The sequence below is a fragment of the Alteromonas sp. 4NS20-0143 genome, assembly GCF_057542855.1.
This window is the reverse complement of the sequence record NZ_BAAJLR010000004.1, coordinates 1-327,603: the sequence shown is the minus strand read 5'-3', so window position 1 is coordinate 327,603 and position 327,603 is coordinate 1. Positions and strand designations below refer to the sequence as shown.

The 327,603-nt window shown below is 44.9% G+C and carries 274 protein-coding genes, 2 tRNA genes and 1 pseudogene; 118 read left to right on the top strand and 159 right to left on the bottom strand.

The annotated features are described in order from the left end of the window. Positions 1 to 29: 29 nt before the first annotated feature. The 3 genes from AC27HD_RS11640 to mutY form a co-directional block, all read right to left on the bottom strand. Positions 30 to 105, bottom strand: a tRNA-Phe gene (locus tag AC27HD_RS11640). 150 nt (positions 106 to 255) lie between these two features. After that, entirely contained in the window at positions 256 to 528 is a 273-nt protein-coding gene (locus tag AC27HD_RS11635) for an oxidative damage protection protein (RefSeq protein WP_032094830.1), read from the bottom strand. Positions 529 to 582: 54 nt separating this feature from the next. Continuing rightward, entirely contained in the window at positions 583 to 1,638 is a 1,056-nt protein-coding gene (mutY, locus tag AC27HD_RS11630) for an A/G-specific adenine glycosylase (protein ID WP_032094829.1), read from the bottom strand. A 140-nt stretch (positions 1,639 to 1,778) separates the two neighbouring features. Here mutY and AC27HD_RS11625 point away from each other — a divergent pair, with 140 nt between their 5' ends. From AC27HD_RS11625 to arcA, 6 genes are all read left to right on the top strand, one after another. Continuing rightward, positions 1,779 to 2,489 (top strand): alpha/beta fold hydrolase, encoded by a 711-nt coding sequence (locus tag AC27HD_RS11625; protein ID WP_032094828.1) that lies wholly within the window; start codon positions 1,779 to 1,781, stop codon positions 2,487 to 2,489. An 85-nt stretch (positions 2,490 to 2,574) separates the two neighbouring features. Next, positions 2,575 to 3,294: a tRNA (guanosine(46)-N7)-methyltransferase TrmB gene (gene trmB, locus AC27HD_RS11620; RefSeq protein ID WP_032094827.1), complete on the top strand. Its 720-nt coding sequence runs from the start codon at positions 2,575 to 2,577 to the stop codon at positions 3,292 to 3,294. Next, positions 3,294 to 4,376: a methyltransferase gene (locus AC27HD_RS11615; protein WP_487105978.1), complete on the top strand. Its 1,083-nt coding sequence runs from the start codon at positions 3,294 to 3,296 to the stop codon at positions 4,374 to 4,376. Before trmB ends, AC27HD_RS11615 begins: the two co-directional genes overlap by 1 nt. Before the next feature lie 158 nt (positions 4,377 to 4,534). Continuing rightward, complete coding sequence (gene glgA / locus AC27HD_RS11610) at positions 4,535 to 5,959, top strand: glycogen synthase GlgA (RefSeq protein WP_487105976.1); 1,425 nt, start codon at positions 4,535 to 4,537, stop codon at positions 5,957 to 5,959. A 106-nt stretch (positions 5,960 to 6,065) separates the two neighbouring features. Next, on the top strand, positions 6,066 to 7,721 hold the full coding sequence (locus AC27HD_RS11605) for a sensor histidine kinase (protein WP_487105974.1): 1,656 nt from the start codon (positions 6,066 to 6,068) through the stop codon (positions 7,719 to 7,721). Positions 7,722 to 7,878: 157 nt separating this feature from the next. Further along, entirely contained in the window at positions 7,879 to 8,586 is a 708-nt protein-coding gene (gene arcA, locus AC27HD_RS11600; protein ID WP_032094823.1) for a two-component system response regulator ArcA, read from the top strand. A gap of 192 nt (positions 8,587 to 8,778) precedes the next feature. Here the strand turns inward: arcA and AC27HD_RS11595 are convergent, their stop codons facing one another. Beyond that, the gene (locus AC27HD_RS11595; protein WP_487105972.1) at positions 8,779 to 11,961 is read right to left on the bottom strand and encodes a beta-galactosidase; all 3,183 of its coding nucleotides are present in this window, start codon (positions 11,959 to 11,961) and stop codon (positions 8,779 to 8,781) included. Between the two features lie 133 nt (positions 11,962 to 12,094). Between AC27HD_RS11595 and AC27HD_RS11590 the strand changes: the two genes are divergently transcribed. Beyond that, complete coding sequence (locus tag AC27HD_RS11590; protein WP_032094821.1) at positions 12,095 to 12,958, top strand: helix-turn-helix transcriptional regulator; 864 nt, start codon at positions 12,095 to 12,097, stop codon at positions 12,956 to 12,958. Between the two features lie 48 nt (positions 12,959 to 13,006). On the opposite strand, the gene pmbA is transcribed toward AC27HD_RS11590, so the two are convergent. Beyond that, on the bottom strand, positions 13,007 to 14,338 hold the full coding sequence (pmbA, locus tag AC27HD_RS11585; RefSeq protein WP_487105970.1) for a metalloprotease PmbA: 1,332 nt from the start codon (positions 14,336 to 14,338) through the stop codon (positions 13,007 to 13,009). 72 nt (positions 14,339 to 14,410) lie between these two features. On the opposite strand from pmbA, the gene yjgA reads away from it, so the two are divergent. Next, on the top strand, positions 14,411 to 14,968 hold the full coding sequence (gene yjgA, locus AC27HD_RS11580; protein ID WP_032094819.1) for a ribosome biogenesis factor YjgA: 558 nt from the start codon (positions 14,411 to 14,413) through the stop codon (positions 14,966 to 14,968). A 165-nt stretch (positions 14,969 to 15,133) separates the two neighbouring features. Here yjgA and tldD read toward each other — a convergent pair whose 3' ends face one another. The 28 genes from tldD to AC27HD_RS11440 all read right to left on the bottom strand — a co-directional run bounded on the left by tldD (position 15,134) and on the right by AC27HD_RS11440 (position 46,557). Beyond that, positions 15,134 to 16,576, bottom strand: a complete 1,443-nt coding sequence (gene tldD / locus AC27HD_RS11575; protein ID WP_032094818.1) for a metalloprotease TldD — start codon at positions 16,574 to 16,576, stop codon at positions 15,134 to 15,136. Next, entirely contained in the window at positions 16,569 to 17,387 is an 819-nt protein-coding gene (locus AC27HD_RS11570; protein ID WP_487105968.1) for a carbon-nitrogen hydrolase family protein, read from the bottom strand. Before AC27HD_RS11570 ends, tldD begins: the two co-directional genes overlap by 8 nt. Continuing rightward, positions 17,380 to 21,378 (bottom strand): YhdP family protein, encoded by a 3,999-nt coding sequence (locus AC27HD_RS11565; protein WP_487105966.1) that lies wholly within the window; start codon positions 21,376 to 21,378, stop codon positions 17,380 to 17,382. The genes AC27HD_RS11570 and AC27HD_RS11565 overlap by 8 nt, the downstream gene beginning before the upstream one ends. A gap of 26 nt (positions 21,379 to 21,404) precedes the next feature. Then, on the bottom strand, positions 21,405 to 22,871 hold the full coding sequence (gene rng / locus AC27HD_RS11560) for a ribonuclease G (RefSeq protein WP_032094815.1): 1,467 nt from the start codon (positions 22,869 to 22,871) through the stop codon (positions 21,405 to 21,407). Further along, a complete protein-coding gene (locus tag AC27HD_RS11555; protein ID WP_487105964.1) occupies positions 22,868 to 23,458 on the bottom strand; it encodes a Maf family protein in 591 nt (196 codons plus the stop codon). Before AC27HD_RS11555 ends, rng begins: the two co-directional genes overlap by 4 nt. Before the next feature lie 66 nt (positions 23,459 to 23,524). After that, positions 23,525 to 24,001 carry a rod shape-determining protein MreD gene (gene mreD / locus AC27HD_RS11550; RefSeq protein WP_163106644.1) on the bottom strand — a complete coding sequence of 159 codons (477 nt, stop codon included), beginning with the start codon at positions 23,999 to 24,001 and terminating at the stop codon, positions 23,525 to 23,527. After that, positions 23,994 to 24,902, bottom strand: coding sequence for a rod shape-determining protein MreC (gene mreC / locus AC27HD_RS11545; protein ID WP_032094812.1), 909 nt, complete (start codon positions 24,900 to 24,902; stop codon positions 23,994 to 23,996). Before mreC ends, mreD begins: the two co-directional genes overlap by 8 nt. 37 nt (positions 24,903 to 24,939) lie before the next feature. Next, positions 24,940 to 25,983, bottom strand: a complete 1,044-nt coding sequence (locus AC27HD_RS11540; protein ID WP_032094811.1) for a rod shape-determining protein — start codon at positions 25,981 to 25,983, stop codon at positions 24,940 to 24,942. A gap of 342 nt (positions 25,984 to 26,325) precedes the next feature. Continuing rightward, the gene (locus AC27HD_RS11535; protein ID WP_487105961.1) at positions 26,326 to 30,072 is read right to left on the bottom strand and encodes a DUF6701 domain-containing protein; all 3,747 of its coding nucleotides are present in this window, start codon (positions 30,070 to 30,072) and stop codon (positions 26,326 to 26,328) included. Then, complete coding sequence (locus AC27HD_RS11530) at positions 30,069 to 30,506, bottom strand: agglutinin biogenesis protein MshP (RefSeq protein WP_487105959.1); 438 nt, start codon at positions 30,504 to 30,506, stop codon at positions 30,069 to 30,071. The genes AC27HD_RS11535 and AC27HD_RS11530 overlap by 4 nt, the downstream gene beginning before the upstream one ends. Before the next feature lie 10 nt (positions 30,507 to 30,516). Beyond that, a complete protein-coding gene (locus AC27HD_RS11525; protein ID WP_032094809.1) occupies positions 30,517 to 31,254 on the bottom strand; it encodes a type II secretion system protein in 738 nt (245 codons plus the stop codon). Next, complete coding sequence (locus AC27HD_RS11520) at positions 31,254 to 31,760, bottom strand: type IV pilus modification PilV family protein (protein WP_487105957.1); 507 nt, start codon at positions 31,758 to 31,760, stop codon at positions 31,254 to 31,256. Before AC27HD_RS11520 ends, AC27HD_RS11525 begins: the two co-directional genes overlap by 1 nt. Further along, on the bottom strand, positions 31,750 to 32,208 hold the full coding sequence (locus AC27HD_RS11515; RefSeq protein ID WP_487105955.1) for a type II secretion system protein: 459 nt from the start codon (positions 32,206 to 32,208) through the stop codon (positions 31,750 to 31,752). The genes AC27HD_RS11520 and AC27HD_RS11515 overlap by 11 nt, the downstream gene beginning before the upstream one ends. A gap of 1 nt (position 32,209) precedes the next feature. After that, positions 32,210 to 32,713 carry a type II secretion system protein gene (locus tag AC27HD_RS11510; protein WP_487105953.1) on the bottom strand — a complete coding sequence of 168 codons (504 nt, stop codon included), beginning with the start codon at positions 32,711 to 32,713 and terminating at the stop codon, positions 32,210 to 32,212. Positions 32,714 to 32,735: 22 nt separating this feature from the next. Then, complete coding sequence (locus AC27HD_RS11505) at positions 32,736 to 33,323, bottom strand: prepilin-type N-terminal cleavage/methylation domain-containing protein (protein WP_032094833.1); 588 nt, start codon at positions 33,321 to 33,323, stop codon at positions 32,736 to 32,738. Positions 33,324 to 33,353: 30 nt separating this feature from the next. Beyond that, the gene (locus AC27HD_RS11500; protein WP_487105951.1) at positions 33,354 to 33,842 is read right to left on the bottom strand and encodes a hypothetical protein; all 489 of its coding nucleotides are present in this window, start codon (positions 33,840 to 33,842) and stop codon (positions 33,354 to 33,356) included. Positions 33,843 to 33,873: 31 nt separating this feature from the next. Beyond that, positions 33,874 to 35,106 carry a type II secretion system F family protein gene (locus AC27HD_RS11495; RefSeq protein ID WP_487105949.1) on the bottom strand — a complete coding sequence of 411 codons (1,233 nt, stop codon included), beginning with the start codon at positions 35,104 to 35,106 and terminating at the stop codon, positions 33,874 to 33,876. Beyond that, on the bottom strand, positions 35,106 to 36,818 hold the full coding sequence (locus AC27HD_RS11490; RefSeq protein WP_487105947.1) for a GspE/PulE family protein: 1,713 nt from the start codon (positions 36,816 to 36,818) through the stop codon (positions 35,106 to 35,108). The genes AC27HD_RS11495 and AC27HD_RS11490 overlap by 1 nt, the downstream gene beginning before the upstream one ends. Then, a complete protein-coding gene (locus AC27HD_RS11485) occupies positions 36,818 to 38,089 on the bottom strand; it encodes a tetratricopeptide repeat protein (RefSeq protein WP_487105945.1) in 1,272 nt (423 codons plus the stop codon). Before AC27HD_RS11485 ends, AC27HD_RS11490 begins: the two co-directional genes overlap by 1 nt. Then, on the bottom strand, positions 38,086 to 38,985 hold the full coding sequence (locus tag AC27HD_RS11480) for an ExeA family protein (RefSeq protein ID WP_487105943.1): 900 nt from the start codon (positions 38,983 to 38,985) through the stop codon (positions 38,086 to 38,088). The genes AC27HD_RS11485 and AC27HD_RS11480 overlap by 4 nt, the downstream gene beginning before the upstream one ends. A gap of 2 nt (positions 38,986 to 38,987) precedes the next feature. Next, positions 38,988 to 40,763, bottom strand: a complete 1,776-nt coding sequence (mshL, locus tag AC27HD_RS11475) for a pilus (MSHA type) biogenesis protein MshL (protein ID WP_487105941.1) — start codon at positions 40,761 to 40,763, stop codon at positions 38,988 to 38,990. Beyond that, entirely contained in the window at positions 40,747 to 41,079 is a 333-nt protein-coding gene (locus AC27HD_RS11470) for an agglutinin biogenesis protein MshK (protein WP_487105939.1), read from the bottom strand. Before AC27HD_RS11470 ends, mshL begins: the two co-directional genes overlap by 17 nt. After that, positions 41,057 to 41,704 carry a type II secretion system protein GspM gene (gspM, locus tag AC27HD_RS11465; protein WP_032094798.1) on the bottom strand — a complete coding sequence of 216 codons (648 nt, stop codon included), beginning with the start codon at positions 41,702 to 41,704 and terminating at the stop codon, positions 41,057 to 41,059. The genes AC27HD_RS11470 and gspM overlap by 23 nt, the downstream gene beginning before the upstream one ends. After that, positions 41,679 to 42,305: a PilN domain-containing protein gene (locus AC27HD_RS11460; RefSeq protein ID WP_032094797.1), complete on the bottom strand. Its 627-nt coding sequence runs from the start codon at positions 42,303 to 42,305 to the stop codon at positions 41,679 to 41,681. Before AC27HD_RS11460 ends, gspM begins: the two co-directional genes overlap by 26 nt. Further along, positions 42,302 to 43,216, bottom strand: a complete 915-nt coding sequence (locus AC27HD_RS11455) for an agglutinin biogenesis protein MshI (protein ID WP_487105936.1) — start codon at positions 43,214 to 43,216, stop codon at positions 42,302 to 42,304. Before AC27HD_RS11455 ends, AC27HD_RS11460 begins: the two co-directional genes overlap by 4 nt. 135 nt (positions 43,217 to 43,351) lie before the next feature. After that, positions 43,352 to 43,867, bottom strand: coding sequence for a hypothetical protein (locus AC27HD_RS11450; protein WP_032094795.1), 516 nt, complete (start codon positions 43,865 to 43,867; stop codon positions 43,352 to 43,354). 222 nt (positions 43,868 to 44,089) lie between these two features. After that, the gene (gene glpD / locus AC27HD_RS11445; RefSeq protein WP_487105934.1) at positions 44,090 to 45,625 is read right to left on the bottom strand and encodes a glycerol-3-phosphate dehydrogenase; all 1,536 of its coding nucleotides are present in this window, start codon (positions 45,623 to 45,625) and stop codon (positions 44,090 to 44,092) included. A gap of 173 nt (positions 45,626 to 45,798) precedes the next feature. After that, entirely contained in the window at positions 45,799 to 46,557 is a 759-nt protein-coding gene (locus tag AC27HD_RS11440) for a DeoR/GlpR family transcriptional regulator (RefSeq protein ID WP_163106623.1), read from the bottom strand. Positions 46,558 to 46,739: 182 nt separating this feature from the next. Between AC27HD_RS11440 and glpK the strand changes: the two genes are divergently transcribed. From glpK to AC27HD_RS11410, 6 genes are all read left to right on the top strand, one after another. Next, entirely contained in the window at positions 46,740 to 48,224 is a 1,485-nt protein-coding gene (glpK, locus tag AC27HD_RS11435) for a glycerol kinase GlpK (protein WP_487105931.1), read from the top strand. 340 nt (positions 48,225 to 48,564) lie between these two features. Continuing rightward, entirely contained in the window at positions 48,565 to 51,342 is a 2,778-nt protein-coding gene (locus tag AC27HD_RS11430) for a TonB-dependent receptor (RefSeq protein ID WP_487105999.1), read from the top strand. Positions 51,343 to 51,450: 108 nt separating this feature from the next. Further along, positions 51,451 to 52,983 carry a tryptophan halogenase family protein gene (locus tag AC27HD_RS11425; RefSeq protein ID WP_487105929.1) on the top strand — a complete coding sequence of 511 codons (1,533 nt, stop codon included), beginning with the start codon at positions 51,451 to 51,453 and terminating at the stop codon, positions 52,981 to 52,983. 12 nt (positions 52,984 to 52,995) lie between these two features. After that, the gene (locus AC27HD_RS11420) at positions 52,996 to 53,760 is read left to right on the top strand and encodes a SapC family protein (RefSeq protein WP_487105927.1); all 765 of its coding nucleotides are present in this window, start codon (positions 52,996 to 52,998) and stop codon (positions 53,758 to 53,760) included. A gap of 19 nt (positions 53,761 to 53,779) precedes the next feature. Next, positions 53,780 to 55,288, top strand: a complete 1,509-nt coding sequence (locus AC27HD_RS11415) for an SLC5 family protein (RefSeq protein ID WP_487105925.1) — start codon at positions 53,780 to 53,782, stop codon at positions 55,286 to 55,288. A 205-nt stretch (positions 55,289 to 55,493) separates the two neighbouring features. Then, positions 55,494 to 57,623 (top strand): alpha-galactosidase, encoded by a 2,130-nt coding sequence (locus AC27HD_RS11410; protein ID WP_487105923.1) that lies wholly within the window; start codon positions 55,494 to 55,496, stop codon positions 57,621 to 57,623. Positions 57,624 to 57,688: 65 nt separating this feature from the next. On the opposite strand, the gene AC27HD_RS11405 is transcribed toward AC27HD_RS11410, so the two are convergent. The 7 genes from AC27HD_RS11405 to AC27HD_RS11375 all read right to left on the bottom strand — a co-directional run bounded on the left by AC27HD_RS11405 (position 57,689) and on the right by AC27HD_RS11375 (position 67,227). Next, positions 57,689 to 58,789 carry a tetratricopeptide repeat protein gene (locus tag AC27HD_RS11405; RefSeq protein ID WP_487105921.1) on the bottom strand — a complete coding sequence of 367 codons (1,101 nt, stop codon included), beginning with the start codon at positions 58,787 to 58,789 and terminating at the stop codon, positions 57,689 to 57,691. Positions 58,790 to 59,143: 354 nt separating this feature from the next. Next, entirely contained in the window at positions 59,144 to 60,451 is a 1,308-nt protein-coding gene (locus AC27HD_RS11400; RefSeq protein ID WP_487105919.1) for an alpha/beta hydrolase family protein, read from the bottom strand. Positions 60,452 to 60,996: 545 nt separating this feature from the next. Further along, on the bottom strand, positions 60,997 to 61,593 hold the full coding sequence (locus AC27HD_RS11395; protein ID WP_032097084.1) for a single-stranded DNA-binding protein: 597 nt from the start codon (positions 61,591 to 61,593) through the stop codon (positions 60,997 to 60,999). Between the two features lie 303 nt (positions 61,594 to 61,896). Then, positions 61,897 to 63,459, bottom strand: a complete 1,563-nt coding sequence (locus tag AC27HD_RS11390) for a sodium/sugar symporter (protein ID WP_487105917.1) — start codon at positions 63,457 to 63,459, stop codon at positions 61,897 to 61,899. 311 nt (positions 63,460 to 63,770) lie between these two features. Continuing rightward, positions 63,771 to 64,910 (bottom strand): galactokinase, encoded by a 1,140-nt coding sequence (gene galK, locus AC27HD_RS11385; RefSeq protein ID WP_487105915.1) that lies wholly within the window; start codon positions 64,908 to 64,910, stop codon positions 63,771 to 63,773. Continuing rightward, complete coding sequence (locus AC27HD_RS11380; protein ID WP_487105913.1) at positions 64,903 to 65,958, bottom strand: UDP-glucose--hexose-1-phosphate uridylyltransferase; 1,056 nt, start codon at positions 65,956 to 65,958, stop codon at positions 64,903 to 64,905. Before AC27HD_RS11380 ends, galK begins: the two co-directional genes overlap by 8 nt. A gap of 219 nt (positions 65,959 to 66,177) precedes the next feature. Next, a complete protein-coding gene (locus AC27HD_RS11375; RefSeq protein ID WP_487105911.1) occupies positions 66,178 to 67,227 on the bottom strand; it encodes an aldose epimerase family protein in 1,050 nt (349 codons plus the stop codon). Between the two features lie 351 nt (positions 67,228 to 67,578). On the opposite strand from AC27HD_RS11375, the gene AC27HD_RS11370 reads away from it, so the two are divergent. After that, positions 67,579 to 68,580, top strand: a complete 1,002-nt coding sequence (locus AC27HD_RS11370; RefSeq protein WP_032097078.1) for a LacI family DNA-binding transcriptional regulator — start codon at positions 67,579 to 67,581, stop codon at positions 68,578 to 68,580. A gap of 320 nt (positions 68,581 to 68,900) precedes the next feature. Here the strand turns inward: AC27HD_RS11370 and AC27HD_RS11365 are convergent, their stop codons facing one another. Next, positions 68,901 to 69,788 carry an alpha/beta hydrolase gene (locus tag AC27HD_RS11365; RefSeq protein WP_487105909.1) on the bottom strand — a complete coding sequence of 296 codons (888 nt, stop codon included), beginning with the start codon at positions 69,786 to 69,788 and terminating at the stop codon, positions 68,901 to 68,903. Positions 69,789 to 69,982: 194 nt separating this feature from the next. Next, positions 69,983 to 71,353, bottom strand: coding sequence for an MFS transporter (locus tag AC27HD_RS11360; protein ID WP_487105907.1), 1,371 nt, complete (start codon positions 71,351 to 71,353; stop codon positions 69,983 to 69,985). A 295-nt stretch (positions 71,354 to 71,648) separates the two neighbouring features. Between AC27HD_RS11360 and uvrA the strand changes: the two genes are divergently transcribed. Continuing rightward, a complete protein-coding gene (uvrA, locus tag AC27HD_RS11355) occupies positions 71,649 to 74,474 on the top strand; it encodes an excinuclease ABC subunit UvrA (RefSeq protein ID WP_032097075.1) in 2,826 nt (941 codons plus the stop codon). Between the two features lie 153 nt (positions 74,475 to 74,627). Next, positions 74,628 to 74,795, top strand: a complete 168-nt coding sequence (locus AC27HD_RS11350; protein WP_032097086.1) for a hypothetical protein — start codon at positions 74,628 to 74,630, stop codon at positions 74,793 to 74,795. A gap of 61 nt (positions 74,796 to 74,856) precedes the next feature. Here the strand turns inward: AC27HD_RS11350 and AC27HD_RS11345 are convergent, their stop codons facing one another. From AC27HD_RS11345 to AC27HD_RS11305, 9 genes are all read right to left on the bottom strand, one after another. Continuing rightward, positions 74,857 to 76,356, bottom strand: coding sequence for an Hsp70 family protein (locus tag AC27HD_RS11345; protein WP_487105905.1), 1,500 nt, complete (start codon positions 76,354 to 76,356; stop codon positions 74,857 to 74,859). Between the two features lie 98 nt (positions 76,357 to 76,454). Continuing rightward, a complete protein-coding gene (locus tag AC27HD_RS11340) occupies positions 76,455 to 76,958 on the bottom strand; it encodes a hypothetical protein (protein ID WP_487105903.1) in 504 nt (167 codons plus the stop codon). Between the two features lie 197 nt (positions 76,959 to 77,155). Continuing rightward, positions 77,156 to 77,659: a hypothetical protein gene (locus AC27HD_RS11335; protein ID WP_487105901.1), complete on the bottom strand. Its 504-nt coding sequence runs from the start codon at positions 77,657 to 77,659 to the stop codon at positions 77,156 to 77,158. A gap of 9 nt (positions 77,660 to 77,668) precedes the next feature. After that, a complete protein-coding gene (locus AC27HD_RS11330; RefSeq protein WP_487105900.1) occupies positions 77,669 to 80,038 on the bottom strand; it encodes an ABC transporter permease in 2,370 nt (789 codons plus the stop codon). After that, on the bottom strand, positions 80,031 to 80,723 hold the full coding sequence (locus AC27HD_RS11325) for an ABC transporter ATP-binding protein (RefSeq protein ID WP_487105898.1): 693 nt from the start codon (positions 80,721 to 80,723) through the stop codon (positions 80,031 to 80,033). The genes AC27HD_RS11330 and AC27HD_RS11325 overlap by 8 nt, the downstream gene beginning before the upstream one ends. A 28-nt stretch (positions 80,724 to 80,751) precedes the next feature. After that, positions 80,752 to 81,963, bottom strand: coding sequence for an HlyD family secretion protein (locus AC27HD_RS11320; RefSeq protein ID WP_487105897.1), 1,212 nt, complete (start codon positions 81,961 to 81,963; stop codon positions 80,752 to 80,754). A gap of 71 nt (positions 81,964 to 82,034) precedes the next feature. Next, a complete protein-coding gene (locus AC27HD_RS11315; protein WP_487105895.1) occupies positions 82,035 to 82,169 on the bottom strand; it encodes a hypothetical protein in 135 nt (44 codons plus the stop codon). 352 nt (positions 82,170 to 82,521) lie between these two features. Beyond that, entirely contained in the window at positions 82,522 to 83,508 is a 987-nt protein-coding gene (locus tag AC27HD_RS11310) for a nucleotidyl transferase AbiEii/AbiGii toxin family protein (protein ID WP_487105893.1), read from the bottom strand. Beyond that, on the bottom strand, positions 83,492 to 83,893 hold the full coding sequence (locus AC27HD_RS11305; protein WP_487105891.1) for a DUF6088 family protein: 402 nt from the start codon (positions 83,891 to 83,893) through the stop codon (positions 83,492 to 83,494). Before AC27HD_RS11305 ends, AC27HD_RS11310 begins: the two co-directional genes overlap by 17 nt. Before the next feature lie 167 nt (positions 83,894 to 84,060). On the opposite strand from AC27HD_RS11305, the gene AC27HD_RS11300 reads away from it, so the two are divergent. Together AC27HD_RS11300 and AC27HD_RS11295 are read left to right on the top strand one after the other, a co-directional pair. Next, complete coding sequence (locus AC27HD_RS11300) at positions 84,061 to 84,480, top strand: acyl-CoA thioesterase (protein ID WP_487105889.1); 420 nt, start codon at positions 84,061 to 84,063, stop codon at positions 84,478 to 84,480. Between the two features lie 22 nt (positions 84,481 to 84,502). Further along, positions 84,503 to 85,201 (top strand): 2OG-Fe(II) oxygenase family protein, encoded by a 699-nt coding sequence (locus AC27HD_RS11295; RefSeq protein ID WP_032097067.1) that lies wholly within the window; start codon positions 84,503 to 84,505, stop codon positions 85,199 to 85,201. A gap of 94 nt (positions 85,202 to 85,295) precedes the next feature. Here AC27HD_RS11295 and AC27HD_RS11290 read toward each other — a convergent pair whose 3' ends face one another. From AC27HD_RS11290 to AC27HD_RS11280, 3 genes are all read right to left on the bottom strand, one after another. Beyond that, on the bottom strand, positions 85,296 to 85,781 hold the full coding sequence (locus AC27HD_RS11290; RefSeq protein ID WP_032097066.1) for a DUF3299 domain-containing protein: 486 nt from the start codon (positions 85,779 to 85,781) through the stop codon (positions 85,296 to 85,298). A 72-nt stretch (positions 85,782 to 85,853) separates the two neighbouring features. Then, entirely contained in the window at positions 85,854 to 86,384 is a 531-nt protein-coding gene (gene ppa, locus AC27HD_RS11285) for an inorganic diphosphatase (RefSeq protein ID WP_032097065.1), read from the bottom strand. A gap of 138 nt (positions 86,385 to 86,522) precedes the next feature. Beyond that, complete coding sequence (locus tag AC27HD_RS11280) at positions 86,523 to 87,497, bottom strand: class 1 fructose-bisphosphatase (RefSeq protein ID WP_487105886.1); 975 nt, start codon at positions 87,495 to 87,497, stop codon at positions 86,523 to 86,525. A gap of 395 nt (positions 87,498 to 87,892) precedes the next feature. On the opposite strand from AC27HD_RS11280, the gene mpl reads away from it, so the two are divergent. Genes mpl through AC27HD_RS11265 form a run of 3 tightly spaced genes read left to right on the top strand, consistent with a single transcriptional unit; the run spans position 87,893 to position 90,702 of the window. Next, positions 87,893 to 89,245 (top strand): UDP-N-acetylmuramate:L-alanyl-gamma-D-glutamyl-meso-diaminopimelate ligase, encoded by a 1,353-nt coding sequence (gene mpl, locus AC27HD_RS11275; RefSeq protein ID WP_487105884.1) that lies wholly within the window; start codon positions 87,893 to 87,895, stop codon positions 89,243 to 89,245. A 12-nt stretch (positions 89,246 to 89,257) separates the two neighbouring features. Then, the gene (locus AC27HD_RS11270) at positions 89,258 to 89,890 is read left to right on the top strand and encodes a flavin prenyltransferase UbiX (protein WP_032097062.1); all 633 of its coding nucleotides are present in this window, start codon (positions 89,258 to 89,260) and stop codon (positions 89,888 to 89,890) included. Between the two features lie 2 nt (positions 89,891 to 89,892). Beyond that, the gene (locus AC27HD_RS11265) at positions 89,893 to 90,702 is read left to right on the top strand and encodes a S1/P1 nuclease (RefSeq protein WP_487105882.1); all 810 of its coding nucleotides are present in this window, start codon (positions 89,893 to 89,895) and stop codon (positions 90,700 to 90,702) included. Between the two features lie 140 nt (positions 90,703 to 90,842). Here AC27HD_RS11265 and rraA read toward each other — a convergent pair whose 3' ends face one another. Further along, positions 90,843 to 91,328 carry a ribonuclease E activity regulator RraA gene (rraA, locus tag AC27HD_RS11260; protein WP_032094636.1) on the bottom strand — a complete coding sequence of 162 codons (486 nt, stop codon included), beginning with the start codon at positions 91,326 to 91,328 and terminating at the stop codon, positions 90,843 to 90,845. A 418-nt stretch (positions 91,329 to 91,746) separates the two neighbouring features. Between rraA and AC27HD_RS11255 the strand changes: the two genes are divergently transcribed. The 8 genes from AC27HD_RS11255 to AC27HD_RS11220 are packed head-to-tail and all read left to right on the top strand — an operon-like array spanning position 91,747 to position 98,240. After that, positions 91,747 to 92,259 (top strand): phosphatase PAP2 family protein, encoded by a 513-nt coding sequence (locus AC27HD_RS11255; RefSeq protein ID WP_032094637.1) that lies wholly within the window; start codon positions 91,747 to 91,749, stop codon positions 92,257 to 92,259. A 1-nt stretch (position 92,260) separates the two neighbouring features. After that, on the top strand, positions 92,261 to 93,328 hold the full coding sequence (locus tag AC27HD_RS11250) for an MJ1255/VC2487 family glycosyltransferase (protein ID WP_487105879.1): 1,068 nt from the start codon (positions 92,261 to 92,263) through the stop codon (positions 93,326 to 93,328). A gap of 52 nt (positions 93,329 to 93,380) precedes the next feature. Further along, on the top strand, positions 93,381 to 93,683 hold the full coding sequence (gene lptM / locus AC27HD_RS11245; protein WP_487105877.1) for an LPS translocon maturation chaperone LptM: 303 nt from the start codon (positions 93,381 to 93,383) through the stop codon (positions 93,681 to 93,683). Continuing rightward, positions 93,683 to 94,933, top strand: a complete 1,251-nt coding sequence (gene lysA / locus AC27HD_RS11240; RefSeq protein ID WP_032094639.1) for a diaminopimelate decarboxylase — start codon at positions 93,683 to 93,685, stop codon at positions 94,931 to 94,933. Before lptM ends, lysA begins: the two co-directional genes overlap by 1 nt. Before the next feature lie 35 nt (positions 94,934 to 94,968). Further along, positions 94,969 to 95,799 (top strand): diaminopimelate epimerase, encoded by an 831-nt coding sequence (gene dapF, locus AC27HD_RS11235; RefSeq protein WP_032094640.1) that lies wholly within the window; start codon positions 94,969 to 94,971, stop codon positions 95,797 to 95,799. Then, on the top strand, positions 95,796 to 96,491 hold the full coding sequence (locus AC27HD_RS11230) for a DUF484 family protein (protein WP_032094641.1): 696 nt from the start codon (positions 95,796 to 95,798) through the stop codon (positions 96,489 to 96,491). Before dapF ends, AC27HD_RS11230 begins: the two co-directional genes overlap by 4 nt. A 5-nt stretch (positions 96,492 to 96,496) precedes the next feature. Then, a complete protein-coding gene (gene xerC, locus AC27HD_RS11225) occupies positions 96,497 to 97,456 on the top strand; it encodes a tyrosine recombinase XerC (RefSeq protein WP_052010029.1) in 960 nt (319 codons plus the stop codon). Between the two features lie 40 nt (positions 97,457 to 97,496). After that, the gene (locus tag AC27HD_RS11220) at positions 97,497 to 98,240 is read left to right on the top strand and encodes an HAD-IA family hydrolase (RefSeq protein WP_032094642.1); all 744 of its coding nucleotides are present in this window, start codon (positions 97,497 to 97,499) and stop codon (positions 98,238 to 98,240) included. 214 nt (positions 98,241 to 98,454) lie between these two features. On the opposite strand, the gene cysE is transcribed toward AC27HD_RS11220, so the two are convergent. Beyond that, positions 98,455 to 99,255, bottom strand: coding sequence for a serine O-acetyltransferase (cysE, locus tag AC27HD_RS11215; protein WP_032094643.1), 801 nt, complete (start codon positions 99,253 to 99,255; stop codon positions 98,455 to 98,457). Between the two features lie 282 nt (positions 99,256 to 99,537). On the opposite strand from cysE, the gene uvrD reads away from it, so the two are divergent. Both uvrD and AC27HD_RS11205 read left to right on the top strand, forming a co-directional pair. Then, complete coding sequence (gene uvrD / locus AC27HD_RS11210; RefSeq protein ID WP_487105873.1) at positions 99,538 to 101,709, top strand: DNA helicase II; 2,172 nt, start codon at positions 99,538 to 99,540, stop codon at positions 101,707 to 101,709. Positions 101,710 to 101,749: 40 nt separating this feature from the next. Beyond that, positions 101,750 to 103,012, top strand: coding sequence for a GGDEF domain-containing response regulator (locus tag AC27HD_RS11205; RefSeq protein ID WP_487105871.1), 1,263 nt, complete (start codon positions 101,750 to 101,752; stop codon positions 103,010 to 103,012). 70 nt (positions 103,013 to 103,082) lie between these two features. On the opposite strand, the gene rarD is transcribed toward AC27HD_RS11205, so the two are convergent. Beyond that, a complete protein-coding gene (gene rarD, locus AC27HD_RS11200) occupies positions 103,083 to 104,033 on the bottom strand; it encodes an EamA family transporter RarD (protein ID WP_032094646.1) in 951 nt (316 codons plus the stop codon). A gap of 148 nt (positions 104,034 to 104,181) precedes the next feature. Further along, a complete protein-coding gene (locus AC27HD_RS11195; protein ID WP_487105868.1) occupies positions 104,182 to 105,519 on the bottom strand; it encodes a magnesium transporter in 1,338 nt (445 codons plus the stop codon). 241 nt (positions 105,520 to 105,760) lie between these two features. On the opposite strand from AC27HD_RS11195, the gene recQ reads away from it, so the two are divergent. Next, positions 105,761 to 107,599, top strand: coding sequence for a DNA helicase RecQ (gene recQ / locus AC27HD_RS11190; RefSeq protein ID WP_487105866.1), 1,839 nt, complete (start codon positions 105,761 to 105,763; stop codon positions 107,597 to 107,599). Positions 107,600 to 107,630: 31 nt separating this feature from the next. On the opposite strand, the gene AC27HD_RS11185 is transcribed toward recQ, so the two are convergent. Further along, the gene (locus tag AC27HD_RS11185; RefSeq protein WP_032094649.1) at positions 107,631 to 108,299 is read right to left on the bottom strand and encodes a glutathione S-transferase; all 669 of its coding nucleotides are present in this window, start codon (positions 108,297 to 108,299) and stop codon (positions 107,631 to 107,633) included. A 471-nt stretch (positions 108,300 to 108,770) separates the two neighbouring features. Here AC27HD_RS11185 and AC27HD_RS11180 point away from each other — a divergent pair, with 471 nt between their 5' ends. The 4 genes from AC27HD_RS11180 (at position 108,771) to AC27HD_RS11165 (ending at position 114,823) form a co-directional block, all read left to right on the top strand. Then, on the top strand, positions 108,771 to 109,103 hold the full coding sequence (locus AC27HD_RS11180) for a hypothetical protein (RefSeq protein WP_487105864.1): 333 nt from the start codon (positions 108,771 to 108,773) through the stop codon (positions 109,101 to 109,103). A gap of 65 nt (positions 109,104 to 109,168) precedes the next feature. After that, a complete protein-coding gene (locus AC27HD_RS11175; protein ID WP_487105862.1) occupies positions 109,169 to 112,180 on the top strand; it encodes an EAL domain-containing protein in 3,012 nt (1,003 codons plus the stop codon). Positions 112,181 to 112,495: 315 nt separating this feature from the next. Continuing rightward, a complete protein-coding gene (gene ribA, locus AC27HD_RS11170) occupies positions 112,496 to 113,110 on the top strand; it encodes a GTP cyclohydrolase II (RefSeq protein WP_032094651.1) in 615 nt (204 codons plus the stop codon). Between the two features lie 177 nt (positions 113,111 to 113,287). Beyond that, positions 113,288 to 114,823: a DUF3300 domain-containing protein gene (locus AC27HD_RS11165; protein ID WP_487105860.1), complete on the top strand. Its 1,536-nt coding sequence runs from the start codon at positions 113,288 to 113,290 to the stop codon at positions 114,821 to 114,823. Between the two features lie 62 nt (positions 114,824 to 114,885). Here AC27HD_RS11165 and AC27HD_RS11160 read toward each other — a convergent pair whose 3' ends face one another. Then, complete coding sequence (locus tag AC27HD_RS11160; RefSeq protein ID WP_487105858.1) at positions 114,886 to 115,752, bottom strand: ATP-grasp domain-containing protein; 867 nt, start codon at positions 115,750 to 115,752, stop codon at positions 114,886 to 114,888. 193 nt (positions 115,753 to 115,945) lie between these two features. On the opposite strand from AC27HD_RS11160, the gene AC27HD_RS11155 reads away from it, so the two are divergent. Then, positions 115,946 to 117,430: a methyl-accepting chemotaxis protein gene (locus AC27HD_RS11155; protein WP_487105856.1), complete on the top strand. Its 1,485-nt coding sequence runs from the start codon at positions 115,946 to 115,948 to the stop codon at positions 117,428 to 117,430. Beyond that, positions 117,427 to 117,948 (top strand): DUF6436 domain-containing protein, encoded by a 522-nt coding sequence (locus tag AC27HD_RS11150; protein ID WP_487105854.1) that lies wholly within the window; start codon positions 117,427 to 117,429, stop codon positions 117,946 to 117,948. The genes AC27HD_RS11155 and AC27HD_RS11150 overlap by 4 nt, the downstream gene beginning before the upstream one ends. Before the next feature lie 66 nt (positions 117,949 to 118,014). Here AC27HD_RS11150 and AC27HD_RS11145 read toward each other — a convergent pair whose 3' ends face one another. The 6 genes from AC27HD_RS11145 to AC27HD_RS11120 all read right to left on the bottom strand — a co-directional run bounded on the left by AC27HD_RS11145 (position 118,015) and on the right by AC27HD_RS11120 (position 127,004). Further along, complete coding sequence (locus tag AC27HD_RS11145; RefSeq protein ID WP_487105852.1) at positions 118,015 to 118,980, bottom strand: histone deacetylase family protein; 966 nt, start codon at positions 118,978 to 118,980, stop codon at positions 118,015 to 118,017. After that, a complete protein-coding gene (locus AC27HD_RS11140) occupies positions 118,977 to 120,818 on the bottom strand; it encodes a bifunctional acetyl-CoA hydrolase/transferase family protein/GNAT family N-acetyltransferase (RefSeq protein WP_032094657.1) in 1,842 nt (613 codons plus the stop codon). Before AC27HD_RS11140 ends, AC27HD_RS11145 begins: the two co-directional genes overlap by 4 nt. Before the next feature lie 214 nt (positions 120,819 to 121,032). Further along, complete coding sequence (locus tag AC27HD_RS11135) at positions 121,033 to 121,533, bottom strand: YqiA/YcfP family alpha/beta fold hydrolase (protein ID WP_487105850.1); 501 nt, start codon at positions 121,531 to 121,533, stop codon at positions 121,033 to 121,035. A gap of 97 nt (positions 121,534 to 121,630) precedes the next feature. Then, a complete protein-coding gene (locus tag AC27HD_RS11130) occupies positions 121,631 to 124,732 on the bottom strand; it encodes an efflux RND transporter permease subunit (protein ID WP_269518538.1) in 3,102 nt (1,033 codons plus the stop codon). 21 nt (positions 124,733 to 124,753) lie between these two features. Beyond that, positions 124,754 to 125,896 (bottom strand): efflux RND transporter periplasmic adaptor subunit, encoded by a 1,143-nt coding sequence (locus tag AC27HD_RS11125; RefSeq protein WP_032094660.1) that lies wholly within the window; start codon positions 125,894 to 125,896, stop codon positions 124,754 to 124,756. Between the two features lie 352 nt (positions 125,897 to 126,248). Further along, complete coding sequence (locus tag AC27HD_RS11120) at positions 126,249 to 127,004, bottom strand: DNA-J related domain-containing protein (RefSeq protein WP_235207715.1); 756 nt, start codon at positions 127,002 to 127,004, stop codon at positions 126,249 to 126,251. A 419-nt stretch (positions 127,005 to 127,423) separates the two neighbouring features. On the opposite strand from AC27HD_RS11120, the gene AC27HD_RS11115 reads away from it, so the two are divergent. From AC27HD_RS11115 to AC27HD_RS11095, 5 genes are all read left to right on the top strand, one after another. Continuing rightward, positions 127,424 to 128,134: a DUF1499 domain-containing protein gene (locus AC27HD_RS11115; protein ID WP_487105847.1), complete on the top strand. Its 711-nt coding sequence runs from the start codon at positions 127,424 to 127,426 to the stop codon at positions 128,132 to 128,134. A 238-nt stretch (positions 128,135 to 128,372) separates the two neighbouring features. Further along, entirely contained in the window at positions 128,373 to 130,439 is a 2,067-nt protein-coding gene (locus AC27HD_RS11110; protein WP_487105845.1) for a TonB-dependent receptor, read from the top strand. A 240-nt stretch (positions 130,440 to 130,679) separates the two neighbouring features. After that, entirely contained in the window at positions 130,680 to 131,327 is a 648-nt protein-coding gene (locus tag AC27HD_RS11105; protein ID WP_487105843.1) for a chalcone isomerase family protein, read from the top strand. Between the two features lie 18 nt (positions 131,328 to 131,345). Then, on the top strand, positions 131,346 to 132,167 hold the full coding sequence (locus AC27HD_RS11100; RefSeq protein WP_487105841.1) for an alpha/beta fold hydrolase: 822 nt from the start codon (positions 131,346 to 131,348) through the stop codon (positions 132,165 to 132,167). A 306-nt stretch (positions 132,168 to 132,473) separates the two neighbouring features. Further along, a complete protein-coding gene (locus AC27HD_RS11095) occupies positions 132,474 to 135,353 on the top strand; it encodes a M14 family metallopeptidase (RefSeq protein WP_487105839.1) in 2,880 nt (959 codons plus the stop codon). Positions 135,354 to 135,438: 85 nt separating this feature from the next. Here AC27HD_RS11095 and AC27HD_RS11090 read toward each other — a convergent pair whose 3' ends face one another. Then, on the bottom strand, positions 135,439 to 136,650 hold the full coding sequence (locus tag AC27HD_RS11090) for a diguanylate phosphodiesterase (RefSeq protein ID WP_487105837.1): 1,212 nt from the start codon (positions 136,648 to 136,650) through the stop codon (positions 135,439 to 135,441). Positions 136,651 to 137,192: 542 nt separating this feature from the next. Between AC27HD_RS11090 and AC27HD_RS11085 the strand changes: the two genes are divergently transcribed. Next, positions 137,193 to 137,669 carry a hypothetical protein gene (locus AC27HD_RS11085; RefSeq protein WP_487105835.1) on the top strand — a complete coding sequence of 159 codons (477 nt, stop codon included), beginning with the start codon at positions 137,193 to 137,195 and terminating at the stop codon, positions 137,667 to 137,669. 24 nt (positions 137,670 to 137,693) lie between these two features. Here the strand turns inward: AC27HD_RS11085 and AC27HD_RS11080 are convergent, their stop codons facing one another. The 5 genes from AC27HD_RS11080 to AC27HD_RS11060 all read right to left on the bottom strand — a co-directional run bounded on the left by AC27HD_RS11080 (position 137,694) and on the right by AC27HD_RS11060 (position 144,475). Next, positions 137,694 to 138,740 (bottom strand): succinylglutamate desuccinylase/aspartoacylase family protein, encoded by a 1,047-nt coding sequence (locus AC27HD_RS11080; protein WP_487105833.1) that lies wholly within the window; start codon positions 138,738 to 138,740, stop codon positions 137,694 to 137,696. Between the two features lie 78 nt (positions 138,741 to 138,818). Next, positions 138,819 to 141,014, bottom strand: a complete 2,196-nt coding sequence (locus tag AC27HD_RS11075) for a TonB-dependent siderophore receptor (protein WP_487105831.1) — start codon at positions 141,012 to 141,014, stop codon at positions 138,819 to 138,821. Then, positions 141,004 to 142,317, bottom strand: coding sequence for a DUF3526 domain-containing protein (locus tag AC27HD_RS11070; protein ID WP_487105830.1), 1,314 nt, complete (start codon positions 142,315 to 142,317; stop codon positions 141,004 to 141,006). Before AC27HD_RS11070 ends, AC27HD_RS11075 begins: the two co-directional genes overlap by 11 nt. Further along, positions 142,314 to 143,756, bottom strand: coding sequence for an ABC transporter permease (locus tag AC27HD_RS11065; RefSeq protein ID WP_487105828.1), 1,443 nt, complete (start codon positions 143,754 to 143,756; stop codon positions 142,314 to 142,316). Before AC27HD_RS11065 ends, AC27HD_RS11070 begins: the two co-directional genes overlap by 4 nt. After that, the gene (locus AC27HD_RS11060; protein ID WP_487105826.1) at positions 143,753 to 144,475 is read right to left on the bottom strand and encodes an ABC transporter ATP-binding protein; all 723 of its coding nucleotides are present in this window, start codon (positions 144,473 to 144,475) and stop codon (positions 143,753 to 143,755) included. The genes AC27HD_RS11065 and AC27HD_RS11060 overlap by 4 nt, the downstream gene beginning before the upstream one ends. Positions 144,476 to 144,953: 478 nt before the next feature. Between AC27HD_RS11060 and AC27HD_RS11055 the strand changes: the two genes are divergently transcribed. Further along, positions 144,954 to 147,338: a putative bifunctional diguanylate cyclase/phosphodiesterase gene (locus tag AC27HD_RS11055; protein WP_487105824.1), complete on the top strand. Its 2,385-nt coding sequence runs from the start codon at positions 144,954 to 144,956 to the stop codon at positions 147,336 to 147,338. A gap of 94 nt (positions 147,339 to 147,432) precedes the next feature. Here AC27HD_RS11055 and AC27HD_RS11050 read toward each other — a convergent pair whose 3' ends face one another. The 3 genes from AC27HD_RS11050 to AC27HD_RS11040 are packed head-to-tail and all read right to left on the bottom strand — an operon-like array spanning position 147,433 to position 152,755. Continuing rightward, positions 147,433 to 149,007: a phytase gene (locus AC27HD_RS11050; protein WP_487105822.1), complete on the bottom strand. Its 1,575-nt coding sequence runs from the start codon at positions 149,005 to 149,007 to the stop codon at positions 147,433 to 147,435. Between the two features lie 41 nt (positions 149,008 to 149,048). Continuing rightward, a complete protein-coding gene (locus tag AC27HD_RS11045) occupies positions 149,049 to 150,035 on the bottom strand; it encodes a metallophosphoesterase (RefSeq protein WP_487105820.1) in 987 nt (328 codons plus the stop codon). 17 nt (positions 150,036 to 150,052) lie between these two features. Next, positions 150,053 to 152,755, bottom strand: a complete 2,703-nt coding sequence (locus tag AC27HD_RS11040; RefSeq protein WP_487105818.1) for a TonB-dependent receptor — start codon at positions 152,753 to 152,755, stop codon at positions 150,053 to 150,055. 306 nt (positions 152,756 to 153,061) lie between these two features. Between AC27HD_RS11040 and AC27HD_RS11035 the strand changes: the two genes are divergently transcribed. The 5 genes from AC27HD_RS11035 to AC27HD_RS11015 all read left to right on the top strand — a co-directional run bounded on the left by AC27HD_RS11035 (position 153,062) and on the right by AC27HD_RS11015 (position 160,339). Next, entirely contained in the window at positions 153,062 to 153,961 is a 900-nt protein-coding gene (locus tag AC27HD_RS11035) for a diguanylate cyclase domain-containing protein (RefSeq protein WP_032094673.1), read from the top strand. Then, entirely contained in the window at positions 153,945 to 154,979 is a 1,035-nt protein-coding gene (locus AC27HD_RS11030; protein WP_487105816.1) for an AraC family transcriptional regulator ligand-binding domain-containing protein, read from the top strand. Before AC27HD_RS11035 ends, AC27HD_RS11030 begins: the two co-directional genes overlap by 17 nt. A 126-nt stretch (positions 154,980 to 155,105) precedes the next feature. Next, complete coding sequence (locus AC27HD_RS11025; RefSeq protein WP_032094675.1) at positions 155,106 to 155,300, top strand: hypothetical protein; 195 nt, start codon at positions 155,106 to 155,108, stop codon at positions 155,298 to 155,300. Between the two features lie 377 nt (positions 155,301 to 155,677). Continuing rightward, positions 155,678 to 159,718, top strand: a complete 4,041-nt coding sequence (locus AC27HD_RS11020; RefSeq protein WP_487105814.1) for an ExeM/NucH family extracellular endonuclease — start codon at positions 155,678 to 155,680, stop codon at positions 159,716 to 159,718. Between the two features lie 18 nt (positions 159,719 to 159,736). Beyond that, positions 159,737 to 160,339, top strand: a complete 603-nt coding sequence (locus tag AC27HD_RS11015; protein WP_487105812.1) for a PEP-CTERM sorting domain-containing protein — start codon at positions 159,737 to 159,739, stop codon at positions 160,337 to 160,339. 122 nt (positions 160,340 to 160,461) lie between these two features. On the opposite strand, the gene AC27HD_RS11010 is transcribed toward AC27HD_RS11015, so the two are convergent. Together AC27HD_RS11010 and AC27HD_RS11005 are read right to left on the bottom strand one after the other, a co-directional pair. Then, entirely contained in the window at positions 160,462 to 161,718 is a 1,257-nt protein-coding gene (locus tag AC27HD_RS11010; protein ID WP_487105810.1) for a GNAT family N-acetyltransferase/peptidase C39 family protein, read from the bottom strand. Further along, the gene (locus tag AC27HD_RS11005) at positions 161,708 to 163,174 is read right to left on the bottom strand and encodes a RimK family protein (protein ID WP_487105808.1); all 1,467 of its coding nucleotides are present in this window, start codon (positions 163,172 to 163,174) and stop codon (positions 161,708 to 161,710) included. The genes AC27HD_RS11010 and AC27HD_RS11005 overlap by 11 nt, the downstream gene beginning before the upstream one ends. A 209-nt stretch (positions 163,175 to 163,383) precedes the next feature. Here AC27HD_RS11005 and AC27HD_RS11000 point away from each other — a divergent pair, with 209 nt between their 5' ends. Beyond that, positions 163,384 to 163,611, top strand: coding sequence for a hypothetical protein (locus AC27HD_RS11000; RefSeq protein ID WP_032094677.1), 228 nt, complete (start codon positions 163,384 to 163,386; stop codon positions 163,609 to 163,611). Positions 163,612 to 163,835: 224 nt separating this feature from the next. Then, positions 163,836 to 164,468, top strand: a complete 633-nt coding sequence (locus AC27HD_RS10995; protein WP_487105806.1) for an MCP four helix bundle domain-containing protein — start codon at positions 163,836 to 163,838, stop codon at positions 164,466 to 164,468. A gap of 95 nt (positions 164,469 to 164,563) precedes the next feature. On the opposite strand, the gene AC27HD_RS10990 is transcribed toward AC27HD_RS10995, so the two are convergent. The 14 genes from AC27HD_RS10990 to gmk form a co-directional block, all read right to left on the bottom strand. Further along, positions 164,564 to 166,477, bottom strand: coding sequence for a tetratricopeptide repeat protein (locus AC27HD_RS10990; protein WP_487105804.1), 1,914 nt, complete (start codon positions 166,475 to 166,477; stop codon positions 164,564 to 164,566). A 423-nt stretch (positions 166,478 to 166,900) separates the two neighbouring features. Continuing rightward, positions 166,901 to 168,082, bottom strand: coding sequence for a BaiN/RdsA family NAD(P)/FAD-dependent oxidoreductase (locus tag AC27HD_RS10985; protein WP_487105802.1), 1,182 nt, complete (start codon positions 168,080 to 168,082; stop codon positions 166,901 to 166,903). A gap of 3 nt (positions 168,083 to 168,085) precedes the next feature. After that, entirely contained in the window at positions 168,086 to 169,120 is a 1,035-nt protein-coding gene (locus AC27HD_RS10980) for an ABC transporter ATP-binding protein (RefSeq protein ID WP_487105800.1), read from the bottom strand. Beyond that, positions 169,120 to 170,640, bottom strand: coding sequence for an ABC transporter permease (locus tag AC27HD_RS10975; RefSeq protein ID WP_487105798.1), 1,521 nt, complete (start codon positions 170,638 to 170,640; stop codon positions 169,120 to 169,122). The genes AC27HD_RS10980 and AC27HD_RS10975 overlap by 1 nt, the downstream gene beginning before the upstream one ends. After that, complete coding sequence (locus tag AC27HD_RS10970; protein ID WP_487105796.1) at positions 170,637 to 171,671, bottom strand: extracellular solute-binding protein; 1,035 nt, start codon at positions 171,669 to 171,671, stop codon at positions 170,637 to 170,639. Before AC27HD_RS10970 ends, AC27HD_RS10975 begins: the two co-directional genes overlap by 4 nt. Before the next feature lie 9 nt (positions 171,672 to 171,680). Further along, positions 171,681 to 172,490, bottom strand: coding sequence for a hypothetical protein (locus tag AC27HD_RS10965; RefSeq protein WP_487105794.1), 810 nt, complete (start codon positions 172,488 to 172,490; stop codon positions 171,681 to 171,683). Positions 172,491 to 172,906: 416 nt separating this feature from the next. Beyond that, the gene (locus AC27HD_RS10960) at positions 172,907 to 173,380 is read right to left on the bottom strand and encodes a peroxiredoxin (protein WP_349377669.1); all 474 of its coding nucleotides are present in this window, start codon (positions 173,378 to 173,380) and stop codon (positions 172,907 to 172,909) included. Positions 173,381 to 173,389: 9 nt separating this feature from the next. Beyond that, complete coding sequence (locus AC27HD_RS10955) at positions 173,390 to 174,226, bottom strand: class I SAM-dependent methyltransferase (RefSeq protein WP_487105792.1); 837 nt, start codon at positions 174,224 to 174,226, stop codon at positions 173,390 to 173,392. Continuing rightward, on the bottom strand, positions 174,219 to 176,291 hold the full coding sequence (gene recG / locus AC27HD_RS10950; protein ID WP_487105790.1) for an ATP-dependent DNA helicase RecG: 2,073 nt from the start codon (positions 176,289 to 176,291) through the stop codon (positions 174,219 to 174,221). Before recG ends, AC27HD_RS10955 begins: the two co-directional genes overlap by 8 nt. Before the next feature lie 132 nt (positions 176,292 to 176,423). Beyond that, entirely contained in the window at positions 176,424 to 177,131 is a 708-nt protein-coding gene (gene trmH, locus AC27HD_RS10945) for a tRNA (guanosine(18)-2'-O)-methyltransferase TrmH (RefSeq protein WP_487105788.1), read from the bottom strand. Between the two features lie 3 nt (positions 177,132 to 177,134). Continuing rightward, positions 177,135 to 177,521 carry a RidA family protein gene (locus tag AC27HD_RS10940; RefSeq protein WP_032094693.1) on the bottom strand — a complete coding sequence of 129 codons (387 nt, stop codon included), beginning with the start codon at positions 177,519 to 177,521 and terminating at the stop codon, positions 177,135 to 177,137. A 24-nt stretch (positions 177,522 to 177,545) separates the two neighbouring features. After that, positions 177,546 to 179,657, bottom strand: coding sequence for a bifunctional GTP diphosphokinase/guanosine-3',5'-bis pyrophosphate 3'-pyrophosphohydrolase (gene spoT / locus AC27HD_RS10935; protein ID WP_349377673.1), 2,112 nt, complete (start codon positions 179,655 to 179,657; stop codon positions 177,546 to 177,548). A 166-nt stretch (positions 179,658 to 179,823) separates the two neighbouring features. Further along, positions 179,824 to 180,096 (bottom strand): DNA-directed RNA polymerase subunit omega, encoded by a 273-nt coding sequence (gene rpoZ / locus AC27HD_RS10930; protein WP_487105786.1) that lies wholly within the window; start codon positions 180,094 to 180,096, stop codon positions 179,824 to 179,826. Positions 180,097 to 180,273: 177 nt separating this feature from the next. Beyond that, complete coding sequence (gene gmk / locus AC27HD_RS10925) at positions 180,274 to 180,915, bottom strand: guanylate kinase (RefSeq protein ID WP_487105784.1); 642 nt, start codon at positions 180,913 to 180,915, stop codon at positions 180,274 to 180,276. A gap of 156 nt (positions 180,916 to 181,071) precedes the next feature. Between gmk and AC27HD_RS10920 the strand changes: the two genes are divergently transcribed. After that, entirely contained in the window at positions 181,072 to 181,743 is a 672-nt protein-coding gene (locus tag AC27HD_RS10920; RefSeq protein WP_487105997.1) for an alpha/beta hydrolase, read from the top strand. A gap of 132 nt (positions 181,744 to 181,875) precedes the next feature. On the opposite strand, the gene AC27HD_RS10915 is transcribed toward AC27HD_RS10920, so the two are convergent. Beyond that, a complete protein-coding gene (locus AC27HD_RS10915) occupies positions 181,876 to 182,934 on the bottom strand; it encodes a GGDEF domain-containing protein (RefSeq protein WP_487105782.1) in 1,059 nt (352 codons plus the stop codon). 268 nt (positions 182,935 to 183,202) lie between these two features. Here AC27HD_RS10915 and hemC point away from each other — a divergent pair, with 268 nt between their 5' ends. From hemC to AC27HD_RS10890, 5 genes are all read left to right on the top strand, one after another. Continuing rightward, positions 183,203 to 184,141, top strand: coding sequence for a hydroxymethylbilane synthase (hemC, locus tag AC27HD_RS10910; RefSeq protein WP_487105780.1), 939 nt, complete (start codon positions 183,203 to 183,205; stop codon positions 184,139 to 184,141). A 10-nt stretch (positions 184,142 to 184,151) separates the two neighbouring features. Then, entirely contained in the window at positions 184,152 to 184,913 is a 762-nt protein-coding gene (locus tag AC27HD_RS10905; protein ID WP_487105778.1) for a uroporphyrinogen-III synthase, read from the top strand. Next, entirely contained in the window at positions 184,914 to 186,098 is a 1,185-nt protein-coding gene (locus AC27HD_RS10900) for a uroporphyrinogen-III C-methyltransferase (protein WP_487105776.1), read from the top strand. Then, positions 186,095 to 187,270 (top strand): heme biosynthesis HemY N-terminal domain-containing protein, encoded by a 1,176-nt coding sequence (locus AC27HD_RS10895; RefSeq protein ID WP_487105774.1) that lies wholly within the window; start codon positions 186,095 to 186,097, stop codon positions 187,268 to 187,270. The genes AC27HD_RS10900 and AC27HD_RS10895 overlap by 4 nt, the downstream gene beginning before the upstream one ends. Before the next feature lie 336 nt (positions 187,271 to 187,606). Continuing rightward, positions 187,607 to 188,833, top strand: coding sequence for a threonine/serine exporter family protein (locus AC27HD_RS10890; protein WP_487105772.1), 1,227 nt, complete (start codon positions 187,607 to 187,609; stop codon positions 188,831 to 188,833). Between the two features lie 98 nt (positions 188,834 to 188,931). Here the strand turns inward: AC27HD_RS10890 and AC27HD_RS10885 are convergent, their stop codons facing one another. The 5 genes from AC27HD_RS10885 to AC27HD_RS10865 form a co-directional block, all read right to left on the bottom strand. Continuing rightward, positions 188,932 to 189,942: a GSU2403 family nucleotidyltransferase fold protein gene (locus AC27HD_RS10885; protein ID WP_487105770.1), complete on the bottom strand. Its 1,011-nt coding sequence runs from the start codon at positions 189,940 to 189,942 to the stop codon at positions 188,932 to 188,934. Positions 189,943 to 190,150: 208 nt separating this feature from the next. After that, on the bottom strand, positions 190,151 to 191,221 hold the full coding sequence (locus AC27HD_RS10880) for a DUF697 domain-containing protein (RefSeq protein WP_487105768.1): 1,071 nt from the start codon (positions 191,219 to 191,221) through the stop codon (positions 190,151 to 190,153). Beyond that, positions 191,221 to 192,609: a YcjX family protein gene (locus tag AC27HD_RS10875; RefSeq protein WP_487105766.1), complete on the bottom strand. Its 1,389-nt coding sequence runs from the start codon at positions 192,607 to 192,609 to the stop codon at positions 191,221 to 191,223. The genes AC27HD_RS10880 and AC27HD_RS10875 overlap by 1 nt, the downstream gene beginning before the upstream one ends. A 267-nt stretch (positions 192,610 to 192,876) precedes the next feature. Beyond that, complete coding sequence (locus AC27HD_RS10870; RefSeq protein ID WP_487105764.1) at positions 192,877 to 193,638, bottom strand: MBL fold metallo-hydrolase; 762 nt, start codon at positions 193,636 to 193,638, stop codon at positions 192,877 to 192,879. Positions 193,639 to 193,678: 40 nt separating this feature from the next. Continuing rightward, the gene (locus AC27HD_RS10865) at positions 193,679 to 194,602 is read right to left on the bottom strand and encodes a LysR family transcriptional regulator (RefSeq protein WP_487105995.1); all 924 of its coding nucleotides are present in this window, start codon (positions 194,600 to 194,602) and stop codon (positions 193,679 to 193,681) included. Positions 194,603 to 194,890: 288 nt separating this feature from the next. Here AC27HD_RS10865 and AC27HD_RS10860 point away from each other — a divergent pair, with 288 nt between their 5' ends. Beyond that, positions 194,891 to 196,111, top strand: a complete 1,221-nt coding sequence (locus AC27HD_RS10860; protein ID WP_163106537.1) for an acyl-CoA dehydrogenase family protein — start codon at positions 194,891 to 194,893, stop codon at positions 196,109 to 196,111. Positions 196,112 to 196,271: 160 nt separating this feature from the next. Here AC27HD_RS10860 and AC27HD_RS10855 read toward each other — a convergent pair whose 3' ends face one another. Continuing rightward, the gene (locus AC27HD_RS10855) at positions 196,272 to 198,998 is read right to left on the bottom strand and encodes a TonB-dependent receptor plug domain-containing protein (RefSeq protein WP_487105762.1); all 2,727 of its coding nucleotides are present in this window, start codon (positions 198,996 to 198,998) and stop codon (positions 196,272 to 196,274) included. 516 nt (positions 198,999 to 199,514) lie between these two features. Between AC27HD_RS10855 and AC27HD_RS10850 the strand changes: the two genes are divergently transcribed. After that, a complete protein-coding gene (locus AC27HD_RS10850) occupies positions 199,515 to 200,087 on the top strand; it encodes an outer membrane beta-barrel protein (protein WP_487105760.1) in 573 nt (190 codons plus the stop codon). Positions 200,088 to 200,327: 240 nt separating this feature from the next. Here the strand turns inward: AC27HD_RS10850 and AC27HD_RS10845 are convergent, their stop codons facing one another. Then, positions 200,328 to 200,645 (bottom strand): CcdB family protein, encoded by a 318-nt coding sequence (locus AC27HD_RS10845; protein ID WP_487105758.1) that lies wholly within the window; start codon positions 200,643 to 200,645, stop codon positions 200,328 to 200,330. Continuing rightward, positions 200,645 to 200,890, bottom strand: coding sequence for a type II toxin-antitoxin system CcdA family antitoxin (locus tag AC27HD_RS10840; protein WP_487105757.1), 246 nt, complete (start codon positions 200,888 to 200,890; stop codon positions 200,645 to 200,647). Before AC27HD_RS10840 ends, AC27HD_RS10845 begins: the two co-directional genes overlap by 1 nt. 174 nt (positions 200,891 to 201,064) lie before the next feature. Between AC27HD_RS10840 and AC27HD_RS10835 the strand changes: the two genes are divergently transcribed. After that, positions 201,065 to 202,261, top strand: a complete 1,197-nt coding sequence (locus AC27HD_RS10835; RefSeq protein WP_487105755.1) for an alanine racemase — start codon at positions 201,065 to 201,067, stop codon at positions 202,259 to 202,261. A 12-nt stretch (positions 202,262 to 202,273) separates the two neighbouring features. Here the strand turns inward: AC27HD_RS10835 and AC27HD_RS10830 are convergent, their stop codons facing one another. The 4 genes from AC27HD_RS10830 to AC27HD_RS10815 all read right to left on the bottom strand — a co-directional run bounded on the left by AC27HD_RS10830 (position 202,274) and on the right by AC27HD_RS10815 (position 210,372). Beyond that, a complete protein-coding gene (locus AC27HD_RS10830) occupies positions 202,274 to 203,647 on the bottom strand; it encodes an alpha/beta hydrolase family protein (protein WP_487105753.1) in 1,374 nt (457 codons plus the stop codon). Between the two features lie 195 nt (positions 203,648 to 203,842). Continuing rightward, positions 203,843 to 206,224, bottom strand: a complete 2,382-nt coding sequence (locus tag AC27HD_RS10825) for a TonB-dependent receptor (protein WP_487105752.1) — start codon at positions 206,222 to 206,224, stop codon at positions 203,843 to 203,845. 321 nt (positions 206,225 to 206,545) lie between these two features. Next, positions 206,546 to 208,270, bottom strand: a complete 1,725-nt coding sequence (locus AC27HD_RS10820; protein ID WP_487105750.1) for a solute:sodium symporter family transporter — start codon at positions 208,268 to 208,270, stop codon at positions 206,546 to 206,548. Positions 208,271 to 208,287: 17 nt separating this feature from the next. Next, the gene (locus tag AC27HD_RS10815; protein ID WP_487105748.1) at positions 208,288 to 210,372 is read right to left on the bottom strand and encodes a glycoside hydrolase family 31 protein; all 2,085 of its coding nucleotides are present in this window, start codon (positions 210,370 to 210,372) and stop codon (positions 208,288 to 208,290) included. Between the two features lie 242 nt (positions 210,373 to 210,614). Between AC27HD_RS10815 and AC27HD_RS10810 the strand changes: the two genes are divergently transcribed. From AC27HD_RS10810 to AC27HD_RS10785, 6 genes are all read left to right on the top strand, one after another. After that, positions 210,615 to 211,364, top strand: a complete 750-nt coding sequence (locus AC27HD_RS10810; protein ID WP_487105746.1) for a GntR family transcriptional regulator — start codon at positions 210,615 to 210,617, stop codon at positions 211,362 to 211,364. 276 nt (positions 211,365 to 211,640) lie between these two features. Continuing rightward, the gene (locus AC27HD_RS10805; protein WP_487105744.1) at positions 211,641 to 212,594 is read left to right on the top strand and encodes an aldo/keto reductase; all 954 of its coding nucleotides are present in this window, start codon (positions 211,641 to 211,643) and stop codon (positions 212,592 to 212,594) included. Positions 212,595 to 212,604: 10 nt separating this feature from the next. Then, positions 212,605 to 213,612: a TauD/TfdA family dioxygenase gene (locus AC27HD_RS10800; protein ID WP_487105742.1), complete on the top strand. Its 1,008-nt coding sequence runs from the start codon at positions 212,605 to 212,607 to the stop codon at positions 213,610 to 213,612. 5 nt (positions 213,613 to 213,617) lie between these two features. Further along, on the top strand, positions 213,618 to 214,622 hold the full coding sequence (locus tag AC27HD_RS10795; RefSeq protein ID WP_487105740.1) for a YeiH family protein: 1,005 nt from the start codon (positions 213,618 to 213,620) through the stop codon (positions 214,620 to 214,622). Positions 214,623 to 214,768: 146 nt separating this feature from the next. Continuing rightward, positions 214,769 to 215,986 (top strand): sulfite oxidase, encoded by a 1,218-nt coding sequence (locus AC27HD_RS10790; RefSeq protein ID WP_487105993.1) that lies wholly within the window; start codon positions 214,769 to 214,771, stop codon positions 215,984 to 215,986. A gap of 107 nt (positions 215,987 to 216,093) precedes the next feature. Further along, positions 216,094 to 216,399, top strand: a complete 306-nt coding sequence (locus tag AC27HD_RS10785; RefSeq protein WP_487105991.1) for a hypothetical protein — start codon at positions 216,094 to 216,096, stop codon at positions 216,397 to 216,399. Between the two features lie 40 nt (positions 216,400 to 216,439). Here AC27HD_RS10785 and AC27HD_RS10780 read toward each other — a convergent pair whose 3' ends face one another. The 4 genes from AC27HD_RS10780 to AC27HD_RS10765 form a co-directional block, all read right to left on the bottom strand. Beyond that, positions 216,440 to 216,724 carry a type II toxin-antitoxin system RelE/ParE family toxin gene (locus AC27HD_RS10780; protein ID WP_487105989.1) on the bottom strand — a complete coding sequence of 95 codons (285 nt, stop codon included), beginning with the start codon at positions 216,722 to 216,724 and terminating at the stop codon, positions 216,440 to 216,442. A gap of 6 nt (positions 216,725 to 216,730) precedes the next feature. Continuing rightward, on the bottom strand, positions 216,731 to 216,979 hold the full coding sequence (locus AC27HD_RS10775; RefSeq protein WP_487105738.1) for a type II toxin-antitoxin system Phd/YefM family antitoxin: 249 nt from the start codon (positions 216,977 to 216,979) through the stop codon (positions 216,731 to 216,733). A gap of 87 nt (positions 216,980 to 217,066) precedes the next feature. Beyond that, positions 217,067 to 217,726, bottom strand: coding sequence for a response regulator (locus AC27HD_RS10770; protein ID WP_487105987.1), 660 nt, complete (start codon positions 217,724 to 217,726; stop codon positions 217,067 to 217,069). Positions 217,727 to 217,746: 20 nt separating this feature from the next. Further along, the gene (locus tag AC27HD_RS10765; RefSeq protein WP_487105736.1) at positions 217,747 to 218,904 is read right to left on the bottom strand and encodes a sensor histidine kinase; all 1,158 of its coding nucleotides are present in this window, start codon (positions 218,902 to 218,904) and stop codon (positions 217,747 to 217,749) included. A 136-nt stretch (positions 218,905 to 219,040) separates the two neighbouring features. Here AC27HD_RS10765 and AC27HD_RS10760 point away from each other — a divergent pair, with 136 nt between their 5' ends. Continuing rightward, positions 219,041 to 219,766, top strand: a complete 726-nt coding sequence (locus AC27HD_RS10760; protein ID WP_487105734.1) for a hypothetical protein — start codon at positions 219,041 to 219,043, stop codon at positions 219,764 to 219,766. A 16-nt stretch (positions 219,767 to 219,782) separates the two neighbouring features. On the opposite strand, the gene AC27HD_RS10755 is transcribed toward AC27HD_RS10760, so the two are convergent. Then, complete coding sequence (locus AC27HD_RS10755; protein ID WP_487105732.1) at positions 219,783 to 220,103, bottom strand: GGDEF domain-containing protein; 321 nt, start codon at positions 220,101 to 220,103, stop codon at positions 219,783 to 219,785. Beyond that, a complete protein-coding gene (locus AC27HD_RS10750; protein ID WP_487105730.1) occupies positions 220,081 to 221,844 on the bottom strand; it encodes a diguanylate cyclase in 1,764 nt (587 codons plus the stop codon). Before AC27HD_RS10750 ends, AC27HD_RS10755 begins: the two co-directional genes overlap by 23 nt. 220 nt (positions 221,845 to 222,064) lie before the next feature. Here AC27HD_RS10750 and AC27HD_RS10745 point away from each other — a divergent pair, with 220 nt between their 5' ends. The 3 genes from AC27HD_RS10745 to AC27HD_RS10735 are packed head-to-tail and all read left to right on the top strand — an operon-like array spanning position 222,065 to position 226,853. Then, on the top strand, positions 222,065 to 222,688 hold the full coding sequence (locus AC27HD_RS10745; RefSeq protein ID WP_487105728.1) for a class I SAM-dependent methyltransferase: 624 nt from the start codon (positions 222,065 to 222,067) through the stop codon (positions 222,686 to 222,688). Then, a complete protein-coding gene (locus AC27HD_RS10740) occupies positions 222,685 to 225,981 on the top strand; it encodes a DUF3427 domain-containing protein (protein WP_487105726.1) in 3,297 nt (1,098 codons plus the stop codon). The genes AC27HD_RS10745 and AC27HD_RS10740 overlap by 4 nt, the downstream gene beginning before the upstream one ends. A 50-nt stretch (positions 225,982 to 226,031) precedes the next feature. After that, positions 226,032 to 226,853, top strand: a complete 822-nt coding sequence (locus AC27HD_RS10735; RefSeq protein WP_487105724.1) for a restriction endonuclease — start codon at positions 226,032 to 226,034, stop codon at positions 226,851 to 226,853. Between the two features lie 180 nt (positions 226,854 to 227,033). On the opposite strand, the gene AC27HD_RS10730 is transcribed toward AC27HD_RS10735, so the two are convergent. Continuing rightward, positions 227,034 to 228,722, bottom strand: coding sequence for an MBL fold metallo-hydrolase (locus AC27HD_RS10730; protein ID WP_487105722.1), 1,689 nt, complete (start codon positions 228,720 to 228,722; stop codon positions 227,034 to 227,036). A 103-nt stretch (positions 228,723 to 228,825) separates the two neighbouring features. Next, positions 228,826 to 229,038 (bottom strand): hypothetical protein, encoded by a 213-nt coding sequence (locus AC27HD_RS10725; protein ID WP_487105720.1) that lies wholly within the window; start codon positions 229,036 to 229,038, stop codon positions 228,826 to 228,828. A 305-nt stretch (positions 229,039 to 229,343) separates the two neighbouring features. On the opposite strand from AC27HD_RS10725, the gene AC27HD_RS10720 reads away from it, so the two are divergent. The 4 genes from AC27HD_RS10720 to AC27HD_RS10705 all read left to right on the top strand — a co-directional run bounded on the left by AC27HD_RS10720 (position 229,344) and on the right by AC27HD_RS10705 (position 232,750). Continuing rightward, positions 229,344 to 230,009, top strand: coding sequence for a hypothetical protein (locus tag AC27HD_RS10720; protein ID WP_487105718.1), 666 nt, complete (start codon positions 229,344 to 229,346; stop codon positions 230,007 to 230,009). 85 nt (positions 230,010 to 230,094) lie between these two features. Continuing rightward, on the top strand, positions 230,095 to 230,904 hold the full coding sequence (locus AC27HD_RS10715; RefSeq protein ID WP_487105716.1) for a substrate-binding periplasmic protein: 810 nt from the start codon (positions 230,095 to 230,097) through the stop codon (positions 230,902 to 230,904). 297 nt (positions 230,905 to 231,201) lie between these two features. Further along, the gene (locus AC27HD_RS10710; RefSeq protein WP_487105714.1) at positions 231,202 to 231,465 is read left to right on the top strand and encodes a helix-turn-helix domain-containing protein; all 264 of its coding nucleotides are present in this window, start codon (positions 231,202 to 231,204) and stop codon (positions 231,463 to 231,465) included. A 1-nt stretch (position 231,466) separates the two neighbouring features. Beyond that, entirely contained in the window at positions 231,467 to 232,750 is a 1,284-nt protein-coding gene (locus tag AC27HD_RS10705; protein WP_487105712.1) for a type II toxin-antitoxin system HipA family toxin, read from the top strand. A gap of 63 nt (positions 232,751 to 232,813) precedes the next feature. On the opposite strand, the gene AC27HD_RS10700 is transcribed toward AC27HD_RS10705, so the two are convergent. Both AC27HD_RS10700 and AC27HD_RS10695 read right to left on the bottom strand, forming a co-directional pair. Then, the gene (locus tag AC27HD_RS10700; RefSeq protein WP_487105710.1) at positions 232,814 to 233,206 is read right to left on the bottom strand and encodes an OsmC family protein; all 393 of its coding nucleotides are present in this window, start codon (positions 233,204 to 233,206) and stop codon (positions 232,814 to 232,816) included. A 189-nt stretch (positions 233,207 to 233,395) separates the two neighbouring features. Then, entirely contained in the window at positions 233,396 to 234,280 is an 885-nt protein-coding gene (locus tag AC27HD_RS10695; protein WP_487105708.1) for a LytTR family DNA-binding domain-containing protein, read from the bottom strand. Positions 234,281 to 234,647: 367 nt separating this feature from the next. Here AC27HD_RS10695 and AC27HD_RS10690 point away from each other — a divergent pair, with 367 nt between their 5' ends. The 3 genes from AC27HD_RS10690 (at position 234,648) to AC27HD_RS10680 (ending at position 237,303) form a co-directional block, all read left to right on the top strand. Then, positions 234,648 to 235,469, top strand: a complete 822-nt coding sequence (locus AC27HD_RS10690; RefSeq protein WP_487105706.1) for a MipA/OmpV family protein — start codon at positions 234,648 to 234,650, stop codon at positions 235,467 to 235,469. A gap of 164 nt (positions 235,470 to 235,633) precedes the next feature. After that, the gene (locus AC27HD_RS10685; protein WP_487105704.1) at positions 235,634 to 235,939 is read left to right on the top strand and encodes a helix-turn-helix domain-containing protein; all 306 of its coding nucleotides are present in this window, start codon (positions 235,634 to 235,636) and stop codon (positions 235,937 to 235,939) included. Positions 235,940 to 235,944: 5 nt separating this feature from the next. Further along, positions 235,945 to 237,303 (top strand): HipA domain-containing protein, encoded by a 1,359-nt coding sequence (locus tag AC27HD_RS10680; RefSeq protein ID WP_487105703.1) that lies wholly within the window; start codon positions 235,945 to 235,947, stop codon positions 237,301 to 237,303. A 150-nt stretch (positions 237,304 to 237,453) separates the two neighbouring features. Here AC27HD_RS10680 and AC27HD_RS10675 read toward each other — a convergent pair whose 3' ends face one another. From AC27HD_RS10675 to AC27HD_RS10655, 5 genes are all read right to left on the bottom strand, one after another. Further along, the gene (locus AC27HD_RS10675) at positions 237,454 to 238,182 is read right to left on the bottom strand and encodes a HugZ family pyridoxamine 5'-phosphate oxidase (RefSeq protein ID WP_487105702.1); all 729 of its coding nucleotides are present in this window, start codon (positions 238,180 to 238,182) and stop codon (positions 237,454 to 237,456) included. Beyond that, on the bottom strand, positions 238,160 to 238,978 hold the full coding sequence (locus tag AC27HD_RS10670) for a heme ABC transporter ATP-binding protein (RefSeq protein ID WP_487105700.1): 819 nt from the start codon (positions 238,976 to 238,978) through the stop codon (positions 238,160 to 238,162). Before AC27HD_RS10670 ends, AC27HD_RS10675 begins: the two co-directional genes overlap by 23 nt. Positions 238,979 to 238,993: 15 nt before the next feature. Next, positions 238,994 to 240,088, bottom strand: a complete 1,095-nt coding sequence (locus tag AC27HD_RS10665; RefSeq protein ID WP_487105698.1) for a FecCD family ABC transporter permease — start codon at positions 240,086 to 240,088, stop codon at positions 238,994 to 238,996. Beyond that, the gene (locus tag AC27HD_RS10660; protein ID WP_487105696.1) at positions 240,081 to 241,013 is read right to left on the bottom strand and encodes a heme/hemin ABC transporter substrate-binding protein; all 933 of its coding nucleotides are present in this window, start codon (positions 241,011 to 241,013) and stop codon (positions 240,081 to 240,083) included. The genes AC27HD_RS10665 and AC27HD_RS10660 overlap by 8 nt, the downstream gene beginning before the upstream one ends. Positions 241,014 to 241,088: 75 nt before the next feature. After that, positions 241,089 to 243,326, bottom strand: a complete 2,238-nt coding sequence (locus AC27HD_RS10655) for a TonB-dependent hemoglobin/transferrin/lactoferrin family receptor (RefSeq protein ID WP_487105694.1) — start codon at positions 243,324 to 243,326, stop codon at positions 241,089 to 241,091. A 321-nt stretch (positions 243,327 to 243,647) separates the two neighbouring features. On the opposite strand from AC27HD_RS10655, the gene AC27HD_RS10650 reads away from it, so the two are divergent. Then, a complete protein-coding gene (locus AC27HD_RS10650) occupies positions 243,648 to 243,869 on the top strand; it encodes a PIN domain-containing protein (protein ID WP_487105692.1) in 222 nt (73 codons plus the stop codon). Here AC27HD_RS10650 and AC27HD_RS10645 read toward each other — a convergent pair. After that, entirely contained in the window at positions 243,866 to 244,657 is a 792-nt protein-coding gene (locus tag AC27HD_RS10645) for a hypothetical protein (RefSeq protein ID WP_487105690.1), read from the bottom strand. The genes AC27HD_RS10650 and AC27HD_RS10645 overlap by 4 nt on opposite strands. A gap of 294 nt (positions 244,658 to 244,951) precedes the next feature. Between AC27HD_RS10645 and AC27HD_RS10640 the strand changes: the two genes are divergently transcribed. The 4 genes from AC27HD_RS10640 to AC27HD_RS10625 all read left to right on the top strand — a co-directional run bounded on the left by AC27HD_RS10640 (position 244,952) and on the right by AC27HD_RS10625 (position 248,106). Continuing rightward, a complete protein-coding gene (locus AC27HD_RS10640; RefSeq protein ID WP_487105688.1) occupies positions 244,952 to 245,380 on the top strand; it encodes a YeeE/YedE family protein in 429 nt (142 codons plus the stop codon). A gap of 20 nt (positions 245,381 to 245,400) precedes the next feature. Further along, a complete protein-coding gene (locus AC27HD_RS10635) occupies positions 245,401 to 245,817 on the top strand; it encodes a DUF6691 family protein (RefSeq protein ID WP_487105686.1) in 417 nt (138 codons plus the stop codon). 148 nt (positions 245,818 to 245,965) lie between these two features. After that, entirely contained in the window at positions 245,966 to 246,439 is a 474-nt protein-coding gene (locus AC27HD_RS10630; protein ID WP_487105684.1) for a DsrE family protein, read from the top strand. A 119-nt stretch (positions 246,440 to 246,558) separates the two neighbouring features. Next, complete coding sequence (locus AC27HD_RS10625) at positions 246,559 to 248,106, top strand: phosphatase PAP2 family protein (protein WP_487105682.1); 1,548 nt, start codon at positions 246,559 to 246,561, stop codon at positions 248,104 to 248,106. Positions 248,107 to 248,121: 15 nt separating this feature from the next. Here the strand turns inward: AC27HD_RS10625 and AC27HD_RS10620 are convergent, their stop codons facing one another. From AC27HD_RS10620 to AC27HD_RS10610, 3 genes are all read right to left on the bottom strand, one after another. Then, positions 248,122 to 250,017, bottom strand: coding sequence for a hybrid sensor histidine kinase/response regulator (locus AC27HD_RS10620; RefSeq protein WP_487105680.1), 1,896 nt, complete (start codon positions 250,015 to 250,017; stop codon positions 248,122 to 248,124). Between the two features lie 278 nt (positions 250,018 to 250,295). Further along, positions 250,296 to 250,829, bottom strand: a complete 534-nt coding sequence (locus AC27HD_RS10615; protein ID WP_487105678.1) for a cytochrome b — start codon at positions 250,827 to 250,829, stop codon at positions 250,296 to 250,298. Then, complete coding sequence (locus AC27HD_RS10610; protein WP_487105676.1) at positions 250,829 to 251,836, bottom strand: catalase family peroxidase; 1,008 nt, start codon at positions 251,834 to 251,836, stop codon at positions 250,829 to 250,831. The genes AC27HD_RS10615 and AC27HD_RS10610 overlap by 1 nt, the downstream gene beginning before the upstream one ends. Before the next feature lie 243 nt (positions 251,837 to 252,079). On the opposite strand from AC27HD_RS10610, the gene AC27HD_RS10605 reads away from it, so the two are divergent. From AC27HD_RS10605 to AC27HD_RS10585, 5 genes are all read left to right on the top strand, one after another. After that, entirely contained in the window at positions 252,080 to 252,568 is a 489-nt protein-coding gene (locus AC27HD_RS10605) for a helix-turn-helix transcriptional regulator (protein WP_487105674.1), read from the top strand. 152 nt (positions 252,569 to 252,720) lie between these two features. After that, positions 252,721 to 253,902 (top strand): TolC family protein, encoded by a 1,182-nt coding sequence (locus AC27HD_RS10600; protein WP_487105672.1) that lies wholly within the window; start codon positions 252,721 to 252,723, stop codon positions 253,900 to 253,902. Beyond that, entirely contained in the window at positions 253,899 to 254,933 is a 1,035-nt protein-coding gene (locus AC27HD_RS10595; RefSeq protein ID WP_487105670.1) for an efflux RND transporter periplasmic adaptor subunit, read from the top strand. The genes AC27HD_RS10600 and AC27HD_RS10595 overlap by 4 nt, the downstream gene beginning before the upstream one ends. Then, positions 254,930 to 257,998 carry an efflux RND transporter permease subunit gene (locus AC27HD_RS10590; RefSeq protein ID WP_487105668.1) on the top strand — a complete coding sequence of 1,023 codons (3,069 nt, stop codon included), beginning with the start codon at positions 254,930 to 254,932 and terminating at the stop codon, positions 257,996 to 257,998. The genes AC27HD_RS10595 and AC27HD_RS10590 overlap by 4 nt, the downstream gene beginning before the upstream one ends. After that, complete coding sequence (locus AC27HD_RS10585; protein ID WP_487105666.1) at positions 257,991 to 258,293, top strand: DUF3240 family protein; 303 nt, start codon at positions 257,991 to 257,993, stop codon at positions 258,291 to 258,293. Before AC27HD_RS10590 ends, AC27HD_RS10585 begins: the two co-directional genes overlap by 8 nt. A gap of 51 nt (positions 258,294 to 258,344) precedes the next feature. On the opposite strand, the gene AC27HD_RS10580 is transcribed toward AC27HD_RS10585, so the two are convergent. Continuing rightward, a complete protein-coding gene (locus tag AC27HD_RS10580; protein ID WP_487105664.1) occupies positions 258,345 to 259,868 on the bottom strand; it encodes a mannitol dehydrogenase family protein in 1,524 nt (507 codons plus the stop codon). Next, positions 259,843 to 261,597: a purine-cytosine permease family protein gene (locus tag AC27HD_RS10575; protein WP_487105662.1), complete on the bottom strand. Its 1,755-nt coding sequence runs from the start codon at positions 261,595 to 261,597 to the stop codon at positions 259,843 to 259,845. The genes AC27HD_RS10580 and AC27HD_RS10575 overlap by 26 nt, the downstream gene beginning before the upstream one ends. Positions 261,598 to 262,072: 475 nt before the next feature. Between AC27HD_RS10575 and AC27HD_RS10570 the strand changes: the two genes are divergently transcribed. Next, a complete protein-coding gene (locus tag AC27HD_RS10570; protein ID WP_487105660.1) occupies positions 262,073 to 262,726 on the top strand; it encodes an HAD family hydrolase in 654 nt (217 codons plus the stop codon). 16 nt (positions 262,727 to 262,742) lie between these two features. Continuing rightward, complete coding sequence (locus AC27HD_RS10565; protein WP_487105658.1) at positions 262,743 to 263,699, top strand: sugar-binding transcriptional regulator; 957 nt, start codon at positions 262,743 to 262,745, stop codon at positions 263,697 to 263,699. A gap of 183 nt (positions 263,700 to 263,882) precedes the next feature. Here AC27HD_RS10565 and AC27HD_RS10560 read toward each other — a convergent pair whose 3' ends face one another. The 5 genes from AC27HD_RS10560 to AC27HD_RS10540 all read right to left on the bottom strand — a co-directional run bounded on the left by AC27HD_RS10560 (position 263,883) and on the right by AC27HD_RS10540 (position 269,360). Next, a complete protein-coding gene (locus AC27HD_RS10560; protein ID WP_487105656.1) occupies positions 263,883 to 264,920 on the bottom strand; it encodes an ABC transporter ATP-binding protein in 1,038 nt (345 codons plus the stop codon). Positions 264,921 to 264,931: 11 nt separating this feature from the next. Continuing rightward, complete coding sequence (locus tag AC27HD_RS10555) at positions 264,932 to 265,762, bottom strand: carbohydrate ABC transporter permease (RefSeq protein WP_487105654.1); 831 nt, start codon at positions 265,760 to 265,762, stop codon at positions 264,932 to 264,934. Between the two features lie 4 nt (positions 265,763 to 265,766). Next, complete coding sequence (locus tag AC27HD_RS10550) at positions 265,767 to 266,639, bottom strand: carbohydrate ABC transporter permease (protein ID WP_487105652.1); 873 nt, start codon at positions 266,637 to 266,639, stop codon at positions 265,767 to 265,769. A 68-nt stretch (positions 266,640 to 266,707) separates the two neighbouring features. Continuing rightward, a complete protein-coding gene (locus AC27HD_RS10545) occupies positions 266,708 to 268,015 on the bottom strand; it encodes an ABC transporter substrate-binding protein (RefSeq protein ID WP_487105650.1) in 1,308 nt (435 codons plus the stop codon). Positions 268,016 to 268,085: 70 nt separating this feature from the next. Continuing rightward, a complete protein-coding gene (locus AC27HD_RS10540; protein WP_487105985.1) occupies positions 268,086 to 269,360 on the bottom strand; it encodes a hypothetical protein in 1,275 nt (424 codons plus the stop codon). A 781-nt stretch (positions 269,361 to 270,141) separates the two neighbouring features. Between AC27HD_RS10540 and AC27HD_RS10535 the strand changes: the two genes are divergently transcribed. Further along, a complete protein-coding gene (locus AC27HD_RS10535) occupies positions 270,142 to 271,023 on the top strand; it encodes an acyl-CoA thioesterase (protein ID WP_487105648.1) in 882 nt (293 codons plus the stop codon). 19 nt (positions 271,024 to 271,042) lie between these two features. Next, positions 271,043 to 271,804: an SDR family oxidoreductase gene (locus AC27HD_RS10530; RefSeq protein WP_269518662.1), complete on the top strand. Its 762-nt coding sequence runs from the start codon at positions 271,043 to 271,045 to the stop codon at positions 271,802 to 271,804. A 12-nt stretch (positions 271,805 to 271,816) separates the two neighbouring features. Here AC27HD_RS10530 and AC27HD_RS10525 read toward each other — a convergent pair whose 3' ends face one another. Continuing rightward, positions 271,817 to 273,559, bottom strand: a complete 1,743-nt coding sequence (locus AC27HD_RS10525; protein ID WP_487105646.1) for an amidohydrolase — start codon at positions 273,557 to 273,559, stop codon at positions 271,817 to 271,819. A 47-nt stretch (positions 273,560 to 273,606) separates the two neighbouring features. On the opposite strand from AC27HD_RS10525, the gene AC27HD_RS10520 reads away from it, so the two are divergent. The 3 genes from AC27HD_RS10520 to AC27HD_RS10510 all read left to right on the top strand — a co-directional run bounded on the left by AC27HD_RS10520 (position 273,607) and on the right by AC27HD_RS10510 (position 275,729). Then, positions 273,607 to 273,750 carry a hypothetical protein gene (locus AC27HD_RS10520; protein WP_487105644.1) on the top strand — a complete coding sequence of 48 codons (144 nt, stop codon included), beginning with the start codon at positions 273,607 to 273,609 and terminating at the stop codon, positions 273,748 to 273,750. Positions 273,751 to 273,927: 177 nt separating this feature from the next. Next, positions 273,928 to 274,473: a heme NO-binding domain-containing protein gene (locus tag AC27HD_RS10515; RefSeq protein ID WP_487105642.1), complete on the top strand. Its 546-nt coding sequence runs from the start codon at positions 273,928 to 273,930 to the stop codon at positions 274,471 to 274,473. Between the two features lie 8 nt (positions 274,474 to 274,481). Beyond that, entirely contained in the window at positions 274,482 to 275,729 is a 1,248-nt protein-coding gene (locus AC27HD_RS10510; RefSeq protein WP_487105640.1) for a sensor histidine kinase, read from the top strand. 141 nt (positions 275,730 to 275,870) lie between these two features. Here AC27HD_RS10510 and AC27HD_RS10505 read toward each other — a convergent pair whose 3' ends face one another. Further along, positions 275,871 to 276,494 (bottom strand): HD domain-containing protein, encoded by a 624-nt coding sequence (locus AC27HD_RS10505; RefSeq protein WP_032094730.1) that lies wholly within the window; start codon positions 276,492 to 276,494, stop codon positions 275,871 to 275,873. 10 nt (positions 276,495 to 276,504) lie between these two features. Continuing rightward, positions 276,505 to 277,629, bottom strand: a complete 1,125-nt coding sequence (locus AC27HD_RS10500) for a TauD/TfdA family dioxygenase (protein ID WP_487105638.1) — start codon at positions 277,627 to 277,629, stop codon at positions 276,505 to 276,507. A gap of 98 nt (positions 277,630 to 277,727) precedes the next feature. Here AC27HD_RS10500 and AC27HD_RS10495 point away from each other — a divergent pair, with 98 nt between their 5' ends. Next, positions 277,728 to 278,630: a LysR substrate-binding domain-containing protein gene (locus tag AC27HD_RS10495; RefSeq protein ID WP_032094731.1), complete on the top strand. Its 903-nt coding sequence runs from the start codon at positions 277,728 to 277,730 to the stop codon at positions 278,628 to 278,630. Between the two features lie 92 nt (positions 278,631 to 278,722). On the opposite strand, the gene AC27HD_RS10490 is transcribed toward AC27HD_RS10495, so the two are convergent. The 5 genes and pseudogenes from AC27HD_RS10490 to AC27HD_RS10470 all read right to left on the bottom strand — a co-directional run bounded on the left by AC27HD_RS10490 (position 278,723) and on the right by AC27HD_RS10470 (position 283,336). Further along, positions 278,723 to 279,619 (bottom strand): sulfite exporter TauE/SafE family protein, encoded by an 897-nt coding sequence (locus AC27HD_RS10490; RefSeq protein WP_487105636.1) that lies wholly within the window; start codon positions 279,617 to 279,619, stop codon positions 278,723 to 278,725. Beyond that, complete coding sequence (locus AC27HD_RS10485) at positions 279,619 to 280,860, bottom strand: NHL repeat-containing protein (RefSeq protein ID WP_032094732.1); 1,242 nt, start codon at positions 280,858 to 280,860, stop codon at positions 279,619 to 279,621. Before AC27HD_RS10485 ends, AC27HD_RS10490 begins: the two co-directional genes overlap by 1 nt. A 357-nt stretch (positions 280,861 to 281,217) precedes the next feature. Next, positions 281,218 to 281,859 (bottom strand): annotated as a pseudogene (locus tag AC27HD_RS10480) (DUF1826 domain-containing protein). Position 281,860: 1 nt separating this feature from the next. Further along, positions 281,861 to 283,057: a zinc metallochaperone GTPase ZigA gene (gene zigA / locus AC27HD_RS10475; protein ID WP_487105983.1), complete on the bottom strand. Its 1,197-nt coding sequence runs from the start codon at positions 283,055 to 283,057 to the stop codon at positions 281,861 to 281,863. A 202-nt stretch (positions 283,058 to 283,259) separates the two neighbouring features. Continuing rightward, a tRNA-Arg gene (locus AC27HD_RS10470) sits at positions 283,260 to 283,336 on the bottom strand. Between the two features lie 246 nt (positions 283,337 to 283,582). Here AC27HD_RS10470 and AC27HD_RS10465 point away from each other — a divergent pair. Both AC27HD_RS10465 and AC27HD_RS10460 read left to right on the top strand, forming a co-directional pair. Continuing rightward, the gene (locus tag AC27HD_RS10465) at positions 283,583 to 283,990 is read left to right on the top strand and encodes a c-type cytochrome (RefSeq protein WP_032094734.1); all 408 of its coding nucleotides are present in this window, start codon (positions 283,583 to 283,585) and stop codon (positions 283,988 to 283,990) included. 104 nt (positions 283,991 to 284,094) lie between these two features. Then, on the top strand, positions 284,095 to 286,695 hold the full coding sequence (locus tag AC27HD_RS10460; protein ID WP_487105633.1) for a sensor domain-containing phosphodiesterase: 2,601 nt from the start codon (positions 284,095 to 284,097) through the stop codon (positions 286,693 to 286,695). A gap of 32 nt (positions 286,696 to 286,727) precedes the next feature. On the opposite strand, the gene rep is transcribed toward AC27HD_RS10460, so the two are convergent. Further along, positions 286,728 to 288,743, bottom strand: coding sequence for a DNA helicase Rep (rep, locus tag AC27HD_RS10455; RefSeq protein WP_487105631.1), 2,016 nt, complete (start codon positions 288,741 to 288,743; stop codon positions 286,728 to 286,730). A gap of 120 nt (positions 288,744 to 288,863) precedes the next feature. Between rep and ubiK the strand changes: the two genes are divergently transcribed. Beyond that, positions 288,864 to 289,112: a ubiquinone biosynthesis accessory factor UbiK gene (gene ubiK / locus AC27HD_RS10450; RefSeq protein ID WP_032094737.1), complete on the top strand. Its 249-nt coding sequence runs from the start codon at positions 288,864 to 288,866 to the stop codon at positions 289,110 to 289,112. Positions 289,113 to 289,187: 75 nt separating this feature from the next. On the opposite strand, the gene ubiA is transcribed toward ubiK, so the two are convergent. Together ubiA and AC27HD_RS10440 are read right to left on the bottom strand one after the other, a co-directional pair. After that, positions 289,188 to 290,048, bottom strand: a complete 861-nt coding sequence (gene ubiA, locus AC27HD_RS10445) for a 4-hydroxybenzoate octaprenyltransferase (protein ID WP_487105629.1) — start codon at positions 290,046 to 290,048, stop codon at positions 289,188 to 289,190. Between the two features lie 2 nt (positions 290,049 to 290,050). Then, on the bottom strand, positions 290,051 to 290,692 hold the full coding sequence (locus AC27HD_RS10440) for a chorismate--pyruvate lyase family protein (protein ID WP_487105627.1): 642 nt from the start codon (positions 290,690 to 290,692) through the stop codon (positions 290,051 to 290,053). 484 nt (positions 290,693 to 291,176) lie between these two features. Here AC27HD_RS10440 and AC27HD_RS10435 point away from each other — a divergent pair, with 484 nt between their 5' ends. Further along, positions 291,177 to 291,593: a flagellar basal body-associated protein FliL gene (locus tag AC27HD_RS10435; protein ID WP_032094740.1), complete on the top strand. Its 417-nt coding sequence runs from the start codon at positions 291,177 to 291,179 to the stop codon at positions 291,591 to 291,593. A 31-nt stretch (positions 291,594 to 291,624) separates the two neighbouring features. On the opposite strand, the gene glpG is transcribed toward AC27HD_RS10435, so the two are convergent. The 8 genes from glpG to AC27HD_RS10395 form a co-directional block, all read right to left on the bottom strand. Continuing rightward, on the bottom strand, positions 291,625 to 292,512 hold the full coding sequence (gene glpG, locus AC27HD_RS10430; RefSeq protein ID WP_487105625.1) for a rhomboid family intramembrane serine protease GlpG: 888 nt from the start codon (positions 292,510 to 292,512) through the stop codon (positions 291,625 to 291,627). 231 nt (positions 292,513 to 292,743) lie between these two features. Next, positions 292,744 to 293,055: a thiosulfate sulfurtransferase GlpE gene (gene glpE, locus AC27HD_RS10425; protein ID WP_032094742.1), complete on the bottom strand. Its 312-nt coding sequence runs from the start codon at positions 293,053 to 293,055 to the stop codon at positions 292,744 to 292,746. Continuing rightward, a complete protein-coding gene (tdh, locus tag AC27HD_RS10420; RefSeq protein WP_032094743.1) occupies positions 293,055 to 294,080 on the bottom strand; it encodes an L-threonine 3-dehydrogenase in 1,026 nt (341 codons plus the stop codon). Before tdh ends, glpE begins: the two co-directional genes overlap by 1 nt. Beyond that, positions 294,077 to 295,273 (bottom strand): glycine C-acetyltransferase, encoded by a 1,197-nt coding sequence (locus tag AC27HD_RS10415; protein WP_487105623.1) that lies wholly within the window; start codon positions 295,271 to 295,273, stop codon positions 294,077 to 294,079. Before AC27HD_RS10415 ends, tdh begins: the two co-directional genes overlap by 4 nt. Positions 295,274 to 295,414: 141 nt before the next feature. Beyond that, on the bottom strand, positions 295,415 to 297,907 hold the full coding sequence (locus AC27HD_RS10410) for a putative bifunctional diguanylate cyclase/phosphodiesterase (RefSeq protein ID WP_487105621.1): 2,493 nt from the start codon (positions 297,905 to 297,907) through the stop codon (positions 295,415 to 295,417). An 8-nt stretch (positions 297,908 to 297,915) separates the two neighbouring features. After that, the gene (locus tag AC27HD_RS10405; RefSeq protein ID WP_487105619.1) at positions 297,916 to 299,091 is read right to left on the bottom strand and encodes a hypothetical protein; all 1,176 of its coding nucleotides are present in this window, start codon (positions 299,089 to 299,091) and stop codon (positions 297,916 to 297,918) included. Further along, complete coding sequence (locus AC27HD_RS10400; protein ID WP_487105617.1) at positions 299,088 to 299,558, bottom strand: hypothetical protein; 471 nt, start codon at positions 299,556 to 299,558, stop codon at positions 299,088 to 299,090. Before AC27HD_RS10400 ends, AC27HD_RS10405 begins: the two co-directional genes overlap by 4 nt. 102 nt (positions 299,559 to 299,660) lie before the next feature. Continuing rightward, complete coding sequence (locus AC27HD_RS10395) at positions 299,661 to 300,665, bottom strand: glycosyltransferase family 9 protein (protein WP_487105615.1); 1,005 nt, start codon at positions 300,663 to 300,665, stop codon at positions 299,661 to 299,663. Positions 300,666 to 300,773: 108 nt separating this feature from the next. Between AC27HD_RS10395 and AC27HD_RS10390 the strand changes: the two genes are divergently transcribed. Both AC27HD_RS10390 and coaD read left to right on the top strand, forming a co-directional pair. Further along, positions 300,774 to 301,502, top strand: coding sequence for a 3-deoxy-D-manno-octulosonic acid kinase (locus AC27HD_RS10390; protein ID WP_487105613.1), 729 nt, complete (start codon positions 300,774 to 300,776; stop codon positions 301,500 to 301,502). A gap of 157 nt (positions 301,503 to 301,659) precedes the next feature. Beyond that, entirely contained in the window at positions 301,660 to 302,148 is a 489-nt protein-coding gene (gene coaD, locus AC27HD_RS10385; RefSeq protein ID WP_032094750.1) for a pantetheine-phosphate adenylyltransferase, read from the top strand. A 62-nt stretch (positions 302,149 to 302,210) separates the two neighbouring features. Here the strand turns inward: coaD and mutM are convergent, their stop codons facing one another. From mutM to rpmB, 4 genes are all read right to left on the bottom strand, one after another. After that, positions 302,211 to 303,020 (bottom strand): bifunctional DNA-formamidopyrimidine glycosylase/DNA-(apurinic or apyrimidinic site) lyase, encoded by an 810-nt coding sequence (mutM, locus tag AC27HD_RS10380; protein ID WP_487105611.1) that lies wholly within the window; start codon positions 303,018 to 303,020, stop codon positions 302,211 to 302,213. A gap of 3 nt (positions 303,021 to 303,023) precedes the next feature. Then, positions 303,024 to 303,485, bottom strand: a complete 462-nt coding sequence (locus AC27HD_RS10375) for a hypothetical protein (RefSeq protein ID WP_487105609.1) — start codon at positions 303,483 to 303,485, stop codon at positions 303,024 to 303,026. 333 nt (positions 303,486 to 303,818) lie between these two features. Further along, positions 303,819 to 303,974 (bottom strand): 50S ribosomal protein L33, encoded by a 156-nt coding sequence (gene rpmG / locus AC27HD_RS10370; protein ID WP_013786148.1) that lies wholly within the window; start codon positions 303,972 to 303,974, stop codon positions 303,819 to 303,821. Between the two features lie 11 nt (positions 303,975 to 303,985). Beyond that, positions 303,986 to 304,222, bottom strand: coding sequence for a 50S ribosomal protein L28 (gene rpmB / locus AC27HD_RS10365; RefSeq protein WP_032094753.1), 237 nt, complete (start codon positions 304,220 to 304,222; stop codon positions 303,986 to 303,988). Between the two features lie 368 nt (positions 304,223 to 304,590). Between rpmB and AC27HD_RS10360 the strand changes: the two genes are divergently transcribed. From AC27HD_RS10360 to AC27HD_RS10350, 3 genes are read left to right on the top strand one after another with little or no spacing between them, the layout of a single operon-like run. Beyond that, on the top strand, positions 304,591 to 305,664 hold the full coding sequence (locus AC27HD_RS10360; RefSeq protein WP_487105606.1) for a CDP-glycerol glycerophosphotransferase family protein: 1,074 nt from the start codon (positions 304,591 to 304,593) through the stop codon (positions 305,662 to 305,664). Positions 305,665 to 305,676: 12 nt separating this feature from the next. Beyond that, positions 305,677 to 306,075, top strand: coding sequence for an FAD synthase family protein (locus AC27HD_RS10355; RefSeq protein WP_032094755.1), 399 nt, complete (start codon positions 305,677 to 305,679; stop codon positions 306,073 to 306,075). Beyond that, on the top strand, positions 306,072 to 307,094 hold the full coding sequence (locus AC27HD_RS10350; protein ID WP_487105604.1) for a CDP-glycerol glycerophosphotransferase family protein: 1,023 nt from the start codon (positions 306,072 to 306,074) through the stop codon (positions 307,092 to 307,094). The genes AC27HD_RS10355 and AC27HD_RS10350 overlap by 4 nt, the downstream gene beginning before the upstream one ends. Positions 307,095 to 307,162: 68 nt before the next feature. Here AC27HD_RS10350 and AC27HD_RS10345 read toward each other — a convergent pair whose 3' ends face one another. The 5 genes from AC27HD_RS10345 to radC all read right to left on the bottom strand — a co-directional run bounded on the left by AC27HD_RS10345 (position 307,163) and on the right by radC (position 311,959). After that, entirely contained in the window at positions 307,163 to 309,265 is a 2,103-nt protein-coding gene (locus tag AC27HD_RS10345) for a YjbH domain-containing protein (RefSeq protein ID WP_487105602.1), read from the bottom strand. Then, positions 309,262 to 310,026, bottom strand: coding sequence for a capsule biosynthesis GfcC family protein (locus tag AC27HD_RS10340; RefSeq protein ID WP_487105600.1), 765 nt, complete (start codon positions 310,024 to 310,026; stop codon positions 309,262 to 309,264). The genes AC27HD_RS10345 and AC27HD_RS10340 overlap by 4 nt, the downstream gene beginning before the upstream one ends. After that, positions 310,023 to 310,715 carry a YjbF family lipoprotein gene (locus AC27HD_RS10335; RefSeq protein ID WP_487105598.1) on the bottom strand — a complete coding sequence of 231 codons (693 nt, stop codon included), beginning with the start codon at positions 310,713 to 310,715 and terminating at the stop codon, positions 310,023 to 310,025. The genes AC27HD_RS10340 and AC27HD_RS10335 overlap by 4 nt, the downstream gene beginning before the upstream one ends. Positions 310,716 to 310,827: 112 nt before the next feature. Then, positions 310,828 to 311,187, bottom strand: coding sequence for a hypothetical protein (locus AC27HD_RS10330; protein ID WP_487105596.1), 360 nt, complete (start codon positions 311,185 to 311,187; stop codon positions 310,828 to 310,830). 94 nt (positions 311,188 to 311,281) lie between these two features. Continuing rightward, complete coding sequence (radC, locus tag AC27HD_RS10325) at positions 311,282 to 311,959, bottom strand: RadC family protein (RefSeq protein ID WP_269518734.1); 678 nt, start codon at positions 311,957 to 311,959, stop codon at positions 311,282 to 311,284. A gap of 187 nt (positions 311,960 to 312,146) precedes the next feature. Here radC and coaBC point away from each other — a divergent pair, with 187 nt between their 5' ends. After that, positions 312,147 to 313,361 carry a bifunctional phosphopantothenoylcysteine decarboxylase/phosphopantothenate--cysteine ligase CoaBC gene (gene coaBC, locus AC27HD_RS10320; protein ID WP_487105981.1) on the top strand — a complete coding sequence of 405 codons (1,215 nt, stop codon included), beginning with the start codon at positions 312,147 to 312,149 and terminating at the stop codon, positions 313,359 to 313,361. 192 nt (positions 313,362 to 313,553) lie between these two features. Continuing rightward, positions 313,554 to 314,144, top strand: a complete 591-nt coding sequence (gene slmA / locus AC27HD_RS10315; RefSeq protein WP_032097279.1) for a nucleoid occlusion factor SlmA — start codon at positions 313,554 to 313,556, stop codon at positions 314,142 to 314,144. 136 nt (positions 314,145 to 314,280) lie between these two features. Here slmA and AC27HD_RS10310 read toward each other — a convergent pair whose 3' ends face one another. Next, positions 314,281 to 315,948: a M28 family metallopeptidase gene (locus tag AC27HD_RS10310; protein ID WP_487105593.1), complete on the bottom strand. Its 1,668-nt coding sequence runs from the start codon at positions 315,946 to 315,948 to the stop codon at positions 314,281 to 314,283. 190 nt (positions 315,949 to 316,138) lie between these two features. On the opposite strand from AC27HD_RS10310, the gene AC27HD_RS10305 reads away from it, so the two are divergent. The 10 genes from AC27HD_RS10305 (at position 316,139) to AC27HD_RS10260 (ending at position 327,186) form a co-directional block, all read left to right on the top strand. Beyond that, positions 316,139 to 316,474, top strand: coding sequence for a DUF1820 family protein (locus tag AC27HD_RS10305; protein ID WP_032097277.1), 336 nt, complete (start codon positions 316,139 to 316,141; stop codon positions 316,472 to 316,474). Between the two features lie 39 nt (positions 316,475 to 316,513). Then, positions 316,514 to 318,271, top strand: coding sequence for a DUF885 domain-containing protein (locus AC27HD_RS10300; protein WP_487105591.1), 1,758 nt, complete (start codon positions 316,514 to 316,516; stop codon positions 318,269 to 318,271). Continuing rightward, a complete protein-coding gene (locus tag AC27HD_RS10295) occupies positions 318,268 to 318,780 on the top strand; it encodes a hypothetical protein (protein ID WP_487105589.1) in 513 nt (170 codons plus the stop codon). The genes AC27HD_RS10300 and AC27HD_RS10295 overlap by 4 nt, the downstream gene beginning before the upstream one ends. 387 nt (positions 318,781 to 319,167) lie before the next feature. Then, complete coding sequence (gene imuA / locus AC27HD_RS10290) at positions 319,168 to 319,872, top strand: translesion DNA synthesis-associated protein ImuA (protein WP_487105587.1); 705 nt, start codon at positions 319,168 to 319,170, stop codon at positions 319,870 to 319,872. After that, entirely contained in the window at positions 319,872 to 321,368 is a 1,497-nt protein-coding gene (locus tag AC27HD_RS10285; RefSeq protein ID WP_487105585.1) for a Y-family DNA polymerase, read from the top strand. The genes imuA and AC27HD_RS10285 overlap by 1 nt, the downstream gene beginning before the upstream one ends. 7 nt (positions 321,369 to 321,375) lie before the next feature. Further along, positions 321,376 to 324,525, top strand: a complete 3,150-nt coding sequence (locus AC27HD_RS10280) for an error-prone DNA polymerase (protein WP_487105583.1) — start codon at positions 321,376 to 321,378, stop codon at positions 324,523 to 324,525. A 65-nt stretch (positions 324,526 to 324,590) separates the two neighbouring features. Next, complete coding sequence (locus AC27HD_RS10275) at positions 324,591 to 325,415, top strand: type 2 periplasmic-binding domain-containing protein (RefSeq protein WP_487105581.1); 825 nt, start codon at positions 324,591 to 324,593, stop codon at positions 325,413 to 325,415. 170 nt (positions 325,416 to 325,585) lie between these two features. Next, entirely contained in the window at positions 325,586 to 326,125 is a 540-nt protein-coding gene (locus AC27HD_RS10270) for an acyloxyacyl hydrolase (protein ID WP_487105579.1), read from the top strand. 135 nt (positions 326,126 to 326,260) lie between these two features. Further along, complete coding sequence (locus AC27HD_RS10265; RefSeq protein WP_487105577.1) at positions 326,261 to 326,413, top strand: hypothetical protein; 153 nt, start codon at positions 326,261 to 326,263, stop codon at positions 326,411 to 326,413. A gap of 212 nt (positions 326,414 to 326,625) precedes the next feature. Further along, on the top strand, positions 326,626 to 327,186 hold the full coding sequence (locus AC27HD_RS10260) for an EF-hand domain-containing protein (RefSeq protein WP_487105575.1): 561 nt from the start codon (positions 326,626 to 326,628) through the stop codon (positions 327,184 to 327,186). Positions 327,187 to 327,603 lie beyond the last annotated feature (417 nt).

Sequence of the window (327,603 nt, the reverse complement as noted above, 5' to 3'; positions counted from 1 at the left end):
CGTACTTTCGTACAGGGCTTCTTGAATAATGGTGCCTCGACCCGGGATCGAACCAGGGACACGCGGATTTTCAATCCGCTGCTCTACCAACTGAGCTATCGAGGCGAAACTCGTTTGCGTTACAAGCGTTTTCGGCCTGTGCTGCTATGGGTGCGTATTAAACGGATTTCGGCCTAACAAGTCAACCGTTTTACCCGCTTTTTTTTCACTTTTGTGACCGTTTGCACATTGTTTACACAAAATGTGGCATTTTGGTTATTTTTCCGGCGGAACATAGCCTTCAATTGTCGGTTCAACGCCGTCAAACAAGTATGCCGACATTCTTTCTTCTAAAAACGCTCTGGCTTCTGGCTCCATCATATTCAGCTTATGTTCGTTAATTAACATAGTCTGCTTTTTCTGCCAATTGCCCCAGGCTTCTTTCGATATGTTATCGAATATCCGCTTACCTAGCTCTCCTGGATAAAGTTGAAAATCTAAACCGTCGGCGTCTTTTTGCAAATTATGACAAAAAACCGTTCTACCCATCATGCACCTCTATTGTCTTATCTTATAAACACCAATCGCGACAGTGTGCGCGACTTATTTTGCCAGTGTTTTGATTATCTTTGTTGTTGGGGCAGCTAAACCCACTTCAATAGGCTCATCAAGCAAGAACCATCTCGACTCATTTTCTGCCACCCGCTTTTGTGGCGTTGAGTTTACCACGGCGATAAGCGGGGTTATATCTAAATGAAAATGGCTAAATGTGTGTCTGAATTCATCTAGTTGCTGTATTTCCTCTACTTCAATGCCCCTTTGAGCAAGTAACGATATACCCTCTTCAGCAGATTGCGCTTCTAAAAACCCGTATAAGCCTCCCCAGATACCACTTTGAGGACGCTGCTCTAGAAACACTTGCTGCCCAAACATAGGGATGAGCATGTAGGTTTGTCTAACCGGCGTTACTTTTTTAGGTTTCTTACCCGGATAGTCAGTTTGCTTACCTTGTGCAAAAGCCACGCAATCACGTTGTAAAGGGCACTCATCACACTTTGGCTTGCTGCGGGTGCAGACCATGGCACCTAAATCCATCATCACCTGAGTGTAGTTCGCACAGCGATTTTGTGGCGTATTTTTCTCAGCCACTTCCCACAGGGCATTCTCTACGGCTTTTTGCCCGGGCCATCCTTCAATAGCATAATAACGCGCTAACACACGCTTTACGTTGCCATCTAAAATGGGATAACGCTCGTCTCTTGATAGCGAAAGTATGGCCCCCGCGGTAGAGCGGCCTATACCGGGAAGCGACACCACTTCGTCAAGTGTGGGAGGAAAAACGCCTTCGTAATCATCAACCAGTGTTTTAGCCGCTTTATGCAGGTTTCGAGCACGAGCGTAATAGCCAAGCCCCGTCCAATGATGCAACACGTCATCTTGCGATGCATTGGCTAGCTCGAATACGCTTGGGTATGACGCCATAAATCGATTGAAGTATGGGATAACGGTGGCAACCTGCGTTTGCTGCAGCATGATTTCAGATACCCACACCTTATAGGGCGTCACATCTTGCTGCCACGGTAAATGCTTTCTACCATGCTCATCGAACCACGCTAAAACCCGTTGTGCAAAACTGTTATTGTGCATTGTTTTTGTCATATTATTCTGAAACTTACGTCTATACCTTGTGTATTATTCACTTGCTAAAACACCTTCATTTACCAGTTTGAATAAACATTCTATTCACTGTGCGCTATGGTAGCATGTACGCTCTTCTTCGTTTTTATTTAAGGTATCGCGTGTCTGCACAAGCCCCCGTATTATTTTTCCCCGGAACTCTTTGTGACGAACGCATCTTTATGCCCCTCTGGCGGCAGCTTTCTATAGCCCAACGTCGCTTTGTTCCTCTGCAGTGGGCAACCTCGAAAGACGACATGCTTGCACTAAGCGAAGACCGAATACTTGCTGATGAAAAAGTGCACCTTGTTGGCTATTCCATGGGTGGCTACATCGCTTCGCTTATCGCCGCTCGAAATAAGGCGAATATCGCTTCTATCACGCTAATTGCATACGATCCTGCTGGTTTGTCGGCAAATGAAATAAGCCAGCGTGAAACCATGGTCAAAAGCCTTAAAAAAGGGCAATTTAAACCTGACAACCACAACTATCTTGCTCGCTTTATCCACCCTTCCCGCTTAGCAGACACAAACGTGACTGAAGTCGTTACGTCCATGGCTAAAGATTTAGGAAAAAGCACGTTGTTAGCGCACACACTTGCCACGACACCAAGAGAGAATACACTTAAATTACTAGAAAAGATTAATGCGCCAGTAACACTTGTAGGCGCAATTGATGACAATATTGCACACATAGATTCGCTTAGGTACGCAGCGAAGTCGCTACCTAATGCATCACTGTATGAATTTGAAAACACGGGGCACATGATCCCACTTGAACAAACCAGCCAGTTAGCGACTATTGTTGGCAAGTGCATTGGCGTACAAAAATAACACAGAATTTGTATTCTAGCGTTGCATATAAGGTGGGTAAGTGGATAATGCGCCAGCATAAAATTGGGTATGAAAGGCATTGCAAATGAGGCAATTCAAAAGTCAGGCAGAAGCAGAAGCTGCCGGTGTATATATCAGTAAAGTAAAAAGCTACGTTAAGCGCGAAGGTCGGCTTACAAAAGGACAAGAAAAAGCGCTAGAGGAACACTGGCCAACCATGGGAATAGACTATTGTGATACGCCTATTTCTTTGTCTGAGCTGTTTGGCCGCGAGGCACCTGTAGTCGTTGAGATAGGTTTCGGCATGGGTAAGTCGCTGGTTGAGATGGCTGCAGCTTCACCAGAGAAAGACTTTATCGGTATAGAGGTTCACCGACCTGGCGTAGGCGCATGCTTAGGAGATGCAGGTGAACTAGGACTAACCAATCTTCGCGTAATGGAACACGATGCGGTTGAAGTTCTCAAAAATATGCTACCCCAGGAGAGCTTGTCGCGCCTGCAACTATTTTTCCCCGACCCTTGGCATAAAAAGCGCCACCACAAACGTCGAATTGTACAAGCTGAGTTTGTAGAATTAATACGAACCAAGCTAGCGATAGGCGGACACCTGCATATGGCAACAGATTGGGAACCGTATGCGCAGCATATGGCTGAAGTTGCCAATGCCAACGAAGGCTATACCAATACAGCACCTGAAGGCGATTACGTGCCTCGCCCTGACTACCGCCCCATCACTAAATTTGAAACCCGCGGACAAAAGTTAGGTCACGGCGTTTGGGATCTTATTTATGAGCGAACCTCTTAATGATTTTATCTCCTCAAAGCCAACTTCTTGAGCGAAACATCTCATTATTTGAAGAAGGAAAATGGGCGTTTGTTAATCCTTCAGATGCCTACTTTCTGGATGGTTTGAAGTCATCCGAAATTACGGTTATTCATCAGTATTTTGATATTTTTGCAGAAAGTGTAAGGGTAATACCTTCTGTAACTCTAGACAGCCGAGATATCGACAAGTCGGGTTTTGAAGTAACGCAAAAGGTTGGTAACCACACGCATACTTTTGCACCTTTTGTTACCACCGAAAATGCATTTACCGATGTCATGTTGTTTTTGCCAAAGGCGAAAACCCACTTCCAATTGCTACTGCGCATGGCTGCAGGTATGGTGGGAGAGCACGGGCGAATTCATGTTGTTGGTGAAAATAAAGGTGGAATAAAGAGCGCCGCGAAGCTCATGCAGCAGTATGGCTCTCCTCAAAAAATTGACTCTGCTCGACACTGCAGTTTAGTTACCGTGGTACTTGAACAAACCCATGGCGCTTTTGAGCCTGATGCTTGGGTAGACGTTAATCTTTATGAAGTAGACGAAACCTCGTGGAATGTAACGTCAATGCCTGGCGTGTTTAGCCATAAAGAGCTCGATGCCGGCACGTTGTTGCTGCTTCAAAAGCACTCTACGTCTATGCGGGGCAACGTACTAGACTTTGCCTGCGGTGCAGGTGTTATAGCTAGCTACCTTATGCTCAGATATCCTCACTTAACATTTTTCTTATCTGACGTTAGCGCACTAGCCCTCTACTGCAGCGCACTAACTCTTGCGGAAAATGAACTAAGCGCTACGATTTTTGCGGCCGACGGCTTACATGGTGTATCTCAAAAGGTGCAGCATATTATAACAAACCCGCCATTCCACACCGGGATAAAAACCGATTACACCATTACAAAGCGTTTTATTTCTGATGCAAAAAAACAGCTTACCTCTAAAGGGACATTGCAAATGGTTGCCAACCGTTTTCTGCCCTATCCGGGTTTGTTGGCAGAGGAGTTTGCAACGGTTTACACCAAAGCGCAAACATCGCAGTTCTCAATTTATGATGCATCGCTATAAGGACTAAGCTGGGGGGAGTAAAATAAAAAACGGATAAGCTTTGCATCCTAGTTAAACAATTTATATCGTACTGGTAGCTTGTTAGTTAAACGAAGCAATGTATATTTGCTCATACGTAACCGTTGACACTTTAGCAGTGATTATAGAAGGGATAACCCGTGGACATTGTATTTGCTATCTCGGAAGTAGAGGAACTCGTAAAAACGGGTGGTCTCGCTGACGTAGGTAAAGCACTCCCCTTGGCATTACAGGCGCTCGATGAAAACATCTGTATTGTTATGCCGTACTACAAGACGCTGAAAGAACAGTTAGACTTACCTGAAGACGAGGAGGTACACACCCTTTTCACCGAAGGTAAAGTGTATCATTTCAAGCTAAAGCACCTTCAGTGGCACGGCATACCGATTTACTTCATCGACGCCCCAGACTTTTTCATGCGCGACGGCCTTTATTCCGACGCATACGATGCCTTCAGCGACAATGGCGAGCGGTTTAGTTTTTTCAGTGGCGCGGTGCTGCATGCACTAAAAGCACTTTCTCTTAAGCCCCAAGTCATTCATTGCCATGATTGGCACACGGCGATGCTTCCGTTTTTATTGTCGAATGAAAAAACTGACTATTTCGATAATACCAAAACCGTTTTTACTATTCACAATGCCGCATTTCAGGGCGTACATAAACTAGATGCTATTCCGTTTTTGCGTCATCATCCCGATATTGGTAGTCAGGTTCATGGCGGCTATATCAATATGCTACAAAGCGGCATTGAATTTGCCACCAAGGTCACTACCGTAAGTCCCAACTATGCTACTGAGCTTCTCACTGACCTAGGCAGTCACGGGCTCCACGAGCGATTGGTAAATCGCAAAAATGATTTAAGCGGTATATTAAACGGATGTGACTATACCCAGTGGAACCCCGAAACAGATTCATTTCTGCCTGAAAACTACACGGTAGATAATTTACACGCCAAGCAAACCTGTAAAAAAGTGCTGCAACAAAAATCTGATTTACCAGAGAACGTTAACGTGCCTCTTATCGGCATGGTGTGTCGACTCACTGAGCAAAAGGGATTCAGTTATATACTCCCTATTCTCGACGACCTGATTGCGCACAATATTCAAATGGTTATTGTAGGCACGGGCGATCCAAAGGTGTGTATGGACTTGGGCGAATTTGCTCAGCAGCACCCTAATCAGTTTGCGTTCATCAATGGTTTTAGTTCAGAGCATGCTCATTTGGTTGAAGCAGGCGCAGACTTCTTTTTAATGCCATCTCAATTTGAGCCTTGCGGCTTAAATCAGATGTACAGCCTTGCATATGGCACTATACCCATAGTGCGCTCTGTAGGTGGATTGAAAGACACCGTTGTCGATACCGGCAACAACAGCCTGCGCACTGGCTTCGTGTTTGATGAACCATCACCTGCCGCGTTGCTTAGCTGCATTCGCAGAGCATTGCTTGCCTTTTATGAAGATAGGGACGCTTTTAGGGCAATGCAAATTCGTGGAATGAAAACACGCTTTACATGGCACACTGCGGCGCAGAATTACCAAAAACTGTACCGCAGCATGTGGAATTAATGCGCTGAGTAACACATAAATTATTGTGTTTACTTACCTTTCTTTTTGCCAAGATATGCGCCAATATTAAAATGGCATAGCAAAGTGGATTGAAAATAAAACGGACATGACAGACAAAGCAAGCAAGCTTTCTATACGCAACGTATTTTTGTGGACTGTGATGTCTGTGGTCACTGTGTCGCTTGCGATACTGTCTTGTTTGTCTTTGTACATGCAAATAGATAATTATCGCAACGAACTCAATAACACAGCCTTTGTGCTGTCTGACCTTGTCGCCCGAACCTCTTCCCAATATATTTTCAATAATAAAGACGAAGGCATAGCAAAAGAGTTGGGCCATCTCGTTGCGGCCCCTTATGTACTCAATGCCCATGTATACCGTAAAAAGAATCGGCAGCAGGCTAATGTGGAAGTGCCGCAAATATTTGCGTCATATAACAAAGTAGGTCAGCTCATGACCGGCGGTAAAGAAGCACAATTAGAGTCACTGCTGCTAAACCCTACCATTTCGGATACCGGGGATTATTTAGAAGTAAGTACGAAGTCGTTTGATGCAGAAACCGGCATACACTTGGGTTGGGTATACCTGAGACTCTCTACAAGGGAGTTTAATAGCATTACACAAAGAGCCATATTTACCCATCTTGCCGCGGTTGTCATACTGCTGTTCATTGCCTTTTACACCGCATTTAAAATGCAATTAGGCATTTCGAGTCCAATTCAGTCATTAACTCACTTTCTTCAGCAAACTTCACGGCACCGAGATTACTCATCCCGTGCGAGAGGGTCAAAAATACAAGAGTTAGACACGTTAGCTGATGCGATAAACGTTATGCTTTATCGAATGCAAGAGTATATGGAGATGCAGCAGCAGGCTGAAGAGCGTCATCGCAAGCTTAATTCAAGTTTAGAAGAGATGGTTAATGAGCGAACCACTGCGCTTAAAGACGCGAATCGCGAACTTATACAAACCTTAGAAAAGCTGCATCAATTCCAAAGACAAATTGTACAGAATGAAAAGATGGCGTCACTTGGCGATATGGTAGCTGGAGTGGCACACGAAGTGAATACGCCAATTGGGTTAGGGGTTACTGCCTCAACCATGATGTTAGACCGATTAGCAGTTATTCAGAAAGGTTTCGAAGACAAAACGTTGAAAGCAAGCGCAATGAAACGCTTTATTGATGAAAGCAACGAGAACTTAAACATCATATATCGCAATTTAAACCGCGCTGCTGAGCTTATATCGAGCTTTAAACAGGTCGCGGTAGACCAATCTTCAGAAAATAGTCGAAGTTTTTGCGTTGAACAGCTAGTTAATGAGATACTACTCTCGTTACAGCCTCGGCTCAAAAAATTAAAACACAACATCAACGTGAAATGCGACCCTACCTTAAGCGTTGAAACCAAGGCTGGCCCAATTAATCAAATATTGATTAATCTAATAATGAATTCCGTTATCCATGGATTTGAATTCATGGAAACAGGCACGATAAATATTCGTGCTGAATTAGTTAGTGACGACAAATTAAAATTAGTTTATTCCGATGATGGTAAAGGCATACCGCCTGAGATCCGCAAGCGTATCTTCGATCCCTTCGTAACAACGAAGCGTGGACAAGGTGGCTCCGGTCTAGGTATGCATCTCGTATACAACTTAGTGACACAAGCACTTCTTGGCTCTATTACCTTAACGAGCGAAGAAGGCAACGGAGTGGAATTTGTAATTATATTCCCCGTTTCTGATGCGAAAAATGTGTAGTCACTGTATAAAGTATGAACTTTTGTTGAAATTTGTTGGCTAACCCCAAAATCCTAACAGTAGCGATATTCATAAGTTACTTGCAAATAAGTGTATGAATATTAAACTTTAACCAGTTAGTTGCTTAAACCGTATTTTTGAAAGAGTGTAGAACACCATGCAAACGCCAAATGTGTTAATTGTTGAAGATGAAGTGGTAACCCGTACCACGCTAAAAAGTTTATTTGAAGCGGAAGGGTACAATGTATTTGAAGCTGAAAACGGCAACCAAATGCACGATTTCTTCGAGAATCACGCAATCAATTTGGTCATTATGGATATCAACCTACCGGGTAAAAATGGCCTTATATTAGCGCGAGAAGTGCGCGACCGTAAAAATGTTGGATTAATTTTCCTAACGGGTCGCGACAACGACGTAGATCGCATTCTAGGTTTGGAAATTGGTGCAGATGATTATCTTACTAAGCCATTTAACCCAAGAGAGCTAACCATAAGAGCCCGTAATTTGTTGTCTAGAACAACAAACTCTTCTGAAGATGATGATTTACCAAGCCGCGTTAATTTCAACGGCTGGATACTAGACGGCGACAGCCGCTCGCTTATCTCGCCCACCGGCAAAGAGTTCCGTTTACCTCGCAGTGAGTTCCGTGCGTTGCATTTATTTTTAAGCAACCCTGGAAAAATACTTACTCGCGAGCAGCTTATTATGGAAATGACCGGTCGCGAATTGCGCCCTAATGACCGTACCGTAGATGTCACCATTAGACGTATCCGCAAGCACTTTGAATCACATCCTTCTGAAGAAGAACTGATTGTGACTATCCACGGTGAAGGATATCGCTTTTGCGGGCAGGTAGATGGCTAATCGCCACTGAACTGATAGAACAATTAGAAAGGTACGTTGTTACCAATCTGATTAACGAGAAAGCCGCTACTATGTAGCGGCTTTTTTATTTTGCAGACTCTTCTTGGCGTTCGAAGGACTCAGTAACTTTTATCCTCCTTAGCCTTTTATCTTCCTTAGACTCTTGCCTCCCTCAGTCACTTATTGCCTTTGTTAATTGGCAGTAAGCGTGAGTGAATATGAATACCGCTTCTTCTCAAGCAGAAACTCTTTATGCGTACTTGGGCTCCAAGAATCATCTCCGCCTACCCCCATATGTGCATGGTCAATATATACAAAAATACAGTCACGTGGGCTAAGGTCGCAAGTATGCTTTGCAGCATCTAACTGCGGTTGGCCGTATTCACTTACTGAGAAATAGAAATCTCCAGTAACCGTTGTATTGCCAATGTTTAACATTGAACACTGGCTTCGCAAGCCATTGTCGGTGGGGAAAATATAGTCGGTGTGCATGTCTTTAATCGTGAGTTGATGCAGAGCAAACCTCGCTGCGGCTTGCCTGTCTGGATAGTTCTCAAATGGTCCAAGACCTTTCCATGTCACCTTCTCAAACTGTTCGAATTCGCTTTCGCAAGTACTGCTTTCACCTTGGCTATCGTTATTATCCTCAACAAAAGACTGTCTTGGTACGGCAAACTGCACACCAATACGAGGAAGAGGTGGCAGGTTATCAGCTAAAACAACTTCAATATCAATAGATAACGCGGCGTCAGAATTCAAAGTGTAAATCCATTTTGTTGCAGCCGTGATTACGCCATCAACACTGTATTCAAAGAGCGATATAACCCGCACATCGTGGGTGCCCTGCAGCACTTCTACCCCAGTACACTTTCGTATCCACTTCCCTATGCCAGCCCGTCGCCATCGCGATTCCCAAGCATCAGGATCAGGGTTATCCACTTCGCTAACACCAATATCATTATCAAGAGGCGCTCGGAAAAAGTTATCTTCTAGTGGTGCGCTCACTGTTTCGCTACCGTTAACTAACCAAGAGGTCAGCAGACCGCTTTCACTATTAAAGCAAATATCATGACTTCCAATGGTAATGGTTAACAAACTATCGTTTGTTGTTAGCTCCATTCCTGAGGCTGCGTTGCGACTTTCTTGCATGGACGTCAATGTAAACGGTGTGATACCCGCCGTGTTTTTGATGGATAGCTGTTCGGTATCGAGCACGTGACCGGCCTTTGCCCATTGGCAATCTTCTGCGGTAACAACGTCTACATTTAAGTGGTATTTAGCACCGGGCTTGTGCGTGACGTTCGTCGTAATCTCAAGGGTATCGGTTTGCTGAGGATTTATAGATAGACGCTGCTCACCTTGCGCAATACATTCTCCGTCTTCTAATACGCTCCATTGCAATAATTCATTGTCCGTTGTTCTAAATACATAATCGCTAGAAATAGAAAGCGCATACACCTTCCCTTCGCTACCGGCTTTGTCTGATAATTCAAAACTAAGGTGTTGCTGACAGTATTTTGCTTCAAACAACGCTGGGTGAGGCGTTCTATCAGGAAATAATAGGCCATTAATACAAAACTGCCTGTCGTTGTAGGTATCGCCAAAGTCGCCGCCATAAGCCCAATAAGGAACGCCACTGTCGGTATGCTTCTTCAGGCCTTGGTCAACCCAATCCCAAATAAAGCCACCTTGTAAACGAGGATAGGCTTTAAATGCTTTCCAATACTCGTCAAAGCTTCCCAAGCTATTTCCCATTGCATGGGCGTACTCACACAATATCACCGGCCTTGTCTCGTTTGGCATAGACAGCCATTTTTTAATCGCCCACTTTGGCACTGCATCGTCAAGAACATCGGTATCTACTCGAGAATACATTGGCGCTACAATATCGGTCGCCGTGGTATCGGCCCCTCCGCCTTCGTATTGCACAGGCCTTGATGGGTCAAAGGATTTTGCCCAGCCGTACATGGCATCATGAGTTGGACCGTGACCACACTCGTTCCCCAGCGACCAAATAATGATAGAAGGATGGTTTTTATCGCGCTCTACCATTTGAGTGAAGCGGGCCATGTACGCCCCTGTCCACAATGGATCTCTTGATAGGCGACCCATGGGAAACATGCCGTGGGTTTCAATGTTTGCTTCATCAACAACGTACAGACCATATTCGTCACACAGCTCATACCATCGTGGATGATTAGGATAATGTGCCGTACGAACGGCATTAAAGTTATTTTGCTTAAGTAGCAAAATATCTTCAATCATATCGCTTTCGCTTATGGCATGACCTTTTGTTTCATGATGCTCATGCCGGTTTACCCCTCGGATAAGTAAAGGTTTCCCATTCACACAAAGCTGTCCGGCCTTCATTTGTACAGTGCGAAAGCCAACCTGATAGGCCTCTGTGTCTACCACCTGCCCAGCTTCATCAATTAACGACACTACAATTCGGTATAAGTAAGGCGTTTCCGCGGTCCAGTGCTTAGGCTCTTTTACCTCTAAGCTCTGGAACACCACATCATCCCACCCCCCTTTTTCATCGACGCGCTTATTGTTAGTCCCTGCAACGGCACGTTCGGTAACGGCGTGTGCTTTATCAAATAGCTGAATGCCAACCTGATAGTTTGCTGGGGCATTAATTGCCGTGCGAACAGACAGTGCACCATCGCGGTAACATGCATCTAGCGTGGGCGTGACAAACACATCTTGAATATGATGCTGAGGTTTTGAAACTAAGTTTACATCTCGAAAAATACCACTTAGCCACCACATATCCTGATCTTCTAAATAGCTACCGTCTGACCATCTGATCACCATCACGGATAAACGGTTTTCGCCTACTACAAGCAATGCAGATAAATCAAACTCAGCAGGTAAGCGACTGTCTTGTGAGTAGCCTACATAACTGCCGTTACACCATAAATGGAATGCACTATTTACGCCCTCAAAAACAATGTGATTGCGTTTTAAAAGACTGCTTTCAGTTAGGGTAAATGTTGTGCGATAACATCCTGTGGGGTTATCTGCTGGCACTACAGGGGGATTCACATCAAAGGGGTATTTCACATTGCAGTAAATGGGTTTATCGAAGCCTTCCATTTGCCAATTTGAAGGCACAGTAATGGGCTGCCACTGTTTGGCCTCATTTTCTGTTAGCGCTTGCGCGATTAACTCATCGCTGACAGCCTCCGGTGACGGGTATAGCCTAAACATCCATTTACCGTTTAGGCTAACCTTACTGGCATTTCGATTTTGAACTGCATCGTCTTCACTAACAAAGCCATTGTGTGGCGCGTGGGCATTGATTCGATTACGTTGATATACGAGGGGATTTTGCCAATCTTTCTGTGAAACAACTTGTTCGATGTCAGCCATGCATGGCTCCTGTGTGAAAACGCATTTGATACATCACAATATAGCTAAAATGCATTGATTACTTTATGCTTAAACCTCTCGTACTTTTATCCAAAACTATCAACACGCCCTTACCAAAAGCAGAACAACATAAATGCAGTCACCTTTTTCGGATATTATTAATATAGGCCAACAATGCTTCGAGCGCTTTATTGATAGTAGTACGTCGCCAGAAATAATGGCGTTAGATATTGAGCTAGCGGGATGTTCAAACTTATCAGGTGAATACGTTGTTGGCAGAGTGATGCCGCCAAACCATACGCTGTTTTACTCGCTATCAGGGGAAGGATGCTTTCGCACACCACATGGCTCGTTTAGCTTAACGGGTGGTCAGCTTATCACGCTACCCGCCTATCAAAGCTTCGAGGTGAGTATTGCTAGTGATAAGTGGGATATTATTTGGCTAAACCTATCAGATACAGAGCAATGGAAGGGACTTTCGAAACAACATCCAAGGGTTATCAGCAATATTAATTTAGCGGCCTTACATCACGCTATGGAGTTATTGTATTTAGAGCAAGATAATAGAAACCGTGAAGCTGCCATACAAATTATAGGGCGTCATCTGCGGCAAGTGATAAGCCAAAACGACCAAGAAAATAGTGAAGATGAGAGTAATGATAGACATGCCGTTAGGCTTCAGTCTTTATTTGCCGCGGTTGAGAATCAACTACAGTTTCAGTGGAGCGTTGAGAGCTTAAGTAATAAAGCCCATTATTCTGCCCCTCATTTGCATCGCTTATGCCTTAAGTACTTTGGGAGAAGTCCCATGCAGCAGGTCATTTATTTGCGCATGCAGCGGGCGCGAAACCTGCTGTTAAAAACACAGTGGCCTATTTCATATATTGCCCATTACGTGGGTTATGCAAATGTGTTTACATTTTCTAAGCGGTTTAAAAAGTCGGTAGGAAAACCGCCTCGCGAATTTCGCGAGGCTAGCATTTCAGACAAACAGTAGGGTGTGTTGATCTTTGCTGTACATTTTTGCAGCGGTGATCAACACGCCCTAGTTGCCAGCAATCTTCATTTGATTAACCAGCACTGAACCAGTTTGAACATTACCGCGCACATCTTTGTCTTTACCAATGGCGACGATATTTTTGAACATGTCACGTAAATCGCCTGCAATGGTAATTTCGTGAACTGGGTATTGAATAATGCCATTTTCTACCCAAAAACCTGCTGCACCGCGTGAATAATCGCCGGTAACAATGTTTACGCCTTGCCCCATAAGCTCAGTGACAAATAGTCCTGTGCCCATTTCTTTTAGCAAGTCGGCATCACTGTGTCCCGTATCACCAACAATCCAGTTGTGTATGCCACCAGCATGACCATTAGACACGGTATTGAGTTTGCGCGCCGAGTAGGTTGTATAAAGATAAGTGGCTAAGCGACCGCCATCAACAATGGTCATATCAGAGCACGATACCCCTTCGTTATCAAAGCTCGAGCTGGCAAGCCCTGACTTTATAAGGGGCTTCTCTTCAATATTCATCCACTCAGGAAATACCTGCTTATCTAAACTGTCGAGCAAAAATGACGAGCGCCTGTACAAACTCCCCCCACTGATGGCACCAACATAATGACCAAACAAGCTTGAAGCGAGGTCTTTATGAAACAGTACAGGCACGTTAGCGGTATTGATTTTGCGAGCACCTAAACGGTCTACCGTGGCCTTGGCAGCCTCTTGGCCTACAAACGCAGCAGATTTAAGCAACGGCGCCTGGCGGTCAACGGTATAGGCATAATCACGCTGCATATCGTTATCTTGAGAGCCAATGACCATACAGCTTAAGCTGTAACGACTGCTGGGATAGCCGGTATTTATGCCATGAGTATTACCGTACACACGCATACCTAAATTAGCGTTATACGACGCGCCATCTGAATTTGTAATGCGAGGGTCGTAATTCATCGCCGCCGCTTCAGTTTCGATGGTGGTCTTGATGGCTTTCTCTGTATCAAGCTCTTGTGGGTGATATAAGTCTAAATCTGGGAATTCAGTAGCGATAAGCTCTGCATCGGCAAGACCGGTGCAAGGATCTTCACTGGTATAGCGCGCAATATCCACCGCTTTTTCAACGGCTAATGTAAGCGCCGCTTTACTTAAGTCGGCAGTGGATGCACTGCCTTTGCGCTTACCTACGTAAACGCTAATGCCTAGTCCGCCGTCGTTGGTAAACTCAACGTTTTCAACTTCTTGCATGCGTGAGGATACCGCAATACCCTGTACCTTAGACATGCTTGCTTCGGCTTGTGTTGCGCCTTTTGATAAGGCCATTTTCAGTACATCATCAACGACATTCTGAATTTCTGATAGCTGTTGCTCAATTTGCATAGTAAGTTTCGCTGTCTATATTCGACTGTGATAGTTACAATTTGGCTAAAGTGTAACACTAATGAGTTTGAAATGAGTGATCAGAAACAGAATTCTCCACAAGATCCTTACTTTGAAGGCGCCAAAGCAACCACGTCTGAAGACGAAGATTTCGTTAGTAAAACGGAATTAAAGCGTCAGGCAAAGGAGCATCAGAAGCTTGGCGAAACCATTGTAGGGTTAACCGATGCCCATGTGGCAACTATCCCAATGGATGAAGAATTAGCCGATGCAGTCGCGATAGCGCGTATTGTGAATAAGAAAAAAGATGGCTATCGCAGACAATTGCAGTTTATTGGTAAATTGCTTCGTCAGCGCGATACCCACGATATTGAAGAGGCGCTGTCAAAAATAGCCCATCAGCATCAAGCAAGTAATGCGGCTTTTCATCAGCTTGAAAAAGCGAGAGAGTCGGTTATTGAAGAAGGCGATCCAGCTATTCAACGCTTAATTGAAGACTACCCCGCGTTCGATAGACAAAAGCTGCGTCAATTCAGCCGCCAAGTAAAAAAAGAAAGAGAGAAGAATGCGCCGCCAAAAGCCTTTAGAGAGCTTTTTCAATATATAAAGGACACTGTCCAAGACAGCTGATATGTCTAACGCAGTTAGACGGTAGCAGTGATAAAAAAGGCTGATAACTTTCGTTACCAGCCTTTTTTGCTATGTGCTTTTTTGTGTAGGTTGTCACTTATGCTATTTCTGGCCTAAGTATGTGTCTTGTTCTAACGTGTCTTGCTTAAATATTTCACAGCAAAACTATGCCGTACCACCTACCGTAAGTTCATCAATTTTAAGCGTAGGTTGCCCAACGCCCACTGGCACGCTTTGTCCGTCTTTACCACACACACCAATGCCTTTATCTAGGGCGACATCGTTACCTATCATTGAGATTTTTTGCATAACCTCTGGGCCATTGCCGATAAGGGTTGCCCCTTTCACAGGCGCGGTAATCTTGCCATTTTCAATGAGGTAAGCTTCGGCACTTGAGAATACAAATTTACCCGACGTAATGTCTACCTGACCACCGGCAAAATTAGGAGCGTAAATACCTCTTTCGATAGATGCAATTATCTCCTGTGGATCGTGCTGGCCTTCTAGCATGTAAGTGTTTGTCATTCGCGGCATGGGCAAGTGTGCATAAGACTCTCTGCGGCCATTGCCTGTAGGCGCTACACCCATTAACTTAGCATTGTGCTTGTCTTGCATGTAGCCTTTTAAAATGCCGTCTTCAATAAGTACGTTGTGCTGTGTTGCTGTGCCTTCATCGTCTACCGACAGTGAGCCTCGGCGATCGCTTAAAGTGCCATCATCAACAACTGTTACGCCTTTTGCTGCCACACGCTCGCCAATGCGACCGCTAAATGTTGACGCACCTTTGCGGTTAAAGTCACCCTCTAAACCGTGCCCCACAGCTTCGTGAAGCAGTACACCTGGCCAGCCATTTCCGAGTACTACCGGCATAGCACCTGCTGGCGCTGCCACAGCCTGCATATTAACGCGGGCCATATGAAGTGCTTCATCAGCTAAGTTTTCGTAAAGCGGCTTGCCATTTTCATCTGATTGGAAAAAAGCATAGGCGTAACGACCACCCGCACCAGAAGAGCCACGCTCACGACGATCGCCATTTTCAAGCAATACAGAGCAGTTAAGACGGACTAACGGACGGATATCGGTAGCCAGTGTGCCGTCACTTCCGGCCACTAATATTTCTTCATATACACCACTGATACTGACCACCACCTGATTAACCGATGGCTCTTGTTGGCGAATGTAGGCATCGACCGACCTAAGTAACGATATTTTCTCAGCATCTTGCATAGCAAGAATTGGGTTATTCTCGCTGTATCGGGCGGTAAGAGGCTTTTCACCTAATGCTGATACTTGCTGAGTACCGCCGCTAGGTGCAATACCACGTGCCGCTTTGCACGCTTTCATTAGCGCGTCTTCACTGATTTCGTCAGAATACGCGAATCCCGTTTTTTCACCACTGATTGCACGCACACCTACACCGCGCTCAATATTGTAACTACCTTCCTTGATAATACCGTCTTCTAACACCCAGCTTTCATGCTGGCTAGACTGGAAATACAAATCGGCGTAGTCAGTGTCATGGCGATGTATTGTCGCTAATGCACTCTCAAGCTTGGTAATATCAAGCCCTGAGTCTGATAATAAATGACGCTCTACAGATTTAGACAAAGTGACTCCTGAATCGGTTATGTTCGGCAACCGGCATATTTTGTTTAATGGTTTCTCGTTCTGCAATATCTACACTGGCTTTTAATACGCCCTTGCCTGCAGCACGCTCTGCTACTGTTTCTCCCCACGGAGATAACACTATGCTGTGGCCATAGGTTTCACGCCCATTGGCGTGGACTCCCACCTGGCCTGCGGCAACGACAAAGCACTGTTTTTCAATTGCTCGCGCTTTTAATAAGGCGTGCCAGTGAGCTTCACCGGTTTTTTGCGTAAATGCCGCTGGCAATACCAATATGTCGATATCCGCCATTGCAGTAAATAAACCTGGAAAACGAATATCATAACATACCGCAAGGCCGATGTTGCCAATTGGTGTGTTTACCGTCACTACCTCGCTCCCCGCTTCTGTAAAGCGCGATTCTTTGTAGCTGCCTGTGGCATCGTTTACCGATACATCAAACATATGTATTTTGCGATAATCAGCGAGCAGCGCTCCGTCAGGTCCAAACAACATACATGCAGCAGAGAACTGATCTGGATTGGCTGTTTTGACCGGGAAAGTGCCAGACACAATGTAGCATTGATAGCGTATTGCTAGCGCTGACAGATGCGCCTGTATTGGCCCCTGCCCTTTTGCTTCTGCTACAGACAACTGTCCTTTGTCTTTACCGCCAAAACACGCAAAGCATTCTGGCAGCACTACAAGGCTGTTCGGTGCAATGTCCGACTCTGACATGGCTTTAGACACCGCAGCCAGGTTTTCATCCACATCTGGCGTAGATGTCATTTGCAGTGCAACTAGGTTAACCATCAATCACCTCCATTTTGATTCGCCGTACATCATCTTGCGTTAGCGGTCTGTCTAACGGGTCTTTTTCGATAGGCACATTTTGCGCAGGCAAACTTATATCTTTGCTGTTGCGGTCTACCTCGTCAAACTTTGGCTCGCTAATAGTGCCTGTTACGCGGTAATTCACATTTGAAATGACTTTTGCTGACGTAAGCACCTGATCGATAGCAATCGCAGCCAAGGCGGTAGGCGGCGTTGCCAAAAAATAAACTAAGAAAGGCAGGTTACCGGTGACGTTTGGCGCAAATGACACATTGTAGTTGAGCCCGCCGGTACCAAGGTCAGTTAGGCCGGTAATTTCAATTTCCCCTGCACCACCGTCAATTAACGTGTCATCGGTATAAGCTCTGCCATCAACAATGTTCAGCGTACCGCCCATATCATCGTAAAAGAAGCCTTTCGCAAATACGTCTCTGAAATCTAAACTCAATTTTCTAACCAATGAATTTAAACTAAAGAGCGTGAATATACGGGAGCCTTGGTCGCTTAATTCAGTTAAATAGCCGTCAGATAATGACCATTCTACATCGCCCTGCAGTTTTCCAAGTTGAAAGTCCATGGGCGAATTTTGCCAGCTGAAATTGAATGCCACGTCGGCTTCAGAGTCTTTTATCCCCGACTCTATTTCGAACTCTTTCAACATTTGCCCCACATCAGGCGATGTGAGACTTCCTTCAATACTCGTCTCAACAGCACCGTTCACGTAATGCCAAAACCCCGTTGCGGTAACGTGAGTTTCTGGAGAACGTATCATCAGCTGGCGTGCATGCAGTCCGTTATTCGTTTTTGCTATATCAACCGTGACTTTACCTAAATCAATACCGTGATATACACAGCTTTCACAGTAGAAGTACATTGGCGGAAGCGAGCGTGGATCGAGTTCAAAAGGGTCACTCTTTGTTTCCTGCACACTATCGTCGGGCTTAGGTAAATTGAGGTAATCAGCGTTTATCTCAATACCTTGCTGCGCTAAATCTCCATTCACTCGAACGGTGCCTCGTGCAGCGGCAGAACCAATATCGAGCAACCAATCTTCATTTCGTTCTTGTGCATTCATCTGCACATTTTTAATGGAATGACCGGCGAAGGTCAGCTCTGCAGTCTTTGCAAATATTCTTGAGGGAGTGCCGAAAATACCGCCTTTAGTGGTACCGCTTTCGCTATCTTTGTCTGCAGTGGCGTCATTTCTATTTTTCTGTCCCCCTGATGTCAGCATAGAAACCGTGGTAAACCACTCTGCAACGTTAGCACTTTCCAGGTTCGCCGCAATACTAAACCCAGTCCCTATATTCGCAATATCACTTTCGCCCAGCGCTAAGTGAGCACGGGAAAACTGCATCTCTTGATGAGGTAATGTGCCAGTGAATCGAATATCGTTACCGAGTGTTGCTACTACATTTGAAGCTTGGCGATCTCCTGAGCTTTTAATATACAAAGGCAAACTTGTACCCGCCGGAGTTTCAAAAGGCGCAGGCAATATACTTTGTGTCGCGGTTAAGTCAGCGGTTAATTCAGCGGCGTAAGAAAAGCTATCTTTGGCCAAGGTTAAATCTACCGATGTTTGCCACTGAGTTTCACCGTCAATGTAGTCAGTAAGTTCAGTGTTCACATAATTGGCAAGAGGGTGAACATGCCACAGGCCCGCTAATTGAACATTTAATGAGTAGTCTTTCTCTTGAACGCCACTAAGGTCGATGGACACTGCTTGACTCAAAAACTGGGCCGACAAACCTGTCGCGCTAATATTGCCATTATCAAAAGCAATGTCCCCGCTGGCCTTTTTAAAGCGCATTTTCGTTGTAGGGATATATACGGTGTTCTCAACTAAAGCCGCGGTACCTGTGGCTCTTACTTGCTCACCATTAAGCGGAATATGCAAATGAATATCGGCAGATAGAGGCCCTGAAACCTGCACATCTTGGTTCAATACATTGCCCAACGAATCTTGAATAGACGACGCCATCATAAGTTGGGTGAGCCCCTCACCTGTGCCCTCGCCCGTGGCATCGATTGTTAGAATTGAGCCGGGTTTGAACTTTGGAATACTGGCCGTCATATCGCCAATTCGCACATCGGCAAGCTTGGCAGAAGAGGTCGACATATAGAGACCGTCATTCACAAAGCGCAGCGAAAGGTCGAGTTCGTTTAACGCGGGCCATTTCGATGAAAACAAGAAGTCACTGTCTTTAATATCCACGTAAGCTTGGAATACGCCTTGTCCTTCGGTGAAAGGAAAATCTTTCGTTTTTCCAAACCACAAAATGCGCGCTTTATCGATACTGCCTTTACCAGTAAACGCTCGTGTTAAATAGTTATCTAAATTGTCGCTCATTACCGGAGATGGGAATAGCTCGCTCACGGTACCTAAAGACAGGGGGTCGATATCTGCGAACAACGACATGTGGCTAGTAGATGTATTGAGGCTAAATGCCGACGTAAGCGCTACGCTGTCGGTATCTACAATAATATTCTCACCTTTGAGCACCCACTGACGGGCCGATGCCGTGCGTTTCTTCGCTGCGGCGGGTTTCTTCGCTGTGGCAACGGTTGCACGTTCGTCAGCTGCCCCCTCTATAACAGCATCGTCAGAAGACTCTTCATAGAGGGGATATATGTAGATGTCTGCGGCGATTTTATTGACGTTTATATCTTTTTTGATAATGCCCTGGCTAGAGAGCTTACTGTCACTTGATTCTAAAAATACTGCCCCATTGTGCTTGTACCAAAAAAAGTCAGCATCCAGTGACGAGAGCCCTGGGATAGAGGCTGTCTTTGTCCATGTTAGATCTAACACTTTAGCCGCTAACGCAGGAGCACCATTTTGCCATTGCACTTGTAGCGTGGCTAATTCACCTTTGGGATCGAGTGCCCGTATTTCTTCTTCATTGGTGTCATCAAGAAACAGCGGTAGCAGCAATAAAAAAGGGTTTATTTCTACGGGCTTAACGGTGTTAAAAACTGCGTTACCATTATTGGATACATGGCCAATAACGTCCGTTGTTAACGTAGCGCTACTTGAGTTAAGTTTTAACTGGTCCACGCGAACATTCCAGCCATCCCTTGAAGGCATCGCTTGTAAGCTCCCTCCCGTGATACCTGTTACGGTTTTAACCCTTTCATTTCCCCATTGGAACAAACTGTTATTCAGTTCGGCTTGAACCGAGCCTATCGCGGTTTCAGAAAAGTTTGCCCATACCTCTAAGTTCGCTCTGCTTTGCGCCAAAGGACGTTTAGTTTTAATTAAATCACTTACCCATGGCGAGATATCTAGGTCTTCTGCTTTAGCGTAAAACACGCCATCAAACTCATCTTTGTAGCCATTAATATCAATAACAAAAGACGCAGAGTTTGCAGATACCCCGTCAACTTTCATGCGCCCTAACCCTTGGTGACGCTCTTCACGGTTATTCCAAGACAGACTGTCGATATTAAAGCTATTGGTATCGCCATTTCGGGTTAGTGATATTTTCCCCTCTTCTAAAGAGAAGCTTTGCAGTTGCTCTAAAAAGAGACGCTCTAACGCATTGATGACTGGAAACTTATTTTTGCTACTGCCTGAAACGCGGTCGGCATCGATATCCAGATGCAACCCGCGCAATTCAAATCGAGGGGAAGAGATAAGCCGTTGACGAAGGGACTGCCAGAAATCTAGCTCTACGTAAATTTGTCGAATATTGAGTTCGACAGGAGATGCATCGTCTTTTGCTAACGACACTGAATTAAGCACAATACTCGGCCCGCTGCGCTCCCAGACCGCATGGATCGTATCAATAGATAAATTTACGCCGTACTGCTCGTTGATATAATCTTCTAGCAAATGCTTGTTGTGCTCGATGTGAGGCAAGGCATACCTTGCAGCACTTAATACCAGAGCAAAAAGAACAAGTAATACGGCGAGCAGCAACCAAAACTTCTTCAATAAGTACGAAGCTGCCGACGAAAATTTTGTCACACTATGCCTTTCTTAACGTTAAAGCGTTACATCATAACGACGTCGTACTTATCCTGGTTGTACAATGTTTCGGTTTGCACTTTAATTTGTTTCGTTACAAACACTTCTAACTCAGCCAACATATGAGACTCTTCTCCCATCAGCGCTTCAGCAACTTTGGGGGACGCATAAACAACAAATTTGTCAGCATCATAGGCTCTGTTTACGCGCACAATTTCACGCATAATTTCAAAGCAAATTGTCTCTATTGTTTTCACGGTGCCGCGCCCTTTACACACTGGGCACTCACCACACAAAATATGCTCAATACTTTCACGGGTTCGCTTGCGGGTCATTTCTATCAACCCCAGCGCGGTAAAACCGTGAATATTGATTTTGGCTCTATCCTTGTTTGTCGCTACCTCTAATGAATGTAAGACCCGTCGTTTGTGATCAGGTTCAATCATATCGATGAAGTCGATAAGGATCATGCCACCTAGATTGCGTAAACGCAGTTGACGAGCGATAGCCTGAGTAGCTTCAGTATTGGTGTTAAAGATGGTTTCTTCTAGATTGCGGTGACCAACAAAGGCCCCCGTATTGATGTCGATAGTGGTCATTGCTTCGGTTTGATCAATGATTAAGTAGCCACCGGATTTTAGGTCTACACGGCGCTCTAGCGCACGCTGCGCCTCATTTTCAACATCATACAAATCAAAAATTGGTCTATCGCCGGTGTAATACTCCAGCTTCCCATTCATTTCAGGTACGTATTCTTTAGTAAACTGAAACAGCTCTTGAAACGACAACTTGGAATCGATACGAATTCTATCTAGCTCGGTGCCGACAAAGTCTCGAAGTACCCTTCGCGCTAGCGGCAAATCTTCATACAGCACGTTAGACTTGCGTTTTTTCATCCGAGATTGAATTTTATCCCACAGTCGACGCAAAAAGGCGGCGTCTTGCTGCAGTTCACTTTTACCCACGCCTTCAGCAGCCGTACGAAGAATGAAGCCGCCGTTTTCATCACAGAATTCTTGTACCAGGGTTTTTAAGCGCTCTCGCTCTACTTCTTCCTCAATGCGCTGCGACACGCCCACATGAGTCACAGAGGGCATAAACACAAGGTACCGACTAGGAATGGTGATATCTGTGGTTAAACGAGCGCCTTTAGTGCCAATAGGGTCTTTAACCACCTGCACAACGATGTCTTGTCCATCGCGTACCAACTCTCGAATATCTTGTTTTTGAATGTGACTTGCTGATACTTCCTCGGCAATCTCGTTATGAATAACGATATCGGAAGCATGAAGAAATGCCGCTTTTTCTAACCCTATATCCACGAATGCGGCCTGCATACCCGGTAATACACGGCTTACCTTTCCGCGGTAGATATTCCCCACCAGCCCTTTTTTAGTGTGCCGCTCAACGTGTATTTCTTGCAAAATACCGTTTTCAATAAGGGCAACTCGAGACTCTGACGGTGTAACGTTAATTAATAGCTCAGCACTCACTTCACAACTCCAAATTCGTTGAGCAATTGACGCGTTTCATACAAGGGTAATCCTACTACAGAACTTGAACTGCCGTTAATAGAAACGACGAATTCACCACCTATGCCCTGTATAGCATAACTGCCTGCTTTATCGGCTGGCTCGCCAGTTTCCCAGTAATCGATGATTTGCTGTTTAGTTAGTGAGGCGAAAGTAACCGCTGTCACTACTGTACGGGTTACGTGTTTTAACTGGCTAAGGGCACTAATTGAGGTTAGCACCTGATGCGTTTGCCCCGACAACATGGTGAGTATGCGAAAAGCGTCAGCTTTATCCTCTGGCTTGCCTAGGCTTTCGCCATTAAAGGCAATCAGTGTATCGCTTGCCAGCACCACGGTGTTGTCTTGCAAAGCCTGTTGCTTTTCGAGCTTTTTCATCACGGCTTGTGCTTTTTCGCTAGCAAGGCGCGCAACTAAATCATCTGGCTTTTCACCTAGTTTGGGTGTTTCATCGATATCGGCAGGACAAATGGTGTGAGCCACATTCATTTGAGTTAACAGTGCAGTGCGCCGAGGCGATGCAGAGGCAAGTATGAGGTGAGAATGCATTGGCAAAACCTTATTATGTAGATATACACGGCATAACATGACGTCTGCCGCGCACAACCGGCATTGTTACATGATGGAAAACTGTCTTCGCGTTTTGCGCAGTAACCAAAACACCCAGGGCCACAGCACCATAGATGCCGCAACGGGCCACAGGTAATCAACTTGGAAATAGATATCGGTAAGAAGGTGTTGAACCCAAAAAGTCAGCAAATGATAAAGCGAAGACAGTAGCCCGATAATAATCGCTTGTTGCCACACTGAATAGTTTCTCAAGCGTTGATAGTTAGCCGCCAAAATGTATATCGACACACTGAGGCCAAGACTATGAATGCCTAGCGTCGTGCCCACCAGAATATCCATTGCAACACCGGTGATAAACGCAACACCCACATTTACCCGATTAGGCAATGCCATACTCCAGTACGCCAAAACCACTAACACCCAATCAGGGCGATAAACATCGGCTTGGATGGGCAGTGGCACAATTTGCAACACCAAGGCTATAATAATGCTGCCCCAAATAATAACGTTGCGTTTACGCATCTTCTGACTCTTCTACCACGTTGTCTTCGGGCTCTATTTCACTTTCACCGTCAATTTCATCACCTGTTCCACCGTCGTCATCGTCTTCATGCCACAGCAACAGTAGATGACGCAGTCGGTCAAGACTTGCCGTAGGTGTAACAATAACCCGAGCAAAAGGACGGCTTTCATCTCTCACCACTTGTGTCACCCGGGCAACTGGGTAGCCTTCAGGAAAAATGCTTCCTAAACCAGACGATATTAAAAGGTCGCCCTCTTGAATATCAACACTATGAGGAACATGTTCAACGTATAGCTCATTGAGAGAGCCGCTGCCTGTAGCGATAAAACGAATATCGTTGCGCAATGAACGCACCGGAATGGCATGGGTTACATCCGCGACAAGTAAAACACGGCTGTTGGTCGACCCAACCTCCATCACTTGTCCCACAATACCCGAGTCGTCTATGACAGGTTGAGACAAATACACCCCGTCAATGGCGCCTTTGTTAATGACCACCTGCTGGCTGTAGGGATTTTTATCTACCGCCATAAGCTCTGCCACCATTTTGCGGGACTCTTGTCGCATGGGAGCTTGCAACAGGGATCTAAGCTGTTCGTTTTCTTTAACCACCACATCAAACTGCTGAAGCTTCTCGCTCATCAACAGCAATTGGTTAGACATAGTTTGGTTTTCTGCAAGAAGCTGCTCTTTTGACGTCAGTCTTTGAGCACTCTCACTTAAAATGAGGCCAGGAAGATTGGCTAAATACTGAATGGGACTCATAAGAGAGTTTAAGTATACGCGGGTAGACTTAAACCCTTCTAATTTATGGTCGACGAATATCAACAGCACCGACAGCACAAGTGCCAGTGTCAGTCTGTTGTTTAATGAGGGACCGCGAGTAAATATAGTATCCATGATACAAAGAAGGCAACCTTAAGGTTGCCTTACCTGTTTACTCGTAACTAAACAAGTCGCCACCATGGAGGTCAATCATATCGAATGCCTTACCACCGCCGCGCGCTACACAAGTAAGTGGATCGTCAGCAATAACCACCGGAATACCGGTCTCTTCCATCAACAATCGATCTAAATCTTTTAACAGTGCACCACCGCCGGTTAACACCATACCGCGCTCAGAAATATCTGATGCAAGCTCTGGTGGAGATTGCTCTAATGCAACCATGACCGCAGAAACGATACCCGTTAGCGGCTCTTGAAGTGCCTCTAATATTTCATTTGAGTTAAGTGTAAAACCACGAGGCACACCTTCAGCCAAGTTGCGTCCACGTACTTCAATTTCACGTACTTCTTCACCAGGGTAAGCCGCGCCAATTTCGTGCTTAATACGCTCTGCTGTTGCCTCACCGATAAGTGAGCCAAAATTACGACGAACGTAGTTGATGATTGCTTCATCAAATTTGTCACCGCCAATGCGCACTGAAGACGAGTACACCACGCCATTAAGTGAGATAATCGCAACCTCGGTAGTACCACCACCGATATCAACCACCATTGAGCCTTGGGCTTCTGACACTGGTAGGCCTGCACCGATAGCCGCTGCCATCGGTTCATCAATGAGATACACTTCGCGCGCTCCGGCACCTAGGGCCGATTCTTTAATTGCGCGACGTTCAACTTGAGTTGAACCACAAGGTACACAAACGAGAACTCGCGGGCTTGGTCGCATGAAGTTATTGTCGTGAACCTGCTTAATGAAATGCTGAAGCATTTTTTCAGTCACGTAGAAATCGGCGATAACACCGTCTTTCATAGGGCGAATTGCACGGATATTACCCGGCGTACGACCTAGCATACGCTTTGCTTCTGCACCTACTGCAGCCACACTTTTAGGGCCTGCTGCACGTTCTTGTCGAATAGCAACTACTGAGGGTTCGTTGAGAACAATACCTTGGTCTTTAACGTAAATCAGCGTATTAGCTGTTCCGAGGTCGATGGACAGATCGTTAGAGAACATGCCTCGAAGCTTTTTAAACATGAAGAGTGTATTCCTGTTTTTATGTTAACGCGTATTTGCAAGGATGAGATGGCGACGCTTTAACGTGAAGTCGAATGTAATTTCGCACACTTTAACAATGGGGGCAATTTTCGGCAAGCAATGCCGATGGTTACCGTTAAAATATCTTCATTTTTTATCAAATCAATGCGAAACCAATATGTTTGCCATATGTCACGCAGCATTGTTACAGCGCAGCGCTATCACGACAATAACACATAACCGTAGTAGGAAACTCACTACTGTATAAAGATAATCAACCTAATACCTTGTCAAAAGTTGAAATTGTCTAAGCGTGTATAAGGGCGTGAGTGAACACGCGCACTAGTTGCCTATTTTCTCGCGCTTATAAATAATGTTGTCATTACCTCGGTATACACCAAAGGTTAACGTGGCCGAGGGAGGTTCATCTGCCACGTCGTTGTTACTCCAATCCCACAGTAACCACGGCGGGGTATCAAAGGTAACAAAGAATTCACCTTCGCCGTTAGGCGAAGTAATTCGAATACCTTCACCAGACACATAACTCCCCTGCGATAATGTGCCTGAATTTTCAGTGGCTAAGTCGTTTGATGCATCGTTAACCCCAGTGTGATCATACGCTGTGCAGCTGTCATTCGCGTTTATACGCCAGTCTTGACCATCAAAGAATTGGGTAGAAAATGGCAGTAGTAATGGTTCGTTAGCACTACCGTAATTATTCACTAGCGTGGCTCTTCCGTAGGCAAAGTCGAGGCCTGCATCAACAGTTGCCAAACAGACTCCTGAGCATGAGCTGCCGTTAACCAAGGCATTTTCTAATTGCCCGCGTTCAATATTCAATACCAGCGAGGTGTTCGTATACGCCCCGTCCAACTGAGCACTGCCAAGGCGCGTAAAGATGATGTCAGTGTCGGTAAAGTTAATTTGCCCAGTAGTACCTGATTGCGGCCAACTTATCACGTCTACATTAGCTAAACGGTCAAGTAGCACGCCATCAGACTCAATAACCATCTCTAGCCCGAATAGCTTATCAAAGCCCCCACGATAATTACTGGTGCGCTGTCCGTTGTGATTAAGTGCTGAAAGTGTGTAAGACACATTTGAAATGGGTTGATCAAAATAAGTGAATCTCTGGCCAACTTCACAGGCAGCATCCACATTCCCCGTAAGTGCGAAGTTTGCTGGAGCGAAACGACCCACATTCGCTATTTGCCCCTGAACTAAAGTACTGGTTAAGTACGGCGCCCTTGCATTAATCACAACAGTGCCAACTTCATCGTAGTTAAGCCCTACGTTTACAACAGACTCATCGTTAAATACTGCTTGAGCAGTACCTCCTGTACTTGATGCTGATAACCCTAAGTTGCCAGTAACGCCAGCTGCGGGCAGAATTGCGGTGGGTGCTAAAGATACAGTGCCAGAAAAATGCTCAGCCGATATATTGTTATCAAGAGCACTAAAATCGTCTGGTATGCCATCTTCATTGGTATCTTCACCCTCTACCCATTGGGTGGCTCGCAGCTCCAAAATAAATTCTTCACCGGTTAACGCGAGCAACGAGTCATTAGCAGAAAACGCATATGCATTCGCATTTGGGCCTGTTCCAGCATTATTTAAAACACGAGTAGCGAAGCCAAATGGCCTTACCGTAAATAAATTTGATGAGCCTGCCACACCTGAGCGCCCAGTTATACTTGCTGACAGCGATACCTCACCAGCATCGGGGTATTGCACGGTGATGATGGCTTGTGAGTCGCTATTAAATAAAAGCGGCACGGCAGTTGGTGAGAGTCCTAGTGTGAAGTCTTTGTTATTGTTACTAATGAGCATTTGATTTGAACAATTGCCGCTGCTTGAGCAGTTGTAGTTCATGTCTATTTCAATTTCCTTATCTCGCAGCAAGTCAGAAGTTTCGCAGGCTTCAACTGCATACGTCTTCTTATTAAACCCAACATCTGATGGCTTACCGGAAATTTGAGAAACAATAACGTCGTTACCATCGGTGATATTTTTAAAGACCATCCCGTCTTTTTCAAAGTTTATTTTGCAGCTTCCCAGTGCCACCTCTTTACCGCCAATAAAACAGCGCAGCTGTGAAGATGGTGTTTCGCCAGAGGTCGCTAAAACCGGGTCGTTACCTTTTAAGCTTTCGATATTAAGGCTTGTCTGCCCAGTAAATGAAACGTTATCAGCGGGAGACCACGTATAGTTGTTACCCGACGCTGGCAATAAGCCGACTGTAGAGGGTTGGGAATAAAGAAGATTGCAGTCGACGTCAGCACATGCTTTAAGCGTCACGCTTTTTGCTGCACAACTGCTTCCCTTGTTATCGGCCATTTCAAAACGGTAATGGTTAAGCACCTCAATGACTTCTCGCCCGCAAATTCCGGGAATAGACGCAGGAACATTATTCGCAGTAAGCAGCAGCGTGTCGTCGGTCGTAATCCCTGCACCTGCGGTAAATCGGCCGACAAGGTTACCGCTTAGCACATTAGTAAACCTGATTTGTCCTTTAGCCAAAATGAGTGCATTGGGGTTTGCCCCATCAATGACAACGTCACCGTCTACATAAATCGCCAAATACGCGCCATCTTCCACATTAATCGAAGCAGCGGCGATAGTGAGAAGCGTTGGCATAACGCCACCAGCATCGGCAATATAAATTCTCGTAGGTGCAACAACATCATAATTTCCTGGCCCAATTACCACTGCTTGGCGCTTGAAAAAATAATCGCCGGCTAGCGTAGTGCCCAACTCGGGTCCAGTGTCCTGAATATCAAGGGTTGGAATAGCTCTGGATTGTGATTCGGTTAATGCATCGGTGTTGGTAGTAGTGCATTTTTGGCCATTAACACCACAGTCAGGAAAACTATCATCGCTTCTATCAACATCGCTTCTTAAGTCAAATGTGGTTAACACACCATTGTTTTCATCGATAACTCGTGATGAAGCAGAAAGAAAGATATCGCTACCACCAAAGGTAGCCAGTGCACCGGGGAATGCAACATCGCAGCTTGGAAGATTTCCACTAAACACAAATTCTGAGGTCATCGCCAGAATACTCGCCTCTTCCGGGGAATGATTTCGCTCACTATCTTCGCTTCTGTCTTCATCAACCCTTAGACCTAGACGATTCTTGTTTACGGTGCAACTTCTCAACCATCCGCCATCAGCCCCATTTCGACTTATTTTGCTTGCCGCTACTAACGGCGTTAATGAATAATTATTTTTAAAGTCATTTTGGAAGCAACCATCGGCCCAACCAGAAATAAGCGTGTCAGCAAAGTCAGCTTCCCACTCCACTTCTTTGCCACTATCATCAAAAAAGCTGCGTCCAAAACCTTCTGTCGTTGCCATGTAGGCAACGGTTTCATCCCTAGATACAGGCCCGAATTCAGTTTCAGACGCCTCCAGCGCGATAAAGTACGCCATGTCGAGCAGCGGTATCGCAGGTGTTAAATTACTCCCAACCGCATCGTATTTGGCGGCAATGGTTAAATAGGGCAACAAGTGCTCATTGGGCGGTTTTTTTCCATTAACGTCTATTTGATTGTTAAGTGTTTGGATGGAGTGAAAGAATACCGGCTGTTCGCCAAAATCAGTCTCTAATTGCACCTGGGCATAACGGGACTCATCTGACCCTGTCAGCCCCCCTACACCGTACCAGGGAGAGTTTGGGGCCGCCTGAATCGTGTCGGGCCCTAGCTGTATCTTACCCACTTCTACAATATCGCCGTCTGGAAATTCATGAACACCATAGGCTATGGCGAGATAGTGCGCCCCCATTGTGACATGCGGGCCATCTTCGCCTGACGGCTCAAGGGGCAAAGCCTCAAACCCAGTTCGAGTCACGTTACGAATTTTAACAATTGCAGGGTTTGCCCCTTGGCTTGTAGAGAGCATAAATACTGCTGGCGGCTCGTCGTAAACTTGAGAAAAACTGATCGTTGTCCACTCTGCTTTATTGTAGGTATTTTGCAATTCAATAAAACGCCCCTCAATTTGAGGCACCGAAAAAGCGTTAAAGCAAAATAAAACTGTCAGCGTGGCTGCCAAACGCAAAGCCAATTGAAATTTGGTGTACATCATTCTTCTTGCCTTATTTCTACTAACAGCTCACGGGACGTATTGAGTTGACCACTATTGCAAGCAGCAAGAGCCCCGAGTGAATAAACCCTTATTGCGCCACCGCTCACTTCTGGCTCATCCACATTAATCTCAACCTCGCAAGAGAGGCTGACCGAACAGTTTTGCATATTCGTGGTACTAAATGTTACGGGTGTAGTGACCACACTGCACTGTGGATTGCCGCCGCTGACAACCCGGAATATAGCCACCTCCAACGCGCTTTGCGCCGTTAAGTAAGCTCTTGCACCGTAATATTCGATAGACTGCTGGCGAACGGTAGATGAAATCTGATTGGAAAGTGCAATACCTAACCCTAAAAGCACGATGCTTATAATAAGCGCCACCACAATTGTAGAGCCACGCTGCTTTTTGGGTAATGTTTGACGCTGCGCCAATACGCTTCGGCTAGGGAACATTGGGAAAGTGAATCTCGTGCAATATTGAAAGGGGCTCGTCGCCGCGTGCTTGAAGGGTTAACTGTAACTCTATTAAGCCATTTTGCTGTAACCCTGCAGTACTAATATTTGCGCTCCATTGGGACACATTGGTGGCAATAAGGCCACTGGTTCCGTTTTGGGTTCTTACTAACGCTTCTCCGGCGGTGCTGGTCGCTTTGCACACAGAAACTTGAGCTTCAGGTACAAAAAAACGCTTACCCGGTGACGTTTGATTTACTGGTGTGTTCAGGGTTAGATCGTATTGGTTTACGCTTGTAGGGGCATCGGCGGCACTGTTGATAGCATCTATCGTACGGCCATTATCGGTAACACTTTGTGGGTTAGTTGGATATACCACCAGCGTATCGTTTACAGCAAGAGTGCTGTTAAACACCACCACGTGCATGGGGTTGTCGAACGCATCATCCACGTAAGTGCCACTTTGCTTTATTGGGTAATAGGTTAAACAGCCAAGAGTCGGGTCGTAGGAAACCGAGTTAGGCACTATATTTCGCAGCTCTTTTTCGAGGCGAAGGATGATAAACCTCGCCTCAGAGACTAATCTTGTACGCTCAGCACCGGTAACATATATTTGCGCACTTAGTGAAATAACCTGAGCGATAGATACACTAATCACGCCTAAAATAGTTATCACTAGGATTAGCTCGATAAGGGTGAAACCTTTTTGAGAAGAAGGCCCGCTCATTAATAGCTGCCCCTGTATGCGCTAAAGCCATAGGTTTGACCATCGGGCGCGGTTACTGCAACGTCCACGCGCTTAAACGTATCACCGTCATTTACAGTGCTGTCGCTCAAATCGCTGTCATATTCAACCACTACACTCACACTGTAATTCGCATAAATGCCTCCAACGTCAGCAAGTGCAAACCCGTTGTAATCATCTACATCGTCATAGTCGTTCTCATTGGCTTCTTCAGGGCCTAAAGTAGTAGAACAGTTTCCTTTTTCGTTACAGGTTTCAAATGGCGGGCTTCTGTCACTGTTTTCGTCAAAGGAGCGACTTAAAATATCATTTAACAATGACTGACCTAGCTTTGCTGCTTTGACTTGCCGCAAAGGCTCAGCCGTTTGTGCTGCTTGTGGAGCAATAAGGGAAAGTACAACGGTAAGACTAATTGAAAAAACAACAATACCGATTATCAGCTCAAGAAGGGTAAATCCGCGACTTGCCACAAAAGAGTTAACACGCATATATCGCGCCCTCTTGCTGTAGGCACACCGCCACATTCTTTACTCGAATTTCACACGGGTTATTACACGCAATATTGCTTGGCTTTCCCATATTATCGAATTGAATTTGCGTAAACGCAGCGTCATTCTCATCAATAGTCTGAAACGAAAAACCGGAAGGGGCATTAACAACTTGGTCGCTATCAAATGCAGTAGAAACAGCATTGCTACAGTCATGTCCTGCGGGCGGCGCTAGGATAGATGGGGTAATTTTAACACAGCTAGTGTCGTTGACATTTTGCATGGCACGCAGCTGAATGTTGCGCACTACTTGCAGTGTTCTATCTCGAAGGGCGGTAGCCTCTTCGCTGTCGTTGCCTAAAAAACGGGGCGCGACAGTAGCTGCCAGCACCCCAATAACCAATATGGTTATGATAAGTTCTACAAGTGTAAAACCTAACTTTTTCACATTACTGAACGCACGTGTTAACGGTGATCACTGGACGTACGCCTGCGCCAGTTGAATCTGAGTACACAACCGAACATGCCGATGTTGTAGCATCTGGAGCCGTAGTACTGTATTCCCCGAAGCCCGTTGAATAAACCAGTACGTCAGTGCCAGAAGCTAACGCAACAACACCAAACTCAGCTGCATCAAAATCAATAAGCGCATTGACGTTCGCTGCTATCGCCTGCGGATAACCATTTACAGCAGTAACAGTGACACTGTTACCTACGTTTACAGTTGCAGGGGTAGCTGCTGTGCCTGATACATTTTGGATTAATGCTTTGCCATTAACGACCGAGGCAGCAGTTTCAAGTGAACCTCTTATGCCCTCTAATGTTGCATCTCTGGCATCATCTTGTAGGTTTAAAAACTTTGGCGCCGCGGTAACCGCAAGGATGCCAAGTAATACAATAACTATGATAAGTTCGATAAGGGTAAAACCCTGTTGCTTTGATACTTTTTGCATAATTTAACGTCCTATGCGTTATTTAAAAAACAGTTACCTGGCCAGTGGCCGGGTTGTAAGTAAATCCATCGTTAGTTGTACCATCTGGTACACCGTCAGCTGGCGCAGAGTTATTGGGTAACCCCATAGACTGCACCAAATAATAGTTACATATCGTATTTGCGCCTGAGCCATTAATACGCACTGCATACCTAAAATCTGCAATAACAGCATCATTAGTTGATGTAGTATTGGTAGGTGCAGACTGAAGTATTAAGTCGAACACGTTTTTACACTGGTTTACGTCTACCGACGTTATCAGCGTATTGCCCGCGGCACTGCCCGTTGGGTAACCCACAGTGCCATCCACACCCACTGGGGTTTGGTCATAAGTGATCGCTGTTCCGTTGGCACTACCGTTATTGCCATTTGGTCTACCTTCCACTTCCCACTGCGCGCGCACTAGCCCTACAGCGGCAGCAAAGCCACCAGCAACGCCTTCAACACTGGCTTCTCGCGCTTCATCGGTTACATCAATAAAACGAGGTAATGCCGTAGCCGCCAGTAGCCCTAAAATAATGACCACAATGATCAACTCAATGAGTGTAAAACCTTGTTGTTTCACTGCCACGCCCTCTTTTTTTGCGGTAACCCGCCAACGTTAATATGAATAGTGATTTCTCATTGCGCCATTCTCAGCGCTATAGGTAAACCACGGTTGCTCATCGATAAAATATTCACACACTAAGAATCCATTTTGCTTACGCATCTTACTGTGCATCTCACTGCCAACTTCATCCCCGGCTAGCGAAAGTAAATAGTCACATGGGTTAGTGCTGCCTTTCGCTGAACCCACTGGCCAACCCTTTGTGTTTATTGCCACACTCGTTCCAGCGTGTTTATTTTGTGACAGCGTGCCGCTGGGGTCCACCTGGGTTTCATAAATAGAAACGGGTGAGCTTTTTGTTCTTATCCACTGCGCTCTAGCTTGCATAACAATGCGCTGAAAATTACCTAATAACGCTTCTTTTTTTACCGTTTCAGCTTCTTCTAAAACAGGCATCATGTGGTTGACATAAGCCATCGTCACTAGCGCTAATAAAATACCAATGGTAATAAAGTTGAGAAGCCCGCTTCGCGCCACTTTCACTTAACGTTTGACCACATGAGTATTCATCACGTTAGCCGCCTTTTACCGCTGACATCATGTCCCACATTGGGGTAAAAATACCTAGTGCTAGAACTAACACCATCACCGCAACGAACCCTATAAGTATAGGTTCAATTTTTGCGGTGAGGCTTTTTAAATCAAAATCTACCTCACGCTCGTAATAGTCTGCGCTTTCGTCAAGGAGCGGCTCTAGACGACCGGTTTCTTCACCTACTGCAACCATCTGCAGAACTAAATTTGAAAACAGCTCACTCGATTTAGAAACCCGCAGTAAACTCTCGCCTTTCTCGATGCCTTTTCGCATTTCAATAATACGAGTACGCATATAAGCATTATCAACAGCATCTGCGGTTAACGATAAACCGGAGGTTAGTGGTACACCTGCACGCAGAATCATCGAAAAACTTCTGCTGTACCGTGACAACAATGATCGCTCAATAATGCCACCAACAATAGGCAACTTTAGTTTAAATTTGTCCCATTTCAACCGTCCATTAGTCGAATTAAGGTACTGTTTCACCGCAATTATTCCACCAACAAGGGCCGCCAGCATCACCCACCAGTAGTTAACAAACAAATCAGAAGTACCGATTAGTATTCGCGTCATCAACGGCAGCTCAGTATTAAACCGTGCGAACATTTGCGTAAAAACGGGAACCACAAACAGGTTAAGTATAAACATGGCGATAACCAACGCGATAATCACAAAGGTGGGATACCGCAGAGCTGATTTTATACGCTTACGTGTTTCCTGCTCTCTTTCAAAGTAAAGGGCCAACTGCAAAAACACATCGTCTAACTTACCGGTGTTCTCCCCTACTACCACAACGGAAATAGACAGCCTAGAAAAAATGTTTTCATATTTGGACATGGCCGACGACAGGCTTCTTCCTTGTTCAAGCTGTTCCGCAATGTCTTTTAATACTGCTTGAAAACGCTTGTGCGATGCGTTTTCAGACAACCCTCTTATGGCTCGAATGATAGGGATACCCGCTTTTAACAAAGAGTACATTTGACGAGAGAAAATAATCATCTCATCAAGGCCAACCTTTGATTCAAACCACGCACTTACATCAACATTAAGCCCAGAGTTAGATGACTGTTTTTTCGATTCTTGTATGGTCAACGGCACAATTTTTTTCGCCAGCAATGCCTGCGCCGCCCCTTGTTGAGAGGCAGCTTCGATAAAACCTTTCATAGGTTTACCTTGTGCAGATTTACCAGCATATTCAAACTGTGGCATTAGTGATTAATTACCTCTGGCACGAACTCCGCCACTTTAAACACTTCATCAAGAGACGTTTTACCCTCTGCGGCATAATCGAGCGCCATATGAGAAAGCGGTGTGAAATCTTTATTCGCTTTTGTGGCATCAACAAAGCCCTGGGTGTTATTTCCCCGCAGCGACTCCATCATATCTTCATTCATTTCCAGCATTTCAAACACACCAATACGGCCTTTGTACCCCGTATGATTACAGGTGTTACATCCGGTTCCTTTGTAAAAGGTGGCGTTTTCAAGTTCGGGCATTAAGAAGCGAACCCATGCTTGCTCTTGAACACTCGGGGCGCTGGTGGTTTTGCAGTTTTCGCATATGCGCCTTACTAATCGCTGTGCCACAATGCCTCTTAGCGAGGTAGCCACAAGATATGGCGCCGCCCCCATATCGATAAGACGAATAGCGCTGGTTACTGCATCATTGGTGTGCAGCGTACTTAACACTAAGTGGCCAGTTAGTGCGCCCCGCAAGCCTATCTCCACGGTTTCTTGGTCGCGCATTTCTCCTACCATGATAACGTCTGGGTCTTGACGTAACGTAGTCCGTAAAATAGAGGCAAAATCCAACCCTATTTTGGCGTTAGTCTGTACCTGGTTTATTCGAGGCAGCCTGTATTCAATGGGGTCTTCAACAGTAATAATCTTTAAATCTGGTTTGTTCAGTTCGCTCAAGGCGCCGTACAACGTAGTTGTTTTACCGGACCCTGTTGGACCTGTGACCAAAATCATCCCGTGAGGGCGATGTATGGCAGCGCGAAATTTGCGCACCATTGCGTCGGGCATGCCGGTTTGATCAAGGGTAAGTAACCCTGCAGATTGATCTAATAAACGCATTACTACTGATTCGCCGTTACTCACCGGCATAGTTGAGAGTCTCACATCTATGGTGTGACCCTTTACCTTAATATTAAAACGGCCGTCCTGAGGTATACGCTTCTCTGAAATATCTAAACCTGACATCAGCTTTAAACGCAGAACGAGCGCCGACGCAATCTTCACCTGATCTAAGGTGTTCTCTTGCAGCACACCATCTACGCGCTGGCGAATGCGCAATATATTTTCATCCGGCTCTATGTGAATATCTGACGCCCGCACCTGTACTGCATCTTCAAAAATAGAATGCAGTAATTTAACTACCGTAGCGTCTGACGTATTGTCATCTAACGCAGATAGCTCAAATTCAACATCGTCCTCGTATTCTTCATGAAGCTTTTCTGCAAATGAAGCTATATCCTGCGTACGACGGTAAACCGAGTCGAATGCCTCAACAATTTGATTGTCTTGTACAATGGCCAGCTCTACAGTGCGTGGCTCAAATAGTGGCATTAACTGATCAAGCCCGCCTAAATCAGTGGGATCGCTCATACCGAGCAATACGGTCTTATCGTCTACTTCAAGTACCAGCGCGCGATACCGCCGAGCGTAGGTTTCCGGTAAAAGCTGAGCATGTTCCGGCGTAATTTGGCGGTGGGAAATATCTAAAAACGGTACATTTAGCTGCTGCGCTAAAAAGCGTAATAACTGTGGCTCGCCAATAAAATTGAGATCGATTAATGTGTCGCCCAGTTTACGCCCTGTACTTCGCTGTGCTGACAGTGCTTGGTTAAGCTGCTCGCTTGTGATGATATTTTCATGAACAAGTAAGTCACCTAATCGCATTTTTAACCGTGGTTGCATTAACGTACCTCCTTTAATGCATTCAACCTTTCGATGACATACTGCTTAGATGCAGGAGAAACGCCCCCTTGGGCGAGTGCGGCTTCAAACGCCTTAATGGCCTCACCGTCTTGCCCTAGCTGGTCATAATTAGCCCCTAAGGCCAACCACCACTTTCCATTTTGTGGCTGTAAAGCCGTCATGGCAGAGAATGCTGATATAGCAACCTCTGGCTTATTGATTGCTTGAGCGGCAGTACCCATAATAATGAGATAGTCGCTGTGCTGCTCTTTTACCGCCTGTTGGTTAAATGCTTCAGGCATAACGCTTAACGCTTCTTCGAAGCGACTTTTTGCGATAAGAATTTTACCCATTAGCTCTCGCCACATTAGGTTTTGAGGCTCAATGCTCACCCCCTTTGATAAAATAGACAGCGCCATTGGAATATTATTTTGTCCGAAGTATAAAGCGGCAAGTTGCTTGCGGGCCTCATGGTTTTTAGGCTCAACCTGAAGTGCCAGTAGAAAATTCTGTTCGGCATCTTCAAACATACCAAATTGATAAGCGTTTAAACCGGCGTCTAAGTGAACCGCACTCTGCTGTTTCTGAGTTTTAGGTGTTATTGAGGGTGTGCTGTTTACTATCGTGCTGTTTGTTGTCGTTCTCTTTCTATCAGCAATATTATTATCAACAGCGTCTCTATCATCCGCATTGTTGTCAGCAGTGGCAGTTTTGATACCTGTTACACTCGCCGTAGCTTGGGTAGCGGCCTCTTTTAGCCTTTCTTCTTGAATCGCCGCCTCTCTGGCTTTTCTATATTCAGCCTCATCATCAAAGGCTGACTGCCCTGCTTGGCTTTCTTCTAAAGCGCCTTGTTCTAACTGATCAGGCACTTGTTCAAACACTTGCTCAGACTCTTGCTCAAACACTTGCTCAACGACGGGCGTAGATTGGGCTAGTAATGCTCTGTCCTTATCAGATAAAGGCACGCTCTGCATGCCTTCACTCGGCGACGAGTCGGACGTGTCATAAGCCGTTTGGGGAAGAGCTTCAGATGCGGTTTTAGAAGCGTTTGCAGAAGGCTCTTTGGAAGCCGTTGAGTTTTGCGAGCTCTCTGGCTTATCACCTATAAAGTAAAGTGCCGACCACACCACCAAAACTAGCACGGCGATTAGCGCGAATACTTTGCGTATAGAAAAAGACTTGCGAAGCTGTACAGTGGGCGGTAAACCAAAATCCCTTTCTTGGTTTCTATCATCAAGCGACTTCAACGTGTTGTTTAAAATACTCATAAGCCACCTAGCGTCATTTGCCAAGTGCCCAGCGCTGCAACGAGCGCAAGAGAAAGAAAAAACAAACGCTTTTGAGGCAGCACCCGTCGCCTGCAGTCTTCAGTATCCAAAATAGCGCTGACCAAATGTTTACATGTTGCCGCCTTCTTTCCTTCTCCATACACAGAGAGAAGGAGTTTATGACATACAATATTCACTAATCTCGGGGTACCTGAGCTTGTAAAAGCAATGAAAGGACGCAAATAACGAGGGATCAGCCCTTCATCACCGCCGGCTGTCACTAATCGGTGTCCAATGTAATAGTCTACTTCAGCGCGGGTCATTTTTCGCAGCGAGTAAGAAAAGGTAATTCTTTGGCGAATCTGCCTCACTCTTTGGTTGTCAAGATTGTCATTTAATTCTGGCTGGCCAAAGAGTACGATTTGAAGCAGCTTACTTTTCTCAGTTTCTAAATTACTAAACAGTCGAAGTATTTCCAGCGAATCCCAACTTAACGCCTGTGCTTCATCAATAATAAGAATTGCCTGACGTCCTTCGGCCTTGAGGCTCAACAGCTTTTCTTCAATATTGTTGTGCAGGTTAACCCGCTCTTTCGTCTTGCCCGTTTTAATTCCCAACTCTTTAGCAAAAGCGATGCGTAATTCGTCAGGAGACAAGTACGGATTTGGCAAATAACACGCTACAAATCGGTCTGATAAATGATTGATAAGTTTGCGGCAAAGCAACGTTTTTCCCGTCCCTACCTCGCCAGTCACTTTTATAAAACCTTCGGACATGCTTAGCGCGGTAAGGATAACTTTTAACGCTTCATTGTGCGGTGCTAACGCACAGAAAAAATCGGTATTCGGCGTAAGCGAAAACGGCATTTCGTTGAAGTGAAAAAAGTCCTTATACATAGCTAGTTTTGATACCACTTATCTAATAAAGACTGAGTGCGCATTCGCTGCTTCTCCCATGAGTCAGGCTGCACAACGGAAGGGCGAAGAAGAATAACGAGCTCTCGCTTAGTCTGCGTTTTAGCAATATTTTTAAACATATTGCCCAACACGGGAATATCTCCTAAAAATGGCGTTTTAGACTCTTTCTCGTTGGTTACTGTTTCCATAAGACCGCCAATAACCACAATCTCGCCGTCGCGGGCTCGGATCACTGTGTCTGACTCTCTAATATTACTTTGTGCCAGGGGCAGCTGAATTTGCTGGTCGCCTACTTGAATAACTTTCGTTTGTTCTGCCGTCTCTGTTACCGAGGGGTGAACATGTAAAATAACCGAACCGCTTTTATCTATTTGCGGTGTAACGTCTAACGCAATACCTGAAAAGAACGGGGTAAGTTCGATATCGTTTTCATTTTGCGTCCCGGTAGCGTTTAAGTCTTCACTGGTAGATACATCGGTAACAAAATACTCATCTTGTCCTACCTTAATGACGGCCTTTTGATTGTTGGTTACCGTCACCCTGGGGTTACTGAGCATTTGCACGTCACCCTGGGTTTGCAGCATATTAATCACGCCGTCGAAGTCGCCGCGAGCAATACGCAGGGTAGATACACCGCCGATGTCAGTAGAAATACTATTGCCAATACCATTTACTGCATTAATGGCTGGGTTAATACCCGCCGCGGTATTTGCAGCAAAATTTGTGGCAACGCTGCCGCCACTAAGACCAAAATTAAGACTTCCCGTTAGGCCGCTCGCTATACGATCCCATCGCACGCCCTGCTGATAACCATCGTTTAGGGTAACTTCAATTATTCTTGCCTCTAGCACAACCTGTCGCTGCAGACTTTCCTGGCTTTGCATGAGGAAATCTTTCACCACCGCAATCTCGCTAGGCAGCGCTTTGATAGTGACCAAGCCAGCTTGAGGAGACACCACAACGTGACGCCCGTCTGTCGGCGTTACCAGCACTTTAAGGGCCTCTTTTAAGTCTTTCCAGAAGTCGTTTTCACTGGTGGTCTGAATATTCGAGCCATTGAGCTGCTGAATATTATTTCCAGCCATCCCATTTTGTCCCATCATTCCGGCTTGACCATTACCGCCAATATTATTGTTGCCGTTAATGCCGTTTAAACCGCCATTATTCTGGTTGCCGTTATTTTGATCTTGCTCGCTTACACCACCGGCGATAACGCTCACATTTGATACGCCAAAGCGTTTAATCATTAGGAAATTAACGGGAATTGATTCGGTTTTAAGTTGCGCAGGCATAACCTGTATAACTTTTCCTTCTAAAAACACATCCAGTGGGTACATTCTTGAAACAATTTTCAAGACTTCGCTTAGCGCAACCTCTTTTAGCGTAAGACTTATTTGACCCGACACGTCAGGGTGAACCGCCACGCTGTAGGGCGTGTTAGTCACTAAGGCATCAAAAAACGGACGGACTTCAATAGCATTTGCCGAAACATCGAATGTATTTTGCTGCGATACAGCAGGTAATAGTTGAAATTGCTCTACGCCAGCGAGTAACTCATTGTTAAGCTGCGAGGGAGACATTCGCCTAGTTGAAGCGCTTTTTGTGGCATCAGGTTGAGCACTCTTATTTGAAGCGCTTAGCTCGTCGCGAATGTGCGGCTTAACTTCATCGCCCACTCCGTAGGTTTGGCAGCCAGCGATAACAAGAGCAAGTAAAAGTAATGTTGCTGTTGAAGCTAAGTTATTTTTTAATTTCATAGGAATACATTTTCAACGTCATTATCTGTCGTCCGTCATCAAGAACCACATCTTTGGGATTAATTTTAACGATGCGATGGTCGCCCACTGAATCACCTTCACGATAAGACCGACCGGAAATCACGGCGGTAAAACTGTCTTGTCGCTTTAAAATTGACTGAAGCCTAAGCGCTCCATCTTGCTCATCATTTGTTGCTCTTTGTGACACCCCAGAAATGGCAGGTTTAGTAGGGTCAACTTGGCTAGCAGCTGGCATTGAAAATACGGCAGCTAACACCATCAGCAGCCAGCTTTTACAAAGAAATGAAGGTTTCATTATTACTTACCGTTGCCAAATGTAATGTGAGGATAGCGTTAGGGTATTCCTCTACAGTGTAGCGGAATTTAGTGACAACCACTTTTTCATCAGATGCCTGAATTCTCGCCAAATAGTCTCGCAAGTTAAAAAAGCTACCCTCTATTTTCAGCGTCATGTTATGCCTAAATAACGCCGCGCTTTGTAATTCCCCATCACCAAACTGCACGGTTTGCCTCGGCGCCACATTAAATTCCACCATTCTCACGTTGCCTTGCTCATTGAGTAAGGTGATGAGCAACTCAGGCATTTTATCCGCAGCAACAAAGCCATCGTTTAACGCGGATAATTGGGTATCTAATTCGAGAAGCTTCTTGTTTTCAATATCTATTTCACGCTTTGTTCTTGCCGCGTAATCCATAGAAAGCGCTTGATTTAGAGCATCCTTTTGAATAACCCGCGCACTAAGCTGACTCTCTTTGCGCACAAGGTCTTTGTCTAAACGGGCAAGTTTGTCTAATTGAGGGGAAATGCCAAACCAAAAAAATAAATACACAATAAGGGCTAAGCCAACCCAAAAAATGAGCTGCTTCTCTCTTAACTGAAGTTGAGCGTAAGCGCTAGAGAGCTTTTGCCACTGTGTCATCAGCCTCTCCATCAAAGTCAGTTGAAAGGGTAAATGTTTTTACGTCGCTATCGTCACTCTCATTCTCAAATTTTACCGTGGAGAACGTTTTGCCCTTAAAGAAAGTTGAACCCTGCAGTTTCTGTAACCACTGGGGAATAGCTGACGGCTTTATCGTATTACCCGTTAAACGAAGCTCATCACGTGTGATGGTGATCGACGTGAGCCAGAGATTCGGATTATGAAAATTTGCCAAGTCATCCATTACATTTTGATATTGCGTTGTGCGCAAAGACAACTCTCCGGTTTGCATATAGTCAAGCAGCTGCTCGCGGTTTTTAACTTTCACGCGCAGTGCATCTAGGTCTTTTTGCAAAGATTGAGTATCTCGCTTGGCCGCTAACTTATCTGTTAGCGTATTGATATCCTTATCAATGGCTTTGACTGACGCAGCAACGTCATCTGATTTTCGTTGCTTAAGCGCTATAAACTGGCCCATACCAACAGTGAGTACTGAGAGTAACAATAACGCAATGCCGTTCACCCACAGTACGGTGCTAAGCGGCAAGCGCTCTTTGCTTGGCAGCAGCGAGGGGTGATAAAGGTTAACGCTCTGTTTCATTGACGTTCACCCAACAAGTCTAATGCACTGGCCAAAGCGAAATGATTATCTGAATGCACCACATCGGAAAATAACAAATCGGTTTTAAATGGCGCCATTGCGGCTGGCTGGAAAGGTTTTAATTGCTCAATAACTGGCGCACAATCGAATTGGGTTTTAAACAGCACCTCTTTTAGCGGGGGCTGCTTAAGTTGTGATTCATAAAAATCCATTGAGCGCTGAATTTCCAACCCTAACGCATCGCTAAATTGCGTCATGTCTGTCTGCCCCTGCATTTTATCTACAAAACCTCGAAGTCGCCTTGCAAGCCAAATGACTTGGGAGCGAACAATCAGCAAAAAGGGTTCACTGTCGGGCTCTTGTATTATTAACAAACGGGCATATTCATCATCGGGCATCATAGATGTAGCGAGTACTTCTTTCACATGAATATGAGTAAGCACTTTCGCCTTTAGCTTAGTTAATGTGGATACAATATCAGCCATAGGCGCTCTTTCTGCTACAAAGACATTTACCTTTTTCTTCCCGCCTCTTGAGGCAGCAGGGTAGTCTATGTAATCAAGCACCATATTCGATGCATCAAAGGGTACCATCTCACTGATAGTCCATGGCAATGCAGTGCGTATGTCTTCATCTGGCACATCGGGTTTATCGGTCTGTACTAACTGATAAGTATCTTGCTCTATCGCGATGGCCACGTGGCAATGAAGCTTGTCAAAGGAGGTAAGGTACTTACTGAGCTGCTCACCTATTGCCATTCCCTTTTCGAGCGGGTGTGATGTAGAGGAATGCAGTGAAGGCGTATCTCCCGATATATCAATGGCAACAACATGAAGCGCAGATGCACTAATAGACATACCCACTAAATGAGTATGGCTTTTTGTTGCTGAAGAGAAGAATCGAGTTAGCATATACCTTCTTATACGTAAATGGTCCCACAAGCATTTTGCCACCATAGCGCACGACAATGACAAGGTATACAGGCACTTAAAGAAAGTAGACTAATTATGTATGAATAACAAATAGATGCGCTATTTATTATTATCCTAAAGTTGAGGTTGTGTTACTTTGCCCAACCCTGGAAAGTAATCGAATTCACCACCTTTACTTATACTATAACGGCACCAATACTCGTTATCATTTCTTCTAACTGCTTCATCATTTGAAGCCGTGGAGTAAAAGCGCGCCTTTACATTAAAGCCATCCACCCTGAGTGGACTTCCCACCAACGATGTCCACACAGTTGCGCATCCCTCGTCGCTGTCCTGTGCTGATGGCCACCCTTTATGATTCATTCTGACAGGCTTTCTGTCTATTTCACTGCCAGTGTCATCAAAGTGTATAAGCATTATCATGGAGGTAGGTTGGCGAACTCGCCATTGATAGTGAGAAGAGATGGTGTGGCGCTCAAACTTTTGCGCTTGCTTTGAAAATGCCGTTAGCGTGGTATCGGGCTCACCGGTATACAGGTTGTTTATAAAAAAAACCAATACACCAATAAATACCACTACCGTTAATAGTTTGAATGCGGTTGAACGCGAATTATCTTGTCGCTTTTTCATTTTTCTAGCCCAATAACCATCTTATGCCCGCAAATTACAATTTGCTTATTTAAACGATTATCGGCCGCTTAAGCCAAAAGATAAAGTGATTGAGAGCGAGGTTCTGTCTGAGCGAGGTAGAAACTTTATCGATACGGGGCCTGAGCTTAGTCTGCTTTGGACCTAAGCTCGGCCTAGACTGCATCAAATCTGAACCTGATTTGAACCTTATTTAAAACTAAATCACGCGATTTCTCGCATTTCACTGCGCTGCTGCAGTGATGTTACTTTCCCCTCGATGTAGTGAGACAATACCTGCTTTTGTGCATCACTAAGACGCAAACCGTGCTTTGTACGACGCCACAACACGTCTTCCACGGTTTGCGCCCATTCGAAACTTATCAAATAATCTACTTCAGCTTGATATAGCTGTGCACCAAAATCTTGACCCAAGCAATCGACATTCGAAACGCCTGTCAGGAACTTGTGACAAAGCAGTCCGTATTGACGGACATAACGCTCGATTACCGAAGCTGACAACCAAGGATAGCTAGATTGCAGCTCGCTCTTCAGCGAGACTTTATCAGAAAATGCGCCGCCAGGAAGAGGTACTTCTTTTGTCCACGCTTTTTTCGCTCGCGGAAAACAAGACACCAGCTTATCTACCGCGTGTTCAGCTAATTTTCTATACGTGGTTATCTTGCCACCGAATATGTTGAGTAAAACAGGTTCGCCTGCTTCACCTTTAAGCTCAACTTTATAATCTCGGGTAAGCTCTTGCGCCGATGCATTTTTTTCCTCTAACAACGGACGAACGCCACTGTAGCTGTGAACAATATTGTCGGTAGTAATTTTTGTTTTAAAGTAGGTGTTCACTACATCCACTAGGTAGTCGGTTTCTTCCTGTGAAATCGCCGCATCTAATGGGTTTCCTTGAAAATCTTCATCCGTAGTGCCTACTAATGAGAAGTCTTCTTCGTAAGGAATAACAAAAACAATGCGACCGTCTTTGTTTTGGAGAATATAGGCCTCATCGGTGTCGTATAGTTTAGGCACAACAAAATGACTGCCTTTGACCATGCGCATTGCGTTAGGGTTTTTAATATCCACCAATCTGTCGAGGAACGATACCGCCCAAGGCCCTGCTGCATTAACAATCGACCTCGCTTTCACGGTAAACGTTTTACCTTGATCGTTGCGTAAAACAACGCTCCACAGTGCCCCTTCTTTCTGAGCACTTACACACTCAGTGCGCGTTTGTATGGTAGCGCCTTGATCTTGCGCTGCTATAGCGTTTAACACCACTAAGCGCGCATCGTCCACCCAACCGTCTGAGTATTCAAAGCACGTAGAAATATCTTTGACTAACGGCCCTTCGCTTGACGTTTTAAGCTTTTTAGAGCGGGCAAGTAAGTTACGTTTGGCAAGAGAGTCGTAAAGGAAAAGGCCGATTCTTATCATCCACGCTGGGCGTAAATGCTTTTGATGGGGCAAGCGAAAGCGCAATGGCCACATTATATGCGGCGCTTTTTGAAGTAGCACTTCGCGCTCTGCAAGCGCCTCTTTGACAAGGCGAAATTCATAATGCTCAAGATAGCGAAGACCACCGTGTACCAGTTTACTGCTCGACGAAGACGTTGCGCCTGCAAGGTCACCTTTTTCGCATAAGGTGACTGACAGCCCACGACCCGCTGCATCTAATGCAACACCAACGCCGTTTACGCCCCCGCCAACGACTAATACATCAACAATGTTACTGCCTTCTTTACTCTTGCTCATCACTTACCCTTAAGAACGAATCGCCTATGTGCTCATTTGACAACCAAAAAGAAATCATGTCAACACAAAACGAACATAAACGAACATTAAAAGAAAAAGTAGATAAACCAGTGTGAGTCTATTTACTGCTAATAATTAGAGTGGCACACGATGGAAAGGCAATAGCTCGATAGCTATGCTTTCACAAATTTGATGTTATTTTCTTCTATGATTTTTTTAATCGCTGGCGGTGGTGCTTGGTCGCAAACCAAGCAGTCAACTTGAGAGATATGACCCTGCTCAACCATTGCACGGCGCTCAAACTTACTGTAATCAGCGGCTAAAATAACGTGCTGAGTATGCTCTAAAATGGCCTGAGATACTTTTACTTCACGAAAGTCGAAGTCGAGCAAGGCGCCATCAGCGCTAATTCCGCTGATACCGATAATGCCATAATCCATTCTAAACTGGCTGATAAAATCGCAGGTAGCCTCACCAATGATACCACCATCTCGATAGCGTACTTCACCAGCAGCAATAATGACTGAAAAGTCCTCTTTTGCAGATAAAATTGTGGCAACGTGAATGTTATTGGTGACAACGTGTAAATTGCTGTGGTTGAGTAACTTAGTGGCAATTAACTCTGTGGTCGTTCCTATATTGATAAATAAAGACGCCCCATCTGGGATCATAGCAGCGACTGCGTCGGCAATTTTTTCTTTTACATCGCTATTTTGAGTCTTGCGCTCTTGATAGGGCGTATTTTCCCAGCTGCGATTTAATCCAGCGCCACCGTGATAACGACTGATCACACCCGTGTGAGCAAGCTGATTCAAATCTCGTCTAATAGTTTGAGGCGTAACGGCACAGTTAGACACTAAATCATCAATAGACATAAAACCGTGTTGCTTTATTAGCGCGATTATTTTTTCGTGTCGTTGTGTTTGGTTCATTATGCTCCCTAAAGTAGGCCACCCTACTGCTGCCTGTACATGCCACCTTACTAGTATACGTGGTTCCAATGTAAGTTCATACGTTCGTTCGAACATCATAATGTTCGTTTTCGAAAACGCAGCATTGTTAAATAGAAGTAAATGATGCAAACTCTATGAAAATTATTTTCAAAGGTGACAGCATGAGTCAGTATCTTCTTGCCATTGATCAAGGCACAACCAGTTCTCGCAGTATTATTTTTTCTTCTAGTGGCAAGATTGAAGCTGTCGCACAACAAGAATTTTCGCAAAAGTATCCTAAAGACGGCTGGGTAGAGCACGAGCCAGAGGAAATTTGGGAAAGCGTGCTATTTACTCTTAAAGATGTTTTTAAAAAGTGCTCACTTGCGCCATCGGATATTGCCTCAATTGGCATTACCAACCAACGTGAAACCACATTAGTGTGGCACAAGTCGACAGGTAAAACGGTATACCCCGCCATTGTATGGCAAGACCGACGCACCGCTCAGCAATGCCGAGACTTGAGCAGTGATGAGGAGTTTGTCTCTTATATCAACTCCACCACAGGGCTTCTATTAGACCCCTATTTTTCAGCCACAAAAGTGGCGTGGATTTTAGACAACGTAGAAGGTGCAAGAGAACAGGCTGAAAACGGAGACTTGTTGTTTGGCACGGTAGACAGCTACTTGATATGGCGATTAACCGATGGTCAGTCGCATAAGACTGATGCCACTAATGCCTCGCGCACAATGCTATTTGATATTAATAAGCAGCAATGGGATAAACGTTTACTAGAGCGCTTCAATATTCCTAGCAGCATGTTACCAGAGGTAATGGATTGCGCCGCTGACTACGGCGTAATAAACGAGGATATTTTAGGAAAAGCCATTCCAATTCAGGGAGTAGCCGGCGATCAGCAAGCGGCGCTTGTAGGGCAGGCATGCTTTCAAAAGGGGATGGCTAAAAGCACCTACGGTACAGGTTGCTTCATGATCCTCAATACAGGAAACACTCCCCTTCAGTCTAAAAACAGACTGCTTACTACAGTTGGATATCGCATTAATGGTGAAACCACTTATGCACTAGAGGGCAGTATTTTTATGGCCGGAGCCACAGTTCAGTGGCTACGAGATGGTCTCAAGCTGATTGGCGATGCCGCAGAATCTGAGGCATTAGCGCAGCGTGCAAGACAAGACAACGGCGTGTTCTTAGTACCCGCCTTTACTGGATTAGGCGCTCCCTATTGGGATCCGGATGCCAGAGGCGCAATTTTGGGTCTTACTCGAGATACGGGTATCAGTGAAATTGTCGCAGCAGGCTTGCAATCGGTTTGCTATCAAACCAAAGATCTTCAAAAAGCCATGGAAAGTGATGGCGCGCGGCCTACCAATATTCGCGTAGATGGCGGTATGTCTCAAAACGATTGGGTAATGGGCTTTCTTTCTGACGTGCTAGGTGCAGAAGTTGAAAGACCCGAGGTCACTGAAACTACGGCATTAGGCGCAGCGTTCCTTGCTGGTTTGCAACACGGTATTTTTGACTCCATCGATGACTTAACCCAGTGCTGGAAAAGCGACAGAGTTTTTACTCCCCGTTTATCAAAAGCAGAACGGGATCAAGCCTATGGTGGCTGGAAAGAAGCTGTAGATCGAATTCGCTGTAACTAAAACTCCTTATTTTTCCAAATGTTAATAAAGCGTTGTAATAAGATGTCCTTTTTTTATACAAAAAAAGTTTTTATAACATTGTAATTACATTGTCTTTTTGTGCTAGTATTGAAAACAAGGTAAACGTTTCACCTGTTGCCTTGTAAAAATTAGCGTATATTTTTCATAATGTTACAAAATTAAAATTAGAAAAATATAGCACTTAATGTGTAAAAGTAATGTTAACAAGCTCGAAAGGCGCGCACTAAAACGTAATTTGAGTGAAAAATACGTTAATACGTAGCCTACTCACGGAGAAAACACAGTGACACATAAAACAAACACATCACAATTCAGCCCAATGGCAAAACGCTCCCTATTGGGTGTTGCTATCGCTGCTGCCCTGCATTCGCCCATCGTGTTGGCGCAAGATTCTGCGTCACAAAATGTAAAAGATGCACCCGTTGAAATTATTGAAGTGCGCGGCATTGTTAGCAGTTTAAAACGCGCAATGGCCGACAAGAAAGAAAACCTAGCCGTTTCCGATGGCATTGCTGCTGAAGACTTAGGCAAATTTCCAGACCTTAACGTTGCAGAGTCGTTGCAACGTATCACTGGTGTGTCGATAGACAGAAACGGTGGTGAAGGCCAACAAGTAACAGTTCGTGGTTTTGGCCCACAGTTCAACACCGTTTTAGTGAATGGTCGTCAGCTAGCAACTGATGCAGCTGGTCGTGCCTTTAACTTTGATATCCTTGCTGCTGATCAAATTACAGGCGCAAGTATTTATAAAAGTGCTGTTGCCAACCTGCAATCTGGTGGTATCGGCTCTACAATTAATATCTCTACCGCTCGTCCATTTAACTACGATGGTTTCCAAGCGGTTGGTATGGTGAAAGGCATGTACGAAAGCCTTTCTGAAGAAACTGCTCCACAAGCGTCATTCTTAGTGAGTAATACTTTTGCCGACGATAAAGTCGGGTTGTTATTAGCCGCTTCACATCAAGAACGCCAAGTACAAATAAATCGTATTCAAACTGCAGGCTGGCGTCCAGGTCTTACTCTGTCTAACAGAAATGATGGCATTATTGCGGATAACGTATACCTTCCTCGAAACTGGGATCAACTTGTTGATCAGCAAGACAGAACACGTACTAACGTTTCACTTGTTGCGCAATACGCGCCTTCAGATGACGTAACAATTACTTTAGACGGCTTTGTGTCTAAGTTCGAAGTAGATTCGCAAGTGACAGATCTAGCATCATGGTTTGAGCCGGATCGCGTAGGTTCTGCACAAATTTCTGATAATGGAACTGCAATACAGTTCACTCAAGAAATTGACCTACACCAAGGAAGCGGTAACCCAGCGTCTGACTTTGTATCATCAAGCCGTGGCGTTCGTGATGTGACTACTGAAGGCTTCGATATCAACGTTGAATGGCAAGTAAGTGATGCATTATCAGCAACCTTCGATATCTCTAATTCAACAGCTGAAAACGACATTGCAGGCGAAGGTCGCTTTAACGTTGTCGGTATTATTAACAACTACTCGTTTGACGGAACTGGCAGTACACCAACGGTTGCACACGATGGTTTTGGTAATGGCCAACTACCTGACATTTCTCTTAACCGTCTTCACTACAATGACTTAGGGAATACCCAAGCGACTGAAGATGAAGTGACTGAATACAAAGCAGACTTCACCTATATGTCTGACTCAGATGTGTTCCGCAAAGCTGACTTCGGTATTTTATTATCTGAGCGTGAGAAGTATGTTTACCAAGAATTTGGTTCACAATGCGCATTCTGTGGTTACGCAACACCTGCGCCAGTTGATGCATTAAATATCCGTCCGTTTACTGCACAGAATTTCTTCAGCGGATTAATTGATACATGGTACACCTACGACGGTGATGCATACCTTGACTTCTTAGCATCACAAGGTGCGCCAGTAATCCCAACATTACAGCCAAACTACTACAATATTGAAGAAGACGTCACGGCGCTTTACGCACAGTTTGAGTTCGGCTATGACATTGGCGATATGCCGCTTACTATGAACTTCGGTGCTCGCTACGAAGAAACCGACGTTGCAGTATCAGCAGTACAAGCGTTCATCTCGGATGTTGTCCCTACCACCGATTTAACATTGTTTGCGAATCGATTTGCTCCGGCCAATGACATTACCGGTACCTCGTCGTACTCAAACTTGCTACCTAGCTTGAACGTGAAGTTGGAAGTGCAGGAAGATATGTTGGTTCGCTTCTCTCGCTACGACTCGCTAACTCGTCCAACAATGGCACAAATGTCGCCAGCGACAACATTTAACGAGCCGCGTAGACAGAACTTGCAGGCGAGTGGCGGTAACCCAGGCCTTCAACCTTTTGAAGCAGAGAACTGGGATTTATCGTTTGAATGGTATTACAGTGACGATTCAGTTTTCTCTTTTGCATTCTTTAGCAAAGACGTTCAAAACTTTATCGTAACGCTATCGGGTAATGAAATTTATTCAATGACCGATAGAAGCCCGCTTAACGGCTATCGTTGTGCTGAAGCAAACTGTGCTGAAGGTTTATCGTTAGACGCGCAAAACCCTGACCGCGATGTGGTTGCAGAGACTGAAGAATTGAACGGCGAGAGTGAGGTTTATACCGTTACTCGTCCTCAAAACGGTGAAACAGCAACAGTTAACGGTTACGAAATTGCGCTAACTCACATTTGGGATAACGGTTTCGGTGTTACTGCGAACGCGACTGTAGTAAACAGTGATATAGGTGTTAGCGGCGACACTGCACAAACGTTTGCCTTACCAGGCCTTGGTGATTCGCAAAACCTCATTGTTTTCTATGAGCGTGACGCGTTCCAAGCCCGTGTTGCATTCAATAACAGAGAGTCATTCTTGTTTGCACTTGATAACACGTCTGTTGGCGGTGCTACTGGCGAACCGGTGACTACTGAAACTTACGGTCAGTGGGATGTGAGCGCTAGCTACGACATCAATGAAAACTTCTCAGTATTCTTTGAAGGTATCAACGTGACTGAGGAAGAGCTTACCCAAGTGGGTCGCTTCCCAGATCAAGTTTATTCAATTGAAGATAATGGCTCTCGTTACGCAGTAGGTGTTCGAGGCTCATTCTAAAAGTGTGTGTTTTGGCAGGGTGAAAACCCTGCCTTTTATTCACAAGCTTATTGGAAAATGAATAAGTTTATGAATAAATGTAGCAAAACTAATTGGCAGTAATTTCTCATGAATTCTTCGACCAACACATCATCCAAACAACGTATTGTCATTGTTGGCGGTGGCACTGCAGGTTGGCTAACTGCAGCCATTGTTGCGGCAAAACACAAAGTGGCGAAAGGTCAGTGTGGTTTAGACATCACCTTAGTTGAGTCTAGCGATATTCCTACCGTGGGCGTTGGCGAAGGCACTTGGCCTACCATGCGAAATACGTTGAAAGACATTGGGTTGTCAGAAAAAGAAGTATTCAAGCGATGCTCTGCAGCATTTAAACAAGGCGGCAAATTTGTTAACTGGGTAAAGGGTAATGGCGACTTTTATTATCATCCCTTCACCGTACCGCTAGGGTATGGCCGTGTTGAAATGGCCCCTTATATTAATAACATTGCCGACTTTGCTAATACTACTAACTTCCAGCAGCACGTATGCGAGCAGAATATGGCGCCGCGCACGCTGAATGAAGAAGAATATAGTAGCGCCCAATCAAACTACGCCTACCACCTAGACGCCGGTGCATTTGCCGACATGCTAAAGTCTTTTTGCAAAGAAGAGTTGGGCGTACAGCACAAAGTTGCCACCGTTGAGCAAGTGTCTGCGACCTCGTCAGAGCATATAGAAAATATTACGCTGGATGACAACAGTACGCTTCATGCAGACCTCTTCGTAGATTGCTCTGGCTTTCGCTCTATGTTGCTAGGCGAAGCACTTCAAGAGCCCGTAGTGTCTGTAAACGATGTACTGTTTAACAACTCTGCAATCGCGCTACATGTGCCTTACGAAGATGACTTTGAGATTAAGCCATACACGCAAGCTACCGCTCAGGAAGCCGGATGGATATGGGATATTGGCCTCTCATCTCGAAGAGGCGTGGGTCACGTTTACTCCACTGACTTTACCGATGATGGGCGGGCTGAAGAGTTGCTCCGTCGCTATGTGGGTGATGAAAAGGGCAAGCTAAATGCACGTGTTATTCGGTTTGACTCAGGTTATAAAAAGAGAATTTGGAAAGGTAATTGTATCGGTGTTGGTTTGTCCGCTGGCTTTGTTGAGCCTCTAGAAGCCACAGCACTTATGCTAATAGAAATCTCAGCGAGGTATATTGCCGAGCAAATGCCGACGCCAGCTTCAGCAATGCCAATTATTAGCCAGCGCTTTAACAAACAAATGCAGTACAGATGGCAACGTATTATCGACTTTTTAAAGCTGCACTACATTTTCAACCAACGTAGCGAGCCATACTGGCAAGCCAATCGAGACATTGCGTCAATTCCTGATTCGTTGAAAGAAGATCTCGAAATTTGGAAGTATCGTGGGCCGCAAATAGCTGATTTTTCAGCAGCAATAGAACTATTTCCCGCTGCAAGCTATCAGTACGTGCTTTATGGAATGGGCTTCTCACCTGATTTCTCACTGCAGTCGCATTTCTATACCGAACGGGACTTAGCTGACAGAGTCATGAAACAGAATCAACTGATAACACAGCAAAAACTGAGTAGCTTACCGAATCATAGAGACTACATAGAGCAGTGGTTAGCTAGCTAAAAGAGAATAAGAATGCCAAATTTTGAAGTTTTAACTGCTGATAAACACAGCGATGTTCGTGTCGACGAAGACAAGTTAGCCAAGACATTTGCTAACTTCCACTTAGTTAATATAGAGATTAAAGAAGCGGTTCAAGCCTCTAGTGAATACCCACTTTTTTTCAGTAAAGTGAGTAATCAGCAGCGCTGGACTATTTCAGCACTTTGCGGCTTTGCGCCGAAAGAAAACGTGTTTGAAACTCAAGGCACATGGCTTGCGCACGTTACACCGCTAAGTTTGCGTACGTTGCCCTTCACCTTGAGTTTTGAAAGCAACCCCACGACTCCCGAAACCTTGTTGGATATGGATTCACCGGCAGTTGCGAAAAACAATACTGAAAAAGACAGTGGAGACGCCTTGTTCTTATCAAGTGGTCGTCCAACTGCTTATTTAGATAATAAACAAAAATTGCTTAAAGAGCGCGTTGATGCAATGCAGCAAACTGCATCCTTGTTAAGCGAGCTTGCTGAGTTAGCGCTTATTCAACCAACCGACTTACTGATTGAATATGCAGATAAAACGCAGCAGCGCGTTGGCGGCCTAGCCATGCTTAACGAAGAACGGCTCCAACAGCTCTCACCCGATACGCTCTCTGCTCTCAATAAGAAAGGGGTGCTCTCAGTTCTATTTAATATTCTGGGCTCAGTGTTTCAAATAAACCGTGTTATTAGGCTCCACAACACAAAATTCCCTACTCGCCTCATAAGCAATGTGAAGTTCGAGATTAGCAAACCGTAATTTTTCTAGGAGTACGTGAATGTTTTCCAGCACGATTCAAGTGTCTGTTTTTGTGTTCGTTACCGCGCTAATTGGTTTTTTAACGTATTTGAGTTGTCGTGGACAAAATAGAAATGCGCAAAACCAAAACCGTGAGTTCTTTCTTGCCGGTGGCGGCTTAGCTTGGTATTTCATAGCGGGCAGTATTACGTTAACAAACTTAAGTACCGATCAACTTGTTGGTATGAACGGAAACCAAATGGCGCTTCTCTCGCTGTGGGAGTTTTCTGCAGTGGTTGGTTTATTTGTACTGGCAAAAGTGTTTCTTCCTGTTTACTACAAGTTTAAATGCACTACGACTACCGAATTACTTGAGCTTCGGTATAACGATAAGCACATTCGTGCAGTGATCAGCGTATTATTTTTTGCGGGCAGCGCACTTATCTTTTGTCCAGCGGTCATTTATTCTGGCTCCCTGTTTATGCAATCAATGTTTAATGTAGAGCTACCATTGATGTATATCGCGGTTATCTTTGTGGTTGTTGGCGCACTGTATGCCATCTTTGGCGGCCTACGAGCTGTTGCCGTTTCAGATACGTATTCCGGTGTTCTGCTGCTGACCATGGCGGTTATTGTTTTAATTCTCGCGTTACAAGCTATTGATTACAACTTTGACGGTATTCCACAAGAGCGCCTTACGCTTATCGGCGATAATGACTCCCCTATTCCATGGCACACCCTGCTAACGGGCATGATTTTTATTCAGATGTTTTACTGGGGTACGAATCAGGTAATTACGCAACGAGCGATGGCCGCGCCATCGTTAAAAGAGGCGCAAAAAGGTGTATTCGCCGCAGCAGGCATTCGTTTATTAATTGTTCCTGCAATCATCGTGATTCCTGGCATAGTGTCTTACAAGTTGTTCGGCGACATTGGCGATAGCGCCTACGGCAAGATTGTAGCAACCGTTCTTCCAGACTGGTTATCCGGCGTATTTGCTGCGGCAATGGCGGCGGCAGTACTGACTACCTTTAACAGTAACCTGAACTCAGCCACTGCGCTTTATGTTTGCGATATTCATGAGAGTTACGTTAACAAAGCGCCTAACGTACCTAAATTAAGCGGTTACGTTACGGTATTGCTGTGTTTAATTTCATTAGCGCTGATCCCTGTTTATCAGCAGGCCGACAGTATTATCAATCTAGTACAGAAACTTTATGGTCTATTAAGTATGCCAATCCTTTCTGTGTTCATTGTTGGTCTCTTGTTTAGAAACGTTCATGCGTTTGCTGCTATTGGCGCTGTTACCTTTGGCGTTTCTTTTTATGCATTTGTCAGTTTTGAAGCATCGCCGTTTTACGCACCATTTGGCTTGCATTATATCCACCTTATGTTTGCAACGCTTATAGGCTGTGTGTCATTCGCACTCATTGTGAACAGGGTCATCTTTAGACAAAAAGCGGAATTTTCAATGGCGCTAAATAGCGATAGTCCTTTTGAAGCAAGCACTATTGAAAATCAAAGCACTGTTGAAAACAAAAACGCCTAGCTTTTCTGTAAGTATCTTTTAAGAGGGTACGCTGCGTACCCTCTTTTGTTTATCAAGCGATGCATTAACTATGCTTTGTTGTTGCTAGAGAACTTTTGCGCTGGATTGACGTTACTGCCACGTACTATTTCGCTCTCTTTTTCGCACAATGGATAGCTAATCCGCCAGCATCTGTGTTCAACCTATTTTTAACGCCGAGGTTTATATGTCTTCTTCACCTTCATTCGTAAGATTATGTAATGAGTTCACAACGCTCATCTTTGACTGCCAAGGCCGTATGCCAAAAGTCATCTATTACGGCGCCCCACTCAGCGATTCCACCACGCCTGAAATGCTCAGTATTTTAAACACCCGTCAAGAAGCCAAGTGTGCACCGGTTATCGAGCCTCCTATCAGCTTGGTGCCTACTCATGGTGAAGGATGGACCGGACAACCAGGCCTTGAAGTGTCTGGCGATAAAGACCAATGGTCTGCCGGCTTTAGCCTTGTAGAAACAAAACAGAACGGCACGTCAGTAGAATTTGTTGGTGAAGACCAACGTAGAGGCATGCGACTAGTTACAACGGTGAGTTTAGACGCCAATACTACCGTAGCGTCTTTTTGCTCGCGTATAGAAAATACGGGGCACACAGCGCTTCACCTTGGCTATTTAAATGCTGCAAGCCTGCCGCTTCCCACTTTGGTTAATAAAATTAAAACCTTTGAAGGTAGATGGTCAGCAGAATTTCAAACAAGCGATCACGACCTCTTTTTTGGCAGTTACGTGAGAGAAAACCGCCGCGGTAAAACCTCCCACGACACCTTCCCAGGTTTAATTGCCTACCCTCAAGGCACGGGGGAATTGCAGGGTGAATGTTACGGCTACCACTTAGGTGCATCAGCCAATCACAAATTGCGTGCAGAGCTTATGGCAGATGGTAGAAGCTATGTCCAGTTTGGCGAATTATTGTTCCCAGGTGAAGTCGTACTTTGTGAAGGTGAAAGCTATACCACCCCCGTTTTGTACACCGGCTTTGGCAGTGATGGTTTCTCCTCTCTTTCACAGCAGTTTCATCAATATATACGTAGCAATATTTTGCAGCACAGCGCTGAGTCTAAGCCTCGCCCTGTGCATTACAACACGTGGGAAGGCATTTATTTCGACCACGACGAAGCAACCTTAAAAGCCCTTGCTGACAAGGTGGCGCCGTTGGGGATTGAGCGTTTTGTGCTTGATGACGGCTGGTTTAAGGGGCGACGTCATGACAAAGCAGGCCTTGGCGACTGGTTTGTAGATGAAGAGATTTATCCAGAGGGGCTTGACGGGTTAATAGACCACGTAACGGGGTTGGGAATGGAGTTTGGCATTTGGTTTGAACCTGAAATGGTGAACCCAGATAGTGACCTGTATCGCAATCATCCTGAATGGGCACTGCAAAGTGAAAACAATCCTCACGTGCCGTTTAGAAATCAGTATGTACTTGATCTGACCAACACCGACGTTGTTGAATATCTGTATAAGGTGATTACCGATATACTCGCCGCGTACCCTAAAATTAGCTACATTAAATGGGATATGAACCGCGACGTTAATCACCCTGGTAATCTGCACGGCAAGCCTGCCATGCATGGCCAAATGGCAGCGCTATATGCGCTAATCGACCGCGTAAAGGGCGCACACCCAGGGCTTGAAATTGAGAGCTGCTGCTCGGGCGGTGGACGTATCGACTTAGGCATACTTCCTCATACTGATCGCTTTTGGACCTCAGATTCAAACGATGCCTTAGATAGGCTGTATATTCAGCGTGGCTGCTCATTCTTTTTCCCCTCAGAGGTAATGGGTGCCCATGTAGGCCCACGTGACTGCCACATTACCGGTAGACACTTACCCATCGAAATTCGTTCTGCTGTCGCAATGTTTGGCCACATGGGTATTGAAATGGACCCTCGTGAACTGACTGAGCACGAAGAAAGCGTACTTACCGACGCCATTTCACTTTATAAGCGCATACGTCCCCTTACTCATAGCGGCGACTTGTTCCGCATGGATGACGATGGCCTCAACGTTAAGTTTGGTTATGTGTCTAAGAATAAAGAGGAAGGTGTTTTTGCTTATAACAGTGTACAAGAAACCCGTCGTACTACCCCTACTCGCTTCTACTTTGCTGGGCTAGATGCCAATAAGCAATATGCGGTTGAAAGAGTGTGGCCTGAGGTACTCAAAGAGTACACGCCCTCTATTTTACAACAGCTAGATGGAAAGGTTTTTACTGGTGAGGTGCTAATGAAGTACGGCATGCAGTTGCCCGTGCTCTTCCCAGAAACAGCGCTTATCTATTCAGTGAAAGCGGTGTAAATCGAAAAAACTAACAGCCTGAACGTTATGTTTACTGCGTTCAGGCTGTTTTTAATAAAACGGCTTTAAGCCCGCTTTTTAATCTTCTTTTTTAACCCTTTCAGAATTTTTGAAAAACGTTCGCCCTCGTCTCCATTGATAAGCGCCAGCGTACTTTTCGCTTTCTCTATGTCATTGGCATTTAAGCGCAGCTCTGCGAGTCGCAGACGGGCCCAATTTACACTTGGCAGGCCTGCTGTATCGATATTCGTTGTATTAAAGCCATCGATATACTGCTCTAATGCAGCAATGCCCGTGTTGGTAAATTCGTCGCTGTTTAGCGCTACTTGACCAATGCGGTATTTGCCGTACAGCAAATTGCTTTCGCGCTGTTCGTACTCGTCCCATTGCGCCGAATCTTTGCTTTCTACCGTTGCTACCGACATTCCCATTAATGGCGACAGCGCTTCAAAAGCGTGGCTGTATTTTTCAGCAGATAAATAGTGACTGCCTAATTCAAAGTTAGCTCGTAAGGCCGATGCCTCATTCTGTGCAAGCGCGTCGTAAATAGCGCGCGCTTGGTCTTCATTATCATCTTTAAGATAGAAGCTTGCCAAAGCAAATTGGCCTTCTACGCTATCAATGGTGGCGATCTTTTCTGCCAACTTTTTCGCTTCATCCATATCACCACCGGCAATGGAAGGAGCAACTAAATGAAATTGCATTAGGGCGCGATAAACCGCAATCTCGTCAGGCGCGATAACAATTGCTTGCTCTAAGCTGCTTTTGGCTTTTTTTGCATAACCCAAAGCTGAAAAGATGCTGTTTGAGGCTTGTGCTCCCATTACGTTGGCATGGGTATGAAAGGCACGGTAATCTTTGCTGTAGCTTGCTATAAACTCTTCAGCTACTTCTTCGGCATCGTCTAAGTCTGTGTTCATTAGTGCTGAAATCAGCAAATTATATTGCTCAGGGCTTTTTCCTTTTACGTCCTCCAGCTTATCAATAACACGCTCCCAGTCTCCTTGGCGGGCATACATTTCAAGGTTGGTAAGCTCTGCACTTTTCGCAGACGATGTTGATACTGAGCTATCAGCAGCGAATGATGTGCTCAACGGGGTGATTGATAGCATGGTTGATAAAAGGGCAGCGCATGCTCGTTGCGATGCAGGATAATTCAATTTCATAGCAATTCCTTTTGGGAAAATAATGGTGTCGAGACACTGTCACAGCAATGGTTACTGCACACTAAACTTGATGCATTGTGTGCTAGATATTAGGTTGGTGCTTACACTTATATTGACTCTGTTTACATTAACCTATGCTGAACAATATTCCAGCAATTAGTTGTAACAAGAGTTATAACAGTGTGCGATTACGCACATTATAAGTCTCGCTGAGTTGGGAATTATCTATGCGGACTGGTATTACCGTTTCGCAAGAGAAATAAACGAACAAGAAAGGCATAAAAAAGGGGCTCATAGTAAAGCCCCTTAGCGGGTAACAAACAAACTCTCTAACAAAAAGTTTTTAAAACAGAATCACTTTCCGCCTTTTCCTTCCATAAGCAACCCTAACGCCCAGCGGTTATCGAAACCCTTCCAAGGCGCAGGCGTTTCACCACCGCTTGGTACCTGGTCACTACTGCCCGTTACCTCTAAAAAGGCACAGTAATCTGGCATGGCTTTTACGTGGCAGTTCATGAGCGCTAAAGCAAAGTGTTCGTTAATAGCATTGAGCTTTTGCTCTTCCCATGCGGGCTCTATGTAGCTACCCAAGTCGAACTCACTGCTATACGCTTCTTTAGGCGCCGGGTGAGGTGCGACATTATGACGTGCGTTTTTAATGGTCAGTAACTTTGTATCTTTGTGAGCTGCGTGATCAAACAACCAACGAATACCATCGTAGCCTGAAATATCGTCGTTATCACCAGCGACAAACAGCACAGGTACGTCAATGTCAGATAGGGACTTTGTATCAAACAACTGCTGTTGTCCGCCCCAAGGCGCAAGAGCTAAGGCAGCTTTCCATGCTGGTAATGTGTCATCACTTGAAGGCTTGCCACCTGCGCACGTATTTAAGGCCGCTTTTACCAACTGAACTGTTGCAGGGTCTTGTGTACCGGTAAAGGTGGCAGCTGTGGTATCGTTAAATGCGTAACAACCCCCAACTGTACTCATTGCGCCATATCCACCCATCGAGTAACCAATTACTCCTGCTCGAGTTTCGTCAACTTCATCTGCAAAAAAGCTGTGTTGAGCCACCGCATTAAGCGTGAACACCTGATCTCGTGAGCGATTTAATAGCGTGCTTGGAAACCCACTGTAAGGGCTTTCTGCAAAATTAACGTCTTTGTTTGTTGAGTCTGTATGGTCAATGGCAGCAACTACATAACCATGAGAAGCCAAGTGTTCACCAAGATAATGCATCAGTGTACGGTAGCCGGTATAACCGTGAGAGATTATTACAATAGGATAGTTTTCGTCCGTCGCCATAATGGGGGCATCGCGATAAGCATCAGCTTGAATTTCAAAAGACTTACCGCTGCGTGTTTCATCGCTATATACGGCTAATTTTGACTCTGCTAAGTCAGTTGATTGAGATGCGGGATACCAAACCTCGAGGGTTAACTCACGCTTTACCATCTCTCCTGACATTGTCATTGCCGCTTCGGGATAAGCAACTTCAATTGTTTTTACCCCTACAGCCAATTCACCACTTTCGCTAAGCTCGGGCATCACCTCAGCTGGGAAATCTTTATAAACAGTTTGCGCAGAAAATGCGGTCGCAGAGAATGTAGCAGTAATAAGCATAACGCTCGTGCTGCAAAGTAGGGATAACGTTTTCATAATTTGCTAATAGGTTGTTAATTAGTAGGCATAGCTATATTACTTTATTGGCATCAACAAGCAAGCAAGCCGCTATTTTTTACATTAATTGTTACAACTAAGTTATTTCTATTGAATATTATGAGCGCCACAAAAAGGTAAACGTATAACCTTTTACCGGTTTTTTGAGTAAAGTACGGTAAAAATAGCCGTGTCGGTGATTGCGAGACTTTGAAAATATGAATGTGAGAACGGAAGAGAGTGTGAAGCTAAAACCTTAAGAAGCGAGCCGTGAGCAGCGGGCTGCGAGCAGTGATAAAAAGATAAAGTAATAAAGCGATAAGGAACCTGGCTCCTGTTTACCTAGTGCAAAATTTGCCAAGTCAATAAATGTGTTGCGTACTTCAGGACGGAACGGGAGACGTAAAAAAGCCCAGCTACTTAGCTGGGCTTTTTAAAAATGTCTTCAAACTAAACTCAATCCTAATTCAGCTTTTCTCGCTGAAATCAGCCAGCCTTAATTAGAAATTAAACAGGCCGTTTGAGTATTCCTTAAAATGGTTATTTTAAAATGGAATATCGTCGTCAAAGTCAAAGTCTGGCTCTGCCATTGGCGGAGTTTTAGGCTGAGGCTGATTACCACCTTGAGGAGCAGCTTGATTGAAACCGCCGCCTTGGTTTTGGTTGTAACCACCTTGTTGGCCGCCTTGCTGCTGACCGCCCTGAGCTGGTGCTTGATTATAGCCACCGCCCTGGTTCTGGTATCCGCCGCCTTGGTTATTTTGTTGACGTTGGTAACCGCCGCTACCACCACCAGCTTCACCGCCACGACCGCCAAGCATTTGCATTTGGTCTACGATGATCTCTGTGGTGTATTTGTCATTGCCTTGCTGATCCTGCCATTTACGGGTTTGCAATTTACCTTCTACGTAAATCTGCGAACCTTTTTTCAGGTATTCTCCAGCAATTTCAGCCAAGCGACGATACATAGTGAGTCTATGCCATTCTGTACGCTCTTGCGGTTGCCCTTGTTGGTCTTTCCAGCTTTCGCTGGTTGCAAGACTCAGGTTCGCAACGGCGTTTCCGTTCGGCATGTATCTTACTTCAGGATCATTACCAAGGTTTCCTACAAGAATTACCTTGTTCACGCCTTTCGTTGCCATTGATGTCTCCTGTAACGTGTTTATTGGCTTGCTGCGTAGCAACGCTTATTTTAAAGCGCCGCTATTTCGACTTCATCAAAGTTCGACAGCAACAAGCACGAAAGTTCATAGTTTTGAGCCCTGTAGTATATCGTATTTTTCCAGGGAAAAATGAAGTTTTTGTCGATGCATTTATTCACAAATAAACGCTATCAAAGTTTCTCATTTCCGTCTTCTGAACTTTCGCTCTGTTTAACTAGCCTCTTTGTAACAGTGCGCTTTCAACAAGGTTCGTTCTAAAAGAGTGTGTGAAAGCTTAATCCTTTACCACCACGCGCTGTAAAAAGCGATAAGTATGAATACCACTGCAATAGCCGCAATATTAAACCCTTTAGTGGTATCGAACTGCACATCAGAGAGCTCTACGGCATTTTCGTGGACGCCCTTTTTCTCCATAAGAGAGACGATGACAGCCACCGCTACGCACAGTAAAAATACAATACCTACTCGGTCAATAAACGGAAGCTCGGGCCAAAACTGCCTAAACACGATGCTTAAAATAAATGAGCCCAGTGCCGCAAGCAGCCCGCCATTAGCCGTAGTGTGTTTCCAAAACATACCTAAAATGAAGAGGGCACAAATACCTGGCGTAAAGAACCCGGTGAACTCTTGAATATATTGAAAGGCTTGGTCGAAATTACCTAATAGTGGCTTAGCAGCAACCATAGCAATAATTAACGCGACCAAACTTACCGTGCGTCCTACTTTGACATAGTGTTGCTGTGACTCATTAGGACGTTTGTCTTTGTAAATGTCCATTGTAAAAATGGTCGATACGCTGTTTGTCATAGACGCAAGGGACGACACAATAGCCGCAACAAGAGCTGCAAAAATAATTCCCTTCAACCCAACAGGCATAAGCGTCATGAGACTAGGATAAGCCTGGTCGGGCTTTGCTAAATCGGGTACCAACAGCACAGCGGCAATACCTGGCAGCACAACAATTAACGGCATCAAAAGCTTTAAAAATGCCGCGAAAGCAATGCCTTTTTGCGCTTCTTGCAGGCTCTTAGCAGCCAGGGTTCTTTGAATAATATACTGATTAAAGCCCCAGTAAGACAGGTTCATGATCCACATACCGCCTACGAGTACAGAAATACCGGGAAGGTCCATATAGTGCGGGTTATCTTTTGATAATATCATGTCGAACTTACCCGGCAGCTGCTGGGTTAAATCAACAAAGCCTTGAATTGGCCCGTTTCCACCGCTGATAAGATTAAGCGCGGTATAAGAGAGGAATAACCCGCCAAGCACCAATAACACTACCTGAATAATATCGGTAAGCGCCACTGCTTTTAGCCCGCCATACAGCGAGTAGGCCAGCGAAAATAGCCCTAAAAATATCATGCCGTACATCATGTCGACACCGGCAATAGTGTTGATGGCTAATGCGCCTAACCACAGCACGGCAGTGAGGTTAACAAACACATAAACGCCTAGCCAGAATACGGCCATTACTTTACGAACGCGGTGATCGTATCGCTGCTCCAAAAATTGAGGCATGGTATATATTTTGTGTTTTAAAAATATAGGTAGAAAATACTTACCCACTATAATTAACGTGATGGCCGCCATCCATTCGTAAGACGCAATAGCTAGCCCTATTTGGTAGCCCGAGCCAGACATTCCTATTATTTGTTCTGCGGATATGTTGGCAGCAATAAGAGACGCGCCAATGGCCCACCAAGGTAAACTAGAGCCCGCTAAGAAGTAATCGTTGGTATCTTTCTCATGCCCCTTTTTTTCCCGCGACACCCACCAGGCTATACCGATAAGCGCGATAACGTATATCACAAACACGGTGATATCTAGTGATGCTAATTTCATAGTTTACTCACGATATTTCAATACAATGATGATTAAAGCGCAACGAAACATGTTTCATAAGACCTGTAGGACTAAAGCTCGGTGGCCTTTAAAACGCAGGTGAAAAGCTCTTCATTGTTGTTTTTATTACGCTTATTTGAAGTCAGTGATAACATATTTATCACATTTTAGACCAGCCCGCTTAGATAATTACCCACTGAGCGAGATTTAAAATGTGCGTAATCGCGGCGTGTTACCGCAGGCAAAAAAAAGCCGCTCTCCAATAATGCGGCTAAGGGACACAAATAAGCGGTCAAAGATGGGGAAATAATTTATGCAAAGGCCCCCTGTGTGGCAGTGCATACGTATATATCAGCGTGATAATTCGTCTCATCGAAGTACTTATCAGCCACTAATTGTTTCACAGCATCAACAGTATCTGTTGGAACTAGCGCAACAACACATCCTCCAAAACCGCCACCGGTCATACGCACGCCGCCAGTAACACCAAGTAACTCATCAATGATGGTGACAAGGTAATCAATTGGGGGCACCGTTATTTCAAAATCGTCTCGCATAGACACATGAGATTCGGCCATGGCCTTACTCACCGTTTCAATGTCACCGACTTTTAACGCATTGCTTGCTGACAAGGTTCGCTTGTTTTCGGTAATAATATGTTTAGCTCTGCGGTATACCACCTCGGGCATATGCGGCTTTGCAGCTTCAAGCATATCAATATTGGCTTCGCGCAATGAGGGTACACCGAGTAATGACGCTCCCTGCTCGCACTGCTGACGGCGAAGGTTGTATTCACTGTCTACCAGGCCGCGCTTCACGTTTGAGTTTATGATGACAATTTGATGGCTGTCAGGTAGCGGTGAGTGTTCAATTGACAGCGACTGACAATCGAGCAACATAGCTTTACCTTCGTTACCCATTGCCGAGATAAGCTGATCCATAATGCCGCATGAGCAGCCCACAAAGGTATTTTCCGCTTTCTGACCTAGAAGTGCGGCCTTCACGCCATCGAGAGGCAACTGATATAGGGCACTCATTGCTTTTAGAATTGCTACTTCAAATGACGCGGAAGAACTTAAGCCAGCACCTTGAGGCACATTACCCGTGACTAATAGATTAGCACCACCAAATGCGGGAAAGTCCTGCTTAAGTACTTTAACCACACCGCGTACATAGTTTGCCCAACCTTGCTCATCATCATAGTGAATATCATCAAGGCTGAACGTATTTTGCTGATTCTCATAGTCCATTGCGGTGACAACAATGTTGTTATCGCTTCGCTTTGATGCAGCCACCCAGGTGCCAAAATTAATTGCCGCAGGAAATACGAAGCCGCCGTTGTAGTCGGTATGCTCGCCAATTAAATTTACGCGACCTGGTGCGTGAGCTATCAGTGTCGGTTCTTCTGCAAAGCTTTCTTCAAACGCTGAAGAGAGTATTTGGTTATCCATTCGCATTCTCATGTTTTTTATAGTGCACGCTGGAAAGTGCCTTCAATCTATCTGCGGCTTGTTCTGGCGTTAAGTCGCGCTGGGCCTCGGCCATCATTTCATACCCAACCATGAACTTACGTACACTCGCAGAACGAAGCAGTGGCGGAAAGAAGTGCGCATGTAACGTCCATTCAGGATGTGCTTGTTTATCAAATGGTGCGCTATGCCAGCCCATAGAATATGGAAATGACGTTTCAAACAAATTGTCATAGCGCGCGGTTATATCGCCAATAATTTGCGCTAGAGAAAACGATTGTTCGTCGGTTAATTTGTGCAGTGCTGTTACATCAAAGCGAGGCAGTAACAATGTTTCAAACGGCCATGCAGCCCAATACGGCACTACTACTATCCAGTCATCGTTTTGACATACAACGCGCTCTTGCTTTGCAACTTCTTGCTCAGCGTAGTCTAACAACAAAGGACGTTTGTGCTCGTTGAAATAAGCACTTAATTGTACAAGCTTTTTAGCCGGATCTGTCGGCACATGCTGCTGCGCCCATACTTGTCCGTGAGGGTGAGGATTAGAGCAGCCCATCATCGCGCCCTTGTTTTCAAACACCTGAACCCATTGATATTGCTCACCTAACTCTTCTGTCTGTGATTTCCAGCATGCTACAACGTCTGCACGCTCTTGGTCTGTCAATTCAGGGAGGGTTTTGCTGTGATCGGGAGAGAAACAAATAACTCGGCTACAGCCCTGTTCGGTTTCGAACTGAAAAAGCCCTTTTTTCTCGCTCAACACCACCGTGTCTTTCTTGAGCGCAGCAAAGTCGTTTTCAAAAACAAAAGTGCCGGCGTAATCAGGGTTTACCTCGCCGTTAACACGGGTATTGCCCGGGCATAAATAGCAGGTTGGATCGTAAGACGGTTTTTGCTCATTGTTAGGCTCTTCCGACTGCCCTTGCCATGGTCGTTTCGCGCGATGCGGCGATACCAAAACCCACTCACCTAATAGGGGATTGAATCTGCGGTGTGGATCATCTGACGGGTCGAATGGGCTTGCCATAGTCGCTCTCTATAAAAATGCGTTTTGTGGGCCGGTCACTAAGCCTCAGTGGCAAATAATGCGTGCGCCATACACAAAAGGTTAAACGTTTACCCAAAATAATATATCAATGCACTCAATTTATCAATGTTCAAATAAGGAAAAATAAATGTTAATTAAGGTAACATTTAGTGCTTATTCAATAGTCACGTGTGTACAGTCTCTTTTATAAGACCGCGTTTATTTTGTTACCGAGAAAGCGTAACGAATCTCCATGTCTAAAGGAGAATCTGGCGTAACTATACAATTTGGAAAGTGAGGCTTGTTCGGTGAGTCAGGGAAAAACTGAGGCTCTAAACACAATGCGCCCATTTGCTGCTGCGTTTTTAGATTACCTGTGTAGAACTGCAATCCTGGCAGATTGGTGTACAGCTTCATAATAAGCCCAGTGTCGCTGGCGCTCACTTCAGCTTGTGGCTGGGTGTGAGCACTTTGGCGCAGCACGTAGTTATGGTCGTACCCCCCTACTTTCTCAAAGAGTTCAGACGACGGCATATCATGCACATTCTTTCCTATTTGAGTGGGCTCTCTAAAATCAAAGGGGGTGTCGTTCACAGCAACAAACTCACCGTTTGGTAGCAATGTACTATCTGCATCGGTCACTTCATCTGCAGCGATAGTTAAGACAGTGCTTTCTACTGAGCTATCATGACTTAATGTGAAGTAGGCGTGTTGAGTAAAACTGAGCGGGGTTGCTTTATCGGTCGTTGCTTTGATATGTAAGCTAAGCTCATTGTCATTATTTAGGGTGTAGCAGGCGGTTACCGCTACGTTTCCAGGAAAGCCTCCTTCCCCATCGCCGCTGAGTAGCGTTAGCGTGACACTTGCGCTTTGGTCATCACAATGGGTTGACGAGGCCCAATTGCGTTTGTGAAAACCGGCATTACCGCCATGAAGGTTATGCTCGCCGTTGTTTTTATCAAGGTGATAGGTTGTGCCATTAAGACTAAAACACCCATTGCCAATACGGTTAGCGTATCGCCCTACAATAGCACCGCGATAACTCTCATCGGCCATGTATTCATCTATGGTGTCGAAAGTTTGAATACAGTGTTTGAGAGCGTTATTGGCATCAGGCATAGTAATTTCTTTTATAATACCGCCTAGGCTTAATATTTTTACTTCCATGTTGTTGGCGTTCGATAAGGTAAACATACTTACTTGTTCATCACTTAGTTGACCACTCGCTTTTCCGCCTATTTTACCGAAAGCCGACACCTGAATATTCATAACCCTATTTTCGCCTTTTATACTTACGTCTACACCACTGAATACATTGTAACAGCGCAACCTGTTTTCAAAGGGTATACGTTTTCAACAATTATTTGTAGCGCACGGGATAACATTTTGTATTTAAGTGCCGCTATTGAGTCAGAGTTATTCACTTACGTTTGAAACACAGCTTGCCGGCTTGATGAAAGCCCTAACTAACGGGTTGGAAATTTATCAATTTTTGTAAATATAATGTACGCTATAGGCATTATTTGGCCCTACTGACTGTGCTTTTACAGCCTTTTTACTCTTAAGCATCACCGTCAGCGAGCCTATCGTTAAAAATAAAAATAGAATTGCGAAAACGAAATGGCAACAATTAAAGATATAGCTCAGGCGGCAGGGGTTTCACTTGCCACAGTGTCTCGCGTAATCAACGACGGGCCAAAAGTAGGTAGCGATACGCGAAAACGCGTGAAAAAGATAATGGAAGAGATGGGTTATCGCCCTAACGCCAATGCACGAGCTTTGGTAACAAAGAAAAGCGCATCGCTGGGGGTTGTGATTGCCGAATTACACGATCCGTTCTTCGCCATGCTGGCTCATGGCGTAGAGTCAGTTACTCGCAAGAACAATGTCCAAATACTATTAAGTGCAGGCTCTATAGAAAAAGAGACAGAATTACGGGCTATAGAAACTTTGTTAGAGCATCGCGTTGAAGCCATGGTGGTTCACAGCAAGGCCCTTGATGATAAAACCCTTGTAGAGTTCTCAAAACAAGTGCCGGGTTTTGTACTCATTAACCGATATATTCCTGAAATCGCTAATAGATGCGTATGGCTAGACAATGTCACCGGCGGACGTTTAATGGCTGAATATGCGATTAACCAAGGTCACGAACACGTGGCGGTTATCAGCAGTCAGTACCGAATAGACGATCCTAATCAACGGCTTGAAGGTGTTCGCACCGCTATAAAGCACGCCAACCTAGTATTGCCTGAAAGCATGATTGAGTATGCAACGCCAGATCAAGAAGGTGGTGAACTTGCAATGCAGAACTTATTGGCCACAGGCGCTAAATTTACCGCCGTATTGGCCTATAACGATGCTATGGCGTCAGGTGCCATGACAATGCTACAAGACCACGGTATTGCGGTACCAGAACAGGTATCTGTAATGGGTTACGACGATGTTTTGTTAGCCAAATATTGCCGCCCCAAACTCACCACTTTGCGCTACCCTGTTGAAATGATGGCCTCAAAAGCTGCCGAGCTTGCCCTTAAGTATGCATCGGGGAAAAAGCCAGAAGAAGGTTTAACCTTCAAGTATACCCCCACTATTATCAAGCGTGACTCCGTAGTGAGAGTTTAAGCTTCCACCGTTAGCGGCTAATAACTATAAACGGCTAAAACAGCAACTTTAGACTTAAGTCTAAGACAGTATTGGGGAGACCATGCATTATGGTTATCCCCAATGTGACAAAGCTGTTGATCCTTCACACAATTACGATCAAATTCACCAGCGATCTACAATAATTTTGCTACAGCTATTGATTTTACTGACGTAACGTGATCGGATCAGTTGAGCTTACTTGATCTCGATCGCTTACTTTCATTGACTGTTAACATAGTTACCAACAAGGTTTTCCACTATTTATCCACAGGCAAAAAGTGAAATAAGGAGATGCAAGTTTAACGAGATGCTTTTTGACGAGATAGTTGAGATATGAAACGCCTGTATTCAGTAATCGCAAATTCTGAATTTAATGTGGCGTTATGGGTTGCATCAGGAATAACAGAGATGTGCTTTTGCTCACTCGCACTGTCGGCAAGAAGTTGTTCGCTGATTACTTGCGGGGTAATTTTATCCTTGGCACCGACGAGTAGCCAAAGCGGACCATCAAAATGCCTGAGAATGGGCGCAATCTGCATACTGTGAACTTCATCGTGCAGCCTCATTGCAGTAAATGAATTAGAAAAGCCTGGCACCATATTGGCGATTAAATCAGATATATTATTGAATGCCCCGTCTAATACCAACCCATCTATTTGCCTGTTAGCAGCCACATAACTCGCAAAATAACTTCCAATGCCCCGTCCATGAACAATAGTTGGTAAAGACGTATCGAAGGTATTTTTCACATAATCGAATTGCATTAATGCGTCTTTTTTAATCGCATTAATACTGAGCTTGTCGGCCTTTTCACTCGCACCAACACCTTGATAGTCGAGCCATAGGATATTGGCGGGCAGCTTACCTAGCTGGTGTATCACGTTGTTATTTTCAGACACCGTCATTCGGTTATCAGCAAAGAATAGAATGTTAATAACGGGCTTAGCATAAGAAACCGCAACGCCTCGCAGGGTTTCTCCACTCGCATTTTCAATCTCTACAATACTAATGCCAGCAGCCACTTTGTCTTTTTGAATGGCGCTGTGAAGTCGTGTCGTATCTAACGGTTTTTCTTTGGTATCTTGGTAAAAGAACGCGCTCGGAGAAACGTTGATAGCGCATCCAGCCAAAAATACGCTTAAGGCTAGGCAAGATAAAAAGGATAATAAGGCAGGTTTAAAAGCCATGGGGAAGAACTGTCCGTGTTTTTGTATAATTTATTAAAGCAAAGTACCTGCAGCTTCACAAGCCAAACAGCTATGAGAAATATTTCACGTTCTCTGTGCACCTGCTAATTCGCTGTGCACCTGCTGAGTAGTCGCTATATAAGACCTACGCTTCTTTGCAGCTAAACTGCACCTAGAAAGTAGCCAGACAGCAACTAAACCGCTAACACAGCGCGCGCTTTCACGGCATCAAAGTCTCTATTTACTTTTAAGTACGCTGCACCATTTTCTGCATTCAATGTGACTTCCAAGACCCCCGGCACGGCTAAAAGCGCTTCTTCAAGGGCTTGTTGCTTATTGCTATCAGGTTGCTTATTGGCATCAAGCAGCACGTCAGCACGTAGCCCGTTTAACATCACGCGCTTCACTGGGCTCACCTCTTTGAGGCCGCTTATAACGAAAATCCAAAGCAGTGTACTTAACGCCCCAACCAGATACGCCACATTGGGAGACCAAATATCAGTAACAACACCAGATATTATTCCCCCTAAAAAGGCGCCAAAAAACTGAAAGCTAGCGTAAATCCCCATGGCGGTTCCTTTTTGACCGGCAGGGGCAATGCTCGATACTAAAGCAGGAAAATTTGCCTCTAGGTAATTAAAGCCGGTAAAGAAAAGAATGACCGCTGCCGTCGTTAGCCACCAGCTATTGCCATTTACGCCAAGGGCTAAAAAGGCACTTCCCATCAATACCACACCCAATAGTAATAACCATTTAGGCGTGCGCCCTCTTGCTATTCCCATCATTACAATGAGCCCTAAAATAGACACACCTAAGACAGGAAGGTACATGCGCCAATGCTCACTCAGCGTCATATCAAAATTAGTTAAAGTAACGGGTAGCTGCACAAACAACAGCGTAATCAACATATGCAACACGAGAACGCTTACGTTTAAACGCCACAGTTGCGGGGACAGCATTAAATGACGAAGCTGGCCTTTTTGAGGAAGTGTATCGCCACTGCTGAGGGGCTCAGAGCTCGGTACTACCCATTTTACTAATGGCATACACAGTACGGCTAAAAGGCCTGTTACGGCAAAAACGCCCGCTAAGCCATAATGATTTGCAATTAAGGGGCCGATGATAACAGCGAGATAAAACGAAAAGCCAATAGCAATACCGATAATTGCGAGCACTTTTGCTCGCTGGCTTTCTCTGCTTACGTCGGTGGCAAGTGCCATAATAGCGCCGGCGATAGCTCCCGCGCCTTGTAAAATACGCCCGACAATCATCCATGCCATGGTGTCGGCGTTGGCAGCGACAAAACTACCCACCGCAAACACACTAAGACCCAGCAGAATAACGGGTTTACGGCCCCATTTGTCAGACATCATGCCCATGGGAATTTGCAATGCCGCCTGTGTTAGCCCGTAGCCACCCACTGCTAAGCCTACCAACAAAGGAGAATAATCTGGATAGTCCATCGCAGCCACAGCCAAAACAGGCATGACCATGAAAAGGCCCAACATACGTAAAACATAAACAGATGCCAGCGCAAGCGCCGCGCGTAATTCCAAAGCGTTCAAAGCGTCTGAGTTCCTCAAAGTTTACTGAGCCAAAACAAGGTCGCGAAGTGTAGCATAATACCAGTCCGTATAACTTGTGGATGTACCCATGTAGGTTAAAACTGATTAATATAATCGTCAAAGCGAAAGACAGGGTTTATCAACTATGTTCTATACCGCAATTAAGCACTTCACAAATCAAATGAAGGTGATCTCACCCGCTTTCAAGCAGTATAACTTCAATGCCATATCACTTTAGTTGACACATATGGCATACTGACCCTTTCATTCAGATTCTTTTTCTCATTAGGCTTCAATGGATAAAATCGAAATACGCGGTGCACGCACTCACAATTTGAAGAATATTGATTTAACACTGCCACGAGACAAACTGGTAGTGATTACTGGTCTTTCTGGATCAGGTAAATCATCTCTTGCATTTGACACTCTGTACGCCGAGGGACAGCGTCGTTACGTTGAGTCGCTCTCAGCCTACGCTCGTCAATTTTTATCAATGATGGAAAAGCCCGATGTGGATCATATCGAAGGCTTATCACCAGCCATTTCGATTGAACAAAAATCAACATCGCATAACCCCCGTTCTACCGTGGGGACGATCACTGAAATATACGATTATCTGCGCCTAATGTTTGCCCGTGTTGGTACACCGCGCTGTCCCGACCACGATGTGCCTCTTGACGCACAAACCGTGAGTCAAATGGTGGATAAAGTGTTGGCCATGCCTGAAGGCAGTAAACTTATGCTGCTTGCTCCTATTGTGAAGGAACGAAAAGGCGAACACGTAAAAGCGCTACAAACCTTATCGGCACAAGGTTTTATTCGCGCTCGAATTGACGGCGAAGTATGCGATTTATCCGATCCGCCGCCTCTGGATCTTCATAAGAAACATACTATTGAAGTGGTAGTAGACCGCTTTAAAGTGCGTGATGATATGGCGCTTCGTCTTTCTGAGTCTTTTGAAACCGCCTTATCGCTAGCTAACGGTAACGCGATTGTCGCCGACATGGACGACAAAGATGCTGAAGAAATTATATTTTCCGCCAACTTTGCGTGCCCACACTGCGGATACAGCTTAAGTGAACTAGAACCTCGCTTGTTCTCATTTAACAACCCTGCAGGTGCGTGCCCTACGTGTGACGGACTTGGCACTCGCAACTTTTTCGACCCGTCTCGGGTTATTACCAACGCCGAGATTAGTTTGTCAGGCGGTGCCATTCGCGGCTGGGACAAACGCAGTTATTACTATTTTCAAATGCTGCAAGCCGTCGCCGATCACTACAAATTTAGTTTAACGGCGCCGTTTGAAGAATTAGAAAAAGAACATAAAGATATTGTGCTGTATGGCTCAAAAGGTAAGTCACTATCCTTTAAGTATATCAACGAGCGCGGCGATATCATGGAGCGCAAGCACCCCTTCGAAGGCATAATTCCTAACATGGAACGCCGCTACCGCGAGACAGAGTCTAACTCGGTAAGAGAAGAGCTTGGCAAGTACTTAAGCCAGCAACACTGCAGTAGTTGTAATGGCTCTCGACTGCGCCTTGAAGCGCGCAACGTATTTATCCAGCAAACAACCCTGCCTACTATCGCCGATATGTCGATAGCAGAGGCTTACACATTCTTTGAGACCCTCGACCTGACTGGTCAAAAGGCGCAAATTGCTGAAAAAATATTAAAAGAGATATTGGACCGCCTACGTTTCTTGGTGAATGTAGGGCTAAACTACTTGTCTCTTTCTCGAAGCGCAGACACGTTGTCCGGCGGTGAAGCACAGCGTATTCGCCTTGCCAGCCAAATAGGTGCAGGCTTAGTTGGTGTTATGTATGTACTTGATGAACCCTCTATTGGCTTGCATCAACGAGACAACGAACGCTTACTAAAAACCCTCACCCACTTGCGCGACCTTGGAAATACCGTGCTTGTAGTAGAACACGATGAAGATGCCATTCGCCAAGCAGACCACGTTATCGACATTGGCCCTGGCGCTGGCGTACACGGCGGTGAAATTATCGCCCAAGGTACCATCGACGACATACTAGCAAGCGAGCACTCACTTACTGGAAAATATCTGTCGGGAAGAGAAAAGATTGATATTCCGGAAAAACGGAATCCAGCGAAAAACAATGAATGGCTAACGCTTAAAGGCGCTACCGGTAACAACTTGCAATCTGTTGACCTTCGCATACCCACGGGTGTGATGACCTGCGTAACGGGTGTATCAGGCTCGGGTAAATCGACGCTAATTAACGACACCTTCTACAAGATTGCACAGCGGGAGTTAAATAAGGCGACAACTGCGGAGCCTGCAGCCCATAAATCTATGGAAGGGTTAGAGTTGCTCGACAAAGTTGTCGATATTGACCAAAGCCCTATCGGCAGAACACCGCGTTCAAACCCTGCAACCTATGCGGGAATATTTACACCTATTAGAGAGATGTTTGCAGGCACGCAGGAGTCACGCTCTCGTGGTTACAAACCAGGTCGCTTCAGCTTCAATGTAAAAGGCGGTCGTTGTGAAGCCTGTCAGGGCGACGGTGTGATTAAGGTAGAAATGCACTTTTTACCTGATGTGTACGTGCCGTGCGATGTGTGTATGGGCAAACGCTATAACCGCGAAACATTAGACGTGAAATACAAAGATAAAAATATTCACGAAGTGCTAGAGATGACGGTGGAAGACGCTCGCGTATTTTTCGATGCAGTGCCTTCGATTTCTCGCAAATTGCAAACGTTGATGGATGTGGGTCTGTCTTACATCAAACTCGGTCAGGCGGCTACGACACTGTCTGGCGGTGAAGCACAGCGTGTAAAACTCGCAAAAGAGTTATCAAAAAGAGACACCGGTCAAACCCTTTACATTCTTGATGAACCCACAACTGGGTTACATTTCCACGATATAAAACAGCTGCTTGCTGTACTGCACGAGCTTAGAGACCACGGAAACACTGTGGTGGTAATAGAGCATAACCTCGATGTGATTAAAACTGCCGACTGGATTGTGGACCTTGGTCCTGAAGGAGGATCCGGAGGTGGCCAGATAATTGCAGAGGGAACACCAGAGTATGTTGCAGAACAAGAAGTGTCGCATACAGGTCGCTTCTTAAAGCCACTGCTCGACTAAGTCTGACAAAAATTACAAACAGGTAGGTAAAAATCGCTCGCTCCCAAGCTAGCGTTTTTTACCCGCTTGTTTATTCTGGTCAGAGCTTTATTTAACGCATCATGAGTTACGATGATGGTTGTTAATATGCAGTTTATATTACCGGAGCAAAGAATGAATCAAACACCGCCATTGGCCCTAGTAAAAACGTGGTATGACCTACTCTCTTCGTCTGAAGACAACAGTGTAAAGCAGCATGCCCAGCAAATGTTGCTTAATGCCTTCGAATCACCTGAGGCTATCGCTACCTACTTAAAAGCCAACAATATTCTCAAGCACTAAGACGCATCATCAGTCATTAGCGCTCGATGAATATGAGTGACGCGTTCCTATTCAGGCGTAACTAAAACTTAGACGCCTGAATAGCAAGTCCCTCACACACTGAGTTAAATGCGTCGTTTTCTAAGCGCGGAAGCCCTGTCAGTAAGTTTTCATACAGCGCATCTACCACGATAGGCGACAAACTCATTCCCCCGGTAATCATTACCACCTCTGGCTTTATGTCGGTGCTGTCTAAACACTCGGTCACTAAGGTCTTAACCTTATCAAGCCACGGCTTTAACGCTTTTTGTAGTGAATCTTGGCTAATATCCACTCCAAACTCATCTTCAACATAGTGGAGTGGTAGCGTGATACGAGGCTTACTCGACAATAGCTCTTTGGCCATTCGGGCAGAGTTAACGATGCGTGCCGACAGTTTATTTTCCTGAACGATTAACAGCCGCTCTAATTGGGCAGGCTCTTTAATGAGTGACATGGTTTGAGAAATATCCAATCCATAGTCATCAGAAAAGAAGCGCATTAAGGCAGGAATGTTATCTACCGCGCACATATCTGAGAAGTAGGTTGGCGGTACGGGCAGGCCGTTCATCATTTTCAGCCCCATACCCATTTCAGGAGCGATCGTTTTAAGCACCAGGCTTTTATCGCAATCCATGCCCCCTAAGCGTCGCCCTGTTACCGACAGCACATCTTGCTTTCTATCTAACTGATTAGTGCGCTCTGGCGAGAGATTTATGCAACAAATATCGGTAGTACCACCACCAATATCCACAATAAGTGTCGTGGTATCCCGCGGCAAGGTTTGTTCAATCTTATAGGCCGCAGCAATAGGCTCGTCCAAGAAGTTTACCGTTGAAAAGCCAGCTTGTTTGGCCGCTTCGGTCATTATTTCTATGGCTTGAATGTTCCCTTCTTCACCGCGCGTGCCGTGAAACTTAACCGGACGACCAATCACCGCCGAATCGATGTTTGCACTGAGCTGCTCTTGAGCACATTGCTTAAAGTAACCAAGCTGCTTCGCGATTATGCCGACAAACGCTTTCTTTTGATCGCTATCTAACGACGCACCCAAAAAGTTTTTAGGCGAGTAAATTAAGCGCCCTTTTTCAGGCATTTTTAAAAATCGACGAAACCCAGCTTCACCAAAAGCAAATTTACCGTGCTCTACCAACCTTAATAGAGGAATTTCATCCAGGGACATGGCGTGCATCAGCTGCGCGATAGCTTTACGTTGCAGAGCAGGCTTGTTGTGAAGGTCGCCACGCAGAGAATTAATCCGTTGGTTATACGTAGCCTGCTCTTTGGGATCTTTCGCTGAATAATAGCCGTCTTTGGCTTTATCTATTTGCTCGTTAATAGCACGCTGCAACTGGGCTACTTTCGCTTCAACCATGGCATCGGGCGGCGGTGGCAGCTCGTCTTCAAAGTAAATAAATACCGACGAACGAATTTTATTGCCCTTCTTATCTAGAGGGTCAAGTTTGATGTGCTGATGGGTGGCACCATCAAAATACACCACTTCAGAATTTGATGTGCCGTAATCAATCCCAATTGCAGTCATAGTTATTACGTAAAAGAAATTTGGCGTGAATTGTAAGGAAAAGCCGTATCCCTTTCTAGCTTTGTTTACAGCTTAATCACGGTATTGTGGAATGATGATTAATTACCTCTTCCAGTCAATCTATTGTATTCCTCTTCAGACACTATAGTGACTGTCACGCTATCGGCGGGTTTTTCAAGAATTTTTACATAGTGCACACGGAGTTCATTGAGTCGCTCCATGACTTTTTCATTAACTGAGTTTTGCTTTTTACACGGCGGACAATGCTCATCTTTTTGTGCTCTTACTATAAATAATGTGTAATCGTAATCAGAAAACTCATAATCGTCAGGCAGTTGTTTCGACAAAATCGCCAAATCCTTGTCGGATGAATCAATAGGTTTTGTGTTAGTAAAGTGTCTCGCCAAATCCCGAGCGACACCAGCCTGCTTGAAAACCGTTTCACCCTTTTGATTAACTAAATACGTCAAAGGGGTCACATTTCCAAACCCTGTCGCCTTATAATTTTCTGGCTCAATGAGCACTTCAGTGACTTTTACTGCTTTCACTGCATTTAATGACAAAGCGCAATATAAAACTATTCCATATAATAAGTATTTCATTATTTATCCTTAGGTAAGTGCCTGCCAACTGACTTTCTTAGTCCGCTGAACGCCGAATAAAAATGTAACTAAAACAACGATAGACAAAACAAAGTCAATAGCGCAACCGGTAAACCTACGATCAGGTAGGCGAGCATTTCTCGTTTAATAATGTCGGACACCATAGCGTTAAGAGAAAGTCGTATGGCGTATAAACATTATTTACTTCCACCTGTCAGCCTGTTGTATTCTTCTTCAGACACTATAGTGACAGTCACACTGTCGGCGGGCTTTTTTAAAATCTTAACGTAATGCACTCGATGTTGAGTCAGTAGCCCCATGACTTTTTCATTGATTATATTTTGCTTTTTACATGGCGGACAATGCTCATCTTTTTGTGCTCTTACTATAAATAATGTGTAATCGTAATCAGAAAAATCATAATCGTCAGGCAGTTGTTTCGACAAAATCGCCAAATCATTGTCGGATGAATCAATAGGTTTTGTGTTAGTAAAATGTCTTGCCAAATCCCGAGCGACGCTATTCTGCTTAAAAACCGTTTCACCCTTTCGATTAACTAAATACGTCAAAGGGGTCACATTTCCGAACCCTGTCGCCTTATAATTTTCTGGCTCAATGAGCACCTCAGAGACTTCTACTGCTTTCACCGCATTTAATGAGAAAGCGCAATATAAAACTATTCCATATAATAAGTATTTCATTATTTATCCTTAGGTAAGTGCCTGCCAACTGACTTTCTTAGTCCGCTGAACGCCGAATAAAAATGTAACTAAAACAACAATAGACAAAACAAAGAATCCACCCGCGTAATGCAAGATTGCGTCACTGCCTTGAAGTAAGATGTCTTTTTGACTTGAAATCGAAAAAAGTAATGTGAGCAGCGCAACTGGAAAACCAACTATCAAGTATGTGAGCATTTCTCGTTTAACAATGTCGGACACCATAGCGCCAAGGGAAAGTCGTAGCGCTATCTCTCGCTGAGATTTAATGAGTAAAATATTGATGCTGTTATATGAAAATAAGATCGTTGTTGAAAGCAAAACAATGGTGACTAATAACGATGTCGTAATTAACGCTCTTTGGGGGGCTTCTTGCTCGTCGATTAGCGCTTCCAAATTGCTCGATGTAGGATTACTAAGCCTTGCATCTATATTTTTAAGTCCCGTATCCACCGCTTTTTCAACTTGGAAAGACGACAGCTTAGTGCGTATCAGCAAACTTTCTACGCCTAATAACGTGGGAGAAACTTGGTACACGATAGGCTCTGCGATATCGTCAATACTGTTTAAATGAACATCGTTTGCAACACCCACCACATCGATAACTTGCTTATCATTATCGCTGGTATCAATAAGCAATTTCATTTGGCTTAGTGTCTGCCCATCAAAAAACTTATGATACAAAGCCTCGCTGATGACGGCTTGGTTTCTATTCCCCCATGTTAATGTATTCCCCTTTATCAGCTCTATTCCTGCCACTTCAAAAAAATTAGGGGACACTAACGACGTTAACACGCCCGGATTATTCTTGCCTCCAAGCGGTCGAAGGTCTTGCGTATAAATTGAGGTATACGCGTTTTGATTTTTCAAAAATGGTGTCGTTGTGATAGCCGCGTGTTTTATACCTTCTATTTGCTCAATATTTTGTATGACTAGCTCTGGTAGCTCATTAGTATAAAAGGTGCCACCAAACCGAGGGATATCAAATGTCACTATCTCTAGGTCACTTTCGTCAAACCCTCTGTCTTTTTGATAATAAGCATACTGCTGTAAAGAAAGGTCGACGCTTTTGGTAATACTTATACAACTTATTGAAATCATAATGGCTAGCAAAAAGAACGCTTGAAGCTTAACGCCAAGGGAAACACTTCCACCGCGGCCAAGTGATGAGGCGAAGACTTTCCTCTGTAATGAGAACAGTATGACGGCAATACCAAACAAGGGGAGTAGCGTGGCTGATAAGATACGCATTAATGAGGTCCAGTTATTATTTACAGCAGTCTGTAATTCTGGAACCGCAAAGTTGAAATAGGCAGGGCTCATTGAGTAAAAAGCTGCTGACGCTGTGGCTACCGCCGACAAGGTAAGGATGAGTTCAAACATAAGCTGTGCGAACAGCTGCTGCTTGTTTGCCCCTATCATCTTTCTAAGTTCATGTTCATTTTGACGTCTTTCTAGATCGTCACAAAGGTTACTTAAAAACGCAATTGCACTAAAGATGAGAAGCACTAAGAAGAGGTACTTCAACCGCTCCAAACGACTACTTAAGGCTACGAACTCAGAAGCTGAAATGCCAAAAGCGTCAATAATCTCTAATTTTTCGTCATCAAAGAACAATGCTTGCTGTTGTAAGTATGCTTCAAGTCTTTCAGCGGCCACTGGATTCGCTGAACTTGTTAGTAAATAGGAGTAGGTATCTGGGCTGACCGCATCAAAGGTTCCCACATTCAATCGTTCAATGTAAGCATATGGAATGAGTAAATCTGTTTTTGAGCTGGGCCGTAAACCTTTAAACTCCTGTGGCATAACAGCACTGATGATAAGCAATTCAGCCCCAATTTGCAGAGTTTCACCGATGATATCGTCACCTTTATCCAGTGCTTGCCATAGGGAGTAAGAGATCGCGACGTGAATTTGTTCATTAGCATTTGGAAATTCCAGTTTTTCAAGGCTTCCCTCCAATGGAGAAATACCAAGATACTCATACCCCCCTGAGAAAAAACTGGCATATAAGTCACGCTTGATTACACCGTCACTTTTTAGCCATGCATTTTTTTGATAAGCAATGCCTTTTATGTTCTCTGGACCCGCATTAGGACGAGTTAATTCTTGCGCCAGATAAAAAGGTAATGCTGACTGGGTATCCGCTGTCTTATAACTTACTTGGACAATTTTCTCAGGGTGCTTAATGGCTGCGAAGCTTGGATTTTCGTAGGCGCTTATAATGGAGAGCACTTGAGCAAAAAAAGCGATTGGCAGACCAAGTAAACAAATTCCAAACCAATTTGCCCATTGTTTAGAGAATTGAAGCCACCAGTTTGATGCGAGATCAAGGGTCAGCTTGTAAGACACACTATGCATTGCCCACATCGCTCTTTGCGTGGGTGAGTTTCCCGTCTTGAATGGTGTATTGGACTTTTGCTCTTTTCGCAAACTGTATATCGTGAGTGATAAGGCAAATAGTCTTCCCCGCTTTGTTTAATGACTCAAGAATGTCAAATATGATCTCGGCGTTTGAAGTATCTAGATTTCCAGTAGGTTCGTCGGCCAAAATTAGCGAAGGATCGTTCACCATGGCACGTGCGATGGCTATTCGCTGTTGTTGTCCTCCCGACAACTCCCGAGGATAACGCTTTAAATAATCCTCCATCCCGACTAATTTTAAGACACTCCCTACTTTTTCACGATACTCTTTTCTTGAGACGCTAGCATTGTATGTCAGGGGTAAGCACACGTTTTGATAAACAGTAAGATGGCCAAGGAGGTTGAAGTTTTGAAAAATTAGGCCTATTTCGGCGTTTTTTAGTTTTGCCACCGACTGTTGAGTGAGGTCGGTCACATTAGTATCAAGCAATAGATATTTTCCGCTTGTCGGCTCATTTATAAGACCTAATATAGATAATAAAGTGCTTTTCCCTGAACCTGAGGTACCAACAATTGCAACATAGTCACCTTCTGAAATCGTCATGTTAACCCCACTTAACGCGGGTACTGTTGAATGAGGGTAAACGAAATCAAGACTTTTAAACTGAATTAGTTCTGGCATACTTTTCCTTGTAACTACTACCAAGCGGCTAGTTTTCAATTCCCGAGGAATTTTGAACAAGCGCTATATTTTCACCTTCTTTTAAATTTCCAGATAGAAAGAGCGAATCGCTGCTAGCATGGGATACTCGTACGTCCGTCGCTACCATTTCACCATCAAAAATTTTGAAAACAGTCCACTTTTTTTGTTCATTGTAATTAGGCGGTTTGCTGACCGAAGCAACCATTTCAACGTCAGATGATGTAATCTCCGCCTCGATAGATTGCTCAACCGTAAACTGCTCATTAGTCTTGGTCTTGAAATCAATGATTACCTGAACAGCACCTTCCCTTACTATTGAGTCAATAAAAGCTACTTTACCCTCCTGCCTGCCCGCTGGACTAATGACCTTTGCAACATTATTTAGACTAATTTTGTGAGATAAGTACTGAGGAATTCTCACTTCTGCGACTAGAGATGCATCGTCGACAATTGACGCTAACGATTGCCCAATATTTACTGCTTGCCCTGAACTCAGCTTTAAATCTTTAACAAGACCTGATATTGCCGCTTTTACAGTTAACTCATTTATTCTTTCTTTAAAGTAAGCAACCTTTTCAGAAGCCGCGTCATTTTGTAAGTTAAGTGCAGCAACTTGCTCTGCCTTATTCTCGGTAAACATTTCCAGCTGCTTGCGGGCACTTGCTAAACTTAGCCTTGCTTGAGCTAGCGTCAGTTCCTGCTGTTTATACCTTATATTTGAAACTATTCCTGCCTCGTGAAGAGTTCTATTAGCGTCATATTCTAATTGTTGCTTTTTCAACATTGAGTCCGCTGCAGAGACATCAGATTGCAACTTATACTCTTCCATTTTCAATTGGCTAATTCTAAAGGCAACGTTTGCCCGTGTTTCTAGAGCCTGAGATTCAATCTCCCGATATTCTCTGATAAGAAGTGGGTTTGTCAGGGAAAATAGCTTATCGCCTTTTTTCACTCTTTGTCCTTGATGGACATAAATATCAGAAACATAACCATCTTCATTAGCGGCAACTACTTGAGTATTAGTCGAGACAATTTTACCTATTCCGCGCAAAAGGGAAGATGATGGAGATAACCTCACTTCATAAGTTTCGAAGCGTGTTTGCGATTTTGAGCTTTGATAAAAGCTAACAATAAACACAGCAATGAGTAAAAAAACGAAGAAAACCAATATCAAATAAGGTTTTTGTAAACTCTGTTTAGTTTTGATGTGAGCCTGCATTGACAGATATCCCCTAGCTTTATAGTAATATGCCCTATCGAATTATGAAGATAGGGACTAGTGGGCAACTCTTATATTTCGACTGTCGCCGGTGATACTGTTAGGTGAAAACGTCTATCAATAGGAATATATAGATTAATGACGGTGAAGTGGTCATTCAGAAAGCGGATATTCATTTTGCTGTGTGATTTAATTGCCGATTCCATGCTGTCTTCCTTTATTATCGTTTTTTGGCGTTCCTAACCTGCAAAATCCAACTTAGCATAACGAACAAAAAACTCAAAGTAGCCGGCGCATGGCCTCTTCTCCCAATTGCCAGCTGTCAACAAAAACAAAAACAAAAACAAAAACAAAAACAAAAACAGTAGCTTAAAAGATATCGAACTGTTATAAAAAAGTTGCAAGTTTTTTTACTATTCTTACTTTCGGGGTTTTCTATTTTACCGCAAGTGAATTAGCGAACATTTATTTATAATTTAAAAAAATACTTTAGCTCTGTTCTTGGCTAAGTTTGATGGTACTCCTTTAAATAAGAAGTTTGTTAGCTAATAGCTTCTATTACTTTGGGACATCATCAGGCTTAAAATCTTTCTCAATTAAGTCCAACACTGCACTGGCCAGCGTAGTAAATACAGCTATAGCTTTACTCCATTTAACCGGTCGCTCTGCGTAGACCATAGGCCCTATATAATTGTTATACCTCTCCTCAAATTTCTTGGTATCAGCTAGAAGCATTAACCCGAAACGTAGTTCCTCAATCGGTGATTCCAACATTTGAGGATATTGTCTGCCATAGCGCTTGTTATCAATGCTGATAGCTTTTGCTACTAATTTGCCAAGCAAACCTATACGGGCCGGCTGCGCATTTTGAATTTGATATATATCGTAAATATGTCTAATTAGAGTTTCGTCATCAACGCTATCGTTACTCTTTGCAGCACTAGCTGTTCGCCTCATCATGGACAGCATTTTTTCTGCTTGTGTTTCGAGGATATCCGCACATGCTATGGTTTCCAGTTCGATCCCTGATTTAAGAACTTCAGCATAAATTGATTGAACACTCCTATTTTGAGGTTCAATTAACAGCTCTGACTCAATAAGTTCTAATTTAATAAAAGGGCGAAGGCAAGGCGCTTTCTGGTGGGCTTGGGGGTAGCGAATACCGAAGCTAAAGTAGCTGTATTCATCTTTCACAACTGCTTGCCCTTCTAGTAAAAAGGTATCGCACTCTGCGATTAACAATTCTATTTGATGCTTTACTGCTTTTCGGACTCTTCGTCTCGCGCTTCGTGAAGTTAGATTTTGAAAACACAATGTTGGGACTAGCTTGAGATCAATATCTTCCGACATACGGTAAGTTTTAATTGCCGACTTGGCTAATGCAGTACCGCCAGTAAATACAATCTTGTGATGTTCTAATTCAAGTCTTGATATCAACTTTAATAGTTGAACGACATAATAGTCTTTTTCAACGATAGCGGGATTACCGAGCCCTATAGCGTCAGCTACGTCAATAAAAAGGGAAGTATCAATCGGTGTTGACAAGCTGTGTCCCTACAGCAATTTTTCGCGTAAAACGTGAGCTCTTTGGTATTATTTTTACTTTAGCGGGAATTTGCGTGCTGTCGTTAGACATGTTTTGCGTTGAAAGATCGTCAAATTGATAATCTATACCTAATTTTTCCATCGCTTCAATCACCACACCGTCTGCGCCTGCTACATTGTCTGGCATCATTTTTCCAGTAACTCGATTCATCCTAGCTCGCACGTAAAGTCCATAACCGATTTTCATTAGAATTCCCTCGTGAACAAGGCCTCGTAACCCCCTGCCCACCTGGTCATAATCGGCAATATCTTTAAAATCTGAGCGCAAAAAAACAGAACGCTTTGAGCGCTTCACTCTCGTTCCTATTTTGCTTTGAATGGTCACAGTTTACTCCTTTGAGAACAGGTTAAATAATGCGCAAAAATACGACATTTGTCAATTGCAAAAATACGACAATTCTGACCTTCCAGTATCTAATAGAACTAGCATTACTGAAAACAACACTACTTAATGCTAGAGTTGTGAAAAACAAAATATAAGCTCTGTACTCTATGACCAATGAAACTCCGTTAGTCACGTCTTTCGATGTGCGTTTTTGTGAAACTGATGCGCTGCAGCATGTGAGTAATACGGCTTTAGTGGCATGGTTTGAAGCCGCTCGTGAGCCCATTTTTCGTATGTTTACCCCCGAGTTAGATTTACAAAATTGGCCGCTGATTTTGGCCAGCTACAAAGTGAACTTTTTGGCGCAGATTTTCTATGGCAAACAAGTAACCGTAAAAACCTTTATAAGCCGATTGGGCAACAGTGCATTCGATGTGTTTCAGGAGCTGTGGCAAGACGACAAGCTGTGCTCAACGGGTGTGACTACAATGGTGCATTTTGATTACAAAACCCAGCGCTCAGCGCCTATTCCTGATGAAGTAAAGTCCGCCCTTCATTCTCACTTCAAAGACATTTCAGATAAGTAAGGCACGGGGTTAAGGAATTACCATGAGCGATTTAATAGAAGTAATTGATGATGTATTGCCACCAGAGTTGTGTACTCAGCTTATGGACCGCTTTGAAAACAGTCCTAACTTGAGTCAAGGTCGCACTGGTGGCGGCGTTGATTTAGATAAAAAACGCAGCACTGATGTGTCGATTAGCCGTAACGATGAGTTCCAAGATTTATTCAAGCAGGTCATGCAGCACACGGGGCAACAGTTGGTGGCGTATATTGAGAAATACTATTACGCACTCGTAGGACCCATTGGGCTTACTGTAAAACACCCGAAAACCGGCGAACCCGTAAAGCTTACTGGGGAAAATTTTGAAGAAGTAGGCAAGCCAAACTTAGCAAACTTAGTGAACTACTTATTTCGGGTGGGCGATGTGAATGCTCAGCGTTATACCGCGGGCAACGGGGGTTACCCCTACTGGCACTCAGAAGTGTATCCACAGCTTCAACATAACGATGCACTACACCGAGTATTGCTGTTTATGTATTATCTCAATGACGTGGATGAGGGCGGCGAAACTGAGTTCTACTATCAAGACCGTTCAGTAAAGCCAAAAGCCGGAAGAATGGTTATTGCTCCAGCGTATTTTACCCACACTCATCGCGGGCAAATACCTAAGAGTAATGACAAATATATTCTCACCTCGTGGCTTTTGTTTAACCGAGCAGAGCAAATTTACACCCAAGGGTAATGTGGCTAAGGCCCTGCCTCTAGGTGAGGGTTCTGATGCGAGGCTATTAAGCGCGGCTTTTGTTCTATCGCAAAAGCTGGGCAATATCGAAGGGTTAAAACCCTTCGACGGCCTCGCCTTTCAAACGATAGCCCACCGAAGCAATATCGCCCTTCCAACCATCTGTAGACAGCTCACCCGTCACCCAAATTGCATCGTAAATATTGTCGATAGCAATGCCTTCTTCAAATTTAACATACACAATTTGATTAGAGGGTGGTGGCGGAACGTGGATACAAGCGCCAAAAAACGGCACTAATAAAAACTCAGTGGTGAGTTCGGCCGTGCCTTCAAGAGGAACCACAAAGCCCGGAATTTTAACCCGTTTACCATCATAGGTATTTACCACAGGCGCGTCGGGCTGTATTTGGCTCATCTCACCGTTGTGCTGCACCGCTGGTGGCGCTAGTTCGTTGAAGCCAGGAGGAACTAAGTCTTCCCAATACACTTCTACCGGCGCCTCTTGAGCTTGCGCTGAAACAGCGAAAAGCATCAAGCAGGATACTAACGCAAATAATGATGTTACTTTTGCAGTAGCCATAATCCTCTCTTATAAACAAAAACGGGCTGGTCGTAACCAGCCCGTTGTAGCATTACATTCACCTAAGGTGAATTATTCTGCTTTGAAACGCTCAACACTTGAGACAATCTCAGCTTTAGCAGCTGCAGCATCGTCCCAACCTTCAATTTTCACCCATTTACCAGGCTCTAAATCTTTGTAGTGCTCAAAGAAGTGCTCAATTTGCTTAAGAAGCAACGCAGGTACGTCGGCCAATTCTTTAACATCGCGGTAAATAGTAGATAGCTTGTCTACCGGTACAGCAAGAACTTTAGCGTCTTTGCCCGACTCATCAGTCATGTTCAATACGCCAACAGGACGACACTTAATCACTGAACCCGCAAGTAGTGGGAAAGGCGTCATTACTAATACATCAACCGGGTCGCCGTCTTCAGACAAGGTGTTGTTAACGTAACCGTAGTTAGTTGGGTAATGCATGCATGTCGCCATAAAGCGGTCTACATACAACGCACCAGTATCTTTATCTACTTCATATTTAACTGGGTCAGCGTGTGCTGGGATTTCGATAATTACATTCACTTCATCAGGCAAATTCTTGCCCGCAGGAACAGCATTCAAGCTCATTCGATTGTCCTTACAATAATAGGTTAGAAATTTTGCCCGTAAGTATACGGTGACAGCGGCAAAATAAAAATGGTTTAAGACTGATGTCGCATCAAACTATTGAATTTTGCCGCCTTATAATGACTATTTTGTGATTAGTTAGGCTTTTTTGGCGTAACTCACGCACATATCGACTTCTTCACTTGAGCCGATAATGCAAGGTACACGTTGGTGAATCTCTTCTGGCATCACTTCAAGTATGCGGCCTTCACCTGTTTCTGCTTTACCACCCGCTTGTTCCATCAAAAACGCCATTGGGTTTGCTTCATATAACAAACGCAGTTTTCCTGGCTTTGACGGGTCGCGATTATCAAACGGGTACATAAAAATACCGCCACGACATAATAGACGATGAATATCGCCAACCATGGCAGCTACCCAGCGCATATTGTAGTTTTTCTCGCGAGGCCCCTCTTTCCCAGCAAGTAAGTCGGCAATGTAAGCCTGCATTGAAGGTTCCCAATGACGCTGGTTAGACGCGTTAATGGAAAACTCAGAGGTTTGCGCCGGTACTTCAATATTAGGGTGCGTTAACAGAAAGCCACCGTGGGTTTTATCTAGCGTGTATATGTGCGTTCCACGGCCTGTAGTGAGTGCAAGCATAGTTGACGGACCATAAAGTACGTAACCTGCTGCAACCATCTGTGTACCTGGCTGAAGAAAAGCCGAAGGGTCATCAGGCTCCATCCACTGAGGCGCATGAGTAATAGAGAAAATGGTACCAATCAAGCTGTTAATTTCAGTATTTGAAGAGCCGTCTAGCGGATCGAAACTCACTAAGTATTTGCCCTCAGGATTGCAGGGAACAACATCGTCTTCTTCTTCTGATGAAATCGCTTTAACGTAACCCGACTCTCTCAGCGTATCTTTTAAAATATGATTAGAAATAACATCGAGCTTCTTTTGCGTCTCGCCCTGCACGTTTTCAGAGAGCGTTGAACCCAGTACGCCAGCAAGGGCGCCCTGACTGACACGGAAAGAAATTTCTTTGCAACCAGCTAGCAGCGTACGAATGAGCAATATTAGCTCAAGCGGTGCACCGTCTTGTTGCAATTGAGAGTTTAAACGTTTCATTTATTAAAAGCCTTTTTTTCGAGTGTAGGGTGTGGTGTCACAAGACGCACAGTTTTCGCACTGGCTTATCGCTCGTTGCTTTGCCAGTTAATCCTTTGCAAGTGTGTCGACAGGCGGCGCGTTAGCAATGTGCCGCACATCAATTGTAACCATGTTCGCCTAGAAATAGAACAGACATACAGGGTTATATACCATCAGAGTAACATTCACACACCATACCAGTTTTAGCGTTATCAACCTGAGCGTTCAGTAAATAAGGTCAACGTTGACTGTAAACGTGAGATAGCGGTGGCTAATCAAAGCGCTTAAGCTGAGTTTTTCTCACGTTGAATTATCCAAATCTTTTAAGGTTCTGATACAGTACACCCCATAAATGACAAGAATGAGAATGCGCTATGCACGTACATATTTTGGGTATCTGCGGAAGTTTTATGGGCGGCATTGCAGCCATCGCTAAGTCACTTGGACACAAAGTGACAGGGTCTGATAGCAATGTTTATCCACCCATGAGCACCCAGTTAGAGGCTTTGGGAATAGAACTCACCGAAGGGTTTGACGAAAGTCAGTTTTCGCCAACGCCAGATATCGTTATTATTGGCAACGCCTTGTCTCGCGGCAACCCGGCCGTAGAGTATGTGCTAAGCCGCAACCTAGCCTATACCAGCGGGCCGCAGTGGCTGTTAGATAACTTGCTAAAAGATAGATGGGTTATTGGCTTATCGGGCACCCATGGTAAAACAACCACCAGCAGTATGGTGGCATGGATATTAGACTATACGGGGCTAAACCCTGGCTACCTTATTGGTGGCGTTCCTGAAAACTTTGGCGTCTCAGCACGCATTGGCGATGGGCCATTCTTTGTCATTGAAGCCGATGAATACGACAGCGCGTTTTTCGACAAACGTTCTAAATTTGTACATTACCGCCCAAAAACACTGGTCATTAATAATTTAGAGTTTGATCACGCAGATATCTTTCCTAACTTGGCCGCCATACAAACTCAATTTCATCACTTAATTAGAATGGTGCCAGAAAATGGTTTAATTCTCTCACCGAGTGACGTCCCTGCTATTGAAGAAACCTTAGCGCAAGGCTGTTGGTCGTCTCGCCAGTGTTTAGGTAAAGAATGGTCGAGTAAATTGCTAAATAAAGACGGCAGTCAATTTGATGTTATCCATAATGGTGACACCAAAGGTACCGTAACATGGTCGCTTCTCGGTCAGCACAATGTGGACAATGGCCTTATGGCAATTGCCGCTGCTCACCATGCTGGCGTAACGCTACCTGATGCAATTGCAGCCCTCGCCCATTTTAAAAATGTAAAACGTAGAATGGAGGTTAAGGGCGTGGTGAATAACATCACGGTATACGATGACTTTGCTCACCACCCTACCGCCATAGCAACCACCCTTGAAGGGCTTCGCAATAAAGTAGGCAATGCGCGAATTCATGCCGTATTAGAACCCCGCTCTAACACGATGAAAATGGGCATTCACAAAGACACGCTAGCAAATTCGTGGCAGCAAGCCGACGAGGTATACTTATACGAACCCAAAGAAATGGGATGGTCGTTAAGTGAAGCTGCGGCCCAAAGCCCCGTTTCCTCACAGTGTTTTAATGAGGTAGAACCGATCGTTCAACTCCTAGCTAACGTAGCACTGCCAGGCGATCATATTCTCATTATGAGCAATGGTGGTTTCGACGGTATTCACGGGCGTTTATTAGATGCGCTTAGTAAAAAAATATAACAGGGCCAACACATGAAACATGACAAGCAAGTCACTCTTGCTATTACCGGCGCGTCTGGCGCACCGTATGCACTTACATTGCTGCAATCACTCGTTAGCGCCGACTACCAAGTTTACGTGCTTATCTCATCTGCGGCTAAAGTGGTGTTCGCTACCGAAGAAAATGTAAAAATTCCTTCGCGCCCTGAAGATGCAGCGGCATTTTTTACCGAGCACTGCGGCGGTAAACCTGGCCAAATTAAGGTATTCGGGAAAGAAGAGTGGTTTTCTCCGGTTGCCTCGGGCTCGGCGGCGCCGGCTAAAATGGTTGTGTGCCCTTGCTCTACCGGCACCTTATCGGCTATATCCATTGGGGCGAGTGATAATCTTATTGAGCGGGCAGCCGACGTAGTACTCAAAGAGCGAGGCCAACTTATTTTAGTCCCCCGTGAAATGCCGCTTTCCTCCATTCACCTAGAAAATATGTTAAAACTGTCACAAATGGGTGCCACAATTATGCCAGCAGCCCCCGGTTTCTATCACAATCCTAAAACGATTGATGATCTGGTAGACTTTGTCGTGGCTCGAATTTTAGACCACTTAGGTATAGAACAATCATTGGTTGCTCGGTGGGGCTACCAATCGTCAAAACATTCAGAGGAATAACTATGTTTGCATTTGCAAATAGGACTTGCGCAGTGGCATTAAGCACACTGATAACAATGTGCATTGCTTCACCCGCTTTTGGTTGGGGTCAAACGGGTCACCGAGTAACGGGCGCTATTGCCGAGCAGTATTTAAGCCCGCTGTCGCAAGCGGCACTCATGGATTTACTACCCCATGGCTCCCTTGCCGAAGCCTCAACCCATGCCGATGAAATGCGCTCAAACCCCAGTGAGTTTTGGCAAAAAACCGCTAACCCTTGGCACTATGTGACAGTGCCTGAAGGTAAACGCTATGTTGAAGTAGGTGCACCAGAGCAAGGCGACGCGTTTAGTGCACTTAGCGATTTTACTAAAACCTTGAAAAGCGAAACGGCGAGTGATGATGAAAAACGACTGGCTCTTCGTTTTATCGTACACATTATTGGCGACCTGCATCAGCCGCTTCATGCTGGCAACGGCACCGATCGCGGTGGCAACGATGTAAAGGTCCGCTTTTTCTGGCAAGACTCTAACCTGCACCGCGTGTGGGACTCACAAATGTTAGATCAGCGCGCGCTGTCTTACACCGAGTGGACATCATGGTTAACCGAGCAAATTACCGCAGAGGATATTCGCAACTGGGCAACAACCGATCCCTACGTATGGATTGAAGAGAGCGTTAGTATTCGCGACACTATTTATCCTATTGATGCCAATAAAATGAGTTACGACTACTTATACAATCACCTGCCAACGGCTAAACGTCGTCTGCAAATGGCGGGAATACGCATTGCCATGTACTTAAACGCTGTATTTGAAGACGCAAACACATAATCAGTAGCGCGAGGGCGTGATGCCCCTATCGAATAAGCTGAACCAATACAAAATAAAAACGGAGGCCTAGGCCTCCGTTTTTTATTTTGTACTCAATTCACTTTTTTAGTTCGCTTTTGAATTCACTTTGAGCTTACGCTTTAATCTACGTCTAGCGGCTCTGGTGACAAGATAACTCCAGTGCTATCAGCGTAAAGGTGATCTTCTGGTAGGAAAGTTACACCACCAAAATTAACGGGGATATCTACATCGCCCACGCTTTCAGCGTCGGCATTCACTGGAATAGCAGCCACCGCCAGCACGCCAATATCTAATTCAGCAAGGCTGTCTATTTCTCTTACGCTGCCATAGCACACCACGCCTTCCCAATCGTTATCTATCGCTATTTGTGCCGATGTAGCGTCAAACAGTGCACGACGAGCGGAACCACCACCATCAATTAGCAGCACTTTACCTGCTCCAGGCTGGGCTAAAACGCGGTCGATAAGGCCACGGTCTTCAAAGCACTTAATTGTTGTGATTTCACCACCAAATGAATAACGCCCACCAAAGCTCGCAAAAATTGGGTCTACGACATCCACGCTATCAGCAAACAAGTCGCATAATTCTGAAGTGTTGTATTCCATGGCCCTGCCTTACATTAGTTAATTTGTGTGAAAAGTCACAACGCACTGTATTTCACTAGCATAGCACTAAATTACACGTTGAAAACGCTTGTTTTCATCACTTGATTGAAATTCATTGTGTGTTGCGATTATCGGAAAAAACAACAAGATTGAGCACAGATCTTGCAGCTTTTAGTCAGAACGTAGATACAATTTTTAGCCTTCACTAATACGACTAAACCGAAAAGCCACCAGTGCCTCTTTGCAAGGCTGTGGTTACACGAGGCGCTAGACTCACTTGACGTATTGGCATTTGTAAAAAATGGCTTTTCTAAAAAACTGGCCGCTGTCAAAAATGTTTCTTCATACTGTCACCTATTGGTCACAGAACCTAACTAACGTGTGCGATAAGTAACCAACAGAGGACAAGGTTATAATTATGAAATCCTTGACCAAGTACGATACTGACTTATTTTACCGCCTATATAAATTGACGCAAAAAAGAGACTGTCGTTCCATCATTTGGTTATCAAAAACCGGCGATGGTTACCTCTATCTCGTTGTGGGAATGTTGCTTTGGGCATTTGAGCCTGAACACGGTGAAATTTTCCTCTACACAGCCCTTATGGCATATGCACTAGAGCTGCCCATTTATTTATTGTTGAAGAAAACCTTAAAACGTCCTCGACCTTGCGATTTTCTGACTAATTTTAAAGCCCATATTACGCCTTCAGATAAGTTTTCTCTGCCTTCAGGCCATACGGCTGCGGCATGGCTAATGGCGTGCATAGTGGCTCATTTTTACCCGTCTTTTTCGGTTGTGGTTTACGGATGGGCTTCACTCATTGGGTTATCCCGAGTGTTGCTTGGCGTACATTATCCTTCTGATGTTGTTGCAGGGGCATTACTCGGCATTGCCATCGCGTTCCTCAGTACTCCTATATTGGTGTGATATGAAAATACTTTACGGTGTGCAGGGCACAGGCAATGGGCACATTGCTCGAGCGAGAATTATGGCCGCTGCATTTGCAGAGCGAACTGACATTGATGTGGACTTTGTATTTACCGGGCGAGCACCGGAAAAATATTTTGATATGGATGTGTTCGGTCACTACAGAACACTGTGCGGATTAAGCTTTATCTACAAAGACGGTAAAGTCAAAAAGTGGGACACGGTACGCCAAGCGAATGTCAGGCAGTTTATTCACGACGTAAAGCAGTTTGATGCAAGTAAGTACGACTTACTCATTAACGACTTTGAGCCTGTTACCGCCTGGGCTGCTAAGCGCCAAGGGTTACCCTCCATATCTATCAGCCACCAAGCGGCCTTTGCGTATGATGTGCCCAAGCGGGGTAACTCGCTATTTGATACCGCTTTAATGAAAATCTTTGCGCCAACCCAGCAGAAAATTGGGGTTCACTGGTATCACTTTAACCAACCTATTATTCCTCCCTTTGTGGTTGATAAGCCTATCGCGCATGCAAAAAACAGCCATATATTGGTTTATCTCCCCTTTGAAAATATTAATGACATAAGGGATATGCTTGAGCCGCTGGCCGACCAAACCTTTCTTTGCTTTCACCCAGATATAGAGCAAGCCCACACTCAGGGGCATATTCAGTGGAATCCCACCTCTAAAGTGCATTTCCACAAAGCCTTACAAAACTGTAATGGGGTAGTGGCCAACGGCGGGTTTGAACTTTCTAGTGAAGCATTGCAACTGGGCAAAAAGTTACTTATTAAGCCATTGCACGGGCAGTTTGAGCAGTTATCGAATGTGTTTATGCTTGATAGCCTTAACTTGTGCCAACCCTTATTTCAGCTAGACACCGATGTACTAGAAGAATGGCTGACGTCTGAAGATATTGAGCCAATCACCTTCCCAGATAATGCAAATTTGCTCATTGATTGGATCAAACAAGGCAACTACGCAGATACAAAATCGCTTTGTGAAACCCTTTGGAAAAACGTCCACTATGGAGATAAAACGAGAGAACGTTTATTGTCTCTTGCAATTTAATACCGCAATGCGATGATAGCGGCATTTATCGTATTCTCTGCGGGATTTTTCTGTGCTTAATAAGTTGGCTGTTTTTCTGCTTACCCTCACCGCATTAAGCGGTTGTGGCTATAAAGGGGCGTTGTATATACCCGACGCACCGACGCAAAACTCGCCTCCACCTTCAGACGTTTCTTCTGACGCTTCTTTTGATGCTTCTTTTGATGCTTCTTTTGATGCTTCTTACAATAAGAGTGAGCAAGCGTCCAACGGCCAAAACACAGTATTTCATTTTGTGTCTGGCTCAGCGCCTAAAACTCCCCTCATGAATACGCCCATGATTGCACCTATCACCAAATTTGGAGACTCTAACTAGTGGATTACTTTGCCTACAAGCAAGGTCAGCTTTTCGCTGAAGACGTTGCTGTTGCCGATATTGCCGCTCAACACGGAACCCCCGTTTATATTTATTCACGGGCTACGCTAGAGCGCCATTGGCATGCATTCAATGACGCCATAGGCGAGCATCCTCATCTTATCTGCTACGCGGTAAAGGCCAATTCAAACATTGGCGTACTTAGCGTATTAGCAAAGCTAGGGTCAGGCTTTGATATTGTGTCTGCAGGTGAACTAGCCAGAGTGATTGAAGCCGGCGGCAATGCCAGCAAAGTGGTATTTTCAGGCGTGGGTAAAAAACACGATGAAATTCGCTACGCGCTTCAACAAGGCATCATGTGTTTTAACGTAGAATCAGAGCCCGAGCTGCACCGTATCAATGAAGTGGCCGGCGAGCTAGGTGTAAAAGCGCCTATTTCTTTGCGCATAAATCCTGATGTAGATGCGAAAACCCATCCGTATATTTCTACAGGGCTAAAGGCCAATAAATTTGGTATTGCCCGCGAAAATGCCCTCGCTACCTATGAATTAGCAGCATCACTGCCACACTTAAACGTAGTAGGAATGGACTGCCATATTGGCTCGCAGCTAACCGAAATTGGCCCGTTTGTGGATGCGTTAGAGCGCTTGCTGGTCTTAATTGATGAACTAGCCGAACGCAATATCATTATTGAGCATTTAGATGTAGGCGGCGGCTTAGGCGTTACTTACAATGATGAACTGCCTCCGCACCCTAAAGAATATGCTGAAGCGATGGCTGAAAAAATGGTAGGTCGAGAGTCGTTAAAACTAATTCTTGAACCTGGCCGCGCTATTGCGGCAAACGCAGGTATTTTGGTGACAGAAGTCGAGTTTATTAAACAAGGTGAAGAGAAAAATTTCGCCATTGTTGATGCTGCAATGAACGACTTGCTTCGCCCGGCACTTTATTCAGCATGGCAAAATATTATTCCGGTCGACGAAAATAGCGACGCTGCACCAAGTACCTATGATGTGGTGGGTCCGGTATGTGAAACTGGCGATTTTATTGGAAAAGACAGAATTTTATCCATAAAACCCACCGATTTATTAGCGGTTCGCAGTGCCGGCGCTTACGGCTTTGTAATGGCTTCAAACTACAACAGTCGCTGTCGCCCAGCCGAAATTATGGCTGATGGCGATACCGCCATTGTGGTGCGCGAGCGAGAAATTCAAAAAGATCTCTGGAAAGGTGAGCACAAACTTCCGTAAACTAGAGACAATTATAAGATAAAGATGCACCGTTAATGCAGGTTCAATTTTCTAAAATGCACGGTTTGGGTAACGATTTCATGGTGATCGATAACGTTACCCAGAATGTGTTTTTCTCAAAAGATAAAATAAAACAGCTGGCCGACCGGAATTTCGGTATTGGCTTCGACCAACTATTGATGGTTGAGCCTCCTTATGACCCAGAGCAAGACTTCCACTATCGCATTTTTAATGCAGACGGTTCGGAAGTGGAGCAGTGTGGTAACGGCGCGCGTTGTTTTGCGCGTTTTGTAAAACAGCATGGCCTTATTAACCGCAACAAAATTGTGGTAAGCACCAAAGCCGGAAAAATGGTGCTGTATCTCGAAAAAGATGGTCAGGTTACCGTTAATATGGGTAAGCCCATGTTTGAGCCAGCATCTGTTCCTTTAAAAGCAAATAAGCAAGAAAACACCTACATTTTACGTGTAGGTGAAAAAACCTTATTTATTGGCGCCGCCTCAATGGGCAACCCCCATTGTGTAATGGAAGTCGATGATGTTGATACCGCCGCCGTACATGAAATTGGCCCATTGGTAGAGCGACATGAGCGTTTTCCTGAAGGTGTGAATGTGGGTTTTATGCAGGTTATCAACGAGTCGCATATTAAACTTCGTGTATTTGAACGTGGCTCAGGTGAAACCTTGGCCTGTGGTAGCGGCGCATGCGCGGCAGTTGCAATTGGTCAAATACAAGGTAAATTAGGAACCGATGTGCGGGTAGATTTGCCCGGAGGCAGTTTACGTATTCGCTGGCCAGGCCCAGATAGCGTGATGAAAATGACTGGACCTGCTGAACACGTATATGACGGACAGATAACGATATGAGCGAATTACTAGGGCAATCTAACGCAACTCAAATTATTGAGCCCTTTACAGACACCTCTGCACTAACCCCAGCGCAGGTGCGTGACTATTTGTTAGAAAACCCTGAGCTCTTTGTGCAATACCCCGAGCTTCTCGAGAAAATAAACCTTCCCCATGAACAAAAAGGAAGTGTTTCTCTGGTAGAAATTCAAAGTGAACAGCTTAGAAAAAAAGTACGTCAGCTTAACTTCAAGCTTAACCAGTTAGTTTCTATTGCTAAGCAAAATGAAAAAATATACCGCGTTTACACCGACTTAAATGTTCAACTGCTTCGCTGTGAAAGTGTTGCAGAAGTGCAGTTTACGCTTGAAGACGTGTTGCAAGAACGTCTTCAATTATCTTCTGCGGTTATTAAAAGCTTTAAAGGCCCCCACGCCATTCCTGAGCTGCAGCAGCGTTTATTCACAGAAAAGCGCTTTAAAGAATCTAACTTCTTCTTCGGCCGACTTTCTCAACACGAAAGACAGCTGTTGTTTGGTGAAAGCAGCGCCGAATCAGTTGCACTAATGTTGCTAGGCGACAACCGCGAGCTCGGCATATTGGGAATAAGCAGTAACGATGCCAGCCATTTCACGCCTGAGATGGACACCTTACTACTTCAACAGCTTCAACAAGTACTCAACATTATATTGCCAGAGATGATGGGGTATTAGCCCCCATGCCGGACGATTACTACGCTAGCTCAGATAACACCCAGCCTGGTTCTAACGAGGCCATTTTAAGCGATGCCTGTCAGCACTGGCTTGATAAGTTTTTGCTACATCTTCAAGTAGAGCGCGGCTTGTCTGCTCACACCGTAAAAAATTATCAACGACAACTCACTGAAGTGGCAAAGCTGCTTGGTCTATTTGAATGGTCAGGGCTAACCCCAAGCGATATTAAACGGGTTATGGCCGACTCAAAAATGTCGGGGCACAGCGCTCGCAGCATCGCTCTTAGGCTTTCTGCGCTTCGCACCTTCTGCCGCTATTTAATTGAGCAGAAACAGCTGTTCAGCAACCCCTTAGAAGGTATCCATGCGCCTAAGCAGGGAAAACCCTTACCTAAACAGTTAAGCGTTGATGAAATGCAACAGCTGCTTACTGCTCGGCCGTCAAGTGATGACGATGAGGGAATGCAGCTTCGCGACAACGCCATGTTCGAATTGATGTACGGCTGCGGATTGCGATTAAACGAGCTTACCGGGCTTAATCTCGCCGATTGTTTGAAAGACGGCACGGTGAGAGTAACGGGTAAAGGTAGCAAGCAACGTATTTTGCCCTTAGGTCGCCACGCTCAAAAAGCCCTGAACGCCTGGTTAAAAGTAAGGCCGGCTCTTGCCTCTCCTTATGAAAGCGCGGTGTTTGTTAGCAAGCGAAAAACGCGGATATCTAACCGCCAAGTTGCCAATCGTCTTGATAGAATGGCCCAAGAGCAATCTATATCCCAAAAAGTAAGCCCCCATAAATTGCGCCATTCCTTTGCAACCCACGTACTAGAATCGAGCGGTGATTTACGAGCGGTTCAAGAATTACTTGGGCACGCCAACTTGTCGACAACGCAGGTATATACACACCTCGACTTTCAACATCTCGCTAATGTTTATGATGCAGCCCACCCTCGCGCGCATAAAAAGTAAACACGACATTTAAACGCGACACATTAAGGCCAGCTAGTTTATGCAGTTTTACCGACCCCTTAACGAAGTAAAGGCCATGACCTTTGACCTCGATGACACCCTATACAATAACGAACCCGTTATTCGGCGAGCCGAAGCTGCCCTAGCCGCCCATTTAAAAGCCCATCACAGTAACGCCGCCGCGCTTAGCCCTCGCGACTGGTACTTACTTAAGCAAGCTGCCGTTAATCTAGATGGTCGCTTAGCCTCTGACATGGGGCAATTGCGCAAGGTGATATTAACCGCCGCCCTGTCTGGTAAAAATGCACACTCTCTTTCTGTAGAAATACCGGATGACGCAGAGTTAAACAGCGCTGTAGATGCATGCTTTAATTGCTTTTACGATGCGAGAAGTGATTTAACCTTAGATGATGAGGTGCACAACGTACTCAAACTGCTGAGTGATAATATGCCCCTTGTTGGCATAACCAACGGTAATGTGGACGCTGATAAAATAGGCATCACGCCCTATTTTGAGACTATTTTGCATGCCAGTACAACTAGGCCAATGAAACCGGCACCGGATATGTTCAATGAAGCAGCCGCAATATTAGATATTCCCGCCGGCAACATATTACATGTGGGCGATAACATTATTAAGGATGTGCTTGGGGCGATAAATGCGCAATTTCAGGCAGCTTGGTTTGCCTGCAATCGACCAATGGCGCTGCGAAACGAGCCTGTTTCGGTGTTGCCACATGTCTCGCTATCCACATTGTCAGAACTCGCTCACTTTTGTCGTTAATAGGCATAGCAGCCTAACGTTTTTTTCTAAAACGATGCGCTATAAGCAAGGTTTTATGCGCTGGGAGTTGTAAGCAGGAAGCTTTAAATAGGATGCTTTAAAAAAGAGTACAGTCCAGCAAACTTAGCGAACTGCTTAAGCTTGGGACTGAAATTAAAGGCTGGGGGCTGAGTTTAAACGCTAAAAACTCGACTTGAACGTCTAAACAAATTGTTTAGACATTATCCTCAAGCACGTTTTGCTGCATAGACTCGCAAGGGTGTTGACACACTGGGCGGCCCACCACTTTTGCCGGTACGCCAACTACGGTGACATGGGGTGGTACGTCGTTTAGCACCACGCTTCCTGCACCAACTTTTGACCCTTCGCCCACTTCAATATTGCCCAGAATTTTAGCCCCGGCTCCCACTAAAACGCCTTGGCGAATTTTAGGGTGACGATCGCCAGACTCGTTGCCGGTACCGCCCAGCGTAACGCTTTGTAGCAAGGAGACGTTATCTTCAACTACAGCAGTCTCACCAATAACGATACCTGTAGCATGGTCAAACATTACGCCTTTACCAATTTTTGCAGCCGGATGAATATCCACACTAAAGCTAGCTGAATTGCGGCTTTGAAGAAAAAGAGCAAGCTGATGGCGACCGTGCATCCACAAATAATGCGCCATACGATGTACTTGAACAGCGTGAAAACCTTTAAAATGAAGCAGCGGCGTTAGGAAGTCGCCTACCGCGGCATCACGCGCTTTAATGGCTAAAATATCCGCCGTTGCCGCTTCACTGATCCCTGGCTCTAGTAAATAGGCCTGATCGAAGACTTCCCGAATAGCGAGGGCTGGCATCACGTCGTCAGCCATTTTATTGGAAAGAATAAAACTCAAACACGATTCGAAATTATGGTGCGCCAATACACTTGCATGAACATAGCTTGATAATAACGGTTCATTATCTGCAACAACTTTTGCTTCTTGTTTTAAAGTAGACCAAAAATCGATGGGTGTAGAGGTAACAGACATAGCATTTCCCGTTGGTATTTATCTTAGACGCAGTGATATTGAACAGCGAAGCGTAAACGATGAGTTTACCTGAGATTGACGAATTGCAATATGACAGTGATACCTGCTGGCGGTGGATTTCGATCAACTTAGCTAAACAATTTATTATTAGTTATTCCATTAGGTTTTTTCCGCCACTGCAAGACACAAGAAGCCAAAACTAGACTGTATAAATTAACAGTCAGCTGGCATAATAGCTACGCTTCTAATTTGTGAATAAAATAAGATAACAGGTGCCACACTATGGATGTATCCAGACTGCTAGACGAGCTTAACGACAAACAACGTGAGGCTGTAGCAGCACCGCTCTCAAACGCGCTGGTATTAGCAGGCGCTGGTAGTGGCAAAACCCGCGTGCTTGTTCACCGCATAGCGTGGTTGATGGAAGTCGAAAATATTGCGCCCTTCTCAATCTTAGCCGTTACGTTCACAAATAAAGCCGCTAAAGAGATGCGCGGTCGTATAGAGTCGCTTATGGGCAAAAGCCTGCATAACATGTGGATTGGCACGTTCCACGGGTTAGCCCATCGCCTGTTGCGCGCTCACCACGCTGAAGCACGACTGCCAGAGAATTTTCAAATCATTGATTCAGACGATCAGTATCGCCTAATTCGTCGAATTTTAAAGGCCATGAATTTAGACGAGAAGCACTATCCACCTCGTCAAATTCAATGGTACATCAATGGTAACAAAGACGAAGGACTTCGCCCTCAGCATATTGAAACCTTTGACGACCCTATTCAAAAAACCATGCGCGAAGTGTATACCGCTTATCAAGATGCCTGCGATCGCTCAGGCCTTGTAGACTTTGCAGAGCTCCTGCTACGCGCTCACGAGCTATGGGCGAAAAATCCTGAAGTATTAGCCCACTACCAGCGTCGTTTTCGCGCGGTGTTAGTTGATGAATTCCAAGATACCAACAACATTCAATATGCTTGGTTACGCATGCTGAGCAGCGGCGATAATAACAATATTATGATTGTGGGCGATGACGACCAATCTATATACGGTTGGCGCGGTGCGAATGTAGACAACATTCAGCACTTTCTAAAAGACTTTGAATCACCAGCAACCATTCGCCTAGAGCAAAACTACCGCTCTACGGGCAACATACTGAAAGCAGCCAATACCGTTATCGACAACAACACAGGTCGTTTAGGTAAAGAGCTTTGGACTGAAGATAGTCAGGGTGAGCCCATTTCGGTGTATGCCGGCTTTAACGAGCTGGATGAAGCTCGTTTTATTGTGTCGAAAATAAAAGACTGGCTTAACCGAGGTAATGCCCTCAGCGATACCGCCATTTTATACCGAAACAATGCCCAATCTCGTGTGCTGGAAGAAGCATTACTTCACGAAGGACTGGCCTATCGTATATATGGCGGCCTGCGCTTCTTCGAACGCCAAGAAATAAGAGATGCGCTAGGCTATATGCGCATGGTTAGTCACCCTCACGACGATGCTGCCTTTGAGCGTGTGGTGAATACACCAAGTCGTGGTATTGGTGAGAAGACCTTGTCTCAAGTTCGAGACACTGCCAGAACCCACAACTGTTCTATGTGGCAAGCAAGCCAGCTGCTGATCAACGAGGCCTCGTTAAAGGGACGTGCTCTAAATGCTATTCAAAGCTTTGTGTTGCTTATTACCGAGCTCGAGCAATCTACCGCTGACGATCCTTTAGAACAACAGGCAGACAAAGCTATTCGCCAGTCTGGGCTTTATGCCATGTACCAGTCTGAACGCGGCGAGAAAGCGCAAGCCCGTTTAGAAAACTTGGAAGAACTGGTTACAGCATGCAAAACCTTTATTGTGCCCGATGAAGCAGAAGAAATGACGCCACTGGCGGCCTTTCTAGCTCACGCGTCGCTTGAGGCAGGCGACACCCAAGCCGATAAAGATCAAGATGCAGTGCAAATGATGACTATCCACACCGCGAAAGGCTTAGAGTTTCCTTTGGTGTTTTTGGCAGGTGTTGAAGAAGGCATGTTTCCCAGCCAAATGACCAATGACGAGCCTGGTCGAATGGAAGAAGAACGTCGTCTCTGCTATGTTGGAATGACGCGGGCTATGCAAAAGTTGTATATCACTTATGCAGAAAATCGTAGATTATACGGTCAAGATAAATACCACACCGCGTCGCGCTTTATTCGTGAAATGCCGGAGGACTGCATTGAAGAAGTGCGCTTAAAGTCCACTATTTCGCGTCCTGTACACAATCGATTTAATCAGATGACGTCTCATGCGTCGTTTGAGGAAACCGGTTTTAAGCTTGGCGAACGGGTTGTGCACCGCAAATTTGGTGAAGGTATTGTGCTAAATTATGAAGGTAGTGGCGAGCACGCTCGCGTGCAGGTAAACTTCGATGAGTTTGGCAGTAAGTGGTTAGTTCTCGCCTACGCAAAATTGGATAAAGCGTAGCAATTATTCGGCAAGGTAGCCTATATCCAAGTTGGACTATATGCAGCAACATGTGCTGGTCATTGAAAATGGCGACAACAACCTTGAGATCATTTCCAGGCTCGTAAGGCGCGCAGGGCTCACACCTGTGGGCGCCACCTCGTTAACCGAGGGCAGAGCCCGCTTTGCGCAAAACACGCCAGAAACCTTTTTATGTGCCATCGTAGCGTACTCATTGCCAGACGCGCCAAAAGGCGAAGCTATCGACTTTGCCATTGACGCCTATGTCCCCACCATTGCAACAACAGAAAGTTTAGACACCCTTACTCGCGACAAAGTGCTTGAAAGGGATGTGGTCGACTACATCCCTAAAGAAAACGCGCAGAATTACGACTATCTCATTCGCTTAATATCTCGACTTGAAAAGAATAAATCTACCGGCGTAGTGGTAGTCAGTACCAATAGAGTGCAGCGAACACGCACCTTATCGTTACTTGAGCGCCATAACTTTGTGGTATATGAATGTCTGACCGCCAGTGAGGCCATGAACGCACTATCGACACACAAGCACATTCGACTCGTTATTACTGATAATACGCTTCCTGATATGTCCGGTACCGTATTTGTTGCCAGTCTTCGCAAAGCGTTTTCAAAAGAGCAATTAGCGGTGATGGGCATTGCCGGCGGTCAAGGTATGCTTATGTCTGCCCACTTTATTAAAAGCGGAGCCAACGACTTTTTGCGTATCCCCTATTGTCACGAAGAGTTTTTATGCCGGGTAATGCAAAACGTTGAATACATTGAAAGCGTTGAAGCAATAAGACGCGCCGCAAATACCGATTATTTAACCGGCCTGCCAAACAGAAGACATTTCTTTTATACCGTTACCATGCAGCACCAGCAGCTGTCCGACAACCATGCACTGGCGCTCATTGATTTAGATTTCTTCAAGGCAATTAACGATACTCATGGGCATGATGCTGGAGATGCGGTATTAAAAGCCGTTGCTGCACTCATTGAGTTTTATTTTCCCGACGAAATCATTTCGCGATTTGGCGGCGAAGAGTTTTGTATTTACCTGCCTAACACACCATTTGAGGAGGCTTGTGAGCGCTTAGATGACTTTAGAAAGGTAGTGGAAAATGAGTCTATCGAGCTTCCTAAAGGGACTACCCATGTCACGTGCAGTATTGGCATGAGCGGCGCCGTCACCCAGCGTATCGACAAGCTTATTAGCGATGCCGATAAGCAGCTTTATGCAGCCAAAAACAGTGGCCGCAACAAAGTGATGTTTACCGAAGCGCTACACGCCACCCATCAGTAGCCGCTAGTTGTTCATTACACTAACGTATCTACACCCACGAATTGCACCTTTCTTATACTACGCGCATAGCCTACTTATCTTGCTCTGCGACTTGAAGCTCTGCCGCTTGAAGCGCAGCAGCTCGCGCTTGCTGTCGCTGTCTGCGAAAGTTGTAAATAGAGTCTGCACTAAATACAGCCAGTGCCAACCAAACAAACGCAAAGGTGGTTAGCCTAGCCTCTTCCAGCGGTTCGCCGTAGAGATAAACCGCTAAAATAAACATCAGTGTTGGACCAATATATTGGAAGAACCCTAAGGTGGAATACATGATGCGCCTTGCCGCAGCGGTAAAGCACAATAGCGGCGCAGTGGTCACGATACCGGCGGCGAAGATAAGCAGGTTTAAGTCGATGCTATTGTTAAATAAGTTGCTGTATTGTGACCCATAAAGCACCCAGTAACCTATGGCCAGCGGCGATAGCATGAGTGTCTCGATAAATAAACCTGGCAGAGAATCTACTGCCACCTGCTTACGCAGCAAGCCATACACACTGAAGCTTGATGCCAATACCAGCGCAATCCATGGTATTTCACCATAGGAAAGCACCAAAATACCGACGCCCACTACCGCTAAAATAACCGCCGTTCTCTGCAGATTGCGAAGCCGTTCGCCTAAGAATACCCGCCCTAAAAACACGTTAATAAGCGGGTTAATGTAATAGCCTAAGCTGGCATCGAGTAGGTGGTCGTTGTTTATGGCCCAAATAAACAGTAACCAATTAGCGCCTAGCAATAGGCCAGCGAAAAAGAGAATGACCATTACCCGCTTGTTTTTTAATGCGGATATCACCTTGGGCCATTGCTTTAGTGCAGCGATAAACCCCACAAGCAATACCACCGACCAAATGACGCGATGCATTAATATTTCGGCTGCGGGAAGTACCATTAACTGTTTAAAATAAACAGGTGCTACGCCCCACATGCTGTAAGCGGCTATCGCACAGATAACGCCCACTTGGGCGGCAGAAGCTGGCTTAGACAATGATAACTCCAAAACGAAACAGGCTATAAGCGCGCTATTGTTTAATACAACGCTATTTTAAACAAGCGCTCTGTGGTGCTTGCGGCTCAAAGTGCCACATATTTGGGTTAAACATCCTTAACCCCGTCGGTGAATATGGTTTAGTGCACTAGAGCAAAAATAATGTACCAAGCCCCAAGAAGGCCACAAAGCCTACGATGTCTGTTACCGTTGTTAGAATAACCGACCCCGACAGCGCAGGATCTATTTTCAATTTATCTAAAATAATCGGCACAAATACACCGGCAATAGCCGCCGCCACAATATTGAACAAAATAGCTAAGCAAATAACCACCCCCAGCATCACATCGGTAAACCAAAAATAGGCAACAATACCAATAACCAAGGCCCATATAACGCCATTTACGCCGCCCACTTTTAGCTCTTTGATCATCAATGCTTTAATATTGGCTGGAGTCACCTGCCCTAATGCCAAGCCTCGCACTATAAGGGTAAGCGTTTGACTACCCGCAATACCACCCATACTTGCTACTACAGGCATAAGTACTGCCAGTGCAACCACCTGCTGAAGCGTAGCTTCAAACAAGCCAATAAACCACGATGCCATAAATGCAGTAAGTAAGTTAATACCCAGCCAAAGCGCCCTATTCCTGGCACTTTTCGCCACGGGAGAGAACAAATCTTCGTCTTCATCCATACCTGCTGAGGCCATGACCTGACGCTCATAGAACTCATTCACTAATTCGCTGGCCGCAGTAATATCTAACCTGCCAAGCAAGGTATTATTTTCATCCACTACAGGCAGTGACGCTAGGCCCGAGCGCTGCACGATTAGCGATACATTCATGGCATCGTCATCGCCCTTAAACGTAGTAATATTTTCTTCTGCAAGAGACAATAACGCCTTGTCCTCTGAAGCAGAAAACAAGTTGTTTATTTTAACAAGTGCCGCAAACTGCCCCGTTCGATTAACGAGATAAATACTGTCGCAGTGCTGAGGGATATCTTTTTTCAGTAAACGCAATGCCTCTCTAACCTTAGCGTTAGAAGGCAGCACAAGCTGCTCATGGTTTACCCAGTGACCTATCTGATTATCGGGAAAAAGTGAGGCTTCTCTAAAGTACTTTCGCTCTTTGGAGTCGAGTGACTCATAGGCCAAATCAACAAGGCGCTTGGGTAAAGAGTCGAGAAGCTCAAGTAAGTCATCGGCGTAAATGTCGGCAAAAATGGACGCCCATTCGTTGTGCGGCGTATTATCGATAAGAATTTCACGGGGGTCGCTGCGCATCTCAACCAATACGTTCAGCTTTTGCTCTCGCGGAATTCCTTCCCACACCACGAGTCGTGGCTCAACAGGCAACGATTCTAACAGCGTAGCAATATACACATTGTCTTGACCACTTAGCGCCGCTAATAACGACGCTGGGTCATCAGCCATACCTTCGGTAACAATCTCTTCGATTAAATCTGGTAATTGGTCAGCCACACTATACCTCCTGTTGACACACGCTTTCTCAATCCTACAGCCCTTAGATTATCATGTTGCTGCATATGAGAATATGACGGACTGATTTATACACGCGCTTATACGTTTTTGTTTATTCACTCTTTCTTAGGTGGTTATGCTTTACCGCTTGGTTTGATGTTAGGGGCTTGCGCTGAATTTTAGTCTAGTTTTTGCAAATGCCCCGTGAAGACAGAGCAAAAAAAGCGTAAAATCCCCAACCATGACAACTGCATTAGCCACCACAGAATTATCGCCCCACTCTGACAACACCGTATCGCCAGAGAACGTACTCAAAAACGTTTTCGGTTACGGTGAATTTCGCGATGGTCAAGGGGAAGTCATTCACCATGTGTGTAACGGTGGTGATGCACTTGTGCTACTGCCTACCGGCGGTGGAAAGTCGTTGTGTTATCAAATACCCGCATTAGTTCGCGACGGTACCGCCATTGTGGTGTCGCCACTGATATCCCTAATGCAAGACCAGGTAGAGCAGCTTAAAGCCCTCGGTGTGAAGGCTGATTACCTCAACTCCACACTCGACGCTGAAGCTCAGGCCAATATCAACGATGCGCTCATTGCAGGAAAGCTAGATTTACTCTACGTGTCTCCTGAGCGCCTAATGCAGTATTCATTTCAGCAATTACTCAACAGAGCGGAAATTGCCTTATTTGCTATTGATGAAGCCCACTGCGTATCCCATTGGGGTCATGACTTTCGTCAAGATTATCGCGCTTTAGGTAAAATAAAATCTCGTTTTTCACATATTCCCGTTATTGGCTTAACCGCTACTGCAGACACCGCCACTCAAGCCGACATTTTAAATCAGCTCACGTTACATGAGCCGCTAGTGTACAAAGGTAGTTTCGACAGACCCAATATTCGCTACCGCGTTATGTCGAAATACAAAGCCTTCGATCAAGTCGTTAGCTACGTAAAGCAGCAAGAAGGCAGCGGTATTATTTATTGTAATAGCCGAGCCAAAGTTGACGATTTACACGCCAAACTATTCAGGCTGGGTTTTCGCTGCGCTGCCTATCATGCCGGCATGGATAGCGATGAACGAGAATTGGTGCAGCGTCAGTTCCTCAATGACAAGATTGATATTGTGGTAGCAACAGTGGCCTTTGGCATGGGCATCAACAAGTCTAATGTACGCTATGTGGTGCATCACGATGTGCCCCGCAGTGTCGAGAGCTATTATCAGGAAACCGGGCGCGCTGGACGAGACGGGCTGGAATCGGAAGCGCTTTTATTGTTCGACGAAAAAGATGCCGCCAGAGTAAGGCAGTGGATTGAACAAGGCGAAAGCGGTGATAGAAATCATATAGAGCTTCAAAAGTTTGCTGCTATGGAAGCCTTTTCAGAAGCGCAAACATGCCGACGACAAGTACTGCTTAACTACTTTTCTCAGTTTAGCGATAGTGCCTGCGGGAATTGTGATATTTGTTTAGATCCCCCGAAAATGGTAGATGGCCTTGTTATTGCCCAAAAAGCCTTATCATGCATTTTGCGCTTATCTCAGCAGGCATCAAGTCAATACGTTATTGATGTTTTACGAGGCAAACAGCTTCGCAGGCTACAAGAGGCAGGGCATCATCAACTTTCCACCTATGGAATAGGAAAGGACAAATCGGACAGCTATTGGCATAACATTTTGAATCAGCTGGTTCATAAAGGGCTGATACGCGTTGATATTACTGCACATGCGTCGCTGCGCCTCACAGAGGCCTCGCGCCCTGTACTAAAAGGCGAAGTACCGGTACAGCTTGCAGTACCGCGACTTGAATTTAAGCCTGACAAAAAAGCCAAGCAAGCGCCTGCCAATTACGACCGCACCTTGTTTACACGACTTAAGCATTTACGCAAAGTGCTGGCCGAAGAAAACGAAGTGCCGCCGTATGTGGTATTCAGTGACGCGACCTTAGTGGATATGGCGTGTAAGCTGCCCGTCACCCGTAATACCTTGCTTGAAGTAAGCGGTGTTGGGCAAACCAAATTAGAGCGTTACGGCGACGCCTTTATCAAACTTATCGACGACTACATTTCTCGCAACGATTAAAAACCGAAATGACTAGGGCGTATTGACCGCCCTAAGCGTAGGCGTATTCGCCGCCTTTTTCTAGAGCGCGTTGATAGGCTGGTCTTTCATGTACACGCTTAACGTACCCGCGAATTGCTGCGAAATCATCAGCTCGACCACTCGCAACGAGAGACTCTAACGGGAATATCATTTGTATATCAGCTCCCGTTGGCTCCTCACCTGCAAACCATGTGTTACTGGCAAGGTACGATTCTACATAGCGAAGGCTCTGCGCCAAGTTAGGGCCGTAATACGCGTTAATGATCCCATCCACTAACTTGTCGGTAATGGGTTTTATGAAAAACGGTTTAGAGCCCTTCTGACGTGCTTTTTCTAAAACAAGATTAGCCACAAGCGGCGGCATCAAAGACCCTTCAGCAAAGTGAAGCCAAAATAGGTAGTCTTGCAGTGCTTTGCCCTCTTCAGGCACAGCAAAGCCAGATTCAGCATGATTACGCACTAAATATTCAACGATAGCGCCAGATTCAGCGATGGCACCATGCGGCGTGGTGAGCACCGGTGAACGTCCTAGGGGATGGACTGCTCGCAGTGAATCGGGCGCCAAATTGGTTTGGCTGTCTCGTTCATAAAACGCGATTTTGTATTCAACACCGAGCTCCTCTAGCAACCACAGAATACGCTGAGAGCGAGAGTTATTTAAATGATGTAGTGTTAACATACCCCTTCCTTAATTTGCGCTGTCATAACGCATATAAAAACTATTATTGTTGTGCTGTAGTGTATACATGGATAAGCGGCGGCAGGTTTACTTCTAATTAGACCTTTACTCATCGATATAAGCCGTTGCAAATACTTATCCTTGCAAGTGCTTGAGCTTGCAAGTGCAGTTCATACGCTTGCGGTGCTTAGCCATGCAATGCCTAAACCTACAGATGGGACTCTTGAGGCGATTTTACATAAAGCGTGTTTAAAAGCGCCAGCGATTCATGCTGCATGTAATTTCGGACAAAGTCTGCTTTTCATTAACTATGTCGATATATTATCGCTATGAATTAAGCAGCTAGGAAATAAACAGCTAGGAATTAACTAACCGTAAACAAGCTTTTGCATTGCGCAAGCTGTTCATTCAACAGCACCGTATACGTACACCTTACATAGATAACAGATTAAAATAACAGGGTTTCAAATTATGCAGCAGTTACTTGCATCAAGTGTCATCACCGCGCTTCACAACACCGAGTCAAGCGTTCAGATAACCCTTCCTCTACCTACAACGCCCCTAAAGACTGAGCAGTGGTTAACTCAGTTTGTGTCACTATTTCATTTTCAAGCTTCACAAGCTGATTGGGGTGCTGATAGGTTTCAGGTGGTATTAACTTCTTTAAAAGGCCACCCGCCTTTTCAGTGCTTATTATGCATAGAATGGCTATGCGAAGCGATATGGCTTGAGCCTATTGGTAGCGAGCAACGCCCTCAAATTATTAGCGATTATCTAAAAGAACAGGGCGACGCTTTTTTGTAAAAGCATCACTCTAAACTTACATTTCTTTGTTGCCACCTATGAATTACTATTAATCAATGAACGCCATGTCACTGTTGTTTTCACCGTCAATGCTTACTCGCCCTTTTGCGCTAGTGTGGCTTGCTATGGCATTACTGCCATCGCTTGCCTGTGGTGGTTTTCGCAGGGTTAGTCGGAATGCAGAGTCAGACAAAGTAAGGGGGCTCACGTTAAAACAGAGCCCGAACCGCTCAGCGCTTTCGTATGTTCTCGTATTGACCGGACTGTTGCTTATGTCATTTTCCGCTAACGCCAACAATGACGAGACTAATAATGCTACAAATAGCGCGACAAATAACATAAGTATTGATGAGTCTTTTCAACATATTCTTATTAATCACAATAGCAGCATAACTCACGCACCTGACTCGGCGACCTACTTTGATGTGTTAGAAGGCGCGAGTGCGTTTTCAGGCCAACAGATCACATCCACTCGGCAGTGGCTGTCTACCTATATACAGCACAGCGGCTTTAGCCCTGTCTCCCTTGTGGTAAATGTAGACCGATTAAACATTGACGACTTGCAGCTTTATCTGCTCAACGACAACGAACGCATTATAAAAACGTATCGCTATCAAGCAGGAAAAGGCGACCTTACTCTGCCACAACCCGTGCCCAGTATTCGACTGTCGTTTACACTACAGCCCTATCAAAATGTGCGCTTGCTCATTGGCATTAAAGACACAGGGTTAAGCAACATACCTGTTGCGCTGTGGGAAAGGGACGCGCTCCAGCAATACGATACTAATATGCTGGTTGCCTTAGGTGCGGTGCTTGGCGTGTTCGCACTTATTATTACCTACTTCCTTCTTTCTTACTTTAACCAACGTATTGCCACTCGATTTTGGCTTACGATGTCATCATTGGCCATGCTGACGCTTTTTTTCATTTTTCAAAGCGGACTGGGTTTGTGGCCAAGCTTAACCAACACAACTGAGGCGGCATTCATAATTGCATCAACCTTGCTGTTGCTGTGCTTAGCCAAAGTAACCCATCATCTATTTCCTCGAGTGCCCGCTTTCCTCAAAGCACTTAATTTTGTCATTCCTTTGGTGTGCTTGTATTGCTTTTTCATCGAGTCCACCGTGGCAATTGTAGTTCTGCTTAGCACTATTGCGGTAATGGGTGTAAGCCAAGTTGCTTTGGCGCTAACGTTTAAAGAAAACCGTCAAACAAGTCGCTTGTTCTCAATTGGCTGGCTCTCGTTTTTTGTGTTGTTTGCAATATCGATTCAAGGCCTCTATCACTTCATGGTTTATACCTTTAGTGTCTATTTGGTTATGCTGTTTTTTGCCGCCTTCGGACTGTTGTGTTTAGGCATGGCCGCAGCAACAAAAGAACGGTTTTACAACAAAAAACAGTTAGTTAAAAAAGAAGAGATCATTACCAACTTAAACCATTTCTATCATTTATTTAGAAACTCAGCAGAAGGACATTACACCTCAACCTGGGAAGGTAATTTAGTGTCTGTAAACCCCGCGATGTATAAACTTTTTGGGTATACCGATGAGGACGACATGCTGGAAACAGGCGCAAAAACATCGGTTTTCTATGCTAACGCTGATGACAGGCAGCTTCTCTTAGGCGAACTGTCTCAAACCGGTCACTTAACTGGCAAAGAAATAAGAGCAAAAAGAAAAAATGGTGAAGAGTTTTGGATTTCGTTGTCTTGCCGTTTGCAAGAAAATAGTGATGGCCCCTATATTTTCGGCTCAATTATCGACATCACCGAGAAAAAACAATCGGACCTTAATTTACGCTATTTAGCTACCCATGACTCTCTTACAGGGGCCTACAATCGACGCCAGTTTGAAACCGAGTTTAAAGGTAAGGTGGCATCAGTGGCCAGCCCCCCTGTGTGTCTGCTTTATTTAGATTTAGACAGGTTTAAAGTGGTTAACGATACCTGCGGTCATAAGGCAGGTGACGTACTCATAAAAGATATAGCAAGGCTGATAGAAAACACGCTTTTAAAGAATGCCCTTCTTGCCCGTTTAGGCGGCGATGAATTCGGTATTATTTACTCAGATTATGATGAGAAAAGTGTCTTTGAGAACGCAGAAAAAATACTCAATGCAGTGCAAGACTACCGCTTTATGTGGAACAACCGCATTTTCAATTTAGGCGTGAGCATTGGCATGGTGGTATGCGATGAAAATACCACAAGTGCTGGGCAGTACTTAAGCATGGCAGATGCGGCGTGCTATTTCGCCAAAGACCAAGGCCGTAATCAAATTCATCGATACAACAGTAATGAAGAGAGCACCCAGCGCTATCAGCGCGAGCTAGATTGGGTATCGACCATTAACAACGCGTTAGAAGAAAACCGATTCGAACTGTATTACCAACCGCTGCGACCACTCAGCCAAGCCAATGAAGGGTATTATTACGAGGTACTGCTTCGCTTGCGAGAAAGTGATGGTAAAATTGTAGAGCCGGCAAACTTCTTGCCTACTGCGGAACGTTTCGAAATGAACGTGAACGTAGACAAGTGGGTAGTAACGCATACATTTAAATGGCTATCAGAAAACCCTGAGCATTTGAGCAATCTTAAGCGCTGTAGCATCAACTTAAACTGCCACTCGCTGGCCGATAGAGATTTTACGCTGTTCATTCTGAATGCGTTTGAAACCTTCGGTATTGCGTATAACAAGATTTGCTTTGAGGTTATTGAGTCAGTGGCCATTATTAAAATGGACGACACGCTGGCCTTTATGCAGACATTCAAAAACTTAGGCTGCACATTTTCTCTTGATGACTTTGGCAGCGGCTTTTCATCCTATAATTATCTTAAAAGCCTTCCTGTGGATCAGGTGAAAATAGACGGCATGTTCATAAAGGATATGCTTAACGACGCCGTGGACACTGCTATGGTTGCATCGATAAAGGATGTGGCGAAGGCCATGGGCATGCAGACAGTGGCAGAGTTTGTGGAGAATGAAGCCACAATGACCCAATTAGGAAACATGGGAATCGATTTCGCTCAGGGCTATGGTGTAGCAGTGCCAGCCCCTCTCGTCGACTTCACCCCGCTGTAACGCCCTTATTCTGTTGGGCTCATATCGTTGATCTCGCGTTTGATTTATAACAAATAAAAAAGAGTGATAGAGCAAATACCCCAAAACCGGATGAAATGCGTATAATCATAGGTCGTTAGTAGCAACGCATTGTTATTAACGTACAACATTACACTCTATAAATGATACAATGTAACACTTTATAGTTAGAATGATATTGTAAAGACGACCTAAAAAAGATGCTGCCAAATTCGGTAGCGATCAGTGCAGATATCAGGCTTGCAAAAGCTGTGATTATCCCCACATATGGCCTACTGTCCTAAGCGTAGAAGTAACATGAGTAGCAAACAGCCTAAATACGAATTTGTCAGTTCAGCAAAATTGCCAACGCGGCTTGGTGATTTCAAAATACACGGTTTCGTTGAAGCCAGTGGTCAAGAGCACGTTGCCCTGTCTTACGGCAACTGGAAGAAAGGCGATATTGTGCCAATTCGTATCCACTCAGAGTGCCTGACCGGAGATTCTCTTTTCAGTACCCGCTGCGACTGCGGTTTTCAATTAGAAAAAGCCATGCAAAACATCGTCGATAACGGCTTTGGCTTACTACTATACCTTCGCCAAGAGGGGCGCGGCATTGGACTGCTTAATAAAATACGTGCTTACAATCTTCAAGACAGCGGCATGGACACGGTAGAAGCTAACGAACATTTAGGCTTTGATGCTGACCTTCGTAGCTACGACATCTGTAAACTCATGCTAGATACGCTAGACGTTACCCGCGTAGAGTTAATGACGAACAACCCTAAGAAGCTAGCGGCACTTGAAGCGCTCGGAATAGACGTTGTATCGCGCAAGCCTATCGACCATGGCGTAACGAAAGACAATAAAAACTATTTAAAAACTAAAACAGAAAAGCTGGGGCACGCATTCGACCCTCACATTTTTAAATAACCTGAATCCTGTTTAAATAAAATTGCACGACCAAGAAAACGTCCGCCGCTTCAACTTCCCTCAGCGGGCGTTTTTTATTCAGCTTAGGTTAATTATCCACGGGTTATAACGTATACAGACTTACCCACATTGTTTGTTCGCTACAGTAAGCGCGCAATGACAATGTAAGGAGAATGTATGAAAAACATAGCCCTATCTATCGTGATTGCCCTTGGCGGTGCTGCCGTTGGTTTACCGGTAATTGCTCAACAATCAACCGTTGATACTTCTGCCAATCAAACGTTGGGCACTAGCCAAACTGAAGTCTCAGATGCGCAATTGGACAGTCTTCTCGCACCTATTGCGTTATATCCAGATACCTTACTCACCCACATACTCATCGCCTCTACCTATCCCCTTGATGTGATTTCGGCAGATAAGTGGCGACAAAGTAACAAACACCTTACGCCGGAGCAGGTTGAAGACGTATTAGAAGATGTGGATTGGGATCCAAGCGTGAAGGCGTTGGCCGCATTTACTGATTTGCTCAACACCATGGCCAATGACCTAGACTGGCTGCAGCAGCTTGGCGACAGTGTATTAGTAAGCCAAGATAGAGTACTCGATCGAGTACAAGTACTGCGTCAGCATGCTAGAAACACCGGAAACTTAGATACCAACGACTATGTTGAGGTAGAAACGGAGCAAAACAATTCCAGAGAGATCATCTATATCGCTCCTCGTCAGCGAGAGGTTGTGTATGTGCCTTACTACGACCCTCAAATTGTGTACGGCAATTGGTGGCACCCTATTGCGCCGATATTCTGGTCTCACCATGTTAATTACCATCGTCATAGAAACGTATATTGGTCGCCGCGAGTGAGGATATCGGCCTTTTTCTCATTCGGTGCTGTGCACTGGAGTAACCGCCATGTAGTTGTGCATCGCCAGCCAGTGCGCAGGTTTTATAGAGGTAGCCAGCGTAAACGAGTTATTAGCAATGATTATCAGCGCTGGGAGCATCGCGTTGACCACAGACGTGCTCGCTACTCACAGCGCGTAGTGCAGACCAAACCCACACGTTTTGTGCACAGCAGTAATAGACATGTATCGACAAGGCGCCTTGCTGCTTCGCCGGGTTCAAGGTCGATATCAAAAGCGCGTTCTGTTTCAAACGCACAGTTAAAAGCGCCGAATCAAAATCGCGCGTTGTCAAATAATCGAAGGGTTAGCACTAACAAGGCGAATAAGAGGCTTGCTGAAAAAAAGCAGTACAATAAGCAGGCAATCTTAAACAAGCTCGATGCTAATAAGCGCCACTTTGTGAAAACATCGGCGAAAACACCGGCGAAAACATCGGTAAAATCTCGGCTTACAAAACCCCAGCCTATAAAACCAGGATCTGCGATACGCAAAATAGATACTAACAAGGCAGTTAAAGATAAAGCGCGAACCTACAGGGCTGACGCTTACCGTGGTAAAGCGTCACAAAACCGGAATTCTCAAATAGTCAGGAAAGACATAAGCTCGAATAAAGGGGGCTCGGACAAAAGAGCCTTGGACAAACAAACGGTCACTCGGACGAGCAAGCAAACCGTATCTCGTAACGTGTCGCCAAAAAGAAGTGTGAGCCGTAACGAGGGGCGCAGCAATATTAGAACTGGTAGCGCCCAGTCTCGAAAAGCATTGCCTCAAAGAGCTCAGTCTCAAAATAGACTTTCTAGAGATAAATAATGTAAACAAACAGTGGCGACTACTAGGGCGTGTTGATAAAAGTAGTCGCCAGCTTACATTTACTAAGTCTCAGAAAAAGTGGACAGTGCCTTTACAAAACGAGCGGGTGATGACGTATCTAGGTTAAAGTAGAGAGAAGGCTCTATAAGTTCTAGTTCCATAATTGCCCACTCATTTTCTTGGCGAACCAGGTCGACACGTGCGTACAGAGCTTGGGCCGGCATTGCCTCTAGTGCTCGCTGTGCTATTTCTTGCTGAGCAATGTTTGCTTCAACGGCCAGTAGCTGCCCGCCATGCTCCTCCTGAACTCGAAAGTCTCCTTGCTGAGGCACTTTTAATATGGCATGGCTGTAACACCCTCCAAAGTAAAACAGAGAGTATTCCCCCTCCTCAACCACGCTAGATAAAAAGGGTTGAATCATATACCGACGAGCGGCAAAGGTAGTCAGCAATGAAGGCATTATTTCGGCCATATTTGATGAGGAGACTCTAAAGGTGTCATCGGCGTTTGCACTCAGTGTTGGCTTAATAACAACTTCTTTAGTGTTAAACCGCGCAAAAGCATTGTGTATATCTTGCGCCGCAAAACGCTCTCCCCAACGGGTATCTACAATGGGGATCCCAGCCCCCGCGAGGTCCTTCAAATACTGCTTTTCTATATTCCATCTAATCAGCGCTAAAGGATTTAACAAGATAGCCGAAGATTTATTAATGATCTCTAATGTATTAAGAAAGGTATCAGGATGCTGTTGGTAGTCCCACGTACTGCGCACAATAACGTAATCGTACTGGTCCCAATTCACGTTCTGTTCGTGCCATGAGATTGTCTCTACCGACCATCCTATGTCCTCAAAATGAGGAATAAGCAATTCATCATAAACGAAGAAATCGTCCAAATTATCGGTGGAAAGAAAAACTATTTGTGACATGAATGTCTCATTTATGACTTGAAAATCAACACTATTCTAGCGGTTTTTAATAACCTTAACCAACTGATAACGTGAAAAAAATGTAGACCAAAGTCACATATCGCCAACCTCTGCAATAGTTTATTATTCGGTCAATTTAGCAGGGAGCTTACATTTCATCTAAACTTATTCCAAACACATGGCGGAGACCTGTATGCAGTATCCTTGGCTTTTAGAAGGTCAGAAAATATTTCGCGTAGTCATCATTGCTCAACTGATTATTTCAGTTGTCATTGGCCTTATTACCGGAGAACTCTTACCCGCATTTATTTTTGGTATCCCCATTGCCGCGGTGCCTTTGGTGCTGAGTTTGCAATCCTCTTATTCTGCATTAAGTCGCCATGCTATGGCCATTGGTGTGCAGCTGCTAACCGCGCTGCATATTCACCAGTCATTTGGTCTTATTGAGATTCATTTTGAAATTTTTGTGCTTCTCGCTTTCTTATCGGTATTTAGAGATTGGAAGGTGATTGCCACCGGTACGGCAGTGGTCGCGGTACATCACATTAGCTTCTTTCTTTTACAATCTAGTGGCGCCCCGCTTCTTATTTTCGAAGAAGGCCACGTTACGTTCACTATATTGCTTTTACATGCTGCGTTCGCCGTAGCAGAAGGTGGTGTGCTAATGTATATCGCAAAAACTGCCCACGAAGAAGGCGCAGGCGCCGCTGAACTGTCATTAGCCATCAACGAGATGCAAAGGGAAAATAACAGGTTGGACTTAACGGTTGCTGTAGACAGAGACAACAAGCTCCTCCGCCCCTTTGGCGAATTGATTGACCAGGTCAAAGAGTTGGTTCAACTGGCTTCGTCGCTTACTGACGACGTTGTTAGAGGCTGTGGCAATATGGAACAAGCTGCCAATAACATGTTCGACATTAGCCACAAAACTGACCAAGAGTTAGCCATGGTGTCCGCTTCGTCAGAAGAAATTGCGCAAACCATGCAGATGTCGACAGAACAGACGACTAAAGCCAGTGATAAGGCCGCAGCAGCTCAAGCGTCGTCACAAAACACCAAGGATTCGATTTCCACTACCAGTAATACGATTAATTCATTACGAAGCACCCTCAATGATGCAGCAAAAACAAACTCTGCATTAAATGAGCAATGCTCGCATATCTCCGACGCCATGCGCTCTATTACAGCCGTAGCAGAACAAACAAATTTGCTAGCCCTTAACGCAGCTATTGAGTCGGCCCGAGCGGGAGAGCACGGTAGAGGGTTTGCCGTAGTTGCAGACGAGGTACGTACGCTGGCTATTCGTTCGAAAGAAAGTGCGGAACAAATCACAAGTATCACTGAGCAGCTTGTTTCTCAAACGGCAAGTTCAGTCGATCAAATGCAGTCTTGTATCAGTCTTGTTGATGATGCAGTCATGTCGAGTGAAAGTGCAACTAACGCAATGGCTGAGATCATGCTTCAAATTAACGATGCCAGTGAAAGCATGACAGAAATTGCCACATCGGCGGTGGAGCAAGAAACAGCGTCTGCATCCATTGCTGAAAGTACGGCTCGTTTAAGTGAATTTACGTCTGAAGAGCTTGCGACCGCAGAGTCTCTTGCTGGCGAAGTGCAGGTGCTTACACAAATATCACAAAAAATGCGCAGTGCCATAGAGCGCTTTAAACTGCAATGACAAAAGGCCTTTCTTGGGCGCTGCTTGCCTTGTGGGCAAGCGGCCTTCTGGCCGCCATGTTAGTGTATGGTCAGCGTCAGCTATCAGAATTCGATCCTGACGGCATACTGCTTCATCACTCAACCTCACCGACATTTGACAGTGAACTTACGCAACTGCTTAAAAACAGTAATGTTCCCAGTGCCAGTATTATCCACGTTGGCTCATCTGAAAATTGCTACTGCGAAACGCTCACCGCGCCCCATCAAACTCAGTTACTTAATCGCCTTGGTGAATCACAGTACGGCGTTGTCAACATTGCGCTAGACACCGTGAAAGGGCTAAGCAATATAATTACTACCGTACCTGCGTTAATTGTTATTGATGAGAACTACCAGTTGCGCTACGTAGGCCCATACGCCACAGGCTATGGCTGCTTTACTGGCAAAAACTTGGTAGACCAAGTAGTAAGCTACACACATCAACTCCCCTACAATGGCGCAATTATCAACAGCGACGCCACAGGCTGTTTTTGTTGATAAGACACTACAGCATGATTATCAGCGTTTACGCGCTCTTTAAGTCATTAGAAGCTTTACCCACAGCTAGGGCTGGCTTAGGCCTTTAAGGTGCGCCACTACGCTTCGCCCTAGTGCGCTTAAGTCATAGCCGCCTTCTAGCATGCTTACGATTCGTCCTTCACAGCAGCTATCAGCCACACGCCTTAATGCTTGGCTTATCCAAAAATAATCGTCTTCCACCAAACGCAAATGGGCCATGGGATCTTCGGCGTGGGCATCAAAGCCTGCCGAAATGAGAATTAGCTGAGGCTGAAAATTAGAAAGCGCATTAAACCAATGATGTACTTTTTCTCTAAATACATCGCCGGTTATACCCGCTTCAAGGGGCACCGCTAAAATATTACTCGCGGAAACCGGCGCTCCGCTATGAGGGTAGAAAGGATGTTGGAAGCTTGAACACAGCATAATGCGCTGGTCGCCCGCAACTATCTGCTCTGTGCCGTTGCCATGATGAACATCAAAATCCACAATGGCTACCCGCTGTAAATTATAGTTTTGCAATGCATAGCGCGCTGCCAATACAATATTATTGAATACGCAAAAGCCCATCGCGCTATCGTAGGTAGCGTGATGTCCTGGGGGCCTAGTGGCGCAAAAGGCCTGCCGCTCTGTACCCGCCATAACGTAGTCTACGGCATTACAGCCAGCGCCAGCCGACTCCAACGCTGCCGTTAAACTGTGCTTCATTAAGCCAGTATCTTCATCTAACCAGGCTGTGGGCGTTGTTTCACCTGCGTACATGGTCTTTTCATCATCACTAAAAGACACCTGTGCAGCACGGTCGAATACACTTTTAATGTAGTAAGGGTCGTGGGCCAATGATAAATATGCCTCAGGGATTGGCGTAGCATCCCCATGCTCACAAATCATCTCTAGCCCAGATGATAACAACTGATCGTCTATAGCAAATAGGCGGTCTGGTGATTCCGGATGCTCATTTCCTAGGTCGTGTTTAGTGCCGTGTTTACCACGGAAAATTTTTATTGTCATGTCAGCGACGCCACATCAAGGACCAATTCAACATCACTCGGGTCACCGGTAAATTTACGTTTAAACTTTGCTTGTTCAAATATAGCAATCATGGGCATGTTATCCCCGCGAACGTATGCCATCATCTTGCTAATCTCGCGCTTTTTCGCAATATTGATGAGCTCTTTTAACAGTAGTTTTGCCATGCCTTTTCCTTGCTGAGTCTCACGAGTAACAAAGGCAGCCTCACAGGTATTGTCTGACGGATTAAAGTAGAATCGCCCGACTGCATGAATGGTGATACGAGAGCCCTCTTGGCGCACAATACACAGCCCAGCATCAGAGCTTTGATCCACACTGACTAAATTGCAGGATTTCTCGCGGGACATTTGCTTTGGGTCGTAGTTATAGCGCAGTCGCAAGGTTTCTTTAGTGTGAGAGTAGAAGAACTCTTGCAGCCGTCGTTCGTCGGCAGGGTTGAGCGGTCGCATGTAGAAGCGTTCGCCCCGTATATCTAGTTTTTTAAGCTGAATAGCGCCTAACTCAGGAATGTCGGTAGGGTACTTTTCTTGATAATGCGGTACCCAGTAATGCTGCCTAACTTCTTCTAACAGCGCCGAACGAAACTTAGGATGGGCAACTCGAATAAGCTCTAGCGCACGCTCTCGAATACTTTTTCCTTTTAGCGAAGCGATACCGTATTCCGTTACCACATATTGCACGTTACCCCGCGACGTGACAACGCCAGCGCCCTCGCTAATTTGCGGTGTAATTCGGGAAATAGTTTCATTTTGGGCAGTAGAAGGCAGCGCAATAATAGCCTTGCCCCCTTTGCTAATAGATGCGCCAGTGACAAAATCCACCTGCCCCCCTATGCCGCTATAAAAGTCATAACCTAAAGAGTCAGCAACAACTTGCCCAGTAAGGTCTACCTCAAGTGCGCTATTAATGGCCACCATATTGTCATTTTTCGCAATATTGGTGGGCTTATTGACGTAACTACTCGGATAAAATTCTATATGTGGGTTGTTATCAATCAGTTCGTACAGCTTGCGCGTGCCAATAGCAAAGCTTGTCACTACTTTACCGGGGTGGAATGTTTTTTTCTTGTTGGTTACTGCGCCTGAGGCCAATAATTCAATAATACTGTCGGTGAGCATTTCACTGTGAATACCCAAATCTTTATGGGTACAAAGGTACTTAAGGGTAGCGCTGGGAATTTTTCCAATGCCAAATTGCAGTGTGGCGCCGTCATTCACCAACATGGCTACATACTGCCCAATTCGCTCAGCTACGCTATCTATGGGTGGTGTAGACACTTCTACCAGTGGTTCATCCGCTTCAATGCAGGCGTGTATCTCGCTAATATGAATATAGGAATGACCCGCTGTTCGCGGCACTTGCGGGTTGATTTGGGCAATCACTTTTTTGCTGTGGCGTATGGCAGACATGGCAATATCAACCGATGCACCTAGCGAGCAATAGCCAAACTCGTCTGGAGGGCTTACATTGACCATTGCCGCATCTAGGGCTAGTATCCCGTCGCTAAATAAGCTGGATATTTCCGACAGAAACACCGGAGTATAGTCGGCACGCCCCTCATCAACCGCTTTGCGCATGGCACTTCCGCCAATAAAGAAGGTGTTTGCCTTAAATAGGTTTTTGTATTCTTGTTTTACCCAGCGGGTATCGCCTAACGCCAGCATGTGCACTAATTCAATGTCGCTGAATCCCTCACTATTATCAATGAGGTGCTGCACAAGTGCGTGGGGTACTGATGCGTTACCGCCGACAAAAACACGACAACCTGATTTTATCAACGCGGGCCAATCTGGCGCTGGGGGTAAGCGTAATGCCATACTTTTCTGCCTCTATGAGCTAGCGAAGCCAATACATCAATAATGCCATAAATTCAGCGACTTTCCCGCCACAATCAACGAATACCTGCCTAAGCGATTAGTCTTAGAAAATCCGTGACCCTATCTACAAAAACGCCCACTAACGTGGGCGTATTACATGATTATTTTTGCCTAAGCCTTAATTGCCTATTGTCTCTTCGGCTAAATCGAGGGCTTATTGATATCGGAACTTTTCTAGCCAGTTTCTAAAAAAGGGCGAAATCACCGACTTACTATTGGCTAAGCGATGGCCGTCGTTTAATAGCAGCAACTGCGCTTTTTGATGACGAGCATACTTAAGGCTATTTTCAATTGGAATAATATCGTCATTCCAACCGTGCACTAAGCTTACGTACCCGTCATAGGGATAGCGCTGAATTTCGTAGTCTGGCATATACAAAGCCGGCGCCATTAAAAACACACCGCGAGCAGAAATTTGACTCGCTGCCGCCAGCGACACATAGCCACCCATACTAGAGCCCACTAAAATGACATCGTTGCACTTTTCAGCAATGGTTTCTTTAAGGCGCGTTAAACGGGCTTCTGGACATTCGAGATCTTGATAATCAATACTCTCTACCCCAAAGCCCATATCAGTTGCTACATTCGAAAGCGTTGTAATTTTACTGCCCCAAGGGCCGCTTTCTTTGCCGTGCGAAAAAACAACGGTTGTCATTGCTCATGTCCTTATTGCATGTACTTATTGTATTTTTCATTAAAACTACAATTTCATTAACAGTACGAGAGATAAAAATTTACTGTATCGTAAATCCTCACTGCTTGTCTTCTTTATGAAACAGTTTTTCCACCATTACATAAAACATAGGCACAAAGAAGATAGCTAAGAAGGTCGCTGCAAACATGCCGCCCATTACAGCGATACCAATAGCATTTTGACTCGCCGCACCTGCACCGCTCGCTAAGGCCAGTGGTGTTACGCCTAAAATGAAGGCCATTGAGGTCATAAGAATAGGGCGAAAGCGCTGAGACGCTGCATTTGAAACAGCGGTCATAAGGTCTACGCCATTCTCGTACTCTTCTTTGGCAAATTCCACAATCAAAATAGCGTTCTTCGCAGCCAAACCTACAGTGGTTAAAAATGCCACCTGCAAATAGACATCGTTGGCTAAATTAAAGATAAACGCTGCTGTCACCGAGCCTAAAATACCTAACGGAACAACCAACATTACCGCAAAAGGCACCGACCAGCTTTCGTACAATGCAGCAAGACATAAAAATACCACCAGTATTGAAATAGCGTATAGCATTGGCGCTTGCGAGCCCGCTTGCTGCTCTTCAAAAGATAAGCCCGACCACTCAATGCCGTAGCCTGGCGGAAGTTGTGCAACAAGCTTTTCCATTTCGGTAATCGCTTCCCCTGAGGATATACCTTCAGCAGGACTACCCTGAATGTTTACCGATGATATGCCGTTAAAGCGTTCCAGCTTGGGTGAGCCGTATACCCACTCTGTGGTAGCGAAGGTACTAAACGCCACCATTTCTCCATCGCTGTTGCGCACATACCACTTTTCTAAGTCATCAGGCGTCATACGATGGGGCACGTCACCCTGCATGTACACTCGCTTTATACGACCTTTATCAATAAAGTCATTCACGTAGCTCGAGCCCCATGCAATTTGAAGCGTACGATTAATGTCACTCAAGTTCAGTCCAAGGGCAGAGGCTTTTTCGCTATCAATTTTTATCTTGAACTGAGGCACGTCACTTAGCCCGTTAGGACGCACACCTGCCAGCTTCGGATTTTGCGCCGCCATTCCCAACAGTTGATTACGCGCATTCATTAAGGCTTCATGGCCGTTGCCCGCTCTGTCGACTAGCTGCATGTCAAAGCCTGTGGCATTACCTAATTCCATAATAGGCGGCGGTACAATTGGAAACGCAGAGGCATCTTCAATTTGACTAAAGGCACCAAAGGCTCTTCCTAGCACGGCAAAGGCCGAGCTGTCATCATCGCGCTCGCTCCAGTCATTTAAGTTAATAAATGCCATACCTGCATTTTGCGCCTGACCTGCAAAACTAAAACCAACAACTGAAAACAAACCGTTGACTGCTTCTTGCTCTTCGTTAAGGAAGTAGTCTTCTGCTTGCTTAATCGACTCCAGCGTTCTGCCAGCGGTAGCACCTGGGGGAGTGCTCACTAGCACCATCATTCGCCCTTGGTCTTCATCAGGAAGAAAGGCGCCTGGTAGCTGACTGAAAATAAGCGCCATGCCTCCCACTAATAATCCGTAGACCACAAAATAGCGTTTAACCCGTTTCGCCATGTGCGTAGTGGTGCGCTGGTAAGAGTCGCGCCCCTTGTTAAAGTTACGATTAAACCAGCCAAAGAAGCCTTTGTTTTTATCCTGATCTTCTGGGTGCTTTTTCAATAATGTAGCGCAAAGAGACGGCGACAGAACGATAGCAACCAGCACAGAGAACGCCATTGCAGACACAATGGTTACCGAGAACTGGCGATAAATAGCTCCCGCCGAGCCGCTGAAAAAGGCCATGGGAATAAACACGGTAGAAAGCACCGCAGCAATGCCCACCAGCGCGCCGGTAATTTGTGTCATCGACTTTTTGGTGGCTTCGGCAGGCGGCAACCCTTCCTCTTCCATAATTCGTTCAACGTTTTCTACCACGACAATGGCATCATCAACCAGAAGACCAATGGCCAGCACCATGGCAAACATGGTGAGAACATTAATACTGAAACCAAACAGCGACAGTACCGCAAAGGTCCCTAGCAGAACCACCGGAACGGCTATGGTAGGAATAAGCGTTGCTCGCCAGTTTTGCAGGAAAAGCAGCATGACTAAAAACACCAACACCACGGCTTCTATTAGAGTTTCCACCACCGACTGAATCGACAGTTCGATGAAAGGTGAACTGTCTACCGGATACACCACTTTTACGCTGTCTGGCAAGTTAGCGCGCAGCTCTTCTACCCGAGCTTTTACCGCTTCAATGGTATCGAGAGCGTTGGCGCCAGAGGTAAGGCTAATCGCCATACCCGACGCTGGCCTTCTGTCGTAGCGTACAATGACATCGTAACTTTGCGCACCCAATTCAACGCGAGCTACGTCGCGCACGCGCACTTGAGAGCCATCGGTATTTACCCGCAATACAATGTTTTCAAAATCTTTTTCAGTTTGTAAGCGGCTTTGCGCCTGAATGGTTGCGTTTATCTGTTGATTATTAATGGCTGGCAAGCCGCCTAACTGTCCTGCAGATACATCGGTATTTTGCACCTGAACCGCCGCTTGCACATCGACAGGGGTAAGGTTGTAGCTGTAAAGCTTGTTAGGATCTAACCAAATACGCATAGAGCGCTGGGCACCAAACACGCGTACGCTGCCCACACCATTAACCCGCGATATAGGGTCTTGAAACTGAGAGACCAGAAGGTCACTTAAATCGAACTGGTTCATCGAGTCGTCTTCAGAATAAAAGCCAACGGCTAAGGCAAAAGAGCTGTTCGACTTCGACACCGTCACCCCTTGCTGCTGCACTTCAGCAGGTAATAAAGGTAACGCTCCCTGCACTTTGTTTTGGGTTTGAACCTGCGCAATATCAGGATCGGTACCAGGCTCAAAGGTGAGGCTAATAGAAACACTGCTGTTTGAGCTACTAGCGGAAAAGTAGCGCATGTTATCAATGCCCGAAAGGCTCTGTTCAATCACTTGGGTAACCGAGTTTTCTACCGTTTCGGCTGATGCACCAGGGTACGCAGCACTTATGGTTACCGTAGGGGGAGCTACTTTGGGATATTGCTCAATAGGAAGTGTATAGATAGCAAGTACACCTGCCATCATCGTAATAATTGCTAATACCCATGCAAACACGGGCCTGTCTATAAAAAAGCGAGCCATAACTAAAAATTCCTTGCTTGCTTATCGTGAGCCGCGTGATGATGGTTGCCACTCAGATGCATTCACTTTCGCACCTGGTTTTACCTTTTGATATCCGGTAACAATGATTTGCTCCCCTTCGCTTACCCCATCGTTTACCACATATTGGTCGCGATAAATTTGCCCAACGCTGAGCGTTCGGCCCTCAACTTCACCGCGGCTATTCACCACATACACTGAAAGCGAGCCGTCAGTTTGGCGAGTTGTAGCTCGCTGTGGCACAAGCAACGCATTTTCGCGCCCCGTGATCACATGACCTTTAACAAATAAACCTGGCAACAAGATACTGTCGGGATTAGGCATTTCGGCGCGCAACGTCACTGAGCCCGTGCTTTCATCAACGGTGACTTCAGAAAACTTAACGCTACCGGTGTGTGAGTACTTTTCTCCACTCACTTCATCCACTGTTAGCTCTACATCGAGTGCGCCTTGATTTCGCATAGATTGGCGTAAAGTGAGAATGGAAGCGCCCGACTCCTGCATGTCGATAAATACTGGGTCGAGCTGCGTGATGATGGCAAGCTGCTGGGCTTGATTAGTAGTAACAAGAGTACCTTCGGTAACAAAAGAGCGGCTGATTTGTCCGCTTATAGGCGCATACACCTTGGTGTAACCCATATTGACTTTGGCAACATCCACCGCAGCTTCAGCAACGCTAATAGCGGCTTCGGCCTGTTCTTTTTGCGCAATAACATCGTCGTATTCTTGTTTGCTAACGGCATTTTTCTCGACCAGGTCGTCGTAGCGACGTGCCTTTGCCTCTAAGGTTTTTAAGTTAGCCTGGGCACTTTTCAAATCTGCTTTTGCACTATTGAATTGCGCTAGATACCTAGCCTGATCTATTTGGTAAAGCTGCTGGCCTTTTTTTACCTGCGCCCCCTCTTCGAAAAGACGGTCTGTAATAACACCATCTACCTGAGGACGAACCTGTGATTGACGAGATGGACTCACTCGACCCGGCAACACCATTTCATGCTGCACTGGCTGCCTTTTGAGGGTTACTACAGAAACAGAAGGCGCAGGCATTGACTGCTGCGAGTCTGGTGATTGTGCTGATTCGTTTGAACATGCTGCAACGCCTAAAAGTATTAGTAACGCTGCAGTAAGGTAAAAAATGCGACTCATAAATCTTCTATTTCCCAATAACTAATTAAATGCAGACGGCTGAACGCCATCTAAAATACGTCATCCGCGATATGCCATCTGCAATAACGCAATGAATGTTTGCAAAGCTTGTCTATTTTACTGTGCCGGGATACTCACTTTTGGCGAGGCGAAAGTGGCTGTTGAGTACCGGTATTGGTGTGACATAGTTTGGAATTCGAATATATACGAAGCTATGTTCTTATTGGCTCTATTTTGCGCTCTTATACTAAAGATTAAAAGGCTGAGTAGCCGAATTTACAAATGTCGTCGTTAAATAACTAACGACTTTACCTTTGTCCTCAAATCTAGCTGACTTTAACGCAACTACATCCTATTTAAACGAATAGAAGCGTACTAATAATTGATATGCCGAAATGACCTGCTGAGCTTGTTCGCGACTTCCTCCTTTATCGGGGTGCAGCTGCTGTAGCTTTTTTCTGTAGTGTTTTTTAATCTCTTTCAAAGAATAGGCGTCATGTTCTTTACGTGGTAATGCAGCGCAGGGCCAGGTGAGCCCAAGTATGCGATGGGCTGCTTCAATATCGCCATCGTTGAAAGAAGCGTATTGGGCTTTTCCCATTGTTGTCCAAAAGCTTGCTAGTAATGCCTCAACACTCTCTTCGTCAGTTTGTTCGAAATTGTTCCAATCCAAATAGTAAGAAGCCAATGCGTCGTGAGGGCCTACCTTGTGCGCATTTATTGTCGTTGCCGATTCATCTTCAGATGCAAGTGTAGGCTCCGGTGCAAGCTCTTGTTTAGGCGCAGCGACACCTGCATCTGAATCTAGGCGAATGTTAAGCGTATGAATATCAAGCTTGCCTACCCCGTTCTTAAGCCATATCGAACGCAGCTGATAGAGCGCGTTAAACAAAATAAAATGAGTTTTAAACAGCACGAGGGGGTCACGCAGGGCCTCTTCATCAAAAACCGCATAAGGCGGCTTTTTTAACATCGAAATAAGGGCGTACTCACTGACGCCCTCCTCAAACATGCTCTCCATGGTTGATAGAATATCGACTAACATGTCAGCAAGGAGTTCGTGTAATGGCGAGTCACCTTGCGCTGTGCTTACAGTATTGGCGTTCAAACTACTTCTCTTAAAAATGCTACTCTTCAAAATTCTACTTTTCAAAATTCTACTTTTCAAAATCTTGTCTTTGAGAGTGTTGTTGCTCAAAATCTCATCTTAGTAGGCACACGGTATCACGAGCAATTAAGGAGCCGCCACTTTATAAGCGAGCGTATTCAGGCTGCGGATGATTTCACGCTGTCAACGTTTTCACGCTGCAAGAATTTCCCCTTTGCAGGCGCAACATGCAAGAAACCTCATATATTGGTGCACCTATTACTGCACTGGTCACTACACTTATCACCGCACTTATTACTGGGCTGGGAGAAAAGTGAATGAATCACCATTGCACATTTATCTTTTATAAAGTAATCCAAAACACCAAAATGCCTGTTAAAGTAGTCCAAAATATAAAACAAAAAAATAATGGAGTTCCCTTGAAAATATTAGTCGCGTTAACCAGTATCCTTGGTTTTTTGATGGTTGTATTGCCCGGCCCTTTGTATCAGTACGCAGGTGTGGGTTTAGGTACAGCATTTACGTCTTTACGTTACGGAGTTTACGTTGGCGGTGCCGCTCTTATCCTTATCGTACTTCAGGTGATCATTAATCGTAAAAATATTAGCTGGGGTAGCACTATCGTATATGCTGTTTTAGCGTTAATTGCGGTTGCAATGCCAGTCAGCATGATGAGCAAGGCAAGCACTGTTCCGCCTATTCACGACATTACCACTGATGTTACAAATCCACCTGAGTTTGTTGCTATTGCACCACTTCGCGAAGGCGCGCCAAACGATGTTAATTACGAAGGCGGCGATATTACTAAGCAGCAATTAGAAGCGTATCCAGAGATTAAAACGCAACTACTTCCGCAGCCTGTAAGTGAAGTATACATAGCTGCAGAAAAAGCCATCGCCACCCTTGGTTGGGACAACGTTACCGCTGGCGCCCTGCCTAACACGCTTGAAGCCACAGATACAACGACATGGTTTGGCTTTAAAGACGATGTAGTAATCAGGCTGACAGAAAAAGGCGACAATACGCTTGTTGATGTTCGTAGTAAGTCTCGAGTAGGCAAAAGTGACTTAGGTAAAAATGCAGAACGCATTAATGCCTTTATGGCAGAGCTTCGAAAACAACTTAGCTAAGCCAGTGACAGAACGCACTGACCTAGAATAAATAGTTGAAATATAAGCATTAAAATAAGTTTGGCGTTATAATAGCTAATCTATAAAAGCTCGGCTTGCTCAGCAAGGCGGGCTTTTTTAATGTCTGTCATACAGGGCTGTGCGTTTTAAGCTGGGTAAAATAAACACAATTTATTTGCATCTAAAGCATCGCATCAAACGTTTTACTACTGAACTTGTTTTTGCTTTAAGGATAATCATGGCTTCAGGTTATGCAATTTCAGCGCTATCTCTAAGCGTTGCATCAATACTATACGCGTCACCCACTTTTGCACTTGACGACCCAGCAGAAGGCGATATCGAACACATACGCGTGAACGGTGATATGTCTCAGAAAAGTGGCGAATTTGTGTCGGCATCCCAAGGCTGGGTTTCAGGCGATACGTTACTTGAGCGCCCCATGTTGCGCACGGGCGAAATGCTTGAATTCATACCTGGCATGATGGTGACTCAGCACAGCGGCTCGGGCAAAGCGAATCAGTATTTTTTGCGAGGTTTTAACTTAGACCACGGCACCGACTTTACTGTTAGCGTTGACGGCATGCCTATCAATATGCGTAGCCATGGTCACGGGCAAGGCTACAGCGACCTTAACTTTGTGATCCCCGAAATGGTGGATAACTTGAGTTACTTTAAAGGCACCTACTATGCCAATATTGGCGACTTCTCTAGTGCCGGTGGTGCATTTTTCAATTTAAAAGATTCTCTTGACGACAATCGTCTATTTTTCACCCTTGGTGAATACGGCTATCAGCGACTTGCAACACTCAACCATGCCGACATTGGCGAAGGTAAGGCTATTGCCGCGTTTGAGTACCAGACATACGACGGACCATGGACCGATATCAACGAAGATGTGCGAAAAAAGAATGCCAACATTCGCTATATTACGCCCTTGTTCGACGGTGAGTTAACGGTAACGGGAATGGCATACGACAACAGCTGGAACGGGGCCGACCAAGTACCTGCCCGCGCTATTGAAAGCGGCCTCATCGACCGCCTTGGCTCTATTGACACCGACGTTGGTGGAGAGTCTTCACGCTATTCACTGTCGGCAAACTATACCAGCGATGGCATTAATGCCTCGTTTTATGCCATTGATACTGATTTGACGCTTTTTTCTAACTTTACCTATTTCTTAGATAACCCAGAAACGGGAGACCAGTTCGAACAAGCAGACGATCGGCAAATTTATGGTGGCGAAATATTTACCACGGTACCACTGGCGGTAACCGATGGCAGTACCATTACCATGGGCGCTCAATGGCGCTTCGACGATATTGAGAATGTAGGCCTTTATCGCACACAGAATTTGCAACGTGTAGGCACGATTAGAGAAGACGCCATAAAAAGCAGTAGCTATTCCTTATTTGCACAGTCAAACATACTGCTTTCAGACGCCCTTAGCCTATCTCTCGGTGGTCGTTACGATTACTTAGATGTGGATGTTACGAGCGATCTTGCGGCAAATAGCGGTGAAGAAAGTGATGGCCTATTCACGCTAAAAGCAGCGCTAAAATACGCCGTTACCGACGACATCACAGCGTTTGCTAACATTGGCCAAGGCTTTCATTCTAATGACGCCCGCGGTGCAACCATTACCATCGACCCTGTCAGTTCAGAGCCAACACCGGCATCACCATTATTGGTCAAATCGTTAGGTTATGAGACAGGTATTAACTATACAGACGGAAGAACCTTCAACGTATCTGCCGCATTATGGCGATTAGAGCTAGACAGTGAATTGCTGTATGTAGGCGATGCAGGCTTTACCGAGCCAAGCCGTCCATCTGAGCGCCACGGTATTGAGATAAGCGCGTACTACTGGATAAACCACCACCTTACCACCGATATTGAAGCTGCCTACACCAATGCCCGCTTCAGCGATAGGGTTGAGGGTGAAGGACGTCATATTGATGGCACCGTTCCCGGCGTGGTTAGCGCAGGGGCGACCTACTATCAAAATAGCGACCAATTGGGAATGAGCTATACACTTCGCGCTCGCTACTTAAGCTCGCGAACGGTAGAAAGCTTTGATGAAGTTTCTCCGCCAGCAACGTTTTTACTCAACGCCCAAGTTGCCTACCGCCAGCCCACGTGGGATGTCACCCTTGAAGTGTTAAACGCACTGGATAGCGACGATCACGATATTGACTATTTCTATGCATCACGGCTACCTGGCGAACCTGAAGAAGGCATTGAAGATTTGCATTATCACCCCGTAGAGCCTCGCAACGTGCGCGTTACGTTCTCTTTGCGATATTAGAAGCTCATGGCTAAAAGCTAGAGCCTAAAAGCTAGAATCTAAAAGATAGGACAGGAAGCGCATTTGTGCGCTTCCTGCTTTTTTATCCCTCTTATTATCTTATTAAAAGCCCTCTTAAAACGGAAAACACTCCCCCGGTCTCTCACTCACATTAATTATTTGTTAATATGCTTTTTAAACGTGACTGAACCACGTACTCTCGCACTGGCTTCAGAAGTTAATTATTAGAATAGGCTAGCTATGAAATGGATATGTCATAACGGCGTTTTAGCCTTAATTTGGGCTGCTTTGAGCACTGCCTCATGGGCTACGATAGCCGCAAGTGCTAACGTAAGTGCTAACGCAAATGTTAACGAAAGTGCTGTGGCTCATGCTGAAACCGTCTCATCGACTCAGTATGCAGAGCCGGCTGAGCCATTAGCGCTTAGTGGTTCAACGGTGAGAAAACGCTTTTTCTTTAGTGTGTATAAAATTAGCCACTTTATGGCTTGGCCTCAAGAAACTTCCGAAAACCCTGATGAACTCATCAAACTTATTTCTTCTGGGCAGCTCTCACAGCGGGTAGAAATAGAGTTTCTGCGAGATGTCTCTCGCGAACAAGTTGAAGAGGCGTTAATGGACGGCATAGAGCGCAATAACCCTGATGTCGACTTGAGCAACATAAAGACCGAAATAATGCGATTATCAGATGGTTTTGATAACGATATTACTGAAAATTCGCGGTTAGTATTATCGCGTGTGAATGTGGGTAAACTTATAGTATATTTCAATGGGCGAAAAATCGTTGAAACAGATAACAGCGAGCTTACCAGAGCCCTGTGGTCAATATGGTTTGGTCAAAAGCCAATAGTAGATAATAAAGCGTTGATAGCAAATCAACTGCAATAAGTATAATGGGGCGATTGAGTGAAGGTTGTAAAAGGCAGTATACGTTGTAATAGATTCCTTGTTCCCTACCGTATTTATGGAGACAAACCAGACACTATTGTATGCATTAGCGGTGCAAAACAAACCATGGCAGTATGGCGAAGTTTTGTTAAGCGCTTTGTGCCCTCTTTCTCTGTCGTTGTATTTGACTTGCCCGGCACCGGTCGCGCAGAAATACTTTCAGGCGCTCCACAAGTGACTTTTGAAGAGCAGCAACAAGTACTGCTTGATGTTATTGAAGACACCGCGAAAACTGACAAAGTGGTACTTGCAGCAGCGTCATGGGGCACTATATTAGCAGCATACATTGCAGCAAAGTACCCCACTAAAATTGAAAAAATGATATTGGGAAGCTTTGGTGTATCTACCAACGACACTATTTTAGAGCTTATTCACCGCGGACAATCGGCATTTAAAACCGGTGATGTTGAAAACATTGCACCTTTGATGATTGAGTGTTTTGGTCAATATATTCCTGAGTCGCAGAAGCAACAAATGATCAGCCAATTTTCAAATATGGATGAGAAAGAATTGCTTAATTTCTACGAGCACTGCGAGTTTGTAAAAACCAGTCGAGACATTAGTAAGCTAATTAACTTACGTGAAATTGAAGCAAAGACCCTTGTTATTTGCGGTGAGCATGACACCATTTTAGACCACGAAGGTATTCGTGCGGCAGTGACTAAAATTCCCAATTGCGTGTATAAGCTCGTACCGGATACTGGCCACTTCTTGCATTGGGAAAAGCCCTCAATTCTAGACACTTACAGTCACTTCCTTCACTCTACAGAAAGTGCGTAAAACCTAAAATAATTAAAGGCGAAGCCTCGGGGTCACTTAACTTCAGGGCTTACGCCTTTTTTACTTGGTGTTTGTTACCACCGCTGCGCTCATCTCTCGACACTGAACCCTCAACAAATTCTTGATTCACAGAACAAGTAAATCGTGATAACCCCTGCGTTCACCGCAGCCTCATTGACTGTTCAATTTATACGCTACAGTATAAGAGCATCAAAACAGTGAAAAGCTATCTCGAAAATTTCTAATAAGACATCTAAGCGAGAAGTCGCCATAAACAATAAGATCAAAAACGATAAGGGAACACTCATGCAATCCATCACAAAGTGGTTCACGCTATTGCTAGGGCTGGCCGTTATGCCCGCTTACTCAGCAATATTAATGAAACCAATTAACGACCCAGATTTAGCGTATTCTGGCGAGTTACTTTCCGGCACTTATAATCAGCAAATAACCCATCCCGATACCTTGCTCGGCTTTCCCATTGGCTCTCGCGTTGCCGACCCAGCGCAAATACACAGCGCAGTCATGCACTGGGCTGAGCAAAGCGATAGATTACACGTAGTCGAGTATGCGCGCACTCATGAAGGTCGCCCACTGATTGCCGCGTTTATATCAACACCGGCGTTACTCAGTGAGCTTGATACTATTAAAAGTAATATCGATAAGCTTGCTAACCCTTTAAATACCAGCGATAGCCAAGCCAGCAACATCATCGATTCACTGCCCGCCGTTGCCTGGATGGCATACTCTATTCACGGCAATGAAACATCAGGCGCAGATGCAGCGTTAACCGCTATCTATCATCTGATTGCTAGCGAAGACAAAGACGTGGAAGCGCTGCTTGATGATATGGTGGTTGTTATCGACCCCATGATGAACCCTGACGGCCGCGCTCGATTTGCCAAATCATTAGAGCAATATCGCGGCACGGCACCCAATGTTGACGACCAGTCGTTGTTACACCGTGGTGACTGGCCTTACGGCAGAACAAACCACTACTTTTTCGATTTAAACCGAGATTTCTTTTATCTAACGCAGCCTGAAACCGTCGGTCGCGTTGAAATGATCAATGACTGGCGGCCCCAGCTCATGATTGATGGTCATGAAATGGGAAGCCAAGACACCTATCTGATGGGCCCACCGCGCCAACCATTAAATCAAAACATTGACCCTAATTTGCAAAAATGGGCAAAAACCTTTGCCCGTGATCAGTCTGCCGCTTTTGATAAGAAAGGCTGGCGCTACTACACCGGCGAATGGTTTGAAAACTGGTACCCAGGCTATTCAAACTACTCTGAATATCGCGGCACCATGCACATTCTTTATGAGCAATCTCGTATGGCGGAAGACGGCGTGCGTCGACCTGAAGGCACCGTGCAAACCTATATCGAATCTGTGCATCATCAGTTTATATCCACCCTTGCCAACCTCAAGACGTTGGATAAAAACAGTAAAGCCATGTACCAAGATTACTGGCAGGGCCGTAAGAACAACCTTGCCTCTAAAGGAAAATTTGCTAACCGCACCTACGTGATTATGGCGAATGACAACATTGGCAGAACCGACGCACTGGTAAGCCGTTTGTTGGCTCAAGATATCAAGGTGTATATTACTGATAAAGATATGGAAGTGGACGAGGCCACCACGCATTTAGGCGACGTAAAAGAAGATATTGTTATTCCCAAAGGCAGTATTGTTGTGCCTAACCGCCAAGCCGAGGCGCCGTTAATTGCTGCCATCATGGAATTTGACGCAGGTGTTAACAACGCCGTATTACTGGAAGAGCGCCAGAAAACCTTGCGTGACGGTTCATCGCTAATGTATGACACAACTGCATGGAATTTAACCATGATGTACGGTCTAGAAAGCGTCACTGTGCCAGAGCACCTTACTAGTAATATGAGCCTGTATAAGCCAAGCACCCACACCCATACATTACTTGATAATGCTATTGCATGGATGGTAGACGGTGCAGACGATAGGTCTGTGGCCTTTGCTGCAAGGCTGATGGAACGCGGTATCCACGTTCGTTATATAGACCGCGAATCAGAGTTTGAAAACACGGTTTTCAATCGAGGCTCTATTGCGGTAACGGTCACCGATAACCCCAATACAGAAAATCTTGCAAGCCTAATAAAGCAAACTGCCGATGAGCTTATGGTGTCGGTAACCGCCACAACAAGCGGCTTTGGTGAGGGTGAGTTACCTGAGTGGGGAGGCAAGCATTTTGATCTTCTTACTCGGCCCCAGGTGGCTATTTTAAGCCACGGCAATATGTCTAGCTATGATGTGGGCGCAACCTGGTACAGCATCGATGCTAATTTGGGCATTCGCCACAGCCAAATAGACGTTAACTCTTTAAATCGTACTGACTTGCGTCGTTACAATGTCATTGTTCTTCCCACCAGCTATGGAGCACTAGATAAATCTAAGCAGGCGCTTTTAGATGAATGGGTTAACAACGGCGGAACGCTTATCGCTCACGGCAGAAGTGCGGCAGCGTTAGCGGGTAAAGATGGCATTGCCAAGGTGAAAACCATTGAGAATAGCTTTGAAAAGGCGCTCGATTACGATATTTCTTTAAACCGTGAATATATGGCGAGCTTAAACAAGGTAGACACCAAGGCAGCAATGGCTCATACCTTAAATGCAGACTTCGCGTTTCCATGGGACGATTTACCTAAACCGCTTAAAGAGGAAGAGCTAACCCGCCGCGATAAATGGTTAAGCCACTTTATGCCAAGTGGCGCTATGGTAGCCGGCAGAACAGACCAACAGCATTGGCTAACAGCCGGCACTCCTGAAGTACTACCATTACTTTACAGCAATCAACCGCTACTTATGTCGGCAGATAATAGCGAAGCCGTGGTTAGAGCGGGCGTATTTAGCCCAAGTCCTAACAAGAAAAAAGAGGATAGTGAGAGTAAGAAAAACGCCGATCGCTGGTTCACACTGCCACAAGATAAAGCGCTTAACGTTCGCATGAGTGGCTTACTGTGGCCAGAAGCACAGCAGCGTATTGCTAATACTGCTTACTTAACTCGCGAACGCAGTGGTAAAGGGCAAATTATTTTGTTTTCAGGCCAACCTAACTTCCGTGGCGCCGCATTAGGTACCAACAGGTTACTACTTAATGCCATTGTTTATGGTCCAGGCTTGGGTAGCCAAAAACACGTAAGCTTGTAAAAGAAGTAACAGCAGTAAAACAGAGAGGGGCCACGTGGCCCCTCTCTGTTTTATCAATATTGTAAATTATTCCACTACTGGCAACCTAACCGATGTGCCTCAGCCCAGCGGGCTTTGCTAATCCATCTATGACAAAGTTAATTGCCTCTACTCCATTTAATTTTGGCCTTGCGAACAAAAACCCCTGAAAACGCTGTGCACCTGCGTGTTGTAACCATAACCACTCATCCATGGTTTCTACACCTTCTACAATAAGCGGAATACCCATCGACTTTGCAAATTCGTACACAGCCTCAAATATGGCTTGCCTTGGGCCATTCTCATGAATGTTGGTGGTGATTTTTCGATCTAACTTTATTTTGTCTGGCAGGAAGTCGGCCAAAAGCGATAGACCTGCGTAACCCGCACCAAAATCGTCAAGAGCAACTCTTATACCCGTTGACCGGAGGTTTTCGATGGCATCGAAAAACGGCGACCCCTCTTTAATAATTTCAGTTTCCGTTACCTCAAGAATAAGCTGTTGCGGCCTTAAGTTATTCTCATCTGCTAATGATAGTAAATAGCTCGTTATATCTGGACTATAGGTAATGGCACCTGGACATAAGTTGACTGATAGCGCTTGGTCAGCGTTTAATAATTTTGCACCTTGCGCAATGGCTATCGCCTTGCTCTTAAGATCGAAGTCATATTTTTGATTGCCCTCTAAACTATTCAACACATCTTCAGGGAATCGACCGTCGCTACTACGCAATAGCGCCTCGTAGGAGGACACAAGGCCCCTGCGGGTATCTACAATAGGTTGAAAAGCAAATTGAATATCAGAATTGCAATATTCAGCAATAGAGATTTCACTGAGCTTTACAGAGGCCTTAAGGTTATTTAAATCTTGATTAGACAAACACATGCGCCACTTGCCCGTGGCAAAACCGTTGATTAATGCAAAGGTGCGGCTGTCGCGGTGAAAAGAAATATCCGGCGGGAGCCAGTAGCAGTTACTTTTTTTATCCAGTCGAAAAGTGCGCAGCGCCCAATTGCCAAAATCGCGCTTGTGAATAGCGTTATCGGTTATTTTAACGATGTTATTATGCCGAGAGTCCGTCTTAATGTGCTCGAAAAGACCAAGTATTATGTCGGCTTCCCCCTCTAGCACCTGAAAAAAGTATTCACCGTCAAACAGTAATATCCCCGTTACATCGTTGTGTAAATTAAACGCTAAAGAATCCTTGGTGATCTCATCGAGCCCTTCGTGGTTTATTAGCGTTGACGCTCTACTTCTATACACTAGCTGTCTTAACACAACCTACCCCTTATGGGAGACGCTTTCATTTCTCGTTGCTATCACCTGGTTGAGACATTCAAACAAACTACAACTCATAAGCTAAGTGTAGACTGCAAACTGGCTTTTTCCCACATGACAAAACGTATCGAAAACGTCCCCCCAAAGTGCCTATATAAAGTGCCTATATAAACTGCCCACATAAGCCGACCCAGCGTTTTTTCTCAATAACGTTTTTCATCAACGAAATAGGCGAAGCAATTGACAATATTCGGCTATCAAACGCAACTTAAGTCTATTTTGATACGCCACATCAACTCATAAAGCCCGCAGATTATGATCATGTAATGAAAAAATTGAAGACTTTCATTGCTCCGTAGGCGCCTTTCTCTACGAAAGTCTATGGTTATAAAGCGTTATTCTTACAGCGAAATCGATAGCTATAAACTATTGTTATTTTCTAGGGCGTGTTTACTGTCGCTGCTTAGCAAACATCGATGCCCCCTTTATAGGTAATTTAGTTAGCCGTTCTGTTTTATTAAGCCGTAGAAGAGTGTTCCCATATGCGCCTACAATTTAAAATTATTCTGTTTGTTTTGTTGATTCTGCCAAACGCTGTGTGTGCGAGCACAGAAAATGAAGAGCATCACCATTGGCAACAGTCTCCCCACCACTTGTCGCTTTTAGTAGCAACAACGAATACCGATGAACACGGTGACGCATTCACACTAGGCGTTGATTATGAATATCGCGTTAATGACTTTTTAGGAATAGGGCTAGTCGCAGAATATGCCTTTGGAGATATAGAGGCATTCACCTATTTAGCGGTTGCCGATTTACATATTACCAATAACTTTATTGCCCAAGTCGGCCCCGGTGTAGAGTTTTTTGACGGCGAGGAAATTCCTGTGGCGCGTGTGGGTTTGCTTTACGAGTTTGAGTTGTCGGGCCTTACGCTTTCACCACAACTTCATTATGACTACCATCACGATCACGACGATGCCATAGTGGCAGGCCTAGCCTTTGGCATCGCGTTTTAGCAGTCGTAAGTTGAGAAAGGCGTTTTATTGCACCACTTCAACACCAATGGTGACAACAGACTCTGCGCTTTTTATGGGTGGCGTTTGATTAACCATCATTACCGTTCCGCTAATCGGCGCTGTGATAGTTTCCACTTGGTTTCCAAAGTAATCCAAAACGGTGCCCACTTCTTGGCCTTGTTGTACTTTATCCCCAATAACTACAGCAGGCTGGAAAAAGCCGGTTGTAGTGCTTTTTGCTGATTTTAGGGTTTCATAAATAATAGGCTCTGGATGCTCGGCAGGCTCTCCCTCCAACATATCCAAAAAGACCATTGTGTTTCTAGCCACTGTGAACGCGTCTTTTACAAATTCTTCCTTTGATTGCGCAAGATGACCAATTTCAGTAGTCAGGCCCGGCTTTCCTCGTGTCATTGCAGTGTTAGGGTAAGAAATAGAATTATTAGGGTCCTTTGGTCTGTCACCGTAAAGCACAATATGTTGCATACCTGTTGCCTTGGCAAAGGCCAGAGTCAATTCATCTAACGCTTCATCACCAATAAACGGAGAATAAACGTGGTTCAGCAGGCTCTGATTTGCACTACCAGAATGCATATCAACGAGAAAGTCAGCTTTACTGATAAATTCTTTTGTCAGTAAGTCTGCAATTTGTTCGGTAGGCGTCCCATCAGCACTACCTGGAAATTCTCTATTTAAGTTTTTTTCATCACGAGGGTTCAGCGCTAGCCGATGTTCATGAAAACCGTCCAAATTTGCCAAGTGCACCACAACAAGCACTCCACTCATTTCTTTGGGATTGATGCTTTGCTGCAACTGTTGCAGTGCAAACATAGAAGGGTATTCGTCGCCATGAATGCCAGCCGTAAGCAGGAGCACAGGCCCTTCTTTTTTGCCGTTGATCACAGTAACTGGTAAAGACACCTCTTTTTTATTCGCCATATACGATGTTTTATGACCAGTATTAGTTGTCTTGCCCATGAGCTCAAAAGGGGCATTGGCACTTACAGGCAGACTCAACAGAGATAAAATAGCGACCACAAAAGAAGCCACTGATTTTGTTTTATATTGCATTAATTAAACCCTTTCTGAAGGCAAGATAACGGAAACACGCTATAAAATAGCGTGCTTAGAAAATTACTTAAACACTGTTTAAAAACGATACGCTGCCGACAGCCTAAATCGCTGTGGCGCACCAGGCTCAACCCACACATCGGCAAAAGAGTTGGTATAAAACTCTTCGTCAAATAGGTTGTCTACCGCCACTCTCACAGACAAGTTTTCAATAGGTTCAATCTCTGCAAACGCGCGCACTGTGGTGTAACTCGGTAAATAGAAATCAGTAGCGGTTTGGCCTAAACGCTCATCAACGTAAAGTAAACCAGAGCCTATGCGAACTGGCATATCTGCAATCACTAGTCCTTTACTTATCTGCACACTGAGTTGGTTTTCCGGTACATTAATAAGCGGGTCGCCAGACTCTATGGCTGATACAAAGTTGGCGTCTGCCGCATCATTTGTGCTTTCTGCATCAACAAAGCTATAAGACACCCAAAGTGAAATATCGTTTTCAAACTCAGCGTTAATGTCTAACTCTACACCTCGACTTCGCGCTTCGCCTGCTGGGGTTAAGAAAAAACCATCTGAGGCTTGTTCACTGTCATCAAACACGAGAATATTGCTTTGCTCAATATTAAATACCGAGAAAGTAATATCGCCACGCACGTTATCAAACATCGACGTTAAATCCGCTTTAACACCGATTTCTGCCGACTCAGATTCATTGGGCTCAAAAGGATTACCCGCAAAGTCTGATCCAGTGAGCTGACGGAAGCCTTCGCCGTAGGTCGCATACACGCTCGTGCTGTCGTTAAATAGATAAACGGCACCCACCTGAGGCGAGAAGCGAGTATCATCTTGCGATGTTGTGGACACTGGGCTTGCCAAGCGGTTGTCAATTTCCTGCTCAAACTTATCGAAACGACCACCTAAACGAATTTGAAGGTTGTCGGTAATGTTAATTTGGTCTTGGAAATAGAATCCCCATGCCTTTTGCACTTCAAACCGGTTCAAGTTATTGGACAGTTCAACCTCTGGAAGCGGCGAATAGTCTGGGTTGAAAATATCTAAAACCAAGTACTGATCTAAATCTAAGTCATTAATGTCAGTATCGCTTGCAAAAAACGGCGGGCGATAACGAAGGATTTCTTGATCGTTTTCAAACTTGTCATAGTCTGCACCAACAATAACTCGGTGAGTGACAGACCCCGTATCGAACTGACCCGCAATTTCGCCACGCAATACCAAGTAGTCTGTCTCGAAGTTACGATACCGTTTGAAACGAGATAGCAGTGCTTGGTCTGGGTCGATAAACAACGTTTGGCGACCGCCGAAGTTATTTTCCAGTGCATTACCTTCAAACGTCGTATCTCGTAAACCAGCGCCTAAAAGCAGGTTCCAGTCGTCGGCTAGTTCGTGTGATATCTCAATTTGATGACCAACCACTTGGGTATCTATGGTGTCGCCGCTAGGGTCGCCAGTAAAGGTTTCGATGGGTTGATGACCTAACTCACCGTCAATGGCCACTACGCCGCGGTCGAATGGTATTTTTTGTTCCGTATATTCCAGTTCATAGGAAATCGACGTATCTGCTGATACTTCCCATGTTACCGACGGATAAAAGCCGAAGCGCTCTGTTTCAACCGTGTCGCGAAAACTCTCTGCATCTTCGTAAAAGCCAACAAGACGCACACCCACGTTTTCACTAGCCCCTGCAACAGTCTGCAAGTCTGCTTCTACACGTTTTTGCTCCCAGCTTCCGTAGGTGGCTTGTACTTCACCGCCTTGGCGAAATTGTGGGCGCTTAGTCACCAGGTTAATGGCACCGCCAGGCTCTCCTCGTCCAAATAATGCTGCTTTTGGACCTTTCAGTACTTCAACATGATCGATACCAGATAAATCCCGCGGCCCACCAAAGCCGCGACCGGCGTTGAAGCCGTTAACTAAAAACCCGCTAGGTAAGTTTTCATCGCCTGAAAAACCGCGAATCGCAAAGCTATTCCACAACCCACCAAAATTGTTTTGGCGAGCCACAGACGCCGATAAATCTAATGCATCGTTGAGATTCACAGCACCAGCATCACTGAGTAACCCAAGGTCGATATCTTGCGCTGCGGCAGGTACTTCTTTGTATTCAAAAGCGCCCTGATACGCGCGATGCATACCGTGAACAGTAATCTTCTCAACATCTGCTTCATTCGACGCATTAGTATTTTGTGCATGTGAAGACGCATTAAACAGTGTCGCGATAGTGACGGCGAGGGTAGTTTTTACCCAATTAGTTTTCATCGGTGTTTTCCTGTGAGTCTTTTAGTTTTTGTGGTGTAAATTGTGGAAGTTGCTCGAAGCTCTCTAGCGAAAAAGCAGGCGCTTTGAACATGCGGTTATAATAAAAATCGCGAAGGCTGGCGTGAAACTGTCGTACGCTATTTTCATAGTGCACCATTGCTTGTACGTCAGTATCGGCGGCACTTGATAGCAGGCGCTGCGTGAGCAGAGACGGGGATAGCCACGCTATGTAACTCGCTATTTCATCTTTTTTGAGTGTTGATGCTTGGTAAGATTGTGAAAGCTCGCTGGCCTTTTCATCGCCCACTTGCTGAAAGGCGTAGTACCATTTCCAGTTAAATGAGCTATCGCGTTTGGGGTCAAACTCGGTGTAGTGAGTCCACTGCGGATGGCTTTTGAGAAAAGCGCTCCAGGTTTCTTCTACAGGCTTGTCCCACGCGCCGTTTACCGCTTCACGCTGGATAAGCACAATGTCTCCGCCCTCTGGCGTGTCAACAAGGGCATTAATGACGGTGTGACCGGTAACCGGAACGACGACGGTCGTCATAAGCCACACGCCCAACATAATAGAAGCCAAATGAGTGGCACTGAACTGGGAAAAGCGTTTTGCCGCACCAATAGCAAGTACGATCACACTCCACATTGCAATATTGGCAATCACAATGGCGCAAACCTTTACTATACCAACTAGTTCAGCGCCATTGAGTACGGCAAATGCGACAAACGGAACCAGCACGGCAAGTGCAAGGGGCACCAAAGTCACTATCACCCGCGACGTCCAAATTGCATGACTATTGCGTGCGGTTACGTTTAACAAATCAAAGCGGCGAGCTTCACGCTCTTTGGCTTTTAAATCGTACAGCAGCAGTATGATGAACAGTGGCAAAAGCACACTGGTCACGAAGGCGAAATCAAAACGGCCTAAAAAAGCGAGCTCGGGGTTGTCGGTGTCGCTTTCATAAATTTGTCCTTCTAGAGCGAGCATACGAATACGATGTTTCCAAGGAAATACATCCCGCTCACCTACCGCGGCAAACGCCAAACTGGTAGGCGGTGCATACGTTAGATGAAACGAGTAGTACGCAACCATTCCATAATTAGACTGGTGGTTGATAACAGCGTCGCGCTCTACTTGGTCTTTTTCTAATAACCTTTCAATAGTGGCTTGTTGCTCCTGCATTTCTGCAAACCCCGCCCAAAGGGAAATGGAACTTAGCAGCAATACCACTAGCATGGTAAGTTTGAATTGGCGGTGCCCAAAAACGAAGCCCGCCTCACGTTTAATATCATTAAAACGCATCATGGGTTTAACCTCCTAACCGCAATAAGAAGCAGCAGCACGGTAATGCCCCCCCAAAAAAGCAGCTGCAAGAAGTACAAGTTTGCGTTGCTTATTCGTACCGCAGATTTTTCAGGCTCAAACTTAAACTCTGCTAACAATGCCCAGTTACTTGCGTCAACCACCGCTTTATCGGCTGCTTCCTCACTGGCATTGCGGTTCATGTCTAGTTTGTAATCAAGTTTTTCCACATGCACTTTATTAAGGCCTTGCACAAATTCTAAGCGCAGCGCTTCGGCTTCACGTAAAAAGCGGTGGTGGGTTTCAAGACTCGTGCCCGCCAATACGGTTGAAATTGAGCGAATGGCGACGGTAGGTGATAACCAGCCAAATTGACGGGCAATATGCGCCTGCTCTAGCTCTTGCTGCATACGATTTTCAGCAAATTCGCTTAACACCTCAGCCTGACGCTGCTCAGAATATTGGGCTACCACACCTCTGAAATTAACGGGTAAGTCATCCACAGAGTCCACGTTGTACTTGGCGAGTAAGTCTTGTTTAAGCTTTTTAAAGGCAGGGTCGTTAACGTCGTGCCCATCACCAAGGCTTCTTAATTTCTCTTCTACTTTAAAATCGGCCTCAAGCTTGCCCATAGAGGGCGCTAAATTAGTCGCTACACTGCTACCTAAACGGGGAAGCAACACGCATGCGCTCATCCAAATGACAATTAATATTGTGAAACTCGCACTGCTCTTTTCAAATAGTGCAGAACACGCTGTTACCACCACAGTCCACAGTAAAAAGTAAACGGCGTAACTAACGCTAAATAGCGCAACCACGGCTGCACTTTCACCTGAAAAAGCGACATAAAAACACGCTAAAAGTAATGGCATCAGAAACACAGCGCTTGCCGCCGCTAAGGCTAACAATTTACCGAGCAACAGCTGTGAGCGGCTAGTACCTTGAGATAACAGCAAAGTGAGGGTACCGGCTTCACGCTCTCGAGATACACTGCCGTAACCGATAAGAATGATAAAAAGCGGCGCAAGCACTAGCGCTAAAAAGCTAGGCGTTAAGCTGCTAAAACGCGTTAGGCCCGCCGACTGACGCTGCTCAGCAAACATTGCACTGTTTTGTCTGTGGCCCTCTAGGAAAATAGCATTGCCCGTGTAGGTATCTACCCCTGGCTCAATCACGCTTAAAGGCGTTGGCGCGCGAAATACGTAATGACCATAATGCACCATGCGATGGGGGTGCTTATCAGGCTGCGCTTTAAAACGCTCCTCTGCTTTATGTTGAAGATGTTCGCGGGCATGAGCGGCTTCTTCTATATGAAACGCATTCACAACGAGCGCTGCTAAGGTAAGCACCGCACCCAACATCAGTACGGTGGCAGCAACCTTGGTGCGCAGCCAATAGCGCCATTGCTCTGCGCAAATAGTGTTGGCGACGCGCAATATCATAGCGTACGCCCTGCAAACGCTGCGTGAACCGCTTCGGTATCGATGGGTGTATCAGCCACCCGTTCAAAGGAGCCAGTCAGTTTACCGTCGCTTAATAGCACAATACGATGAGCCACTTGGCAAGCGCCGTAAACATCGTGCGTCACCATAAAAATAGTGGCGCCGTTTGCGGCAAGCTCAGACACTAGCGCATTGAATTCATCGATGGCTGCCGGGTCTAACCCTGAAGTAGGCTCATCTAAAAATAAAACCGGTGCATTGCGCAACAGCGCAAGGGCAATCGCCGTTTTTTGGCGCATGCCTTTTGAGTAATTCGACAGCGCCTTTTTCCACGAGTTTTCTTGTAGCGCTACTTTGCGTAACGCGGCAAAAATCTCTTCGTCTGTTTTATCTACACCTGCAACTGATAGAAAATAGCGAATATTTTCTAAGCCAGAAAGATGGCCATACAAGGTGACTGACTCAGGAAGGTAAGCCACTGATTTTTGTACATCGTTAGTATTGGTGCTGGCGTTTTTACCTAGCACAGTTGCACTACCGCTACTTGCCTTCATTAACCCTAAAAAGGTTTTGAGGGTGGTCGATTTACCTGCGCCATTTCCACCTAAAAGGGCGAAAACCTCGCCTTTTCCTACATTAAAATTAAGGTTATCTAAAAGCGTGCGGCCATCTACTCGCACAGTTAGCGCATCAGCGCATATAACGGAATTTGTGTGCATTGTTTGATAAAGCTATAAAATTAAATTGATTTCGTAATGTTATATTATAACTATTGCATTGGGAATACGTTTTACTTTGATGTTTTCAAAAATTTTATGATAAACGTTGGGTAAGAGGCTCTTTCAAATCTTTATTGCTATTAATTAGTTAAGGTTTTATACGAGCTGCAAAGCTCAATATGTGGCTATTTAATTGATGGATAACACGGCCGCCTTCACCTAATTTACTGGCCAACAACAAACACGATTATCACGAAGTACTATCCATCAAGCAGAACTTATATTTGTAAACTATTCTTATGCCTAGAAAGAGTCTTCTGGAAATGTAATGAGGATGACTTTAAACGAGAGTTTGTTACCCTTTTGACGCAGTCAGATCATAGGTAGCATCACGCTACTAGTACTGGCACTGCAGCAGAATGACCATTAGTGAAACCTTTCAGAGGCCGCTGTTTTTATTTTTATACTGAGATATCCATTGACGCCATTCAACAATAAAAAGAACAAACGAAAAGTTTCCTATAGCTACCTCATTATTTTGATACTTATCGTATTAATCGTGGGAGTTATCATTACCGGTATTTCAGCGATTTTAAGTGAGTCGCGTCAGGTTAGAAATAATTACGAGCTGCTACGATTAGCCGAATCTGTCGATGACACCTTGATGGAAGTTAATGCTGATTACAGCGACTTTTTGCTCACCGGCGAGGACATCAAACTAGAAAAATTCAATCGCCACAAAAAGCAGCTTGATAAGTTGATAGGCAAAGGTAAACAACTCGTTACTGGTGAGGGCCAGCAAGCCGCTCGCTGGTCGAAAGTGGCAGAGCTCATGACTCGTTGGGAGCAACAAGTTGTGCAACCTGAAATAGCGGTAAGGCAGCAGATTGAGCAAAGTAATATAGCCCTAACCCATTTTGAAACTTTATCTTCCAGACTAGTCGGTAAGGCTATTTTTGACGACATTCGAGGTTTACTGTCTGCTTTACATGATAAGTTTGAGCAGCGAAGCAATGAAAAAGGTAAAAAGCTTATCGACCTAATAACCCTGAGCTTGGTCAATATGGAAACTGGTCAGCGCGGCTTTTTACTCTCTGGCGCAGAGGAGTCACTAGAGCCATTTGAAGAAGGTAAAAAACGATTAGCTGTGCAGCTAGAACGCGTTCGCAGCCACGCTGTCAGTGGTAACGTAATTGCATCAGATATTGATGCATTGGAACGCCGCATTGACGATTGGCTGCGCAATGCTGTCATACCAGAAATTCAAGCGAGAAGAGAGCTTAATAGTAAATCAGTATCCAATGAGGATGTGACAACAATGCTTGCTGGGGAGCTAACCCAACAATACATTGGCAATATTCGCGACCTCTTGAAAGAAATCATCATTGACGAAGAGTTAACGCTTAACACACGTAAAGTAGAAGAGGCTTCAACTGACCTATTTATAAAGATAGCTATCGTACTTGGCATATTGGTTGTATCCATGGTCTTGATGCTGGGCTTTATGCGAACACAGGCTTTCAAACTTGTAAATTATCGTTCAAAACTGGAACACCTCGCCCATTACGACACCCTTACAAACCTGCCAAATCGTGTATTACTTGCCAATCAATTAAGTCAGTCGATGGCCCAATGTCGTCGCCGTAAACAATCGTTAGCCGTTGCCTTTATGGATCTCGATGGATTCAAAGCCATTAACGACAATCATGGCCATAAGGTGGGAGATGAACTTTTAGTCGCGGTGTCACAACGGATGAAAAGCAGCTTAAGAGAGGGAGACATGCTGGCTCGTATTGGCGGCGACGAGTTCATTGCTGTTATGGTTGACTTAAATGGGCCACATGATAGCGAACCAGCGCTACAGCGGCTGCTAGACGCGGCAGCAGAGCCCGTGATCATTGGTGACGACGTGCTGAATGTAACAGCTAGCATAGGGGTTAACTTTTATCCCGAAGATAGCTCGGACGCAGAGCAGCTTATGCGACATGCTGATCAAGCCATGTATTTAGCCAAGCAGGCAGGTAAGAATCAGTTTTATATCTTCGATACCAAAAAAGACAGTGCGTACAAGGCATTAGGGGAAAGAATCGGCCACATTCGAAGCGCGCTTGAGCAAGAGCACTTTGTATTGCACTACCAGCCACAGGTAAACATGTGCACAGGTGACGTTATTGGCGTTGAGGCCCTAATTCGTTGGCAACACCCAGAACGTGGACTTATTCCACCGTTAGAGTTTCTGCCCGCTATAGAAAGTCATAATCTGAGTATAAAGCTAGGCGAATGGGTGATAAGCAGTGCCCTAGCCCAAATTAAGCAGTGGCATGATGACGGCCTCAGTTTTACAGTAAGTGTAAATATTAGCGCCTACCAGCTTACTCAAAGTGACTTTCCAGAACGGCTGGCATTATTGTTAGAACAGCACACAAATGTAGATCCAAACCTACTGGAATTAGAAATTTTAGAAACCGCTGCACTTAGCGACATCACGCAAGTGTCAGAGGTTATGAACGCTTGTCATAAGCTGGGTGTGCGTTTTGCCCTAGATGACTTTGGCACTGGATATTCCTCCTTAACGTATTTGAGAAGACTTCCAGCACAACAGGTAAAAATAGACCAAAGCTTTGTTCGTGACATGCTAGAAGACCCTGACGACTTAGCAATTATCAAAGGCGTAGTGGGTCTAGCCAACGCTTTTAAACGGGACGTTATTGCAGAAGGTGTTGAAACTCGCGCCCACGGAGAAGCGCTGCTTGCGCTTGGCTGCGAGCAAGCTCAAGGATACGGTATCGCTCGCCCTATGCCAGCTGTAGATATTCACCCATGGGTTCAAACATGGCAACAAACGCAGTCATGGCAAAGCTGAGCACTTATCGCCTATGTGGGCAAATACTTGATTGGCGCCACTGATTAGTGACGCCAATCGCGTTTTATACACGGCTCTTTTGTACGGCTTTTGTTTAACGGTGCTTTCGAATAAATTCAGCCAGCTTTGAGCCTGATATCAGCTTAAAGTTTTGCTTGTCGCTCGGCATAACATTTCTGCCATCTTGCACAACTAGCAGTCCTTGAGGGTAGCTGCTACCAAGATTTACACTGCTTATGGCAAGACCGTCAGTCTCGGATGCGCCATCTATCCCGTTCTCGATATCTGCAGTGATACGAAAGCTTCCCAGCCAGTCAAAATCATTATCGATAGCATAAACCGCATAGCTATTGTTGCCTTGACTAGAAGCAACTAAATAACGTTTTTCATCAACATAAAAGATATCCATTCCTTCAATATCTGCATGCACTGTATTGCTCAAACCGGCTATTCGCGTACTTGTCTGCTGAACGCCTGCCAAACTGCGTAGCCAAATTCCGCTTGCTTCTTCCCCGTAGAATAGCTGCTGGTGTTTATCGTCAGCCACACATCCCTCAGGTTGGCTAGGTACGTTAAACTGTTCCACAAGCGATGCACTTACCGTGTCACCGGCTACGGTTAACGCATAGCGCAAGTAGGTTCCGTCAGTGTCGTTAACTAGCACCTCAAGGCCTTGTTTTGGTTGGTAAAGGCAAAGACCATAAATATCGTTTAAGGGTGTCGACACATCGCCAATATGTGTGACCCTCCGGTTTTTTCCGTTTATAGCAAACACACTTAGCAGGTTGCCGCTACGATTGCTCGCTACCGCTAGGTCCATGCTATTTTCACCAAATTGCACCGACTGTCGCACATCAACGTTATTTACTTTTCCAATGGGAAGGTGCTGTAACCGTTTACCGTTCAAATCGAAAACATCAAGCCCCGCTTTTTTGTCAGTTCCAATGATAAGACTACGCTCTGGTGTTTCATTGTTTACCCAAATAGCGGGGTCGTCAGCAGCATCACCGAATCGCTGTACTGGGTCAGTTTGTCCATCGGCAATCAGCATAGGTAAATCACCCCGTTGATAGTCCTGTGGCTTAACATCAAACGAATGAACCATGCCCATTTCGTCAGTTAACTCACCTTTTTCCAGTGATATCAGCGCAATAGATACTGTATCTTCGTCTAAGTTTAACGGTGATAAATATCGCGTCAGCTCAGACTCGGGCGCTACCGACATTTGCCACACTCCAATCCCCTCTTCAGCAATAAAGATTTGACCAGAAGCGTTATCCACCATGCAGTATTCTGGTTCGCCACCCATCGAAAAATTACGAATGGCTACCTGTCGCCATTGTGCGCTAGATTGAAGATAGAGGTATTGTTGTGAGGCCATCCCGCGTGCGTCGAAAACAAACGCGCCAATACCCTGTGTATCTTGGAATACACACAGTGTTTCAATGTCAGCATCAGGTGGTGGTGAGCGGTATTGTTCTTTTATTTTAAAGCGGCTATTCAATGGGGTAACGGCACTGACCACCAGCGCTTGTGTAAGTGGGTCGATATGCACCAACAATTGATTGTTTTCATCAATGCTATGACTTGCATAAATTTCCGCATCCTCTGGAATATGGGCTAGAAGAGGCTTGGGGGAGGCCTGACACACGAGGGCACAAACTGCCAAACAAGGTCCAACTACACTATAAGTAAAAAAGCGAAGAAACATTACTTATCCTTACTAAGAGAAATGGTATAGCGATAAATCACTTCTCCACTATCATTAACAAATTGTACTAGGCACTTAGCACTGTCCATCGACACTATTGCAAAACCCGCTTGAGACTCAGCAAACAAGGTAAATTCTCGCTGCTTAACCGGGCGTAGCTCAGAACCGGCACCAGAAACAAAGTGCTCTACCTTTTTATTGGCAGCGCGGTTGTGCTGCAAATCGTGCTCATGACCCGCAAAATACGCCTGAACGCCGTACTGCTCTAGCACTGGTTCAATCACATTGCGAATACCGCCTGTTTTGCCATAACGTTTGCCGCTGGAATACAATGGATGGTGACCTATTACAATTTTCCATTCTGCCTTTGATTCGCTAAGCTGCTTATGGATCCAAGCGAGTTGCGCATCACCATCTTGCGCCATCGCCGCCGCGTATTTTTTCTCTGACTCATATGCAGGGTTCAGGGGGCTAGTATCTACAAACAATATAAGCGCAGACGCCTTATCGGAAACATCAACTGTCTTAGCGTAGTAAGGCGCCGGCATTTGCCAGCGACGACTTATGTCGCTGTAATCAATTTGCGCTTGCCAATTTCCTCTGTAATCGTGATTACCTAATGTGGCATACCAGTCGATAAACAAATTGGGACCGGTATACACGTCTTCAAATGAACTGCGCCAGTAAGGGTCGTGAATAGAGGCTATACCGTTGCTGTAAAAGTTATCTCCCGTTGTAGCAACAAATTCAGCATCTGCTTGTGCCGCTGCAATATCCATCCATTTCGCGACCGTTCGTTGATGAAAGTGGCCGTTTCGGCCCCAATCACCTAGTACTAGAAAGCTAAAGCCGTCTTCTACTGTCTCAAGGCCTTTAATCATATTTTCGCTATAGTACTCGCTATCGTAGATCTCATGGCTTGCTAGCGAAAAGCTAGCAAGGCCCATAAGAACGATGGAAAGCGTAAACAAGAAACTCTTTTTCATGTTTGCATTACTTCCTATTACTGAGTACGCCAAATAAAGCCAATTTCAAAGGTACGACCATACTGTTCGAATTGGGCATTGCGATTGCGCTCATCAAAATAGTGATACATAGGTTCGTCACCTAAGTTGATGCCATTGAAATACACCTGCATATCGTTGTTTATGTAATATTTGGCAACGAAGTCAATTTGCTGGTGATCATCTTCAATGCGCAACATGCCATCATCAATTTCTTCAAGGTTGTCACTTTTGTAAGTCATACTTAAACGCAAACTTAGCGAGTCATTTTCATAACCTACAACCACATTACCAACCGTGTCAGATTGATTTGGTAACTTAGTTTCAAAGCGTTCGCCATCAAGAATAGTGAGCGCGTCAGAATCAGAAAATGTACTGTTTACCGAGAATAAAAGTCCATTGTTGAAACTCTTAACCCAGCTTAGTTCTAACCCTGTAAGGGTGGCTTCTTCACCATTAACAGGTTGAAAAGCTTCTTCGAACCCTTCCCATGGCCCCGTGCCCGCCACATTTGCCTCAACAATAAAGTTGTCGATACGCTTGTGGAATAATCCGGCAGACAAAACGCCGATGCTCCCTGGGTAATATTCAAGCATTAGGTCGAAGTTATCCGCCTCATAAGGCAATAGCTCAGGATTGCCTACGCTTGCCTCACGCTCTATTACCTGCTCGCCATCTTCCGTTCTCACATTCGCCTCAATAATTTGAAACGCTGCTGCATCTTCAAAGCTGGGGCGTGACAGAGTTTGAGTGAACGCCGCGCGACCAATGAGTTTTTCTGTAAAGGCGTAACGCACGTTGATACTAGGGAAGAGATTGTCGTAGTCCCGTGAAGCGTTTACCGGCTCAATGCTTAAATCAACGCTATCTGTGTCTTCATTCTCAGTTAACGATACTTGAGAGCCAGCAGTACTGTACGACGTGCTCTCATAGCGCAAACCAGCCACTAAGCGAAGTTTTTCCCAGTCAAAGCGGGTCATAGCATAGGCAGCAAAGATATCTTCATCATTGCTAAAAGAATTACCCTGAGACTCTATGCGAGAATCTAACTCAGCCAATTCGAGCTGACTGCGCTGCTGATTGAAGTTGTCTCTTAGCGCACCGCGATTAAGCCCGGGTCCAAAATTTCCGAGGGTGTATTCTGGGGAAGCGGTAGCAAATGCCGCGTTATCAAAACCATCAAACCCACCGTCAAAAATCGAAATATTGGCCGCAGCGGTTTTTTCTCGTGCTCGATATTTAGAGCCAAACTTCACTTCACCTTCACTATCAAACCAGTCTATTCGCTTAGCAATATCGAGGCGGAAGCTCAGCTCTGTATCTTTTGCGTTATTGCGTTCGAAACTCATTTGTTCGAGTTCGTAGTTGCCAAGGTCGTTAAGTGCTTCAGGTACCGTAAGTTGAGGGATACGTTGTTCTAAATCACCATCAATACCTGCATCTGCACCGGTGAAAACGTAGTAAAGCGCATCTGGTTCATCTTCGTCTGAGCGGGAGTAACCTGCTTGATAGCTTATCGTCCATGCGTCGCGTTCATGCTCTGCACCGGCAGATATGCTTAAAATACTTTGCTCTTCAAATCGGTCTTTACTTTCGCGCTCTACTTCTGAGTCATCGCCATCTAATACGAAAACGTTGGCTTGTCTGAACTCTGAGTCTGAGAAGCGACTGTATAAGGTGCGTAAATAATACTGATTATTAAAATCTGGACGAAAATCAATGTTTACCGCTCCACCAAGACGTTCACGGGTGATAGCGTAATGACGTTGTTCAATTTCATCATCGCCATTGCTTTCTATGTTGTCTGACCCGAATTCACGGTCAAAGTAGCTTAGTGCAGCAGCAATGCCCCACTTATCATTTATTTTATGGGTGACGCTGCCTGCAAGCTTAGGACTCAAGGCGTCGCGAAGCTCGTTTTGACTTAACTGGGCGGTAAATGAGGCGCTGTCAGTGGCTCGGTCAAACGCGCTCACACTTTTCACTTCAATATTACCGCCAATGGTATCGGCATCCATATCAGAGGTGACAGACTTTGAAACCGTTAAACTGCTGATGAGTTCAGAAGGAATAACATCAAGGGCCACCGACCTAACGCCGCCTTCAGGAGAAGGAATATTCAGACCGTTAATGGTGACATTGTTCAAGTTCGGATCGATTCCGCGAATACCTACAAAGCGTCCTTCGCCCTGATCGCGCTCAATACTTAAACCCGGCAAACGCTGAAGTGACTCTGCCGCATTCTGATCAGGAAACTGACCTATTGCATCCGAAGACACGACTGATGTTATGCCATCAGCCATGCGCTGTTTGTTAATTGCTGTCGCTTGCCCACTTCGTTGTCCACGTACCAGAAGCTCTTCGATAGTATCGTTAGCGGCACCAACCAATAAGGTAACATTGGTAATATCATCGCCAACGACAATTGTTTGCGTGGAAGGCTCTGTACCTAAATAATCTATTTCAACCGTATAAGTGCCTGGTGCAATGCGTGGAATTCTAAAACGACCTTCTTTATCGGCATAAACACTTATGCCCAACTCCTGAATATCGATTTTGGCGCCAGCAAATAATTTGCTGCTGTTTACGTTGGTGACTACGCCTACTACCTGCGACGCTTCGGCCGCTATTGCCTGAGGTGCCGCAAATTGCAACGCTGCCGAGCAAGCAATGGCGATAAGAGATAATTTTCTAGTGTGCATACCTGAGTTCTTCTGATTGTGTGAAAGCCAGCTCAAAGTAGGGTGAATAAATGACGTTTCCGTGACAGTTTTTTGACCTAGCTGCCAAAAATACGCAGATAAACATCAATAAAGCCCGACTCGCCATTTCCCTGAGCCAAAATTACCTGTACCCAAACCACTGTTTACATTGAATTAATAGCCGAAATATCGATTAACAAGGTGCTGCACATCGTTAAACTGTCATATTCGTGAGCCAAAATAACACTACTACGCCAAGGTAGATTACGTTAAACAGCACATATCACGGTATTTAGGTTATTCATCATGGTTTCACATTTAAGACGGCATCAAGGTTTATTCTCGCTGTCACTAACACTTCCTATACTCGCCTTTGCGATATGCATTTTAGCGGGCACGCCAGAACCCTCGGGTATTGAATGGCTTGATGTATTGGGTGAAGGGAGTGTGACCCTAGTACTATTGCTGTGGATATTGGCACTTCTGATTAGTCGTCCTTCGGGGAAGTTAACTCAACTGCTGGTGATAGGCCTTAACCTTATCCTGTTTTCTTCACTTTTAGATTTGATGGATGAGTTTATGGACTACTCAGCCACGTCTAATTGGGTTTCTATGATGGAATCTATTCCTGCCTCTATCGGCATGGTAATGACCACTATTGCTGTTTGGCAATGGCATAAAGAACAGTTGATGCTTAACGCCCAGTGGCAGACAAGAGAGGGCTTTGTTCGTAATACGGAAGACCTCGACCCGGTAACTCAGTTATACAGCGGAGAGCACTGGATGATGCGCTTAGAGCAAGCTTTCGCCCATAAACCTCACTCTTATAAAACGTTAGTGATGTTAGACATAAATGACTTTAGTCAGTTTAATAGCCAGTACGGGCATAATGAAGGTAACCGCTACTTGCGAGGATTGTCGTCAATGCTATCGCTATCACTTCCAAGTGGCGCGCTAGTTTGCCGGTTTGCTGGAGACCGCTTCGCCATTTTATTGCTGCAAGATGAAAAGGTTGATTCAGCAAACTGCATACACCAACTCAGCCAAAGTATTCATCATTTTGCTTTTTATCCCCACCAATGTAATACCGCTATTTGTTTGAGTGCTCGTCACGCTGCAATGGAAATAGTAAGTATGGCTGACATAAACGCAACCATCCTCAAGCTCAATCAAAGCTTAGATAAGCAGCATGCACACGCAGCCTAATCACCCTAACACCGTACCCAAATCATTGCTTCTAGGTGTTACTGACAAGCACTTAACTGCCTGGCCGCTAGCGCAGGCTATGGTTGATATGAGTATTTCACAAGGTATCGAAAGCGATGCTTTGCTAAGAGGTACAGGACTTTTCATAGAAGATATTGCTAATGGCAAAAGTTTAGGTGCTAAACAGCTTCTGCTATTGAGCCAGCGAGTTCAAAAGAGTGTGAAGAGCCGAGACGCAGGATTACAAATAGGTCGAATGCTCACCTCTAGTCACATGCTCGGCGTGCTATCTATCCTATTGAGATGCCGTAACGTAGCGCATTGTGTCGAGCTTCTTTCTCACATGCGCTGGAGCTGTATGCCACTTATTCACTGGCGTACGTATTATCACGACGATACGGTTTATCTTGTACCTCAAGATAGTTTTGGTGCAAAAGAAAACTGGTCTTTTCAGGTAGAAATAGCCTTTGCTTGGATGGTGTCTATTGTTCGTCAAGGAACAGACAAACGGTTCCCTTTAAGTTTTGATTTTGAATGGGCTCGTCCACGCAACATCTACGATTACGAGGAGTTTTTAGGTACGCGGCTTTCTTTTGAACAACCTGTGACAATGATCAAAATTCCTCGTGAGGCCTGGGAGGAGCGTTTTTCTCTTGCCGATGAGGACTGGGTTACAACCGGTGTAGCATCTGTGTCGAGGCAACCTATGTATGCATTGACCGAACGGATCCAGGATTTGTTAATACAACAGCCTGACTTAACAGCAGCGCAAATTGCTTCAACACTTTCCATAAGCCTTGCTACCTTGAAGCGTCGTTTAGCTGAGCACAACATGAGCTTCAAGCAGCTTAGCGACAGCATTCAAAAGCAGCACGCAATTATGATGGTACAAACATGCAGGGCAAACACCCAACAACTCGCAGAAGCATTCTCTGTAAGCGATACCACTAACCTTCGGCGCTTTATTAAACGCCTTACCGGTATGACATTAACCCAAATTCGCAACTCTATTTCTTAATTTACCAAGGCCGCTAGGTCACGACCTATATAAGTATTTTTGATGACCCTCTCAAAACTTGGCAAGCAAATTGTAAGTCTATGTTCAGTTAACTAAAACCTGAGCTAAAACGACGAGAATTTGACTATGCGTTTACCCACTAAGCAACTCATCAATAAAATTGAACATCTTTCTAAAGACCTGTCTCCAGCTCAACTTGGGCGTTTTCTCGATATTATCGATGCAATGACTGCTTTAGTTGAGGATGCCGCTACGGTCGACTTAAGCCATGACAAAAACGTCAAGCCAAGCGAGCAGAATACTTCGTCTGTCATTCATTAGTGAGGATTGGGATAGGTACAGCATCACCGACGCTGTAAACTAAAAACGGCGGATGCTTGCAAGCCGCCTTTTTTGTTTTTTACTCGCTACCTTTTATGGACCACTTTTCTCTGAGCAAGCTTCAAATAAGTCTTATTCAATACCTAGTTTCATCACAAATGCCCATCAGTCTGAAAAAACATACCCAATGTTACAGTTTAGCTTTACCTGAACAGGGGTACAGGTAAGTTATTCATTAAGTAAACTTATTTAAAAGCCATAAGTCACTGAAAAATAACCTTTGTGATGTTTATATTATTATTTTCATTAAGTACTTGCTGCTAATACCTATGTATACGAATTTATACCTTCTTATAAAAAATGCCGGGGGCAGAAAGATGGTGAAGCAGAGTGGAAGTAAAAAGCCAACGTTAATGAAGTCAGCAATGATGATCAATGCACTACTAGGTAGCGCATTATCTTTTAACGTTATGGCCGACACAGTATGGCAAGAAAATTTTGAAGCAAGCGCACTTCAAAATAAAGGTGCGGTAGGCGTGAACGAGAGCTCTGTCACAATTGATATGGAAGGCGTGACTCGTTGGAACATCGATGTATCAAATGCTGGATTAACCGCCACAAGCGACTGGTTTAAAGTGACGGGGAATGCCCTTCAAGCTAGAGACGTAGATGGCGAAGTAGTATGGGAATCTGAGGCTATTGATATTAGTAGTCAAGAAAACGTAAACCTAGACGTTCTCCTTTCCCAAAACGGTATATTTGAAGAAGCTGACTATATCAATGTATTTTACTCAGTAGATGGCCAAAGCTTTGAATTAGTCACTCTAGCCAATAGTGATGGAAATACGGTTAAAGACGACTTTGGCACAGCAACTGTGACGGCATCTATTCCTCAAGGTTCAAGCCTAGTTATTCGCGTTGCAATGGCAAACAATGCAGGCAGCGAATATTTAAACCTGGATAGCGTAACGGTAACTTCGTCGAATACTAATAACGATGGTGGCGATACAGGTGGTGGTGACGATGACTCTCCAAGTACAGAGCTTCGAGTACTGACTGAAACCTGCTTTAACTGCCCTGATCTTCAGGCTATTAACCTAGCTGATGATTTTGTTGATTCTACTTACTATGCCTCCCTCAATACGGCATTATCGAATCAAGAAAGCGCTGAGTCTTTAAAGGCGGCTACACAAGATATTATTTCAAACGGTCATCGTAAGCTGTCTTACTCGGAAGCCTGGACGGCACTTACTTATACCGATGAAGACCCTGCAAATACAGACAATGTTATTCTTTTCTATAAGGGTACGTCGCAGTCTAAATTCACCAACGGCAGCGGCTCACAAAGCACTAATCAGAATAACTGGAATAGAGAACACGTATGGGCAAAAAGCCATGGTTTCTCTAGTTCAAGCCTTACGGCATATAGCGATATTCTACACCTGCGCCCTACAGACATTTCAGTAAATAGCTCTCGGGGCAATCTTGATTTTGACTTCAGTGATAGCGAACTGTCTGAAGCGCCAGCAAACCGTGTAGACAGCGATTCTTTTGAGCCACGCAATGCAGTTAAAGGCGATGTGGCTCGTTCATTAATGTATATGGACGTACGCTACGATGGTTCGAGCAGCAGCGATGCTGAAGCCGACTTAGTGTTGCTAGACCGCTTAACCACCACAGATGAAGCAGCACTTGGCAAACTTTGCGTACTGCTACAGTGGCACGAAAGCGACCCAGTTGATGAATTTGAGCGCACCCGTAACAATCGTGTTTATGAATTCCAAGGTAACCGTAACCCGTTTATTGATAAGCCCGAACTTGCGTCTCTTATTTTTAACGAAAGCTGTGATGGCAGCGGCGGCTCTGATGGAGAGACTGGCGGCGATAATGGTGGCGATACAGGTGGTGGCTCTGATGATGGTACAGGCGGCGGCTCAGATGATGGTACCGGCGGCGACACAGGTGACGTGTCTACTAACAGTGTATACATCTCAGAATATGTAGAAGGTGGTGGTTTCAATAAGGGTATCGAGCTTTTCAATAGTTCGTCAGAGTCTGTGGATTTGTCTGGCTATGCCCTTCGCCTTTACTCAAATGGCGCTACTGCCGATAGTGATGGCAAAGAGCTTCCGTTAGAAGGCGTTATAGCGTCTGGTGACGTAGCCACGTATGTTCACAATAGTGCAGACCCAGCAATGGTTGGTGAAGGCACTACTTCAAGCAGCTTTGTTATTAACTTCAACGGTGATGACTACATAGAGCTTACTTATCAGGGAAGCGTGATTGATGCGGTAGGTACCTTTGGCGTTAAAACGAATTGGGGTAAAGACAAAACCCTGGTTAGAAAAGCAACCGTCACTGCGGGCAACCCAAATCGCAATGCTAACTTTGACGCAAGTGTTGAATGGGATATTTTCGCCAAAGACACACTTGAGTATTTCGGTGCTCATAATGGCGATATTAGCGAGCCTACAGATCCAACTGACCCAGTAGACCCCACAGATCCAACCGACCCTGTGGACCCAACTGACCCCACTACTGAAGTAACGCTTATTAGCGCTATACAGGGAGAAGGCGACTCATCACCTCTATTAGGCTCAACGGTATTAGTTGAAGCGGTCGTCACTAAAGTAGTGCCTGAAATGAATGGGTTCTTTGTTCAAGAAGAAGCCAGCGATTCAGACGGTAATAATGCCACATCAGAAGGGGTTTTTGCTTACTCTACAACCTTTACTGACATGCCAACGGCAGGCGATGCGGTGCGGTTGCGTGCTGATGTTGTCGAGTTTAATGGCTTAACCGAGCTTGCATTAACCGAGAACGTAGAAGTATTAGGTACGGGTGACAGTGTTTCATACACTACAGTGTCCATGCCATTTACAGCTGAATTAGATTTAGAAGCGTTCGAAGGTATGCAAATTAGTTTCGAGCAAACGCTAAAAGTAACGGACAACTATAACTTAGGCCGTTACGGACAATTCAACGTGGCATCTGAACGACTCATGATCCCCACAAACCAGTTTGTTGCAGGCTCGCAAGCAGCAATTAACCTTGCCGAGCAAAACGCGCGTAACTCACTGATTGTAGACGATGGTGCAAATTCACAGAACCGCGATGACATTCCTTTCCCAGTAGGTGGCCTCTCGCATACTAACCCATTGCGTTTGGGCGATAGCGTAGAAAACTTAGAAGGTGTAGTTCACTACGGCTTTGGTTCGTATTACTTAATCCCGGTAAGCGACCTTCAAACCGTAAGAACGAGCCCAAGACTACGCAGTCCAATTCTCAACGCCGTAGGCGATGTAAAAGTAGCCAGCTTTAATGTACTTAACTACTTTAACGGTCCTGATTTTCCTACTCCTCGTGGTGCAGACTCTGAAGCCGAGCTACTCCGTCAGCAAGCAAAAATCGTGTCTGCTATCTTAAGCATGAACGCCGATGTGCTTGGATTAGTTGAAATTGAAAATGACGGCGACAGCAGTGAGTCAGCTATTGCTTCATTAGTGGACAGCATCAATGCAGAACTTGGCAATGACGCGTATAGCTACATTGCCTCTGGCTCTCAGCTTGGTGGCGACGCTATTGCGGTAGGTATTATCTACAAACCATCAGTAGTCACACCAAGTGGCAGCCCAGTAACCTCTTCTGAAGCGCCATTCGACTTTGGTAATCGTCAGCCTCTGCTACAAAGCTTTACGGTAAACGGCAATGGAGAAGACTTCACCTTAGCGGTAAATCACTTCAAGTCTAAAGGAAGCTGTGGAAGCGCAACGGGCGACAATGCCGACAGTGGTGATGGTCAAGGCTGCTGGAATGCACTTCGTACCGATGCTGCTCAAGCCTTACTATCTCTTGTTGAGCAAAATAACGATGTTCTTTCGCCTCGTGTACTCGTAATGGGTGATTTAAACGCATACGCAAAAGAAGAGCCTATTCTTGCCATGGAGTCTGCTGGCTACAGCAACTTGGTAAACCAGTTTGATGGTGACGGCGCATACTCATACAGCTTTGGTGGTGAGATTGGGTATTTAGACCATGCCTTATCAAGTGCCTCGCTAACCGAGTTTGTAGTAGATGCTACCGTATGGCATATCAATGCCGATGAACCGCGGGTGTTCGATTACAACGTTGAGTTTAAATCGGATACGCAGCTTTCAAGCTACTATGCGCCGGATGCATATCGTTCGTCAGATCACGATCCTGTGGTAGTGGTGCTTAACTTCCCAGAGGAAGTGACAGTGGGTGATTTAGACGGCGACAACGATGTGGATTACAACGACATTATGGCGTTTTACCAAGCCTTCTTGTCGGGTCAGCCCCTTGATAGCAGCTTTGATTTCAACAACGACGGCAACGTTAACTTTTTCGACCTTCAAGCGCTAATGGCAATGTGTACTCGCGCTGGTTGTGCAATTTAATTTTTAGGAAGTATTACGATGAAAAAACTATTTTTACTACTTGTTGCCATGGCAACTTTTAACGCGAACGCTGCGCTTATTAGCGTATCCACTGATAAAGCGGTTTATAACGTGGGCGATACGGTAACTGCAACGGTCAGTATTTCTGACTTGTTTGATGATAATTCTGTGCAAACGCTTTTTTCCAGTTATTTAACTTCACTTACGTTTGATACATCTTTTTTAGAGTTAGTGTCGGGTAGCGCTATATCACTAAACCCTTATGGGACCAATGCAGTTTCTTTCCCGTTGCTTCCGCCTCAACCAGCTGATTTTTTTGCGGCAATGCTGAATAGCCCGGTTGGAAATATTTTGGCAGTGCAGTCAGTAGCAAATACTACCGACCTAGCAAGCCAGTTCGGCCGAGCTACCATTGGGTTATTTACCGTTAACTTTATTGCCAATGCTATCGGTGAATCGACAATAACGATGGGGCAAACCACTATACCTAGCCTTCCCCTACCCGTTGCAACTCAAAATGCTAGCTTTTCGGTTGCACAAGTCCCTGCCCCAAGCACAGGTCTACTTGCAGCACTTGCTCTCGCGGGGCTTGCGCTATCCCGTCGACGCGCTAACGCATAATAGATAAAACCTGATAAGTAAAAAGCCCAGCGTCTGCTGGGCTTTTTTGCTTGAGCTACTTACTATTTTAAATTGCTTCGTTTTTAAAAAGTACCTGTGGGCTGAATACGGCTTTATTTCTACTATTGTGCTGAAGTAATCTCTCGAGGCTTAATCACCAAGCACGTTCGTAGCTTTGTTTTGCCAAACACCGACAATGATGCAAAGTCTTGCTTTAGAATAGGCAGGTGCTGATAATCTAAATCAATGTCTTCGCTGTCTGCTGTATCTACGTCATTCACACCAGCGTCGTTTAAGCCAATGCCACCATTGTGATTCGTACTATCTAGCCTCACGCCAGCTTCATCATAAAACCCTTCGCTTCCATCAGGATCGTGTAAATACAAGCAACGTTCATCAGCATGCGTTATTACTACCCAATGAGGCGCTTTTATCCCGTGAAATTGATATGTACTAATAAGGCAAATAACGCCGTAACCTTTGCTTAGTGCCGCTTCAATTTCAGCCAGCTGAATGTCTGTTTTATGTACCGCTATGTTGGCCTTTAAAGCCTGTTCAATAAAATCCTGCTCTACAATGCGCATAATCGACTTTTTGTGTTCGCTGCGCACGCCATCTACAAACAAATCATTTATTTGTGTGGAATATACTTCAACGTCGAACCCTCGCTGGTGTCCAGCTAACGCTAAACCCAAAGGATGGCAACCGCCATGGCCTGAGGTCATAAAAATAGTGGTAGCTTGTCGCCAAATCGCAATTTCAGTGGTTTGATCAAACCGCGTATCTTCTTGCACGTACTTCATCGCCATCATTAAGGCACTAGGCCCACACGTAAACGCCGTAGTTTGCTTATACCACGGGTAGTGTTGTTGAGGGCCAATAGCGCTTGCATACTGTATGGGCTTTTGAAAGCGCAGCGCATCGGCACCTGTTGCGTAATACTGCCGATAAATACCAAACTTGCGATAGCCTAACTGCTTATACAATTTGATTGCCGCTTTGTTATCTTCAGCAACTTCTAAACGAATAAACAGCTTTTGTTTCTCGGCCGCTAACGCTTCAAGCTTTTGCAAAAGTGAAGGCGCTATCCGCTGCCCCCGAGCTTCAGCAAGTACCGCTAGAGAATACAGGCGAGCAGAGCGACTGCCCTTGCGCAAAATAACAAGGCCGTAACCTACAATGCCGCTGCCGCTTTCCGCTATTAGCAAAATACCGTGCTCAGCCTTTATCCAATAGCGCATACGCCTGCGCGAAAGCCTGTCGCTTTCAAAACAGCGTTGCTCAATGTGCTCTAGGGCATCTAAATCGCCTGCCTTTGCCAGTCGAAAACTAACCACAGATGGGCAATGTTGCGCCTGGCTCTTTAAGCTAGCGTCCACGGGCTTCCAACCTGTTTACAAACTCCTGCATAATAATCATATAAAGCTCTTTACCAAGGTAAAGGTCTTCAACCTTAGCCTCAATGCTGGGGTTGTCGTTTACCTCAATGACATACACTTTGCCGTTGGCCTGCTTAATATCAACGCCATACAAGCTTTTGCCAATCATTGAACATGCTTTTATCGCTGCATCTAACACAGGCTTTGGCACTTCAAAGGTTGGCAGTGTTTCAAACCCACCTGACGTGTTGGTTTTTGCGTCATGGTTGTATATTTGCCAGTGGCCTCGAGCCATATGATATCGACACGCGTAAATAGGCCGGCCATTTAATACGCCAATGCGCCAGTCAAACTCAGTAAAGATATATTCTTGAACTAATACCAAAGCGGATTCGTTTAGCATGGCTTCAAGCTTACCTTTCAGCTCGTCATTATCCTTTACTTTAAATACGCCCATTGAAAATGAGCTCTCTGGCAGTTTCAGTACCATCGGAAAACCAAATTCATCGGCTAGCATTTGGCACGTTGATGCCGTGTTGTCAGACACAAAGTGACTCCGTGGCGAGGGCACCTTGTGATAGCTAAACGCATCGTGCAAATACACCTTATTACAACATTTCAAAATGCTGGTCGCGTCGTCTATTACCACTAATCCTTCCTGCTCTGCCTTGCGAGCAATATGATAAGTTGGGTGGTTAATGGCCGTGGTTTCACGAATAAATAGCGCATCATAATGAGTAATATTAGCTGCGGCCTGCGCTGCATTTACCACTTCAGCGTTAATACCCACAAGCTTCGCCGCTTTAATAAAATGCTTAATCGCTTTAGCGTCGCTAGGCGGTGTCGCTTCATTTTCATTACATAAAATCGCCATATCCCAGCGGGCTTGCTTTTGCTTACTTCCACGTAGCCAGGTTTTTTCTACGTAGCTTTGAAGCGCATTGGCTAACGCTGATTTGTCTTCACCGTTAGCGGTGCACCAGTCACCAAAACCTACCGTCATTACCGTAGCGCTTGATTGTTTACTTACCGACACACGCAAAAAGGGCGCTGGAAAACGCTCGAAGGCAAACTTGGCGATTGCGCTCATCGATGCTGCTTTAGTGGTACCAAAAAACACATCACAGCGACTGCCATCAATGGCTTCATCGCTCAACGATTTTGGCAACGTAACGGTTTTCATTTGAAGCGACTGCTCTTCACTTTCAATGATCAAATTATTAATGGTATTCACGCTTGGCAGTACTTTGTGCGTGCGCGCTTCGGCTAACAATGAACAGTAATAGCCCTTACTTAAATAGCGGTCGGTTGCGCACAAATTGATAACGCGCATTTTGCCTTCCCCACGCTTGGGGAATTGTGAAAGGTATTGTTCAAAATCAACCACTTCGCAGTTTTGAAAGTGCAGTTGATGAGCATCAGATAGTGAGTCGACAACAATTAGTGTTGTTATCATTTTTAATTCCAAATAGGTACATGTCGCACACTACATGCGACATTGAGTTGATTGCGCGGAATATAGACTTTTTTGATGCTATATCAATGGATGAACAGCAGTATTTGAACGAAATAATTTGTCCTTAACGGTCATATTATTTTGCTCGTATTTTGGCCAATTAATTTTAAGCTTAATACGTTCACTGAATGAACTGATTTGGAGATAACATGAAATATATTTGGTTATTAGCAGGGCTAGTTTTTTCTGCGACCACGTTTGCTGACGAAAGACCAGTTGCGAGCAAGGAACTTGTTCTTGAGTATAAAGCGTATTGTGCAGAACTTGCCGAAGATGAAGGCACAGACGGCTTATCACTTGATGATTATTTGCTTAGTTGTATCAATGAAGAGCTAGACATAGAGGGCTATCAACCTGTTAAGTCTGTTCCACGTTAACAGTTTTGCATTACACACATCCTTTTCTGCGCCTACACGTTAGGCGCATCTCCTATAACAGCGACAACATTGCGATTAGCAACCTTGTATCTCTGCGCCGCTCCACCTATCATTTTACAAATAGCAAACATAAAACTTACAGACCCATAGACGGCTAACGAACTGTCGTTGGTGTTCAGCGTTGGTGTTCAGCGTGCCTGTAATGTAGCGTGAAAGGAGGGATCATGAGCTGGGCAAGTAAAGGGCTATGTACGGTTGTTTTTCTTACGTCGCTTGCGTTGGTATATGCCATGGTCGAGACCAACCTAAATAGCTTTAATAATGTGAAAGATTCTATTGAGGAGATTTACGAAGATCGCCTTGTGGTAAACGGAATGATTTACGAACTCGCTGGTTTCTTGCATGAGAAGGAAGTCGCACTTGCGGCTCAAAACTATACTTTTTTCACGAGTGAAAATGAAAAGGTTAACAAACAAGCCTTCGCCATTATTAATGCGTTTAAGAAAACCTATTTGACCGACTTTGAAGCGTTCACGCTGAATCATTTTGAAACCAGCTTTACTGAGCTTGTCGCGTTAGAAAAAGAAGTATCATCAACTGACAAGAAAACAGTTGATACCGCAGCAATTGCAACACTTCTACTAGACCTCAAGGCGTTAAATAGTGATTTAGATAAACTATCTGATATTCAGCTCGCAGAAGGCAAGAACAAGTTAGCAATCAGCAAAAAAGCCGCTGAATCGATGAATACCTACCGTTCACTTGAGAAGTACTTTTTAATCATCACAGCGGTACTCATCTTTATCATCATCTTACTCCCCTCTTCTCAAGCAAAAGATGAATTTGTATCTGAGTAGTTTTATCGCTGTGAGTTTAAAGCTGTGAAATTATAGCCTTAGGTTTTAAGCTGTTTAGTGGCTGCTGTGCGGTAATAGCAGCTTAAGGTCAGGCGTTATATTTTCACACCCAGCTTCTCGCGCATTTTTTGTTTTTCTAGCTCAACTTGAGAAAAGAATTCTTTGAAGAAAGGATGACCGAGTTCATCTTTATAGGCATAGCGTAGAGAAGGGATATCAAACCAAACTAGATCTGGTCTATATGAATAGCTTTCTAACAAAGCCGAGGCTTGCTCATATTCCTTTGCAATAATGAGTAATTCTAATTCCCACCATTCGATTGCGTAAAATTGATAAGATTCGGGGTACTGCTTTTTATATTTCCGCAGTACATTTAACGCCTTATGAGCTCTTGCAGTCGCTTCTTGATTTTCACCCAACTTTTTTAATATAAGAGCATAACCAGCCACACTATGTATTTGCGGCAAAATATTTTCTGGTGGAATCAGTTCGTAAAATCGCTTTCGCAATTCAGATAATTTCTCCTCTTTTTGTGCCCGGTCAAAAAGTATCGAGGCATATATACTACTAAGCTCAAAATGATCCTTTATTTGCATTCGCTCCCAAAGCTCCTCAAACTTGATAGCCGGCAGTTGATTGGGCGTAAAATAGGTATCAAGATAGGTATTAGTCGACCAAACCCCTTTACTATTCATATCAATACTGTTCATCAGTGATTGAGCGGTCGAGTGATCCTCTAATAATGATAAATTAGTAATATAAGAGAAAATATGTCGCTGATTGGGGTTTTGCTCATAAGCCAATTTATGTTTTTTAAACCACGCTTCGAAACTCAAGTGAACTGTAAAGAAGTCAACATCTTCGGTAGTGGCAGTAGTAAGGAGTTTTTTCGCTTTATCTGGCTCCAAGCACTTTAATATTAGGTACCGGATTTGATTTTGAAGCTTTTCTTCTACGCCACTTATATCTAAATTGCTGACATTCTCATTTATTTGTTCGCATGGCGTAAACGATGATACCAATGTGAGTATATAACCTTTTACAAAATGATAATCATAGGGGTAAGCCCGAATCGCCTTGCGGTATAACTGCTGTGCTTTAGTAACTGAATATCCATAATCATCGTATTTAACAGCTAAAGTGAACAGAGCATCTCGGTTAAGTGGGTCGAGTTCTAACGTACGCTCTGCCATTGCGATGTTTTCGTTGTTACTCATGCTAGCATTTTCTGTAAAAGAAACCTCCATCATGGCAACATACGCGCCCAGCCCCAGTATTGCCGGCGCATCCGGATATTTTTGAAGCAGTTCTTCTAATATGTTAATCGCTTGCTTTATGCCCTCGCTGGTTTGGCGGTTGGCCAATGCTCTAGCCTTAACTAATTGCTCCACTTCTATATAACTTAGTTTATCTAATGCAGCTGAATAGCGATCGTCTTTATGAATAAGATTGAGTTTAAGTGCGGCAGCAACCTGGTCTCTCACTTCTTCTTGCAGCGTAAAAATATCTTTGAGGGTACGGTCAAAATTATCAGAAAATAAGTGGCTGCCAGTTTCGGCCTCAATGAGCTGCACAGTTATCCTTAAATTGTTGCCGTTTTTTCGCACGCTACCCTCAATGAGATAACCTGCGTCAAGCTCACTGGCAATCATCTTTAGGTCTTTATTTACGCCCTTATAAGCAAAACTAGACGTACGCCCCAGCACTTTTAGTTCGCGAATACGCACTAGCGTATTAAGTAGTTCTTCTGTTAACCCATCAACAAAGATGTCTTGGTCTTCTTCGGTACTCAGATTTAAAAAAGGCAGTACTGCTAAAACTTTGACTTCTTCTGCCTGCGAGTCCGCTTCAACGTTTTGCGCCAGAAGCTCGCTTGATGCAGCGGGCACGTTTTCGTAGGCTGATACACTTTGATTTTCAGCAGCAGACGAGACCGAAGCTGGCTTTGCTGTGGCAGGCGATGTTGAAAACCATATTTTATCCACAGCAACATAAACAATCAAAAGCACAATAAGCGTTACTAAAAGACGATTTATTTTTTGTCCGGTCTCGTGTGCAATTGAAACTTCATCGGGAACTTTGCGGGTCGGCTTTACGCCTTCGGGGGTAAGCTCAAAGGCCCACGCGAATATGCAGGCTACGGGCAAACCTATGATAAGTACAACGGTAACACCGGTTCCAAAAGCAGTGGGCAGCTTTAAGTAAGGAGAGACCACAGCAATAACTTGTAAAATAAGCCATGCCGTTACCATATACACGCTGGCTACTTTTACCACGTTGCGGCGCTTTAACTCAGTGATAAACGACATGCGAGTCCTTTTGCTGTACAAAATACACTCAGTCAGTATAGGTAGAATCTATGGCAGATACTAGCCTTTAATGTACATATCTAACTTGTCATGGATTACTGTGGTATTGGTGGGAGAAATAGCTTACACCGCCTGCCCGGCGGCCCAGCCGCTGCTCCACGCCCATTGAAAGTTGTAGCCCCCTAGCCAGCCGGTGACATCCACTACTTCACCAATAAAATAAAGCCCTTCCACATTGTTGGCCATCATGGTTTTAGACGACAGTTCATTGGTATTCACGCCGCCAATAGTGACCTCAGCGGTGCGATAACCCTCTGTGCCGTTTGGCTTGATATGCCAGTTTTCTAACGTGTTTGCGATACTTTCGCATTCACCGTGAGAGAGTTGCTTCACCGGTACGTTGCGCCATTCGTTTAGCTCAATAAAACTTTGCGATACGCGTTTGGGAAAAATTTTATTTAAGCAGGTAGCAAGCAGTGCGTCAGGCGTTTGTGCTCTGGCGTTATTTATCAGCTCGTGAGGGTCGTTATCGGGAGTCGTATTAATACTTAATGTATCGCCGGCTTCCCAGTAGCTGGAAATTTGCAGCATAGAAGGGCCGCTTAACCCTCTATGTGTAAACAACATGGCCTCTTTAAAGGTGGTGTCGTTGCAGCTTGCGTAAACATCTACCGCTACACCACTTAAATCGGCAAGGGTTTCTTTATCTTTGTCATGCAAAGTAAATGGTACCAGGGCCGCTCTCGTTGGCAGCACATCTAGCCCAAATTGCTCAGCAATTTTATAGCCAAAAGGCGTTGCTCCGAGTTTCGGCATACTTAAGCCACCCGTAGCCACCACAAGAGATTCGCATTCGTAGTCAACATTTGAAGTGGATAGTATGTACTTACTTTCGCGCTTCTCTACCGACAATATTTCGCAGCGTGTGGTTATCGTCACTTTGGCTTTTTCACACTCTTTAAGCAGTAAATCAACGATATCTTTAGCGCTATCGTCACAGAACAGCTGCCCCAATGTTTTTTCATGGTAAGCAATGCCGTACTCAGCAACGAGTGAAATAAAATCCCACTGCGTATAGCGGCTTAAAGCCGACTTACAAAAATGCGGGTTTTGAGACAGAAAGTTCTCTGGTCCTGCGTACATATTAGTAAAATTGCAGCGTCCGCCGCCAGACATAAGTATTTTCCGACCGACCTTCTTGGCATGATCAAGTACTTCTACGCTACGCCCTCTTGCTCCAGCTTGCGCAGCACAAAAAAGACCTGCAGCACCCGCTCCAAGCACTATCACATCACGTTTAATCACGTATTAAGCCTCTCTTGGAAATACTGCTAACGGGTGGGTAGTAATAAGCTGCATATGCGCACGCTCACCTGGCTTAATCGCATTTTCGTGGCTTACACGTACTTTAAGCTGACTGCCGTTATCGTGGGTGACAGCATAAAGTCGGCTTTCACCTTCATAGCGCACCCAGTCTACCGTACCATTTGGCGCGGCATGAGCGGCGTCTAAACTTAGATCGTCCGGGCGAACCAGAAGGTCTACTAAGCCGTTTGCGTTTTGAAGCGGCGTACCCGGCACGCGGCCAATGTCGGTGACCACTGTGTTATCGATATTGCTCGCGCTATTGTCGAAGCTGGCTTTTAAGAAACTCGCCTCACCCATAAAACGCGCTACAAAGCGGCTGTTTGGGGTTGAATAGCACGACTCTGGCGTGTCTAACTGCTCTAAAACGCCTTTGTTCAAAATGCCAATTCTGTCACCTACACTCAGCGCTTCTTCTTGATCGTGAGTCACCCAAATAGCCGGTACGCCCGCTTTTTTAAGGGCGTCGCGTATTTCCCAACGCAGGCTGTCTTTAAGCGCAGCATCAAGGTTTGATAGGGGCTCATCAAGTAATACAAACGCGGGCTCGTGAGCCAGAGTTCTCGCCAATGCCACACGCTGCTTTTGACCGCCAGATAAACTGGCTGGCTTCACGTCGCGAAAATTGTCTAACCCCAAAAGGGCTAGCCAATGGTCGGCTAAGCTTGTGTCGTTTAAGCGAAAGCACACGTTTTGCTGAACAGTAAGGTGAGGAAACAGCGCAAAATCTTGAAATACCATGCCTACGTTGCGCTTTTCAGGCGGAACGTGCTTAGCCGGCGTGCTTGTCCACTTACCTAGGCGAATTTCACCTTCAGATAAAGGTATTAGGCCAGCTAGCGTCTGCAAAATAGTGGTTTTACCACAGCCTGTAGGCCCTACCAACATGAGTATTTCGTCTTGCCCAAGTTCTAAATTTAACTTGTCGACAACGCGGGTAGACCCATAATTCACTGACAAATTACTGACACTTAGCATTACGAACGTTCATCCTCGGTAACGGTAAATTGGGCTTTTCGTTCGCCCGATAGCATTAGAACTAACCCAACGCCTGATAATAAAACTAGCAGCAAACCCGGCACAGCGGCGCGGCCAAAATAGCCTGCTTCGTAAACACGCCACATATAAGTAGCAAGTGTTTCAAACCCTGTTGGCCCAAGCATAAGGGTAGCCGGGAGTTCTCGCATCGCTTCTAAAAAAACTAATGCAGCACCGGCAATCATACCACGAAGGGTTAGCGGTAGCGTAATTCGTGTAAAGGCTTCTCTGGGGCTTGCGCCCAGTACTCTTGCCGCTTTTACTAGGCCTGAATCAATATTTTCGGCGGTGGTTCTTACACTGCCTACTGCCAATGGCAAAAAGCGCAGTACGTAAGCCATAACTAATAACCCTAGAGTTTGATATAGCGCCGGAAGCTGTAGGCCAACGTAAACCAGTGCGGTACCCATAACGATGCCCGGTACACCAAAGCCAAAGTAGGTAATGCGCTCCATCAAACGCCCCGCTTTCCCTGCAATAGCAGCATGGGCAACAGGAATAGCCAATAACACCGCCACAAGAGCTGCAAGGAAAGAAGCGTGGGCAGAGTTCCATGCGTAGCTTAATTCAAAGCCTCCGGTTCCCTCACGAACCAGCCAAAGGGTAAATATAGCGAGAGGTAATACAATTGCCATCAACACAATGGGCATGGCAGAAAGCAGCATCAAATTGCATTTCCAACGCGCGGGGAAAAGTGACAGGTGTCGACCAGGGCGCTCTGTTGCGCCACTAATGCGGCTCTCAATAAATAGGATAAGCCCGACTATCACCATAAGCTGTAAGCTCAGCATGGCAGCTTGGCTTAAACCAAACGCATTGTATTCAACGAAAATAACGCGGGTAAAGGTATCGAGGCCCATTATGGCTGGTGTTCCAAAATCGGAAAGCGCATAAAGCGCGGCCAACAAAGCCCCCGCCGCAATGCTGTTTACTACTCGAGGCAACACTACACGCCAAAGGCTTGCACCTAATGAAAGTCCTAGCGTACGAGCCGCATTCACTAAACTGGCGTCTAAACTGAGTAAGCTAGAACGCGTGGTCATCATAACAAACGGGTAGGTATACAGGCTCATAACAAGGGCCGAGCCCCACAAACCACTGATAGGGGGTGTGGTGATACCCAGCACGTTTTCAATTTCGCCACCGCGACCAAACGAAAAATACATGGCAAACGCGCCAATATAGCTGGGTAACGCCAGCGGGGCTGCAAGCACAATTAGCCAAAATCGTTTAAACGGCAACTGCACGTAGGCGGTAAACATTGCCAGCGGCACACCAATAATCACTGCGCCAATAATGGTCAGCACCATTAATGCAACCGTGTTGCCTAGTACTCGTAAATTATGAGTATCGAATAATTGCGCACTGTCTTGAGCTAAAGAAAACAAAACGCCGACGGGCAATAAAGCCATCAGCGCAATGAGTAGTGCCAGTGGGTACGACTTTGGCCAATGTGTCACAGTACGCCAACATCCCTCATCATGTTAAGGGTTGGGCGCAAGTCTGCAAGTTTGCGAAGATCAAGTTCAGGAGGAGACAGCGAGGTCAGGCTCGCCAGCCCTTCTGGTGCAGCCACATCTTGCACCAATGGAATTTCATAGGCTTCTCGAGCAAGGTAGCTTTGCACTTCATGGGTCAATAAATAACGAATGAAGTTTACCGGCAAATCGCCATCGCTTAAGGCCACAATACCCGATGCGTTTACCAAACAGCCTGCATCGTTGTTCGTGTAGGCTAACGCCACATTAGCGTCAGGCTTGCCCGATTTTAAGCGTAAGGTGTAATAATGATTGGCAAAGCCGATATCCACTTCACCACGCTCTACGCCCATAACTACACCAAGCTCACCAGCATATTTCTTAGCATTGCGGTTAATGCCTTTTAACCACATGCGAGTAGCTTTTTCACCCTCGAGCACGCGCATTGCCGTAACGAAGGACTGAAATGAAGAGTACGCAGGCGCCCAGCCAATTTTTAAATCGCTGTCTGCTAATGCCATTACGCTATCAGGAATTTGTTTCGGGTTAACGCGCTCGGTGTTGTACGGGAGCGTGCGTACTCTACCCGTTACCGGAGACCAACTAGGGTATTGAAAACCAGGCTTTAACTGATTGGTAATGCTAGCAGGAAGGGGCTTTGCTGCGCCCGAATCGGTAACCATACCAATAGAGCCTGTGTCTACCGCCCAGAATAAGTCAGCGCGCTTCACGCCTGCTTTAGTCTCAGCCACAATGGTATTCGCCAACGCGGCAGAGCCACCGCGGCGAATTTTAAGATTTAACTTAGGGTTGCGCTTTTTTATCGCATCGAGAACATTCTCGTAAAGCCCGCCTTCCCCACGCCCTAAATACAGCGTTAGGTCGCCCTCTAACTTAGGTAGCGATTCTACAGAAACACTACCGGCTACAGGTGCGGCTTGGGCTAAACTGAAAGGTACACTGCCCAATACACCTGCGGCAGCTAAACCTTGTAAGAATGTTCTTCGTTGCATCTAGGTTCCTTAAAATACGTCTTTACGGCCTTTCTCTGCTTCTACAAGCAGCACACGCGCTTTGTCTAGTTTGCTTTGCATGGTTTCTACCACGCTACGCACACCGTCTACGCCTTTATCTTGAGAGATAGCTTGCGGCAATGTAACGTTAAAATCTTTTTCCAACGACTCAACTAATGCGGCGTCTTTTGCAATTAGATCGCCCTCTACCCCTTCAAAGCGCTGAAGGTAAGTATCGTGAACTAATGTGGTAGCCACTTCATTAAGCTGCTCTGCATATTTGGCAACAACGCGATCTAGTCGAGTTTTAATATCGTCGATAACAGCTGGACCGGTGGTAGGTTCAACTTCAGTGGTTTGCACTTCGCCAACCAGTCCGCGCTTTTGATACTGGGACGCAAGTTTAACTGCGCCCAGCGCTTGCCACAAGGCGTGGTTCAATTTCTCTTGCTCGTGGCGCACTACATCAACAGCTTTGCCTTCATCAATGGCCACTTTTACGCCATAAATACCCTGCCAAATTGAGGCATAAATAGGGACATACTGAGTTTCAATTGCCGAGTGAAAATCCACTTCTTCCCAGTATTCCATTAGGGCATCGGTTTTAAGGCTTTTATCTTTGTTGGCGTAGGCATCTACCACACTACCAAACTTGCTTTCCAACCACTCTACTTCTTCAGTGTATTCACCGATATGAGCGTGCAGATTATTTACATGGTCGCCTATAGCTCCATTCGCCATCGCGTGTCCTGTCACCATAGATAGTGACATCACTGATACAGCCAAAAGAGCACTCATTTTTTTCAATGTTGTTGTCATACTTGTTCCTAAAACATTGTTCTGTAACGTTGGCATCTGCGCAAATGATACTTATTATCATTAACTAAGTAAAGGCAACTCACCTCGGCTACCGGTTGTATACCTATGCTTAAGAGCATGAACTCACTCAATACTGGACCGTTTTAACACAGGTTCAAAGTGACTCACCCGTCTTGCGCACTGCCTGAAGGCTCGCGACATATTCGACGGAGGCTTGTTGCTCAAGCGGTAAAAAGCACTGATAGTTATCGCGTTTTGCGTAAGTTAGCGCACTTTTTTATGCGATAGATTATGAGAGTGGCGTTATATTAATAAAAATGAGTCTCAGGTACATTAACTCTTTCTTACAAATACGCTAGAAAACAAAAACCCGCTTAAAAGCGGGTTTTTTAATGGATAAGTAGTGTCTGCAGTGGTTATAAACTTTTTAACATCGACTCTGCATCACTCACTTCAAAGCGGCCTGGATCTTCAACGTTAAGCTGTTTCACTTCACCGTCTTCAACAAGCATCGAGTAGCGCAACGAACGTACGCCACCAAAGTTACTTGTATTCATATCTAGGCCTACTTGGCTGGTAAAAAACGCATTTCCATCGGCCAGCATAGTAATATGCTCCGCGTTGTTTGCTTTACCCCACGCATCCATAACGAACGCGTCGTTTACCGAAAGGCAAATAATACTGTCTACGCCCTTCGCTTTTATTTTATCAGCTAATGCGATGTAGCCTGGCAAGTGAGATTGTGAACAGGTTGGCGTGAATGCTCCGGGTACCGCAAACAATACCACGCGTTTATCAGTAAAAAGTTCATTGGTACCAGGGTTGGTAATTTCTCCGTCAACTAAAAGGCTAAAATCGACCTCTGGTAAAGTGCTTCCAACTCGTAACATGCTGCTCTCCTATTTATTTTGACACAAATACACATCAAATCTGTGTTTCTTACTTTCAATAGCCATTGATGGTTTTTTACCTGCTAATACATCTGCACTGTTTGGACGTTTAACCACCACGCGGTGTTCAGCAAGCTTAAGGGCTGGCGGTAATAACGCATCTGCATCTGGATCGTGACCAAGCAATTGTTGAAACAACCGCATTTCTTTTTTCACCAAGGCTGATTTCTTTTTATGTGGGAACATTGGGTCTAAGTAAATAGCATTCACACTCTCACCTTCGAAGTATTGCATCACCTCTGCACTATTTCCATGTTGAAGTGAAATTCTCTCAGCAAGTTCCGGAAAATGTATCGCTAGTCGCCGAATTCCGTCTTCTAATAACGCGGCAACGATGGGCGAACGCTCTATCATAGTAACCTTGCACCCTACACTTGCCATAACAAAGGCATCGCGGCCAAGCCCAGGCGTGGCGTCTACTACATGCCAGCTGTCATTCCCTTTTAAGCCAATGGCTTTTACAATGGGCTCCTTTCTCCCGCCGCCGTGCTGCTTGCGATACAAACTGGCAGGCGAAGCAAAATCAACCTCTACTGGCAGCACCTTTTTCTCACTGGCATCGGCTAAACCCAACACATTGTCTTTTATCTGTAAGTACAACCCATCATTGGGCTTGTTTTCTGCTATACGTATCGCCTCGGCCCACTTTACGGCTACGTTTTTCAGTAACAGGCTGTCACCGTCATACAAGTTACTGCTTGTGTCGGTAGCAACCGTTATTGGCATTAGCACAGAGGAAGTGGGGAGCGAGCTCCCTGACGCGCTAATGTTTGTATTATTAGGCATTGCCATACTGCTCCTTATGACCAATCCACCGATTAATAATGGCCTGCGCATGGGAGGGGTATTTGTCCCACATGGTATACGCAATCTCTTGTACTTTAGGGATAAGCCCTGCATCGCGCACTAAATCGGCTATTTTAAGCTCTGCCATGCCGGTTTGCCGCGTGCCCATAAACTCACCCGGCCCGCGTATTTCTAAGTCTCGCTGAGCGATATAAAAGCCATCGCTACTTTCTCTTAATACACCTAGTCGCTGAGTGGCAGTTTTAGATAGCGGGCTTTGATACATAAGCACACACTGGCTCTCCACCGCGCCACGCCCTACTCGACCGCGCAGCTGATGCAGCTGCGCTAAGCCCAACCGTTCGGGGTTTTCGATTATCATTATACTGGCGTTGGGTACGTCTACGCCCACTTCAATAACCGTAGTGGCAACCAGCAAATCAAGCTTCCCTTCTTTGAAATCTGCCATAACTTGGGCCTTTTCAGCAGACTTTAAACGTCCATGCACTAAACCAACCTGTAAATCTGGCAGTGCGGTACGCAGAGTAATAGCAGCCTCTTCGGCGGCTTGGCACTCTAATACTTCAGATTCATCTATTAACGTACACACCCAGTACGCTTGCCTGCCGTTGTCTTTGCATGCCTGGCGTACCCGCTCTATAACATCTGCGCGTCGGGTGTCGGGCAATACCACCGTAGTAACCGGGGTTCGCCCCGGCGGCAGCTCATCAATAATTGACGTGTCCAAATCGGCGTAGGCCGTCATGGCAAGGGTACGAGGTATGGGCGTTGCTGTCATAATAAGCTGATGGGGAAAGCGCCCTTGCTGCTCGCCCTTGTCTCGCAGTGCAAGTCGCTGATGCACGCCAAATCGGTGCTGCTCATCAACAATAACTAATGCCAGCTGTTGATAATTGACGCTTTCTTGAAAAATAGCATGGGTACCCACCAGCATTTGCACATCACCGGCTTCAAGCCTTGCTAGCACTTCGCTTCGAGCTTTGCCTTTAAGCTTGCCTGCTAACCAGCCTACCTCAATACCTAATGGCTCTAGCCATCCTCTAAAATTGTTAGCATGCTGCTCTGCTAATAGCTCGGTGGGCGCCATTAACGCCACTTGATGACCTGCGCCAATGGCTGATAAAGCAGCAAGGGCTGCCACTAAGGTTTTACCAGAGCCTACATCGCCCTGCACCAGCCTCATCATAGGTCTGGCGCGCTGCATGTCTTGCTGAATATCTTTCACTACCCGCTGCTGTGCGCCGGTAGGCGAGAATGGCAGCTGTGCCAGCATTTTTTCAATCAGGTTGTAGTCTACTTTTATGGCTATGCCCGGCTGGGCGTCTGACTGCTTACGTACTTTAAGTACGCTTAAGTTGTGAGATAATAGCTCTTCAAGAATAAGACGGTATTGAGCAGGGTGAAGACCCTCTTCTATTTCATGCACATCGGCATCTGGAGGCGGGCGATGTACTGTATGCAAGGCTTCATTAAGCGATATTTGATTATCGTAAATACCCTCAGGCAATAAATCTGCTAGAGCACCTTTATCTAACAGTGCCAAGGCCTGCTCGGTTAAGTTGCGAAGAGTAAGCTGCTTAATACCCTCTGTTGTAGGGTAAACAGGAGTTAACGACTCTTCAATTGGCGGCGCTTCTTCATCTACCACTTTAAACTCGGGGTGCATCATTTCAATGCCCCACTTGCCTGTGCGAATTTCGCCAAAGCAGCGAACCACATTGCCTGGAGTCATCATTGTGCGCTGCACGGCGCCAAAGTGAAAAAAACGGAGCGTTATAGTACCAGTGCCGTCACTAATTTTGACCACCAGCATACGCTTTTTGCCGTACTGAATATCGGCATTCATTACCTCGCCCTGTACGCTGACATGGGTAAACGGCCGGCATTCAGCAACGCTGTAAACGCGAGTTCTGTCTTCATAGCGAAGGGGAAGATGAAATAAAATATCTTGCAGCGTAAACAAGCCAATTTTGTTGAGTTTTTCTGCCACCTTTGCGCCTACGCCTTTTAGCGCAGTAATAGGTGTGGTGGCGAGTGCTTGCATGCAGCCTAATCCTCAATTCAAACGGTTGATTGTGATACTAAAACAGTACATGAAGTGTAAAGGATTGTTGCGGGGTTGGCGAGTACGCTTTAGGCCAGTTTTTACTGACTGGCCTTAGGCTTACACCACTTGCTAGTTGGCTTCTAGTGCTTCAGCCTCAGCTTTGGTTATTTGCATTTCACGCCACCAACTTTCATCGGCAATCACTTCACCCATGTTATTGATTGCGGGATAAGGAAGACCTTTTCGCTTGCATAACTTAAACAAACGCGGATAACCATTTTGAAATGCCAATGCTTGGCACTCTTCCTCTGGTAATTGCTGAGTGTTGTACATACCTGCAATAGTGCGCTGGCGCTGGGCTTCATAAAGCACTAACGCTGCCGCTACAGACACGTTTAGCGACTGCACCATTCCCATCATAGGAATAACAATGTCCTGATCGGCAAGGCCAATAGCTTCGTCAGTAGCACCGTACTTTTCCTGACCAAACAAAATAGCGGTGGGTTTGGTGTAATCCACGTCACGAAAATCTATTGCCGAATCCGACAGATGAGTAACCAGCACCTGCATGTTCTGTGCTTTCAATGTGTCCATGGCACTACCAATATTGTCGTGATTGGTTTGACGCACCCAATCTTGACTACCCATGGCGGTACCGCCACGAAATTGGTATTTCTTTTCCCACACCGTGTGCACACGATGAATGCCTACGGCATCGCAGGTGCGCACAACAGCTGATACATTATGTGGTTTATGCACATTTTCTAAGCACACCGTAAGGTCGGTTTGCCTTTTGTCCAGCACAGATCGTATGCGCTGATAACGCTCTGGCGACATGGCTTACTCCGGCAGCTCCATAACTCCGTCTATCTCTATTTGAGCGCCTTTAGGTAGTGCAGATACCTGTACCGCAGCGCGAGCTGGGTAAGGCTGGTTGAAATAACGGCTCATTATTTCGTTCACTAACGCAAAGTGACCTAAATCGATAAGAAAGATGTTTACCTTTACTAAATCGTTAGTGGTGCCGCCGGCTGCTTCACACACTGCTTTTAGGTTTTCAAATACCTGAACGGCTTGTGCTTCGAACTCTTCAGACACCATTTCCATTGTTTCTGGTACAAGTGGAATTTGACCTGAAACATATACCGTAGTGCCAGCTTTAGCCGCCTGGCTGTAAGTACCAATAGCAGCAGGTGCCTTATCGGTCTGAATAATAGACTTAGACATAAATATTCCTAAATTTTGATAAAATTAGTGTCGAGATTGACTGTGACGAGACACTCTTTGAACCTCTGGCATGGTGCGTATTTTCTTCATTACGCGGGCCAGGTGCACCCGATTGTGCGTGGTTAGTTCTAGGTCAATAAAGTAGATGTTACTCTCTTTCTCTTCGGTTTGCAGACCAATAATATTGGACTCACAACCCGAAATAGTGTTTGTTAACGTTGCCAGCGTACCTTGATGGTTAATAAGTTCAATGCGAAGTGACGCTTTAAACTCACCCTGAGGCTCATCGTCCCACTGCATAGGCAGCACACGCTGCGGCTCTTCTTTGCTTAGCTTGCGAATATTATTACAGCCCGTTTGGTGTATGGTCATGCCTCGACCAGGACTTAGCACAGCAACAATTTCGTCATCGGGTATGGGGTGACAGCAGCGAGAATAATTCACTAACAAGCCTTCTGTACCGCGTATAGCAACGTTGCCTTTCTTATTGGATAGATCGGTTGTGCTCTCGCCCAATAAGCGTCGAGCTACAATAGCACTTAGCTCGTTGCCAAGGCCGATATCTACTAACAGCGCATCGAAGTCACAATGCTTTGTTTCAGCCACCACGCGGTCGATGTCTGCATGGGGGATTTCATCTAATTTTACGCTGCCAAGCGCATGCCTTAGCAGTCGGTTACCCATATTCACAGCTTCTTGTGAATGCTGCTTGCGCAAATACTGGCGAATACGAGTACGGGCTCTGGCGCTTACCACAAAGTTAAGCCAGTTGGCATTGGGCTTCGCCCGTGGCGAGGTAATAATTTCTACCGTTTGACCGTTTTCTAGTGGCTTACTTAAACTGAAGTTGCGACGCTCCACGCGCACGCCAACACAGGTATTACCTACATCAGAGTGTACCGCATAGGCAAAGTCCACAGCAGTGGCTCCCATAGGCAGCTCAATAATGCGGCCATCAGGAGTGAATACGTAAATTTCATCCGGGAATAAATCGGTTTTTACCGATTCAATAAACTCAAACGATGAACTGGCTGACTGCTGAAGCTCTAATAAGCTTTGTGCCCATTTTCTTGCACGCATTTGCGCCGTAGTGCCACTATCTCCAGGCTCTTTGTACAACCAATGGGCTGCAACCCCTTTATCTGCCATTTGGTCCATTTCGTGGGTTCTTATTTGAACCTCCACTGGAATACCGTGAGGGCCAATAAGAGAGGTATGAAGCGACTGATAACCATTGGTACGCGGAATGGCGATGTAGTCTTTAAAACGGTTTTCGATGGGCTTATATAAGCCGTGCATAGCGCCAAACGCGCGATAGCAGTCGTCTACAGACCCTACCACAATGCGAAATGCATACACGTCCATGACCTCGCCGAACATAAGCTCTTTGTTTTTCATCTTGCGATAAATAGAGTAAAGGTGCTTTTCACGGCCTAACACATTAGATTCAATGCCATACGCATCTAAACGAAGACTCAGCTCTTCGCGAATATTCTCGATAATTTCTTTTCGATTGCCTCTAGCCTGGCGTACCGCCGATTTAAGCGCGCGATGACGCATGGGATACATAGCTTGGAAACCTAAGTCTTCAAGCTCATTTTTAATATCGTGAATACCTAAGCGATGAGCAATAGGTGAATAGATTTCAAGGGTTTCCAGCGCTATGCGGCGGCGCTTGTCTGGTCGCAAAGACCCCAGCGTTCGCATGTTGTGAGTTCGATCGGCAAGCTTAATAAGAATAACCCTGATGTCTTGCACCATGGCCATCATCATTTTACGAAAGTTTTCTGCCTGCGCTTCTTGTTTGCTGCTAAATGCAATTTTATCTAGCTTACTTACACCCTCTACGAGTTCAGCAACCGTATCGCCAAAGGCTTTGGCAAGGTCGTCCTGACTGTAATGGGTGTCTTCAATAACATCGTGTAGTAAGGCAGCCATGAGGGTTTCATGGTCCAGATGCATATCGGCAAGTATGCTGGCTACTGCAACAGGGTGTGTGATGTACGGGTCGCCACTAGAGCGCATTTGACCATCATGGGCCTCTTGCGCCAACACGAAAGCATCTTGAACCAGCTGCACTAAATCAGCGGGCAAATACTTAACAACTTTCTGCTTTAAACCTTCAAACAAATACACAGCGTAAAACGGCCCCTAATTTCAGTACTTCGTTAAGAATACGTTTATTTTCACATTAATCCAATACGCTAAAAGCAAAGCGCCAGTGCTTTTTTCAAAGCACTGGCGCAAATTTGCTTGTAACCGACCTAAAAAGGGCTGGCTACAATGTCTAGCTAAACAATGTTTACTGTTCAGATAGGATATTCGCAACAGAAGAAAACTCTACGTTATCTTCACGCTCTTGTGTTTGAAGAGCATCTTGTTCAAGGGTGACTGCTGTAACCAAACCTTGTTCGATTTCACGCAAAGCCGTTACGGTTGGCTTGTCGTTTTGAACGTCAACCATAGGATCTCTCCCGCCAGTGGCAATTTGACGTGCACGACGAGCAGCAACTAGCACTAGGTCAAAGCGGTTACCAATTTTATCTACGGCATCTTCTACAGTTACGCGAGCCATCTATTTCTCCGAAAATCAGGTTGAGCGAGGAATACAAAAAACAGCCACGCAGTATACACGCATACCATTTGCGATCCTAGCACTTTGTTGAAATATAACACAGTAGGATCGCGCCGATCTTACTGTGTTAAAGGAAGGGCGAAAACCGAGTGTTAATCGAGTTTAGCAGTGCCGCTGCTAAGCAGTACCTAACAGCGAGTCGAACAGAGGCTGATGACGAATTTGCTGCTTAGCAGAACGCAAGCGTTGGGCTATCACTATGGCCTCTAACTCGTTTAATGCTGTAGCGAAGTCATCGTTAATAATAATGTGACCAAACTCATTAAAATGAGACATTTCATCCACTGCCTTTGCCATACGGCTAGCGATAACTTCGTCGCTGTCTTGGCCTCGTTGGTTCAAGCGTTGTTCTAAAACATCTAATGATGGCGGTAAAATAAAAATACCGCAGGTATCTGGCATTAACTTGGTGACTTGTCGCGCACCTTGCCAATCGATATCTAAAAATACATCTATTCCACGATACAGCGTTTGCTCAATGGTCACTCGCGACGTACCGTAATAATTACCAAATACTTCCGCATACTCAAAAAACACGCCTTGCTCGATTAGCGCTTCAAATTGCTCACGAGTCACAAAATGATAGTGCACACCGTCCACTTCGCCGGGTCGAGGCTGTCGCGTTGTGTGCGATACCGACACCTGCATGGGGGTGTTTGCATTACCCTCATACTTTTCCATTAATGCTTTGATAAGACTAGATTTTCCAGCACCAGATGGCGCTGCAAGAATGAATAAATTACCGAGTAGTGAGGCCATGAAATAATAAAGTTTTGTTAAAGTATGGTGATTTTAGATGTCAATGATAGCATATTGGATGTTTATGCCGTAACTATCACGTTAGGCATATGCGCTAAAAATCAAAACAACCCGCCAATGAAGGTTGTGAACTATAACTCACTAGGAACAGAAACAATGACTCAGCCCCTTTTACCCTGTGTAGAAAGCACACCCGCCTCCACGCCTGACGCCTGCGTTATTTGGTTACACGGACTTGGCGACTCAGGTCATGGTTTTGCACCTATCGTGCCAGAGCTCAAGCTTCCTGGCTCCATGGCTGTTAAGTTTCTTTTTCCTCACGCTCCTGAGCGCCCTGTCACTATAAATGGTGGTATGAGAATGCGCGCTTGGTACGACATAAAATCCCTCGATTTTGAAAGTCGCGCCGACCTAGATGGCGTTGAAGAATCGGCAGCTCAGGTAGAACAGCTGATCAATGCGCAAATAGACAGTGGAATTCCTGCTAACCGTATTGTGCTTGCAGGCTTTTCTCAAGGTGGCGTCATCGCTTTGCATTTAGCACCACGGTTTAACGCTAAGCTGGCAGGTGTGTTGGCGTTATCAACTTATATGTGCGAGCCTTCGTTGCTGGCAAATCAGGCAAACGGCATTAACAAAGAAACACCGGTAATGATGGCTCACGGAGACCAAGATGAGGTAGTGCCGGTATTTATGGGTAACGCCGCGTTTAAAACCATGACAGAAAATGGTTTTAACGCCACATGGCAAACTTACACCATGCAGCATAACGTATGCATGCAGGAGCTAAACGACATCAGTGCATGGCTGCAGTCGGTGCTTTCTTAAAATTGCTTTTTATGGTCTGAGGTTTTGTGAGCTCAGGCTTTATGGACTTGGGCTTTATGGGCTTGGATTTTGAAAAGCCGGGCTTAAGAGAACGTGTCTGGCTGTTTTGACTTAAGCCTTAAGCCCTAAACCTCACACAACCTTGTTTCTGCCGCTGTTTTTAGCTTGATACAGGTTGTCATCGGCCTGCTTGAGTGTCGCGTTTATGTTGCCATCGGTTAACGCAGTTGCCACGCCAAAACTTGCCGTTATCTTGTGATGAATATCACCTTTATCAAAAGGCTTGGCCTCCACTTTAGCGCGAATAATCTCGGCTAATTTTAATGCCTGAGTCAGCGTCGCCTTTGGAAATATCACCAAAAACTCTTCCCCGCCAGTGCGCGCTACAATATCCGTTGTGCGCACTGCGCTTTTCATTATCTCGGTGAAGTGTATAAGCACTTCATCGCCCACGTCATGTCCGTAAGAATCGTTGATCACTTTGAAGTGGTCTATATCAACGACAACCGTGCTTAGTGGAAAATAGCTGGCGGGGTCTTTCGACACTTTTTCAAAATATACCGCTTCTAAGAATCGTCGGTTTGGCAGTTTAGTAAGAGGGTCGGTATTGGCCTGACGCATGCGCTCTAGGTTTTCCTCTAGCATTTCTTTTCTGCTTTGATGCCAAAAGTTTTCTGCAATAAAAGCAACGCAAATAAAGCACCCCATAGAAATAAGAAAACGGGACACGTCTTCTTCAGCGTACTGCGCGTAAATAAGATGCTGATTAAATAGCATAACAATAGCCAACATCATGGTGGCTGCTACATAAAGTAGCGCTGGCCTAAAGCTCACTACAATAATCTGGATAAAAATAAGCGGATATAAAAAATACAGGCCGGTATTGTTGTATCCCCCCGTATAGATAAGTGCATTAAAGGTAAACAGAACAATAAGGCCCGCTACATAATAAGAGACGTCTGAGTGGGGAAAAATATGCGAGGCTATTAAGTTAAGGTAAATAACCGCGGCTGATACTGCCAGCGCGGTGACTAAAAACGGGTTATCGCCACCTACATTTATTCCCGCCATAATGGCCATGATGGTGCCACCCACATAGGAAATAAAATACAAGGTTAAGCGTCGACGCCTAGCTTCAGCTTCGTCCTTGTGCGCGCTTTTTAATAGGTTGCGTAAAAATGAATGCTCCATATACCTAGCTCTTACTCATTAAACGTAGTGGTGGCACTTCGAACGGTGCCTCTTTAAAATTTTAGTACGCTGGACTCAATGCATTTGTTCCATATAAACCAGAGGAAAACCACGTGAATTCAACACATTTTCGTCTGATATGCGTATAATATAGCTTACGTTTTCCTGAATATAATTCTAAATGTCAGGTATCGCATCCAATTTGAGCAGCATTATAGCCTAGTGTTAGCATCGACATCATTTTAACTATTTATAGCGTGGAATTATCATGAGTCACCAAGATACGTCTCGCACCATTCGAATTGCAACCAGAAAAAGTGCACTAGCGCTATGGCAAGCAGAATATGTGAAAGCAGAGTTATTAAAGCACTATCCATCGCTAACCGTTGAGTTGGTGCCGATGAGTACGCAGGGCGACAAGATTTTAGACACTCCCCTTGCCAAAATTGGCGGTAAGGGCCTTTTCATTAAAGAGCTTGAAATTGCCATGCTTGAAGGCCGAGCCGACATTGCTGTGCACTCAATGAAAGATGTACCGGTGGCATTTCCTGAGGAATTTGGGTTACACGCCATTTGCGAACGTGAAAATCCGTTTGATGCTTTTGTGTCTAATCACTATGACAGCGTAGATGCCTTGCCAAATGGTGCCGTAGTTGGAACTAGCAGCCTGCGCCGTCAGTGCCAAATTCGCAAACACCGCCCTGACCTCATTATTAAAGACCTGCGCGGTAACGTTAACACCCGATTAGCCAAACTTGATGCCGGCGACTATGACGCTATCATTTTAGCGTCGGCGGGTCTTATTCGATTAGAAATGCAAGATCGCATTAAAATGGCGTTACCTGCTGAAGTGTCTTTGCCAGCAGTAGGCCAAGGCGCTGTAGGCATTGAATGTCGCAACGACGATGCCCAGCTTATTGAATTATTGAGCGCCTTAAACCATGACGAAACTCATGTGCGAGTAACCGCAGAGCGCGCAATGAACGAGCGTTTAGAAGGCGGCTGTCAGGTGCCTATTGGCAGTTTTGCTACCCTCGACGGTAATACTTTGACACTAACCGGCATGGTTGGAAAACCCGATGGCACAACATTACTATTTGCCTCGGCTACCGCGTCTGCAGAAAAAGCAAAAGACATTGGTGTAGAAGTCGCCGATGCGCTTCTAGAGCAAGGCGCTGGCGAAATTTTAAAAGCCCTTTACGAGTAAGTAACGCCCAATGCTGCTTTTTACCCGCCCCCTGCCAAAACTCGCCTCTAGCGCAAAAGCGTTTGATGCTGCCGGGCTTGATGCAGTGGGCGCGGCCACCTGTGACATTGTTTACGTTAAATCTGAACGCAATGCCATTAGCACATTTTTAGCAGAAATGAGGGTAGATGTGATCATTGTCACCAGTGTTTACGCTGTTGATGCGGCTGAAGATGCGGTGCAGTCACTGATTGAAAAAGCGGTGCCTAACAGTAGCCTACCGTTAATTATTGCCGTTGGTGATGCCACTGCTAAAAAGCTTCATCACGCCCTTTGTGCTATACCACAGCAAATATCACCGCTCATTATACTGACTCCTGAGATACATACATCAGAAGGTATATTGGCTATGCCTCTACTCAATGAGGCAAAGGGCAAACAAGTAGTTATTATAAAAGGAGAAGGCGGTAGACAGCTCATAGCTGACGGACTGACGGCAAAAGGTGCCTCGTGTCAAAGCTTCTGCGTATACCGAACCGAACAACTTGCTGACCCAATTTACACAAAGTGCTGGAAAGTTGAGGATGTTCGCGGCATCATCGCTACAAGCGAAGCAATGGCAATGCAACTTATACGCAGCCAAGGGCATGCAATTTTATCTCTGCCCTGGCTTACGGTTAGCGAACGCATAGCCGTATCGCTGAGAAAATGTGGAGTGACAGAGGTGTTTGTATGCCACCGTGCCACTGACCAAGCGTTAATTGCTTGGGTAAAGGACAACTGGGAGTATTGAATGGCCGATAATAAAGATAATGGCGTGCAAGATAGCAAAGAGACTGATGACGCAGTGATTGGTGTCGATGTAAAACGCAATGCAGAAGATTCAACAACTTCTGCTAAGCCAGACGCTAACACAAAGGCAAAAAAGAAATCATCTGGAAATGGCCTGCTGTGGTTTGTCGTTTTTATTCTCTTCTTATTAGTAATAGGCCTCGCCGGCGCTGGCTACTGGTATTACACGCAGCAGCAATCAAGCAGCAGCTCTATGACAAGTGCACAGCAGCAAACTACGGCAAAGATTAATGCATTAGCTTCTGCAAGAGACGACGTAAACAGCACGCTTAGCCGAATTGCTCGTGATAACGACGCTTTAAAAGACACCATTAGCGACCTTCAAAAGCAAAACGAAACTTTGTCTCTACAAGCAGAATCTACCCTTGAGCAACTGAATCAAATGGAAGGGCGTCGCCCAGCAGACTGGCTTATTGCCGAAGCCGACTATTTAGTGCGTATGGCGGGACGAAAACTGTGGCTAGAAAACGACGTTCGCACTGCCATCTTACTGTTAGTAAACGCTGACAAACGCTTGAAATCGTTAGCCGATCCGTCGGTATTGCCCGTACGCGCCGCACTAGCACAAGATATTCAAACCCTTCAGCAGCTAAATCCTGTGTCGCAGAGTTCGGTAGCCCTAGCGCTAACTGGTATGGTAGCGCAAATTGATAAACTGCCCTTAGACACCTTTGAAAAGCCCGAAGACAAAGACGCTGCAGATAATGCCCTTTCTGAGTCTACCGACGACTGGAAAGACAACTTAGCAAAAGTATGGCACTCATTAGTTGATGACTTTTTAACGGTAAAATCTATTGAAGGCCCTATTGAGCCGGTATTGTCGCTTGAAGCACAGTTTCTTATTAAAGAGCAGCTGCGACTGCAGCTTATGCACGCACAATCTGGTGCATTAACTGCTGACGCCGGTCTTTATAAACAGTCTCTGCAATATGCACAAACCCTGCTTATTGAAAAGTTTGATACAGAGAAAAGCCAGGTCAGCGGATTTGTTAACGCTTTACAAAACTTGCTAGAAACTGATGTGGCGCGCCCTATTCCTACCGAGCTTGTATCGCAAAAGCCGCTAGAGCAACTTCTAGACCGCCGTGTTAAACAGGTCTTTGGTCAAGGAGCAAGCGCACTATGAAATGGTTAGCTATTGCCCTTGCGGTATTAGCCGCATTCGTTGTCGCGCTTATTGTTGGCCCTATGATTTTAGGCGACAAAGGTTACGTATTAATATCCCTCGGTGAAACCGCGGTAGAAATGACGGTGATCAGCTTTTGCATTCTGGTAATAGGCGCCGTAATCGCATGGTACGTGCTGTCTCGATTAACACTTTGGGCACTAAGTTTAATTACTGGCTCTCATCGCTGGTTTGGCACCTTAGGCGAACGCAAGCGCAAGCGCGCCTTTTACGATGGCTTACACGCCATGGCCGCAGGCGATATTGAACTGGCTCAAAAATCGTTAAGCAAAACCACCAACGGCGATTTTGAAGGGGTAAATTATCTTGCCTCTGCGCAAATTGCGTTTACAAGTGGCGAGCTAAACAAAGCCCGTTACTTTTTAGAGCAAGCAAGTGATTACGGCAATGCAAAAGTAGCCGCTACGGTTATGCTCTCTCGCATTGATATCAGTGAAGGTAAACATACCGAAGCATTAGAAAAGCTAAATGCGTTAGATGAGAAAGACCAAGAGAATAAGCAGGTTATTCGCCTTAAAGCACAGATACTAGCGGAACTGGGTATGTGGCAAGAGCTACAGAACAAATTATCCGGATGGCGAAAGGCCCTGGCGAAAGAAGACTACAAAGCCTGGTCGCAGCGCATCGCAAAAGGTAAGTTTGCTGAAATTGCCAGTAAACAAGGCGCCGTTGAGCTTAAGAGTTACTGGGAAGACTTACCCCGTAAAATGCGCAACGACGATATTTATCAGGCGGCGTATGTTCAGCAACTGCTCGACCAAGGCATGCATTCTGATGCGCAAACCCTGTTAGTAGAATGGCAGAAACGAGGGCCAAACAGCAGCTTATTCCCTCTGTTCACTCAGCTTAACATTCCCGATTCGTCGCCGTCTCTGCGCCTATTAGAAAGCTGGATTAAAAAAGACGAAAAGAACATCGAGCTGTATTCTACCTTAGGACAAGTTGCCTTTAATTCTGGCGACGATGTATTGGCAGAAAAAGCGCTATTGAAAGCCACCAAAATGGCATCGCGCAAAGAAGACCTATTGCTACTGTCTGCCATTAGCGAACGTCAGCACGATACCGCAACAGCACTTCAGCTTTACAAAGAAGGGCAACAAATAGCGGGCTAATGTGGCGTGGCACACCGTGTTTTTTACACGTAAGCTAAACAATAAACTACTCAATTTAAAACGCGCTTTTATGAAAATAAAGGCGCGTTTTTTTGTACCTGCCACAGTAGAACCTGCTGTAGCGCACTATTATTTTTTCTAATCTCAAAAGCGAGAAAATTTGTTTTGCTTTCGCAAACAAGCGTCCGTACACTCCGCACAAATTCAGCTAGCGCAAATTTTAGCCAGACGTTATGTGTTGCCCTATACTTTTTTAAACAGCATGTATGGCTGCATCTTTAAACGCTTTTTCACTCGCTATTTATGTTTTTGGCCCTAACTCACTAAGGAACTCTGTTGGACACAATTGAATTTATTCAAATTCGAAAGTTTATTGTTAAGCTTGGCAAAATGCTGCACAAGTACGGTACGCCTGCATTCAGACTAGAGGCCTACTTAACTGAAATTGCCACATATCTTGGTGTCCATGCCTCATTTATTTCTACGCCTACGTCGTTAACCATTGTTATTTGGAGCGATCGTCACGAAGACGAATACAACCACTCAGCGCGCCTAATGCCTGGTGAGTTAGACATGAATGCGCTCTCGTTAACCGATGAGCTAGCCAGCTCCTTATTAAAAGGCGAACTCTCCTTAAGTGAAGCCAATACTCGCTTAGACGAAATAGACGCAATGGGCAGTTTATACGGCAAACTACCAACCGGTATTGCTTATGGCATGGCCACCGGCGCATTCGCCATGCTGATGGGAGCCAGCTGGTCTGAAATTGGATGGTCTAGCGCTCTTGGCCTACTTGCCTTTGTATGGACGCTTTGGGCGACCCGCTCTAAACGAGTTAACTTAATGCTAGAGCCAATGACCGCCTTTATCGCAGGCCTATTAACGTGCGCCATTGGCAGCTATGTAGACCCCGGTATTAACATTCCCCTCGTTGTGCTGTCATCGGTAATTGTATTTGTTCCTGGTCTTGCCCTAACTATGGGGTTAGCGGAACTGTCTTCGAGGAATATGGTGTCGGGTACAGCGCGTACCATGGATGCCATTATGCAGTTATTTAAACTGTATTTTGGGGCCTTTCTTGGCGTTACTGCAGGCTTTAATTTGTTTGGCGAAAACATCTATACTCCGGCGCAGTCACTGCCTTACTGGGCAACCTGGCTATCGGTATTATTGCTGTGCATTGCCCTAGTGGCCATTTTTAGAACCCGAGTAAAGCACATTCCGTGGGCACTAGCGGCAGCTTTTATTGCCTACAGTGCAACAGCGTGGAGTGCCGATTACATGAGTCCAGGCTTAGGCGCATTCGTAGGCGCATTTGCATTAGGCATATTTGCCAACGGGTTTACCCGCATAGCGGATCAACCAGCGACCATTGTGGCTATGCATGGCTTAATAGTACTGGTACCAGGCTCAAAAACCTACATTGGGCTGAACTCGTTTATGACAGGAAAAGACTTTGTGCAGGCTGATCATTTAGGCCAAGAAGTGTTTCTGATATTCATGTCCTTAGTGGCAGGACTCATATTTGCCAACGTCGTTATGCCTACAAAAAAGGCGCTTTAAACAGCGCTTTGGCAATTACTATATAGTTAGACAGGACTCTGCACTCCTCTAATTAAATAACAAAATTGGATATTTAACGCCTGTCTAAAACAACATAATCACAGATCAAAGTCGTCCATCGAATCCGTAGCCTGTCTTGATACGAAGTTAGGAAAAATCTTTTGGATAGCTTTAGTAGGTGGTAAGTCTGTCATTTCGCGGCGGATCAGGGTGGCTATTAGCCTAGCTTGGTCCTCGTCACGGTTTCGCTTTAATGAATTGCGATCCGGTTGCTGGCTGACAAACCACTTGTGCAATACGAAAGCTCTTGGGTCAACAGTACGAAGCCTTAAAGGCATGCCCCTATCATCAAACGTGATCGCTTCGAAATTAGGCGCGGCGACGTGCCATTTGAGTGAATCAATCGCCACCGGCGTCAGATCGCCTTGTTCTAAAATTGCATCAAACTCGTTAGGTTTAAGCTGGTGACCACCTTGAGTGACAAAGTCTACCCTGTACCCATTGTTATTAGCAGCTGAAAATTCATGCTCGGACGCGGAGACACGGCGAAACGACTTGTCGCTATCCTTGACAACATCAAGCAAGGTGCGGCGTTTTAAACTTGCCGCAATGCGAATTCCCTGCCGAGCATCCATTAAAATATCGACGTCGTTTGTAGCCAAATGTTCAGGCATGATGACTGAAGATGCTCGAGCCTCATACGCATAAAGGGCATTTGTTCCAATTAATCGATATGGAATGTTTTGTTTCTGTAACGCTCGTATTACACGCGCTCCCGGCACAGGAAAACGGTTCAAGCCATTTACACGAATATACCCTGCGTGGATGGATATCTGTTCACGCAGCTGCGCATCACGTTCTTTATACTCTTGCTGCTGGGATTTAAAACGCAATATTAAGGCCTCAGTACTTGAGCAGCGCCGACCTAGTGAGGTATTTTTACCATGGGAGAAAGCTCTGTAAAGGTACTGAGTACCATTGATTGTTTTCCAATGCATTGAGCCAGCCATCTTCCCACTGTCAATACGATGTGCCTCATACTGTGTGAAAAGCGCCTGCGCGTTTACTACTACTCGCGCTTGCTCTGAAGTAAGCTTTCGGTATCCCATGGTAAGCCTCTATCGAAACCGTGAATAATTTCCATACTCTAGAATACAGCCATTTAACTAAACTTATAATAAATTTATCTATTTTTTAGTTAAACCCTTTATTGACGTAATCTCGCTTCGCAAAAAATTATTAATACGCCACATTTACCACTCAGCTAACAATTAAATTTCTTAACTATAAATCAGATACTTAAAAATCAAACTCGACCTACTTAAGCAACGCGATAAGTGCCCTGCCAAGTCTTGCATTTAAGGCGCCTGCGGCAATGGCTTCGGCGGAATTTTCCATGAATTTAGCCGATAGGCTGCCACCAATTTGATTGGCGACTTCGTCGGTAGCTAAATCAAAAATGCCCTGGGCGGCAATATTTTGCGCCAGCACTTTTAATAACTTCCAGTTGCCCGCCGTACTTGGGCGTAAGCCGTACACCCGTGCCATGCGACGTATTGTGCGAAAGCTTATCCAGATAACCGCAAAGGTTTGAATAAGGTTGTTTGGGCTAATAAACGCTAAACTACCGGCTGTTACCGACTCTTTGTTAAGCACCTTGTGGGCTTTCGCTTGCACTGGGGTTAATACCGTATCTTCATAAAGCCCAAGCAGCTCCCTTGCCGTCATATCGCTTTGCACTGTTTGCTTGTAGCGCGCAAAACAGTGAGCCGCATAAGAGCCTTTTGTAAAACGCTGTCCATGGGCGGTAAGTACGCGATTAACATCGTTAATACTGATATCACTTTGCTTTGCTGCATCCCTTTTTTCTTGTAGCAATGTACGAATGGCAGCAGCGTCGTTCATTGCCGTATTAACCTGCTTATAGCCTCGCCATTCACGAAAACTTAAATAACTCAATGTGCTAACAAAACCTGCTAGCAGTGCGCCTAATACGCCAGTACCAATGGGGTGTTCGCTCACATTGGCCACTAAGGTGGTGTAAGCATCAAACGTAAAAAAACCTAAAACCGACAGCACACCAAATATCAGGGTTGCACTGCCTAACGACACGCCTTCTTTTTCTACCTCTAAGGTCCAGCTATCGTTTTCTACTTGCGCGGGCAGCTTAGTTTCCGGGGGCTCTATATCAAGGGTTTGCGTCGTCACTTTTGAACGATAAGGCGCTTTGTATTCGGCTTTATTTTCAGAGCTGCCATCGTGCTCATCAAACCCGGCCTCTGCAGCCCTATTTGTTTCGGGCTTGTTTTTTAAGTGTGCAGGGCCTTTAGACGGTGCATCATCAAAGTCATCACTGGTATAAAACGGGCCTTCGTTACGCTCTTTCATTATTGCTCTCCTTTACCCAGTAAAAATTGTAGAAGCCTGTCTAGCCCTTTGCCGGCTAATATTCTGGCCTTAAAGTCTGCGGGCATCTTTGCATTAGGCACGGGGAAATGCGCCCCCTCTTCCATTTCTTTTAACGCACTAGGCACAGGCTCGAACGTAGATTCAACGTAAGCACCATCGGCATTTTTATAACGAATTGCCTGCGGGGTGCTGCCTTTGTCTGTTACCTCTATAGCCGACACTAAGAAATGCTCAAACTCAATAGGCTTGTCGGTAAAGCGAGCTCTTGCACCTTCGGTAATCTGAGTCAGTAAACTCAGTAAATTCTCGCGCTGACTAACAGGAATTAAATCGGCTTTTGTTGCCACAAACGCCACTTTTCCTATCTGCTCTTTTTTCAGCACATTGCGCGAAAACCAGCTACTTTGCCCGTACACAAAGGTGTCAGCCAAATGACTGAGGGTTTCTTTTAGCTGATATAAATGCTGACGACTGTGGTTAAGCCCTTCAAACAAATCAACCAAGATAATTTGCTTGTCTGTCTCTTTAAAAATTGACTGCTTCAATGGCGCTAACCATTTGTCTTGAAACGCACCAAAATGCTGTTCAAACGCTTTGTACCACGGATGAGATACGTCGCTGGTAATGCTTGAGGGCAATGGCGTAAAGCCAAAGCTTTGCCAATCAAAATCGCTGGAATCTAGTAAAAAACTGCCTGGCTGCAGCAAGGATATTCCTTGGCGCTTGGCTTCAATTAAATACTGCCTGTATGCATGCACGAGGTGCTGAATACGTTCTGGCGTTGGAGGCTGCTCAAAGTCAAAGCTGTTAACGACTTGCTTCCAATCGTGCGCAAAGTGCTGTTGCGGCCCACCGCTTAGCTGCGCCCATGCAGAGTCTGACCACTGTGCATAGCTTTTACTTAGCATGGGAATGTCGGTTATCCACTCGCCGGGATAGTCAATAAATTCAAACACAATGTCGGTATGGGGAAGCACGTGGCGCTTAATCGACGCGGTTTGCTTTAGCCTAACAATAAGCTTAAAACCGAACGCTTCTTCTGTCGCCGCGGGCCACTGACCTTGCTCTAAAGCGGCCAAGTTTTCTACTTGGGGGAAAGGCTTATAGCCCTCTATTGGCTCAATTCGAATATCGAGTACTTGAGATGGCGGCAAGTAACGCAATAGCGGTAAGCAGGCATAACCTTCCTCACTTCTACTTTTTAGCATGGTTACAAGGCTAGTAAACAACATAGACTTTCCGCTGCGACTTAGCCCAGTAATAGTGAATCGATGTGTTTCTTTACTAAAAACATCCGCTAACGTGTTGCTTGTCAGCGACGCTGCTGCCATTGTTTTATCAAACAATGCGGCAATATTTTTTTGCATAGTAGAGGTTATGTCCCGTTTTGTGCGGCTATTAATATCGCTATAAAATGGCTAGTAAACCGCTGCACACTGTTATTCACACTGCTTTTGGAGCAGCGTGGCGCGCAAGCAAAAGTCTGCATTGTGTAACACGCAGCGTAAACTATCGATAGTACGTTCTATTAATAGTGGTTCTTTCGTGGTTAAAAGCAAGGGCAGTGCCAGATATTAACGCTTGGCATTATGTAACATTCCATTACCGTTCAGCGTTATAGAGCGTCATTCAATCTAATGATCTTTGGTGACACCAAACAGCTTTTTCTTGATGCGGTTTTTACTTGAGTGCCAGTGGTTCTTTGGCTTTATAGGGGCATTATCGATGACATGCTCAAAGTCTATATCACTTTTAGCCGTAGGCGGCACGTGGGCACAGAAGAAGGTGTCTATGGATGATTGCGCCAATGTTTTTAAACTTTCTCTGTACTGATTAGGATGACAAAGAGGGTATGGCGGAACCAGCTTTCCTTTTACCTTTACCAGCACATCGGCAATGTAGGCTTGCTTGCTAGGCACGTGCGTAACTGAAAGATCGTGATCCGTATGGCCTGGCGTGTAAAGCACCTGCCAGTTAGCAAAAATAGGTAGCGTTTGGTTGTCTTTTAAAAGAATGTCGGGGGCAAGAATGGGGTTATACCAAATAGACTCTTTCGCTTTGCCTATTCTATCTGCCACCCACCAGGTGAGTAATAAATCGATAATATGCGCAGTGCGCCCCCCAAGCCCCTTATACCAAGCTGCGGCTTTAGGATGAGATGCCACCTGCGCGCCAGTTCTCTTACGCAAGCGCATTGCGCCACCAGCATGATCGGGGTGCATATGAGTAACCACTATCAACCTTAAATCGCTTAATGGTCGCCCTAACGTACTCGTAATATACAAGCACACTTTGTCTACATCCGCGCGGCTGCAGCCGTCTAGTAACAGCAGCCCCTCGTTATCTTCGGCAAGATAAATGTGTTGTATATAACCTGGCAACGTATGAATTTTCATAGAACAACCTAAATAAGCACGTTTCGCATGCTAGCAAAAATTATCTGGTAAGACCAGATTCGGCGAACAACTGTAGCATCAACCCCTTTAACCACATAAGGCCCGGCTCACTCTCGTGCTGGCTGTGCCAATACAAATGAGTTTCTAGTGCAGGTAACCCATAAGGTAGCGGCGCAGAAATAAGTTTGTCGTCTGATATTGCCACCGCCACAGAGCCTGGCAGCGTAAGTATGGCGTTAGTACAGGCTACCACGTCGGCAGCAGCACGATAATTTTGGCAGCGCCACAGCGAGGGCCTATTGACTCCAAGCTGCTGTAACGCTATTTCTTCTACCGAGGCCCCTTTCGCGCGATTAGACACAGTAATATGCCTAGCCTCAAGGTAGTGTTTTTTGTCTAGTTGATTTACCAGCAGATTGTTGCGATTCATCAATACACGATAGTTATCTCGGCGCAGCATGCTGTGAGATATGGGCTTTGGCACAGCGCGGCCAATATCAATGGCCAAATGTAAACTGCGATTGCTTAAATCAGCTTCCATGGTATCGCGTTGTAAGCGTGTACTTACTATTTCTATGTTTGGCGCTGATCGCTCAAGTTGGCTAAGCAAAGTGGGCAACACACCTAACTCTAAAGACTCTTGCATAGCAATAACAAAACGCTGATGACTTAAAGCAGGGTCGAAATGATTAAACTGCTCTAGCGCACTTCGTATTTGGGTAAGGGCATGCAATATATCGGGGGCAAGTCGCTCGCAAGCGGCTGTAGGTAACATATGCTGCTTTTCTCGCACAAACAGTGGGTCGCCTAGCAACTCCCTAAACCTGCGCATGGCGTGACTAACAGCAGAAGGCGTAATATGCAGAGTTTCAGCAACACGAGACATATTACGCTGCTGCCACAGGGCTTCGAACACTTTCAATAAATTTAAATCGAGTTTCTCAAACTGCCTGGTATCAATCATTTTCTGCATACCCTTCTTGTTAATGCTTTTTTTACACCCTCTGAGGAGCTGTAAACGACCACACCAATAATGCATTTCAGTAAAGCACACTATGAACATCATTCATATATTGCTGATATTATATTTCATTTCATTCAAAACCATTGCTCTACTAAGCTAGGTGACATCAAGAAATAACTGTAGAAGTTAATTACATTAGAGTTTAAACACGTTGAACCGCACAGTTGGGTTTTAGCAGCACCACCGCGGCAACATTGCAGTGTTATATTTAGCTTAATAGGGGTACCCATGGACTTTTCACATAACGACAAAACCAACGCTTTGCTAGAAAAACTCGATGCGTTTATTGCCGAGCATATCGAGCCTATCGAAAATGAGGTGTACGACTTTCACCATAAAGAAAATAATCACAGTGATTGGAAAAGCTGGAAGCTGCACCCTAAAACCGAAGAGCTCAAAAAGAAGGCTCGAGATGCTGGGCTAGCTAATCTCTTTTTGCCTGATGACAAACTAGGAAAAGGGTTAACCACCCTTGAATATGCTCCAATGGCCGAGCGCATGGGTAAATTTTTATTCGCCCCAGAGATTTTTAATTGTAATGCCCCCGACACGGGCAATATGGAAGTGCTTTACCATTTTGGTAACGACGAACAAAAAGCCCAGTGGTTAACGCCGTTATTAGCTGGTGAAATACGCTCGGTATTTGGCATGACCGAGCCAGATGTGGCCTCTTCTGATGCAACTAATATGGCCGCCACCATTATTGAAGATGGCGATGACGTAGTTATTAATGGCAAGAAATGGTGGTCTACAGGGCTTGGTCACCCTAATGCCGCCTTTACTATATTCATGGGCTTATCGAACCCTGACAACGACAGACACAGCCGTCATAGCATGGTGATAGTGCCTTTAGATACCAAGGGAATTACGATTAAACGCATGCTAGATGCCTATGGTGATTTTGATGCGCCATATGGTCATGGCGAAATGCACTTTGATAACGTACGCGTAAGTAAGGCCAACGTGATCACCGGGCTAGGTAAAGGGTTTGCCATAGCGCAGGGGCGCTTAGGCCCAGGCCGAATTCACCACTGCATGCGCGCCATTGGTATGGCAGAGAAGTCCCTTGAACTTGCCCTTAAACGAGGCCACGAGCGAGTTGCATTCGGTAAGCCTATTATTAAGTTAGGCGGTAACTTAGAGCGAGTTGCCGATGCGCGAATGGCTATTGAGCAGGCCCGCTTACTCACACTGCATGCTGCCTGGAAAATTGATAATTTAGGCGTTAAGCACGCCATGACTGAAATTTCAGCCATTAAAGTCGTCGTGCCAAACATGCTTCAAGACGTGGTAGATATGGCACTGCAGTTACACGGTGGTGCAGGTATGTGTAGCGACTTCCCGTTAGCACGTTTTGCCGCTGGGGCTCGTGCACTGCGTTTGGCCGACGGGCCAGATGAAGTGCATAAAGGCATGGTGTCTAGATTAGAGCTTAAGAAATATCAGTAAATGATCTAGCGCGTGTTGAGCTTAGCCACATGCTTTAGCACTCCATAAATAAAAATGCCGCTTTCCGGTGCCTCACTATGAGATCACAAGAAAGCGGCATTTTTGTATGTGGCTGCTAGCAGCCACATGGTCAGTACTGAATACTTTTTAAGTAAAGCGTTTAGTACGTGTAGCGTGCTTGTACGTAGTACGAACCACCGTTGAAACCAAACGGGCTAGCTTCAGAATAAAGCTGACCTAAGCTTCCTGCGCTTGGGTTTTCTTCAGGGTAAGTGTCGAACAAGTTATTAGCGCCAACTACCAAATCTAGATTCTCGCTGTAAGAATAGAGTAGTTCCACGTCAACCAGTACCTCAGCACCAATACCGTTAACACCGTTGCCAGTATCGTCCCAACCACCGAAGTAATTAGCGCGCACTAGCGTTCTGAAGTCGCCTTGGGTGTGTGTCCATGAAACGTTACCACGCAAATTAGGCAGTAAGTCTTCAATGGCAGCAACACGGCCTTCACCAATTGGGTTAAGCGTACCAACATCGTCCACTTCGGTTTCGTTGTAGTTAGCCGCTAGCGTTAAGCGTGAACTTCCGCCCCACGCATCAAAGCTGTAGTTACCAACCACATCGATACCGCGTGTTGTGGTGTCAAAGCTGTTAGAGAAGAATCTAAATTGAGATAGGTCGTCTAAGCCAATAAAGTTTTGACGATCGATGATGCCAGAAGAATCAAGCTCCGTTAGCGCTTCAGATACAGACGCGTAGCTCGTACCGCCACCTGCAAAGTTAAGTGCGTCAAGGAAGTCTACGTTAGCACCAAGTGCTACGCGGTTTTCAAGCTCGATGTTGTAGAAATCTACTGTCCAGCTCATGTCCGCAACGTCTACCGAGAAGCCAACAGAGAAGTTTTTCGCTTCCTCTGGGCCTAAGTCTGGACGACCGTTCCCCTGGCTCTCAATGAAATCAGCGGCTAGCTGACCCGCTGCCGATGACAAAGGCAACGTACCTTGGTCGATAAGCACGCCATTCACGTTCTGTGTAGTTACGTTTGTAATATTCGCCTGGCCCGCTGTTGGTGCGTGGAAGCCCGTTGAATAAGCACTGCGAATACGGAAGTCGTCAGTTACGTGGAAAATACCCGCCAGTTTAAAGTCGGTAGTATCACCAAACTCGCTGAAATCTTCACGACGAACTGCGGCTTGTAGGGTAAGTGACTCTGTAACGTCAGCTTCTAAATCAACATAGAACGCTGTACTGTCTTGTGACGCGCTAGTGTTGCTTGGGAAGCCACCAAAGCCGTTCGAGCTTGATGAAAACCCTTGGCTTGCCAATGGACCTAACGCAAATGAAGCGGCGTCGCCTGCATACAGGTCGAACTCTTCTTCACGGTATTCAGCACCAAAGGCTACGTTTAAATCTGATTCAAAACCAACGTCTATGCCATACACAAAGTTAAGGTTAAACAAGGTTTCTGTTTGTTCTTGACCACCCGGATTAAAATCGCGCGGCGTATCGGGGCCTAACGATGCATTAATTGTGTTATTAATGAAGAAGTCAGTTCTATTAGAGCCGCGCTGTGCGCTAACGTCGTAATACAAACCTGTGCCCACTTCTAGGTCGCCACGTAAACCAACCGTGAACGCCATATCCTCGTTTTCACCACCAAAGCGTGGCACAAAGCCCAATGGGATCGTTTCGATAAACGAGAAACAGTTGTCATCGGCTTGAACTTGCTGAAGGAACGTTGGGTCTGGGAATACATTGCCGTTACCGCCAATTGGGATACCTGCAATACAGCTTCCGCCTACCCCTACTCCGTCTAGGTCACCAACAAGCACTGAGTGCACACCGTTCTCATCTTCCATACCTGTTAGTGGATCAACTAATGGGCCGGCGTAAACACCACCACGCTGACTGCCTTCGGTTACCGGGTTACGATAGAAGAAACCGCCAGTAACCGTACGCTGACCGTAGTTACCAAACAGGTAAACCTCGGCTGCATCGCTAAACTCATACCCAGAGTTAATGAACACTTTTACATCGTCTTCAACGTCTGGCTGACCCCAATACTGAGGCACTTCGTCTGTGTACGCGTTAATGGTAGAGAAGTCTGACTGTGCTAAGTACCCAGCATCAACCATAGCCGCAACATCGTTGCGCACTACCGAGCGGATAGTGCCTTCTACGTCGCGAATTTCACCAGTTACGTTTACAAAGCCGCTATCGCCTAAAGAGAAACCCGCGTTAGCAGAAATAGTGTAGTTGTCTCCGTCGCCTTCATAGGTAGAACCATAGTTAGCGCGAAGCTCGAAACCTTCGTCATCATCGCGAAGCAAGAAGTTAAGCACACCGGCAATGGCATCAGAACCGTACTGTGATGATGCACCGTCGCGCAGTACTTCAACCTGCTTTAACGCCAGCGACGGTATAGCTGAAATGTCGACACCTTGTGCCCCATCAGAAATACCACCACCTAAAAATGAGATAATTGAGCCACGGTGTCTACGCTTACCGTTAACCAACACCAGTACGTTATCGGGTGATAAGCCTCGCATGTTGGCAGGACGCACGATGGTTGCCGCGTCGCTTATTGGCTGAGTGTTTACATCGAACGACGGTACGTTGGTGCGAAGCATGTCTTGTACGTCAGAGGATGAGTTTTGACGAAACTCGTCACCACTGATCACATCAACAGGTACCGGAGAATCTGCCGCAGAACGGTTAGTCATGCGCGTACCGGTAACAATAATATTCTCAAAACTTTCTGCTTCTTCTTCCGCTTCCTGTGCCAATGCAGGAGCAGAAAGTGCGGCAAATAATGGTATAGACCCAGCTAGCAGCGCTGAGGTTATACGATTAAGTTTACGACCTTTTGTGAAGTTACTTTGGTTCACTGTGTGTCTCCTTCAAGACGTGTTGTTTGTATAAATATTATTTTTATTATGTTTTGTGATATTCAAAATGACGCGGCGAGGCAAAATCTCACCCTGTGCATTTTTGATGCTACAATAATGCGCCTTATTAGTACAAGTATTTCGTTATTTCAATTTTTAAGCACTACTCATCACTATTACCCCAATATCAAATTACTACTTTAGGATAATACTTTCCCACCAGATGCTAACAAAAGGGCAACAATCTGATTAAATAATGAGCTAATTTTTTACACTCAGTTAACATGTAAAACGATTAAGCATCATCATTATTAGTAGAAAAAACGACTCGTTTAACGGTGATAAATTGGGTTTATTGATTAGCGAAAAATATGTGTCAGAAATTACATCTCGTAACATATAAGCATCTGAAAAAAGTAGATTAGTTCTTAATAAAGCGTATATTCCACGCTGCCTGGTCCTGGTCTCGAATTCGGGGTTCCCAACCACAGGCACTAAACATTAAGGAATGATTAAATGAAAAAACTAATTCTTGCTGCCGCACTAAGTGCAATATCTGCAGCCTCTTTCGCAGCTGCTCCTGCTTGGGATTTTGTCCAAGCCAGCTATGTAATGACCGATTTTGATGATGCTGATTTAAACTATGAGCCAGATGGCTTTGCCATTTCAGCATCAAAACTAGTGACAGACGACGTGTTTGTTACCGGTAGCTATTCAATGCAAAATGACGATATCTTTAGCACTGAAGTAGACTTCGATAGATTGTCACTCGGTTTAGGCTATCGCTATGCACTATCAAACAAAACAGACCTTTACGGTATTGTTAGCTATGAAGATGTTGAAATATCGGGTAGTGGTGAGTCTGAAAGCGAAGACGGGTATGGCTTAACAGCCGGTGCTCGCTCTATGGTAATGGACAACATAGAACTTCGCGGTGCTGTGAAATATATTGATACTGACAGTGGCAGCGACACATCGCTTCTCATTGGTGGCGACTACTTCTTCTCTCCTGCCTTTGCTGTAGGTGTTAGCTATGAAACTTCAGACGACCTGAGTACGTTTGGATTGAATGCACGTTATAACTTTTAATGTGATGTAACCCCTATATGGCGTAAATTTTTACATTATTATAGTTTTAGGCGCTAACGATAAAGCCGGGTAGGTAAATTCTATACCCGGCTTTTTTATTTCATTTTTTTGCTTATTTGCTTTTTGAAAGTGACACTCTAGAGCGCAGTGAAGCTATGGTTCTTTATGCAGACTAATCCAAATATTTTGTCAAAAGAACTGCGTTTAATGCAGTTACGTCAGAATTTGATTGGCTAGCGTTTAAATACCCGTAATCGCAAAGTCTATTGCGTCGATAAGTATGACTCTTGATTCCTCAAGCGTTCCAATTGCGACTTTAAGAGTGTCTATTGGAACGGTTGTTATTTGCTGAGAGAGAAAAACATAGCCGACACCGTCAAAATCAATTTCAGGAGTCAGCTTTTTAATAGCCAAGCTATTACCCTGATTACTTTTAGCTAAAGGTACGACTAATCGAGTTGATAAGTCACTTAACACTGAATGCTGAATATCAACTAAAAATGGATATGCATCTTTAGATGACTTGCTAAGATTTCTATATACGTCAAATTGCGCCATTAAAACGCCCTGTGCTCATCACTTAGTAAGCCATTTTCCTCTACGAAATTATTATATTTCTCTATTGATTGCTTGTTGTCCTCTCGCCACTGCTCTGCTTCGATAACTTTTAGCTTCTCTTCAATAGCACTTTCTAGAGTAGCTGATAAATTAACTTTCAACTCTCGCGCTTTTTGCAGTAAATCGCTATTAATGCTTACATTAGTTGCTTTTTTGGGTGCTTGAAGATCGTAGACCTTATCCATAAACAGCTCCTTCAATGAGATTACAATTTAGTATACGCATAAATATGCGCATATGCATGCGCATTTAAATCTTGGTGATTAGTGTGAAATTCTAAGCTCGACTAGAGAAATACACTCGAAACCTGCGTCCTAGTGCATTACTGTATGTAGTATTCAAATTATTGTGTGGCGCTTATGCATTTTACTCCAACCAACATTGAAGACTTACCCACCCCCTGCTGCTTGATAAACAAAGCCAAAATGCAGCGGAACATTGCTCGGCTGTCTGCGCATATTGGTAATTTAAACTGCACACTGCGCCCTCATGTTAAAACCCATAAATCGATTGAAGTGACTAAGGCCATTATTGATGCTGGTAACGTTAAAGGTATTACGGTTTCAACGCTAAAAGAAGCCGACTATTTCTTTAAACACGGCATAAACGATATTTTATATGCGGTGGGTATTACACCAAACAAAATAGCCCACGTAGCACAGCTTATTGAGCAAGGTTGTGACCTAACGGTTGTCATTGATAATGAGGATATGCTGTCACTTATCTTTGAGAAAATGGCACAGCACAACTGCGTATTTAAAGTCATTATTGAGCTAGATACCGACGGACATCGCTCTGGCGTTAACCCTCACTCTGACACGCTCATTTCCATGGCTAAACACATCAGCAATAGTGCTCATGCAACGTTTGAAGGGGTGATGACCCATGCTGGCGAGTCTTATGCTTGCTTTACTGAAAAAGCAAAGCAAGACATGGCGGCACAAGAGCGCGACCTGACTCTACATGCAGTAAAACGTTTGTTTGAAGAGGGAATACACTGTAATACGGTTTCTATTGGCTCTACCCCTACCGCATTTGCCGTTGACCAACTCGACGGCATCACCGAAGTGCGCGCAGGAGTGTACGTATTTTTCGACCTTGTAATGGCAGGGTTAGGCGTATGCGACATAGACGATATTGCTATGTCGGTATTGGGCACGGTAATAGGCCATCAGAAAGACAAAGGCTGGGTAATAACCGATGCTGGGTGGATGGCCATGTCGAGAGACCGCGGCACCGCCGATCACGTTCAAGATTATGGTTATGGGCTAGTTGCCCCTTCAAGTAGCCACAATACGCGTTATATCATGAGCGACGCAAACCAAGAGCACGGCATTATTACTGCGGTTTCAAACACGAGCCCCGAAACGCTGTCACAAAGCCAAATGCAGCCCCAATCAAAAAGCACTGACGGTATTTTCACTCATTTCCCGGCGGCCAAAGCCGTAGAAATTCTTCCTAATCATGCGTGCGCCACCGCGGCGCAGTACAACCATTATTACGTAGTAGAAAATGGCGTTGCCGTAGATACGTGGCATTCGGTTACGGGCTGGTGAGTGAAAGTAAGGTTAGTCTTGCGGCTTCAACCATTCAAATTTTAACCCTTTAGCCGTTCGATTTTTAAAACCGTTCCAATGCGTGTGTTCTGGCTGTTCCTCACCGCTTTTATCTTTGGCCCATTTGCCCTCATTCGAAAACGGCACCAGGTCTAAATAATCTTGCATTTCAGTATTCTTTTTTAGGTACTTACCTAGCCAAGCTGTTGTGAAATGCTGAGCAATATTGTTCATTCTGACGCTTTCCCATACCGAATCGGTATAGTGCACACTCACGTTAATTCCGAGCTCTTCGTTGTAATAAAAGCTTTCTTCAGGCGCGGGCATTGGCGCACCCGCACTGTGGTTGGCATTCTCATAGGTAAGTAGCGCTCGCTCGGTATTCTTCGCATTTTGCCAAAGCGCTCTTACGCCATTTTCGTATCCAGAAACATCATCAACAGAGCCCGCAACAAACAGCATGGGTACGTCTATGTCGGCTAAACCGTGCTCATTCCAAACGTTATAATTCATTCCCCACGGGGCAAACGCGATAACGGTTTTAATTCTTGAATCGGGCCGCTTGGCTTGAGAAGTTGAAGCCTGTTGATACATGCTTAACAGCCCCGAAGGCACCATATTGTTAGACTCTGCTGCTTGCTTGGTCATTCCTGCGCCGCTCATTATTACTGCGCCGTAACCACCCATCGAATATCCGATAATGGCCGTGTTTCGCGTATCAACGATGTTATGCAAGAAAGAGTCTGAAGTTTCGCTGAGCCTTTCAATTTCATTAAGCACAAAGCCTTGGTCGAGGGGGCGGTTAACGAGCGTCGATTTGAAAGCACTTAACGTGCGATAAGTAGAGTCGGTATGGTCGATTGAGGCAACCACGTAACCTTTTGATGCCAAGTTCTCACCCAAATGAGACATTAAATAGCGGTTTCCAGGATAACCATGGGAGATAATAACAAAGGGGTGGGCTTGGTCGCTTTGCGCAGGACTCGCGTCGCGCATTGCTTTACCATGAAGACTAATTTTGGTTTTACCGTCGCGTAAATAGATAGTTTGTATTTTACTGCCAGTTGCATCTTCAGCCGCTGGATACCAAAGCTCTACCGTAAGCGGCCTATCGTATTTTGGAAGTGTGGGCGCATCGGAGCCACTAGAGTTAGCCACCGATGAATCAAGCTGGGCTGTATCAATATTCACAACATCAATCTGATTGGGGTTAGTAAGTTCGAGTGTGCGCACGCCCACGTTATATTGACCATATTTTGCTAATTGGGGCGCATCGGGTCGTTGAGTATCAATTCTATTTTCGCCGTTGGCACTTGTGGTTAATCCCAACAACACAAACAGGGAAGTCATTACTGTGGCAAAGCTAGATGGGTACAAGTTTTTCATTTTATGCCCTTTGTTATAAAGCATGAGTGTGGAATAGGTTGCCTTTTATAGGCTATTTGTTTCAAGCGGCCTGTTATAGTGCCTGCCTAATTACTCGCGTGCGCTTGATAATACGTGAAAAATAATACACTTAAGCTACAAACAAAAAAGCCAGCGGCAATAACATCACCGCTGGCTTATGCTTTTTTGCTAATTTTAGTATCTTAGGCGAGCTTGAATACCAAAGTATCTGTCTGCATCGCGAGGAATTTGATATCGGAAGTTGTCACCGCTGTATGTGGTAACAAAGCTCTTATCAGTCAGGTTTTTACCAATTAGCGATATACGAACGTCATCATCGTTAAATGAGAACGCCAGGCTTGCGTTAACAATGCCATAATCAGGCAATAAGGCTTCAGGGTTTGTCTCAGCCGTTGTACCTGGGCCACCTGCGAATATTTCGTCGGTGTAAACGTAAGAACCGTTTAAGTAAACGTTCATATTGTTAAGTTCCCAAACGTATTCACCGCTTAAAGAGTATTTCAAATCTGGTGAGAATGGTAAGTCGGCACCCGATCTGCCATCACAGGTATCTAAGCCTACTGGACATCTAAACTCATCAACAGTCGCATCAACGGTAGCCATTCCACCGAATAAGCTAAATTGGTCGCTTACTTGCCAAATAAAGTCAACTTCTGCACCTTCAGTAATAATAGACCCTGCGTTAGTTAAACGAGTAATGAAAACACCGTCTAACAATTCTGGGTTATTAGCTTGGAAACCGTCAATTTCAGTGCGGAACACTGCCGCATTAAATACGAAGTCGCGGCTGGCGTATTTATAGCCTAGCTCGTAAGCGTCAGAGGTTTCTGGGCCAATGGGAAGCGTATCGTTTGGCGCCATATTGTAGAACACGTTAAATGCTGGACCTTTGTACCCTTGCGAGAAGGTAAAATAAGCCATGCTGTTGTCGTTAATATCGTACTGCACGCCTAGCTTACCAGACAGGTCCGTTTCGTCTGTCTCTCCGTCGAAGTCTGTATCAAAGCCACGAACGCCTACACCCGTTCTTGCATACTCATCGTTACTGCGACGGTTGTGAGAAAAGCTCACTTCATCTTTTGTATAGCGCAAACCAAATAGTAAGCGTAAGTCGTCGTTGAAATGATATTTACCATCTGCAAATACGGCGTAGTTTAGAAACTCAGTTTCCATAAAGGCAGTTGCGCTAACAATATCGTTTGATAAACAGCTTAACGACTCGTCTTCAATAAACTGGTTAACTTGTTCTTCGCTTGGGTTCTCTACACCTAATGTGCCGCTTAAATAAGCACTAATTGCCGCAGGAAATTGACCAGCATTATTTTGGCAGCTCGCGTCTCGCGTAAAGCTACGGTTAGACTTTTGCTGCCACCAGAACACACCACCTTGATATTCAAGTGCGTTGCCTAAAGGCGAAGCAATACGGAATTCTTGCGATACTTGGTTCCAGTCTTGAGGACCGATGTCGTGTAGCTGAAACGGCACGTCAAATACAGGTAACGGTGCGTCTCCGGCAGTAGAGGTAAAGTCACCTTCACGGAATTCCGTGTTCGACCAGTCGCGATACGCAGTAATAGAGGTAAACTGATGATCGCCAATCATGGTGTCGAACTGCATCGAGAACGCAGTATGTTCATCAATGGTACGCGTTTCAAAGTCGTGATCCACTTTGCGTTGGCTTAAGTCCAAATCGCCTACACCGGTGCTATCAGGTGAGGCCTCAGATTGATGTCGACCGCTTGGTGTTAACTCTAAATCGGCACAACAGTCATCGTTTGACTTCATATTCTCAAATATGAAAAGCATTTCGGTATCGTCAGAAATGCGATAATCGAGCATGGCGCGAACGCCTTCTCTGTCGTAACCGTTAACCGTTTCGTTATTGAAAACGTTTTCAATATAACCGTCGAAACCCGATTTCATTACCGTAATGCTGCCGCTAGCGTCTTCGTTTAAGGCGCCGTGCATACTGCCTCTTAAGCGATATTCATTACCTTGAAACAACGTGGCTTCTAACATTCCACCAAACTCATCCTGCGGACGCTTGGTGGTAATGTTAACAACACCGGCCGATGCGTTTTTACCGAACAATGTGCCTTGCGGACCACGTAAAACCTCAATTCGTTGTAGGTCGTAAAGATCCATGAATGCTTGACCAGAACGACCAAGAACAACGCCATCTACGACGGTAGATACGCTTGGTTCGGCCGCAATACTAAAGGAAATAGTACCTACACCACGAACCGTAATTGCCGAGTTGCGGGTTGTGTTACCTTTTCGAAAGCTGACAGAAGGCACCAGCGCTTGAAGGCCTTCAATATTAGTCGCGAAGGCTGCGTTAATTTGATCTTCACGCAATACAGACACTGCAACAGGAATATCACTGATACTCTCCACACGCTTTTGCGACGTTACTACAATTTTCTCGAGTGATCGTTCATCAATAGGCTCTTCGGCCTGTTGATTTTCTTGCGCATAGCCATGTGCACTAACGAGTAATCCAGATGTCATGGCGAGCGTTACCGCCCGACTAACAATAGACCTTCTTGTATTCATGTTGTTCTCCAAGGGACTGTTCTCAAGCCTTTTTCGCAATCAATAATCAAGCTTGTGTAGGCATATTGATGACGCAAAGCATGTAGGTTTTATTTTTATTAGTGAAACGCACCACAATGTAACTTTTGTTTTTTACACCGTTTTGTATAGAAGATATCTTTTATCTAGTATCTTATATAAGAGTACTTAAGTTAAACAATTGTAAATTCATTTGCAAATAGAATGTTAATATTTTGACTATTTTTTGATGGCCATGTTTTTGGTAAATGCGGGGTAGGTAGAAATGAGGGGGATCATCTCTACCTACTCATTAGGCATTGGTTAGGCGTTGGCCGTTAAACGCTTAAGACTTTTTGCGTATCTAACACGCCACCATTTAAGACTTAAGCCAATGGCAATAAAGCAGCTCGCCCAAAGGGTTATTAAAAGAGGTACAAATGATTGACTCAACCCTCCCACAAAGCCGATGGGTGAGAACATAAGGTAAAGCGTTGCAATAAGGCTGATGAGAATGATGGCGCTTGGAATAGCATAGCGCCAAGGCGTCATATTAACTTCAGCCTTTAATGTAAATTGCCATGGCGTGGCCATAGGATACAGACGCCCAATAACCAACATAATGGTAAGTTCTATGACAAACAAAATGCCGTAAATATGAATGAAGTTGATGTCCACTTCCCACACAAATTTCAACAGTCCGTACGCAATAACGTGGAAGATTATGGCAACTTTGGCAGCTAACGCGGGCACGCGTTTGGTGAATAAACCTACCAGCACAATGGTAATAACCGGAATGTTATAAAAGCCGGTAAATATGCGAATAATCTGCCACAAACCATCAGGCGCAAACATAAGAAGCGGTGCGGTAATAAAAGACAGAACTGCAATAACCAAGCTGGTTATCTTTGCTACCCGTATAATTTTTTCATCGCTGACTTTGCCTTTTTTAAAGGGCTTATACACGTCGAGGCAAAACAAGGTAGCCGCACTGTTTAATAGCGAATTAAACGAGCTGAAAACAGCACCTAATAATACTGCTAAGAAAAAGCCAGACAGGTATTGGGGCAATACGTTCTTCACCAAGTGCGGATACGCTAAGTCGATAGTTTGCAAACTTTCATCTTGATACAGATGGTAAGCAATAACGCCAGGCAGCATCATCATAAATGGCACCAGCACTTTGAAGAACCCTGAAAAGAGCACGCCTTTTTGCCCCTCCACCAGATTTTTCGCGCCAAGGGTGCGCTGAATCACGTATTGATTAGTTCCCCAATAAAAGAGGTTGGCCAAAATCATGCCGGTAAAAATGGTGCCAAACGGAACCGGATCCTCAGGCCCGCCTATTGCATTGAGCTTTTCGGTTTCTGTTGTGGCAATGGTGGTTAAACCCTGGCTAAAGCTGCCGTCTCCCAATGCAATAAGACCAAGTATTGGTACTAACAAACCCACAATTAACAAGCCAACGCCATTAATAGTATCTGACACGGCTACTGCTTTTAAGCCACCAAAAATGGCATACAAAGCCCCAACGGTTCCCACTACAACAATGGTTATTACTAGGCTTGCCTCATAATTTAGATTTAGTAAGCCAGGTACGTCAAAAAGTCGAAGCACGGCAATAGAGCCCGAGTACAGTACAGAAGGTATGGTAACGAGGGAGTAGCCCACCATAAACAGCACAACGGTCATGCGGCGCACGCTGTCGTCAAATCGGTCTCGAAGGAATTCGGGTAAGGTAGAAAAAGCGCCGGCCAAATAACGTGGCAGAAACACAAGCGCCATAATAATGGTAGAGATACCCGCGGTAACTTCCCACGCCATGGCACTTAAGTTATACCCAAAGGCAGAGCCATTAAGCCCTATTAACTGCTCGGCGGAAAGGTTAGTTAGGATCATAGAACCGGCAATAAAGGTACCGGTAAGCCCACGCCCAGCAAGGAAGTACCCATCTTGAGTATTCACCTCGCCTTTCGTCTTCATGTAAGAAATAACGGCAACTAAAATCATAAATGCCGCGCATGACAATAGCGTAAGGGTGATGTCCATGTACTACTCCTTCCTCGCTATTGCGCCGGCCATAGGGTGGTGCTCGACATGTCCATATCGGTGTGCTGAACGTTTGGCCCAAGCTCAATTTGACTGCCCTTTTTCACAAAAACAGCCATATCATTAAGCGACAGCGTTTCTTCTTTATAGCTATTACCGTTAATAACTTCTTCGCTAACAGTCTCATCGCTACCTAAGCGCACCCATTCGCCCTTAGGCAGGTAGTATTTTATTTTTCCACCCGGCACCACACATGGCACAACGAGTAGGTCATCGCCACACATAAACTGCTGCTCGAAGCCGTGGGAAAGGGGTTCATCAGGAAACGCCAGTACCATTGCTCGTTGAACGGGCAAGGCAGTTTTCGAGGCCTGCTGCGCTACTTTTTGTAAATAGGGAATAAGTCTGTATCTCAAACTTAGTGCTTCAAACACCGCGCTCGATGCAGCTTCACCATAGGACCAGGGTTCACGAGGCCCTATACCGTGAAGACGCATGTGAGCGCTGAATACCGATGCTTGAGTCCAGCGAACGTAGAGCTCGGCATCGCGGGTATCTTTGTAAAAACCGCCAATATCAGTGGCAAAGAACGGCCCGCCCGATAACCCCCACGACAGACTACCGCGAATGCTTGCTGCAAGCCCTTGCCAATCGGCTTGCGGATCGCCGCCCCATTGTGAAGGATAACGCTGACTACCAGTCCAGGCAGAACGGCTGAATAAAAACGGGCCTGTTTTACAGTACTTTTCGGCGGCCTCGTACACGCAGCGGTTATACAGCATGCTATACACGTTGTGCAGACGATTACCCGAATCGCCGCTGTGCGAAAGCATATTGTCGTCTTCTAGCTGCTCACCAAAGTCGGCTTTTATCATATCTATACCTAAATCGAAGAGAGGCTTGTGAGACTCTCTCCAAAACTCGTAGGCGTCAGGGTGGGTAAAATCGAGAATACCGGAATCTTGCAGTGGCGTAAGTACTTCACCAAATGGGCTTAAATCCCACTCGTAGCGATAGGCCTCGCCCGTACGTTTGTCTTTTATTAGCCAGCCTTTATCGGCAGCCTTTTTAAACAACGGGTTCTTCACAGAAATCATGGGGTATTCCCACACACAAATTTTAAACCCTAGAGCCTTTAACTCATCTATTACAGGTTTCGGATCGGCATAGCGAGATGGGTCCCATTCAAAAGCAAAGCGGGTATCGGTGTCTTGCCATGCCCTACCATCAAGGGTAATTACGTCGCACGGCATTTCTTTTTCTCGTACTTCTTTTGCTACCGCTAGTAGCTCTTCTGCATCTTTGTAATACGCCTTTGAAAGAATGACGCCCAAGCTCCACGTTGGCGGCGTTGGCGCAAAACCGGTTAGCTGGCTATAGGTGTTAATACTTTTTGCTGGTGTGTCTTCGTGATACAGAAATAAATCGAGTAAAGCGTCTTCAACTAAGCACACATAAGCACGTTGAGACCATAGCGCGTAGCCCACGCCGTGGGTTACCGGTGAAGGTGTATGAACAAATAAGTTCCATCCTTCTGGGCTCCAGGCATAAGGTGTGTTTTTGTAAGACTTCTCTGCGTTAACACCAAGGGCATCGTGGTTGTATGAGCGAATAAGCTGACCGCGTTTATCTAGCTTTGCCCATTTTTCGCCTAAACCATATACGGCTTCATCATAGGCAAGCTCTAAACTTACTAACCAACCTGCATCGGTTTTTGCAAAAGGGGGCAGACGATGCTGACGAACAAAGTGGCCGTCGGTGGCGCTTTGCTGTACCAGCTTGTCGTTTTTAAATAATTTAAAATGAAGCGGCGACGTAAATAGCTCTAGGCGATAGCTCCCACCCTTTAGCGTAAATTGGTCATTATCACCAGATAGCGTGAGCGGCTCTTTTTCAGGCGTACTTGTGAGCATTCCGTATGTAGCTTGGCTATCATCGGCGCTTTGAATTCGAAGCCCGAAATTGCTTATCGTTAACCTAAGCTCACCACACTGAGTAGGTACAATAAGAATATCGTTATTCTCTAGGTAAGGTGTTTGGGTAATATCTGCCGGTTCTATTTGGTTCCAATCTGGCTCACTAACACTAAAGGCCTTACTCATTTGCTCATCGCTCTGAATGTCTTATATAAGACACAAGTTAATGAAATGTAACCACGGTGTCAATCAGCAATTAAAACTTTACCAACAAATGCGGCTATTAAAAACTACTGTGAGTAAAGAAAGGATGCCGTTGTTAGCGACCATATCGGTGTTTTTAATATAGTTACAAAATTAGTAAAAAGTACGCTATATATCTTGTGTATGATATAACAAAAGAAAAACAAACTTTAGGTTTTGGTTTTATGTCTTCATCTCAATTTGACCATAAGCTCGGCGGGCCGAGTCTCGCCTTTCAACCTCTGTACCAGCAGGTTGGCGAGTATATTAAGCAGCTCATTGTTGAACGCAGATGGCAGCCTGGAGAAATGCTTCCGAGCGAGTTTAAACTGGCAGATGAATTTAACGTTAGCCAAGGCACTGTTCGCAAAGCCCTTACCTTACTCACAGACACCAAAATTGTTACTCGCCGACAAGGCGTAGGCACCTTTGTTTCAGAGCACACTGCGCAAGACGCCTTGTTTCGTTTCTTTCCTCTTCAAGCCGATGGTAAAGGTGCAGACCTTCCTAAAGCGGAGTTGCTCAGCAAAGAACGTGTTGCGCCAACCAATGTGGTGCAAAAAGCTCTGTCGCTATCTGCTAAAGACAAAGTTATTAAACTTATACGCAGGCGAATTTTAGACAATGAGTTTTGCATGCTAGAAACCGTTTATCTTCCGGCCAAGCTGTTTACCGGTATTAATACCCGCGAAGACATTCCTCACACGCTTTATCACTTCTATCAGACCGACTATAACCAAACCGTGTTTAAAACCCGAGACAGCATTAAAGCGATTTTGGCATCTGAAAGCGATGCAGACGCATTACATGTAGAAAAGGGCACGCCTCTTTTGCTTGTTACCCGAGTTACTGAGTCGATAGATGGAAAACTTATTGAGTACCGCGAAAGTAAATGCCGCACCGATCACTACCACTATCAGGTAGAGTTAGATTAGTATAATCAGCTCTGCCTCTTTGCGTTAAGTATCTGCTTCATTTACTCTTTCTTCCCTTTTCCCTGCTTAGGCATACCTGCCCACCACACACAATTTCTTTTCCCTGAACACTTTTTTACACGCTTTCATATTAAGCACACCACCCGCAAATCATTAACTTTGTTAACAGATTGTTGACTTAACTCGGCCTGTGTAATAACTTATGTCTTATACAAGACTAATGTATTATTAAAATACAGTTAGCTAAAATATGTGAAATATAAGGTGAATAACGTAATGGACAAAATACCCGAGGTAGGATTTGGCTTTTGGAAAGTAGACAAAGCCATTTGTGCAGATACAACCTATGAAGCAATTAAAGCAGGATATCGCCATTTAGACTGCGCTACCGATTACGGTAACGAAAAAGAAGTAGGTGAGGGAATTGCTCGCGCCATTGCTGAAGGTATTTGTTCGCGAGAAGAGTTGTGGATCACGTCAAAACTTTGGAACACCTTTCACGCGCCAGAGCATGTTGAACTAGCGCTTAATAAAACATTAAGCGACTTAAAGCTAGATTATCTCGACTTGTACCTCATTCACTTTCCTATAGCGCAAAAGTTTGTTCCCATTGAAACTCGCTACCCGCCAGAGTGGTTTTACGATCCAGAAGCTGCAGAGCCGACAATGGAACTTGCGCCGGTGCCGCTTTATAAAACATGGGAAGCCATGGAGAAGCTTGTTGATGCCGGTTCGGTAAAACAAATAGGTGTGTGTAACTACAACAGTGGTCTTATTAACGACTTAATGAGCTACGCTCGCATCAAGCCTTCTATGCTGCAAATTGAGTCTCACCCTTACCTTACTCAAGAACGACTAATACGACTGGCCAAAAATTACGGCCTTTCGGTAACGGCATTCTCGCCCCTTGGCGCGCTGTCTTATTTAGAGCTAGAAATGGCTGATAAAACCGAGTCTGTTTTAGAGCAAAGCGTTGTGAAAGCAGCAGCAGAAGCTCATGGTAAAACGCCTGCTCAAATCGTTTTACGATGGGGCATTCAGCGCGGTAACGCCATCATACCTAAAACCTCAAAAGTTGAGCGTATGAAAGAGAATATTGCTGTGTTCGACTTCAGCTTAAGCGATGAAGAAATGCAGGCCATTTCGTCGCTCAACATGAACCGCCGTTTTAACGATCCTGGGCATTTCTGCGAAGCTGCATTTAATCGTTTCCACCCTATTTACGACTAGGAGCTTATTAATGAAAAACGTCAAAGAAACCTCAGAGGTTACGTATGCCAATGTGGCTACTCAGCATCGTTACAACGATGATGTATTTCCGTCTATTGTCGTAAATAATACGAATTGTGAAACCGTTTCAGACACGGTGGCCTTTGTTAAAGCAAACCAATCGGAATTAGAAGCCAAATTAGCAAGCTCAGGGGCCCTGTTGTTTCGCGGGTTCCCACTCGATAGTGCAGAAGTATTTGACGTTTTTTCAGCCGGCTTTGGCTATCCAAACTTCACGTACCAAGAGTCGCTGTCTAATGCGGTAAGAATAAACTTTACAGAGCGCGTGTTTACGGCCAACGAAGCCCCGAAAGACGTAGAAATATTCTTACATCATGAAATGGCGCAAACGCCTATTTCTCCCAGTAAGGTATTTTTCTTTTGTCAGTCGGCCGCTGATGAAGGCGGCGCTACGCCGCTGTGTCGCTCAGACAAACTGTTTGAAGCACTGAAGGCAGAAAACCCACAGTTAGCCGATGACTTCAAACAAAAAGGTTTGAAGTACACTACCACTATGCCCGCCGCAGACGATGCAAACTCAGGCCAAGGTAGAAGCTGGAAAAGCACGTTAAGCGTAGAAACGGTTGAAGAAGCCGAAGCCAAATTAAGCGAGCTAGGATACAGCTGGGAATGGATGGCAGACGGTAGTTTAAAAGCCGTTACGCCCGTACTGCCTGCAGTGGTAGAAATGGCTGATGGCTCTGAAGTATTTTACAACCAGCTTATAGCCGCTTACATGGGCTGGAAAGGCGTAAGAGAAAACCCGTCATCGGCCATCACATTTGGCGACGGCAGTGATATTCCCAAAGAAGGGTTAGAACGCGCCTCTGAACTTGCTGAAGACTTTACCTTCGACCTTGAATGGCAAGATGGTGATGTCGCGGTAGTTGATAATTATCGCACTATGCACGGACGCCGCCCTTATTCTGGAGATAGAAAACGGGTTGTGTTGGTGGCTTTAGTTGCCGCAGACCGATAATTGTTATGAACGACCTAGCAGTAAAATGTAAAAACATTTGGCCGGGCTTAGGTATTGCCACTATTACCGGAATGGCAGCGCTGTTCCTTGGTGAGCACTACAACGCCCCCGTTATGTTATTTGCGTTACTGCTAGGTATGGCCGTGTCGTTTCTATATCAGCAAGACACGCCGTGCTCGTGCGGAATAGACTTTACTGCTAGCACGCTACTGCGCGCCGGTGTTGTTCTGCTAGGCTTACGCGTGGCACTTGGCGATCTTATTGTACTGGGTTGGCAAACCGCCCTTATGCTGGCTGGCGCTATATTCACCACCATTGTTTTAGGTGTTTTTCTTGCAAAAGCCTTTGGTTTACAAAAACGCTTTGGTGCCCTAACTGGAGGCTCGGTAGCCATTTGCGGCGCGTCGGCGGCCCTTGCTATTTCCACTATTCTTCCCAAAGGGGAAAATCACGAGCGAGACACTCTTCTTACCGTCATTGGCGTTACTGCCATGTCTACCATTGCCATGATTGTGTACCCAATAATTGCATCGCAAATGGGTATGAATGATATTAACGCAGGCATATTCTTAGGTGGCACCATTCACGATGTGGCACAGGTAGTAGGCGCAGGGTATTCAGTATCACAAGAGGCGGGTGATATGGCTACCCTTACCAAACTTGTACGCGTAGCCATGTTAATGCCGGTAGTACTTATTATGATGCTGGTAATAAAGCGCTTTTATACTGCAAAGCAGCAAATGAATGAGAGCGACGTACCTAAAGTGCCGCTATTTTTGGTGGGCTTTATTGCCATGATGCTGCTCAATAGCTTTGTGACGTTACCTGAATACATTGTTGAAACAGGCTCGCAGGTATCGCGGTTTTTCCTTGTGGTGTCTATTACCGCTATTGGCATGAAGTCGAACTTAGGTAAACTTGCCGAAGTGGGCGCCCTTCCCATAATGATGATTTTGACTGAAACCTTATGGATAGCGTTACTCATTTTAGGCTACTTGTACTTTCTATAAACCGCCTGTTTAGCTAGCGTAGCGATACAAACCAACGTCTGTAATTTTAAAAGGTAAAAGCAGTGAAAAAACGTGGCCTTCATGAACTTTACGCCAACGATGCTGAAAAAGCAGACCTCACCGTATTTGGCAGAACCAGTAACCCAATGAGCCGTCGAGGCTTCTTATCTGGGTTAAAAACACTGTCGGTACTGCTTGGCGCCGAAGTAGTTTACGGACAGTTCATGCCATCAGGGCTTATTCCTGCTGCCTTTGCACAATCGGACACCCCCTTTGAAATAGCAGGTAAAGACGGGCTAGTGGTGTTAAACGACCGCCCCGTAAATGCAGAAACACCCGCACACCTGCTGGATGACAAGGTAACGCCAGCCAATCGCCTTTTTGTACGCAATAACGGAATTGTGCCAAGCGCCCCCAACCCTGATACATGGACACTCACCATAGAGGGTGAATCGGCCAAGCAGTCTACAACATTCACCTTAAACGAATTAAAACAACGCTTTAAGCATTACACCTACCAGCTTACGTTAGAGTGCGGCGGTAACGGCCGAGCAGAATTTTCTCCTGCGGCTACAGGTAACCAGTGGACCACCGGCGCAGTAGGCTGCCCTAAGTGGACGGGAGTTCGGCTAAAAGACGTATTGCAAGCCGTGGGCGTAAACGATGACGCGGTATACATTGGCTATTATGGCAACGATCAGCATTTAAGCAGAACGCCCGGCAAGGCCGCAATCTCCCGAGGTGTTCCTATTAGTAAAGCCATGGAAGATGAATCGCTTATTGCGTGGGAAATGAACGGCGAACCGCTACCCATTATGAATGGCTTTCCGCTGCGCTTGGTGTTTGGGGGCTGGCCTGCTTCAACATCGGGCAAATGGTTAAGTAAAATTGTTATTCGAAACCAAGTGCACGATGGCGCAAAAATGCTGGGTAAAGCTTACCGCGTTCCGTGTGAACCCGTAGCGCCAGGCACAACCGTGCCCGATGATGAAATGTGTATTATTGAGGCCATGCCGATTAAATCGCTTATCACCTACCCTCAATCTGGCGTAGAGCAAAAGCTTTCAAAAGCGTTAGCAGTGAGGGGGCATGCATGGTGCGGCTCTACCAGCGTAAAAGACATGTTCACCTCTATCGACTTTGGCCAAACTTGGCAAAAAGCCGAGCTATCTCGCCCCACAAACCGACATGCGTGGCAACACTTCTCTACCCGTATTTCGTTCCCTCAAAAAGGTTACTACGAAATATGGGCAAAAGCGGTGGATGAAACAGGTAAAGCCCAGCCCATGGTGTTGCCTGGCTGGAACCCAAAGGGTTATTTAAACAATGCGTGTCATCGCGTTGCGGTAAAAGTGGTAGCGTAGACTATGAAAGATAAACAATTTACACCGCTGCCAATAACAGGAGCTTCACTATGCCGTTAGCATTACGCTCGTTCGTTATTGCGCTTTGCTTAACTGGGCTTAGCGCTATGTTTGCGAGCAGTGCAGAAGCAAGCGAACCCGCAGTAGACCCGCAATCAGGGTTAGTGATAGCTGAAGGCTCGAACCTAGTTTTAGCCCACTGTAGTGCGTGCCATTCAACCTCGCTTATTACGCAAAACGCCATGAGTAAAAAACGCTGGTTAGAAACTATCCGATGGATGCAAGACACACAAAAGCTGTGGCCGTTAGGTGACGCCGAGCCGGTTATTTTAGATTATTTGGCGAAGTGGTATGGCCCTAAAGAATCGGCAAGACGACCGCTGCTTGCACCACATCTTATGCCGGAAAAGTAACTCACCTTGAGAATAAGTCAACGTATCGACAGACCTGCTTTTAATCTAATTGACCTGGAACATCCATGGTCTTATGAAGGACACGAATTATCGAGATTGTATCAATCTCATTGGTATAGATGACCAAGTGACTCCTGTACAAACCGATTCTCACCGACGGTACATAACTTTTTTGTAGACGATATTTTTCGGGAAAATCACATAAGCTTTTTATGAAACTGCCTAGTTCATCTAAGTAAGCGTCTGCACATTCTATTCCCCAGTTTTCTGCGCCATAAAGCCAGATTTCAATCAAATCTGTCCTTGCTGCATTAGCTTGTAGTATTTCAAGCTACTTACCTAACAGCTTCCTGCCACTTTGCTTAATATATTCAATATCCAGCTCTCCCGCCGAACCACTGCTAATACCCTCATCTACAGCAACTTGCATCGCCTTTTTCTTGAGTAAAGCATAATCGTTTGCTGACAATAAAACGCCCTGCTCTTTTCCGTTTCGCGTTATCGAGATAGGGCTAGCCTGGGCTCCAAGTAGTAGCTCACCAAAATTATTCTTCGCTTCTGTCGCCGAAACTGACTTCATAAGAAACCCACCTACTGCTGTTAGTTAATTTAGCTAATTTAGCTGATTTAGCTGATTTAGCTAAATTAAGCGATAGCGCAATTAGCACTAACCTAAAATGCCAAGCTCTACCGCCCGAAGCACGGCACGAGTGCGATCGCGTGCGCCTAGCTTAGCTAAAATAGTCGACACTTGGTTTTTTACTGTGCCTTCCGATTTATGTAGCGCTGCGGCAATTTCTCGATTACTGCAGCCAGAAGCCATTAGGCGCAAAATTTCTTTCTCTTTACTCGATAGCGGCTCAATAGGCTCGGGTTCGTCACAGGGCGTGTTGAGCCCCTGTAAACTGTTAATAAGCGTAGTGGTAATGGCAGGCTGAATCAGTGATTCACCGGCATTAACAGCCTCTATGCCTTCTACGAGGGTTTCTAGCGACACGTCTTTTAACAAATACCCTTTTGCGCCAGCACGCAGTGCGCCCATCAGGTTTTCATGATCATCAAAGGTCGTCAGCATAATAGTGGGAATACGTGGAATAGACGCGTTTGCCTTGTTGAGGGCTTCGAGCAGCTCAATACCTGTCATGCGCGGCATGCGAATATCTAACAGCATAACATCAGCGCCATTCGGGTTATCGCGTAGCCAGTTCATAGCCTCTACGCCATCATTAGCTTGGCCTACCACTTCTACTTTGTCAGAAAGACCCAGTAGGCTGCATAACCCCTGTCGCAATAGTTGCTGGTCGTCTACTACTAATACCTTAATCATTTCGCCTTCGGCGCTAGTAATCATCTCGCCTCCGGCAGTAGTAGCGAAGTATGAAAACCTGCATTGCTGTTACTGAATGTCGCAGTGCCGTTTAACTCGCTCATGCGCTCTTCAATACCTTTTAACCCATTGCCCTTAACAACATTATTCGCGCTAGGGCTGGCGCTTGAACTGCCGCCATTGTCTTTTATGTCTATGTGCAATTGATTAGCGTTGCTATAAATACTGATAACAAGTTCATCGGCCCGGCTATGGCGCATAGTGTTAGTCAGGCTTTCTTGAATACAGCGCAGTAAATTTGTGGCCTGTAGCAGGGTTAAATTACTGATGTCAGTGTGGCAGTCAACCTCTACCTGAATCTTATTTTTCAGTGGTTCGGTGAGGGCCTCAAGGGCTTGCAGTAAATTAAGCTGACCAAATTCACGCATTTCTGATACGGCTTCGCGCACGTCGGCGAGTAGCAGCCTGGCAATGCTTAAGCACTGGTCTATAGCGGGGCGCTGATCTGGCGATGCTGTGCGTGAGGCCACCTGCAAATGCAGCGACAACCCCGTTAAATGATGCCCTACCAAGTCGTGAATATCGCGGGCAATGCGGGTACGCTCTTCTTTGCGACTCGCCTGCTGCATTAAATCTTGTAACGCCCGTAACTCCCTGTTCGCTTCTTCGGCGCGCTGGGTTTGGCGCTCTGCGTTTTTACGGCTTTCCATCATAACCAGTGCGAATAAATTAAACGTCCAGAATAACAGGACGTTTATCCACAAACTGCTATTAGACTGCCAAACCCAACCAAAAACCAACCAGGGCACGGCCGACCAGAGTGGCGACAGCAATAGCGCCCGTTTAAACGGCATAAAGTACGGTAACAGCGCCGACCAAATCACCAGCATAATAGCGTTAAAGGTCATGGGGCTTAGGGAAAAGAGTACCACTACCAGCGCATATTCAATGCCGACCAATACACTACGAAGCGGTTTGTCGTGACCAAAGGGTTCATCTTGGCTTATCAATAAAAACACCAAGCTAAAAACCGCAAAGCACAACATAATAGCCACAAACTGAGTGGTGCTTACGCTCTCTGAGCCCGCGAGTAACCAGGCATTGGTGCTAGCCACAACCAATATGGTGACTAGCGCTCCACTTTGTTCTGGAGCAATACGTAATTGAGATAATGTCATAGCGCTTAGTATTGGGTAATTTCACTGCTATTGGAATAGGCCAAAAGTCACTATTGCGATAGTGACTTTGTGCACTGATGCGCCCTTGCCCATCTCGGTAAACTTATCACCTCAAGTTTACAAAGAAGAGATAACAATGACTATTTCATACCAAATTGTTTTGTACAGCCACATTCTTACCGGCGCCATTGCTTTAATATTGTTTTGGGTTCCTGTTACCGCTAAAAAAGGGGCGTTGAATCATCGTAAATTTGGCGCTCATTATCGCCACGCTATGCAGTGGACTATTTTTAGCGGTGTGGTGCTAGCTGGCGTGTGGCTATTTGCCCCCGTTACGGTTAACCCTAACTTGGCAGACAACCCTGCTGCTGTGGCCAACTTACAGCGCTTCGCCATATTTTTACTGCATTTGGCGGTACAAATGTATGCATCGGTCATGATGGGGCAATGGGCGCTAGACGCCAAGCAAAGCCGCCAGTCGCTTCGCCGTATTAGCCGCATTGCACCAGCGGTACTGTTAACTGCAACTAGCCTGTTTATTGGGGTTATCGGCATTATGCACCAACATATTTTAATGCTCGTTTTTGCACCATTAGGGCTAACATTAAGTATAAGCCAGCTGCGTTTTATTTTCGCCAAACAGGTAGCGCCGAAAGCATGGTTGGTAGAGCATCTTGGTGGCTATATTGGGTCTGGTATTGCGGCTTACACTGCGTTTGCAGCATTTGGTGGGCGCACCTTATTTAGCGATATTGGTGCATGGCAGTATGCGTTTTGGGTTTTGCCAGGGCTAATAGGTGGCATTGCAATAAGTCGCCTTTCGCGTAAGTACAGCGTAAGTGCTTCAACACGCAACGCGTAATCTCTCGCGGTTACGTTTAAGCTTTTGATAGCGAAAGCGCGCCTTGCTTATCAAGTGCTTCGAGTGCGTCAATAGTGTTAGGCAATTTAGCTGAAACAGGCTGATTCCATTCAGTAATACCAACCCAGCGGTTTCGCCCTGCGGCTTTAGCCGCATACAAACAATTATCAGCAATGCCAAACAACGTAGACATTCGGTTATCGCTGGGTAAATCTGCTTGATAAGAAAAACAGGAAAAGCCAACGCTGCAGGTGATTGTTTCGCGGTTATTGTCATCTACGAAGAAAGGCTCACCCCGCATACTATGAATAATGCTATCGGCTAAATCGCTCGCCATCTGACGGTGGCTGAAATGGGCTGCGACAACAAACTCCTCTCCCCCCCCAACGAACCAAATAATCTGACGCTCGCATTACCTGCTGCAAACGCTCGGCGGTTTGTTTTAACACTGAGTCACCTGCAACATGACCATAGGTATCATTAATGCTTTTGAAGTTATCAATATCGATGACAAAAAGACATAAAACGGTTTGTTCACGCGGCTCTCTTTTATCTTTTGAACTAGCGGATTTGTGGGAGGCCTTAAGGATTTCTTTTTCAATTTGATGCTCTAAGAACCGCCTGTTTTTAAGGCCAGTTAAATTATCGGTTAGGCTCAACTCGGCCAATTCTGTGTTTGCTATTTGAAGCTCGACAGTTCGCTTTTTCACTTCGTGTTCTAGCTTCCGCGTATATCGTGATTGGGCGACTCGGGAAAAAACCAAAAACCCAAAGAGTAAAACGGCTACACCGGCGATAACGATAAATAGCTTCTGCTCACGGGCTTTTTCTTCCTGAACGTTTTCTAGTGCTTGCTGTTGCTTTAACAGCGTAATCTCGTTTTCTCGGCGAACAAATTCGGTTTGAGCTTGAATACTCGCAATAGCATCAACACGTTTTTTATCAAGCAGCGAATCGTCTAACGCTTTTTGCTGTTTTAATGAAGTGTATGCGGCGGCCAGCTCGTTAAGCTGTTCATGCACCTGAACTTTTGAGGCAAGTAATTGTGAAATTTTACTGGCCTCTTCAAGTGTGCGAGCGAGAGTCAGCGCTTTCTCAATTGATGTCTCAGCCACACTATAAGCTTTGTTGTACATTTGAATATCAACAAGTAGCAGGTAAATATCCATGAGCAAGCTGTTGTAGTTGTTTGCCTTAGCTCGCTTCATGATAGCCGTTGCCCGCTCTAGCGCCATTTCAATGTTGCCTTCTTTGAAATCTAGCTCCGCCAGCCCCGATAACGCCCAGTCTACATCACGCTTAGCGCCTATCTCTATGAAGAGAGTGTAGGCAACTTGCATATTTTCACGTGCAAGTGAAAAGTTGCCCATTTGCATATTCACAAAGCCGATTTTGTAACGGCTATAGGCAATATTTTTCTTATTGGTAGATGCCTCATCCAGCGCTAGTGCTTGCTCAAAATAATCTAACGCCAAGGTAAGATCGCCCATTACACGGCGAATATCCGCTAAATTGTATAGTGCCGATGCAATACCAGAAGAATCGTTGAGCTGATGGTTAGTTTCTAAAGCAAGCTGGAGATAAGTTGCAGCTTCAGTCAACTGCCCCATTTTTTCCAAGACAATGCCTAGGTCGTTGTGTACCGAGGCGATTTTGCGCGTTTCTTCTAATTGTTGAAACGTGGCGAGTGCCATATAGAGATATTCTAGCGCGGCAGAATACTTTGATTGATACCGAAATATTAAACCCAGCTGCCTGTAAGTGCTTGCCAAAGCAGACTGGTTATCCAAATTTTGATACAGGCTTAAAGCCTGGCTCAACGATTGTTGTGCGCTTGGATAATTGTTTCGCTCCATCGCGTTCCGGCCTATTTGAAATACTGCATCGGCTTGCAGCGATACATTGCCGGAAGACTTAGCTTCGGACAGAAGCTGTTGGGCCATCTCTTCAGCTACATCCAAATTACCTTCATTTCTAGCGGAAACAATATCGTCGATAGTGAGTGCATGACTGGCAGTGGAAATACCTATGGCGAATACGAAAAAGTAGACCCGAATATGTGTGATGAGACTTGCCATAAATACCGCAGAGTAAGCGCCCAAAACTTAAGCATAGGACAGTAAAACCCAATGATAAATATTTTTAAATAAAAAAAGCCTTATATTGAATAACCAACACTTCTCACTTACCTAAAAGGTGATTAGTGGTATGCTTAATTTGGGTTTGCAGCGGCAGTATACGCAAAACAAGAAAAAGCGCAGATAAACTGGCGCCGCATACAAAGAGGGATTTTTAGTATTGAACACAACCATTAGCCATTACAGTGCTAACGCAGAACACTACTACACGCTTTATCAATCGATAAGTGCAGACAGTGTGCACGGCTACCTTGAACAAGCACTTGCAAACACACAGCCCACTAGTGCATTAGACGTTGGCGCAGGCAGTGGGCGCGACGCTAATTGGCTGGCCGCAAAAGGTTGGCAGGTAACAGCAACAGAGCCTGCCGAAGCATTACTTAAGTTAGCCAAGCAAAACTCGCAAGAAAACGTGACCTGGTGTAATGCCGCCCTACCCGCGCTGGCCAATTTACCTACCGCACACAAACACAAACACAAACACTTCGACCTTATTTTACTCTCTGCCGTATGGATGCACCTGCCAATAGATGACAGGCCAACGGCTATAAAGCGCCTTGCCGAATTACTCTCAGCAAATGGGCGAATGTACATAAGCCTGCGCTTTGGCCCAAGCGACCCAGAACGGCCTATGTACCCTGTTAGCTATGAAGAGCTGCAATCACTGGCGGCAGAAAATGGTTTAACAGCGCGCAATTTAAATCCGGTTCCTGGTAAGGATGGGTTAAAGCGTAGTGATGTTGAATGGGTGACGGTTGAGTTAGTTAATGCAGGAAGCAAATGACAGTTAGTAATTATTTAATAACGGGTAGAAGCGAAAACTATCTTATACATGAAATTCGTAATGCTCTTAAAACGGCTACCGATATTGAAATTGCAGTTTCTTTTATCCGTAACTCTGGATTAAACCTGCTGTTTCAGGATATAGAAGATGCAATGCAATCAAAAGAGCGACAGGTAAGCTTATCGCTTTTAACATCCGACTATATGAACATTACCGAACCACAAGCTCTCAAGCAGTTAATGCTGCTTAGCGAGCGTGGTGCCGACATTCGAATATTTGAGAGTAAACAAGCCACCAGCTTTCATTTAAAGTCTTATATTTTCGTAAAAAAAAATGAATACGGTATGCAAAAAGCCAGTGCTTTTATTGGCTCTAGCAACATTAGTAAAACAGCTCTTACCGACGGCATAGAGTGGAATTACCGAATAGATTTCCCCAATGAAAAAGATCGTGAGGCGACAGATAGAATCCAGCAAATTCGTAATGAGTACAGTCATCTATTCACGCTTCAACAGGTTCAGCCACTCACCTTTGATTGGATAAAAGAATACGAGATTCGCTACAACGCAGCTAGAAAAGTGACGCCTTTATACTCTTCAGTTTCGCTTCCAGATGAAGCAGAACATGAAATCCCCTCTCCCAAAGAACACCAAACTGCTGCGCTGCAGGCACTTAGCCAAGCCCGAGAAGCTGGGGCAGTTAATGGCCTAGTGGTGCTGGCCACCGGCATGGGCAAAACCTACTTAGCCGCTTTTGATGCGGCGCAATTCAATGCAAAAAAAGTTTTATTTATTGCTCATAGGGAAGAGATTTTACTGCAAGCAGAAGCCAGCTTTTTGAAGATACTGCCAAACAAAAAAGTAGGTCGGTATAGCGGAAAGCAGAAAGATCGTGAGTACGACATGTTGTTTGCCTCAGTGCAGACAATAGGTCAAGCAAGCCACCTTAGTCAGTTCGAATCTACTACATTCGATTTTATCGTAGTTGATGAATTTCATCATGCCGCAGCTAATGGCTATAAGAGGCTATTGGAACATTTCACTCCTAAATTTATGTTGGGCTTAACTGCAACGCCAAACAGAACAGATGGAAGTGACATTTTAAAGCTTTGTGATAACAATCTAATTTATCAACAAGATTTATTTGATGGGGTAAAGGCGGAGATACTCTGTCCGTTCTCTTATTACGGTATATTTGATAAAGAAGTGGATTACGAACATTTGCCATGGCGAAATGGTAGGTTCGATCCAGAGAAACTTTCTAATAAGTTAGCGACAAAAGCCCGCGCAAAACACGCACTGAGCGAGTGGAAAGAAAAAGCACAAAGCACCTCATTGGCATTTTGTGTATCGCGTAAACATGCTGACTACATGGCCGATTATTTTAACCAGCAAGGCATAAAAGCTGCGAGCGTGCACTCAGATTCAACACTTACTCGCAGTGAGGCGATCGAGAAATTAAGTAACGGCGATATTGATATTTTGTTCTCAGTCGATCTTTTCAATGAAGGTGTAGACTTACCGCAAATAGATACTGTGCTTCTGCTACGCCCGACAGAATCCAAAATCTTATTTTTACAACAAATGGGGCGTGGCCTACGTCAAAGCGAAGGAAAAGAAAGGTTAGTCATTCTTGATTTTGTGGGTAACCACCACAGCTTTTTAAATCGCCCTGAAATGCTACTTTCAAGCCTCGGAGATAAGCCACTTAATGGGCGCGAAATTGTTCAGGCTGCCAGAAAACCAGATAAGTTGTTGCCAGATGGCTGCTACATCAACTTCGATCTTGAATTTATAGATTTTCTAGCAAGCCTTGCAGAAGATGAGCTAGATATTCAGTATGAAAAATTAAAAGCAACGTTGGGTCGAAGACCAACTTATGCCGAGTTTTATAACGCTGGCGCCAACATGGAAAAGCTTCGCAGAAACCGTGGTTCGTGGTGGGAATTTGTTGATAGCAAAGACGACCTTACTGCCGACGAGTTAGAAGTTTTAGAGCTGCATTTGCAATGGTTTAAAGACTTAGCAGTAACCAAAACAAACAAGTGCTTCAAATTAGTGCTGATAGCGACCTTAATTGAAAGGCGTGCATTTCAAATGCAAGTCACAACCAATGAGCTAGCAGAGTGGTCAAAACAATGGTTTTTAGAAAATCCCGAGTGGATTAGCGATTTACCAGAGAGTAATCAAGATCTCAAAATTCTAAGTCCTTCTACTTGGAGAAGTTATTGGCGAAGCAATCCGGTAAAGTATTGGTGTACTAAGGAGCAAAAATCACAAACAGTGTGGTTTAGTAGAAACGCGCAGCGTTTCGGATTTAATCAGAGTGTCAAGGCATCTCATTTTATTACGTTCTTAGAAATGACCAATGAAGTTAATAAACAACGTTTAACTGCCTATAAGTTCAGACATTTAACCGCTCACAAAAGCTCAAATAGCGTAATTGATTTTCCAAGTGTCGAGCAGCTGCCGTTTTTCCCAGATATAAAGATTGCGTGTGGTCATTTCAAAACAGGGAATGCAGAAGCCTCTGAACTTGTGAATGCACCATCTGGTTTCGGAAACTTGGATAGCTCAAAACACTTTATTGCTCGTGCGTCGGGCAACTCTATGAATGGTGGTAGGAACCCAATCCACGACGGTGATTATTTGTTGCTGGAACAAATCACCTCAAATAATGCAGGAAGCATAAGTAACACAACAGTTGCTATAGAGCGGCAAGATACCTCAGGCGATAATCAGTACTTACTAAGGAAAGTGCGAAAAAATGATGACGGCACATATACGCTCAGGGCCGCTAATCCCGATTATGACGATATTAACGCTAGCGAAGACATGGTGACATTTGCTCGCTTAAAAGGAAAAGTAGACCCGCTGCAACTGTTTGTTGGCCAGGAATTTATGCGAGAGGATATTCCGCCGCTGTTTAATGAAGAGTTCAATCCAGGGAACTGGCAGTCGGGGCATGTGGTACTGAAGGAAAAAAATGTACAAATTCTGCTGGTTACATTGAACAAACAAGGTAAGGCAGAAGACCATCAGTATCATGACTATTTTATTGACGATAAACATTTTCATTGGCAATCTCAAAATAGCACTTCGCCAGCGAATAAGCGCGGTAGAGAGATTGTTGAACATGAAAAAATAGATAGTTCAGTCTATTTGTTTATTCGAGAGAGTAAGCTCAGAGGGAAAACTGCTTCCCCCTTTACGTTTTATGGCGAAGTGAAGTATAAGGGTCATGAGGGTGAAAAGCCGATGAATGTCACTTGGGAGCTGTTAGATAAAAACTAAATCTGAATTTAGCGAAACTGAATAAATACTCAAAACAAGGATGTTTACCTATGCCAAGAAAGAACACTTCATTTGCCGATTTACTTTTTGAGGCTCCATGGTGGGTTTCAGTTATGACAGCAGTCATTACCTATTTCGGTATGACCCATTTTCTTCCTTCTATTCAAACAGAAAATCAACTCATCAATATGTTACTTCAGGGCATAGCAGTTCCAGGACCTTACTTTGCGTTAATTATACTGCTTATTGCTCCGTTTTCATTTTTTAACTCACGACGTAAAGCAAAGCAATTAGACACTCAAAAAAGCATCGAAACTATTCGGCAAATGCATTGGCGCAACTTTGAAGAATTAGTCGCAGAAGCTTTTCGAAGACAGGACTTTCGAGTGACGGAAGGAGGTTTCGGAGCTGACGGTGGAATAGACTTAGAGTTGATAAAAAACGGAGAGCGTACGTTAGTTCAGTGCAAACAATGGAAGTCTCAAAAAGTAGGAGTGAGCGTAATACGAGAAATGTATGGAGTACTCACCGCCAGTAATGCCGAAAAAGTCATTGTTATCTGTTCAGGTAAATTCACTCAACAAGCTTGTGACTTCGCGAAGGGCAAACCGATTCAATTATTAAGTGGTGTAGAACTCTTGTCACTTATTCAAAAAGTGCAGGCTGCGCCAACTGCTACAACGATAGATGCAACAGAGAAAGTGGAGAAGATAGAGACAGCCGAGACACTTGAAATTAAGGAGGCGTTCAAACAAGCACAGTGCCCAAAATGCGGAAACACGCTCGTCGAGCGTATAGCGAAACGTGGCCTAAATGCAGGAAATAAGTTTTTAGGATGCTCTAATTTTCCAAAGTGTAGATATACGGAGTAAAGGTAATGAACCGGTGACCTTTACCTTCGGAGGGCAAGTCTATCAATCTACGTTTAAGTGATTACCATCAATCAACCCATGAAAAACCTCAATCGCATTACCAACGCTTTCATAATTGTCAAAATAAAGCTGGCTTTATTTTGAAGGTTGGCAAGAAAAGGCTAACGCTTTTAAACAGATTTAAGTACTTAAATTATTTAATGACAGCTTAGAAACTAACGAAATCAAGCTATCAATTTTTTCATGTAATGAAGCAATTTCTTTTTTCATATCGCATTCTTCAACTGAAAATTCTTTCCCTGTATTTAGGTCAAACCAGTCATGACTCCCATCGAGTGTTATTACATTAGCGATTTGTCTACTACGAAGATCGCCTTCAGACGTCCTTTCTTTTATAGCTCGTTCAAGGTCACCTTTTGAGCCCGTTGTTCCATGATTAATAAAAACTGTCGTTTTCTTTTCAGCTTCACCTCCATTTTTTAATGAAAATAGAAAGTCCAGTAGATCATTTTCATCTGCATGTGCCGAATAGTATGACGACAAATCGATAACTTCGCATTTAACACTCTCGTCATTGCCATCCAATATCATTTTTCCTCGACTACCAGCGCTCTGGAAACCTGTAATAACTACTGTATTTTTAGGATCGTTACCAAAGTCATCTAGGTAACTCACAATCGGACCTGCTTCACACATGCCTGAGCTTGCCACAATAATGCTTCCTCGCAGGCCCGCTGTTTCTGGTTGTATAATTTTGTTCTTTTTCTTACTCGAGTTTTGTTTAGCATTCGTTCTGTCGATCAAACTAATGAAGCCAACATCGACGTCCTTGCACCTAAACGTAAAGTTATTACTCTCAAAAATTTCTTTAAGGGCTCTTACATCTTGCGCACTGATTCCTTCACTTTTGTAAGGATATTTACCCTTGAGGTTAGATTTGAAAAGTTCTTTTGAATAGGTGCGGTTCGCTTTAATTGCCATCGGGGAATCAATAAAAACAGCAAACTTTTCTTGCTCATAACCTTCTCGTTCCGCTAGATGTTTTTGAATTAAAGATTTATCGATTAGCGAAGATATTACTCGGTATATGTCGTAGATGATTTCTTGAGTTCTATGAATAGAGAAAGCTGGAATGAATAACTTACCACCTTTATCAATTACTTTGGCTACTATCAGGTCTTCAAGAGCAGCTAGCCTATTTTCATCTGACTTAAATACTTTATCTCTCTTTCTGCCACCATAAGTAGACTCTGTAACTATATAGTCAGTATTGGCGAAGGGAATTTGATTCGCTTTAAGTAAAGGAAGATATTCACGCCCTGAGAAATTACACCCTACATCACCGCTAAACAAGATTGTTTTCCCCTCCCGTTTGCTGTCCTCTTCGAAAGCCCAATTGATACAAATACTACTTGCCCCCAAAATATGGCTGCCTCTGAGAAACGAGGCCCTTAAGTTGGGTCCTAGCCCGAAGAGTTTCCCCCAGCCAGAGTTTGGTTTACTATCTATATGCTCAAACTCGACACTCTTTACATCAGATATATCGTAAAAATCAGATATTTTTGCACAATCAAACATCGCTATGTTCGCAAGTTCCGCTGTAGCTTTAGTACAATAAACCTTTCCACTAAAACCATGTTTGTAGAGCTTAGGTATTAAACCACAGTGATCTAGGTGAGCGTGAGTTAGCAACACAAAATTTATGTTTTTTGCATCAAATGGAAAATTCTGTTTATTAGTCCAGTCTGCGTTGCCTTCTCCTATATGTAAGCCACAGTCAACCAGAAATGATATGTCATGTTGCGGATGTTTCAATAGAGAACAAGAACCACTAACTCCTTTAGTCGCGCCAATAAATTTAATTTCCATAAAATTCCCTTTTTATTAGTATTCTGTGTAGATGTTAACAGTTTTCAATTAGATATTAATACTTGAATCATGTGATTAGCTTCGAATAAATTACTAACTATCTTTAAGAGCGAGCGGTAAAGATCTTACATATATACCGTTGTTCGTTATTAAATCTACAGCCTAGAAGGTTTGCTGTATGGGTCGCTCTAATGCGACCTTTCGGTTCGCGGGTTATAGGCACCTCTTTTTCGCTTTCCTCTTTAATATCCCAAGTGCCTTCTCCGCTCCATGAGTCATCGTCTATAAGGGCGTTAATAATAGCTCGATAAACCAAGTTAGCTCCCCAATTACCTTTTTTTTCTGTAAAACCGATTATTGTTTGATGGTACGTATTTTCGGTACTTGCTTGCAATTAAAAGCTAGCAATATGTAATGGGGTGGCTAAACTCTTTTAGCCCTTGGGGTGATGGGTTACTGTACTGTGTGAATATAACGCTATTAGCATATTTAGAAGAAATACCCCTTTTCTCCCCTTAAGTCGTAACAACCCACAAGCCCTTACCCCAACAACGCTAACCATCGGTAAACCCAACACAATCCAACGAGGCTCTCATCAAAAAAGGTCTATCACTTCTATTATTGCTAACCGCCCTAGTACTCGCTGGCGCTGTGTGGTTTTTTCAAACCCAGCACAGCGAACCTAAGCCTAGTTATACCGAACCATGGCGAAGGGCAGTGTGGAACAACGCAGTTTGCCGCTTTTTTTCGGTAAGCAGCGATAAGCGAGATGTGGCATTACTGAACGAGGGGCTAATGAAGGCTTTAGGGAATGAAGAGGCTGGCACTGTAGTTGAAAGCTGCGCTGCTCTGGGGAGTTTGCCTGCTAATTTATCTGCTCGGGAAGTGCGTTTATTTGAAGCGCTAAAAGCAGTCGCCGTATTCCCTACCAAGCCGTTAAGCAATGTCGAAGCTGACGCAGATGTTGCTGTTGATGGGAATGTCGAGGTGGTAGAGCTTACGTCGTTTATTGAACAGTATGGCCCACTTACCACGGCAGATATGCGCATTTATGAGGTAGATGTAGCCAACAAGCTTTTCGCTTACGAACTGCGCTTTAAGGATGCTCGGGCATACGTAATGTATAACTTCTCGTTTGATACCCACCCGTTGCCCTTGCCCCTTGGCTTTATGGCGTCAACCAAAGTTACGCTGTATAGAACCGACAACCCAACATTCGAACGCTTTGTCACTAGCGGCCCGTTAAGTATTACCTATCACTCTGCTGTTGTTGTTATTGTCGACTGAGTTAAACCATCTACCTTATATAGTCTGATATACTGATGAGCACGAAGTGTAATTGCTTAAGTGTTACTAATTCGTTGGAGCAGGTATGTGGTGTAAAGCAACAATGTTTTTCTTTTTAGCTGTAGTGAGCTTTGGGCTGGCTAGTGAAACACGCATAAATGCTGAGCCTGCGCATCAAACTGAATCGAACAAAACGCAGTGGCCCAAAACCCAACCCGTTTTACGATTTGCGATAAATCATTTCCCCCCCTATTCCATATTGTCAGAAGGCAAGCCACCAACGGGTATAAACGTTAATGCCATGACGCTGATTGCCGAGCGGCTGAATATGCGTTTGAAATTTGTAGAATGCCCATTTGCCCGCTGCATTGTGTTGCTTGAAAAGGGGTTGGTAGATGTATTCATTGGGTTAACCTATAGCGACGCAAGAGCAGAGTTTTTGCACTTTATTGAACCCTCTGTGGCAGATGGCAGCGTTCAAACCTTTTACGCTAGAAAAGGGTCAGAAACTTCTATTGATTCATTTGCCGATCTGAACGGGAAAATTATTGGTCTTACCCGCTTTAGTTTGTACTTTCCAGAATTTGATGATGCCACCAGTTTTACAAAAGTGCCTGCTAACTCTCACTTGCAGCTTATCAATTTGTTACGCAATGAACGTATAGATGCTTTTATTGGCTCTGAACAACGGCTTAACTATTTGCTGCAAGCACAAGGCTTAACAGACACAATTTTACAGCAAAACTACACAGTAAGAGACGATAGAAAGGTATATCTCGCACTGTCTAAGCGCTCTGAACACTCAGGGTTGGAAGAATCATTCAGTAAAGCCTTGCGCTTACTTAAAAGCAAAGGCGTTTTTGATACGCCTTTTGATGTACACCATATCGAATAAACGCAGGGGCTGTTTCACTAGCCTCCTCTTCGCTCTACATTTTACTCTGCAATTTCAATACTATTTTTCAATTTGAATAGTAAGCTCTGGCATTGCCTGTCCCACCTTTACTTCAATGGATTAACGCACCTCGAAAGCGCTATTTGTGAAAATTAGCCACGCCAGCCCTCTATACCTCAAAAGGTATAAATTGACATATATACCATCAAGGGTATATTTAATCTTGTATACCTTTTAGGGTATCGCGATTTCATATTCCCTCGAAAGTGATGCCGAAGGTGATAATAGCGGAGAAACATGGTGAAGCTAAATAATTCGAAAGAACTAGCAGATTACTTAAAGCTGCAAAGAAATACGCTAAATCGAACGCAAACCGATGTGGCGGAGCATATTGGATTAAAGCAAAAAACCATCTCTGCTATTGAGAATTCTGCAGGAACCTCTCGAATTGACACCCTATTTAAAATTGCCCACGAGCTAGAGCTCACTATTGAGCTTAAGCCAAGAAATGTAAGTGAAAACGACCATAAGACAAAGGGTGGCTGGGATCAGGAATGGTAATATGGAATTGTTAGTAAGCCTTAATGGCACTGCAGTAGGTACGCTGTCAAAAGATAAAAATGGTGGCCTACATTTTTCTTATGCAGAGGCGTGGATGCACCGCCCAGGCACACGTCCTATATCGTTATCATTACCCATTACAAAGCAAAAATATTCTGGCGACGTAGTGTATAACTTTTTTGACAATTTACTTCCCGACAACCCAAACATTCGAAATAAGATACAAGCTAGGTTCAATGTGGGCTCTGGGCATGCTTTCGACCTTTTGGCCGCTATAGGTAAAGATTGTGTGGGCGCTATTCAACTATCTTCACAGCAACCAAAAGCGGTTAACCAACTCAACTATAACGTGTTGTCTACTCAAGATATTGAAAGGTTATTGCAAGGCTACAAACATTCACCGCTTGGAATGGAAATTGATGAAGACTTTCGCATTTCCATTGCTGGCACTCAGGAGAAAACCGCTCTACTTAAAGTAGGTCATCAGTGGGCTAAGCCCACTGGATCAACACCTACAAGTCATATAATGAAGTTACCAATGGGTGAATTACCTCAGGTAGGCATCGATCTAACTGATAGCTGTGAAAACGAGTTTATTTGCCTAGAGCTTGCAAGGGCCTTCGGGTTTAGCGTGGCTAATTCAGAAGTGCTCTACTTTAACAAACAGAAGGTTTTAAGTGTTGAACGCTTCGATCGTAAATACGCCTCTGATAACTCATGGCTTATGCGTCTGCCTCAAGAGGATTTTTGCCAGGCTATGGGGCTCTCATCTGCTCAAAAGTACCAGTCGGATGGCGGCCCAGGGATATCTGATTGTTTAAATTTGCTGAGAGCATCTTCAAACGTGAAAGACAGATCTACCTTTTTTAAAACTCAGATTTTCTTTTGGTTAATCGCAGCCATCGACGGCCATAGCAAAAATTTTAGCGTATTTTTAGAGCCTGGAAACTCATACAAAATGACACCTCTTTATGATGTGCTTTCCGCCTTTCCAGTAATGTCTAAACGAGCGCTACAACCCCAGAAAATAAAAATGGCGATGTCGTTAAAAGGAAGAAATACCCACTGGAAGTGGAACGACATTCAGCCTCGTCATTTTATATCAACTGCTAGAAGCATTTCTTATCCCGCAGATAAAGCTGCGGCACACTATGAATATTTTATCGATAATGTTGAAACCGTTATTGCTATCGTAGAAGACAAAATTCCCGACAGTTTTCCAGCCTATGTGGCAGACGCCATATTTTCCGGATTAAGAAAGCAAGCAGCTAAAAAATTACTATAAATAACGAGGCTGCTTAACTCACCTGTTGCTCTTCACTCTACATTTTACTCTGCAATTTCAATACTATTCTTCAATTTGAATAGTAAAATCGGGCATCGCCTGAATCACTTTCTTTACTGTGCAGCTGTTGGCAGACGCTAAAAGTGGCTTTTTATATTTCTCAGGGAAATCGTCAGGCAAGGTTACTTTAATAGCAAATGTCTTTTTAAATTTATCTTCTGCACTGCTGCTATGGTCTTGGCTAATACTAATTCCGTCTGTGCTGATGTCTCTTGCGTCACAAAATTTGCGGATAAAAAACGCTGCACATAACGGCATGCTAGCTAAGAAGTAATCGAACGGCTCAGGGTGAGATTCATCGCCTCCGGCTGATACGCTTTGGTCACTGATTATTTGATGCTTGCCAAAACTGGCCTGTAGTTTTTGCCCTTCTAAAAGTGCGATATCTATTTTCATAACGGAAACCTTATATTCAATTAACTTAATGAACGTTTTGCTTATCCTGAAAGGAGTCGTAAGCGGCGTCAAGTTTAATAGCTGAATTTCTTTGGCATGCATTACACTATTTACAAGTACTGTGCAGGTAATTGGCGAGAGACTTCTCAAATAGCACTTATATAATTAGTGGTGTTTCAATGTTATCAATTAACCCGCTGCATTATCCACCTTCGTTTCACTACCAAAATACAGCTTTACGAGCTTACGCTTACCTCTACTAATAGGCAGCTTTGCGCCATTAGACATTTCGCACCACGCATCGCTGCTTGAAATGTGCATTCTATCAACGTGGTTTTTGTGCACCCAATGAGAACGATGAATTAATACACCTTCATCGTCGAGTGCCTCCGCTATTAGATTTAGTGCACCAAGAATGAGTGTATTCCCTTTTGTGGTTTTCACGTTTACATAATGAAGTTCGGAGCTTATAGAAATGATATCTCGGCCAAGCACTTTCGGAAGCCTTTCGTAAAATTCAGCCTTTAGCTTTTCTCGTTTTTCTAGCTCTAGCTCTTTTTCTGTTCTACGCTTCTTCTTCGGTGGATGCGGGCTATTTTTCTCCGTAGGCAGCTTATAGGTAACGTTGAGAAGTAATGGAATGTTTATTAAAAACCATAACGTGATGATGCCCGGAGTCACTTCAAGAAATTCTGATACTACCCGAAAGAACGGACCTTTCTGATCGAGCATATCAACCCAACTGTCCGGCTCATCTTCTAAGCCGGGAAACCAATAATCGATAGAAGCAAAAATAGGGGAAACCAACACGGCCCCTAAAAGCCCAGATATAAGTAGTAATAAGTACAAGGGAAATTGCTTTGGTGGCATTTTAGTAGTGATGTAGCTAGCAAACATTAACCCAAGTAAAGCAGCCGAAATTTGCAGAAACCAGAATAGTAGCCGTTGGAAAAAGTTTAGTCCGTAAGAAGATTCTGGTTCCATTAACGTAAACAACAGGGTGAGACCAAATGCTGTAAGGGCAAAACCACTTTTTAACGGTGCCCTGCCTAAAACTGTATCGCTAACTAACACTTACTCTGCTCCTAGGTTCGTATCACATGTATTTATACAGTGAACACACAACGAAATACCCTATTTTTGTATTAGCGGTTAGTTTTTTTCACGAGCTGCTAGTGGATATAGTCGAATAATCATTGGCCATTCATACATAAAATCAACAGCTTCTACATTTTCAATATGCACCGCTGAACGGTCGTCTATACTCATGCCCATGTTAAACCAAATATCTGCGTTACTAGCGCAACGTGTTATTTAGCTTATCAGTTGATTCAACAACACTAATTAACCATGGTGCGAAACTCAATAGCAAACTCGGCTGTTTGACGTGTCACGCAACTAAGAACTTATAATTAAAAATAACGATGTGGAGTTACTGAACATGAAAAAGGCTATCTCATTAATTGCCTGTATTTATTGCCTTACTATTCAATTGGCGTGGGCACAGGAAAGTACTGAAGCATTGGTGCCTTTACCTTCCCTTGACGACTTTACCAAGGGGGAAGACGGTTGGAGTTTTGGCCTCGGCTTAGGTATTGAATACGAAACCGCCTACGAAGGCTCGGATGAATTCGGATTAGAACTTCAACCAGCGGGGGCAGTACAGTGGCGCAGCGGTGATAACATTTTTTACTTTGCTGGAGAAGCCGTTGGTTGGCGAGGGCTGCGAAATGACAAATGGTTGTTAGAAGCTTTATTAGGGTTTGAAGAGGGTCGAGAAGAAGGTGACTCTGACGATGGCAATCTCGATGGCTTAGGTGAACAAGATGAAGGGTTTGAATTGGTGCTTCAAGCACGACGGGCATTTACTGCCGATTGGCGCTATTGGCTGGTTAGCCGAGTAGTAACTGGCGGCGATGGCAACCTAGGCCTATTTGGCGTAGGCCGCCGATTTGGCGATCAAACCGATGGTACGGGCCATGAGGTGAACTTGGTAGCAGTGTTCCACGATAGTGAATACGCCAATAGAGGCTTTGGTATAAATGCTGAACAGGCCGAGGCGTCTGGATTGGCTGCAACTAACTTGAGCGGCGGCCTTCGTTCAGTTGGCCTTGACTATACGTTCCGACACTATATCAGTGACAGTTGGCAGGTGTATGGCGAAGCGCTTTTTGAGTACTACAGCAGTGAGGTAAGAGATAGCCCAATCGCGCGCAGCAATTATGAAACGGAAGTGGGCGTGGGCTTGATTTATATTTTCTAATTGAAATATCACTTTATTAATTCACCATTGCTAGTGAATATTTATGATGAAGTTAATCTCTCACTTTAAATCACCACTAACGGTTAATAAACTTGTTATTCATTAATATCAATCTATAATCACTAATACTGAAGAATATTAACGTCAGCATTGGTGTATATTAGATGGCAAAGAAAGTGACTTCCTCAAAAATGCCTCAGGCACAGTTTATAAATGATGCGCATGTGCTGGGGCAACTCATTAAAGCAAAGCGCACGGCGATGGGTATGAAACTCGCTGATTGCGCCGCACTATGTAATGTGGGTATCAATACCTTATCTCGAATTGAAAATGGCAATAACAATTGCACTCTAGCTGCCACATTTGCGGTGCTAAATGGAATAGGTATCAAGCTTACCTCACCGTCGCTTACTCCTGATTCGATTGAAAAGCGAAGCCACTCAAATGTAAGTAATGACGAGTGGGTATAACAGCCATGCAAGCAGATAATATCAATCAGCCCTCAGCATACGCTTTGCTCATCTTTTTAGCAGAACAAAGAATTGGCACGTTAGCTTTGGATAAAAGCACCAACCTGCTCAAACTAGAATATGAGTCGGGTTGGCAGGAAACGGGCTACCCACTCTCTCCGGCGCTAACACTAGACAACGCTCACTCCCGTGAAGTTGCCTACAACTATATCGACAACGCTTTACCAGAAGGGGAAGCGCGAAAGCTCTTAGCTGATCATCTTGGAGTCTCAGAAAGACATGTCTATTCCCAAGTCAGAGCCATTGGCAATGATCTGGCGGGGGCCGTTACATTTAAGGCGAGTGAAGATAAGTCAGAGTTTTCATCAGAGGCAAATGAGCCACAATTTAGAGTGGTCGAAGCTGACGAGCTAACTAAGCGGCTTGCCAGTAAGGAAGACATAGGCCTGTTGACGTGGGACGACAAACCAAGGCTGAGTGTGGCGGGAATACAAGACAAGCTCAATGTACTCATCAACGAGGAAGGGCAAATCGGGTTTGGTGATGGGACGTTATGCTCAACACATATTCTCAAGTTTGAGAAGCACAATTGTCCCAATCTCGTACTCAATGAATACTTCTGTATGAAGCTGTCAAAGGCAGTGGAACTGCCTACCGCTGAAGTAGCGTTCACGCGATTTGAGCAATATCCAGCATTGATTGTGAAGCGCTTCGACCGTAAGTATGCACCTGAACAGCTTAAGGTTTTTCGCAGACATGTGATTGATGGCTGCCAAGCACTTAACCTGCCAAGGGATTACAAATACGAGCGAAACTTAGGGGATGGCAGAGACGTACAACATATTCGGGACGGCGCAAGCTTACCTCAACTCTTTGAACTGGCAAAAACTATGGCTTCTCCTGTTGAAAGTCTTCAATGGCTTATCAACTGGCAGCTATTTAACTTGATGATCAGCAACTACGACAGTCATGGAAAAAACGTCTCGCTGTTTTTTGATAAACGCAATAATCGATTCACGCCAGCCTATGATTTAGTGAATGTTGCCATGTTTGAGCAATTTAAGCATGTACTGGCTATGGCGATGGGCGATGAGTTTGACCCCAAAAGTATAAATGCCTACCAAATGGCTGATTTCGCTGAAACCTGCGGGTTAAATAAAAAGCTCTTGTCTCGCCAGTTATGTAATTTGGCAGATAAGGTCATAGCCATGCTGACGCAGCAATCATTTATCGAAAAAATAACTCAAGAACCGCATTTTACCGAAGAAGACCGACATTACATGGCTGAGGTGCAAGCGCATATTTTGGCACGAACACAACACCTAAGATCGCAAGCGCCAGCTATACCGAATATAGAAGTATGAGGGTATATTCTCTTTAGCCGATATTTGACCTGTTAACCTAGCGATAATCGATTGCGCTCGTGAAACGTCAATAACACTAAACGAGCAATGTATTTCAGGCGCCGTTATTTAACAGCGCCTTCTTAGTATGCCCATCACATGCCTTTTAGACTATGCAGCCTGAGATTTTCTGGCGCGGTTGGTTAGTCTTACCAGTTCCATGCGCACGTCTTCATGCTTGATGCACACGTTTTCAAAGGGCACATAGTAGTTTTTATCTTTCGAGCGAATGTAAAATCCGTCGGTGACTACGCCTGTCATGGTAGGCGCGTCGTCTTGCACACTGTGATGATGAGCTAATATAAGCGCCATAGCGTCTTGGTGGTCTTCGTTCATGTGCGCAATCATGCCGGTTTCTGCCTCAAAATCCCAAGGGCTAGCCGGTGCACTCCATTCTTCTTGCTCTAACCAGAAGATTTTACCAAACCCGCCAATATAGCGTACGCGCACTATGTCCATTTGCCATATTTTAAAATCGTGGGCTTGTTTGTAGGTTTCGGCCTCTGGAAAGCGCAGTACGTACTGCTCTAAAATTTGCTCAGCTTTGTCGCCTTTTATTGGTTTAGCATCACCAACCACGGTAACTCGGCCGTGGGCATTTTGATCGCCCTCTTCTGCCTGATGAAAAACCGTTAGGCTCATGCGGCTGTCTTTTTCTAAGTTTTTAGCGTGCTGCGCAATATCACTGATGTAAAAATACAGCTTGCCTTCGCTACAGCTAATAAAGGGCGACACCGACCCAAACGGGTAGCCGCGTAAATTATACGAAATAGTAGAAATAACGCCCGTTTCACACGCGCGCAGTAATGCTTTTGCGTCAGTTAATGCCTGCGTTCTCATTAAGGAGCTCCTTGGGTTCTGAAAATATCATTGGAATATGTAGGTCTGGATGAGGCTGTACGTGCATTTGCGTGTCATATACAGGCTCTAAAAATTCAGGGGTTAGTACGGTGTCTTTAGCGCCAAATTTAATGAGTTCGCCACCGCTTAATAACATAACATCGTCGGCGTAAAGCGATGCTAAATTTAAATCGTGTATTGCCACAATAGCCGTATTGCCCTTGGCAGTGAATTTGCGTACTAGCTGCATAAGATGGTGCTGAAAGTGTAAATCTAGTGCTGAAGTAGGTTCATCTAATAATAGTAGTTTGCTGTGCTTTTGCGTGGTAAACGCGTCGAGTTGCGCAAAGCTTCTGGCTATATTCACCCGCTGTAACTCACCGCCAGATAGCTGCCCCGTGTGCCGGTTAACGAGTTTATGTAAGTTTAAGTGGTCTATAAATTCAGCAACGCGCTGCCGCTTTTGCTGCTCTGACTCAGCGATGGGAAAACGCCCCATGGCAATGAGCTCGGGCACACCTAGTTGAAAGTTAAGCGCGTTTTGCTGGGTCATTACTGCGCGCAAAGGGGCTAATTCAGCTTCACTCCATTGCCTAATGCAGCGCCCTTTTAAACTTAGCTGCCCTTGAAAGTGCAGGTTACCGGCAATGGTGTGAATAAGTGTAGACTTACCCGCCCCATTTTCGCCCACCAGCACAATGAGCTTACCTTCGGGTACTTGGCATGTGATGTTGTTAAGTACGTTTCGCTTACCGCGCTTAACGGTTACGTTGTTCAGTGAAAGTAGGTTGGTCATGTTAGCGGCTCTCTTTTAACCATGTGGCATTAGCTGGCGTCGCAGCATCCAGATGAAAACGGGTGCGCCAATAATGGCGGTAACAATGCCAATAGGTAACTCGGCAGGCACAACGGCCACTCTGGCAATCCAGTCTGATGCCAGTAGCACCAAGGCACCTAATAACATGCTGACTGGCATCATGTATTTGAGGTTAGCGCCTACCAAAATACGAGACAGGTGGGGAATAACTAAGCCTAAAAAGCCGACTAATCCAGTAAGTGCAACCGCAGCACCTACGCCTATTGCCACAAAAATCACAATCTGATTTTTTATGCTTTTTATATTTACTCCCATGTATTTGGCTTCTGACTCGCCCAATAGCAGCAAACTCATTTGCTGCCGCTTGCTCCATAAACCCATTAAGCTAAGCAGCAGCAATGGCAATGCTTGAGTAAGTGAAGACCAATTGGCACCCGCCAACGAGCCCATGGTCCAATAATTAATTAAGCGTAGCGAGCTGTCGTCGGCATAAAAGCTGAGTAACCCAATAAGGGCAAACCCTAGCGCGTTCATTGCCACGCCTACTAAAATGAGTGAGGTCACTTGCACGCCCTGCTCGCTTTGTGCAAATTGATACACCAACAGCGTGGCCAGCAGTGCCCCAACAAAGGCGGCGTAAGGCAGCATTAACTCGGCTTTTATGCCAAAGGTTGCCTGCAATACAGGCCCAAGCGCAATCATGCCTACGGCCATTACCGCAGCGCCTGAACTAACTCCTATTACGGATGGGTCTGCCAGTGGGTTTCTGCATAGTGCCTGCGTGGCAGCCCCAGTTTGCGCCAATACTGCGCCTATCAGTAACCCAAGACATAAACGCGGCAAGCGAATTTCGCTAATAATGTTGAGCTGCAGGGTGCTTATTGAATGCCATGTGTCGGGTAAAAACCATGCAACAGATAAGCGTATATCCCAGCCTGCAGGGCCAAAGCTTAACGACACCACGCTTGCCACTATTAACATGGCGAGTAGCCATGAAAGGCAAAACCACACTTTCTTTTGCTGGCTATCAAACCAGCTTTTATGTGATGTCGGCAACGGTGACTGCTGTAAAAAAGTAGCGCTACTCATCGCTCTTACCATTAGCAGTATGATTAAAGGCGCTTTGCTCATTAACTGTTTGCCCATTCGCGCTTTTTTCGCGCCATTTTTTCACCAAGGCAATGGCCTGAGCAAGTCGAGGGGTCATACCTAGCGATTGAAGTGAGTCCATGACTAACAAGCGACACTCTTGCGCTGCTTTAAGTAAGCGTAAGTTAGAGCTTTGGCAAAACTTGTCTTTACCACCGGCGCTCATTACCACGTGATTCGGTGCCACTAAAAAGTCGGGCTGCTGCAAGGCTAATGCTTCGCTATTTATGCCTTTAAACCCTTTATGCTGCGCTGCCACATTCTCGATACCCGCATAATTAAATATTAACTGCGGCACCGTTTCTTTACCTGCCGCAATTAACCCGCGATCAGAGGCTGAGAGTAAAAATATCGCTTTGGCAGTGCTGTTTGTTGCTTTACTTGGCAGAGAAGCGTTGAATTGCGCAATAAGCTGCTGCGCTTGCGCTGTTTTGCCTAGGTCTGCGCCAAGCTGTTGAATTAGCGCAACGAGGCCTTTGGGGCTGGTAGGCTTATCGTAAACCACAACGTCTACGCCTGTACTTTTTATTTGTTGTATAACCTCATTACGGCCCACGCCTTCAATGGCCAATATTTTATCAGGGGCAAAAGACAATACGCCTTCGGCGGCTAGGTCGCGGTAGTAGCCCACCATGGGCAGCTGATTAACTTCCTGTGGATATTGGCTTGACTGATCTACGGCAATCACACTATCTCCAGCATCAAGGGCAAACACAATTTCGGTAATGGTGCCGCCAGCCGTAATAAGCTTTTGCGAGGTGTTTTCTTTAGCATGCGCGTTGTTGTGACTTAATAAACCAAAAGCGAACAATAGGCTCACTACTGATACTGAGAATGCGATTGATAAAAGCGGTTGGGTTTTCATAGCAATCTGTTCCTAATAAAGGGTATTAATTTGCGAGAGTTTGCCAATGCCTGGCAGTGTGCCCCGCACCAAAACTTAAAATGCGTACGTGGCATTAATGGCGGCATTGATGCCAGGCTGTGTAAGAAAGTTAAGGTTATTCGCTTCGCCAACTTCTAGCCCGCGCACCTCAGTGCCGCTCCAACTTTTTCGATCGAAAAGGTTGAATACACCAACATTAATGGCAAGGTCTTCGTTTACGTTGTAGTTAGCCAGCAGGTCGAACTGCGCATACCCGGGGGCTTCAAATAGTCGTGGCTCGGCAGGGTCTTGTGGTTGAATTTGTGAGTCAAAGCGCTGCACAAACGTACCGATAAACTCAACAGACCAAACATCATTCCTGTCGGTATAACCAATGCCTGCAACGGCTTGTGGCGGTAAAATAGATTCTATGTCTTGACCTGTAGCTTTATCTTCGCTGTCTAACCACGTAAGTGCACCACGCAACTCCCAACCCGTTAAGCCAGAAGCAGACTCACCTAAAAACCATGTGAACTGTGCGTCTATTCCTTCAATAACCACAGATTCGCGATTGGTTGCCTGAAACTCAATGAGCTGCGTGGCGGGGTTAAAGCCTACCGTAGATCTCGATTCAATAAAGTTGTCGTAGTTATTGTGGTAGGCGCTTACGCTCCACTTCACCGCGTCTAATGTTTGTCTTATGCCTACCTCCCAGCTTTCTACACTTTCAGGTTTTAAGTCGGGGTTAGGAAGTGAGGTATAACCGCCGGCAAAGTTAGTAAAGCCCACGTTTAAGTCGTCGAAAGGAGGAATGCGAAAACCTTCAGCGTATTGCAGCCAAACGTTGGTGTTTTCGCTTAGGTCGTACACTGCACCTAACTTAAATGATACTTGCGAATCGTCGAAGGGCACTGCAACAACGCCGGGGTTAGCATTGGTAAAAATGTCATCAGGGTAAGGCACTAATGTAAATTCGTCGTAGCGCACGCCTGGGCTTAAGGTTAAATCGCCATTGAGCAGGGTTATTTCGTCTTGAATGAAAAACGACAGTTCTCTGGCTTCAGAAATAGGAAAGTCTCGTGCGGGAAACACAGAAAATTCCGGCACTACAGTACCCATTGCGGCGACAAATGTACTGCCCTCTCGTAACGATTCACTGTCGGTGTACTGCAGTTCGCTGCCGTAAATAAGGTAATGCTTTGAATCACCTACGCTAAATTGTTTGTCTAACTGTAAAATTACACCTTCTACTGTTTGGTTGAATTCGCTATCACGGGTTCGGCCCAGTTGTACCGGAGTTGGATCTTGCCTTGATACTGCGCCAAAGCGCCCTTCACGAGTTGCTTGGCTATTTTGGGTTTCTTGCCAGTAAACGCGGGTAAGCATTTTGTCGAACATGGCGGTACTGTCGCTGTAGGTATGGTTAATTTGAAAACGCGTTCTGTCACGTTCATCAATACCTTGGCTTTCAGTAATGCGCACACCACGTACGAAGGTATTTACCTGAGATAAAACGTTGGTATGAGTTTCGCCTTCTAAGTAGTCGGCGAGAAACTCTAGTCTGTGCGCATCGCTAGGTTTATAAATAAGTTTAAATTGGGCGCTGTCGGTATTATTGCTTTGTGGGTTTGCGGCATCGCGCTCTAACCCTGTGCCGTTGCCGCCAAAGAAGTTTTCAGTTTCAGCACCATCTCGTGTGGTCGCGTTTAATAGCCATTCCCAGTCGCCATTTCTTCCAAATAGCTGCGCGTTGGCCATACGCTCATTGGCTACCGACGCATAGCCTACTTTTACACGGCCGCCCATGCTGTCATCGTTTTGTAGCAGCTGGCTTGGATCTTTACTAATAAACGACACTACGCCGCCTATCGCATCGCTTCCGTAAAGGGTAGACGCTGGGCCGCGAATAATTTCGACTCGGTCTATCATATCTACGTCGATGAAGTCGCGGCGCGCTGAAAGCCCAGGCCCAAAACTAAATTCATCCGCTATAGGCGCGCCATCAAGCAACATGAGAACGCGGTCGGCATTTATACCTCGAATATTAAAGCCCGATAGGCCAAATCGGCCGCCCCCTTCAACCACTACACCAGGCTCAAATCGCACTAGGTCACGAATATCAGTGGCCACCATCTTATCCATTTGTTCGGTGTCGATAACGGTTACACTTGAGGCAATTTCATCTATATCTGAATTAAATCGGGAGGACGTAACGGTAATTTGTTCGAAATCGGCCTCTTCTAGCGCATCGGCAAAAGAAAATGTACTGAAACCAGAAACGAGCAAAGCAAGTGCAACCTTTGAAAACTTCATGTGTATAAAACCCTACTATTAATGCGGATGTTAATGAGAATAGTTGTTATTTAGATTAAGTTATCACGAAGTTTTTACGGAAACAAATTTATTAATGGGTATTTTTAGTTGCCTAAATACCAGCGTCTAAAGGAGAAATAGGCAGTAAATAGAAAGGAGTATGGAAGTTTAAATACGGCTGATCAGTAGATTTTATAAGGGGAACAAGGCTAAAAAGGCAATGAGAGATCTTTGCATCAACCCACTGAAAAATAGGGCTATTGGTAAATAAAATTTAATATGGTGGCTATGTTGGTATCAAAAAGTAGGTTTACTCTGACTATGGACGTTGATACTTGGATTCAAACAGTAAGCGAAATCGACAACGTCAGTTTTGTTCCCGTAGATAACAAAGTTACCATCGAGTTAACCCGACTGCCTGATGGATTTCATAAAGATCTCGCCGACAGAATGATTGTGGCACTAGCAAGAACCTTGTCAGCACCTTTGATTGCGGTGGACGAAAAAATGTTGAATTATCCACATGTAAAGACAATTTTTTAGTCTCTGCGCCTTTCTTTTACTCTCAACAAATAAAACGTATCCAGCGCCTCTTTTACGGTAAGGTTTTCATCGGCACGTAGGTATTTTTTTACCTCGCGAATAACCAAGTTTCTGTTTTGATTGTGCTGCGTTGCAAACGCTTCGCAGGGCTTCTCGATGGCATCTAATAGTTTGCGTGCTTCTAGTGAACGATGAAATGCCTCTATGGCTTTATCGAAATTCTCACCGTTCTCGAAGTACAGTTCGCTTAAACGGCTTTTTTTAATTTGATAGGTATGGCTTGCGTATTCCAGTGCCAATTTGAGGTTTTCAAAGGTTTCGTTGAATACCTTATAGGGCTTATTTGGCGCTTTGCCCACTCTGGTAATGCTGCCGTTTATTTCATAATCGAAGCCATTAAAACGAAGTCGAGATACGGTTTCTTTGCCTAAATTTATGCCCGCTTGTAAGCTTATTTGAAAGGCCGTGTCCATGTCTTCCAATTCCTCTGGGCTCCACATGGTGTAAACTCTTACCGCCTTTTCGTACTTTTTAGCCAATAGGTTTTTAAGCACATCGACACGCTCGCCTAACATACCGGTATTATGCTTTTTCATTAAGTCGACGCATTCATTGCATGAGGGTACAGCAATAAATTCGGCTTCTCTGCTGCCATCGCGCCATTCGTGTATAAACGAGATAGGCGGAATGTAATCAGATTTTGAGGCCTCACAGCCACAGTAAAAGCACTTATTGAAGTCGACTGAATGCACCGCCACCAGCACCTCGTAGTACTTTTTATAATCCATTGCGCCCTCGTTTTGGTGTGTTTGCATAAATTGTTATTTTCAACCGATAGCTAGTAGTACAGCGTACTCTTTGCATTTTTATCTGCAACCTAGCGAAGCAATAAATAAAGTATATTCTACATATATATTTAATTTGTCTACTCCTGTACTATTGATTATATTGTGTTTATTAATGCACTGGATCATGCATCTAAGTTCGCATTTATATATGCGAAATAACGCATCTAAATAATTTACTCGGTGCGCAACGAGATGCGCAGACTTATTTTAGATACCGTAAGTAAGGAGAAATAATTGGAAAATTGGACTACAACCCCTTTTGAGCCCTTGAGCGGCTTGGCAGGAGGCATTCTTATTGGGCTATCAGTTGTGCTGCTGTTGTTCACGCTTGGTCGCATTGCCGGTATATCAGGTATTGCTGCAGGCGCTTTAACGCAAAGAGGCTCTGAACAGTATTGGCGGTTCGCATTTTTAGCTGGAATGATTTTGGCTGCCATATTTTATAGCACTTTTATGGGTGGCTTTGAGGTAGAGACTCAGTTGGGCTCTGGCTGGATGATAGTAGCAGGGCTACTGGTAGGCTTTGGTACTCGTCTTGGCTGTGGATGTACGTCTGGCCATGGTGTAGCTGGCCTTTCTCGATTATCACCACGCTCGATAGTCGCCACACTGACGTTTATGGCGGCAGCGGCCGCTACCACAAATATTATTAGACACCTTTAGCACAGCGGAGGAAATAGATTATGAAAGTATTTATCGCTTCGCTATTTAGCGGCCTACTTTTCGGATTTGGACTTGTTATATCGGGAATGAGTAATCCTGCCAGGGTGCTTAATTTTCTTGATTTTAGCGCGAACTGGGATGCTACCTTAGCGTTTGTTATGGGCGGCGCCATTTTAGTAGCGGCACCCGGCATTTTTTGGGTACGCAAAAGAAACAAGCCATTGTTTGCTAACAAATTCGACATTCCTACAAGTAAGACTATAGATAGTAAATTAGTTTTGGGGTCTGCGTGTTTTGGGATTGGCTGGGGAATAAGTGGCTTTTGTCCTGGCCCTGCCGTTGTTGCTGTTGTATCTCTTCAGTCGGATGTGCTTTTATTTATTGGCGCTATGCTTGTTGGCATGCTGGCGCAGCATTGGTTGAAACCAACAGCGTAAGTAAAAACAAAACAGTAAAAAATATCCCTTTGCGATTCATATCTCACTCTTTAAAAAGGTACACACCATGTTAAAAATAAAAAACTTGAGCCTGATGGCTTGTTGTCTCGTCGCCCTTTTTAGTTTTCATTCTGTGGTTCATGCTCAAATGTCTGAGTTCAGAGATGGCACTGTGATTAAAGGCTTTGGAAAAAGCGCCCCCGTGCCCTCTCATGTTTTGCCAGAAAACAGTGCATTTAACATTGCATTTGATGTTGCCAGTACTGGCGGTGCAGGCGTGGTAAATCGCAAGTTTGATAGCTTGGCGCGCTTTATTAACATGCATGCTGCGGCTGGTGTTAAAAAGGAAAATATCCACCTAGCACTTGTTGTTCACGGAAGCGCAATTTTCGATTTATTAAATAATGCGTCTTATCAAGAAAAGTACGACACACCAAACCCTAATGAACCGCTTCTCAAAGCACTTTTAGAAAACAATGTGCGCGTAATTTTATGTGGTCAAAGCGCCGCATCAAAAGCGGTACAAAGCAGCCAACTGGTTGAGGGCGTAGAGATTCAACTATCAGCCATGACTGCCCATGCTTTACTGCAGCAAAATGGCTATACGGTAAACCCGTTCTAAATTCAGAAAAACTGTAGGGTGCCGGGCTAATTATCTGCATTAGCATAATGCTGCTTATGCCAGATGATGAAGAAGTAAGTTTACTGTTAGTTGTAATACGTTAAGAGAATTGTATTGTTATGAATTGCGTTAAAACCTTAATTGGCATTTCCGTTTTACTACTCACTAATGTAGTGCTTGCTAATACAGCAGATATAGAAAGTACTTTGGATGAGACCAAGTTACCTAGCTACCTGAACAGTTTTAGTAAAGGCCTGCCTCATAACGAGTGGGGAGTAGTGGATGAAAAGGCTTACGAGAAGCTATTATTGGCACTCAATGAGGGTAACAGCAACGCTTTTGAAAATGTGCCTATGGGCGTCAAAAACGGGCTTGGGCTTCGTAATCCACTTGCGGCATACGCAAATGTTAACGAGGGTGACAGCCCAGACACTTTCACAATACCGTCAGCTCCCGAGTTTGATAGCGCATGGCAAGCCGCAGAAGCCGTTGAGGTAATGTGGAAAGCATTACTTCGAGATGTACCTTTTGCTGACTACGCCAATAATTCACTAGTTAAAGATGCCACAGAAGACTTACAGCAGCTGTCTGAATTTCGCGGCCCCTTATCAAACAACGCGCATACAAAGGGCAAGGTAAGCTCGCAAACATTGTTCAGGGGGGTAGGCCCTGGCGAAACTGTTGGGCCTTACATTTCACAATTTTTATTGAAGCCTATTCCTTACGGCGCAACTACTATTCCTCAACGCTATAAGGTGCCACAACCTGGTAACGATCACCTAACAAATTACATCGAGTGGCTTCGTATTCAAAACGGCGGCAAGCCTTCTGGTATCACTACAGCATTATATGAAACCGAAAGTCTCTATTTGTACAGCGGTAGAGCGCTGGGCGAATATGTGTTGCATGATTTTGTGAACATGGCCTACCTCAACGCAGCTCTTATTATTGGTTCGTTTGGTGATGACGCATTTGCTAAATCAGACCCCTATAGTAAAACCAAATCTCAAGCGCGTGCGCCGTTGTTTGGTATTAATCATGCCATTGACCTTTTATCTCGTATGTCGATGCCGTCTCAGCAAGTCGCGTGGTATCAGAAGTGGCTGGTACACAGGCGTGCTCGCCCTGAAGTTTTTTTTGGGCATATTCATAATCATTTAACAGAAAAAGACATTGCATACCCGATACATGAAGAAATGCTAAACGCTAAAGCCCTTGAGAAAGCATTCAAAGCAAATGGAACCTATTTGCTACCGCAGGCTTCACCAAAAGGTGCGCCGCTTCACCCTACTTATCCCGCTGCTCATGCCGTTATGGCCGGCGCCGCTGTTACTATGTTAAAAGCGTTTTTCAATGGTGATTTTGTTATTCCCGACCCCGTAATGCCAAGTGCAGATGGAAAGCAGTTACTGTCCTATACCGGAGAGCCGCTTACTTTAGAAAGCGAGCTTAATAAACTCGCCAGTAATATTTCATTAGGTCGTAACTTTGCAGGTGTGCACTACCGCTCTGACGGCGACTTCGGGTTGATACTTGGAGAGGAATACGCCATCAGTGTACTAAAAGAACTCGTTCACAATTATCAAGAAGACTTTAATGGCTTTACGTTCACGCGTTTTAATGGCGCGAAAGTTGACATTAATCAATCTGCTAATTCTTTAAACTAGTGGCCGTGCTAGCTATTAGGTGTGCTGAGCAAGTACATGTCGAAATTCGTTTATAGAAAATGGCTTGTTTAGCACTTCTAGCACGCCCTTGCGTTTAAGATCGCACACTGTGGTATCAGCTAGATATCCCGACGATACCACTACCTTAACATTGGGCTGTATTGCCTGCAGCGCTTTGAAAACCTCGTCCCCCATCATATCTGGCATCATGTAATCCACAATCACTAGCGCAATATCTTGCTGTTGTCGGGTATAAACTGCTAAAGCTTCTTTTCCATTGGCTGCGCAAATAACGTTATAGCCAAGCATATCTAACATGTCTTCGCACACGTCCCGTACCTGCGGTTCGTCGTCTATCAGTAAAATAGCCCCTTTAGGTTTGTCTACTTCAACGTCGGCGCGAACCTCCTTTTCTTCGTCATGCTGCTTTGGCGCCGCAGGCAACATAATAGTAAAAGTAGTACCTTCATTAATGCTACTTGCTACGTTAATTGTTCCCCCGTGCTGCTCAATTGTTCCTTTCACCGACGATAACCCTAATCCTGTGCCTTTCCCCTGTTCTTTGGTGGTGTAAAATGGCTCAAATATTTTAGGTAATTGTTCGGACAATATACCGGTACCGGTATCGGCCAGCGTTATCTGAATAGCTTCGCTGAACGTATCAGGTTTTAACTCTGCGCTTGGTAATCGCTCGGTTTCGATAAAAATATGTCCCCCATTTTGCATGGCGTCTCGAGCGTTGAGAATTAAATTTAGAAGTGCAGTTTTTATCAAGGCTTTATCAGCAATTACGTAGTGTACGGACGATACTAAACTCAGAGAAATTGTAATATTTTTAGCGAGGGTATGACTGACAAACTCCTCCATCTCGCGTATGACTTTGTGCACATCAACAGTGGCTAGCTGCAAGTCACTTTTTCTAGAAAAAGTAAGGAGCTGTTCAACCAGTTTTTTCGATACTGTCGCCGCATTTGAAATGCGCTGGGAATAGCCTGCAATTTCACTGCTGGTATTGCGATTAGAGATTAAATCTGAGTAACCAAGAATAACCGCCAGTTGATTATTAAAATCGTGCGCCACGCCACCAGCAAGCCGACCTATGGCCTCCATTTTTTGCGAATGGCGATATTTATCCTGAAGCATTTTGTAATCGCTGATATCTCGGACAATCGCAACAAACTGCTTTTCACCCGAATGCCCTTCAACCAGCTGTAAAACAATATTAACGTCTATCAGATCGCCGTTTTTATGCTGGTGCACGGTATCGAAGTTTAGTGTGCCGCCGCCGTTTCTAATAAGCGGTAATATTAAGGTACGAAACTCATCCTCACTCAACTCCGGTTTAAGGTCGTATGGATGCATTGTTTTAAGCTCATCAAGGGAATAGCCTACTTGTTTTTCAGCACCCCGATTGATGTAAGTAAAGTTGAGCGAGTCCTGAGTAAAGATAAAAACGCAATCTGTCGTTTTATCAACAATACTTTTAAACTCGCGGAGCTCCGCCTCTAACTCTTTCTCGCTACTGGTACATTTTACAATGACCAGCGCCACAGGCTGGTTATTTAAAGTAGTTACAATAGTAGACAGCTGCACAGGAAACGTAGTGCTGCTTTTGTGTATGAAGCGACTTTCAATATTGCCAGATGATTGAGAGAGGTACTCAAAAGAAGACCGATGTTGTTCCTCGCAATACTGGGGATCGATATTTAATAGTGAAAGCCCTAAGATGTCGACGGCGCTAAAGCCGAGCATCGCCTGAAGCGCCTTATTGCTATGGATAATGCCGCCGTACTGATCGAAAACAATAATCCCGTCAGTCACATTTTTTATCAGGTGTCTTATTGGCTCTGGGAAGTCCGCATCGTTTAACGGTACGTTTTGCTCGCCTGATATGCCACGCTCATACAACATATTTTCACTACCCACAGCGTACAAACGCCCAATGTTAAAAACTAAGTGCTCTTAACCTTCATCAACACGTTTTATCTTGCTGATGCAAAACAAACAATAGCTTTTTGAAAAGAACGATGTCATCCAATAACGTCGGAATCACATAGTTATACTTTAGTTTAGTAAGTAAAGTGCACTACGCAATATTAAAAGATAAAAATCATTATGCTGCACTTGACGTCTTTTTGATTTTATCTTGGGATTTTATCTTGAGTTCTTGTCGCGCCGCATTAGTTATGTCATAACATCGATTGAAGCACTTCGTCTTTCTTTATAAAGTGATGGTTAAGCGCCGCGAGTAAGTGAACACCCACTACGCCTATAAGAGCTAGCGCAAAATATTCATGGGTTACCCGAAAAAGGGCAAACATATTGATATCCGGCGTTAATGCTGCCGGAATAGTCAATATGTTAAATATCACCACAGGTTGCGCTGCGAAATACTGCATAAACACGCCGCTTATTGGCAGTGCAAACATAAGCCCATAGAGAACGTAGTGCGATATGGTAGCGGCAAACCGCTGTATTGTAGGTATCGATGAGGGGAGCGATGGCGCATTGAGTGTCATTTTAAGTACTACTCGAATACAAACCAGCAATAGCGCGAGTGCGCCAAAGCCTTTATGTAAAGCAAGTAAAGTGGGTTGCCACACGGCAAGCGACTCGATCATCACTAAACCCGCCGACACCATACTAATCAGCAGCACCACCATTGACCAGTGCAGTAGACGCAAGGATAGCGGAAATTTTTCTATATTACTTTGCGGTGTCATTAACCTTTCTCCTTGTTAAGCGCACCATTAAACTCTTCTATAGCGCGGCGTTTATACGACTCTGCATAAGCCGCTGAGCGGGCTTTTAAAATAGGATCATCCGATGCTGAAATGCCTTTTGGTAGCACATTAGGATCGAAATTTGTGCCGTGGCATTTTCCTTGTAACTGCTCTTGCCAGCCGTAAATAACGAGTTGCCCTGCGGAAATTGTTGAGCGGGATTCGGGCCATTTAACGGCAGGGTTGTTTGGATCGTCGCTGGCTTCGGCAAACTGAAAGAGCCAATTAAAAGAAATCGGCTTTTCGCTCAACTGTTTTTTCAACATGCTGTGTAGTGCACTGTCACCCATTTCTGGAGGGAACGTTGCTGCGTCAGCAGGGGAAACAGACCAACGCACGGCGTGCTTCTTAGCGTCTTTTTCTAAGTAAAATGCATTGATGCTGTGATAGGTTTCGTCGCTAAAGCTATTTGCTGGCGAATACTGTGCTTTCCAAGCGAGAAAGTCCTCACTTTCTGGATGGGCGTTAAAAAAGGTGGCAATAGCCTCTGGCCCAGATTTTATCGCTAAAAGTTGCGCGTAAAAATCTTGCGGGTTAGTTACAGCCATAACTGGCGGTGTGTTCATTGCTATACGCCACTGGTTACTTGCCGATAGCGCAAAGTTAAGCGCAAGACTTCTCACTGGCGCTTTTAAATCCGCTCCGTGAGGATTGTTTCCAGCTATAGAAAAACGACCAATGAAGGGCGTCTTCCCTGATGCAAATAATGAAGCAATTGTGAATTCAGCTAACTGACCATTTGAGATAAACTCGCCAGTCACACAAATTCCTTTAGCATGTGCCCGTCGATATCCTTTATGTGGCTGGTTGCCCTGTTGCAAATTCACAAAATCTTGAGCCGTCACCGTTTTTGATGAGGTTACCTGCCCTGAGAGAGCAGTTGAGGCATTCAAGACTAGCCCTACCACAATTGAAGCACTAAGGAAGCGTTTTAAAAAGAGGTGCATTTTTTTGCTCTCCTTGCTATCGACACTATTAACAGAATCGATGTGTTTAACGTATTAACTCACTAGACACGACATTTCGAGAAAAAATTTCATTGTTTAATCGTTGGCGTGAAAACTTAGAGTAGGTCAATGAGAACGTATAGGTTTACTATTATGATTTACTTTGCAGCTCGCCACCCTTGATATAAGGTTTTTATTATGTATGCTGCCATTGCGATATAACTGTTGTGCTAGGGCTGATAAATGAAAGATAAGATACTCTCCATTACGCTAATTTGTATTATTGTGCTTAAAATTGCAGATTTAAGTGCAGATGTTTCCGATGACGCGAGCGTTACCCATCTCATTCAAGAATCTATTTTAATTTTGATTTCTTCTGCACTGTTTCTCTTTCTTATATTTGATATTCGCCAACGGTCAAATGACGCAAAAGCATTAAAGGCAGAGCTTGCCGCCTCGTCTGAGAGAGAACAAAAAGTAACCGCCGAACTACAGCAATCGAAAATGCACTTTTTAAAAGCGATTCAAGCGCAATTTGATGTTTGGGGCTTAACACCGAGTGAGAAAGAAGTGGCCATGTTTTTGTTGCGAGGCTTAACGCTGTTAGAAATTGCAGAAATACGGAGTACTTCAGAGAAAACAATACGCCACCATGCTTCAGCTATTTACCGCAAAGCGGATTGCAAAGGCCGGCATGAGCTAGCAGCACTATTTTTTGAAAATTTGATTTAAATCATAACTTTAAATCTTTTATAGGTGGTTTGACCTAGGCTATTAGGTGTTATGTCCGATATCTTTTCTAACTTGTTTACCGTATTGTCATAAGCGTCTGTGAATATGAATGCACCCGAAATATAGTCGGTGTATTTCAACAATGAGAACTTATGACTCACTACTCAACATTCCTCATTTTGTCAGTTCTACTGTTAGCAAGTGGCAACGGTATTGCGAAAACCTTACCAGATATCTATAGCGAAGCTCATGCGCGACTCACCCAACTCTATCAAAATAATCCCGAACACATAGAGCGTGAAGCAAAAGCGGTAAATCATTGGCTACAAGGGCCGGCATCGCTGCAACTTGTTGCACTACCAAGTATTACCAGTAACGGCGAGGACGAATACGAAGTTGGCGTATTTTTGCCCTTTAGGTCTCCTGCAGGCCGCGCTCTTGATAAGCAGCAAACCGAATTGACTCAGCGATTTACTGAGGCACGGGAAAAGCGATTCTCATTATTAGTAAGCGGTCTGCTGAGAGAGGCGCTATGGCGACTAGTGATGGCTCAAACCGAATTTAAAGGATTAGAGAAAAAACAGCAGTGGATTGAATCGTTAGACACCACCATACAAAAGCAGGCGAATAGCGGTGAACTTGACCGCGCTACGCTATTGCGATGGGAGCAAGAAAAACTGTCTCATCAACTCACACTATCGCAAGCGAGAATTACGCTAAGCAATGTACAGCAACGCTATCGAGAAATTACAGGAACCCAAGATCTTCCTAGTTCACCTGAAGAAACGGTAGTCGTGAATATTGATAGCGCAATTCAAACACATCCCGAGCTCTCTGTACTTTTACTCAGTCAACAACAGCTGAACATGAATTACGACTTGGCCGATCAGTCGCTCTCGCCCTGGACACTGGGCATAATTGCCCGCCAGTTAAAAGGGCCCACTGGCAACAATAATTTACTTGGCGTGAGTGTGAATATTCCGCTTAGTGGAAGCGATACCACCTCGGTTAACGACTACGCACTTTGGCAAAACGCTAGCAACGCATTAAACGGAGCACTTGCTACAACTTATGCTCGTATACAGCAACAACGTAGCGAAACCACCGCTAACTTCGAATATGCAAAAGAAGCTGAAAAGGTCTTATCAAAACAAGTAGCGCTGGGTGAAGAGATTGTCACTTTATATTCGAAGCAGGCTAGCAGCTTACCTAAAGTAGTGTGGCTAGAGCAGTTACTTGCACAGCAAGATACAATTTTAACGCTAGAAAAAATGAAAGTACGCCGCGCGGAAGCGGCATCTAAACTCAATCAGGTTGCAGGAGTTGCACTGTGAAGCACGCCCTTTTTCGTCATGTATTGGTTTTATTTTCAATGATGTTTTCTTGTTGTGTAAATGCAAGCAGCTCAGTGTCTCTAGATAAATTAGGTGAGCTGACGCTTTCTTATTCTTCAGTAAACGCAATTAGTGCGATAGAAAAACCGGCGTCCACTGGCATGGTCAAAGTATTGCCCGGCTCGCCACTTCGCATAATGTCACCCATGAGCCCGCAAAAAATAGATTATTTAGTGGCCCACGGCGAAAGCGTGACTCAGCACCAGCGCATTGCCGTATTGAGCGGCAGTGAAGTTCACCACTTTCGTGACAACTTAGCAGCTAAGACGGCACTTTTAGAGATAGCTACATCGCGTTTTAATAAAAACCGCGAGCTTGTATCGGTCAATGCGATACCTCAAGACAAGTGGCTTAATATTGCTCAGCAGTATTACGATGCGCAACTTACGTGGGGACATCTAAATCATTTCGCTGAAATGTTTGAGCCCCATGCAGATGACGATATGGGCTATCTATTAGCGCCAACAGAAGGTGTATTTATGCTTCCTGAGCAAGCACCTACTGATGCAGAAACTCAATTAGGTGCCGTTGTAAGTCCTAACGATATTCGCCTTAGTACACTGGTTAACGCGCTAGACAGCGACTTTGTTGAAGCTATTAACACAGACTCATGCAGTGTTAACATTGAAAGGGTAGAAGAAATTAACCATCGCTTTTTTGTGCGCGTATGGTCAGCGCCACTGCCTGAGGGCTGTGCACTGCAGCTTGGCGCGCACGTTAATACGCGAGTGCAGCTTTCAGTCTCTGCACTTACCGTTCCCGCTGACAGTGTATTCTATTTACAAGGTCAAGCTTCCATATTTGTGCGCCGCGCAAACGTACTTGAAGCGATACCCATCACTCTTATCGGTAACGCTGATAAAGATAGCGCTGTTTTTAAAGCGCCGAGCTTAACCAATGGCGACGAAGTACTCACTTCCTCAATAAGCGCTGTGCAAGGTATTCTACTTGGCCTTGGGGGTATTGAATGATAGGCCGCATTGTTCAGTTTGCCCTTGTTCAACGACTTTTCATATTGTGTGTATTTTTAGCGTTAGTCCTCTTTGGCTATCGCGCTTGGCAAACGCTACCGGTAGACGCATTCCCGGATATATCACCGACTCAAGTGAAAGTGATCATGAAAGCCGATGGCATGACTGCCGAGGAAATGGAAGCGCAAATTACTCAACCTATTGAAGTGGAGCTATTGGGTATACCTCATCAAACCATCCTGCGCTCAACAACGAAGTATGCCATTACTTCTATTACCTTAGATTTTGAAGAAGGCACGGATATTTACTGGGCTAGACAGCAAGTGAGCGCTCGGCTAGCCGCTGTTAGCTCAATATTGCCCAGCATTGTAGAAGGCGGCCTAGCGCCAATGAGCACTCCACTATCTGAAATGTTCATGTTTACCATTGAAAACCCATCGCTGTCTTTGCAAGAGCGTAAATCGATACTTGATTGGGAGATAAGGCCGGCACTTCGCACTGTAGCCGGTGTCGCAGACGTTAATGTGCTAGGTGGTTACACCAGAACGTTTCAGTTTGCTCCCGATATTGCCAAACTAAACGCTTTCGAACTTGATATTGACCAGCTCTCAAGTGCACTACGACAAGCCAATATAAATGGCAGTGTCGGACGAATAAAGGCAGGCGTAGATTCTCTGGTGATACGCACCGAGGGGCGCGCTACGTCTATCGACACATTAGGAAATATAGTGGTCGGCACCTATCAGAATGAACCTATTGCCCTTAAGCAGTTAGGTACCATTTCACTGGGTAGTTTAACTCGGTACGGTGGCGTAACACGCGACGGAAAAGAGACAACGCAAGCCCTTATTGTTGCTTTGAAAGACAGCAATACCGCCGATGTTGTAAGCGATGTAATGACGAAGTTAGAGGCTATTGAAAAAACCTTACCTGAAGGCACAACGCTTGACGTTTTTTACAATCGCAAAAACCTGATTGATACCGCGGTAGGCACAATTACTAGCGCGCTTGGACAGGCGGTCATTATCGTTGTGTTAGTTCTTGGGCTGTTCTTAGGCAACGTACGTGCTTCCTTTGTTGTTGCACTCGTTATTCCCGTAGTGGTACTCCTCACTTTTTTGGCCATGAAAGTAACAGGGCTAACCGCAAACTTAATGAGCCTAGGCGGGCTGGTTATTGCCATCGGAATGCTGGTGGATGGCGCTGTGGTAGTTGTCGAAAATACAGTATCTCAGCTTGGTAAGGCACAACATTTACCCCGCTTACACCTCATTTATAGAGCAACACGGGCAGTTGCTATTCCGGTAATAGCAGGCACAGCTATTGTTATTGTTGTATTTGTGCCTTTGCTCACTCTTACCGGATTAGAAGGAAAGCTGTTCTCTCCTGTAGCAATGACTATCGTATATGCAATGCTTGCGTCAGTATTCACTGCGTTAACGCTTATTCCTGTTGTTGCGTCTTTTGTGCTTACCAATAAAGACGGCGCTACGCCGGGTTACTTAACTAAACTTCAGGCATATTACCGCCATTCGCTAGGCATACTGCTGACTCGTAGTAAATTACTGGTAGGCGCTGTGCTGTGCCTTTTGTTATTGAGTGGCGTATTGTTCAGCTACTTAGGTAAAACCTTTATGCCGGTAATGGATGAAGGCGACATTATTGTGCAATTGGAAAAATCGCCCACCATCTCACTAGCTTCATCATTAGCGTTAGATAAACAGGTAGAACTCGCTTTATTGTCTGAATTTCCGGAGATACAGCATATAGTAGCAAGAACAGGGTCTGACGAATTGGGGTTAGATCCAATGGGGCTGAATGAAACCGATATATTTCTGCAGCTGTCATCACCCGACACGTGGCGTTTTGACAACAAGAGTGCGTTAGAAGCAGCTATTCGCGATACGCTTGCGCATTTTCCTGGTATGAATATTGGGTTTACCCAACCCATACAAATGCGCGTGTCAGAAATGCTTACCGGCACAACAGGCACGCTGGCAATTAAAATCTTCGGTAACAATTTTACCCAATTATCGACCATAGCCAACGACATTGCCGACGTAGTTCGCGACCAAGATGGCGCCGTAGACGTAAACGCTACGCTTATTGAAGGCGGTGACTTTCTTAGCGTAATCCCCAAACCAGGGGTTGCATTAACCTATGGCATGAATACTTCCTCTTTGTCGCAATATGTAAAGATGCAAATATCAGGGCTGCACGTAGGGGATGTTATTCAGGGGCGTGTGAGAACACCTATTTATTTTGGCGACCTTGAACAGGGAGAGGCGTTGCTCACGTCGTCAGCGCAATTAAACGACCTGATGATACTAATGCCAAATAATGAAATGCTGCCTTTATCTGCCCTTGCCGATATTCAGCGCACCCAAGGCCCTGCCATTATAGAACGTGAAAAAGCACTTCGTTTCTCAGTGGTTACATCGAATGTTGAGGGCCGCGACTTAGTCGGTTTTGTCGATTCAGTGCGCAACGCTATTGATCGCGACATCAATCTGCCTGCAGGCTATTCCGTGGAATATGGTGGTGAATTTGAAAATCAAATACGGGCCAGCAATAATCTGATGACCGTTATTCCCATCGTTATAGTCATCATTATTCTTATTCTATTTACCATATTCGGAAGGTGGTCGTTAGCGTTACTTATTCTGGCTAACGTACCCTTTGCTTTGATGGGTGGTGTATTTGGGTTGTTTGTTACCGGTGAATACCTGTCGGTGCCCGCCTCGGTTGGGTTTATCGCGCTGTTAGGTGTAGCCGTGCTCAATGGCGTAGTGATGATTTCGTATTATGAAGATTTAAAAGGTAAAGCGATGCCGCTTTACGAATTAGTAAAAAGCGGAGCGGTAGCAAGATTACGGCCTATTTTGATGACGGCAACAACGGCGATGTTTGGCCTGCTTCCCCTTGCATTTGCCAGTGGCCCTGGCGCGGAAATACAAAGGCCCTTAGCTATTGTGGTTATTGGCGGGTTAATTACCTCTACGTTTATAACACTGTATTTATTGCCCATTGGCTACTATTACTGGGAGCGAAGAAAACATGCCTGAAACGGTTAACCTTACTGTTTATGTAGAACAAAAGCGCAAAGAGGACGTAATAGATTGTTTATTGCCGCTCACTTGTATTTCTGGCTTTTCGATATCGCCATGCTTTGGTTACAGTCGTGACAACGCCAAACTAGACCTTGCTGAACAGGTGGCTGGCGGGCGACAGCTTTGGAAGCTTGATATTCTGCATAGTAATGACGACACCAATGCGATCATCAATGCGCTACAAGATATTAGCACCCATAGCCCTATGCGTTATATGATATCGCCTGTCATTTCACATGGGCATATCTAGACTTTAGGATAAAACAGCGTGCAACTGCTGTGCACGCCTTTTTTATCTGAACTAATCGTGTGTTGAAGAAGCGGTAAGCAGAGCTTCTGCCTCAACAATATGTCGCATCAACTCGGTAACGTGCGTACCCGCATAAAGCTGGCTCACGTAGCTTTCATAACGCTCAGTAAATGCAACTTGCTCAGCCAAGTTACCAAATATCTCAGTTTGTTTGATAAAGGCTAGCCCGTCTTGCTTTGTCATTACTGCGGCCTGCTGTAGCTGCTCGGCCTGCACATCAATAACCTCTAACGGCTTTCCTTCATGAGATTTGTGTGTGTCACTGTAATAACACCACGCAGCGGCTACTAATGCACCAATGTCGTAGCTGCCTTTGTTTGCCACATTCTCTTGAATGGTAGGGACTAAGAACGTAGCCACTTTCGATGAGCTTTCAGAGCATATTCGCGCCAGGCTGTCTTTTATGTTCGGATTACCAAACCTACTTATTAGCGTTTCTTTGTAAGTATCTAAATTTATGCCTTCAACCGGGGCTAAAACGGGGGTAACTTCCTTGTCCATAAACGCACAAATAGTGGCGCAGAATAAAGGGTCATCAATGGATTCGTTGATGGTGTTAAAACCAGCTAACGAGCCTAAGATACCCAGCACAGTATGACTGGCATTTAATAAGCGAATTTTCATGGTTTCGTAGGGCGTTACGTCGCTAACAAACTGGGCGCCGCAGAATTCCCAACGGGGGCGTTCGCTGCTAAACGTATCTTCAATAACCCACTGAGTAAACGGCTCGCAGGTTACCGGCCACTTATCTTGCACCCCAGTAAGCGCTTCAACATCAGCAATATCGGCAGCTGTGGTAGCGGGTGTAATACGGTCTACCATGGCATTAGGAAATGCTACGTTGTCTGCTACCCACGTGGCTAATACATCGTCGAAGGCATTAATGTAGGCTAACAACATGCGGCGCGTCATGTTGCCGTTGTGCTGAATATTGTCGCAAGACTGCACAGTAAACGGTGTTTCGCCACTGTCCATTCTGCGTTTAAGCGCGGCGGCAAGATATCCAAAAACTAACCTGGGCGAATCTGGATTCGCTAGGTCGTGCTGCACATCAGGGTTGGTAAAATCGAACGCCCCAGTAGCAGGGTTAAAGTTGTACCCGCCCTCGGTAATGGTTAACGACACTATTTGCGTATCGTTGTGGGCCATTTTATCGATAACCGCTAATGGCGAATCGCACCCTAGAATAAAGTCGGTAACACACCCAATAACTTGAACTGCCGACTGTCCGTCAGGCTGCTTCACCATTAGCGTATAAAGGTAGTCTTGTTCAGCAAGGATCTCTTGCATTTTACGGTCGCCTTCACGCAATCCTATGCCGCAAATTCCCCACCGAGTGTCTTTGGTTTTATTCATGTAGGTTTCGGTATAAAACGCTTCATGAGAGCGGTGAAAGCCGCCCACCCCAACATGCACAATGCCCGACGTTAGTTCAGAACGATCGTACGAAGGCTTAAGAATGGTAGCGGGTAAGTTCGCTACCGTTTGGTTATTTAGTACTCGAGGCTGCTGCATTCTCAAGCTCCTGATCTGAATAAGTGACAACTTGCTTTTTGCGCTGCATTGCCCAGTAGGCAGTAACAAAATAGATGACTGTGCACGCAAAGCCGGTGTTAAAGAACATGGTTTTATTGCTTTCATAAGCAATCATGTCTGCGGAAAAGAACATGGCATTAATAGCGGTAAGTATGCTTACGCCTAAGCTAATTACCGAAATCATAGTAAGGGCAAAAGTAAGCACGGTTTTATCGTCTTCGATAACAGGCTCTTTAAGCGCTAGCTCTTCGTGATACGCCTCAACGCGATTATCAAATGCTTCCATTTCTGCTTTTTCTTCATGGTACGGCTCTGCAGCACCATGCTTTTTAGCCAGCAACGTATAGATAGCAATAGTGACTATCCACGTTGGTATAAACAGGTAGTAAAAAGAGATGACATCGAGCGCGTTTAAGCCAAAGCCAAATAGTAGCCCTACTGCCCATGCCGTAATGGCTGGCTTGCTGTGCGATAGCTTTTTGTAGCTTAACCAATAGCGCGTTAGGCCCAACTTTTTAAAGAGGAAATGCTCGGCAAATACAATGCCCCCTACCGGAACAACCAACAAACCAGCATAAGTTAGGAGTGGTAATAGTTTGGTGAATACAAACGGGAAGCAAGCAATAACAATGGTGACTAAGCCCACAATAAAGGTAGTGCGATTGCGCGAGTGATTTTCAAAAATAGCCTGCGCCGCTAGTCCTGCCCGGTACAAGTTTGCATTTGCTGTTGTCCAACCTGCAACAATAACAATGACTAACCCCGATAGGCCTAACGCGTGGAATGCCACGTCGCCAGGGTCCAGTTCAACGATAGACTTTTGCACCAGTACCGCAGTACCTGCACCCATGATGCCGGCAGAGATCCACGCCACGTAGTGACCAAACAACATACCCGCAGAGGTACACAGGCCATATCTGCGCTTTTTCGCGTAGCGTAGCAAGGCCATATCGATTAGGCCGAAGTGGGTAATAGTGTTTGCAGCCCAAGAGAAACCGATAACTTCTAATAGACCAATGCCCGGCTCGCCATTTGCGTCAAGGCCCGTCCATACCGACACGCTACCAATATGCATAAACTCAGACCAGCTAGAAATACCGGTTTGCCCTAATACCGCGTTTGATAATTCAGGCATAAGCACCAATGGCCCGCACACAAACATGGTAAATAGCCAAGGGGCACAAATTCTGGAGAAATTAGACACCGCGTTAAAGCCATACATGGCAACAAAAACAACGATAATGCCTACGGCAAGCACCACAAGTACAAACCACGCATTGGTGGGGTACCAATTAAGCTGCGCCGGTATATTTAGCGCAAAACGTACCGCCGTAGCAGACACCGTAATCATGGCTGCGGATATCACGGTAAATATAATCACGTTTGCCCAGTTGTATAACCGGGTCATTGAGCTACCAGCAATTTTTTGAAGATAGGTGTACAGGCTTAGGCGCGTTTCAACTGCAATAGGCGTAGTAATAAGCGTCCAGCTAAGTACCGCTAATATATTACCAATTAATAGACCCAGAAGAATGTCGGTCATGGTAGCGCCAAGTGCTACGAACGTAGCGCCAAATACAAATTCGGTGGCTGCAACGTGTTCACCCGCATAAAGCCCTAAAAAATGACGCCAGCCTTTAAGTTTGTGCTTCGGGACGGGAAGCTGCTCTTCCTCAACCTGACTAAGTGCTACATTAGGGTTGTGCATAATTTTATGTCCACTTAAAAGTTTATCGTTTGTTCCATACTAACAACGCAATGTGCAGTCGGTACGGCGTTAATGAGTATTTCACGCTTTTGGGCATTCACCCACACTATTGGCATTTGCCAATTTTGGAGCATATTCCCAACAACGACGCTTCATGTCAACACTTCATTAACAAAACGACCTGTGAATTTTTAAGGGCTTTTGAACAAATGTTAAGAGACAAAATAAATAGCGCTAATTATTAAGGAGTTATGTAAATTTCGCCGTTTTACATAATGATAGGCTGTTAACAATTAATCTTTACGGTGAGATTTCGCTAATATTGTGATTTTTTGCTCACAATGTGGGTTTACATGACTTGTATGCAAAGCAGTGCAGTTGTAGCATCGACAGTACTCACACTGGGAGTACTAACAATGTGGGGCTAACAATGTGGGGCTATCAATGTGGGGCTAACTTAGGGAGAGGCAAAGGCGTGACGGATATAAAACATGTTATTTTTGATTGCGATGGCGTTTTAATCGATAGCGAAGTGCTCAGCATGCAGGTATGGGTTGATTTACTTGCCAGCTATGGTGTGCAAATAGATGAGAATTACTTTAACCAACACTTTTTAGGCCGCAGCTTCGATCATGTAAAAGCCCAGGTTTATCGCGATTTTACGATGGAAGTTACCCAAGCCATCGCCGATGAGTTTGCAGACAACTTAAAAGTTGAGTTTACCAAAAGCCTTGTCACAACCCCTTTCTTGCTTGATGTTTTACCGCAGATAAACGTGCCGTTTTCACTCGCCACCAGCAGCAGCCCGGAGCGCACAAAAATGGCGCTGTCGGTAACGGGGTTAGATGCGCATTTTAATCAGCAAAATGTGTTTACAGCGTCGATGGTGAAACACGGTAAACCCGCTCCAGATTTGTTTTTACTCACTGCCAAAGAAAATGCCGTGGACCCTGAGCACTGCTTGGTAATAGAAGACTCAGCCCCTGGCTTAAAAGCCGCTAAAGCCGCCGGTATGCAGTGGCGTCATTATGTGGGCGGCAGTCACTTTCGTTCTAGTGCTAGCAGCCACAAAGAAACGCTTTCTGATTGGAAGCAGTTTGCCGTACAATTCCCACAGTTATTGAAATAAAGCGAATAGAAGTACTATGCCTACATTGCCAGCAAGCGAGCAACGAAAACTTGAAGACGCCGCCCGAGCGGGTTGGTTGTATTACGTTGCAGGAAAAACCCAAGATGAAATAGCTAAGCAGCTGCACACATCAAGGCAGTCTGCTCAGCGTTTAGTGGCGTTAGCAATATCGGAAGGATTGATAAAAGTAAGGGTAGAACACCCTATTCGCAAATGTATGGACCTTGCCAGCAAGCTTCAGGAAAAGTTTGGTATTAATCACTGCGAAGTAGTGCCAAGCGACGATGAAAGCCCCACGTCTACCGCAGGCCTTGCTCAAGCAGGTGCGGCAGAAATAGAACGGCATTTAAAACTTGCCTCACCCCAAGTTATTGCGTTAGGTACAGGCCGCGTGTTGCGTTCGTGCGCAGATGAAATTGCCACTATGCACTGCCCGCAGCACCGCATTGTGTCTTTAGTAGGTAATATTGCGGGCGATGGCTCTGCCAGCCGTTACGATGTGGCTATTCACGTTGCCGATCGCATTGGTGCGGCCCACTTTCCTATGCCGCTACCGGTTATTGCAGACTCAGTAGAGAACAAAGAACAATGGCATGCACTTCCTCATGTGCGCAACGTACAAGCGTTGGCACTGCAGGCAAACGTCGCCTTTGTGGGTATTGGTAATTTAGGTATTGTGTCGCCCCTTCACGATGACGGATTTATTGGTGATACCGAATTGTCCACCTTGCAAAAGCAAGGGGCAGCTGGCGAGATCATTAGTTGGATTTACGATAGCAACGGCAACATTATTGATTGCAACGTGAATAAGCGCGTAACCAGCGTGCCTATTACCGATATAAAACAAAACGCCGTGATTGGTATTGCCGCAGGCGAAGATAAAGTGGGTGCCATTAACGGCGCGCTACTGTCTGGCTTAATAACGGGCCTAATCACTAACGAATATACCGCCAGCAGGCTATTGAGTTTATAGCTGTTGGGTTTATGGCTGTTGAGTAGCTATTGAGTGTATAGCGCCTTTATAATTTATGACGCTAACAACCATAACGCGGGGGCACTATGCCACCCGCGTTGTCGTTTTTTAGCTAGCGTGAACTAGCCGGCCTGAGCTAACGTAAAGCTAACTTAAGATTACGTTAGCTCAGGTTAGGCTGCTTTAGGCCGTTTTAGCTTCGCTACCACCTGCTGCATTTTCATAAATGGTGATACCTTTTTCATCAAAGCGCATTATTTTATCTTCAGCCGCGGTTAGGTTTACCACATCGCCATGAGATAACGCGCAGTCGCCATCCGCTTTCACTGTTAGCGTATCGCCATTGTCTAAATGTACATGCAAGAAGGTTTCTGAGCCCAAGTGCTCAGCCACGCCCACTTTTCCAGACCAGCGCCCTTTCTCACCAGTAATTTTTAAATGCTCGGGACGTACGCCAATGCTTCTTGTTGCGTCGTTAGGCTGTGCTTTAACATCTATAAAGTTCATTTTAGGCGAACCGATAAAGCCAGCAACAAAGCGGTTAACTGGGGTTTGGTAAAGCTCTAGCGGCGTACCAACTTGCTCAATAATACCGCCGTTAAATACCGCTATACGATCGGCCATGGTCATCGCTTCCACCTGATCGTGAGTAACGTAAATCATTGTGGTATCTAATCGTTGATGAAGCTCTGATATTTCAAGGCGCATGTTCACGCGAAGCGACGCATCTAAGTTTGATAGCGGCTCGTCGAATAAGAATGCGGATGGCTGGCGCACAATAGCACGGCCTATGGCAACACGCTGGCGCTGACCGCCCGATAGTTGGCCTGGCTTACGATCGAGATAATCAGTCAAATTCAGCATTTTTGCCGCAGACGATATTTTCTCTTCAATAACGTTAGGCGCTACTTTCGCTCTTTTAAGCGGGAACGCGATGTTATTGCGCACTGACATATGCGGATAAAGCGCATAAGACTGAAACACCATGGCTAATCCACGCTTCGCTGGCGGTGTGCTAGTGGCATCGTTACCATCAATCTCGATAGTGCCGCTGCTAGTGTCCTCAAGCCCTGCAATCATTCTAAGCAGCGTAGATTTACCGCAGCCAGATGGCCCAACAAACACAATAAACTCGCCGTCGCGGATATGTAAATCGAGGGGTTTGATAACGTTTACGTCACCGAAACTTTTCGTTACCTGTTTTAAAGTAATGCTACCCATTTGAATATCTCCTACTTAACCGCGCCAAAGCTCAAGCCGCGCACTAATTGTTTTTGACTAAACCAGCCAAGGATAAGAATAGGCACAATGGCCATTACTGAGGCTGCTGATAATTTTGCGTAAAATAACCCTTCAGGACTTGAATAACTCGCGATAAACGCGGTTAACGGAGCTGCGTTGGCAGCGGTTAATATGAGTGTCCAAAATGCTTCATTCCACGCCAGAATAACGTTTAACAGCAATGTCGACGCTATGCCCGGTAAAGCAATAGGCAACAACACATGGAAGATTTCTTCTTTAATTCCAGCGCCATCCATACGTGCCGCTTCTAATATCTCGTGTGGAATTTCGCGGAAATACGTATATAGCATCCACACCATAATTGGCAGATTGATCAGCGTCATCACTATCACTAGCCCTAATTTGGTATCGAGCAGGCCGAAATCGCGAAACAATAGGTAAATTGGAATTAATACACCTACTGGCGGCAGCATCTTGGTAGATAGCATCCACATAAGGAGGTTTTTGGTACGCTTGGTTTGAACAAACGCCATAGACCACGCCGCAGGCACCGCAATAAGAAGGCCTAACAAGCTTGCGCCAACAGAGATAACCACCGAGTTCCAAAAGTGAGTGAAATACGGCGAACGAGATAGTACGTCGGAATAGTTTTCTAGTGTCCACTGGAACATAAACAAGCTGGGAGACGCTGAAATAGCTTCAGCCTCTGTTTTAAAGCTAGTGAGCAGTGTCCATAAAATGGGAAAAAAGATTAACCCACTGACACACCAGGCAACTAACGTATAAATGACCTTTGATTTTTTACTCGAATTCATTGCCATTACCTTAGCCCTCTAAGTTTTTGCCGATAAGACGCATCAAGAAAATGGCAACAATGTTGGCAATGATAACCGCCACAATACCGCCAGCTGAACCGCCCCCAACATCAAACTGCAATAGAGATTGAGTGTAAATTAGGTACGTTATATTGGTTGATGAATACCCCGGGCCACCGCTGGTAGTCACCAATATTTCAGCAAACACCGAAAGTAAGAAAATAGTTTCTATCAGTATGACCGCTGTAATCGCCCGCGATAAATGCGGCAATACAATATAAAAGAACTTACTGAAAGGCCCTGCGCCATCTAGGTCGGCGGCCTCTAGCTGCTCTCGGTCTAGCGACTGAATAGCAGTTAGTAAAATAAGTGCTGCAAAGGGAAGCCACTGCCAAGACACAATGATGATGATAGACAGCAAAGGCAACTCGGCGAAGAAGTCGATTGGCGCTGCGCCAAAAAACTCGGCCAAGTGAGCAAATAGCCCGTTTACTGGGTTCATCAGCATGTTTTTCCATACCAGTGCAGATACAGTGGGCATAACGAAAAACGGCGCTAGCACCATAATTCGAACATAGCCTGTGCCCCAAATGTCTTGATCTAACAAAATAGCTAAACCAATGCCCCCACAGATGGTGATAAGCAGCACCTCACCCACTAGTAGCAAGGTATTAAAAAAGGATTCTATAAACGCAGGATCGGTTAAGAAGAATTCGTAATTTAAGAAGCCAATGAATTCATTGTCGCCAGGTATGAGCAGGTTATAGTCTAAAAATGAGAAATATAACGTCATGCAAAGCGGAACGACCATCCATATCAGTAACAACGCAACTGAGGGTGCGAGCATTACTTTGGCCAGTGTACGAGATTGAGTTGTTGCCATTACCTAGGCCCCTTACAAACGAAAAAACGGGGTAAGTGCGGTGCACTCCCCCCTCGATTTACCGCCTATTACTTTGGATAACGCGCTTTGCGCATGGCTCTTTCAACAAGGCGTTGTGAGCTTTGTAGCGCTTGGTCGACAGTCATGCGTTTGGTAAGCGCTGCACTAAATTGCTGTCCTACCGCAGTACCAATTCCTTGGAATTCTGGAATGGCAACAAACTGAACACCAACGTAAGGTACTGGCTTTACAGTAGGGTTTTTAGGATCGGCAGCGTTGATTGATTCAAGGGTAATTTGAGCAAATGGCGCAGCATCTAAGTATTCTTGATTCTCATAAAGTGAAGCGCGAGTACCGGGAGGTACGTTAGCCCACCCTTTCTTTTCAGCCACTAACGCAGAGTACTCTTTAGACGTGGCCCAGCTGATAAACTTCATGGCAGCGTCGGTTTTCTTACTGCTTGAAGGAATAGCTAAGGTCCATGCCCACAGCCAGTTGCCTCGCTTCCCTAGCCCGTTGTCTGGCGCTAGCGCGAACCCAACTTTGTCAGCCACTTCAGAGTCTTTTTCGTTAGTGACAAAGCCACCCGCAACCGTTGCATCAATCCAGATGCCGCATTTGCCTGTTTGGAATAATGCTAAATTTTCGTTAAAGCCATTTGCAGAAGCGCCAGGAGGGCCATACTTTTCCATTACATCCACGTAGTAATCTAGCGTGTCTTTCCATGCTTTTGAGTCAAACTGAGGTTTCCAATTTTCATCAAACCAACGGGCACCGAAAGAATTCGACATGGAAGTAAGCAGCGCAATGTTTTCACCCCATCCTGCTTTACCGCGTAAGCAAATACCGTAAACGCCTTCTTCTTTATCTGTCATTGCCGCTGCAGCCGTTCGGATAAACTCCCATGTGGGGGCTTTAGGCATTTCTAAGCCTGCTTTTTTCATTAAGTCGGTGCGGTACATGACCATTGAGCTTTCTCCATAAAACGGAGCTGCGTACAGTTTGTCGTTTACCGATAAACCGCCGCGAATAGCGGGTAAGAGGTCGTCTACATCATACGACTCGCCTAAGTTGTCTAGCTCGGTCAGCCAATTTTGCTTACCCCAAATAGGCACTTCATAAGTACCAATGGTCATCACATCGTACTGGCCGCCGCGTGTCGCTACATCGGTAGTAACACGCTGTCTTAAAATGTTTTCTTCTAGCGTTACCCACTTAAGAGAAATGTCAGGGTATTGCTTTTCAAAATCGCTGCTTAGCTCTTTCATGGTGATCATGTCACCATTATTTACCGTGGCAATTGTGATGGTTTCAGCCGTTGCTGCCGCGTTCATCGCAAGTGCACCGCACAGCATTAAAGATAATTTTTTCAACATCAGGTGGTCCCCTTTGTAATTTTGTTCGGGCGCTTATCTAGCAGTGTGAGTAAGCGCCTATCTGTTGTTTTTAGAACTTCACTGAGATTTCGGAGGTTAATCCGCTGAAGCCCTGCCCAATTTGACCACCAGAATTTACGCCTTCGTCTTGGTCAACGTATTCCACTTTCCAAAGTGTTCTATTATTTATCCAGTAGCCCGCAGACACCTGTAAGCGAGTCACTTCATTATCTTGCTGCGTGATGAGGTCTGAGGTGTTCTCAGCTGATGCATATCGAGCCGCTACATAGAACTTTTCTGGCAAAATATACTGCTGCGCTTCCACAACCCAGTAATCGACAGACGCATCGGCTTCTACTACTTGAGTAGAGTCGAAAGTGGTTCCTAATGGGTCTTGCACACCGTCGGTGCCAAAGTAGGTAATACCCGCAACCGCGTTGCCATCGGCATCTGCAAAGGTGTAATCGTCGGAAGCTCTACCTAGCATCACGATAACGCTTGTTTGGTCGGTAGGCTGGTACGCCAAGTTAAGCTGAAGAATAGATTGGTTTAAGCCTGGCAATGCGCCAACGTGAGTATCACGTTCGCTCGATGCTGAAGCAGAAAAGTTATAGTTTTCGCCATCACCAAAACGGTAGTTGGTAGTGGTAACGCCGGCCAAGCTCGCCGTGCCGTTTTCAAACACTAATTGGTCGCCCTGATTGGCCGAAAAATAGTTTAAGCCCGCTTTAAAACCGCCTTCAAACTCGAGCGTTCCCTGCAGGCGATAGTTATAGCCTCTGTCATCTTGGAATGCTTCGCCAAAGCTAGACGTAGTCATGTGGCCGGCAACATTGTATGCGCGAATAAGCCCATTTTCGTACGACTGGCTGTAGCTTAATTGAATACCGTTTTCTGCGGTGGCGTAATCGGTAATACCGTTACCAATAAGCGCGTTCCCTTGGTTGTCTGCCCCATCTTGGAAGCCTTTAAACTGGAACGCTGCTGCGCCAATGTTACCTACGCGTAAGGTAAGGTTATTTGAATGCTTTTCAGTATTGGTGAGCCCTAGCAGGTCAAACTCAATACCGGCAAAATCTTGGTGGAATGAAAAGTCACGATCGCCGTTATTACCGAAGTCGTTTGGCTCTTCTGCTATGTCGATATCTGCCGTAATGTTTTCAGTAATTTTGAATTTGAACATAAGGTTGACGCGTAAACGACCAAAGCCATCTGACTGCAATTCATCTTCAGGACGAAAAGCACCGTCTTCAGCTTGAATAGCCTGATAATTTTGCATTGCTAAGAAGTTAACTTGGACACGACCGTCTAAAAATTCGTTAGGTTCGTTTGGCGGAATATACATGGGTTTTTTAGCACTTAACTCTTCGGCGTTAAGGCCCGCTGAGAATGCACTTGCGATAATGGCTGATGCAATACCGCTTAGCTTCATTGCGTTTACCTTGTTTGAACTGCTCTTTTTAAAACGACCTAATCTTTCCAACATGACGACTCTCTATCTTGATTCTTTTTGTGAATAAAACTGAAGAACGCGTGGGTTCTACCCGTAAATGTGTTTCCCAAACCTTGTGTGCGCACATCACAAATGTAACCACTAATGCGATACTCACTTCGCAAGTTGTCATATGCCCAGCACGTGAGCATATGACCATTATAATCATTTAAGGTCAACCTTTCGTTAACAAAAAAATTTACAGAATTAACAAATTTTTCATTTATTTATTATTTTTCATATAGTTATTTTGTTAACACAATATTGATTTAGGGATGTGAAAATTTAAGATGTGACAAAAATGTACGAAGTCGAGAAACACAGATAGTGCCGAAGGTATAAAAATCGACCTTGCAATGCGCTTAAAATTGCCTGGACCCGAAAATAACGTGAGGGGATAGTTTTATTTTTTCTTGAAAATTGGAGCGCAAGTTTGGGATAACGATCGCTCACCAACTTATAGTTAAGTAATCAAATTTATGATGAGAATTCCTTGAAAATTACCACATATAAAAAGCGTTTCACTTTATAGTAATGGCATCTTCTACATTTCACAGAAGCTGATTTACAGCGTGTGATGAATGTAAGCCATCGCTTTGCAAGCAATCACTTTGGCTAACCATCGAGGAATAACATGAAGGAGCTATATGAAAGATTGTCACCAACCTACTTATTAACTGAGCTGCTGGATGTTAAAGCATTAGAAAATGACGAATTTTTAGGGCATAGACTAGCGTCGTCTACCGGCCGAGTATTTGGTGGTCAAGTATTAGCACAAGCGTTAATGGCAGCGTCGAAAACGGTATCAGCCGATAAACGTGTGCACTCTTGCCATAACTACTTCATTCGCCCAGGTGACTGCGAGGAAGACATCGTTTTCAAGGTACACCGCGACCTCGATGGCCGTAATTTTAGCAACCGAAGGGTGGTTGCTCTTCAACACAATAAACCTATTTTTAATTTAATTGCCTCATTTCAAGGTACAAGCGACGGGTACCAACATCAAATTGACATGCCAGTTGATATTCCACCGCCAGATAGCTTGTTAAACGAAAATGCATTGGCTGAAAAACATAAAGCCTCACTGCCAGAGCATATGTATGACATGCTTAACCGCTACCGCAGCGTTGAGGTGAGACCTATTAACGAAGAAGCTCACTTTTTAAGAAGCGACAAAAAACTGAGTCAGGCTACCTGGTTTAGAGCAAAAGAGGCGCTGCCGAGCAATACCGCATTACACCGCGCCATATTGGCTTACGCCACCGACTTAACCCTATTGAGCACTAGTGGCCGTCCACACGAAATGCTATGGATGGATGAGAATGTAGCGACTGCAAGTATAGACCACACCGTATGGTTTCACGCCAACGACATTAAAGTAGATCAATGGTTACTCTATTTGATGGATACGCCTTGGACGGGCAATGGCCGAGGGCTTAACCGCGGCAGTATTTTTACTCAATCTGGTGAGCTGGTGGCGTCGGTCGCACAAGAAGGGTTGATTCGTATTAAGTAATGTTTTATAAGGATAAAATATGTATCAAGATTTAGAAGGCAAAGTAGCATTAGTCACCGGCGGTAGCTTTGGCATTGGCCGCACCACTATTTTAGAATACGCCAAAAATAAGGCCAAAGTGGCTATTGCTGATATAGACGAAGCTGGCGCACACGCGGTAGCTGAAGAGGTGCGTTCTCTTGGTGGCGAGGCAATAGTTATAAAGGCAGACGTTTCTAAGTCTGCAGATGTAAAAGCCATGGTTGATGCGGTAGTAGCGCACTATGGTTGCTTAGACATTGCCTTTAACAATGCAGGTATCGACTTAGATCACACCTACCTAGCGGACGCCGAAGAAGATATGTTCGATAAGCTAATGGCGGTCAACGTGAAAGGCGTATGGCTTTGTTTGAAATACGAAATTGCGCAAATGATGAAGCAAGGTGGCGGCGTAATTGTGAATACCGCCTCTATAGGCGGAGTGGTATCTGCGCCTAAAATGGGAATATATGGCGCAACAAAGCACGCTGTAGTTGGGTTAACGAAAACCGCCGCCGTAGAGTACGGTAGAAAAGGCATTCGCGTGAATTCTGTATGCCCCGGTGTTATTAATACTGACATGACAACACGAGCTTTTGAAAAAGATCCTAAAACTGCTCAGCTAGCAACGCGTGCACACCCCATCGGCCGTCTAGGCGAAGCGCAGGATATCGCCAACGGCGTAATGTACTTAAGCTCTAATCAATCGTCGTTTTTGTTGGGTCATCAGTTGATGATAGAAGGTGGTTTTACTGCGCTTTAGCAGCAGTGAGAGTTAGTTTTCTCTCCTGTAAACCACCTGCCCATTGACGACAGTCATGGCTACGTCTGCTTTGAGAATATCAGCTTCGTCTATTGTCATTAAGTCGCGATTAAATATTGTAAAATCGGCGTATTTACCCACCTCTATAGAGCCGCGCAGGTGCTCTTGAAATGCCCCGTAGGCAGGCCAAATAGTCAGCATTTTAAGGGCGGTCTCTCTTGAAACCGCTTGCTCTGGATGCCAACCTTCGCCCGAGGTACCATCCAGTCGCTTTCGGGCTACCGCAGCGTAAAACTCTATCCGTGGATCGCCCACTTCTACCGGCGCGTCTGAGCCTGCTACCACTTTTAAGCCTTTATCAACTAGCGACTTCCATGGATAAGCATAGGCTAGGCGCGCTTGGCCTAATCTAGCCCCAGCAAAGTTTAAATCGCCGATGCCGTGACTAGGCTGCATTGAGGGAATAACGTTTAAATCTACAAAGCGCTGCTGATCGTGTGGCGTTATTATTTGAGCGTGTTCCATACGCCAGCGTAAATCTTGGTGTGCCCACTCTTCTTTAGGCACTGTGTTATACGCCTCTTCGTACCAATTCAGCAGCGAGCGTACTGCTCTATCGCCAATAACATGGGTTTGTACTTGCGCACCATGTTGCAGTGCTTTGTGCAATATGGGCACTAGGGCTTCTTGAGTAATGCGGTTCATAAACCCATTGTGCGGTGCATCAGAATAGTTTTCTAATAGTGCAGCACCTCGCGAGCCTAATGTACCGTCGATAAATACCTTGATGCCTCTTACATCAAACATATCATCGGCGGTTTTTTCACGCCCCCGGGTGAATAACTGCTCGGCCTGTAAAACGGGAATTGACGCGTACACTCTGTGCAACATGTCGCCTTGTTGATGAATTTGCTGCATTAAATCGACTAAGCGATACGGCATGCCGGCGTCTTGAGTTTGGGTCCAGCCCATAGCCACATTGGCCTGCAAGCCTCTTAATAAGTTATCTTTTAAATAGGCATCGGTATCTTTGGGAATAATATCGCGAAATACGTTCATGGCGTTGGCTAGCACGTAACCCGTCAGCTCGCCTGACTCGTCGCGCTCAAACTTGCCGCCTTCAGGGTCTGGCGTATGGCGAGTTACGCCAGCCAGTTCCAACGCCTTGCTGTTTACCAGCGCAGACACACCGTCAGCACGGGGCATAAATAACGGCTTATTTGCGGTAAAGCCATCTACATCATGGCGACTTAAAAAGCGCTGTTCATCGGTCCATTCGCGCTCTATCCACCCGCGACCTAATACCCAATTGTTATCAGGTACGCTGCTTGCCCAATTTTCTATTTCTTTTACGGTTTGTTTTAGCGTGGGCACCCCAAATAAGCTTAAGGTTTTTGTGCGTTTACCTACGCCTTCTAAATGTTGGTGACTGTCGGTAAAGCCTGCAAATACCGTTTTCCCGGCCATATCAATACTGTTGGCATTACCGCACATGTACTTTTTGGCCGCTTCGTTTGAGCCTACAAACACTATTTTACTACCTAAGCTCGCCACCGCTTGCGCCTTCCACTGTGAGTCATTTGCCGTATAAACAGTGGTATTGTGCAGCACTAAATCGGCTTTTTCGCATGTAGATGTTGAAGTGAAAGTAGCTGTAGCGGGTGAGGTAACCGCTGCGTTAGAAGGCGTTTCAGCAACGCTTGATTGAGCCACGGCCAGCGCCGCTGTAAACAATAAAATAGATAGTGCAGACATTCCTTTCTCTCTGTTTTTTCAGTGCTTTAAGGCTTCACTCATTCGCAGTGAAACATTGGAATTTATGCTGGTACACCCGCAGAAAAGAAGATGACGGTGCAAGCAACCTAATAGGTGTTGAAAAATCACTCACCGCAGAAACCATATTTTCAATAATAATCAGCAATAAAACGTATAACACCATTGTTTGATAAGACTAACAATAATTTCTTGCTTACCCCGCTAACTTAGCTAACACACAGAAACTAGCACAAGCAGCATTCTCTATAGATATAAACTCTATAGATATAAAAAACGCTACTTTTGAATTACGTTCTTTTTTTGAGTGTTGTGCTATGTTTTGTAAGAGGAATGTGTGGGAGTTTTTTATGTACGGCATGGTAAACAAATTCATATCTACCACGGTAATAAACCGCTACAGCGAGCAGGACTGGAAAGACATTAATCAATCTCTTGAAGACTATGAATCGTCGTTCGTTGAAATGCAGCCTTACAGCGATGACGTAACCTTTAACCTGGTGGGTGCCTGTGTAACTCATTTAAATGTTGATGCAGCAACGTTTTTACGTCAGATGGGTGAGGATTGGGTGAAAGAGACCTCTCAAGGTAGTTATCGCTCTATGTATGCTCTGGTGTCTGGCGGTGCATTTGAATTTCTATCTAATTTGAACAACATGCATCAAGTGATTTCTGCACAGCTAAAAGAGCTCGTGCCGCCGTCGTTTCTATGTCAAAAAAATGATGACGGCAGTATTACTATTCATTATTACTCTACACGAGACGGATTAGAGCCGTTTGTAGAGGGGCTGCTTTTAGGCGTGTGCAACTACTTTAATGAGCCAGCCACTATCACGTTTGTAGAGGCGAAAACTGAAGATACACCGTTTAGCACGTTTCGTATTAACTTTGTTTAGGAAGCACTTTGCAAATTCATACCTTTCAGTTTGAGCTAGACCAACAGCTCAACATCAAAAGTTTTTCGCCGGCCTTTGGCAAAATTTGCGAGCAATTGCATGAAGATATGCCCTTGTTGAGTGCGTTTGAATTAATAACGCCAAAAATTCCGGTAAGTAAGCAGTTCCTTACTATGTTTAACGGGCAATTAGTGACTATTTGCCCGTGCGACAAAAAAGACTTTGTTTTTGGTGGGGTGTTTTATCAAATTCCTACTGGATATTATTTTATCGGTTACCCTCAGCTTACCGATATGGCGCAGCTTGAAGCCATGAGTCTGTCGCTTAACGACTTTGTTAATCACGACCCTATCAACTTTTATATCGGTACTCTTCAGCTTAAGGAAAGCCTGTACAGGCACGTTAAAGAATTAAATAGTGAACTAAAAGCCAGCGCCGAGCATTTAGAGTCGTTAGTAGACCAACGAACCAAGGAGCTGCTTCAATCTGAAAAAATGGCCTCTGTAGGTACCCTTGCAGCTGGTGTTGCCCATGAAATTAATAACCCTATTGGCTTTTTGCTGAGCAACCTATCTAGCCTTGATGAGTACATGCAAAGTGTTGTTCCATTAGTCACGGCATTGTCTAATTTATCTGAGGCTGACAAAAAACACATAGAAAACCTCTCGCAAACCAATATTAATTGGAACGACTTGGCGTTTATGGCTGAGGATATCTCCCCTCTCATTCAAGAGAGTGTAGAAGGCGCTCAACGCGTGAGCAAAACGGTATCTGGATTACGCAGTTTTGCCCACCCTTCTGACTCGAAGCAGGAACAGCTCTCTATTCAATCGGCTATCGACCTTGCCATATCATTGGTTCGAAACGAATTAAAATACAATGCCGTGCTTCACTATGAACCAGGTGACGACTTTTATGTTACCGGTAATTTAACCGAACTCAGCCAGGTATTTGTAAACCTGTTGGTAAATGCAGTACATGCTATTAGTGAAAACGGAGCGATTGAAATAAATATTGAGGCTACTGATAAAAACGTTGTGGTGAGCGTGAAAGACAACGGTTGCGGCATTCCACCGGAGAACCTCGGCAAACTCTTTCAACCGTTTTTTACCACCAAAGAAATTGGCACTGGTACCGGGCTAGGCCTTGCCATAAGCCACGGTATTATTGAAAGCCACAACGGCAAAATAAGTATTGAAAGTCAGGTGGGCGAAGGCACTTGCTTTACTATTACACTGCCCGCCGCTCGTTTATAGCGCCTCGTTGATAAGTACGTTTTAGCAAATGTCAGCGCTAGCCCCGAAGAAGTGCTCATAGAGATACGGGACTAACGACGACCTTTTAGTATTTACACATCGTGTCTAAAAAAACTCAATCACAGAGTAGCCACGCAAACCCTATGATTGCTCTACCCCAGACATAGCAATGTCTACCGCACTTTTTCCCATGGTTTGATTGCCAACATATTGCGGGTCGAACGCAGTACGAGTAAAAATACGGCGAACTAAAGGCTCGAAGTGCGACAGTGGCTTGGTGGGATAGTCTGGGTCGAAAGACGCCTGATCCCATTTCTCACAAAAATCTACGCACGACTGATACCACGGGTGGTCTTTTAAGTAGTCACGTTCATTTCTGTCGCCACCTAAATAATGGGCGTAATAGAAATTTTGAAACAAGCCGTGCTGATTAATGACCCACGTCACTTCAGGGCGCACGTAAGGACGTAAAATAGAGGCCGCAAACTGAGAGTGGTTGTGCGGCGCTAAATCATCGCCTAAATCGTGAATAAGGGCAGCAAGGATCATCTCATCATCTGCCCCGTCTTCTTCTGCCCGCGTCGCCGATTGCAGCGAGTGCTCTAATCGCGACACCTGATAGCCAGAAAGCGTATGCTCTAATTGCGCTAGCGCCTTTAAAATTCTATCGGGCAGCCCTTTGGCAAACTCTTCTTCGTGCTTATCAAGAAATTGGAACTCTTCTTTCGTGCCGTCTTTCATTTGTTTGAATGCTACGGTTTCCATACAGCGCCCCTTATTGACCACTCATTTTTTGCTTTAACAACTTATAACGCCCTTTCGGTGCATCGTAATCGATATAAGCGCCGTGCAGGTGACGCAATCCTTTGTTTGGATCGAAGCCTGTTCTGCCGTGTAACACGCGGGTATTGTGAAACATTTGAAGCTGACCAGGCTGTAAGCAGAATTTCCACTCAAACTCTGGCGAACTCAGTAGCTGACCCAAGCGCTTACGGGCATTGTGAAAAGTAATAAGGTCGTCATCGCTTAACAAGGGTAAATTGTCTAAACGCGGGCTGTAGGCAATGCCGGTTACTTTTCCGGTCGCATCAGATTCAATAATGGTGCGACGCTCAACCAAATCGACTTCGCTATCGAAATGACGAAAACGCACCGGCACTTCGCTAAGCATTTTGTAGCCCTCTGGCTGCTCTTTCTTTAGCTGCTCTAATACAGATAAACTGTCCACCAGCGTTGATAAGCCCTCACCCGCCTGGTTTTGTAAGCAATGCAGTAGTTGAATTCCTGGCATCGGGTCGCGATACGGATTGTCGGTGTGCGGCCCAAGTGGCACAGAGCGATACGCTAAGTCGCTTGAATTAGGGCGGGAATAAACTTCAAAAGATTTACCAAAATTGGTTTCCCTTACGTGGCCAAAAATCTCGGCAACCTCAATGGTGGCCTCAAGATTCTGCGGCACGTTATCAACAATGATAACGCCATAGGTAAGAAACTTTTCAATTCCTGCAATAAGCCCTTTATCGGAATGCAGCGAATGATATTCCACATGAAAAACCGACTTATCGATATCACTTTTCCAAGGACGTGGGGCTGGAGCGCCATCAAGATGATCGAAATCGGCGTTAAACTCGCTGAGGTCATACTCACCGCTGTACCCATCGCTGAAGGTTAAGCTGGCGCGCAGCTCACTTCTCTTTTCCACCCGTGTGAGTGCTAAATCGGTATCTAGCTGATGCGGATCGAACAAGCGATGTTTGGTTGTCTTATCCACGTTTTCCGTATCCTGGCAACGCTCTCTTAGCCACAGCGCTGGTAATGAAATTTCTTTGCCATCAATGGAGGCCAGTACGCGAGCTTGTTGTTCATCTATGCGGTAATTGAGTGTTTGCACCTGTTGCACTTTTGATTTTTCCTCTGTGAAATGTCAGGCTGCGAGTATCAAGCAAAATTACCTAGCAACACAGTAGCTACGACTTATAGGAAACATGCAAATTCATTATGAAGCAGCGCAACGAACCACCAACACTGAATAGCCTTATTGCGTTTGATGCTACCGTAAAGCACGGTTCGATGACTCTTGCTGCTGAAGAGTTAGGCATTAGCCAGCCCTTAGTGTCGCAGCGAATACGGGCATTGGAAGAGGTGCTTGGCGGTGTATTGGTTAATAGGGAACACAAACCTACGTCTCCCACCATGGCCGGCATGAAATACTATAATGAAATAGAAAAGGCCCTTGCCACTATTCAGCGAGCCACAGACAGCGCAAAAACTGACTTTAACGATTTCAGAACCAAAATTTCTATTAGCGCCTATTTTGGGTTTGCGTTTCATTGGTTAATGCCAAGGCTGCAGCGTTTACAGCAAGCCTTTCCCGATTACCTATTTGAAATTCAGCCAACAAACAGCTTATCTGATCTTCTCGCTTCACAAGCAGACATTGTTTTTCACTACTCAAGCTTGGCGGGTAAATATGAATACGAACATATGATGATTGAGGAAGAGGTTTTTCCTGTGTGCTCACCTGAACTTGCAAACAAGCTGGGCCTTAAAGCTGGACAAAACCTGACTGATTTAAGCAATATACCCTTGCTTCACAAGGATGTTGACGACCCTCGCTGGCCTAATTGGAAAAGCTGGTCGAAGGGCGTAAAAATAAAGCCTTCCACCAACCCTATTGTGTTTCGTTATAACAATTTCCCATTAATTGTTGAGGCCGCTGTGGCTGGGCAAGGTTTGTGCCTTGGTTGGAAAGGCTTAATTACCTCATTTATCGAAGAGGGAAAGCTCATTCCACTTGGCCCCAGCTTAACGTCGCCAGGCCGTGGCTATACCATTTGCTCCAACTATCACTCCACTTTCGCCATAGGCAACGTTATTAAATGGCTGGTGAACGACGCTTAACCATCAATAAATGAAAAGGCTTTTTCTTTTTGAGAATCATATTGCAAAACGAGCAACGCGAAGCAGAGAAAAACTAAAAAAGACATGCCTAACTAATAAAGAAAAGCTTGGATAGATACCACGGCATCGCTATTGCCTGATACCGAGTTAGAAGACGTTGACATCACACTCTTTTGCAGCATAAAGCTGCCTGTTACTACGAGGTAAATGCCGAATGCGCGTTTTAACATATTGGGGTTGAGGTTGTGGGCAAGCTTTGCGCCTAATGGAGCGGTAAGTAGTGAAACAGCACTTATAGCAATCCAACCGATGGTATTTACGTATCCTAAGGAGCCCAGCGGTAAGCCCGTTTTGCTCCAACCGATAATAATAAACCCCAGTGTACCGGGTATGGCTATTAGCGCGCCAAAAGCAGAAGCGGTTCCTATGGCCTGATGAATAGGCCGGTTAGATAATGTCATGGTTAACACAGTGATGGTGCCGCCACCAATGCCAAGCAGTGCTGATATACCACCTAAAAATGTGGCAAGCGTTGCTTTGGCGCGCCCCTCTGGCATGGTTTTATTTAGTCGCTTGTGGGCAAGCCAATTGGGAAATAAAAAGTGTACCGATAGCAGCAGAACACCCGCACCAAATACTCCCACTAACAGCGACGCGTTGGCGTCTGAGGCAATCACTAAGCCCACAACAACGCCCAATATAATCCAAGGTGCCCAGCTTTTTACCACAGTAAAATCTACAGCGTTGCGCTTTGAATGAGAACGAGCCGCTCGCAGGCTGGTGGTGATAATAGTGGCAAGGGAAGTGCCAATGGCCAAATGCACGGCAACATCATCCGCCACGCCCATCTTGTTAAAAATGATAAGTAGAACAGGCACAACAACAAAGCCTCCGCCAATACCAAAGAGGCCTGCAGTAAAGCCTGCACAGGCGCCAGCTGACAACATGGCAATAAATAACCATAGCGTATCAGCTGACAATAGGGTCATTATTTTACGCCTTCAAAAATCAACTTTTGCACTCGGCGTCCGGTATTAACTTCTGTGGTGTACAGGTTACCATCGCTATCGGTATCAATACTGTGAAGCCAAGTGAACTGCCCTGGATAGCGACCATTTCTGCCTATTGAACCTAAAAGCGTGAGCGACTCGCGCTCATAAATCCATATGCGACCATTCATCATGTCGGCCACATAAAGGTAAGTTTCATCAGGTGAAAATGCCACGTCGGTTGCCGAACCTACGCCGCCGGTAGTTGCGGCTACCACGAGGTTGTGTTCAAACGAAATATCACCGCTTTTTTCTCGTTTAAAGATTTGAACGCGATTGTTGCGTCTGTCGCAAACATAAATTAAGCCGTCTGATGACTGATTAACGCAGTGCACAATATTGCCAAACAGCGAGTTTTCAACATCGACGCCTTGGGCCTGCGGCTGCGCTGCTTGAGACTGATCAAAAGCGCCTTCGCGAGTTGGCCCTGTTGGCTTATTGCCGTAAGCCCCCCAGATATGTGCCGCTTTTTTGTCTTCAGCATCAAAAGCCACCATACGGGCATTAATATAGCCGTCAGAAATAACCACCTCATTGGCATTGGGGTCATAAAAAACATCAGACGGATTGCCTAGCGTTGCATCATCGGCGTTACCGGCTGTTTTTCCTCGCTCACCAAATTGCTGGATGAACTTGCCATCGAAGTTGAAGTTAGCCACCACGTGATCGCCTTCACCGTTTCCAGCAATCCAGACTGAATCGTTAGGATCGACATATAAACCATGCACATTTACCGGCCACTGATTAACGCCATCCACTGTGGGCGCATGCGACGCCCCGCCCCACGCGGTGGCGACCTCACCTTGTGGCGTAAAACGAATAACGTGAGGTGCAGGCTCGCAGCACAACGCCGTTTGTGGCGTGGCAGCTAAGCCTGTATCGAATTTGCCGAGGGAGTTAGGACGCTGCAAAATCCATACGTGGTCGTATTTATCAATGGATAGTCCACTTACCTGTCCGAGCAACCATGTATCTGGCAGCGTAGGCCAGTTAGCATCCACAGAAAAGCGAGGCATTGGTACACTTCCATTGGGATAAGTTTCAATGGGCACTATCGCTTCAATGAGTCTTTTTTCTTTAGCAGGAGCTACTGAAGGTGAATTACCATCTTCTTTCATTGCAGCAAATAAAGGCGTACTCAGTAAGCTGAAGACCATAAGCGTTGATAAAGTGCGATGCATAACATCACCTCCATAGTGTTAAGGGCAAGGGATTTGGACAGACAATATCCTATGGCTAAACATATCGCTTCGCACAAGTTTAACGATGAACCTCCACACTTCTGCGTTATTTCAGTGAAAACGGGAATAGTTAGTTGCAGACGCTCATTTTTATAGCCCTCCGGTTATGTAGTAACGATACGAGGACAACGTGCCAACATTAACAAGGAAAAAGCAGTTTTAATGCTGGTTTGGTGCTTATAAAAAGAAGGAGATGTAAAAACGAGGAAGTAAAAAAATGAATTGAGTCCAACGGACCCAATTCATCAAGTGGGAGAGTAAACTTTCAATTTGATTCAATTAAATGCAATAGAATGCTCACATTGGATCTAATGTGAGTAACACTCTTTTTTCGCCTTTTGCAACAGGACATGAACGATGCACGGCTCCTAACGACTCATGCCAAGCCTCACCTTTTAGCATACCTACCTCAAACGCATTCATTGTTTGAATATCGTCGTGTTTGTAGTACATACCAAAATTCGTTTGAGAAACGTGCTGCTGACTTTCAGCAAAAGGCTTTGGCCGCAATTGCTCTAGCGGAAGCCACTGAGTGCCAGCTCCAATGTAGGTGTTAACAAGGCGCACGGGTATATTGTCCCGATGAAAGCTAGGACACATTGCTGAGGTAAGCGGCACTAGCCGAAGACCCACTTATTTGCAATCGAACAAACATGTAAGCATATCGGTCAGTAAAAAAATATCATCGATAACTTCAGCTTTGCCATCGTGCTTAGGCAGCATAATGTCTAGCTGCTGCTTAAGGGTATTAACCTCAAACACACCTTTTAGGCCTAACCCTAACGATGTAAAAACCGCCTCAAAGTAGCGAGTGATAGTATTATTTTTCTCTCGCTCCCAAATGGTGACGCTTTTTGTATCGCAGATAATATCGCCAAGTACGATAGGAGACTGTCCACTGCTCCAAGAGCATGAAGTATTTTCTTTCAATGCAAGCATGTTAGTGCCCCCAAGATGGAAATGGATCGGGAAGTGTTGACCATTCTGCTCTTCCTTTTAACAGGTCGCTTTCGCTCAGCAAGCAATCATTCAAACGATTGATAATGTCTTGCTTATTGAGCCCCTGGCCAATGAACACCAGTTCTTGTCGCATATCGCCAAAGGGCTCTTCCCATTGCTGCTGTATAGATTCGAGGTACTCGGGATCATCCGGCCACTCCTCTTTCGGTACCGCTTTCCAGAAAAGGCCGGCTGCTCCATAGCGCGCCATTCCGCCAGCTTGGCTCCAGCTGCCCGCCAAATGTGGGCGTGTTGCTAGCCAAAAGAAACCTTTGGAGCGGATAAGCTTTCCCGCTATTTCTTTGCTGTGGATAAAATCATAAAATTTTTGGGGGTAGAAAGGGCGTCTTGCTTGAAACACAAAACTACTGATACCGAACTCTTCAGTTTCAGGGACATGTTCTCCACGCATTTCTTTGAGCCAGCCAGGTGCCAACTGCGCCTTTTCAAAACTGAACCTGCCCGTCGCCAATACTTTTGCTACGGGCACATTGCCGTTTTTTGTGGGTATTTGTCGGGCTTCAGTATTAAGCGTACTCAAAATGCTTTGTAAGCGTTTGAGCTCCTGCTCTGATACCAAATCCGTTTTGCTAATCAAGATGACATCTGCAAACTCAACCTGCTCGACCAGTAAATCGGCAATACTGCGATCGTCGTCTTCACCTAAACTTTCACCCACTTCTTGAAGTGATTTCGCTTCGTCATAATCTTTTAGAAAGTTTAGCGCATCAACAACAGTCACCATGGTGTCTAGCGTTGCAACGTCTGAGAGGCTTTCACCCCCTTCATCAGCAAAGGTGAAGGTTTCTGCTACTGGCAGGGGTTCAGAGATCCCCGTGGACTCAATAACAAGGTAGTCGTACTTATTTTCTGCGGCTAAACGATTAATTTCTTCCAGTAAATCTTCGCGAAGCGTGCAGCATATACACCCATTGCTCATTTCAACAAGCTTCTCTTCAGCGCGGTTGAAACTTATTTCATTTTGCACCACTGCTGCATCAATGTTGATTTCGCTCATATCGTTAACAATAACCGCAACTTTTAACCCATCTTTATTATTAAGAATATGGTTTAACACGGTGGTTTTGCCTGCACCTAGAAATCCAGATAGCACCGTTACTGGTAACTTTTTTTGCATCATGCTTTTAGCCTACGTTAGAGCCCAAAGAGTAAATTCTAATAGTGAGTCAGCGGAGAACTTTGCATTGAGACTACTCATTCGCCACCATCAAATTATGTTATAACATAACAATAAAGATTTATGTTGTAAACGCTATAACCACTCTTAAATGGTAATGATGAATTTGATAGTGGGCGAAAAATACGGAGCTATGAGGAGATGGCGCACCTGGCGCGATTCGAACGCGCGACCTTCGGCTTCGGAGGCCGACACTCTATCCAGCTGAGCTACAGGTGCTAAAAATAACGTTTGTAGAAATTAATGAATGTTAATAAACACATTAGCAAACGCGCCGTAATGATACTTAGGCCATGGGCAGGCATCAACTAGTTTGTTCTTTTCTTTCTATCTAATCGATGTTCGATTGTTAAAAATCCTTACTTTTTATAGGTAATTGGATTCTAATAGTTGTTCAGCCGCCATTTACCGTTATAATCTGGCCAGTTATATTTTAAACAAATTCATCATTGCCTGGAGACAGATGTGAAATTAAAGACTTGGTTAACTGTTGCTGCTACGGCGCTAACTATCTTTGCGGCTCAAGCGCAAGAAATGAGTAACGATGAAATTGCAGATCGTATTAAGCCACTTGGTAAAGTGCACGTTGCCGGTGCAGCTGCACAAGGCGATACCGCTGCTGCAGGCGGAGCAAAATCTGGCGAAGATATTTACAACTCTGCATGCGTAGCGTGTCACAGCGCAGGCGTTCTTGGTGCTCCTAAATTTCAGGTAGCCGCTGATTGGCAACCTCGCCTAGACGACCGCGGTCTTGACGGCGTATGGCAAAACGCAATTAACGGTATTAACGCAATGCCTCCAATGGGTACGTGTGGAAACTGTTCAGAAGACGATATTAAAGCCGCAATCGAGTATATGATTGAAGGTATTTAAACTATTAATTGATAGTTTAAGTTGTTTGAAAAATTAGCGTTTTTTCCGCGGATGGGGTAAGTTAATCCGCTAAATCAAATGTTAATTTTACATTGGCGAGCACAATGTCATCAAATTCGACTCAATCTGAGCTGTCTGAAGAAGAGCTGCGGGAACTTATTCCGCAGCTTCAACAGCTTACAGATAAGTATAGGCGTGCTGAACGTGTTCAGAAAGCCCTTTTTGACATTTCCGAACTCGCCAGTTCAGTAAGTAACCTTAACCACCTCTACACATCTATTCATGAAATCATTGGTGATTTTATGAATGCCGATAACTTTTACGTCGCTTTTTACGACCCTGAAAGCAACATTGTCGATTTTTCCTATTTCGTTGATGAATTTGACGAGCAGACAGTGCGCCAGCTTCCTGCCGAATCGTTAATGGACGGCATGACCGGTTATATTCTTAAGTCGGGTAATCATCTTTTTTACAAGCGTGACGAAGAACATAAGTTTGCTGAAGAACTTGGCTTTAAGTTAGTCGGCTCTCCCCCTTATGAATTATGTGGCGTTCCGCTTAAGCGCGGCAGCCAAGTTATTGGGGCTATGGTTGTGCAAACTTACGATGAAGGTGTGCACTACAACCAAGAAGATTTAGAAGTACTGCTATTTGTATCACAGCATATTGTTACCACTGTTGACCGTGTTAAAAACCGTGAGCTAACCGAACGCACCATTCGTGATAGAACCCGTCAGCTACGAAGAACTAACGATGACTTACAAGAAGAAATTCTTGAACGCCAAAAGGTAGAATCGTTACAACAAGCATTGTTTGAGATATCCGAGCTCGCCGCTAATCTTGAAGGCGACATGAACGTGTTTTATTCAAGTTTGCATGAGATCCTTGCAAGGCTGATAAGCGCACCAAACTGCTATATAGCGATTGTGGATAAGGCTCAAAATAAACTTGAGTTCCCGTATTTTAGTGACATCAACCAAGCAACCATTGACCCTAGACCGCTAAGTCTAGGATTAACAGAGTTTGTGCTTCGCACCGGACAGGCAGAGCTAATTAACCCACCTCGGGTGCTGCAGCTTGCTGAAAGTGGTGAGCTTGACGTGACTGTGGCGCAGAAAATGCTGAAAAGCGCGAACTCCTGGCTGGGCTCTCCACTTGTGGTAGATGGTGAAATAGCTGGTGTAATTGCCGTTCAAACCTATGGAAAGCACGCCAAGTACACCGCTCGTGATCAAGAGCTTTTACGCTTTGTATCCCACCATATTGCGGTGGCCATGGAGCGCAAAAGTAATACGGAAGCGATTCAGCAGTACAACACGCAACTTGAAGAGCGAGTAAAAGAGCGCACCGCTGAGCTTAATCGCGCCAACTCGTTTTTACAGCAACAAATAGACGAACGTAAAGAAATTGAGCTTAAACTCATTCACGATGCCCACCACGATTCGCTAACCGACTTGCCAAACCGAGCAATGTTTACCAGCCGCCTAGAACTTGCGGTAGCAAGCAAGCAGCGTTATACCGAAAACATGTTTGCCGTTTTATTTATCGACCTCGATCGGTTTAAAGTGATTAACGATACCCTTGGTCACCATGCTGGCGATGAATTTTTAATTGAAGTATCTAAGCGCATTGCACTGTGTATTCGAGGCCACGATTTACTGGCTCGATTAGGCGGCGATGAATTTGTTGTGCTACTGGATAACTTTGATGAAAACGCAGATGTTGAAGAAGTAGCAAGTCGTATTATCTCGTCAATATCAGAACCTTTTCTACTTGATGGCCGTGAAATGTATTCCGGCGCAAGTATTGGCATTGCTCATCTTGAGCCTTATTACAATAGTGCTGATGAAGTACTGCGCGACGCCGATGCCGCTATGTACCAAGCTAAAACACTTGGCCGCGGACGCTTTGTTATGTTCGATAAGAGCATGCGGGAACGCTTAATTGAAGAGCTTGAACTAGAAAACGAATTCAGACGTGCTCTTAGAGACGAAGAGTTTGATTTTTTCTTACAACCCGTCATCAACCTTATCGACAACAGCATTTTGTATAAGGAAATGTACGTACGCTGGTCGCATCCTACTTACGGTAAGATTGCGAGAGAGCAATTTAGACAAGTAGCAGATCATAGTGGATTAACTATCGATTTAGATCTCTTCCAGTTAGCTAAGGCATGTGAGCTAATAAAGCGCTTTGAAGACACCGACGAAGCGATTGAGCGCATTGCCGTTAACGTATCTATCAATCATTTGCTACAACCTTCAATGGTGAATCAAATGACCGAGGTTATTGCTGACTCGGGTATTAAACCAAATCGATTAGTGTTTGAGTTCGATGAGAATGATTTGAATCGTCGCTCGCAGTTTATACTGCCGGCCATTAAAAAGTTAAAACGTGCTGGCGTAACGCTGGTACTCGATAACTTTGGTAGTGGTTTAGCCTCGCTGAGCTACCTATTTGCCTACCCCTTCGACTTTATTAAAATTGACCATCGATTCGTGAAATCGTTACCAAGGTCTCAGCGTAACCTTAAGCTGATTCAGTCGGTAATGTTAATTTCAGAACACTTGAAGTTTAATGTGATTGCAGAAGGCGTAGACTCTCCCTCTCAGCTTAGTGCATTAAACGACATTGAATGTGTATATGGCCAAGGTAAAACACTGCAGCGCGCCGTTGTTTTAGATATGACTAAAGCAACTGACTGAGCCCCAAAAAGTTAGTAAGCGCCCACATTACACTACTTTTTGCCCAAAATATCTCTTAGGTTTGCAATACCCACCTGAGCCTTTTGTTGTCGCTCTTCTTTAGACGCTTTGGGCTTTTGATTTTCCCATTGAACATCATCTGGCGGTAGTTCGAACAAGAACCGGCTGGGCTCTGGCTGAATCACCTCACCAAACTGCCTGCGCTCCTTTGCTAAACTAAATATTAACTCTCGTTGCGCCCGCGTTATGCCTACGTAAGCTAAACGTCGCTCTTCTTCTACATTGTCTTCATCTACACTGCTTTGATGGGGTAACAACCCCTCTTCCATTCCCACAAGAAACACAATAGGAAACTCTAGTCCTTTTGAGGCGTGAAGCGTCATTAGCTGAACTTGGTCGCTTTCACCATCTTCTTCGCCACGCTCCATCATATCGCGAAGTATGAGACGATTTACTACCTCGGTGAGGGTCATCGGAGCATCAAGGTCGTTACCCTCAAGCATATCGGTAACCCAGCCAAAAAGTGTACTTACATTGGCCATGGCCATTTCAGCAGCTTTAGGGCTTGCGCTCGATTCGTAAAGCCACTCTTCATAACCCATCGTACGTATCATACTTCTTACTGCATCTGCCGTATTGCCGCGCTCTGCATTATCAGATAGCTCTACGACCCATCGGGCAAACCCAGACACCGAATGAAACGCTTTATCGGGCAATACGCTGTTTAGGTTGTTGTGTGTTGCAGCCTCAAACATGGACACACCCAGGCTATTTGCAAAATTGCCGAGTTTTTCCAGTGTGGCTCGGCCAATACCGCGCCCCGGAGTGTTGATAATACGCAGCAGTGCATTGTCATCGTCTTGATTCACCAACAGCCTCAAGTAGGCCATGATGTCTTTCACTTCGGTACGCCCAAAGAACGACATGCCTCCACTTATTTTGTAAGGAATGCGGTTGCTCATTAGTAGCTTTTCGAACAAACGACTTTGGTGGTTACCGCGGTATAAAATAGCGTAATCTTTGAACTTGGTTCGGTTCATGAACTTATGCGCTAGTAGCTCTGCTATCACCCGCTCAGCTTCATGCTCTTCGTTTTTGGCTTCAATAACTTTTAACGTTTCACCGTAGTGAAGCTCTGAAAACAGGGTTTTATCAAATAAATGGGGGTTGTTCTGAATTAAGATATTCGCGCAATGCAGTATACGCCCCGAAGAGCGATAGTTTTGCTGCAGCTTAATAACGTTTAAACGGGGAAAGTCTTTTTGCAATAAATTCAGGTTTTGTGGCTTGGCCCCACGCCAAGAGTAAATAGATTGGTCGTCATCGCCTACCACGGTAAAACGAGAGCGCTCACCAACAAGTAGCTTCACCAATTCATACTGACTGGTGTTGGTATCTTGATACTCATCAACCAGTAGGTAACGTATTTTGTTTTGCCACTTGGCTCGAACCTCCTCGTTTGTTTTTAATAACAAGGTAGGTAATAAAATAAGATCGTCAAAGTCTAAGGCATTATAGGCTTTTAAATTGTCTTGGTAGCGTCTGTAGGCCTGCGCAAACTCTTGCTCGCCAGTGCTCTGAGCTTGCTTTAATAAGGCATCTGGCAGTACCAAATCGTTTTTCCAATTTGAAATACAGCTTTGCAGTAGCTTCAACTGGTCTTTGTCACCGTCTAAGGTGTCGGCGGTAAGGTCGGTAAGAAGAGAAAGAGAGTCTTTGTCATCGAATAAGGAAAAGCCTGGCTTTAGCCCTAAGTCTTTCACGTGAGATTTAATAATATTTAGACCAAGGGTGTGAAACGTTGAAACCTTAAGCCCTCGCGCTTCTGGTTTGCCTAAGGTTTGCGCCACACGCTCTTTCATCTCTCGTGCTGCTTTATTGGTAAAGGTTACTGCTGCGATATATCGAGCAGGCATGTCACAGTTTCTAACTAAATGAGCTATCTTATTGGTGATTACACGAGTTTTACCACTGCCTGCCCCGGCTAACACTAAGCATGGGCCCGATACGAATGTAACGGCAGACTCTTGAGCTTCATTTAGTTTCATTTTTTTCCTAAAACAGGGTTAACAGGCAGTAAATGCATAGTTCACAGTTTTGATTGCATGTCGTGTCGATACCGATAGAATAGTGACACTAATTTGAGCTGCGTATTATAAGGGAAATCCATGTTGGATCCGAAAAAACTCGAAGATTTGGCTAAACAGATTGCTGATGCCGTTCCACCGGGCGTAAAAAATATGGCCGAAGGCGCAGAAACACGAGTTAAAACTGTGTTGCAGTCTCAGCTCTCTAAACTCGATTTGGTAACTCGTGAAGAGTTTGATATTCAAAGCCAGGTACTGATTAGAACTCGCGAAAAGCTAGAGGCGATGGAAGCTCGTATTGCAGAGCTTGAAACCAAGCTTAATGGCTAATAGCCTAGACAGCCAATAATCTCGATGTACACAAAGGCACTTTTTAGTGCCTTTTTTATAGTTCACTGACTTTAGCTAATAAAGCAGGTAGTTAACTGCCAACCCTACGGTAATTGATAAGCCCACTAAATGGTTTTCTAAAAACGCGGTAAAGCAGCCTTCTCGTTGTTTTCGCTTAATAAGTTGATACTGCCTAACACACAGAAGCGCTGCAAATAACACCGCTACAAAATAAGGCCAAGCCGCCTCAATGGTTAAGCCAACACACCATAAAGTCACCAGTGTAAAAACCTGCAGCGCCATCACAATCACAACATCGTACTGACCGAACAATATGGCGGAAGACTTTACGCCTATCTTAAGGTCGTCATCTCTATCGACCATGGCATACATAGTGTCGTAGGCCACTGTCCAGGTAAGATTTGCGATAAATAACCACCAGCCATAAGCGGGTACAGTTTCTAAAACCGCCATAAATGCCATTGGAATAGCCCAGCCAAATGCAGCACCCAGTACCACCTGAGGCAGGTGTGTGTAGCGTTTCATAAATGGGTATGATGCGGCCAGCAGCAGCGCCACAACCGACAGTGCGATAGTCTGCCAATTGAGAAATAACACGAGCACAAACGCGATGCCTATTAATAGCGCAAACAGCTGCAATGCTTGCTTAGCAGTTACCTCACCAGTAGCAAGAGGGCGTGTAGCAGTGCGCTTAACACTGCCATCAACTTTTCTATCTGCATAGTCGTTAATAACGCATCCCGCACAGCGCATAACAACAACACCAGCAATAAAAATAGCGGCTATATCAAGCGTTGGCATACCTTGTGAGGCAATAAGCAGTGCCCATAATGTGGGCCACAGTAAAAGGTAAAACCCGATGGGTTTGTCTAGGCGCATCAGGCGGGCATAAGCGCCCCAGTTGTGCTGTGTCATATTCACGTTTCTCTTTTTATCACTTGTTTCTGCCCTTCATTTTGCGTGTAGGCCGGAGAGCCAGGAAGGAACACTTCTGCAACAATTAAGTGATGCGACTCAAAGGTAAACACAGAGCGCCTACCCCACAAGTTTTGCTTTGTATCGTTTTTTAACTGCGAGTTTGATTGCATGCCTGATTGCGAGTTTGATTGCACGCCTGATTGCTCAGCGAGGTGCTGAGAAAACTGCTCAAAAGGTAGCGTACACACTTGAAACTCAGAGCGTACAAACCGCTTGTCGTTGAACAATCGTTTGCCTAATGGCTCACTGCCTAGGTTAGATAGCTCTGCTTCGATAATAGCTTGAGGAATGACTGAGCGAGCAAATACCCAAGGCTGTTCATCACCACACAATACAATTTCTCGTATTTGATAGGCTGTTTGGCCGTTCGCTTGTAACAGAGATAACTCAGTTCTGTGAGGCTCTAACGCTTGCTGGCCTAACAGCTGAAGCGAAAATTCACTGCAGGCCGATTGCACCCTCTCGGTTAGAGAGCCAGTATCTAACAACCAGTCTTTTAACGTTGGTTCAGGTATGTTTGCTTCTGCTAAGGAAAGCCAATCAACGGCAAGACCAACGGGAAAGTCGGCGGTAAGACTCACTTTAAAGCACCCATTTACAAAGACTCACTTTACAAAACCTACTAGAAAAAACTCACTGCTGGCGCTATTCACACAGCTTCTGAACTGGCAACATCATAACATTTATTTTTGCGCTGTAATCTTCAGGAAAAGCTAAACTCTATATTTCCATCACTTTGATTGTAAGCCTTTGGCAGACATTTTGTGCTTATTAACCTGAATCCTGTTTAAAGAATGGTGCAAGCATTTGTTCTATAAAATATAAATTAAAATTTCAAACTCAGTACTGCTAGAAATGCGAAGTGCAAGGCGCAAAAGTCACGTAATAGTTGTTCTATTACTTACTTTTGCAACGCAGTAATTCGCGTTTCTAGTGGTGCTGAGCGCCGTTTCTTAAACAGGATTCAGGTTTATTAAGATGCGTACTACTTTTGCAGTAGTGCGTTTAACCTCAGCTTTGCTACAATAAGGTTGATCTTAACTTATCCTTTTTTCGGTTCTTACCATGCTTAAGTCTTTAATTTTACATTGTTTAGCAATAACTGCGCTTTTACTGAGCGCTTCGTTTAGCGCTCAAGCACAAGAGAAAGCCAACTTTGCCTATATTGGCTTAGAGCCAGAAATCGTCACTAACTACATTAGCGACAGTGCGCGTAAGCTTGGTTATGTTCGTGTACAGGTTGAACTCATGGTATACGACATAGAGCAGCTGGAAATTGCGGAGCATCACATGCCGCTTTTACGCTCTACTGCTATCGAAATATTTGGTCAACAGCCCGCTGAAAAAGTGAAGTCTCTTACGGGCCGTGAAGACATTCGATTAGCGCTTTTAAAAGCATTAAAAGAGCACATGAAAGAAGAGACTGGCGGCGAAGTGATCAAAAACGTGATATTTACCAAGTATCTATATCAAGGCGATTAATCTATACAAAACCGACTGCACGCTAGCGTTCTTACCCAGGCTTTTTGGAACCTAAGCTCAGCATCGCAGCCAGTAAGCATCCGGTGATCAAACCCGCCGTATGCGCTGCGTTTGCCATGTTTACCCACAATATGTCCGCAAAGCCAAGTACTAGCCACACCAACATAAAGCCGACAATAGAATTGGGTAGAGATAGTCCCCAACTGGGACGCAGCCAACCTAGCCACCACACGAATCCCATAACGGCATATACAACACCAGAAAGGCCACCAAATAGAAATAGGTTAGCCTGCACTGGCTCACTAAATAGCGCCTGAGCAGCATTAGATACCACCGCTGACACTATAAAAACAATGATGAGCATAGTAATACCAAAAGTACGCTCTATTTTGGCGCCAAGCATACTCCACCACAATAAATTAAACACAATGTGCAACACACTAAAATGTATAAATGCCGGGCCTAATAGCCGCCACCACTGATGGTTTTCTGCCAGCAGGCCAAAAGGCTGCATCAGCAAATGTTGTGCAATAGGCGCAAATAGTCCTAGCAAAGATAAGCCGTATACCAATAAGCACAAAATAAACACCAAAGACGTAAATGGCGCTGAAATAGCATTTGCGGCAATGTGTTTAATGGAAAACCCGCTGGGCGACGCTGCTAGCTGAACATTTTGACCATTGTCCCATGCTGCCTGTTGATATTTTGGGTGACCAGGGTTTGCAATAAAGTCTTTAGCGATAAGCTCTGCTTGCGCGGTGTGCTCAGCATCATCTATAAATACAACAAACTCTGACGATGCAGACTGCTGTGGTGAAGCCTGTTGTTTAACAGAAGCGGTAACCCCTTGGCTATTGAGATAATTGGCGAGAAGGTGCGCAGCACTTTGCTGATTGAACGCGATTAATGGTTGGCCCATAGGCTGAGGTAGCTCCAAAACACATGACTCGAAATACCGAATCTAATAAATATGAATACAATAAACATGGGTGTAAAAAGGAAAATAACACGGTAAACCAGTCTATCTATTGAACAAGTGTATTGATAAAGCGTTATGAGGGAAAGGATAAAAATAAAGGTGCTCATCTCATCACACCCTAGGGCGTGTTGAAATGAGCACCTTCATTAAGCTTCTAACTAGTTAGCTGGTTTACTCGGTTTCTACTGGGTTAGCTAAACGCCAGGCCTCAAAGCCCCCATCCATGCTGTATACCGTTTCAAAACCTTGCTGCGCGATAACTTGGGCAGCTTGCTGACTGCTCACACCGTGATAACACACCACAACAACTGGCGTGTCTTTTGGCGTTTGCTCTACAAACGTAGCGAAATTGTCATTGTTCAGCGGCGCTGCGTTAGGCATGTGCCCGTTCGCGTAAGATTGTGGATCGCGAATATCAACAATAGATACCGTGCCCGAAAAATCAGCAACGTCTTGCACGCTGATATGAGAAAATGTGCTCATTATTGCCAGTCCAAAATAACTTTACCTGATTGCCCTGACCCCATGGTATCAAACCCTTTCTGAAAGTCATCTACGCTATAAGTATGAGTAATGATTGGGGTAAGGTCTAAACCGCTTTGAAGCAGGCTTGCCATCTTGTACCAGGTTTCGAACATTTCGCGACCGTAAATGCCTTTGATCACGAGTCCTTTGAAGATAACCTGATTCCAATCGATAGCCACATCACTAGGTGGAATACCTAGCATGGCAACCTTACCGCCGTGATTCATTTTATTTAGCATATCGCGAAGCGCAACGGGCACGCCCGACATTTCAAGCCCCACATCAAAGCCTTCTGTCATCCCCAAGTCGTTCATGACATCTTTCAGGTCTTCTTTAGACACATCGACAGCACGGGTAGCGCCCATTTTTTCAGCAAGGGCTAGACGATATGGATTGATGTCTGTAATGACAACGTGACGTGCGCCCACGTGCTTTGCAACCGCTGCTGCCATAATACCAATGGGTCCCGCGCCGGTAATCAGTACGTCTTCACCAACAAGGTCAAAACTGAGCGCGGTGTGCACGGCATTGCCGAACGGGTCGAAAATTGACGCAAGTTCATCGCTGATATTATGAGGTATCTTAAACGCGTTAAAAGCAGGAATAACGAGAAACTCAGCAAAGGCGCCAGGACGATTAACGCCTACCCCTTCGGTGTTGCGACAAAGGTGTCTGCGACCCGCTCTGCAGTTACGGCAATGCCCACAGGTAATATGACCTTCACCAGACACTCTGTCGCCTATTTCGAAGCCTTTAACTTCTTGACCCATTCCAACCACTTCACCCACATATTCATGACCCACAACCATAGGCACGGGAATAGTGTTTTGTGACCATTCATCCCAGTTGTAAATATGCATATCGGTGCCGCAGATAGCGGTTTTACGAATTTTTATTAACAGGTCGTTGTGCCCCACCTCGGGCTTTGGCGAGTCTTCTAACCAAATGCCGCGCTCGGCTTTTGCTTTTACCAATGACTTCATGAAATCACTCCCATTTCGCGGCCAATTTCAATGAACGCGTCAATGGCTTTGTCTACGTGCTCAATAGAGTGCCCCGCAGACATTTGGGTGCGAATTCGCGCCTGCCCTTTTGGTACCACTGGGTAAGAGAACCCAATCACGTAAATACCTTTCTCTAACAGCTTGTCTGCCATGTCACTCGCTAAACGGGCATCGCCAAGCATAACCGGGATAATAGCGTGGTCTTTACCTGATAGCGTAAAGCCAGCATCTTCCATACGACTGCGGAAATGTTCTGCGTTGCGCCATAGTTTAGCTCGCAGCTCATCGCCCTCTTTCATCATCTCAAATACTTTCAGCGACGCTGCCACAATAGGAGGCGCTACTGAGTTTGAAAACAAGTAAGGGCGTGAACGCTGACGCAACCACTCAACCACTTCTTTTTTACCCGACGTATAACCGCCAGATGCTCCACCAAGTGCTTTACCCAGTGTACCGGTAATAATATCTACGCGGTCTAAAACGCCACAATATTCGTGGCTTCCGCGACCGTTTTCCCCGAGAAAACCGGTAGCATGGCAATCGTCAATCATTACCATGGCATCGTATTTATCTGCAAGGTCACAGATAGAGGCTAAATCGGCAATAACACCGTCCATAGAAAATACGCCATCGGTAGCAATAACTTTAAAGCGTGCGCCTTCTTCGTTTGCCTTGATGAGCTGCTCTTCTAATGCTGCCATGTCGTTATTTGCATAGCGGTAGCGCCTTGCCTTACTTAAGCGAACGCCATCAATGATGCTCGCATGATTAAGGGCATCTGAAATAATGGCATCTTCAGGACCAAGAATGGTTTCAAACAACCCACCGTTTGCGTCAAAACAAGACGGGTAAAGAATGGTGTCTTCTGTGCCTAAGAATTCGCTGATAGACGATTCAAGCTGCTTGTGAATATCCTGCGTGCCGCAAATAAATCGTACGGAAGCTACGCCGAACCCGTGAGAGTCCAGGCCGTCCTTAGCTGCCTTAATGAGGCTTTCATTATTTGCTAGCCCAAGATAGTTATTGGCGCAGAAGTTAACGACATGGTCACCGTTAGCCACATCGATATCAGCTTGCTGCTGAGATGTGATCACGCGTTCTTTTTTATATAAACCATCTTGTTTGGTGGCTTCAATTTGCGATTGCAAATGGGAAATAAATGCCGCTGACATGCCGTTCTCCGAAATTCGTAAAAGGATATTTTAGTAAAAGCCTACAGGTGGGTATACAGTGATGCGCTCTATTTAATAGGAAAGCCGATGAAGTGTGTAAATTATTTAGCACACCTTGCCAAATACGCTAGCTTTTAGGCGTTACGCTTGAGGTGGTTTCCAATAACCATTTTCAACATTTGTGCTTAGTACGCGCCAAATATGTTGCTCTGGAATAGGTTTACTTATCATATAGCCTTGTCCGTAGTCGCAATCAAATTCGCATAGCAAATCGTACTGCGCCTGTGTCTCTATGCCCTCGGCAACCACCTGCATCCCCATGTTACGCACCATAGATACTGTGGAGTTCACAATATTTCTATCGTCGGCATCGTCGGTAATATTTGAAACAAAAGAGCGATCGATTTTAATAAAATCTGCAGGCAAAGATTTGAGATAACTCAGTGAAGAATAACCGGTGCCAAAGTCATCAATAGCCAACATGCAACCCATTTCATGAATGGTGTTCATAATAGCGCGGGCTCTTTTGATATCAGAGACTAACACCGTTTCTGTAAGCTCTAAGCATATCTGCTCAGGCGCTAATTCATTGCGCTGTATTTGCTGCTGTAGATAATCGGGTAAGCTAGGATCGATAAATTGCCCTGCCGACACATTAATGGCCAGTTTCATATGGCGATAACCGCTATGACCGAGCTCTTGAGTAAGAGAGCAAGCTCTAGCGATAACCCAGTAGTCTAACTCAAGCATAAAAGTGGTATTTTCTAATAGCGGTATGAAATCGGCAGGCGAAATTGCACCTTTGGTCGGGTGGAACCAACGAAGCAGAGCCTCAAAGCCAATGAGTTTACCCGTATGCATTTCTATTTGAGGTTGCAAGGCAAGACTAAACTGATTACCTCTCAGTGCTTCGCGGGCCTCAGATTCTAGCTCCACCTTTTGCATTACCGCTAAATTCATTTTCGCTTCATACACTCGGTAGGCTGCACCTTGCTTTGACTTTGCTGCATACATCGCAATATCAGCGTGTCGCAATAGCTCGACGGGTGTGGCTTGAGCATGGCTTGTAATGGCAATACCTATGCTCACAGAGATATAGAATTTCTGACCATTGATGACAATGGGTTCGGCAAATTCATTGAGCAGTTTATTAGCAATAAGATCGACCTGAGAACGACTCTCAATATCTGAAAGCAATACCACAAACTCATCGCCACCAAAGCGAGAGGCAATGTCTGTTTCCCGAATAGGCCGTGATATCCGCATGGCCGCGGCTCTTAACAGCGCATCACCTACATCGTGACCGTGGCTATCGTTAACTTTCTTAAAATCATCTAGGTCCATGAACATGAGAGCAACAAGCTTTTCATCGCGAAATGAACGGGCTAACTGCTTTTCAATTTGAAACGTCAGCATGTTCCGATTGGGCAAGCCAGTCAGCACATCGAACATGGCCATTTTTTCTAGCTTGGCGGTATTAATTGCCATTTGACCATCAAAGTCTTCAAGCTGCTTTGCCAGGTTATTCGCCGCGCTTTCTACAACGTCTAATTCATCTACTAACTTTAAACTCGACACATTTCGCTGTTTGGCGGCGTTAGCATGAAATTCAGTAAATTTGTGCTCTGCCAACATGGGAAGACGCTCGCTGATAGACAGCAAACGCTGGTTGTATCCATTCAAAAATAGGTAAAGCAATATTGAAAAGATAACAAACAAAATAACGGCCGAGCCAACAACGATGGCTTGATATTGATTGGCTTGCTGAACGGCTGCAGTGACGTCTTGCACAAGTAGCAGATAAGGACGGTTGGCGTTGCCTTTTGAAAATGGTAGCAAGCTAACAAGCAGCTGCTCTTTATTCAGGGTTATATTGCTGCCCCTTGTGACTAAGCGATTCACCGACCAGTCAGCAGGTAGCCCAGCAAAAACCTGCTGTAAATACTCTCGATTCGCTGCAGACAATTGACTGGATAGCGTCAACGAGGGTGTGCCTGCCTTGTTAGCATTTTCTGCGTTGGTTGGCGCTGATTGCCAGGATGGTAATGATTGCGTAATTTGCACAATCGCAACTTTGTGTACTCCCGCTGCGCGATTAAATAGGTAAAGCAGCTCGCGCATTGAAGTAGATACCACTACAACAGGTACGGTATCGCTGCCGCTCATAATAGGAATCGACATATAGTGAGTACAAACTTTGTCGCAGACAATCGTTGAACGGCTTTCGAAGCTGGTTCGGGTTGAGCTGACTAATTGGGCGACTGCTTCACGAGAGTGGCTCATGTTGGTGCCCACGACACCAGACTCATCAAACAACAAAAGCTCTTCTACTTGGAAGTTAAGGGTGAAGTATTCTGAAAGGTTTTGAAGTGTACGTTGAAGCTCATCGAGATCTTTGCTTTGTAAATCCCGCTGCTGACTTACAATGTCAATAAGGTTTATCATGCGGTTATGCAGCACCTCCTCGAAAAGCCGGATACGCCGCTGGTGACTTATCTGGTTTTCTTTTTGCTGCAAAAGCAAACTCGCTTCCGACTCTTGTATCAGCACCACCGAGATCACTACGGTGACGGTCAGCACCATCGCCATTAATATAGCAATCGTTTTAGTGGTGAATGATACCTGCACCTTCATATTACTTATTACCACCAATACATCAGTTGTAGCGACCACATTTGCCAGTTTTTATCTGCTTGCTCGGCCACGTTGCGGTCTAGCAAACTCACTACCCGCGTTGCGCCTTCAACCCAATGGTATTCCCCCTGCAAACGCCATTTTGGCGCAATATCCCAACGCAAGCCCAAGGTAGTAGAGTCTTGGTAACCAAAGTACGCAGGTACGGCACCATTAGATAATTGCTCCAGACGTTTTCCGTCCCTGTCGTTAACATCATTGACGTAGGTGTCGTAACCTATTAGCCCGCTAAACTGACTATTGAACAAATACCTAAACTGGACAAAGCCACCGTCACCGCGACGCTTATCGTTAAAATCTGGCGCAAATAAGCCCCTGCTATGCTGGGATTCTGAAAGCAGCTCCATCGACACTTCCCAATGCTCAGCGAAGTATTGTGTTGAAAGCATAAAGCGCTCCACATTAGCCTCGCCTGCTAAACGATTGTCCTGTTGTGATGGGGTATAGCTAAAGTCGGAGTTAAGCCAGCTGACGCCAACTTTCCACGCCATAGACGCAGGCTGCCAAAATACACTCGCTTGGTGAACAAAATCTTGCTTCGCTTCGCCTTTCGCCTCTTCACCTAACAAAAAGTCTCGTTGTGACGAATTGATATTAGAGCGCCCATAGCTCCAGTTCAATTCCCAAATATTGTTTTGTCCATAGTGGGTAAAACTGGTCAATATGCCGTTGCTGCCAAGCGCAATATCGCGAAAACCATCAAAATAAACGGATTGAGGCAATACTGCAGTGTAACGAGTTTGCGGCACATCACGGGTAACAGAGTAAAGCCAATGTCTGTTTTTAAACCGCCCGGCGTGAATATGAGCTTGCCACCCGTTCCCTAAATTTGGAAGCTTCCAGTCAACAAATAAGTAATCAAGACGTGCCCCTTGTTCAAACCGGTTCCCGCCGTCTAGATAATTAATTTGCCCTGCAATCGATAAATTTTCGGACAATCTGTAAAGCCCGTTAATGCCAATTTCGGTAAGCTCACCAGTAACAGCATCGCTATCTGTTATAAAGCTACTGTTATTAGACTGAGTGACCCCCTGGGAAGCGTACCCATGCCATGCGAAATCCGACTCTGCTGAAAAAACAGCGAAGCTGCTCACTAACAACGAAAAATAGATTAATCCTTTCATTTTTCTTCTACCTCAATACGGCGCAGCTTAACGATATCGTCTTTATCACCATAGCCGATAGCTCCCTCTGTTGACTCTAGTGCTTCAATTAAAGCGTTGTATGACGACACTCTTACGGGCGTAACACCTTGCCCTGAATAGGTTAGCTGATCCCATAAGCGAGATAGCTGATAAGGAAACATCTGCAGTATGTCACGGCAAAACTGCTTATGTAATTCGTCGTTATCTTGTAATACAAAAACGGTAATTTTTTTACCGTTTTGCCAGTGTTGGCGGTGGCCTGTAAAAATTTGACGAAGCTCAGAGCGATTCAATTGAGATATGGAGACGCTCTCGTGCGCCATAACCTTCAAGTCACCGGCGTATGAAAAAGAAGATGTCGCAACAAAAGACACAACAATAAGAAATGTACGATAAGAAATTTGAGATAAAGACTCTAAGAGCCGCCTTATCGAGGGCGTTTTCATTCAGTAACAGCTCCCTGTTTTTAAACAAAAGCACAAAGCAATGTATGGTTAGTTAACTACAGTGTAGATAAAAGCTGAACAATTTACCCAGTAAAAAGTAAGCTAAGCGATATATGGATGAACTTTTTCTTTTACTTGCTCGAAAGAAATTCTTTGCATGAGGGTATCGCCTTTCGCTCGTACGCCCCAAGGCAATTCTTGCCACGGCTTGCCTTTTTGCTCTTTAATGCATTCATCGTAAACCGATGCGACATCGTTAAGATTATTATAAGGCCCGGTTCGCAGCGGGTTTGAATGAGCGTAAAGACCCACAACCGGCGTATCAACAGTGGTCGCCATGTGTGCGGGGCCTGTGTCTGGCGCAATGACGAGCGCGGCGTGTTTAAGCAACATAAGCAACTGATGCAGCGACGTTTTCCCCGTAAAATCTTGCAAGGTTACACCTGCTCTTTGCTTTATTGCATCTGCAGTTTCACGGTCTAAACTCCCCGGACCTCCGCACAATATCACGTTCACATTGTTGTTTTGAATATATTCGGCAATACGCGCGTATTGTTCTGGCAACCAATTTCGCTCAGCTTTACTTGCGGCAGGGGCAATAACTACATACTTACCAAGGGTTTTTGCCTGTTGTACCCCCCATTCGCTATCTTCATTGGAAACAGGGATACGCCAAGCTGGTTTGTCTACACTAGGTACGCCTAATGCATCTGCAAAATCCATAAACCCATCAAGTACGTGAGCATGCTGATTTGCCGATATGCGTTTATTAGCAAACAGCCAGTGCAACTCTTTACTACGAGCCCAATCAAACCCTATACGCTGCTTTGCTTTTATAACGCGAGACACTAAGTTTGCTCGCAAAGCCACCTGCATCATTAATAAGGCATCAAACACCTCGCCTTTTAACGCCTGCTTAAGGTCTTTTACTGCCGCTTTACCGCGCTTTTTATCAAAAATGATAAAGCGTATATTGGGCATTAGTTTAACGAGCTGATGCTCAACTTTTCCTATCACCCAGGTTATTTCGGCATCGGGCCACTGAGTTTGAATTCGAGTGACCATGGCAACTGCATGACACACGTCGCCGATAGCAGATAAACGCATTATACAAATCTTTTTTCCCACTTAGCGCTCACTTTTTGCTGAAAAACTGTTGCTGAAAAACTTTAATAAACCGTTAGAATGTTAAATTTACCATAAGTTGTGAGAAACATGGCGACAATACGACGAGACTTAGGTGCCGGGCACCACTTTCTATACGATGACGCCATAATCGGTGAGCCAAGTATTGATATGTTCACCCATGAGCATTGGCAGTTTCAAAACAAAATCACTGGCCATGCAAAAGGAAGAGGAACAACGCTGTTTATTGAACATGAGCAGCACAGTTGGGTACTTCGGCACTTCCAGCGCGGTGGCTTAGTTGGCAAACTGTTAAGTGATCAGTACTTGTTCTTGGGTGTCGAATCGTCTCGCCCTTTTGAAGAATTCAGACTACTTGCTGAAATGCGTAAAGAAGGGCTGAATGTTCCGGTGCCGGTTGCTGCTAACATTCACCGCAGGGGAGTGATTTATCGCGGCGATCTCATCACACAGAGAATACCAGGTAGCCAAGACTTACACCAAGTATTGTGCCATGAGCCACTGAGTGAAAGTCAGTGGCACGCCGTTGGGCGCGCACTTGCGGCAATGCACAACTGTCAGGTGTACCATCACGATGCCAATATTCGCAATATTATGATGGATGACAAGCAAGCCATTTGGCTCATTGATTTTGACCGCTGTCGCAAACGGCAAGGACACCAGTGGAAAACCGGTAACCTCGACAGATTACTGCGCTCACTGCTAAAAGAAAAAGAGAAAAACGCCACTTTTCATTGGTCAATGGAGGAGTGGCAGCATTGTATTAACGGCTATTCGTCAATAGCAAAAACAGCATAACGACGCACATAGCGGCCAATATAACTTCAAGAATAAGAGCAATGGGAATAGCGCCTAACTATGATTCAACTGTGTTACATTGATGGCGCTGACATATTGAGTAATTACCCTACAACGTCACTCTACACTCATTTTATAACTAAAAAGATTCGACAACATGCATACTAGAGCACTTTATCCAGGTACTTTCGATCCGATTACAAACGGACACGCCGACCTTATTGAACGAGCATCACAATTATTTTCTCGCGTGATTGTAGCTATTGCATCAAATCCAAGTAAGAAGCCATTGTTCACGCTAGAAGAGCGCGTGGAAATGATTAAGCAAGTTACCGCCGACCTTCCTAACGTTGAAGTGGTGGGCTTTACTGGGCTACTTGCAGATTTTGCTGATGAGCAAAACGCCACCATACTGATTCGTGGCTTGCGAGCAGTATCTGATTTTGAGTATGAATTTCAGCTAGCGAATATGAATAGACGCCTCAATCCTAAATTAGAAAGTGTCTTTCTCACTCCTGCTGAAGAAAATTCGTTTATCTCGTCTACGTTAGTCAAAGAAGTTGCCCTTCACCGCGGTGCCGTGAGCGGATTTTGTCACCCTGTTGTAGAGGCTGCCCTGCAAGAGCGATTAGGCAAGAAAAAATAGCTCTGCTAATCGCTTGAGACTGCTTGCGCAGAGGCTGCTGATGCATGAGACCGCAAGAGCGGTTATCGCTGGCAGTGAATACAGAAAAAGGTGTTTCGCTGCCCGATGACTTTACTTTGAATTGGGCTACCGCACACCTCACAGTCTTCGCCCTTTCTGCCGTAAACATTAAGATGCTGCGCGAAGTAGCCCGGCTTACCATCGGTTTGCGCGAAGTCTTTTAGGGTGGTTCCACCTTGCGCGATTGCTTTCGCTAATACCTGTTTAATATTGTGGGTTAAACACTTATAACGCTCTGCACCTATGCGACCTGCTTGCCTACGGGGGTCGATACCACTTAAAAACAACGCTTCATTTGCATAAATATTGCCCACGCCGACCACAACCGCATTATCCATAATGAAACTTTTCACAGGACTTTTTCTACCGCGAGATAATGTATAGAGACGATTTTCATCAAAGGCCTCAGTAAGCGGCTCTGGGCCTAAATTATCTAATAGACCAAGTCGTGTATCAGGTGCTTGAAATAACACCGCACCAAAGCGCCTAGGGTCGTTAAGACGCAAGCATTGCCCAGTGTTTAAGACAATATCAACATGGTCGTGCTTTATTAGCGGTGTTGACGCATCAATTACCCGTAGTTTGCCAGACATGCCAAGATGTAAAACCAAACTTCCCACGGCGGTTTCAATTAACAGGTACTTAGCTCTGCGCGTAACATTGTTAACTTTGTGCCCTACCACTAATGAAACCTCTTCAGGTATAGGCCAGCGCATCCTTCTTTCGCGAACAATGACGTTTGCGATAGTGTTGTTGATTAAATGCGGTGATACACCTAAACGGCTCACTTCAACTTCTGGTAACTCAGGCATTGGTTATATCCATGGGAGCAATGTACTTAGGGACACATTGTCTAATGCATACCAATTATTGTCTACTTTCACTACGGTGACAGAAGACGTGGGGTAAAAGGCGTAAACCCGACCGTTTGTTTCACCCGCAAGCCACACCACAACAACAAGGGGCTCTATGTTCGATATATCGTTTTTAAGGGAAGTAAGATAACGAAGACGCGCTTCTTGCCATCCGCCTATTTGTGCATCTGGACTGATTGAAAGCTTGCCCTCAGTACTGCGTTGACGCCACTGCTGACCACTTCTAACAAGCTGGTTATCGTCATGCTCTATTTTTAACACATAGGCGTTTTGCGGCAACAAGCTGCGTACTTCAGCAATATCTTTTTGAGGACGTAAGCTATCGATGTTAAACAAAGCAATCATGATCAACATGGCAACGATGACCACGTTATTCATTGCCCGCTGTGAAAGTTTTGCCATTGCCGATGCCCGTTACAATGAAAAAGGAGAAAAAGAGCAGATATAGTAAAGCCTCAATTCTTAAGATACTAGGGCGTGTTGATCCTTGTTGTACAAGTTTTGGGCTAAATGGAAGCTTTTTAAACGCGAAACAGTCCTGTAGGCCTAGTGTACAAGGATCTCACCACGATCTCGCGGCTTCTGCTCTTCTCTCAACGTGCGACTACGATTTGTTGTGCCTTGAAAGATGAAGAAACGATCAGTACTGAGAACGAGTGACCGAATAAACGCAAAAAACCCGGCAAAGGCCGGGTTTTCGTGGAGACAAAAGCAAGTGCTCTTTCTAAAAGGGCTTTACTTGATTTTTGCCTCTTTGAACATAACGTGCTTACGCACAACAGGATCAAACTTTTTGATCTCCATTTTGCCTGGCATGTTACGTTTGTTCTTATCAGTAGTGTAGAAGAAACCTGTACCTGCTGAAGAAACTAGTTTAATTTTATCGCGCATTGTCGGCTTCCTTAGATTTTCTCACCACGGGCACGAACGTCAGCTAATACTGAGTCAATACCTTTCTTATCGATGATACGCATGCCTTTCGCAGACAAACGTAGTTTAACAAAACGGCTTTCGCTCTCAACCCAAAAACGGTGAGTTTGAAGGTTTGGCAAAAAGCGACGACGAGTCGCATTTCTTGCGTGTGAACGGTTATTACCAACCGTTGGACGCTTACCTGTTACTTGGCATACTCTTGACATTGTATTTGTCTCCAGAACAACGATAACTGTCGCGCCAGTCGTTCCCACCACTCAAATAGTCGTTGGGTCAAAAGGCGTATTACTATAAATTAGAGGGCGCATTTTATACAGCAAAGGCAGGATCATTTCAATAAAAAAGTAAAAAAAGCTCAATTTTTAACTGCTTTTTCTACGATCTCGGCATTTCTACTACTAATTACCGTACTTTAATTAATAACCGCAACCCACACCCGATTATTTTTGTGCTAATTTACATTGAGCAGTCGGCTCAACAAAAGCCACAAATAAAGTGGGCGCAAACATACCACGCACGCTCGGGCGCGTCACTAAAATAAAAAGCAACTATGCAAAAATAGGTTTCTCTCCAAATGACAAATTCTGTAATTTTTGATGTTCAACATCTTTACTATTTGCCTCAGTATCTTCCTGTTGCATGTGCGCTTAGGGAGTTAGGTGTGAAAGTAGACTTCGTTTTGCACCAAGAACCCGGATACGACGAGGTTAAGACTTCCACACTGAGCAAAAAAGGGTTTAACCATCAATTTATTCCAGATGGCAGTAGCGTACTGTCTTTTTATCAATCACAAAATGTAGACTGGATTATTTTTGGGAATATACCTCCGTTTTCAGCGGATGAAAAATCCACAATCAGCCCCAAACTTGCACTTATGCAACATGGAATTGGACCTAAAGCTTGTTATTACAACGTATCAGAGTTCCCTTTCGATGTTCGCTTTGTAGAAGGTGAAAGCCGTTTATCCCGCCTTCAAGCTCTTTTTCCTACAAGAACTTTTGTTGATACTGGCTACGCTAAATTGGACCCTATTTTTGATGGAACAGAGCCACCGAGAACAATCGAACAATTGGGACTTGAAAAAGGCAAACCCACTATACTCTACGCACCTACTTTTTTCCCAAGCAGCATAGAAAAGTTTAAAAACGATTGGCCGCTAACACTTAAAAAATATAACATTATTATAAAGCCTCACTTTTTTAGTATGACTAAAAAGAAATACGTTAAACAGAAAGAAAAAATAGTACGGTGGGCATCTTTTGATAATGTTTATGTGGCCCAAAAACACGAATTTTGCCTTGTTTCGTTTATGCAGATCGCCGATGTGATGTTGTCAGATGCATCGTCCGCCATATTTGAATTTGCTGCTATGAACAGACCTGTTGTGTGGTGTGATTTTTCAAAAACAAGATGGAGTTACTCTGGCCTGTTTAAGTTCAGATTGAAAAAGCGACTCGACTCAGATCTCTCTTTATTCCACGATATAGCACACAGAGCAACGTCCCCTAATCTTGCGAATGAGCTTATTGAGCAATGTGTAGTTTCACCACATGCAAAAAGTAAAATTCGTCAAACTATTACCAACAAAATGGTCGGTAAGAGAGATGGGCTATGCAGTCAACGTATTGCTAAATACCTAACAAAATAAAAAGGTGCAACATTGCGAAGAGTAATTACATTTGGCACATTTGATGTGCTTCACATTGGTCACGTACGTATTTTGGAGCGAGCAAAAGCCCACGGCGATCACCTTACAGTGGGTTTGTCTTCTGACGAATTGAATTTTAGTAAAAAAGGCAGAAATCCTATTTATCCCTTTTCTAGTAGATCGGAACTGCTGAGTTCTATGCGCTTTGTTGATACTGTTTTCATGGAGGAATCCCTTGAAAAGAAGCGAGATTATATTCTTCAACACAAAGCAGATGTGCTAGTGATGGGTAATGATTGGGAAGGTAAATTTGACGAATTTCGCGACGTTTGTGACGTTGTTTATTTGCCAAGAACCCCCTCTATTTCTACAACCGAAATCATCGAAATAATTAGAGATGTTAACGGATGAAGTTTTTACTCTACCTATCACAGAATTACTCTTTTGAGATTCTGCGCCCGCTTTGTTCACTAATGCACAAAGAAGGACATGACGTAAGATGGTTCGTAGAGGGCAGCGAGGTAAACAAGTCGCAATTTCAACCTGATGATATTGTTTTATCTACTATATCGGAGGCAATAAGTTTTCAGCCCGATGCATCATTTCTGCCTGGAAACGTTGTCCCTTCATTTATCCCAGGATTGAAAGTACAGTTATTTCACGGCTTTGAATGGAAAAAGAAAGGGCATTTCAGAATTCGAGGCTGCTTTGATTTGTACTGTACACAAGGGCCATTTTTTACCAAGGAGTTTGAACAGCTTCGGGCAAAGCACCCTCATTTCACTGTAAGAGAAACTGGCTGGACGAAGCTAGATACCTTGTTTCAACGCTCAAGAGAAAGCACCTCACAAAACAAGCCTCCAGTAATTCTTTATGCACCAACGTTCTCGCCTAGCTTCACCTCGGCTAATTCTCTTTTCAACGAAATATTAGCGCTTAGCAAAAAGAAATCTTGGAAATGGAAAGTGAAGTTCCACCCCAAAATGGATAAAGAGACAATAGAAGCGTTTAAACGAGCGCAGCATGAGAATTTTGAAGTTATCGACTCTGATAGCATTATTCCTCTTCTAGTAGAAAGTGATGTGATGGTTTCAGATACTTCCTCAGCCATCACTGAATTTTTGCTACTTGGAAAGCCCGTTGTCACTTTTAAAAATGCCCAACCTGAGCCTATGCTTATTGATATTGATGATGCTAAAAACCTCGGAGACGCGGTAAAAAAAGCCCTCGCAATGGACGAGGCTTTAAAAGAGAGTATTAAAAACTACAGCCTAAAAATGCACCCTTTCACCGATGGGCAGTCTGCACAACGAGTGCTCGCGGCTACAATTGAAGAAATTGAAAATTATCCACGCAAAGAAAATATAGCGAAACCCAAAAACCTTTTTCGTAATTTCAAATTACGGAAAAGATTTGGCTATTGGAAGTGAAGCGTTAAGTACACTTTTACGCGTTAAATACGGTCAGAGTTATAAAAAGGGAGCAAATGCTCCCTTTTTTAATCGTAAAACGGCGCTCTTATCTCGGTCTGATTAATTAACCTTGCAGGTCGCTGTAACATTTGACCGCCATCTCGAGATATTGGTACCCAAGGGAAGAATCCACGCCCTTTTGAAGGCTGCAGCAAAAATAAGTCAGTTGGAATCGAGATGTAGAAGCCTTTCGTAAAACTCCCTTCCCCATACTCTTCTGACGATACATCCGTGAAAGCTGCAAATGCCCCCACAATAATTCCGCTGTCAAAACGTTTGGCGTAATCGATATTCACGCCTTTATCTTTTGCAAGAAATTGCCCTGCACTCACGGTTATTTGGGTGTCATCTAAAAATTCGGGCTTCCAATACACACTCGCGTGTCCGGTGATAGCATCGTAGTCTTCCAACGCCATTTGTTTTAACGGGTCGCGCTGCTTTACGTAGTTAATATCTAAGCCGTAGGCGATATTACTATCCACTTCGCGATACATTATTTCGCCGCCGACACCAGCAAACATGGTTTCTAGATAACCCGCATAAGCCTGCCCAAATAGATTTTCAGATAGTCTATCTTTGTAATGCAAAATAGCAGTATCTAGCCATACGTCATTTTCAGAAACATACTCTCTTACCCGCGTTCTTACTCTAGGCAAGGCGACTTCTTCATTATCGACCAGGTAATTAAACTTATCGAAATTATCAAGCAACGTTACACGAGCGCTACCTCGTACTGAAAACTTCTCGTCAAACGCATATCCACCGCCTAGCAAAAAACCAGTTTGGTAGAGGTAGAAATCTTCTGGGTTACCAAAAGACTGAGTAAAGAAAAAGTCTGCGCTATAAAATAACCCTTTGGTATTTTCAGGTTCATAAGCGTCTAATACTTCTTGAGAGGGGTCAGTTCTTATATAGGTTTGCTTAATATCAGCATCCACAGACTCATAACGCGCAGCCGCAATAAAGGCTTCAGCATCTACCTGAGTATCTACCATTGGCTGACCGCCACGACTATCTACAATATGATAGGTTTTTACCGTATCTGGCAGCTCAGAGGCCGCCACACGACCAATTCGCTCTATTGCTTCGTCTTGATCGCGATAGCTCACTTGTGTGCCATAAAACGTTGCTTCATTCTCGGTTAACTCTGCATCAGAAAGTACAAAGCCGGCATCGCGAAACATGTCGTTGTACAACGCTGATTTATTAACGTCTTCAATCTTTTTAGGCGGGCGCCTTGCCATTAACGACCGCGGCTCTTTATCGAATTTCAGCTGCGAGGCTGTATTCATATTGAAGCGATACGTTAAGCCAAAACCAATGGTGTTGCCACGCTGATAATTAAAAGAAAAGTCGACGTCTTTGTATCGATAAACCGCACCAATATTCCATCGAGAATCTTGTTCAAGCTCACCAGCCCGGTCTTCGGAATAATCATTCCCTTCAAACTCTAGCTTTAACGTGAGCGGTTCCCAAGGCGTTTGATATTCAATACCACCAAAAAATGAGGCTGTACCTTTGAAGAACTGATCGTAATCTACTTTTCCGCCTCTGCCGGAAAAGCCTCCAGGGCGTTCGCAGAAACTGTCTCTTAGCTCACAAAACGGGTTGGTAATGTCATCAGCAGTACCGAGATAACCCCATCCCAAGCCTAAATGAAAATCAAACGGGCCTACAGATTTACTGGCGTTGATATATTCACTTTCAAAAAAGCCGGTGCCACCAAAATCTCTAAAGCCAACACTAATATCCGGTAAGTAATAGCTCTCTTTCCACAATCTAAACTTAACGTCTAAGCCTTTGTCTTTGAGCGTTTGGTCTCCGCTAAATGATTCAACTGGGCTATAGAGCTGTGTACGCACATCGGTATAACGAGCAGTCGCCTCCATCCAATCATAGAGCTGTATATTCACAGACCAAAAACGATATTCTCCGTTGTCCGTGTAATTTATAGCCATGCCGCCTTGCTCGCGCATACGAGCCGTTGGCGTTTGTATAAGACCGTTACCACCTTGCACCATTTGTGAAGGCGTTACTTTTATTTGCGTGTCTGCTTGCGTTGTTGTCGATAACACACTGCCCACAACCAGCGCTAGTGTTGTTCTTTTTGAAGGAAAATACGCACTCATTGAGGAAGAACCCTGTGTACTGCTAAAGCGGCAACCCGCTGATTAAGCTGATTTATTTTATTACTGAATAGCTCTGATGAAACAGGTACGTAAACCTGACTGCCCGGCATCAGCTGTGAAAAATCAAGATTCCAATAGGCAACGCCTTTGGACTCAACTTCACCATTTGGGTGTATAACGTAAACAATACTCTTGTCTGCATCATCAAGTTTAGCCACTTTGTGCGACGCTGTATAAACAGACGTATCGCTTTGATGTTGGTATGCCCCGGGCTTTACAACTGCACCAGAAAAATGAAGCACATTGGGCCGACCATTCAGTCTCAACCAATACTTGCCGGGCTGAAACATAGGGTTATCTTCAAAAAATAAACGGGAGCGGTTATAGGATATAGACATATCTAGACGGGTAGACACCGTCCACTGTGCCACTTGCCCGTATAAGTTGCTCAGCGCTTTATGTGTGTTGCTGGTTTTATCGAAGTGAGTTAACAACTCCCTAATGCTAGACAACACCACTTCTTTTTCATGCTCTGCTTTAGGGTTGGTCAAATCAAATGCGGCAGCAGTCGGCCAATACCATTGCCCGTTGTCCGCAACAATGGACAGTGCGCTCGATAGCCTAATGGTTCTATCAAATTGATAGGTTTGCTTGTTGATCATTATTGTAACCAGATCGCTTTGAGCCACTGCAGCCTGCGAAAAAGTCATAATTAAAAACTGCGCGATAGCAGAAAATAGAATGTAATTTAGCCCTTTCATTGTATTTCTGCTCCTGCCTTATTCATCTGACGAACAATGCGGCTTAAGTACACCATTTCGTAGGTATCCCCAATAGGGCTAAACTTCTGTGTTGAAGCCAAAAGCTCTTTAGTGGATTTATGCAGAAAATACGTGTTTTCCCACGACAAGCCTACATCAATAAAAGGCGTATATTCAGGGAACGACACTGTCTCTACTATTTTGATAAGGGGAACTGAGTGGTCAAAGTAGGTGCGGCTTGTTTCACCTTCTACACGCCATGCTGAATTCACAGCCAGTCCAAAACCGACCTCAGACACATCAACTTTACGCTTCCAGTTAAAATTAAGCGTATCGTTTCCACCCAATGGATTGTGTTGAAGGTTACCCGTATAGAAGATGTCGTTATCTAACCCTTCTGTTTTAATAATAATACCGTGATGCATAGTGAAGATGACTTTATCAGCCGAAACCCAGCGATAGCGATCGCCATCTATATAGGCTAACGCCAACGAGGCATTATCACGATCGCCTGCTTTAATTTGCATAAGATCGGCTTTGTTATTCGCGATCTCTTCAACGGTATAGGTTACCGTTCTGTCTTTTAGCGCTAATTTTAATGTGTTGTAGTAAGCAAGCGTGGTTGTTGAACAACCAGAAATAGCGAGCATAAAAAAGCCAACAGTGGCCAAGGAAAAATATGGTTTCATTTGAATGCGCCGACGAAAGGGAAATTAGGTATATCTGTTTTAACTGTTTTTTATAACGTTTTAGCAATAAAAAAGCCGCTAATTAAAGCGGCTTTTAAAAAATACGTTTTATTTACTGTACTGTCGGAGAGTAAGTAAACGTCACTGGAACAGTGACTGTAGTTGTTGCTGTTGTTGTACCAGATGTAGTTACCGTTACTGTGTTAGTTGTACCAACACATACACCGTCTACTAGCGGATCTGTACCTTCACAAGTCGGAACCGCTGGATTTGGATCTACTACTGTCGGTGCGTCAGCATTTGAATTGCCTGCAACACCAACACCGATAGCTCCAACAACTACTACCGAACCTAAGATCTGACCTGTAGTCAGACCAGCGCCAGTAGCTCCACTACCACCTTCATTGTCTTGCGCGTTAACACCAGCCACCATTGTTGCGGCTGCAAATAATGCGATAATCGACTTTTTCATAACAGTCCTTTAATAAAAATACCCACTAATATCCTATGTTAAATCATTCTGAACGCTTTGACTAGAATATAATCAAAAAAAATGACTTAAGTTGCTATGATAACAAGCCCCTTTGTGCAAAAGAAATAGTTTCTTTGTCGCCAACAACAAAATGATCTAGAACAGGCACGTCGATCATTCCCATTGCACTTTTGATCTCGCTTGTTAATCGAATGTCTGCATGGCTTGGTTCTGCTATACCAGAAGGGTGATTATGTACCAGGATCACAGCGGCAGCATTGTCTTTCATCACTTGCTTTATCAGTTCTCTGGGGTACACCGCTGCACTATTTATCGTGCCAGTAAACATCACTCTAAATGCGATAAGTTGATGCTGACTGTTGAGCATTAAAAGAGCAAACTTTTCTTGCTCGCAATCTCTAAGCTTAGCTTGTAAATATTGTTTTGTGTCATCGACATTATGAAATGCATCTTGGCGCGTTAGCTGTATTTCTAAGTTGCGACGAAAAATCTCAAATGCGGCTTGAAATTGCGCATAGCTGCAGCGGCCAATACCTTTTAACGATGTAAAGCGCTCTTCTGAAACAGTGACAACCTCTCGTAATGTACCAAGCTCGTTTAACATGTCGTGGGCAAGCTCTACTGCTGACTTTCCTTTTACTCCTTTGCCAAATAGCACCGCAATTAACTCAGCATCACTGAGACTCTGTGCCCCCGAAGTTAGCAACTTTTCTCTTGGTCTCTCACCAAATGGCCATGCTTTAATCGTCATTTTCTTACTCTAGTTAACGTGAAAGCATGTTATATCGAAAACTCAAATCAACAGCGACTGTCTTCAAGGCGGGTTTATTAGTGAAACCTACACACCTACTTTTGTTTACCTATCCCAGATTTTAGCTTCATGATAGTTTAGTATGCGTGTATCACTACTATTCGTTTCAATCCGTATTTATATGACTATGTCTCTTGCAAATAAAAATGTACTGCTTGGCGTTACTGGCGGCATTGCAGCGTATAAGACACCCGATCTTGTACGCAAACTTACCGCTTTAGGCGCTAACGTACGCGTTGTACTTACAGGCTCGGCAACAGAATTTGTCAGTCCGTTATCTCTTCAAGCTGTATCGGGTAATCCAGTTCACCAACATTTGCTAGACCCCGCAGCAGAAGCAGCAATGGGGCATATCGAACTGGCGAAATGGGCAGACATATTACTTATTGCCCCGGCCACAGCGAACGTATTGGCCAAATTAGCCATTGGTATGGCGGATGATTTATTAACTACACTGTATCTTGCCACCACAGCCAGCGTGTTTATTGCACCCGCAATGAACCAACAAATGTGGAAAGCGCCCGCGACACTGGATAATGTAGAACGATTAGCCCAGTACGGAGTTAATTTTATTGGTCCAGCAAGCGGCGAGCAGGCCTGTGGAGATTTGGGCGCAGGAAGGATGGTGGAGCCAGTAGAAATTGCCTCTATTGTAAGTCAAACAGTCAACCGGCATGCCGTTGCTGAGCTTCGTGGCAAACACGTTTTAATTACAGCAGGGCCAACAAGAGAGCCTTTGGACCCCGTGCGATATATATCCAACCATAGCTCTGGAAAAATGGGGTTCGCTATTGCCGAAGCTGCCGTGAACGCGGGTGCTGAAGTCACCTTGGTGGCAGGCCCAGTTTCGCTTCAAACACCGCGAGGATGCGAGCGTATAGATGTTACTACGGCAGATGATATGCTAGATGCTTGTGAACAATTCGCGCACAAAGCAGATATTTTCATCAGTACAGCGGCGGTAGCCGATTATAAAGCGGTAAGTGTGGCTGAAAATAAAATCAAAAAATCAGATAATGAGTTAACACTTACTTTTACAAAAAACCCTGATATTCTAGCTACAATTTCACGTAAAGATAACAGGCCATTTTGCGTAGGCTTTGCGGCTGAAAGCCAAGATGTTGAGCAATATGCCCGCCAGAAGCTGACCAATAAAAAGCTTGATATGATAGCGGCCAACGACATAACAGCAGACGGCTTGGGCTTTAATAGCGACAACAACGCACTTCATGTTTTGTGGAAGGGAGGCGATAAAAAGTTACCCGCCACCAGCAAAAGTGAATTAGCACATCAATTAATATCGCTGATTACAACACGGCTTAGTGAAATCGAAAAAAACTAAACGACACCTTTAATGTGTCGATAACAGCAACTCAACATGCTGATTAATAGAAACACGGTTTAAGAAAGCTGCCACAAAAGAAAGTGGTAGGCTTGATAAATAATAACAATAAAACGATAACGTTTTGGCATTAGCCAACTTAACAAGGAACCCGGGTAGAACTTACTCGGTTGCGGAGGAAGTCATTTCGTCATGCCTGCAGTCAAAAAAACAAATCGCAGAGCGCAAATTCTGCAAGCACTTGCTGGAATGCTAGAAACCAACCCAGGTCAGCGTATAACTACAGCAAAATTAGCGGAAAAAGTGGGGGTTTCTGAAGCCGCCCTTTATCGTCACTTTCCAAGTAAGGCTCGTATGTTCGAGGGTCTTATTGAGTTTATAGAAGAAACCTTGTTTACGCGTATTAACAAGATTGTAAACGAAGAGAAAGACTCGTTAACTCGTTGCCAAATGATTTTGCATCTTATCCTTGGTTTTGCAGAAAAAAACCCGGGTATAACCCGTATTCTTAATGGCGATGCGTTAATGGGCGAACAAGATAGGTTACGAGCCCGTATCGCAAAACTTTTTGAGCGCCTAGAAACTCAGTTAAAGCAAGTGCTTAGAGAGAGAAAACTCAGAGAGGGTAAAACCCTTTCTGCCGATGAGGCCATTATTGCAAACATGCTAATTTGTTACACTGATGGACGCATAAACTTATTTATCAGAAGCGGATTCACACGCAAACCTACCGAGCAGTTCAACGAGCAGTGGGCAGCCTTCAAACAAATGTTTGTTGCATAGTATTGATAACGTCCAGTTTTTCTACCAAGACGCGTGCCTGCTTTTTAAAGGCGCGCTGACAAAACTCTAAAAAATGTAGAAGCCACAACAAAAAACGGTGCAATAAGCACCGTTTTTTCGTTAATGAATGGCAATATTATTTGCTAAAGGTATCCCCAAAAAAGTCACCTTCATTCCACTGAGGCTTATCTTCTTGATTTGCTAACGTCCAACCTATTTGAGCATTCACCTTGGTAAAGGTTTCAGCCGCTTTCCAATTAAATGGTTGGTTAATATCATCGCTAGGCTTGTGATAGTGAGTCGACAAAAACTGCCCAAACACTTTGCTGCCATCTACACTTGGATCTTTTGATTTAAGACCTGGCACCATAAACACCGAAGGAACACCTTGCTTAACAAACGCGTAGTGATCTGAGCGCGTAAACAGGGCTTGTTCAGGCCATGGATCTGGGCTTAGTTCAATATCAGCATTTGCCGCCGCTTTTTCCACCGATTGCTGCAAATCGCTGTGGTTTGCACCAAATGCAATAACATCCGCAAACTCATAGGTAAGAATAGGCATATCTAGGTTCACATTAGCCACCATAGACGTTACTGGTACCGTAGGGTTGCGTGCGAAATAGTCGGCACCTAGCAGTCCCTTTTCCTCACCAGTTACAGAAACGAACAAGATAGAACGCTTAGGCTTTTCACTCATCTCACTGAAAAGGCGAGCCGTTTCTAGCATCACTGAGGTGCCTGAGGCATTGTCCATCGCGCCGTTATTGATGTTGTCTTTTTTAACGGTTTTCGCAAAGCCTATGTGGTCAGAGTGAGCAGAAAATACGACGTATTCATCTTTTAACTTCGGATCTGAACCTTCTAACATCCCAACTACGTTAGGACTTGTGATGGTGTCATGCACACTCTTTTTACTGATATCCACGGTGCCTTGTAACGCAAAACCTTTTGGTACTTTGTCAGCCTCAAGGTCAGCATAAACGTCGTCTAAACTGCGCTCAGCGCCTTCAAATAACGTGCGAGCAGCCCCTTCACTCATGTAAGCGCCGCCTTTAAGCTGAGGAAAACTGTTTGCCGGCTCATTGTCATCGTTTAGCCATGCCATGCGTGGTGTATGGATGTAACTTAAACGGCTTTGATAAGGACGCACTTTTTCATTTTTCGGGGTAGTAATAGTGATCATGCCAATGGCACCATTGTCTACAGCATACTTTTGCTTTTGATAACCCGATGCAAAATGCGCCCCTTCTTCTGATGGGAAATCACTCGGCTTACCCGCTAGCGCAACAACAATTTTTCCGTCTACATCTACGCCTTCATAATCGTTGTGCGACAGTTCGTCGGCAACAATTCCGTAGCCCACGAAGACCATTTCACCACTTAACTTCGCATCTACGTTCAATAAGCTAGGACCAGCAAGGTATTGTTTTGGATAGGCGAAATCTACGGTATTGCCGTTTTTCGTCAACGTAAACTGAGGAGATTCTTGAACTAAGTTTGCTTTGCGAAATGATACATCTTGAATAAACCCGTCAGTGCCGGCCGGCGTTAAACCATATTTGGCAAACTCTGTTGCAATATAAAGCGCAGCAATATCGTGCCCACGAGAGCCGGTATCACGTCCCTCTAGTAAATCGTCAGCTAAAAAGAAAAGGTGAGATTTAATTCGCTGAGTATCTGGGCTAAATGCCCCCTCAGTTGATGCATGGGCTTTTGAGGAATGTTCTGTCGTTGAATGATTGTGTGCACTCGCGGCGAAAGTCATTGCCGTTATTGCACTACCTAGTAGTAGTTTTTTTATCATTTTAATTCACCAAGTTTTTATTACGCAAAAATGTTTATTACATGCTTGTCGCTGTAAGTAACATGTTAACTCAGTTCATAGGGGCATTGCTATGCAACCCATTTTGTTTAACACGGGTTTTCTGCCATTGCTCGCATAGTAGGGTCGTTATAAAATTCACTCGTAATTTTTTAAATGATAAGAGTGGCACATGTCTAACGAAGCGTTGTTATATCGTATTCAATTCATCAGCAATGGTGAGCGATACGAGCTATATGTAAAAACTCTCATGCAAGGAAGTCTATTTGGCTTTGTTGAAATTGGGGATTTTGTCTGGGATACGCATACCAGCGTTGTACTCGACCCTAGCCATGAAAAGTTAAAATCTGAATTTGCAGAAGTCACAAAAACCTATATTCCTATGCACAATGTCTTGCGCATTGACGCTGTAAAGAAAAAAGGTTCTGCCAAAATTACTCAATTAGAAAACAAATCTGATAAAGTAACTCAATTTCCTAGTCCAATTTATACACCAACTAAAGAGTAACGCGCCGGGGTTTTCCGGTTAAGGTTACCGGAGACCCTTATGTATCGCTTGCTTCTTGCCGCTACGCTTTTACTTTGCAGCCTCGGCTTATCAGCCAAAAGCTATGATGATAAAAGTCTGTATACACTGCTCGATAACATTTGGCAGTATGAAATGTCTGTATCTCCACTGCTTGCCTCTCGCCAAGGTAATACAGACCTTGCGCATGCACTGCCTGACATATCTCCTGAAGGGCTGAGTGGTCAGCATAAAAATTGGCTTAAGTTCCAAAACCAACTGGCGCATTATGAAAGAAGCAATTTATCGCAAGATGCGTTTATTGCTTTATTGATGCAGCGATACAGGTTGGCAAACTATATAGACCAGTACACGTATCGCTCTTACCTTGTTCCCATTAACTCAGAATACGGTTTTCACAGCGCCATGGCGTCTTTGCCAAACCTGTCTACGTTTAAGCGCGTAGCAGATTACGAGGCGTATATCAGTCGCTTACAGGCGCTAAAACCCTATTTCGAGCAGCAAATTGACTATATGAAACAGGCATTAGCAGAGGGATATACCCAACCTAGCGCTGTACTTAACGGTTTCGAAGATTCTATTTCAACGTATTTAGTGAACGACGTGAAAGAAAGCAGCTTCTACGGGCCCTTTACTCGTTTTCCAGACTATTTTAGCGACACAGAAAAAGCAGCATTGAAAAAACAAGGCCAGCAAGCAGTACGCAATTTTGTACTACCGGCTTACCAAGCGTTTTATGACTTTATGGTGAATGACTATATTCCTGGCGCTCGGGATGACATAGCCGCAGAGAAATGGCCTGATGGGGTTAACTATTACGCAAACAGAGCTAAACATTACACAACCACAGATATGAGCCCAAAAGAGATCCATGAACTGGGCTTATCTGAGGTAGCGAGAATTCGCGCGCAAATGCAGCAGATTGTTGATGACTTAGCGTTTGATGGCTCAATAAACGAATTCATTACATTTTTACGGGAAGACCCTCAGTTTTATGCCACCAGCGCGGAAGAGCTGCTGAAAGAGGCGTCTTTTATCGCTAAAAAAATGGATGCCAAACTGCCGGAATTGTTTGAATACCTGCCTAGAACCCCCTACGGTGTTGCTCCAGTGCCAGATGCCATTGCGCCTAAGTACACCACCGGCCGCTACATTCATCCAAGTAGAGACGATCAGCCAGGTTACTACTGGGTAAATACCTATGCTCTTGATAAGCGCCCCTTGTATGCACTACCTGCATTAACCCTTCATGAAGCTGTGCCGGGGCATCACTTACAAATATCATTAGCAGCAGAGCTTGAGGATCTACCCATGGTTCGCCGCAATACATATATTTCGGCATTTGGCGAGGGCTGGGGATTATATTCAGAATTTCTTGGTATTGAAGCAGGCATTTATGAAGACCCTTACGATAACTTTGGCCGTTTAAGTTATGAAATGTGGCGTGCATGCCGCTTAGTCGTGGATACAGGTATGCATACTATGGGCTGGAGTCGCCAACAAGCGGTAGACTACATGATGGAAAATACTGCACTGTCTGAGCACAACGTTAACACCGAGATTGACCGTTATATATCATGGCCTGCTCAGGCGCTGTCGTACAAAATAGGCGAAATAAAAATAAAAGCGCTACGTGAAAAAGCAGAAACTGAATTAGGCGAACACTTTGACGTTCGAAAATTCCACCGAGCTGTATTAGAAAATGGCTCAGTTCCACTTTTCATCTTGGAACAGCGTATTAATACGTTTATAAAGGAACAAAAGGCTAAAGAGCTATGATTGTTGCATTTGGTGTTATCGGGGTACTCATTCTTCTTTTGATTTATTTCGTGCTACGCGCGCAAAACTTGCAGAAAGAATTAATACTTTCCCGCTCTGCCAATAAGCAGAACAACAGCAAAGTCAATTACGCTCAGCGCAACTTGGTATTAGTGACTGATGCTTTGGAAAAAAACCTGACGCAGCGTTTGCAGAGCCTGTATAAAAGCAGGCTTATTAATCAAGACCAGTATAATGCTTTGTTACCCTTGATGACGTACTTTTCAACCATTGTGATGAACTGCTGCGAAAAAGGCGATTCGCTGGAAGAGTCACTTAAAAAAGCCTTAAGTAACGAAGAGATTTCTTTAGAAGGAATACAGTTAGTTGTAAAAGACTTACCCAGTAATCTTAGAATGTTGTGGTCTAAAAACACAGCCGATGGATTTATAGCATTTTGCCAAGCTGTTACGTCGGTAAAAAGCAGCAGCGACTCTCAAGACGCAGCACAAGCTAAAAAGGCATCCTAACGGCCCAGATTATTCGGCATAACCTACTCTCGGCATAACCAATTGTCGTCATAACTGAGCCTCGGTATCACTAGGTATAAGTCACTTAACTAGTACGGATTAATTGAAAGCTGCTGTTACAGGCAGCTTTGGTTATTGGTGCTTTTAAAGTCTCCATCTTTGTTTTTTCTTATTACTTTTTTATTGCCACATTCATCGAGCAATTTTTATATCTATCTTTATTATCAGCTTCTCGCTCATAAAAAGTGTGAAGTGAAATTTAATGTCTTTCCTTTTTAAAATAATCAGTACGTTAGCAAACTACGAAGTAGAAAGGCGCCGGTTTATCTTGAAAAGACTTCACCTCTCACTATAATACTGTACATATATACAGTATTTGTTGGTGTTATGAATAAGTCATTATCTACGTTAGAAAACCACCCGCATATTTGGCGGGCTAGAGAGCAGAGTCAGCAAGAAGAGCGATTTTCGTTGGGTTTTGATCAGCTAGATGAAGCGCTAAACGGCGGCGTTTCAACCTCTGGCGTGGTTCGTATACGCACACTAACTGGCATTGGCGAGCTCTCTCTATTCAAACAAGTCATCAGCAAGCAACGCTCGCATAAGATGATTGTATTTGTAAACCCGCCAGGAGATATTCAAACCCCTTGGTTAGCAACATTTGGAATTGATGTTAAACAGGTTTTAATTATAAAGCCCAGTACTGAAAAGGAGTCACTGTGGGCAACTGAACAGTGTTTGAAGAGTACGGCCTGCCATTGCGTTATTTTGTGGAGTAATGGGGTAAATACAAAGGAAGCCAGGCGTCTACAAGTAGCAGCAACACATAACGATGCACTTTGTCTTCTTTTCACCCGTCCTAACAGAAGTAGTATGCGCAACAGCGCAGCACTGCAGACATTACCTATCTCTCTAGATTTATGCCTTAACTATCGACAACATGCGTTGGAAGTCAGCGTGCTAAAGCAGCGCCATGGCTGGCCAAAAGATAATATTGCCATACATAACGACTGGACTGCGAACAACCGAGCAATCAAGTGGGCAGTTGAACATAACAAAGTAAAACGTCATGTACTTCACTCAGTGAGTTAATGATGTTGTGGGCCTACCTGTATTTTCATCAAATTACCTTGGATACGCATGAAAAGGCGAGTTTGAGTACGGGCAATAGCCCTCAATACAACACGCAAAAAGAAGTACGACATAAAAGAACAGGTGAATCGGCGAATGGGCTACACCAACCGGGCAAAACACAAATACCGGCTGTTATTGTTTATTGCGAAAAAACAAATCGCATTGTTCAGCGAAATAACGGGGCACTTCAGCAAGGTATAGAGATAGGCCACGGGCTTGCTCAGGCTGCCGCATTATGTCCTCAAATCTGCATTATTCCTTTTAGTGAAGACAATGAACGCCTCACTCTTGTACAACTAGCCCACCAACTTTATCCATTTGTTTCCGATATTGTCTTGGACACCCATAATACACTGGCTATACGACTTGATAATTTAGTGCATTACTATGGCGGTCACAAAGAGCTGTGGAGCACTATCACCCATGAACTTAAATTATCAAAAGTGAGCTACCACTTCGCTACCGCTTGGTCTATTGAAGCCGCACGAATACTGGCTTTAAATGGCGTTGATAACTATGAGTGCGATTGTGACAACATTAAACATAGGTTATCGCAATGCTCGCTATCATTAACCTCGTTGGATAAAAAAACAAAAGAAGCGCTGACTCGTGTGGGCATACGTCATGTTCATCAACTACTTGCCATGCCTGTACATGAACTTGGCAGACGATTCGATAACAACACCATTTCATACCTCACTGCCCTGCGGGGAGAAACATTTCCTCATGTCACCCTTTTTCGGCCTGCAGAGCACTTTGAGCACTTTACGCTTCTCCCTTTTGATGTTGAAAACACGCAACATCTCACTCCTTTTATGGAAAAGCTGCTGGGCTACCTTGCCCACTACTTACGCGCCAGAAATTTACAAACGTCCACACTCTGTTTTCAAATTGATTTTCGAGAGCACCCATCAACGCAGTTAGAAATAAAGTCAGCGCTACCACAAAGCACCGTCGACAGCTGGCTGTCGTTACTCACACTGCGTATTGAGAACGAAGTGTTACCTGAGCCAGCTGTTTCAATAACCCTGCGCTGCGACAACGTCGAAAAAATTGAAGGCAGTAATGGTGACTTCTTCAGCAATCGCTTTAACGAGGTAGCTCAGAAACAATTAATTGGAAGGTTGAACGCAAAATTAGGGGAAGAGTGCACTTTTCAACCAAAAGTGTCAGATACACATCAGTTTGAGACTATGTCGAATGCTGAAATTTCATCTAGCACGCCTGCATCAACATTTACTTCAGACATTGTTCCCACTTTTCTGTTCGACAGCCCCAAACCACTCACTCAATCAACGAAAGTCTGTTTCGGCCCCGTGAGATTACACAGTGAGTGGTGGCATGAAACACCTCGAAAACGTGACTATTTTATTGCGCAAACTGAATATGGAGTGCGCCTGCTGATATTTAAAGACGAAGAGAAACTGTGGTGGGCACAGGGTCTTTTCAGTTAGGGTTGTTATGAATTACAGCGAGCTTTTTTGTCAAAGTCATTATAGCTTTCTAACGGGTGCATCTTCCCCTGCCGAGTTAGTGACTACCGCTTCGTTTTTAGGTTACCAATCTATTGCTATAACCGACGAATGCTCGGTGGCGGGGGTGGTACGCGCATTTGATGAGATAACTCATCAGCGTTTACCGATAAAACTTATTATAGGTAGCTATTTTGTATTTGATGAGTCTCTTTCTTTTGTATTGCTATGTCCAAGTAAAGAAGCATACAGCGAGTTATGCCGAATTATTACTAATGCCCGTCGGCGCTCTGAAAAAGGCGAATACAAACTGGCAGAGTGGGATTTGCGCACCATTAAGCATTGCCAGTTTATATGGCTGCCGTCCGGTAAAAAGGAGTACGACGACCACTGGGCAAGCTGGCTAGCAAAGCAGCCGGCGATTCAGGTTTATATTGGTGCGCAGCGACTACTCGATGGATTAGATCACCATAGGTTTGAAAACTATAACTATCTTCACGCAACCTATGGCTATCCAGTTATAGCCTGTACCGGCGTACTTATGCACCATAGTGACTGTTTACCACTTCAGCATGTGTTGCACGCCACACGAACACATAAGCCTGTAGATGAAATAGGGCGCGCCGCGCTGAGTAATGCAGAAAGAAGCTTACGAACCACGCAGAAAATTAAAAAACTGTATCCTGAGAAGTGGGTTGCTAATACCAATAAACTGGCCTCACAATGTCATTTTTCACTGAGCGAATTACGCTACCAATATCCAGCAGAATTGGTGCCTTCGGGCTACACACCTACCTCATATTTACGGGCGTGTGTTGAACGTGGAATTAAACTGCGCTTTCCTGAAGGCTTACAGCCTGAGATAAGGCAAATTATAGAAAAAGAGCTAGTACTCATTAAAGAGCAAGAGTACGAATACTTCTTTCTCACTATTTACGATATTGTGCAGTTTGCTAAACAGCAGGGTATTTTATATCAAGGCCGAGGCTCAGCTGCTAATTCTGTCGTGTGTTATTGCCTTGAAATAACCGCTGTAGATCCTCGCCAAATTAATGTTCTTTTTGAACGGTTTATCTCAAAAGAACGCAACGAGCCTCCCGATATCGATGTAGATTTTGAACATCAACGACGCGAAGAAATCATTCAGTACATTTTCAAAAAGTACGGCAGAGAGCGGACTGCTATTGCGGCTACTGTTATCTGCTACCGTTTTAAGTCGGCCTTCAAAGACGTGGGTAAAGCACTAGGATTCAGTGAATCTCAACTCGACTTCGTCATAAAGCAAATTAATCGACGGGACAAGGTAATTCCTTGGAAGTCTCAGTTAGCCGACCTTGGTTTAGACCCTAGTAATAAAAGGGTGAGTCTTCTTATTGATTTAACAGAGCAGTTATTAGGCACACCTCGGCACCTTTCACAACACGTGGGAGGTTTTGTAGTAAGTGCAGGGCCACTATACGAGCTGGTTCCTGTTGAGAATGCAGCAATGCCAGAACGTACTATTATTCAATGGGATAAAGACGATATAGAAACCCTTGGCTTACTTAAAGTGGATGTTCTGGCCCTTGGTATGCTGAGCGCAATACGCCGAACATTTGAACTCATCAATAAGCAGTTTCCAGTAGACGTGAGCATTCCCTTTATTACTAAGCTAGGCGATGACAAACAAGTCTTTGATATGATTTGCCAAGCCGATACTGTAGGCGTTTTTCAAATAGAGTCACGGGCTCAAATGACGATGTTACCGCGCCTTAAGCCCCGTAAATATTACGACCTTGTTGTGCAAATCGCCATAGTAAGGCCAGGTCCAATTCAAGGCGATATGGTACATCCCTATCTTATTCGACGTCATGGTAATGAAACAGTGACCTATCCTTCCAAGGAAGTTGAAAACGTATTATCTCGCACAATGGGTGTACCCATTTTTCAAGAGCAAGTCATCCAGCTTGCCATGGTGGCGGCAGGGTTTAGCGGCGGCGAAGCTGATCAGCTGCGAAGGGCAATGGCTAGTTGGAAAAAAGACGGTCGCATATTTGAATTCAGAGATAAATTAATTAAGGGAATGACGGATAAAGGCTATGACAGTACTTTTGCGCACAACCTATTTGAGCAGATTAAAGGCTTTGCGGGTTATGGGTTTCCTGAGTCTCATTCTGCATCATTTGCAGTATTAGCCTATGTGTCTTGCTGGCTAAAATTTTATTTCCCGGTGGAGTTTTACGTGGCGTTACTCAACAGTTGGCCTATGGGTTTTTATACGCCATCACAATTAGTTCAAGATGCTAAACGACACAGTATTAAAGTATTACCGCCTTGCGTTAATAATTCCAATGTAGAACATATAATGGTAATAGATGGCGAACAAAAGCTGCTGCGTTTAGGGTTATCTCTCATTAAAGGGCTTAGTAAAGAAGGCGCTGATGCCGTCGTTAGTCAGCGCCCTAAAAATGGCTTTAGCAGTGTAAATCAGGTTAGGCAAATAAAGCTACGTAGTAACGAATTAGAGGCGCTCGCAAGTGCCGATGCTTTTAAGTTAATTTCTGGCAATCGGTATGAAACTCGGTGGCAAATGATGGATAGCCAAGCCAACCTTCCCCTCTTTGAAGAGGTTATATCAAACCATAATGCTGACAATAAAAGGGCAAAAGACGCTGAGCCGCTGCACTCTCTACCTTCTCAATCTTCTCTACCTTCTCAACCTTTGTGTAATGCTCCCTCAGCAGCCCAAAACTTGCTTGAAGATTATGCAGCCACTGGGCTATCTGTTGATAATCACCCTATCTCATTGCTCAAACAACATAAAAACCTTAAGAAGATTAGCTGGGCACATACCCTTTTTCATAAACCAAACCGTTCAGTGGTGAGCATACTTGGTGCTGTAACAGGTAGGCAGGCACCTGGTACAGCGTCTGGCGTTACTTTCCTTACCTTGGAAGATGATACGGGTAATGTGAATGTTGTAGTGTGGCAAGCCACTGCTAGAGCTCAGCAGAAAGTATTTTTGAAAGCCAAACTGCTTCAAGTTAACGGCATTGTTGAACATTCTAAAGAAGGAGTTGTACACGTTATTGCAGGTAAACTGATTGATAGAACCCCTTGGCTAGAATCGATTATTATTCCATCTCGCGATTTTCATTGAGATAATTTATGTTATCTTCATAAGGGCTAGCGTAACGTAAATGCATTATCGTTTTGGAGTATAAAGTGAAGCATTGGGCAGTAGCGTGTACTTTTGCAGTGTTTGGTATTTTGGGTAGTGCTAATGCCATAGCTGAACGTTTTATTGTGGGCGCGCAAAATTTATCTTATTTTCCCCATTACGACTTTGAGTCAGATGTTGATAAAGGCGTTGGGTGGGCAATACTTGAAGCATTTTCAGATGTGTCAGGTCACGAGTTTATCTATGTAGACTTACCCATAAGGCGACTTCAGATGGAGTTAATGAAAGGTAATGTGGATTTCGTCTACCCTGACAACGATAGATGGTACAACAGTATTACAAAAACCAAAGATAAAAGCTTTTCTCTTCCGCTCACCCATGCGGTAACGGGTACTATCGTAAAGAAAAAGAAAGCAGGTAAAGGCTTAACGGCGATAAAGAACCTTGCCATGCCGCTTGGTTTTACCCCTGTAAACTGGCAAGAGAGAGTCAATAATGGCGACACCTTACTCACCTCAGTAAAAGATGTACCGCAGGGATTTGCCTTACTTCAACAAGAAAAAGTTGATGCTTTAGATTTAGAATACCATGTGGCCCAATACTCAACTGCAACATTACCGCAATACGACGATGTTACTTTAGACCTTACTTTGCCGCACAATGAAGTCTCATTTTGCATTTCCACTTTAGCGCATCAGGGCATTATTGATGAACTAAACGGGTTTATTACATCAAACCCTGAGCTCATAAATGAGATAAGGGCTAGGTATGCAATAACCCCCCTCTCTGAACTTTTCGATACTCTGGTAAGTGAGCAGCAATTAGCACCGAATGAAGTTTGGACAAAGAGCATGCCCAGCGCAGAATAAGGTTATAAATGACTGACACTTTTCTGCTTTGTAAAAACTTCTCATCGCTGGGTAAATCTCTCTACTGATGTCTTGAATTTTCATCCTAAAAATCTTTAAACTACTGTTTTTAATAACTTATATTACTTGGTCACGTTTTTGCTAAGACTCCTTATCATTAAGGAGTACACATGAACCGTTTTACACTTTTATTTTACATTTTGCTTTTCCCTTCATTACTATTTACCACCAATTCACTGTCGGCTAAACAAACTGTAAGTGCTGATTACATGCACGGGTTTGATGGTATTGATGGATTGAGGTTTGCCTACCGTCCATTTACACAAGATATTACTACGCAGTGGTTTGGTGATATAAAGCTCTATTGGGAAGCTAGCGCTGTTGTGTGGGAATACGGTGAAAGTAACACCAGAAGCACAAGCTATGCGGTTTCTTTAACCCCTGTTTTTATGAAGCAGATTACGACCATTGCCAACCAGTACCCTCTATACATAGAGGCAGGCATTGGCGCTAGCTATATCGGCGATCAAGAAGTAGCGGGTAAAGACATTGGCTCTAACTATCAGTTTGAAGACCGACTCGGTATCTTCGTTGAGTTAGATGAAAGCCAGCACGTTGCCGTAAGATACATGCACTTTTCAAATGGTGGATTTAATAGTGACAACCCAGGACTAGACTTTCTCAACCTATCCTACGCTTATCATTTTTAAATCAAAATAACGTGTGCTTAGCCCAATGGTCGTGTTCTTTGCGCTAAGCACATTTCATCACAACACCGTATATTAAGCTCTACTACCAATCAATTTATCCTAACTGCTATTCCTGCTATTCCCGCTGTGCCCGCTATGCCCGCTATGCCTGCTATGCCCGCTATGCCCGATATGCCCGCTATGCCCGCTATACCCGCTGTGCCCGCTATGCCCGCTATGCCCGCTATGCCCGCTATGCAGCATTTTCAAAAACTGTTTCCTTTTAACAATCACAAACATAAAAAATAATGATGATTTTACTCAATTAACAATAAAAACAGCAGGTTAGGTTTTTGGCATAAGTCGTGAATAACATTATGTGAAGAATTGGAAAGTTAAAAGTGAAAGCTTTAAACGCAACTAAGATTTATAGAGGTACTGATAATTTGTATGTCGTAGGTTAGCTCATTAATGGGCAACTCTGTAAATCGAGACACTATGGACATAGAAGGATTTATATTATGAAAATTGCCACGCTTACCGTAGTAATAGGAACTGTACTTTCAACATCAGCTTTTGCAGGCCATCACGAAACTAAGATCGAGAAAAGCTTTAGCGCACTCGATATGGACGGCAGCGGATTTGTTACTAAAGCCGAAGCTAAAGATACAGTAAACCCCAAACTACTTGCGAAAATGGACACTGATGGCGATAACAAAGTAAGTCGTACAGAGTTTAATAACTTTGTTGAAGAGAAACCTAGCATGTTTAGCGACGATATTATTACATCAGCAAATACGCTAACTGCTACACAACCTTTAATGTCAGAACAAAAGAAGATGTCAGCATTAGAAGATGGTGAAATGATCTCAGAGAAGAATAAAGAGCTTCGTACAGAGATGTCAGCTACAGCAGATAGCAGATTCACAGATCTCGATATGGACAGTAACGGCTCGCTCTCTATGAAGGAACTAGAAGCTAGCGAAGTCGAAGGCAATATTTCAGATATGGATACCGATGGTGATGAAGAGATAACCAGAATGGAATACCGTGCATACTTCGAGCAAATAGAAACTGAATAAGCAATAAATGGGGTCAGATCCACATTATTTGCCTACTATTCTAGTTTAAACACTATAATATTAGCAATATGGGGTTCTGGCCCCTTTTTTGTGTTCGATAGCCAGATCTAAGCGCTATGAATATTAACAATACTATTCTGACCCTCTATTATGCTGCCTCAATTTATATTTGTTAAGTTGCATGTAATGAATGTAGTCGGTGATTAATGCGGTTCTGACCCTGGTTTATGTTGGCTAGATTGGATGTAATAAATGGGGTCAGATCCGCATTATTCCGACGATAAATCGATAATTTGGTTAAGAACCACATACCTTGATCCTTTGCCCGCTGTAAGCTTTGTGGATAATGATAAATAGGGATCTGACCCTAAATATTGAGTTGGATGCGCTGAATGTAATTGGGGAATTAATGTGGAC

Bases quoted from the DNA above. Each gene is read 5' to 3' on its own strand.
- ubiA (WP_487105629.1), bottom strand. From the start codon at position 290,048: ATGACACAGCACAACTGGGGCGCTTATGCCCGCCTGATGCGCCTAGAC.
- AC27HD_RS11315 (WP_487105895.1), bottom strand. From the start codon at position 82,169: ATGGAATCGGCAATTAAATCACACAGCAAAATGAATATCCGCTTTCTG.
- rpmB (WP_032094753.1), bottom strand. From the start codon at position 304,222: ATGTCAAGAGTATGCCAAGTAACAGGTAAGCGTCCAACGGTTGGTAAT.
- AC27HD_RS11480 (WP_487105943.1), bottom strand. From the start codon at position 38,985: ATGTATAAGGACTTTTTTCACTTCAACGAAATGCCGTTTTCGCTTACG.
- AC27HD_RS10835 (WP_487105755.1), top strand. From the start codon at position 201,065: ATGCATTTTACTCCAACCAACATTGAAGACTTACCCACCCCCTGCTGC.
- AC27HD_RS10770 (WP_487105987.1), bottom strand. From the start codon at position 217,726: ATGATTAAGGTATTAGTAGTAGACGACCAGCAACTATTGCGACAGGGG.
- AC27HD_RS11420 (WP_487105927.1), top strand. From the start codon at position 52,996: ATGCCAAATTTTGAAGTTTTAACTGCTGATAAACACAGCGATGTTCGT.
- AC27HD_RS11595 (WP_487105972.1), bottom strand. From the start codon at position 11,961: ATGGCTGACATCGAACAAGTTGTTTCACAGAAAGATTGGCAAAATCCC.
- AC27HD_RS10685 (WP_487105704.1), top strand. From the start codon at position 235,634: ATGGCAAAGAAAGTGACTTCCTCAAAAATGCCTCAGGCACAGTTTATA.
- mutY (WP_032094829.1), bottom strand. From the start codon at position 1,638: ATGACAAAAACAATGCACAATAACAGTTTTGCACAACGGGTTTTAGCG.
- AC27HD_RS11540 (WP_032094811.1), bottom strand. From the start codon at position 25,983: ATGTTTAAAAAGCTTCGAGGCATGTTCTCTAACGATCTGTCCATCGAC.
- AC27HD_RS10885 (WP_487105770.1), bottom strand. From the start codon at position 189,942: ATGGGATACCGAAAGCTTACTTCAGAGCAAGCGCGAGTAGTAGTAAAC.
- rep (WP_487105631.1), bottom strand. From the start codon at position 288,743: ATGAAACTAAATGAAGCTCAAGAGTCTGCCGTTACATTCGTATCGGGC.
- AC27HD_RS10865 (WP_487105995.1), bottom strand. From the start codon at position 194,602: ATGATTGATACCAGGCAGTTTGAGAAACTCGATTTAAATTTATTGAAA.
- ppa (WP_032097065.1), bottom strand. From the start codon at position 86,384: ATGAGCTTGAATGCTGTTCCTGCGGGCAAGAATTTGCCTGATGAAGTG.
- AC27HD_RS11300 (WP_487105889.1), top strand. From the start codon at position 84,061: ATGACCAATGAAACTCCGTTAGTCACGTCTTTCGATGTGCGTTTTTGT.
- AC27HD_RS11060 (WP_487105826.1), bottom strand. From the start codon at position 144,475: ATGCACACAAATTCCGTTATATGCGCTGATGCGCTAACTGTGCGAGTA.
- AC27HD_RS11470 (WP_487105939.1), bottom strand. From the start codon at position 41,079: ATGAAACCTTCATTTCTTTGTAAAAGCTGGCTGCTGATGGTGTTAGCT.
- pmbA (WP_487105970.1), bottom strand. From the start codon at position 14,338: ATGCAAATTGAGCAACAGCTATCAGAAATTCAGAATGTCGTTGATGAT.
- AC27HD_RS10735 (WP_487105724.1), top strand. From the start codon at position 226,032: ATGCCAAGAAAGAACACTTCATTTGCCGATTTACTTTTTGAGGCTCCA.
- AC27HD_RS10670 (WP_487105700.1), bottom strand. From the start codon at position 238,978: ATGACCAACCTACTTTCACTGAACAACGTAACCGTTAAGCGCGGTAAG.
- AC27HD_RS10850 (WP_487105760.1), top strand. From the start codon at position 199,515: ATGAAAAAACTAATTCTTGCTGCCGCACTAAGTGCAATATCTGCAGCC.
- AC27HD_RS11370 (WP_032097078.1), top strand. From the start codon at position 67,579: ATGGCAACAATTAAAGATATAGCTCAGGCGGCAGGGGTTTCACTTGCC.
- AC27HD_RS10350 (WP_487105604.1), top strand. From the start codon at position 306,072: ATGAAGTTTTTACTCTACCTATCACAGAATTACTCTTTTGAGATTCTG.
- AC27HD_RS11150 (WP_487105854.1), top strand. From the start codon at position 117,427: ATGACAAAAGGCCTTTCTTGGGCGCTGCTTGCCTTGTGGGCAAGCGGC.
- AC27HD_RS10870 (WP_487105764.1), bottom strand. From the start codon at position 193,638: ATGAAAATTCATACGTTGCCAGGTTATATACAACACATTTATCTTGCC.
- AC27HD_RS10495 (WP_032094731.1), top strand. From the start codon at position 277,728: ATGAAGCAGCGCAACGAACCACCAACACTGAATAGCCTTATTGCGTTT.
- AC27HD_RS10635 (WP_487105686.1), top strand. From the start codon at position 245,401: ATGAAAGTATTTATCGCTTCGCTATTTAGCGGCCTACTTTTCGGATTT.
- AC27HD_RS10740 (WP_487105726.1), top strand. From the start codon at position 222,685: ATGACAGTTAGTAATTATTTAATAACGGGTAGAAGCGAAAACTATCTT.
- AC27HD_RS11185 (WP_032094649.1), bottom strand. From the start codon at position 108,299: ATGTTAACACTACATCATTTAAATAACTCTCGCTCTCAGCGTATTCTG.
- AC27HD_RS10300 (WP_487105591.1), top strand. From the start codon at position 316,514: ATGTATCGCTTGCTTCTTGCCGCTACGCTTTTACTTTGCAGCCTCGGC.
- AC27HD_RS10270 (WP_487105579.1), top strand. From the start codon at position 325,586: ATGAACCGTTTTACACTTTTATTTTACATTTTGCTTTTCCCTTCATTA.
- mreC (WP_032094812.1), bottom strand. From the start codon at position 24,902: ATGGATACTATATTTACTCGCGGTCCCTCATTAAACAACAGACTGACA.
- AC27HD_RS10575 (WP_487105662.1), bottom strand. From the start codon at position 261,597: ATGCACAACCCTAATGTAGCACTTAGTCAGGTTGAGGAAGAGCAGCTT.
- radC (WP_269518734.1), bottom strand. From the start codon at position 311,959: ATGACGATTAAAGCATGGCCATTTGGTGAGAGACCAAGAGAAAAGTTG.
- AC27HD_RS11520 (WP_487105957.1), bottom strand. From the start codon at position 31,760: ATGCGTGTTAACTCTTTTGTGGCAAGTCGCGGATTTACCCTTCTTGAG.
- gmk (WP_487105784.1), bottom strand. From the start codon at position 180,915: ATGGCCTCACTACTCGGTAATTTATTCATTCTTGCAGCGCCATCTGGT.
- AC27HD_RS10460 (WP_487105633.1), top strand. From the start codon at position 284,095: ATGTCATCAAATTCGACTCAATCTGAGCTGTCTGAAGAAGAGCTGCGG.
- galK (WP_487105915.1), bottom strand. From the start codon at position 64,910: ATGGATAACCAAATACTCTCTTCAGCGTTTGAAGAAAGCTTTGCAGAA.
- AC27HD_RS11205 (WP_487105871.1), top strand. From the start codon at position 101,750: ATGCAGCAACATGTGCTGGTCATTGAAAATGGCGACAACAACCTTGAG.
- AC27HD_RS11270 (WP_032097062.1), top strand. From the start codon at position 89,258: ATGAAACATGACAAGCAAGTCACTCTTGCTATTACCGGCGCGTCTGGC.
- AC27HD_RS11415 (WP_487105925.1), top strand. From the start codon at position 53,780: ATGTTTTCCAGCACGATTCAAGTGTCTGTTTTTGTGTTCGTTACCGCG.
- AC27HD_RS11105 (WP_487105843.1), top strand. From the start codon at position 130,680: ATGAAATGGATATGTCATAACGGCGTTTTAGCCTTAATTTGGGCTGCT.
- AC27HD_RS11040 (WP_487105818.1), bottom strand. From the start codon at position 152,755: ATGCACACTAGAAAATTATCTCTTATCGCCATTGCTTGCTCGGCAGCG.
- AC27HD_RS11490 (WP_487105947.1), bottom strand. From the start codon at position 36,818: ATGCAACCACGGTTAAAAATGCGATTAGGTGACTTACTTGTTCATGAA.
- trmH (WP_487105788.1), bottom strand. From the start codon at position 177,131: ATGTCGCCAGAGCGTTATCAGCGCATACGATCTGTGCTGGACAAAAGG.
- AC27HD_RS11220 (WP_032094642.1), top strand. From the start codon at position 97,497: ATGCAGTTTTACCGACCCCTTAACGAAGTAAAGGCCATGACCTTTGAC.
- AC27HD_RS10285 (WP_487105585.1), top strand. From the start codon at position 319,872: ATGATGTTGTGGGCCTACCTGTATTTTCATCAAATTACCTTGGATACG.
- AC27HD_RS11045 (WP_487105820.1), bottom strand. From the start codon at position 150,035: ATGAAAAAGAGTTTCTTGTTTACGCTTTCCATCGTTCTTATGGGCCTT.
- AC27HD_RS10755 (WP_487105732.1), bottom strand. From the start codon at position 220,103: ATGGCGAGCGATTTAGCCGATAGCATTATTCATAGTATGCGGGGTGAG.
- AC27HD_RS10810 (WP_487105746.1), top strand. From the start codon at position 210,615: ATGTCTTCATCTCAATTTGACCATAAGCTCGGCGGGCCGAGTCTCGCC.
- AC27HD_RS10675 (WP_487105702.1), bottom strand. From the start codon at position 238,182: ATGAGAACGCAGGCATTAACTGACGCAAAAGCATTACTGCGCGCGTGT.
- AC27HD_RS11130 (WP_269518538.1), bottom strand. From the start codon at position 124,732: ATGGCTCGCTTTTTTATAGACAGGCCCGTGTTTGCATGGGTATTAGCA.
- AC27HD_RS10920 (WP_487105997.1), top strand. From the start codon at position 181,072: ATGACTCAGCCCCTTTTACCCTGTGTAGAAAGCACACCCGCCTCCACG.
- AC27HD_RS11160 (WP_487105858.1), bottom strand. From the start codon at position 115,752: ATGTCACAAATAGTTTTTCTTTCCACCGATAATTTGGACGATTTCTTC.
- AC27HD_RS11140 (WP_032094657.1), bottom strand. From the start codon at position 120,818: ATGGCATTACGCTTACCCCCAGCGCCAGATTGGCCCGCGTTGATAAAA.
- AC27HD_RS10705 (WP_487105712.1), top strand. From the start codon at position 231,467: ATGGAATTGTTAGTAAGCCTTAATGGCACTGCAGTAGGTACGCTGTCA.
- AC27HD_RS10680 (WP_487105703.1), top strand. From the start codon at position 235,945: ATGCAAGCAGATAATATCAATCAGCCCTCAGCATACGCTTTGCTCATC.
- AC27HD_RS10265 (WP_487105577.1), top strand. From the start codon at position 326,261: ATGCCCGCTATGCCTGCTATGCCCGCTATGCCCGATATGCCCGCTATG.
- AC27HD_RS10710 (WP_487105714.1), top strand. From the start codon at position 231,202: ATGGTGAAGCTAAATAATTCGAAAGAACTAGCAGATTACTTAAAGCTG.
- AC27HD_RS10405 (WP_487105619.1), bottom strand. From the start codon at position 299,091: ATGAAAGGATTAATCTATTTTTCGTTGTTAGTGAGCAGCTTCGCTGTT.
- uvrA (WP_032097075.1), top strand. From the start codon at position 71,649: ATGGATAAAATCGAAATACGCGGTGCACGCACTCACAATTTGAAGAAT.
- AC27HD_RS11440 (WP_163106623.1), bottom strand. From the start codon at position 46,557: ATGAACCAAACACAACGACACGAAAAAATAATCGCGCTAATAAAGCAA.
- AC27HD_RS11590 (WP_032094821.1), top strand. From the start codon at position 12,095: ATGCAGTCACCTTTTTCGGATATTATTAATATAGGCCAACAATGCTTC.
- glpG (WP_487105625.1), bottom strand. From the start codon at position 292,512: ATGGGCCAACCATTAATCGCGTTCAATCAGCAAAGTGCTGCGCACCTT.
- AC27HD_RS10895 (WP_487105774.1), top strand. From the start codon at position 186,095: ATGAAATGGTTAGCTATTGCCCTTGCGGTATTAGCCGCATTCGTTGTC.
- AC27HD_RS11000 (WP_032094677.1), top strand. From the start codon at position 163,384: ATGAAATATATTTGGTTATTAGCAGGGCTAGTTTTTTCTGCGACCACG.
- AC27HD_RS11030 (WP_487105816.1), top strand. From the start codon at position 153,945: ATGCACACGCAGCCTAATCACCCTAACACCGTACCCAAATCATTGCTT.
- AC27HD_RS10805 (WP_487105744.1), top strand. From the start codon at position 211,641: ATGGACAAAATACCCGAGGTAGGATTTGGCTTTTGGAAAGTAGACAAA.
- AC27HD_RS10970 (WP_487105796.1), bottom strand. From the start codon at position 171,671: ATGCAACGAAGAACATTCTTACAAGGTTTAGCTGCCGCAGGTGTATTG.
- AC27HD_RS10295 (WP_487105589.1), top strand. From the start codon at position 318,268: ATGATTGTTGCATTTGGTGTTATCGGGGTACTCATTCTTCTTTTGATT.
- AC27HD_RS11405 (WP_487105921.1), bottom strand. From the start codon at position 58,789: ATGAAATTGAATTATCCTGCATCGCAACGAGCATGCGCTGCCCTTTTA.
- AC27HD_RS11330 (WP_487105900.1), bottom strand. From the start codon at position 80,038: ATGCATAGTGTGTCTTACAAGCTGACCCTTGATCTCGCATCAAACTGG.
- AC27HD_RS10650 (WP_487105692.1), top strand. From the start codon at position 243,648: ATGGACGTTGATACTTGGATTCAAACAGTAAGCGAAATCGACAACGTC.
- AC27HD_RS10765 (WP_487105736.1), bottom strand. From the start codon at position 218,904: ATGACATTATCTCAATTACGTATTGCTCCAGAACAAAGTGGAGCGCTA.
- AC27HD_RS11035 (WP_032094673.1), top strand. From the start codon at position 153,062: ATGGTTTCACATTTAAGACGGCATCAAGGTTTATTCTCGCTGTCACTA.
- AC27HD_RS10375 (WP_487105609.1), bottom strand. From the start codon at position 303,485: ATGGCAAAACTTTCACAGCGGGCAATGAATAACGTGGTCATCGTTGCC.
- xerC (WP_052010029.1), top strand. From the start codon at position 96,497: ATGCCGGACGATTACTACGCTAGCTCAGATAACACCCAGCCTGGTTCT.
- uvrD (WP_487105873.1), top strand. From the start codon at position 99,538: ATGGATGTATCCAGACTGCTAGACGAGCTTAACGACAAACAACGTGAG.
- mshL (WP_487105941.1), bottom strand. From the start codon at position 40,763: ATGAAATTAAAAAATAACTTAGCTTCAACAGCAACATTACTTTTACTT.
- AC27HD_RS11525 (WP_032094809.1), bottom strand. From the start codon at position 31,254: ATGAGCGGGCCTTCTTCTCAAAAAGGTTTCACCCTTATCGAGCTAATC.
- AC27HD_RS10360 (WP_487105606.1), top strand. From the start codon at position 304,591: ATGACAAATTCTGTAATTTTTGATGTTCAACATCTTTACTATTTGCCT.
- AC27HD_RS10905 (WP_487105778.1), top strand. From the start codon at position 184,152: ATGCTGCTTTTTACCCGCCCCCTGCCAAAACTCGCCTCTAGCGCAAAA.
- slmA (WP_032097279.1), top strand. From the start codon at position 313,554: ATGCCTGCAGTCAAAAAAACAAATCGCAGAGCGCAAATTCTGCAAGCA.
- AC27HD_RS10980 (WP_487105800.1), bottom strand. From the start codon at position 169,120: ATGCTAAGTGTCAGTAATTTGTCAGTGAATTATGGGTCTACCCGCGTT.
- AC27HD_RS11165 (WP_487105860.1), top strand. From the start codon at position 113,288: ATGAAAAACATAGCCCTATCTATCGTGATTGCCCTTGGCGGTGCTGCC.
- AC27HD_RS11250 (WP_487105879.1), top strand. From the start codon at position 92,261: ATGAAAATACTTTACGGTGTGCAGGGCACAGGCAATGGGCACATTGCT.
- AC27HD_RS10580 (WP_487105664.1), bottom strand. From the start codon at position 259,868: ATGCAGCAGCCTCGAGTACTAAATAACCAAACGGTAGCGAACTTACCC.
- rpoZ (WP_487105786.1), bottom strand. From the start codon at position 180,096: ATGGCTCGCGTAACTGTAGAAGATGCCGTAGATAAAATTGGTAACCGC.
- recG (WP_487105790.1), bottom strand. From the start codon at position 176,291: ATGCAAGCACTCGCCACCACACCTATTACTGCGCTAAAAGGCGTAGGC.
- arcA (WP_032094823.1), top strand. From the start codon at position 7,879: ATGCAAACGCCAAATGTGTTAATTGTTGAAGATGAAGTGGTAACCCGT.
- AC27HD_RS10790 (WP_487105993.1), top strand. From the start codon at position 214,769: ATGAGCCGTCGAGGCTTCTTATCTGGGTTAAAAACACTGTCGGTACTG.
- AC27HD_RS10955 (WP_487105792.1), bottom strand. From the start codon at position 174,226: ATGCCTAATAATACAAACATTAGCGCGTCAGGGAGCTCGCTCCCCACT.
- AC27HD_RS10875 (WP_487105766.1), bottom strand. From the start codon at position 192,609: ATGCAAAAAAATATTGCCGCATTGTTTGATAAAACAATGGCAGCAGCG.
- cysE (WP_032094643.1), bottom strand. From the start codon at position 99,255: ATGTCTGTTACCTCTACACCCATCGATTTTTGGTCTACTTTAAAACAA.
- trmB (WP_032094827.1), top strand. From the start codon at position 2,575: ATGAGGCAATTCAAAAGTCAGGCAGAAGCAGAAGCTGCCGGTGTATAT.
- AC27HD_RS11615 (WP_487105978.1), top strand. From the start codon at position 3,294: ATGATTTTATCTCCTCAAAGCCAACTTCTTGAGCGAAACATCTCATTA.
- AC27HD_RS10505 (WP_032094730.1), bottom strand. From the start codon at position 276,494: ATGGAAACCGTAGCATTCAAACAAATGAAAGACGGCACGAAAGAAGAG.
- AC27HD_RS11400 (WP_487105919.1), bottom strand. From the start codon at position 60,451: ATGAAAACGTTATCCCTACTTTGCAGCACGAGCGTTATGCTTATTACT.
- AC27HD_RS10310 (WP_487105593.1), bottom strand. From the start codon at position 315,948: ATGATAAAAAAACTACTACTAGGTAGTGCAATAACGGCAATGACTTTC.
- AC27HD_RS11350 (WP_032097086.1), top strand. From the start codon at position 74,628: ATGAATCAAACACCGCCATTGGCCCTAGTAAAAACGTGGTATGACCTA.
- mreD (WP_163106644.1), bottom strand. From the start codon at position 24,001: ATGCGTAAACGCAACGTTATTATTTGGGGCAGCATTATTATAGCCTTG.
- AC27HD_RS10960 (WP_349377669.1), bottom strand. From the start codon at position 173,380: ATGTTACGAGTTGGAAGCACTTTACCAGAGGTCGATTTTAGCCTTTTA.
- AC27HD_RS11085 (WP_487105835.1), top strand. From the start codon at position 137,193: ATGCGCCTACAATTTAAAATTATTCTGTTTGTTTTGTTGATTCTGCCA.
- dapF (WP_032094640.1), top strand. From the start codon at position 94,969: ATGCAGGTTCAATTTTCTAAAATGCACGGTTTGGGTAACGATTTCATG.
- AC27HD_RS11005 (WP_487105808.1), bottom strand. From the start codon at position 163,174: ATGATAACAACACTAATTGTTGTCGACTCACTATCTGATGCTCATCAA.
- AC27HD_RS11390 (WP_487105917.1), bottom strand. From the start codon at position 63,459: ATGAAATTAGCATCACTAGATATCACCGTGTTTGTGATATACGTTATC.
- mpl (WP_487105884.1), top strand. From the start codon at position 87,893: ATGCACGTACATATTTTGGGTATCTGCGGAAGTTTTATGGGCGGCATT.
- AC27HD_RS10625 (WP_487105682.1), top strand. From the start codon at position 246,559: ATGAATTGCGTTAAAACCTTAATTGGCATTTCCGTTTTACTACTCACT.
- AC27HD_RS11065 (WP_487105828.1), bottom strand. From the start codon at position 143,756: ATGATATTGCGCGTCGCCAACACTATTTGCGCAGAGCAATGGCGCTAT.
- coaD (WP_032094750.1), top strand. From the start codon at position 301,660: ATGCATACTAGAGCACTTTATCCAGGTACTTTCGATCCGATTACAAAC.
- AC27HD_RS10485 (WP_032094732.1), bottom strand. From the start codon at position 280,860: ATGCATCGCACTTTATCAACGCTTATGGTCTTCAGCTTACTGAGTACG.
- mutM (WP_487105611.1), bottom strand. From the start codon at position 303,020: ATGCCTGAGTTACCAGAAGTTGAAGTGAGCCGTTTAGGTGTATCACCG.
- AC27HD_RS10340 (WP_487105600.1), bottom strand. From the start codon at position 310,026: ATGAAAGGGCTAAATTACATTCTATTTTCTGCTATCGCGCAGTTTTTA.
- AC27HD_RS10400 (WP_487105617.1), bottom strand. From the start codon at position 299,558: ATGAAAACGCCCTCGATAAGGCGGCTCTTAGAGTCTTTATCTCAAATT.
- AC27HD_RS11335 (WP_487105901.1), bottom strand. From the start codon at position 77,659: ATGAAATACTTATTATATGGAATAGTTTTATATTGCGCTTTCTCATTA.
- rpmG (WP_013786148.1), bottom strand. From the start codon at position 303,974: ATGCGCGATAAAATTAAACTAGTTTCTTCAGCAGGTACAGGTTTCTTC.
- AC27HD_RS11280 (WP_487105886.1), bottom strand. From the start codon at position 87,497: ATGAAACGTTTAAACTCTCAATTGCAACAAGACGGTGCACCGCTTGAG.
- AC27HD_RS10390 (WP_487105613.1), top strand. From the start codon at position 300,774: ATGGCGACAATACGACGAGACTTAGGTGCCGGGCACCACTTTCTATAC.
- AC27HD_RS10610 (WP_487105676.1), bottom strand. From the start codon at position 251,836: ATGCACCTCTTTTTAAAACGCTTCCTTAGTGCTTCAATTGTGGTAGGG.
- AC27HD_RS10605 (WP_487105674.1), top strand. From the start codon at position 252,080: ATGAAAGATAAGATACTCTCCATTACGCTAATTTGTATTATTGTGCTT.
- AC27HD_RS10730 (WP_487105722.1), bottom strand. From the start codon at position 228,722: ATGGAAATTAAATTTATTGGCGCGACTAAAGGAGTTAGTGGTTCTTGT.
- AC27HD_RS10435 (WP_032094740.1), top strand. From the start codon at position 291,177: ATGCTTAAGTCTTTAATTTTACATTGTTTAGCAATAACTGCGCTTTTA.
- AC27HD_RS10590 (WP_487105668.1), top strand. From the start codon at position 254,930: ATGATAGGCCGCATTGTTCAGTTTGCCCTTGTTCAACGACTTTTCATA.
- imuA (WP_487105587.1), top strand. From the start codon at position 319,168: ATGAATAAGTCATTATCTACGTTAGAAAACCACCCGCATATTTGGCGG.
- AC27HD_RS11180 (WP_487105864.1), top strand. From the start codon at position 108,771: ATGCAGCAGTTACTTGCATCAAGTGTCATCACCGCGCTTCACAACACC.
- AC27HD_RS10560 (WP_487105656.1), bottom strand. From the start codon at position 264,920: ATGGGTAGCATTACTTTAAAACAGGTAACGAAAAGTTTCGGTGACGTA.
- AC27HD_RS10600 (WP_487105672.1), top strand. From the start codon at position 252,721: ATGACTCACTACTCAACATTCCTCATTTTGTCAGTTCTACTGTTAGCA.
- recQ (WP_487105866.1), top strand. From the start codon at position 105,761: ATGACAACTGCATTAGCCACCACAGAATTATCGCCCCACTCTGACAAC.
- AC27HD_RS11175 (WP_487105862.1), top strand. From the start codon at position 109,169: ATGTCACTGTTGTTTTCACCGTCAATGCTTACTCGCCCTTTTGCGCTA.
- ubiK (WP_032094737.1), top strand. From the start codon at position 288,864: ATGTTGGATCCGAAAAAACTCGAAGATTTGGCTAAACAGATTGCTGAT.
- AC27HD_RS10940 (WP_032094693.1), bottom strand. From the start codon at position 177,521: ATGTCTAAGTCTATTATTCAGACCGATAAGGCACCTGCTGCTATTGGT.
- AC27HD_RS11450 (WP_032094795.1), bottom strand. From the start codon at position 43,867: ATGAAAAAGCGACAAGATAATTCGCGTTCAACCGCATTCAAACTATTA.
- AC27HD_RS10555 (WP_487105654.1), bottom strand. From the start codon at position 265,762: ATGGCAATGAATTCGAGTAAAAAATCAAAGGTCATTTATACGTTAGTT.
- AC27HD_RS10490 (WP_487105636.1), bottom strand. From the start codon at position 279,619: ATGACCCTATTGTCAGCTGATACGCTATGGTTATTTATTGCCATGTTG.
- AC27HD_RS10585 (WP_487105666.1), top strand. From the start codon at position 257,991: ATGCCTGAAACGGTTAACCTTACTGTTTATGTAGAACAAAAGCGCAAA.
- AC27HD_RS11075 (WP_487105831.1), bottom strand. From the start codon at position 141,014: ATGAAAACTAATTGGGTAAAAACTACCCTCGCCGTCACTATCGCGACA.
- AC27HD_RS11380 (WP_487105913.1), bottom strand. From the start codon at position 65,958: ATGGCAAGCCCATTCGACCCGTCAGATGATCCACACCGCAGATTCAAT.
- hemC (WP_487105780.1), top strand. From the start codon at position 183,203: ATGAGTCACCAAGATACGTCTCGCACCATTCGAATTGCAACCAGAAAA.
- AC27HD_RS10775 (WP_487105738.1), bottom strand. From the start codon at position 216,979: ATGAAGTCAGTTTCGGCGACAGAAGCGAAGAATAATTTTGGTGAGCTA.
- AC27HD_RS10525 (WP_487105646.1), bottom strand. From the start codon at position 273,559: ATGTCTGCACTATCTATTTTATTGTTTACAGCGGCGCTGGCCGTGGCT.
- AC27HD_RS11325 (WP_487105898.1), bottom strand. From the start codon at position 80,723: ATGCCAGAACTAATTCAGTTTAAAAGTCTTGATTTCGTTTACCCTCAT.
- AC27HD_RS10535 (WP_487105648.1), top strand. From the start codon at position 270,142: ATGAAGGAGCTATATGAAAGATTGTCACCAACCTACTTATTAACTGAG.
- AC27HD_RS10345 (WP_487105602.1), bottom strand. From the start codon at position 309,265: ATGAGTGCGTATTTTCCTTCAAAAAGAACAACACTAGCGCTGGTTGTG.
- AC27HD_RS11345 (WP_487105905.1), bottom strand. From the start codon at position 76,356: ATGACTGCAATTGGGATTGATTACGGCACATCAAATTCTGAAGTGGTG.
- AC27HD_RS11290 (WP_032097066.1), bottom strand. From the start codon at position 85,781: ATGGCTACTGCAAAAGTAACATCATTATTTGCGTTAGTATCCTGCTTG.
- AC27HD_RS11460 (WP_032094797.1), bottom strand. From the start codon at position 42,305: ATGAAACAGAGCGTTAACCTTTATCACCCCTCGCTGCTGCCAAGCAAA.
- AC27HD_RS10410 (WP_487105621.1), bottom strand. From the start codon at position 297,907: ATGAAGGTGCAGGTATCATTCACCACTAAAACGATTGCTATATTAATG.
- coaBC (WP_487105981.1), top strand. From the start codon at position 312,147: ATGTCTCTTGCAAATAAAAATGTACTGCTTGGCGTTACTGGCGGCATT.
- AC27HD_RS11410 (WP_487105923.1), top strand. From the start codon at position 55,494: ATGTCTTCTTCACCTTCATTCGTAAGATTATGTAATGAGTTCACAACG.
- AC27HD_RS10880 (WP_487105768.1), bottom strand. From the start codon at position 191,221: ATGAAAGAGCGTAACGAAGGCCCGTTTTATACCAGTGATGACTTTGAT.
- AC27HD_RS11255 (WP_032094637.1), top strand. From the start codon at position 91,747: ATGAAATCCTTGACCAAGTACGATACTGACTTATTTTACCGCCTATAT.
- AC27HD_RS11570 (WP_487105968.1), bottom strand. From the start codon at position 17,387: ATGGTTAACCTAGTTGCACTGCAAATGACATCTACGCCAGATGTGGAT.
- ribA (WP_032094651.1), top strand. From the start codon at position 112,496: ATGAGTAGCAAACAGCCTAAATACGAATTTGTCAGTTCAGCAAAATTG.
- AC27HD_RS10615 (WP_487105678.1), bottom strand. From the start codon at position 250,829: ATGACACCGCAAAGTAATATAGAAAAATTTCCGCTATCCTTGCGTCTA.
- AC27HD_RS11485 (WP_487105945.1), bottom strand. From the start codon at position 38,089: ATGAGTATTTTAAACAACACGTTGAAGTCGCTTGATGATAGAAACCAA.
- AC27HD_RS10915 (WP_487105782.1), bottom strand. From the start codon at position 182,934: ATGGAGCATTCATTTTTACGCAACCTATTAAAAAGCGCGCACAAGGAC.
- AC27HD_RS10395 (WP_487105615.1), bottom strand. From the start codon at position 300,665: ATGCGTTTATCTGCTATCGGCGACGTGTGTCATGCAGTTGCCATGGTC.
- AC27HD_RS11110 (WP_487105845.1), top strand. From the start codon at position 128,373: ATGGCTTCAGGTTATGCAATTTCAGCGCTATCTCTAAGCGTTGCATCA.
- AC27HD_RS10665 (WP_487105698.1), bottom strand. From the start codon at position 240,088: ATGAGTAGCGCTACTTTTTTACAGCAGTCACCGTTGCCGACATCACAT.
- AC27HD_RS10415 (WP_487105623.1), bottom strand. From the start codon at position 295,273: ATGTCAGCGGCATTTATTTCCCATTTGCAATCGCAAATTGAAGCCACC.
- AC27HD_RS10845 (WP_487105758.1), bottom strand. From the start codon at position 200,645: ATGGCGCAATTTGACGTATATAGAAATCTTAGCAAGTCATCTAAAGAT.
- AC27HD_RS11025 (WP_032094675.1), top strand. From the start codon at position 155,106: ATGCGTTTACCCACTAAGCAACTCATCAATAAAATTGAACATCTTTCT.
- AC27HD_RS10540 (WP_487105985.1), bottom strand. From the start codon at position 269,360: ATGTATATTCCGCCAAACGAACCTAACGAATTTTTAGACGGTCGTGTC.
- AC27HD_RS10800 (WP_487105742.1), top strand. From the start codon at position 212,605: ATGAAAAACGTCAAAGAAACCTCAGAGGTTACGTATGCCAATGTGGCT.
- rraA (WP_032094636.1), bottom strand. From the start codon at position 91,328: ATGGAATACAACACTTCAGAATTATGCGACTTGTTTGCTGATAGCGTG.
- AC27HD_RS10815 (WP_487105748.1), bottom strand. From the start codon at position 210,372: ATGAGTAAGGCCTTTAGTGTTAGTGAGCCAGATTGGAACCAAATAGAA.
- AC27HD_RS11320 (WP_487105897.1), bottom strand. From the start codon at position 81,963: ATGCAGGCTCACATCAAAACTAAACAGAGTTTACAAAAACCTTATTTG.
- AC27HD_RS11295 (WP_032097067.1), top strand. From the start codon at position 84,503: ATGAGCGATTTAATAGAAGTAATTGATGATGTATTGCCACCAGAGTTG.
- AC27HD_RS10760 (WP_487105734.1), top strand. From the start codon at position 219,041: ATGACTATTTCATACCAAATTGTTTTGTACAGCCACATTCTTACCGGC.
- glpK (WP_487105931.1), top strand. From the start codon at position 46,740: ATGAGTCAGTATCTTCTTGCCATTGATCAAGGCACAACCAGTTCTCGC.
- AC27HD_RS10795 (WP_487105740.1), top strand. From the start codon at position 213,618: ATGAACGACCTAGCAGTAAAATGTAAAAACATTTGGCCGGGCTTAGGT.
- AC27HD_RS10620 (WP_487105680.1), bottom strand. From the start codon at position 250,017: ATGTTGTATGAGCGTGGCATATCAGGCGAGCAAAACGTACCGTTAAAC.
- AC27HD_RS10330 (WP_487105596.1), bottom strand. From the start codon at position 311,187: ATGAAAAAGTCGATTATCGCATTATTTGCAGCCGCAACAATGGTGGCT.
- AC27HD_RS10630 (WP_487105684.1), top strand. From the start codon at position 245,966: ATGTCTGAGTTCAGAGATGGCACTGTGATTAAAGGCTTTGGAAAAAGC.
- AC27HD_RS10655 (WP_487105694.1), bottom strand. From the start codon at position 243,326: ATGAAGTTTTCAAAGGTTGCACTTGCTTTGCTCGTTTCTGGTTTCAGT.
- AC27HD_RS10700 (WP_487105710.1), bottom strand. From the start codon at position 233,206: ATGAAAATAGATATCGCACTTTTAGAAGGGCAAAAACTACAGGCCAGT.
- gspM (WP_032094798.1), bottom strand. From the start codon at position 41,704: ATGACACAGTGGCAAAAGCTCTCTAGCGCTTACGCTCAACTTCAGTTA.
- AC27HD_RS10530 (WP_269518662.1), top strand. From the start codon at position 271,043: ATGTATCAAGATTTAGAAGGCAAAGTAGCATTAGTCACCGGCGGTAGC.
- AC27HD_RS11425 (WP_487105929.1), top strand. From the start codon at position 51,451: ATGAATTCTTCGACCAACACATCATCCAAACAACGTATTGTCATTGTT.
- AC27HD_RS10715 (WP_487105716.1), top strand. From the start codon at position 230,095: ATGTGGTGTAAAGCAACAATGTTTTTCTTTTTAGCTGTAGTGAGCTTT.
- AC27HD_RS11555 (WP_487105964.1), bottom strand. From the start codon at position 23,458: ATGCATTCTCACCTCATACTTGCCTCTGCATCGCCTCGGCGCACTGCA.
- AC27HD_RS10820 (WP_487105750.1), bottom strand. From the start codon at position 208,270: ATGGACATCACCCTTACGCTATTGTCATGCGCGGCATTTATGATTTTA.
- AC27HD_RS11020 (WP_487105814.1), top strand. From the start codon at position 155,678: ATGGTGAAGCAGAGTGGAAGTAAAAAGCCAACGTTAATGAAGTCAGCA.
- AC27HD_RS10335 (WP_487105598.1), bottom strand. From the start codon at position 310,715: ATGAAACCATATTTTTCCTTGGCCACTGTTGGCTTTTTTATGCTCGCT.
- AC27HD_RS11365 (WP_487105909.1), bottom strand. From the start codon at position 69,788: ATGGCTTTTAAACCTGCCTTATTATCCTTTTTATCTTGCCTAGCCTTA.
- AC27HD_RS11340 (WP_487105903.1), bottom strand. From the start codon at position 76,958: ATGAAATACTTATTATATGGAATAGTTTTATATTGCGCTTTGTCATTA.
- AC27HD_RS11605 (WP_487105974.1), top strand. From the start codon at position 6,066: ATGACAGACAAAGCAAGCAAGCTTTCTATACGCAACGTATTTTTGTGG.
- AC27HD_RS10900 (WP_487105776.1), top strand. From the start codon at position 184,914: ATGGCCGATAATAAAGATAATGGCGTGCAAGATAGCAAAGAGACTGAT.
- AC27HD_RS10840 (WP_487105757.1), bottom strand. From the start codon at position 200,890: ATGGATAAGGTCTACGATCTTCAAGCACCCAAAAAAGCAACTAATGTA.
- AC27HD_RS11125 (WP_032094660.1), bottom strand. From the start codon at position 125,896: ATGAGTCGCATTTTTTACCTTACTGCAGCGTTACTAATACTTTTAGGC.
- AC27HD_RS11080 (WP_487105833.1), bottom strand. From the start codon at position 138,740: ATGCAATATAAAACAAAATCAGTGGCTTCTTTTGTGGTCGCTATTTTA.
- AC27HD_RS11395 (WP_032097084.1), bottom strand. From the start codon at position 61,593: ATGGCAACGAAAGGCGTGAACAAGGTAATTCTTGTAGGAAACCTTGGT.
- AC27HD_RS10750 (WP_487105730.1), bottom strand. From the start codon at position 221,844: ATGGCAAGTCTCATCACACATATTCGGGTCTACTTTTTCGTATTCGCC.
- AC27HD_RS11015 (WP_487105812.1), top strand. From the start codon at position 159,737: ATGAAAAAACTATTTTTACTACTTGTTGCCATGGCAACTTTTAACGCG.
- yjgA (WP_032094819.1), top strand. From the start codon at position 14,411: ATGAGTGATCAGAAACAGAATTCTCCACAAGATCCTTACTTTGAAGGC.
- AC27HD_RS10565 (WP_487105658.1), top strand. From the start codon at position 262,743: ATGCCTACATTGCCAGCAAGCGAGCAACGAAAACTTGAAGACGCCGCC.
- AC27HD_RS10305 (WP_032097277.1), top strand. From the start codon at position 316,139: ATGTCTAACGAAGCGTTGTTATATCGTATTCAATTCATCAGCAATGGT.
- AC27HD_RS11535 (WP_487105961.1), bottom strand. From the start codon at position 30,072: ATGATGTACACCAAATTTCAATTGGCTTTGCGTTTGGCAGCCACGCTG.
- AC27HD_RS10280 (WP_487105583.1), top strand. From the start codon at position 321,376: ATGAATTACAGCGAGCTTTTTTGTCAAAGTCATTATAGCTTTCTAACG.
- AC27HD_RS11455 (WP_487105936.1), bottom strand. From the start codon at position 43,216: ATGCTAACTCGATTCTTCTCTTCAGCAACAAAAAGCCATACTCATTTA.
- AC27HD_RS10785 (WP_487105991.1), top strand. From the start codon at position 216,094: ATGTTTGCGAGCAGTGCAGAAGCAAGCGAACCCGCAGTAGACCCGCAA.
- AC27HD_RS10645 (WP_487105690.1), bottom strand. From the start codon at position 244,657: ATGGATTATAAAAAGTACTACGAGGTGCTGGTGGCGGTGCATTCAGTC.
- AC27HD_RS11430 (WP_487105999.1), top strand. From the start codon at position 48,565: ATGGCAAAACGCTCCCTATTGGGTGTTGCTATCGCTGCTGCCCTGCAT.
- AC27HD_RS11495 (WP_487105949.1), bottom strand. From the start codon at position 35,106: ATGCCACAGTTTGAATATGCTGGTAAATCTGCACAAGGTAAACCTATG.
- AC27HD_RS10965 (WP_487105794.1), bottom strand. From the start codon at position 172,490: ATGACAACAACATTGAAAAAAATGAGTGCTCTTTTGGCTGTATCAGTG.
- AC27HD_RS11070 (WP_487105830.1), bottom strand. From the start codon at position 142,317: ATGATGCGTTTTAATGATATTAAACGTGAGGCGGGCTTCGTTTTTGGG.
- tdh (WP_032094743.1), bottom strand. From the start codon at position 294,080: ATGAAGTCATTGGTAAAAGCAAAAGCCGAGCGCGGCATTTGGTTAGAA.
- AC27HD_RS11135 (WP_487105850.1), bottom strand. From the start codon at position 121,533: ATGACAACCGTTGTTTTTTCGCACGGCAAAGAAAGCGGCCCTTGGGGC.
- zigA (WP_487105983.1), bottom strand. From the start codon at position 283,057: ATGCAAAAAAAGTTACCAGTAACGGTGCTATCTGGATTTCTAGGTGCA.
- AC27HD_RS11145 (WP_487105852.1), bottom strand. From the start codon at position 118,980: ATGACAATAAAAATTTTCCGTGGTAAACACGGCACTAAACACGACCTA.
- AC27HD_RS11375 (WP_487105911.1), bottom strand. From the start codon at position 67,227: ATGAATATTCAGGTGTCGGCTTTCGGTAAAATAGGCGGAAAAGCGAGT.
- AC27HD_RS11635 (WP_032094830.1), bottom strand. From the start codon at position 528: ATGGGTAGAACGGTTTTTTGTCATAATTTGCAAAAAGACGCCGACGGT.
- AC27HD_RS10690 (WP_487105706.1), top strand. From the start codon at position 234,648: ATGAAAAAGGCTATCTCATTAATTGCCTGTATTTATTGCCTTACTATT.
- AC27HD_RS10550 (WP_487105652.1), bottom strand. From the start codon at position 266,639: ATGGCAACAACTCAATCTCGTACACTGGCCAAAGTAATGCTCGCACCC.
- AC27HD_RS10545 (WP_487105650.1), bottom strand. From the start codon at position 268,015: ATGTTGAAAAAATTATCTTTAATGCTGTGCGGTGCACTTGCGATGAAC.
- AC27HD_RS10260 (WP_487105575.1), top strand. From the start codon at position 326,626: ATGAAAATTGCCACGCTTACCGTAGTAATAGGAACTGTACTTTCAACA.
- AC27HD_RS10825 (WP_487105752.1), bottom strand. From the start codon at position 206,224: ATGAATACAAGAAGGTCTATTGTTAGTCGGGCGGTAACGCTCGCCATG.
- glpE (WP_032094742.1), bottom strand. From the start codon at position 293,055: ATGAGCACATTTTCTCATATCAGCGTGCAAGACGTTGCTGATTTTTCG.
- AC27HD_RS10830 (WP_487105753.1), bottom strand. From the start codon at position 203,647: ATGAAAAACTTGTACCCATCTAGCTTTGCCACAGTAATGACTTCCCTG.
- AC27HD_RS10515 (WP_487105642.1), top strand. From the start codon at position 273,928: ATGTACGGCATGGTAAACAAATTCATATCTACCACGGTAATAAACCGC.
- AC27HD_RS11095 (WP_487105839.1), top strand. From the start codon at position 132,474: ATGCAATCCATCACAAAGTGGTTCACGCTATTGCTAGGGCTGGCCGTT.
- AC27HD_RS11510 (WP_487105953.1), bottom strand. From the start codon at position 32,713: ATGCAAAAAGTATCAAAGCAACAGGGTTTTACCCTTATCGAACTTATC.
- AC27HD_RS10660 (WP_487105696.1), bottom strand. From the start codon at position 241,013: ATGAAAACCCAACCGCTTTTATCAATCGCATTCTCAGTATCAGTAGTG.
- AC27HD_RS10995 (WP_487105806.1), top strand. From the start codon at position 163,836: ATGAGCTGGGCAAGTAAAGGGCTATGTACGGTTGTTTTTCTTACGTCG.
- glpD (WP_487105934.1), bottom strand. From the start codon at position 45,625: ATGAGCAAGAGTAAAGAAGGCAGTAACATTGTTGATGTATTAGTCGTT.
- AC27HD_RS10860 (WP_163106537.1), top strand. From the start codon at position 194,891: ATGGACTTTTCACATAACGACAAAACCAACGCTTTGCTAGAAAAACTC.
- AC27HD_RS11265 (WP_487105882.1), top strand. From the start codon at position 89,893: ATGTTTGCATTTGCAAATAGGACTTGCGCAGTGGCATTAAGCACACTG.
- AC27HD_RS11155 (WP_487105856.1), top strand. From the start codon at position 115,946: ATGCAGTATCCTTGGCTTTTAGAAGGTCAGAAAATATTTCGCGTAGTC.
- AC27HD_RS11230 (WP_032094641.1), top strand. From the start codon at position 95,796: ATGAGCGAATTACTAGGGCAATCTAACGCAACTCAAATTATTGAGCCC.